At 66.9% G+C, this 447,217-nt stretch carries 448 protein-coding genes, 1 tRNA gene, 1 other RNA gene and 2 riboswitches (2 of these 452 running past the window's edge); of the genes, 237 read left to right on the plus strand and 213 right to left on the minus strand.

Going from position 1 to position 447,217, the window contains the following annotated elements; translation table 11 throughout:
- Positions 1–822 carry the 5' portion of an alkaline phosphatase family protein gene (locus RIC54_RS05855; protein ID WP_350150848.1) on the minus strand. Its footprint begins 642 nt before the window's first position, so 822 of the gene's 1,464 nt are visible here — the first part of the coding sequence; it begins with the start codon at positions 820–822; its stop codon lies beyond the left edge, outside the window.
- Between the two features lie 142 nt (positions 823–964).
- On the opposite strand from RIC54_RS05855, the gene RIC54_RS05860 reads away from it, so the two are divergent.
- The 3 genes from RIC54_RS05860 (at position 965) to RIC54_RS05870 (ending at position 5,832) form a co-directional block, all read left to right on the plus strand.
- Positions 965–2,047, plus strand: a complete 1,083-nt coding sequence (locus RIC54_RS05860) for an NAD(P)/FAD-dependent oxidoreductase (protein ID WP_350085267.1) — start codon at positions 965–967, stop codon at positions 2,045–2,047.
- A 90-nt stretch (positions 2,048–2,137) separates the two neighbouring features.
- The gene (locus RIC54_RS05865; RefSeq protein WP_350085270.1) at positions 2,138–4,180 is read left to right on the plus strand and encodes a hydantoinase/oxoprolinase family protein; all 2,043 of its coding nucleotides are present in this window, start codon (positions 2,138–2,140) and stop codon (positions 4,178–4,180) included.
- Between the two features lie 2 nt (positions 4,181–4,182).
- Positions 4,183–5,832, plus strand: a complete 1,650-nt coding sequence (locus RIC54_RS05870; protein WP_350085273.1) for a hydantoinase B/oxoprolinase family protein — start codon at positions 4,183–4,185, stop codon at positions 5,830–5,832.
- A 7-nt stretch (positions 5,833–5,839) separates the two neighbouring features.
- On the opposite strand, the gene RIC54_RS05875 is transcribed toward RIC54_RS05870, so the two are convergent.
- Together RIC54_RS05875 and RIC54_RS05880 are read right to left on the minus strand one after the other, a co-directional pair.
- Entirely contained in the window at positions 5,840–6,136 is a 297-nt protein-coding gene (locus RIC54_RS05875) for a hypothetical protein (protein WP_350085276.1), read from the minus strand.
- A gap of 262 nt (positions 6,137–6,398) precedes the next feature.
- On the minus strand, positions 6,399–6,752 hold the full coding sequence (locus RIC54_RS05880; RefSeq protein WP_350085279.1) for a hypothetical protein: 354 nt from the start codon (positions 6,750–6,752) through the stop codon (positions 6,399–6,401).
- Positions 6,753–7,105: 353 nt separating this feature from the next.
- Here RIC54_RS05880 and RIC54_RS05885 point away from each other — a divergent pair, with 353 nt between their 5' ends.
- On the plus strand, positions 7,106–7,882 hold the full coding sequence (locus RIC54_RS05885) for an HpcH/HpaI aldolase family protein (RefSeq protein WP_350085282.1): 777 nt from the start codon (positions 7,106–7,108) through the stop codon (positions 7,880–7,882).
- 4 nt (positions 7,883–7,886) lie between these two features.
- Here RIC54_RS05885 and RIC54_RS05890 read toward each other — a convergent pair whose 3' ends face one another.
- From RIC54_RS05890 to RIC54_RS05945, 12 genes are all read right to left on the minus strand, one after another.
- Entirely contained in the window at positions 7,887–8,393 is a 507-nt protein-coding gene (locus RIC54_RS05890; RefSeq protein WP_350085285.1) for a DUF2937 family protein, read from the minus strand.
- Positions 8,394–8,397: 4 nt separating this feature from the next.
- Positions 8,398–9,282, minus strand: coding sequence for a phytanoyl-CoA dioxygenase family protein (locus RIC54_RS05895; protein WP_350085288.1), 885 nt, complete (start codon positions 9,280–9,282; stop codon positions 8,398–8,400).
- Positions 9,279–10,502 (minus strand): phosphopentomutase, encoded by a 1,224-nt coding sequence (locus RIC54_RS05900; RefSeq protein ID WP_350085291.1) that lies wholly within the window; start codon positions 10,500–10,502, stop codon positions 9,279–9,281. Before RIC54_RS05900 ends, RIC54_RS05895 begins: the two co-directional genes overlap by 4 nt.
- Entirely contained in the window at positions 10,499–11,827 is a 1,329-nt protein-coding gene (deoA, locus tag RIC54_RS05905) for a thymidine phosphorylase (protein ID WP_350085294.1), read from the minus strand. The genes RIC54_RS05900 and deoA overlap by 4 nt, the downstream gene beginning before the upstream one ends.
- Positions 11,828–11,905: 78 nt before the next feature.
- Complete coding sequence (locus RIC54_RS05910) at positions 11,906–12,730, minus strand: acyl-ACP desaturase (protein ID WP_350085297.1); 825 nt, start codon at positions 12,728–12,730, stop codon at positions 11,906–11,908.
- A 159-nt stretch (positions 12,731–12,889) separates the two neighbouring features.
- Complete coding sequence (deoC, locus tag RIC54_RS05915; protein WP_350085300.1) at positions 12,890–13,657, minus strand: deoxyribose-phosphate aldolase; 768 nt, start codon at positions 13,655–13,657, stop codon at positions 12,890–12,892.
- Positions 13,647–14,483: a purine-nucleoside phosphorylase gene (locus tag RIC54_RS05920; RefSeq protein ID WP_350085303.1), complete on the minus strand. Its 837-nt coding sequence runs from the start codon at positions 14,481–14,483 to the stop codon at positions 13,647–13,649. The genes deoC and RIC54_RS05920 overlap by 11 nt, the downstream gene beginning before the upstream one ends.
- On the minus strand, positions 14,483–15,457 hold the full coding sequence (locus tag RIC54_RS05925; RefSeq protein WP_350085306.1) for an ABC transporter permease: 975 nt from the start codon (positions 15,455–15,457) through the stop codon (positions 14,483–14,485). Before RIC54_RS05925 ends, RIC54_RS05920 begins: the two co-directional genes overlap by 1 nt.
- The gene (locus RIC54_RS05930) at positions 15,454–16,557 is read right to left on the minus strand and encodes an ABC transporter permease (RefSeq protein ID WP_350085309.1); all 1,104 of its coding nucleotides are present in this window, start codon (positions 16,555–16,557) and stop codon (positions 15,454–15,456) included. The genes RIC54_RS05925 and RIC54_RS05930 overlap by 4 nt, the downstream gene beginning before the upstream one ends.
- 39 nt (positions 16,558–16,596) lie before the next feature.
- The gene (locus tag RIC54_RS05935) at positions 16,597–17,904 is read right to left on the minus strand and encodes an anti-phage deoxyguanosine triphosphatase (protein ID WP_350085312.1); all 1,308 of its coding nucleotides are present in this window, start codon (positions 17,902–17,904) and stop codon (positions 16,597–16,599) included.
- Positions 17,901–19,517: an ABC transporter ATP-binding protein gene (locus RIC54_RS05940; protein WP_350150851.1), complete on the minus strand. Its 1,617-nt coding sequence runs from the start codon at positions 19,515–19,517 to the stop codon at positions 17,901–17,903. Before RIC54_RS05940 ends, RIC54_RS05935 begins: the two co-directional genes overlap by 4 nt.
- A gap of 31 nt (positions 19,518–19,548) precedes the next feature.
- Positions 19,549–20,562: a BMP family lipoprotein gene (locus RIC54_RS05945; RefSeq protein ID WP_350085318.1), complete on the minus strand. Its 1,014-nt coding sequence runs from the start codon at positions 20,560–20,562 to the stop codon at positions 19,549–19,551.
- Between the two features lie 130 nt (positions 20,563–20,692).
- Here RIC54_RS05945 and RIC54_RS05950 point away from each other — a divergent pair, with 130 nt between their 5' ends.
- The 3 genes from RIC54_RS05950 to RIC54_RS05960 are packed head-to-tail and all read left to right on the plus strand — an operon-like array spanning position 20,693 to position 22,709.
- On the plus strand, positions 20,693–21,034 hold the full coding sequence (locus RIC54_RS05950) for a DUF1491 family protein (RefSeq protein ID WP_350085321.1): 342 nt from the start codon (positions 20,693–20,695) through the stop codon (positions 21,032–21,034).
- Positions 21,031–22,275, plus strand: a complete 1,245-nt coding sequence (locus tag RIC54_RS05955) for an aconitase X (RefSeq protein WP_350085324.1) — start codon at positions 21,031–21,033, stop codon at positions 22,273–22,275. The genes RIC54_RS05950 and RIC54_RS05955 overlap by 4 nt, the downstream gene beginning before the upstream one ends.
- Before the next feature lie 14 nt (positions 22,276–22,289).
- Complete coding sequence (locus tag RIC54_RS05960) at positions 22,290–22,709, plus strand: aconitase X swivel domain-containing protein (protein ID WP_350150853.1); 420 nt, start codon at positions 22,290–22,292, stop codon at positions 22,707–22,709.
- Positions 22,710–22,727: 18 nt separating this feature from the next.
- On the opposite strand, the gene RIC54_RS05965 is transcribed toward RIC54_RS05960, so the two are convergent.
- The 3 genes from RIC54_RS05965 to RIC54_RS05975 are packed head-to-tail and all read right to left on the minus strand — an operon-like array spanning position 22,728 to position 25,287.
- Entirely contained in the window at positions 22,728–23,633 is a 906-nt protein-coding gene (locus RIC54_RS05965; protein WP_350085330.1) for a DMT family transporter, read from the minus strand.
- Positions 23,608–24,618, minus strand: a complete 1,011-nt coding sequence (locus RIC54_RS05970) for an NAD-dependent epimerase/dehydratase family protein (protein WP_350085333.1) — start codon at positions 24,616–24,618, stop codon at positions 23,608–23,610. The genes RIC54_RS05965 and RIC54_RS05970 overlap by 26 nt, the downstream gene beginning before the upstream one ends.
- A 45-nt stretch (positions 24,619–24,663) precedes the next feature.
- Positions 24,664–25,287, minus strand: coding sequence for an HAD family hydrolase (locus RIC54_RS05975; protein ID WP_350085336.1), 624 nt, complete (start codon positions 25,285–25,287; stop codon positions 24,664–24,666).
- Between the two features lie 170 nt (positions 25,288–25,457).
- On the opposite strand from RIC54_RS05975, the gene RIC54_RS05980 reads away from it, so the two are divergent.
- A complete protein-coding gene (locus RIC54_RS05980; protein WP_350085339.1) occupies positions 25,458–26,630 on the plus strand; it encodes an alpha/beta hydrolase in 1,173 nt (390 codons plus the stop codon).
- 67 nt (positions 26,631–26,697) lie between these two features.
- Here the strand turns inward: RIC54_RS05980 and RIC54_RS05985 are convergent, their stop codons facing one another.
- The 3 genes from RIC54_RS05985 to RIC54_RS05995 all read right to left on the minus strand — a co-directional run bounded on the left by RIC54_RS05985 (position 26,698) and on the right by RIC54_RS05995 (position 28,848).
- The gene (locus tag RIC54_RS05985; protein WP_350085342.1) at positions 26,698–27,720 is read right to left on the minus strand and encodes an amidohydrolase family protein; all 1,023 of its coding nucleotides are present in this window, start codon (positions 27,718–27,720) and stop codon (positions 26,698–26,700) included.
- Positions 27,721–27,766: 46 nt separating this feature from the next.
- Entirely contained in the window at positions 27,767–28,258 is a 492-nt protein-coding gene (locus RIC54_RS05990) for a peptidylprolyl isomerase (protein WP_502989659.1), read from the minus strand.
- Between the two features lie 143 nt (positions 28,259–28,401).
- Positions 28,402–28,848, minus strand: coding sequence for a metallopeptidase family protein (locus RIC54_RS05995; protein ID WP_007671694.1), 447 nt, complete (start codon positions 28,846–28,848; stop codon positions 28,402–28,404).
- A gap of 209 nt (positions 28,849–29,057) precedes the next feature.
- Here RIC54_RS05995 and RIC54_RS06000 point away from each other — a divergent pair, with 209 nt between their 5' ends.
- From RIC54_RS06000 to RIC54_RS06010, 3 genes are read left to right on the plus strand one after another with little or no spacing between them, the layout of a single operon-like run.
- The gene (locus tag RIC54_RS06000) at positions 29,058–29,843 is read left to right on the plus strand and encodes a 3-hydroxybutyrate dehydrogenase (protein ID WP_350085350.1); all 786 of its coding nucleotides are present in this window, start codon (positions 29,058–29,060) and stop codon (positions 29,841–29,843) included.
- Positions 29,840–31,003 (plus strand): patatin-like phospholipase family protein, encoded by a 1,164-nt coding sequence (locus RIC54_RS06005; protein ID WP_350085353.1) that lies wholly within the window; start codon positions 29,840–29,842, stop codon positions 31,001–31,003. Before RIC54_RS06000 ends, RIC54_RS06005 begins: the two co-directional genes overlap by 4 nt.
- Positions 31,004–31,060: 57 nt before the next feature.
- Entirely contained in the window at positions 31,061–31,381 is a 321-nt protein-coding gene (locus RIC54_RS06010) for a 4a-hydroxytetrahydrobiopterin dehydratase (protein WP_350085356.1), read from the plus strand.
- Between the two features lie 16 nt (positions 31,382–31,397).
- Here the strand turns inward: RIC54_RS06010 and RIC54_RS06015 are convergent, their stop codons facing one another.
- Complete coding sequence (locus RIC54_RS06015) at positions 31,398–32,159, minus strand: SDR family NAD(P)-dependent oxidoreductase (protein ID WP_350085360.1); 762 nt, start codon at positions 32,157–32,159, stop codon at positions 31,398–31,400.
- Between the two features lie 101 nt (positions 32,160–32,260).
- Here RIC54_RS06015 and RIC54_RS06020 point away from each other — a divergent pair, with 101 nt between their 5' ends.
- Positions 32,261–32,710, plus strand: a complete 450-nt coding sequence (locus tag RIC54_RS06020) for a DUF3429 domain-containing protein (RefSeq protein WP_350085363.1) — start codon at positions 32,261–32,263, stop codon at positions 32,708–32,710.
- 3 nt (positions 32,711–32,713) lie between these two features.
- Here RIC54_RS06020 and RIC54_RS06025 read toward each other — a convergent pair whose 3' ends face one another.
- Positions 32,714–33,229 (minus strand): PAS domain-containing protein, encoded by a 516-nt coding sequence (locus RIC54_RS06025; protein WP_350085366.1) that lies wholly within the window; start codon positions 33,227–33,229, stop codon positions 32,714–32,716.
- A 311-nt stretch (positions 33,230–33,540) separates the two neighbouring features.
- Between RIC54_RS06025 and RIC54_RS06030 the strand changes: the two genes are divergently transcribed.
- Entirely contained in the window at positions 33,541–34,458 is a 918-nt protein-coding gene (locus tag RIC54_RS06030) for a diguanylate cyclase (RefSeq protein ID WP_350085369.1), read from the plus strand.
- Between the two features lie 28 nt (positions 34,459–34,486).
- Here the strand turns inward: RIC54_RS06030 and RIC54_RS06035 are convergent, their stop codons facing one another.
- A complete protein-coding gene (locus tag RIC54_RS06035) occupies positions 34,487–35,248 on the minus strand; it encodes an SDR family oxidoreductase (RefSeq protein WP_350085372.1) in 762 nt (253 codons plus the stop codon).
- 122 nt (positions 35,249–35,370) lie between these two features.
- Entirely contained in the window at positions 35,371–36,270 is a 900-nt protein-coding gene (locus RIC54_RS06040) for a LysR family transcriptional regulator (protein ID WP_350085375.1), read from the minus strand.
- A 176-nt stretch (positions 36,271–36,446) separates the two neighbouring features.
- Between RIC54_RS06040 and RIC54_RS06045 the strand changes: the two genes are divergently transcribed.
- Entirely contained in the window at positions 36,447–36,734 is a 288-nt protein-coding gene (locus RIC54_RS06045) for a hypothetical protein (RefSeq protein ID WP_350085378.1), read from the plus strand.
- Here RIC54_RS06045 and RIC54_RS06050 read toward each other — a convergent pair.
- Positions 36,718–37,656 carry a transcriptional regulator GcvA gene (locus RIC54_RS06050; RefSeq protein ID WP_350085381.1) on the minus strand — a complete coding sequence of 313 codons (939 nt, stop codon included), beginning with the start codon at positions 37,654–37,656 and terminating at the stop codon, positions 36,718–36,720. The genes RIC54_RS06045 and RIC54_RS06050 overlap by 17 nt on opposite strands.
- Before the next feature lie 162 nt (positions 37,657–37,818).
- Here RIC54_RS06050 and RIC54_RS06055 point away from each other — a divergent pair, with 162 nt between their 5' ends.
- A complete protein-coding gene (locus tag RIC54_RS06055) occupies positions 37,819–38,058 on the plus strand; it encodes a DUF1127 domain-containing protein (RefSeq protein WP_350085384.1) in 240 nt (79 codons plus the stop codon).
- A gap of 235 nt (positions 38,059–38,293) precedes the next feature.
- Here the strand turns inward: RIC54_RS06055 and RIC54_RS06060 are convergent, their stop codons facing one another.
- Entirely contained in the window at positions 38,294–39,541 is a 1,248-nt protein-coding gene (locus tag RIC54_RS06060; RefSeq protein WP_350085387.1) for a methyltransferase, read from the minus strand.
- 6 nt (positions 39,542–39,547) lie between these two features.
- Entirely contained in the window at positions 39,548–40,618 is a 1,071-nt protein-coding gene (locus tag RIC54_RS06065; RefSeq protein ID WP_350085390.1) for an asparaginase, read from the minus strand.
- A 69-nt stretch (positions 40,619–40,687) separates the two neighbouring features.
- On the opposite strand from RIC54_RS06065, the gene RIC54_RS06070 reads away from it, so the two are divergent.
- Both RIC54_RS06070 and RIC54_RS06075 read left to right on the plus strand, forming a co-directional pair.
- A complete protein-coding gene (locus RIC54_RS06070) occupies positions 40,688–41,263 on the plus strand; it encodes an RNA methyltransferase (protein ID WP_350085393.1) in 576 nt (191 codons plus the stop codon).
- Positions 41,264–41,355: 92 nt separating this feature from the next.
- Entirely contained in the window at positions 41,356–42,378 is a 1,023-nt protein-coding gene (locus RIC54_RS06075) for a tetratricopeptide repeat protein (RefSeq protein WP_350085396.1), read from the plus strand.
- Positions 42,379–42,390: 12 nt separating this feature from the next.
- Here the strand turns inward: RIC54_RS06075 and RIC54_RS06080 are convergent, their stop codons facing one another.
- Positions 42,391–43,062 carry a ChrR family anti-sigma-E factor gene (locus RIC54_RS06080; RefSeq protein ID WP_350085399.1) on the minus strand — a complete coding sequence of 224 codons (672 nt, stop codon included), beginning with the start codon at positions 43,060–43,062 and terminating at the stop codon, positions 42,391–42,393.
- Positions 43,055–43,648: a sigma-70 family RNA polymerase sigma factor gene (locus RIC54_RS06085; RefSeq protein ID WP_350085403.1), complete on the minus strand. Its 594-nt coding sequence runs from the start codon at positions 43,646–43,648 to the stop codon at positions 43,055–43,057. The genes RIC54_RS06080 and RIC54_RS06085 overlap by 8 nt, the downstream gene beginning before the upstream one ends.
- A gap of 143 nt (positions 43,649–43,791) precedes the next feature.
- Here RIC54_RS06085 and RIC54_RS06090 point away from each other — a divergent pair, with 143 nt between their 5' ends.
- Positions 43,792–44,313, plus strand: a complete 522-nt coding sequence (locus RIC54_RS06090) for an invasion associated locus B family protein (RefSeq protein ID WP_350085406.1) — start codon at positions 43,792–43,794, stop codon at positions 44,311–44,313.
- A gap of 43 nt (positions 44,314–44,356) precedes the next feature.
- A complete protein-coding gene (rlmN, locus tag RIC54_RS06095) occupies positions 44,357–45,526 on the plus strand; it encodes a dual-specificity RNA methyltransferase RlmN (protein ID WP_350085409.1) in 1,170 nt (389 codons plus the stop codon).
- Between the two features lie 9 nt (positions 45,527–45,535).
- Here the strand turns inward: rlmN and RIC54_RS06100 are convergent, their stop codons facing one another.
- Positions 45,536–45,865 (minus strand): hypothetical protein, encoded by a 330-nt coding sequence (locus tag RIC54_RS06100; RefSeq protein ID WP_350085412.1) that lies wholly within the window; start codon positions 45,863–45,865, stop codon positions 45,536–45,538.
- Positions 45,866–46,015: 150 nt separating this feature from the next.
- Between RIC54_RS06100 and RIC54_RS06105 the strand changes: the two genes are divergently transcribed.
- Complete coding sequence (locus RIC54_RS06105; RefSeq protein WP_350085415.1) at positions 46,016–46,747, plus strand: Bax inhibitor-1/YccA family protein; 732 nt, start codon at positions 46,016–46,018, stop codon at positions 46,745–46,747.
- A 156-nt stretch (positions 46,748–46,903) separates the two neighbouring features.
- Positions 46,904–47,350, plus strand: a complete 447-nt coding sequence (locus RIC54_RS06110; RefSeq protein WP_350085418.1) for a hypothetical protein — start codon at positions 46,904–46,906, stop codon at positions 47,348–47,350.
- 30 nt (positions 47,351–47,380) lie between these two features.
- Here the strand turns inward: RIC54_RS06110 and RIC54_RS06115 are convergent, their stop codons facing one another.
- Together RIC54_RS06115 and RIC54_RS06120 are read right to left on the minus strand one after the other, a co-directional pair.
- A complete protein-coding gene (locus RIC54_RS06115) occupies positions 47,381–47,875 on the minus strand; it encodes a hypothetical protein (protein WP_350085421.1) in 495 nt (164 codons plus the stop codon).
- Positions 47,876–47,890: 15 nt separating this feature from the next.
- Positions 47,891–48,250, minus strand: coding sequence for a hypothetical protein (locus RIC54_RS06120; protein ID WP_350085424.1), 360 nt, complete (start codon positions 48,248–48,250; stop codon positions 47,891–47,893).
- A 156-nt stretch (positions 48,251–48,406) separates the two neighbouring features.
- Here RIC54_RS06120 and RIC54_RS06125 point away from each other — a divergent pair, with 156 nt between their 5' ends.
- Positions 48,407–49,174, plus strand: a complete 768-nt coding sequence (locus tag RIC54_RS06125) for a hypothetical protein (protein WP_350085427.1) — start codon at positions 48,407–48,409, stop codon at positions 49,172–49,174.
- 15 nt (positions 49,175–49,189) lie between these two features.
- Here the strand turns inward: RIC54_RS06125 and RIC54_RS06130 are convergent, their stop codons facing one another.
- On the minus strand, positions 49,190–51,361 hold the full coding sequence (locus RIC54_RS06130) for a PAS domain-containing sensor histidine kinase (protein ID WP_350150856.1): 2,172 nt from the start codon (positions 51,359–51,361) through the stop codon (positions 49,190–49,192).
- A 210-nt stretch (positions 51,362–51,571) separates the two neighbouring features.
- Entirely contained in the window at positions 51,572–52,750 is a 1,179-nt protein-coding gene (locus RIC54_RS06135) for a pyridoxal-phosphate-dependent aminotransferase family protein (protein WP_350085433.1), read from the minus strand.
- A 134-nt stretch (positions 52,751–52,884) separates the two neighbouring features.
- Between RIC54_RS06135 and RIC54_RS06140 the strand changes: the two genes are divergently transcribed.
- A complete protein-coding gene (locus tag RIC54_RS06140) occupies positions 52,885–53,634 on the plus strand; it encodes an SDR family NAD(P)-dependent oxidoreductase (RefSeq protein WP_350085436.1) in 750 nt (249 codons plus the stop codon).
- 10 nt (positions 53,635–53,644) lie between these two features.
- Here RIC54_RS06140 and mtgA read toward each other — a convergent pair whose 3' ends face one another.
- The gene (gene mtgA, locus RIC54_RS06145) at positions 53,645–54,313 is read right to left on the minus strand and encodes a monofunctional biosynthetic peptidoglycan transglycosylase (RefSeq protein ID WP_350085439.1); all 669 of its coding nucleotides are present in this window, start codon (positions 54,311–54,313) and stop codon (positions 53,645–53,647) included.
- Positions 54,314–54,477: 164 nt separating this feature from the next.
- Between mtgA and RIC54_RS06150 the strand changes: the two genes are divergently transcribed.
- The 7 genes from RIC54_RS06150 to RIC54_RS06180 all read left to right on the plus strand — a co-directional run bounded on the left by RIC54_RS06150 (position 54,478) and on the right by RIC54_RS06180 (position 62,586).
- Positions 54,478–55,509 (plus strand): SPFH domain-containing protein, encoded by a 1,032-nt coding sequence (locus tag RIC54_RS06150; RefSeq protein WP_350085442.1) that lies wholly within the window; start codon positions 54,478–54,480, stop codon positions 55,507–55,509.
- 24 nt (positions 55,510–55,533) lie between these two features.
- Positions 55,534–55,992 carry an NfeD family protein gene (locus tag RIC54_RS06155; protein ID WP_350085445.1) on the plus strand — a complete coding sequence of 153 codons (459 nt, stop codon included), beginning with the start codon at positions 55,534–55,536 and terminating at the stop codon, positions 55,990–55,992.
- 98 nt (positions 55,993–56,090) lie between these two features.
- Positions 56,091–57,866, plus strand: a complete 1,776-nt coding sequence (locus RIC54_RS06160) for a sensor histidine kinase (RefSeq protein WP_350085448.1) — start codon at positions 56,091–56,093, stop codon at positions 57,864–57,866.
- A complete protein-coding gene (locus tag RIC54_RS06165) occupies positions 57,863–59,221 on the plus strand; it encodes a sigma-54-dependent transcriptional regulator (protein ID WP_350085451.1) in 1,359 nt (452 codons plus the stop codon). The genes RIC54_RS06160 and RIC54_RS06165 overlap by 4 nt, the downstream gene beginning before the upstream one ends.
- Before the next feature lie 255 nt (positions 59,222–59,476).
- Positions 59,477–60,481 carry a TRAP transporter substrate-binding protein gene (locus tag RIC54_RS06170; RefSeq protein ID WP_350085454.1) on the plus strand — a complete coding sequence of 335 codons (1,005 nt, stop codon included), beginning with the start codon at positions 59,477–59,479 and terminating at the stop codon, positions 60,479–60,481.
- A 114-nt stretch (positions 60,482–60,595) separates the two neighbouring features.
- On the plus strand, positions 60,596–61,171 hold the full coding sequence (locus RIC54_RS06175) for a TRAP transporter small permease (RefSeq protein WP_350085457.1): 576 nt from the start codon (positions 60,596–60,598) through the stop codon (positions 61,169–61,171).
- A 14-nt stretch (positions 61,172–61,185) separates the two neighbouring features.
- Positions 61,186–62,586, plus strand: a complete 1,401-nt coding sequence (locus RIC54_RS06180) for a TRAP transporter large permease (protein ID WP_350085460.1) — start codon at positions 61,186–61,188, stop codon at positions 62,584–62,586.
- Between the two features lie 60 nt (positions 62,587–62,646).
- Here the strand turns inward: RIC54_RS06180 and RIC54_RS06185 are convergent, their stop codons facing one another.
- The 4 genes from RIC54_RS06185 to RIC54_RS06195 all read right to left on the minus strand — a co-directional run bounded on the left by RIC54_RS06185 (position 62,647) and on the right by RIC54_RS06195 (position 65,776).
- Entirely contained in the window at positions 62,647–62,784 is a 138-nt protein-coding gene (locus RIC54_RS06185) for a hypothetical protein (protein WP_350085463.1), read from the minus strand.
- Positions 62,785–62,945: 161 nt separating this feature from the next.
- A complete protein-coding gene (locus RIC54_RS06190) occupies positions 62,946–63,575 on the minus strand; it encodes a sulfotransferase family protein (RefSeq protein ID WP_350085466.1) in 630 nt (209 codons plus the stop codon).
- Positions 63,576–63,598: 23 nt separating this feature from the next.
- Positions 63,599–63,739, minus strand: a complete 141-nt coding sequence (locus RIC54_RS27050; RefSeq protein ID WP_502990169.1) for a hypothetical protein — start codon at positions 63,737–63,739, stop codon at positions 63,599–63,601.
- Between the two features lie 30 nt (positions 63,740–63,769).
- Positions 63,770–65,776 carry a malate synthase G gene (locus RIC54_RS06195; RefSeq protein ID WP_502990170.1) on the minus strand — a complete coding sequence of 669 codons (2,007 nt, stop codon included), beginning with the start codon at positions 65,774–65,776 and terminating at the stop codon, positions 63,770–63,772.
- A 302-nt stretch (positions 65,777–66,078) separates the two neighbouring features.
- Here RIC54_RS06195 and RIC54_RS06200 point away from each other — a divergent pair, with 302 nt between their 5' ends.
- Positions 66,079–67,350, plus strand: coding sequence for a sensor histidine kinase (locus tag RIC54_RS06200; protein WP_350085472.1), 1,272 nt, complete (start codon positions 66,079–66,081; stop codon positions 67,348–67,350).
- Positions 67,351–67,546: 196 nt separating this feature from the next.
- Positions 67,547–68,323 (plus strand): gamma-glutamyl-gamma-aminobutyrate hydrolase family protein, encoded by a 777-nt coding sequence (locus RIC54_RS06205; RefSeq protein WP_350085475.1) that lies wholly within the window; start codon positions 67,547–67,549, stop codon positions 68,321–68,323.
- Positions 68,324–68,396: 73 nt separating this feature from the next.
- On the opposite strand, the gene RIC54_RS06210 is transcribed toward RIC54_RS06205, so the two are convergent.
- Entirely contained in the window at positions 68,397–70,229 is a 1,833-nt protein-coding gene (locus RIC54_RS06210; protein ID WP_350085478.1) for a methyl-accepting chemotaxis protein, read from the minus strand.
- A gap of 33 nt (positions 70,230–70,262) precedes the next feature.
- On the opposite strand from RIC54_RS06210, the gene RIC54_RS06215 reads away from it, so the two are divergent.
- On the plus strand, positions 70,263–70,406 hold the full coding sequence (locus tag RIC54_RS06215; protein WP_350085481.1) for a hypothetical protein: 144 nt from the start codon (positions 70,263–70,265) through the stop codon (positions 70,404–70,406).
- Between the two features lie 219 nt (positions 70,407–70,625).
- Here the strand turns inward: RIC54_RS06215 and RIC54_RS06220 are convergent, their stop codons facing one another.
- Entirely contained in the window at positions 70,626–71,888 is a 1,263-nt protein-coding gene (locus tag RIC54_RS06220; RefSeq protein WP_350085484.1) for an MFS transporter, read from the minus strand.
- A gap of 178 nt (positions 71,889–72,066) precedes the next feature.
- Here RIC54_RS06220 and tcuA point away from each other — a divergent pair, with 178 nt between their 5' ends.
- Both tcuA and RIC54_RS06230 read left to right on the plus strand, forming a co-directional pair.
- Entirely contained in the window at positions 72,067–73,569 is a 1,503-nt protein-coding gene (gene tcuA, locus RIC54_RS06225) for an FAD-dependent tricarballylate dehydrogenase TcuA (RefSeq protein WP_350150859.1), read from the plus strand.
- A 31-nt stretch (positions 73,570–73,600) separates the two neighbouring features.
- The gene (locus RIC54_RS06230) at positions 73,601–74,341 is read left to right on the plus strand and encodes a GntR family transcriptional regulator (protein ID WP_350085490.1); all 741 of its coding nucleotides are present in this window, start codon (positions 73,601–73,603) and stop codon (positions 74,339–74,341) included.
- 21 nt (positions 74,342–74,362) lie between these two features.
- Here RIC54_RS06230 and atpF read toward each other — a convergent pair whose 3' ends face one another.
- The 8 genes from atpF to RIC54_RS06270 form a co-directional block, all read right to left on the minus strand.
- A complete protein-coding gene (gene atpF / locus RIC54_RS06235) occupies positions 74,363–74,845 on the minus strand; it encodes a F0F1 ATP synthase subunit B (RefSeq protein WP_350085493.1) in 483 nt (160 codons plus the stop codon).
- Complete coding sequence (locus tag RIC54_RS06240; protein WP_350085496.1) at positions 74,845–75,447, minus strand: F0F1 ATP synthase subunit B family protein; 603 nt, start codon at positions 75,445–75,447, stop codon at positions 74,845–74,847. The genes atpF and RIC54_RS06240 overlap by 1 nt, the downstream gene beginning before the upstream one ends.
- Before the next feature lie 53 nt (positions 75,448–75,500).
- Complete coding sequence (locus RIC54_RS06245) at positions 75,501–75,725, minus strand: ATP synthase subunit C family protein (protein ID WP_350085499.1); 225 nt, start codon at positions 75,723–75,725, stop codon at positions 75,501–75,503.
- Between the two features lie 54 nt (positions 75,726–75,779).
- Positions 75,780–76,505: a F0F1 ATP synthase subunit A gene (locus RIC54_RS06250; protein WP_350085502.1), complete on the minus strand. Its 726-nt coding sequence runs from the start codon at positions 76,503–76,505 to the stop codon at positions 75,780–75,782.
- Positions 76,506–76,511: 6 nt separating this feature from the next.
- Entirely contained in the window at positions 76,512–76,886 is a 375-nt protein-coding gene (locus tag RIC54_RS06255) for an AtpZ/AtpI family protein (RefSeq protein WP_350085505.1), read from the minus strand.
- Between the two features lie 215 nt (positions 76,887–77,101).
- Entirely contained in the window at positions 77,102–80,572 is a 3,471-nt protein-coding gene (locus tag RIC54_RS06260) for an AAA family ATPase (protein WP_350085508.1), read from the minus strand.
- A 16-nt stretch (positions 80,573–80,588) separates the two neighbouring features.
- Positions 80,589–81,197, minus strand: a complete 609-nt coding sequence (locus RIC54_RS06265) for a DsbA family protein (protein WP_350085511.1) — start codon at positions 81,195–81,197, stop codon at positions 80,589–80,591.
- 83 nt (positions 81,198–81,280) lie between these two features.
- Positions 81,281–81,820, minus strand: a complete 540-nt coding sequence (locus tag RIC54_RS06270) for a DUF721 domain-containing protein (protein ID WP_350085514.1) — start codon at positions 81,818–81,820, stop codon at positions 81,281–81,283.
- Positions 81,821–81,876: 56 nt separating this feature from the next.
- On the opposite strand from RIC54_RS06270, the gene mutY reads away from it, so the two are divergent.
- Positions 81,877–82,959: an A/G-specific adenine glycosylase gene (gene mutY, locus RIC54_RS06275; protein WP_350150861.1), complete on the plus strand. Its 1,083-nt coding sequence runs from the start codon at positions 81,877–81,879 to the stop codon at positions 82,957–82,959.
- Between the two features lie 9 nt (positions 82,960–82,968).
- On the opposite strand, the gene purH is transcribed toward mutY, so the two are convergent.
- The 3 genes from purH to RIC54_RS06290 form a co-directional block, all read right to left on the minus strand.
- Positions 82,969–84,558, minus strand: coding sequence for a bifunctional phosphoribosylaminoimidazolecarboxamide formyltransferase/IMP cyclohydrolase (gene purH, locus RIC54_RS06280; RefSeq protein ID WP_350085520.1), 1,590 nt, complete (start codon positions 84,556–84,558; stop codon positions 82,969–82,971).
- 27 nt (positions 84,559–84,585) lie between these two features.
- Positions 84,586–85,554, minus strand: coding sequence for a DMT family transporter (locus tag RIC54_RS06285; RefSeq protein ID WP_350085523.1), 969 nt, complete (start codon positions 85,552–85,554; stop codon positions 84,586–84,588).
- 71 nt (positions 85,555–85,625) lie between these two features.
- Entirely contained in the window at positions 85,626–86,504 is an 879-nt protein-coding gene (locus RIC54_RS06290; RefSeq protein WP_350085526.1) for a sulfurtransferase, read from the minus strand.
- A 66-nt stretch (positions 86,505–86,570) separates the two neighbouring features.
- On the opposite strand from RIC54_RS06290, the gene RIC54_RS06295 reads away from it, so the two are divergent.
- Positions 86,571–87,515 carry a DMT family transporter gene (locus tag RIC54_RS06295; protein WP_350085529.1) on the plus strand — a complete coding sequence of 315 codons (945 nt, stop codon included), beginning with the start codon at positions 86,571–86,573 and terminating at the stop codon, positions 87,513–87,515.
- Here RIC54_RS06295 and RIC54_RS06300 read toward each other — a convergent pair.
- From RIC54_RS06300 to RIC54_RS06310, 3 genes are all read right to left on the minus strand, one after another.
- Entirely contained in the window at positions 87,512–88,609 is a 1,098-nt protein-coding gene (locus tag RIC54_RS06300) for a response regulator (protein WP_350085532.1), read from the minus strand. The genes RIC54_RS06295 and RIC54_RS06300 overlap by 4 nt on opposite strands.
- A 188-nt stretch (positions 88,610–88,797) precedes the next feature.
- Complete coding sequence (locus RIC54_RS06305) at positions 88,798–89,331, minus strand: LysR substrate-binding domain-containing protein (protein WP_350150863.1); 534 nt, start codon at positions 89,329–89,331, stop codon at positions 88,798–88,800.
- A gap of 32 nt (positions 89,332–89,363) precedes the next feature.
- Positions 89,364–89,732: a LysR family transcriptional regulator gene (locus RIC54_RS06310; RefSeq protein ID WP_350085538.1), complete on the minus strand. Its 369-nt coding sequence runs from the start codon at positions 89,730–89,732 to the stop codon at positions 89,364–89,366.
- A 327-nt stretch (positions 89,733–90,059) separates the two neighbouring features.
- Between RIC54_RS06310 and RIC54_RS06315 the strand changes: the two genes are divergently transcribed.
- Both RIC54_RS06315 and RIC54_RS06320 read left to right on the plus strand, forming a co-directional pair.
- Positions 90,060–90,428 carry a hypothetical protein gene (locus tag RIC54_RS06315; protein ID WP_350085541.1) on the plus strand — a complete coding sequence of 123 codons (369 nt, stop codon included), beginning with the start codon at positions 90,060–90,062 and terminating at the stop codon, positions 90,426–90,428.
- A 192-nt stretch (positions 90,429–90,620) separates the two neighbouring features.
- Entirely contained in the window at positions 90,621–90,932 is a 312-nt protein-coding gene (locus RIC54_RS06320; protein ID WP_350085544.1) for a hypothetical protein, read from the plus strand.
- A gap of 16 nt (positions 90,933–90,948) precedes the next feature.
- On the opposite strand, the gene RIC54_RS06325 is transcribed toward RIC54_RS06320, so the two are convergent.
- Positions 90,949–91,581 (minus strand): LysE family translocator, encoded by a 633-nt coding sequence (locus RIC54_RS06325; RefSeq protein WP_350085547.1) that lies wholly within the window; start codon positions 91,579–91,581, stop codon positions 90,949–90,951.
- A gap of 15 nt (positions 91,582–91,596) precedes the next feature.
- Entirely contained in the window at positions 91,597–92,496 is a 900-nt protein-coding gene (locus tag RIC54_RS06330; RefSeq protein WP_350085550.1) for a DMT family transporter, read from the minus strand.
- Positions 92,497–92,585: 89 nt separating this feature from the next.
- Here RIC54_RS06330 and RIC54_RS06335 point away from each other — a divergent pair, with 89 nt between their 5' ends.
- Positions 92,586–94,055 (plus strand): aminotransferase-like domain-containing protein, encoded by a 1,470-nt coding sequence (locus RIC54_RS06335; RefSeq protein WP_350085553.1) that lies wholly within the window; start codon positions 92,586–92,588, stop codon positions 94,053–94,055.
- A gap of 49 nt (positions 94,056–94,104) precedes the next feature.
- Here RIC54_RS06335 and RIC54_RS06340 read toward each other — a convergent pair whose 3' ends face one another.
- From RIC54_RS06340 to RIC54_RS06360, 5 genes are all read right to left on the minus strand, one after another.
- Positions 94,105–94,524, minus strand: a complete 420-nt coding sequence (locus RIC54_RS06340; protein ID WP_350150866.1) for a RidA family protein — start codon at positions 94,522–94,524, stop codon at positions 94,105–94,107.
- 22 nt (positions 94,525–94,546) lie between these two features.
- The gene (locus RIC54_RS06345; RefSeq protein ID WP_350085559.1) at positions 94,547–95,071 is read right to left on the minus strand and encodes a flavin reductase family protein; all 525 of its coding nucleotides are present in this window, start codon (positions 95,069–95,071) and stop codon (positions 94,547–94,549) included.
- A gap of 1 nt (position 95,072) precedes the next feature.
- Positions 95,073–96,593 (minus strand): 4-hydroxyphenylacetate 3-hydroxylase family protein, encoded by a 1,521-nt coding sequence (locus RIC54_RS06350; protein WP_350085562.1) that lies wholly within the window; start codon positions 96,591–96,593, stop codon positions 95,073–95,075.
- Positions 96,594–96,739: 146 nt separating this feature from the next.
- Positions 96,740–97,324: a PAS domain-containing protein gene (locus RIC54_RS06355; RefSeq protein WP_350085565.1), complete on the minus strand. Its 585-nt coding sequence runs from the start codon at positions 97,322–97,324 to the stop codon at positions 96,740–96,742.
- 69 nt (positions 97,325–97,393) lie between these two features.
- Positions 97,394–98,464, minus strand: a complete 1,071-nt coding sequence (locus tag RIC54_RS06360; protein ID WP_350085568.1) for an ABC transporter ATP-binding protein — start codon at positions 98,462–98,464, stop codon at positions 97,394–97,396.
- A 206-nt stretch (positions 98,465–98,670) separates the two neighbouring features.
- Between RIC54_RS06360 and RIC54_RS06365 the strand changes: the two genes are divergently transcribed.
- The 7 genes from RIC54_RS06365 (at position 98,671) to RIC54_RS06395 (ending at position 104,329) form a co-directional block, all read left to right on the plus strand.
- On the plus strand, positions 98,671–99,609 hold the full coding sequence (locus tag RIC54_RS06365) for a carbohydrate ABC transporter permease (RefSeq protein ID WP_350085571.1): 939 nt from the start codon (positions 98,671–98,673) through the stop codon (positions 99,607–99,609).
- A gap of 1 nt (position 99,610) precedes the next feature.
- Complete coding sequence (locus RIC54_RS06370; RefSeq protein WP_350085574.1) at positions 99,611–100,441, plus strand: carbohydrate ABC transporter permease; 831 nt, start codon at positions 99,611–99,613, stop codon at positions 100,439–100,441.
- Positions 100,442–100,452: 11 nt separating this feature from the next.
- Positions 100,453–101,772: an ABC transporter substrate-binding protein gene (locus tag RIC54_RS06375; RefSeq protein WP_350085577.1), complete on the plus strand. Its 1,320-nt coding sequence runs from the start codon at positions 100,453–100,455 to the stop codon at positions 101,770–101,772.
- Between the two features lie 77 nt (positions 101,773–101,849).
- Entirely contained in the window at positions 101,850–102,677 is an 828-nt protein-coding gene (locus RIC54_RS06380; protein ID WP_350085580.1) for a phosphodiesterase, read from the plus strand.
- 69 nt (positions 102,678–102,746) lie between these two features.
- On the plus strand, positions 102,747–103,436 hold the full coding sequence (locus RIC54_RS06385; RefSeq protein ID WP_350085583.1) for a trypsin-like serine peptidase: 690 nt from the start codon (positions 102,747–102,749) through the stop codon (positions 103,434–103,436).
- A 155-nt stretch (positions 103,437–103,591) separates the two neighbouring features.
- Positions 103,592–104,041, plus strand: a complete 450-nt coding sequence (locus RIC54_RS06390; protein WP_350087893.1) for an Hsp20 family protein — start codon at positions 103,592–103,594, stop codon at positions 104,039–104,041.
- An 81-nt stretch (positions 104,042–104,122) separates the two neighbouring features.
- Entirely contained in the window at positions 104,123–104,329 is a 207-nt protein-coding gene (locus tag RIC54_RS06395; RefSeq protein ID WP_350085586.1) for a DUF1150 family protein, read from the plus strand.
- A gap of 54 nt (positions 104,330–104,383) precedes the next feature.
- On the opposite strand, the gene ptsN is transcribed toward RIC54_RS06395, so the two are convergent.
- The 8 genes from ptsN to RIC54_RS06435 form a co-directional block, all read right to left on the minus strand.
- Positions 104,384–104,848, minus strand: coding sequence for a PTS IIA-like nitrogen regulatory protein PtsN (ptsN, locus tag RIC54_RS06400; RefSeq protein ID WP_350085589.1), 465 nt, complete (start codon positions 104,846–104,848; stop codon positions 104,384–104,386).
- A gap of 60 nt (positions 104,849–104,908) precedes the next feature.
- On the minus strand, positions 104,909–105,490 hold the full coding sequence (gene hpf, locus RIC54_RS06405; RefSeq protein WP_350085592.1) for a ribosome hibernation-promoting factor, HPF/YfiA family: 582 nt from the start codon (positions 105,488–105,490) through the stop codon (positions 104,909–104,911).
- A 192-nt stretch (positions 105,491–105,682) separates the two neighbouring features.
- A complete protein-coding gene (gene rpoN, locus RIC54_RS06410) occupies positions 105,683–107,251 on the minus strand; it encodes an RNA polymerase factor sigma-54 (protein ID WP_350085594.1) in 1,569 nt (522 codons plus the stop codon).
- Positions 107,252–107,263: 12 nt separating this feature from the next.
- Positions 107,264–108,064, minus strand: a complete 801-nt coding sequence (gene lptB, locus RIC54_RS06415) for an LPS export ABC transporter ATP-binding protein (protein ID WP_350085596.1) — start codon at positions 108,062–108,064, stop codon at positions 107,264–107,266.
- Positions 108,065–108,101: 37 nt separating this feature from the next.
- Positions 108,102–108,947: an LptA/OstA family protein gene (locus RIC54_RS06420; protein ID WP_350085598.1), complete on the minus strand. Its 846-nt coding sequence runs from the start codon at positions 108,945–108,947 to the stop codon at positions 108,102–108,104.
- Positions 108,944–109,612, minus strand: a complete 669-nt coding sequence (lptC, locus tag RIC54_RS06425) for an LPS export ABC transporter periplasmic protein LptC (RefSeq protein ID WP_350085600.1) — start codon at positions 109,610–109,612, stop codon at positions 108,944–108,946. Before lptC ends, RIC54_RS06420 begins: the two co-directional genes overlap by 4 nt.
- An 80-nt stretch (positions 109,613–109,692) precedes the next feature.
- The gene (locus RIC54_RS06430; RefSeq protein ID WP_350085602.1) at positions 109,693–110,304 is read right to left on the minus strand and encodes a ribonuclease D; all 612 of its coding nucleotides are present in this window, start codon (positions 110,302–110,304) and stop codon (positions 109,693–109,695) included.
- A 23-nt stretch (positions 110,305–110,327) separates the two neighbouring features.
- Positions 110,328–110,414: transfer RNA gene (locus tag RIC54_RS06435), tRNA-Leu, on the minus strand.
- 186 nt (positions 110,415–110,600) lie between these two features.
- Between RIC54_RS06435 and RIC54_RS06440 the strand changes: the two genes are divergently transcribed.
- Complete coding sequence (locus RIC54_RS06440) at positions 110,601–111,554, plus strand: complex I NDUFA9 subunit family protein (protein WP_350085604.1); 954 nt, start codon at positions 110,601–110,603, stop codon at positions 111,552–111,554.
- Between the two features lie 17 nt (positions 111,555–111,571).
- On the opposite strand, the gene RIC54_RS06445 is transcribed toward RIC54_RS06440, so the two are convergent.
- On the minus strand, positions 111,572–112,372 hold the full coding sequence (locus RIC54_RS06445) for an undecaprenyl-diphosphate phosphatase (protein WP_350085606.1): 801 nt from the start codon (positions 112,370–112,372) through the stop codon (positions 111,572–111,574).
- Between the two features lie 302 nt (positions 112,373–112,674).
- Between RIC54_RS06445 and RIC54_RS06450 the strand changes: the two genes are divergently transcribed.
- The 5 genes from RIC54_RS06450 (at position 112,675) to RIC54_RS06470 (ending at position 122,111) form a co-directional block, all read left to right on the plus strand.
- A complete protein-coding gene (locus RIC54_RS06450) occupies positions 112,675–114,114 on the plus strand; it encodes an NAD(P)-dependent oxidoreductase (RefSeq protein WP_350085608.1) in 1,440 nt (479 codons plus the stop codon).
- 14 nt (positions 114,115–114,128) lie between these two features.
- Entirely contained in the window at positions 114,129–118,670 is a 4,542-nt protein-coding gene (gltB, locus tag RIC54_RS06455; protein WP_350085610.1) for a glutamate synthase large subunit, read from the plus strand.
- Between the two features lie 159 nt (positions 118,671–118,829).
- A complete protein-coding gene (locus tag RIC54_RS06460; RefSeq protein WP_350150869.1) occupies positions 118,830–120,242 on the plus strand; it encodes a M20/M25/M40 family metallo-hydrolase in 1,413 nt (470 codons plus the stop codon).
- Between the two features lie 9 nt (positions 120,243–120,251).
- Positions 120,252–120,968: an SDR family oxidoreductase gene (locus RIC54_RS06465; RefSeq protein WP_350150871.1), complete on the plus strand. Its 717-nt coding sequence runs from the start codon at positions 120,252–120,254 to the stop codon at positions 120,966–120,968.
- Positions 120,969–121,025: 57 nt separating this feature from the next.
- The gene (locus RIC54_RS06470) at positions 121,026–122,111 is read left to right on the plus strand and encodes a mandelate racemase/muconate lactonizing enzyme family protein (protein WP_350085616.1); all 1,086 of its coding nucleotides are present in this window, start codon (positions 121,026–121,028) and stop codon (positions 122,109–122,111) included.
- A 16-nt stretch (positions 122,112–122,127) separates the two neighbouring features.
- On the opposite strand, the gene RIC54_RS06475 is transcribed toward RIC54_RS06470, so the two are convergent.
- The 3 genes from RIC54_RS06475 to RIC54_RS06485 all read right to left on the minus strand — a co-directional run bounded on the left by RIC54_RS06475 (position 122,128) and on the right by RIC54_RS06485 (position 124,840).
- Positions 122,128–122,835: a gamma-glutamylcyclotransferase gene (locus RIC54_RS06475; protein ID WP_350085619.1), complete on the minus strand. Its 708-nt coding sequence runs from the start codon at positions 122,833–122,835 to the stop codon at positions 122,128–122,130.
- 82 nt (positions 122,836–122,917) lie between these two features.
- Positions 122,918–123,751, minus strand: a complete 834-nt coding sequence (locus tag RIC54_RS06480; RefSeq protein WP_350085622.1) for a DUF1194 domain-containing protein — start codon at positions 123,749–123,751, stop codon at positions 122,918–122,920.
- 90 nt (positions 123,752–123,841) lie between these two features.
- The gene (locus RIC54_RS06485; protein ID WP_350085625.1) at positions 123,842–124,840 is read right to left on the minus strand and encodes a D-2-hydroxyacid dehydrogenase; all 999 of its coding nucleotides are present in this window, start codon (positions 124,838–124,840) and stop codon (positions 123,842–123,844) included.
- A gap of 87 nt (positions 124,841–124,927) precedes the next feature.
- Between RIC54_RS06485 and RIC54_RS06490 the strand changes: the two genes are divergently transcribed.
- The 5 genes from RIC54_RS06490 (at position 124,928) to RIC54_RS06510 (ending at position 128,285) form a co-directional block, all read left to right on the plus strand.
- Entirely contained in the window at positions 124,928–125,860 is a 933-nt protein-coding gene (locus RIC54_RS06490; RefSeq protein ID WP_350085628.1) for a DMT family transporter, read from the plus strand.
- Positions 125,861–125,997: 137 nt separating this feature from the next.
- Entirely contained in the window at positions 125,998–126,492 is a 495-nt protein-coding gene (locus RIC54_RS06495; RefSeq protein WP_350085631.1) for a response regulator, read from the plus strand.
- Positions 126,493–126,502: 10 nt separating this feature from the next.
- The gene (locus tag RIC54_RS06500; protein WP_350085634.1) at positions 126,503–127,036 is read left to right on the plus strand and encodes a hypothetical protein; all 534 of its coding nucleotides are present in this window, start codon (positions 126,503–126,505) and stop codon (positions 127,034–127,036) included.
- Complete coding sequence (locus RIC54_RS06505) at positions 127,014–127,421, plus strand: hypothetical protein (RefSeq protein ID WP_350085637.1); 408 nt, start codon at positions 127,014–127,016, stop codon at positions 127,419–127,421. Before RIC54_RS06500 ends, RIC54_RS06505 begins: the two co-directional genes overlap by 23 nt.
- A 222-nt stretch (positions 127,422–127,643) precedes the next feature.
- Positions 127,644–128,285 carry a hypothetical protein gene (locus RIC54_RS06510; RefSeq protein ID WP_350085640.1) on the plus strand — a complete coding sequence of 214 codons (642 nt, stop codon included), beginning with the start codon at positions 127,644–127,646 and terminating at the stop codon, positions 128,283–128,285.
- A 79-nt stretch (positions 128,286–128,364) separates the two neighbouring features.
- On the opposite strand, the gene RIC54_RS06515 is transcribed toward RIC54_RS06510, so the two are convergent.
- A complete protein-coding gene (locus RIC54_RS06515; RefSeq protein WP_350085643.1) occupies positions 128,365–128,742 on the minus strand; it encodes a hypothetical protein in 378 nt (125 codons plus the stop codon).
- A 126-nt stretch (positions 128,743–128,868) separates the two neighbouring features.
- Between RIC54_RS06515 and RIC54_RS06520 the strand changes: the two genes are divergently transcribed.
- Positions 128,869–129,858, plus strand: a complete 990-nt coding sequence (locus RIC54_RS06520) for a S1C family serine protease (protein ID WP_350085646.1) — start codon at positions 128,869–128,871, stop codon at positions 129,856–129,858.
- On the opposite strand, the gene RIC54_RS06525 is transcribed toward RIC54_RS06520, so the two are convergent.
- Positions 129,855–130,871 (minus strand): Ldh family oxidoreductase, encoded by a 1,017-nt coding sequence (locus tag RIC54_RS06525; protein WP_350085648.1) that lies wholly within the window; start codon positions 130,869–130,871, stop codon positions 129,855–129,857. The genes RIC54_RS06520 and RIC54_RS06525 overlap by 4 nt on opposite strands.
- A 174-nt stretch (positions 130,872–131,045) precedes the next feature.
- On the opposite strand from RIC54_RS06525, the gene RIC54_RS06530 reads away from it, so the two are divergent.
- On the plus strand, positions 131,046–131,606 hold the full coding sequence (locus tag RIC54_RS06530; RefSeq protein ID WP_350085650.1) for a PAS domain-containing protein: 561 nt from the start codon (positions 131,046–131,048) through the stop codon (positions 131,604–131,606).
- Positions 131,607–131,637: 31 nt separating this feature from the next.
- On the opposite strand, the gene RIC54_RS06535 is transcribed toward RIC54_RS06530, so the two are convergent.
- The 3 genes from RIC54_RS06535 to RIC54_RS06545 form a co-directional block, all read right to left on the minus strand.
- Positions 131,638–132,687: a hypothetical protein gene (locus RIC54_RS06535; RefSeq protein WP_350085652.1), complete on the minus strand. Its 1,050-nt coding sequence runs from the start codon at positions 132,685–132,687 to the stop codon at positions 131,638–131,640.
- Between the two features lie 58 nt (positions 132,688–132,745).
- On the minus strand, positions 132,746–133,309 hold the full coding sequence (locus RIC54_RS06540; RefSeq protein WP_350085655.1) for a cytochrome b: 564 nt from the start codon (positions 133,307–133,309) through the stop codon (positions 132,746–132,748).
- Between the two features lie 180 nt (positions 133,310–133,489).
- Complete coding sequence (locus RIC54_RS06545) at positions 133,490–134,911, minus strand: alkaline phosphatase D family protein (protein WP_350085658.1); 1,422 nt, start codon at positions 134,909–134,911, stop codon at positions 133,490–133,492.
- A 142-nt stretch (positions 134,912–135,053) separates the two neighbouring features.
- Between RIC54_RS06545 and RIC54_RS06550 the strand changes: the two genes are divergently transcribed.
- Entirely contained in the window at positions 135,054–135,686 is a 633-nt protein-coding gene (locus RIC54_RS06550) for a peroxiredoxin (RefSeq protein ID WP_350085661.1), read from the plus strand.
- A gap of 40 nt (positions 135,687–135,726) precedes the next feature.
- On the opposite strand, the gene RIC54_RS06555 is transcribed toward RIC54_RS06550, so the two are convergent.
- A complete protein-coding gene (locus RIC54_RS06555) occupies positions 135,727–135,915 on the minus strand; it encodes a PLDc N-terminal domain-containing protein (RefSeq protein ID WP_350085664.1) in 189 nt (62 codons plus the stop codon).
- 101 nt (positions 135,916–136,016) lie between these two features.
- Here RIC54_RS06555 and pobA point away from each other — a divergent pair, with 101 nt between their 5' ends.
- Both pobA and RIC54_RS06565 read left to right on the plus strand, forming a co-directional pair.
- Positions 136,017–137,189, plus strand: a complete 1,173-nt coding sequence (gene pobA, locus RIC54_RS06560; protein WP_350150873.1) for a 4-hydroxybenzoate 3-monooxygenase — start codon at positions 136,017–136,019, stop codon at positions 137,187–137,189.
- 153 nt (positions 137,190–137,342) lie between these two features.
- Positions 137,343–138,506, plus strand: coding sequence for a mandelate racemase/muconate lactonizing enzyme family protein (locus RIC54_RS06565; RefSeq protein ID WP_350085670.1), 1,164 nt, complete (start codon positions 137,343–137,345; stop codon positions 138,504–138,506).
- 17 nt (positions 138,507–138,523) lie between these two features.
- Here the strand turns inward: RIC54_RS06565 and RIC54_RS06570 are convergent, their stop codons facing one another.
- Positions 138,524–140,032, minus strand: coding sequence for a flavin-containing monooxygenase (locus RIC54_RS06570; protein WP_350085673.1), 1,509 nt, complete (start codon positions 140,030–140,032; stop codon positions 138,524–138,526).
- 455 nt (positions 140,033–140,487) lie between these two features.
- On the opposite strand from RIC54_RS06570, the gene RIC54_RS06575 reads away from it, so the two are divergent.
- The 5 genes from RIC54_RS06575 (at position 140,488) to RIC54_RS06595 (ending at position 148,049) form a co-directional block, all read left to right on the plus strand.
- Positions 140,488–142,002, plus strand: coding sequence for an ABC transporter substrate-binding protein (locus RIC54_RS06575; protein ID WP_350150875.1), 1,515 nt, complete (start codon positions 140,488–140,490; stop codon positions 142,000–142,002).
- A 138-nt stretch (positions 142,003–142,140) separates the two neighbouring features.
- The gene (locus tag RIC54_RS06580; RefSeq protein ID WP_350150877.1) at positions 142,141–143,097 is read left to right on the plus strand and encodes an ABC transporter permease; all 957 of its coding nucleotides are present in this window, start codon (positions 142,141–142,143) and stop codon (positions 143,095–143,097) included.
- Between the two features lie 10 nt (positions 143,098–143,107).
- The gene (locus RIC54_RS06585; RefSeq protein ID WP_350085682.1) at positions 143,108–144,169 is read left to right on the plus strand and encodes an ABC transporter permease; all 1,062 of its coding nucleotides are present in this window, start codon (positions 143,108–143,110) and stop codon (positions 144,167–144,169) included.
- A gap of 4 nt (positions 144,170–144,173) precedes the next feature.
- Positions 144,174–145,829, plus strand: a complete 1,656-nt coding sequence (locus tag RIC54_RS06590; protein WP_350085685.1) for an ABC transporter ATP-binding protein — start codon at positions 144,174–144,176, stop codon at positions 145,827–145,829.
- 582 nt (positions 145,830–146,411) lie between these two features.
- Positions 146,412–148,049: a sensor histidine kinase gene (locus RIC54_RS06595; protein WP_350085688.1), complete on the plus strand. Its 1,638-nt coding sequence runs from the start codon at positions 146,412–146,414 to the stop codon at positions 148,047–148,049.
- 31 nt (positions 148,050–148,080) lie between these two features.
- Here RIC54_RS06595 and RIC54_RS06600 read toward each other — a convergent pair whose 3' ends face one another.
- The 4 genes from RIC54_RS06600 to RIC54_RS06615 form a co-directional block, all read right to left on the minus strand.
- Positions 148,081–149,547, minus strand: a complete 1,467-nt coding sequence (locus tag RIC54_RS06600; protein ID WP_350085691.1) for a M81 family metallopeptidase — start codon at positions 149,545–149,547, stop codon at positions 148,081–148,083.
- A gap of 23 nt (positions 149,548–149,570) precedes the next feature.
- Positions 149,571–150,458 carry an MBL fold metallo-hydrolase gene (locus RIC54_RS06605; protein WP_350085694.1) on the minus strand — a complete coding sequence of 296 codons (888 nt, stop codon included), beginning with the start codon at positions 150,456–150,458 and terminating at the stop codon, positions 149,571–149,573.
- 166 nt (positions 150,459–150,624) lie between these two features.
- Positions 150,625–151,803, minus strand: a complete 1,179-nt coding sequence (locus RIC54_RS06610) for a UxaA family hydrolase (protein ID WP_350085697.1) — start codon at positions 151,801–151,803, stop codon at positions 150,625–150,627.
- Between the two features lie 17 nt (positions 151,804–151,820).
- Positions 151,821–152,105, minus strand: coding sequence for a UxaA family hydrolase (locus tag RIC54_RS06615; protein WP_350085700.1), 285 nt, complete (start codon positions 152,103–152,105; stop codon positions 151,821–151,823).
- 159 nt (positions 152,106–152,264) lie between these two features.
- On the opposite strand from RIC54_RS06615, the gene RIC54_RS06620 reads away from it, so the two are divergent.
- Positions 152,265–152,999, plus strand: a complete 735-nt coding sequence (locus tag RIC54_RS06620; protein WP_350085703.1) for a GntR family transcriptional regulator — start codon at positions 152,265–152,267, stop codon at positions 152,997–152,999.
- Between the two features lie 6 nt (positions 153,000–153,005).
- Here the strand turns inward: RIC54_RS06620 and RIC54_RS06625 are convergent, their stop codons facing one another.
- The 3 genes from RIC54_RS06625 to RIC54_RS06635 form a co-directional block, all read right to left on the minus strand.
- The gene (locus RIC54_RS06625) at positions 153,006–153,506 is read right to left on the minus strand and encodes a DUF2165 family protein (protein WP_350085706.1); all 501 of its coding nucleotides are present in this window, start codon (positions 153,504–153,506) and stop codon (positions 153,006–153,008) included.
- Between the two features lie 7 nt (positions 153,507–153,513).
- Positions 153,514–154,359, minus strand: coding sequence for a c-type cytochrome (locus RIC54_RS06630; RefSeq protein WP_350085709.1), 846 nt, complete (start codon positions 154,357–154,359; stop codon positions 153,514–153,516).
- Positions 154,360–154,491: 132 nt separating this feature from the next.
- Positions 154,492–156,105, minus strand: coding sequence for a BCCT family transporter (locus RIC54_RS06635; RefSeq protein ID WP_350085712.1), 1,614 nt, complete (start codon positions 156,103–156,105; stop codon positions 154,492–154,494).
- Positions 156,106–156,567: 462 nt separating this feature from the next.
- Between RIC54_RS06635 and RIC54_RS06640 the strand changes: the two genes are divergently transcribed.
- Positions 156,568–157,995, plus strand: coding sequence for an amidase (locus tag RIC54_RS06640; protein WP_350085715.1), 1,428 nt, complete (start codon positions 156,568–156,570; stop codon positions 157,993–157,995).
- Here the strand turns inward: RIC54_RS06640 and RIC54_RS06645 are convergent, their stop codons facing one another.
- From RIC54_RS06645 to RIC54_RS06660, 4 genes are all read right to left on the minus strand, one after another.
- Positions 157,996–158,796, minus strand: a complete 801-nt coding sequence (locus RIC54_RS06645; RefSeq protein ID WP_350085718.1) for a sulfotransferase family protein — start codon at positions 158,794–158,796, stop codon at positions 157,996–157,998.
- Between the two features lie 52 nt (positions 158,797–158,848).
- Entirely contained in the window at positions 158,849–159,097 is a 249-nt protein-coding gene (locus RIC54_RS06650; protein WP_350085721.1) for an entericidin A/B family lipoprotein, read from the minus strand.
- 82 nt (positions 159,098–159,179) lie between these two features.
- Positions 159,180–159,911 (minus strand): 2OG-Fe(II) oxygenase, encoded by a 732-nt coding sequence (locus RIC54_RS06655; RefSeq protein WP_350085724.1) that lies wholly within the window; start codon positions 159,909–159,911, stop codon positions 159,180–159,182.
- Between the two features lie 27 nt (positions 159,912–159,938).
- Complete coding sequence (locus tag RIC54_RS06660) at positions 159,939–160,739, minus strand: 2-keto-4-pentenoate hydratase (protein WP_350085727.1); 801 nt, start codon at positions 160,737–160,739, stop codon at positions 159,939–159,941.
- Between the two features lie 443 nt (positions 160,740–161,182).
- Here RIC54_RS06660 and RIC54_RS06665 point away from each other — a divergent pair, with 443 nt between their 5' ends.
- The 12 genes from RIC54_RS06665 (at position 161,183) to RIC54_RS06720 (ending at position 174,846) form a co-directional block, all read left to right on the plus strand.
- Positions 161,183–161,623: a MaoC family dehydratase gene (locus RIC54_RS06665; protein WP_350085730.1), complete on the plus strand. Its 441-nt coding sequence runs from the start codon at positions 161,183–161,185 to the stop codon at positions 161,621–161,623.
- Positions 161,624–161,632: 9 nt separating this feature from the next.
- The gene (locus RIC54_RS06670) at positions 161,633–162,574 is read left to right on the plus strand and encodes a bifunctional riboflavin kinase/FAD synthetase (protein WP_350085733.1); all 942 of its coding nucleotides are present in this window, start codon (positions 161,633–161,635) and stop codon (positions 162,572–162,574) included.
- Between the two features lie 36 nt (positions 162,575–162,610).
- Positions 162,611–165,421: an isoleucine--tRNA ligase gene (ileS, locus tag RIC54_RS06675; protein ID WP_350085736.1), complete on the plus strand. Its 2,811-nt coding sequence runs from the start codon at positions 162,611–162,613 to the stop codon at positions 165,419–165,421.
- A gap of 8 nt (positions 165,422–165,429) precedes the next feature.
- A complete protein-coding gene (lspA, locus tag RIC54_RS06680; protein WP_350085739.1) occupies positions 165,430–165,939 on the plus strand; it encodes a signal peptidase II in 510 nt (169 codons plus the stop codon).
- Positions 165,932–166,576: a DUF3035 domain-containing protein gene (locus RIC54_RS06685; RefSeq protein WP_350085742.1), complete on the plus strand. Its 645-nt coding sequence runs from the start codon at positions 165,932–165,934 to the stop codon at positions 166,574–166,576. Before lspA ends, RIC54_RS06685 begins: the two co-directional genes overlap by 8 nt.
- A 101-nt stretch (positions 166,577–166,677) precedes the next feature.
- Positions 166,678–168,039, plus strand: coding sequence for a M16 family metallopeptidase (locus RIC54_RS06690; RefSeq protein WP_350085745.1), 1,362 nt, complete (start codon positions 166,678–166,680; stop codon positions 168,037–168,039).
- 12 nt (positions 168,040–168,051) lie between these two features.
- Positions 168,052–169,410 carry a M16 family metallopeptidase gene (locus RIC54_RS06695; RefSeq protein ID WP_350085748.1) on the plus strand — a complete coding sequence of 453 codons (1,359 nt, stop codon included), beginning with the start codon at positions 168,052–168,054 and terminating at the stop codon, positions 169,408–169,410.
- Between the two features lie 46 nt (positions 169,411–169,456).
- Positions 169,457–170,779 carry a phosphoglucose isomerase-related protein gene (locus tag RIC54_RS06700; protein ID WP_350085751.1) on the plus strand — a complete coding sequence of 441 codons (1,323 nt, stop codon included), beginning with the start codon at positions 169,457–169,459 and terminating at the stop codon, positions 170,777–170,779.
- Entirely contained in the window at positions 170,776–172,638 is a 1,863-nt protein-coding gene (mutL, locus tag RIC54_RS06705; RefSeq protein ID WP_350085754.1) for a DNA mismatch repair endonuclease MutL, read from the plus strand. The genes RIC54_RS06700 and mutL overlap by 4 nt, the downstream gene beginning before the upstream one ends.
- A gap of 51 nt (positions 172,639–172,689) precedes the next feature.
- Positions 172,690–173,601, plus strand: coding sequence for a 4-hydroxybenzoate octaprenyltransferase (gene ubiA / locus RIC54_RS06710; RefSeq protein ID WP_350150880.1), 912 nt, complete (start codon positions 172,690–172,692; stop codon positions 173,599–173,601).
- On the plus strand, positions 173,598–174,281 hold the full coding sequence (locus tag RIC54_RS06715) for a class I SAM-dependent methyltransferase (protein ID WP_350085760.1): 684 nt from the start codon (positions 173,598–173,600) through the stop codon (positions 174,279–174,281). Before ubiA ends, RIC54_RS06715 begins: the two co-directional genes overlap by 4 nt.
- 79 nt (positions 174,282–174,360) lie before the next feature.
- The gene (locus RIC54_RS06720) at positions 174,361–174,846 is read left to right on the plus strand and encodes a cyclic nucleotide-binding domain-containing protein (RefSeq protein WP_350085763.1); all 486 of its coding nucleotides are present in this window, start codon (positions 174,361–174,363) and stop codon (positions 174,844–174,846) included.
- 646 nt (positions 174,847–175,492) lie between these two features.
- On the opposite strand, the gene RIC54_RS06725 is transcribed toward RIC54_RS06720, so the two are convergent.
- Positions 175,493–176,257: an SDR family NAD(P)-dependent oxidoreductase gene (locus tag RIC54_RS06725; protein ID WP_350085766.1), complete on the minus strand. Its 765-nt coding sequence runs from the start codon at positions 176,255–176,257 to the stop codon at positions 175,493–175,495.
- Between the two features lie 242 nt (positions 176,258–176,499).
- Here RIC54_RS06725 and RIC54_RS06730 point away from each other — a divergent pair, with 242 nt between their 5' ends.
- From RIC54_RS06730 to RIC54_RS06750, 5 genes are read left to right on the plus strand one after another with little or no spacing between them, the layout of a single operon-like run.
- A complete protein-coding gene (locus tag RIC54_RS06730) occupies positions 176,500–177,024 on the plus strand; it encodes a PAS domain-containing protein (protein WP_350085769.1) in 525 nt (174 codons plus the stop codon).
- The gene (locus tag RIC54_RS06735; RefSeq protein ID WP_350085772.1) at positions 177,024–177,899 is read left to right on the plus strand and encodes an alpha/beta hydrolase; all 876 of its coding nucleotides are present in this window, start codon (positions 177,024–177,026) and stop codon (positions 177,897–177,899) included. The genes RIC54_RS06730 and RIC54_RS06735 overlap by 1 nt, the downstream gene beginning before the upstream one ends.
- A gap of 2 nt (positions 177,900–177,901) precedes the next feature.
- Positions 177,902–178,591 (plus strand): RraA family protein, encoded by a 690-nt coding sequence (locus RIC54_RS06740; protein WP_350150883.1) that lies wholly within the window; start codon positions 177,902–177,904, stop codon positions 178,589–178,591.
- A gap of 27 nt (positions 178,592–178,618) precedes the next feature.
- Positions 178,619–179,278, plus strand: a complete 660-nt coding sequence (locus tag RIC54_RS06745) for a c-type cytochrome (protein ID WP_350085778.1) — start codon at positions 178,619–178,621, stop codon at positions 179,276–179,278.
- Positions 179,279–179,289: 11 nt separating this feature from the next.
- On the plus strand, positions 179,290–180,327 hold the full coding sequence (locus tag RIC54_RS06750) for a C45 family autoproteolytic acyltransferase/hydrolase (protein ID WP_350085781.1): 1,038 nt from the start codon (positions 179,290–179,292) through the stop codon (positions 180,325–180,327).
- 168 nt (positions 180,328–180,495) lie between these two features.
- Here the strand turns inward: RIC54_RS06750 and gcvP are convergent, their stop codons facing one another.
- From gcvP to RIC54_RS06770, 4 genes are all read right to left on the minus strand, one after another.
- Positions 180,496–183,375 carry an aminomethyl-transferring glycine dehydrogenase gene (gcvP, locus tag RIC54_RS06755; protein WP_350150885.1) on the minus strand — a complete coding sequence of 960 codons (2,880 nt, stop codon included), beginning with the start codon at positions 183,373–183,375 and terminating at the stop codon, positions 180,496–180,498.
- Positions 183,376–183,484: 109 nt separating this feature from the next.
- Positions 183,485–183,853, minus strand: a complete 369-nt coding sequence (gcvH, locus tag RIC54_RS06760) for a glycine cleavage system protein GcvH (protein WP_350085787.1) — start codon at positions 183,851–183,853, stop codon at positions 183,485–183,487.
- A 28-nt stretch (positions 183,854–183,881) separates the two neighbouring features.
- The gene (gcvT, locus tag RIC54_RS06765; protein ID WP_350085790.1) at positions 183,882–184,985 is read right to left on the minus strand and encodes a glycine cleavage system aminomethyltransferase GcvT; all 1,104 of its coding nucleotides are present in this window, start codon (positions 184,983–184,985) and stop codon (positions 183,882–183,884) included.
- Between the two features lie 41 nt (positions 184,986–185,026).
- Positions 185,027–185,140: riboswitch (glycine riboswitch) on the minus strand.
- Positions 185,141–185,252: riboswitch (glycine riboswitch) on the minus strand.
- Positions 185,253–185,331: 79 nt separating this feature from the next.
- Entirely contained in the window at positions 185,332–186,297 is a 966-nt protein-coding gene (locus RIC54_RS06770) for an AraC family transcriptional regulator (RefSeq protein ID WP_350085793.1), read from the minus strand.
- 191 nt (positions 186,298–186,488) lie between these two features.
- On the opposite strand from RIC54_RS06770, the gene RIC54_RS06775 reads away from it, so the two are divergent.
- Together RIC54_RS06775 and RIC54_RS06780 are read left to right on the plus strand one after the other, a co-directional pair.
- A complete protein-coding gene (locus RIC54_RS06775) occupies positions 186,489–187,436 on the plus strand; it encodes a homocysteine S-methyltransferase family protein (RefSeq protein WP_350085796.1) in 948 nt (315 codons plus the stop codon).
- A complete protein-coding gene (locus RIC54_RS06780; RefSeq protein ID WP_350085799.1) occupies positions 187,433–188,317 on the plus strand; it encodes an alpha/beta fold hydrolase in 885 nt (294 codons plus the stop codon). The genes RIC54_RS06775 and RIC54_RS06780 overlap by 4 nt, the downstream gene beginning before the upstream one ends.
- 51 nt (positions 188,318–188,368) lie before the next feature.
- On the opposite strand, the gene RIC54_RS06785 is transcribed toward RIC54_RS06780, so the two are convergent.
- Together RIC54_RS06785 and RIC54_RS06790 are read right to left on the minus strand one after the other, a co-directional pair.
- Entirely contained in the window at positions 188,369–188,881 is a 513-nt protein-coding gene (locus RIC54_RS06785) for a hypothetical protein (protein WP_350085802.1), read from the minus strand.
- Between the two features lie 31 nt (positions 188,882–188,912).
- Positions 188,913–189,152 (minus strand): CDGSH iron-sulfur domain-containing protein, encoded by a 240-nt coding sequence (locus tag RIC54_RS06790; RefSeq protein ID WP_350085805.1) that lies wholly within the window; start codon positions 189,150–189,152, stop codon positions 188,913–188,915.
- 99 nt (positions 189,153–189,251) lie between these two features.
- Here RIC54_RS06790 and ispH point away from each other — a divergent pair, with 99 nt between their 5' ends.
- From ispH to rnhA, 3 genes are read left to right on the plus strand one after another with little or no spacing between them, the layout of a single operon-like run.
- The gene (ispH, locus tag RIC54_RS06795; RefSeq protein ID WP_350085808.1) at positions 189,252–190,196 is read left to right on the plus strand and encodes a 4-hydroxy-3-methylbut-2-enyl diphosphate reductase; all 945 of its coding nucleotides are present in this window, start codon (positions 189,252–189,254) and stop codon (positions 190,194–190,196) included.
- An 18-nt stretch (positions 190,197–190,214) separates the two neighbouring features.
- On the plus strand, positions 190,215–191,174 hold the full coding sequence (locus tag RIC54_RS06800) for a homoserine kinase (protein ID WP_350085811.1): 960 nt from the start codon (positions 190,215–190,217) through the stop codon (positions 191,172–191,174).
- On the plus strand, positions 191,164–191,628 hold the full coding sequence (gene rnhA / locus RIC54_RS06805) for a ribonuclease HI (protein ID WP_350085814.1): 465 nt from the start codon (positions 191,164–191,166) through the stop codon (positions 191,626–191,628). The genes RIC54_RS06800 and rnhA overlap by 11 nt, the downstream gene beginning before the upstream one ends.
- 55 nt (positions 191,629–191,683) lie before the next feature.
- On the opposite strand, the gene RIC54_RS06810 is transcribed toward rnhA, so the two are convergent.
- Together RIC54_RS06810 and RIC54_RS06815 are read right to left on the minus strand one after the other, a co-directional pair.
- The gene (locus RIC54_RS06810; RefSeq protein WP_350085817.1) at positions 191,684–192,166 is read right to left on the minus strand and encodes a peroxiredoxin; all 483 of its coding nucleotides are present in this window, start codon (positions 192,164–192,166) and stop codon (positions 191,684–191,686) included.
- A 97-nt stretch (positions 192,167–192,263) separates the two neighbouring features.
- Positions 192,264–194,432 carry a protein-disulfide reductase DsbD family protein gene (locus tag RIC54_RS06815; RefSeq protein WP_350085820.1) on the minus strand — a complete coding sequence of 723 codons (2,169 nt, stop codon included), beginning with the start codon at positions 194,430–194,432 and terminating at the stop codon, positions 192,264–192,266.
- A gap of 160 nt (positions 194,433–194,592) precedes the next feature.
- Between RIC54_RS06815 and RIC54_RS06820 the strand changes: the two genes are divergently transcribed.
- Entirely contained in the window at positions 194,593–195,183 is a 591-nt protein-coding gene (locus tag RIC54_RS06820; protein WP_350085823.1) for a YqgE/AlgH family protein, read from the plus strand.
- Between the two features lie 23 nt (positions 195,184–195,206).
- On the opposite strand, the gene RIC54_RS06825 is transcribed toward RIC54_RS06820, so the two are convergent.
- Positions 195,207–195,995, minus strand: coding sequence for a class II aldolase/adducin family protein (locus RIC54_RS06825; protein ID WP_350085826.1), 789 nt, complete (start codon positions 195,993–195,995; stop codon positions 195,207–195,209).
- A gap of 61 nt (positions 195,996–196,056) precedes the next feature.
- Positions 196,057–196,491, minus strand: a complete 435-nt coding sequence (gene mscL / locus RIC54_RS06830) for a large conductance mechanosensitive channel protein MscL (RefSeq protein WP_350085829.1) — start codon at positions 196,489–196,491, stop codon at positions 196,057–196,059.
- A gap of 164 nt (positions 196,492–196,655) precedes the next feature.
- On the opposite strand from mscL, the gene RIC54_RS06835 reads away from it, so the two are divergent.
- Positions 196,656–197,408, plus strand: a complete 753-nt coding sequence (locus RIC54_RS06835) for an SDR family NAD(P)-dependent oxidoreductase (protein WP_350085832.1) — start codon at positions 196,656–196,658, stop codon at positions 197,406–197,408.
- Here the strand turns inward: RIC54_RS06835 and RIC54_RS06840 are convergent.
- Positions 197,405–198,589 (minus strand): DNA recombination protein RmuC, encoded by a 1,185-nt coding sequence (locus RIC54_RS06840; protein ID WP_350085835.1) that lies wholly within the window; start codon positions 198,587–198,589, stop codon positions 197,405–197,407. The two genes, RIC54_RS06835 and RIC54_RS06840, sit on opposite strands and share 4 nt — an antisense overlap.
- 117 nt (positions 198,590–198,706) lie before the next feature.
- On the opposite strand from RIC54_RS06840, the gene def reads away from it, so the two are divergent.
- The 3 genes from def to truA are packed head-to-tail and all read left to right on the plus strand — an operon-like array spanning position 198,707 to position 200,937.
- The gene (gene def / locus RIC54_RS06845; protein ID WP_350085838.1) at positions 198,707–199,234 is read left to right on the plus strand and encodes a peptide deformylase; all 528 of its coding nucleotides are present in this window, start codon (positions 198,707–198,709) and stop codon (positions 199,232–199,234) included.
- Positions 199,231–200,187: a methionyl-tRNA formyltransferase gene (fmt, locus tag RIC54_RS06850; protein ID WP_502989648.1), complete on the plus strand. Its 957-nt coding sequence runs from the start codon at positions 199,231–199,233 to the stop codon at positions 200,185–200,187. The genes def and fmt overlap by 4 nt, the downstream gene beginning before the upstream one ends.
- A gap of 3 nt (positions 200,188–200,190) precedes the next feature.
- Entirely contained in the window at positions 200,191–200,937 is a 747-nt protein-coding gene (gene truA / locus RIC54_RS06855; RefSeq protein WP_350085841.1) for a tRNA pseudouridine(38-40) synthase TruA, read from the plus strand.
- Positions 200,938–200,942: 5 nt separating this feature from the next.
- On the opposite strand, the gene RIC54_RS06860 is transcribed toward truA, so the two are convergent.
- The 4 genes from RIC54_RS06860 to RIC54_RS06875 form a co-directional block, all read right to left on the minus strand.
- Positions 200,943–201,518, minus strand: a complete 576-nt coding sequence (locus tag RIC54_RS06860) for a hypothetical protein (protein WP_350085844.1) — start codon at positions 201,516–201,518, stop codon at positions 200,943–200,945.
- An 11-nt stretch (positions 201,519–201,529) separates the two neighbouring features.
- Complete coding sequence (gene dapE, locus RIC54_RS06865; RefSeq protein ID WP_350085847.1) at positions 201,530–202,711, minus strand: succinyl-diaminopimelate desuccinylase; 1,182 nt, start codon at positions 202,709–202,711, stop codon at positions 201,530–201,532.
- 14 nt (positions 202,712–202,725) lie between these two features.
- Positions 202,726–203,586, minus strand: a complete 861-nt coding sequence (gene dapD, locus RIC54_RS06870) for a 2,3,4,5-tetrahydropyridine-2,6-dicarboxylate N-succinyltransferase (RefSeq protein WP_350085850.1) — start codon at positions 203,584–203,586, stop codon at positions 202,726–202,728.
- A gap of 76 nt (positions 203,587–203,662) precedes the next feature.
- Positions 203,663–204,379 (minus strand): pyrimidine 5'-nucleotidase, encoded by a 717-nt coding sequence (locus RIC54_RS06875; RefSeq protein WP_350085853.1) that lies wholly within the window; start codon positions 204,377–204,379, stop codon positions 203,663–203,665.
- A gap of 54 nt (positions 204,380–204,433) precedes the next feature.
- Between RIC54_RS06875 and RIC54_RS06880 the strand changes: the two genes are divergently transcribed.
- Entirely contained in the window at positions 204,434–206,119 is a 1,686-nt protein-coding gene (locus RIC54_RS06880; RefSeq protein WP_350085856.1) for a sensor domain-containing diguanylate cyclase, read from the plus strand.
- The gene (locus tag RIC54_RS06885; protein WP_350085859.1) at positions 206,119–207,399 is read left to right on the plus strand and encodes a DUF2336 domain-containing protein; all 1,281 of its coding nucleotides are present in this window, start codon (positions 206,119–206,121) and stop codon (positions 207,397–207,399) included. The genes RIC54_RS06880 and RIC54_RS06885 overlap by 1 nt, the downstream gene beginning before the upstream one ends.
- Before the next feature lie 29 nt (positions 207,400–207,428).
- On the opposite strand, the gene argB is transcribed toward RIC54_RS06885, so the two are convergent.
- The 10 genes from argB to ffs form a co-directional block, all read right to left on the minus strand.
- Complete coding sequence (argB, locus tag RIC54_RS06890; RefSeq protein WP_350085862.1) at positions 207,429–208,337, minus strand: acetylglutamate kinase; 909 nt, start codon at positions 208,335–208,337, stop codon at positions 207,429–207,431.
- 106 nt (positions 208,338–208,443) lie between these two features.
- A complete protein-coding gene (gene yihA / locus RIC54_RS06895; RefSeq protein WP_350085865.1) occupies positions 208,444–209,088 on the minus strand; it encodes a ribosome biogenesis GTP-binding protein YihA/YsxC in 645 nt (214 codons plus the stop codon).
- Positions 209,085–210,839 carry a membrane protein insertase YidC gene (yidC, locus tag RIC54_RS06900; protein ID WP_350085868.1) on the minus strand — a complete coding sequence of 585 codons (1,755 nt, stop codon included), beginning with the start codon at positions 210,837–210,839 and terminating at the stop codon, positions 209,085–209,087. The genes yihA and yidC overlap by 4 nt, the downstream gene beginning before the upstream one ends.
- Positions 210,836–211,120 (minus strand): membrane protein insertion efficiency factor YidD, encoded by a 285-nt coding sequence (gene yidD, locus RIC54_RS06905; RefSeq protein WP_350085871.1) that lies wholly within the window; start codon positions 211,118–211,120, stop codon positions 210,836–210,838. The genes yidC and yidD overlap by 4 nt, the downstream gene beginning before the upstream one ends.
- Complete coding sequence (gene rnpA, locus RIC54_RS06910; protein ID WP_350085874.1) at positions 211,117–211,497, minus strand: ribonuclease P protein component; 381 nt, start codon at positions 211,495–211,497, stop codon at positions 211,117–211,119. The genes yidD and rnpA overlap by 4 nt, the downstream gene beginning before the upstream one ends.
- 30 nt (positions 211,498–211,527) lie before the next feature.
- Positions 211,528–211,662 (minus strand): 50S ribosomal protein L34, encoded by a 135-nt coding sequence (gene rpmH / locus RIC54_RS06915; protein WP_007675074.1) that lies wholly within the window; start codon positions 211,660–211,662, stop codon positions 211,528–211,530.
- 93 nt (positions 211,663–211,755) lie between these two features.
- A complete protein-coding gene (recR, locus tag RIC54_RS06920; RefSeq protein ID WP_350085879.1) occupies positions 211,756–212,349 on the minus strand; it encodes a recombination mediator RecR in 594 nt (197 codons plus the stop codon).
- 13 nt (positions 212,350–212,362) lie between these two features.
- Positions 212,363–212,686 carry a YbaB/EbfC family nucleoid-associated protein gene (locus RIC54_RS06925; protein WP_350085882.1) on the minus strand — a complete coding sequence of 108 codons (324 nt, stop codon included), beginning with the start codon at positions 212,684–212,686 and terminating at the stop codon, positions 212,363–212,365.
- Between the two features lie 7 nt (positions 212,687–212,693).
- Positions 212,694–214,526 (minus strand): DNA polymerase III subunit gamma/tau, encoded by a 1,833-nt coding sequence (locus tag RIC54_RS06930; protein WP_350085885.1) that lies wholly within the window; start codon positions 214,524–214,526, stop codon positions 212,694–212,696.
- Between the two features lie 56 nt (positions 214,527–214,582).
- Positions 214,583–214,673: signal recognition particle sRNA small type (gene ffs, locus RIC54_RS06935), an RNA gene on the minus strand.
- 124 nt (positions 214,674–214,797) lie between these two features.
- Between ffs and eda the strand changes: the two genes are divergently transcribed.
- Both eda and RIC54_RS06945 read left to right on the plus strand, forming a co-directional pair.
- On the plus strand, positions 214,798–215,421 hold the full coding sequence (eda, locus tag RIC54_RS06940) for a bifunctional 4-hydroxy-2-oxoglutarate aldolase/2-dehydro-3-deoxy-phosphogluconate aldolase (RefSeq protein ID WP_350085888.1): 624 nt from the start codon (positions 214,798–214,800) through the stop codon (positions 215,419–215,421).
- Positions 215,422–215,506: 85 nt separating this feature from the next.
- Positions 215,507–216,139, plus strand: coding sequence for a glutathione S-transferase family protein (locus RIC54_RS06945; protein WP_350085891.1), 633 nt, complete (start codon positions 215,507–215,509; stop codon positions 216,137–216,139).
- Positions 216,140–216,148: 9 nt separating this feature from the next.
- Here RIC54_RS06945 and RIC54_RS06950 read toward each other — a convergent pair whose 3' ends face one another.
- Positions 216,149–217,105 carry a PfkB family carbohydrate kinase gene (locus tag RIC54_RS06950; protein WP_350085894.1) on the minus strand — a complete coding sequence of 319 codons (957 nt, stop codon included), beginning with the start codon at positions 217,103–217,105 and terminating at the stop codon, positions 216,149–216,151.
- Between the two features lie 203 nt (positions 217,106–217,308).
- Here RIC54_RS06950 and RIC54_RS06955 point away from each other — a divergent pair, with 203 nt between their 5' ends.
- Both RIC54_RS06955 and RIC54_RS06960 read left to right on the plus strand, forming a co-directional pair.
- Positions 217,309–217,872 carry a GNAT family N-acetyltransferase gene (locus RIC54_RS06955; RefSeq protein WP_350085897.1) on the plus strand — a complete coding sequence of 188 codons (564 nt, stop codon included), beginning with the start codon at positions 217,309–217,311 and terminating at the stop codon, positions 217,870–217,872.
- 13 nt (positions 217,873–217,885) lie between these two features.
- Positions 217,886–218,632 (plus strand): TSUP family transporter, encoded by a 747-nt coding sequence (locus tag RIC54_RS06960; RefSeq protein ID WP_350085900.1) that lies wholly within the window; start codon positions 217,886–217,888, stop codon positions 218,630–218,632.
- A gap of 36 nt (positions 218,633–218,668) precedes the next feature.
- Here RIC54_RS06960 and RIC54_RS06965 read toward each other — a convergent pair whose 3' ends face one another.
- The 4 genes from RIC54_RS06965 to aceA all read right to left on the minus strand — a co-directional run bounded on the left by RIC54_RS06965 (position 218,669) and on the right by aceA (position 221,782).
- Positions 218,669–219,625 carry a DUF1775 domain-containing protein gene (locus RIC54_RS06965; RefSeq protein WP_350085903.1) on the minus strand — a complete coding sequence of 319 codons (957 nt, stop codon included), beginning with the start codon at positions 219,623–219,625 and terminating at the stop codon, positions 218,669–218,671.
- A gap of 62 nt (positions 219,626–219,687) precedes the next feature.
- Entirely contained in the window at positions 219,688–220,125 is a 438-nt protein-coding gene (locus RIC54_RS06970) for a DUF2946 family protein (protein WP_350085906.1), read from the minus strand.
- A 127-nt stretch (positions 220,126–220,252) separates the two neighbouring features.
- Positions 220,253–220,453 carry a DUF4170 domain-containing protein gene (locus RIC54_RS06975; protein WP_007675094.1) on the minus strand — a complete coding sequence of 67 codons (201 nt, stop codon included), beginning with the start codon at positions 220,451–220,453 and terminating at the stop codon, positions 220,253–220,255.
- 27 nt (positions 220,454–220,480) lie between these two features.
- Positions 220,481–221,782, minus strand: a complete 1,302-nt coding sequence (gene aceA / locus RIC54_RS06980) for an isocitrate lyase (RefSeq protein WP_350150888.1) — start codon at positions 221,780–221,782, stop codon at positions 220,481–220,483.
- A gap of 243 nt (positions 221,783–222,025) precedes the next feature.
- Here aceA and RIC54_RS06985 point away from each other — a divergent pair, with 243 nt between their 5' ends.
- Together RIC54_RS06985 and RIC54_RS06990 are read left to right on the plus strand one after the other, a co-directional pair.
- Complete coding sequence (locus RIC54_RS06985; protein WP_350085912.1) at positions 222,026–223,471, plus strand: helix-turn-helix domain-containing protein; 1,446 nt, start codon at positions 222,026–222,028, stop codon at positions 223,469–223,471.
- Positions 223,472–223,526: 55 nt separating this feature from the next.
- The gene (locus tag RIC54_RS06990; protein WP_350085915.1) at positions 223,527–224,195 is read left to right on the plus strand and encodes a glutathione S-transferase family protein; all 669 of its coding nucleotides are present in this window, start codon (positions 223,527–223,529) and stop codon (positions 224,193–224,195) included.
- Between the two features lie 8 nt (positions 224,196–224,203).
- On the opposite strand, the gene RIC54_RS06995 is transcribed toward RIC54_RS06990, so the two are convergent.
- Positions 224,204–224,959, minus strand: coding sequence for a tetratricopeptide repeat protein (locus RIC54_RS06995; RefSeq protein WP_350085918.1), 756 nt, complete (start codon positions 224,957–224,959; stop codon positions 224,204–224,206).
- Positions 224,960–225,014: 55 nt separating this feature from the next.
- On the opposite strand from RIC54_RS06995, the gene RIC54_RS07000 reads away from it, so the two are divergent.
- Entirely contained in the window at positions 225,015–225,749 is a 735-nt protein-coding gene (locus RIC54_RS07000; protein WP_350085921.1) for a sensor histidine kinase, read from the plus strand.
- Positions 225,750–225,757: 8 nt separating this feature from the next.
- Here RIC54_RS07000 and RIC54_RS07005 read toward each other — a convergent pair whose 3' ends face one another.
- Positions 225,758–226,525, minus strand: a complete 768-nt coding sequence (locus RIC54_RS07005) for an alpha/beta hydrolase (RefSeq protein ID WP_350085924.1) — start codon at positions 226,523–226,525, stop codon at positions 225,758–225,760.
- Between the two features lie 46 nt (positions 226,526–226,571).
- Here RIC54_RS07005 and RIC54_RS07010 point away from each other — a divergent pair, with 46 nt between their 5' ends.
- The 4 genes from RIC54_RS07010 to RIC54_RS07025 all read left to right on the plus strand — a co-directional run bounded on the left by RIC54_RS07010 (position 226,572) and on the right by RIC54_RS07025 (position 229,998).
- Entirely contained in the window at positions 226,572–227,840 is a 1,269-nt protein-coding gene (locus RIC54_RS07010; RefSeq protein WP_350085927.1) for a glycosyltransferase family 4 protein, read from the plus strand.
- Between the two features lie 34 nt (positions 227,841–227,874).
- On the plus strand, positions 227,875–228,792 hold the full coding sequence (locus RIC54_RS07015; RefSeq protein WP_350085930.1) for a glycosyltransferase family 9 protein: 918 nt from the start codon (positions 227,875–227,877) through the stop codon (positions 228,790–228,792).
- Positions 228,793–228,881: 89 nt separating this feature from the next.
- The gene (locus tag RIC54_RS07020; protein ID WP_350085933.1) at positions 228,882–229,529 is read left to right on the plus strand and encodes a glutathione S-transferase family protein; all 648 of its coding nucleotides are present in this window, start codon (positions 228,882–228,884) and stop codon (positions 229,527–229,529) included.
- A gap of 79 nt (positions 229,530–229,608) precedes the next feature.
- A complete protein-coding gene (locus RIC54_RS07025; protein ID WP_350085936.1) occupies positions 229,609–229,998 on the plus strand; it encodes a RidA family protein in 390 nt (129 codons plus the stop codon).
- A 13-nt stretch (positions 229,999–230,011) separates the two neighbouring features.
- Here the strand turns inward: RIC54_RS07025 and RIC54_RS07030 are convergent, their stop codons facing one another.
- A complete protein-coding gene (locus RIC54_RS07030) occupies positions 230,012–231,076 on the minus strand; it encodes a 2OG-Fe(II) oxygenase (RefSeq protein WP_350085939.1) in 1,065 nt (354 codons plus the stop codon).
- A 142-nt stretch (positions 231,077–231,218) separates the two neighbouring features.
- Between RIC54_RS07030 and RIC54_RS07035 the strand changes: the two genes are divergently transcribed.
- The 3 genes from RIC54_RS07035 (at position 231,219) to infC (ending at position 234,512) form a co-directional block, all read left to right on the plus strand.
- Positions 231,219–231,785, plus strand: a complete 567-nt coding sequence (locus tag RIC54_RS07035) for a hypothetical protein (protein WP_350085942.1) — start codon at positions 231,219–231,221, stop codon at positions 231,783–231,785.
- A 244-nt stretch (positions 231,786–232,029) separates the two neighbouring features.
- The gene (gene thrS / locus RIC54_RS07040) at positions 232,030–233,952 is read left to right on the plus strand and encodes a threonine--tRNA ligase (RefSeq protein ID WP_350150891.1); all 1,923 of its coding nucleotides are present in this window, start codon (positions 232,030–232,032) and stop codon (positions 233,950–233,952) included.
- A gap of 20 nt (positions 233,953–233,972) precedes the next feature.
- A complete protein-coding gene (infC, locus tag RIC54_RS07045; RefSeq protein ID WP_350087899.1) occupies positions 233,973–234,512 on the plus strand; it encodes a translation initiation factor IF-3 in 540 nt (179 codons plus the stop codon).
- Between the two features lie 127 nt (positions 234,513–234,639).
- Here infC and RIC54_RS07050 read toward each other — a convergent pair whose 3' ends face one another.
- The gene (locus RIC54_RS07050; RefSeq protein WP_350085948.1) at positions 234,640–235,659 is read right to left on the minus strand and encodes a lipid II:glycine glycyltransferase FemX; all 1,020 of its coding nucleotides are present in this window, start codon (positions 235,657–235,659) and stop codon (positions 234,640–234,642) included.
- A gap of 41 nt (positions 235,660–235,700) precedes the next feature.
- On the opposite strand from RIC54_RS07050, the gene RIC54_RS07055 reads away from it, so the two are divergent.
- The 3 genes from RIC54_RS07055 to RIC54_RS07065 all read left to right on the plus strand — a co-directional run bounded on the left by RIC54_RS07055 (position 235,701) and on the right by RIC54_RS07065 (position 237,302).
- Positions 235,701–235,907 carry a hypothetical protein gene (locus RIC54_RS07055; RefSeq protein WP_350085951.1) on the plus strand — a complete coding sequence of 69 codons (207 nt, stop codon included), beginning with the start codon at positions 235,701–235,703 and terminating at the stop codon, positions 235,905–235,907.
- A gap of 10 nt (positions 235,908–235,917) precedes the next feature.
- Positions 235,918–236,826 carry a helix-turn-helix domain-containing protein gene (locus tag RIC54_RS07060; RefSeq protein WP_350085954.1) on the plus strand — a complete coding sequence of 303 codons (909 nt, stop codon included), beginning with the start codon at positions 235,918–235,920 and terminating at the stop codon, positions 236,824–236,826.
- A gap of 80 nt (positions 236,827–236,906) precedes the next feature.
- Positions 236,907–237,302, plus strand: a complete 396-nt coding sequence (locus RIC54_RS07065) for a VOC family protein (RefSeq protein WP_350085957.1) — start codon at positions 236,907–236,909, stop codon at positions 237,300–237,302.
- 13 nt (positions 237,303–237,315) lie between these two features.
- Here RIC54_RS07065 and ltnD read toward each other — a convergent pair whose 3' ends face one another.
- Positions 237,316–238,233 carry an L-threonate dehydrogenase gene (ltnD, locus tag RIC54_RS07070; RefSeq protein WP_350085960.1) on the minus strand — a complete coding sequence of 306 codons (918 nt, stop codon included), beginning with the start codon at positions 238,231–238,233 and terminating at the stop codon, positions 237,316–237,318.
- 227 nt (positions 238,234–238,460) lie between these two features.
- Between ltnD and RIC54_RS07075 the strand changes: the two genes are divergently transcribed.
- The 6 genes from RIC54_RS07075 to RIC54_RS07100 all read left to right on the plus strand — a co-directional run bounded on the left by RIC54_RS07075 (position 238,461) and on the right by RIC54_RS07100 (position 244,255).
- A complete protein-coding gene (locus tag RIC54_RS07075) occupies positions 238,461–239,135 on the plus strand; it encodes a DNA-3-methyladenine glycosylase I (protein WP_350085963.1) in 675 nt (224 codons plus the stop codon).
- 285 nt (positions 239,136–239,420) lie between these two features.
- Entirely contained in the window at positions 239,421–240,560 is a 1,140-nt protein-coding gene (locus RIC54_RS07080) for a TRAP transporter substrate-binding protein (RefSeq protein WP_350085966.1), read from the plus strand.
- Between the two features lie 94 nt (positions 240,561–240,654).
- Complete coding sequence (locus tag RIC54_RS07085; RefSeq protein WP_350085969.1) at positions 240,655–241,299, plus strand: TRAP transporter small permease subunit; 645 nt, start codon at positions 240,655–240,657, stop codon at positions 241,297–241,299.
- Entirely contained in the window at positions 241,296–242,717 is a 1,422-nt protein-coding gene (locus tag RIC54_RS07090; protein WP_350085972.1) for a TRAP transporter large permease, read from the plus strand. The genes RIC54_RS07085 and RIC54_RS07090 overlap by 4 nt, the downstream gene beginning before the upstream one ends.
- Complete coding sequence (locus tag RIC54_RS07095; protein WP_350085975.1) at positions 242,707–244,062, plus strand: amidase; 1,356 nt, start codon at positions 242,707–242,709, stop codon at positions 244,060–244,062. The genes RIC54_RS07090 and RIC54_RS07095 overlap by 11 nt, the downstream gene beginning before the upstream one ends.
- Before the next feature lie 31 nt (positions 244,063–244,093).
- Entirely contained in the window at positions 244,094–244,255 is a 162-nt protein-coding gene (locus RIC54_RS07100) for a hypothetical protein (RefSeq protein ID WP_350085978.1), read from the plus strand.
- A gap of 48 nt (positions 244,256–244,303) precedes the next feature.
- Here RIC54_RS07100 and RIC54_RS07105 read toward each other — a convergent pair whose 3' ends face one another.
- The 5 genes from RIC54_RS07105 to RIC54_RS07125 all read right to left on the minus strand — a co-directional run bounded on the left by RIC54_RS07105 (position 244,304) and on the right by RIC54_RS07125 (position 247,819).
- Entirely contained in the window at positions 244,304–244,846 is a 543-nt protein-coding gene (locus tag RIC54_RS07105) for a PAS domain-containing protein (RefSeq protein WP_350085981.1), read from the minus strand.
- A 113-nt stretch (positions 244,847–244,959) separates the two neighbouring features.
- Positions 244,960–245,718, minus strand: a complete 759-nt coding sequence (locus RIC54_RS07110) for an SDR family NAD(P)-dependent oxidoreductase (RefSeq protein ID WP_350085984.1) — start codon at positions 245,716–245,718, stop codon at positions 244,960–244,962.
- A 42-nt stretch (positions 245,719–245,760) separates the two neighbouring features.
- Positions 245,761–246,696 carry an ABC transporter substrate-binding protein gene (locus tag RIC54_RS07115; protein WP_350085987.1) on the minus strand — a complete coding sequence of 312 codons (936 nt, stop codon included), beginning with the start codon at positions 246,694–246,696 and terminating at the stop codon, positions 245,761–245,763.
- A 31-nt stretch (positions 246,697–246,727) separates the two neighbouring features.
- Positions 246,728–247,048 carry a lipid-A-disaccharide synthase N-terminal domain-containing protein gene (locus tag RIC54_RS07120; RefSeq protein WP_350085990.1) on the minus strand — a complete coding sequence of 107 codons (321 nt, stop codon included), beginning with the start codon at positions 247,046–247,048 and terminating at the stop codon, positions 246,728–246,730.
- A complete protein-coding gene (locus RIC54_RS07125) occupies positions 247,049–247,819 on the minus strand; it encodes a glycosyltransferase family 2 protein (RefSeq protein WP_350085993.1) in 771 nt (256 codons plus the stop codon). It abuts the gene before it with no gap.
- 133 nt (positions 247,820–247,952) lie between these two features.
- Between RIC54_RS07125 and RIC54_RS07130 the strand changes: the two genes are divergently transcribed.
- Positions 247,953–248,726 (plus strand): ABC transporter ATP-binding protein, encoded by a 774-nt coding sequence (locus tag RIC54_RS07130; protein WP_350150893.1) that lies wholly within the window; start codon positions 247,953–247,955, stop codon positions 248,724–248,726.
- A complete protein-coding gene (locus RIC54_RS07135) occupies positions 248,719–249,534 on the plus strand; it encodes an ABC transporter permease (protein ID WP_350085999.1) in 816 nt (271 codons plus the stop codon). The genes RIC54_RS07130 and RIC54_RS07135 overlap by 8 nt, the downstream gene beginning before the upstream one ends.
- 100 nt (positions 249,535–249,634) lie before the next feature.
- On the opposite strand, the gene RIC54_RS07140 is transcribed toward RIC54_RS07135, so the two are convergent.
- A complete protein-coding gene (locus tag RIC54_RS07140; protein WP_350086002.1) occupies positions 249,635–250,543 on the minus strand; it encodes a permease in 909 nt (302 codons plus the stop codon).
- Positions 250,544–250,748: 205 nt separating this feature from the next.
- Between RIC54_RS07140 and RIC54_RS07145 the strand changes: the two genes are divergently transcribed.
- From RIC54_RS07145 to RIC54_RS07165, 5 genes are all read left to right on the plus strand, one after another.
- Positions 250,749–251,603, plus strand: a complete 855-nt coding sequence (locus RIC54_RS07145; protein ID WP_350086005.1) for a LysR substrate-binding domain-containing protein — start codon at positions 250,749–250,751, stop codon at positions 251,601–251,603.
- A 200-nt stretch (positions 251,604–251,803) separates the two neighbouring features.
- Entirely contained in the window at positions 251,804–252,466 is a 663-nt protein-coding gene (locus tag RIC54_RS07150) for a sulfite oxidase-like oxidoreductase (RefSeq protein ID WP_350086008.1), read from the plus strand.
- Positions 252,459–253,022, plus strand: a complete 564-nt coding sequence (locus RIC54_RS07155; RefSeq protein ID WP_502989649.1) for a glutathione peroxidase — start codon at positions 252,459–252,461, stop codon at positions 253,020–253,022. The genes RIC54_RS07150 and RIC54_RS07155 overlap by 8 nt, the downstream gene beginning before the upstream one ends.
- Positions 253,019–253,492, plus strand: coding sequence for a tetratricopeptide repeat protein (locus RIC54_RS07160; RefSeq protein ID WP_350086011.1), 474 nt, complete (start codon positions 253,019–253,021; stop codon positions 253,490–253,492). The genes RIC54_RS07155 and RIC54_RS07160 overlap by 4 nt, the downstream gene beginning before the upstream one ends.
- 224 nt (positions 253,493–253,716) lie before the next feature.
- Positions 253,717–253,953, plus strand: coding sequence for a type II toxin-antitoxin system ParD family antitoxin (locus tag RIC54_RS07165; RefSeq protein ID WP_350086014.1), 237 nt, complete (start codon positions 253,717–253,719; stop codon positions 253,951–253,953).
- Positions 253,954–253,996: 43 nt separating this feature from the next.
- Here RIC54_RS07165 and RIC54_RS07170 read toward each other — a convergent pair whose 3' ends face one another.
- The 5 genes from RIC54_RS07170 to RIC54_RS07190 are packed head-to-tail and all read right to left on the minus strand — an operon-like array spanning position 253,997 to position 258,126.
- Positions 253,997–254,551, minus strand: coding sequence for an SEL1-like repeat protein (locus RIC54_RS07170; protein ID WP_350086017.1), 555 nt, complete (start codon positions 254,549–254,551; stop codon positions 253,997–253,999).
- A 59-nt stretch (positions 254,552–254,610) separates the two neighbouring features.
- Positions 254,611–255,534, minus strand: a complete 924-nt coding sequence (locus RIC54_RS07175; RefSeq protein ID WP_350086020.1) for a DMT family transporter — start codon at positions 255,532–255,534, stop codon at positions 254,611–254,613.
- A complete protein-coding gene (locus RIC54_RS07180) occupies positions 255,524–256,747 on the minus strand; it encodes a CaiB/BaiF CoA transferase family protein (RefSeq protein WP_350086023.1) in 1,224 nt (407 codons plus the stop codon). The genes RIC54_RS07175 and RIC54_RS07180 overlap by 11 nt, the downstream gene beginning before the upstream one ends.
- Before the next feature lie 10 nt (positions 256,748–256,757).
- On the minus strand, positions 256,758–257,384 hold the full coding sequence (locus tag RIC54_RS07185) for a glutathione S-transferase family protein (RefSeq protein ID WP_350086026.1): 627 nt from the start codon (positions 257,382–257,384) through the stop codon (positions 256,758–256,760).
- A gap of 13 nt (positions 257,385–257,397) precedes the next feature.
- Entirely contained in the window at positions 257,398–258,126 is a 729-nt protein-coding gene (locus tag RIC54_RS07190; protein WP_350086029.1) for a class I SAM-dependent methyltransferase, read from the minus strand.
- Positions 258,127–258,321: 195 nt separating this feature from the next.
- On the opposite strand from RIC54_RS07190, the gene RIC54_RS07195 reads away from it, so the two are divergent.
- Positions 258,322–259,038, plus strand: coding sequence for a GntR family transcriptional regulator (locus RIC54_RS07195; protein ID WP_350086032.1), 717 nt, complete (start codon positions 258,322–258,324; stop codon positions 259,036–259,038).
- A gap of 20 nt (positions 259,039–259,058) precedes the next feature.
- Here the strand turns inward: RIC54_RS07195 and RIC54_RS07200 are convergent, their stop codons facing one another.
- From RIC54_RS07200 to acdA, 5 genes are all read right to left on the minus strand, one after another.
- A complete protein-coding gene (locus tag RIC54_RS07200; protein WP_350086035.1) occupies positions 259,059–260,339 on the minus strand; it encodes a TRAP transporter large permease in 1,281 nt (426 codons plus the stop codon).
- Positions 260,339–260,845, minus strand: coding sequence for a TRAP transporter small permease (locus RIC54_RS07205; protein WP_350086038.1), 507 nt, complete (start codon positions 260,843–260,845; stop codon positions 260,339–260,341). The genes RIC54_RS07200 and RIC54_RS07205 overlap by 1 nt, the downstream gene beginning before the upstream one ends.
- Before the next feature lie 108 nt (positions 260,846–260,953).
- Positions 260,954–261,946 carry a C4-dicarboxylate TRAP transporter substrate-binding protein gene (locus tag RIC54_RS07210; protein WP_350086041.1) on the minus strand — a complete coding sequence of 331 codons (993 nt, stop codon included), beginning with the start codon at positions 261,944–261,946 and terminating at the stop codon, positions 260,954–260,956.
- A gap of 259 nt (positions 261,947–262,205) precedes the next feature.
- On the minus strand, positions 262,206–263,831 hold the full coding sequence (locus tag RIC54_RS07215) for a thiamine pyrophosphate-binding protein (RefSeq protein WP_350086044.1): 1,626 nt from the start codon (positions 263,829–263,831) through the stop codon (positions 262,206–262,208).
- On the minus strand, positions 263,828–265,063 hold the full coding sequence (acdA, locus tag RIC54_RS07220) for a 3-sulfinopropanoyl-CoA desulfinase (protein ID WP_350086047.1): 1,236 nt from the start codon (positions 265,061–265,063) through the stop codon (positions 263,828–263,830). The genes RIC54_RS07215 and acdA overlap by 4 nt, the downstream gene beginning before the upstream one ends.
- A 137-nt stretch (positions 265,064–265,200) precedes the next feature.
- On the opposite strand from acdA, the gene RIC54_RS07225 reads away from it, so the two are divergent.
- From RIC54_RS07225 to RIC54_RS07235, 3 genes are read left to right on the plus strand one after another with little or no spacing between them, the layout of a single operon-like run.
- On the plus strand, positions 265,201–266,121 hold the full coding sequence (locus RIC54_RS07225; RefSeq protein WP_350086050.1) for a LysR family transcriptional regulator: 921 nt from the start codon (positions 265,201–265,203) through the stop codon (positions 266,119–266,121).
- A gap of 20 nt (positions 266,122–266,141) precedes the next feature.
- A complete protein-coding gene (locus tag RIC54_RS07230) occupies positions 266,142–266,666 on the plus strand; it encodes a PAS domain-containing protein (protein ID WP_350086053.1) in 525 nt (174 codons plus the stop codon).
- 44 nt (positions 266,667–266,710) lie between these two features.
- Entirely contained in the window at positions 266,711–267,472 is a 762-nt protein-coding gene (locus RIC54_RS07235) for a TSUP family transporter (protein ID WP_350086056.1), read from the plus strand.
- Here RIC54_RS07235 and RIC54_RS07240 read toward each other — a convergent pair whose 3' ends face one another.
- Positions 267,473–268,465, minus strand: coding sequence for a 2-hydroxyacid dehydrogenase (locus RIC54_RS07240; protein ID WP_350086059.1), 993 nt, complete (start codon positions 268,463–268,465; stop codon positions 267,473–267,475). It lies immediately after the preceding gene.
- A 117-nt stretch (positions 268,466–268,582) separates the two neighbouring features.
- Here RIC54_RS07240 and RIC54_RS07245 point away from each other — a divergent pair, with 117 nt between their 5' ends.
- The 4 genes from RIC54_RS07245 (at position 268,583) to cobU (ending at position 272,354) form a co-directional block, all read left to right on the plus strand.
- On the plus strand, positions 268,583–270,115 hold the full coding sequence (locus RIC54_RS07245; protein ID WP_350086062.1) for a gamma-glutamyltransferase family protein: 1,533 nt from the start codon (positions 268,583–268,585) through the stop codon (positions 270,113–270,115).
- Positions 270,116–270,284: 169 nt separating this feature from the next.
- Positions 270,285–270,668 (plus strand): Zn-ribbon domain-containing OB-fold protein, encoded by a 384-nt coding sequence (locus tag RIC54_RS07250; protein WP_350086065.1) that lies wholly within the window; start codon positions 270,285–270,287, stop codon positions 270,666–270,668.
- An 8-nt stretch (positions 270,669–270,676) separates the two neighbouring features.
- A complete protein-coding gene (locus tag RIC54_RS07255) occupies positions 270,677–271,822 on the plus strand; it encodes an acetyl-CoA acetyltransferase (protein WP_350086068.1) in 1,146 nt (381 codons plus the stop codon).
- 10 nt (positions 271,823–271,832) lie between these two features.
- Complete coding sequence (gene cobU, locus RIC54_RS07260; RefSeq protein WP_350086071.1) at positions 271,833–272,354, plus strand: bifunctional adenosylcobinamide kinase/adenosylcobinamide-phosphate guanylyltransferase; 522 nt, start codon at positions 271,833–271,835, stop codon at positions 272,352–272,354.
- Positions 272,355–272,361: 7 nt separating this feature from the next.
- On the opposite strand, the gene RIC54_RS07265 is transcribed toward cobU, so the two are convergent.
- Positions 272,362–272,895: a PAS domain-containing protein gene (locus RIC54_RS07265; RefSeq protein ID WP_350086076.1), complete on the minus strand. Its 534-nt coding sequence runs from the start codon at positions 272,893–272,895 to the stop codon at positions 272,362–272,364.
- Positions 272,896–273,016: 121 nt separating this feature from the next.
- Here RIC54_RS07265 and leuC point away from each other — a divergent pair, with 121 nt between their 5' ends.
- From leuC to RIC54_RS07280, 3 genes are read left to right on the plus strand one after another with little or no spacing between them, the layout of a single operon-like run.
- Entirely contained in the window at positions 273,017–274,423 is a 1,407-nt protein-coding gene (gene leuC, locus RIC54_RS07270) for a 3-isopropylmalate dehydratase large subunit (RefSeq protein WP_350087905.1), read from the plus strand.
- On the plus strand, positions 274,420–275,037 hold the full coding sequence (leuD, locus tag RIC54_RS07275; RefSeq protein ID WP_350086079.1) for a 3-isopropylmalate dehydratase small subunit: 618 nt from the start codon (positions 274,420–274,422) through the stop codon (positions 275,035–275,037). Before leuC ends, leuD begins: the two co-directional genes overlap by 4 nt.
- A 32-nt stretch (positions 275,038–275,069) precedes the next feature.
- Positions 275,070–275,795, plus strand: a complete 726-nt coding sequence (locus RIC54_RS07280; protein ID WP_350086082.1) for a TerC family protein — start codon at positions 275,070–275,072, stop codon at positions 275,793–275,795.
- A gap of 22 nt (positions 275,796–275,817) precedes the next feature.
- Here the strand turns inward: RIC54_RS07280 and RIC54_RS07285 are convergent, their stop codons facing one another.
- Positions 275,818–276,051, minus strand: coding sequence for a hypothetical protein (locus RIC54_RS07285; RefSeq protein ID WP_350086085.1), 234 nt, complete (start codon positions 276,049–276,051; stop codon positions 275,818–275,820).
- Positions 276,052–276,286: 235 nt separating this feature from the next.
- Positions 276,287–277,138, minus strand: a complete 852-nt coding sequence (locus RIC54_RS07290) for a DMT family transporter (protein ID WP_350086088.1) — start codon at positions 277,136–277,138, stop codon at positions 276,287–276,289.
- 184 nt (positions 277,139–277,322) lie between these two features.
- Here RIC54_RS07290 and cbiB point away from each other — a divergent pair, with 184 nt between their 5' ends.
- A complete protein-coding gene (gene cbiB, locus RIC54_RS07295) occupies positions 277,323–278,285 on the plus strand; it encodes an adenosylcobinamide-phosphate synthase CbiB (protein WP_350086091.1) in 963 nt (320 codons plus the stop codon).
- Positions 278,286–278,302: 17 nt separating this feature from the next.
- On the opposite strand, the gene RIC54_RS07300 is transcribed toward cbiB, so the two are convergent.
- Both RIC54_RS07300 and RIC54_RS07305 read right to left on the minus strand, forming a co-directional pair.
- Positions 278,303–278,788, minus strand: a complete 486-nt coding sequence (locus RIC54_RS07300) for a VanZ family protein (RefSeq protein ID WP_350086094.1) — start codon at positions 278,786–278,788, stop codon at positions 278,303–278,305.
- 104 nt (positions 278,789–278,892) lie between these two features.
- A complete protein-coding gene (locus RIC54_RS07305; protein WP_350086097.1) occupies positions 278,893–279,546 on the minus strand; it encodes a glutathione S-transferase family protein in 654 nt (217 codons plus the stop codon).
- Between the two features lie 111 nt (positions 279,547–279,657).
- On the opposite strand from RIC54_RS07305, the gene RIC54_RS07310 reads away from it, so the two are divergent.
- The 6 genes from RIC54_RS07310 to RIC54_RS07335 all read left to right on the plus strand — a co-directional run bounded on the left by RIC54_RS07310 (position 279,658) and on the right by RIC54_RS07335 (position 287,233).
- Positions 279,658–281,043 (plus strand): leucyl aminopeptidase family protein, encoded by a 1,386-nt coding sequence (locus RIC54_RS07310; RefSeq protein WP_350086100.1) that lies wholly within the window; start codon positions 279,658–279,660, stop codon positions 281,041–281,043.
- Between the two features lie 94 nt (positions 281,044–281,137).
- Positions 281,138–281,506, plus strand: a complete 369-nt coding sequence (locus RIC54_RS07315; protein WP_350086103.1) for a MarR family transcriptional regulator — start codon at positions 281,138–281,140, stop codon at positions 281,504–281,506.
- A gap of 98 nt (positions 281,507–281,604) precedes the next feature.
- Positions 281,605–283,446 carry an extracellular solute-binding protein gene (locus RIC54_RS07320; RefSeq protein WP_350086106.1) on the plus strand — a complete coding sequence of 614 codons (1,842 nt, stop codon included), beginning with the start codon at positions 281,605–281,607 and terminating at the stop codon, positions 283,444–283,446.
- A gap of 27 nt (positions 283,447–283,473) precedes the next feature.
- Positions 283,474–284,556, plus strand: coding sequence for a microcin C ABC transporter permease YejB (locus tag RIC54_RS07325; RefSeq protein ID WP_350150896.1), 1,083 nt, complete (start codon positions 283,474–283,476; stop codon positions 284,554–284,556).
- Between the two features lie 2 nt (positions 284,557–284,558).
- Positions 284,559–285,605 carry an ABC transporter permease gene (locus RIC54_RS07330; RefSeq protein ID WP_350086112.1) on the plus strand — a complete coding sequence of 349 codons (1,047 nt, stop codon included), beginning with the start codon at positions 284,559–284,561 and terminating at the stop codon, positions 285,603–285,605.
- Positions 285,605–287,233 (plus strand): ABC transporter ATP-binding protein, encoded by a 1,629-nt coding sequence (locus RIC54_RS07335; protein ID WP_350086115.1) that lies wholly within the window; start codon positions 285,605–285,607, stop codon positions 287,231–287,233. The genes RIC54_RS07330 and RIC54_RS07335 overlap by 1 nt, the downstream gene beginning before the upstream one ends.
- Positions 287,234–287,258: 25 nt before the next feature.
- Here RIC54_RS07335 and RIC54_RS07340 read toward each other — a convergent pair whose 3' ends face one another.
- Both RIC54_RS07340 and RIC54_RS07345 read right to left on the minus strand, forming a co-directional pair.
- Entirely contained in the window at positions 287,259–287,672 is a 414-nt protein-coding gene (locus tag RIC54_RS07340) for a nuclear transport factor 2 family protein (protein ID WP_350086118.1), read from the minus strand.
- An 85-nt stretch (positions 287,673–287,757) separates the two neighbouring features.
- Entirely contained in the window at positions 287,758–288,381 is a 624-nt protein-coding gene (locus tag RIC54_RS07345; RefSeq protein WP_350086121.1) for a glutathione S-transferase family protein, read from the minus strand.
- A gap of 168 nt (positions 288,382–288,549) precedes the next feature.
- Here RIC54_RS07345 and RIC54_RS07350 point away from each other — a divergent pair, with 168 nt between their 5' ends.
- Positions 288,550–289,482 (plus strand): 2-hydroxyacid dehydrogenase, encoded by a 933-nt coding sequence (locus RIC54_RS07350; RefSeq protein ID WP_350086124.1) that lies wholly within the window; start codon positions 288,550–288,552, stop codon positions 289,480–289,482.
- A 13-nt stretch (positions 289,483–289,495) separates the two neighbouring features.
- On the plus strand, positions 289,496–290,428 hold the full coding sequence (locus tag RIC54_RS07355; protein ID WP_350086127.1) for a 2-hydroxyacid dehydrogenase: 933 nt from the start codon (positions 289,496–289,498) through the stop codon (positions 290,426–290,428).
- A 12-nt stretch (positions 290,429–290,440) separates the two neighbouring features.
- On the opposite strand, the gene RIC54_RS07360 is transcribed toward RIC54_RS07355, so the two are convergent.
- Positions 290,441–291,226: an inositol monophosphatase family protein gene (locus RIC54_RS07360; protein ID WP_350086130.1), complete on the minus strand. Its 786-nt coding sequence runs from the start codon at positions 291,224–291,226 to the stop codon at positions 290,441–290,443.
- 21 nt (positions 291,227–291,247) lie between these two features.
- Positions 291,248–291,853: a c-type cytochrome gene (locus RIC54_RS07365; protein ID WP_350086133.1), complete on the minus strand. Its 606-nt coding sequence runs from the start codon at positions 291,851–291,853 to the stop codon at positions 291,248–291,250.
- A gap of 200 nt (positions 291,854–292,053) precedes the next feature.
- Between RIC54_RS07365 and RIC54_RS07370 the strand changes: the two genes are divergently transcribed.
- Positions 292,054–292,803, plus strand: coding sequence for a 3-deoxy-manno-octulosonate cytidylyltransferase (locus tag RIC54_RS07370; protein WP_350086135.1), 750 nt, complete (start codon positions 292,054–292,056; stop codon positions 292,801–292,803).
- Between the two features lie 22 nt (positions 292,804–292,825).
- A complete protein-coding gene (locus tag RIC54_RS07375) occupies positions 292,826–293,692 on the plus strand; it encodes a prephenate dehydratase (RefSeq protein ID WP_350086138.1) in 867 nt (288 codons plus the stop codon).
- A gap of 8 nt (positions 293,693–293,700) precedes the next feature.
- Here the strand turns inward: RIC54_RS07375 and RIC54_RS07380 are convergent, their stop codons facing one another.
- The 7 genes from RIC54_RS07380 to tldD all read right to left on the minus strand — a co-directional run bounded on the left by RIC54_RS07380 (position 293,701) and on the right by tldD (position 300,562).
- Entirely contained in the window at positions 293,701–294,294 is a 594-nt protein-coding gene (locus RIC54_RS07380) for a cysteine hydrolase family protein (protein ID WP_350086141.1), read from the minus strand.
- Between the two features lie 14 nt (positions 294,295–294,308).
- The gene (locus RIC54_RS07385; protein WP_350086144.1) at positions 294,309–295,388 is read right to left on the minus strand and encodes an SDR family oxidoreductase; all 1,080 of its coding nucleotides are present in this window, start codon (positions 295,386–295,388) and stop codon (positions 294,309–294,311) included.
- Positions 295,389–295,411: 23 nt separating this feature from the next.
- Positions 295,412–296,404 carry an NAD(+) diphosphatase gene (nudC, locus tag RIC54_RS07390; RefSeq protein ID WP_350086147.1) on the minus strand — a complete coding sequence of 331 codons (993 nt, stop codon included), beginning with the start codon at positions 296,402–296,404 and terminating at the stop codon, positions 295,412–295,414.
- A 109-nt stretch (positions 296,405–296,513) separates the two neighbouring features.
- On the minus strand, positions 296,514–297,137 hold the full coding sequence (locus RIC54_RS07395) for a DJ-1/PfpI family protein (protein WP_350086150.1): 624 nt from the start codon (positions 297,135–297,137) through the stop codon (positions 296,514–296,516).
- A gap of 83 nt (positions 297,138–297,220) precedes the next feature.
- On the minus strand, positions 297,221–298,678 hold the full coding sequence (locus RIC54_RS07400) for a methyl-accepting chemotaxis protein (protein WP_350086153.1): 1,458 nt from the start codon (positions 298,676–298,678) through the stop codon (positions 297,221–297,223).
- Positions 298,675–299,043, minus strand: coding sequence for a hypothetical protein (locus tag RIC54_RS07405; RefSeq protein WP_350086156.1), 369 nt, complete (start codon positions 299,041–299,043; stop codon positions 298,675–298,677). The genes RIC54_RS07400 and RIC54_RS07405 overlap by 4 nt, the downstream gene beginning before the upstream one ends.
- Before the next feature lie 85 nt (positions 299,044–299,128).
- Positions 299,129–300,562, minus strand: a complete 1,434-nt coding sequence (gene tldD / locus RIC54_RS07410) for a metalloprotease TldD (RefSeq protein ID WP_350086159.1) — start codon at positions 300,560–300,562, stop codon at positions 299,129–299,131.
- 277 nt (positions 300,563–300,839) lie between these two features.
- Between tldD and coxB the strand changes: the two genes are divergently transcribed.
- From coxB to RIC54_RS07455, 9 genes are all read left to right on the plus strand, one after another.
- Positions 300,840–301,691: a cytochrome c oxidase subunit II gene (gene coxB, locus RIC54_RS07415; protein WP_350086162.1), complete on the plus strand. Its 852-nt coding sequence runs from the start codon at positions 300,840–300,842 to the stop codon at positions 301,689–301,691.
- A 20-nt stretch (positions 301,692–301,711) separates the two neighbouring features.
- Positions 301,712–303,322 carry a cytochrome c oxidase subunit I gene (gene ctaD / locus RIC54_RS07420; protein ID WP_350150899.1) on the plus strand — a complete coding sequence of 537 codons (1,611 nt, stop codon included), beginning with the start codon at positions 301,712–301,714 and terminating at the stop codon, positions 303,320–303,322.
- A 21-nt stretch (positions 303,323–303,343) separates the two neighbouring features.
- Positions 303,344–304,273, plus strand: coding sequence for a heme o synthase (locus tag RIC54_RS07425; protein ID WP_502990171.1), 930 nt, complete (start codon positions 303,344–303,346; stop codon positions 304,271–304,273).
- A 5-nt stretch (positions 304,274–304,278) separates the two neighbouring features.
- Positions 304,279–304,416: a cytochrome c oxidase system small membrane protein gene (locus tag RIC54_RS07430; protein ID WP_350086168.1), complete on the plus strand. Its 138-nt coding sequence runs from the start codon at positions 304,279–304,281 to the stop codon at positions 304,414–304,416.
- A complete protein-coding gene (locus RIC54_RS07435) occupies positions 304,413–305,048 on the plus strand; it encodes a cytochrome c oxidase assembly protein (RefSeq protein ID WP_350150901.1) in 636 nt (211 codons plus the stop codon). Before RIC54_RS07430 ends, RIC54_RS07435 begins: the two co-directional genes overlap by 4 nt.
- Before the next feature lie 66 nt (positions 305,049–305,114).
- Positions 305,115–305,900 (plus strand): cytochrome c oxidase subunit 3, encoded by a 786-nt coding sequence (locus RIC54_RS07440; RefSeq protein ID WP_350086178.1) that lies wholly within the window; start codon positions 305,115–305,117, stop codon positions 305,898–305,900.
- 43 nt (positions 305,901–305,943) lie between these two features.
- Positions 305,944–306,303: a DUF983 domain-containing protein gene (locus RIC54_RS07445; RefSeq protein ID WP_350086181.1), complete on the plus strand. Its 360-nt coding sequence runs from the start codon at positions 305,944–305,946 to the stop codon at positions 306,301–306,303.
- A 94-nt stretch (positions 306,304–306,397) separates the two neighbouring features.
- Entirely contained in the window at positions 306,398–307,120 is a 723-nt protein-coding gene (locus RIC54_RS07450; RefSeq protein ID WP_350086184.1) for an SURF1 family protein, read from the plus strand.
- Complete coding sequence (locus RIC54_RS07455) at positions 307,117–308,619, plus strand: carboxypeptidase M32 (RefSeq protein ID WP_350086187.1); 1,503 nt, start codon at positions 307,117–307,119, stop codon at positions 308,617–308,619. Before RIC54_RS07450 ends, RIC54_RS07455 begins: the two co-directional genes overlap by 4 nt.
- 18 nt (positions 308,620–308,637) lie before the next feature.
- Here the strand turns inward: RIC54_RS07455 and fabF are convergent, their stop codons facing one another.
- The 3 genes from fabF to RIC54_RS07470 form a co-directional block, all read right to left on the minus strand.
- A complete protein-coding gene (fabF, locus tag RIC54_RS07460) occupies positions 308,638–309,906 on the minus strand; it encodes a beta-ketoacyl-ACP synthase II (protein WP_502989651.1) in 1,269 nt (422 codons plus the stop codon).
- A gap of 83 nt (positions 309,907–309,989) precedes the next feature.
- Positions 309,990–310,424, minus strand: a complete 435-nt coding sequence (locus RIC54_RS07465; protein ID WP_350087914.1) for a MarR family winged helix-turn-helix transcriptional regulator — start codon at positions 310,422–310,424, stop codon at positions 309,990–309,992.
- Positions 310,425–310,501: 77 nt separating this feature from the next.
- A complete protein-coding gene (locus RIC54_RS07470) occupies positions 310,502–311,701 on the minus strand; it encodes a citrate synthase family protein (RefSeq protein WP_350086190.1) in 1,200 nt (399 codons plus the stop codon).
- Positions 311,702–311,729: 28 nt separating this feature from the next.
- Here RIC54_RS07470 and RIC54_RS07475 point away from each other — a divergent pair, with 28 nt between their 5' ends.
- From RIC54_RS07475 to ligD, 3 genes are read left to right on the plus strand one after another with little or no spacing between them, the layout of a single operon-like run.
- Positions 311,730–311,957 (plus strand): hypothetical protein, encoded by a 228-nt coding sequence (locus RIC54_RS07475; protein ID WP_350086193.1) that lies wholly within the window; start codon positions 311,730–311,732, stop codon positions 311,955–311,957.
- 7 nt (positions 311,958–311,964) lie between these two features.
- Entirely contained in the window at positions 311,965–312,786 is an 822-nt protein-coding gene (gene ku / locus RIC54_RS07480) for a non-homologous end joining protein Ku (RefSeq protein ID WP_350086196.1), read from the plus strand.
- Between the two features lies 1 nt (position 312,787).
- Positions 312,788–315,349 carry a DNA ligase D gene (gene ligD / locus RIC54_RS07485; RefSeq protein ID WP_350086199.1) on the plus strand — a complete coding sequence of 854 codons (2,562 nt, stop codon included), beginning with the start codon at positions 312,788–312,790 and terminating at the stop codon, positions 315,347–315,349.
- A gap of 13 nt (positions 315,350–315,362) precedes the next feature.
- Here ligD and RIC54_RS07490 read toward each other — a convergent pair whose 3' ends face one another.
- The gene (locus RIC54_RS07490; RefSeq protein ID WP_350086202.1) at positions 315,363–316,280 is read right to left on the minus strand and encodes an NAD(P)-dependent oxidoreductase; all 918 of its coding nucleotides are present in this window, start codon (positions 316,278–316,280) and stop codon (positions 315,363–315,365) included.
- Between the two features lie 118 nt (positions 316,281–316,398).
- Here RIC54_RS07490 and thrC point away from each other — a divergent pair, with 118 nt between their 5' ends.
- Both thrC and RIC54_RS07500 read left to right on the plus strand, forming a co-directional pair.
- Entirely contained in the window at positions 316,399–317,814 is a 1,416-nt protein-coding gene (gene thrC / locus RIC54_RS07495; RefSeq protein ID WP_350086205.1) for a threonine synthase, read from the plus strand.
- 17 nt (positions 317,815–317,831) lie between these two features.
- Entirely contained in the window at positions 317,832–319,088 is a 1,257-nt protein-coding gene (locus RIC54_RS07500; protein WP_350087917.1) for a M16 family metallopeptidase, read from the plus strand.
- A 21-nt stretch (positions 319,089–319,109) separates the two neighbouring features.
- Here RIC54_RS07500 and RIC54_RS07505 read toward each other — a convergent pair whose 3' ends face one another.
- Together RIC54_RS07505 and RIC54_RS07510 are read right to left on the minus strand one after the other, a co-directional pair.
- On the minus strand, positions 319,110–320,813 hold the full coding sequence (locus RIC54_RS07505; RefSeq protein ID WP_350086208.1) for an FAD-dependent oxidoreductase: 1,704 nt from the start codon (positions 320,811–320,813) through the stop codon (positions 319,110–319,112).
- Positions 320,810–321,877, minus strand: coding sequence for a Gfo/Idh/MocA family protein (locus RIC54_RS07510; RefSeq protein ID WP_350086211.1), 1,068 nt, complete (start codon positions 321,875–321,877; stop codon positions 320,810–320,812). The genes RIC54_RS07505 and RIC54_RS07510 overlap by 4 nt, the downstream gene beginning before the upstream one ends.
- Positions 321,878–321,988: 111 nt before the next feature.
- Here RIC54_RS07510 and RIC54_RS07515 point away from each other — a divergent pair, with 111 nt between their 5' ends.
- Positions 321,989–322,822: a sugar phosphate isomerase/epimerase family protein gene (locus tag RIC54_RS07515; RefSeq protein ID WP_350086214.1), complete on the plus strand. Its 834-nt coding sequence runs from the start codon at positions 321,989–321,991 to the stop codon at positions 322,820–322,822.
- Here the strand turns inward: RIC54_RS07515 and RIC54_RS07520 are convergent.
- Positions 322,794–323,879 carry an AbrB family transcriptional regulator gene (locus tag RIC54_RS07520; RefSeq protein ID WP_350086217.1) on the minus strand — a complete coding sequence of 362 codons (1,086 nt, stop codon included), beginning with the start codon at positions 323,877–323,879 and terminating at the stop codon, positions 322,794–322,796. The genes RIC54_RS07515 and RIC54_RS07520 overlap by 29 nt on opposite strands.
- 155 nt (positions 323,880–324,034) lie before the next feature.
- Between RIC54_RS07520 and RIC54_RS07525 the strand changes: the two genes are divergently transcribed.
- A complete protein-coding gene (locus RIC54_RS07525) occupies positions 324,035–325,084 on the plus strand; it encodes a TauD/TfdA family dioxygenase (RefSeq protein WP_350086220.1) in 1,050 nt (349 codons plus the stop codon).
- A 2-nt stretch (positions 325,085–325,086) separates the two neighbouring features.
- Entirely contained in the window at positions 325,087–325,674 is a 588-nt protein-coding gene (locus tag RIC54_RS07530; protein WP_350086223.1) for a nucleotidyltransferase family protein, read from the plus strand.
- Positions 325,675–325,808: 134 nt separating this feature from the next.
- Here RIC54_RS07530 and RIC54_RS07535 read toward each other — a convergent pair whose 3' ends face one another.
- Together RIC54_RS07535 and RIC54_RS07540 are read right to left on the minus strand one after the other, a co-directional pair.
- On the minus strand, positions 325,809–326,615 hold the full coding sequence (locus RIC54_RS07535; protein WP_350086226.1) for an N-acyl homoserine lactonase family protein: 807 nt from the start codon (positions 326,613–326,615) through the stop codon (positions 325,809–325,811).
- A gap of 133 nt (positions 326,616–326,748) precedes the next feature.
- Positions 326,749–327,348 (minus strand): GNAT family N-acetyltransferase, encoded by a 600-nt coding sequence (locus RIC54_RS07540; protein WP_350086229.1) that lies wholly within the window; start codon positions 327,346–327,348, stop codon positions 326,749–326,751.
- Positions 327,349–327,523: 175 nt separating this feature from the next.
- On the opposite strand from RIC54_RS07540, the gene RIC54_RS07545 reads away from it, so the two are divergent.
- Positions 327,524–328,228: an RT0821/Lpp0805 family surface protein gene (locus tag RIC54_RS07545; RefSeq protein WP_350086232.1), complete on the plus strand. Its 705-nt coding sequence runs from the start codon at positions 327,524–327,526 to the stop codon at positions 328,226–328,228.
- Positions 328,229–328,261: 33 nt separating this feature from the next.
- Here RIC54_RS07545 and RIC54_RS07550 read toward each other — a convergent pair whose 3' ends face one another.
- A complete protein-coding gene (locus RIC54_RS07550; RefSeq protein WP_350086235.1) occupies positions 328,262–329,074 on the minus strand; it encodes a sugar phosphate isomerase/epimerase family protein in 813 nt (270 codons plus the stop codon).
- 151 nt (positions 329,075–329,225) lie between these two features.
- On the opposite strand from RIC54_RS07550, the gene RIC54_RS07555 reads away from it, so the two are divergent.
- Positions 329,226–330,452: a cation:proton antiporter gene (locus RIC54_RS07555; RefSeq protein ID WP_350086238.1), complete on the plus strand. Its 1,227-nt coding sequence runs from the start codon at positions 329,226–329,228 to the stop codon at positions 330,450–330,452.
- A 38-nt stretch (positions 330,453–330,490) separates the two neighbouring features.
- On the opposite strand, the gene RIC54_RS07560 is transcribed toward RIC54_RS07555, so the two are convergent.
- The 3 genes from RIC54_RS07560 to RIC54_RS07570 form a co-directional block, all read right to left on the minus strand.
- The gene (locus tag RIC54_RS07560) at positions 330,491–331,216 is read right to left on the minus strand and encodes a VIT1/CCC1 transporter family protein (protein ID WP_350086241.1); all 726 of its coding nucleotides are present in this window, start codon (positions 331,214–331,216) and stop codon (positions 330,491–330,493) included.
- A gap of 11 nt (positions 331,217–331,227) precedes the next feature.
- Complete coding sequence (locus tag RIC54_RS07565; protein ID WP_350086244.1) at positions 331,228–333,714, minus strand: hybrid sensor histidine kinase/response regulator; 2,487 nt, start codon at positions 333,712–333,714, stop codon at positions 331,228–331,230.
- 95 nt (positions 333,715–333,809) lie between these two features.
- Entirely contained in the window at positions 333,810–334,121 is a 312-nt protein-coding gene (locus RIC54_RS07570; protein WP_350086247.1) for a cupin domain-containing protein, read from the minus strand.
- Positions 334,122–334,436: 315 nt separating this feature from the next.
- Between RIC54_RS07570 and RIC54_RS07575 the strand changes: the two genes are divergently transcribed.
- Positions 334,437–335,972, plus strand: a complete 1,536-nt coding sequence (locus RIC54_RS07575; RefSeq protein WP_350086250.1) for a DHA2 family efflux MFS transporter permease subunit — start codon at positions 334,437–334,439, stop codon at positions 335,970–335,972.
- Between the two features lie 10 nt (positions 335,973–335,982).
- Here the strand turns inward: RIC54_RS07575 and RIC54_RS07580 are convergent, their stop codons facing one another.
- Both RIC54_RS07580 and RIC54_RS07585 read right to left on the minus strand, forming a co-directional pair.
- Positions 335,983–337,347 carry a glutamate--cysteine ligase gene (locus RIC54_RS07580; protein ID WP_350086253.1) on the minus strand — a complete coding sequence of 455 codons (1,365 nt, stop codon included), beginning with the start codon at positions 337,345–337,347 and terminating at the stop codon, positions 335,983–335,985.
- Positions 337,348–337,360: 13 nt separating this feature from the next.
- Complete coding sequence (locus RIC54_RS07585; protein ID WP_350086256.1) at positions 337,361–338,122, minus strand: 16S rRNA (uracil(1498)-N(3))-methyltransferase; 762 nt, start codon at positions 338,120–338,122, stop codon at positions 337,361–337,363.
- A gap of 98 nt (positions 338,123–338,220) precedes the next feature.
- Here RIC54_RS07585 and RIC54_RS07590 point away from each other — a divergent pair, with 98 nt between their 5' ends.
- The 3 genes from RIC54_RS07590 to RIC54_RS07600 all read left to right on the plus strand — a co-directional run bounded on the left by RIC54_RS07590 (position 338,221) and on the right by RIC54_RS07600 (position 339,488).
- Positions 338,221–338,589, plus strand: a complete 369-nt coding sequence (locus RIC54_RS07590) for a hypothetical protein (protein WP_350086259.1) — start codon at positions 338,221–338,223, stop codon at positions 338,587–338,589.
- Positions 338,586–339,041: a YaiI/YqxD family protein gene (locus RIC54_RS07595; RefSeq protein WP_350086262.1), complete on the plus strand. Its 456-nt coding sequence runs from the start codon at positions 338,586–338,588 to the stop codon at positions 339,039–339,041. The genes RIC54_RS07590 and RIC54_RS07595 overlap by 4 nt, the downstream gene beginning before the upstream one ends.
- Positions 339,042–339,113: 72 nt before the next feature.
- On the plus strand, positions 339,114–339,488 hold the full coding sequence (locus RIC54_RS07600) for a cupin domain-containing protein (RefSeq protein ID WP_350086265.1): 375 nt from the start codon (positions 339,114–339,116) through the stop codon (positions 339,486–339,488).
- Between the two features lie 7 nt (positions 339,489–339,495).
- On the opposite strand, the gene RIC54_RS07605 is transcribed toward RIC54_RS07600, so the two are convergent.
- From RIC54_RS07605 to RIC54_RS07625, 5 genes are all read right to left on the minus strand, one after another.
- Entirely contained in the window at positions 339,496–339,969 is a 474-nt protein-coding gene (locus tag RIC54_RS07605; protein ID WP_350086268.1) for an ureidoglycolate lyase, read from the minus strand.
- 3 nt (positions 339,970–339,972) lie between these two features.
- A complete protein-coding gene (locus RIC54_RS07610; protein WP_350086271.1) occupies positions 339,973–340,506 on the minus strand; it encodes a gamma-glutamylcyclotransferase family protein in 534 nt (177 codons plus the stop codon).
- Between the two features lie 103 nt (positions 340,507–340,609).
- Positions 340,610–341,092, minus strand: a complete 483-nt coding sequence (locus RIC54_RS07615) for a hypothetical protein (protein WP_350086274.1) — start codon at positions 341,090–341,092, stop codon at positions 340,610–340,612.
- A gap of 4 nt (positions 341,093–341,096) precedes the next feature.
- On the minus strand, positions 341,097–341,705 hold the full coding sequence (locus RIC54_RS07620; protein ID WP_350086277.1) for a DUF2135 domain-containing protein: 609 nt from the start codon (positions 341,703–341,705) through the stop codon (positions 341,097–341,099).
- On the minus strand, positions 341,692–342,375 hold the full coding sequence (locus tag RIC54_RS07625; protein ID WP_350086280.1) for a MotA/TolQ/ExbB proton channel family protein: 684 nt from the start codon (positions 342,373–342,375) through the stop codon (positions 341,692–341,694). Before RIC54_RS07625 ends, RIC54_RS07620 begins: the two co-directional genes overlap by 14 nt.
- 211 nt (positions 342,376–342,586) lie before the next feature.
- On the opposite strand from RIC54_RS07625, the gene RIC54_RS07630 reads away from it, so the two are divergent.
- The 3 genes from RIC54_RS07630 to hemH are packed head-to-tail and all read left to right on the plus strand — an operon-like array spanning position 342,587 to position 345,900.
- Positions 342,587–343,543: a 2OG-Fe(II) oxygenase family protein gene (locus RIC54_RS07630; RefSeq protein WP_350086283.1), complete on the plus strand. Its 957-nt coding sequence runs from the start codon at positions 342,587–342,589 to the stop codon at positions 343,541–343,543.
- Between the two features lie 45 nt (positions 343,544–343,588).
- Positions 343,589–344,782, plus strand: coding sequence for a calcium-binding protein (locus RIC54_RS07635; protein ID WP_350086286.1), 1,194 nt, complete (start codon positions 343,589–343,591; stop codon positions 344,780–344,782).
- Between the two features lie 53 nt (positions 344,783–344,835).
- A complete protein-coding gene (hemH, locus tag RIC54_RS07640) occupies positions 344,836–345,900 on the plus strand; it encodes a ferrochelatase (protein ID WP_350086289.1) in 1,065 nt (354 codons plus the stop codon).
- Positions 345,901–345,926: 26 nt separating this feature from the next.
- On the opposite strand, the gene RIC54_RS07645 is transcribed toward hemH, so the two are convergent.
- Together RIC54_RS07645 and RIC54_RS07650 are read right to left on the minus strand one after the other, a co-directional pair.
- Entirely contained in the window at positions 345,927–347,681 is a 1,755-nt protein-coding gene (locus tag RIC54_RS07645; protein ID WP_350086292.1) for a mechanosensitive ion channel family protein, read from the minus strand.
- 244 nt (positions 347,682–347,925) lie between these two features.
- Positions 347,926–348,669, minus strand: coding sequence for a calcium-binding protein (locus RIC54_RS07650; protein WP_350086296.1), 744 nt, complete (start codon positions 348,667–348,669; stop codon positions 347,926–347,928).
- Between the two features lie 154 nt (positions 348,670–348,823).
- Between RIC54_RS07650 and RIC54_RS07655 the strand changes: the two genes are divergently transcribed.
- Complete coding sequence (locus tag RIC54_RS07655; protein WP_350086299.1) at positions 348,824–349,693, plus strand: EamA family transporter; 870 nt, start codon at positions 348,824–348,826, stop codon at positions 349,691–349,693.
- A 9-nt stretch (positions 349,694–349,702) separates the two neighbouring features.
- On the opposite strand, the gene RIC54_RS07660 is transcribed toward RIC54_RS07655, so the two are convergent.
- Positions 349,703–351,397 (minus strand): hydantoinase B/oxoprolinase family protein, encoded by a 1,695-nt coding sequence (locus RIC54_RS07660; RefSeq protein WP_350086302.1) that lies wholly within the window; start codon positions 351,395–351,397, stop codon positions 349,703–349,705.
- Between the two features lie 10 nt (positions 351,398–351,407).
- The gene (locus RIC54_RS07665) at positions 351,408–353,582 is read right to left on the minus strand and encodes a hydantoinase/oxoprolinase family protein (RefSeq protein WP_350086305.1); all 2,175 of its coding nucleotides are present in this window, start codon (positions 353,580–353,582) and stop codon (positions 351,408–351,410) included.
- Between the two features lie 153 nt (positions 353,583–353,735).
- On the opposite strand from RIC54_RS07665, the gene RIC54_RS07670 reads away from it, so the two are divergent.
- From RIC54_RS07670 to RIC54_RS07680, 3 genes are all read left to right on the plus strand, one after another.
- Positions 353,736–353,945: a DUF3185 family protein gene (locus RIC54_RS07670; protein ID WP_350086308.1), complete on the plus strand. Its 210-nt coding sequence runs from the start codon at positions 353,736–353,738 to the stop codon at positions 353,943–353,945.
- A gap of 47 nt (positions 353,946–353,992) precedes the next feature.
- Positions 353,993–354,934, plus strand: coding sequence for an OmpA family protein (locus RIC54_RS07675; RefSeq protein ID WP_350086311.1), 942 nt, complete (start codon positions 353,993–353,995; stop codon positions 354,932–354,934).
- Between the two features lie 186 nt (positions 354,935–355,120).
- A complete protein-coding gene (locus RIC54_RS07680; RefSeq protein ID WP_350086314.1) occupies positions 355,121–356,017 on the plus strand; it encodes a PRC-barrel domain-containing protein in 897 nt (298 codons plus the stop codon).
- Positions 356,018–356,393: 376 nt separating this feature from the next.
- Here the strand turns inward: RIC54_RS07680 and RIC54_RS07685 are convergent, their stop codons facing one another.
- On the minus strand, positions 356,394–356,618 hold the full coding sequence (locus RIC54_RS07685; protein WP_350086317.1) for a YMGG-like glycine zipper-containing protein: 225 nt from the start codon (positions 356,616–356,618) through the stop codon (positions 356,394–356,396).
- Between the two features lie 218 nt (positions 356,619–356,836).
- Here RIC54_RS07685 and RIC54_RS07690 point away from each other — a divergent pair, with 218 nt between their 5' ends.
- The gene (locus RIC54_RS07690) at positions 356,837–357,721 is read left to right on the plus strand and encodes a sulfotransferase (RefSeq protein WP_350086320.1); all 885 of its coding nucleotides are present in this window, start codon (positions 356,837–356,839) and stop codon (positions 357,719–357,721) included.
- Positions 357,718–358,500, plus strand: a complete 783-nt coding sequence (locus RIC54_RS07695) for an FkbM family methyltransferase (protein ID WP_350086323.1) — start codon at positions 357,718–357,720, stop codon at positions 358,498–358,500. Before RIC54_RS07690 ends, RIC54_RS07695 begins: the two co-directional genes overlap by 4 nt.
- 12 nt (positions 358,501–358,512) lie before the next feature.
- Here the strand turns inward: RIC54_RS07695 and RIC54_RS07700 are convergent, their stop codons facing one another.
- The 10 genes from RIC54_RS07700 to RIC54_RS07745 all read right to left on the minus strand — a co-directional run bounded on the left by RIC54_RS07700 (position 358,513) and on the right by RIC54_RS07745 (position 366,499).
- A complete protein-coding gene (locus RIC54_RS07700; protein WP_350086326.1) occupies positions 358,513–359,277 on the minus strand; it encodes a hypothetical protein in 765 nt (254 codons plus the stop codon).
- 106 nt (positions 359,278–359,383) lie between these two features.
- Positions 359,384–360,484, minus strand: coding sequence for a glycosyltransferase family 4 protein (locus RIC54_RS07705; RefSeq protein WP_350086329.1), 1,101 nt, complete (start codon positions 360,482–360,484; stop codon positions 359,384–359,386).
- A 7-nt stretch (positions 360,485–360,491) separates the two neighbouring features.
- Entirely contained in the window at positions 360,492–361,148 is a 657-nt protein-coding gene (locus RIC54_RS07710; RefSeq protein ID WP_350086332.1) for a TIGR02466 family protein, read from the minus strand.
- The gene (locus RIC54_RS07715) at positions 361,145–361,873 is read right to left on the minus strand and encodes an acylneuraminate cytidylyltransferase family protein (protein ID WP_350086335.1); all 729 of its coding nucleotides are present in this window, start codon (positions 361,871–361,873) and stop codon (positions 361,145–361,147) included. Before RIC54_RS07715 ends, RIC54_RS07710 begins: the two co-directional genes overlap by 4 nt.
- Positions 361,870–362,532, minus strand: coding sequence for a hypothetical protein (locus tag RIC54_RS07720; RefSeq protein WP_350086338.1), 663 nt, complete (start codon positions 362,530–362,532; stop codon positions 361,870–361,872). Before RIC54_RS07720 ends, RIC54_RS07715 begins: the two co-directional genes overlap by 4 nt.
- The gene (locus RIC54_RS07725; RefSeq protein WP_350086341.1) at positions 362,529–363,212 is read right to left on the minus strand and encodes a glycosyltransferase family 2 protein; all 684 of its coding nucleotides are present in this window, start codon (positions 363,210–363,212) and stop codon (positions 362,529–362,531) included. The genes RIC54_RS07720 and RIC54_RS07725 overlap by 4 nt, the downstream gene beginning before the upstream one ends.
- Positions 363,209–363,706, minus strand: a complete 498-nt coding sequence (locus RIC54_RS07730; protein ID WP_350086344.1) for a hypothetical protein — start codon at positions 363,704–363,706, stop codon at positions 363,209–363,211. Before RIC54_RS07730 ends, RIC54_RS07725 begins: the two co-directional genes overlap by 4 nt.
- A 14-nt stretch (positions 363,707–363,720) precedes the next feature.
- The gene (locus tag RIC54_RS07735; protein WP_350086347.1) at positions 363,721–364,605 is read right to left on the minus strand and encodes a shikimate dehydrogenase family protein; all 885 of its coding nucleotides are present in this window, start codon (positions 364,603–364,605) and stop codon (positions 363,721–363,723) included.
- A gap of 2 nt (positions 364,606–364,607) precedes the next feature.
- Positions 364,608–365,531, minus strand: coding sequence for an N-acetylneuraminate synthase family protein (locus tag RIC54_RS07740; RefSeq protein ID WP_350086350.1), 924 nt, complete (start codon positions 365,529–365,531; stop codon positions 364,608–364,610).
- 56 nt (positions 365,532–365,587) lie between these two features.
- Entirely contained in the window at positions 365,588–366,499 is a 912-nt protein-coding gene (locus tag RIC54_RS07745; RefSeq protein ID WP_350086353.1) for an NAD-dependent epimerase/dehydratase family protein, read from the minus strand.
- Positions 366,500–366,581: 82 nt separating this feature from the next.
- On the opposite strand from RIC54_RS07745, the gene RIC54_RS07750 reads away from it, so the two are divergent.
- The 10 genes from RIC54_RS07750 to RIC54_RS07795 all read left to right on the plus strand — a co-directional run bounded on the left by RIC54_RS07750 (position 366,582) and on the right by RIC54_RS07795 (position 382,288).
- Positions 366,582–367,754 carry a class I SAM-dependent methyltransferase gene (locus tag RIC54_RS07750; protein WP_350086356.1) on the plus strand — a complete coding sequence of 391 codons (1,173 nt, stop codon included), beginning with the start codon at positions 366,582–366,584 and terminating at the stop codon, positions 367,752–367,754.
- Between the two features lie 31 nt (positions 367,755–367,785).
- A complete protein-coding gene (locus tag RIC54_RS07755) occupies positions 367,786–368,778 on the plus strand; it encodes an FkbM family methyltransferase (RefSeq protein ID WP_350086359.1) in 993 nt (330 codons plus the stop codon).
- A gap of 22 nt (positions 368,779–368,800) precedes the next feature.
- A complete protein-coding gene (locus RIC54_RS07760) occupies positions 368,801–369,823 on the plus strand; it encodes a hypothetical protein (protein ID WP_350086362.1) in 1,023 nt (340 codons plus the stop codon).
- On the plus strand, positions 369,820–371,526 hold the full coding sequence (locus RIC54_RS07765; RefSeq protein WP_350086365.1) for a glycosyltransferase family 4 protein: 1,707 nt from the start codon (positions 369,820–369,822) through the stop codon (positions 371,524–371,526). The genes RIC54_RS07760 and RIC54_RS07765 overlap by 4 nt, the downstream gene beginning before the upstream one ends.
- A 68-nt stretch (positions 371,527–371,594) precedes the next feature.
- A complete protein-coding gene (locus RIC54_RS07770) occupies positions 371,595–373,304 on the plus strand; it encodes a tetratricopeptide repeat protein (RefSeq protein ID WP_502989652.1) in 1,710 nt (569 codons plus the stop codon).
- Complete coding sequence (locus RIC54_RS07775) at positions 373,301–374,482, plus strand: glycosyltransferase (protein ID WP_350086371.1); 1,182 nt, start codon at positions 373,301–373,303, stop codon at positions 374,480–374,482. Before RIC54_RS07770 ends, RIC54_RS07775 begins: the two co-directional genes overlap by 4 nt.
- A gap of 283 nt (positions 374,483–374,765) precedes the next feature.
- Positions 374,766–376,457: a calcium-binding protein gene (locus RIC54_RS07780; RefSeq protein ID WP_350086374.1), complete on the plus strand. Its 1,692-nt coding sequence runs from the start codon at positions 374,766–374,768 to the stop codon at positions 376,455–376,457.
- A 93-nt stretch (positions 376,458–376,550) separates the two neighbouring features.
- Positions 376,551–378,992, plus strand: a complete 2,442-nt coding sequence (locus RIC54_RS07785; protein WP_350086377.1) for a tetratricopeptide repeat protein — start codon at positions 376,551–376,553, stop codon at positions 378,990–378,992.
- A gap of 72 nt (positions 378,993–379,064) precedes the next feature.
- Positions 379,065–380,159 (plus strand): Gfo/Idh/MocA family protein, encoded by a 1,095-nt coding sequence (locus tag RIC54_RS07790; protein ID WP_350086380.1) that lies wholly within the window; start codon positions 379,065–379,067, stop codon positions 380,157–380,159.
- On the plus strand, positions 380,156–382,288 hold the full coding sequence (locus RIC54_RS07795) for a tetratricopeptide repeat protein (RefSeq protein WP_350086383.1): 2,133 nt from the start codon (positions 380,156–380,158) through the stop codon (positions 382,286–382,288). The genes RIC54_RS07790 and RIC54_RS07795 overlap by 4 nt, the downstream gene beginning before the upstream one ends.
- Before the next feature lie 20 nt (positions 382,289–382,308).
- On the opposite strand, the gene RIC54_RS07800 is transcribed toward RIC54_RS07795, so the two are convergent.
- Both RIC54_RS07800 and RIC54_RS07805 read right to left on the minus strand, forming a co-directional pair.
- Positions 382,309–383,541, minus strand: coding sequence for an FAD-dependent oxidoreductase (locus RIC54_RS07800; protein WP_350150906.1), 1,233 nt, complete (start codon positions 383,539–383,541; stop codon positions 382,309–382,311).
- 51 nt (positions 383,542–383,592) lie between these two features.
- Positions 383,593–384,384, minus strand: a complete 792-nt coding sequence (locus RIC54_RS07805; protein WP_350086389.1) for a hypothetical protein — start codon at positions 384,382–384,384, stop codon at positions 383,593–383,595.
- Positions 384,385–384,483: 99 nt separating this feature from the next.
- Between RIC54_RS07805 and RIC54_RS07810 the strand changes: the two genes are divergently transcribed.
- The 27 genes from RIC54_RS07810 (at position 384,484) to RIC54_RS07940 (ending at position 414,372) form a co-directional block, all read left to right on the plus strand.
- Positions 384,484–386,247, plus strand: a complete 1,764-nt coding sequence (locus RIC54_RS07810) for a type I secretion system permease/ATPase (protein WP_350086392.1) — start codon at positions 384,484–384,486, stop codon at positions 386,245–386,247.
- Positions 386,244–387,617: an HlyD family type I secretion periplasmic adaptor subunit gene (locus RIC54_RS07815; protein WP_350086395.1), complete on the plus strand. Its 1,374-nt coding sequence runs from the start codon at positions 386,244–386,246 to the stop codon at positions 387,615–387,617. Before RIC54_RS07810 ends, RIC54_RS07815 begins: the two co-directional genes overlap by 4 nt.
- A gap of 29 nt (positions 387,618–387,646) precedes the next feature.
- Positions 387,647–388,588, plus strand: coding sequence for a glycosyltransferase family 4 protein (locus tag RIC54_RS07820; protein ID WP_350086398.1), 942 nt, complete (start codon positions 387,647–387,649; stop codon positions 388,586–388,588).
- On the plus strand, positions 388,585–389,892 hold the full coding sequence (locus tag RIC54_RS07825; protein ID WP_350086401.1) for a glycosyltransferase family 9 protein: 1,308 nt from the start codon (positions 388,585–388,587) through the stop codon (positions 389,890–389,892). Before RIC54_RS07820 ends, RIC54_RS07825 begins: the two co-directional genes overlap by 4 nt.
- 39 nt (positions 389,893–389,931) lie before the next feature.
- Positions 389,932–391,212, plus strand: a complete 1,281-nt coding sequence (locus RIC54_RS07830; RefSeq protein ID WP_350086404.1) for a glycosyltransferase family 4 protein — start codon at positions 389,932–389,934, stop codon at positions 391,210–391,212.
- Positions 391,209–392,666, plus strand: a complete 1,458-nt coding sequence (locus tag RIC54_RS07835; protein ID WP_350086407.1) for a tetratricopeptide repeat-containing glycosyltransferase family protein — start codon at positions 391,209–391,211, stop codon at positions 392,664–392,666. Before RIC54_RS07830 ends, RIC54_RS07835 begins: the two co-directional genes overlap by 4 nt.
- Before the next feature lie 106 nt (positions 392,667–392,772).
- On the plus strand, positions 392,773–393,597 hold the full coding sequence (locus RIC54_RS07840) for a sporadic carbohydrate cluster 2OG-Fe(II) oxygenase (RefSeq protein ID WP_350086410.1): 825 nt from the start codon (positions 392,773–392,775) through the stop codon (positions 393,595–393,597).
- Positions 393,590–394,054 carry an LIC12192 family sporadic carbohydrate cluster protein gene (locus RIC54_RS07845; RefSeq protein WP_350086413.1) on the plus strand — a complete coding sequence of 155 codons (465 nt, stop codon included), beginning with the start codon at positions 393,590–393,592 and terminating at the stop codon, positions 394,052–394,054. Before RIC54_RS07840 ends, RIC54_RS07845 begins: the two co-directional genes overlap by 8 nt.
- Before the next feature lie 126 nt (positions 394,055–394,180).
- A complete protein-coding gene (locus RIC54_RS07850) occupies positions 394,181–395,197 on the plus strand; it encodes an NAD-dependent epimerase/dehydratase family protein (protein ID WP_007675551.1) in 1,017 nt (338 codons plus the stop codon).
- 29 nt (positions 395,198–395,226) lie between these two features.
- Complete coding sequence (locus RIC54_RS07855; RefSeq protein WP_350086417.1) at positions 395,227–395,832, plus strand: SIS domain-containing protein; 606 nt, start codon at positions 395,227–395,229, stop codon at positions 395,830–395,832.
- Positions 395,829–396,395, plus strand: a complete 567-nt coding sequence (locus RIC54_RS07860; RefSeq protein ID WP_350086420.1) for a D-glycero-alpha-D-manno-heptose-1,7-bisphosphate 7-phosphatase — start codon at positions 395,829–395,831, stop codon at positions 396,393–396,395. Before RIC54_RS07855 ends, RIC54_RS07860 begins: the two co-directional genes overlap by 4 nt.
- A complete protein-coding gene (locus RIC54_RS07865) occupies positions 396,392–397,120 on the plus strand; it encodes a transaldolase (protein WP_350150909.1) in 729 nt (242 codons plus the stop codon). Before RIC54_RS07860 ends, RIC54_RS07865 begins: the two co-directional genes overlap by 4 nt.
- 19 nt (positions 397,121–397,139) lie before the next feature.
- Positions 397,140–398,153, plus strand: a complete 1,014-nt coding sequence (locus RIC54_RS07870; protein WP_350086426.1) for an NAD-dependent epimerase/dehydratase family protein — start codon at positions 397,140–397,142, stop codon at positions 398,151–398,153.
- Positions 398,150–399,691 (plus strand): PfkB family carbohydrate kinase, encoded by a 1,542-nt coding sequence (locus RIC54_RS07875; RefSeq protein ID WP_350086429.1) that lies wholly within the window; start codon positions 398,150–398,152, stop codon positions 399,689–399,691. Before RIC54_RS07870 ends, RIC54_RS07875 begins: the two co-directional genes overlap by 4 nt.
- 10 nt (positions 399,692–399,701) lie before the next feature.
- The gene (locus tag RIC54_RS07880; protein WP_350086432.1) at positions 399,702–400,646 is read left to right on the plus strand and encodes a Gfo/Idh/MocA family protein; all 945 of its coding nucleotides are present in this window, start codon (positions 399,702–399,704) and stop codon (positions 400,644–400,646) included.
- Positions 400,643–401,935 (plus strand): UDP binding domain-containing protein, encoded by a 1,293-nt coding sequence (locus RIC54_RS07885; protein WP_350086435.1) that lies wholly within the window; start codon positions 400,643–400,645, stop codon positions 401,933–401,935. Before RIC54_RS07880 ends, RIC54_RS07885 begins: the two co-directional genes overlap by 4 nt.
- Complete coding sequence (locus tag RIC54_RS07890) at positions 401,935–402,819, plus strand: NAD-dependent epimerase/dehydratase family protein (RefSeq protein WP_350086438.1); 885 nt, start codon at positions 401,935–401,937, stop codon at positions 402,817–402,819. Before RIC54_RS07885 ends, RIC54_RS07890 begins: the two co-directional genes overlap by 1 nt.
- Positions 402,820–402,839: 20 nt before the next feature.
- Complete coding sequence (locus tag RIC54_RS07895; RefSeq protein WP_350086441.1) at positions 402,840–403,499, plus strand: class I SAM-dependent methyltransferase; 660 nt, start codon at positions 402,840–402,842, stop codon at positions 403,497–403,499.
- Between the two features lie 13 nt (positions 403,500–403,512).
- Positions 403,513–404,376, plus strand: coding sequence for a transketolase (locus RIC54_RS07900; RefSeq protein ID WP_350086444.1), 864 nt, complete (start codon positions 403,513–403,515; stop codon positions 404,374–404,376).
- Positions 404,373–405,293: a transketolase family protein gene (locus tag RIC54_RS07905; protein WP_350086447.1), complete on the plus strand. Its 921-nt coding sequence runs from the start codon at positions 404,373–404,375 to the stop codon at positions 405,291–405,293. The genes RIC54_RS07900 and RIC54_RS07905 overlap by 4 nt, the downstream gene beginning before the upstream one ends.
- 11 nt (positions 405,294–405,304) lie before the next feature.
- On the plus strand, positions 405,305–406,183 hold the full coding sequence (locus tag RIC54_RS07910) for an NAD-dependent epimerase/dehydratase family protein (protein WP_350086450.1): 879 nt from the start codon (positions 405,305–405,307) through the stop codon (positions 406,181–406,183).
- Complete coding sequence (locus RIC54_RS07915; RefSeq protein ID WP_350086453.1) at positions 406,183–407,475, plus strand: nucleotide sugar dehydrogenase; 1,293 nt, start codon at positions 406,183–406,185, stop codon at positions 407,473–407,475. The genes RIC54_RS07910 and RIC54_RS07915 overlap by 1 nt, the downstream gene beginning before the upstream one ends.
- An 81-nt stretch (positions 407,476–407,556) precedes the next feature.
- Positions 407,557–408,315, plus strand: coding sequence for a calcium-binding protein (locus RIC54_RS07920; protein ID WP_350086456.1), 759 nt, complete (start codon positions 407,557–407,559; stop codon positions 408,313–408,315).
- A gap of 40 nt (positions 408,316–408,355) precedes the next feature.
- The gene (locus RIC54_RS07925) at positions 408,356–409,084 is read left to right on the plus strand and encodes a polyphosphate kinase 2 family protein (RefSeq protein ID WP_350086459.1); all 729 of its coding nucleotides are present in this window, start codon (positions 408,356–408,358) and stop codon (positions 409,082–409,084) included.
- 108 nt (positions 409,085–409,192) lie between these two features.
- A complete protein-coding gene (locus tag RIC54_RS07930; RefSeq protein ID WP_350086462.1) occupies positions 409,193–410,215 on the plus strand; it encodes an ABC transporter substrate-binding protein in 1,023 nt (340 codons plus the stop codon).
- 70 nt (positions 410,216–410,285) lie between these two features.
- Entirely contained in the window at positions 410,286–413,849 is a 3,564-nt protein-coding gene (locus RIC54_RS07935; protein WP_350086465.1) for a PAS-domain containing protein, read from the plus strand.
- Between the two features lie 31 nt (positions 413,850–413,880).
- Positions 413,881–414,372 (plus strand): response regulator, encoded by a 492-nt coding sequence (locus RIC54_RS07940; protein WP_350086469.1) that lies wholly within the window; start codon positions 413,881–413,883, stop codon positions 414,370–414,372.
- Between the two features lie 9 nt (positions 414,373–414,381).
- On the opposite strand, the gene RIC54_RS07945 is transcribed toward RIC54_RS07940, so the two are convergent.
- Positions 414,382–416,397: an aminopeptidase P family protein gene (locus RIC54_RS07945; protein ID WP_350086472.1), complete on the minus strand. Its 2,016-nt coding sequence runs from the start codon at positions 416,395–416,397 to the stop codon at positions 414,382–414,384.
- Positions 416,398–416,544: 147 nt separating this feature from the next.
- On the opposite strand from RIC54_RS07945, the gene RIC54_RS07950 reads away from it, so the two are divergent.
- Entirely contained in the window at positions 416,545–418,110 is a 1,566-nt protein-coding gene (locus RIC54_RS07950; protein WP_350086475.1) for a trimethylamine methyltransferase family protein, read from the plus strand.
- A gap of 126 nt (positions 418,111–418,236) precedes the next feature.
- Positions 418,237–420,654 carry a GcvT family protein gene (locus tag RIC54_RS07955; protein ID WP_350150912.1) on the plus strand — a complete coding sequence of 806 codons (2,418 nt, stop codon included), beginning with the start codon at positions 418,237–418,239 and terminating at the stop codon, positions 420,652–420,654.
- A gap of 14 nt (positions 420,655–420,668) precedes the next feature.
- On the opposite strand, the gene RIC54_RS07960 is transcribed toward RIC54_RS07955, so the two are convergent.
- The 3 genes from RIC54_RS07960 to RIC54_RS07970 form a co-directional block, all read right to left on the minus strand.
- A complete protein-coding gene (locus tag RIC54_RS07960) occupies positions 420,669–421,016 on the minus strand; it encodes a hypothetical protein (RefSeq protein ID WP_350086482.1) in 348 nt (115 codons plus the stop codon).
- A gap of 127 nt (positions 421,017–421,143) precedes the next feature.
- Positions 421,144–422,304, minus strand: coding sequence for a hypothetical protein (locus RIC54_RS07965; RefSeq protein WP_350086485.1), 1,161 nt, complete (start codon positions 422,302–422,304; stop codon positions 421,144–421,146).
- An 11-nt stretch (positions 422,305–422,315) separates the two neighbouring features.
- The gene (locus RIC54_RS07970) at positions 422,316–423,509 is read right to left on the minus strand and encodes a pentapeptide repeat-containing protein (RefSeq protein ID WP_350150914.1); all 1,194 of its coding nucleotides are present in this window, start codon (positions 423,507–423,509) and stop codon (positions 422,316–422,318) included.
- Positions 423,510–423,775: 266 nt separating this feature from the next.
- Between RIC54_RS07970 and RIC54_RS07975 the strand changes: the two genes are divergently transcribed.
- From RIC54_RS07975 to RIC54_RS07990, 4 genes are all read left to right on the plus strand, one after another.
- Positions 423,776–424,585: a putative universal stress family protein gene (locus RIC54_RS07975; protein ID WP_350086491.1), complete on the plus strand. Its 810-nt coding sequence runs from the start codon at positions 423,776–423,778 to the stop codon at positions 424,583–424,585.
- A 16-nt stretch (positions 424,586–424,601) separates the two neighbouring features.
- The gene (locus tag RIC54_RS07980; protein WP_350086494.1) at positions 424,602–425,189 is read left to right on the plus strand and encodes a toxin-activating lysine-acyltransferase; all 588 of its coding nucleotides are present in this window, start codon (positions 424,602–424,604) and stop codon (positions 425,187–425,189) included.
- Positions 425,190–425,201: 12 nt separating this feature from the next.
- Complete coding sequence (locus tag RIC54_RS07985; RefSeq protein WP_350150916.1) at positions 425,202–426,335, plus strand: TRAP transporter substrate-binding protein; 1,134 nt, start codon at positions 425,202–425,204, stop codon at positions 426,333–426,335.
- An 86-nt stretch (positions 426,336–426,421) separates the two neighbouring features.
- Positions 426,422–428,422 (plus strand): TRAP transporter large permease subunit, encoded by a 2,001-nt coding sequence (locus RIC54_RS07990; RefSeq protein ID WP_350086500.1) that lies wholly within the window; start codon positions 426,422–426,424, stop codon positions 428,420–428,422.
- Between the two features lie 249 nt (positions 428,423–428,671).
- Here the strand turns inward: RIC54_RS07990 and RIC54_RS07995 are convergent, their stop codons facing one another.
- Positions 428,672–428,926, minus strand: a complete 255-nt coding sequence (locus RIC54_RS07995) for a DUF6460 domain-containing protein (RefSeq protein ID WP_350086503.1) — start codon at positions 428,924–428,926, stop codon at positions 428,672–428,674.
- A 445-nt stretch (positions 428,927–429,371) separates the two neighbouring features.
- Between RIC54_RS07995 and RIC54_RS08000 the strand changes: the two genes are divergently transcribed.
- The gene (locus RIC54_RS08000; RefSeq protein WP_350086506.1) at positions 429,372–430,229 is read left to right on the plus strand and encodes an OmpA family protein; all 858 of its coding nucleotides are present in this window, start codon (positions 429,372–429,374) and stop codon (positions 430,227–430,229) included.
- Positions 430,230–430,356: 127 nt separating this feature from the next.
- Here RIC54_RS08000 and RIC54_RS08005 read toward each other — a convergent pair whose 3' ends face one another.
- The 5 genes from RIC54_RS08005 to RIC54_RS08025 form a co-directional block, all read right to left on the minus strand.
- Complete coding sequence (locus RIC54_RS08005) at positions 430,357–430,764, minus strand: nuclear transport factor 2 family protein (RefSeq protein WP_350086509.1); 408 nt, start codon at positions 430,762–430,764, stop codon at positions 430,357–430,359.
- A 239-nt stretch (positions 430,765–431,003) separates the two neighbouring features.
- A complete protein-coding gene (locus RIC54_RS08010) occupies positions 431,004–431,867 on the minus strand; it encodes an SMP-30/gluconolactonase/LRE family protein (RefSeq protein ID WP_350086512.1) in 864 nt (287 codons plus the stop codon).
- Between the two features lie 4 nt (positions 431,868–431,871).
- Positions 431,872–432,627 (minus strand): SDR family NAD(P)-dependent oxidoreductase, encoded by a 756-nt coding sequence (locus RIC54_RS08015; RefSeq protein WP_350086515.1) that lies wholly within the window; start codon positions 432,625–432,627, stop codon positions 431,872–431,874.
- A 12-nt stretch (positions 432,628–432,639) separates the two neighbouring features.
- Positions 432,640–433,818: a fumarylacetoacetate hydrolase family protein gene (locus tag RIC54_RS08020; RefSeq protein WP_350086518.1), complete on the minus strand. Its 1,179-nt coding sequence runs from the start codon at positions 433,816–433,818 to the stop codon at positions 432,640–432,642.
- 5 nt (positions 433,819–433,823) lie between these two features.
- Positions 433,824–434,669 (minus strand): fumarylacetoacetate hydrolase family protein, encoded by an 846-nt coding sequence (locus RIC54_RS08025; RefSeq protein ID WP_350086521.1) that lies wholly within the window; start codon positions 434,667–434,669, stop codon positions 433,824–433,826.
- Positions 434,670–434,912: 243 nt separating this feature from the next.
- Here RIC54_RS08025 and RIC54_RS08030 point away from each other — a divergent pair, with 243 nt between their 5' ends.
- From RIC54_RS08030 to RIC54_RS08055, 6 genes are read left to right on the plus strand one after another with little or no spacing between them, the layout of a single operon-like run.
- Complete coding sequence (locus RIC54_RS08030; RefSeq protein WP_350086524.1) at positions 434,913–435,926, plus strand: NADP-dependent oxidoreductase; 1,014 nt, start codon at positions 434,913–434,915, stop codon at positions 435,924–435,926.
- Positions 435,923–436,615: a glutathione S-transferase family protein gene (locus RIC54_RS08035; RefSeq protein WP_350086527.1), complete on the plus strand. Its 693-nt coding sequence runs from the start codon at positions 435,923–435,925 to the stop codon at positions 436,613–436,615. The genes RIC54_RS08030 and RIC54_RS08035 overlap by 4 nt, the downstream gene beginning before the upstream one ends.
- On the plus strand, positions 436,612–437,529 hold the full coding sequence (locus RIC54_RS08040; RefSeq protein WP_350086530.1) for a 2-dehydro-3-deoxygalactonokinase: 918 nt from the start codon (positions 436,612–436,614) through the stop codon (positions 437,527–437,529). The genes RIC54_RS08035 and RIC54_RS08040 overlap by 4 nt, the downstream gene beginning before the upstream one ends.
- Entirely contained in the window at positions 437,526–438,167 is a 642-nt protein-coding gene (locus RIC54_RS08045; RefSeq protein WP_350086533.1) for a 2-dehydro-3-deoxy-6-phosphogalactonate aldolase, read from the plus strand. The genes RIC54_RS08040 and RIC54_RS08045 overlap by 4 nt, the downstream gene beginning before the upstream one ends.
- A 24-nt stretch (positions 438,168–438,191) precedes the next feature.
- Positions 438,192–439,103, plus strand: coding sequence for an NAD(P)-dependent oxidoreductase (locus RIC54_RS08050; RefSeq protein ID WP_350086536.1), 912 nt, complete (start codon positions 438,192–438,194; stop codon positions 439,101–439,103).
- Between the two features lie 23 nt (positions 439,104–439,126).
- The gene (locus RIC54_RS08055; RefSeq protein WP_350086539.1) at positions 439,127–439,846 is read left to right on the plus strand and encodes a MarC family protein; all 720 of its coding nucleotides are present in this window, start codon (positions 439,127–439,129) and stop codon (positions 439,844–439,846) included.
- Here the strand turns inward: RIC54_RS08055 and RIC54_RS08060 are convergent.
- Complete coding sequence (locus RIC54_RS08060) at positions 439,773–440,939, minus strand: M20 aminoacylase family protein (RefSeq protein WP_350150918.1); 1,167 nt, start codon at positions 440,937–440,939, stop codon at positions 439,773–439,775. The two genes, RIC54_RS08055 and RIC54_RS08060, sit on opposite strands and share 74 nt — an antisense overlap.
- A 37-nt stretch (positions 440,940–440,976) precedes the next feature.
- Positions 440,977–442,137 (minus strand): M20 aminoacylase family protein, encoded by a 1,161-nt coding sequence (locus RIC54_RS08065; protein ID WP_350150920.1) that lies wholly within the window; start codon positions 442,135–442,137, stop codon positions 440,977–440,979.
- 84 nt (positions 442,138–442,221) lie between these two features.
- Between RIC54_RS08065 and RIC54_RS08070 the strand changes: the two genes are divergently transcribed.
- A complete protein-coding gene (locus RIC54_RS08070; RefSeq protein WP_350086548.1) occupies positions 442,222–442,770 on the plus strand; it encodes a GNAT family N-acetyltransferase in 549 nt (182 codons plus the stop codon).
- Between the two features lie 135 nt (positions 442,771–442,905).
- Here the strand turns inward: RIC54_RS08070 and RIC54_RS08075 are convergent, their stop codons facing one another.
- Together RIC54_RS08075 and cobA are read right to left on the minus strand one after the other, a co-directional pair.
- Positions 442,906–444,240: a cobyrinic acid a,c-diamide synthase CobB gene (locus tag RIC54_RS08075; RefSeq protein WP_350086551.1), complete on the minus strand. Its 1,335-nt coding sequence runs from the start codon at positions 444,238–444,240 to the stop codon at positions 442,906–442,908.
- Positions 444,237–445,076, minus strand: coding sequence for a uroporphyrinogen-III C-methyltransferase (gene cobA, locus RIC54_RS08080; RefSeq protein WP_350086554.1), 840 nt, complete (start codon positions 445,074–445,076; stop codon positions 444,237–444,239). The genes RIC54_RS08075 and cobA overlap by 4 nt, the downstream gene beginning before the upstream one ends.
- 70 nt (positions 445,077–445,146) lie before the next feature.
- Between cobA and RIC54_RS08085 the strand changes: the two genes are divergently transcribed.
- The 3 genes in view from RIC54_RS08085 to RIC54_RS08095 are tightly spaced (each overlapping or abutting the next) and all read left to right on the plus strand, a layout consistent with a single transcriptional unit that may run on beyond the window.
- Positions 445,147–446,235 (plus strand): cobalt-precorrin-5B (C(1))-methyltransferase, encoded by a 1,089-nt coding sequence (locus RIC54_RS08085; RefSeq protein WP_350086557.1) that lies wholly within the window; start codon positions 445,147–445,149, stop codon positions 446,233–446,235.
- Positions 446,228–447,016: a cobalt-precorrin-6A reductase gene (locus RIC54_RS08090; RefSeq protein WP_350086560.1), complete on the plus strand. Its 789-nt coding sequence runs from the start codon at positions 446,228–446,230 to the stop codon at positions 447,014–447,016. Before RIC54_RS08085 ends, RIC54_RS08090 begins: the two co-directional genes overlap by 8 nt.
- On the plus strand, positions 447,013–447,217 hold the 5' end (the start) of the coding sequence (locus tag RIC54_RS08095) for a VOC family protein (RefSeq protein WP_350086563.1). The gene runs 209 nt beyond the window's last position; 205 of the gene's 414 nt are visible here — the first part of the coding sequence; it begins with the start codon at positions 447,013–447,015; its stop codon lies off the right edge, out of view. Before RIC54_RS08090 ends, RIC54_RS08095 begins: the two co-directional genes overlap by 4 nt.

Below are 447,217 nucleotides of genomic sequence, written 5' to 3' on the forward strand. Positions count from 1 at the left end.
CAGCCCGGCCTTGGCCAGTTCCGCCGCCACGTCGATCTGGCCCTCGACCGTGACGTGGCCGTGGTCGGACATGGCGACGATGTTCCAGCCGGCGGCCCGCCCCTCGGCGCGCCACCAGTCGAGGATCCGGCCGAACCCGGCGTGGACCCCCCGGATCGCCGTCCCGGCGTCGGCGCTGGCCACGCCGCGGTAGTGGTAGGACAGGTCCGGCTCATTCAGCCACAGCACCGCGACGTCGGGACGGTGCACCGGGATGGTGTGGTCGAGCATGGCCGTGATCGCCCAGTCGGCGACCGCTACGTTCGGGAACACCTGCTCCGGCGGCGGGCCGAATTTGGCGACCACCTCGGACCAGCGCGCCGCCGGGGTGGAGACCGCGTCGCCCCAGATCGACAGCACCGGCTGGTCGAGTTCGGCGGCCCGTCCGGCCAGCAGGCGGGCGTTGCCGATCTTGCCGGTGGTCACGGCGGCGAACCGCTTGCCGGCCCCCCACAGGATCTCGCTCAGATGGTTCGCGCCGATCAGCCGGCCATAAACCTTTTCCGCGGCTGTCATGGGTGGTGTGTCGGAGGTGTCCATCGCCGAATCGAAGCCGAGGCGGCGGTCGTAGAACGCGTTTGCCATGACTCCGTGGCCGGCCGGCGGATGGCCGGTCATCACCGTGGTCACCTGCACGCGGGTCTCGCTCGGGAATGCCGACGCGGTGTTCGGCAGCCGCACCCCGGCGGCGGCGAACCCGGCGATGTTCGGCGCCCGGTTCGAGGTCACGTGATCGAGCCGCAGGCCGTCGAACACGACGACCAGGACTTTCGGCGACGGCATGGTTTCCTCCGGGGAGCGTTCGGACGTCCGGAGGATAGAAGCCGGGCGGCAGGAGCGAAAGGGAAGGTTGCGTGACGGCCGGAACGCGACTAACCGTTGATGTTACGGCCTTCCTACATGTGCATTCAGTGTGGAGCGCGGCATGACATCCCCGACCGGTAAGATCGTCGTGGTCGGTGCCGGGATCGTCGGTGCGTCCGTTGCCTATCACCTGGCGCGACGCGGGGCGGCGGTGACGCTGGTCGACAAGGACCAACCGGCCAAGGGCGTCACCGGGCAGGGCTTCGCCTGGATCAACATAGCGCACAGCGAACCCGGGCCGATCTCCGGGCTGCGCCGGATGGCGGTCGGGGAGTATCGAAGGCTGGAAGCTGAACTCGGGCCCGAACTGTCGATCAACTGGTGCGGCGCGCTGAGCTGGAACCGCGATCCGGCCAGGACCGAGCGCTTCGTGCGCGAACACCAGGCGCATGGCTACGACGTGCGTCTGGTCGAGCGCGAGGAGATCGCGCGCCTGGAACCTGGTCTGCTTCAGCTGCCGGACTGCGCCGCCTATGCCGCCGGCGAAGGCGCGGTCGATCCGGTCGCTGTGACCGAGACGCTGGTGCGCGCCGCCCAGGGGGCCGGTGCGGAGATCCGGACGGGAACCGAGGCAGCCGCGCTCGCCACGTCCGGCGGGCGAATTGCCGGCGTGGTCACGGCGGATGGCAGAATCGAAGCCGACGTCGTCGTCCTGGCTGCGGGAACCGGGGTTCGCGCGCTTGGTCAGACCATCGGCGTGACGGTGCCGGTCGATCCGTCGCCGGCAACCCTGCTTCGGATCGCGACCGACCGACGGTTGGCCAGTGGAATCATCGCGAGCCCCGACATCGAAGTCCGGCAGATCACGGACTGCCTGCTCCTGGCGGCCGAGGACTACATCGATGACACCGAGGAGAACGGCCCTGCTGCCGTCGCCGGGCGCGCCGTCGAGGCGATCCGGCAGCGGCTGCGCGGTGCGTCGGGGGTGACGCTGCAGAGCGTCAGCGTCGGCCGGCGCCCGATGCCGGCGGACGACCTGCCGATCATCGGATTCGTCGACGGGATCGACGGTCTGTACACCGCCGTCATGCACGCCGGGGTGACCATGGCGGCGGCGGTCGGCCGGTTGTCGGCATCGGAGATTCTCGACGGTACGGACCAGGCGGAATTCGGATCCTGCCGCCCGCGACGGTTCGCGGACTGACCGTCGCGCCCTTGACGCCCGGGCGGCGGCCCCGCGACAGTGGGTGGCCTGTTTCGCCGAGCCCTCCCCGTCGCCAAGGAACACCGCCCCGTGACCACGCTGCGCGTTGCCGTCGACATCGGTGGCACTTTCACCGACCTGCAGATCCTGGATGAGGCGACCGGTGTCGCTTACGCCCACAAGGTTCCGACCACGCCGGCCGATCCGTCAGAAGGCCTGATCACCGGAATCCGCGAGGCGTGCGCGCAGCTCGGCGTCGGGCTGGACCGGATCGGCGCGATCCTGCACGGCACCACCATCGCCACCAACGCGGTGCTGCAGCGTCGCCTGCCGGACGGTGCGGTCATCACCACCGCCGGCTTCACCGACGTGCTGGAGATCGGTCGGCATCTGCGGCGCAAGGTCTACGCCAACCGGGCCGAGCCTCGGGCCCTGCTGGTGCCACGGTCCCGCCGGTTCGGGGTGGTCGAGCGGGTACGGGCCGACGGCTCGGTCGAAACCGCGCTGGACGAGGCCTCGGTGCGGGCTGCGGCTGAACAGGTCCGCGATAGCGGAGCGACGGCCGTGGCCATCGCCTTCCTGCACGCCTACGCCAACCCCGACCACGAGCGGCGCGCGGCGGCGATCGTCCAGGAGATGCTGCCGGACGCCTTCGTGTCCTGCAGCCACCAGGTCAGCCCGGAGATCCGGGAGTTCGAGCGCACCTCGACCACCGTGCTGAACGCCCTGCTGATGCCGGTGGTGAAGACCTACCTGTCCAAGCTGAAGGGCCGGCTGGCCGGCGCCGGGATCAGCGCACCGGTCTATCTGGTGCAGTCGAACGGGGGCGTGACGACCCCGGAGATCGCCGGCGAGCAACCGGCCCGGTTGCTGCTGTCCGGCCCGTCCGGCGGGGCGCGGGCGGCCGAGGTGCTGGCGGCCGAGTTGGCCGAGCCGAACCTGATCGCGGTCGACATGGGCGGCACCTCCTACGACGTATCGATCGTCCATGACGGCGCGATCCGGCTGGTCACCCAGGGCGATGTCGACGGGTTGCCGGTGCGGCTGCCGATGATCGAGATCCGCACCATCGGCGCCGGCGGCGGGTCGATCGCGTCGGTCGACGGGACCGGCCGTCTGCATGTCGGTCCGGACAGCGCCGGCGCGCGGCCGGGGCCGGTCAGCTACCGCCGCGGCGGCGAGGAGCCGACCGTGACCGATGCCAACGTTGCGCTGGGGCGCATCGATCCGGGCTACTTCCTCGGCGGGGCGATGGACCTGGACGTGGACGGCGCGAAGCAAGCACTGGCCGATCGGGTGGCGGTTCCGTTGGGCCTGGAGCCGGGACCGGCGGCCGACGGTGTGGTGGCGGTGGCGACGGCGCACATGGCGGCGGCGATCCGGCTCAGCCTGTTCGAGAAGGGCCTCGACCCCAAGGATTTCGCGCTGATCTCGTTCGGTGGGGCGGGTGGCCTGCACGCCTGCGACACGGCGGCCGAGATCGGTACCGCACGGGTGGTGTTCCCACGCGATCCCGGCACGCTCAGCGCCTGGGGCATGCTGTTCGGCGATGTGGTCCACGACCTCGCGCGCTCGCGGCTCGTGGTGGCGGATGCGTCGGCGGTGCCGGCGCTGGAGGCGGTGGTGGCGGAACTGCGTGACGAGGCCACCGCGCTGCTCGGTCGGGACGGTATCGCCGACGCCGACCGTGCCTATCCGGTCACCCTCGACCTGCGCTATCCGGGTCAGGCCTACGAGATCGGCGTGACCTTGGCGGAGCCGTCGGCTTTGGCCGAGGCGGTGGCGGCGTTCCATGACGCGCATGAGCGGCAGTACGCCCACGCCGAACGCCACGTGACGCCGGAGATCGTGACCGTCCGCATGGCGGCGACCGGCCGTCTGACCCGTCCGGGCACGCGGCCGTTCGACGTTGCGTCCGGCGGGCGGCCGAAGGGCAAGCGCGCCATCCGGGTCGCCGGTGCCGAGCGCGATGCCGCGGTGTGGGAGCGCGCTGCGATCGGCATCGACCTTGCCATCGACGGTCCGGCGATCGTCGAGGAACCGCATTCGACCCTGCTGGTCCCGCCCGGCTGGCGGCTGACCGCGCATCCGACCGGCGCCCTGATCGCCGTCCGCACCGTGAAGGGGGCCTGACCATGCAAGACCTCGACCCGATCCAGGTGGAGATCATCCGCAACGCCCTGGTCGCGGCGGCGGAGGAGATGAGCGTGACGGTGTGGCGGACCAGCCGCAGCTCGGTGGTGCGCGAGATCCTCGACTACTCGATCACGGTGTTCGACGCCGAGGGCCGCAGCACCGCCCAGTCGGCGGCAATGCCGGTCCACCTGAACTCGATGCCGACCTGCCTGGAGGAAATCCTGGCCAACCACATCCCGATCGAGGAGTGGCACGACGGCGACATCATCATCACCAATGACCCGTACGCCGGCGGCCAGCACCTGCCGGACATCCAGACCTTCAAGCCGGTGTTCCTGGACGGCGAGCGGATCGCCATCGCCGGCATCCTGGTCCACCACCTCGACGTCGGCGGCGGTGCCGCGGGGTCGTACGATGCCGGAGCCACCGAGATCTACCAGGAGGGGTTCCGGATCCCGCCGCTGAAGCTGGCGGAAGCCGGCAAACGCAACGAGGCGGTCATCAAGCTGCTGCTGCGCAACAGCCGCGAGCCGGTCAACGTCGGCGGCGACTTCGCCTCGCAACTGGCGGCGCTCGACACCGGCGTTGCCAACCTTCAGCGCATCGGCCGTCGCTATGGCGCCGCCACGCTGAAAGCCGCGGCCGATCGGATCCAGGCGCAATCGGAAGCCGCCATGCGCGCCGCGATCGCACGGATTCCCGATGGTACCTACCGGTTCCACGACTTCGTGGACGACGATGGGATCGAGCGCGACCGGCCGCTGAAGGTGGACGTGGCGCTGACCGTCGATGGCGACTCGGTGATCGTGGATCTCGGCGGCTCGTCCGATCAGGCCGTCGGACCGGTCAACTGCACCCTGAACATGAGCCGGTCGGCGGTGATCTGCGGCGTGATGATGGCGCTCGGCGCCGACATCCCGGCGAACGCCGGCTGCTATCGCCCGGTGGCCGTCAAGGCGCCGGAAGGGCTGGTCGTCAACGCCCGCTCGCCGGCGCCGGTGGCAAACCGCATGGCGACCGGGCACCGGATCGTCACCACCGTGCTGGGCGCGTTCGCCGAGGCGATGCCGGGACAGGTGCCGGCGGCCTACTACGGGGTCAGCTATGCCTATGCGCTGAACTGCTTCCTGGCCGACGGTCGGCGGCAGGTCTATTTCGACCTGGAATGCGGTGGCTGGGGCGCCCACCCGGAGGAGGACGGTGCCAGCGGGTTCTCGTGCGGGTTCCACAACATCGCCAACGCGCCCATCGAGATGCTGGAGAACACCCTGCCGCTCACCTTCACCGAGTACGGCCTGGTGCCGGACACCGGTGGCAAGGGGCGGACGCGCGGTGGCCTTGGCCTGGCACGGGGGTTCCGTCTGGATGCACCGCAGGGCGTGTTTGCCGCCAATCTGGAGCGGTTCAAGTTCGCACCGTATGGCCTGGCCGGCGGGGCGGCCGGGCGGCCGGGGCGTCTGACGATCACCCGCGAGGGTTCGTCCAGGTCGGAAGACCTGCCGTCGAAGCTGGTGGACCTGAAGGTTTCACGCGGCGACGTGCTGCGCCTGCAGACAGCGGGCGGCGGCGGGTATGGCGATCCGGCGGAGCGGCCGCAGGCGTCGGTCGTGCGTGACCTGAAAGAGGGCTACACGACCGACGCCGCGTGATCGGATATCACGAGGGCAGGCCGGGTTTCTGCAATTCGGCGGTCTGCTCGTGCACCCAGCCCTCACCGGCTGAGACGATGCAGGTCGGGCCGCCAGGAATGGTGATGGCGATGGTCCAGGTTCCGGTCTGGGTGTTGGTATAGACCTGGACGAAACCGCCATTGGCATCGACGCCCGCAGCGGTCAGCACCTCGCCGTATTCCTTGCCGAGTTGAGCGACCAGGGCGGTAGCCTGCGGAGCGCACACCCTGGCAGCCTGAGAGTTGGCCTGACTGATGCCAAGGGGCATCAGAGCCAGGGTCATCACGCTCGCCACTACTGCCGTTCTGGCAAAACCTGTGCGATTCCATGTCATGACCCACTTCCTTTCCGGGATCGTCGGCCGATCCCTTGCCACGACTTTCTGTCGTCGTAAGACAAATGTGGGGAGGACTTGGCGTTGTGCCAACGATGTCCTCGCCGTATTGTGATGGTGACGCGGAATCGCTAACAAATCGTTGCGGAACGGATAAAGGGAGTCCTTATTCTCTCGACCGGTCCGAACGCTGAAGCGGTCGTCGAAGCCCTTACGAGGCGAGATCGGGGCGGCGCGCAGGCTTCGGGAAATCGGCCAACTGCCGGTCGCTCCAGCCTTCACCGGATGACACAATGCAACTCGGGCCGCCTGGAAGCGTCACGGCGATGGTCCAGCTTCCGGTATCCGGCGACGAGTAGACCTGGACCAGATTGCCGTTGCCGTCGACTCCCTCGGCGCTGACAGCTTCGCCATACTGGCTGCCGAGCTTTGCCGAGAGCTTATCCTGCGGTGCGCATACCGATGGTGCCTGCGCCGCGGCGGGCTGAACGCCCATGAGAACCGACAGGATCATCGCGCCCGAGATCGCCGCCGACGCGGCGAGATGCTTGCGGAGCCCAGTCATGATCCAACACCCTTTCCGGAACCGTCGGCCGGTTCCTTGCCACGGCGTTGCCGCCGTAGATGTTTCGTGCCGAGATCAGGTGCTCTCCAATGTCCCGCACGAAACACGTGTGATGTCGTTCCAATACCCTAAACAAACGTCGCTTCGAATCGCTTCGTGTCTTGTCCGTGTAAGATCTGTGCTCCGCTTGTGCCCGTGAGTACTGACGGCGGGCACGATCGAACCGGGTAAATGTTCAACGTTCCACTGACGACTTGGTTGCATGACAGTTATCGCGTTCGGGTGCATCAGGAGCGTTGCGGCGCGTCGGAGAGCGTGCTTGGCTGCGGGCGCATCTCAGGAGATCCCCACCCATGTTTCGCAAGAACCACTTGAAAGCCATCATCGCTGCCGATGAGCCGGCCCATGGCGTCTGGCTTCAGCTTGGCGAGCCGTCGATCGCCGAAATCGCCAGCCTGTGCGGCTACGACTTCCTGATCCTGGACAACGAGCACGGCCCGGCCGCGCTGGAGACCACCGTGCATTCCATGCGGGCCGCACAGGCGGGCCGGGCCACCGTCCTGGTGCGGGTGCCGGGGCAGGACCCCGACTACCTGAAGCGCGTGCTGGACGCAGGTGCCGAGGCGGTCATGATACCGATGGTCGAGACGGCCGAGCAGGCTCGAGCCGTGGTCGCGGCCTGCAAGTATCCGCCGACCGGCCGGCGCGGCTATTCCGCGCCGACCGTGCGGGCATCCGGCTACGGCGCCGACCCCGAATACGCGGCCAAGGCCAATGACGAGCTGTTCATCTGCGTCCAGATCGAATCGGACAAGGCGGTCGAGCAGGCCGGCGCGATCGCCGCGGTCGAGGGTGTCGACATGGTGTTCATCGGCGTGGCCGACCTGTCCGGTTCGATCGGCCTGCTTGGCCAGCCGGGACGGCCGGAGGTCGATGCCCAGATCCGCAAGGCCGAAGCGGCGGTGAAGGCGGCGGGCAAGCCGCTCGGCACCATCCCGCGGCCGGGCCACAGCATGGTCGACCTGGCGGCGGAAGGGTATCGGCTGCTGGCCGGCATAGCGGATTCCGGCGCCCTGCGCGCCGCCTTCCTGGCCGACGTGGCGGCGTTTGCGCCGGCAAAGAAGAAGTAGCCGGCTAGACTTGGCGTCGCGGGCGGCGTGGACGGCTGAGCAGTCCCGCCGCCCCGGCGATTCCGGCGTGCATCAGCCAGCCCAGGCCAAGACCGACCGCACCCCAGCGCAGGTCGATCGTCAGGCTCGGCCTCCACTGCTCGTAAGCCCGTTCCAGGATGATCCGGTCGTGTGACTTCGCGACCACCCAGGGCCGACTCCATGGGCCGGCCCGGGCCAACACTTCCTGCAGTTCGCGCAGCACCACGACGCGTTCCGCCAACCGGTCCACCGCCTCCCCGGTCTTGCGAAAAGCCAGATCCTCGCTGGCGTTGAGGCGCCGGCGGTAGTCCTCGAAGGTCAGGTCGGCACTGGCGGCAGCCCGCTCGAAACTGGCGAGCGTGGCGTAGGCTTCGTCGAGCGCGCCGCCGAGACGCTGGCCATAGGCGTCGACGAAGGTCGGAATCTGGGAGCCGGTGATGGCACCGCCCAGCACGAACATCAGGAACACCAGATCGCGCAGAATACCCATCGGTTCAGGCACCCCGCTTGAAGCCGCGGAACGGGAGGTCTGATGTCCGTTGCAGCCAGTTGCCGGCGCTCCAGCGGGCGGCCGCGTCGACCACATGAAGGGTGTAGGCCATGCGCGAGCGGTCCGACGTGTTCGGTGCGCTGCCGTGCGGCAGTGTGCCGTGCAGCGCCACCAGCGTGCCCTTCGGTGCGGGCAGCGGCACGGCGGATGCCTCGTCGAACGGGGTCGGGTCCAGGGTCTCAGTGACCAGTTCGCCGTCGACCTCGTGGAAGCGCTGCCGCAGCGGGCCACGATGGCCGCCGGGGATGGCGAACAGGCAGCCGTTGCCGGCGTCGGCATCCTCCAGCGCCAGCCAGAAGCCGATGACGCTGGGCGGGTCGGTGATCAGGAAGGTGGCGTCCTGGTGACAGGTGACCGCACCGCCGATCGACGGCGGCTTCCAGATCACCATGGACTGCACCAGCCGCGGATCGGCCAGCCCGAGGCCGTGCGCCAGCGCGGCCAATGCCGGGCGGCGGGACACCCGGTCGAACTCCGGATCGAGGTCGTGCATGGCGTGGCCGAGCTTGTTGACGGCCGCGTGCTTCGGACGGGTCAGCGCGCCGTCGGCGGCGACCGCGCCGTCTTCGAGAAACACCCTGATGGTGTCCCCGGACTCGCGGAAATACCGGTCGGCCGCGTGGCGTGGGGCCGTGGTGGAGAACACCGCGGCACCGCTCGCCGGGTCCCAATCGTCGACGATGGCGCGGGAGCGTTCGATCAGGGCATCGCAATCGGCGTGCGAGACCGCATCCTCGACCACCAGGACGCCGTCGCGTTCCCAGGCGGCCAGCATCGCCGGGGTTGGCGCGCCTGACGCGGTGGCAGTGAAGCGCGGAACGGCGGTCATGCCGGGCTCCGCAACCGGCTGGTCCCGTGTGGCCCCGGCGGCAGGCCGAGATGGGCGCCCAGGGTGGCCCCGACATCGGCGAACGCCAGTTGCCCCAGATCACCGGTCGGTGCCGCCGGCCCGGCGATCAGCACCGGCACCTGCTCGCGGGTGTGGTCGCTGCCCGGCCAGGTCGGGTCGTTGCCGTGGTCGGCGGTCAGGATCGCAAGGTCGCCCGGACGCAGCGCATCCAGGAACTCGGGCAGGCGGCGGTCGAACGCTTCCAGTTCGGCGGCGTAGCCGGCGACATCGCGCCGATGCCCCCACAGCGAGTCGAAATCGACGAAGTTGATGACCACCAGCGATCCGTCAGGCGCACGGCCGGTGACGGACAGCAGGGCGTCGAACAGCGCGGCGTTGCCGCTCGCCTTCACCTCCTCGCCGGTGCCCTGGTGGGCGAAGATGTCGCCGATCTTGCCGATCGAGATGACCGTGCCGCCGGCGTCGGAGTGGCGCTGGAGCAGGGTCGGCGATGGCGGCGGCACCGCCAGATCCTTGCGGTTGCCGGTGCGCGAGAAATCATCGGCGCTGGTGCCGACGAACGGTCGGGCGATCACCCGGCCGACCGTGTCCGGGACCAGCGTCCGGGCGATCCGGCAGACCTCGTACAGCCGGTCCAGGCCGAACGCCTGTTCATGAGCGGCGATCTGCACCACGCTGTCGGCGGAGGTGTAGAGGATCGGTTTGCCGGAACGAACATGCTCCTCGCCCAGCCGGGCGATGATCTCGGTTCCGCTGGCGTGGCAGTCGCCGAGGACCCCCGGCAACCCTGCTTGCCGGACCAGCGCGGCTGTGAACCTGGACGGGAAGGTCGGCACGGTGACCGGGTAGTAGGTCCAGTCGAACGCCACCGGCACGCCGGTCAGCTCCCAGTGCCCGCTCGGCGTGTCCTTGCCCCTGGACGTCTCAGCCGCGTGCCCCCAGGCACCGTGGCTCGCGGCGTCAACCTCGAGGCCCGCCGGCTCGGAGCCGGCAGCGGCCCGGTGCGCCGCTCCCAGGCCGAGTTTCAGCAGGTTCGGCACCGCCAGCGGGCCGCTGCGTCCGTGCCCGTCGCCACGCCCGGTGGCGCAGGCTTCGGAGATGTGGCCGAGGGTGTCGGCGCCGGTGTCGCCGTAGCGGTCGGCGTCCGGCGCGCCGCCGATGCCGACCGAGTCCAGGACGACAAGGAAGGCGCGGGTCATTGCCGCTCCCCGGTGCGACGCTCGATCACGGCCGGTCCCGACGATGAGGGCTTTCCGTCGACGGTCACGGCCCGGCGTACCGCTTCGGCCGCGCGCTCGGCGTCGCCGTCGGTGCGGGCGTGCACGCGGGCGATCGGACGGTTGCCGTCCACGGCCTCGCCGATGCCGGCGACCGCGTCCAGGCCGACCGCGTAGTCGATGGTGTCGGTGACCCCTCGGCGGCCGCCGCCGAGTTCGATCACGGCGAGGCCGAGGGCACGGGTGTCGATGGCGGTCACAGTACCGGCGGCGCCAGGATGGACCGAGCGGACGACGGCGGCTTTCGGCAGATGGTCGCCGGGCCGTTCCAGCAGATCGGACGGGCCGCCGAGCGCGGCGACCATCGTCGCGAACCGCTCGGCGGCGCGCCCGTCGTCGAGGGCGGCGGCGGCCTGCGTAACGCCCTCCGCGGGGCTGTCAGCCAGCCCGCCGAGCACCAGCATCTCGCCGGCCAATGCCAGGGTGACGTCCAGCAGCCGCAGCTCGCGTCCCGCGCCGGTCAGGAAGTCGATGGCCTCCCGGACCTCCAGCGCGTTCCCGGCGCTGCGACCCAGGACCTGATTCATGTCGGTGACCAGGGCGACTGTCGGCAGCCCGGCCCGGTTGGCGGTCTCGGCAATCGCGTCGGCGAGCGCGCGGGCGTCGTCGAGCCCGGCCATGAAGGCGCCGGTGCCGGTCTTCACGTCCATCACGAGGCCCTGCAGTCCGGCCGCCAGCTTCTTCGACAGGATCGAGGCGACGATCAGGGGAATCGACTCCACCGTCGCGGTCACGTCGCGGATCGCGTAGAGCCGGCGGTCGGCCGGGGCCAGATCGTCGGTCTGTCCGATCACGGCACAGCCGGCGTCGCGTACCACCCGCTCGAAGGTCGGAAGGTCGGGCGTCGTGGTGTAGCCGGGGATGGCGTCCAGCTTGTCCAGGGTGCCGCCGGTGTGGCCGAGCCCGCGGCCCGAGATCATTGGCACGTAGCCGCCGCAGGCTGCCACGATCGGCGCCAGCATCAGGCTGACCTTGTCGCCGACGCCGCCGGTGGAGTGCTTGTCCAGGACGGGGCCGGGGAGGCTGGACCAGGACAGCACCCGCCCGCTGTCGGCCATGGCCCGCGTCAGGGCCGCGCGTTCGTCGGCGTCGAGGCCCTGGAAGAACACCGCCATGGCGAAGGCGGCGGCCTGCCCCTCGCTGATCGAGCCGTCGCTGACCCCGGCGACGAAGGCGGCGATACCGTCGGCCGGCAGTCGGCCGCCGTCACGCTTGGCACGGATCAGTTCCTGGGGCAGCACGGGCATGGTCCGGTCGGCAGTTGCATCGAGCGCACGGTAGCACCGTGCGCGCGCACCGTCAGGCGTCCATCCCGCGCTGCGCCATCACGCCGCCATCCGGGCCAGATCGCGCTGACGCTTGGCCAGCAGCCATCTGGCGCCGAAGTTGGTGGCCTGGAACAGCCGGGAATGCGGCTTCAGCCCGCAGGCCTTGAACACCATCGCCAGCGCCTTCTCGATGTGGGGGTCACGGTAGTACTGGTAGGCGCGACGCATGTAGGCGCGGGTGTTGCGCTCGCGATCGTACGGCTCGCCCTGGTTGTTGGCGGCGTAGAACGCATACGCCAATTCGTCGTCTTCGGTTTCCATGATCCGGCCGAGGGCCAGCTTCAGGCGCCGCAGGGTACCGATGTTGTCCTGCTCCAGGAACCGCTTCAGGTGGGTGTAGAACAGCTTGTAGTGGCGCAACTCGTCGCCGGCGATGTACCGGCAGATCGCCTTCAGCGCCGGCTCCTCGGTACCGTCGCCCAGGGCGCGGTAATAGGAACTGGTGCCGACCTCGACCATGCAGCGCGCCACCAGTTCGCCGGCGCGCGAGCCCCGGATCGACTCCGTTACATCGATGTCGGGACGGAAGCCCTCGCGGAACACCGCGAACCGGGTCTCGAAATCGAAGTCAGGATCGGCGGTCGTCGCCCATCGGCCGAGCGCCTCGCCATGCTGGCGCTCTTCGACACCCCACTGCCGGGCGGCATCGACGAAGCCGGGGTCATCGTGGAACACGTTGGTCAGGTAGCTGACGTAATCGGCCGAATTGTACTCGACCATGGCCGCCGCCTTGACGATGGCCAACTGGTCCGGCTCGATCTTCGACGCATCGAAGGCGGCCCATGGCACGTCGTCGAGCGTCCAATGCAAGTCAGGCTTCACGGCACTTCCTCTCCCTGATGCGGTTGGGTCAAGGGACGTCCCTCGGGCGCCGGGCGACGCGCAGCCGGCGTCGCCCGAAACCCGGTTACAGGTGTGGTAACCCCCGTAGCCGTTCAATGGTGCCGGATTCGATGAAAAATCGGAACCGGTGAACGCGCGTCAGTAACCGCTGCGCGCCGCCGGCCCGGCCGCCGACTGGCCCAGTGTCGTCAGCAGATCGCGCAGCAGGCCGCTCGCACCGAACCGGAAGCGATCGGGCGTCGCCGTGCCGCCGAGCACCCGGTCGGCCAGCCGCAGGTAGGCGGCATCCTGGGCCGTGTTGCGAACCCCGCCGGCGACCTTGACGCCGACCGGACGGCCGGCACCGACGGCGCAGTCCAGCAACAGGTGGGCGGACTCCAGAGTTGCCGCAACCGGGGTCTTGCCGGTCGACGTTTTCAGGAAGTCGGCACCGGCCTCGATCGCCACGGTCGCTGCGGAAACGATTGCCCCGGTAGTCATCAGCCGTCCGGTCTCCAGGATGACCTTGAGTGTGCGATCGCCGGTCGCCTCGCGCGCCGCGTCCAGGACCGCTCGTGCCGCGGCATGACGTCCGGACAGCCACGCCTGGTAGGGCAGCACCACGTCGATCTCGTCGGCGCCATCCGCCACCGCCGCGCGCGTCTCCACCGCCACGGAGGCGGCATCCTCCCGTCCGTGCGGAAAATTGACGACCGTGCAGATTTTCACGCCGGATCCTTCCAGCGCGCGCCGGCATTGCGCGACGAACGGTGCATAGACGCACACCGCCGCCACAGGACCGGCCGGGGTGACGGCACGAGCGCACAGCTCGGCGATGATCGCGTCGGTGTCGTCGTCGTTCAGCGAGGTGAGATCCAGGCAGGCGATTGCGCGTGCGGCGGCGGCGCGCAGGGTATCAGGCGTCATCGGTCCATCCGGTGAGGAAACGGGTCAGCAGCCGGGTCAGGTCGCCGGCCATGGCCGAGCCCTGGGTCATGGTCTCGGTGTGGTCCAGGGCCGAGCCGGCGACCATGCCGGCGGCCAGGTTGGTGATGCCGGAGATCGCGGCAACCCGCACCCCCATGTGGCGCAGGGCAATGGTCTCCGGCACCGTCGACATGCCGACCGCGTCGGCGCCGAGGGTGCGGAACGCGCGGATCTCGGCGGGGGTTTCGAAGCTCGGGCCGATCACCCAGTGATAGATGCCTTCGGCCAGGTCGATTCTCTCCGCGGCTGCCGCCGCAGCCAGCCGGTCACGCAGTTCGGGATCGTAGGCGGCGCTCATGTCGAAGAAGCGCTGGCCGAGGGCCGGCTCGTTCGGGCCGACCAGCGGATTCAGGCCGGTGCCGTTGATGTGGTCGGTGATCAGCATCAGCCGGCCGGGCCCGACCTCGGTGCGCAGGCTGCCGGCCGCGTTGGTCAGGATGATCACGGTGCAGCCGAGCCGGGCCAGGGTCCGGACCGGCCGGACCACATCGGCCATCCGATGGCCCTCATAGGCGTGGGCGCGGCCCTGCAGCACGGCGACCGGCACGGAACCGAGCGTGCCGAGGCGCAATCGCCCGGCATGGCTGGCGACCCCGGGCTTGGGGAAGCCCGGTATTTCGCCGTAGGGGATGTCCACCGCATCGGCCACCGCGTCGGCCACGCCGCCCAGCCCGGAGCCGAGCACGACGCCGACCTGTGGGGCGACGCCGGGTGAGGCGGCCCGGATTGCGGCGACGGCGGCGTCGAGGGCGTGGATCTCGGACATCATCGCTCCTTCACATAGGGCACGCCGATGGCTTTTGGAGCCACCGCCTTGCCGATGAAGCCGGCCAGCAGGATCACCGTCAGCGCGTAGGGAAGCGCCTGGATCAGCGCCACCGGCGCTTGGCCGATGCCCGGCAGCTCGATGCCCTGCAGGCGGGTGGCGACCGCGTCGAGGAAGCCGAACAGCAGGCAGGCCAGGAGCGCCGGCACCGGCCGCCACTTGCCGAAGATCAGGGCGGCGAGCGCGATGTAGCCCTTGCCTGCGGTCATGTCGCGCACGAACCCGGCCGACTGGCCGATCGACAGATAGGCGCCGGCGATCCCGCACAGCATCCCGGTGATCAGCACGGCGCGGTAGCGCAGCAGCTCCACCGATACCCCGGCGGTGTCGACGGCGGCCGGGGTCTCGCCGACGGCGCGCAGGCGCAGGCCGAACCGGGTGCGGTAGACCACCCACCAGGTGGCCGGCACGGCGGCAAGCGCCACGTACACCAGCAGGTTATGGCCGCTGATCAGCTCGTGATATAGGTCGCCAAGCCAGGGGATGTCGTGCAGCGTATCGGCGAACGGCAGCTCGATCGGGCCGAACCGGGCGGCTTGGCTGAGCGGCGGTGTCTGGCCGCCCTGGTCGAACCAGGCGATGCCCAGCACCACGGTCAGGCCGGCGACCATGACGTTGATTGCGACGCCGCTGACCACCTGGTTGCCGCGATAGGTGATGCAAGCCAGCCCGTGCAGCAACGCCAGGCTGCTCGATACCGCGATGGCCACCGCAAGGCCGACCCAGGCCGAACCGGTGACGGCGGCGGCGGCGGCGGCGGCGAACGCGCCGGCCAGCATCTTGCCTTCCAGCCCGATGTCGACGATGCCGGAGCGTTCGCTGAACAGCCCGGCCATCGACGCCAGGATCAACGGCGCCGCCACCCGGATGGTGGCGTCGAGGGTCAGGACGACCAGCAGCCAGGTATCGGTCATCGCCCAGTCTCCGGGCTGAGCCGCCGCCACAACCGCAGGGCCAGCGGGTGCATCATGTAGGCCAGCGCGCCGGAGAACAGGATGACCAGTCCCTGGATCACCACCACCAGGTCGCGGGTGATGCCCTCGAACTCGAAGTCCAGCTCGGTGCCGCCCTGGTACAGGGCGCCGAACAGCAGGCTGGCCAGCACGATGCCGACCGGATGGCCGCGTCCCATCAGGGCGACCGCAATTCCGGTGAACCCGTAGCCGGCGGTGAAGTTCAGCAGCAGCCGGTGGTGAACGCCGAGCAACTCGTTGATGCCGACGAAGCCAGCCAGCGCGCCGGACACGCACATGGTGCCGACGATCACCAGCTTCGGGTCGATCCCGCCGTATACCGCGGCGCTCTCGTTGGCGCCGACCGTGCGGATCGCGTAGCCCCAGCGGGTGCGGTTGATCAGCAGCCAGACGAACACGCAGGCGAGCGCCGCCCACAGGATCGACAGGTTCAGCGGCGACCGGGCGATCGTGATGCCGACGCCGGCCAGCACCTCGTGCAGGAACGGCATCCAGGCGGCCTCGCCGAACACCCGGCTTTCCGGTGACATCTGGCCGGGATGGATCAGCACGTTGACCATCAGGTGCACCATCAGCGCCGAGGCCAGGAAGTTGAACATGATGGTGGTGATGACGACGTGGCTGCCGCGGTGCGCCTGCAGCCAGCCCGGCAGGAACGCCCAGGCAGCACCGAACAGTCCCGACGCCGCCATCGCGACCGGGATCAGCATCCAGGCGGGCAGCGCGCCGTCGAGGCTGAGCGCGGCCAGTCCCGCCCCCAGTCCGCCGATGTAGGCCTGACCCTCGCCGCCGATGTTGAACAGGCCGGCGTGAAACGCCACGGCGACGGCGAGCCCGGTGAACACCAGGTTGGTCGCGTAGTAGAGGGTGTAGCCGATCGCCTCTTCGTACCCGACCGCGCCGGTGACCAGTACGGACAGGGCGTCAAGCGGGTTCTCGCCGGCGACCAGCACGACCAGCCCGGCGACCAGGAAGGCCAGCAGGATGTTGACGGCCGGGATCACTCCGACGTCGATCCAGCGCGGCAGGTCACGGTTCACAGTCGGCCCTCTGGCGCAAACTCGGACACGATCGCTTCATCACAACTCGTCGGTGCTGTTGCCGTAGCCGGGCTCGAACAGGCGTCGCCATACCCGTTCGGCGTAGGCGTCGGTCATGCCGGCGATGTAGTCGCAGACCCGCCGCCGCACGCTGTCATGCTGGTCCAGGTCCTCCCAGAACGAGCGGGGAATCAATTCCTCCGGCGCGGTCAGGAACTCGTCGAACATCGCGCCGATCAGCCGGCGGCCCTTGCGGCGCAGCTGCACGACTTCGGCCGATCGGACCACCTGGCGCTGGGTGAACTCCATCAGGAAGTTGCAGAACGCCCGAGCCTTGGTCGGCAGGGTCGCGTTCCATCGCAGCAGCGGATGGCTGAGCCCGTCGACCTCGACCAGGGCGACGTGGGTGACAAAGAAGTTGACCAGGGCCGAGATCGCCTGTTTGCGCTCGTGGCTGGCGGTCGAGAACAGCTGGGCCTGCAGCGTGTCGCCGTCCATCGCGAGGCCGAGCCGGCCAAGTGCCGCGAAATCGACCGCCGGGCCGGCGGCGCGCAGGGCGGCGGCGAACTGGTCGCGGGTCACCATGTGGCGGCCGATCACGTCTTCCAGGTCGTGCACCGCGTAGGCGATGTCGTCGGCGCAGTCCATGATCGAGCAGTCGAACGACTTGAACCGCGCCCGCCCGGATGCGTCCAGCGACGTGAAGGCATCGCGGTCGGCCGGCGAGAACGGGTCCAGGATCCAGTCGACGGTGCTGCGCTCGGTGTCCATGTAGCACTTCGGCGGCCGGTCGCTGGCCGGGTCGGTTCGCGACCGCACGGCCGAATATGGCACCGGGTATTTCAGCACGGCCAGCAGCAGGCGGCGGGTCGGGTTCAGGCCCAGGCCCTTGGCCCGGTACTTTTCCAGCCGGGTCAGCACCCGCAGGGTCTGCCCGTTGCCCTCGAACCCGTCGTCGTCCTTCATCTTGGCGTGGATCGCGATCTCGCCGTCGTGGCCGTAGGGCGGATGGCCGAGGTCGTGCGCGTGGCAGGCCGCCAGCACCAACGACCGGTCGGGCAGCCAGGCCTTGGCTTCGGGGTCGTCGATGGTGCGCGACAGTTTCAGCAGGACGCCCTCGCCGATCTGTCCGACCTCGATGGAATGGGTCAGCCGGGTGCGATGGAAATCGCCCTCGCTGGCGCCCATCACCTGCGTCTTGCCCTGAAGGCGGCGGAACGCGGATGAATGAATCACCCGGCCCTTGTCGCGCTCGAACGGGTTGCGCACGTCGTCCGGCCGCCCGGGTTCCGGATGATGCCGCTCCCCGAAGCGCTCGGATGGCGCGAAGCCGACCGGCGCGGTCATGACCGCATCTCCTCAAGGGTCACGTTTGCCATCATCAGGCCCAGCGTGCGCTCGTCGGCTTGATCCGCCAACAGCTCGCCGACCAGCCGCCCGCCGCACACCGCCAGAATGCGGTCGGACAGGCTCATGATCTCGTCGAGCTCGACCGAGACCAGCAGGATGGCGGCGCCGGCGTCGCGCATGGCGACCAGCTGCCGGTGGATGAACTCGATGGCGCCGATGTCGACGCCCCGGGTCGGCTGGCCGATCAGCAGCAGCTTCGGCGCGCCGTCCAGCTCGCGGCCCAATACCAGCTTCTGCTGGTTGCCGCCGGAGAACAGCGATCCGCGCAGGTGCGGATCGGTCGGTCGCACGTCGAATGCCTGCATCTTGGCCGCGCAATTGGCGTAGACCGCGTCGTAGTCCATGAGCCAGCGCCCGTTGTAGGCCACGCTGTCGTGGCGGCCGAGTATCGCGCTCTCGGCGGCTTCGAACGGCATCACCATGCCCATGCGGTGACGGTCCTCCGGCACGTGGCCGACGCCGGCGGCGCGCACGGTGCGTGGGTCGGACGGCCGACCCGCGGTGATCTCCAATTCGCCGATCCGGATCCGGCCGCCGGCGATCGGGCGGATCCCGGCCAGCGCCTCCAGCAGCTCGCTCTGTCCGTTGCCGGATACCCCCGCCAGCCCGACGATCTCGCCGGCGGCGACGGTGAAACTCATCCCGTCGACTCGGGTGATGCCGTCGACATCAACGATGCGCAGATCCTCGACCGCCAGCACCGGGGTACCGGGCGTGGCCGGCGCCTTGTCGACCTGGAACAGCACCTTGCGGCCGACCATCAGCTCAGCCAGTTCCTCGCGACTGGTCTCGGCGGTCGGCTGGTGCGCCACCATCTCGCCACGGCGCATCACAGATACCGTATCGGTGACCGCCAGAATCTCGCGCAGCTTGTGGGTGATCAGGATGACCGTGACGCCTTCGCCCTTGAGCGAGCGCAGGATCTCGAACAGCCGGTCGGTTTCCTGCGGCGTCAGCACGCCGGTCGGCTCGTCCAGGATCAGGATCCGGGCACCCCGGTACAGCGCCTTCAGGATCTCGACGCGCTGCTGCAGGCCGACCGGCAGGTCGCCGACCAGCGCGTCGGGATCGACCTCCAGGCCGTAGTCGCGCTCCAGCCGCTCCAGCTCTGCACGCGCCGCCGTTCGCCCTTTGGCCAGCAGCATCGCGCCCTCGGCGCCGAGCATCACGTTCTCCAGAACCGTGAAGGTCGGGACCAGCATGAAATGCTGGTGCACCATCCCGACCCCGCAGGCGATGGCGTCGGCGGCGTCATGGATCGAGACGACCCTGCCGTCGATCCGGATCTCGCCGGAATCGGCTTCGTAGAAGCCATACAGGATGCTCATCAGGGTCGATTTTCCGGCACCGTTCTCGCCGACGATGCCGTGGATGGCACCGGCCGCGACGGTCATCGACACGTCGCGGTTGGCGTGAACGGCACCGAACCGCTTGCTGATGCCGATCAACTCGATGGCCGGCACGGCGTCCGTGCCGGCATCACCGGATGCAACCGGGGCCGGACGCGCACGATCACCCGCGGCAGTTCCGGCCCCGATTCCATCCGTCATGGCATGCTTCCGTCCGTGTCGGTTGCCTCGATCAGCCCGGGCAGGAATTGTCCGCCATGTAGTCGTGGACCTTGATCGAGCCGTCGACGATGCCTGCTTTGGCCTTCTCGACCGCGGCCTTCATGTCGGCGGTAATCAGCTTCTTGTTGTGCTCGTCCAGCGCCCAGTCGATACCGCCCTCGGCGAGGCCCAGCACCTGCACGCCGGTCTTGTAGTCACCGCCCTTGGCATCCATGAACGCCTTGTATGCCGCGACGTCGACGCGCTTCAGCATCGAGGTCAGCATGGTGCCCGGGTGCAGGTAGTTCTGGTTGCTGTCGACGCCGATCGCCAGCTTGCCGCTGTCGGCGGCTGCCTGGTAGACGCCGAGGCCGGTGCCGCCGGCCGCCGCGTACACCACGTCGGCGCCACGGTCGAACTGGCTGCGGGCCAGCTCACCGCCCTTGGTCGGATCGTTCCAGGCTGACGGCGTGGTGCCGGTCATGTTCTGGTAAACTTCAGCATCGGCCTTGGCGTGCTTGACGCCCTGGACGTAGCCGCAGGCGAAGCGCCGGATCAGCGGAATGTCCATGCCGCCGACGAAGCCGACCTTGCCGGTCTTCGACGCCATCGCCGCCAGCACGCCGACCAGGAACGAGCCTTCCTGTTCCTTGAACACCACCGAGCGCACGTTCGGCAGATCGACGACCGCGTCGATGATGGCGAACCGGGTCTTGGGATGGTCCTTGGCGACCTTCTCGATCGCCGGGGCCTGGGCGAAGCCGACGCCCAGCACCGGGTCGGCGCCCTTGCTGGCCATCCGGGCCAGCGCCTGCTCGCGCTGGGTCTCGTTGGTGACCTCGAACTCCCGGTACTTGATGCCGGTCTCGGCCTTGAACTTCTCGACGCCGTTGTAGACGCCTTCGTTGAAGCTCTTGTCGAACTTGCCGCCCATGTCGAAGACCACGGCCGGTTCGATCTCGGCCGCCGTCACCAGGCTGGTGGTTGCAACCAGTGTCAGTGCCAGGGTGGCACCCAGAACGCGCTTGCCAATTCGCTTGTTCATGCTCGATCCCCGTTGAAGCTCCCTTTGTCCGCCACGACGGCGGTTTGCGGGTTAATCTAAGCCAATCCGACGTCTGTTCCCAGCACCGAACCTGCACCAACGCTTGAATATCAACCCCCGGAGGGGCCCGATGCCCGAAGCCCGCCTGAAGTCGCAGGTGATCATCCAGTCGACGATTCGCCGCGCGTCGATGCGTGGCGTCGCGGCAACCGTGGTGCGGCGTGGCGATCCGGATGCCGGGGCGATCTATGTCATCCTGAATCGCGGACGCGAGGTCGGGTGCACGGTGCTGGCTCCGACCCGCGACTACGACCGGGACCTGACGTGGTGGCGCGCCGCGACCGGCGAGGATCCGGTATCGGAAGCCGACGCCGAGGCCTATCTTGAGCGCGAGCGGCGCGTCGATCCGGACCTCTGGGTCCTGGAGATCGAGGACCGCGATGGCTGGAACCCTTTCGAGGAAGAAGCATGACCGTCACCCTGGCCGACGCCGATCGGGACCTGCTCGGCGGCGCGCATGGCGAGGCCGCGGCCTTCGCGATGCGCCTGATGGTTCGGTTCGCGGAGGCGGTCGGCGCGCCCGGCTTCATCGACGCCAGGTCCGCACACATCGACGGCTGCCTGTATCACGGGCAGGTCAGCTTGGATTTCGTCGAACATCTGCTGGCGCTGGGCGGGCGGGTGCGGGTGCCGACCACCTTGAACGTCGGCTCGATCGACTTGATCCATCCCGAACTGTTCCGCGGTGACGGCGACCTCCTGACCGCCGGCAGCCGGCTGATGATCGCGCATGAGGAACTGGGCTGCGTGCCGTCCTACACCTGCGCGCCGTATCAGACGATGTTCCGCCCTCAGCTCGGCTGGCAGATCGCCTGGGCGGAATCCAACGCCATCGTGTTCGCCAATTCGGTGATCGGCGCGCGCACCAACCGCTACGGCGACTTCACCGATCTGTGCTGCGCGATCACCGGTCGGGTTCCGAATTACGGGCTGCATCTGACCGAGAACCGCCGCGCCCGGGTCGTCGTCGAGATCGCCGACCTGCCGCCGGAATGGAGCGATGCCGGCCCGGCCTGCGTTGCCGTCGGTCACGTGATCGGCCGGCGCTGCGGCGAGCGGATCCCGGCGATCGTCGGCCTGCCGGCGTCGACCTCCGAAGACGACCTGAAGGCTTTGGGCGCGGTATCGGCCTCGGCCGGCGCGGTGGCGATGTTCCACGCCGTCGGTCTGACGCCCGAGGCCGCGACCCTGGAGGACGCCTTGCAGGGCGAGCGACCGGAGGAAGTCATCCGGCTGACCGCCGACGACCTGCGGGCGACCGTGCGCGACCTGTCGACCGTGCCCGACGGCACGCCGCTGTCGGCCGTCAGCCTCGGCACCCCGCATTTCTCGACCACCGAGTTCGAGCGGCTGGTGCCGTTGCTGAGCGGGTCGCGGCCGGCGGTCGACATGTACGTCAACACCAGCCGTCAGGTGATGGAGGAGGTGGAGGCGCGCGGCTGGGACACCGCGCTGCGGGCGGCCGGGGTCACCGTGGTGCTCGACACCTGCACCTACGTCACCACGATCATGCGCGACCTGTCGGGGGCGGTGATGACCAATTCAGGCAAGATGGCCTACTACGCCCCCGGCAACCTGAACGTCGACGTGGCGTTCGGCTCGCTGGCCGACTGCGTCGCCTCGGCGCGCGCCGGCCGGGTGGTGCGGTCATGACCGGGAGTGCGGCCGTGCCGATCGCCGCAATCACCCTGGTGCCGGGGACGTCTGATGGCCCGGCCTTCGTGCTGCAGGAACCGCTCAGCTTCTGGGGCGGGCTGGATGCGACGACCGGCGAGATCACCGACCGCTGGCACCCGCAGAGTCGTGCGATCCTGGCCGGGCACGTCCTGGTGATGGAAAGCGGCCGCGGCTCCAGCTCCGGCAGCTCGGTCCTGGCCGAAGCGATCCGCCGCGGCACCGGACCGGCCGGCATCGTCATGCTGACCCGCGACGCCATCGTGACGGTCGGCGCGATGATCGCGGTCGAGCTGTACGACGTGTCCTGCCCGGTGGTGCTGGTGGCGGCGGCGGATTGGCCGACGCTGGTGACGGCGAAGCGGTTGACACTGGACGCCGGATCCCAGCGAGCGACTCTGACCGTCCGATAACGACGGGAGTCTGGCCGTTTAGCCCCGCCGTCCCGCCAATTGCAGCAGCAGGATGCCGCCGATCACCATGCCGCCGCCGGCGACCTGGGACAGCGTCATCGCCTCGCCGAACAGCAGGTAGGCGGCGACGATCGAGGTGACCGGCTGCAGGTTGTTGATGATCGCGCTGGTCTCGGCGCCGATTCGCGGGATCGAGGCGAAGTACAGCGGGATCGAGCAGCCCTGCAGGAGCACCACGCCGGCGGCACCGATCCAGCCCAGGGTGGTGACCGGCAGGGTGTAGCCGGTCAGCAGCGGGGTGGCGACGCTCAGCACCACCGCGGCCACCACCGCCATGTGGAACATGATGACCAGGGAGTCGCGGCCCTTCATGACCCGGCTGATCCAGGTGACCTGGAAGCCGCAGGCGACGCCGGCGCCGAGGCCGAGCGCTAGGCCGATCGGGTTCAGATGGCCGTGCCCGACACCCAGCATCACCGCCAGCCCCCCGAACGCCACCAGGAAGGCGACGATCCGCGGCAACCCCGGCCAGCGCCGGTCGAGGACGGCGGTGAACACCGCGACCAGCGGCGGGTAGACGAAGAACAGCAGGGCGGCCACGCCGACCGGGATGTACTTCACCGCGCCGATGTTGCCGAAAAACATGTAGGCCAGCAGCGACCCGAGGCCGAGGCAGTGCAGCCAGGTCGCGCGACCGACCCGCAGCGACCGGCCCGAAGCCAGGCACCAGCCACCGACCACCGCGACCACGAACCACGCGCGCACGGTGGCGACCGACTGGCCGTCGGTGCCGCCCTCGAAGGCGATCCGGGCGACCGCGACGGCGAGGCCAAGTCCGATCGACGCCGCAAACGCGAGCGCGAAGCCGACCAGCCGTTCGTTCGCTTCGGCGGTCGGCTCAGTCTTCGGTCCAGAAATCGCCATAGGTGTCCAGCCAGTCGATGAAGTCGGTCATGGTGGCGTCAATGTCGCCGGTCAGGCGGTGGCCGATCTCGTCGGCCAGACGGTCCGGCTTCATCGGAAACCGGTCCTTGTCGCCGTGCAGGTTGATGGTCGGCGTCTCGCCGGCGCCGGCCAGCCGGTACTCAAAGCCCGGGAACCGCCGTTTCAGGGAGGCGCACATCTGCATGACGCTGACCTGGCGGGCCGAGGTGACGTTGAACAGGTCGCTCTTGATCCGCTCCCTTGGGGCCGCCATCAGCGCCTGCAGCGCACCGGCGACGTGGCGGGACGACGTCCAGTCCAGCTTGTCCTCGCGGGCGAACAGGGCGGGCTTGCCGGCACGGGCAAGCTGGGCGGCCTGCATCGGCGCCGACAGGGTGTCGCGGGCGCCGGAATCGATCTCCCAAGGCCCGAAGATCGTCGACAGACGAACCGACACGGCTTCCAGTTCCGTCAACTCGGCGTAGCGGCGAACCAGCCGTTCCGAGCCGTGCTTGGTCATGCCGTAGATCTTGAACGGTTCCTCGCGGGTGCCGTACTCGTCGAGCGGCCCGCTCCAGCCGGTGTCGCCGAACGCGCCGGTCCCGTAGGCCGCACCCGATGAGATGTTGATCAGGCGCCGCACCCCGGCCTTGTGGGCGGCTTTCAGGGTCTGGGCGAGACCGACGAGGTTGACCTCGATCACGCTTTCAGGCGCGTCGCGCTCGCGTTCCGGTCCGGAGGTGACGGCAGCGCCGTAGAACACCGCGTCGACTTGGTGGTCGCCGATCGCCTGGGCGATCGGTTCGGCCTGCCGGATGTCGCCGCGGACCAGGGTGTAGGAGCCGGGCAGCGCGTCAAAGGCGCGTCGGGCGACCGGGTGCAGGTCGTTGCGATCGAACAGCACGACCTTGGCACCGTCGGTCAGGTAGCGTTCGGCGGTGGCCAATCCGATGAATCCGCAGCCGCCGGCAATGAGTACCGTCATGTCCTCCCCTTTCGAGCGATCCCTGGGTTCGGGCAACAGGCTGGCCTAGCGGTGCGCCGAAAGATAGCCCTTCAGCGTCTCCTCCAAGGGCTTGGCCCCGGTCCAGCGGACGGCGTGCCAGCCGGTAGCGGTTGCCGCGTGCACGTTCTCGGCAGTGTCGTCGAGCAGCAGAAGCCCGGCGGGCTCGATGCCGACGCGCCGCTGCACGGCGGCGAAGAACGCCGGGTCGGGCTTGCGGCAGCCCAGATCGGCGGAGCAGTGCCAGTCGTCGACCCGGGCGGCGAGCCCCAGCGTGCCCAGCAGGTAGCGCATCCGTTCGTGCTCCTGGTTGGTTGCCAGGTGAACCGGCACGCCACGGCGCCTGACCTCGGCGAGCGCTGACAGCAGCTTGACGTCCAGGCGGGCATCGTGGCGGAACCAGTAGTCGATCAGCCGGTCTGCCGAGACGTGCGGAGCGATCCGCTTCAGCGCTTCGGCCAGCCGCGAACGCAGATCGGCTTGCCCGGTCACGATGGCCTGCCAGTGCGGCCGGAAGAATCCGGCGTTCAGGGCATCGGTGTCGACCGCCAGATCGGCGGCGAGACCGGCCTGCCAGTGCGCCCCGTCCTGGGGACGGCCGGTGACGAGCACGCCGTCCACATCCACCATCAATGCCTGGATCTCCGGCACCGTTGCCTCCGGGTCTTTGTTGCCAGACGGCCACCGCAGCGACCGGATTCCGGTTTAGCGACGACGGTCTGGCGATGAAAGGGCAACAGCGTGTTGCCGCGCCGCACCTGTACCCGGTTGCGGGCGTCGGCTAGGCTCGCGGCCGGTTTGATCTGGCGACGGAGACGGCGATGAACGCGATCGACCCCCTGGCGGCGGAAGTGCTGCCGAGCGGCGTGCGCGCCCGGTTCGTCGACAACGGCAACGGCCTGTCGATGCACGTGCTGGAGGCCGGGTTCGAGAGCGGCGACCGGCCGATGGCGCTGCTGCTGCACGGTTTTCCCGAGCTGGCCTACAGCTGGCGCATGGTGATCCCGCAACTGGCGGCCGCCGGCTATCATGTGGTCGCGCCGGACCAGCGCGGCTACGGCCGGACCACCGGCTGGGCGGCCGACTACGACGACGACCTGTCGCCGTTCTTCATTCTCAACCTGGTGCGCGACATCACCGGGCTGGTCGCGGCCCTCGGGCGCGATTCGGTGGCGGCGGTGATCGGCCACGACTACGGTTCGCCGGTGGCGGCGGCCTGCGCGCTGGTGCGTCCCGACGTGTTCCGTTCGGTGGTGCTGATGAGCGCGCCGTTCGGCGGCCCGCCACCGCTGCGCCGCGACCCGTCGACGGGGGCGGGGATGGCGGCCGGCCTGTCGAACGCCGCGATGATGGACGATCTCGCCGCCCTGGCGCGGCCGCGCAAGCATTACCAGTGGTACTATTCGACCCGCCCGGCCGACCGCGACATGCTGGACTGTCCCCAGGGGATCCACGCCTTCCTGCGCGCCTACTATCACATGAAGAGCGCGGACTGGCCGGCCAACCGGCCGCACCCTCTGGCCTCCTGGACCGCGCCGGAGATGGCCAAGCTGCCGACCTACTACGTGATGGAGTTGGCGCAGGACATGCCGGCGACGGTCGCGCCGGAGATGCCGTCGCCCGACGCGGTCGCCGCCTGCCGGTGGCTGCCCGACGAAGCCCTGGCGGTGTACGCGGCGGAGTACGCCCGCACCGGTTTCCAGGGCGGGCTTCAGTGGTACCGGGTGGTGACCGGCGGGCATCTGGGCCGGGAGCTGAAGACCTTTGCCGGGCGGACCATCGATATCCCCTCGGCCTTCATCGCCGGCAGCAGCGACTGGGGCATCCACCAGAAGCCGGGCGAGTTCGAGGCGATGCAGAGCCGGGCGCTGACCGACCTGCGCGGCGTGCATCTGCTGGACGGGGCCGGGCACTGGGTCCAGCAGGAACAGGCCGATGCGGTGTCCGGGCTGCTGGTGGCGTTCCTGGGCGAGGTATCCGCGGGGACCCGCTGAACGGGCGGAGCAGCGGACGGATCCAATCGTGGCGCGTCCCTCCGGGATCCTCGGAGCGACGCGGCTTCTACAGCCGGTACACCCGTGCCGCGGTGTCGTGGAACATCGCCGCCCGCTCGGACGCCGAATAGCCCTTCGACAGCAGCTTGAAGCTGTTCCACACCACGGTGTAGCTGCAGCTCAGCTTGTCGACCGGGAAGTTGGATTCGAACATGCAGCGATCCGGGCCGAAGCGTTCGATCGCATAGTCGAACCAGCGCCGGGTCGCCTCGGTAAGCTCGGCGCTGCTCGGGGCCGCCGGGCGCTCCTCCCAGCCGTAGCCGTTCACGTCCATGTTGATGCCGCCGAGCTTGACCATGACGTTCGGGCAGGCGGCGATCGCGTCGATCTGCGGGCGCCACTCGGCGAACACGTCATCGGACTTGCCGGCGTAGGGTCCGACGCCGATCGGTCCGCCCAGGTGGTTCAGGATCAAGGTGGTGTCGGGAAACGCCCGGGCCAGATCGATCGCCTCGGGAATCTGCGTGTGGTAGCACAGCATGTCGAAGGTCAGGCCGCGCGGCGCCAGATGCTTGAAGCCGGCGCGGAAATCGTCCCGCATGAACAGGCTCTGCGGCGGTTCGGTGCGGTGGTTGCGCACCTCCGGGCTGGGGTGCCAGAACGCGCCCTCGCGGATCCCCTTGACCCGGCCGTTGCCGGCGGCGATGTGGGCGTCGAGCACGTCGGCCACCTTGTCGCCCAGCATCAGTTCGGCCGTGGCGACGATGCCGGCGGCGATCCGTGACGGTCCGTACTGGCCGGACGCGCTGATTGCCGCCATGCCGTTGGCGAACTCGGTCTCGCCGACGCAGCGCAGCTCTTCCGGCCCGTCGGCGCGGAACATCGTCCCGCACTCGATGAACACGCTGGAGACGACGTTGTGGCCGCCGGACAGGTCGTCGAGCATCTCGTCGACGAAGTAGCGCTTCTGCACCCCGCTGGGCCGGAAGTCCCAGAGGTGATGATGCGGGTCGCAGATCGGGAGGTCCGGCTCAAGCGCCGGCTCGGGCGTCCGTTCCAGCCAAGCCTGATTCGTTGACTGCGTGACCACCGTATCCTCCCGATTGCGAATGCCCGGAGTGTTCAGGCCGTGCCGGCTACTTGGCGTCGGCGGCAACCTGCATCTTGACGATCTGGTCGGGATTCTGCGGCGGCTCGCCCCGCTTGATGCCGTCGACCAGTTCCATGCCCTCGGTGACCTGCGCCCACACCGTGTACTGGCCGTTCAGGAAGCTGCAGTCCTTGAAGCAAATGAAGAACTGGCTGTCGCCGCTGTTCGGGCTCTGCGAGCGGGCCATGCCGACCGTGCCGCGACCGTAGTTGGTGTTGCTGAACTCGGCGTCGATCTTCTGGCCGGAGCCGCCGCGGCCGGTGCCGGTCGGGTCGCCGGTCTGGGCCATGAAGCCTTCGATCACGCGGTGGAACACCACCCCGTTGTAGAAGCCCTCGCGGGTCAGCTCCTTGATCCGGGCGACGTGCTTCGGCGCCAGATCCGGGCGCAGTTCCATCACGACGCGGCCGGACGCGAGGTCCATGTAGAGGGTGTTCTCGGGATCCGCCGCCGCGGCCCCGCTGGTGTCCATGCTCATGATCGCTCCGATGATGCTTGCGACGAACGCCAAGCGGCGCATCGACGTCTCCCTGGTTGGTGGCTACGAGTGGTCTGCCCCCGTCTGGCGGCACCATAGACGAGCAGACTTGGGAGGCAAGCCTGGGCAGACGTCAACGGGACTCAGGCGCGGCTGCTCGGGATGTTCTGCTCGTCTTCCTCGGCCTGCAGTTCCAACGCTTCCATCTCGTCGTCGGAATAGCCGTAATGGTGGCCGATCTCGTGGATCAGCACGTGCCGGACGACGTGGTACAGGTCGTCGCCAGTCTCGATCCAGTAGTCCAGGATCGGCCGGCGGTACAGGAAGATGCGGTCGAGATCGGCCGGGGTCTCGCCGGTCGAACGGTGCCCCAGCGGCACGCCCTGGTACAGCCCGAGCAGATCGAACGGCGTTTCCAGGTCCATGGCCTCGCAGGTCTCGTCGTCCGGAAACTCCTCGACCAGGATCGCAAGCCCGGCGATCGGCTTCAGGAGGTCTTCCGGCACACTGGACAACGCGTCTTCGGCCAGCGCCGCCAGATGGTCGGCGGTCGGGGCCAGGATGCCGGGTCGGGTGGATTGCGCACACATGCCGGCAGCTATAGCGGCTTATACCGCGGCGCGAAAGGGACGGGTGCGAAACGGGACGGCGGGCTCGGCGGGTCCCGGCCCCAAGGGCGGTGCGGCATCCGGTATCGGCGGTGTTGTTCTGCCTTGGCGGCGTGCAAATATGGTGCACTGCAACGCTATCAAGGCCGGTCTCCGCGCGGGACCGGCGAACGCAATCGGAAGGAACCGAGATGAGCCTCAAGGGCAAGGCCGCGATCGTCACCGGATCGACCAGCGGCATCGGCGAGGGCATCGCCGCCGCACTGGCGGCCGCCGGCGCCGACATCATGCTGAACGGCTTCGGCGACGCCGCCGTGATCGAGGCGCAGCGCGCCGGCCTGGAGAAGGCGCACGGCGTTCGCGTCTCGTACTCATCGGCCGACATGTCCAAGCCCGAGCAGATCAAGGCGATGGTCGCCGACGCCGAGAAGGCGTTCGGCAAGGTCGACATCCTGGTGAACAACGCCGGCATCCAGACCGTCGCCGCGATCGAGGAGTTTCCCGATGACCGCTGGGAGTTGATCCAGGCGATCAACCTGTCGTCCAACTTCTACGCCATCAAGGCGGCGATGCCGGGCATGAAGCAGCGCAACTGGGGGCGGATCGTCAATATCGCCTCGGCGCACGGCCTGGTCGCCTCGCCCTACAAGGTCGCCTACGTCGCGGCCAAGCACGGCGTGGTCGGCCTGACCAAGGTGGTGGCGCTGGAGACCGCGCAGATGAACATCACCTGCAACGCCATCTGCCCCGGCTTCGTGAAGACCCCGCTGGTGGAAGGCCAGATCGGCGACCAGGCCAAGGCCAACAACATGTCCGAGGAACAGGTGGTGCGCGACGTGATCCTGGCCAGCCAGCCGTCGAAGCGATTCGTCGGCATCGACGAACTGGGCGCCCTGACGGTGTTCCTGTGCGGCGATCAGGCGTCGTCGATCACCGGAACCTCGCTGTCGGTCGATGGAGGCTGGACGGCGCGATGAGCGCCGGCGAGGTCAGCGATCCGGAACCGGACGCCGGTCCGGGCGACGATCCGGCCCGGCAGGAAGCGCATGTTCCGGGTCATCTTCGCGAGGAGGCCGCCGCCGCAGCCGAGCCGGGGCGGCGTCAGCCCGGGCCGGTCGAGCCGGACACCGTCAAGACCCTGAACCTGGCGTTGCAGGGCGGCGGGTCGCATGGCGCCTTCACCTGGGGCGTGCTGGACCGGTTGCTGGAGGACGGTCGGGTCGAGTTCGACTCGCTGTGCGGCACCAGCGCCGGGGCGATGAACGCCGTCGTGTTCGCCGCCGGCTGGGCGGAGAACGGACGGACCGGGGCGCGCGAGCGCCTTGACCGGTTCTGGAACCGGATCGCCGATGTGGGCGCCATGAGCCCGATCCAGCGCACGGTGATCGACACGCTGATGGGCAACTGGCGGATCGACAGTTCGCCCGGCTACATCGCGCTCGACCTGATGGGCCGGGTGCTGTCGCCCTACCAGACCAATCCGCTGAACCTCAACCCGCTGCGCGACGTGCTGGAGGAGGTCGTGGACATCGACCTGGTGCGCTACGCTAGTGGGCTGAACCTGTTTCTGTGCGCGACCAACGTACATACCGGCAAGGTCAAGGTGTTCGACAACAAGCAGTTGTCGATCGACGCGGTGATGGCGTCGGCCTGCCTGCCGTTCATGTTCCAGGCGGTCGAGATCGACGGCGAGCACTATTACGACGGCGGCTACATGGGGAACCCGGCGCTGTTCCCGCTGGCCTACAACTCCGACTGCCGCGACGTGCTGATCGTCCAGATCAACCCGCTGTACCGCAAGGAGGTACCGACCAGCGCCCGCGACATCCTCGACCGGGTGAACGAGATCACCTTCAACTCGTCGCTGATGCGCGAGATGCGGGCGGTGCATTTCGTCAACCGGCTGATCGCCGGCGGCAAGCTGGATCCCCAGGCCTACCGCATCACCCGGATCCACATGATCCAGACCGAAGGCGAGATTGCCGCGATGCACGCTTCCTCCAAGCTCAACCCCGAGCGGCTGTTCCTGCATCACCTGCGCGACATCGGCCGGCGGGTTGCCGGGGAGTGGATCGACGCCCACCTGCACTGTGTCGGTGTCGAATCATCGGTGGACGTACGGGGCACGTTCCTGTGAGCGGGGCTTGCCGGAGGCCTGACGGTATAGGAGCCTCAGACAACCAATAGGCGGGAGATGGTGATGGCGGAGAAGTTGACCCCCGAAGCCCGGGCTGCCGCGCTGAAGGCGCTGGACGGCTGGACCGAAGACGTCGATCGCGACGCGATGTCCAAGACGTTCTGGTTCACCAGTTTCGACGCCGCGTTCGGCTTCATGACGCGGGTCGCGATCAAGGCCGAGGCCATGGTCCACCATCCCGAATGGTCCAACGTCTACTCGCGGGTCGACGTGACCCTGACCACCCACAGCGCCGGCGGGCTGACCGAACTCGACCTCGAACTCGCCCGGTTCATGGACGCGACGGCGCAGACCACCGGTCACACCAAGATGGACTGACGCGCGAGCAGGGCGGTCAGCGCGGCCCCATGCGGATCGCGCCGTCCAGGCGGATGGTCTCGCCGTTCAGCATCGGGTTGTCGGCGATCGCCAGCACCAGCCGTGCGTATTCGTCCGGCGTACCGAAGCGCGACGGGAACGGCACCTGGGCGGCTAGGCTGTCCTGCACGTCCTGCGGCATGCCGAGCAGCATCGGCGTGCCGAACAGGCCGGGTGCGATGGTGCAGACCCGGATGCCGATGCGGGCGAACTCGCGGGCCGCCACGATGGTCAGCGAGTGCACTGCGCCCTTCGACGCCGCATAGGCGGCCTGGCCGATCTGCCCCTCGAACGCGGCGACGCTGGCCGTCGAGACGATCACGCCGCGCTGGCCGTCCGCGTCCGGCTCGAGTGCGGCCATGTCGGCGGCGGCCAGACGCATCAGGTTGAAGCTGCCGATCAGGTTGATGTCGATCACCCGGCGGAAGTTCTCCAGCGGCATAGGGCCGGTCTTGCCGACGATCCGCTCTGCCGGCGCGACGCCCGCGCAGTTCACCAGGACCCTGGCCGCGCCGTGGGCGCCGCGCGCCTTTGCCACCGCCGCCTCGGCGGAGTCCGAAGAGGTGACGTCGCAAGCCACGGCAAGGCCGCCGATCTCATCCGCGACCGTCCGCGCCCGGGCCTCGTCCACGTCGAGCAAGGCCACCTTGGCGCCACGTGCCGCCAGCGCCCGCGCCGTCCCGGCACCCAATCCGCCGCCACCGCCAGTAACCAGTGCCGCCTGACCCTGGAGATCCATGGTCGCCTCCTCTTGTCCAATTGCGTCGCGCCGTTCGCCGACGGTTCACCGCGTGATACCAGATCATCCACGAACCGACGAGCGGGCGGGGGAGAGCAGGCATGACACGAGAGCGCGAGATGCCGAGGGCGGCCAAGATCCTGGGCGCGGCGGCAACGGCACCCTTCGTTCTGGGGACGCTCGGCTTCTGGCTGCTGCCCGCGGATGCTGCGGGGCATGCGCTCGATGCGCAGGTGTTCTACGGCGTCACCGCGCTCACATTTCTCGGTGCGGTGCACTGGGGAACGGCGATCGTCGACGGCAGAAATCCGGGCCGACTGTGGCGCCGGCTCGGCTGGAGCATGCTCCCCGGCCTGATCGCGTGGATGGCGGCGCTGATGACGGCCGTTCCGATGCTGGTGACGCTGATGGTGGGCATCGGCGTCTGCCATCTGGTGGATCTCAGGGCCCGGGACCGTGGCGAACTGCCGGTCTGGTACCTGGCGTTGCGCCGCTGGACCACCGCGGTTGCCGTCCTGTCGCTGGGGGCGTCGCTGCTGCGTCTGGTCTAGCGCTCAGGAAGCCGGCCAGGGTGCCGCGATGCACAGCAGCATGTCGACCGTTCGGCCGTCACCGGCCATCGGAAACAGCGCCCGGTGCAGAACGATGTCACCGAACCGCTCATGCGGTGCTCTGCCGATCCAGAACGTCGGTACCGCCGCTTCGACCGTCTGGTCGAAGGTTCCCAGGACAAACGCCGAGTGATCCCGGCCGAAAACGTCGTTCGCTCGCTTGCCGGTGGCGTCCTTCCCCACGAGCGCGACGTTGCCGGTGCCGACGACCCGGTAGAGATAGTCGAAGCTTCCGTCAGGCTCGCGAAGCACGTCCATGAAGAACATCCACGGCATGGCGGCGGTATCGATGTCCAGTGGGTCCAGATGCTGCCGCCCGGGCAGGATCCCGGGCTCGGGAGCGATCGATTGCCAATAGCGGTGCAGCGCGACGACGGACGAATCGGCGGGAAACGTGTCGACCTCTACCTGGTCGGCGTGAGGCAGTTGGAAGTCGGTACCGGTGTGTCTGTTCGTCACGATTGCCGCTACCCATCCAGGAACCGAGCGGCGCGACGACGGCGCGCGCTCACTGCCTCGACGATATCTGGGGCGTTGCTGGATACCAAGCGATCGGTGCGTCGGCGTTGCGCTGCCGGGCACCCGGGCGGTAAGTATCGGGGCGGGCGTCAAGTCCTGCAGGGTCATCGGCAAGGCAACACCGGGGGCAAACTTGGCCGGGTATTCCAGGTCGCCGAATGCCCTGGTCGTTTCGGCGCGCATGCCGCGACCGGCCTGAATTTGCGCCGTGATGGCGAACACGCAGTGAGCCGGGAGGTATAGATTCGGGCATGACCGGCGGCGACGCAGCATCCCATCGCAACCGATACGACCGAATTGTATCGGCGATCGAGCAGGCCCGCGCCGAAGCGTCCGACCGGCTTACCCGCTTTCATCGCTCGGCGATTGCCAAAGTACGCCCGGATTCTGATCTGCTGAAGATTGGCGGGCACGGGTCCAGCACGCTGGGTGTGTGGTATGCCGAGCGCAAGGACGCCCAGCCGCTTGACCAGCCGGCGTTCGAGACCCTGGTAGCGCTGCATGAAGCGCTGCTGAACCACATCGCGCTGCTGGCAGGGCGGGCGTGGAAGGATGTGAAGGTTCCGGTTGAGGAATACGACGCGCTGCTGGAGAAGGTGCGGGCGTTTGACGAGTTGGCGGGCAGGCTGATCCGGGCGTTCCAGGCGGCGATCAGCGATCTTGATCCGCTGACCGGCGCCCAGACCCGCCAGGTGATGCTGCGGGACCTCAAGCGCGAGGTTCAGCGCGCCCGTCGCTCCGGCACGCCCGGATGCCTGGCGATCGCCGACATCGACCGGTTCAAGGCGATCAACGACGGCCACGGCCATGCCGTCGGCGATTCGGTGCTGGCATCGGTGTCCGGCCTGTTGATCGAGAGCCTGCGGCCCTACGACTCGGTCTACCGCTACGGCGGCGAGGAGTTCCTGCTGTGCCTGCCGGAAACCGGCCCGGAAGAGGCGCGTCGTGTCCTCGACCGGGTGCGGGAGCGGATTGCCGGGCACCCGGTCATGATCGAAGGCGGCAAGAACCTCGTCGTGACGATCTCCTTTGGCGTGACGTTGATGACCCCCCGCCGGCCGCTTGAGGAACTGATCGACCGGGCGGATCGGGCCCTGTATGTCGCCAAGGAGCAGGGTCGGAACCGGGTCGAAGTCTGGCGGCCCGAAGTCGGCAGCGACGGCGCCTGACCACACAGTCGCCGGGCGCTTCTAAGGATCAGACCAGGCCCACGCGCCGGCGGCCCTCTTCGGATTTGAGCGAAAAGTCCGTTCCGGCCAGGTCGGCGGCTGCCGCGGTGCAGAGGTAGGCTACCGCCCGCGCCGCCCACTCCGGACTGATGTGGTCTTCCCAGTCGAGCCGGCTGACCGGATTGATGCCCGAGGCCTTGATCGATCGCTGCATCCCGGTCGCGACGGTTCCCGGGCTCAGCCCGACGACGCGAATGCCCTTGGCGCGGTACTCCAGGTCAACACAGCGGGTCAGGGACAGAACAGCGGCCTTGGTCGCGCAGTAGTGGCTCCATCCCTCCAGCGCGCTGGTCGCGGCTCCGGAGCTGATGTTGACCACCACGCCGCCGCCCTGTTCCGCCATGATCGGCAACGCCGCCCGCAGGCCGTGATAGACGCCCTTCAGGTTGACGTCGACGACGGTACCCCACGCTTCCGGGTCGGAGTCGCCGAGTCGGGCGATCGGATCGATCAGGCCGGCGTTGTTGACGAGGATGTCGACCCGACCGAACCGCTGGCGGCACTGTTCGATGGCGTGCGTCACGTCCTGGTACCGGGCGACGTCACAAGCCACCGCCTCTGCGGCACCGCCCGCAGCGCGGATTCCGGCGGCACCGGCTTCGGTTTCCCGGGTGGTTCGCGCCGCCATGATCACCGATACACCGGAACGGGCCAGAAGTTGGGCGGCGGCCAAGCCGATCCCCCTGCTGGCGCCGGTTACGACCGCGGCTTGCCCGTTCAGTTCCTGCATTGCGACAATCCTCGAACAATGGTGATTGGCTGTGTTTAGCCCGAAGTCCGGAACGGGAACACCTGTGCTCCTCCATCACGGTCGTGCGTGGATTGCATCATTCGGTCGCCGCTACGCCACAGTCACGTCCGGGCAAGTTGCCGCCGCAGGAAATCGATCGTCAGCCGGACCTTGGCGGGCAGGAAGGCCCGGCTCGGGTACAGAAGCCAGGCTCCGGTGTCGAAGGAGGTTGCGGTTGCCTGGTGGTCTGGGAACAGGTCGAGCAGGCGGCCGTCGGCGATGTCGGCGTCGATCAGCCAGTTCGCCAACAACGCTGGACCGAGTCCGTTGAGAGCGGATTCGCGCAGCGCCAGCGCACTGGAGATGACGACGTCACCGTTGACCGCGACCTCGACAATCTGCCCGTCGGGGCCGCGAAATCGCCACGCTGATCGGAATTCCGGCAGATCGAACAAGAGAAGACGATGTTTGCTCAGGTCGGCGGGCTGGGTGAGCCGGGGCGCCCTGGCCAGGTATGCCGGGCTTGCGACGACCCGATACCGGGTGTCCATCAGCCTGGACCCGATCAGTTCACCGCTTCGGTCCGGGGCCAGACGGATCGCCAGATCGATCCGCTCCGCGACGATGTCGAGGTTTCGATCGGTGGCGAGCAGTTCGAGCTTCAGATCCGGGAAGGCGTCGCGAAACTGGTGGATCAGCGGCACGATGCAGATCTGCGCGAAGGCGACCGACGCGGTGAGGCGCAGGGTGCCCGCCGGGCCGGCGCTGATCGCGCGCACGCTGTCCCGAGCCTGCTCGAGCTCGTTGACTACCGCTTCGGCGCGGCTGAGATAGACCGCGCCCGCTTCGGTCAGCGAGAGCGTACGCGTTGTCCTTTGGAACAGCCGTACCCCAAGTTCGGCCTCGATGGCCGCAACACCGCGCGACACGGAGGACGGATCCAGGCCGCGGTGACGAGCGGCGGCGGCCAGACTGCCCAACCGGGCGACGTCGCAGAACAATTGCAAAGTGTTCAAGTCCATTCATGCATATTGAGCATTTTTTGGGGGATCGGAAGCTTGGGAAATGATCGGTGCGCAGTAACACCCGAGAACGGCGACCATCCTTGGCGCTCCGGCGCGCGTTGCGGTGATGCGTGACGGCGTACTGATGGAGTGCTTATAGTCGCACCGCTCATTGGGGTTTGCGGGAGGCGGCCGTGGCATTCGATGCCGGACGTATGAAGGATTTGGACGGGATGGTGCGTCGGATGGGGGCGATCGCCTCGGTGTTCGATGTTCGGTCCAGCACGGTCGGCAACAAGTCGTTCGCGGCGTTCCGCGACCTGATGGACGTCTACATCGACATGTGCTCCCGCGAACTGAAGCAGGGCAAGGACTACGTCGAGGACGGGCTGCATCCCACGCCGGACGACGTCGAGCGGTTGAACACCGCCTTCGAGCGGGTGTTCGGCGTCCGGGCTGACCAGCTCACCGCGTCAAAGTGACCGTCGGCCGGTCCGCCGGCAGCTGGAGGTTGGACGCCGCGTCGCGTGCAACCTCGGATGTGACCCAGTCGCGGAAGGCCTTAACCTTCGGTCGCTCCTGGGTGCCGTCCGGGTAGACGAGATAATATGCGGCCTGGGTCGGCAACTCGAGATCGAACGGCTTGACCAGACGGCCCGCCGCGAGGTCGTCGGCAACCAGAACGCTGCGACCCAACGCCACGCCCAGCCCGTCGATCGCGGCCTGCAAGACCATTTCCGAGTGATTGAACGCCAGGTCGCGGCGAGCCTTGATCGGCCCGGCACCGGCGGCCTCCAGCCAGGTGTCCCAGTCTTCCGGCAGATCGTCGTGCAGCATGGTGTGATAGCGCAGCTCTTCCGGGCAGGTGAGCGGCGCTGGGCCATCGAGCAGGCGCGGGCTGCAGACCACGAACACCACTTCGGTCATCAGACGCTCGGTGCGCAGGCCCCGCCAGTCGCCCCGCCCGTAGCGGATGCCGACGTCGACCGCGTCGGAACCGAAATCCACCAGGACGTCGTTGATCGCCAACCGGACCTCGATGTCCGGATGCCCGCTGGCGAACCGGCCAAGCTTCGGGACGAGCCATTTGGCGGCGAAGCTGGTGAAGGTGCTGACCGTCAACGCCCCGCTCTTGTCACGCTCCCGGAGCTTGGCGGTGGCGTCGTGGATCCGGTCGAACGCCTCACGCAGTGGCGGCAGATAGGCCTGGCCTGCATCGGTCAGCAGCAAGGCGCGATTCTGGCGCTTGAACAGAACCATGCCCAGCCAGTCCTCCAGCGACTTGATCTGGTGACTGATGGCGGCCTGCGTGACGTGCAGTTCGCCGGCCGCCTTGGTGAAGCTCAGATGCCGGGCGGCAGCTTCGAAGGCCCGCAACGAATTGAGGGGTGGAAGGCGCCGCATGAGGCATCGCTTTCGAATAAAAAAACCTAATGGATAGTATGAGAAACTATCGTTTGTACGCAAGCAGTGCCGATCGTAAATACACACTCAGAAAACAGGTTACGAAGGTTATCCACCTTCGGTCCTCGTCAACAACATGAACGATTTATTAAGGAGGTTCCCATGAGCCGGATCCTGATCGCGACCGCTCGCCCGATGTTCGGGGCCTCCGCCGAGCGCGGAGCCCAGCCGTCGATCGCCGAGCGGATCTTGTTCTCCCCGCTGGCAATTCTCTCGACCTGGAGCGAGCGCCTGAAGCAGCGCTCCGCGTTGGCCGCAATGGACGACCGGATGCTGAAGGATATCGGTGTGTCGCGGACCGACGCGCTTGTCGAGATGCAAAAGCCGTTCTGGATCGCCTGATCGCCGACTGACCAAGACGCCTCCTTGCTGGCAAGGAGGCGTCGACGCCCTCGGACGCCGTTCAGACTCCCCGGAAGCCGAGCCAAACGGATCCCCCCTCCGTCGGCCAGCCGGGACGGCGTCCGCGCCTGCTGCATCGCCCGGTCCTCCCCCGGGCCGGTGCAGAGACTCCCTGAGACGATAACGGCCGGACCTTCGGGTCCGGCCGTTGCCGTTCAACCCGGTGGATCCACCGCTAGCCGGCCTGCCGGACCAGCATCCGGTTGATGCCGTGGAAGGCCCCGAACACCTGCCTGACCTGCTCGGCAAAGGAGGCAGGCACTTCGGTGCCGGTGGATTCGATGGATGCGCGGATCTCGCCGACCGACCGGCGACCGTCGATTCGCGAAACTATTGCAATGGTCAATGGCGGCAACGGCACGTGATAGGCCGCGCCATCGATGTTCGCTTTCAGCGCGCCACCGACCTTCAGTCCTTTTGCAACGGCAACCGGGTCTAGGCCGCGCAGCACCAGAACCGTGCCGTCGGCGCCCGGATCGGCCGGCGAAGTCCCCGGTCTCTCGGCGAAGCCGGCGTACAGAATGTGTTTGCTGATTGCCGTCGAGAGCCGTTCGGCCAGGGCTGCACGCTCGATCGCGGGCAGGGCCGCCGCCCTCCTCCGCAGAACCGGGTCGCCCAGATAGGTCTCGGGCGCATACCGCGCCGGTTCGATCCAGGCCAGCGGGGCCAGCCCTGCGGATTCCAGAAACGTGGCCAACTCGGGCACCCGGTACGAACGGTCGCGACGGTGCAGCAGCAGGTCGTACAGATGGGCGTCCTTGCCCTTTCGGTGGTCGTTGACCAGGGGATTTCGGTTCAGCAGGTGGGTGTCCGGCAGACCGGCGAGCAACCGGTGCGCCGCCGCCAGGCGCTCGGTGTCCGGCAGGTCGTCGACCAGCTGGGCCAGCGCCTCCTGCACCGGATAGATGCCGGACCGGCCATAGGTGCCGTACAGCATCAGGCCGAGTCCGCCGGCCGGCGCCAACTGGGAAGCCAGCGCCTGCAGCCCGGCTTCCGGGCTGGCGAGGTGATGCAGCACGCCGCAGCAGTCGATGTAGTCGTAGGGTCCCGGCGCCACCCGGCCGACCTCCTCGATGACGCCGGTCACGAACCGCATGTTCGTCAGCCGGCGCTCGGCGGCCCTGGCCTCCGCAATCCGGCGGGAAGCCGTCGACAGGTCGAGATAGACAACTTCGGCGTCAGCGGCGCCGGCCGTCGCGAGATGCTGGGCCAGCATGATCGCCGCGTCGCCGGTGCCACCGCCGGCAACCAGGGCCCGGAAGGGCCGTGTGAGGTCGAGCCGTCCGCCGAAGACGTAGTGACGGATCTCGTCCAGGTCGCTCGGCGAGCCTTCGACCAGCCTCTTGTGCTCTTCCTTCGGATCTCGATGCGGATAGGGATAGGCTTCGTACTGCTCGCGTACGCGGTCGTCGATCGATGTCATCGGTGCTTAGAACGCCAGTTCGGGCGACGGCCGGACCACCCCCACGAGACGGCCGGCCCAGTTGCGGACCGGTGTTGTCAGCGAATTGGCGAGGCGGCGCTGGGCGTCGGCGTCCAGGACGCCGATGTGGCGCAGGATCGCGCCCATCGCAACCTGGGCCGCGCGTCCGTTCCCGTCGTCGACCTTCAGGCAGATGCCCAGACCCTTTTCGGTGGCGGCACCGGCGAATACGCCTTCCGCACCACTCTTCAGCAGGCACCTGGTGCCGGTCTCGGCCAGCAGCGCGCTGTTGAACCGATCGGTTCCGGCGATCAGCAGCGGGTGTTTCGCGCAGGACGCCACGATTCGCTTGATCGCGGCTTGCCGCGCCGCGCCCTGGCCGGCCGGGTCGGCGAACTGGGCCATCGCGGTTGCCATGCCCTTCAGCGGCACGCCGTAGACCGGGATTCCGCAACCGTCATACCCGGTCGGTACGCCCGACAGATCGCAGCCGCTCATCTCGGCCATCACTGCCTTGAGGCGCTTCTGCACCGGGTGATCATCGCCGATATACCCCTTGGTCGGCTCGCCGAGGTGGACCGCGGTCGTCAGCATGCCGGAATGCTTTCCGGAGCAGTTGTTGTGGGCGCGGGTCGGCTTGGCGCCTGATCGGATCATGGCGTGGGCCGAGGCTTCGTGGATCGGGATCTGTGGCCCGCACTCCAGATCCTCGGCCGTCAGCCCCAGCCGGTCCAGCCAGGCGACCACCCGGTCGGCGTGCATCGGCTCGCCGGAGTGGCTGGCGCAGCACAGCGTCACTTCGGCGTCGTCGAGCTTGAACGCCTCGGCGGCCCCGCTTTCCAGGACCGGCAGCGCCTGTATCGGCTTGATGGCGGAGCGGCCGTAGACCAGGCGGTCGACGTCGCCCCAGGTGGAGACGGCCTTGCCGGAAGCGTCGACCACGGCGGCGATCACCCGGTGCACGCTTTCAACCATGCCGCCGCGGGTCACCTCCACGGCGATCGGGGCGTCAGGCCGGCCGGCATGCACACGCAGGACGGAGCCGTCGGAAGCGGCGATGGGGGCGTTGTCGTTCATGGCGAAAGGTCTCCTGGAAACAGAGTGCCACCTTGCCTCGACAGGCGCTGTCGGGCAAGGTCCCGCGCCATGCGCGGGTACTTTGGAATCGGGGCGGAAGACATCTCCAAGGCGATGAACGTCGCTGCGTTGATGCGGACCGCCCATGCGTTCGGCGCCAGCTTCGTGTTCTCGATCGGCAGCGTGCGGGCGGGCCATGAGTGGGGCCGGGTCGACACTTCCGACGCGACCGGCAGCCTGCCCTACTACCCCTTCGAAAACCCCGACGCGGTGATGTTTCCCAAGGGCTGCGAACTGGTGGGTGTGGAAATCACCGAGGATGCGGTTCCCTTGCCGAGCTTTCACCATCCACGCCGCGCCGCCTATGTGATGGGACGCGAGCGCGGTTCGCTGTCGCCGGAACTGCTGGCGCGCTGCGACCATGTGGTGCGGATCCCGTCGCGGTTCTCGATCAATCTGGCGATCGCCGGGGCGATGGTGATGTACGACCGGATGCTGTGCATGGGCCTGTTCGCGCCGCGTCCGCACCGTCCGGGCGGGCCGGTGGAGCCGGTTCCGGTGCCGCAGTTCGGCCCGCCGCTGTGGGAGAAGAAGGAACGCAAGCGCAAGGCTCGCGCGACTGCGGCGGCGCGCGACGATCTCTAGGGCGCTGTGCCCGAGGTCAGGTCTTGTGGATTGACCACGCGCCGTACCGACCGCCATCCTGTCCGGGCAAGCCGGAATCGGAAGGATCGCCGTTGTCGACCGAAGAGTCTGCCGCCAGCCCGATGGTCCTGCCGGAAGGAACGGACCCGGCCGGCATCCAGGCCGCGCTGAAGACCCTGCGCGACGGCCGGGATCGATTCCCCAACAGCGCAAAGGTGCGGGGCCTGCTGGCATCGGTCCTGATCACGCTGGGGCTGCTGGACGAGGCCGAAGCCGAGTTGCGGATCGCCGTCGGCCTTTCCGACGCCAGCCGGGAGACGTCCAGGCAGCTCGCGCTGGTTTGTCGCCGGAAAGGGCGGCTCCGGGAAGCGTTCGAGGTCATGTCGGCAGCGCCCCACGCGCCTGCAACCGATGGCTCGAACATCCTCATCGCGTGCATGCCGAAGAGCGGATCCAGTTGGCTCCGCACGATGGTGAACACGTTTGACTTCATCGACACCGAGTATCTGGCCCCGCTGCATGACCGGCGCGAACAGGAGCTCGACCTTCTGATCCTGAATCGCGAGCGCCCGAATTTCTTCGTGGCCCAGCACCACGTGCGGGCTACCGGCTCGACCGACTATGCCGTCGAGAACTTCAACATCTCGACGGTCGTCCTGGTGCGCAACCTGTTCGACAACCTCGTGAGCGCCCGAGATCATTTCAACGACCGCCGGCCGGTCTCTCCGCAGTTCTACATGGACGGGCGGTTCAAGACCTGGGATCGGGAGCGGCAGATGCTGTTCCTGGCGGATTTCTACGCGCCGTGGATCGTCAATTTCATCGCGACCTGGTGGCATTCCAGGATCAACACCTTCTGGCTGACCTACGATATCCTGAGAGACGATACCGAAACTGCGTTGCGGTGCGTCCTGGAGCACGCCGGCTTCGACGTTCCGACGGATGCCTTGCGCGCCGCCGTGCACAGCACCAACGAAGAACAGAAGACCAAGACCCTGTTCAATGTCGGAATGTCCGGGCGCGGCGAGGGGGTCTCGCCGGAGGTCCGGGCCAAGGTCCGGGCCTTGTGCGCCTACTACCCGGAGATCCCGTTCGAGCGCATGGAACTGCTCTAGCGCCCGGCGTGTTCAGATCCGGATGAACGGATTCAGCAGGCGCCCGAAGCGGCCGGTCAGCCGCAACGGTCCGTCGATCACCGAGAAGCACAGACATTCGTCGTCCGGTTCGGCAACCGGCCGGTGGTTGTCGGCGCTGGTTGCCGTCGCGACGTCCCCCCTGGCGAAACGACCGCCCTCGTCACGGAAAGCACCGCGCAATACGAGGGTCGTTTCCACTCCTTCGTGAGTGTGTTCGGGCAGGGCGGCACCGCCGCCGGTTCGGATCAGTGTCGCGCGCACCGACCCGCTGCCAAGCGACAGCGGCAACTCGTGGATGGCAAAGCCGCGCCGTTTCCAGGGCAACGCCGACAAGCTGGTTCCGAGGTAGCGGCGCAGCGGTTCGGGCACCCAGTGACGGGTTTCGTCGTCGACCGCCGCGGCAACCTGATCGTCGGTCGGGGATGGGGCCTCGTCGAGGCGCGCAAGCACCGCTGCCAGGGCGTCCGGGGCCAACTCGGTTGGCTTGAGTTGCGCCGTCAGGATACCCCCAATCGCATCGAGGCGCGCAACCTCGCGGCGACAGCGTGGGCACAGCGCCAGATGGGTCGCCGTCAACACGGAGTTGGCTTCGTCGAGCGACCCGGCGGAGTACGCCAGCAGCACTTCCGGTTCGGGGTGAAACACGGGTGTCGTGTCAATCAAGGCCGTCTATCCTCTCGCGCAGGCGTTGCATGGCCAGGCGGATTCGGGATTTGACCGTTCCCAGTGGCAGTCCACTGCGCTCGGCGATCTCCCGGTGTGACAACTCTTCAAAGTACGCGCGCCGGATCAAATCGGATTGCTCGGGTGGCAAATTATCGATCGCAACGCGCATCCGCGCTTCGACCTGAGCCGACCAGACGGTCTGGTCGGCCTCCTCGGGCTGACTCGGGATCAGCGCCGGATCGCTGGGGTCGTACTCCGGGCGGCGTTCGCGGCGGAGCCGATCGATCCGCTTGTTTCGGGCGATCGTGAAAATCCATGTTCCGGCCCCGGCCTGCCGGCGATCGAAGCTTGCGGCCTTCCGCCACACCGTCAGCATCGACTCCTGGACGACCTCTTCGGCGGTTGCCGCATCGGCGCCGAGCCGCAGCAGGTACGATTTCAGGCGCGGTGCGAAATGACCGAAAAGTTCCGCAAATGCTGCTTTGTCGCCCCGGATGGCAATGGCCTCCAGGAGATCTTCATGGCAGGCTGCGGTGGTCTCCGGGGGGCGGTGTTGCTCCATTCGGGGATGGTGGGGCAGCAATCGGGATCCCGCAACCGGCGTCTCCGGAGGGCGACTGGACATCAAGATGCCATGGTCTTGCCCCATCGCTCGGATTGAATTCTTGCGCCGGGGATGTCATGCCATCCTTGGCGGGGCTCACAGGCACGGACGAGCGAGGAACCATGCGGCGAACGCAGGCGATGGCGATCGGCATTCTGGTTGGGTTCGCGTTGGCGGTGACAGGTGGTGCAGCAAGCGCACAGACGGTCATTCCCGGCGGCGAGAACGGCGATTGGAAGGCTTATACCTTCAAGAAGGGCGACGTGACCGTCTGCTACATGGCGAGCGCGCCGACGAAATCGGTCGGCGACTACTCCAAGCGCGACCCGGCATTCGTCCTGGTCACCAACGACCCGACGACCGGCGGTCGTGGCGAGGTCAGTTTCGTGGCCGGGTATCCCTACAAGGCTGAAAGCAGCGTGAACGTGTCGATCGGGGGCAGCGCGTTCGAGCTGTTCACCGCGGCCGACAAGGCCTGGACCCAGGGGCCTGAGGACGATCGGGATATCGTCGCCGCGATGATCAACGGTGCCGACATGACGGTAAAGGGAATGTCGGCACGGGGGACCGAAACCACCGATACCTATTCCCTGATCGGGTTCACTGCGACAAAGAAGCTGATCGACAAGACGTGTCCGAAATAGTGAAACCTTGCGCGTTGAGCCTTGCCAACGCATGTTGAGGCCGATGTCCACGGCAACCGATACCGTATCCGCAAGCGCGCCTGAGGCGCGTGCCGAACTGCTGGCGTTCGCCAGCAGGCCCGCGGACGCGCGCCCGGATCTGCTTGGACTGGAGCGCGAGGCGCTGGCGGCGGTCCTGGCCGGGATCGGCCTGCCGGCGTTCCGGACCGGGCAGATCTGGCATTGGCTGTACCACCGCGGTGCGACCGACTTCCAGGCGATGACCACGTTGGCGAAGCCGTTGCGCGCCCGACTGGCCGAGACGTTCCGGATTTCGCGCCCCAGCGTGGTAACCCGGCAGGACAGCGTCGACGGCACCATCAAGTGGCTGCTGCGCTTTGCCGACGGGAACGAAGCCGAGGCGGTGTTCATTCCGGAGGAGGATCGCGGCACGCTCTGCGTCTCCTCGCAGGTCGGCTGCACGCTGACCTGCTCGTTCTGCCACACCGGGACCCAGCGCCTGGTCCGCAACCTGACCCCGGCGGAGATCGTCGGCCAGGTCATGGTGGCGCTCGATCACCTGGGGGCCTATCCGACCGGAGGTCCGAACCGGCCCCTGACCAATATCGTCCTGATGGGCATGGGTGAGCCGCTGTACAACTTCGACAACGTCGCCTCGGCGATGCGCATCATCATGGACGGCGAAGGCGTGGCGCTGTCCAAGCGCCGGATCACCCTGTCGACGTCGGGCGTTGTGCCGATGATGGCGCAGTGCGGTGCCGATCTCGGCGTCAACCTGGCGATCTCGCTGCACGCCACCACCGATGCGGTGCGCGACGAATTGGTGCCGATCAACCGGAAATGGCCGATCGCGGAACTGCTCGACGCCTGCCGGCGTTACCCCGGCCTGAACAACGCCCGACGGATCACGTTCGAGTATGTCATGCTGGCCGGGGTCAATGACGCGCCGGCCGATGCCCGTCGCCTGGTCGCACTGATCGAAGGCATCCCGGCGAAGATCAACCTGATCCCGTTCAACCCGTGGCCGGGGTCGAAATACGTCTGCTCGGATGCGGACACCATCGAGCGGTTCGCCCAGATCGTCCTGGCCGCCGGCTACGCCTCGCCGGTGCGCACCCCGCGCGGGCGCGACATCCTGGCGGCATGCGGGCAGTTGAAAAGCGACAGCGCGAAGCTGACCCGGCGCGAGGCGCGCTCGGTCGCGGCGGAGTAACCCCGGCGGTCAGTCGGTGTCGGGCTCTTTCCTGCCGGCAGTTTCGATCCAGTAGCCGACGCCGATTTCGGGGGACAGCGGCGACAGGCCGTTCAGCACGCCCTGCCGGCGGGCCTGCAGCAGGAGGCGTCCGATCGGCTGGAACAGGGTTTCACCACCGCCTTCGGGTGGCGGTTGCAATCGGACGCGAACGCTGCGCGGCTCGGTGAAGCGGGTGCGTTCCAGCATGCGACGCACCGATTCTTCGGCGTGGACGCGGTCAAGACCCCGCAGATCCAGCTCGTACTCGGCGTCGGCACCGGCTTCGGAAAGGCGGCGCAACAGGCGTTCCGGATCCATGCTAGTCTCCCGCTGACGGTCCGTGTGAGGTAGCGTGGCGATGCCGTCATCACAAGACGGATGTCAGCAGCGGTTCGTATTGAACCGGCACGGACAACGCCCTATCTTTGTATGGAATTCCGACGGTGTCGGCACAGCAAGAGGTTCGCAATGGATTACGATCGCAAATACATGAGCCGGGCCGATGCCGACGTCGCCCAGTACGACGTCGGTCTGCGCCAGTATATGCTCGGCGTGTACAACCACATGGTGTCGGCCTTGGCCTTTACCGGCATCGTCGCATACGCGACGACGTTGCTGGCGGTGCAGGACGGCGCGATGACGTCGTTCGGCATGGCGCTCTACGGGTCGCCGCTGAAATGGGTCGTGATGCTGGCGCCGCTTGGCATGGTGTTCCTGCTGTCGGCACGCATCAGTTCGATGTCGCTGGGCAGCGCCCGGGTATCGTTCTACGTGTTCGCGGCGCTGATGGGTCTGTCGCTGTCCTCGATCTTCCTGGTCTTTACCGGTGAGAGCGTGGCACGGGTGTTCTTCATCACCGCTGCGGCGTTCGGCGGGTTGAGCCTGTACGGCTACACCACCAAGAAGGACCTGTCGGGCTTCGGGTCGTTCCTGATCATGGGCCTGTTCGGGATCATCATCGCCTCGATCGTGAACATTTTCCTGGCGTCGTCGGCGCTGCAGTTCGCGATCTCGGTAATCGGCGTGCTGGTGTTCGCCGGGCTGACGGCCTACGACACCCAGCGCATCAAGGAGATGTACAACGAGATCGACGCTTCAGACATCGCCGGCAAGAAGGCGATCATGGGCGCGCTGTCGCTTTACCTGAACTTCATCAACATGTTCGTTCTGCTGCTGCAGCTGTTCGGCAATCGCGAGTAGCGCGGCCGACACTCTCCGGGCTCAGGGCCCCGCCGGGAAACCGGCGGGGCCTTTTGCGTTGACGCTTCCGTTGCGTCGGCACGCTTTCGGCTGACTTGATCCCTCCAAGTCTTTAGAATGCCGATGCTCAGGGTGGGGATCGGGCGAGGGCGTCGAATGTCGAAGAGTCTGTACGAGGTGCATACGCTGAAGGGGGGGCAGTGGGTCATCGATTCCACCTATCCCGACCGCGAAGCCTCGATGGAGGTCGCCAAGGCGTTGCATGGCGAGAAGCGCTTCGATGGCATCAAGGTGATCAAGGACACCTTTGACGCCAAGAGCGGCCAGGGAAAAGAGATCGTCGTCTACGACACCTCCAAGGCCCCTCGGGAAAAGGCGCCGCCGCCGCAATCGCCGGCCGCCAAGACGGCGGAAGCATCGGCCGCGGCCGCCAGCGCGGCTCCTCCTGCTGCCGCCGGCCGGGCACCGGCGAAGAAGGCGAAGAATCAGGATGTCTCGGTCGCCATCAAGGCCGTGTTGTGGCTGACGCTGATCCTGGTCGGTGGCTTGGGAGTGCTGTTCCTTATCACCAAGGCCGGCGATCTGATGGGCAAGGGATTCTGAGACGGGTGCAGACGCAGCCGCTAGCCGGGACTACGGCCAGGAAGCATCGACCCGTTGCATGCCGGCCTGCTCGAAGTAGGCGTCGTAGTCGGTCGGGGGACCGGCAAGGGCGTGTATCAGCCTTACCAGGCTGTATTGGGTGGTCGGAATAGAGACCGGTGCGTTCCAGTCCCGCGGCATTGGCAGCAGGCAGCGGTTGCGGTCGACCGACACCACGATCTCCCGAAACGACAGCCTGCCCTCGATGAAGATATCGAGGTAGCGTGTTCGTGCGTTCTCCTGCGCGAACGGGTGGCCGTCGGGCAGAACGTAGGATCCCTGTTCGACCATGCCATACGCCATGCTCAGCGCGAGGTCGGGCTTGTAGCTGAAGGCCACCAGGTGCTCGTCGGAGTCCAGGCGGTCGCGGCTTCCTTCGGCGCCGGCGATCTCGACAATGCGGTGCCGGAATGTGGGGCGGAACAGGATTGTCCAATCCTCCACCGCGCTGCCGGCGATGGTTTCCAGCAGGTCACGCAGATTCATGACGCCAGCCCGTTGTCACGTCGACTCCAGGCGCCGGTCGTGCGGATCGCGCTTCGGCCATTCCGGAACCGCCTTGCCGGTGACCTCCTGCAGAACGGTGCGGGCGTTCTCGATGATCATGCGCGACTTCGCTGAGATCCTGGGGCTGTCCTCGATAGCGGCCACGACCTCCGGCTGCGAGACGATAAGCATCAGTTCATCCAGGCTTTCGCACAAGTCGACCGAGCCGGCGATGATACGCGCATTGCCGTCCCGTTCCTCCGGCTTGCCGGCCCAGGACATGGTTCCGACCTGCCCCGGGGAGCCACCACGGCTGTAGGACCAGAGTTCGCCGTTCGGCCGGATTTTCCAAGGCCCGGAAGTATAGCGTGGCACTGCGACCTCCTTCGCTCGAGCGGTGAAATGGTATCGGGCGTCCCGGCGGTTAACAATCGGTACCCCGATCGGGAAGGCCCATGCAGCCACGTTATCATGATTCCTATTGGCCCGGACGTTTGTTACCATGCGACTTGATGCAAGGAGGGGAAGCTTTTGGTTCGACTGATTTTGGCGACGATGCTGGCTGTCTCACTGAGCGCCTGTGGTGCCGACACGCTGTTGCAGTCGTCCGACGCCCGGCGCGCGGAGATCGAAGCGGCGGTAACCGATGTGCTGCGGGCCGAAAAGGGATGGCAGACCGAGTTCATCGAACGTCGCACCGAAACCATGATGGTCGAGCAGAAGGAGAACGCCGCACGTACCCAGGAGATAGCCCTGCGTATGAAGGCGTTTGAGGATCGTCTCGACGACATCGCCCGCAAGGTTCCATCGGTTGCCGACCCGGGGTTTGGCCGGAGCCGCCCGACCGCCGCGCAAACGGCCCCGCCACCGGTTGTCGACACTGCGGAGATGGTGGCGCTCAGACGCGATCTGGATGCGATGACCGGTGCGGTCGCTCAACTGCTGGCGCAACGCGAAGGCGCGGACGCCGAAGTCCGGGCCCGGTTTGAGCGGCTCGAGCTGCGCACCAGTACTTTGGCGTGGCCCGAGTCGGATGGCAGCCGTGGCGTGCACCTCGCATCGTACAAGACTCACGAGGCCGCACTCGGCGGCTGGGAGGTTCTGCAGTCCCGCTACCGGAGCGCGTTCGGCTCGGAACCGCCGACGTTCATCGAAGTGGAGACGGTGGCCGGTCGCTTCGTTCGCCTGTTCGTCGGCGTGGGGTTGAGCGAGCGGGAAATGCTCACCATCCGGGACATCGTTCGCAGGGGCGGCGACTACGCCATGGTCCTTCCGCTTCCGTCCGTGCCGGAGAGCTGACGCCCGGCTAACGGCCTACCGGCGGCTGGCGAACGGAAGCGTGCGGTCGACACGGTTCTGCACGGCTGCAAACGGGAAGAGGATGCTGACGACGGTGCCCTGGTCGGTCTCGCTATGGATTTCGATTGTGCCGCCGTGCAGCTCCATGAAGCGACGCACCAGCGGCAGCCCGAGACCAGCTCCCTCGTAGCTGCGGCCGAGGCCGGAATGCAGCTGCGAGAACGGCTCGAACGCCGCCGAGATCTTTCCGGCCGGCATGCCGATCCCCTGGTCGATCACCTTCAGACCGGTTCCGCCCGCAGTCTCCAGGAACTCGACGATGACCTCGGAGTTCGGGTGGGAGAACTTCACCGCGTTGCCGATGACATTGAGAACGACTTGCCGGAGACGCTGTTCATCGGCATGGATCGGGGGTGCATCGAACGGAACCACGTTGCGCAGGGTGATGTTCGCCTCGTTGGCGCGCTGACGCAGCAGGCGAATGCAACTGTCGACCATGCCGTGGGCGCCGATCGCCTGGATATCGAGGTCGATCTTGCCGGCCTCAACCCGGGTGATGTCGAGGATGTCGTTGATGACGCCGAGCAGGTGCTCGCCGCTCTGCCGAATGTCCCGGGCGTAGCCGACGTATCGGGCGCTCAGCGGGCCGAAACGTTCTTCGGCCATCAGGTCCGAAAAGCCGATGACGGCGTTGAGCGGCGTCCGCAGCTCGTGGCTCATGTTGGCCAGGAACGTGCTTTTGGCATGGTTGGCAGTCTCGGCGGCGACCTTGGCGGTCTGCAGATCGCGTGCTGTCCGGCGGAGCTCGGTGATGTCGGTGTAGGTGGTGACGAACCCGCCGCCGGGCAGTGGCTGGCCGCGGACTTCGAGAACGGTGCCGTCAGGCCGGACGCGCTCGATCACGTGCGGCTCGAACCGTCGCGCGTTTGCCACGGCCTGTTCGACGACCGCGTCGACGTCCACATCGCCGTACTCACCCCGCTCGGCGTTGTAGCGCATGAAATCCTCGAAGGAGTCGCCAAGCTGGAATCGCTCCGAGGGGAAGCCGAGCAGTTCCAGGAACCGTTCGTTGAACGCGACCACCTTCAGGTTGGCGTCGACCACGCTGATCCCCTGGGTCAGGGTCTCGAAGGTCGTCTCGAGCAACGCGTTGCTTGCCGCGATTTCGCGGCGCGCGGTCACCTCGTCGGTGACGTCGGACCCGGTGCCACGGTAGCCGACGAACTCCCCGGCAACGTCGAATATGGGCTTGCCGTTGATCCGGAAGTAGCGGTTCCCACGGGTCGGATGCCGGAAGGCGTACTCGAAACCCTGGAACGCTCGACGGGCGTTCAGATCGCTCAGGTGACTGCGCCAATACTCGGTCTGTTCGACGATCGCGATGTCCGAGCGGGTCTTGCCCAGCAAGGTATGCGTCGGGGCACCGACGACCTGCGCGACACGGTCGGACAGGTAGGTGAACCGCAGCTCAGCGTCGGTCTCCCAGATCCAGTCGGCAGCCATCTCCGCCACATCGCGGAACCGCACTTCACGATCTCGGATCGCTTGCTGGGCTGCGGTCAATCGGCGATGGGTTCGGTATCCGAGCACCCCGACAAGGGCGGCCAGCACGACCCCGAAACCGGCAAGTCCCGCATACAGCATCGTCGTGATGCCGCGCGCGGCCGTCCCCAGCTCTCTCGCGAATCGGTCCTCCCAGGCGTTGAGCCGGGTATTGATCTCATCGATGGCACGAAGCGCCTCCGCGGAGTCGAACGAGGTGTCGCGATGCAGTCGCTCGGCCAAGGCCTCCAGGTTCTGAACCTCACGATCGGCTCGGCGCCAGACGTCGACGGCGGGCTTGAAGAGAGGGGCGTCGCTGAACGCGCGGAACAGCCAGGCAATGCCCGGCGTGTCGCGCGGGTGGTTCCTGCCTTCGATCAGAAACGGGTAGCTGTTCTGGATCGGAATATCGCTCTCTTCCAGGATCTCCCGGGCCACGCGATCGCTGCTCGGCACATGAATGCGCCGCCGGAAGTCGTTGTAATCCTCCTCGGAGCGGGTAACGGCGAACCGTCGCAACGCCGCCACGGCATTCAGGTGCCCGGTCGCATAGAACGTGCCGCCACTGGCGTAGCTGCGGGCAATGTTGACGGTTGCAATGCCCCCGATTCCCGCAGCAATGATGATCACAAGCATGGCCAGCATCGCTGCGATCAACGTGGCCAGAGTCCTTGTCGTCGAGATGAGCATATCGTCGTCGCCACCCTCAGTGCGTGAGGGTCACCATGCCCGAGACTCGTTGTCGAAAGGTTAAGAAACTACGAACACAAAGTGGAAATTTCTCGTAAAAGACGAGCGAATTGCTCCAGGTTCGGGTCGATGCTGCCACAGCTTCGCGAGATCAACCCGTTTCACTCACGCCCGACCGGCCAGCACTTCTGCTGCAGCCGCCAGGCCGGCGGCCTCGTCGGCTCGCCCGCCAAGGTCGCGCGTTGCCGATGCAAGGTGATGCAGGTCGGTCAGCACGTCGCCTTCGCTGACGGCGCCCATCGTCCCGATCCGGATCATGCGGTGCTTCAGGTTCTCGAACCGGGTCCCGGCAATGATGGTGTTGTAGCCGTCGGCAAGCCGGTCGATCAGCGCCGTTGCATCAATGCCGTCCGGCGTTTCCAGCACCACCACGGTGGGACTTGTCGGCGCTTTGGGGAACAGGGTGAAACCCATGGCAACCGCTCCCGCGGTCAACGCCGAAGACAGCCGGCGGTGCCGGGCCAGCGTGACATCCAGCCCTTCCTCGCCGATCATCGTCAGGGCCTCGTGCAGCGCCGTCATCATGGTGACCGGAGCGGTGTAGGTCGGCTCGCCCTTCTCGGAGTTGGGCCGGAACCGCCGGTAGTCGAAATAGCTGCGAGGGCCGCGGTCATCGCGCTGGATGGCATCCCAGGCCTTGTCGCTGACCGAGGCGAGGGCGAGGCCCGGCGGACACATCAGCGCCTTCTGCGACGCCGAGACCACGACGTCGACCTGCCAGTCGTCCTGCCTCATCTCGGCCCCGGCCAACCCGCTGACCGAGTCGACGGCGAACAGCGCCGGCGTACGGGCGACAATGGCGCCCAACGCCTTCAGATCGGTCAGAACCCCGGTGGAGCTCTCGCTGTGCACCCCGAAAACCGCGGCGTACTCCTTGGCTTTCAGCGCACGCTCCACGCCTTCGAGATCGACGGCTTCGCCGGGGCCGGTCACCACCTCGTCGACCTCGGCGCCCACGGCCTCGGCCAATCGCCGGAACACCGGTCCCCATTGGCCGTTGGTCGCGATCAGCACGCGCTTGCCAGGGCCGGCAACGTTCACGACCGCCGATTCCATCGCCCCGATCCCGGTTGCGGCGAATAGATGGGGTTCGGCGCCGGCGCGTCCGAGAATTGGCTTCAGCCGGGCCTGGATGTCGCGGAACCGCTCCAGAAATTCCGGGCCCCGATGGGCGATCATCGGACGGGCGAGGGCACGCAGGACCCGTTCGGGAACCGCGGTCGGGCCGGGAAGGCGCAGGCGGTAGGGCACGGCGTCGCCGGAGACTGGAAGGCGGGAGCTCATGTTGCGGGAACCCTCGATGGCAGGAACCGGTATCGAAGCAGGAGCCGCGGCAACGCGCAACGCCATCATGGAGCCGCGCACGAGTTCCCGGCTACAGTCGTGCCGGAAAAACTGTTCGGGCGAGGACCTTGACGATGGATCTGGGACTGAAGGGCAAGCGCGTGGTGGTGACCGGTGGTACCCGCGGCATCGGCTTCGCGATCGCGGAGGCTTGCGCTGCGGAAGGTGCGGCGGTGTCGGTTTGCGCGCGCGGAGCAGACGGGGTGGCCGCGGCGGTAGAGCGGCTCAAGTCCCATGGTGCGGCGGTGCATGGCGGCGCCTGCGATGTCGGAGATCCGGACGCGATCGCCCGCTACGTGGCGGACGCGGCGAAAGCGCTGGGCGGCATCGATGCGCTGGTCAACAACCCGTCGGGCTTCGGGTCGACCGATGACGAGGAGGGCTGGAAGCGTGGCCTCGACGTCGACCTGATGGGCGTGGTGCGCGCCACCTGGGCAGCGGCGCCGCACCTCGGGAAGTCCGGCGCCGGCGCGGTGCTCAACATCTCGTCGATCTCCGGCATCGGTCCTTCCGGCAACATCCCGTACGGTGCCGTCAAAGCGGCGGTCATCCAGCTTACCCAATCGCACGCGCTCAGCTACGCCAAGCAGCGCATCCGGGTGAACTGCATCGCGCCGGGCTCGATCGAGTTCCCGGGCGGGGTCTGGGCGCGCCGGAAGGCGGAGACGCCGGAGGTCTACAACCGGACGTTCGCCACCATCCCGTTCGGCCGCATGGGCACGCCCGAGGAAGTCGCACGGGTCGGTGCGTTCCTGTTGTCCGATGCCGCCTCGTGGGTGACCGGCCAGACGATCAGCGTGGATGGCGGCCAGAATCTGACTTGACCCCCGAAGATCATCCGCCCGGCGCGCAGTCGAGCAACGGTCCGAGTTGGCGCGTCCGGCGTTCGATGATCGCTGTGCGGCGGGCGACGTACTCGCCCGGACGGCTGGCCGACCATTTCAGCGGGCTCGGTAGAACGGCGGCCAGCCGGGCGGATTCACGATTGCTCAGCGTGGCTGCAGGCTTGCCGAAGTGGTGCTGGGCGGCCGCTTCCGCCCCGTAGATGCCGTCACCCCACTCCACGATGTTCAGGTAGACCTCCAGGATCCGCTGCTTGGACCAGACCGTTTCGATCAGCAGGGTAAGCGGAAACTCCAGCACCTTGCGCACCGCATGGCGGTCCGGCCAAAGGAACAGGTTCTTGGCGGTCTGCATGGTGATCGTCGACCCGCCGCCGGCCCGTTCGCCTTCGGAATAGGCTTCGACCGCTGCCGACAGCGATTGCCAGTCGATGCCCCAATGCTGACAGAATAGATTGTCCTCGGCGGCGATGACCGCCCGTGGCAAGCTGGGCGCAATGTCGGCCAGCGGAACCCAGCGACGGTCGATCGGCGCATCGCGCAACAGCATCAGCGGCGTGACCGGCGGCGGCAGGAACCGATAGGCCAGGACCGTCAGCACCGGCAGCGCAACGATGACCGCCAGTACCGCGAGTATCCAGCGTCGCAGCGATCGGATCATGCCAGGTGAGGTGCCCCCTTGGTCGCAGCGCTGTCGGTCGGAAAGGTTCCCGTCGTCACGCCGTTCGCGATCCCATATAAAGGTTGCGGCGGCGGTGTGCCATTCCCCGGTTGGAGTGCGTGCCGGGTGCCAGCAAGCGCACAGTGTCCAAGCCGGAGTGGCCCATGCCCATCGACGCGTTCCTGACAGGTACCAACATCGCGCTGGTCGTTCTGGCCGTCGCCATTGGCGTGCTGGTGGTCAAGGGCATCAAGATTGTCCCGCAGGGCCAGGAATGGACGGTCGAGCGGTTTGGGCGCTACGTGCGCACGCTGCCGCCGGGTCTGGGGTTGATCAATCCGCTGTTCAGCAAGGTGGGCCGCCGCATCAACATGATGGAGAACGTGCTCGACGTACCCGAACAGGACGTGATCACCCGTGACAACGCGTCGGTCACCGTCGACGCCATCGTTTTCTATCAAGTGGTTGACGCTCGGCGCGCCGCCTACGAGGTGCGCGAGCTGGAGCGCGCCCTGACCAACCTCGCGCTGACCAACATCCGCTCGGTGCTCGGCAACACCGATCTGGACGAGGCGCTGTCGTCGCGCGAGGACATGAACCGCAAGATCCTCCACACCATGGACGAGGCGACCGACCCCTGGGGCACCAAGATCACCCGGGTCGAGATCAAGGACATTTCACCGCCGCAGGACCTGCTGGACGCCATGGGCGCGCAGATGAAGGCCGAGCGCGAGAAGCGCGCGCTCATCCTGGAAGCCCAGGGGTACCGGCAGTCGCAGATCGAGCGGGCCGAAGGCGACAAGCAATCGAAGATCCTGAAGGCCGAAGGCGACCTGGAAGCCGCCCGTCGCGAGGCCGAAGCCCGCGAACGGCTGGCGGAGGCCGAAGCAAATGCCACGGAATCCGTGGCGAAGGCGATCAACAAGGGTGGCCGAGACGCGGTGAACTACTTCGTCGCCCAGAAGTACACCGAGGCGCTGGCCGAGTTCGCGCGGTCGTCGAACCAGAAGACCGTCTTCCTGCCGCTGGAGGCGTCCAGCCTGCTCGGCTCGATTGGCGGTATCCGCGAACTGCTGAGCGAGCTCGGCCCGGACAGCGGAGGGTCGGGCGCTGGCGGTTCCGGGGGGGCGCGGCCTGCTGCCCGTCGCGGCTCGGCGCCAACGATATCTCCCCCCGCGACGCCGCCGCGGAGCTGATCGAGTGGCGGAGGACAGACGCGCGTGACCGAGTTTCATCCCGAGGCCTGGCACTGGATCGCTCTCGGCCTGGTGCTTGCGCTCGGCGAGATGGTGCTGCCGACCAACGTCCTGCTGTGGTTCGGTATCGCGGGAATAGTCACCGGCCTGGTCGTGGCCTGCGTCGATCTCGGTCCCGCCTACCAGATGGTGATCTTCGCGACCCTGGCGTTCGTTTCGTACTTCCCGGTGCGCTGGGCGGCTCGACGATTCCGCGCCGGCGACGACAGCAACGCCGCGGCCCTGAACCAGCGCGGCCGTTCGGCGATCGGCCACCACGTCACGGTGATCGAGGCGATCGAGAACGGCTACGGTGCGGTGAAGGTCGGCGACAGCCGCTGGCGGGCGATGTGCGCGCAGGACCTGCCCGCCGGCACCAAGGTCGAGGTCGTTGATGTCGAGGGCGCCACGCTGAAGGTCCGGCCGTTGGTGTCCGAAGCCTGAGCGACGCCGTCTCCAGTCGCGATTTCGCCGCAGTCGCGGCATAAAGGGCGACCGGCGCCGGTCCTGGCGCCACCTGCAAACCGCTGCCGGGCCAAGCTGTGACGCGACCGATCCTGATCCCGATCTGGGCCCTGGTGTTGATGACCGCCCTGCTGGCCATCCATCGCGGCGTGTCCCATCTGGTGTACGACCAGCTTGAGGTGCAGAGCCGCGCGACACTCGACCTGTACGTCGCCACCCTGCGCGGGCAGCTCGACAAGTTCAGATCCCAGCCGGTGGTGCTGGCCGAGCATCCGGTGACACGGGAGATGTTCGAAGATCGGGGCCCGACCCCGGATGCCGTCGCGGCGGCCAACCGGCTGTATGTCCGCACCGCCCGGGTGATCGGTGCCTCGGACATCTACGTGATGGACGGGGACGGCACGACGATCGCCGCCAGCAACTGGAACGACAGTCCGACGTTCGTCGGCCAGAACTTTGCGTACCGGCCGTACTTCATCGAGGCGATGCAGGGCCGGCTGGGCCGGTTCTTCGCGCTCGGCACCACGTCCAACAAGCGCGGGTACTATTTCGCCTATCCGATCCGACGCGACGGCGAGGTGGCGGGCGTGCTGGCGGTGAAGGTCGATGTCGAGGACATGGAACGGCTCTGGCACGGCCCCAGCGACCACATGCTGGTGGTCGATGATGCCCGCATGGTCTTCATGTCCGACCGAACCGATTGGCTGTACCGGCCGACGAGCCCCCTGGTCGACAGCGATCGCGCGCGGCTGTCGCAGACCCGACGGTACGACCGGATCGACCGTACGCCCCTGCCGATCTCCGACACCGGTAAGCGTGGCGTTGAGGTCCCCATCGTCACGCTGGGTGGCGATACGCCGGGTCGGTTCCTGCGGCTGCGCCAGGACATGCCCGACGCCGGCTGGACGGCGGTGATGCTGGCCGGCACGGCCGCGGCCGAAGCCCAGATCCTGGCGGTGACCCTGATCGCCGGGGTGGCGCTGCTGGCGCTTGCCGGGGCGCTGTGGGCATCGGTGCAACGCCGCCGGGCGATGCGCGAGAAGCTGGAGCTGGAGGAGCGCAGCCGGATTGCCCTGCAGCGTGCCGCCGCCGACCTGGAACGGCGGGTAGAGGAACGGACCGCCGACCTGGCTATGGCCCAGGACGAGTTGGTCCAGGCGGAGAAGATGGCCGCGCTCGGCCAGATGCTGACCGGTCTCGGCCACGAACTGAACCAGCCGATCACCGCCATCCGTTCCTACACCGACAACACCCTGAAACTGCTCGCCGCCGGTCGGATGGAGGCGGTCCAGGCGAACCTTCAGACCATCGCCGAGGTTACCGAGCGGGCCAACCGCCTGATCCGCCACCTCAAGGCGTTCGCCCGCAAGGGCCGGCTGGCGCTCGGGCATACGCCCCTGGTGGCGGTGGTGCAGCCCGCTCTGCAACTGGTGGCCCATCAGGCGCGCGACGCCTCGGTGTCGATCCGGGTCGGCTCGGGCATTTCGGGCGCATCGGTGCGGGCCGACCCGACGCGCCTTGAACAGGTGTTCGTCAACCTGCTGACCAACGCTCTCGACGCGGTGGCTGGCGGGAGCGAGCGCTGGATCGTGCTCGACGCGGTCGATACCGGGGACGTCGTGCAGATCACCGTGGCCGACAGTGGACCGGGCGTCCCGATCGACAGCCGCGACCGCATCTTCGAGCCGATGTACACCACCAAGGAGCCGGGCGCCGGCCTGGGCCTCGGTCTGTCGATCGCCTATTCGATCATGCGCGACATGGGCGGGACGCTCACCGTTGGCGACGCGCCGGGCGGCGGAGCGGTGTTCCGGTTGACCCTGCGCACGAGCCAGGCGGAGGCGGCGGAGTGATCGAGACCGGCACGGTAATCCTGATCGACGATGATCCCGACGTGCTGCGATCCTGTGCACAGTCGCTGGAGTTGGCGGGCCTGCGGGTCGAGGCGAGCGAACGCGCCGACACGGTGGCCAACCGGCTGGGTCCCGAGACCGACGGCGTCGTCGTGACCGACATCCGCATGCCGGGCCTGGATGGCATCGGGCTGTTGCGGGCGGTGCAGGCAGCCGACCGGGACCTTCCGGTAATCCTGATGACCGGCCACGGCGACGTTCCGCTGGCGGTCGAGGCGATGCGGGCGGGCGCATACGATTTCCTGGAGAAGCCGTTCGATCCGGCGCAACTTGTTCTGACGGTCACGCACGCGCTGGAGAAGCGGCGGCTCGTCCAGGAACTGCGTGCTCTGCAGCGGCCCGCCGGCGCGGCCTCGGACCCGGCGGCGGCGATCATTGGCGCGTCGCCCCGGATCGAGGCGCTGCGCCGGCTGATCCGTTCGATCGGTCCGCGTCGGGTCGACGTACTGATTACCGGGGAGACTGGCGCCGGCAAGGAACTGGTGGCGCGTACGCTGCACCAGACCAGCGACCGGGCATCCGGCCCGTTCGTCGCGATCAATTGCGGGGCATTGCCGGAAACCCTGATCGAAAGCGAGTTGTTCGGGCACGAAGCGGGGGCTTTCACCGGCGCCCAGCGCCGCCGGATCGGCCGGTTCGAGTTTGCCAAGGGCGGCACGGTGTTCCTCGACGAGATCGAGTCGATGCCGCTGGACTCGCAGGTCCGTCTATTACGGGTGCTGCAGGAGCGCGCGATCGAGCGGGTCGGGTCCAACGTTCCGGTTCCAGTCGATGTGAGGGTCATCGCCGCGACCAAGGAAGACCTTCTTGCGAAGGCCGAGCGCGGCGGCTTCCGCGACGATCTGTACTACCGTCTTGCGGTTGCGCCGATCGCGATCCCGGCGCTGCGCGATCGACCCGAGGACATCCCGGTGCTGTTCGAGCATTTCCGTCATCGCTACGCCACCCGGCACGCGGTCGATGTCGGTCCGGTCGATCCCGGCTTGGCGGCCCGGCTGCGGGCTCATCGCTGGCCGGGCAACGTGCGGGAACTGCAACATGCCGCCGAACGGGCGGTCATCGGGCTGGATCCGCTTATGGACGGTAACCCTGACACACCCGATCCGGTATCCCGCGAAGGCCTGTCGGCTCAGGTCGACCGTTTCGAGAAAGCGGTGATCGAGGCAATGTTGTCGGAGACGGGAGGCTCGGTGACCGACGCCCATCAGCGCCTCGGAATTGGCCGAAAGACCCTCTACGAGAAGATGCAGCGCCACGGCGTCGATCCGGCTCGGTATCGCAGGCAGGAGCCATAGGCGGCTGTGTCGGTTTCCACACGATCGCCGACGCGCGTTGGGTGGAATCCCGCACGTTTTCGGATGGAAGACCGCAATGGTGCGATGCAGCAATAAAATGCTGCGAAGCGGGAAGTTTTTGTAACAAAACCCTGAAATCGTCTGTCTGAACGATCTGCGCCGTTAGCTGCCAAGTGGTACGAGGCTTGCGCTGTACCTGCCATCAGAAACGCCGGCGACATACTGCCGGTGTCGGATTCCGACGGGAGGAAACCCATGCGCAACACATTGACGGCCGCGATCGCGGCCGCCGCACTTTTGGCCGTCTCCGGCCCCGCCTACGCCAGCTGCGAGGCCGGCGAGACCGTAATCAAGTTCAGCCACGTGGTCGCCGCAAAGGGCCACCCGAAGGGCGAGGCCGCCGACCTGTTCGCCGAACGCGTCAACAAGGAGATGAACGGCAAGGTCTGCGTCGAGGTCTACCCGAACTCGCAGCTGTTCGACGACAACAAGGTGCTGGAGGCAATGCTGCTCGGCGACGTGCAGATGGCGGCTCCGTCGGTGTCGAAGATGGAAGACTACTCGCTGAAGTTCCAGGTGTTCGACCTGCCGTTCCTGTTCGACGACGTGAACGCGGTCGATCGCTTCCAGCAGTCGGCGACTGGCCAGGCGCTGCTGCGGTCGGTCGAGGACAAGGGTCTGCTCGGCCTTGGCTACTGGCATAACGGCATGAAGCAGTTGTCCGCGAAGAAGCCGCTGCTGGTGCCGGCCGACGCCAAGGGCCTGAAGTTCCGCATCCAGGCGTCCGACATCCTGCAGGCGCAGTTCGAGGCGCTCGGCTCCAGCCCGCAGAAGCTTGCTTTCAAGGAAGTCTACGGCGCGCTGCAGACCGGCGTCGTTGACGGCCAGGAGAACACCTGGTCGAACATCTACACCCAGAAGTTCTTCGAGGTTCAGGACGGCATCACCGAGACCAACCACGGCATCATCGACTACATCGTGGTGACGTCGGCTGAGTTCTGGAACGGCCTGCCGGCCGATGTCCGCACCAAGCTGACCACGATCTTCAACGAAGTGACGGCCGAGAAGAACGCGCAGTCCAATGCCATCAACGACCAGAACCGCAAGAAGATCATCGATGCCGGCAGCACGATCCGGGAACTGAACGCCGAGCAGCGTGCAGCCTGGAAGGCAGCGATGAAGCCCGTTTGGGACAAGTTCAGCGGCAACATCGGCCAGGATCTGATCCAGGCCGCGCTCTCGTCGAACGCGACCAACTAAGGCGCACGGCGACGGCGGCTCCCTCGCGAGGGAGCCGCCGTTTCCAATCAGCGGATCGCGTAGCCCGGAAGACCTGGGCAAGATCAATGATCACGCGACAGGGGGGATCCACGCATGCAGGCCGTGTCCGACTGGGTCGACCGGATTGAGCGCGCCATTCTGGCGCTGCTTTTGGCGACCATGACCATCGTCACCTTCAGCCAGGTAATTGCCCGCTACGTGTTCAATTCCGGCTGGGTCCCGGCGCTTGAGTTGACCACCATCTGTTTCGCTTGGCTTGTCCTGTTTGGCTGTTCCTACGGATTGAAGATCGGCGGGCATCTGGGAGTGGATGCGCTTATCCGACTGGCCCCGAAGCCGGTGTTCCGGCTGTTCGTTCTGTTCGGCGTGGCCTGCTGCGTGATCTATGCGGTGATCTTCTTCTACGGCTCCTGCGGCAACCCGTTCGTCACCGGCAAGCTCTGCGGCTCCGGCTACGTTGGCAAGATGGCCAAGATCGGCCTGCGCAGCGAGGACCTGCATTGGCCGCGCTGGATGATCTACTCGATCCTGCCGATCGGCATGACGCTGTTCGCCTTCCGCGCCGTCGAGGCCGGCTGGGCGATCATGACCGGGCAGCGGGAGTCGCTGGCCGCTGGCCATGAGGCCGAAGACCTCGTTCGCGAGAACGAAGGCGTGGTCAAGAGCTAGGCGGGAGCAGATCCATGGAATCCCTTATCCTCTTCGCCCTGGTCCTCGGCCTGCTGTTCCTCGGCGTGCCGATCGCCATCTCGCTCGGGTTGGCGAGCCTGACCCTGATCATCTTCTTCTCCAACGACTCGCTGGCGTCGATTGCGCTGAAGTTCTTCGAGAGCGCCGAGCACTACACCCTGCTGGCGATCCCGTTCTTCATCCTGGCTTCGGCGTTCATGTCGACCGGCGGCGTGGCGCGGCGGATCATCCGGTTCGCAATCGCGATCGTCGGGTCGTTCCGCGGCGGTCTGGCGATGGCGGGCGTTTTCGCCTGCATGATGTTCGCCGCGCTGTCGGGATCGTCGCCGGCCACCGTGGTCGCGATCGGGACGATCGTGATCGCCGGGATGCGGCAGGTCGGTTACTCGAAGGAGTTCGCAGCCGGCGTGATCTGCAACGCCGGAACGCTGGGCATCCTGATCCCGCCGTCGATCGTGATGGTGGTGTATGCCGCCGCCACCGACGTCTCGGTCGGCCGGATGTTCCTGGCCGGCGTGTTCCCCGGACTGGTTGCCGGCCTGATGCTGATGATCGGCATCTATATCGCAGCCCGCGTGATGAACCTGCCGGCGCAGCCCTGGGCCGGGTTCCGGGAGATATGGGAGGCGTTCTCGGATGCCGCCTGGGGCCTGTTCCTGATCATCATCATCCTGGGCGGCATCTACGGCGGCGTGTTCACGCCGACCGAAGCCGCAGCGGTTGCGGCGGTCTACTCGTTCTTCATCGCGCTGTTCGTCTACCGGGACATGGGGCCGTTGCATGGCCAGTCGTGGCGCCGCGCTGATGAAGGGTTAGTCGGGGCCGCCGGCCGCAACCTCTGGCTGGTGACCACGCGGTTCGTGCCGGCCTGCTTCCACGGCGACACCCAGAAGGTGATGAACGACTCGGTCAAGACGACCGTGATGCTGATGTTCATCATCGCCAACGCGCTGTTGTTCGCCCACGTCCTGACGACCGAGCGGATCCCGCAGTCGATTACCGAATGGATGCTCGGCGCCGGCTTCACCTGGTGGACGTTCCTGCTGGCGGTGAATCTGCTGCTGCTGCTGGGCGGCCAGTTCATGGAGCCGTCGGGACTGCTGTTGATCGTGGCACCGGTGGTGTTCCCGATCGCCGTCGAACTCGGCATCGATCCGATCCACCTGGGCATCATCATGGTGGTGAACATGGAGATCGGCATGATCACCCCGCCGATCGGACTGAACCTGTTCGTGACGTCCGGCATTACCGGGATGAGTGTGCTTCAGGTGGTCAGGGCGGCAGCGCCGTGGGTGCTGATCTTGTTCCTGTTCCTGATCATCGTGACGTTCGTGCCGGGCCTGTCGACCTGGCTGCCCACCACGCTGATGGGGCCGGAGATCATCATACGCTGACGGTGTTGCCCGAGCGGAGCGCTGGGTCTTCGCTCGGGCAACACTCAGACGGCTGGACGCTCAGGTCCGGCGGCCGCGCATGTAGCGGCGTTCGGGATGGTAGACCGCCCGGCGTGCCAGGGTACGCAACTGTCGGCTCCATCGGCGCAGCAGGATGGTCAGGGCGTCCTGGGTCAGTACCTCTTTGATCCGCGTCATCATCTCGTCCTCGAACCGTGACTGGTCCACCCTCGCCCGATGCAAACAATGGGCCGAAAACGTTAATGAACGGAAAACGCGACTGAATTTGGATCAAGTTTTGTTGCTGGTGTGACCGGACGCCATTGACCGAAGGGCGGCGGCGGGTTTTGCCGATCGCGTTAAGGGCGTGGGCCGACCTTCTCCCAGAACTCCTGGGTCGAGTTGGTGCGCGGGAACGGTGCATCGGGTACCGGCACCTCCAGGAACCGGCACAGCGGTTCCCAGCCTTCGACGACGTCGAACACCAGGAGCCGCTTGGCCGGGACGGCGGCGGTCACGTCGGCGATGTGGTCGTTGAACGCCGCGATCGAGGCCGCGCCGTCATGGTACGCCCCGCGCAGCGACCCGTCGGCGATCACCCGCCGGGCCATGGCGCGCATGCGCCGGACCTCCGGCGCGGCGTCCTCGTCGTCGCCGTCCAGCAGCGCCTTGATGGTGCCGGAGAAGCTGGTCCACCAGCGTTCGGCCGGCCGAACGCTCAGCAGCACCTTGGCGTCCGGGTAGAACGCCGCCAGTTCACGCCAGAATCGTGCGCTCGGCCAGTCGACAGAGGACCGGTAGCCGGCAAACACCCGATTCCAATCGACTGCGTCGCCGGCAGCCGCGGCTTCCCAGTGCTCAAGCTGGCCGGGCTGGCTGCGAACCTCCGACATGTGATGGCAGGGGCCGAAGCCGAGCTGCTCGAGCGCGACCTTCAGCGACGCCGTTCCGGTACGCCCGAAACCCGCACCGACCACTGCCAATCCCATGACGATGACCCCATCCTGCGGTGTTATCCGACGTTGGCGGCCTTTGCCTCGATGCGTCGGCGGTGCAGGACCGGTTCGGTGTAGCCGCTGGGCTGCTCGCGGCCCTTGAACACCAGGTCGCAGGCCGCCTGGAACGCCACGCTGCCGTCGAAGTCCGGGGCCATCGGCCGGTACGCCGGATCGCCGGCGTTCTGCTAGTCGACCACCGCGGCCATCCGCTTCATGGTCGCCATCACCTGGGCTTCGCTGCACACCCCATGGTGCAGCCAGTTGGCGTTGTGCTGGCTGGAGATCCGCAGGGTGGCGCGATCCTCCATCAGTCCGACATCGTTGATGTCCGGCACCTTCGAGCAGCCGACGCCCTGGTCGACCCAGCGCACCACGTAGCCGAGGATGCCCTGGGCGTTGTTGTCGAGCTCGGCCTGGATGTCCGCGGCGGTCCAGTTCGGGCGGGCGGCGACCGGGATCGTCAGGATGTCGTCCAGCTTGGCGCGGTCGCGGCTGCGCAGCTCGGCCTGGCGGGCCGCCACGTCAACCTCGTGATAGTGGGTGGCGTGCAGGGTGGCGGCGGTCGGCGACGGCACCCACGCGGTGTTGGCGCCGGCCTGGGGGTGGCCGATCTTCTGTTCCAGCATGGCTGCCATCAGGTCCGGCATCGCCCACATGCCCTTGCCGATCTGAGCCTTGCCGGTCAGCCCGCAGGCCAGGCCGATGTCGACGTTCCACGCCTCGTAGGCGCCGATCCACGCCGATGCCTTCATGTCGGCCTTGCGGATCATCGGGCCGGCCTCCATCGAGGTGTGCATCTCGTCGCCGGTGCGGTCCAGGAAGCCGGTGTTGATGAACACCACGCGCTCGCGGGCGGCGCGAATGCATTCCTTGAGGTTGACGGTGGTTCGCCGCTCCTCGTCCATGATGCCCATCTTCAGGACGTTGCGGCCGAGGCCGAGGCCGTCCTCGACCCGTGCGAACAGCTCGTCGGCGAAGGCGACTTCCTTGGGGCCGTGCATCTTCGGCTTGACGATGTAGACCGACCCGGCGCGGGAGTTGCGGCGGTCGCCTTTGCCCAGCAGGTCGTGCTTGGCGATCATCGAGGTGAACAGCGCGTCGAGGATGCCTTCGGGCACCTCGTTGCCATGCTTGTCCAGGATCGCGTCGATGGTCATCAGGTGGCCGACATTGCGGACCAGCATGAGCGAACGGCCGTGCAGGCCGAAGGTCGAGCCGTCGGGAGCGGTGTAGGTGCGGTCCGGGTTCAGCCGGCGCTCGACGGTCTTGCCGCCCTTCTGGAACGCCTCGACCAGATCGCCCTTCATCAGGCCGAGCCAGTTCCGGTAGACCAGGACCTTGTCCTCGGCGTCGACGGCCGCGACCGAATCCTCGCAGTCCATGATCGTGGTGATCGCGGATTCCATCACCAGATCGGCGACGCCGGCCGGATCGGTGTTCCCGATCGGGTGGCTGCGGTCGATCACGATCTCCGTGTGCAGGCCGTGGTTCTTCAGCAGGATCCCGGTCGGAGCGTCGGCCGGACCGTTGTAACCCACGAAACGCTCGGGCTGCGCCAGACCGGTGGTGCTGCCGTCTTTCAGGGTGATCGATAGCCTGCCGTCGATCACGGTGTACCGGGTTGCATCGGCGTGGCCGCCCTTGGCCAGCGGCGCCGCCTTTTCCAGGAAGCTCCGCGCCCAGCCGATCACCTTGGCGCCGCGCGCCGGATTGTAGCCGCCGGTCCGCTCCGCGCCACCGTCATCGGCAATGGCGTCGGTGCCGTACAGCGCGTCGTACAGGCTGCCCCAGCGGGCGTTGGCGGCGTTCAGCGCGTAGCGTGCGTTCATTACCGGCACGACCAACTGCGGCCCGGCAATGGTCGCGATCTCGGCATCGACGCCGGATGTGGCCACCTCGAAGTCCGGACCTTCCTCGACGAGGTAGCCGATCTCCGTCAGGAAGGACTTGTAGGCGTTCAGGTCGAGCAGGGCGCCGCGATGCTCCTTGTGCCAGGCGTCGATCCTGGTCTGCAGGGTCTTGCGCTCGGCGAGCAGGGCGGCGTTCTTCGGAGTGAGGTCGTGGATGATGGCGTCGGCGGCGGCCCAGAACGCAGCGGGCGCGATGCCGGTGCCGGGCAAAGCCTCGGCGTTGGCGAAATCATACAGGGATTTCGCAATCTTCAGACCACCGACCTCGACCCGTTCCACCATGCTGAGCGCTCCATTTGCTTGATTGGCTTTGACGTGGCGCTATGAAACAGAACACGCGGGCCGCTTCAAGCAGATCCGAACATTGCGCGAAAACGGATTTCGTGCCGTGCGGGAACGACGGCTACCGGTGGCCGGTTCCGGGGTGTGCCCGTATCAACCGGCAGATTATTCAATTGTTAACTATGTAAAATATTGATTTATAACAATAGGTAAATTTACCGGATGTCTCGCGAAGCCGAGCGATGTGCGCCATACTACGCCGACGCACGAAAAGCGTGTATCGGCCTAAGGGGAGAACGCCCATGGCGCTACTTGATGTGATTTTCCCGACCGATGGCGTTACTCCCCACGGCTATTGCCTGCTCTGGGATCCGGGCCTGATCTGGCTGCATCTGGTCGCGGATGCATCCATCGTGCTTGCCTACCTCGCGATCCCCGCAGCGTTGGCGGTTGTCGGCCGGCGTCGTCCGGACATGAACCCGTTCGGCGTCCTGTACTGGTTTGCAGCGTTCATCATCCTGTGCGCCGCGACCCATGTGTCAACGATCGTCACGCTGTGGCTGCCTTGGTATGTCCTGTCGGGCTTCGTGAAGATCGTCTGCGCGGTGGTATCGGTCGTGACGGCCGCACTGGTCTGGCGGATTCTGCGCCTGGTGCTGGCGGCGCCCAGCCAGGCAGAAATGACGGCGGCCAACGACGAACTGCGGCGCCTCAACAGCGAGTTGGAACAGCGCGTCGCCGACCGGACGAGCGAGCTGTCGTCGGCCAACACCCGACTGATCGCGGCCGTGTACGAGGCACGCGAGGCCGAGCGCGTCAAAGCTGACTTCATGGCGCGCATGAGCCACGAACTCCGCACGCCGCTGAACGCCATCATCGGGTTCGGCGAGATGCTGAGCGCCGGCATCGGAGGCGCCCTGGTAGGCAAGCAGCGTGAGTACTGTGCGAGCATCCAGGCGGCGTCTGCCCAGTTGCTGGAACAGATCACCGACATCCTGGATCTGGAGCGCTTGAGCGAAGGGGCCGACGCGCTGGACCTGGAGGAACAGGACCTGGTGACGGTGTGCACGGACGTCGTTGGCCGGCTGCAGTCAACGGTTCGCGCATCCGATGTATCGGTCATATCCGAAGTTCCCGCCGGAGTGCGGGTCTGGGCGGACCGGCGGTCGCTGGCCACCATCCTGTCCAGCCTCGTCTCCAACGCGGTCAAGTACTCACCGAGGGGGACTTCGGTGCTGATCCGGGCCGAGCATGTCGCGGACGGTGCCCTGATCCGCATCATCGACCGTGGCTATGGCGTCAGTGCGAGCAATCTGTCGCGGATCTTTGAACCGTTCTACCGCGCGCACGAGCGCGAACTGCCCGCAGTGGGCGGATCGGGGCTTGGACTGTCGCTGGTCAGGATGCTGGTCAACGCGCATGGCGGCCGGCTCGACTTCGAGAGCCGGTTGAACGAGGGCACGACGGTGACGGTCTGGCTGCCGGACGAAGGGGTGGTCCGGTCAAAGCCGCAGACCGAGGTTCTGGAGCTGCAGCGACCGAGTGGACTGTCGACCGGCCCTGCGATGAGCTGAGGTGGCCGTGGCGGTCGATCCCGGTTCGCGAATGCCAAGGTTTCCCTGCCGGCATCAGAGCCCGCCGCCGCTTCGCGCGACTGCGCTCTTGCAACGTGTTCACGCCCGCCGCCATTGTTGGATGCTGACATAAGCGATCGGGTGGAACGCTTTCCGTTGCGCCGATGTGTGCGGCGGACAGTCCGGGGGGAAGATCATGGCGCGACCGGTTATCGGCATCCTGTGCAACCGCTACCTCTCCGAGCAGCTGCGCGAGACCCAGATGACCGGCCGACGGAACATCGATGCCGTCGCCAACGTGGCCGACTGCACGCCGTTGCTGATCCCGGCCCTGCCCCATGCCGTACCGGTCGGGGATCTGCTGGCGGCACTGGACGGGGTCGTGCTCACGGGGGGCCGGGCCAACGTGCACCCGCGGCACTACGGCGAGGAATTGACCGAGCGCCACGGCGAGATGGATGACGACCGGGACGGGGTCGCCCTGCCTTTGGTGCGCGCCTGCATCGACGCTGGGGTGCCGATCCTCGGGATTTGCAGGGGCATCCAGGAGATGAACGTCGCGTTCGGCGGGACGCTGCATCCGGAGGTCGCCGAACTGCCGGGACGGCATCGGCATCGGATGCCGAAGGGCTGCCGCGATCCCGAGATCATCTTCGAGCTGCGTGAAACGGTCCGCCTGCGCCCGGGCGGCGTGCTGGCGAGCATGCTGGGTGCCGAGACGATCCGGACCAACTCGCTGCACGGCCAGGCCGTCCTCGAGCCGGGCGGGCGGATCGTGGTCGAAGGCTGGGCCGCCGACCAGACGGTGGAAGCGATCTCCGTCGCCGGTGCCGCCAGCTTCGCGGTCGGCGTTCAATGGCACGCCGAGTACAACGCTGCCGTCGACCCGGTCAGCCGCGCGTTGTACTCCCGCCTGGGCGATGCCGCTAGGGCCTGCCAGGGGCGACGACGGGGTGTCGTGGTGGCAGCGTGATTGGGTCACTTATGGGACTGTAGCGTAGACACCCGGCCGAACAATCCAGGTCCGGCCGGGTGCCCGAGCGATGCTACGCGGCGCGGACTCGAACCATGAAGGCCGCCATCTGGCTGCGCAGATCGTCCGCCTGATGTGACAGTTGCTTTGCCGATGTCAGCACTTGCGACGCTGCCGCCCCGGTTCCGCCGGCCGAGGTGGATACGCCCTCTACGTGGGACGAGGCCTCCTGGGTGCCGAGAGCGGCCTCCTGCACGTTGCGGGAGATCTCCTGCGTGGCCGAACCCTGTTCTTCGACGGCGGCCGCGATCGTGGTCGTGATGTCGTTCATCTCGGCGATGGTCTGGCTGACCGCTGCGATCGATTCGGCCGATTCACCGGTTGCGGTTTGAATTGCTCCGATCTGGTTGCCGATCTCGCTGGTTGCCTTCGATGTCTGGGTTGCCAGACTCTTGACCTCGCTGGCCACCACGGCGAAGCCTTTTCCAGCCTCTCCGGCCCGGGCTGCTTCGATGGTGGCGTTGAGGGCCAGCAGGTTGGTCTGGGCGGCGATGTCGCTGATCAGTTTGATCACTTCGCCGATGCGTTGGGCGTTTTCCGACAACGCGGTCATACGGACATTGGTCCGCTCGGCCTGCTCGACCGCGCGGTTCGATACACCGGTCGAGCGCGAAACCTGCCGGCTGATCTCGGTGATCGAGTTCGACAGTTCTTCGCCGGCCGCCGCGACGGTCTGGACGTTGGATGAAGCCTGGGTAACGGCTGACGCGGCGGCCATCGCCTGTTGGCTGCTCTCTGCGGCGACCAGGGTGAGCGATTCGGCAGCCCGCTCCATCTCCGAGGCCGAGTGTGCGACGGCGTCGACGATCGTGCCGACCGCGGCCTGGAACTCATCCGCGACTTGGTTCATCACGCGCCGCTTCTCCTCCGCGGCCTGCTGATCCCGGGCGAGCTGTTCGGCGCGCATCCGCTCGGCGTCGATCAGGCTGTCCTTGAAGATTCCGACGGCCGACGCCATCGTGCCCACCTCGTCGCGTCGCTCCAGCCCCGGCACGACGGTTTGCAGTTGACCGTCGGCAAGTTGTCCCATGACGGTGACCATGCCGCCGATGGGACGGGTGATCCCCGCCGTGATGTACCACGCGATGACCATGCCAAGCGCGACCGCGACGATTCCGAGTACGATCTCCTCCAGCTCGATCATCGTCAGTTCCGATTGGACCTGTTGGTCCAGGGCCTTCATGTCCGCTTCTGCGGAGGTCTTGACCGCCTCGGCCTTTTCGATGATCGCCTTGCCCACCAAGTCGAGCACGGAGTCGCGGATTGTATTGCGCTCGGCGATCGCGACGACGACGGCATCAAACGCGGTCGTGTAGGCTGGAAGAAGCGTCTTGATCTCGGCCAGGAGCTTTGCGCGTGCTGGGTTCTCGATACTGGCTTCGAGGACCGTCAGCGCTTCGGACACTTCCTTGAGTTCTTCACGGACACGCTCGACGTCGTTGGCGGCGTTCGACAGCAGGAAACGGTTCACGTAGAGGCGTGCTGTCAGCAGGTCTTCCTGGACGATCCCGGCATAGTTGGCGGTCTTGGAGTCGCCGTCCTTGTAGGCTGATTCATTGATTGAGGTCAGGCGCTCCCGGATGGCCTGGCCGGTCGGGTTGAGTTGATCACTCACCAAGCCATTGCGTCGGTCGATCAGGTTGGCGACCTGATCAAAGCCTTTCCGGTGATCGTCGATCAGCCGGGCGATCTCGGCGATCAGTGCGGCCCGTTCCGGCTTGTGAATCTCGCTACGAGCCAAGTCGACCATTGCGTCGAGTTTTCGGTAGGCGTCCTTGACCTGCTGCTGCTCGGCCTGGGTCGCGGTCGACAGGTACTCGCGTACCTGCAGCCGCAGGTCGGTCACCTGGCGTTCCAACTCGGTGACAAGCTGCGCGTCATGGGCGATGTCGCTGAACTGTTTGAATTCATGCCCGATTCGCTGGAAGCCAACGGTGGCAAGTCCGGTGCTGAACGCAAGGATCAGCAGAACGGCCGAGAAACCCGTGAATATCCGGGTTCCGATTTTCCATCGAGCGGATAAGGCTAAGAGTCCCGTCATCATCGTATTTGCCCCCCGGCAAAGATCGAATTGCTCTGCGGTCGGATAGACGCCCGCAGGGAGCATCTCGACACGCCTGATATATTTGATGGCAGCGGTTAAATTTGAATTAACAGAAAAAATATTTAAATTTTGAGTAGAGTGATTTGTGTTTTCAGCCTTGGCAGGGCGAATGTCCAGCGCCCCCCACAGCCCAAAAGTTTAGATTCTTGGCGCCCGCGTTAGCAGAGCCACTCCCGCTCCGGCAAAAGCCAGGGCGGCCAGAACCTCCAGCGACAGTGTGTAGTCGCCGGTCCAGTCGCGCAGGCCGCCCGACAGCACCGGGCCGATGGCCTGGGCCGTCACTTGTACCGACAGGGCGACGCCGCGGATTGCGCCGAAGCTGCGCCGTCCGAAATAGTCGGCCCAGGCGATCGGCAGCATGGTGATCAGCCCGCCGATCCCGATTCCAAAGATTGCCGCCGCCAGATAGGCCTGGGGGGCCGCGGTGATGGTGATCATCAGGAAGGTGCCGGCGCCCTGGCAGAACCCGATAAGGGCGAGAGTTCCACGCACGCTCATCCGCCGGCCGATCGCCCCGAAGCCGAGACCGGCAACCGCCGACATCAGCGAGAACGTGCTGACCACGGTGGCGGCCACGGTCGGGCTCAAGCCCAGTTCGATCAGGTGCGGCGCCTGGTGCAGGCTGACCCCGGCCTGCACCGGGTAGACCAGCAGGGTGAACGCCGACAGCAGCCAGAATGTCGGGGTACGCAGGGCCTGGGCCCGGGTGAACACCGGCTCGGCCATGACCTCGGGACTGGGGGTGGCGAGGTCCGATCCCTTCGCCCGGCGATCCGGTACCAGCCCCAGATCCTCCGGCCGCCGCACCATCAGCAGCCAGTTCGGAATGAAGCCGACGATCAGGACGGTGGCGCCGACCGCCAGCCAGCCGGCGCGCCAGCCGTCCTGCTGGATCGCGAAATGGGCGATCAGCGGCACCGCCACCAGACCGGACATCTGCGCCAGGGTGGCGATCGAGGTCGCAAAGGCCCGGCGGGCCACGAACCAGTTGTTCAGCGCGCCGTAGATGCCGATGTCGAACGGACCGGCGAAATTCATCCGGGCGACGCAGAACAGCAGGTAGAACGCCAGCAGCGTCTCGATGGTCGACAGCAGGGCGACGGCGATTCCGGTCACCAGCACCGCGCCGCACAGCATCATGCGTGCCCCGTGGCGGTCCAGCAGCGGTCCGATCAGCGGCGAGGCAACTGCCGCCATCACGCCGCCCAGCGACACGGCGCCGGACAGGGCGGTGCGCGACCAGCCGAAGTCGTGGCTCATCGGTTCGATGAAGATCGACAGGGTGGCGACGGCCGGTCCCTGGCGCGCGAAACCGGCGCAGCACACGCAGGCCAGTATCACCCAGCCGTAGAAGAACGGCAGGCGGTCGGCCAGCGCAGCCGGGAGCCGGTTTCCGGCCATGGTGTGCGCCTCCGGGCCTAGCGGGGCATGGCGTACGGCATCGGATCAACGCCGGTGGCGATCACCTTGCGCAAGGTCGCCATTTCATTCCTCCAGGATTGTATACAAGAGTGTACAAGCGCTGAACCTTGACCTAGTTTGGCATCATACCCAAGCCTGAAGCGATGGAGAGTGGACGATGGCGGATTGGGACGTCGTGGTGGTTGGCGCCGGCAACGCGGCACTGTGCGCGGCCCTGGCGGCACGCGAGAGCGGTGCGTCGGTTCTGGTGCTCGAGCGAGCTCCGGAAGACGAGGGCGGCGGCAACACCCGGTTCACCGCCGGAGCCATCCGCACGGTCTACAACGGGGTCGACGACCTGCGGGCGCTGATGCCGGACCTGACCGACGAAGAGGTGGCGATCACCGATTTCGGCACCTACACCAGCGACCAGTTCTTCGACGACATGTTCCGGGTGACGCAGTACCGCTGTGACGCGGACCTCGCCGAGACGCTGATCACCCGCTCCTACGACACGCTGACCTGGATGCGCGGCAAGGGTGTGCGCTTCCAGCCGATCTGGGGCCGGCAGGCGTTCAAGGTCGACGGCAGGTTCAAGTTCTGGGGTGGCTTGACGATCGAAGCCTGGGGTGGCGGCCCCGGTCTGGTCGAGGCGCTGTGGCAGTCGGCCGCGCGGCAGGGAATCGAGATCCGCTATTCGTCGCGGGTGCTCAACCTGCTGTACGACGACATCAAGGTCTCCGGCGTGCGGGTCAAGACCCCGAACGGCGTGGAGAGCATCAAGGCGAAGGCGTTGGTACTGGCGGCCGGCGGTTTCCAGGCGAATCCGGAGTGGCGGACCCGCTATCTCGGCGCCGGCTGGGAACTGGCCAAGGTGCGCGGCAGCCGCTTCAACACCGGCGACGGCATCCGCATGGCGCTCGACATCGGGGCGGCGCCTTACGGCAACTGGTCCGGCAGCCACGCGGTCGGCTGGGACTACAACGCACCGGAGTTCGGCGACCTGACGGTCGGCGACAACTTCCAGAAGCACTCCTACCCGTTCGGCATCATGATCAATGCCGAAGGCAAGCGCTTCGTCGACGAGGGCGCCGACTTCCGCAACTACACCTACGCCAAGTACGGGCGGGTGATCCTGAACCAGCCGAACCAGTTCGCCTGGCAGGTGTTCGACCAGAAGGTCACCCACCTGCTGCGCGACGAGTACCGCATCAAGCGGGTGACCAAGGTCACGGCGCCGACGCTGGAGGAGCTGGTCGGCAAGCTGGAAGGGGTGAATCCGCAGGCCGCGCTGGCGGAGCTGACCGCCTGGAACGACGCGGTGATGACCGAGGTGCCGTTCGACCCGAACGTCAAGGACGGCCGCAGCACCCGGGGGCTGGCGGTGCCCAAGTCGAACTGGGCGAACCGCCTCGACACCCCGCCCTACGAGGCCTATCAGGTCACCTGCGGGGTGACGTTCACCTTCGGCGGCCTGCGCATCGACGGCAACGGACAGGTGCAGGATGTGGATCTGGCACCGATTCCCGGGCTATATGCGGCGGGCGAGCTGGTCGGCGGGCTGTTCTACTTCAACTACCCCGGCGGAACCGGCCTGATGTCCGGTGCGGTGTTCGGCAGGTTGGCCGGAACCGAGGCCGGCAAGGCGGCGATGGAGGGGACAACCCGCGCCGCCGAATGACACCAGCCCGGCAGATGCGGGAGGAACGGCGATGGCGCGCGGCAACGGCAAGAGTGCAACGGGTGAAGGCCCGGAGTCCCGTGGCGAGATCGCCTATGCCCGCCTGAAGGAAGCGATCCAGGCAGGCGCGCTCAAGCCCGGCGAGCGGATCCGCGAGATCGAGATGGCCGAGCGGCTGAACATGAGCCGCACCCCGGTGCGCGAGGCGCTGCGCCGGCTCGAGGCAGACGGGCTGCTGAGCTTCGCGCCGTACCGCGGCATGGTGATCGCCGAACTGGATCATCAGGCGGTGATGGAGCTGTACCAGATGCGCGAGGTGCTGGAAGGCACCGCCGCCGGTCTGGCGGCCCGGCACGCGTCGGAGGCCGAGATCGCCGTGCTGCGCGACATCATGGTCACCGATCCGGGCGACGACGCCGATCCGCAGCGTCTGGCCCAGCACAACCGGCAGTTCCACGGCGCCCTCTACCGGGCGGCCCACAACCGCTATCTGCTGAAGACCCTGAACGTACTGCGCGACGCCATGGCGCTGCTCGGCATGACCACGCTGTCGCTGACCGGCCGGTCCGACACCGCCTTCGACGAGCACGACGCAATCGTTCGGGCGATCGAGGAGCACAACCCGGAGGCCGCAGAGGCTGCCGCTCGCGCCCACATCCGTTCAGCCCAGCGGGCGCGGATCCGGCTGATGTTCGGAGAGGAAGCGGCGGCGGCCGGTCCCTCAACGACGAACGGCCCGGCGGAAGGCCGGGCCGTATCGGACGGCGGCTGACGCCGCAAACCGTAAAGCTGCTTACTGCAGGCGGGTCGGGATCTCGGCGACCGCGTCGGCCACCAGCCGGGATCGAACCGAGCCATCGATGTTCGATTCGATGAGCTGCCGGGTCGCGGCCATCGCCAGGTCGACCATCTGCTCGCGAACGTCCTGCAGCGCCTTGGCTTCGGCGGCGGCAATCTTCTCGACTGCCAACTGCTCGCGCCGGGCGAGGGACGCCTCAAGTTTCTTCTCACCGTCCTCGCGCATCCGCTTCGCTTCTTCGCGGGCGTGCGCCAGGATCGCCTCGGCTTCCTTCAGCGCGTCGCGCTGCAGGCGCTGGTAGTTCGCCTTGGCGGCCTGGGCCTCCTCGCGGAGGTTCTGAGCCTCCTCGAGCCGGTTCCGGATCTCGTCGGCCCGGGCGTCGAGGGCGGTTGTCACCTTCTGCCAGACCATCTTGAACGTCAGGGCGACGAACAGGACGAACGAGACGGCAACCCAGAATGTCGGATCGGCGAACATCAGCTGGTTCCTCCGGCGGCCGCTTCGACTGCCTTCTCGACGGCCTTGGCCGACGGCTCCACGCCGATCAGCTTGGCGGTGGCAGCGGCCGCGGTTTCGCTGGCGACGGTCCGCAGGCTCGCCAACGCTTCGTCCCGCTGCTTGCCGATGCGGGTCTCGGCGGTCTTGGTCTTGCGGTTCAGCTTCTTCGCCGCCTCGGCCTCTGCCTCGGCATGCTCCTTGGCGACCACCTCGGCGGTCTCGCGGAACAGGTCCTGGGCCTTGCCGCGGGCTCCGGCCAGCGCCTTCTCGTACTCGGCCTGGACCGCCGCCGCCTCCGAGCGCAGCCGTTCGGCCGTCTCGATGTCGTCGGCAATCCGCTCCTGGCGCTCTTCGAGCACCTCGGCGATCTTCGGCAGCGCCACCTTCGACATGATGGCGTAGAGGACCACGAAGGCGACGATCAGCCAGAAGATCTGCGTCGGGTAGGTGTGCACGTCGAGCTGCGGCAGACCGCCGCCGCCCTGCCCGCCGTCGGAAGCGGCCAGTGCGGACGACGCAGCCATGCCCGTAAGGGCGGCCATGCCGACAGTCGATCCGCGCAGCCACGCGTTGCGCATCATGCCTTCACCCTCCTCGCGGGAGAGCCGCACCGGTAGTACCGGTGCCGCCCGGATCAGGTGAACAGGATGAGGAACGCGATCAGCAGCGCGAACAGCGCGACGGCTTCCGTCAGCGCAAAGCCCAGAATGCCGATGCCGAACACTTCGTTGCGGGCGGCCGGGTTGCGGGCGATCGAAGCGATCAGGGTTGAGAAGATGTTGCCGATACCGACGCCGACGCCCATCAGGGCGATCACGGCAATGCCGGCTCCGATCATCTTGGCGGATGCGAGGTCCATGATATGCGTCCTTCCGTTTAGCGAGAATGGTGGTCAGTGGGTGCGGCGGCCTGCTCAGTGATGCAGGTGCAGGGCGTCGCGGAGATAGATGCAGGTCAGGATCGTGAACACGTAGGCCTGCAGGACGGCGACCAGGATTTCAAACCCGGTCAGCGCGACCAGCACGACCATCGGGGCCACGCCGAACACGCCGAGCGCGACCACGAAGCCACCGAACACCTTCATCATGGTGTGGCCGGCCATCATGTTCGCGAACAACCGAACCGACAGGCTGATCGGGCGCGAGAGATACGACAGGATCTCGATCGGGATCAGCAGCGGCGCCATGTAGATCGGTGCGCCCGCCGGGAAGAAGAAAGTCAGGAAGTGCACGCCGTGCCGCACGATGGCAACCAGCGTGACGCCGATGAACACCGTGATCGCCAGGGCGAAGGTGACGATGATCTGGCTGGTGAACGTGTAGCTGTACGGCACCATGCCCAGCATGTTGCCGAGCAGGATGAACATGAACAGCGCGAAGATGAACGGGAAGTACGGCCGGCCGTCAGAGCCGACGTTCTCGCGCACCATGTTCGCAATGAATTCGTAGGACAGTTCCGCCATCGACTGCCAGCGGTTCGGCACCAGGTGCCGGCCGCGCATCGACTGGATCAGGAACACCGCAACCGCCGCCACCGCCAGCGCCATGAACAGCGCGGAGTTGGTGAACGAGAGATCCACGCCCCCGATCTCGATCGGGACCAGTGGCTTCAGCTTGAACTGCTCAACCGGCGACGCCACGCGCTGCTACCCCTCTCGCTTCGTCTCATCCCGGCGACCGTCGTCCGCGCTGTCCGTAGGCTTGCGGTAACCGACCGCCATCCCTTGGCCCATCGCGGCGCGGTAGACATTCATCATGCCACCCGCGGCCCCGAGAAAGAAAAACACGATCATCAGCCAGGGGCCTGTCCCCAACCAATAATCCAGCGCATACCCGATTCCGGTCCCGACGGCGACCCCTGCCACCATCTCGACCCCGACCCGAAACGCCAGACCCATGGCCGACCCCGGAAGGTTCGGCGAGAGCATCTCCGACTGCCGCACCCGGTCCTCGGAGCCCCGTGCCTTTTTCAGGCGGGCATCCAGATCATCGAGCGAAGGCGGGGAGTCTCGGTCTTGCATCCCCGGACCAGGGTTCCGCGGTCGCCCGCGGCCCAAAATCGGTTGTGATAGCGGGCAAGTTCACGCTTTCGGCATGCGCCCACCCGCACCTTGCCGGTCCCCCGGCGAAAGCGGCGCAACCATACGCACGGCCCCTAGGGGTGTCAAGGCTGTGCGCCGCAGTGCGAAAGGTCGATAATCGGTTGAAACAAAACGATGTTTTGAATGGATCGAATTCAGCTTGCGTCGCGCAGCCGCTCGGCGCGCGCCAAGTCGACCGAGACCAGCTGGCTGACGCCGCGTTCGGCCATGGTCACGCCGAACAGCCGGTCCATGCGCGCCATGGTCAGGCGGTGGTGGGTGATCACCAGGAAGCGTGTGCCGGTCTCCTTGACGATGTCGTGCAGCAGCGAGCAGAACCGGTCGACGTTGGAATCGTCCAACGGGGCGTCGACCTCGTCGAGCACGCAGATCGGCGACGGGTTGGTCAGGAACACCGCGAACACCAGAGCGACGGCGGTGAGCGCCTGCTCGCCGCCGGACAGCAGCGACAGGTGCTGCATCTTCTTGCCCGGCGGGCTGGCCAGGATCTCCAGGCCGGCATCCAGTGGGTCGTCGGCTTCGGTCAGCTTCAGGTGGGCCTCGCCGCCGCCATACAGCCGGCGGAACAGCGTCTGGAAGTGGCCATCGACCCGGGTGAACGCCTCGAGCAGCCGCTCGCGGCCCTCGCGGTTCAGCGAGGCGATGGCGCCGCGCAGCCGCTGGATCGCCGCGGTCAAATCGTCGCGCTCGTTCTCCATGCCCTGGATCTGCTGGTCGAGCTCTTCCAGCTCGGTCTCGGCCCGCAGGTTCACCGGCCCGATCGATTCGCGCTCGCCGATCAGGCGATCGAGCTTCGACTGGGTCGGGGCCGCGTCGGGAAGCGGCTCGCTTGCGTCGATCCCTGCCGCCTCCAGGATCTTGTCCGGCGCGCAGTCCAGGCGCTCGGCGATGCGCTCGCGCTCGACCCGCAGAGTCTGGTTGATCTGCTCCAGCGCCGCTTCGGCGCGGATCCGGGCCTCGCGGGCCTCGGCGGCCGCGCGCTCGGCGTCGCGGGCGACCCGGTCGAGTTCGGCCTGCTGGCTTTCGGCGGCGATCAGACGGTCGGCGGCGGCCCGGCGATTGGCTTCCGACGTTTCGAGCTTCTCGGTCAGCACCCGGCGCTGGACCTTGATCTGCTCGGGGCGGGCCTCCAGCCGCGTGATCTCGGCCTGCTCGGCGTCGCGCCGGCCGTCGAGTTCGCCGACCCGGGTCTCGGCGCGGGTCCGCCGATCGGTCCAGGTGGTGATCTCCTGGACCACCTGGGCCAGACGGGTGCGCCGCGCGGCGCTCTCGCGGACCAACCGGTCGTGCTCGGTGCGGGCTTCGACCAGATTGGCCCGACGTTCGGCAAGGGTGGCGCGGTGCGACTGTGAGTCGCGGCGCAGGGCATCGACGTCGGGGAGTTCGGAAAGTCCCGCCTCGGCGGCCTCGCGCTGCGTGGTTGCCTCGGCCCGTTCTTCGGCCAGCCGCACGACCCCTTCGTCGAGGGCGGACAGCTTGGTCTCTACGGCGGAAACCCGGGCGTCCAGTTCGGCTGCGCGCGACCGCGCGGCGGAGCGGGCGGTCGATGCCTCGGACAGGCGGTTGCGCGCGGCCTCCACCGCCTCGTCGGCGGCGGCCAGGCGGGCCTCGGCCTCGGACACGGCGGCGCGGGCCGTGGTTCGGTCGCTCGCCCGGGTGGCGAGATCCCGGTCGAGTTCGGCCAGCCGGTTGCGCCGCTCCAGACGGATCGCCGTGGCCGATGGTGCCCCCGGGGCCAGCGTGTAGCCGTCCCAGCGCCACACTCCTCCGGCGCGAGTCACGATCCGTGCGCCGGCAGGCAGGTTGGCCTGGGCGGCGCGGGCGGCGGCAGGGTCGGACGCGATGCCGACTCGGGCCAGCCGCCGTCTAAGGGCTTCGGGCGCCGTCACTTGCGGCGCCAGCGGCTCGACCCCTTGCGGCCACGCCGGATCGTCGGTCGCCGGGCCGGGGGTCCGCCAGCCAGTGGTGGTGTCGCCGTCGCCGTCGCCCAGCGCCGGGGCTTCCAGGTCATCGCCGAGCGCCGCGCCGAACGCGGTCTCCCAGCCTGGCTTCACGGTTACCTGGTCGACGATCGGCGCCCGCTTGTCCTGCTTCTGCACCAGCAGGCGGCGCAGACCGTCAGCCTCTGCCTCAAGGGCGGCAACCGCGGAGTCGATGGCGCGCAGGGCATCGCGTGCCTGCTGGTCGTTCGTCTTGGCGGCTTCGCGCGACTCCCGTGCGGCGGGAACTTCGGCTTCGGCTTCGGCGACGGCGGTTTCGGCGCCTGCAACCGCCTTGGTCGCGGCCTCGCGCTCGGCGGCGGGGACTGCCTGTCGCGCCAACTCGGCACGGCGTTCGGCCATCTCGGCCTGCTGGCGCTCCAGCCGGGCGATGCGGTCGGCAGACTGCCGGATCTGGCGCTCAAGGGCGGCGCGGCGGGCATCCGCCACGGCAATCGCCTCGGTCGCCTTGTGAACCGCTTCTTCGGCTTCTTCGGCCGCCCGATTGATCCGGGTCAGTTCGGCTTGGCTGGCGGCCTGTGCCTCGGCTTCGCCGTCGCCGGCCTCGGTCAGGCCATCGCGCTCCTCGGACAGGCGGGCCAGGGTGGCAGCAGCCTCCTCGAGAAGCGCACGTTCGCGCCCGGCGTCGTCGGCGACCTGGCGCAGACGGGTCTCAGCCTCGCTGAGGGCGGTGGCGATCCGACGTTCCTCGGCGTCCAGCCCGCCGCGGGCGATGGTCAGCCGCTGCAGTTCGGCTGACGCGGCAGCCTCGGTCTGCCGCAGCTCCGGCAGTGCCGCGGCGGCCTCAAGCTGGGCGGTCGACGCCTTGGCGGCAGCCTCGGTGGCCTGCGCCACGCGGTCGCCGGCCTGAGCCAGCGTGCGGCCGGCCACTTCACGCTCCGCCATGGTGGCGGTCCAGCGGCGGTGCAGGACGATCGATTCGGCTCGTCGGATCTGTTCGCTCAGCGCCCGGTAGCGTTGGGCTTGCTTGGCCTGCCGACGCAGCGCATGACGCTGGCCTTCCAGCGCCTTCATCACGTCATCGAGGCGTTCGAGGTTCTGCTCGGCGGCCTTCAGGCGCAGCTCGGCCTCGTGCCGGCGGGAGTGCAGGCCGCGAATGTTGGCCGCTTCCTCCAGCAGGACGCGGCGATCCTGCGGCTTGGCCTGGACGATCGAGCCGATCTTGCCCTGGCTGACCAGGCCGGCGGACCGGGCGCCGGTGGCGGCGTCGGCGAACAGCAGCTGCACGTCACGGGCCCGGACCTCGCGGCCGTTGACCCGGTAGTGCGAACCGCGTTCCCGCTCGATCCGCCGGATGATCTCCAGTTCCTCGCTGTCGTTGAACTGGGCGGGAGCCCGCCGGTCTTCGTTGGCGACCAGCAGCGAGACCTCGGCCATGTTGCGCTTCGGGCGCGCGGTGGTGCCGCCGAAGATGATGTCGTCCATGCCGCCGCCGCGCATCTGCTTGGCGGACGACTCTCCCATGACCCAGCGCAGCGCCTCGACCAGATTGGATTTGCCGCAGCCGTTCGGACCCACCACGCCGGTCAGGCCGGGTTCAATGATGACTTCCGTCGGGTCGACGAAGGACTTGAACCCGGCGAGGCGCAGCTTGCTGAAATGCACCGCGTGACGTCTCCGGTCAGCCGAGCTGCGGGTCGATGGCCTTCTGGAAGGCTTCGAACGGCTGCGCGCCGACAACCTTCTGATCGCCGATCACGAAGGTCGGGGTCGAACTGACGTCATGGTCCTTCTGGCCGGCGAGCCGGAACTGCAGGATGCCGTCCATCAGCTTCTCGTCGGTCATGCAGGCGTCGGCCTGTTCGGGGCTGATGCCGGCCAGCCGGCCGATCTGCTTGATGGCACCGACCGGATCGGTGGCACGGGACCACTTCGACTGCTGGGCGAACAGCATGTCCATCAGCGGGAAGTACCGGCTGTCCGGGGCGCAGCGCGCCATGGCGGCGGCCCGCAGCGCGTACTGGTCGAGCGGGAAGTCGCGCATCTCAAGCTTGAGCTTGCCGGTGTTGATGTAGGTCTCGCGGATCTGCGGCAGCGTCTCCTTGTGGAAGGTGGCGCAGTGCGGGCAGGTCAGCGACGAGTATTCGATCATGGTCAGCTTGGCGTTCGGGTCACCCTCAACGCGTGGCTTCAGCGCCGCATCGTGATCCACAGCCGCCCATGAAAAGCGTGGGATCAAGATCGATACCCCGAGGGCCAGAAGGCCAATATTTAGTGTCCTGCGGTTCATTCTCAGACCCTCAATACCAGATGTTGATGAACATACGCTGAAGCCGACATCCCAGGCAAGCCGTGCATAGACGCCGATTCAGGCTATTTTTCGGCGGGCTTGGCGCCACGCACCGCCTCGCCGAGCGCGGCCAGCCGCCGCCGCAACTCGGGATCAGACACCGCTGCCACCCGTTCAGCCACGCCGGCCCGCTCGGCCAGAGACAGCGGGCGCATCGGGCGCAGGCGCGGTTTGGGCTTGGCGGGTAGCGGCCCCTGGCGGATCGCCACTCGAGCCACCGCGGCCCAGCCGAAATGCGCGTTCACCCGCTCGATCAACTGGGGCAGTGCATGTTGCAGTTCAAGCGCGCGGGCGGGGGCCGCCAGCAATCGCAGGGTCGCGCCATCGCGCTTGCCGCGCGGAAAGGCCAGCGACTCGGGCAGGCAGGAGGCGGCCAGGTCGGTGCCGACGATCAGTGGCCAGTCGTGCACGATCCGGCCTTCGACGAAACCGCGCTTGCGCAGCAGCGGATCGGTCAGCCCCGGCGTCACCCCGGCAAGCGCGCGCAGCCCGGCGCGCCGGGTGCCGGAAGCGGGCTTGAGGGTCGGCTTGGAGCGCGGCGCGCCTGAGCTGTCTTCGGTCATACGTTCTCGCTGTATCGGCTGGCCTGTCGGCGGCCCCATCCGTATCTTGCCAGCCCATGGACGCTTTCGCACCTCACGACGCCGCCACTTCCGCGTTACCCGGCCTGTTGCTGGCCTGGTACGACCGGCACCGGCGGCGGATGCCGTGGAGGGCCGGGCCGGGCCAGCCGGCCGATCCCTACCGGGTCTGGCTGAGCGAGATCATGCTGCAGCAGACCACTGTTGCCACCGTGGGCCCGTACTTCAACCGGTTCATCGAGCGCTGGCCGACGGTGCGTGATCTGGCGGCCTCCCCGCTCGACGAGGTGCTGTCGGCCTGGGCCGGGCTCGGCTACTACGCCCGGGCACGCAACCTGCACGCTTGCGCGAAGGCGGTGGTCGACCGGCATGACGGTGTGTTCCCCGGTACCGAGGCGGCGCTGCTGTCCCTTCCGGGTGTCGGCGCCTACACCGCCGCCGCGGTCGCCGCCATCGCGTTCGACCGCAAGGCGACGGTGGTCGACGGCAATGTCGAGCGGGTGATGGCCCGGATGTTCGCGGTCGAGGAACCGATGCCGGCAGCCAAGCCGCGGCTGAGGGAACTGGCGGCAACCCTGACTCCCGAACGCCGGCCCGGCGACTACGCTCAGGCGGTGATGGACTTGGGTGCCACGGTGTGCACGCCGCGCAGCCCGACCTGCCTGTCCTGCCCCTGGTCAGGGTCGTGCCAGGGCCGCATCGGGGGAATCGCGGAGGCGTTGCCGCGAAAGTCACCGAAATCCGACAAGCCGACCCGCAGGGGAACCGCGTTCGTGGTGCTCAGCGGTCCGGGCAACCTGCTGCTGCGGCAGCGCCAGGCCAAGGGCATGCTCGGTGGCATGCACGAGGTGCCGGCCACGCCCTGGGACAGTAAGACAGGCTGGGAGGTGGATGCGGACGACCACGCGCCGGTGAGTGGCGCAGCCTGGATCGCGATCCCCGGTGTCGTGCGCCACACCTTCAGCCACTTTCACCTGGAACTCGAGGTGACTGCCGTGCGGCTGGGCGACGAGCCGGCGCTCGACGGCGGGCAGTGGTGGCCGATCGACGCGTTGGACAGTGCGGCTTTGCCGACGGTGATGGTGAAGGTGGTGCGCCAGGCGCTGATGCATCTGGCGTAGTTTGGCCGGTCAGTGCCGGAAGTGGCGCATCCCGGTGAACACCATGGCCAGGCCCTTCTCGTCCGCGGCGGCGATCACGTCGTCGTCGCGCATCGACCCGCCGGGCTGGATGACGGCGGTGGCGCCGGCCTCGGCGACCGCCAGCAGGCCGTCGGCGAACGGGAAGAAGGCGTCGGACGCGGCGGACGATCCGATGGTGCGCGGCTCGGCCCAACCGGCGGCCTTGGCGGCATCTTGCGCCTTCTGGGCGGCGATGCGGGCGGAGTCGATCCGGCTCATCTGACCGGCACCAATGCCGGCGGTCGAGCCGTCCTTGACATAGACGATGGTGTTCGACTTGACGTGCTTGCCGATCCGGAAGGCCAGCAGCAGGTCCTTCATCTCCTGGTCGGTCGGCGCCCGCTTGGTGACGACCCTGAGGTCGGCGGCGGCTATCCGGCCGGCGTCGCGCGATTGCACCAGCAGGCCGCCCGCCAGGTTCTTGACCATCCGGCCCGGGGCCGCCGGATCGGGCAAGCCGCCGGTGCGCAGCAAGATCCGCGGGTTCTTCTTGGCGGCAAACACCGCGATGGCGTCGTCATCGAATTCCGGCGCGATGATCACCTCGCTGAAGATCCGGCCGATCTTCTCGGCCGTCTCGCCGTCCAGAGTGCGGTTGAGGGCGACGATCCCGCCATAGGCGCTGACCGGGTCGCACGCCAAGGCCGCGTCCCAAGCCGCGCTCAAGGTGTCGGCAACCGCCACGCCGCAGGGGTTGGCATGCTTGATGATGGCGATGCCGGTCTCGTCCAGCTCGGCCACCAGTTCGAAGGCGGCGTCGGTGTCGTTCAGGTTGTTGTAGCTGAGCGCCTTGCCCATCAACTGCTCGGCGGTGGCCACGCCGATCCGGGCGTCACCCGTCCTGTAGAAGGCGGCCTGCTGGTGCGGGTTCTCGCCGTAGCGCAGGACCTGCGGGGCGGAGCCCGCCAGGGTGAAGCGGCGCGGGAACGGATCGTCCAACTCGTTCGCCAGCCATCCGGCAATCGCCGAATCGTAGGCGGCGGTGCGGGCATAGGCGGTGGCCGCCAGGCGGCGGCGCAGGGCGCGCGAAGTCGAGCCCTGGTTTGCGCGCATCTCCTCCAGCACCGCGGCGTAGTCCTCGGTGTCGACCACCACAGTGACGAAGTCGTGGTTCTTCGAGGCGGCGCGGATCATCGCCGGGCCGCCGATGTCGATGTTCTCGACCGACTCGTCCCAGCCGGCGCCGCGGGCGCGGGTCGCTTCGAACGGGTAGAGGTTGACCACCAGCAGGTCGATCGGGTCGATGCCGTGGGCCTGCATCGCCGTCACGTGGTCGGGCAGGTCGCGGCGTCCGAGCAGGCCGCCGTGGATCGTCGGGTGCAGGGTCTTGACCCGACCGTCCATGATCTCCGGGAAGCCGGTGCGGTCGGCGACTTCAACCACCGGCACGCCGGCGTCGGCCAGGGCCTTGGCGGTGCCGCCGGTCGACAGGATCTCGACGCCCATCCCGGCGAGGGCCCGGCCGAACTCGACCAGACCGGTCTTGTCGGACACGGAAATCAGGGCACGGGCGATGGAGACGCGATCGATCTCGGCCATCGGGGCAAGCTCCTAGCAGCGCAACAATCAGGCTTGGCCGGGCTTATCCTCGCTCGGCGGCGCCCGGTCAACCGGAGTCGACGGCGGCCCCGGCGGCAGCTTGCCCTGCTTGCGCAGGCGCGACTCGCGGATGCCGATATAGGTGGCGCTGGCGAAAATCAGGCCGCCACCGGCCCAGGTCCAGATGTCCGGCACTTCGCCGAACAGCGCGAAGCCGATGGCCGAGGCCCAGATCAGCTTGGTGAAGTCGACGGGCAGAACGGCGGAGGCGTCGGCCAGCTTGAACGATTGGTTCATCGCGGTCTGTGCAATCGTACCGACCACCCCGATCGCCGCCAGCCACGCCAATTGCTCCAAGCCGGGCCACGTCCAGTAGGGAATGGCGACCACGAGGCAGATCGGCGACAGGAAGATCGAGGCGTAGGCGGTGATGGTCACGCTGGATTCGGTGCGGGTCAGGACCTTGATGATCATCAGCGCGAATGCCCAGACCACGGATGAGGCGACGACCAGCAGCGGGCCGAGGCCGACATCGACCACGCCGGGTCGCAGGATGATCAAGGTGCCGGCGAAGCCGATTAGGATCGCGGTCCAGCGCCGCAGCCGGACCACCTCGCCTAGCATCAGCATGGCCAGCAGCGTGGCGAACAGCGGGGCGGTGAAGCCCAGTGCGGCCACCGTGGCCAGCGGCGTGATCGAAAGGCTGTAGAAGAACATCAGCATCGCCGCCGCGTTCAGCAGGCCGCGGTAGGCGAACAGCTTGACGTTCTTGGTCCTCAACGGCACCCACCCCTGGCGCATGAAGACCGGTGCCAGGGCGACGAAGCCGAAGAACACCCGGAAGAATGCGATCTCGAAAGGGTGCATCTCGTCGCTCAGATGCCGGATGGCCGCGTGCATGAAGCTGAACGCCGCGGCGGCGACGGCCATCATCAGTACGCCGGCAAGCGGAGCGGGAATCGAGAAGGCCTTGGATGGGCTGGGGCTGGCTGTCACCGGTGGAAACTAGTCGCCATGCTGCAGTGCGACAAGCGCCCGTCGGGAAACGGTGCCGTGTGCTGTGCCGGTCAGCCCGTCACCATCGGCAGGTTCGGGTCGGTGACCCACTCCGACAGCGAGTTGTCGTACAGCGCGACGTTGCCGTGCCCGAGACGGGTCAGCCAGAAGGTGGTGACGCTGGCGGCGATCCCACCGCCGCAATACGGCACGACCCGCTCGGCGTCGAGCGCGCCCGAGCCGCGCATCATGTCGGCGATCTCGGCTTGCGGCTTGAAGGCGTTGGTGGCGGGGTCGAGCAGTTCGCGCGACGCGACGTTGACCGAGCCGGCAATCCGGCCGGGCCGGCCGTAGTGGCTGCCGTCGCCGCGATGCTGTTCGGGAGACAGCGCGTTTATGACGCAGGCACCGCTGCCAAGCGCTTCCAGCACGCCGTCGCGCCCGACAACCAGGTGCGGCCGGGGCATGGCGGTCATGGTGGCCGCCGGATAGTGCGCAACGCCGGTTTCAACCGGCCGGTCCTCGGCCTGCCATTTCTTCAGTCCGCCATCCAGCACGGCGGCCTTGTCGAAGCCGGCGACCCGCAGCATCCACCAGAACCGGGTGGCCCAGCTCGGGTTGTCGGCGGCGTACAGGACGACCGCCGTGTCGTCGCCGATGCCATGGGCGCCGAACGACTCGGCCAGCCGCTGCGGGCTTGGCATGGTGAAGCGGAACGCGCCGGCCGGATCGGAGAAGTCGTCGCCGGTAATGTCGAGGAAGGCAGCTTGCGGAAGATGCGCCGCCTCGTAGGCCGGGCGACCCGTCTCGGCGCGCAGAGTGGTCTTGGGATCGGGCAGCAGGAAGCAGGTGGTATCGAACACACGCAGGCCGGGCGAGCCAAGATGCGCCGCCAGCCAGTCGGTGGATACCAGACTGTCCGGCAGGGTGATGAGGCTTGATCCGGTCATGGCTGCGTGCTCCCTTGTCGGTGTCCATGGTGCCTGTCGGTGCCGAGCATACCCGGAAATCATCTGATGCCGCTCGTCACCAAGTGGCGCGCCGCTTTCGCGGCAGTACCTCCGAACGTCCAGGGAATGTTGTGGATCGCCCTGTCCGGGCTGATCTTCTCCTGCTTCATGGCGCTGGTCCGCCATGTCGGCTCGCACATGGACCCGATCCAGACTTCGTTCATGCGCTACGGGTTCGGCCTGTTGTTCCTGGCGCCGTTCTTCATTCGCCTGCGCTGGCCGGACGTGGTGGCGGCCAACCTGAAGCTGCACCTTCTGCGTGGCCTGATGCACGGCACCGGGGTGATGCTGTGGTTCTATGCCATGACCCGGATCCCGCTCGCCGAGGTGACGGCGATCGGGTTTACCAACCCGGTGTTCGCAACCATCGGCGCGGTCCTGTTTTTGCGTGAAAGCATCAGGCTGCCTCGGATCGTTGCCGTCGTAGTGGGGCTGTTCGGAGCGCTGCTGATCGTGCGGCCGGGGTTTGCCGAGGTGGATCCGGGTGCCATCGCCATGCTGATCGCGGCGCCGATCTTCGCCGCCTCGGACCTGTGCGCGAAGTCACTGACCCGGCGGGAGAGCGGTCCGGCGGTTGTGGCCTACCTGTCGATCATCGTGACCCTGGTGACATTCGTTCCGGCCATGCTGGTCTGGAAGGCGCCGACGATCGACGAGTGGATCATCACCATCGTGATCGCCGGGTTGGCGACCGTCGGGCACCTGTGCATGACCCAGGGCTTCAAGGTCGGCGAGATGTCGGCGATCCAGGCGGCCAAGTTCCTGCAGCTGCTGTGGTCGGCTCTGATCGGCTATGCGATGTTCGCCGAAGCGCCCGGCCTGTACACCTGGATCGGGTCGGCGATCATCATCGCAAGCGCGTTGTACATCGCGCATCGCGAGTCGCGGGCCCGGCAGGTCGGCCGCCCGACCGTCGAGCCGGCCAAGACCAGCCGCACCACCGGGGATTAGGCGCCGGTTTGGCGCGAGGCGGTTTGGCCGGTATCCAGGATGGACGCAGGCGGAGACGGATTCTGCCCGTCCTGATCCGGGTCGACGAATCGCCGCTCGGCGTCCTTCAGCGCCGCCATGATGCAGCGACCGGTGGGCCCGCCGTCATCGTCGATGCGGTGTCGAAGGGCGACCGTTACGCCGTCAAGATGCGCTCGCAGGAAGGCGACCAGCCGGGGGCCGAGCCGGTGGCGTCCGGCGCTGTACTTGGCCAGCGAGCGGTTGATGGCGCCCATCAGCAGCAGGCCACGCTCCGATGAAAGGTCGGCGCATTGCACGGCCTGAGTGTTCAGCCGGGTCAGCAGGCGCGGCGCCAGCGTTGCCTGCAGATGCCGCCAGGTTTCGCCCATCGCCTCGGCTTGACGTCCGAGCATGCCCAGCCCCTCGCGTTTCTTGACCACGATATGGGCGACCGCCGGGTTCAGAGTGGCGCGTCTCAGGCCGTTGCGCAGCGACAGGGCGGTAGGCGAGGGGGTGTTGCCGGCCGGCAGGCGCTTGAACCGGAATCCGGTGGTTTCCGGCGCGATGTCGTAGACCGGGGCGGTCGAGGCGATCGATTGTTCGATCGCGAGGGTCCTGCGGCGCTGGTCGGCGTCGGCGGTGTCGCCGGCACGACGCCGCTCCGGTCCCACATAGGCACCGCTGACCAGGAAGTCGGAGCGATCGAGCGGCCAGCGCTGAACTGCGGCAGCAAGCGTTTCTGGCTGGAACGGCCGGCTGAGCGACAGCAGGCAGCCGGCGTGCATTGCGCGACGGATGTCCTGGGGCTGCATCCCGGTGCCGATCAATCCGATGGCCAGCCCGGGGTACGGGCTTGCCGGATCGCGCCGGATGAAGTTGAACACCGCATGCGCCGGCTCCGGAGCCAGGTCCCGGTCGAGCAGGGCGATGGTGAAGTGGTGGCGCGGGTCGCGCAGTTGGTCGACCGCCTCGGTCGAGGTCGCGACCCATTCGATTGAAGTGTCGTCCAGCGCGGGATAGGCGTTGTGGATGCGGACCGCATCATCGCGCTGGCCGCTGGCGACCAGAATGCGTCCCTCCTGCCGCTGCGTCATGTTCGACTCCCCGTCCTGGTTGTAACGCAGTCCACGGAGCAAGAGGCGTGCCGGTTGTCGGCTTAACCAACTGAGTCATTCACGGATAACGAGTCCGGGTCGCCGGCCGGCGATGAATGGTGGGATCCGGGGAAGTCGAACCGGCCCGGTTGCAGGTGAACGGGAGGATTCTGCCGGGTATGCCGTGCCTATCGTTCCTCGACGGGGGCGTCCATGCCCGGAATACGAGCGTCCGAAATGTAGCTTCGGCAGTGTCGCTCGAACGCCTGGACCAGCCGGGACGTCCTGAGTTGCGCCAGCGTGGCGATGCCGATCCGCATGGGCGCGTGTTCGCCCGCCAGCGGAACGCGGACCACTCGCCGGCCGTCCAGGGCCAGATCGGAACGAGGCCGCACGTTGGCCAGCGTGTAGCCATAGCCGTTGGCGACCATCGTGCGCACGACGTCCTGGTGCGGCGAGCGGGAGTGGATGATCGGTTGCACGCCCTCTTTCATGAACAGGGCCAGGAAGTACTCCCGGCTCATTGGCAGGTCGAGCAGGACCAGGGGTTCGGCGGCCAACGCCGCGAGCGTCACAGCGGCGTGCCTGGCCATCGGATGGGATTCGGCGACCAGCGCGTGCGGCGGCAGGCTGGCGAGCGGCGTGAACGTGATGCCATCGGGGATCTGCAGGTCATATGTGACCGCAACATCGATCTCGGCCCGGCGCAGGCTGTTAAGCAACCACTCCTGATGGTTCTCGTGGTGACGGATCGTCACCTGGGGGACGCGGCGGTGAATGAGTGGGTCAACTCGGGCAGCACCATCGGTGCCATGGTGATCAGGCACCCGACCGCCAGTTCCCCGCGCACTTGCTCGCCGGCTTCCGATGCCACGGCATACAGCCCCTCGGCCTGTTCGATCAGCCGCCTGGCCTCGCGCAGCAGCACCCGGCCCGCCGGAGTCAGGGAAAGGCCCTGGGCATGGTGGCGGATGAACAGCTGTACTCCCAACTCGCGCTCAAGCTGACTGATCGCGGTAGAGATCGACGGCGGCGATATCCGAATGGCCTCGGAGGCCAGGGCGATGCTGCCGGACTCGCCGGCGGCGATGAAATACTGAAGTTGTCGAAAGGTGAAGCGCATGGCTAAGGCGGCGGGTCCCGGTGCGCAGGGCGGCGTGGCTTCGTCGGGCGGGTCTCGGCGTTGCGGCTGACCACAATAGCCGCAAACGCTGTGGTCATTAAGGTGGAGCCGGTGTTGCCGGGCAAATCGACCGTGAGGTTACAAGACGAGCCGGAGTGTCGCGTGACACTCCGGAATTAACGCAGCAGCGGTAGTTGAGGGTGGATTCTTATGGCGATTCCCGCATTGTGCATTTACGAATCGACCCGCTCAGCTTGATCCACGGGCAAATTCCCCTGGAAGCGCAAGCGGCGGTCTTCGTCGACTGTGGCGCATGGGAGGATGACGGTGCCGGCTGAGTTCCGATTCCTGGTCTTCACGCCCAGTGAGGCGGCAGCCGCTCTGACGGCCTATGCCCGAAGCCACAACAAGCCGCTCCCCGAGGGAAAGGTCGTCAACGCCGAACCGGTCGGCGAGAAGGAGATCAACGGCCGGCTCCTGGTGGAGAGCGGTCTTGGCCCGGCCACCATCGTTCCGTTCAAGTCCGAGGAAATCCTGGAGGCGTTGATCGAGGACTGCCTGGCCCGGAAGATCCCGATGCCGATGGTGTCGGAGAAAATCCTGGAACGCCTGCACGGTCGGTTCGCTTTGCGGATCGGGCAGGTCGACTCGGTCGAGATGCTGATGCGGACGCATGCTCCGCCGCAGAACCGCTGAATCGACGCAGGGCAGGAGGTTCGTTTATTGGGGCGCTGTAAACGAACTGTTCAGCCTTGAATGCTAGGACGAACCCGGCTCCCCGATCGCACCCTGGATCGCTCCAGATCAATCATCAAACCCGCATACGGATTGCGCGCAATGGTGAGTTCGTGACTTGGCAATTGGCTGGCTGGGACGACTGTTGACCTGATGTCGAGATGGACTCTCATATGGTTCGCCGTAGGGTTCGGCACGGCGCTTGCGGCGTTGCCGTTGCCGTTGCTGCCTGTCGGTCAGGCCGCTGCGGCCAGCATCCTGATCAAGGCGCCGATTTCCGAGCACCTGCAGCCCACGGAGGATGATTTCGGGTTGTGCCAGCGGCGCGGGATGTCCATGAACCAACTCGTGGTTTTCCTGCCGAAGGGCTCACGCGGGGTGTCGTTCTACTGGGACCGGCGGACCGACCGGTTCGTCCAATACCCGGGCACGTCGGCGTGCTCGGTCTGGGCGAGGCTGGGTTAGAGATCCGGCCTTCGATCTACCGAGACTCGTCGACGGCCATCCGGACGGCGAGCCCGGCCAGTACTGTTCCCATCAGCCAGCGTTGAACCGCCAGCCAGACCGGGCGCTCGGCCAGGAAACCGGCGATCGAGCCGGCACCGATCGCGATCAGCGCGTTGACAGTCACACTGACCGCGATCTGGACGGACCCGAGGACGATAGACTGGGTCAGGACGCTACCGTTCTGCGGGTCGATGAAGTGCGGCAGCAGCGACAGGTAGAGGATTGCAATCTTCGGATTCAGCAAATTGGTCGCCAAGCCCATCAGGAACAGCCGGCGCAGGCCGTCGCGCGGCAGCGCGCGGACCTGGAACGGTGCCTGCCCACCCGGCCGGAGCGTTTGCCAGGCGAGGTACAGCAGATAGGCTGCGCCGGCGAACCGCAGGGCGTCGTAGGCGTAGGGCACGGCGAACACCAGGGCGGTGATGCCGAACGCGGCGCACAGCATGTAGACCACGAAGCCGAGCGTGACGCCGCCCAGCGAGATCAGCCCGGCCACCGGTCCCTGGCAGACCGAGCGCGAGATCAGATAGATCATGTTGGGGCCCGGGGTCAGGACCATGCCCAGCGCGACCAGGGCGAACCCGGCGAGAGCCGTGAGGTCGATCATGGTCCAGGTCTTCCCTTAGCGGGCGAATCGCCGCGCCCCGGCGACGCACAGGACCACCGAGCCGGCCGCTGCCAGCAGGGACCAGCCGACCGTCTCGCCCAGCAGCAGGGCCGCCAGCGCGAAACCGAGGAACGGCTGCAGGAGCTGCAACTGGCCGACCGCAGCGATGCCGCCGAGCGCAAGGCCGCGGTACCAGAACACGAAGCCGATGAGCATGCTGAACAGCGACACATAGCCGAGCGCCGTCAGCGCCGGCCAGCCGATGCCGGACCACGAACCCGGCTGGGTCAACAAGGCGGCCGGCAAGGTGGCCGGCAGCGACAGCAGCAGCGCCCAGGAGATCACCTGCCATCCGCCGAGATGGCGGGACAGCCGCGCACCCTCGGCATAGCCCAGCCCGCACACCACGATGGCGGCCAGCATCAGGCCGTCGCCGACCAGCGACGCGTCGGTACCGTCGCGCACCGCGTAGCCGCCGACGATGGCGGCGCCGATCAGCGAGAACACCCAGAACATCGGCCGAGGCCGCTCGCCGGCCCGGATTGCTCCGAAAATAGCCGTCGCGATCGGCAGCAGGCCAATGAAGACCATGGCATGGGCCGATGTGACGAACTGCAGCGCCAACGCAGTGAGCAGCGGAAATCCGAGAACCACGCCGAAGGCGACGATGATCAGCGGTATCAGGTCGCGGCGTTCGGGCCGGGGCGGACGCAGGGCGACCAGCAGCCCGATGCCGACCAGTCCGGCGATCGCTGCGCGCGCCAGGGTCAGGAACATCGGATCGAAGCTCATCACCGCGATCTTGGTGGCCGGTAGGGAGCCGCTGAAGATGGCCATGCCGATCAGGCCGTTGCCCCAGGCAAAGGCGGTCTGAGCGGCGGTGGATGGGGGGAGTGCGATCGATGGAGCGTTCATGCCGGCGATGATGTTTCACTCTGGCGCCGTTGACCAGGGACGCTACAATACAATTTCGACAAACTGTACTGGATCAAAGAGGCGTACGGATGGCGGTCTCGGACCTGCAGCCGGAACCCGACCAGACCCTGGTCGAGGCGGTGATGGAGATGATCCGGCAACGGATCGCCACCCGAAGCCTGACGCCGGGCGCCCGCGTACCGTCGCTTCGGCGGTTGGCCGGGACGCTGGGGGTATCCAAGTCGACCGCCGTCGAGGCTTACGACCGGCTGGTGGCGGAGGGTACGATCACGGCGCGCCCGGGATCCGGCTTCTTCGTGACCCGCCGCACCCGGCCGTTCTCGCTGGCGCCGCGGGCTCCGCGCGCCGACCAGACGATCGATCCGTTGTGGATCATGCGGCAGTCTCTGGACCTGGGCGGCGGGGTTCCGAAGCCGGGCTGTGGCTGGCTGCCGTCCCACTGGCTGCCCGATACGGCGCTGCGCCGGGCCATGCGCGGGCTGGCCCGGGATACCTCGGCCGACCTGGCGGAGTACGATTCCCTGCTCGGATTCCCACCGCTGCGCCGGCATCTCGCCGACCGGCTGGACGGACGCGGGATCGAGGCGGGGCCTGACCGGATCCTGCTGACCGATTCCGGTACCCAGGCAATCGATCTGGTCTGCCGGTTCCTGCTGCAGCCGGGCGACACGGTGCTGCTCGACGACCCCTGCTATTTCAACTTCCAGGCCATTCTGCGGGCACACCGGGTCACGGTGGCCTGCGTGCCCTACACCCCGAACGGGCCCGACCTGGAGGGGTTCGCCAGGGCCGCCGCCGAGCATCGGCCGCGGCTGTACCTGACCAACGCCACACTCCACAATCCGACCGGCGCCAGCCTGCCGGCGGCCAGCGTGCATCGGCTGCTGAAGATCGCCGAGGCCCATGACATGGTGGTGGTCGAGGACGATATCTTCGCCGATTTCGAGACCGAGCCGGCGCCTCGTCTGGCAGCCTTCGACGGACTGGAACGGGTGATCCATATCGGCAGCTTCTCCAAGACGCTGTCGGCGGCGCTGCGCTGCGGGTTCGTCGCGGCGCGGCCGGACTGGATCGACGGCATGGCCGACCTGAAACTTGCAACCGCGTTCGGCAACGGCTCGATGGCCGCCCAACTGGTCCATCGGATGCTGATCGACGGCAGCTACCGCCGGCACATGGACGCTGTGCGCGGCAAGCTCGCGCGGGCGATGGGCGAAACGGCGCGCCGGTTGCGCTCGGCGGGACTGAGGCTGTGGACCGAGCCGCGCGGCGGCATGTTCCTGTGGGCCGAGCTGCCGGAAGGCATCGATTCCACGGCGGTGGCGCGCCGGGCGCTGGAGGAGGGCGTGGTGTTGGCGCCGGGCAACGTGTTCAGCCCATCGGGCTCGGCCGGGAGGTTCCTGCGCTTCAACGTCGCGCAATGCGCCGAACCGCGGATCTTCGAGACTCTAGGTCGAGCGATGGCAGCACCCGCTGACGTCACTCCACCCGTTGTCCTCCCGGACCGTGCCACTGACGGTGGAACGCATCCCGGATGACGGCATTTCTCGGGGCAGCTCGGCGTCCGGCCACGAAAGGACAGCCCGTTCAGTCGTCCGGGATCACCGCGATGGCGTCGATCTCGACCAGCCATTCCGGGCGGGCCAGGGCGGACACGACGATGCCGGTCGACACCGGGAACACGCCCTTCAGCCAGCGGCCGACCACCCGGTAGACCGCCTCGCGGTAACGTGGGTCGATCAGGTAGATGGTGATCTTGGTGATGTGCTCCAGTTTCGCTCCGGCCTCCTCCAGCAGCATGGCGATGTTCGCCATCGCCTGCTCGGCCTGTCCGGCGGCGTCACCGATCGCCACGCTGGCCGAGGTCTCGAGGTCCTGGCCGATCTGGCCCCGCACGAACACCATGCTGCCGCGCGCCACCACAACCTGGCACAGGTCATTGACGAGCTTCTGCTCAGGATAGGTGTCGGCGGTGTTGAACTGGCGGATGCGCTTGTGGACGACCATCGACGTGGACTCCGGCTCGGGGTCAGAGAGGGACTGCGGTAGCGTAGGCGCGCCGAGCGTAGACCAGGGGCTTGCCCGAGCCGGCCACGAAAATGTCGTCGGCGGCACCGACCAGGACGAAATGGGTGCCGACCCGCTGATACGACAGCAGCCGGCAGTCGAACGCCGCCAGCGGGTCGACGACGCGCGGCACGCCGCTCGCCATCGGTGCCCAGATGCTGCCGGCGAACTTGTCGCCGTTGATCGCGGGCACTCGGCCGGCGAACCGATCGGCAACAATCGACTGGTCGTCGCGCAGCACGTTCACGCAAAAGGCACGGTTCTTCAGGATGGCATCGGCCGCCGGGCTCAGGTGATGGACGCAGACCAGCAGTGTCGGCTGGTCGGTATCGGCGGAGATCGACGACATTGCCGACACCGTGACGCCAGCGCGTCCCCGGGTGCCGTCGGTGGTGACGATGTTGACCGTGCAGGCGGTGGCGCTCATGGCGTCCAGGAACCGGTCGCGCAGCGTCGGGTCGTTTGTCATGGCGCGGGCCACTGCCATGTCACTCGGCCGCCTTGTCGGAGGTCCGTTCGTTGAACCACTGGCTTACGGCGCGGTCGCCGGGCGTCCGGCCGGACACCGGTAGAACCTTGTCCGACAGGCCGGCGGCTTTCTGCACGAACTGCAGCGGGCCGTCCCAGTCGAAGTTGCGGTGCACCGCGGCCAGATGCGCAAACGGTGGCGATTGGGCGAACAGCTGGAAGGTCAGGCGGTGGCCGGCATAGTCGGAATTCAGCATGTCGCGGGCCAGCGCCAGCAGCCGGCGCCGGTCGTCGGCCACCCAGTCCTCGTTGACCGTGTAGTACTTGTCGAGCCAGGGCTTGGTCTCCGGCGCGGCGAAGGCGGCGGCGTCCGGGGTCACGCAGATCTGGCCGCCGCACAGCTCGCGGGCCAGGTGCATCATCTCGTGGAGCTGCGAGCAGGCCAGCACCCGGCCGGTGTACAGCAGCGACTGGTTCGGCATCAGCAGCCCGGCCGGGCTGCGCTCGGCCAGGGCAATCGCCGCCGTCAGGTGGGCGTTGATGCCTTCGCGATAGACCGCCAGGGTCGACAGCTTCTCTTGCACCGCCTGCTGCTTGTCGAGCCCGGTCTGCCGCGCGTTGAACAGGGCGGCGCCGATCATCATGTCGGCCAGCTTCAGGTTGCGCTGCACGAAGGCGAACGCCGAGTAGCGGTGCAGACAGGAGCGGATGAACGTCGCCGCCTTGGTGTGCCGGTAGAACAGCACGTTTTCCCAAGGGATCAGCACGTTGTCGAAGATGACCAGGGTGTCGACCTCGTCGAACCGGTTCGACAGCGGGTAGTCCTCGGCCGGTGCCCGCCCGGCGAAACCGGTGCGGCAGATGAACTTGAGGTTCGGCGAGCCGAGGTCGCACACGAAGCCGACGGCGTAGTCGCTGAGCGCGGCGTTGCCCCAGTTGGCGATCGTCGGCTTGGTGAAGGCCTGGTTGGCGTAGGCGGCGGCGGTCTCGTACTTGGCGCCGCGCACAATGATGCCGGAATCGGTCTCCTTGACGACATGCAGCAGCATGTCCGGGTCCTGGTCCTGCGGCGCCTTGGATCGGTCGCCTTTCGGATCGGTGTTGGCCGAGACGTGGAACGGATCGGCGTGCAGGACGTGGTCGATGTGGGCGCGGATGTTGGCGGAGAACTGCGGGTCGACCTCGTTCAGGACGTCCTGGCCGTCGTACAGCGACCACATCTCGCCGACCGTCTCGTCGCCGACGCGGGTGACGATGCCGCCGATGTCTTCCAGCACGGTGTCGGTGGCGCGCCGCTTGTCCCACCAGTCCTGCTGGACCATCGGCAGCTTGTTGGCGATCGCGTTGACCTCGCCGTCCTTCTCGAATGTCAGGGCACCGCTGGTCGCGGCTTCGTGCTGCATGTCGTAGATGCGCGCCCGGATGTCGACCAGCGGCTTGAACATCGGGTGGGTGGTGACGTCCCTGACCCGCTCGCCGCCGATGTAGACGGCGCGGCCGTCGCGGATCGAGTCACGGTATTGGGCACCCGTTCGGATCATGGTCGACCTCCAGCAATGGCTGAACCGCGGCAGGCCAATGGCCTCATCGGTTCAGTCCAAGAATGGGGCGATCGTTAACATCGGGAAACTAGTAGTTTCCGAGAAATTGATTTGGAAAATCAAAATCAATCGGTTCGTTCGATCGATCAGTCGAGCAGGTAGCAGGTGAAATCGTAGCTTTCCGGGCTGTGGCTGGCGGCGGCGATGACCTGGGCAAAGCGGCCGTGGACCGGGGTTCGTTGGCCATGGAACTTCTGGATGACCATCAGCATCGGTGCCTCCGGCGGCGACCGGCGCAGGGGCAGCGTCAGCCGCTCGACCTGGATTGGCTCACCGCTTGGCGGACGGAATTCCGATCGGCTGTAGACCGGCACCCCGAGGACAAGGGGTTGCCGATACACACTGGTGATGGCTTGAAGATAATGGCCGGTCGTGAGCTCGGAGAGCTTGAGGCCGGTCGAGTCGCAACCCAGCATGTCGGCGATCCGCGTGCCGCACAGCCGGATCCGGAAATCGTCGCCCCCGTCCAGGGCGTCGGCCAGGAAAACATTGGGGACCAAATGCGGCACGTCGAGCAGCGGATCGAGGTCGTCGCGGTGCGGGATTGTTTCGCCGGACCGGACCATTGAACGCCAGTACTCGGCCATCGTGCAGATGTCCGGGTCGACCGTGATGTTTGCCGGCAGCGGCAGGATCGCCGGCGACACGTCGTGAACTGGATGAATGCTCAACACACCTGGCTCCGGACGGAATGGCCCTACAGGCTGCTGTGCAAACCGTGAACGGAGCGTTAACGGCGTTCAGGACATCCGGCGCCCGCGCTCGGTGTCGAACAGATGCAGGTGTTCGGCCCTGGCGGCCAGCGGCAGGATATCCATGGGCTGTATCCGATGCACACCGGGCAGGCGAACCGTCACGGCGGCGGCTTCGACCTCACGGCCGCCGCTCTCGGCGACGCCGTGGACGATGGTCTCGGCACCCTGCGGCTCGACCATTCGGACGGACAGGCGGAACGCGGCGGTTTCGGGGTCGACGATCAGGTGCTCCGGACGAACACCCAGGATCGCCGGGCCGTGCGGAGAGGCGTTGGTCAGCGCCAGCCGGCCGCCGCAGAACGATACGTCGGCTCCCTCCACCATTGCTGGCAGGAAGTTCATCGGCGGAGAGCCGATGAAGGAGGCGACGAAGGTGGACGCCGGCCGCTCATAGACCTCCAGCGGCTCTCCGATCTGCTCGACATGACCGTCATTCATGACAATGAGAACGTCACCCATGGTCATCGCCTCGATCTGGTCGTGGGTAACGTACAGCGATGTCGCGCCCAACTCATCGTGCAGGCGCTTGATCTCCATCCGCATGGTAACGCGCAGCTTGGCGTCGAGGTTCGACAGCGGCTCGTCGAACAGGAAGACGTCCGGCTCGCGCACCATCGCGCGGCCCATCGCGACCCGCTGGCGCTGACCACCCGACAACTGACGCGGCTTGCGCTCCAGCAGGTCTTCCAGGTGCAGGATCTCGGCCGCGCGTCCGACCCGGCGTTTGATCTCGGCCCGCGGTGCGCCGCGCAACTCCAGTCCGAAAGCGATGTTCCGGGCGACCGACAGGTGCGGGTACAGGGCGTAGTTCTGGAACACCATGGCGACATTGCGATCCTTCGGCTCGACATCGGTCACGTCCCGGCCACTGATCCGGATGGTGCCGCTGCTGACGTCCTCCAGTCCCGCGACCATCCGCAGCAGGGTGGACTTCCCGCAGCCCGACGGGCCGACCACCACGGCAAACCGGCCGTCCGCGACGTCCAGGTCGACCCCGTGGATCACCTCCAGCGTGCCGAATGACTTGCGGACGTCGTCGAGTTCGATCTGGGCCATGACAGGGTCTCCTTTTGCGTGTCGGACCTCCCTTAGTCGGTTTGAGTGACGGTTTGATGATGAGGGTACGGCCCCACCGAGATCGGCGTCGCTGGCGCCGATCTGTCGCCGAAGGTTCACGACGCGGCCATCCAACCGACACACCACCGTAACGCTGTCTCGTCAGGTTCCGCGCAGTCCGAAACACGGGGGAGGGCGCGCGGTTGGTGGCAGAGGTGGACAGTTCGATCGACACGGTGTTCCCGTCGCGATCGGTCGGCCGGCCGGCGAGTCGGAAGCGCTCGGAAGCCGGGCGCGCTGCGCTGCTGCTGTTGCCGTCGGTCGTCTTCCTGGCGGCGTTCACCTATTGGCCGATCGGCCAGGTTCTACTTCAATCGATCACCATCGAGGTGTTCGGCGTCGAGGCGACGACGTTCGGCATCGGCAATTTCGAGCGGCTGCTGGCCGATCCGAGTTTTGGCAGAGCGCTGGTCAACAACCTGATCTACGCGGTCGGGACCATCCTGCCGTCGGTCGCGATCGCCCTGGCGCTTGCCGTCGGACTGCAGGACGCGACCCGCTTCAACGCGACGCTGCGCACGATCGTGTTCTTCCCCGTCCTGCTGCCGCTGGTGGCGGCGGCCGCGCTGTTCCTGTTCGTGTTCCTGCCGGGCATCGGCCTGCTGGACTACCATCTCGCCAAGCTGGGGGCCGGCAATACCAGCTGGCTCGGCAATCCCGATCTGGCGCTGTGGTCGCTGATCGGCCTGACGGTGTGGAAGAACGCCGGCTACTACATGCTGTTCTTCCTGGCCGGGCTGCAGGCGATCCCGCTCGACCTGTACGAGGCGGCGCGGATCGAGGGAGCCGGTTCTTGGGCGCGGTTCCGGCGCATCACCCTGCCGCTGCTGGGTCCGACCATGGCGTTCGTACTGGTGATCGCGTTCGTGAACGTCATCACCCAGGTCGACCACGTCGTGGTTCTTACCAAGGGCGGGCCATCGGACTCCACCAACCTTCTGCTGTTCTACATCTACCAGCAGGCCCACGAGAACTACGACTACGGCAAGGCCGCGGCGGCCACCGTGCTGTCGGTCGCCGGGCTGCTGGCCCTGTCCTTCCTGTCGCTGCGCACGCTTGAGCGCGGCATCCACTACGAGGCCTGAGATGCGCCGAGCCAATCCTGCGGCGCTTCTGGCGGTGGCTGCCTTGTCGGCCGTGGTGCTGGTGTGGTCGACACCGTTGCTGTGGATGGTGATCGCGTCGTTCCGGCCGCAGAACTTCGGCGGTCTGGACATGGCGTCGCTGTGGCCGGACTTCACCCCGACCCTGGCGAACTTTGCAGAGGCGTTGGAGTCGGCCGACTTTCCGTTGCTGTACCTGAACACGCTGATCGTGTGCGCCGGAACGCTCGCGGTTCAACTCGCGACCGTGACGCTGGCCGGCTACGCGTTCGCTCGGCTTCGGTTTCCCGGCAAGGAACTGGTGTTCTACGCGTTCCTGCTCCAACTCATGCTGGTGCCGCCGATCCTGATCGTGCCGAACCTGGTCACCATCGTCCGGCTCGGCCTGTACGACAGCCTGGTCGGCGTGATGGCCCCGTACTTCGCATCGGCGTTCGGGGTGTTCCTGATGCGCCAGACCTTCCGCACGATCCCGAAGGACTTCGAGGAGGCGGCGATCGTCGACGGCGCCACCTGGTGGCAACTGGTCTGGCGGGTGCTGGTCCCGCTGGCCCGGCCGGGGATGATCGCCTTCGGGATCGTGTCGGTGGTCAGCCATTGGAATGAGTTCCTGTGGCCGCTGATGGTCATCTCGTCGCCTGACAACCAGACCCTCACCATCGGACTCGCCTCGTTCACCATGGGGGCGGAGAGCGCTTCGCAATGGGGCGTGATAGCGGCCGGCACCTTCCTGGTGGCGGCCCCGCTGCTGACGGCGTTCGCGCTGTTTCAGCGGCAATTCGTCAATTCATTCCTGTTCTCTGGCGTCAAATAGGAGGTACGGCCATGTCCCGTCTCGCATCCGCAGCGCTGGCTGCGGCGCTGACGTTCGGTCTCGGCTCGGGGGTGGCACATGCCGCTACCGAGATCGAGATGTTCTTCCCGGTTCCCGTGGAAGGCAAACTCGCCAAGGAGATGAAGAACCTGATGGAGCGGTTCAACGCCGACCATCCGGACATCAAGGCGACCGCCGTCTATACCGGATCGTACGACGACACCAACATCAAGACCCGCGCCGCGATCAAGGCCGGGCGGCCGCCGGCTGCGGTGATCATGAGCGCCAACTTCGTGCTGGAGTACCAGATCAACGGCGAGATCCAGCCGCTCGATCCGCTGGTTGTCGCCGATGGCGAAACGCCGGACGCCTTCATGAACCGGTTCTGGCCGGCGCTGCACGGCAACGCCCGTTTCGCCGACAAGATCTGGGCGGCGCCGTTCCACAACTCGACCCCGCTGCTGTACTACAACGTCGAGCATTTCAAGGAAACCGGCCTCGACCCGTCGAACCCGCCGGCTACCTGGGCGCAGTGGGTCGATGCCGCCAAGAAGCTGACGGTGCGCGACGGCGACAACATCAAGCGCTACGGCGTGATGCTGCCGGGCAACTATGATTATCTCGGCTGGGTGATGACGGCGCTGACCATGTCGAATGGCGGCCTGTACTACAACCCGGCGTTCGGCGGCGAAGTGTACTACGACACGCCAAGCATGCTGGGCGCGCTGACCCTGGTCGACGACATGGTGCGCAGGCACAAGGTGATGCCGGACGGGGTGACGGACGGGAAGGCGGTATCGACCGCGTTCTTCGCCGGCCAGGCCTCGATGGTCATCCTGTCTACCGGCTCGCTGTCGTTCATCCGCGAGAACATGCAGGGCAAGTACGGCGTGGCGTTCGTGCCGCGCAACCTGCGCAACGCCGTGGCCATCGGCGGTGCTTCGCTGATGATGCCGAAAGGCCTGTCCGACGATCAGCAGAAGGCGTCCTGGACCCTGATCAAGTGGTTGACCAGCCCGGAGATCTCCGGCCACTGGAGCCGCTTCACCGGCTACTTCGCGCCGAACAAGGGCGCCTACGATCTGCCGGAGATGCAGGCGTTCATCGGTGCCAACCCGGATGCCCAGGTGGCCCTCGATCAGCTGCAGTTCGCCCAGTCCTGGTTCGCGACCTACAACACGGTCGCGGTTCGCAAGGCCCTGGAGGACGAGGTCCAGGCGGTCATCGCCGGCAAGAAGAAGCCGGCCGAGGCCCTGAAGGCGGCCCAGGTGAAGGCCGATCAGGTCATGCGGCCGTATGTCGAGCAGACGGCGCTGAACCTGCCGAACTGACGGTCTAAGCTCGTGGCGGCCCGTATCGGTGATGCGGGCCGCTGCTCCGTTCCGCAACCTCTGGCAGGGGCGTCCCCATGCTGATCGCTCATCTCACCGACCTGCACGTCCGCCCGGCCGGCATGCCGGCCTACCGCGTGGTCGAGGTCAACACCATGCTGGCCCGCGCGCTGGCTACGCTGCGCGCGCTCGATCCGGCACCCGACGCGCTGATCCTGTCCGGCGACCTGACCGACTGCGGGCTGGTTGCGGAGTACGAACTGCTGCGCCGGATGCTGGAGCCGCTGGCGATGCCCGTCTACCTGATCCCCGGCAACCATGATCGCCGCGGGGCGCTGCGCGAGGTGTTCGGCGACTGGCCGACCTTCGGCGACGATCCGGAGTTCATCGATTTCGCGGCCGATGTCGGCCCGTTGCGTCTGATCGGCGTCGACTCGGTCGTGCCGGGCCGCGGCCATGGCGCCCTGTGTGCCCGGCGCCTCGACCGTCTGCGCTCAGCGCTGGCGGCCGCGTCAGGCCGGCCGACCCTGGTGGCGCTGCACCACCCGCCGTTCGCGTGCGGGATTGAGCACATGGATGGTATCCGCCTGCTCGACGGCGCTGAGGACCTCGCCCGGATCATTGCCGACAACCCGCAGGTCGAGCGGGTACTGTGCGGCCATCACCACCGGCCGATCCAGACCCGCTGGGCCGGTACGCTGGCGCAGATCGCGCCGTCGGTCGCGCATCAGGTGGAGTTCAGGCTCGACCCTGGTGCCGAGGGAATGCTGGTGCTGGAGCCGCCGGCGTTCCTGGTCCACGCCTGGATCGAGGGCACCGGCGTGGTGACCCATCAGGTCTATGTCGAACGCCACGACGGCCCGTACCCGTTCACCCTCGATCCGGACTATCCGGGCGGAACCTGACCTGGTCGGACGCGTCCCTTCCTGCCGCGACCTCTGGTCGATCAGGGTCAGGCACCGTACATATCGGGGATGGTCATTCGCCGCCTCGCTCCGGGTCTGGTGGGTTTGCTCGGTCTGGCGGTGGCGCTGGTGGCCGCAGCGCCGGTATTGGGTGCCGATGTCGGCGGACGGGTAATCGTTGCGCCGGAGACTGGGCCATGGTCGGCGATCGGTCGGCTCAACGTTGCCGGCTTCAGGATTCGCCGACATTGCACGGCCACGCTGGTGGCGCCGGCGCTGGCACTGACCGCCAAGCACTGCCTCGATGACTTTCTCGGCGAGGGCTGGGTGGCGCCCGAACTGGTGCATTTCCTGCCCGGCTACGCGCGCGGCGAGTATCTGGGACACTATCAGGCGGTCGGGTACGAACTGGTCGGCACCGAGGCCGTCCTGGTGCGGCTGAACCAGCCTGCGGCGTTGCGGCCGATACCGATCGTCGACCGAGACAGCGAACCGGGTACCGCGCTGTTCGAGGCCGGGTACAGCCGTGACAAGGGGCATGTCCTGACGGTCGATCCGGCCTGCCGGTTCCTTGGCTGGTCGAGCGATGGCTACTGGCGGCACGACTGCGAGGCGATCGGCGGTGATTCCGGTGCGCCGATCCTGGTCGATACCGGCGCAGGTCTGGCGGTCGCTGCGATCCACGTAGGACGTCGGGGAACCGTGGGTCTCGCGGAGCCCCTGGATCGCGCCCGGGTGCGCCGCCATGCCGCTCGATGAAGGCAATGAGCAACCGGCTCTCTTGACCCGGGGCCCGCTCCCTCCCACCTTATAGCCAGTGGTCTGCGGCCTCACGGGGCGGATCACGCTCGACGCCGCTTGGTGCGGGTCGATTTTTTGGTTCTCGCTCAAACGAGGAGAGACCGGTGTCGCGCATGTCGCTGTTCAATTCGCCCCTGCTCCTGGGCTTCGACCATTTCGAACGCGCCCTTGACCGGGTGCAGAAGGCCCAGGCGGACGGCTATCCGCCATACAACATCGAGCAGATATCGGAAAACGGCCTGAGGATCACCCTGGCGGTCGCCGGGTTCTCGATGGCCGATCTGAGCGTGCAGATCGAGGACAACCAGTTGGTGGTTCGCGGTCGGCAGGCGGAGGACGATGCGCGCGTCTATCTGCATCGCGGGATTGCCGCCCGGCAGTTCCTGCGGACCTTCGTGCTCGCGGAGGGCATTCGGGTCGAGGGTGCGGAACTGGACAATGGCCTGCTGCACATCGACCTGGTTCGGCCGGTGCCGGAGACCAAGGTTCACACGGTCGAGATTCGCGGCGCTGATCGCAAGTCCAGCAGCCGATCGATCGACGTAGTTCCAGAAACCAACTGAAGGCGGACCGCCGGGTTGGCCGGTTCCAGCAGAACGTACCGCAGTTTCCGGGCCGTACCGGCCGGAGCGAAGGAGGTGACGATGACCGATATCCGCAGCATCAGCCCTGAGGCGCTGGCAGCGCTGGGCGTCAACCAGGTGGCCTACGTCAAGCCCGTCGAGGTCGAGCACGAACAGCGCTACGCGGTGCACGCCGCCGACGGGACCGGGGTCACCTTGTTTCCCAGCCGGGAACTTGCCCGGCTCGCCATTCGCCAGAACGACCTCGAGCCGGTCAGCGTCCACTGAACCGGGGCCAGGGTCGGTCGGCCCTGGCTCGCCGGACGGATGATCCCCGGACGATCAGGCGGCGTGGCTGGCCGTCGCGTCGGTGAACAACGCGAAGATCGCATCCCGGCTCTCGCAACCGCGCAGCTTGTTGCACACGGTGCGATCACGCAGCAGACGCGAGACGCGGGCCAGCGCCTTCAGGTGGTCGGCGCCGGCGCTCTCCGGTGCTAGCAGCAGAAACAGCAGATCGACCGGCTCGTCATCGATCGACTCGAAATCGATCGGCTGTTCCATGCGCGCAAACACGCCGTAGAGCTTGCCGAGCTTGGCCAGCTTGCCGTGCGGGATGGCGATCCCATGCCCGACACCGGTGGTGCCGAGCCGTTCACGCTCCAGCAGCACGTCAAAAATCTCGCGCGCTTCCATCCCGGTCAATTCGCTGGCCTTGCGGGCCAGTTCCTGCAGCGCCTGCTTCTTGCTCGGCGCACGCAACGACGGGAGTATCGCGTCGCTGGAGATCAGATCCGTAATGTCCATTGCCGAAATCGTCCTTTCACCGCCCGGTGGGGGATACCCACCGGCGGTTTCACGTCGTCGTCAGCTCTGGGTCTGGCTCGGCGGATCAATCCAGCCGACGTTGCCGTCCGGACGTCGGTAGATCATGTTCAGCCCCCCATGCGCGCGGTTCCGGAACATCAACGCAGGGGCGCTGGCCAGATCCATGCGCATGACGGCCTCACCTACCGTCAGTGCGTCGATGTTGGTCTCCATTTCGGCAACCACGACCGGCTCCCAGCCGTCCGAGCCCTCCGGCTCCGGGCTGTCATCGGCTTCGGCGGCCAGGACGTACTGCGCGGCCGGCACGACGTCGCCGGTGTGTCCCTTGTGGTGGTCGCGCAGCCGGCGCTTGTAACGGCGCAGCTGTTTCTCGATGCGCTCGGCGGCACCTCCGAAGGCGGCGTAGGCGTCATCGTTCTGGCCTTCGGCCTGGACGGAAATGCCCTTGCCGATGTGAACGCCGACGTCCGCCCGGAAATCCGAACCCTGCCGCGACAGGGTAATGGTAGCCTCGATCGGGTTGGCGAAATACTTGGCGGTGATGGACTCGATGGTCGACTCGATGCGCTGGCGCAGCGTGTCTCCCACGTCGAGCTGTTTGCCCTGGACTGAAATCTTCATGGTGCTGTCCGTGTAGTTGTCCCGCAATTCGACATGGGGTCGTTCCGACCTCGTCGAAAGAGGCAAGCTCCTTTATGGAGACGACCGCGAACCCCCAAAGGGTGCCCGGGCGCGAGGTCGCGGAACCTAGTCATGGCCCGCGGTGCCGTCAAGTCGCGTTGAATGCGTACCTCCTGGGTTCGTTGCACGTCGTCAGTTCCGGGCCGGCTGGCCGACCATCGTCGCCTTATCACGCCGTCGCTGCACGCTGGACGGTATGCGCAACGCCTCCCGATACTTGGCGACGGTGCGTCTGGCGATGTCGACGCCGTCGCCGCGCAGCAGCTCAACAATCCGGTCGTCGGATAATACGGCAGTTGTGGGCTCGCCGTCGATGAGGCGCTTGATTCGGTCGCGAACCGCTTCGGCAGAATGGGCTTCGCCGCCGCCGGACGAGGCGATCGAGGCGGTGAAGAAATATTTCAGCTCGAACACGCCGCGCGGCGTGGTGACGAACTTGTTGCTGGTCACCCGGCTGACCGTGCTTTCGTGCATGCCGATTGCATCGGCAATGTCGCGCAGCACCAGCGGGCGCAGGTGCTGGACGCCGCGTTCAAGGAATCCGTCCTGTTGCCGCACGATCTCGGTCGCCACCTTGAGGATCGTGGTGGCGCGCTGATGGAGCGAACGGACAAGCCAGTTCGCGGATTGCATGCATTCGGACAGGTATTCCTTGGTCTTCTTGTCCTTCCCCGAACGGCGGGAAACCTCGGAGAAATAGGCATTGTTGACCAGCACCCGGGGCAGGGTTTCGGCGTTAAGCTCGATCGCCCAGCCGCCGTCCTGGCCGCGCCGGATGATGACGTCGGGCACCACCGGCTGGTCGAGCATGGGTTCGAACGCTTCGCCGGGCTTCGGATTCAACGCCTTGATCTCTCCGATCATCTCAAGGAGATCCTCGTCGTCGACCCCGCAGACCCGGCGCAGGCCGCCAAAATCGCGCTGCGCCAGCATCGGCAGGTGCGCCAGCAGGGCCGCCATGCAGGGATCGTAGCGGTTGCGGTCCTTCAGCTGCAGCGCCAGGCATTCACTGAGATTGCGGGCGAAGACGCCCGCCGGATCCAGTTTCTGAAGCCGGTCGAGCACCCGCTCGACCTCCTGCAGCGGGCAGCCCAGCTGCTCGGCAACCGGCTCGATCGATCCGGACAGGTAGCCGGCGCCGTCCAGCATATCGATCAGATGCGCGGCAATCAGCCGATCCGCCGCGTCGGCGATCTCCATCGATACTTGGTCGAGCAGATGGTCGCGCAGGGTCTTGCTGTCGGACAGGGTGTCCTCCAGCCCGAATTCATCGCTGCCGCCGCCTGTACCGTTGTTGGTCCGCCAGCCGGCAAGATCGCCGGCGCCGGCGCCCATGGCCGCGACACCGCTGCTCTCGTCGATCCCGGCACTGCTCCAGTGATTGTCATAGTCGACGTCGTTGGGATCGTCCTTCGCCGACGGCAGGGTGTCGGTCGCGGCGCGCTCGGCGGTGGCGCGCTCGCTTTCCGGCGCGGCGTTGCCGTCGTCGTGCCTCAGCAGGTTGTCCTGGCCGACAGCCTCCAGCGTCGCCGGGCCGTCGCCGTCGTCGCGCTCCAGCAACGGGTTCTGGGCGAGTTCGCCGTCAACGTACTCGGCGAGCTCCAGATTGTTCAGTTGCAGCAGCTTGATGGCCTGCTGCAACTGGGGTGTCAGGACCAGCGACTGCGAGTGGCGGAGATCAAGTCGTTGCGATAGCGCCATCGACTGCATCCGTCAGAGGCTGAACCGCTCTCCGAGGTAGAAACGCCGGACGTCGCGATGGGCGACGATGTCTCCGGGCGCTCCTTCCATCAGCACCATGCCATCGTGCAGGATGTAGGCACGGTCTACGATGTCCAGGGTCTCGCGTACGTTGTGATCGGTGATCAGCACGCCGAGGCCCCGGTCTGTAAGGTGTGAGATGAGATCGCGGATCTCGGACACCGCGATCGGGTCGATGCCGGCCAGCGGCTCGTCCAGCAAAATGAAGTTGGGCTGCGAGGCCAGCGCGCGCGCGATCTCGACACGGCGGCGTTCACCGCCCGACAGCGCCAGCGACGGGGTGCGGCGCAAATGGCTGATCGAGAACTCGGCCAGCAGGTCGTCCAGCATGGCGTCACGCCGGTTGGCGTTCGGCTCGACCACCTCCAGGACCGCCCGGATGTTCTGCTCCACCGTCAGGCCCCGGAAAATCGAGGCTTCCTGGGGAAGGTAGCCAATGCCCAACCGGGCCCGGCGGTACATCGGCAGGTCGGTGACGTCGTTGCCGTCCAGGGTGACCGAACCGGCGTCGGCCGAGATCAGCCCGGTGATCACGTAGAAGCAGGTGGTCTTGCCGGCGCCGTTCGGACCCAGGAGCCCGACAGCTTCGCCGCGTCGGACGTTGACCGACACGTCGCGCAGAACCGGACGTTTCTTGAAGCTCTTACCGATGTTGCGGGCGACCAGACCCTCGGGCGACTGACCGTCGGACGTACGTACCAGACGCGGACGCGGCCCTTGCGTGGTGATCGTATCATCCTCGCGACCGGTCATGCGTCCCATTCTCCCTTTCGCTCGGGGTGGACCGTGATCACTGCGGCACCTTTCCCGGTGTAAACAGGCCCTTGACTCGCTCGCCGCCCGCTCCGGCGGGCAGAAGGCGGCTGATCCCGGTCTTGAGATTGACCACCGCACGCTCGCCGTTCAGCTGGTTCTTGCCGCGCGTGATACGTACGTCCCCGGTAAGCGTCGCCGTCCCCTTGTCCGCATTATAGACACCTTCGCGGCCCCGGGCGACCTCTTGCGGCGTGGTGATCACCACGTTGCCGTTCGCTTCGACAATGGCGAGAGTGCTGCCGCCTTTCGTGCGTTCCTCGAACCGCGCGACCAGGGTATCGGCGCGAATGCGCTGGTTTTCGCGGATGGCGGTCGCATCGCCGCGGGCGATGGCGACACGCTGGCCCTGGCGGTACTCCAGGCTGTCCCGGGCGGTGATGACGTCACCGGCGTTCTGGAACCGAAGGTCACGTCCGGTCAGTACAACGTTCGCCTTGTCCAGATCGTAGACCGCACGGTCGCCAGTGGCGCGCTCCCGCGGGGTCGCGATCACCACATGCCCATCGGCCTCAAGCCGGAAGATCTCGGTGGTGCCGTCAGGCTTCTCGCGATAGCGGGCGGTCAGCGTGTCGGCGCTGACCCGCGTGTCGCCTCGGGTGGCCTTGGCATTGCCGCGCGCAACATAGGTGCTGCTGTCGCGTATCCACTCGATCCCCTGGTCGGCCTCGACGGTAACCGGGACCTGATCGTCGCCGGTGCCCTGCAGGAGTTGCGCCCGGGCCGGAGCGACGGCCGCCGCGAAGCCTGCCAGCACCGCGCAGGCAATCAGGACGGCCGGCAGGCGTCGCCGTGGCCGCAACGGTTGATCCGCTCGGCTCATCCGCTGGTCCCTGACCCGTAGAGAACCGCCTTGGCCCGACCGGTGAACACGATCCGGGCGCCCCGGTCGTACAACCGGAAGCCTTCGCCCTGCACGTTGCCGCCCGGGCTCTGTCCACTGGTCGCGTTGTCGCTTTCCGCGGTGCCGGCGCCCAGACTGATGCGGGCCGTATCGGACACCAACTGATGGCCGGCTTCGTGGAAGACCGAGACGCCGCCGGCCAGATCGACCACCTCGTCGCGCTTGTGCCAAACGCCCTGGCCGGCCGTCAGCGTTATCCAGTCACCCATGTCGGTGATCATGTCGGCCTGCGGCTGTTCCAGGTGGACGGCATCGGACGATTCACTTTCCTGGCGGGCCGACGCCGCGATGATCTCGTACGGACGGTCCTTCTCGTCGACGCCGATGAAGCGGGGATTGGCGACCCGCAGCGTATCGGCGTCCGACGCGTTGATCGGCTTGCCGCGCATCGGGTACTTCTGCGCTTCCTGCAGCAGTTGCGGCCAGATGACCACGAGCGCCACGAGGCACAACGCGATCGCCGGCAGCAGCATCTTCATTGCCGCGACCAGTCGACTGGCGCGCGCCACCGCGAACGTCTGGCGCGCGCGCGGCCGCGCGCGTCGGGCGATGGGTTCGGCAATGGTCGGGTCGGTGTTCGACACGGTCTCTCACGTCCGCTGCGTCATGCGCCTTGGTTATAGCGTGTCGGGCAGCCGCCGTGTAGCCGGCGCGGCAATTCAGCTTAGTGCGCGAAGATGTCCTCGTCGCCGTAGCCGATCAGATCCAGGGCCGCCCGTGTGCCCAGGAAGCGAAAGCAGTCTGCCGCCATCTCGGTCCGCCCTTCACGGGCCAGCATCATGTCCAGCCGGTCCTTCAGGGCGTGCAGGTGCAGAACATCGGATGCCGCGTAGGCCTGCTGCTCCGCCGTCAACTCCGCCGCTCCCCAGTCGGACGACTGCTGCTGCTTGGACAGTTCCACGCCGATCAGTTCCCGGCACAGATCCTTCAGCCCGTGCCGGTCGGTGTATGTCCGGACCAGCTTGGAGGCGATCTTGGTGCAGTACACCGGCGTCGTGGCGACACCGAGAAAGGCCCGCATCACGGCGACGTCGAACCGGGCGAAGTGAAAAAGCTTCAGCACATCGGGGTCGGCGAGCAGACGGGTCAGGTTCGGCGCGTCGTATTGACCCGGCGCAAACTGCACGAGATGCGCGTTGCCGTCGCCGGAGGAAAGCTGCACCACGCACAGGCGATCCCGGATCGGTCGGAGGCCCATGGTTTCGGAGTCGATGGCAACTACCGGCCCGAGGTCGAGCCCGTCGGGCAGGTCGCCGTGGTGCAGTGTCACGGTCATTCGGGTGCCTCGACGAGAAAGTATGGTGCCCAGGAGAAGACTCGAACTTCCACGACCTTTCGGCCACTAGCACCTGAAGCTAGCGCGTCTACCAATTCCGCCACCTGGGCACGGTGCGGAGGTGCGTACAGCACCGTCACGGGAGCGCAGACATAGTGACCCCCCGTGTCTCTGTCAAAGGGTTTTCGACGTGAAATCGGTCGGTTGCCGGGCGTTTGAGAATTCGCCCTCCCCCTGAGCCGTTGCGCTGTATTATAAGCCGTTGCGAAGCGCCCACCGCCGAAGAGGAAGTTGCCATGCAAGGCAAGCTCGTCACCGTGTTCGGAGCGTCCGGCTTCGTTGGCCGGAACATCGTTCGCGAACTTGCCGCGCGCGGAGCGCGGGTGAACGCCGCCTGCCGGGACGCCGAGCGCGCCAAGTTCCTGCGCACGATGGGCAGCGTCGGTCAGGTCACGCCGATGCGGGCCGACGTCACCGACCCGGCCGCCGTCGCCCGCGCGGTCGCTGGGGCCGACGTCGTTATCAGCCTTGTCGGTATCCTGTATCCGTCCGGCCGCAATACGTTCGAGGCCGCGCAGGGGACGGCGCCCGGCACGATTGCCAAGGCGGCAGCTGCTGCCGGCGCCACGGCCATGATCCACGTATCGGCAATCGGCGCGGACCCGGACAGCCGGTCAGTGTACGCGCGAACCAAGGCGGCGGGCGAGGCCGCCGTCCGGGCAGCGTTTCCGTCAGCGACGATCCTTCGGCCGTCGATCGTGTTCGGTCCGGACGATTCGTTCTTCAACCGATTTGCGGCGATGGCGCAGGTTTCGCCAATTCTGCCGCTGTTCGGGGGCGGTTCGACCAGGTTTCAGCCGGTCTATGTCGACGACGTCGCCGACGCTGCGATTGCAGTGCTCGATCGGTCGGACGCGGCAGGCGCGATCTTCGAACTCGGCGGGCCGACGATCTACACGTTCCGCCAACTGCTGGAACTGATGCAGGCGCACACCCGGCGGAACCGCAAGTTGCTGCCGGTCCCGTTCTGGGCGGCTTCCGTGCTGGCCGGCGTGCTGGAATTGCTGCCGGTGCCGCCGGTCACCAGGGATCAGGTCGAGTTGCTGAAGAGCGACAACGTCGTATCGGCGGGCGCCAAGACGCTGGCCGACCTTGGGGTCGAGCCAACGCCGGTGGAACTCATCCTGCCGAGCTACATGGACAAGTTCCGGGTCGGCGGCCGCTATTCGAGCGGACGCGCGCCCGCCTGAACTAATGCCGGGCTGACCTAGTACAGGTAGATCCAGAACAGCAGGCCGCTACCGAGCAGGATGCGGTACAGCACAAACGGCAGGAAGCTTGCCCGCTTCAGCCAGCCCATCATCGCAACGATGGCAAACAGTGCGGTGATCAGCGACAGCCCGGCGGCGATAACGGCATCGGTCGTCAGTTGGGCATCGCCGCTCTTGTAGAGGTCAATTCCGGCCAACGTGCCGGCTGCCAGGATCGCCGGGATGGCCAGCAGCATCGAGAACCGCGCGGCTTCCGACCGCTCGAAGCCGAGGAACCGCGCCGCCGTCATGGTGATGCCCGACCGGCTGGTTCCCGGAATCAGCGCCAGGACCTGCGACAGGCCGATGAACAACGCACCACCGTATTTCATGTGCTCGATCCGCCGGACCGTCATGCCGGCTCGGTCGACGACCCAGAGCAGGATGCCAAACCCCAGCGTCGCCCAGGCGATTACCTCTATCGAGCGCAGTTCGGTGCCGAGATAGCGTGACGCCGCATAGCCGGCCGCCACCAGCGGGATGGTCGCCAGGACGATTTGGAGCGCCAGCCTGAAGCCGGCGTCCGGTCGTCCGCGCATGGCCCAACCGATACCGACCAGCATCTGGACGACATCGCGCCACAGATACAGGACGACCGCGCCGAGCGTCCCGACATGCACCGCGACGTCGATCAGCGGGCCCTGGTCGACAGCCCCGGTGAACTGTGGAACCAGGATGAGGTGGGCCGATGAACTGATCGGCAGGAACTCGGTGATGCCCTGGACAAGGGCAAGAATGATCAGTTGCTCGACAGGCACGTACGACGCTCCACAACGTCGGAGGCGCCGCAACTCCCTCCAGACAACGGCGCAGAACCTTAATCATTGGAGGGGTGCTAGGACAGTCCGGAAAATAGTCCTATATCAGTACTAATTTTTCGATCACCCATCGTACGCAGCAGCGATTGCCTGGAACGGGATTGGTGATAATCGAGAAATAGTAAACAATCCTGTCCTAAATGGCGTCGGCAGGCTTTATTCCAACGCGTGCGTTGTGTATAAAAGCCGTCCCCGGACGCCGCACGACAATCAGGAGCGCCCGGGAGGAGGAGACCGCCGCAATGACAGACCGCATGCTCAAATTCGTGGACACCGCCAAGCGCTCGCCCACCAAGCGCCCGGCTGATGAGCGCGCGGCCGACTTCGGCGAAATCTATGCCGAGTTCGACAAGTCGGGGGCCGAAGAACAGGCGGGCCGATGCTCGCAGTGCGGCGTGCCGTTCTGCCAGGTTCACTGCCCGCTCCACAACAACATCCCGGACTGGTTGATGCTGACCGCCGAGGGGCGGCTCGAGGAGGCCTACGAGGTCTCCAGCGCGACCAACAATTTCCCTGAGATCTGCGGCCGGATCTGCCCGCAGGACCGCCTGTGCGAGGGCAACTGCGTCATCGAGAAGGGCTTCGAGTCGGTGACGATCGGGTCGGTCGAGAAATACATCACCGAGACGGCCTTCGAGAACGGCTGGGTCAAGCCGGTGGTCCCGCCGCGCGAGCGGACCGAATCCGTCGGCATCATCGGCGGCGGCCCGGCCGGGCTGGCGGCCGGAGAGCAGCTGCGCAAGCGCGGCTATCAGGTTCATGTCTACGATCGATACGACCGCATGGGCGGCCTGCTGATCTACGGCATTCCGAACTTCAAGCTCGAGAAGGACGTGGTTGAGCGGCGCAGCGCCCTGCTGGCCGACGGCGGCGTGAACTATCACCCGAACACCGAGGTCGGGGTGACGGTGTCGATGGACGAGCTGCGGGCCCGCCACGACGCCGTGCTGATCGCCACCGGGGTCTACAAGGCGCGCGACATACAGTGTCCGGGTGTCGGGCTCGACGGCATCTACCCGGCGCTCGACTACCTGACCGCATCGAATCGCAAGGGCCTCGGAGACGCGGTGCCGGCGTTCGACGACGGCACGCTGAACGCGGCCGGTAAGCGCGTGGTGGTGATCGGCGGCGGCGACACTGCGATGGACTGTGTCCGCACTGCGGTTCGCCAGGGCGCGACGTCGGTGACCTGCCTGTACCGGCGCGACCGGGCCAACATGCCGGGCTCGCAGCGCGAGGTGGCCAACGCCGAGGACGAGGGCGTCGTGTTCCAGTGGCTGTCGGCGCCCGAGGCATTCATGGGCGACCGCCGGGTGACCGGCGTGCGCAGCCATCGGATCCGGCTGGGCGTCGCCGACGCGACCGGTCGCCAGACCCCGCAGCCGATCGAGGATTCCAGCTTCGTGATCGACTGCGACATGGCGATCACGGCACTCGGCTTCGACCCCGAGGACCTGCCTTCGCTGTTCGGCACCACCGAGCTCAAGGTCAGCCGCTGGGGCACGGTCGGCATCGACTTCCGCTCAATGATGACCAGCCTGGACGGCGTGTTCGCCGCCGGCGACATCGTGCGCGGCGCATCGCTGGTGGTGTGGGCGGTGCGCGACGGGCGCGATGCCGCCGACCGGATCCACGATCACCTGACCGCCAAGGCCGCGGGCGCTTCCCGCGACGCCGCCTGAAGAGGAACTGACCCATGACGCAGATCAACGAGTCCGGTGAGCAGTTCATCCAGGCGTGGCGGGACAACGCCGCAAAGCTGGAGGCGGCCCACGCCTATCACCCGTCGCAGGAACACGACGCCTGTGGCGTCGGCTTCGTGGCGGCGATTGACGGTACGCCGCGCCGCGACGTGGTGACGTCGGCGATTGCCGCGCTGCAGGCGGTCTGGCACCGCGGGGCGGTCGACGCCGACGGCAAGACCGGCGACGGCGCCGGCATTCACCTGCAGATCCCGCTCGACTTTTTCCGCGAGCACATCGAACACACCGGCCATACCCTCAACGACGGCCGGATGGCGGTCGGCATGGTGTTCCTGCCGCGCACCGACCTCGGCGCGCAGGAGCGCTGCCGGATCATCGTCGAGTCCGAGATCCTGAAGTTCGGCTGCTTCATCTACGGATGGCGCCAGGTGCCGGTCGACATCGAACTGATCGGCGAGAAGGCCAACGCGACCCGGCCGGAGATCGAACAGATCATGTTCTCCAGTCCGGTCAACAAGTCGGCAGCCGAGTTCGAGCGCGACCTGTACATCATCCGCCGGCGCATCGAGCGCGCCGCCCTGGCCGAGCACATCACCGACTTCTACCTGTGTTCGCTGTCCTGCCGGTCGATCATCTACAAGGGGATGTTTCTGGCTGAGCAGGTGGCGTCGTTCTACCCGGACCTGACCGACGAGCGGTTCATCTCGAACTTCGCGATCTACCACCAGCGCTACTCGACCAACACCTTCCCTACCTGGCGGTTGGCGCAGCCGTTCCGGGTGCTCGCCCACAACGGCGAGATCAACACCGTGCGCGGCAACGTCAACTGGATGGCCAGCCACGAGACCCGGATGGCGCACGAGACCTTCGGCGACCAGATCGAGGATCTGAAGCCGGTGGTCCAGTCGGGCTCGTCGGACTCCGCCGCCCTCGATGCGGTGTTCGAATTGATGGTGCGGGCCGGCCGGGAGCTGCCCATGGTGAAGACCATGTGCATCCCCGAGGCCTGGGCCGAGGGCGGCCTGATGCCGCAATCCTGGCGCGATCTGTACGCCTATGCCAACGCGGTGATGGAGCCGTGGGACGGTCCGGCGGCGATTGCCGCCTATGGCGGCCGGTGGGTGCTGGGCGGCATGGACCGAAACGGCCTGCGCCCGATGCGCTACACCGTCACCCGCGACGGACTGCTGATCGCCGGATCTGAGACCGGCATGGTCCGGGTCGACGAAGCGAACGTCGTGGAGAAGGGCCGCCTGGATCCGGGCGAGATGATCGGCGTCGATCTGATCGACGGTGGGGTCTATCACGACAAAGAACTCAAGGACCTTCTGGCCAGCCGCAAGCCGTATGGCGAGTGGATCAAGGAAAGCACCAAGATCGACGACCTGATCCGGGCCGAGCACGAGGAGAAGCCGGCCTTCACCCGCGAGGAGTTGCGCCGCCGCCAGGTGGTGGCCGGCTGGACGCTCGAGGACATGGAGCTGATCCTCCAGCCGATGGCCGAGACCGGCAAGGAAGCGGTCGGCTCGATGGGCGACGACACGCCGATCGCCGTGCTGTCCGACAAGTACCGCGGGCTGCATCACTTCTTCCGCCAGAACTTCAGCCAGGTCACCAACCCGCCGATCGATAGCCTGCGCGAGCGTCGGGTGATGACCCTGCGGACGCGGCTGGGCAACCTCGGCAACATCCTCGACGAGGATTCCGAGCAGTGCGACCACCTGCTGCTGGAAAGCCCGGTGCTGACCAACGCCGAGTTCCACGCCATGCGCGACTACATGGCGGACACCGCGGCCGAGATCGACTGCACGTTCCCGGCCGATGGCGGGCCGAGCGCGATGGAAGAGGCCATCGAGCGGGTCCAGCGCGAGGCCGAGGATGCGGTTCGTGGCGGCTGCACCCACGTGATCCTGTCGGACATGGCGACATGTGCCGAACGGGCGGGCCTGCCGATGATCCTGGCGAGCGGCGCGGTGCACAGCCATCTGGTCCGCCAGCAGCTGCGGACCTTCACCTCGGTCAACGTGCGCTGCGGCGAATGCCTGGACGTGCACTACCTGGCCGTGCTCATCGGCGTCGGTGCCACCACCATCAACCCCTACCTTGCCCAGGAGGCGATTGCCGATCGCCAGCTGCGCAATCTGTTCGGCGACGCGTCGCTGGAAGACGCGCTCGGCAACTACAAGAAGGCGATTCAGGACGGCCTGCTGAAGATCATGTCCAAGATGGGCATCTCGGTGCTGTCGTCCTACCGCGGCGGCTACAACTTCGAGGCGGTCGGGCTCAGCCGGGCCCTGGTGGCCCGGTTCTTTCCGGGCATGAACTCCCGAATCTCCGGCCTCGGCCTGTCCGGCATCCAGCAGAAGGTGCTGCGGATGCACGCCAAGGCGTTCGACGAGGCCGCCGTGCCGCTGCCGGTCGGCGGGCTGTACCGCTACCGCCGCAACGGCGAGCGGCACGCCTTCGAAGGCTCGATGATCCACGCCCTGCAGCGTGCGGTGGAGAGCGACAGCTACCACCTCTACAAGCGCTACGCCGAGGCAGTGTACGCCCAGCCGCCGGTCAACCTGCGCGACCTGCTGCGCTTCAAGGCCAAGGCCGGCGCCGTGACGCTCGACGAGGTCGAGTCGATCACCGACATCCGGCGCCGGCTGGTGGCGCCGGGCATTTCGCTCGGCGCCCTCGGGCCGGAAGCGCACGAGACCCTGTCGATCGCCATGAACCGGATCGGCGCGAAGTCCGATTCCGGCGAGGGCGGCGAGGACCCGGCCCGGTTCCGGCCGCGCCCGAACGGCGACAATGCCAGTTCGGCGATCAAGCAGGTGGCGTCCGGCCGGTTCGGTGTCACCGCCGAGTACCTGAACAACTGCCGCGAGATCGAGATCAAGATCGCCCAGGGAGCCAAGCCCGGCGAGGGCGGCCAGCTTCCCGGCATCAAGGTCAACGGTCTGATCGCCCGGCTGCGCCACGCAACGCCCGGCGTGACCCTGATTTCGCCGCCGCCGCACCACGACATCTATTCGATCGAGGACCTGGCGCAGCTCATCTACGACCTGAAGCAGATCAACCCGGAGGCCCGGGTCTGCGTGAAGCTGGTGGCGTCGACCGGCATTGGCACGATCGCCGCCGGTGTCGCGAAGGCCAAGGCCGACACAATTCTGATCTCCGGGCACGGCGGCGGAACCGGCGCCAGCCCGCAGACCTCGATCAAGTACGCCGGCATCCCATGGGAGATGGGGTTGTCGGAGGTGCATCAGGTGCTGACCCTGAACCGGCTGCGGCACAGCGTGACCCTGCGCACCGACGGCGGCATGAAGACCGGCCGCGACGTGGTGATCGCCGCGATGCTGGGCGCGGAGGAGTTCGGCCTGGGGACGGCCTCGCTGGTGGCGATGGGCTGCATCATGGTCCGGCAGTGCCACTCCAACACCTGCCCGGTCGGGGTGTGCACGCAGGATGAGACCCTGCGCGCGAAGTTCGAAGGCACGCCGGAGCGGGTGGTGAACCTGTTCTCGTTCGTGGCCGAGGAAGTCCGCGAGATTCTGGCCGAGCTCGGTGTGCGGTCGCTGAAGGAGATCATCGGTCGGACCGATCTGCTGGCCCAGGTCAGCCGTGGCGACCCGTCGCTCGACGACCTCGACCTGAACCCGATCCTGGTGCGTGCCGATTCCGGCGGCTTCCCGTCCTACAACACGGTCGAAGGCCGCAACGAGGTGACGGAGACCTTGGACGCCCAGATCATCAAGGACGCCAAGCCGGTGTTCGAACTCGGCGAGAAGATGCAGTTCACCTACAACATCGCCAACACCCAGCGGGCGATCGGCACCAAGCTCAGTTCCAAGCTGGTGCGCAAGTACGGGATGACCGGTCTGCAGCCGGGCCACATCACCGTGCGCCTGCGTGGTTCGGCCGGGCAGAGCCTCGGGGCATTCGCCGTCCAGGGACTGAAGATCGAGGTGTTCGGCGACGCCAACGACTACGTCGGCAAGGGGTTGTCCGGCGGCACCATCACGGTGCGCCCGCAGATGGCGGCGTCATTCGCCTCGCAGGAGAACACCATCATCGGCAACACCGTCCTGTACGGCGCCACCGCCGGCAAGCTGTTCGCCGCCGGTCAGGCCGGCGAGCGCTTTGCCGTCCGCAACTGCGGAGCCGAGGCGGTGGTCGAGGGCTGCGGGTCGAATGGCTGCGAGTACATGACCGGCGGCACCGTGGTGATCCTCGGCTCGGTCGGCGACAACTTCGCGGCCGGCATGACCGGGGGGATGGCGTTCGTGTACGACGCCGACGGCACCTTCGCCCACCGGGTGAACGAGGAGAGCGTGATCTACCAGCGGATCGAGACCGAGTACTGGGAAGACGTGCTGAAGCGCCTGGTGAGCGAGCATGTCCGCGAAACCCAGTCGCGCTATGCCGAGCGGATGCTGATGGACTGGCAACGCGAACTGGCCAAGTTCTGGCAGATCGTGCCCAGGGAGATGATCGCCCGGCTGGCCCAGCCGCTCACCGCCGGCGTGCGCGAGCAGCGGGCCTAGCGCCCCGGAACCCACACGAACGCCGTCACCCCGGGCGCCGCTTGCGGCGACCCGGTCCGTGGTGGGGTCGGAGAAGGAAGCGCCTCACTGCCTGCCGCGGGGTGACGGGGGCATCCGCCCTGGCTACTCTCCGCTCCGGATCCAACCCCGGAGCTTTCCATGACCGATCTGCCCGTTGCCCAGGTGCTGGAGCGTGTCGATGCCAATCTCGATGCCTCGGTCGAACGGTTGTTCGACATCCTGCGCATCCCCAGCGTCTCCACAGACCCGGCGTTTACCGAGCATGTGAACCGCGCCGCCCATTGGATGTCCGATGAGTTGACCGGCCTGGGCTTCACCGCCTCGGTGCGGCCGACCACCGGCCATCCGATGGTGGTGGCCCAGCACCCGGGGCCGGGCGGCGACGCCCCGCACATCCTGTACTACGGCCACTACGACGTGCAGCCCGCCGACCCGCTGGAGCTGTGGAACAGCGGGCCGTTCGAGCCGGTGCTGGTTGACGCGGAGCGCGGCAAGCGGATCGTGGCGCGCGGTGCCGTCGACGACAAAGGCCAGGTGATGACCTGGATCGAGGCGTTCCGGGCCTGGCGCGACGTGCACGGGACCCTGCCGTGCCGGATCACCGTCCTGCTGGAAGGCGAAGAGGAGTGCGGTAGCCCGTCGCTCGACCCGTTCATGGCGGCCAATGTCGACGACCTGAAGGCCGACGTCTGCGTGGTCTGCGACACCGGGATGTGGGACGTCGACCAGCCGGCGATTACCTACAGCCTGCGTGGCATGGTCTACCAGGAGGTGACGATCCACGGTCCGAGCAGGGATTTGCATTCCGGCATGTATGGCGGCGTGGTGGTCAACCCGCTGAACCTGCTGGCCCACATCCTCGGCGAGTTGCATGACGGGAAGGGCCGGGTCCAGATCCCGCATTTCTACGACGACGTGATCCCGGTCGGCGCCAACGAGAAAACGCAGTGGGAGTCGCTCGGCTATGACGAGAAGGCGGCGATGGCGGACATCGGCCTGCCGTCGGCCGGCGGTGGCGAGGCCGGCTTCAACGCGCTTGAACGGCAATGGGCGCGTCCAACCTGCGACGTCAACGGCATCCTCGGCGGCTACGTCGACGCCGGCGCCAAGACGGTGATCGCCCGCGAGGCGATGGCCAAGATCTCCTGCCGTCTGGTCCCCGACCAGGATCCGGACGCGGTAGCGACGAACCTGCAGAAGTTCATTACCGACCGCCTCCCCGAAGGCTACACCGCGTCCTTCGTCGGGCTCGGCGGCTCCCCTGCCATTCGCGTGCCGACCGACTCGCCCTACCTGGGTGCGGCGATGCAGGGCCTGTCCGACGTGTTCGGCAAGGAGGCCTATCTGATCGGTACCGGCGGCTCGATCCCGGCGGTCGGCTCGATCCGCAAGTACCTGGGCATCGACTCCATCCTGCTGGGCTTCGGCCTGGAGGACGACCGGGTGCACTCGCCGAACGAGAAGTTCGAACTGGTCTGCTTCCACAACGGCATCCGTTCCAACGCCGCCGTCCTGGCGCGCATGGCCGGCATCGCCAAAGCCAAGAGCTGAGAGGGCGAAATGACGCTTGCAGGCAAGGTTGCGGTGATCACCGGTGGGACCAGCGGCATCGGTCTCGCCACCGCCGAGGCGCTGTCGGCGCGCGGGGTGAAGCTGGTGCTGCACGGCCGGCGCCGGGAGGTGCTCGAGCAGCACGCCGCCCGGCTGCCGGACTGCGCGGTGCTGGCCGGCGACGTGACCGACCACGACACTCCCAACCGGTTGATCGCGCTGGCGATGGAGCGGTTCGGGCGGATGGACATCGCCTACGCCAACGCCGGGCTGATCCACGCGGCGCCGGTGGAAAGCATCGACCTGGACGCGCTGTCGGAGATGATCCGGGTCAACGTCGACGCGGCGTTCCGCTTCGCCTACACCACCGCCAAGCACTTCAAGGCCGCCGGCAGCGGCCACCTGCTGATGACCGGGTCGGTGTTCGGCACCAAAGTGCGCCCGAACGCCGGCGGCTACGCGGCCACCAACTACGCCGTCGAGGCGTTGTGCGAGGCGCTGCGCATGGAACTGGCCGGCAGCGGTGTGCGGGTGTCGGTGGTGGAGCCGGGGCTGGTGCGCACCGACCTGCACCGCGATCACGCGGTCCGTCCCGAGGTGGTGCAGAACATCCCGCAGCCGCTGCTGCCGGAGGACGTGGCGCGGGCGGTGGTGTTCGCGGTCGAGCAGCCGGCGCACGTACTTGTGCCCAGGATCATGGTTCTGCCCTCGGTGCAGCCGGTCTAGGCTTCCTGCAACCAAGAAACCTGCGGCCTGCCTGCCGTCGCGTTCCCGGAGGAAGCCATGAAGATCACCGGCCTGCGCACCCGGCGCATCCACATTCCGTTCGACAAGCCGATCGGCACGTCGATCCACCGTATCGAGGGGGTGTCCGGCCTGCTGGTCTGGCTCGACACCGACGAGGGCATCACCGGCGAAAGCTATCTCTGGGCGATCGGCCAGCATCGGGTGCCGGTGCTGGAATCGATCGTGCGGATGTTGGGCGAGCGGGCGATCGGCAAGGATCCGCGCGACACCACCGCCCGTTTCGACGAGATGTGGACCGAGATCAATTTCCTCGGCCACAAGGGCGTGTCGCTGTTCGGGATCGCGGCAATCGACTGGGCGTGCTGGGACATCCTGGGCCAGTCGCTGGGGGCGTCGGTGTCGCGCCTGCTGGGCCGGCGCCGCGACCGGGTGACGGCGTACGCCTCGGGCGGGCTGTGGGCTTCGATGACCATCCCGGAACTGGAGGCCCAGGCCAGGGACTTCGTCGCCCAGGGGTTCACGGCGGTGAAGATGCGGATCGGCAAGCCCGACATCGGCGAGGACATCGAGCGGGTGGCAGCGGTGCGCTCGGCGATCGGCTCGCGCATCAAGCTGATGGCCGATGCCAACCAAGGCCTGGCGGTCAACCACGCCATCCGGCTCGGCCGCAAGCTGGAGACCTTCGACCTGGTGTGGTTCGAGGAGCCGGTGCAAGCCTACGACCTGGAAGGCTCGGCCCGGGTGGCGGCGGAGATCGACACCCCGGTTGCCAGCGGCGAGACCGAGTACGGCCGCTACGGCTTCCGCGACATGCTGGAACGCAAGTCGGCCGACGTGCTGATGCCGGATCTGGAGCGGGTCGGCGGAGTGACCGAATGGGTTCGCGTCGCCCACATGGCCGCCGCCTACGACGTGCCGGTCAGCCCGCACATCTTCAGCGAGCACAGCCTGCAGCTGTGCGGCGCGATCTCGAACGTGAACTACGCCGAGCACATGCCGTGGTTCGCCGAGCTGTTCCAGGAGCGGCTGGAGATGGTCGACGGCGACCTGCTGATCCCCGACCGCCCGGGCATGGGCTTCCGCTTCGACCCGGACGCGGTGGGGCGCTACGCCGACGATTGAGGGTGCGGATTAACCGCTATCCCTGCGCCCGGATCGCGCGGACCCGCTTGGCGAGGCGGGTCAGGCCGGCGTCGGGCATGCCGATCTCGTCGAGGTGCTCGACGGTGTTGAACAGGTACTCGCAGCACGGCCCCAGGAAGCCGGAGGCGTGGGCGATGGTCTCGGCCACCGTCTCCTCGGGCAGGACGCCGGTGTAGCGTTCGTGCTTGCGGTTGATGGCGAACCCGATCGCCCTGACCGGGCCCTGCGGGGTCATCGCCGTCATCCAGGTCGGCTTGTAGGAACTGGTCACCATCTCGCGGCGCCAGATCACGTCGAGCTCGCTTTCCACGTGTTCGGGCGCGATCCGGAAAACCACGCCACGGCAGCAACCGCCGCGGTCCAGCGCCAGCATCAACCCCGGCCGTTCGCGCGAGCCGCGGCCGAGGAAGGTCTGGAGGCAGAACCGCCGATGCACCCCGTACACGGTCGCCGGCCGCTTCTCATCGAAATCGAAGGCCGGATTCCAGATCAGCGATCCGTAGCCGAACACCCAGACCGCACCATCCGGCTTGCCGTCCGGCGGGAACATGGCCGCGCGCGACGCGGCCAGGTCTTCGTCGGACATCGGCGTGAAGTGCTGGTCGTGCTTGGCGACCCACTCGCGGATCTTGCCGGAACGGATGTTGTCGCGGGTCAGCGGGATTACGTCGGCGGGAATCTCGGGCGGGCAATCGTTCATCATGATGCGCTGCAATATAGGGCAATTGCGTTAATTCGCGATGAAGACGCCTGGAAACGCATTGGTGACGTCCAGGCATCAAGGCTCATTCCATGCCCTGCATCCACATCTCCCACAGCTTCTCGCCGGCCAGGCAGTCGGTCGGCTCGAGCGGCCCGGGCATCTGGGCCGGGATGATCCTGGGTGCCGCCGACGCGATCTCCAGCACGAGCTTGCGGCGGATGGCGGAGATGAACTCGTCCGGGTCGACGACGGTGACGATGAACGCGCCGAAGCCGCCGATCACGCAGTCCTCGTAGTAGATGTCCAGGTTGGTGACGTCGAAGAACCCGGACGGCCAGCGCTGTTTCAGCATGATCGGCAGGCCGTTGATGATGATGCCCCGATCGAGCACCCGGTCGCGGGCGTGCACCACCGCCATGCCCTGGTTGTTCGGGCCGTCGCCGGAGATATCGATCACCTTGCGGTTGCCGGCGAAGCCGCTGTTGGTGAACAGGGCGGCGGAGTACAGCAGGGCGTCGGAGATCGAGGTGCGGCGCTGGGCGTCGAACGGTGCTGCCGCCAAGACCCGGGCCACCTGTTCGCCGGACGCCGCATCTTCCACCAGCGTCCAGGGCAACACCACCCGCTGCAGCCCGGTCCCCGCCCACTCCACATAGGTGACCGCGATCCGGCCGATCGGCCCGGAGCGGATGGCGCGCAGGACCTCCGGGTCACGGAACGCGGCAACGTACCCGGCACGCTGCAACGCCTGCTCGTCAGGATCCATGGAGCGGGAGATGTCGACCGCCAGCACCAGTTCCAGGTCGACCGGGACGCCGGTCGCCTGGGTCAACGACTGGGCATGGGCCGATGGCGGACCGGCGCTAAACCATGCCACCAGGGCCACCAGGGCCCAACGCAGCCATCCAAGTCGCATCGGCCACCTCCGTCAAAGCCGCATCCGGCTCGTTCAGACGCTCCCACCGCAGATCCTAGCAGAGCCAGATGGCCTCGTCGCAAGGCGCGTTCAGTATCCCAGGCTCGGCCGCACCCGGTTGCGCAGCGGGCGGCCGTCGAGCAGACGTCCGAGGTTGTCGAACACCAGGTCCAGGGTTTTCGGCACGTAGCTGACGTCGTCGTCCGACGATACATGGGGGGTGATGATCAGGTTCGGCACGTCCCACAACGGGGAGCCCTCTGGCAGCGGTTCGGGGTCGTGCACATCGAGGATCGCCCCGCCGATCCAGCCGTCGCGCAGCCGCTCGGCCAGTGCCGCCGCATCGACCACCGGCCCGCGGCCGAAGTTGATCAGCCCGGCGCCCGGCTTCATGGTGTCCATCGCCGCTCCGTCGATCAGGTGCCGGGTTTCCTCGGTCAACGGCGTGGTGACGTGAACGAAATCCGCCTCGGCCAGAACGTCATGGAGCCGGTCCGGGCCGACCATCCTGTCGACAAAGCGCCGTGCCCGTCCGCCGCGGCGCACGCCCAGCACCCGCAGGCCGGCCTTCTTGAAGGCGCGGGCGGCAGCGTGGCCCATCTCGCCGACGCCGACCACCACCACCGTCTTGCCGGTGACTGGGGTGGCGAACGCGGGTGCCCAACGCCGGTGGCGCTGGTCGGTGATGTAGGCCGGGATCCGGTTGTTCAGCATCAGCACCGCCATCAGCGCCGACTCCGCGGTCTTCTCGGCGTGCACCCCTCGGTTGTTGGTTAGGGTCACGCCGGACGGCAGCCAGTCCAGCGGACGCAGGTGCTCGACCCCGGCGCCGATGATGTGGATCCAGCGCAGGTCCGGCGCTCGTCGGGCCAGGTCCGCGGTCGGCAGATCCCAGGTGACCAGGGCGTGCGCGGTCGCCATCGACTGGTCGAACCGGTCAAGGTCGAAGTCGATCAGGGTATCGACACGCGACGCCACCTCCGGCCGCCGCGCGGCGGCGTCGGCGACACGCTCGGCGGTCATGCGGAACACGTCCTCGCCGGCCCGATTGTTCTTGACGTGAAGTCGGACTCGATCGAGACCGGTCACCGGTACCCTCCCTCTTCGTGGACCGTCATGCTAGGCCGTGTCGGGGCGGTTCCGCAAACCGCCCGGACCACTCGAAAGCCACTGTCCATGACCCGCCCCGCCGCCGATCTGGCCAACGCGCCACACCCGGATGTACCCGCCTCGCCGCCGCCCGATCGGCCGCTGCTCGGGATCGGCTTGATGCTGGCCTCGGTGGCGCTGCTGCCGATCATGGACGGGTTCGCCAAGGCTATGGCGGACAGCTTCGCGATCGTCCAGCTGATCTGGGCGCGGTTCCTGTTCCAGTCGCTGCTGATCGTGCCGTTGGCGCTGGGCACCAGCCCCAGGGCGATGCTGCGGCCCGGCCACCTGCCGCTGCAACTCGGGCGCGGGGTCGGGATCCTGATCGGGACCTTCCTGTTCTTCTCGGCGATCCGCACCATGCCGATCGCCGACGCGCTGGCGCTGCTGTTTATCGCGCCGCTGATCGTGACCGCCCTGTCGCCGCTGGTGCTGGGCGAGCCGGTCGGGGTCCGGCGCTGGATGGCGGTGCTGGTCGGGTTCGGCGGCGCGCTGGTGGTGCTGCGGCCCGGTTTGACGGTTTTGCAGCCCGGTGCGCTGCTCGCTCTGGGCGCCGGGGCCAGCTTCGCAGGCTACGTGTTGCTGACCCGGCGCTTGAGCCATGCCGCTCCGCCGTTGGTGACGCTGGCGATCACCTCGCTGGTTTGTCTGGTGGTCACCAGCGCCCTGCTGCCGGCCGTCTGGGTGACACCGCAGCCGATGCAACTGGCGGCGATGGCGGCGATGGGCGCCATCGGTGCCGGCGGCCACTACCTGATGATCCGGGCGTTCGAGAAGGCGCCGGCGTCCTTGCTGGCGCCGTTCGGCTACGGCGAGATCCTGACCGCGACGATCGTCGGGTACTACTGGTTCGGCGATTTTCCCGATGGCATGACCTGGCTGGGCATCGCGATCCTGATCGCCAGCGGGATCTACATCTCGGTGCGCGAGCGGGTCCGGCGGGAAGAAACCGGACACTGACCGATCATCGAACTGGCGCATGGGGCAGCACGCCGCCATGATCGCCGGCGCCGCTGCCCGCTTGATTTACTGGCGTGGATGCGGTTTTTATCGTTACGCTCCCGTTTCGCGAGGAGCCAATGGGGAGATGATGGGGAATGCCCGAGAAGATCGACTTCTCTAAGGTGAGTTTCCTCATTGTCGACACCAACCCGCTGTCAAATCAGCTGGTTCGCGACATCCTGAGCGTCCTGGGTGCGACCGCGATCCGCTCGGCCAACTCGGTTGAGCGGGCATGCAGCATTCTGCGGCGTGATCCGGTGGACATCATCATCACCGAGTATCATCTGGAGCCGGACAACGGCCTGGCCCTGATCGACTGGGTCCGCAGCAGCCCCGAATCGTCGGACCGGATGATCCCGATCATCATGCTGACGGCCAATTCCGAACAGGATTACGTCATCAACGCGCGGGACAAGGGCGTGACCGAGTTCCTGGCCAAGCCGTTCAACGTCGAAGGACTGTATCGGCGGCTGGTGGCGGTCATCGCCAAGCCGCGCTCCTTCGTGAATGCCGACGAGTATTTCGGTCCGGACCGCCGCCGGCGCCAGGTGCCGTTCGGCGGCCCTGACCGTCGCGGCTCGGACGGCTGAGGCCGGCGCCATGGCACGCCGTGCACAGATCATTCCGCCTCGCGCCGATCTGAAGCGGAAGGCCGTCAACCTGACGACCGGCTTCGATCTGCGTCTGACGCCGGAACTGATCAAGCAACTCGAGGAGGTCGTTCACAAGTCGCGTGACGGATTCACGCAGGACATCGGCGAACGCCTTGCCGCCATGCGCCAGTTGCTGTCCGACACCGGGCCTGAGCCCGAGGCGCAGCAGAAGCTGGTCACTACGTTGTATGAATCATCGCTCGCGATCAAAGGTGCCGGCGGGACCATCGGATACGATCTGCTGACCCTGATCGGCAAGTCGCTGAACGATTTCGTGACCGGCCTGAAATCCCTCGACGATCGCCAGCGCCCGGTCGTCGGACTGCACATCGATGCGCTCTACGTCGTGCTGGCAAACCGGATCACCGGTCGTGGCGGTGCGGTCGAGAAGGCAATCGTCGATGCCTTCGTCGAAGCCCGGCGCAAGTTCCGGCCGGACGGCAAGGATGGAGAATCGGGTGACCAGCAGCGAGACGCATGACAGTCGCGGCCGGGTGAACTATTTTTTCGAGGTTGGACGGACGTCGGGCGAGGCAGGCATGAACGAGATCGACACGCGGGATCGTCAGGCGTTGGGGTTGCTGTCGGAGACGGTGACGGCCGAACTCGGACCGGCCAGCGTAGTCGCACGCGAGGTCAATCGGGCCTATCGCTCCGGCCGCCGTGCCGACCTGCGCACGGCGTCGGCCGCGTTCGATGCGTTGCCGGGCTGGCAGAGAACCCGCATCAACGGCGACGCCACCCGCCGGGCCAAGCGTCTGAAAGCCCGGCTGCTGCAGAGCACGGCACGCGACTGGCGCGATCTGTCCGCTCCCGACGAACGGATCACGATCCCGACACCACCGCGCTTCCTGCGCCCGAAGTGATTTCGGCGCAGCATCGGTTGATCACCTCTTGCGTTCAGGACACCGGCTTGGCCTTTTAAAAACAAGGCGTTTCGGCTATAGTGGCGTTTCAGCCGTCGGACTGGCATCCATGAAGCTGACCGGTTCGGACAAGGCTCTATCGCGATAAGAGCGACGAACGGCCCGAATCTTCGCCGAGAACGTCGAAGATCGGTTGGCCGCTCGCGAAGGGGAAAGAACGGCATGCGCGGCAGGACACCGGCTCCACGCCCACAGCCTACGATCATTGAGCACTTCGCCAAGGAATTCGCGAAGTTTCTCAACAATGTTCAGAACAACGAGGTGGACATCCTCGGCTCGTTCCTGATCGAGAACGAGTGGGACAAGTATGAGAAAGACGCCAAGGACGTAATCGAATCCCTGGAACTCGCAGGGTTCATGATCGTCCCCAAGGTTCCGAGCGACGAGATGGTGGCCGCTGCCGACCAGACCTTGTCCAAGGGAATGATGGCATCGGCGTCGCGCGGTTACATTTCGGCCGTCTGGGGCGCCATGCTCAATGGCTGGCTCGAGAGCCGGAACGCCAACCTGATCCTCGATATCTTCTCCATGGCTTTGGCGCGTGCCTCGAACCCGAGCTCGCGGCGCGATTCGTCAATGTTCGACGCCTCGTTCCAGCGCTTCCGCAAGCAGAGCCAGGATATCCTGGCGGGCCTTGAGAAGACCGGTCTGGCCGTCGTGCCGGACGAGCCGGCGCCGGTCATGATTGCCGCCGGCGTGGCCGAGACGGCCGAGCATCGGTCGCGCACCAACCAGCAGATCGGCGCCGATCCCACCTACATCGCCAAGATCTACGAGAACATGCTGGTGGCCCGGCCGAAATAGGTTCGATCGGCCGGTCGTTCGGATCGTTTCAATTTACCTGGATGTGATCGGGCAGTGCTGCGGCACTGCCCGTTTCGTTTCAGCCGAGCGGCTTGCGCCGGTATGCGGACGCCAGCAGGGTGACGGCCTGCTTGTGCCGCACGCTGCCCTGGGGCGGTGGCGATCCGACACTGCGGGTGCTCGACATCGATTGCCCGTTCCGCGAGCCGAGCGCCGCCAGCAGTTCGGCCTCTCGGATCGGCGCACGCGGGCGGCCGACCCGGTCGGCGCGCCCGACCGCTCGCTGGATTGCAAGTGCCGCGAGGTTGTTCAGCAACGGCGCCGTCATCGCTTTGTAGAGCTTCGCATCAGCTTCCGCCCAGACGCGCAACAGCAAGCTGGCTTCGTGCCGATTTCCGCCGGTTGCCTCAAGCGCTTCCAGCGCCTTGGCCTTTACGTAGTCCTGTCCACGCGCCATCGCCCATGCCCGAATTCGTTCCCGGTTCGATTCTACCAGAGTTGGCGGGATTCTGCCACGCCAGTACTGGAAACCGCCTGGGGACGGTACCACGTGAAAGGTTAATTATTCCTTCCGGGGGCATTGATGGTCGCTCGGTTCCTGATCAAGACAGTGACGGCGGGGCTTGCCGTGGTCCTTGGTATGGGAGCCGCCGGCGATGTTCCCGTTCGGGCGGCCGATGGGCCTGAAGCTTCTGTGGTGATGGTCGAAGCCCACGTTCCGGCCGATGCGCGCAGCGCCGCCACCCTCGGACCGATGCGGCGCGGCGGCGGGATCGTCATCGACAAGGGCGGGCTGGTCCTGACCATCGGCTATCTGGTCCTGGAGGCCGACCGGGTGCAGGTGGCCGACGCGACCGGGCGCGAGGTCCCGGCCGAGATCGTCGCCTACGATCATGAGACGGGGTTCGGCCTGCTTCGCGCGGGCGGGCCGCTGCGTGCAACGCCTGCCCGGCTCGGTTCGTCGAGCGGGATGGCCGCCGGCCAGCATGCCACGGCGGTCGCTCCGGGGGTTCTGGCCCCGGCGATAGTCGTCGCTCGTCGCAGCTTTGCTGGCGGCTGGGAGTATCTGCTCGAGGACGCGCTGTTCACGACGCCGCCGATTCCGAACTTCGGCGGCGCTGGACTGTTCGATAGCGAAGGCAGGCTGATCGGCATTGGTTCGCTGATCGTCGGGGACACGGCGGGAGATGGGTCCGGACCCCCCGGCAACATGTTCGTTCCGATCGACCTGCTGCCCCCGATCCTGGCCGACCTGCTGGCGTTCGGCCGGGCCACCGCACCGGCGACTCCCTGGCTGGGTCTGTACCCGGAACCCACACGGGGAGTGTTGATGATTTCCCGGGTCTCGCCCGGCGGGCCCGCGGACAAGGCCGGCATCGTGCCCGGCGAAGTGATCGTCGGCCTGGGGGATGAGCCGATCGGCCAACTCGACACCTTGTGGCGCCGGGTGCGCGCGCTCGGCCCCGCCGGAGTCGACGTACCCCTGCGAATCCTGTCGCGCGGCGGGGTCCGGGACGTGACCCTGAAGTCCGGGGACAGGCGCGACTGGCTGAGGCTCGAGCGGACCTACTAGGCTCGCGCTCTGGCCTCCAGGTCCCGCGCCAACGCATCGGGAATGGAGATCCCGCCTGGTGCGGCTGCACGTTTGGCGAGGCGGCTGTCACCGGGCAGGCGTGTGCCCGGCTGGTTCAGAATCTCAGCGAACATCTCCTCGGCGCGGGCAATGGTGCCGGCACCACCGCCGAAGGCGTTCGGGTCGATCACCAGGATCAGATGGCCGATCGAAGGCGGTGCCCCGGTCGGCTCGAAGAACGACGAACCCTGGTAGCCGAAATTGGAGCCGGTCAGCGCCCCGCACAGCAACTCGATCATCAAGCCCAGTGCTGCTCCCTTGGCGCCGGCCGTGCGGCCGCCCAGCGGTGCCATCGACCCGGTCAAGGCAACCTTTGCATCGGTCGTTGCATGACCGTCGGCGTCGAGCGCCCAATCGTCCGGGATGGCCTCGCCGGTTTTGTCGGCAAGGACGACCTTGCCGCGGGCAACGGTGGATACGGACAGGTCGATGACCAGCGGCGGACGGCCGTCGCCGCGCGGGCAGGCGAAGGCGATCGGGTTGGTGCCGTACAGCGCCTTCGACCCACCCCAGGGCGCAATGGCGGCCGGGGTGTTGGAGAAGGCCAGCGCCATCAGCCCGCGGTTGGCGGCATCCTCGACATGATGGCCGGCAACCCCGAAGTGGTGGCTGTGCTTAATGCCGATCGCGACGATCCCGGTTTCCCTGACGATCTCCGCGGCGCTGTCCAGCCCGAGGCGGATCGCCGGAAAAGCGAATCCGATCCGGGAGTCGACGTCGAGCACGGCAGCGGCGGTGCGGGTCACCGTCGGCGTGGCGAAGCCGTCCACCTTGCCGTTCATCGCCTGCTCGGCGTAGGGCGGCACCCGGGCGACCCCGTGGCTGGAGATGCCATCCGCTTCCGCGCGCACCAGGGCGTCGGCGACCACGCGCGCCGTCTGCGGGTCGACCTTGCTGTTCACGAACACCCGGATGATCAGGTCGGTGAGGTCGGCTGGGCTGTACTGGGGCACGGTAAGGTCCGATCGAGACGGAAAGGGGCTCCCTGTCGATAGCCCGAGGGGTTCGGCCGTGGCAAGCCGCAGGCTCCTGAACGGGCAGCTTCATTGCGCTGCCTCCATACGATGCCTAAGCTTCGATACGGTGGGGCAGGCGCTCGGGTGATCCCGGGCGGTGGAGATGTGGGGATGGACGTCGACGGACTGCGATCGACGATCAAAGAGGCCGACAGCCGGCAGTTCGTCGATGCGTGGCTGAAGTGGCGCGGCAACCGGATGGTTCCGACCCGCGACGACATGGACCTTGGCGACATCAAGTCGAACCTCGGCACCCTGGTGCTGTTCGATGTTGTTGGACCGGACGACATCATGTTCCGGCTGTGTGGGTCCCGCCTGCGCATGGATGACGTGATCGACTTCGAGCCGACGGGTCGAAACTACAAGGATCTGACGTCACCCGAAGATTGGCCGGCGCGAAGCCATCGTTTCATGACTATGTCGCGCCATCCCTGCGGGGGAGTGATGACGCTGCGGCTGCAGGGGAAGCGCGGCGGTCAGGTCACACATCTGGAATGCGTCAACCTGCCGGTCGCCACGTCCGCCGATCCATCCGTGCCTTGCCAGCTGATCTGCTGCAACACACCGCTCGAGCCAAAGCTCGGCATGGCCGAACCGCCTCGGTTGCGGACGTTCCCGGCAGTCTCCGGTTTCGTGTTCGTCGACATCGGCGTCGGGGTAACCGAACACTGACACCACACACGCAAACGTCAGCGACGCGGGGCTATTGCGATGGCGCCTTCCGGGCCTTCGGACGGTTGTTCGTCACCTCCCAGGCATCGGCTTTCGCGATGAGTTGCTTGAACGCCTCGCCGTTGGTCAGCAGGTCGGCCTTCAGCTTCGGCGGGAGAGGCTTCGGGTCGTTGTAGTCGTCCACCGGCATCTTGCCAGAGCGCACTTCGTCGAGCACAGCGTCGATCGCGCTGACCGCATGATAGGGAGTCTGCAGAAGGGTCAGCTTGTTCATCTTGCGATGCCCCTCCGGCATGTGACAGACGGTGCAGTCGGCGTCGCGGAAGTTGATCGCCATCTTGCGGTAGGCGTCGTCGAGCAACGGCAGGCTGGGGTTGTCCTGGCTGTACATCTCGGAGAACAGCGTCACCACCGGCTGCGCGCCGCCACTGTCGTCGCGCCACATCCATTCGCCCAGGAAGGTCGGGTGCTCGACGTGAACATAGGGCCCGCGGTTCGCGTCGGAACCGACGCTGGCCCGGTAGGCGAAGACCACCTTGCCGTTGCCGTCGATGCGGAACCGCAACTCGTTCGCGGTCTCGTACGCTTCCCACTTTGCCGGCGCGTGCCAGAACGGATACGGATAGCGCCCCGGCGGCAGCTGGTTGCGGAAGTATGCCTGGACCCCGATGGTCGTGAGGCCGTCAGGGGCCTGCTGCACCCTGAACTCGCCGGTGTACATGTACAGCGACATGTACATGTCCTGGTACAGGTCGCCGCGGAACACCGAGGTCTTCTTGTCCTTGATCCAGCGCTTTTCCGACTGTTGCCCGCCAAACAGGAGGAAGTCGTTGCGCATCCTGGCCTCGACTCCGGTGCCGATGCCCTCGCGGCAAGCCTCGTGCGCCGCAATGTCGCCAGGCGACGCCATCGGGCAGGATTTGGCGAGCGAAGCCGCCAGTTCGGCTGCGAATTTGTTCACGTCGAACGGCGCCTGGGCTTCGGCGGCCTGCGGAGCGAAGCCGACCGCCGCCACAACGATACCGACAATCCAGAAACCGAAGGATCGCGGGTGCTTACGGGAGAAGAGGTTCAGGCGCATGGGCTTTGGTTCCTCTCGTGCGGCCGCGGGTTTCCGGCCGCGCCAACGTGCCAAGGCGTCAGATCTCGGCATCGCGCCGCCAGCGACGCGGCAGCATGGCGTTCAGCACACCGTCCTTGCGGATGACCGAGTGGTAGACGATGGCGGCAATGGCATGGACCGCGATCAGGCCCAGAAGGGAGTAAACTACCACCTGTTTCCAGCCGTAGATCGCCATCGCCAGTTCACGGTCGTAGTAGAGAACGCTAGGCATCTCCAACGCTTTCAGCCCGAAGGGATGCACGTCGATCGCCTTGGCTTCCAGGTACAGCCACCCCAGGACCGGCGCGCTCAGCAGCAGGGCATACAGCGCAACGTGTGCCGCCTTGGCGCCGAGGTGCAGGAGCATCGGCTCGGACGGGTCGGGCCTGCGCTTGCGGCCGAAGGTGACGCGCCAAAGGATGCGCAGCACCACCAGCGCGAACACCGTAAACCCGAGGGTCTTGTGCAGATCGATCGATCCTTTCACGATCCCGGGAAACGTGGCCAGGGTAAACAGCGCCAGCACCAGCGCAACGGTGAGCCAGTGGAAGGCGATGGTTGCCGAGTCATACGGGAGGGTCTGTCGCGGGGCGGGGTTCATGCTCAACGTAGCCTCCACCAATGTGTCGACCGGAAACCCGCCAGCCCGTTGCCCGCTCTTGATCGACGGATATCGAACGGGCGGTCTTTGGGTATCAGGACACCCATTTCACGCGTGAGCGTTGTGCCAATTCCAGGGTTTGGCAACAGGTATTTGTGGGTCGGCAGCGGCGGCCGGGGTCTATAGCGGCAGGCCGGGCGTGCGGCCGCTCACCTCCAGTTCCCAGAACGCCTGCCAGGCATCGCCGGTGCGCTCCAGCACCAGGTAATTGCGTTCGGCGCTGTAGATCCAGGAACGACCCGGCAGCGGCCGCAGGCGGACCGGCTGGTCCGGAAGCGGATCCTCGCCCAGGGCCGCGAGCAGCCCAAGCCCGAAGGCGTAGGGACGCGGCGGTGCGGGATGGGCGATGCCGGACGCCACCAGTTGGTGAAGCACGATCCCGTTCCGGAACGGCATCTCGCCCCGGGTCGCCAGATGAATCTCGCCGGACAGCACCGTGATCCCGCATGTGTGCCGCTCCGAATGCGTCTCCAGGGTTCTCAGGAAACGCCGCCATTCCTTCCGGTGCGCCCGGCTCTGCCATTGGTCGCGCAGGTCGTCCTTGTACTTTCGGATGCCCGGGAAGATCGTCATCAGGCGCTCGACCCAGCTCAGCCGCGGGCCGAGCGCCGGTACGCTCGACATCAGAAACAGCCGGTCGCCGGGTCGATCGGCCGTTAGGGATCGCTCGAACACCGCCCAGCCGGCAGGCCCCATAACCCGGTCCGGCCGCCGCTCGGAGCGTAGATCCGGGGCGACCACCGTGAAGCCGGGAAACCGCGCGGCAAAGCCGAACGTGTCGCCGGCAGCGTCGATCTCGTCGTCGGTCAGACCAAGCTGGAACACCGCAAATGCCCGGCGCGCGACCGCGAAAAGGCCCTGGCCGACCGGGCTGTCCAGGGTCGCCGCCGGATGGCTGCCCCAGCCGTCGATGATGTCGTGATCGTCCCACATCATCAGCGACGGCACCCGTGCGCACAGGTGGGCAATGCCCGGCTGACTGTACAGCGTGAGGTAGCGCTCGACGAAGAACCGCTCCGCCGCTTCGCGGGCCCCGTCGGTGAACTCGTGCCGGGCTTTGTGGGCCGTTCGGCACTTTGACCAACGCTGCAGAACCGGGTGAACGGTCAGCACCTCGTCCGCATACAGCTGGTCGCCGCCCTGCAGCATAAGCCCGAACGGAGCGCGATCGTGCTCGTCCGCCAACCGGCACCACATGGCGTTGCGTTCGTCGAGCGGGCGCCGGTGGTCGCCTTCCTCCTGGCCGTTGCATGAGACGTAGGCGATCCGGGCGTCGCCGGTCAGATCGGCGACCACCGGATAGATCTCGTCGCCAAGCCGGTAGACGGCATCGGGACGTGCCGGCAGCGCGAAGTCGTAACGCCATACCGTTCGGCCCGCCGCGCGGCAGAGCACTGTCGGTCGCACGCCCTCGGTGTCGGCCGGTATCAGCGGCGGCGGCTCGTTATCGCCAGGGACCACCAGCAATGCCGCCATCCGACAGGCCTGCGCGTCGGCGCCTCGCGCCAGCAGGACCGGTCCAACGGATTGACGTTCGTTCATTGCACCTCTCGAAAAGCGGAGCCTGCGGTCGCATATCTGCCGGGACGATCGAGGGGGATGCCCTTGCCGACGAACGGCGTTAGGCTGCCCGCCGAGCTTCAACCGTCCTTATGGATCGGCCACCAACATGGGAGGATCAACCATGGCATTACAACTGGGCGATACCGCGCCTGACTTCACCGCCGACACCACCGAAGGCGAAATCAGCTTCCACAAATGGATCGGCGACGGCTGGTGCATCCTGTTCTCGCACCCCAAGGATTTCACGCCCGTCTGCACCACCGAGCTCGGCTACATGGCGAAGCTGAAGCCGGAATTCGACAAGCGTAACGTCAAGATCCTGGCGGTCAGCGTCGATCCGGTCACCGAACACCGGGTATGGGTCAAGGACATCGAGGAAACCCAGGGTACGTTGCCGAACTACCCGATCGTCGGCGACCAGGACCGGAAAGTGTCCACCCTGTACGGCATGATCCACCCGAACGCGCTGGACAGCATGACCGTGCGCACGGTGTTCGTGATCGGGCCGGACAAGAAGATCAAGCTGACCTTGACCTACCCGGCCAGCACCGGCCGCAACTTCGACGAAGTCCTGCGGGTCGTCGACTCGCTGCAGCTTACCGCCAAGCATTCGGTGGCCACTCCGGTCAACTGGAAGCACGGCGGCGAGGTAATCATCGTGCCGTCGCTGAACGACGAGGCCGCCAAGGCCAAGTTCCCGGGCGGCTGGCGCACCGAGAAGCCGTATCTGCGCTATGTGCCGCAGCCGAAGTGAGCTGAGGCACGCCTGAACGACACTGTCGGATCCCGGTCGGTCACGCCCTGACCGGCCGGGGCCCGGCGACCAACCAGATGATCAGGCCCAGGATCGGCAGCACCAGGATCAACAGGATCCACAGCACCTTGCCACCGGTCGAGGTGGAACTGCCGACCACGCTGACAATCGCCCAGATGTCCAGCGCCAGTATGATCAGGCCCAACAGACCGCTGACTTCTATTCCCATCGCCTCGCTCCTTGTCGGATGATATCGGTCGGACAAGCAACGTTCCCGGCGTCGATCCGTTCCGGCCGGCGACGCGGAACCGGGACGAGGGGGAAGACGCCATGCGCACACAGGTCGGGATTGTCGGCGGCGGGCCGGCTGGGCTGCTGTTGTCCCACCTGTTGCACCGCCAGGGCATCGACAGCGTCATCGTCGAGCGCCGCAGCCGTGCCTATGTCGAGGGCCGGATCCGCGCCGGCGTGCTGGAGCAGGGCACCGTCGACCTGCTGGCCGAGACCGGGCTGGGCGCCAGGATGGCACGCGAGGGGCTGGTCCATGGCGGCATTGAGATCGCCATCGACGGGGCCCGCCACCGCATCGATCTCGCCGCGCTGACCGGCAAGAGCGTCACCGTCTACGGCCAGACTGAAGTCACCAAGGACCTGATTGAGGCCCGGCTGGCGGCCGGCGGCACCATCGTCTACGAGGCCGACGAGGTCAGCGTGCACGGTTTCGACAGCGACACGCCAAGCATTCGCTGGCGCACCGCGGACGGCCCGCAGGAACTGCACTGCGATTTCATCGCCGGCTGCGACGGCTTCCACGGTGTCTGCCGGCCGAGCGTCCCGGCGGGCCGCATCCGCACCTACGAGCGGGTTTATCCGTTCAACTGGCTCGGCATCCTGTCGCAGACTGAACCGGTGTCGGACGAGTTGATCTACGCCAGCCACGACCGCGGCTTTGCGCTGGCGTCGATGCGCAGTCATGCCCTGAGCCGCTACTACATCCAGTGCGACCTCGACGTGAAGCTGGACGACTGGCCGGACGAGCGGATCTGGGACGAACTGAAAACCCGGCTCGGCCCCGAGGCGGCGGCGACCATCGAGACCGGTCCGTCGATCGAGAAGAGCGTGGCGCCGCTGCGCAGCGTCGTGGCCGAGCCCATGCGCTTCGGCCGGATGTTCCTCGCCGGCGACGCAGCCCACATCGTCCCGCCGACCGGCGCCAAGGGCCTGAACCTGGCGGTCGCCGACGTGCGGGTGCTGGCCGAGGCCTTCGCCGAACACTTCCGCGACGGATCGAGCGCCGGGATCGACAGCTACTCCGAGCGCGCCCTGAAGCGGGTGTGGAAGGCCCAGCGCTTCTCCTGGTGGTTCTCCGCCCAACTGCACCGCTACGACGGCGCCGAGCCGTTCGCACGCCGGCTGCAACTGGCCGAACTGGACTACCTGACGGGTTCCGAGGCGGCGTCCCACGCCTTCGCCGAGAATTACGTGGGCTTGCCGTTCGGATAGCGATGGACGCTGCCCGGATAAGGATCTAGACGGGAATCCGTGAACTCAGCCGGACCGGTTCCTGCGTCCCGGGCACCGAAGCCCTTCATGCTGTTGCGTCGATGCGGGTCGCGGTGGTCGACCCGACAACGCCGTCGTACCGAGGAGACACCCATGCGCATTGTCGATGTGGTCGAGACCACCAAGCCGATCTCGTCGCCGATCCGGAACGCCTACATCGACTTCACGAAGATGACCACCAGCCTGGTCGCCGTGGTGACGGACGTGGTGCGCGACGGTCGCCGGGTCGTCGGCTACGGCTTCAACTCCAACGGACGCTATGGCCAGGGCGGTCTGATCCGCGAGCGGTTCCGGGACCGGGTCGTCGACGCCGATCCGGCCAGCCTGCTGGATGACGACGGCGGCAACCTCGACCCGCACCGCGTCTGGGCGGCGATGATGGCGAACGAGAAGCCCGGCGGCCACGGCGAGCGCTCCGTTGCGGTCGGAACGCTGGACATGGCGGTCTGGGATGCGGTCGCGAAGATCGCCGGCAAGCCCCTGTTCCGCCTGCTCGCGGAGAAGCAGGGCCGGGACGCGGATCCACGCGTCTTCGTGTACGCGGCCGGCGGCTACTACTATCCCGGCAAGGACAACTCCGCTCTCCGGTCGGAGATGCGCGGCTATCTGGACCGTGGCTACAACGTCGTCAAAATGAAGATCGGCGGCGCCTCGATCGACCAGGATCGCGGCCGGATCGAGGCTGTGCTTGAGGAAATCGGCTCGGAGGCCCAACTGGCGGTCGACGCCAATGGGCGCTTCGACCTCGAGACCGCCATCGCCTACGCCAAGATGCTGCGCGGCTACCCGCTGTTCTGGTACGAGGAGCCCGGCGATCCTCTCGACTTCGCCCTGCAGTCGGCGCTCGCGGAGTTCTATCCCGGAGCGATGGCGACCGGTGAGAACCTGTTCTCCCACCAGGACGCCCGGAACCTGATCCGCTACGGCGGCATGCGGCCCGACCGCGACTGGCTGCAGTTCGATTGCGCGCTGTCATATGGGCTGGTGGAGTACCTGCGCACCCTGGACGTCCTCGCCGGACATGGATGGTCCGCGTCGCGCTGCATTCCCCATGGCGGGCACCAGATGTCGCTGAACATTGCCGCCGGCCTCGGGCTTGGTGGCAACGAGAGCTATCCCGACCTGTTTCAGCCCTATGGCGGATTCCCGGATTCGGTGCGTGTCGAAGACGGCCACATCGTCATGCCGGACCTTCCGGGAATCGGCTTCGAGGGCAAGTCGGATCTGATCAGGGTCATGCGCGACCTCGCCGAATAGCGCACAGGCGCTCCCTCCTATTCGGCGGCTACCTCGGAGCGTTCGCTCCAGCGGTAGACGAACACCTCGTCCTCCAGGTCGATCGCCGGGAAGGCGTCCTTCTCGCGCCAGTAGTCCTGGGTGTGCTGCCATTCCGGGGTGGTGCCGCGCTTCGGCAGGATGTCCATCGCGCGCGTCAGATAGCCCGGGTTGAAGTTCTCCGGATCGATCCAGGGCAACCGCGGCATGTCCCGCTCGGATGGCCGCAGCGCCGGTTCTACGCTCGTCGCGCCGGTCGCCTTCATGTGGTTCAGCAGCCGGCACACGAACTCGGCAACCAGTTCGCTGCGCAGAGCCCAACTCGCCCGGAAATAGCCGAACACCCAGGCGAGGTTCGGGACTCCGGTGAACATGGTCCCGCGGTAGGTGACCGTGTCGCGGAAGTCGAGCGGCTGGCCGTCGATGGTGAAGGCAATGTCGCCCATCATGCTCATGTTGAAGCCGGTCGCGGTCACGATGATGTCGGCGTCCAGGGCCTTGCCGGATTTCAGCCGGATGCCGGTCTCCGTGAAGCGGTCGATCTCGTCGGTCACCACCGACGCCCTGCCGTCGGCGATCGCCTTGAACAGGTCCGCGTCGGGCACGAAGGCGATGCGCTGGCGCCAGGGCCGGTACGACGGCGTGAAGTGTTTTTCCACGTCGTAGTCCGGTCCGAGCAAGGCGCGAACGTTCCCCAGCAGGTCGTTCTTCACGGCATCGGGCTTCTCGAAGCACATGTCTGTGAATGCGGCCTGGTCGAACAGGATCTTGCGCCGGGTGATCTCGTGGATCCAGGTTTCGTCGACCTGCAACTCCCGCAACGTCTCGGCGATCTCGATGGCGTTGCGGCCGGTGCGGAAGAAGGTTGGCGAGCGCTGCAGCATGGTTACGTGCGCGGCGGTCCCCGCCATCGCCGGCACCACGGTAGCCGCGGTGGCACCCGAGCCGATCACCAAGACGTTCCTGCCGGCATAGTCGAGGTCTTCAGGCCAGGTCTCGGGGTGGGCGATCGTGCCCTTGAAGTCGGCCATGCCCTCCCACTGCGGGGTGTAGCCCTGATTGTGCCGGTAGTAGCCCTGGCACATCCACAGGAAACCGGCGCTGATGCGCACGGTCTCGCCGGTGTCCGTTCGGGCCGCCTCGACGACCCAGCGGCTGTCTTCGTGGGACCAGTCGGCCTTCAGGATCTTGTGGCGGTAGCGGATATGCCGCGCCAGATCGTTCTCGTCGATCACCTCGCCCATGTAGGAGCGGATCTCCTCGGCGGTCGCGATTGGCGGCCCGACCCACGGCTTGAAGCTGTAGCCGAAGGTGTGCAGGTCACTGTCCGACCGGATGCCGGGGAACCGGTGGGTCCACCAGGTTCCGCCGTAACTTTCCTCCGCTTCGAGGATGACGAAGCTGGTGTCCGGGTTGTGCTGGCGCAGGTGGTAGGCGCCTCCGATCCCGGAGATCCCGGCGCCGACGATCAGAACGTCGACGCGCTCGGTGGCGGATTGCCTGGTCATGAAATCGCGCTCCCTCGCTGCGGCACGGTGCACCGATACCCGCCCCACGAGAGCCGCATGTTAGCCGGTCCGCTCATGGACGTCGCCATCTTGAGCGAGCTGATGCCGATATCAAGCGGAGCGGATCAACCCAAAGTATTCACCGGACGGCTTGGCGGGCAGTCCCGTGAGCGATCGAGGCCGGCCGGGACGCGCTGCGGTCTCAAGCGGGGGAGTTAAGCATCCTGAAAAACATTGGATTTTGTAGGGTTTTGACGAATCAGCATAAAGATGTAACCTTGGAATAATACGAACCGGACAGAATTCCAGCACGAGAATGGGGCCTATAATGCCCCATGTTAATTCTATGAAAAGGAGGCGTCATGACTAAAAAGATTAGTCAAGGACTCATGGCAAATATCGAAGAAATGGCTCGGGAAGGTAAAATTCCGAGACGGGAATTCATAAAATACTCAATGGCGGCGGGACTTGCCGCGTCAACGGCGACCGGGCTTTGGGCCGGCTCGGCGGTCGCAGCCCCAAAGAAGGGCGGGACCTTCCGATGGGGGATCCACGACGGCAACACGTCTGACACGCATGACCCCGGGACATACGTCACGCGCCAGATGATCTTTCTCGCGCACCAGTACCGAAGCTATCTGACGATGATCAATCCGGACAATTCGCTCGGTCCGGATCTCGCCACCGAGTGGAAGGCCACCCCGGACGCTGCCGAGTGGACGTTCATGCTCAACAAGAACGCGAGCTTCCACAGCGGCAAGCCGGTTAAGGCGGCCGACGTTGTCGCGTCGATGAACCATCACCGGGGCGACGCTACGACATCGGCGGCGAAGTCGCTGCTGACCGACGTGACCGACATCGTCGCCGACGGCGACCACGCCGTCACCTTCAAGCTGGCACGAGGCAACGCCGACCTGCCCTGGTTGATGACCGACTATCACCTCGCGATCTGCCCGGCGAACGCCGACGGTACGATCGATTGGAAGTCGGGTGACGGCTCCGGCCCCTACAAGATCGACGACGGCGAGTTCGGCGTGAGCTGGGCCCTCAGCCGGCACGACGGCTGGCACGGTGAAGGCGCCTGGTTCGACAAGGTCACGATGATCGTCCTGAACGATCCGAACGCCCGTCAGACGGCGTTGGTTACCGGCGATGTCGACTGCATCTCTCTGGTCGAGTTGAAGACCCTGGCGCTCCTGCCGCGCTCGCCGAACATCAAGGTGGACAACGTGCCGTCCAGCGCTGCGATCACCATGCCGATGTTCTGCGACACGGCCCCCTTCGACAATGTCGACGTCCGCAATGCGCTGAAGCTGTCGATGAACCGTCAGGAGATCATCGACAAGATCGCGTTCGGCGCCGCGACCATGGGCAACGACTTCCACATCGCCCCGGTGCAGCCGTACTTCCCGGCCGAAATCCCGCAGCGCGAGTATGATCCGGACAAGGCGAAGTCGCTGCTGAAGAAGGCTGGGGCCGAGGGTTTGTCGGTGAGCATCCACACCGCGGACAGCGTGTTCTCAGGCGCGGTGGACATGTGCGTCCTGTACTCGGAGCACGCGAAGGCCGCGGGCATCAACCTGAAGGTCGTGCGCGAGCCGAACGACGGGTACTACTCGGATGTCTGGCTCAAGAAGCCGTTCACCGCCGTATCCTGGGGATCACGCCCGACGCCGGACGTGATGTTCACGCTGGCTTACAAGGACGACGCCGCCTGGAACGAGAGCCGTTGGAAGAATCCGCGGTTCAACGAACTCCTGCTGCAGGCCAAGTCCGAGCTCAACGATACCCGGCGCGCCGAGATGTATCATGAGATGAGCCTGCTGATGCGCGACGACGGTGGGACCATCATCCCGTTCTTCAACAACTTCGTCTTCGCACGAGGCAAGAACGTGATGCATGGCCCGGATCTGGCCGCCAGCTGGGCGTGCGACGGCGCCCGGGCGCCCAGCCGCTGGTGGTTCGCCTGACATAACTAGAGACCGCGCCGCCCTGGGGCGGCGCGGTTACGCGGGCTCCGGCGGTCGGAAGCATTGCCTTCCACCGCCGCGGTTCCGCCACGACCAACAAAAACGCCGCCTGCAAGGCGGAGCAACCGGAGGGAAATCGTGGGCGACGTTGCGACCATCATCCTCAAACGCCTCGGGCTGGGCCTCGTCACCCTCCTCGTAATTTCGGTCCTCATCTTCAGCGCTGTGGAACTGCTGCCAGGCGATGTCGCCGAGGCGGTGCTGGGGCAGGGCGCCACCGCCGAGAACGTGGCGGCGATGCGGGAGAAGCTTGGTCTCGATCAGCCGGCGCCGGTCCGTTATTTCAGTTGGCTGGGCGGTGCCGTCACCGGCGATTTCGGGTTCTCGCTGACGTCCGACGAGCGGGTGACCGACAAGATCGGGCCGCGCCTCCTCAACACGTTGTTCCTCGCATGCTATGCCGCCGTCATCGCGGTTCCGCTGGCGATCGTGCTGGGCGTCGTGGTCGCGCTCCTGCGCAACACGATGTTCGACCGGGTCGCGAACGTGCTGACCCTGACCTCGATCTCGTCGCCGGAATTCTTCCTCGGCTACATCCTGATCCTTTACCTGGCCGTGAAGGCGCCGTTGTTCCCGGCGATCGCAAGCCTCTCCCAGGGGATGAGCATACCCGACCTGCTGCATCGCACGTTCCTGCCGGCGCTCACCATGGTGCTTGTCGTCACGGCACACATGATGCGGATGACCCGGGCGGTAATCATCAACCTGCTGTCCTCGCCCTATATCGAGATGGCGCGCCTCAAGGGCGCACCCGCCTGGAAGGTGATCGTGCGGCACGCCCTGCCGAACGCCTGGGCGCCGATCATCAACGTCGTTGCGCTCAACCTGGCCTATCTCATCACCGGAGTGGTCCTCGTCGAGGTCGTCTTCGTCTATCCGGGCATCGGACAGCTCCTTGTCGACGCGGTCAGCAAACGCGACTTCCCGGTGGTTCAAGCGGTCTGCCTCATCTTCGCGGCGACCTTCATCCTTCTCAATCTCGCGGCGGACATCGGGGCGATCCTGACCAATCCGCGCCTCCGGCATCCGAAGTGAGGGCGTGGACATGAACTACTTCGTCATCGGTTACTACGCGCTCCTGATCGGCGCCTCCTGCCTCGCGGCCTTCTACGGTCGCCGGTCCGCCTTCATGATGCTGTTCACCCTGACCCTGGTCTCCTTCGTGGCGGGCATCGTCGGCGGTGAGTCGACGCTGTGGACAATCACGCTGCTCGCCGGCGCGCTCGCTCTCGCGGCGGGCACGGCCTACTGCTTCCGGGAATTCCTGGTGAACATCGCCGGTAAGGAGATCTCCAAAGCGCTCCGAACCGCGCCACTGACCGCCTCCTTCGGGATGTTCGTGATCTTCACCTACGCGGTCACGGGAATCTTCGCCCCGATCATCGCGCCGCACGGCGAGGCGGAGGTGATCGCGTCCGCCTTTGCGCCGGCGGACGAAAACATGCTGCTCGGTGCGGACCAACTCGGCCGCGACATGTTCAGCCGAATCGTCTACGGCGCGCGGAACACCGTCGGCCTCGCGCTCAGCGCGACCCTTCTGGCGTTCTTCCTGGGGGCCTTCGCGGGGCTGCTCGCGGCAACCAAGGGCGGCACCCTCGACCAGGTGATGGGCAGGGCGGCTGACGTGATCATGTCGATCCCGTCGCTGATCTTCGCGCTGCTTCTTCTCTCAATCTTCGGTACCAACCTGATCGTGCTCGTGATCATCGTCGCGATCATCTATGCGCCGCGGGTGTTCCGCCTGACCCGTGCGGTGGCCGGCAACATCGTGGTGATGGACTACATCGAGGCGGCACGGCTTCGCGGCGAGGGCGATCTGTACCTGATCCGCAAGGAGATCCTGCCGAACTCCACGGCGCCGCTGATCGCGGAGTTCGGGCTCGAGTTCTGCTTCGTGTTTCTGCTGATTGCCGGCTTGTCCTTCCTCGGGTTGGGCATCCAACCACCGACCGCAGACTGGGGCTCGATGGTGCGCGAGAACGCGACGCTGATCTCGTTCGGCGAGATCACTCCGTTGATCCCCGCCGGTGCGATCGCGCTACTGACTGTTGCGGTAAATTTCGTCGTGGACTGGATGCTTTGGCGTTCGGCCGGCCTGAAGGAGTGACGACATGGCAGATCAATCCAAGAAGAGCTTGCTGCTCGACGTCAAGGACCTCCGCATCGAGGGCTATTCCGACGAAAAGTGGATCGAAATCGTCCACGGCGTCAGCCTGTCGCTGAACCGCGGCGAAGTGCTCGGCCTCATTGGCGAATCCGGAGCCGGGAAATCCACCATCGGCCTTGCCGCAATGGGTTACGCCCGGGATGGCTGCCGGATCTCCGGCGGGTCCATCGAGTTCGACGGGATGGAACTGACGACCTCGACGGAGACGGAGCTCCGCGTCCTTCGGGGCTCGCGGATCGCCTATGTCGCGCAGTCTGCCGCCGCTTCCTTCAACCCGGCCCACACGCTGATCGAGCAGCATGTGGAGGCGCCGCTGCACTACCGGATGCGGAAACGGACCCAGGCCCAGGAAGACGCGATGGAGCTCTACCACCGCCTTCGCCTGCCCAATCCGCAGGAGATCGGCTTTCGCTATCCGCACCAGGTCTCCGGCGGCCAGCTTCAGCGGGCGATGACGGCGATGGCGATGGCGTGCCGGCCCGACCTCATCATCTTCGACGAGCCCACGACCGCCCTGGACGTGACCACCCAGATCGAGGTCCTGGCGGCGATCCGTGACATCGTCGACCAGTTCGACACCGCCGCGATCTACATCACCCACGACCTCGCGGTCGTTGCCCAGATGGCGGACAAGATCAAGGTGCTGCTGAAGGGCGACGAGGTCGAAGAATCCTCGACGGAAGAGATGCTCGACAACCCGAAGGAGGACTACACGCGGAGTCTCTGGGCGGTCAGAAGCTTCAAGCGCAAGCAGAAATCGAGGCCGGGGGGCGATGCCGTGCCGGTCGTATCGGTGCAGAACATCGACGCCGCCTACGGGCCGACCAAGGTGCTGGAGGATGTCTCGTTCGACATCCATGCCGGCATGACGGTCGCCGTGGTCGGTGAGTCAGGCTCGGGCAAGTCGACGACGGCGCGCTGCATCACCGGTTTGCTGCCACCGACCAAGGGCAAGGTGCTGTTCAACGGCGCCGAGCTGCCGACGAGCTACCGAGACCGCACCAAGGATCAGCTCCGTCAGGCCCAGATGATCTACCAGATGGCCGACACCGCGCTGAATCCCAAGGTGCGGATCCACGAGATCATCGGCCGGCCGGCGAAGTTCTACGGCGGGCTGTCGGGTGCTGCCCTCAAGGCTCGGGTTGACGAGCTTCTCGACCTCATCGAGCTCGAGCCGTCGCAGTACTACAACCGCTACCCGCCCGAACTCTCGGGCGGACAGAAGCAGCGGATCGGCATCGCCCGGGCCCTGGCGGCCAATCCAAGCTTCATCATCTGCGACGAGGTGACCTCGGCCCTCGACCAGTTGGTCGCCGAAGGCATCCTGAAGCTGCTCGACAAGCTGCAGCGCGAGCTCGACCTCGCCTACATGTTCATTACCCATGACCTGGCGACCGTTCGCGCCATCGCCGACGAGGTCGTGGTGATGCGTCGTGGCAAGGTGGTCGAGCAGGGATCGAAGATCGAGATGTTCCAGCCGCCGCACCACCCCTACACCGATCTGCTGCTGTCCTCGGTTCCGGAGATGGACCCGAACTGGCTGACGACGGTGCTGGAGGAACGGGGCGTCGACAACATCGGCGACGCCGCCAAGGTCTGAACCGGCGGCCGGCCAGCTGACGGCAGGCGCGGCGTTGGGGATCCGGCTCGAACGGACTTCTTCGCATTCGCGGGTGGGAGAGATGTCGCCGAACGGCGTCGCTTATTCGCCGGTCAGCACGATGTTCTGAATGACGTCGGCCGATGTCTTGGATTTGAGTAGACGTCGGGCAACAGGGGGAGATCGTGCGCGCCTACCGGCGGTGCGCATCGTCGCACGTCCCGACGACCTTTGCCGCGATTCCAATCCACACACCTACGACGGTCGTGACCGCATCGCGCCTGGGATTCTCAGGGGTTGCGAACACGATGCTGATCGGCGTTTGTGCTGATCATTTCAAGGCATATCAGAAAATGAAGTTCCAATTTTAATGTATTGTTAGAGAAATTATGCAAAATCTGTAACCGAAGGGGTTTCATCCGGCGTTGCCGCAACTCGGCCTCCCGCGCAAACGATTGGGCAGATCACTTGCAGTCTGACGTTCCCGCTTCCAGGGCCGAGACCCTAGTTCCACTCGACGATCCTTGGACCGCGAGACCCTCGCTCTCCGGCTCCCTCGCACCGCTCGGATTCCTGATCATCGTGTTCCTTGCGGTGATAGCGGTTCTGTTGGCATACGCGGCGCACCGCCAGAATGAGTTGGCGCTCAAGGCATCAGAGCATCTCGCCCAGAGCGTCTTGAGCGTCGAGATGTTGGCGATAGCCGGGTACGTCAGGGACTACGCGGTCTGGGACGATGCGGTCGAGAACCTGGTGCTCAACGTCAACGAGACCTGGGCAACGGAGAACATTGGCAGGTGGGCGTACGAAAACCTCGCCATGGACGCGACGTTCGTGGTCGACGGGCGAGACCGGGCAATCTACCAGATGATCGAGGGCGAACGCTTCCCCGGCGAACTGACCGATCGGGTCACTGCCGGGCTTCGCCCATTGATCCAAGCGGCGCGAGAGAGTCAAGGCGCACCACCTGAACGCGTGAGATCGGGCTTCGTCTTGCTCGACGGCGCGGCGGCGATGGCAGCCGCCGCTCCCGTGCAGAATCAAGACGGTCGCGACGATGGGAGCGGGGAGAGTAGGCCGACCGTGTTGATCTATGTCCGGGCCCTTGACGCAGCCAAGCTCGACTCGATTGCGGAGAATTATCTGCTCACACGGCTACGACTGTCTTCAGATGCGCGTTCCGCCCATGCGTCCCTGCCATTGTCGACGACCACGGGTGAGGTGCTGGCGCACCTTCATTGGCAACCGGAACGGCCGGGGGGCGACCTCCTGGCGCAATTGATCGGTCCGGGACTAGCGGTGCTTGCGGTCATCGGCCCGTTGATCTTCTTGGTCATCGCTCGCGCCTACGGGACCATCAAATGCCTGCGCGACAGGCACCATCAACTGCAGGCTCTGGCACTGTCCCTGGCCAGCGCGCGGGACGAGTCCGATGCGCACGCTTCTGCGGAACTTGAACTGCGACGACAGGCAGAGTCCGCCTATCAAGCGAAATCCGACTTCCTGGCCTTGATCAGTCACGAACTGCGAACTCCGCTGAATGCCATTATTGGTTTCTCCGAGATTCTGAGGGCAACTGGTCGTAGTCCCTCGCGGCACTCGGAAGAGAACATCAAGTATCTCGACTACATCCACCAGAATGGCGAACATCTCCTATCGCTGATCAATGACATGATCGACTTGACGCGCATCGAGTCCGGTCGATACCAGCCTAGGGACAAATGCGCGCCGCTCCAGGGCGTGCTGGAGCGTTGTGTCATGCTGTTGCGGCAAGAGGCGCTCGATTCGGGTATTGATGTCTCCTGCGCGGCCACGACCGTGATTGTCCGGGCTGATCAGCAGGCCATGAAGCAGATGATCGTCAGCCTGCTGTCCAATGCCATCAAGTTTACGGGGCGCGGAGGCAACGTCAGGATCATGGTTGATCTGAACGACGCTTGGCTCGAGATCAGGGTCTGCGACACCGGGATCGGCATGACTGAAGCCGACTTGCAAAGGGCACAGGCACCGTTTGGCCAAGCCAGCAGGACGATGATCCGAAGCACAGGCGGAACTGGCCTTGGCCTGAACATCGCACGCGCTCTGGCCAAGGCCCACGGCGGCGACCTGGAACTCCAGTCAGAGCATGGCGTCGGGACGGTTGCGTTCCTGCGGCTGCCCCGTATCAGGGTATCGCCTACGCTGGACGACCCGACGCCGCTTCAGTCGACGCCAATCTAGGAATGTGTCCGGCGGCGCGCCACTCATGCGGTCAGCATACCCCGTTCAAGGGCCAGCAGCGCCGAGGCCCGCTACGGGTGTACGGCAGGCGTTCGATCAGCGACGCGCAGACGCCGCCGGTGTCGACCACCACGGCGCGGCGGGCGATCGCCTGGAACGCGATCTTCCAGGCGCTGCCGGATTTCGCGACCAGCGCCGGCTCGCCTGCCGGGTCGATGCCGACCCGGCGTAGATGGGTGTCGTCGAACGGCATCACCCGTTCGCCGGTCAGCACGACGTTGAGCCCGAAATCGGTACGCACTACCGCGACATCGCCCATCGGCACCTGCTGGCCGGTCATGTAGGCGCCGTCGCGCACGTAGCGTACGGCCGGTTCGTCGAACACCACGGTCCCTTCGACCGTCACAGGAGCACCGTGGAGGTCGGGCAGGGTACGTCCGCCGACCGGACCGGCAAACCGCTTCCTCCCGCGCGCGCCCGCGGCCGCTGACGGGTCCCAGATCACGATGGTGCCGGGCACCCTGCGACGCACCATCTCCGCGAGGATTGCCGTTCCGTCGCCCGGCGCGCCGCCGCCGACATTGTCGGCGGGTTCGACCAACACGACCGGACCGGTACCCGGTTCCGCCGCGACGCCGACGGCTTCCATCACCGGAACCAGCACCGGTTGGAATTGTTCACGGGCCGTCTCGATGGCATCGACGACAGCAGCGACCTCGCGCGTCACCGCCTTCGGGTCGCTGCCAAAGCCGGTGACCGCGATGCCCAGATGGTCGACATCAGCGTAGGCGAAGCCCTGTGCGACCGAGACCACATCCACGCCGTCGACCGCCTCGGCCTGTGCCACCCGCGCCATGACGGCGGCCATCGGCGGCTCGGCCGTCGCCTGCGTCTGCGGCACGGTGATCATCGCGAGCTTGCGGAAGACCTTGGCGGGACGGTTCCCGGTCGCCAGCAGCGCCGCCAGCCGGGCGGCCGCTTCCTCGCCGCGTGCACCCATGTCGGTGTGCGGGAACGTGTCGTAGCCGATCAGCAGGTCGCAGGCGTCGACCAGCGGCTGCGAGATGTTGGCGTGCAGGTCGTAGGTGGCGACGATCGGGACATCCGCCGGGGCACAATCGCGCACCCTGCGAGCCAGGGCTGCGTCCGCCTCGGGCACGCCCTCGGCGACCATTGCCCCGTGCAGGGCCAGCAGGATGCCGTCCGGCCGTTCGCGGCGAGCCGCATCGGCGATCCGTCCTGCCAGGGTCTCGAAGGCGGACGCGGTGACGGGGCCGGACGGGATGGCCCCGGCAAACAGGCCGGGTACTGCCTGGAACCCCACCGCTGCCGCGCCCTTCAGCATGCCGCCGATCTCGGTGTTGGTGCCGGCGTAACGGGTGGCCAGATCCGTGCCTTCCGCCCATTGGTAGGCGCGGAACGCCTTAAGGTCGGTGGCGATCGGCGAGAACGTGTTGGTCTCGTGCCATAGCCCGGCGATCAGGACCCGCGCGGTCATTTCCGTACCCGCCCGCGGCCCGTCTACGCTCCGGCCTCGGCGCCGCCTTTCAGCTTCACCGGGATCGTCAGGTAGCGCACCCCATTGGCGTCGGCCGGTGGAAATCGGCCGGCGCGGATGTTGACCTGGACCGCCGGCAGCAGCAGGCGCGGCGTTGACAGCTTGGCGTCGCGCGCGGTGCGCATCGCCACGAACTCATCCTCGGATACACCCTCCTTCACGTGCACGTTGGTGGTCCGCTGCTCGGCCACCGTGGTCTCCCAGGCGTACTGATCGCGGCCGGGGGCCTTGTAGTCGTGGCACATGAAAAGCCGGGTCTCCGGCGGCAGGGTCATCAGCTTCTTGATCGAGCGGAACAGTTCGTGGGCGTCGCCGCCGGGGAAATCGGCGCGCGCGGTGCCGTAATCCGGCATGAACAGCGTGTCGCCGACGAAACCGGATCCCTCGATCAGGTAGGTTATGTCGGCCGGGGTGTGGCCGGGAGTGTACAGCACCTGGGCCTCCAAGTCGCCGATCCGGAAGGTCTCGCCGTCGGCGAACAGATGGTCGAAATCGCTGCCGTCGGTCTTCAGATCGTCGGCGTTGAACACAGGGCGGAAGATGCGCTGCACGTCCTTGATGTGCTCGCCGATCCCGATCCTGGCTCTGGTCTTGGCCTTGATGTAGGGCGAGCCGGACAGGTGGTCGGCGTGGGCGTGGGTTTCCAGGGTCCAGACGATCGTGAAGCCGGCGTCGCCCGCAGCCTTCAGGATGGTCTCGACCGAGCGGGTGTCGACCTCGCCGGCGCTGTGCTCGTAGTCCAGCACCGGGTCGATCACCGCGGCCTGCCCCGTCGCCGGGTCGGCGACCAGATAGCTGATGGTGTTGGTGGGTTCGTCGAAGAACGCCTGGATGATCGGTTTGCCGGTCATGACTTCGCCTCCTCGTCGACGGATCGCGCGGTACGGCGGCGCACGCGGGACGGACAATTCAGCAGGCGCCCGCGGTCGGTCGCCGCCGGATCATTGTTTGCACAATCCCGGGCGGCGGGCGAGGCGGCATCGCCGATGCCGCCTCGCATCCGGGTCGTTCAGACGATCAGGCGCTGCGGTACAGCTTGGTCAGAACGAACTCGCGGTGGCCCAGGGCCTCCGCCGCCGTCAGACGGCCGTTGCAGGTGCTGATCATCACGTTGATCAGCGCGTCGCCGGCCTGGTCCAGCGTCATCTCGCGGCGCAGGATGCCGGAGACGTCCAGGTCGATGTGCTCGCCCATGGTGCGCACGGTACGCGGGTTGGCGCTGAGCTTGATCACCGGCTCGATCGGGTTGCCGATGACGTTGCCCTGGCCGGTCGGGAACAGGTGCACCGCGAACCCGGCGGCGGCCTGCAGGGTCACGCATTCGGCGGCGGCCGAAGAGGTGTCCATGAAGTACATGCCCGGACCCTTGGACGGCGCCTCGGCCGGTTCCAGGACGTCGATGTACTTCACGTTCTTGCCGATCTTCTCCAGGTTGCCGAAGGCCTTTTCCTCGATGGTCGTCAGCCCGCCCTCGATGTTGCCCTTGGTCGGCTGACTCTCCGAAAGGTCGGAGGTTTTATGCGGCTCGATGACCTCGTCCATGTAGGCCTGCCAGGTTGCCAGGAACTTCTTCCCGACCTCCTCGTTGATCGCCCGACTGGCGCAGACATGCTCGGCGCCGGTGATCTCCGAGGTCTCGCCGAAGCACGAGGTGATGCCCATCGGGTCGAGCTTGTCGTAAAGGTTGCCGACGGTCGGGCAGGAGCCGAGACCGGAGGTGGTGTCGCTCTCGCCGCACTTGGTGGAGACCCACAACTCCTCGATCTTGCACTCCTCGCGCAGCTTCTCCGAGGCGTCCTGCAGGAACTGCTTGGCCCGGTAGGAGGCGCGGGCGATGGTGCTGATGTCGCCGTGCTGCTCGATCGCGAAGCCCTCGACCGGCTTGCCGGTGGCCGCGATGCCGTCGACCACCCGCTTGGTCCAGCCCGGCTCGATCCCGATCACGATCACCGCGGCGACGTTCGGGTTGCTGCCGGTGCCGATCAGGGTCCGAAAGTGCAGGTCCAGATCGGCGCCGAACTGCAGCCGCCCGTAGGCGTGCGGAATGGCGAGGCAGCCCTTGATGTTGTTGGCGACCGCCTCGGAGGCGGCGTTCGACAGATCGTCGAGCGGCAGGATGATGACGTGGTTGCGGATGCCGACCCGGCCGTTCTCACGGCGGTAGCCCCAGAAGTTCAGCTTGTCCTTGGTGGCCATTGCCCGTCTCTCCCCGCTTACCAGCGCTTGGTCTTCATGTTGTGGACGTGGACGTGGTGGCCCTTGCCGATGGCGGCAACCGCCTTGCCCACGTCATGGCCGTACTTCATGACCGTGTCGCCCGACTTGATGTCGCCAAGCGCGATCTTGTGGCCGATCGGAATCGGATCCAGCGCCTTCAGGGTGATGGTCTCGTCGGTCTCCATGATCCAGCCGGTCAGGTCCTGACCGGCTTCGATGCCTTCGACCGTGATCACGCCGACCGTATCGGTCTTGTGATGGACGTTGAAATGATTGGTCATCGCAGCTCTCGATAGGAGGGTATCGGGGACGTTTCCTCGGGGACGCTTCATCGGGCGGCCGGCGATCTGAGTGGCCGTTCCGCTGATCATCGTTGAGTACAAGACTTGTAGGTCTTATACAAGACTCGATTGAACAGGCACAAGTCGGAGCGCCGCGCGTTGAACGTCGAACGGATGAGGCCGGGTCTTGGCCCGCTGTACAGGCAGGTCAAGCAGCGGGTGATCCGCAACCTGATCGACGAGACCTGGAAGCCGGGCGAAATGCTGCCGAGCGAACCGCGCCTGGCCGAGGCGTTCGGCGTCAGCCCCGGCACGGTGCGCCGTGCGCTCGACGAGCTTGTTTCCGAGAACCTGCTGGTCCGCCAGCAGGGGAAGGGCACGATCGTCTGCCGGCACGACCCCGAGCGTTCGCTGTTCCATTTCTTCCGGCTGGTCGACCCGGCTGGCCAACGGCCGACGCCGGCCAGCCTCGTGCTTGCCTGTTTCCGCCGCCGGGCCGAGAAGGCGGAGGCGGCGCGGCTGAGCCTGACCGCCGGCGCCCCGGTGGTGGTGATCGACCGCACCCGTTCGGTTGCGGGCCGGCCGCTGCTGGTCGAGCGTCTGGTGCTGCCGGCCCGGCTGTTCGGCGAGTTGGCACAGGTTGCCCCGGCCGACCTGCCGAACACCCTCTACACGCTGTACGAGGAGCGGTTCGGCGTGACCGTCTACCGGGCGGCCGAACAGCTGACGGCGGTGGCGGCGACCGAACGCGAGGCCGAACTGCTGGCGGTCGCCCCCGGCACCCCGCTGCTGGAGATCGACCGGCTGGCAACCTCGCTCGACGGCGTGCCGGTGGAATGGCGGCTCAGCCGCTGCCGCACGGACGTCCATCGCTACCGGGTCGAACTGGTCTGACGCGGGCTATTCGCGAATTGCCAGGAACACCATGACGATCCCGGTGACGGTGGCGAACCGGGTGGCCCCCGACTGCCCGTTCCAGGTCTCGGACTGCCACATGGCGAACCACTCGCCGCCGATCGCGATGAAGCCGATCGTCCAGATCGCGAAGCACCACATCAACGCGAACAGCGCCAGACCCTTGGCCGCGTGAAATCCGTCAGCATTGGCGGTGCGAGCCCGCCACAGCACCACGAATCCCGACCACAGCAGGGCCGCGCCCGCCATTTCGGCGGCGATGATCGCAAGATAGGCGGCGGTCTGCAGGGTCGGATCGGTGATTGCGCGGCCCATCAGCGCTGGGCTTTTGAACGTGGTGTCCATCGACAGGACGTGCTGCACGAACGCCCAGTTGCTGTCGTAGTCGACGACGTTTCCCAGCGCCGCGAGCGTCATGTGCAGGGCGATGCCGGCGACGCCGATCAGCTTCGCCCAACGCACCAGATCGATGCCGGTACAGGTCATGGTGGGGTCATCGTCGGCCCGCCATGTGGGCGAGGTATGAGACAATGTCCTGGAGGTCCCGGTCGCTCAGCACGTCGGCGGCAAAACCCGGCATCTTCTGGTCGGCCCAGTGCCGCACTGACGATGGATCGCGCAGGAAGCGCGGCAGGACCGCCGGTTGGAAGTACTCGGTCGGGTTCATCGGCAGGTTCAGGTCGGGGCCGATCGTCGCCTCGCCGCCGCCGTTCATCCTGTGGCAGACGAAGCAGTTGTCGATGAACAGCGCCAGGCCACGGCGGGCCGGGGCATCGGCGGGCAACGTGTCGGCGACCAAAATTGCCGGGTAGCGCTTGGCGACCGACTCCTTCAACTCCAGGCGAATGGTCTGGAACGGCCACGCTTCCGGGCCAATGCCCGACAGCTTCGGGTTGATCCAAACGACATAGTAGGGGCCGGCGCTGACGTCCTTGCCCTTCAGGTTCGGCCAGGGTTTGGCCGGGTCCTCGATCGCCAGATAGGCGATGGCTCCGGACGGATCGCTGCTGAGGACCCTGGCGGCCGGAAGCTGGGCGACAAAGCCGTCCAGCGCGGTCGCCATCAGGATGTCGGCGCCTTCCACGGGAATGCCGGCAAGCAGCCTGGACATCGGGATCACCCGGTAGCGCGGCGAATCAGTGCCATAGGCCGGATCGCCGGTGACCATGATGGTGTCGGCATCGGGGTGGGCCAGCAGGGTGTCGATCGGAAAGTCGTGCGCCTCGCCCTTGGCGTCGACGATCGTCAGTGTCGTCTCGGCGGCAGCAGAAGAGGAGCCGGGCTGGACCAGCAGCGCGACGGCGAGGAGAAAACAGGGCCACAGGCGCGTCCAGACCATGAAACCTCTCCGACAGGCAGGCGGGCGACGGGCGGTATCTTATCCAGATCCAATGGGTTGGGGAGAGCGTGCAGCACCCTCAACGCAGAAAGGGCGCCGAGGCGCCCTTTCCATGTACGTTGATCCAGTGGTTCAGCGCGGCTCGCTCATCAAGCCCCTGACCACGGCATAGCAAGCTCCCAGCAGCACGATGGTGAATGGAAAGCCGGTCGATACGGCCATCGCCTGAAGGGCGGCCAATCCGCCGCCGAGCAGCAGCGCGATCGCCACCAGACCTTCGAACACGCACCAGAACACCCGCTGCGGGGTCGGAGCGTTGACCTTGCCGCCGGCGGTGATGGTGTCGATGACCAGCGAGCCGGAATCCGACGAGGTCACGAAGAACACGATGACCAGGATGATGCCGATGAAGGAGGTGAGCTGAGCCAGCGGCAGCTCCTGCAGCATCATGAACAGCTTCAGTTCCAGCGCGGCGCCGGTGACACCCTGGTAGCCGTCGTTGACGATCTGGCTGATCGCGGTACCACCGAACGCGGTCATCCAGAGCACGCAGACCGCAGACGGGATCAGCAGGACGCACACAATGAACTCTCGCACGGTGCGGCCGCGGCTGACCCGGGCGATGAACATCCCGACGAAGGGCGACCAGGAGATCCACCACGCCCAGTAGAACGAGGTCCAGCCCTGCCGGAAGTTGTCGTCGCTGCGGCCAACCGGGTTCGACAGGGCCGGCAGGTACTCCGCGTAGGCGAGCAGATTCTTGAAGAACCCGGTCAGGATCGCGATCGTCGGCCCGACAATGATGATGAAGCCGAGCAGGACAATGGCCAGCACCATGTTGATCTCGGACAGACGCTTAACCCCGGCCTCGAGGCCGGCCACCACCGATATGAGGGCGGCGGCCGTGATCAGCGTGATCAGGATCACCATCGACAGGTTGCTCACCGGCAGACCGAACAGGAATTCCAGGCCGGCGTTGGCTTGCTGGGCACCCAGGCCGAGCGAGGTCGCCAAGCCGAACAGGGTGGCGAACACCGCCAGGATGTCGATGATGTGCCCCGGCCAACCCCAGATGCGTTCACCGAAGATCGGGTAGAATACCGACCGGAGCGTGAGCGGCAGGCCCTTGTTGTAGGTGAACAGGGCCAGCGCCAGGGCAACGATCGCGTAGATCGCCCAGGGATGCAGCCCCCAGTGGAAGATCGTTGCGGCCATGCCGAGACGGCGCGCGCCCTCGGGGTCGCCAACGGCTCCGGCGAGCGGCGCCCAGCTGTCGGGGGAGCCAGCACCTTCCGCCAGAGAAGACGAGAAGTGCGAGATCGGCTCGGACACGCCATAGAACATCAGGCCGATGCCCATGCCGGCGGCGAACAGCATCGAGAACCAGCCGGTATAGGTGTAGTCGGGCGTGGCCTCGGTTCCGCCGAGCCGGACCTTGCCGAGCGGTGAGACGACCAGAGCGAGGCAAAGCAAAACGAAGATGTTCGCCGACGACAGGAAGAACCAGTCGAGCGTCGAGGTCAGCCAACTCCGCAGCGCCGAGAACAACGGGCCCAAATCATTCTGGAACGCCAGCGTCAGGAACACGAACGCGACGATTGTGAGCCCGGAGATCACGAACACCGGATTGTGGATGTCGAACCCGAAGGGGCCGAGCTTGTTCTGTATGTTGTGCTGGCCAATCTCGTAGTCGGTCTCGATGGGATTGGCCGCCCCGTCGGGGCTCAGTCCTGATGTATCGGACATAGAGGCTCCTCTGGTTGCAAGTACGACGATCGGCGATGACGCGTCGCCGGTCTGTATGCTTGGCGCATTGCAACGTTGCGTTCGCGACGCGACCCTGGAATACGTCCAGCATGGGTTCTTCGGACGGTCTCTCGAAATCAGAAACGATCCGACAATACACCGCGACCATTCCAGATTGCTCCGAAGATCAAACTCCGGTGCGGTGATCGGTTCTGTGAACTTGTCCCTGAATGCTGCCGAGGCTCATGTGCCCGGCATCGTATCATCCTCCCCTGAGTGCATCAGCTTGTCAGGATCGAGGTCATCATCGTGTCGAAAAACGACATGTTTATCAACACGGCGACCTGAATTTCACTCTGAAGATCTCCGCGCTGATCCATGAAGTCGCTCTGAGATCATTGCTTGCCTGATCGGTGCGACGGCGGTTTGATGGGCGTCCCGCCATCGACCCGGACCGGACCCATGCCCGCCTCAGAATTGATCGCGAAGACCGCGACCGAGATCGTTGCCCTGCTGAAGTCCGGCGAGGTCACCACCTTCGACCTGCTCGATGCGCTCGAGGTGCGGATCGCCGAGGTCGAGCCGGCGGTCAACGCGTTGCCGACCTTGTGCTTCGAGCGCGCGCGCGACCGGGCCAAGACGCTGGGCGCCACGCCGATGGCCGAGCGCGGAGTGCTGGCCGGCCTGCCCGTGGCGATCAAGGATCTGCTGAACGTCGCCGGGGTGCGCTCCACCCAAGGCTCGCCGATCTTCGCCGACACCGTGCCCGACAGCTCCGACGTGGCGGTGACCACCTTGGAGGCGGCGGGCGGCGTGATCTACGCGAAGTCGAACACTCCTGAGTTCGGGGCGGGCGCCAACACCTTCAACGAGGTGTTCGGCGCAACCTTGAATCCCTGGGATACGTCCAAGAGTTGCGCCGGATCCTCCGGCGGCTCGGCGGTGGCGCTCGCCACTGGTACTGCATGGCTGGCCTCGGGCTCGGACCTGGGCGGTAGCCTGCGCAACCCGGCCAGCTTCTGCGGCATCGTCGGTCTCCGGCCCACGCCGGGACGGGTGGCGCATGGCCCCGGCGCCCTGCCGTTCGGCAGCATGTCGGTCGAGGGGCCGATGGCGCGCACGGTGGCCGACTGCGCGTTGATGCTGGACGCCATGTCGGGGTGGAGTCCGGTCGACCCGATGTCGCTGGAGAAGCCGGCGCAGTCATTCGTGGGTTCGACGGCCGCCGCGCGCAAGCCGAAGCGGGTGGCGTTCAGCGTGGACCTCGGCGGCATCACCCCGGTCGACCCGGAAGTCGCGACGATCATCGAGCGGGCGGCCCGGCGCTTCGAGGAACTCGGATGCGTCGTCGAGGAAGCAAGTCCCGACTTCAGCGACGTCCAACTGATCTTCCAGACCCTGCGGGCGATGGCGTTCGCGACGTCCAAGAAGGACCTGCTGGTCCGGCATCGCGACAAACTGAAGCCCGAAGTGATCTGGAACATCGAGAAGGGCCTGGCGCTGACCACCGAAGAGATCGCCGCCGCCGAACTGGCGCGCGGCCGGCTGTACCACCGGGTCCGGGCGTTCTACGAGACCTACGATCTGGTGCTGTCGCCGGCGACCGTGGCGCCGCCCTACCCGATCGAACAGCGCTATCTGGAAGAGTGCAACGGCCACCGGTTCTCGAACTACATCGAGTGGTGCACCGTGGCCTACGCGTTCACCTGCGCCGGCCTGCCGGCGATTTCGGTGCCCGCCGGGTTCACCGAGAGTGGCCTGCCGGTCGGCCTGCAGATCGCCGGCCCTCCCCGCGGCGAGGCGGCGTTGCTGTCGGCAGCGGCACTGTTCGAGCAGGCGGCACCCTGGGCGCACACCCTGCCGGTCGACCCGCGCCCGCCACGGGCCTGATCAGACGTCCCAGCCGGCGTCGCGGCAGAATCCGATCTGTTCGGGCGAGAAAGCCGACAGGTCACGGCTCCGCCACCGGCCGATGCCCTCCGGCCGGATGACGTCGGCACAGGCCGGGACGATGCGTTCGACCGGAACGGGCAAACCGAGGGCATCAACCAAGGCGGTCAGTTGCTCGACCGGACGCTCGGCGAAGTCGTCGAAGCGCAGTGGCAGTATTCGTCCCGGGTAGTGCGCGATCAGGGTGTCCAGGCGCTTCTGGGTGCGGATCCAGTATTCGAGCTGTGCGGCTTCGCGGGTCGGCCACTCGGTCGGGTCGAGATCGAACAGCCAGGACCAGTTGCCGAGCTGGCCCTTGTTGTCACTGAACGCCATGTCGAGCGGATGCCGTGAGACATAGACGAACGCTGCCTGCGCCCAAGTCTCCAGGATCGCTTCGAGAAAGATGTGGCAGTTCGGCTCCTTGGTCATCCAGCCGATGGAATCGGGCGCGTCGGCGAGTCCACCCCCCTGGTCGCGGCGGAAACGGTGCAGTGCCGGGGCCCGAAGCAGATGGCGAAGCCGCACGCCCCCGGTCATCACCGATTCGTACAGCTGCAGGCGGGATCGGATCCGGCCCGCCGGTGGGTCGGCACGCAGCCAGTCCGGTCGCTTGAACAGCTCGGTGAAGATCAGGTTGTCGTTCGACTCGTTCAGGCAGCCACCCGGATAGTAGCCGAGTTCGGCAACGGCGCCGGCCACCGCCCGGGTTCCTGAACCGCCAAGGCCGCCGATGAACAGAATTGGGGCGTTCGTCGTCATGCGGTGCGTGTATCGCGCCGATGGCGGCGGGGCAACGATCGATCGGCGGCGGCTACTGCGTCTTGAGCGGCGTGGGCGCCGCCGGGGCTGCCGAGGGGGATGGCGACGCAGCCGGTGCCCGTGCCGGCGCCGATCCGGCCGGCTGGGACGACGAGCCGCCACTGGTTCCGGTCGCCTTTTCGATCGCCTTGCCGGTTTTCTGCATGTCCTGGCCGAAGCCGCGCACCGTGTTTTCACAACCCGCGCCGCCGACGGCCAGCAGCCCGGCCACGATCCAGGGAGCAAAGCGCATGATGCTCATCAGTTCAGATCCTCCTCCGCGACGGCCCTAAAATAGGATGTCGGTCATTGCGGTGCAAACGCCACCACGCGTGGGTGCCGGTTCAGAATGTCTCTCCGGGACGCTTCTTCCAAACCGTGTTGGTGCGCTTGGCACGCGGGTCGTGGTCCGGGTCGATGGTGTAGTAGTAGAACGCCAGCGACTTGCGGGTCCGGCCGTCCGGGCAGCGCAGCGGGTCCGGGTGGCCGTGATACGACGTGGCGCTGGTGTTGAAGATCACGCAGGTGCCGGCGTTCGGAGCTACCCGACGCATGCACCGGCTCATGTCCGGCGCCCACAACTCGAGGTCGCCGCCCCAGGCCGGGTCCCAGTCCTTGTTCAGGTAGACCAGGACGTTGATGCGGCGCAGCAGCCCGGTGAACTCGTGGACATTGAAGTCGGCGTGAATCTTCAGCAGGCCGCCCGGCAGGATCTGATGGATCCCGCCGCCGTACAGCCAGGGGTCACCGGTCAGTCCGCGATAGCCGGTCAGATGGGTGAGGAAAAACAGGAACAGGCTGGAATTGAACTGCCACATCGCCTCGCGGATCACCGGCGGCATCTTCAGTTCCGCGACGTAGTCCGGGGTGGTGTCCTGTTTCCGGGAGTCCGGCTGGTTCTTGGTGTGCCAGTACGGTGAATCAGGAGACGGAAACTGCGCCAGGATGGCGTCGATCCGGTCGGCCGGCAGGAAGTTCTCGATGACGATGTGCGGGAACGGGTCGGCGCCGGCGTACTCCGCGCGTTTCTCGTAGCCGAATGGCAGCAATTGGTCTGGGTCAAACCAGTAGGTCAAGACGGCTTCCTGTCGGTGAAGGGATGGTCAGCTAAAACGGATTTCGATGCGGCCAAGCATACCGAAATCCGCCACCACGGTCTGCCCGGCCTCCACGGGGATAGGCTGGGTGGTGGTGCCGGTCGTGACATACTGCCCGGCCTTGAGGCCCAGGCCACGGGCCGCCAGCGCGGTGGCGAGCCACGCGGTCGCGCCGAACGGTCCACCGTCGACGTTGCCGCCGCGGCCTTCGCGGACCACCGAGCCGTCGACCGCCATCGACACCTTGTGCTCCAGCAGGTCCAGGTTCTGCCAGTCGGCGACCGGCGCTCCCTTGACCCAGCGGCCGTGGCTGCCGTCGTCGGCGATCAGCGACGGTCCGCCCGCCTTCAACCCGGCGGACAACGGTGTGTCGACGACTTCAATCGCTGGCAGGACCGCGCGCGCGACCTGGCGGATCGCCGCTGCGTCGAACGGTGCGTCGGCGGGATCGAGATCGGCGCCGATCAGCACGGCGATCTCCGGCTCGATCACCCGCTGGAACATCTGCGCCGCTACGAAGCTTGACGGGGAATCGGTCGTGAGGTTGTCGAGCAGCACGCCGAAGAACGGCTCGGAGACGCCCAGCAGTTCGCGCGCGCCCGGGTTGGTGGCGCCGATCTTCCAGCCGATCGAGCGCGCGCCGCCCTCGCGGATCCGCAGATCAATCAGCGCCTGCTGGATCGCGTACCCTTCCTCGGTGGTCGCCGGGCGGCAGGCATCCGGCAGCGCCGGCAGCGGCACGACGCGGCGGCGGTGGTCCTGCAGGGTGCGGGCGGCGGTCTCGATCGCTTCGGCGGTCATCGGCATGTTGGGGATCCCCGTTCGTGGCGCGGCATTCTCCACGGAACCGGCCGGGTGTGTCCATCCGATGCGAAGTGTCGGTGCGCACGCGATCTTGCAGCCGAACGTGTTCGTCGTGCCTGACCTGACACGCGATGACCGGTTCAACGGCAATCCGTTGGTCACCGGCAATCCACGGCTTCGGTTTATGCAGGCGCCCTGCTGGAGACACCTGAAGGATTGCCGCTTTCCATCATATGCGTCCTCTCTGGGCTGCTCTTAAGCCGGCAGGGCCAGTTGTCGGTCGATCGCTTGCGCAGGCATACCTGCTTTGTCGTCACGCTGCCGGCGCCGGCTCAGAATCCATAGTTGGCGGGTTCACGGCTTTCTGTTGCGGTCGCGTTCTTGTTCGTCGTGGAGCCCGCCGTTATAGTCGCCCGCCATTTTGCGGCGCACAACGAGGGGCAGGCATGCACTCCGTGAAGCAGTACTTCCTGGAGGATCTGGAAGTCGGAATGCGCGCCGAGTACGAGCGCGTAGTGACGCAGGACATGATCGAGTCCTTTGCCGAGGTGTCGGGCGACCACAACCCGCTGCATCTTGACGACGACTACGCGAAGGACACGATGTTCAAGGGGCGGATCGCCCATGGCCTGCTGTCGGCGGCGTTCATATCCAAGGTGTTCGGAACGGTGATGCCGGGCAAGGGATCGGTGTACATCTCCCAGACCCTGCGGTTCCTGGCGCCGGTTCGGATCGACGACACGGTGTTGACCGTGGTGGAGGTGACGGCGATCGATCGGGAGAAGAAGCGGGTGTCGTTCAAGTCGCGATGCAAGGTCGGCAGCACCGTGGTGATCGACGGGGACGCTCTCATTCTTGTTCCCGTACGCGCCCGAGCGGCCGCCTAGGGCCGGAACATGAAGATCGTGCGCTCACTGGATGCGGTCGAGCCCCTGCATCGCGGTGCCGTGGCGGCCATTGGCAATTTCGACGGTGTTCATCTCGGCCATCGGGCGGTGATCGGCGAGGCTGCGCGCATTGCCGGGGACCTGCACGCCCCGCTGGCCGTGCTGACCTTCGAGCCGCATCCCCGCCGCTTCTTTCAGCCGGACGCCGCGGCGTTTCGCCTGACTACCTCTCAGGGCCGGGCGGCTCGCCTGGAGGAACTGGGCGTCGACGTGCTGTTCGAACTGCCGTTCGACGATGCGTTCGCGCACGTGTCAGCGGAGAGCTTCGTCGACGACGTCCTCTATGACACCCTCGGGCTGCGTCATGTGGTCGTCGGCTACGATTTCAATTTTGGCCATCGCCGCCGCGGCACGCCGGACATGCTGATCGAGCGCGCCGGACATCTGGGCTTCGGCGCCACCCGGGTGTCCGCGGTGCATGAGAGCGACGGAGCGGTGTATTCCTCGTCCCGGATCCGACAGTGCCTGGCCGAGGGTGATCCGCGTGGCGCGGCCTCGCTGCTGGGATCTCCCTGGGAGATCGATGGGATCGTCGAGGAGGGTGACCGGCGTGGCCGCACCATCGGCTTTCCGACCGCCAACCTGCGCCTTGGCCCGTTGATCTGCCCCAAGCTGGGGGTATACGCGGTGCGCGCGGCGCTGGCGGATGGTGAAGGCGCCGGTACCTGGATGACGGGCGTGGCCAATCTCGGCGTGCGGCCGACGGTCAATGATCGCGGCGTGCTGCTGGAAACCCACCTGTTCGACCGGTCGATCGAGCTGTACGGGCGGCGCCTGCGCGTGCGTCTGGTTGACTTTATCCGGCCGGAACGGAAATTTGGCGGCCTTGACGAACTGAAGGCGCAGATCGCCGCCGATGCGGCGCGGGCGCGGGAGATGCTGGGGGTCTGACCCCGGCCGGACCCGGTTGCCCGGGAAGGACCAGTGATGACGACCGACTACAAGAATACGGTGTTTCTGCCGAAGACCGAGTTCCCGATGCGTGCGGGCCTGCCGCAGCGCGAGCCCGAGATCCAGGCGTGGTGGAACGAGATCGACCTCGATCGCCGGATCGGCGAGGTGCGTGCCGGCCGCGAGAAGTTCATCCTGCACGACGGCCCGCCCTACGCGAACGGTCATCTGCACATCGGCCACGCGCTGAACAAGATCCTCAAGGACGTCATCAACCGCTCCCAGCATATGGCCGGCAAGCAGATCGCCTATGTGCCGGGCTGGGACTGCCACGGCCTGCCGATTGAGTGGAAGATCGAGGAGGACTACCGGTCCCGCGGCAAGAACAAGGACGACGTGCCAATCGTCGAGTTCCGCCGCGAGTGCCGGACGTTCGCGGACAAGTGGATCGGGACCCAGCGCGAGGAGTTCCGCCGGCTTGGCGTGACCGGGCTGTGGGACCGCTACTACACGACGATGACCTTTGCCGCCGAGGCGCAGATCGCGCGCGAGATCGGCAAGTTCCTGCTGAACGGCGGCCTGTATAAGGGTGCGCGGCCGGTGATGTGGTCGGTGGTCGAGAAGACCGCGCTGGCCGACGCCGAGGTCGAGTATCACGACCACGTCTCGACCACGATCCACGTCCGCTTTCCGGTCGTGACCGCCGGGCACACGGCGCTGGAAGGCGCGTCGGTGGTGATCTGGACGACCACCCCCTGGACCATGCCGGGCAACCGCGCCGTCGCCTATGGCGATGATATCGACTACGCGGTGATCGAGGTCGCGGCGGTTGCCGAGAACAGTTTGGCCAAGGTTGGTGAGAAGCTGGTCTGCGCGGTCGCCCTGCTCGACGACTTCAAGGCGCAGACCAGAATCGAGGCGGTCACCGAGGTGGCGCGGCTGAAAGGGTCGGCGCTGGCCGGGACGGTCTGCGCGCATCCGTTGCGTAGCCACGGATACGACTACGACGTGCCGGCCCTGGCGGCCGAGTTCGCGACCGACGACCAGGGCACCGGTTTCGTGCATATCGCTCCCGGTCACGGCGCCGATGACTTCGTGCTTGGCCAGAAGCATGGGCTGGAGATCCCGCAGACCGTTGCCGACGACGGCCTGTTCTACGACCACGTGCCGATCTTCGCCGGCATGAACGTGATCGACGACAACATGAAGATCGCGGCCATCCTGCGCGATCACGGCGGCATCGTCGCCCGTGGCAAGCTCAAGCACTCCTATCCGCATTCCTGGCGCTCGAAGGCGCCGCTGATCTTCCGCAACACCGCGCAGTGGTTCATCTCGATGGACACCAACGACCTGCGCAAGACCGCCCTCAAGGCGATCGACGACACCCGGTTCGTGCCGGCCGGCGGCCAGACCCGGCTGCGCGGCATGATCGAGGGCCGGCCGGACTGGTGCATCAGCCGTCAGCGCGCCTGGGGCGTGCCGATCCCGGTGTTCGTCAGCAAGAAGACCGGCGAGCCGCTGCGCGACCCGGCGGTGTTGGAGCGGGTTGCCCAGGCATTCGAGGCCGAGGGCGCGGATGCCTGGTTCGCGTCGCCGCCGTCGCGATTCCTCGGCAACGACTATGATGCGGCCGACTACGAGCAGGTGTCCGACATCTGCGACGTCTGGTTCGATTCCGGCTCGACCCACACCTTCGTGCTGGAGAACGATCCCGACCTCGCATGGCCGGCGTCGCTGTATCTGGAAGGCTCCGACCAGCACCGCGGCTGGTTCCATTCGTCACTGCTGGAATCCTGCGGCACCCGCGGACGGGCGCCGTACGACGCGGTGCTGACCCATGGCTTCGTGCTCGACCAGGACGGGCGCAAGATGTCGAAGTCGCTCGGCAATGTGACCGCGCCCCAGGAGGTGATGGACAAGTATGGCGCCGACATCCTGCGGCTCTGGGTGGTCAGTTCCGACTACTCCGAGGACCTGCGCATCGGCCCCGAGATCCTGAAGCACCAGGCCGACCACTACCGGCGGCTGCGCAACACCCTGCGCTATCTGCTTGGCGCCCTCGACGGGTACACCGATGCCGAGCGGCTGCCGGCCGAGCAGATGCCGGAGCTGGAGCGCTGGGTGCTGCACCGGATCGCCGAACTCGACGTGGTGGTCCGCCGATGCACCAACGATTTCGACTTCCACACCCTGTTCACGCAGATCCACCAGTTCTGCGCGGTCGACCTGTCGGCGTTCTACTTCGACGTCCGCAAGGACGCGGTCTACTGCGACCGTCCGGATTCGGTGCGGCGCCGGGCGGCCCGCACCGTGATGGCGCAGTTGTTCGACTGCCTGACCGCCTGGCTGGCGCCGATCCTGTGCTTCACCGCGGAAGAAGCATGGCGGTCCCGCAACACCGGGCCGGGTGATTCGGTGCATCTTCGCGAATATCCGGCAATCCCGGCCGGCTGGCGCGACGAGGCGCTGGCCTCGAAGTGGGCGAAGATCCGCCAGTTGCGGCGCGTGGTGACCGGCGCGATCGAACTGGAGCGGGCGGAGAAGCGCATCGGCGCCTCGCTGCAGGCCCATCCCACGGTCTACGCCGGGGCCGACCTGCTGGCCGGCATGCAGGGCGTCGATCCGGCCGAGGTCTTCATCACGTCCGGCGCAACATTGGTCGAGGGCGACGGCCCCGGTGACGCCTATCGGCTGCCGGAAGTGACGGGTGTCGCGGTAACGCCCGGTCTCGCCGACGGTGCGAAGTGCGAGCGCTGCTGGCGGGTACTGCCGGAGGTGGCGGAGGGAGAGCCGATCTGCGGGCGATGCTCCGATGCGGTCTCGGCCACTCTCGACGCGGCGGAGTGATGCGCCCGATGAGTCGCGCTCCCCTTCTCCTTGGTCTGACGCTGGCCGCCGCTACGGTCGCGCTGGACCGGGTGAGCAAGGTCTGGGCACTCGACGCGCTGTTCGACCCGCCGACCCGGATCACACTGGGGCCGTTTCTGAACATGGTCCCGGTCTGGAACCGGGGCGTCAGTTTCGGACTCCTGTCGAATGATTCGGCATGGGGGCCGTGGCTGCTCGGTGGATTTGCTCTCGTCGTAGCGGTGGCGTTGGTGATATGGCTCGTGCGCGCGGAGGGGTGGGTGCTCGGTGCCGGGCTCGGCCTCGTGATCGGCGGGGCGGTCGGCAACGCGATCGATCGGGCGCTGTACGGCGCGGTGGTCGACTTCATTGACACCCATTGGGGTGATCTGCACTGGCCGGCCTTCAATATTGCCGACGCTGCGATTACCCTGGGAGTCGGATTGTTGCTGCTCGATGCCCTGGGGATTGGAACCGGGGCGCGGGCGTCCGAAGGAGGACGGACCAGCGATGGGTAAGGGAAAGACACGACATCAGGCCGCTGCGGTTGCCGCGGTATTGACGGTCTCGGCCCTGCTCGGCGGTTGCGGGCAGATCCGGGGCGCTCTCGGTTACGACAAGGACGCTCCCGACGAGTTCCAGGTTGTCGCGCGCGCGCCGCTGGCGTTGCCGCCGAACTATGACCTGCGGCCGCCGGAGCCGGGGACAGCCAGGCCGCAGGAACAGTCGCCGACCGATGCGGCAGCCGAGCGGATTCTTGGGCGGAGGGCGGCATCCCAGACGCCGACCAGAACCGCCAGCTCCACCAGCGTGTTCGGTACCAGCATGTCAGGGCCGACGGTGCAGGCGGCTCCGCGTGCACCGGTATCGTCGGGCGGGGCGTCGGCGTTGCGCGACCAACTTCAGCTCGACCAGGCGGATCCAAACATCCGGCAGCTGGTCAACAAAGAGACCGCCAGCTTCGTGTACGAGGAGCAGTATCCGATCGACAAAGTCCTGTTCTGGCGGGACAAACCGGAGCCGGGCGTGCTCGTCGACGCGACCAAGGAGAGCAAGCGCCTCCGCGAGAACTCGGCGCTTGGCCAGCCGATCGACACCGGCGAAACCCCGACCATCGAACGCAAGCGCGGCGGATTCCTGAGCGGTCTTTTCTGATCGCCCGTTGAAACCGAGCAACGGTTGACGTCGTTGCCTTATCGGCGCCGCGTTTCGGTTCTGTTGTGACAGCTTGTTCTTTGCCGTCCGGGAGGGATCTCGTGCCGATTCGTACGTCCAGGCGCTCCGCGCTGTTCGCCGCTGTTGTTGCCATCGGGCTGGTGTGGGCGACGTCGCCCTCGACGGCCGGGATCTTCGAGCCCGAAACCTTCACGCTCGACAACGGCCTCCAGGTCGTCGTGGTGCCGAACCACCGGGTTCCGGTGGTCAGCCACATGGTCTGGTACAAGGTTGGGTCCGCCGACGAGCCGTTCGGCCAGTCAGGCATCGCGCATTTCCTGGAACACCTGATGTTCAAGGGAACCAAGACCCGGGCGCCGGGTGAGTTCTCCCGCATCATCAACCAGGTGGGAGGCAGCGAGAACGCCTTCACCAGCTACGACTACACCGGTTACTACCAGAACGTCGCCAAGGACCAGCTTGGCCGCATGATGGCGCTGGAAGCCGACCGGATGGCGAATCTGAAGTTGCTGCCGCAGGATGTGGAGTCCGAGCGCGAGGTGATTCTGGAAGAGCGGCGCACGCGCACCGACAACGATCCTTCGGCACAGTTCGGCGAGCAGGTTATCGCCGCGACCTATCTGGCCTATCCCTATCGCATCCCGGTGATCGGCTGGGAGAATGAGATGCGCCGGCTCAGTCATGACGACGCGATCGCGTTCTATCGGACCTGGTATGCGCCGAACAACGCGGTCCTTGTCGTGGCCGGCGACGTGACCGCTGCGGAAGTCCGATCGATGGCCGAGGCAACCTATGGCGTGATTCCGGCGCGGGATATTCCGGACCGGGTCGCGATGCGCGGACAGGAGCCGCCGCAGCGCGCTGCCCGGCGATTGGAAATGTCGAGCCCGCGGGTCGACCAGCCGAGTTGGGCCCGACGGTGGCTCGCACCCGGCGTCGTATGGGGCGACACCACGTTGGCCTCGCCGCTTGAGGTCATGGCTGAGATCCTGGGCGGCGGGACCACCAGCCGCCTGTACCGCAGCCTGGTTGTCGAGAAGGGGCTGGCGGTGGCTGCGGGTGCCGGATACTCGCCCGATGGACTGGGCCCACAGACGTTTTCTGTCTACGCCAGCCCACGCGACGGTACCGACCTTGCGGCTCTCGAGGCGGCCGTCGAGGCCGAAGTGGCGCGGCTGTTGCGCGACGGCGTTACCGACGACGAGGTTGCTTCGGCCATCGTTCGCATGAAACGCCGCGCCATCTTCGCCCGCGACGATATGCTGGCCCCAGCCCGCCTGTTCGGCCAGGCCGTGGCCGCGGGAAGCGGGATCGCGGACGTCGAGGAGTGGCCGGAGCGGATCGCCGCGGTCACCGCATCCCGGATTGCCGAAGCGGCGAAAACCGTGCTTGTGCCCGAGCAGTCGGTGACCTCGATCCTGCGCCCGAAGCCGGCCAGCTGAGGAGGATCAGCCATGCGCAGAACCCTTGCCCTGATCATCCTGTTCTTCGGCGTGTCGGCGTGGCCGGTCACGGCTTCGGCACTCGACATCCAGGAAGTCACCAGCACCAGCGGCGTCAAGGCCTGGCTGGTGGAGGATCACAGCAACCCGATCCTGACCCTGTCGTTCTCGTTCGCCGGTGGCCAGTCGTCCGACCCGGTGGGCAAGGAGGGCCGGGCCCGGCTGGTGTCCGGCCTGCTTGACGAGGGTGCGGGTGAACGCGACTCGACGGCGTTCCAGCAGGCGTTGAGCGACGATTCGATCTCCCTGCGATTCAGTGCCCGGATCGACCGGTTTTCCGGCGACCTGACGACCTTGACCGAGACCCGTGACACCGCGGTCGAGCTGCTGCGGCTGGCGCTGACCGCACCGCGCTTCGACGCCGAACCGGTGGAGCGGATCAGGGCGCAGGTCATGGCGTCGCTGCGCAACGACCTGCAGCGGCCCCGGACGATTGCCAGCCGGGCATGGTGGGGGGCGAGCTTCGCGAATCATCCCTACGGACGGTCGGGCGACGGGACCCTGGACAGCGTATCGGCGGTAACGGACGACGACATGCGGGAGTTCGTGAACACGACCTTCGTGCGCCAGGGCCTCATCGTGTCGGCCGTGGGCGACATCGATGCCGCCACGTTGTCGGCGCTCCTTGATCAGGTCTTTGGCGCACTTCCGACCTTCAAGGGGGCGGCGGCGGCTCCGGACGTCGCGCCGACCGCCGCCGGGCAGACCTTCGTGGTCCAGGACAATGTGCCGCAGTCGGTGGTGGTGTTCGGGCACGCCGGGATCGCCCGTGAAGACCCCGACTGGTATGCCGCCTCGCTGCTCAACCAGATCATGGCTGGCGGGTTCGGGTCACGCCTGACCGAGGAAATCCGCGAGAAGCGCGGCCTCGTCTACGGTGTCTACGCCTATCTGCTGCCGCTCGACCACGCCCCGTTGATCATGGGCGGACTTGCCACCCAGAACGCACGGGTCGCGGAGTCCATCGACCTGGTCCGCCAGGAGTGGAAACGCATGGCCGAGGGCGGGCCGACCGAGCGGGAACTGGCCGACGCCAAGACCTACCTGCTGGGTTCGTTCCCGCTTCGGCTGGTCGACTCCGATGGAACCGCCAGCGTGCTGATGGGATTACAGGAAGGCGACCTGCCGATTGACTATCTTGCGCGGCGCGATGCGTTGTATGGGTCCGTGACGCTGGATGACATGAAGCGGGTGGCGCGCCGGCTGTATCGTCCTGACCAGTTGACGGTGGTCGTGGTCGGCAAGCCGGAAGGCGTGACGGCAACAGCCCCGGTGCCGTCGGTGCCGGGTGTTCCAGCCCAGGGCGGATGACGTCGACATACCATATCTGGTAATGTCGACTGTTGGAGGTTGCCGGATGTTGATGCAGTGCCCATTCACCCATGACGTCAGTGCGACCTTTGCGGACGTGGTCGGCATGGCCGGGCTCGACCATGCCGCGCATGACGCGTTGATGCCCCGGGCCATGGCGTCCGTTGACCGGCTGCGCGAGGCGAAAGCGTCGGGCGAACTGCCCGTGCTGGCGCTGCCGAACCGGCGCGACGACCTCGTGGCATGGCGGCCGATCGTCGACCGCTACCGCTCCGAGTTCTCCGACGTGGTGGTCCTCGGGATCGGCGGGTCATCCCTGGGTGGAGCGACCTTGTGCCGATTGGCCGATTCCGGGTTCGGACCAAGTGCGGGGTCGCCGCGGCTGTGGTTCATGGACAACATCGACCCGTGGACATTCGATGCCCTGATGGGCCGGCTGGATCTGGGGCGAACCGGCTTTCTGTCGATCTCCAAATCGGGTGGGACGGCGGAGACCCTGGCGCAGACGCTGGCGGTGCTGGACCGGCTGAACCAGCGGCTGGGTGCCGACGATCTGGCGACCCGCATGACCTGCATCGCCGAGAACACCGACAATCCGTTGCGTGCCGTCGCCGGGCACTACGGCCTGTTCTGCCTCGACCATGATCCGAACATCGGCGGCCGCTACTCGGCGCTGTCGGTTACCGGGCTGCTGCCGGCTGCCATCGCCGGGGTCGATGTCGAGGCGGTACGGCGTGGCGCGGCGTCGGTGCTGGAGGCGGCGCTGGCGGCCGAGACGCCGAACGATTGCGCCCCTGCGGTGGGGGCGATCATCAACGTCGGCCTCGCTACCGGCAAGGGCGTCAACCAGAGTGTGCTGATGCCGTATGTCGACCGGCTCGAACGTTTCGGCGGCTGGTTCCGCCAGCTGTGGGCCGAAAGCTTGGGCAAGGACGGTCACGGCACTACGCCGGTCGATGCCATGGGGGCGGTCGACCAGCACAGCCAGCTCCAGCTGTACCTGGGCGGCCCGCGCGACAAGCTGTTCACCCTGATCCTGGCCGACCCGAGCGGCCATGGCGCGTCGTCGAAAGCCAAGGTCGCCGGTCCCGCGGCCGAAGCGCTCGACTACATGATGGGGCGGAGCCTCGGCGACCTGCTGGCGGCTGAGCAGCGGGCGACGGCCGAGACCCTGATCCGCAACGGCTGTCCGACCCGGATCTTCCGGTTTCCGACCCTGACCGAGGAAGTCATGGGCGGCCTGATGATGCATTTCATCCTGGAAACCATCATCGCGGCCGATCTGCTGGGCGTGAACCCGTTCGACCAGCCGGCGGTCGAGGAGAGCAAGGTCCTGGCCCGCCGCTATCTCCGCGAGGGGATCGGGTGACCGCAGAGCGCGCCCACGGTGGTGTCCGGCCGGTCGTTCGCCGGCTTCCGGAAACCCTGGTCAACCGGATTGCCGCCGGCGAGGTGGTCGAACGTCCGGCAAGCGCGCTGAAGGAACTGGTCGAGAACTCCCTGGATGCCGGGGCGCGGCGGGTTGATGTGGTGCTGCGCGACGGCGGCCGGACCCTGATCCAGGTCAGCGATGACGGTCACGGCCTCGATCCCGACACCCTGTCCCTGGCGGTCGAACGGCACGCGACGTCGAAGCTGCCGGACGACGATCTGACCCACATTTCCACACTGGGGTTCCGCGGCGAGGCGCTGCCGTCGATCGGCGCGGTCAGCCGGCTGTCGATCACCAGTCGCGCTGCGGGGGCGCCGGCGGCCTGGCGGATCCGGGTCGAGGGCGGTGCGGTGGGCTCGCCCGAACCGGCGGCCCTGTCCGCCGGCACCCGAGTCGAAGTCCGCGACCTGTTCTACGCCACGCCGGCGCGCCTGAAGTTCCTGAAGATCCCGCGCACCGAGCAGAGCCACGCCCTTGAGATACTGCAGCGGCTGGCTATGGCCGCGCCTTCGGTCGGCTTCACCCTGTCCGATGGCACTCGTACGCTGCTCAGCCTGGAAGGCGCGCAGGGCGATCTGTTCGAGGTGCGTCTCGCGCGCCTTGGTGCCGTGCTTGGGCGCGACTTCGCTGCCGACGCCCTGGCGATCGATGCCGAGCGCCAGGGGTATCGCCTGACCGGCTACGCCGGCCTGCCGACCCTGCACCGCCGCACCAGCGCCCATCAGTACCTGTTCGTGAACGGCCGGCCGGTCCGCGACCGGCTGCTGCTGGGGGCCGTGCGTGGCGCCTACATGGATTTCGTGGCATCCGACCGCCACCCGATGCTGGCGCTGTTCCTGGAACTCCCGGCCGAAGAGGTCGACGTGAACGTGCACCCGGCCAAGACCGAAGTACGGTTCCGCGATGCCGGGCTGGTCCGCGGACTGATCGTCGGCGCCCTGAAGCACGCGCTGGCCGAAGCCGGGCACCGGGCCTCGGCCTCGGTCGGGGCGGCGACCCTCGGCGCGTTCCGGCCGGACGGCTTGCGCCCGCACACCGGGCACGCTGCTCCGGCGTGGAACACCACCCGCTGGACACCGCCGCCGTCGGCCGGTCTGGCGGAGGCGCAGGCGGCGTGGCAGGCGCCCTCGACCGATCGCCTCGGCCAGACCCTGGATTTCGGCGCAGCGCCGGCCGCGCGGGTCGAGAATGGACCCACCGACCCGGTGGCGGAGCGTCATCCGCTCGGTGCCGCCCGGGCCCAGATCCACGGTACCTATATCGTCGCCCAGACCGAGGACGGACTGGTGATCGTCGACCAGCACGCCGCCCATGAGCGGCTGGTGTACGAGCGCATGAAGGACGCCCTGGCCGCCGGCGGGGTCAAGAGCCAGGCCCTGCTGCTGCCGGAAGTCGTCGAACTGGAAGAGGCGGCGGTCGACCGTCTGGTGCAGCGCGCCGACGAGTTCGCGGAACTCGGACTGGTCCTGGAAGCCTTCGGGCAGGGGGCCGTGGTGGTACGCGAGGTGCCGGCGCTGCTGGGCAAGACCGATACCGCGGCATTGGTCCGCGATCTTGCCGATGATCTGGCGGAGGTCGGCGACGCCCATGCCCTGAAGGACAGGCTGGCCGATGTGTGCGGCACCATGGCGTGCCACGGCTCGGTCCGCGCCGGGCGCCGGCTGGGCGGCGACGAGATGAACGCCCTGCTGCGCCAGATGGAGGCGACCCCGCATTCCGGGCAGTGCAACCACGGCCGCCCGACCTATGTCGAACTGAAACTGACGGACATTGAGCGGCTGTTCGGGCGGCGGTAGCCCTCCGAGCGCGTGCGTGACGCCTGCGCCGCATCAGCGTAGAACCCCCTCATGACCGACGCGAGCGACATCCGCCAGGGAGATTGGGTCGACCGGCTGCTGCCGGACGGCTGGCGGCCGTACGCTCGGCTGGCCCGGCTCGACCGGCCGATCGGCACCTGGCTGCTGTACCTGCCCTGCCTGTGGGGGCTGGCCCTGGGATGGCAGGCGAACCGACTGCCGGTCGCAGAGATGCTGTGGCTGGTCGCGCTGTTCGGCGTCGGCGCGCTGGTGATGCGCGGGGCGGGCTGCACCGTGAACGACCTGTTCGACCGCGACCTCGACCGCCGGGTGGCGCGCACCGCGACCCGGCCGATCGCCAGCGGCGCCATTACACCGCGGCAGGCCCTGCTGTTCCTGGCCGCGCAGTTGGTTGTCGGCTTGGCGATCCTGCTCCAGCTCAACCGGTTCTCCTGGGCGGTCGGCGTGGCGGTGCTGGTCCTCGTGTTCGTCTACCCGCTGGCCAAGCGGGTGACTGACTGGCCGCAGGCGGTGCTGGGCCTGACCTTCAACTGGGGGGCGTTGCTCGGCTACGCGGCGGTGACCGGCACCCTGGAGCCTCCGGCGATGATCACCTATGCCGCGGGCTTCTTCTGGACGCTCGGCTACGACACGATCTACGCCCATCAGGACAAGGAAGACGACGCGATCGTCGGTGTACGGTCGTCGGCCCTGGCATTGGGCGAGCGGACCAAGCCGGCGCTGGTCGCTTTCTACGCCGTTACCGTCGCGCTGCTGGGGGTGGCGGCCTGGACGGCGGGGCTGGGCCCGTTGAGCTACGCAGGGTTGGTGGCGGTTGCCGGGCATTTCGCCTGGCAGATCCGCACCGTCGACATCGATGATCCTCAACGCTGCCTGGCCGTCTTCAAGGCCAACCGGGATGCCGGACTCATCGTTGCGCTGGCTTTCGTGCTGCATTGGTGAGCGACCCGGTCGCCTTCATCGAGAACAACACCATCCTGAAGTCGCCCTCGCTGGTCCCGGAACTCCGACTGCACCTCGCCGATGCCGCCCTGCCGCTGTGGGAGAAGACCGAGGAGGAACTGGCGCAGGCCGGCCTGCCGCCACCGTACTGGGCGTTCGCCTGGGCCGGAGGTCAGGCCCTGGCCCGTCACCTGATCGACCGGCCGGAACTGGTCGCGGGCAAACGGGTGCTCGACGTGGCGTCCGGCAGCGGGGTCGTGGCGCTCGCCTGCCTGTGGGCTTCGGCGGCCCATGTCGTCGCCAACGAGATCGACGGCTTCGCGCTGGCCGCCATCCAGTTGAACGCGGATGCCAACGCCCTGGGCCGAGGCCTGGAACTGGTCGGCCGCGACATGTTGGACGAGCCGACCATCGACGACACCGGTGCCGCCCTGTGGGACGTCGTTCTGGCCGGCGACGTCTGCTACGAAAAGCCGATGGCCGAGCGCATGACCGGGTGGCTGCGCCGGCACGCTGCCGCGGGGGCGCTGGTCCTGATGGGCGACCCCGGACGCACCTACCGTCCGACCGACGGCCTGGAGCATCTGGCGGAGTACTCGGTTCCCACCTCCCGCGACCTGGAGGACAGCGATATCCGGCGTACCGTCGTGTGGCGGGTGCTGCCGCTCACGCAGCGTTGATCTATCGTGGTGATCCACTCCCGTTCCCGGGACGTATCTTGAGTACCACCTGAAGAACTCGGGTCGTTGGGAGGACGGGATGAAGAACACCAAGGTGCTCGATCGGCGGGTCTATCGGACTGGCCAGTTCATATTCCGCGAAGGCGAGCAGTCCTGGGCCGCGTTCCTGATCGAGCGCGGGTCGGTGGACATCGTGAAGAACGCCGAGAGCGCCGTCCCGACCTGCCTTGCGACCATCAAGACGGGCGACATGTTCGGCGAGATGGGACTGATCGACGGCTCGCCGCGCAGCGCCACAGCGCGGGCTGCCGAACCGACGGTCGTCCAGGTGATCAACGAGCGCGAGTTTCACCGCCTGCTGACAGCCGCCGAACCCGGTCTGGTTGCGATCATGCGGGTGATCCTGCGCCGCTTGCGCGCCACCAACGATGCCCTGGTCGGTCAGCTCGGCGATGACTGCGCACTGTCGCTGCCGGCTGGGGTGGGGACCTCGACGATGCCAGGGCACGGCGATCGGTCGGCCACGATGGCCAGCGCGTCTGCCAGCGCGTTGCGGCCGGTCTGACCCGCCGGCCCGATCAGCCCGCCAATCCAGTCCTCGAACCGATCTGAACCGTGACCGGCGTGCAGGCGCCGCAGCAGCTGTTCCTGCGACATCGCCGGAAACCGACGTGCCTGCGCCGGGATCGCTGCCAACGCGACCAGTGAATCGTCCAGGCGCAGCAGGCCGCGGCGCCCGGCATACATCAGGGCTCTGGCGGGGGCTCGCGGGCCGGACTCGGTCCAGTCCAGCGACACCGTCAGCCTGTCGTAGTTCACGCCCACCGCCTCGGTCTCGTCCATCCGGGCCAGCGCCGCCGCGTCCAGCCAGGTGATCCACAGCTCCACCGTCGTGCCGGGCGATGCGGCGAGGGTGGCCGGAACAGAGCCGTATCCTGCGATGTGGGCCGAATGCACCACGTCGACGTCGCGGGCCTGCAGCCGCGTGACCGGGACGGAGACCTTCATCCCGGCGAACTTGCGGGCGAGTTGGACCGGAGCCCGGTTGGAGCCGACCGCGATCACCGGGGTCAGCCCGTCGAGCGGATGATCGACGGTCAGCGGCCGCGTCTGCCCGTCTTCGAACAGAAAGTCGTTGGAGTGCGCGGGATAGGGATAGCCGAACGCCCGCTGCAATGTGTCGTTCCCGCCGGCGCTGGTGGACACCTTCGTCATCCCATCCACAACCCGCCATTGACCTCGACCATCTCGCCGGTCACGTAGCCGGACAGGGCCGGCGAGGCAAGGTAGAGAATGGTTCCGGCGACGTCGTCGGCGACGCCCAGCCGCTGCATCGGGACGGCGGCGGCAAGCTGGCCAAGCACGGCGGGCGGGGTGAAGCGGTCGTGGATCGGGGTGGTGATCACGCCGGGGGCGACGCCGTTCACCCGGATGCCGTCGGCGGCATACTCCTTGGCCATCGAGCGGGTGATCGACGACACGTAGGACTTGGCGGCGGCGTAGAACATGGTGCCCGATGAACCGCCGGAGCGGGCGGCGACCGACGACAGGTTGATGATCGCCCCCTCGCGACGCGCCCGCATGACCGGTACGGCCGCCCGGCAGGCGGCGACCACCGACAGGGCGTTGACCTTGAACACGTCGAGCACGAACTCGTCGGTCACATCCTCGACGGTGTGACGGCCCAGCAGGTCACCGGCATTGTTGACCAGCACGTCGATGCTGCCGAACGCCTCGACCGTCGCGGCAACGAGGCCGGCGACGGCCTCGGTATCGCGCACGTCGGCCTGCAGCACGACGGCTTCGCCGCCTGCCGTTCGCACAGTGGCTGCCGTGGTCTCCGCCCCGTCCTTGGAGCGGTTGTAGTGCACGGCCACCATCGCGCCGCATCGTCCAAACGCCACCGCGGCGGCAGCGCCCAGTCCACTGGACGCGCCGGTGACCAGCACAGCCTTGCCCCTCAGGTCATCGATCACTCGGTTCTCCTTTTCCGGCGGCGGGCGTCGCATCGCAGAATCGAGCCATAGTAGAACCGACGGCACAGGGGTTCGGTAGATCTGTTGGCTGGACCCTGCGTTGCTGAAAGCGCTGGGCTGGTCGCTCGCCTGGCGACGGTCGGCGGAAGCGTTCAAGTGTGTCGGGAACAATCGGGTTGCGGTCGCCCGATCAGTATAGGTTACTAGGCCGGTGTTCGTTCTCACCGCTCAACGGAAATCGAATGACGGTGGATCATCCAAGCGTTCAGCGCGCGACCGAACTTCTGTCGGAGGTCCAGACCGAGGGCATCCGTGACGTCTTGCGCAACTGGCTGGAGATCCATCCGAAGTCGTCGCTGCCCGGCCGGCAGCACTTCGATCCGATCAACATTCCCCGGCTGCTGAAGAACGTCATCCTGACGGAGGTCGAGCGCGATCCATACCGCTTCAAGGTTCGGGTTCTGGGCACGATCATCGCCGATGCGTTCGGCAAGGACTTCACGGGAAAGTACATGGACGAGGTCTTCGACGGCCATGCGGCCTCGCTCAGCCATTCGCTTCGGGTCCAGGTGGTCGAGACCGGGTTGCCGTGCCTGCGCCCGGCGGGGCCGGGCACGTTCCAGGGCTTGGACATCGCGCCGCTCGAAGGCGTCCACCTGCCGCTTGCCGCCGACGGACGCACCATCGACTTCGTGCTGAGCATGTTCGTGTACTTGCCGAAATCACCGGACGGCGATGGCAGCGTCTGGTTCCTGGTCAACCGGTGATGTTCGAAGGCTTCGATACACGCCGGATGGTGATCGACGCTGTCGATCTGCACGTCCGGATTGCCGGCGACGGTCCGCCGGTCCTGCTGCTGCACGGCTTTCCGCAGACCCATGCCGCCTGGCACAAGGTGGCGCCGGCACTGGCCGAGCGGTTCACCGTGATCGTGCCGGACCTGCCGGGGTACGGCGCGTCGCGGGGGCTGGAGCCAACCGCCGAGCGTTTTGCCAAACGCAGTCTCGCCCGGCTCATGGTCGGCCTGATGGACACCCTGGGCCACGGTCGATTCGCGCTGGCCGGTCATGATCGCGGCGCCCGCGTCGGCTACCGGCTGGCGCTCGACCACCCGGGCCGGCTGACCCGTTTCGTGCCGATCGACATCCTGCCGACGCTGGAGGTCTGGGAGGCGATGAACTGGCAGGCGGCGCTGGGCTCGTACCACTGGCTGCTGCTGGCGCAGCCCGCACCGTTGCCGGAGAATCTGATCGGTGCGGACGGGCCCGGCTACGTGCGTCACCTGATCGACCGCTGGGCCGGCCACCGCGACCGGCTCGATCCGACCGCCGTCGCCGCCTACGCCCGGGCGTTCGCCGATCCGGCGGTGGTGGCGGCAGCCTGCGCAGACTACCGTGCCGGCGCCTCCCTCGACGTCGAGCACGACCGGGCCGATCGCGACGCTGGACGGAAGATCGACTGCCCGGTGCTGTTGATCTGGGCGCGCCGCTACCTGAAGGAACGCGGCCGCCGGCACCTGGACGTTTGGCGGTCATGGGCTGAGGATGTGCGGGAGCTACCGATCGACTGCGGTCACTTCGTCGCCGAGGAAGCGGCACGGGAGTGTGCCGCCGCCCTGTTGTCTTTCTTGTCCGAGGAATAATCATGCTTGATGACCCGCCGCTGCTGACCGTCCGCCGCAACTTCCCGCGACCGAGCCCGAAGCAGATCGATGCGTTCCGCGGGATGCCGACCGCGCAGGTCGTCGATGCAATGGACGGCCGAGGCGCCCTCGACCGGTCGATCAAGCCACAGGTTCGTCCCGGAACGGCGTTGGTCGGCCCGGCGCTGACGGCGTTCGCCTATCCAGCGGACAATCTGGCGCTCCTGGGGTGCCTCGACGTCCTGCAACCCGGTGACATCGTGGTGTGCGCGACCGACAGCTACCGCGAGACCGCGCTGACCGGTGATCTGCTGGCCGGGATGCTCCGCAATGCGGGCGCGGTCGCGTTGGTGACCGATGGCGCCATCCGCGACCAGGATGGGGTCGAGGCGGCCGGACTTCCGGTCTGGCACGGCGGCGTCACTCCCAATTCGCCGGCGCGGTTCGGGCCGGGATCCGTCGGACTGCCGGTCACCTGCGGCGGCGTGCCGGTGGCTTCAGGCGACCTGATCGTCGCCGATCGCGACGGGGTGGTGGTGGTCCCACACGCCCGGATCGACGAGGTGGCGGAAAGGGTCGCCCTGATCCGCGAGGCGGAAGCCGCGACCGAGGCGCAGGTGAAGGCCGGCATGGTGCGCCCGACGTGGCTGGACGCCGTGTTCGGAACCGATAAGGTGCGTGAGATCGACTAACCGGATACCGGACGACGCAGCGCCATCATGACCGATCGCCGTTTCGACCGCCGCCGGCGCTTGAGCCGGATGAATGCCGTGAACCCGAAGGTGCCGCGTCCGCCGGGCCGCACACTCGACCCGGAACGGCAGCTGCGTGGTCTGGTTGATGTTCAGGAAGACGATGCCATCGACCGGCGTTCGAGTTCGCCGATGGGCAAGCTCGGCCGACGGTTGGGGCCCAAGGGGCGCTTCCTGGTGGTGTCGATCTTCATCGGGACGATGATCACCATGGGCTCGATCTTCTGGGAGCAGTGGAGCAACGAGACGGCGACCGCGGCCAATCATACCAATCCGGCCCAGGTGGCGCTCGGCCACAGCCTGTACGACCAGCATTGCGCGTTCTGCCACGCCGCCGACCTGACGGGCCGGGCCGGCTGGGACGGCGACTACCCGAATGGCGGCCGCCCGCCGCTGCCGCTGGACGGCACGGGCGCGATCTGGCGGCTCGGCGACCGCGACCTGTTCGACGTCATCAAGTTCGGGGGTCAGCCGTTCTCGCCGCCGAGTTACAAGAACGACATGCCGGGATTCGAGGGCCAGCTCTCCGACGCCGACCTGTGGGCGGTCCTGGCCTTCGTCAAATCGCGCTGGCCGGCCGAGATCCACGAGAAGCAGAAGCAAGCGGCAAGCGAACGGGCGAAATAGGGTCGGCTGCGATGCACAAGCGCTTCGTGTTCGTGCGCGAGGAACGTCCGGAATCGGAATGGCTCGCCCGGTTCATCGCAGGTCGCGCCGCCGCGCGCCGCTGGTATCTCGGCGACCGGCGAGGCTCTTCGCGCGCCGATGCAGAGGGACCGGCGCTCGACTGGTACAAGGGGGTTGGCCGTGGCGATCCGCCGACTGGCACCGAATGCCGAGCCGCTCTCGATCAGTACATGCCGGAGTTGCTGCCGCATTACGACCGAGTCTGTGAGATGGTCGGGAGTGACGAACTTGACCGCTGCATCCTGAGCCACTATCGGCCGCCGCCGGAGGCGGCGGGCTGCACGCTGGTTGTTTGGCATGGCGAGGGCGGCCCCGCTTTGGTCCGGCAGCAGGACTTTCCGCTCGACATGGTGTCCGATCGGTTTGAGATGACGAATTGGTCGGATCGCCGCGTCATCGGCAAGGCACAGCGGCCATGGGGCGGGCTCCATGACGGGATCAATGAAGACGGGCTGGTCGTCACCTCGACCTTTGGCGGTACACCGGTGCAGGGCCTCGGTTTTGCGGTCATCCTGATCACGCGCTACCTGCTCGAAACATGCACCCGGGTGGAACAGGCGGTTACAGCACTCTGCCGGATCCCGATTGCCCTGTCGCATAACGTCATGATGCTCGACCGATCGGGCGACCATGCGACGGTCTATCTTGGCCCCGACCGTGCACCGGCGGTGACACGAGATGTCGCCACGACCAATCACCAGGAAACGGTCGTGTGGCCCGAGTTGGCGAACCGGTCCAGGACGGTCGAGCGGTTGGGTGTTGTGCGGGACGCGCTGAGCGACCCGACGATGACCCTGCGGGACTTGACCGTCCGGTTCCTGTCTCCACCGATCTACTCGCGCGGCTTGGCTTCACCGACAGTCTACACGGCCATTTATTGGCCGGTTGAGGGCTGTGTCGACTACATCTGGCCCGGCCGGACCGTGCGCCAGGGTTTCCAGCGGTTCGACGCGGTGGAGTACACCCATGACTACAGCGGATTGACCTAGCAAGGCCGCACCCTGCCGCGGCTCAGCGACGCCACAATCGTGCCGTCCGGCGCCGCCTCCCTGATCGAACCGGACGAAGTCGGGTGGACCATCGTCCGATCGTGACGGAGCCGCGGCCGCGACCCAAAGCCCTGCAGCGCAGGGGCCCGGATCGCGGCTTACACTGCTTTATTCGGCCGCGTCCTGGTAAGCCTCGATCGGCGGGCAGGAGCAGACCAGGTTGCGGTCGCCGTAGACATTGTCGATGCGCGAGACCGGCGGCCAGTACTTGGAGGCTTCCATTCCGGCTTGCGGAAACGCCCCGGCGCGGCGCGGGTACGGCCGCTCCCAAGTTTCGCCCAGCAGATCGTCGGCGGTGTGCGGGGCGTGCCGGAGGGCCGAGTCCTCGACCTTGTACTCGCCACGTTCGATCGCCCGGATTTCCTCGCGGATCGCGATCATGGCGTCGCAGAACCGGTCGAGCTCGGCCTGGCTTTCGCTTTCGGTCGGCTCGATCATCAGCGTGCCGGCGACCGGGAAGCTCATCGTCGGGGCGTGGAAGCCGAAGTCGATCAGCCGCTTGGCCACATCGTCGACGGTGACGCCGCTGACCTCCTTGATCGGGCGCAGGTCGACGATGCACTCATGCGCCACCAGCCCGTTCGGGCCGGTGTAGAGCACCGGGTAGTGTCCTGACAGCCGCTTGGCGATGTAGTTGGCGTTGAGGATCGCGGTGCGGGTCGCCAGGGTCAGACCTTCCCCGCCCATCATCCGGATGTAGGCCCAGCTGATCGGCAGGATGCCGGCGGAACCCCAGGGAGCCGCCGATACCGGGCCGATCGCGGTGTCCAGGTTGTCCAGCTCGGTGTGGCCGGGCAGGTAGGGCACCAGGTGCTCGGCAACCCCGATCGGGCCGACGCCCGGACCGCCGCCGCCGTGCGGGATGCAGAAGGTCTTGTGCAGGTTCATGTGGCTGACGTCAGAGCCGAGTTCCTGCAGCGACACCAGCCCGACCAGCGCGTTCAGGTTGGCGCCGTCGGTGTAGACCTGCCCGCCGTGGTCGTGGACGATCCGGCAGATCTCCTTTACCCGCTCCTCGAACACGCCGTGGGTCGACGGGTAGGTGATCATCAGGGCGGCTAGCTTGTCGGCGTGCTGGGTCGCTTTGGCCTTCAGGTCGTCGACGTCGACGTTGCCTTTGGCGTCGCAAGCCACCACCACGACCCGCATGCCGGCCATTGCGGCCGAAGCAGGGTTGGTGCCGTGGGCCGAGGACGGGATCAGGCAGACGTCGCGATGACCCTCGCCGCGTGCCTGATGGTAGGCGCGGATCACCAGCAGTCCGGCGTACTCGCCCTGGGCGCCGGAGTTCGGCTGCAGCGACACCGCGGCATAGCCGGTAGCGGCCGCCAGCATGCGCTCCAGATCGGCCGTCAGGCGGTGGTATCCGGCGGTCTGGTCGGCGGTGGCGAACGGGTGGATGTTCGCGAACTCCGGCCAGGTGATCGGGATCATCTCGGCGGTGGCGTGCAGCTTCATGGTGCAGGAGCCGAGCGGGATCATCGACCGGTCGAGCGCGATGTCCTTGTCGGAGAGGCGGCGCAGGTAGCGCAGCATCTCGGTCTCCGAGCGGTACTGATGGAATACCGAGTGGGTCAGGAACGCGGACGTGCGGGCCAGATCGGCGGGAATGGCGTCGTCGACGCTCGCCTCGATCGATTCGAAGTCGAACTCGGCGTCCGAGCCCTGCCGGAAACAGGTCCAAAGCTTCTCGACGGTGGCGCGGGTGCAGGTCTCGTCCAGGGACACCGCCACCCCGTCGTCGAGCAGGCGGATGTTCAGACCCTCGACCCGGGCGGCTTCCCAGAGCGAGGCCGCCCAATCGGTCGACACGACCCGCACCGTGTCGAAGAAAGCGTCGCTGCCCAGGTCGTAGCCAAGGCGGCGCAACCCCTCGGCCAGCACCGCGGTCAGGCGGTGCACCCGCCGCGCGATCCGGACCAGGCCGTCCGGGCCGTGATAGACCGCGTACATCGACGCGATGACCGCCAGCAGCACCTGGGCGGTGCAGATGTTGGAGGTCGCCTTCTCGCGGCGGATGTGCTGCTCGCGGGTCTGCAGCGCCAGCCGGTAGGCCGGGCGGCCGTCGGCGTCCACCGACACCCCGACGAGGCGGCCGGGCATCGAGCGCTTGTGGGCGTCGCGGGTCGCCATGTAGGCGGCGTGCGGCCCGCCGAAGCCGAGCGGCACGCCGAAGCGCTGGGTGGTGCCGATCACCACGTCGGCTCCCCACTCGCCCGGCGGGGTGAGCAGGGTCAGCGCCAGCGGGTCGGCCGCCACCGCGACCATCGCCCCGTTGCCATGCGCCCGCTCGACGATGTCGGCGTAGTTGTGCACGCCACCGCGCGACGCCGGGTACTGCAGCAGGAACCCGAAGGCGTCGCCCGGCAAACCAGCGAACTCGTCGCCGACCATCACCTCGACGCCCATCGGTGTGGCACGTGTCTTCACCACGTCGATGGTCTGCGGATGGCAGCGCATCGACACGAAGAATACTTTCCCGGGGTTCTTGGCGAGCTTGCGCAGCAGCATCATCGCTTCGGCCGCTGCCGTTCCCTCGTCCAGCAGTGAGGCGTTGGCGATGTCCATGCCGGCAAGGTCGGCGACCATGGTCTGGAAGTTCAGCAGCGCCTCCAGTCGGCCCTGGCTGATCTCCGGCTGGTAGGGTGTGTAGGCCGTATACCAGGCCGGGTTCTCCAGCACATTGCGCAGGATCACCCCCGGCGTCTCGGTGCCGTAGTAGCCTTGGCCGATCAGCGACTGGACCACCTTGTTCTGGGCCGCCATGTCGGCCAGCTCAGCCAGCGTCTCGGCCTCGCCCTGCGGCGCTTCCAGCGCCATCGGCTGATCCCGCCGGATCCCCTTCGGCACGGCGGCGTCGGTCAGCGCCTCCAGCGACTCGTAGCCGAGCGCCGCCAGCATTGCCGCGGTCTCGTCGGCGCTGGGCCCGATGTGGCGGTACACGAACGCGTCGCGGGCGCTCAGATCGTTCAAGGTCGGCCGGGTCATGCTGTCCTGTCCTCCTGCCGGCCCAATCCGGACGCCGGGATCACGGGCGTCCGGCCTGCTGGGCCACTGGGTCGAAAGTGATGGGTGGTGCGGACCTAGCTGCGGTGTGTCAGCCGCCGGAGTGCGCCTTGTACGCAGCCTCGTCCATCAGGCCGTCGAGCTCGCTCGGGTCGGAGAACTTGATCTTGTAGAACCAGCCGGCGCCGGTCGGGTCGGAATTGACCGTGCCTGGCGTGTCGACCAGGGTCTGGTTGACCTCGACGATTTCGCCGGACACCGGGGCGTAGATCTCGCTCGCCGCCTTGACCGATTCGACCACGCCCGACGCATCGCCCTTGGCGACGGTCTGGCCGGTGTCGGGCAACTCCACGAACACCACGTCGCCAAGCTGTTCCTGGGCGTGGTCGGTGATCCCGACGGTTCCAACCCCACCCTCAATGCGGACCCACTCGTGATCCTCGGTGTACTTCACGGTCATCGCACCCTCCTGCGGTTACTCGGTTTGTTCAGCCCCGTTTGTAGCCCGGTGCCACGAACGGCAGGCGTGCCACCCGTGCCGGCATCGGCTTGCCGCGGACGACCAGTTGCACGTCGGTGCCATCCTTGGCGAAGGCGGTTTCGACATAGCCCATCGCAACCGGGCCATCGACGCTTGGCCCGAAGCCGCCGCTGGTCACCCGGCCGATCGCTCGTCCGTCGGCAGCGGTGATCTCGGTGCCCTCGCGCGCCGGGGCCCGGCCTTCCGGCTTGATCCCCACCCGTCGGCGCGCTGGGCCGTCGGCGAGTTCGGCCTGGATCCGAGCGGCACCGGGAAAACCGCCTTCTTCGCGACGGCGCTTGCCGATGCTCCAGGTCAGGGCGGCCTCGATCGGGCTGGTGGTGGTGTCGATGTCATGGCCGTACAGGCACAGCCCGGCTTCCAGGCGCAGCGAATCGCGGGCTCCCAGGCCGATCGGCTCCACGTCCGGATGGGCCAGCAGCCGTTCGGCCAGCGCAGCGGCACGATCGGCCGGCACCGAGATCTCGTATCCGTCCTCGCCGGTGTAACCGGACCGGGTGACGAAGCAGGGAATGCCGTCCACGTCCACCGCGGCATAGGTCATGAAGGTCATTTCGGCCGTCGCCGGAGCTAGGGTCTTCAGCACGCCTTCGGCGGCCGGTCCCTGCAGAGCCAGCAAGGCGCGATCCGGCAGTTCGACGACCGCCGTGCCGAGGCCGTCCTTAAGGAGTGCGGTGTCGGCTTCCTTGCAGGCGGCGTTCACCACGACGAACAGATGATCGCCGGCGTTGGTGACCATGAGATCGTCCAGGATGCCGCCGTCGGCGTTGGTGAACTGGGTGTAGCGCATACGGCCGATGCCAAGTCCGACGATGTCACCCGGCACCAGGGATTCCAACCGGGTGGCGGCATCGCTGCCGTCGATCCGCAGCTGGCCCATGTGGGAAACGTCGAACAACCCGGCTTTGGCGCGGGTGTGGCGATGCTCGCCCAGCACGCCCAGCGGGAACTGCACCGGCATCAGGTAGCCGGCGAACGGCACCATCTTGCCGCCGAGCGACTCATGCAGGGCCGTGAGCGGTGTGGTCTTCAAACTCGGCGAATCGGTCATCAGTCCTCCGGCGACGGCTACGCGACGGCGGAAGTGCCGTGCGTGCCCCCTCTGTCCGAAAGACCTGAGAGATTAGCCGGGCGGTAGACGGCCCGGCGTTCCCCGTCGGTGAGACGCTCGGACCAACGCGATCCGGCGCCTGCTCTCCAGAGTTACCTCACCTCGGAGTACGTTTGCCTGAGAGTTTCCGGGGCGGTTGCTCCTTCGGCGTCGACTGCGACCGTCGGATTGCGCCGCCGGCCCGTCGTTCTCTCCCCCGAGGTTCGTGGGTATGAGGCAGCCAGAATAGCGTGGCACGCGAAGGTTTCAAGCCTGCACGCATGATGCAGGGTGCGGCGGTTCGGGGTCAGGCCGCGGTTCCGAGCGCTTGCCGGCGCCAGGTTGCCGGTGGGGAGCCGAACGCCCGCTTGAACGCCCGGCTGAACGCCGCTTCCGACTCGTAGCCGCTCTCGTAGGCGATCTTGGCGATCGTATCGGTCGTGTCACGCAGCTGCGCTGCGGCATTCTGAAGTCTCCACTGCGCGAGGTATCGGATTGGCGGTACGCCTATCAAGGCGATGAACCGGTCGGTGAAGGCGGATCGCGACAACCCGGCCTCTCGCGCCAGTTCGACCGCGGTCCAGCGCCGGGCCGTCTGGCCATGCACCAGTGCCAGGGCCCGCCCGATGCTGGGATCGCGCAGCCCCGACAGCCAGCCGCTTTGACCGCACGGCATGCTGTCCGCGTAGCGACGCACCGCCTCGACAAACAGCAGCTCGGCCAGCTTGCTGAGAATCGAGATCGAGCCGGTGCGCCTGGTCTCAAGCTCTGTCGCCGCGTACCGGATCGACGACTCGATCCAGTTTCCGGACGCTCCGTCGGAAACGTCCAGCGTCATGACCTTGGGCAGCGCTGCAAAGATCGGGTGACCCGGCGTGTCGCTGCCGAGGTAACCGCACAGGATCCTGGTTGCCTGACCGCCTCCGCCGAAATCGATGCGAGCCAAGCCCCCAGCGTCGCCTGATTGAATCAGGTCGTCCATCGGAACGGCAATGCCATCCGAGCCGCTACCGAGCCGATGGCGCGCGTTTCTCGGAAACACGATAATGGAACCGGCATCGACCAGCTTCTTCGGCTCGCCGTCGACCGATAACATCAGCCGGCCCTCGACGACATAATGATAAGCGACCACATGGGCGGGGGGCGCGATATCGCGGGGGAAGTCGTCGGGCACAACTTCTGAAAGCACACACCACGGCGCCGAGAAATCGGCTTCGAGGAACAGCCCGCCGCTCAACCGGATGGTCCGTAGCACGTCCAGCAACGCGTCCATCAGCGATCTTTCAGTAAATCCGGCGTATCGGGCAAGATACCCGGCGTTCCGGTCATTCTCCGAAGTGGCCGTTCGCCCATAGGTTATCACCACATCGAAACCAGAGCAGCCGGAAGCCGCGATCCGGTGGGCGCAAGCGTTGCGCGCCGCCGGCCGTGGAGTTCCGTCGCTCCCATTGATAGGGCTGACCTGTGAAGAAGCACCGTGAAAATCTTCCCCAACGTGCCGGTCGACTTTTCCTGACCGATGGCGGCATTGAGACAACGCTGATCTATCAGGAAGGTCTCGACCTTCCCTACTTCGCGGCATTCCGGTTGCTGCAGGACGAAACCGGCCGCGAGACGCTGCGGCGTTATTACCGTCGGCACGCGGCGATCGCCGTGGCCCACGGCACCGGGTTTATCCTGGAGAGCGCAACCTGGCGCGCCAGCCTGGACTGGGCGGACCGGATCGGGATGTCTGCGGCGACACTCGATGAGGCCAACCGGACGGCCATCGACCTGCTGCACGGCCTGCGCGCCGAGCTGGCCACCGAAGCATCGCCGATGGTCGTCAGCGGCTGTGTCGGTCCGCGTGGCGACGGGTACGACGCCGGAACGATCATGACCGTAGCCGAGGCACACGCTTACCACGGCCGACAGATTGACGTGTTCGCGCACGCCGGGGCCGACATGGTGACGGCGATCACCATGACCAACGTTCCCGAAGCAATCGGCGTGACCCTGGCGGCAACGAATGCGGGAATGCCGGTGGCGATCTCGTTCACCGTTGAAACCGACGGCCGATTGCCAACCGGCCAGCGTCTGCAGGACGCCATCTCGGCCGTCGACGAAGCGACCGGTGCGGCTCCGGCCTACTACATGATCAACTGCGCCCACCCGACGCACTTCGTCGATCAGTTGCCGGCCGGCGAGGCATGGGTCGCAAGGGTTCAGGGTGTTCGGGCGAACGCCTCGCGGTGCAGCCATGCCGAACTCGACCGCGCGACCGAGCTTGACGCGGGCGATCCAGTCGAGTTCGGCACCCTCTATCGCGACCTGCGGGCGCGCCACAGCCACGTCAACATCCTCGGCGGCTGCTGCGGCACGGACCACCGGCACATCGAACAGGTCGTCGGCCATTTCCGAAAGGCTGCATGACAATGCAGATCCGGACGCCCACAGCCGCCAACGACCCGACGCCCGCCCGGGCTCCAGGGCTCAAGGGGATCCGACACGGCGATGTAACCGTATCCGGCGGCGTCCGTCTGCCGTACCGGGAATGCGGCGACCCCAGCGGCCATCCGCTGGTGCTGCTGCACGGCTATACCGATTCGGGACGATCGTTCGAAGGCGTGCTGCCCCATCTGCCGGAATCGATCAGGGCGATTGTTCCGACCCTGCGAGGACACGGCGATGCCGGGCGTCCGGATGCCGGCTACTCGGTGGGCGACTTTGCCGGTGATGTGGTCGAACTGTTGGATGCGCTCGGGATCGATACCGCCGTCGTGGCGGGTCATTCCATGGGCAGCATGATCGCTCGCCGGTTGGCGGTCGACCGACCGGATCGGCTGGCCGGCCTTGTGCTGATCGGAACGTTTGCCGCGATTCGGGCCAATCCCGACATCGAGGGGCTGTGGACCGATGTCGTGTCCGGGCTGGCGGATCCCGTGAGCCCGGCATTTGTCCGGGAGTTCCAGGAAGGAACACTCGCCCGGCCGGTGCCCCGAGGGTTCCTGGACATGGTGGTCGACGAGAGCCTGAAAACCCCGGCGCGGGTCTGGCGCGCTGCATTGCAGGGAATGTTGCAGGACGATCGGGCGGCAGAGTTCGGGAACATCGACTGCCCGACCCTGCTGGTCTGGGGCGACTGCGACGCATTCGCCCCGCGCGCCGACCAGGAAACCCTGCTGGCCGGCATCCGGGGTTCACGGCTTCTGGTCTACGAAGGCGCAGGACACGGGGTGCATTGGGAGGAACCGGTCCGGTTCGCCCGGGACGTGTCCGTGTTTGTGCAAGAGGCAGCCCGACGCGCGGCGTGATCGATGCAGAACCGGGATTCGGCCGCCAACGGCCGGATCCCGGGGAGGCGTCTACGGCTTCAGGCTTCGGTTGTACTCGACCTGCTCAGGCGTGAGTTGGAAGCCGACGAGGATTCGCGTCTGCTTGAATCCATGTCCGGCCGGAGCCGGAACGCGCAGGGAAATTTCCTCGACACGGGCAAGGCGCCGGCTGTTGCCCTCGAACGGAATGGCCACGTCGAACACCTGCTTGGCCGTGATGTTGCCCGGGCCGTCCTCGACCGCGACGAAGTACTGGATGTCGGCCTTGCGCTCGCGATCGGCCGATCCGCGCTCCACGATCATCTGCAGCGCGAGTTCCAGGTCCACGCCCTTCTCGTCGTACTCGCAGGTCGACTGGAACCCCGACAGCCGCCCCGAGAAGCGGACCTGGGTCAGGTCGCGGCCGCCACCCGGTTCGAACTGAGTGAAGTTCTCGAGCAGCGCCGGCGTTCCGACCGACGGGCATGGCGGTGGCGGTTCGCTGGACGAACAGCCGGCCAGCAAGAGAGTCGCAGGCACGGCAGCCAGGACCAATCGACGCATCGCAGTCGCCACAGTCATCGGTATCCGTTCGTCAAAGCGTGTTGTGGGTGCCGTCGCACAGCGGGCCGTTCTTGGTGGACTTGCACCCGCAGAAATACACGGTTTCCGCCCGCTCGGCCTTGTAGCGCGTCGGCTGTATGCCCGTTCCGCTGTGCGAACCGTCGCAGAACGGCTGCTTCTGGCTGCGGCCGCAGGCGCACCAGAAGTAAGCCCGCCCATCCTCGACGTCGATCGCGTAGGGTGACTTCTGTGCGCATACCGCTTCGGCCATCGGCCCTCTCCAAGGCAAGGAAAACGCCGCGGACGATAGCCCGCCGCCCGGGTCGGCGCAATTGACGCGGCCTCCCATTCGCGAGAAAACCGCGACGCCATGACCGAACCGCTCACCATCGTTCTCGCCGCGCCGCGTGGATTCTGCGCCGGCGTCGACCGTGCCATCCAGATCGTCGAGCAGGCGCTCGAGAAATGGGGCAGCCCGGTGTACGTCCGTCACGAGATCGTCCACAACCGCCACGTCGTCGACAGCCTGCGTGCCCAAGGCGCGGTGTTCGTCGAGGAACTGGACGAATGCCCGGTCGACCGGCCGGTAGTGTTCAGCGCCCATGGCGTACCGAAATCGGTGCCCGCCGACGCGGCGCGGCGCAACATGATCTATGTCGACGCCACCTGCCCGCTGGTCAGCAAGGTCCACCTGGAGGCCGAGCGCTATCACAAGCAGGGTCGTCATGTCGTCCTGATCGGTCACGAAGGTCATCCCGAGGTCATCGGCACCATGGGCCAGCTGCCCGAGGGCGCGATGAGCCTGGTCGAGGACGAGGCGCAGGCGGAGGCATTCGAGCCGCCGGTGCCCGGCATGCCGCTGGCGTTTGCGACCCAGACCACTCTGTCGGTCGATGACACCGCGCGCATCGTGGAGATCCTGAAGCGCCGCTTCCCGGATGTCGCGGCGCCGAACAAGGAAGACATCTGCTACGCCACCACCAACCGCCAGGACGCGGTCAAGGCGATCGCCCCCAAGGTCAATGCGCTCGTGGTGATCGGCTCGTCGAACTCCTCCAATTCCAAGCGTCTGGTCGAGGTGGCCAAGGCGGCCGGCTGTGTCGACGCCCGGCTGATCTCCGGTCCGGCCGACATCGACGCAAACTGGCTGCGCGGTGTGTCCCGTCTCGGCATCAGCGCCGGCGCGTCGGCACCCGAGGTGCTGGTCGAGCAGGTCGTCAGCGCTTGCCGGGCGCTGCGCCAGGTCACGGTCGAAGAGGTCGCGGTCGCCCGCGAGGATATCCGTTTCAAACTGCCCCGCGAGCTGGCCTCGTAGCCCCGACCCGAGACTTTCATGGCCGTCTACACACCGGTTTCCGACGACGAACTGCAGGCCTTCCTCGCGGAGTACGACATCGGCGAGGTAACCTCGTTCGCCGGGATCGCGGAAGGGGTGGAGAACTCCAACTTCCTGGTCCGGACCACCCGTTCGACCTACATCCTCACGCTCTACGAGAAGCGCGTGAAGGCGGAGGAACTGCCGTTCTTCATCGGCCTGATGGACCATTTGGCAGCCAAGGGGTTGAGCTGCCCGCAGCCGGTGGCGGCGCGCGACGGTATCACGCTGCGCAGCCTGAACGGCCGGCCGGCGGCCATCGTCACCTTCCTTGAGGGGATGTGGCACCGCCGGATCCAGCCGGCCTACTGCCGGTCCCTGGGCGCGGCAATGGCGGCCATGCACGTCGCCGGCGCCGATTTCACGATGACCCGGGCCAACAACCTGTCGGTTGCGGGCTGGCGGCCGCTGCTGGAAGCCTGCGGCATGAAATCGAACCAGATCTACCACGGCCTTTACAACGCCCTGAACCAGGAACTAGGTCTGCTGGAGCGCAGTTGGCCCGACGGCCTGCCGACCGGCACGATCCACGCCGACTTGTTCCCCGACAACGTGTTCTTCCTGGGCGACGAGGTATCGGGGCTGATCGATTTCTACTTCGCCTGCACCGACGCCCTGACCTACGACCTGGCGATCTGCCTGAACGCGTGGTGCTTCGAGACCGACGGCAGCTTCAACGTTACCAAGGCCCGCCAACTGGTGAACGGCTACCAGACCGTCCGCACCCTGACGCCGGCCGAGCGCGAGGCGATCCCGGTGCTGGCCCGCGGATCGGCGCTGCGGTTCCTGCTGACAAGGCTGTACGACTGGCTCAATCACCCGGAAGGGGCGTTCGTGAAGCCGAAGGATCCCATGGAGTATCACCAGAAGCTGCGCTTCCATCAGACCGCTTCGGGACCCGGGGCCTATGGGCTCTGACGTGGCGGCCGAACGGGTCGCGATCTTCACCGACGGGGCGTGCAGCGGAAACCCCGGACCGGGCGGCTGGGGGGCGGTGATGCGCTGGCGCGGTGCCGAGAAGGAGTTGTCGGGAGGCGAGCCGCTGACCACCAACAACCGCATGGAACTGATGGCGGCGATCGCGGCGCTGGAGGCGCTGAACCGGCGGGTGCCGGTCGACCTGACCACCGACAGCACCTACGTGCGCGACGGCATCACCAAGTGGCTGAAGGGCTGGAAGGCGCGCGGCTGGAAGACCGCCGACAAAAAGCCGGTGAAGAACCAGGACCTGTGGGAGCGCCTGGACGCCGCCGCCAAGGCGCATGACGTCGCCTGGCACTGGGTCAAAGGCCACGCCGGGCATCCGGAGAATGAGCGCGCCGACGAACTGGCCCGGATGGCGATCACGGCGATGCGGGAAGCTGCCCGCTGAAACGGAACGGGGGCGCCCGAAGGCACCCCCGCCAGATGTCGTGTGGGGCCGTGTCTCAGAGCTTGCCGAGCACGTAGTCGGCGCTGGAGACCTCGAACTGGCCCGGCTCCTCGACGAACAGGTTCTTCACCACGCCGTCCTCGACGACCATGGCGTAGCGCTTGGAGCGGGTGCCCATGCCGTAGCCGCTGCCGTCCATCTCCAGGCCGACGGCCTTGGTGAAGTCGGCGTTGCCGTCGGCCAGCATCATGACGTTGTCGCCGACCTTCTGGTCCTTGCCCCAAGCGTCCATCACGAAGGCGTCGTTGACCGACAGGCAGGCGATGGCGTCAACGCCCTTGCCCTTCAGGTCGGCCGCCTTGGCGACGTAACCCGGCAGGTGCTTGGCCGAGCAGGTCGGCGTGAACGCGCCCGGCAGGGCGAACAGCACGACCGTCTTGCCGCCGAACAGATCGGCGGTCTTCACATCCTGGATGCCCTCGGCGGTTTTGGTCTTCAGGCCGGCCGCCGGAATCTTGTCGCCAACTTTGATGCTCATTGCGTCGCCTCCGTTGCCGAGGAACAACCGGTTCCGCCCCGGTGGCGGTCGGTGATCCTCTTCGAAACGCTGGTGCTTACATAGACCGTCGGCGGGCTCAATCCAACCGGGCCGTCACCGCACCGGCACTCGCCTGCCGCACGGCCGCCAGGACGGCATCGTCCGTCAGCAGTTCGGGCAGCGCGATCCCCTCGGGTGCCGCCGGACCATAGACCGCGTTGAACGGGATACCGTAGCGCCCGAAGCTGGCCAGATAGTCGGCAATCGCCGGGTCCGGACTGGTCCAGTCGGCGCGCATCGCGGTCACCGAGCCGTTGCCGAGCAGGGCGGCGACCGGGCCACGGCCCAGAACGGCGGCCTTGTTGACCTTGCAGGTCAGGCACCAGTCGGCGGTGACGTCGACCAGGACTACTTGACCATTGGCGACCAGACGGTCGATCGCCGGTCGATCGAAGGGTTGCCAGGATACGGCCGCATCGCGTTTGGGACCGGCCGTGCCGGAGGCCGACGGGCGCTCCGATGCGCCGGCCAGCACCAGGGCGGCCACGACCGCGACCATACTTGCCGCCAGTGAAAGGCGTCTGTTCTGCAGAAGCGCGAGTGCCAGGACCAGGGTGACGAAGGCGCCCGCGACGGCGAGTGCCGGGATCGTGCCGGTCTGCGCCGCCAGCACCGTCAGCAACCAGACCGCAGTCGCCGCCAGCGCGACCGCCAGGACTCGTCTCAGAGTCAGCATCCATGGACCGGGACGGGGCAGGGCTCGCGCCAGCTCCGGTACCGCTGCGACCGCCAGATACGGCAGGGCGAGACCAAGTCCCATGACGGCGAACACCGCCACAATCTCCGCCGGTCCGCCGGCGAGCGCGAACCCGACCGCGGTGCCGAGGAACGGCGCCGAGCATGGGGTTGCCAACAGCGTGGCGAACGCACCAGTCAGGAAATGCCCGGTCAGCGAACCGCCGGGGTTCTCAGTCGACGATCCACCAGTGGGCAGGCGGGCGCCGAGATCTGCGATCGAACGCGGCAGCGGCACCTCGAGCAGGCCCCAGAGATTGGCGGCGAACAGCACCACCAGCGCGGCCATGGCGGCCAGGAACACCGGTTGCTGGAACTGCATGCCCCAGCCGACCGAGACACCGGCGGCCTTCAGTGCCACGGCCCCGCCGGCCAGCGCCAGGAACGAGGCCAGGATACCGGCCGCCGATGCCAGGAACCCGCGGCGCACCGCCGCACGCTCTGCCCCACCATAGCTGACCGCGGACAGCAGCTTGAGCGAAAGTACCGGCAGCACGCAGGGCATCAGGTTCAGGATCAACCCACCGAGGAGGGCGGCACCGAGCATGGCGATCCAGGTCGAGACGCCGACAACGGGGGCATTCACGGGTTCGCCGGCGGCCGGTGATGCGTCGACCGTGACGGCCTGTTCCACGAAGCGGTCGCCGTCGACTACGGTCAGCCTCAGGGCGGCGCCGGACAGCCGCACGTCGCCTCGGACGCCGACCGGAACACGCAACTCCGCGGTACGCCGGTCCGGCCCGACGGATATCTCCGGCTTGCCATAGGACAGCCCTTCCGGGCCTTCGGGATAGACGTCGGGCTGGTTGAACGGTTCGGTGGACGCGAGGCGCACGAGCAGGATCGGGCTGGCCGGGTCGCCGCTGGCACGCGCCTCGACGACGTCGAGGCCGACACCGGGCAGGTTGCCCGGCACCCGCGACGACCAGCGGTCAAGCAATTGGGTGAAGGCGGTCGGCTTCGGTGGCGTGGCCGGCAGGTCGAGGGTCAGGATGGCGTCAAGCGGAACGCAGATGTCACTGCACACGAGGGCGTTGACGGTGGCGGTCAGCGACAGCGGCGCGCCGGACTCGGCGAGCCGGGCCGTGATCGGGTAGACCACATTGTCGTGGTAGCCGTACTGCTCGATCCCGAATGCCGAGAAACGCTCCGGTACCGGAAAGGCAGTGTCGGTGCCGGCCAGGTTGCTGGAGCCCTGCCACTCGACCTGGGGCGGATAGCCGACGTCACCGGCCGATCGCCAGTAGACCTTCCACCCCTCGGACAGCCGGAACTCCAGGCCGAGCGGGACACTGTCGCGGCCTTCGGTCCCGGCGACCGCGGAGACCAGCCGGACATCGGCGGCTTCGGATCGGGCCCAGTCCGACGCGTACTCGGCCGCCTGCAGGCCGTTCGGCATCGCAGCGACCGCCGCAAGTGCCAGACCGCCCAGGGTTGCCCGGATGATCGGCATCGGAACCAAAAACGCCATATTCATCAGCCAGATTGAAACTCACCTTCCGCCCAATATAGTAACGGTGGACTAGATTGTTGGTCACGAACACGGGATGCCGGGCGGTTCGACCCCGACAAATGGTCGCGGGCGGTGCGGCCCAGAAGGTTGTGACGGCGTTCCCCGAGGAGGACCGGCCATGACGTTGGAAGACAGCGAGAAGGACGGCGAGGGCTATCTGACCGGACAGATCCTGATCGCCATGCCCAGCATGAGCGATCCGCGGTTTGCCCGGTCGGTGATCTTCCTGTGCGCCCACAACGCGGAAGGCGCCATGGGGCTGGTGCTCAACCGGCTGCTCGACTCGATCACCTTCAAGGACCTGCTGGAGGAGTTGAAAGTCGAGGAGGAGCCGTTGGCCGAAGAGTCGGCGCCGGCCATCCATTTCGGCGGACCGGTGGAAACCGGACGCGGCTTCGTGCTGCATTCGGTCGATTATGTAGGACCGGATTCGATGCCCTTATCCGGCACGTTCGCGTTGACCGCCACCGTCGACATCCTCAAGGCGATCGCCGCCGGCAATGGTCCCCAACGCCACCTGCTGGCGCTGGGGTATGCCGGCTGGGGACCGGGGCAGCTGGACGGCGAACTTCAGGAAAACGCCTGGCTGTCAGTCGACGCCGATCCCGAATTGGTGTTCAGCGTCGACCTGACCGAAAAATGGGATCGCGCCCTGGCCAAGCTGGGCATCGACGTGTCCCTGCTGTCCAGCGACGCCGGCCACGCCTGAAGCATTGGCGTGGACGCAATCCGTCAGGTGGCGAAACCCGGGTCTTTCTTCTCGATGAGACGGACCAGCGCCGGCCACTCGATGGTGTCGATCGTGCCCTGGCCGGCCGAGCCTTTCTCCCACTGCTGGGCGGTGTGCTCGGCGACGTGTTCCGGCGGGACGGCGATGGCGCCCCCGGTGCTCATGACGTCGAGCTGCAGTCGGCAGGCGCGCTCCAGGTAGTACATCTTCCGAAATGCCTCGGCGACCGAGCGGCCGCAGGTCAGCAGTCCGTGGTTGCGCAGGATCATCGCGTTCCGGTCGCCCAGGTCGGCGATCAGCCGGTCCTGCTCGCCGAGGTCGGTGGCGATGCCTTCCAACTCGTGATAGGCGACGCGCTTGTGGAACTGCATGGACTGCTGGTCCAGCGGGACCAGCCCATCCTTCAGCGCCGCCACGCCGCAACCGGCGCGGCTGTGGGTATGGATGATGCAGGCGACGTCATGCCGGGCCCGGTGGATCGCCGAATGGATGACGTAGCCCGGTCCGTTCACCGGGTAGCTGTCCTGGTCGAGCGCCTTTCCGTCGATGTCGACGCGCAGCAGGTTGGATGCGGTGATCTCGGTGTAGTGCCGGCCGAATCCGTTGATCAGGAACACCTCCTTGCCGTCGACCGGATCGGGCAGGCGTACCGTGATGTGGTTGTAGACGAGGTCGGCCATGCCGAAATGCTCGACCAGCCGGTAGCAGGCGGCGAGTTCGACCCGCAGCCGCCATTCTTCCTCGGAATACTTCGCCGGGCGTCGTGCGCCGGTGAGCGCAGTTACGGACATGGCGTCCTCCTGGGGGGTTCTGTCGGTCGGGACGACGGTAGCACCGGTTGGATGGTGGGGATCAAGACTGTGCTTTGAGCAGGTCGCGGATCTCGGTCAGCAGCTGCTCCTGGCGCGGCGGGGTTGCCGGAGCCTTCGCCTCCTGGGCCTCCTGAGCCTCGAACCGGCGGCGCAGGTTGTTCATCTGCCGGACCACGAAGAACAGCGCCCACGCCACGATCAGGAAGTTGATCAGGGCGTTGATGAACTTTCCATAGGCCAGGACCGGAACGCCGGCCTCCTTGGCGGCGGACAGCGATGCCGGAGCGTCGCCGCCTGTGAGCACGATGAAGTAGTTGGAGAAATCGATCCCGCCCATCAGCACCCCGATCGGCGGCATGATGACGTCGTTGACCAGAGAGGTGACGATGCCGGTGAAGGCAGCGCCGATGATGATGCCGACCGCCAGATCGACGACGTTGCCCTTCAGGGCGAAGGTGCGGAACTCTTTGAGCATGCCTAGCCTCGCGTTGCACAGTGGGCCCGAGCGTTCCCGTGTCGGATTAGAACGCCAAACGGCATTGGAGCCTACCCCCGTGCGAGGCTCGACGCTGGACCGCCCTGCGGGGCACCCTAGGATCGGTCGACCGACGGTCGCGAAGCTTTACGGGGAGAGGCGGAATGTCGAGTGCGCTGAACGGCAAGGTTGCTCTGGTGACGGGCGCCGGGCGGAACATCGGACGGGCGATCGCACTGCGCCTGGCCGGCGACGGCGCCACCGTGGTGGTCAACGGCCGCGCCGACCGTGCCGCCGTCGATGCGGTGGTGGCGGAGATCACCGCTGCCGGCGGCCGGGCAATCGGGCAGATTGCCGACGTTTCGGATCCGTCGGCGGTCGAGCGGATGGTCGCTCATGTCGCCGCCGAGCTTGGTGGCGTCGACATACTGATCAGCAACGCCGGCCTGCGCCGCCAGACCTCATTCCTGGAAATGGAGTACGCCGAATGGCGCGAGATCCTGTCGGTTGCGTTGGACGGAGCCTTCCTGCTGGCGCGGGCGGCTGTCCCGAGCATGGTGGCCCGCGGTGGCGGTTCGATTGTGGCGCTGTCCGGCATCTCCACGCATGTCGGGACGCCGAACCGCTGCCATGTTTCGGCTTCCAAGGCGGGACTCGAAGGGTTGATGAGGGCGCTGGCGGTCGAACTGGCGCCGCACGGCATCCGCTGCAACTGCGTGGCGCCGGGCGCCGTCGACACCCAGCGTGGCGCCGCGGCCGGTGCGATGCCGAGCACGCTGGCCGAGCGCGGCATCCCGCTCGGTCGCAAGGCGAGCGTCGAAGACATATCGGGTGCGGTCCGCTACCTCGCCGGGCCGGAGGGCGCCTACGTCACCGGCCAGACCGTGCATGTGAACGGCGGGCTGTTTCTAACCTAATCGCCGGTCAGCAGGCGCGGTTCGGCGGCCGGTGCGACCACCCGCTCGGGCTCGTCCACTTCGACCTCACGAATCCGTTCGGCGCGCTTGTCGATCTTCTCGGTGGAGATGCGCACCTGTCGCATGTCCTCATCGGCCTGGCGGAAGTGGGTCTGCAGCTTGCCGACCCGGTCATCAAGCCGGCGCACGTCGTCCAGCAGACGCCCGACCTCGGCCTGCAGGAGGCCGGCCTGTTCGCTGATCTTGGCGTCCTTCAGCACCGCGCGAACGGTGTTCAGCGTGGCCATCAGGGTGGTGGGCGAGACGATCCATACCCGGCGGCGGAACGCGTCCTGCACCACGGAGGTCAGGTTGGCGTGCAGTTCGGCGTACACGGCTTCCGACGGCAGGAACATCAGCGCTGAATCGGCGGTCTCGCCCGGCACGATGTAACGCTCTTCAATGTCCTTGACGTGCTTGGTGATTGCCTGCGCAAGGCCGCGCCGGGCAGCGTCCCGCTCGGCGTCGGATCCCGCGTCGCGCAGCGCCTGGTAGAATTCCAGCGGAAACTTGGCGTCGATCGCGATCGCGCCCGGCGGGTTCGGCAGGGTCAGCAGGCAGTCGACCCGACGTCCGCTCGCCAGGGTCGCCTGGAACGCGTAGGCGCTGGGCGGCAGGGCCTGGACCACGAGGTCGTTCAGCTGGATCTCTCCGAACGCGCCGCGCGCCTGCTTGTTGGTCAGGATATCCTGCAGGCCGACCACCTGGGTCGACAGGGTGGTGATGTTCTTCTGGGCCACGTCGATGACGGCCAGCCGCTCCTTCAGGTCGGTCATCGTTGTCTGGGTCGTGACGCTGGATTTCTCCAGGCTCTCGCCGATCCGCCGGGTCACGTCTGCCAGCCGTTCCTCCAGCTTCTTCGCCAACTCGCGTTCCTGGGTCTGCAACTGCTCGGCCATCCGGGCCTGGGCGGCGGCTTGGCTTTCGGCGATCTGGGCGAGGCGTCCGGCCAGTTCGGCCTGGCTCTGCACCAGCCGCTCGGCGGCCGCGGACTGGCGATGCTCGCTGTCGGCGAGCGCGTCCTCCACGCCCGAACTGCCGGTCCACAGCCGCCAGGCGATCAGCAGCAACGCGCCGAGGACGCTGGCGCCGAGAATCAGCAGGATCAGGTCGGGCGGCAGCGGGAGGTGAAGATCGGACATGGCCGGAACCTAGCATGTAGCGTCCCGAACGTGGCGAGCCGGCCGGCAGGCGCTGAAATCTTGACGGTTCCGGCCGCTTCGCCTACCTCAGGGGGTCTCGAAACAGGGCGAATCGCAATGGCCATCCTGCCGATCATCTGGGCACCCGATCCTGTGCTGAAAACCAAGTGCCGGTCGGTCGACGTGGTCGACGACGAGGTGCGCCAGCTGATCGACGACATGTTCCAGACCATGTATTTCGCCCCGGGTGTGGGGCTGGCGGCACCGCAGGTCGGGGTGACCAAGCGCGTGATCGTGGTCGACGTCGCCGGCAAGGACGAAAAACCGCAGCCGATCGCCCTGGTCAATCCGGAGATCATCTGGCGGTCCGACGCCACCCAGGTCTACGAGGAAGGCTGCCTGTCGCTGCCCGAGCTGTATGCCGACGTCGAGCGGTCGTCTCATGTGAAGGTGCGCTATCTCGACCGCGACGGCGCCGAACAGGTGGTCGAGGGCGAGGGATTGCTGGCGGTATGCCTGCAGCATGAGATCGATCACATCGACGGCGTGCTGTTCGTCGATCACATCTCGGCGCTGAAGCGCAACATCATGATGAAGAAGATGGTGAAGGCGAAGAAGCAGCGCGCCCGCGAGCAGGCGGCGTGAGCGACGGCGGGGACCCGACTGTCCGACCCTTGCGCGTTGCCTTCCTTGGCAGCCCCGATTTTGCGGTCCCGACGCTGCATGCATTGATCAGCGCCGGCCACGACGTGGCGTGCGTGTATGCCCAGCCGCCGCGCCCGGCCGGACGTGGCAAGCGAGACCGGCCAACCGCAGTGCACAGCGCGGCAGAGGCGGTCGGGCTCGAGGTGCGGACCCCGCGCACCCTGCGCGACCCGGATGCCCAGGCGGCGTTTGGTGCCCTCAACCTGGATGCGGCGGTGGTGGTGGCCTACGGGCTGATCCTGCCGCCGGCAATCCTGACGGCGCCGCGTCTCGGGTGCGTCAACGTGCATGCCTCGCTGTTGCCGCGTTGGCGCGGGGCGGCGCCGATCCAGCGGGCAATTCTGGCGGGCGACGGCGAGACCGGCGTGACCATCATGCAGATGGACGAGGGGCTGGACACCGGGGCGATGCTGCTGCGCCGCTCGGTCCCGATCGGATCCGAAACCACGGCGTCGCAACTGCACGACGCGCTGTCGGCGCTGGGTGCCGAGGCGATCGTTCCGGCGTTGGCCGGCCTGGACTCCGGAACGCTGACGCCGTTTCCTCAGCCGGAGGAGGGCGTCACCTACGCCAAGAAGCTGGAGCGCGACGAGGGGCGGCTGGACTTTGCCCGGCCGGCTGCCGATCTGGAGCGGCAGGTCCGTGCCTTCGACCCGTGGCCGGGCGCGTTCTTCGACCTTGGGGGCGAGCGTTTCAAGGTCCTGTCGGCCCAGGTGCTGACGATCGGGGCGCTCGCCAACGCGCCGGGCACCGTGCTCGACCACGAACTCACCATCGCCTGCGGCGTCGATGCCCTGCGCCCGACCCGGATCCAACGGGCCGGAAAGGCGCCGATGCCGACCGAGGCGCTGTTGCGCGGGTTCCCGGTGGCGCCCGGCGTCACCGTGGGCTGAGCCGTGACGCGGTACCGGCTTACGGTCGAATACGATGGTGCCCCGTTCGTCGGCTGGCAGCGCCAGGACAATGGCGCGACCGTGCAGGGGGCGATCGAGGATGCCGTGTTCGCATTCTCGGGGCAGCGGGTAGAGGTCGCGGGGGCTGGGCGCACCGACACCGGCGTGCACGCCGAGGGACAGGTCGCCCACATCGACCTTGCAACCGACCGGTTCGACGCCGTCACGGTGATGAACGCCATCAACGCGCACCTGCGGCCGCTGCCGGTGGCGGTGGTGGCCGCATCGGTGGTCAGCCATGACTTCCACGCCCGGTTCTCGGCGATCTGGCGGTCATACCGCTACGTCATCGTCAACCGGCGCGCGCCGCTGGCGCTGGACCTGGGACGGGCCTGGAGCGTGCTGGCACCGCTTGACGTCGAAGCCATGTCGGCGGGCGCCGAGCGGCTGATCGGCCACCACGATTTCACCAGTTTCCGGGCGGTTCACTGTCAGTCGAAATCACCCATGAAGACCCTGGACGTACTGCAGGTGTCCCGCCATGGGGAGCGGATCATCGTCGAGGCCCGCGCGCGATCGTTCCTGCACCATCAGGTTCGCAACATGGTGGGAACTCTGCGGCTGGTCGGGGAAGGCAAATGGAAGCCGGACGACGTCACCGCGGCCCTGAAGGCCCGTGACCGGGTGGCGGCCGGCCCGACCGCTCCGGCCGACGGCCTGACGCTGACCGCGGTCGGTTATCCCGACTGACCGGCCTACAGCAACGGCGACAGCACCGTGCCGACCATCCAGTCGAACATCACGGTCCCCACCACCACGGCCACCGCTTCCCGACCCTTGATGCCCAGGCCGACGCGGGCGATGAACCAGCGCGACCACAGCATCACCGCCAGGAAGCCGAAGGCCAGCAGGTTCTCCAGCGCCGACGGCAACAGGCCGGTGGCCCGGATCAAGGTCAGCGCCATGTAGGCATAGGACAGCGGGACGGTCGTCCAGAAATACGCCGTCATGTATCCGTCGAACCTGGCAGGCCACCCGAAGTTCTGCAGCAGGTAGTACGTCAGCAACGCGTAGCCGAACCAGCCGATGGCCAGGATCTCGGCTTCGCGAATTGTGTCGTCGAGTCCGAACGCCGGCTGGCTGCCGTCGCCGATGTGGACCGCCAGGGTCAACAGGTGGGCCGGGATCACCAGGACGATCGCCCAGGCGGCCGACCAGAAGCCCTCCCGCCCGGCCCGGAAGTAAGCGCTGCCGTTGGCGTCGCCGCAGATCAGCCGCCAGGCTCCGTATAGGGCGGTGGCAATTTCGATCCGGTCGGGAGGCGATGCCATATGCGGTTCGGCTAAGCGAGAAACCGCCGCAGCAGCGCGGCGTAGATGTCGGTCAATGACTGGATGTCGGCGACGGCCACCCGCTCGTCCACCTTGTGCATGGTCTGGCCGACCAGGCCGAACTCGACCACCGGACACAGCCGGCAGATGAACCGGGCGTCGGATGTTCCGCCGGTGGTGCTCAACTCCGGGCGCCGGCCGACCACGGCTTCGGCAGCGTCGGCGACCAGCGTGCTCAGCCGGCCGGGCTCGGTCAGGAAGCTTTCGCCCGAGCACGATGTGCTGAGTTCGTAGCGGGCGCCCTTCTGGTCGAAGCTGTCGCGCAGCATCCGTTCCAGCGACTGCGAGTTGTGGGCGTCGTTGAAGCGGATGTTGAACACCGCAGTCGCCTTGGCCGGTACCACGTTGCTGGCGGGGTTGCCGACGTCGATCGTGGTGATTGCGAGTGTGCTGGGCTGGAAGTGTGCAGTGCCTTCGTCGAGTTGGCCGTGGGCGAACGGCTCGAGCATGCGCAGCAGATGATGGATCGGGTTATCGGCCAGGTGCGGATAGGCGACGTGCCCTTGGGTACCGTGCACGGTGAGCGTGCCGGTCAGGCTGCCGCGGCGGCCGATCTTCATCATGTCGCCGAGCGCGTTCGGATTGGTCGGCTCGCCGACCACGCAGGCGTCGGGGATTTCGCCGGCGGCTTCCATCCAGTCCAGCACCTTGGTGGTGCCGTTGACCGCCGGGCCTTCCTCGTCGCCGGTGATCAGCAGGCTGATCGAGCCGGGGGGATTGCCGCCGTGCTCGCCGATGACCCGGGCAGCGGCGGCCACGAACGCGGCGATCCCGCCCTTCATGTCGGCCGCCCCTCGACCCCACAGCAGCCCATCCCGAACCGCGCCATCGAACGGCCCGACCGTCCAGGCGGCAGTATCGCCGACCGGTACAACATCGGTGTGTCCGGCAAAGCAGAGATGCGGCGCGCCGGTGCCGATCCGGGCGTAGAGGTTGTCGATCGGATCTGTGCCGGCTTCTTCGAACCGCAGCCGGTGGCAGGTGAAGCCGAGGGCGCCGAGCGCCGACTCCAGCACGTCGATCGCCCCGCCTTCAGCCGGCGTGACGCTGGGACAGCGAATCAACCGGCCGGCAAACTCGACAGCGTCGATTGCGTCCGTACTGTCGGCGCCTCCGTTACCGGCCTCGGGCATTGCCAAGCCTCCACTCAGTCGCGCAGGAGGTCGTTGATCGAGGTTTTCGAGCGGGTCTGCTCGTCGACCTGCTTGACGATCACGGCACAGTAGAGCGACGGGCCCGGCTGTCCGTTCGGCAGCGGCTTGCCCGGCATGGAGCCCGGTACGACCACCGAGTACGCCGGCACGCGGCCCATCGAGACCTCGCCGGTGTCGCGGTTCACGATGCGGGTGGTCTTGCTGAGGTAGACGCCCATCGAGAGGACCGCGCCGGTCTCGACGATCACGCCTTCGACCACTTCGCTGCGGGCGCCGATGAAGCAGTTGTCCTCAATGATGACCGGATCGGCCTGCAGCGGCTCCAGCACGCCACCGATGCCGACCCCGCCTGACAGGTGGCAGTTCTTACCGATCTGGGCACAGGAACCGACGGTTGCCCAGGTGTCGACCATGGTGCCGGTGTCGACATAGGCGCCGACGTTCACGAAGCTCGGCATCAGGATGACGTTGGCGGCGATGTGGGCGGAGCGCCTTACCACGCAGTTCGGCACCGCGCGGAAGCCGGCCTCCCGGAACCGGTTCTCGCCCCAGCCGGCGAACTTGGACGGGACCTTGTCCCACCAGACCGACGGGCCGCGTTCCGGATCGTCCGGGCCGCCGGGGATCACTTCCATGTCGAACAGCCTGAACGACAGCAGCACGGCCTTCTTGAGCCACTGGTTGACGGTCCACTGATGGTCGCCGTTCGGCGTCGCGACCCGCAGGTTCCCGTTGTCGAGGCCCTCGAGTGCCGCTTCCACGGCGTCGCGTACCTCGCCCTTGGTGGCCGTCCCGACCTCGGTCCGGCGTTCCCAGGCGGCGTCGATCACAGCTTGCATTTGGCTCGTGCTCATCGGTTCCGTCATCGGCTGTCAAAAGGTGCAGAACAGGCAGAAATCCGCGCCACAATGGCCGGGCACCCGGAGGCTGTCAACGCGAGTCGCGGCCGGTCCCAACCACGGTCTCCAGAAACGCCAGGACGTCGTCGGCGACGTGATGGACATGACTCGCCTCGGCACCGTCGCGGGCCCAATCGTGCTCGGTGCGCAGCCAGACGGTCTGCATCCCGAGGGCGGCGGCGGGTGCCAGATTCTTCGCCATGTCCTCGACCATGACTGCGGTGGTCGGGTCGATTCCGGCGATCTCGACAAGCTGTGCGTACGGCCGAGGGTCCGGCTTGGGAACGTAGTCGGCGGCGACGATATCGAACACCGAGTCGAAGTGATGGGTCACGCCCAGCCGGTTCATCACCCGTTCGGCGTGCGGTACCGAGCCGTTGGTGAACACCAGCTTGCGACCCGGCAGGGCGCGCAGCAGGTCGTCGAGCCGTGGCGACGGGTCGATCGCCATGACGTCGATGTCGTGCACGTAGTCGAGAAACGCGCCGGGTGCGACACCGTGCTCGGTCATCAGTCCGCGCAGGGTGGTGCCGTGCCGACGGAACAGGTCACGCTGCAACTCGCGCGCTGGCTCGTGGTCGAGCTTGAAGTGCGCTCGGATGAACTCGGTCATCCGCGCCGAAACCTGCACGAACAGGTTGCACCGTGCCGGATACAGGGTGTTGTCCAGGTCGAACAGCCACGTTTCGACCGAGGCCGGATCGAGGCGGCGAATATTGGTCTGGGACAATGGAGTGTTAACGCTCATGCCGCTACAGTGGCGCCCGCGAGCGTGGCGGGCAAGGACGGGAGGCGATTGAGGATGGACGAGGAGGACGGTTTGGCCGCCGATCTGGTCCACCTGATCGACGAGGGGCCGCTTGGCGACCACCCGGGACCGATCCTGCTGGTCGGTGTCGACGGAGACGTTCTGGCCCGCAACATCCCGGGCGCCCCGCTTGCGCATCGCTTCCTGTCAGGCGAGTTGCCGGCGGTCACCGCGATGGTGTCTGCCGTGACGGCCGGGACCGGCTCGCAGAGCTTCAAGATTTCCGACGAGGACACCGGCCGTACGATCGATCTGGCGGCGATTCCGGTCAACGACCGGCTGGCGCTGCTGGTGGGCCGCGACGTGTCGCTCGACCACAACCTGCGTGCCGCGTTGGTCGATTCCCGGCAGCGCTACAAGGATCTGGTGGAGATTTCCTCGGATTTTGCCTGGGAGACCGGGCCGACCGGGCAGTTCGTATTCGTTTCGGCGGCTGGTGCCCTCGGGTACGAGCCGGACGAGATGGTGGGTCGATCTGCCGAGACGTTCCTGGTGGTTCCGGAGGGATTGGCGATCGTCAGCCCGTTCGACACGCGCGAACCGGTCCAGGGTGTGGAAGTGCGGTTCCGCCGGGTCGATGGCGGCGTGTCGACCCTGGAGGCGTCCGCCGCTCCGTTGTTCGACGACCAAGGCCGGTGGAGCGGCGCCCGTGGTGTCTGCCGCGATGTCACCGAAGCCCGGTTGCGCGACCTTGCGCTCAGCAGGGCACGCAGCCGCGAACGGCTGACGACCTACATCGTGCGCACCATCCGCGACGAAGTCGAGCCGGACCGCATGCTCGATGCCGCCGCCGAGGCATTGACGCGGGCACTGTCGGCCGATGGCTGTTCGCTGTTCCGGATCGTGCCTGGAGCGGGCCTCGACCTCGCCGTGCGCATCGGCGAGGTCGTGCCGACACGGGTGATCGATGACCTGCGCGAGGCAATCGTGGCCACCCGTGATCCTGTCCTGGCCGAGATCGAAGAAGGGGCTGCGCTCGCTCACCAACTCTCCTATCACCAGGAGATGAACGGCACCGTGGTCCTCTGGCGATCCGGAGCGACCGCTGTCTGGGATGAGGAGGAGGTGGCGCTGCTGGTCGAGGTGGCCGATCAACTCGGCATCGCGTTGCAGCAGGTCGCTGCCCACGAGCACCTGCGCACGTTGTCGTCGGTCGATGCAATGACCGGCCTGCTGAACCGGCGGGCCTTCGACGAAGCGATCGGCGCACGCCTGGACCCGTCGACATCCGCTGCCGCGGGACCCGGGACCCTGGTTTACGTCGATCTGGACAATTTCAAGAAGGTCAACGACACCCGCGGCCATCAGGTGGGAGACAAGGCGCTCATCCATCTGGCGGATATCCTGAAGCGCCAGTCGCATGCCGGCGACATCGGTGCCCGGCTGGGCGGCGACGAGTTCGCGCTCTGGATGGAGGGAGTCGATACGGCGGCCGCGCCGGAACGTGCGGAACGGATCATCGAGATGGGCAAGGAACTCCTGACGTACTCCGGAAGTCCCGAGCACCCGATCGGCCTGTCGATCGGGATGGCGGTGTTCGAACCAGGTTCGGGCGAGACCAGGGAGAAACTGATCGCGCGCGCCGATGCGGTCATGTACGAAATCAAACGGAGTGGCAAGGGATGGTACCGGCTTGCAGCCGGTCCGGGTGCCATGGAATCCGATCGCTGCGAGGCCTGATGACCGAGACGCCACCCCTCCGCCGTGCCGGCGACAATCCGGTCGACGCCCGGGCATTGGAACAAGCGATGGTGATCGCCCGCAGCGGCGATGCCGCCGAGCGTCGAAAGCTGGCGGCGCGTACGGACATGCCGCCGGAACTGCTGTTCTTTCTGGCGGAAGACGCCGACGACGGTGTGCGCCGCGCGGTCGCGAAGAACCCCTCGACGCCGCGCCGCGCCGACACTTTCCTTGCGCGCGACTCCGACGAGACCGTGCGCCAGTCCGTGGCGGCGCGGGTCGCGCTGGATGTTGCGGGCATCGGCAGCGAGCGGCGCTCGCAGCACCGCAAGATCACGCTTGAGGTGATGGAGACCTTGGCGCTCGACGCGGCCGAGAAGGTGCGCAGCCGACTGTCCAACGCCGTCAAGGATGCGGCCAGCGCCCCGCCGGAAGTGATCCGGCGGGTGATCGAGGTCCTGGCTCGAGACACCGCGCTCGAGGTTGCCGGACCGGTCCTGCAGCATTCGCCGCTGCTGTCTGATGAATTCCTGATCGGAGTCGTTAAGGCGCCGAGGAACTCCGGCGCGGTCACCGCGGTATCGCGGCGTGACGGTGTGTCGACCAGGGTTTCCGACGCGGTTGCTGCCAGCGGCGACGATGCGGCGATTGCCGCCTTGCTGGCCAATGATTCCGCCCAGATCCGGGAAGCCACGTTGGACAGCCTGATCGATCTGGCGCCGTCACGTCCGACATGGCACGCGCCGCTGGTGGCGCGACCGAAACTGTCGGCGGGCCATGTCGGCAAGCTGGCGCGCTTCGTCGCGATGGCGCTGGTCGAAGAGCTGCGCAAGCGCACCGACCTCGACGAAGCGGCATCGGCCCAACTCGCCGACGCCATGAGCAAGCGGATCGAGGAAGCCGGGACCCGGACCACCGCGACCACGGCGGAAGGCACCCGGGCGCTGGCGATGCACGGTCAGGGGCAGTTGGACGAGATGGCGCTGGGCGAGGCGCTGACCGCGGGTCGACGCGCGTTTGTCATTGCCGCGCTGTCGGTGCGGTCGGGCCTGACCGAGGCGGTGGTGCATTCCATGATGAGCTCGGGCAATGCCAAGGCCGTGACGGCGCTGTCGTGGAAGGCGGGTATGTCCATGGAGTTCGCCGAACAGCTTCAACTCCGTCTGGCCTATATCGAGCCGAAGGACGTGCTGCGCGCGGTTTACGGCACGCGGTACCCGCTGGATGACGAACAGCTGGAGTGGCAGATCAAGATGGCGGCCGAAGGCGGCGCCCAGTAGGTCGCCGGCGGGCGAACTCCAGCCCCCCGCTAGTCCCGGCGGATCCAGGTGCCCATGCCATGGCTGGTGAACAGCTCGAGCAACACGCCGTGCTGTACCCGGCCGTCTATGATCACCGCGCCCTCGGCACCGCCTTGCACGGCCTCGATGCAGGTCTCGATCTTCGGAATCATTCCGCCGGAGATCGTTCCGTCGGCGATCAGCGCGCGCGCCTCGGCGACCGACAGCTCCGGCATCAGCCGCCCTTCCTTGTCGAGAACGCCCTCGACGTCGGTCAGCAGCATGAAGCGGATGGCGTCGACCGCGGCGGCGACCGCACCGGCCGCGGTGTCGGCGTTGATGTTGAAGGTTTCGCCGTTCTCGCCGGCCCCGATCGGGGCCACCACCGGGATCAGGTCCTGCGCGACCAGCCGGCGCAGCATGTCGCCCTCGACCTTGACGGGCTCGCCGACGAAGCCCAGGTCCAGCACCTTCTCGATGTTGCTGTCCGGGTCGACCTTGGTGCGGCGCAGCTGGCGCGCCTGGATCAGGTTGCCGTCCTTGCCGGACAGGCCGATGGCCCGCCCGCCGGCGGCGTTGATGGCGGCCACGATGCCTTTGTTGATGGCCCCCGACAGCACCATCTCGACGATCTCGACCGTCGCCTGGTCGGTGACCCGCAGGCCGTCGACGAACTCGCTCTTGATGGCCAGCCGTTCCAGCATCCGGCCGATCTGCGGACCGCCGCCGTGGACGACGATCGGATGCATGCCGACCTGCTTCATCAGCACGATGTCGGCCGCAAACTTCAGTGCCAGGTCATCGTTGCCCATGGCGTGGCCGCCGTACTTCACGACGACGGTCTGGTCATTGTAGCGGCGCATGAATGGCAGCGCCTCGGTCAGGATTCCGGCCTTGGAGAGCCATTCGGCCCGGCGTTTGAGGTCGATCCGTTTCATGAGGCGGTCCCGCTGACGACGAAGCGGTGAATAGAGCGCAAATTTACGCTGCAGCGCAACCCTGCGCGGGGCGTCCATCCATCATCGCAGTGACCGCCCGAGGGCCTCAGACGGCGAAACGGGCGAGTTCCGCGCGCAGCTCCGCGATGCCGTCGCCCGAAAAGCTGCTGGTCGCACGGATCTGCGGGTGGGCCGCCGGTCGCTTGGCGAGTGCCGTGCCGAGGGACCCGATCAGTTCGGCCAGTTCCGACGGCTTCGGCTTGTCGGCCTTGGTCAGGATGATCTGGTACGACAGTGCGGCCCGGTCGAACAGGTCCATCGCCTCGTTGTCGATGTCCTTCGGCCCGTGCCGGGAGTCGATCAGCAGGTTCACCCGGTGCAGGCTGGTCCGGCCGCGCAGATACGCGAACAGGGTGTCGGTCCACAACTGCACCTTGGTCTTGGAGACCTTGGCGTAGCCATAGCCCGGCAGGTCAACGAGCTGAAGCCGGCTTCCCAGGTCGAAGAAGATCAGTTCCTGGGTGCGGCCCGGCGTATTGGACGTGCGGGCCAACGCCTTCCGGCCGGTCAGGGCGTTGACCAGGCTCGACTTTCCGACGTTGGAGCGGCCGGCGAACGCCACTTCCGGCAGGCCGAGCGGCGGCAGCTGCTGGGTCGTGGCCGCCGCCCACTTGAACGTGCATTCCTGGGCGAACAGGACCCGGGCCGCCTCGATCTCGGCGGCTGAGAACTCCGGATCCGCTTCGGTCACGACAAAACCTTCTTGATGCCCATGCGGCGCATGATGATCCACTGCTGGGCGATCGACAGCAGGTTGTTCCAGGTCCAGTAAATCACCAGACCGGCAGCGAAGTGGCCGAGCAGGAAGGTGAACATCAGCGGCAGGAACATGAAGATCTTCGCCTGCACCGGGTCGGCCGGCGCCGGGTTCAGTTTCTGCTGCAGGTACATGGTGATGCCCATGAGCACCGGCCAGATGCCGATCATCAGGAACTGCGGCGGGTCCCATGGGATCAAGCCCAGCAGGTTGAAGATCGTGGTCGGATCGGGCGCCGACAGGTCCTTGACCCAGCCGTAGAACGGCGCGTGCCGCATCTCGATGTTCACGAACAGGGTCTTGTACAGCGCGAAGAACACCGGGATCTGGATCAGGATCGGCAGGCAGCCGGCGGCCGGATTGACCTTCTCGCGCTTGTACAGCGCCATCATCTCCTCGTTCAGACGCTGGCGGTCGTCGCCATGCTTCTCGCGCATCTCCTGCAGCTTCGGCGTCAGCGCCTTCATCTTCGCCATCGACGCGTATGATTTGTTGGCAAGCGGGAAGAACAGCAGCTTGACGCAGATCGTCAGCCCGAGGATCGCGAGGCCGAAATTCCCGAGCAGGGCGTTCAGCCACGTCAGCACATAGAAGAACGGCTTGGTCAGGAAGTAGAACCAGCCGAAGTCGATCGCGAGATCGAAATTCGCGACGCCGTACTGCTCCTCGTAGCGGTCGAGCACCTTGACGAGCTTAGCGCCCGCGAACAGCCGGTTCTCGGTCGAGGCGGTTGCCCCGGCTGCGATCGACGTCGCCTCGCCCAGGAAGTCGACCTGGTAGCGGTCGCTCTGGTTGCGCAGGCTGTGCCGGAAATTGTAGTTCCAGGTCTGCCCCTGGCCGGGCACAAGGGCGGCCAGCCAGTACTTGTCAGTGATGCCGATCCAGCCGCCGGTCGCCGATCGCTGGACGTCTCCATCCTCGCGCAGATCGGAATAGTTGATCTCGGTCAGCGTGTCGTTGAACACGCCCAGCGGACCTTCGTGCAGGATGTAGAAGTCCAGGGTCTCGGGCGTGCCGCCGCGGCTGATCAGGCCGTAGGGGTAGAGCGTGATCGTGTCGGCGCCCTTGTTGATCACCCGCTGCGACACCGTGAACATGTAGTCCTTGTCGATCGCAACAGTGCGCTCGAAAGTCTGGCCCTGACCATTCGACCAAGACAGCGTCACCGGCTTTTCCGGGGTCAGCGTGGTCGAGTCGGCGGTCCAGACCGTCTCCGGGGTCGGGATGGCGACCGATGAGCCGCTGGCGGCCACCCAGCCGAACTCGGCGTAATAGGGGTGCCGCAGCCCGGTCGGGTCGAGGAGATGGATCGGCGAGCTCTTGGGATCGATCGTGACCCGGTAGTCGGTCAGAACGACGTCGTCGATGCGCGCACCCTTCAGCGCGATCGATCCCTGTATCCGGGGCGTGCTGATCGTGATGCGCGGCGACAGCGCCAGGGCGGCCCCGCGGTTGTCGCTGGGGGACTGGCTGCCGGCATCGCGCGCCGCGCCGGGCGCCGACGGAGCGGTGCTCTGTCCGGGAACCGGCGCGCTGGACCCATCGACCTGGGAGGCCTGACCCTGTTGTTGAGCCTGCTGCTGGCGCTGCTGCTCGATCTTCGGGCGTTCCACCAGGAACTGGAACCCGAGCAGGATCAGCACGGACAGCACGATCGCAAGGATCATGTTCTTTTGGTCGGTCATCGCGGGGATCCGTCGGTGAGGCCGCGCGTCGGCAGCGTGAACGTTTGATCGAGATCGATGGTGGCCAGCGGCGGCACCGGATCGTACCCGTCGCTACCCCAAGGATGGCAGCGTAGCAAGCGCCGAGCCGCGAGAACCGAACCGCGCCAGGGTCCGTGCAGAGCGATCGCCTCCAGGGCGTAGGTCGAGCAACTCGGCGCAAACCGGCAGGCAGGGCCGAGCAGCGGGGACAGCAGCAGCCGGTAGGCGTGGATCGGGGCGCTGATCAGGGTGCGGATCACGATCGCCGTCCTTTACCCGAACGCGCCCGGTCCAACGCCTTGCCGAGATCGGCCAGCAACTCGTCATAGGTCCGTTCGGCGGTTGCAGCCCGGGCGATCAGGACGTAGTCGAAACCCGCCTCCGCACGCGCCGACAGCACGTCGGCCACGGCGGAGCGCAAACGACGCCGGGCGCGATTGCGGACCACCGCGTTGCCGACCTTGCGGCTCGCGGTAAAGCCCACGCGCGGACGCGTGTCGTCACCGGTTTCATCGGGCGACCGGCGCCGAACCTGGAGAACCAGGCCGGGAGCCACGGCTTTCACGCCACGAGCAGCGCGCAGGAAATCGGCACGGCTGAGAAGCCGCGACAATGCAGGTGCGCCGGTCGTTCGCATCGCTTCACCGTTCGACGCCGTCGAACGGTATCAGGCGGAAAGGCGCTTGCGACCCTTGGATCGGCGGGTGGCGATCACGCGGCGGCCACCGACGGTGGCCATGCGCGAGCGAAAGCCATGCCGACGCTTGCGGACCAGGACGCTAGGTTGATAGGTGCGCTTCACGGGAAGTCTCCGTCACGTCGACGTGCCATAGGTTTGGCGAGGGCGCGTGTATATCGGCTGTACTGCGTCGAGTCAACGCCCTGGCTGACGGCGTTACAGGGCCTGCCGTGCCCGCAGCGCCTGGGCGAGGGTTCCGTCGTCCAGATAGTCCAACTCGCCACCGACCGGGACACCGTGGGCCAGCCGGGACACCTTCACGCCGGTCGATGCCAGCCGGTCGGCGAGATAGTGCGCGGTGGTCTGGCCGTCGACCGTCGCGTTCATCGCCAGGATCACCTCGTTCACCACCGGTTCGGCGGCGCGCCGAACCAGGCCGTCCACGTTCAGGTCTTCCGGTCCGACCCCGTCGAGCGCCGACAGCACGCCGCCGATCACGTGGTAGCGGCCCTTGAAGGCGGCGGCACGCTCCAGCGCCCAGACATCGGCCACGTCCTCAACCACGCAGATCGCCTGCGGGTCGCGGCGCGGGTCGCTGCAGATGCCGCACGGATCGACGGTGTCCAGGTTGCCGCAGGTTGTGCACGGCTGGACCGAACGCGCGGCCGCGGCCAGCGCTTCAGCCAGCGGCAGCATCAGAGATTCACGGCGCTTCATCAGATGCAGAATGGCGCGCCGGGCCGACCGGGGCCCGAGGCCCGGCAACTTCGCCAGAAACTGCATTGCGCGGTCGAGTTCGCCGACGGCCACGGCCAGCGACCTCTCAGAACGGCAGCTTGAAGCCGGGCGGCAGGCTGAGCCCGCCGGTCAGGCTCTGCATCTCCTCGGCGGAGCGGGCGTCGGCCTTGGCCCGCGCATCGTTGATGGCAGCGACCAGCAGGTCTTCCAGGACTTCGGTCTCGGCCGGATCGATCAGGGCACGATCGATCGTGACCTTGCGGGCTTCGCCCTTGCCGGTGAGCACGACCTCGATCATGCCGCCGCCGGACCGGCCGGTGACCTCAAGAGCGGACAGCCGCTCCTGCATCTCCTGCACCTTGCCCTGCATCTCCTGAGCCTGCTTCATGAGCTGGCCGAGGTTTTTCATGTCTGCCTCACGCTTGGTTTGCCTTGCTTTCAGGCGCGTCGTCGTCGAACGCGATTGTGTCGGCGTCGTCCAGCGTCTCGTCGTCGGGATCGGCGCTGACCTGGGGCGGCGGCGCCGTCACCTCTTCAATGCGCGCGCCCGGGAAAAGTTCGAGCACCTTGGAAACCACCGGGTGTTCGGCCAGCTTGGCGAAATGCTCCGCCTTGGCCGTCACGGCCTGCTCGCGCAGGGTTGCTTCACCGTCCTCGCGCGAGATCCGGACGTCCCAGGGGCGGCCGGTCCAGCGGCTGAGGTGGGCCGCGATCTGGGCCGCGAACCGGGGATCGGTCCCGTTCTGCGGGCGAATGTCGATCCGGCCCGGCGCGTAGGAGACGCAATGCACCGAACCGGCGAGCTGGGCCGACAGAACCGGTTCGCCGCGGGCGTGGAACAGTTCGGCGAGTGCCTTGAATGTCGCTGGGACCTCGGCAAGCGCGTCGTCGGGCTCTTGCGCCTCTTTCGGCGGCGGACCGTCCACGGCATACGCTGGTAGGCCGTCCGGCTCGGCCGGGGACGGCGCGGTTGCGGCCGGCGATGCCGATACCGTTGCAGCGGCAGGAGTTGCGCCGGATGGCACCGCGGCGCCTGCCGCTACCGCTCCCGACCCGTCGGTCAGGATCCGGATCAGATCGGCCGGGTCCGGCAGGTCGGCGGCATAGCCGAGGCGGATCAGCACCATTTCGGCGGCGGCGACCGGAGCGGTCGCGTTTTGAACCTCGCCCAGACCCTTGGACAGCATCTGCCAGGAGCGGGTCAGGGCCGGAACCGGCAGGGTCTCCGCCAGCTTGCGGCCGCGGTCGCGCTCAGCCTCGCCGAGGTCGTTGGCACCCGCGGCCTTCGGCGCCGCCTTCATGCGGGTGATGGCGTGGGTCAACTCCATCAGGTCCTGGATGACCACCACCGGATCGGCGCCGCCGTCGTACAGCATCCGCAGCACGTCCAGGGCTTCGGAAATCCGGCCGGCCATCACCGCCTCGAACAGGTCGTAGACCCGCTCTCGGTCGACCAGGCCGAGCATGTCGCGGACCTGGATCGAGGTGACCGGCCCGGTGGCCAGCGCCATTGCCTGGTCGAGGATCGACAATCCGTCGCGGGCCGAGCCGTCGGCCGCGCGCGCAATCATGCGCAGCGCCTCGGGTTCGGCCTCCACGGCCTCGGCCGTACAGACCTTCTCGAACAACTCGCTCAGGACCGCCACGTCGATCCGGCGCAGGTCGAAGCGCTGGCAACGCGACAGCACGGTGATCGGCACCTTGCGGATCTCGGTGGTCGCGAAGATGAACTTCACGTGCTCGGGCGGTTCCTCCAGCGTCTTCAGCAGGGCGTTGAAGGCGTTGCGGGTCAGCATGTGGACCTCGTCCACGATGTAGACCTTGTAGCGCGCCGATACCGGCCGGTAGCGCACGCTCTCGATGATCTCGCGGATGTCGTCGACACCGGTGCGCGACGCTGCGTCCATCTCTAGCACGTCGACGTGGCGATCCCCGGCGATCGCCTTGCAGTTGTCGCATACCCCGCACGGCGTCATGGTCGGCCCGCCGGTGCCGTCCGGCCCGATGCAGTTCAGGCCCTTGGCGACGATGCGCGCGGTCGTGGTCTTGCCGACCCCGCGCACCCCGGTCAGCACGAAGGCGTGGTGGATGCGGTTCTGTGCGAATGCGTTGCGCAGGGTGCGAACCAGGGTCTCCTGGCCGACCAGATCCTCGAAGGTCTGCGGACGGTACTTGCGTGCCAGGACCCGATATTCGGCCGCTGGAGCAGGAGCGCCTGTTGTGGCGTCGTCGGAGGAGACATCGGTCATGCGGTGATCATACGGCGCCGCGGCCGGCCATGAAACCGACGATAAGGGAGCAAGGTGGAAGACCGGCGGCGACCCGGACCGAAACTCGTTACGGCTGCTTCCTTCCGGACCTGACCGAATTGGCGAGGAGCCCGTCCGCGCCAGCCTTCCGATGCGGGATATAGGATGGGCAGGTGGGGCAGCGCAAGGGCGGGCAGTGATCGCGATGCCTGCTTGTGCATGGGTCCGCACGTCCCTAGCCTCGCTGGAGCATGTGGCGATGGAGATCCCGATGAACGTCCGCGATATCCTGAAGGCCGGCCCGGTGATCCCGGTGGTGACCATCGACGATGCCGCGCAGGCCCCCGGGCTTGCCAAGGCGCTGATGGCCGGCGGCATCCGGGTGATCGAGATCACCCTGCGGACCCCGGCGGCCCTTGACGCGGTGCGGGCGATCCGTGCGCAGGTCCCGGACATGATCGTTGGCATCGGCACGCTGCTGGACGCCGAGCAGGTAGCACCGGCGGTCGAGGCCGGTGCGGTGTTCGCGGTCTCGCCTGGCTTCGACCAGGCGCTGGTCGCCCAGGTGGCGGCGGCTGGCCTCGCCTATCTGCCGGGCATCCAGACGGTGTCGGAGGCGATGGCGGCAAGGCGGGCCGGGCTGGACACCTTGAAGTTCTTTCCCGCCAAGGCGGCCGGGGGCACTTACGGCCTCGACCAGATCCGCCCGGTCCTGCCGGACATCGCGTTCTGTCCGACCGGCGGAATCGGCGCCGAGGATGCACCGGCCTACCTCGCCCTGCCGAATGTGCTGTGCGTCGGCGGCAGCTTTCCGGCCCCCGCCGACGCGATCCGCGACGGCGATTGGGCGCGGATCGAGGAACTGGCCCGCAAGGCTGTCGCGCTTCGCGGCTAGCATTGTGTTCGCTGTTTGTTCTTGAAATTGCGACCCTGGCCAAACTATCGTGCCGATCGCGTTTCCGAGCGAATGGAGTCCGCCCATGCCCGTCGGTTCTGAACTCATCCTCTACCACGCGGCACCGTCGCGCTCGTCGGTCGCCCACTGGATGCTCGAGGAGGTCGGCCACCCTTACGAGATGCGGATTCTCGACCTGAAGAAGCTCGAGAACCGCGCCCCGGAGTATCTGGCGGTCAACCCGATGGGCAAGGTTCCGGCGCTGGTCCACGGCGGGACCGTGATCACCGAATCGGCGGCGATCTGCTGCCATCTTGCCGATGCGTTCCCTGAAGCCCGGCTGAACTTCCCGGTCGGCGACCCGCGGCGCGGGCCTTACCTGAAGTGGCTGTTCTTCGGGCCGAGTTGCATCGAGCCGGCGATGATCGACCGCATGATGCAGCGTGAGACCGGGCCCCGCTCGGCTGTCGGCTACGGCGATTATGACACCACCATAGGGGTGGTCGCCGACGCCTTGCGGCTGGGACCCTACCTGTTCGGCGAGACGTTCACCGCCGCCGACGTGGTGATCGGCTCCACCCTGCGCTGGGGCATGCTGTTCGAGCTGATTCCCGATCGGGAGGAGTTCAAGTCCTATGTCGCACGACTTGGCGAGCGGCCGGCCTTGAAGCGTGCTCAGGCGACCGACGCCGAGCTGGCACCGCCGTCGGCGGACTGAGATCGCCGGTCATCCGGCCACAGCCGTGGCGCGGGGCTTCAGGAATCGGTTCACCTCGTCGCGGCTCGGAGCCCCCAGGCGACCTCCGAACCGCGTGACCTTCACGGCGGCGGCGGCCGAGGCGAAACGCACGGCCCGCCCGATCGATTGGCCTTCGGCCACGCCGAGGGCGTAGGCGCCGTGAAACACGTCGCCGGCGGACAGCGTGTCGATTGCGTCGACCGGGAAACCGGGCTGCCGGTGACGCGTCCCGTCGGCGATCCACTCCACGCCCGCTGCACCGAGGGTGACGGCGACCACCTTGGCCCGCGGGAGCGTCGCTGCCAGGGCGTCAAGGCCGCCGACCGGCTGCAGCAGGGCAAGGCCGGGCTCCGAGCACACGACGTGATCGGCTCGTGCCGCGAGATCGCGCAGTACCGCCGGATCGGCAACGTCGGCATCCAGGATCGCCGGCACTCCGGCGGCAAACGCGGCATCCAGCGCGGCGGCCGCACCCTTCGGCCATCGCGTGTCGACCAGCACCGCCCCGGCGCCGGCAAGCGTGCCGAGGGGCAGCCAGCCGGGGTCGTGGGAGAGTTCCGGATCATAGAACGGCACGATGAGGCGCTCGCCCGCGGCGTCGACGATGATGGTGGAGATCGCCGTGCGGCGTCCCGGTTCGACGCGGACCGCCGAGACGTCGACGCCTTCACCGGCAAGGTCGGCGCGCCAGCGCCGCCCGGCATCGTCGTCGCCGATCCGTGCCCAGATACCGGCTCGGCCGCCGAGCCGGGCGATCGAGGCCGCCGCCGCCGATGCCATGCCGGCACCGAACACCGCGCAGGCGTCGGCCAGTACCTTGCCGTGCGGCGGAATAGCCGGTACCCGCAGTACCGTGTCGAGCGTCGCTGCGCCCAGGCACTGCACGTAGGGAGCCGCCCGGTCCGGTTGCGGCCCGGTGCCCTGCATTGTCGTCGTGTCGGCCATGCGTGAATTTCCTGTGGCGCATGAGTGCGGTTTCGATTACGTGTTCGGATACTGCATCAGAGGACGCCCACGGGCCATGACCCAGCCGACGAGCCGAGATCAGCAACGACGACGAACCGTGCGACGCCGCGCGTTCGATTGACCCCGCCCGGCTGGTGCCGGAGCGGGCTTTGCTTTCCCTCTCCGACAGGTAGCCCAGACAGATGTTTCAGATCCGCTCCGAAATCCCGTCCGACGGCGCCGCCGTCGAAACCCTCAATGACCTCGGCTTCGGGGTGGAGCGGCGCGGCCGCACGGTTTACCGGTTGCGGCTCGGCGCGCCCACGCTGAGCTTCATTGCCGCCGACCCGGTGAGCGACCAGCCGCTGGCCACCCTGCGGTTCTGGCCGGTGATGGTCGGGCTTGACCGTCCCGCCCTGCTTCTTGGGCCGTTGGCGGTGATCCCGGAGCGGCGTGGCGAAGGACTCGGCCGGGCGCTGGTCGGCCATGGCCTGTCCGTCGCGCGCGATCGCGGCTGGCGACTTTGCCTGGTGTCGGGCGACCCTGACTACTACCGGCCTTTCGGCTTCGAGCAGGCGGCACCCTACGGGTTCGCCATGCCCGGCCCGATCGAGGCCGGCCGGCTGCAGGTCAAGGCGCTGGCACCCGATGCGCTCGGCACTTTGCCGCGTGGCGCGATCCTGCCGCTCCTGCCCTGGAGGGGGCATCGAGGAGGCAGCACCGACGGGGACGAGATCGTGAGCCATCGGCGGCTGCGCGTCGGCTGACGCCGGCGTCGGCATGCTGTTCGGATGGACTCTTGAGATATGGGTCCTCGCCGCGGCGGCATCGCTGGTGGCGGGCGTGGTGCGAGGCTTCACCGGGTTCGGCTTCGCGCTGATCCTGGTGACCGCCGTAACGGTGCTTGCACCGCCTTCCGAAATCGTGCCGGTCTCATTGCTGCTCGACATCTTTGCCGGCATCCGGATGTTGCCGCATGTCCATGCCGACATCGATCGACGGGGCAGCGTGCTGATGGTGCTGGGGGCGCTGCCGGCGATTCCGCTCGGCGCCCTGGCGCTGTCGGCGCTCAGCGACGACGCGATGCGCCTCGGGATCGGCGTTGCGGTGCTGGTCGCGACCCTGGCGATCGCGGCCGGCATCGGGCTCAAGCGTGTGCCCGGCACCGGCCTGAAGCTGGCGACCGGCGCCACCATGGGGCTGCTGTCGGGTGCCGCCGGCATACCCGGACCCCCGGTTATCCTGCTGTACCTGTCGTCGCCGCTTCCGGTCGCGACCCTGCGGGCGACCGCGGTGGCAGTGTTCCTGGTGACGGATCTGGTCTCGGTGGTGGTGATGGGCTTCTACGGCCTCCTCACCATGCACCTGCTGCTGCATTGCCTGGTCCTGATCCCGATCGTGGAGGGTGCGGTGTTCCTGGGCCGCCGGCTGTACGGCCGGGCCGATCCGGGAACCGTAAAGCGGGCGGCATTGGTCCTGCTCGCGACGCTGGCGGTGGTGGTCATCGGCCGGTCGCTCCTGAACTGACCGGCCGACTGCGACGCACTGATCCGACGTCGCCGATCAGTTGTGCTTGTGCTCCTTGCCGGCATCCATGGCACCGGCGGCACCAATCGACACCTCGACATCGACGGCTCCAGCCCGTTCAAAGGTCAGAGTCAGCGGGAACGACTCTCCCTCCACCAGTGGCTTGTTCAAGCCCATCAGCATGATGTGGTGACCGCCGGGTGCCAGTGTCACGGACTCTCCCGCGGGAACATCGAGCGCCTCGAGCGGCCGCATCTTCATCACGCCGGCTTCGGTGAGGTTGGTGTGCATCTCCACCCGCTTGGCGGCCGATGACGAAACCGCAAGCAGCCTGTCTGGGTGGGTGCCGGTGTTGGTGACGGTCAGGTAGGCGGCGCCGGTCTTGACCGGGCCGGCGGAGGCACGGGCCCATGCGTGCCCGACCCCGATCGGGCCCTGGACGTGGCCGGCGTGGGCCGTGCCATGGTCGTGTCCGGACCCTGCATCGGCCACGATGGTCACGGTCGGAGCGGGATGGGCAAGCGAGTGCGGGTCCTGCCCGGCCGCGGGTACCTCGATCCAGGCGACCTTGCCGGTGTCGCATTCCTGCACCGCCGGGAACGCCAGGACATGGCCGGCCGGAAAGTCAGTGATGCGGCCGCGGAACACGAACTCGTCGTAGAACTCGTCGGGCAGGTTTCCGCCCGACCAGACCACTTCCTTCACCCCGGACGACGTTGGCGTGCCGTAGTAGTTGTAGGTCTTGGCGTAGTCGCCCTTGACGGTGGTCAACTGCCAGCCGGCCTTGGGCATCGGCTTGACGGCAATCACGCCTTCGGGAATCGAGACGCGAACGGTTCGGGTAGCGGCACCGTCGCATCCATGCGGCACGCGCAGGACCGCCTTGTACATAGCGTTGGCGCCGGCTTTGCCGGTCTCGAGCGATGCGTGGGCGTTCGCGAGCGTCGGAACTGCCGCGCACAGGGCGGCGGCCATAAAGGCATAAGCTTTCACGGGATGTCTCCGTCGTGATCGGGTGAAACGTCGTTGATCGGGACGGCGCCGGATGGCGCCGGTCAGGTGATCGACGGTGGTGCCCTGGGACGGATCTCCGTGAAGTGGTGCGCGGAGCAGGCTGTGGTGCTGTCAGTCGCAACCCAATCTGCCTGGGCAGTTCGCGACGGCGGATCGAGGGTCCAGATGCCGGACGGCGCCAGCGCCGGGGAACTGCCGTTGCCCAGACAGAACGGGCATTTCGGGGCCACCCGTTCGGACGTGCTGCCGGAGGTGTCGCCTCCGTCGCGATAGGCGATCCGGACCAGCCCGTCCGGCGTGCAGAGTTCGGCTAGCCGGGCCAATGCGGAACGGTCGCCGGCCACGGTTGCCGGGCCAAACGCTGCCGCGAGGGAGCCGAGCAGAATCTGCGCCAGGATCGCATACACCGCGGCCAGCGCGGTCAGGCGGTGCCTGGGCGATCCAATGATGTATCCCGGCGCTGTCGGACGTGTAGCCATCGCCCGCAGCCTACCCGCGCCGGCCGTCGCGGCAAGTGTCATGGCGCCGCAGTCGGCTTGGTCCAAAAAGAAAGGCCGGCCCCTCTGAGCGTGAAAGGGGCCGGCCTGACCGTCGCGGGTGGTGAGATCAGTTGAGCGCCAATCCCTCCCGGACGATCGTGAAGCGCGCGTTGCAGATGCTGCGGGTTTCGACGGCGACGCTCTCCCAGGCTTTCTTGGCGTCGTCGACGTCGCGGTAGGGGCCGAGGATCTGCTTGGTGCCATCCAGCAGCCGGTCGAAGGCGGTGGTCTCGTACTCGCCGCCGATCACCCAATAACGCTCAGGCATGGTCAATCCTCCTCTAACTCGGTCCGGTTACTCGGCGGCGACGTGCAGGGACGCCGCCGGCCGGAACTGGGCTTCTTCGGTTGAATCGTGCAGGGCGGTGGTGGACGATTCGCCGCCCTTGATGGCGACCGACACCGCGTCGAAGTACCCGGTGCCGACTTCGCGCTGGTGGCGGGTCGCGGTGTAGCCGTTGGCCTCCGAGGCAAACTCGGCATTTTGCAGCTCGGAGTATGCGGCCATGCCGCGCTCCTTGTAGCCGCGCGCCAGCTCGAACATGCCGTGGTTCAGGCTGTGGAAGCCGGCCAGGGTCACGAACTGGAACTTGTAGCCCATGGCGCCGATTTCGCGCTGGAACCGGGCGATGTCCTCCTTGTCCAGGTTGGCCGACCAGTTGAACGACGGCGAGCAGTTGTAGGCCAGCATCTGGTCCGGGAAGTCCTTGCGGATCGCTTCGGCGAACCGGCGGGCCTGCTCCAGGTTCGGGGTCGAGGTTTCCATCCACAGCAGGTCGGAGTACGGGGCGTAGGCTAGGCCGCGGACCACGCAGCGCTCGAAGCTGGTACCCTCCTTCAGTCGGTAGAAGCCCTCGGCGGTACGTTCGCCGGTCAGGAACGGCCGGTCGCGCTCGTCGACGTCGGTTGTGATCAGCTTGGCGCTCTCGGCATCGGTGCGGCAGACGATCAGGGTCGGCACGCCCATGACGTCGGCAGCGAGCCGAGCGGCGTTCAGGTTGGCGATGTGCTGCTGCACCGGGATCAGCACCTTGCCGCCCATGTGCCCGCACTTCTTTTCGGACGCCAGTTGGTCCTCGTAGTGGATGCCGGCCGCACCGGCCTCGATGTAAGCCTTGGCAAGCTCGAAGGCGTTCAGCGCGCCGCCGAATCCGGCCTCGCAGTCGGCGACGATCGGGGCGAACCAGTCGACATCGCCCTGGCCTTCCATGGTCTGGATCTGGTCGGCGCGCGCCAGGGTGTTGTTGATGCGGCGCACCAGTTCGGGGCCGGAGTTCGCCGGGTACAGGCTCTGGTCCGGGTACATGGCGCCGGCCACGTTGGCGTCGGCCGCAACCTGCCAGCCGGACAGGTAGATCGCCTTCAGCCCGGCCTTCATCTGCTGCATGGCCTGGTTGCCGGTCACCGCGCCGAGGGTGTTCACATAGGGCTCGGTCCGAAGCAGTTCCCACAGCCGCTCGGCGCCGCGCCGAGCCAGGGTGTGTTCGATTCGCAGGGAGCCGGACAGCCGGCGGACGTCCTCGATGGTGTAGTCGCGTCGGACGTCCGCGAAGCGGCCCGGCGTTGTACGCATTCGATCCTGGAACTCCTGGGTCATCGGTCGGTTCTCCTGGTTATCGGGTCGGCGACGCACCGTTCGATTTCGCGCCGCAACATGACTGTCATGTATTCACTGATGACTGGAGTTGGCCATAACCTATTGCATGAAAACGAGTAACACGGTCACTGGAGTAAAATTCACGAAATGTAATTTGTCATATTTGTAAATTTCTTCGCGTTTGCACCCGCGTTCCGATAGGATGGCGAGGCGCCGCGCGAGCAGTCGGAAGGGTCGGAGGCAATGGCGACGGAACGGTTGGATCGCAAGGCGATGCTCGGCCACAAGATCCGCCGATTCCGGCTGGATCAGGGGTTGAGCCAGACCGAGATGGCGGCTCAGGTCGGCATCTCGCCGAGCTATCTGAATCTGATCGAACACAACCAGCGTCCGGTGACGGTGCCGCTGCTGTTCAAGCTCGGCAATGCCTTCGAGATCGACCTCAAGGAGTTCGCCGAGGACGACGACCAGCGACTGGCTGCGGGGCTGTCGGAGGTGTTCGGCGATCCGCTGTTTGAAGGACAGGCCGTCTCCGAGCGGGAGATGCGCGAGCTGGTCGCGTCCGCTCCGGCCGCCGCCCAGGGCGTGCTGACGCTCTACCGCGCCTATCGACGGATCTGGGAGAACGCCCAAGCATTGGCGCACGAGGCCGGCGGCGACGGTACCGCCGACGGCCCGCTGGCCCCGGACAACCCGGTCGAGGCGGTGCGTGACGTGCTGGAGGCGGCAGCCAATCATTTCGACGACCTGGAGCGGGCGGCGGAGGAGTTGTGGGAGGACGCCGGGCTTGACCGTGACACCCTGTTCGCCGGGCTGCGGGTTCACACCAAGGCGGCCCACGGGATCGACGTCCGGGTCATGCCGGTCGAGGTGATGGGGGACACGCTGCGGCGCTGGGACCATCATCGCCGCCGCATCCTGATCTCGGAAACCCTGTTGCCGTCGGCGCGGATCTTCCATCTGGGCGTTCAACTGGCGCTGATCGGCCATCGAGAGCGGCTCGACAGGATTGTGGAGCGGGCCGATCTGCAGAGTGACGACGGCCGCGACCTGTTCCGGATGACCCTGGCCAACTACTTCGCCAGTGCCGTGATGATGCCCTACAGCCCGTTCCTGCAGGCCGCCAAGGACCTGCGCTACGACATCGAGCTGCTGCGCCGGCGGTTCGGCGCCAGCGTCGAGCAGGTCTGTCACCGGCTGACCACCATGCAGCGCTCCGGCGCGCGCGGGGTGCCGTTCTTCTTCCTGCGGGTGGACAACGCCGGCAACATCTCCAAGCGCCTGTCCGGCGGCGGCTTCCAGTTTGCCCGGTTCGGCGGGACCTGCCCGCGCCTGGTGGTGCACGATGTGTTCCGCAGCCCGGGGCAGTTGAACACCCAGGTGGTGCGGCTGCCCGACGACACGACGTTCCTGATCATCGCCCGCACGCTTGATCCGATCGGCGGCGGCCGCGATCCGCTGCAACCGCGCTACTCGATCGCGCTGGGCTGCGAGTTCAAGGACTCGCGCCACCTGATCTACGGCGACGGCGTGGATCCGAAGCGGCCGGGCGATGTCACCCCTGCGGGCGTCAGCTGCCGGGTGTGCGAGCGTCTGGACTGCACCCAGCGCGCCCATCCGCCGGTCAACCACAAGCTCCGGGTCGACCAGACCTTGCGCCGGGCTCAGCCCTTCGACTTCGTGCGGTGACACGGCCCCGCCGATACTGGTAGCCTGACCCCCCTTTGCCATGTCAAACGACTGCATGCGCACGCTTTTTCATCTCGCCTTGTCACCACAGTCCCGTCTGGTCCGGCTCGTCCTTGGCGAGAAGCGGATGGAGGCGCATTTGCGCGCCGAGCCGATCTGGGACCGGCGCGAGGAATTCCTGGCGATCAATCCGGCCGGCGAGGTGCCGGTGCTGGTCGAGGACGACGGCACCACGATCGCCGGCGCCACTCCGATTGCCGAGTATCTGGAAGAGATCTGCCCGGACCCGGCGCTGCTGCACGGCGACGCAGCGGAGCGGGCCGAGACCCGCCGGCTGGTGGCCTGGTTCGATCGCAAGTTCGACCGGGAGGTCACCGACCTGCTCGTCGGCGAGAAGGTGCTGAAGCGGTTCCTGGGAATCGGCGAGCCGTCCAGCGAGGCGATCCGCGCCGGCCACAGCAACATCGCGATCCATCTGGACTACATTGGCTGGCTGGCCGAGCGGCGGAAGTGGCTGGCAGGCGACCGGTTCTCGCTCGCCGACGTGGCGGCGGCGACCCATCTGTCCTGCGTCGACTATCTCGGCGACGTTCCGTGGGATCGCAACGCCGAGGCCAAGGGCTGGTATGCCCGGGTCAAGTCGCGGCCGAGTTTCCGGCCGCTACTGGCCGACCATGTCTCCGGCCTGCGCCCGGCCAAGCACTACGCCGATCTGGACTTCTGAGGCTTCATCTATCGCTTGATGACATCCATGTCCTCGATTCGGGCGCGCGCTGCCGATGCGGCCGGGCCATCGGGGTCGAGGCGCAGGACTTCGAGCCAGCTTTGCCGGGCTGCCGGAAGATCGCCGGCAAGCTGTTCCAGGATGCCCTGCTCCAGCCAGGCTTCCGGCCGCCTTGGGTCCAGCCTGATCGCCCGCCGGACGTCCTCGCGCGCCAGGTCGACGGCATCGAGATACCGGTAGGCCGAGGCGCGGTACAGCATGGCCTCGGGATCCTGCGGGTCGAGCTCTATGGCGACATTCAGGTCGTCGATGGCTTCCCACGATCTGCCGAGAGTGAGCCGGGTGACCGCGCGGTCGACCCGAAGCTGCCGGTCGGCCGGCGCGGACTCGATCGCCTTGTTCTGGAGCTGCTCGGCACGCTCGACCCGACCGGACAGCAGCCAGGCCTGGGCCGCCTGGGCCAACAGGGCGACACGAAGGCCAGGGTCCTGCTTGGCGGCCTCGGTGGAGAGCGTCTCCAGGCGCGCGGCCGCCTCGGCGTACTGGCGCGTGCCGACCAGCGCAACGGCGGCGCAGTGCCGGGCCGGAAGGCCGCCGCCGGCCTCGTGCCATGCCAGGGCGTCCGAATAGGCGGCCGATGGGTCGGATTGCGCCTTTGCAAGGCATCGATTGTAGATTTCGGCCTTCTGTGCTTCGTCGGTCGCGGCCCGGCCGGAAGCCGGGGTAAGAAGCAGAAGGACGGCCAGAACAACAGTGTTAACCATTCCGTAACTACGGGAAATTACACTTATCTGGCGAAGGTGTGAGGCAGTACGGACAATGGAAACTGGACTGGGCTCAGTCGAAGCTGATCGTCGCCTGTCTCGCGAGGCGGCGGCCCAGCTGCGCGAGATCGCACACGAACTGCGCAATCCGCTGAATGCCCTGACCGCCATTGCCGAGATTTTCCGCGACCAGCGGTTCGGCCCCTTGCCTGGTGACAAGTACGTGGAATACGCGGCGCTGGCCCATGGAGCGGCCCAGCGCATGTTGCAGCTGTGCGACCGTCTGGTCCTGGAGGACCCCGCAGCGCGATCGATCGAGACATCGCCGCTCAGCCAGGTGTTGGGCGATATCGTCGGGCTGTTCGGGCCGATGGCCGAGGAACGCGGCGTGACCTTGGTGCTCGATCTTCCGGAGTCGTTGCCGAATCTCCAGGTCGGAACAGAAGCGCTGACGTCTGTAGTCAACAATCTGGTGGTCAACGCCATCAAGTTCACGCCACGCGGTGGCCGCGTCACGGTGTCGGCGCGCGCCGAGCTGGCGGAGAACGTCGCCATCCTGGTGATCTCCGACACGGGGGTCGGCATGGAGTCCGATGAGGTTGTGCGCAACATGGCTCCGGGATGGGCCGGCGCCCTGTCGACCGTCGGCGTGCACGGCGATACCGGCAGCGGCATGGGGCTGGCGGTGGTTCGCCGGCAGGTCGAACTGCTCGGAGGTACGTTGGAGCTACGGTCGCGCAAGGGCGTCGGCACCTGCGCCATCATCCGCCTGCCGCTCGGGCCGGTCTGAGAGAGCGCTCAACGCGCAAGCAAGTCATCCACGGTATCGGTCAGAATGGCCAGGTCGCGCCCGGTCGAGAGCCGGTGGTCGCCATCCTTGATCAGCCGGATCTGAACGTCGTCGCCTTCCAGCCGGTCTGCCAGGGTCAGGGCGTGACGGTAGGGGACGTCGGGATCGCGCATGCCCTGCAGCAGGCGTACCGGAACCCGGATCGGGATCGGTGCGCGCAGCAGCAGATGGTTCCGGCCGTCCTCGATCAGGTCCATGGTCACGACATAGGGCTGGTCGGAATACTCCGACGGTTGCCGCAGAATTCGGTCGCGTTCCAGGGTTGCGCGCTGTGACTCGTCGAACTCCGCCCACATCAGGTCTTCGGTGAAATCCGGTGCCGCGGCGATGCCGACCAGTCCGGCAACGCGCTGCGGCCGGTCGCGCGCCAAAAGCAGGGCGATCCAGCCACCCATGGAGGAGCCCACCAGGATCTGCGGCCCCTCGGTCAAGTCGTCGAATGCCGCGAGGGCGTCGGCGTGCCAGCGCCCGATCGTGCCGTCCTCGAACCGGCCCGACGACTGGCCGTGGCCGCGATAGTCGAACCGCAGAAAGGCGTGACCGCGATCGCGGGCGTGAGCTTCCAGCGCCATCGCCTTGGTCCCGGTCATGTCGGATGCGTAGCCGCCCAGGAACACGACGCCCGGCGACTTGCCCGGGCTGCGGTGATAGGCCAGATGACCACCGTCGGCGGTGTCCAGGCGCTGCGCCGACGCGGGCTGTGACGCTTGCGTCATTGTGCTAGGGTCTCCTGCGTTGGACCATCGATGACTGGAAGGGCCGGTGAACGTGCCGCTCGATCTGGACGCCGCGACAGCGCCGGACTCTAACAGCATCGTCGAGGATTACGAAGCGTTCCGCCGGCTGACTCCCAGGGGGGCACCGACGATTCTCCAGGTCCTTCCGGCGCTGGTTTCGGGCGGTGTGGAGCGCGGCACGATCGACGTCGCACGGGCCCAGGTCGAGGCCGGCTGGCGGGCATTGGTGGTCTCCAACGGCGGCCCGATGGTCCATGAACTTGAACGCATCGGCGCCACCCACATAACAATGCCGGTTCACTCCAAGAACCCGCTGATCTGGCGGGCCAATTTCGACCGGATGGTGGATCTGATCTGGCGCGAGCGCGTGGATCTGGTGCACGCCCGCTCTCGTATCCCGGCGTGGATTGCGTTTCGGGCCGCACGCCGCAACCGCGTGCCGTTCGTCACCACCTTCCACCAGCGCCCCGCCGCGCGCACTGCGCTGAAACGGCTTTACAATTCGGTGATGGTGCGTGGCGACCGGGTGATCGCGATCTCGCACTACGTGGCCGACCGGCTGATTGCCGACTATGGGCTTGACCCGGCCCGTCTGCGGGTGATCCCGCGTGGCGTCGACCTGTCGCTGTTCGATCCGGACCGGGTGTCGGCCGAACGGCTGGTCAGGCTGGTCGATCGCTGGCGGATTCCGGATGGCGTGCCGGTGGTGCTGCTGCCGGCGCGGGTGACCCGCTGGAAGGGGCACGGCCTGCTGGTCCAGGCACTGTCCCGGCTGGAGCGTGGTTCGTTCCACTGCCTGATGGTCGGCGAGGATGGCGGCCGGCGCAGCGTCAAGGCGGCACTCGAGCCGGTGATCGCCAAGCTGGGGCTGACCCCGCACGTGCACTTCGTCGGTCGCACCGACGACATGCCGGCGGCCTACAAGCTCGCCGACGTCGTGGTATCGGCCAGCCTGGATCCCGAGCCGTTCGGACGGGTGATGATCGAGGCCCAGGCGATGGGCCGGCCGATCGTCGCAACCGACCACGGCGGTGCCCGCGAGACCGTGCTGCCGGGCGAGACCGGCTGGCTGGTCAGACCCAACGACGCGGACGCCCTGGCGCAGGGCATCAAGGCGGCACTCGGTCTCGACGCCGACGCCCGCGAGCGGCTGTCGGCTCGGGCCGTGGAACACGTGCGGGAGAACTTCTCGCGCTACCAGATGTGCGCCCGTACCCTGGCGGTCTACAGCGAACTGCTGGACGCGCGTGGCGCGGTCGACGATACCGTCGGCAACGAGCCGGACGCGGTCTGATCGTCCGGCATCCACCGCAACGCTGCCGAGCCGCATGTCCCCTCCCCGAATCCTCGTGATCAAGCTCGGTGCGCTGGGCGACTTCCTGATGGCGCTCGGGCCCATGCAGGCGATCCGCCGCCACCACCCGCAGGCCGAGCTGGTGCTGTTGACCCGTCCGGCGTATCGCGACCTGGGGGCGGCGAGCGGGTTGTTCTCCGACATCTGGATCGATCCCGCGCCGCGCTGGAATCCGGTCGCCTGGATGCGCTGGCGGTCCCGGCTGCGGCGCGGCGGGTTCGAGCGGGTGTACGACCTGCAGACCTCGGAGCGAACCGGCGGCTATTTCCGGCTGTTCGCACAGAACCGGCGCCCGGACTGGTCGGGCAAGGTTGCGGGCGCGAGCCACCGGCATGTCTATCCATCCGACCACCGGATGCACTCGACGGAGCGCCAACGCGCCCAGCTTGCCGTCGCCGGCATCGACGATGCCGGCCTGTCCGACCTGTCGTTCCTGGACGGCGACCTGTCGGCGTTCGCGTTGCCGGAGCGGTTCGCGCTGCTGATCCCCGGCTCGTCGCCGGATCGGCCGTACAAGCGCTGGCCGGCCGAGCGCTTCGGCGCGCTGGCGGCGCACCTGTCGGGCAGGGGCATCACGCCGGTCGTGCTTGGCGGCCCGGATGAAGGCGTGCTGGCCGGCGCCATACTGTCGGCCGCACCGACGTCGCTGGACCTGACCGGCCGCACCGATCTCGGCCAGCTTGCGGCACTGGCTCGCCGGGCGATCGTCGCGGTCGGCAACGATACCGGGCCGACCCATCTGGTCGCGCTGGCCGGTTGCCCGACGGTCGCGCTGTTCTCGGATGCCTCCGATCCGGCCAAGACCGCGCCACGGGGGCCGGAGGTGCGGGAACTGCACGCGCCGGTCCTGACCGACCTGCCGGTGGAGCGGGTGATTGCGGCGCTGCCGTGAGTGCGGTGCTTGCCGCCGGTGTTGCCTTGCGGTGGGCCGGCCGATCATGATCCGGCGGCAATGCCGATCCGAGCCTTGAGGGACCGACCATGCTGAAGATCTGGGGACGCCGCGACGCGTTCAACGTGCAGAAGGTGATGTGGCTCGTTGGTGAACTCGGCCTGCCGCATCTGCACACCCCGGCCGGCGGATCGGCCGGCGGCCTCGACGATCCGGCGTTCCTGGCCATGAACCCGCACGGCCGGGTGCCGGTGATCGACGATGGCGGCACCGTGGTCTGGGAATCGCACACCATCCTGCGCTATCTGGCGGCGCGCCACACAGCGGGCGGGTTCTGGTCCGACGACCCGGCCACTCGTTCGCAGGCCGAGCGCTGGATGGACTGGTCGGCCACCACCCTGCAGCCGGACTTCCTGACCGGGGTGTTCTGGGGCTTCTATCGCACACTGGAAGCGCAGCGCGACGGACCGGCGGTGGCCGACAAGCTGGCCCGCTGCGCCCGGCACATGGAACTGCTGGACCGAGAGCTGGCCGACCGGCCGTATCTCGGCGGCGACCGTTTCGGTCTCGCCGACATCCCGGCAGGCCTGAACCTGTTCCGCTATTTCGGGATCCCGATCGACCGGCCGTCGGTGCCGAACGTCGAAGCCTGGTACCGGCGCCTGCAGGAGCGGCCAGCCTACCGCGAACACGTCATGCTGCCGTTCGACCACCTGTTCGGCCGGCTGGCGTTCTGAGGGCGGCAAGCACGCCTCCTTGACCGCGGCGGCGGCGGTTGCTCCGATGCGTCGTTTGCAATCAGACGGGGAGGCCGCCATGGCGCACAAGCCGATCGATCCCGACAGCGTCGTCGTGCTGGGGGTTCCGAACTACAGCCACGGCGCCCTCACCGAGGGGGCGAGCCGCTGGCTGCACCTGTCCGGGCAGGTCGGGGTGAAACCGGACGGCAGGACAGCCGAGGGACCGCTGGCGCAATGCCAGCAAGCGCTGGCAAACATCGGAGCGCTTTTGGAGGCGGCCGGCATGTCGGTCGACGACATCGTCCACATGCGGATCTTCCTGCTCGACCGTGCCGACATTCCCGCCCTGCGCCAGGCCCGCGGCGAGTTCCTGGGCGGCCGGAAGATCCCCAGCACCCTGGTGCTGGTCTCGGGGCTGGTCGATCCGTCGTGGAAGGTTGAGATCGAGGTGGTGGCGGCCCGCTGACTGCGGCCGACGATCAGGTATCCCCGAACAGGAACGCCAGCAGCGCGAAACGCCGGCCCGAGCGCATGGCCATCACCTCGTGCAGCAGCGAGCAGGAGAACACGATGGCCGAACCGGTGGGGGTCTTGTAGGCGGCTTCCGAGAATTCCGGGAAGCGCAGTTCGGCCCCCTCGTACTCGTCGGCGTTCAGGTTGATGGTGACCGCGAACCGGCGGTGCGCCACGAACGGCAGGGTGTTGTCGCGGTGACCGTGCTGCGAGCCGCCACGGTACCCTTCGTAGCAGGCGATCCGGTAGCGCTCGTGCCGGGTCACCTTGTACTGGAACGCCTTGTGGATCTCCGGCATCAGCCGCGGCACCAGCCGGGCGTCGATGACGCTGTTGTTGGCGGCCGAGCAAACCCAGTGGTCGATCCGATCGTTGCGGCCGTACTCCGGGATCCGCATCTTGCAGTCGGTGGTGCGGCCCTTGAGCTGGTTGTGCCCCGGGTCGACGAACTCCTGGCCCTGCATGGCGTAGATGCTGATCAGGCGACGGCAGTCCTCCGGGCTCAGCACATCCGGTACCACCAGCACCGGGGGATGGATCGGCGGAGCCGTGACGGCCTTGCGGGCTGCGTTCAGCGGGCGGACCAGGGCCAGGATCGCCTCGACCGGGTCGTCGGCGTTGTCCGGGTCGATCCGCGCCAGGACATGGCCGTTCGGCGCGATCACCAGGACCGCCGCGCCGTCGCCGGCGGCGCCGGCCGCGATTCCCATGGCCCGGAGCGCGGCCCCGCTGCCATCGACCAGCACCGGGAATGGCGCACCTGCGGCCTTGTCGGCTTCACCAGCCGGCAGCACCAGATGGACATGGACCTTGTGTTCGTCCAGGCCGTCGCGGGCGGCGGCGAACGCGCCGATCGTGGCTGCAGCGGCCGGTCGCTCAAACGATCCGGCGAACACCAGCACCTGGAAGCGGCCGGCTTCGTCGTCGGCAAACGGGTCGAAGACCGCACCGGTGCGCCGCTTCAGCGCAAGCGGCGGAACGATATCGCCGATTTCCGGACGCGTGATCGGGGGCTGGGTCTGAATGGTCACGGCTCCGCCTCATGGTCCTGACGGCGGCAGTGAGCCTCGGCTGGCCGTGTGATGCAAGCGCGAATGGGCCGGCGCCCGGTGAACGGTTGAGCGGGCGGGTCACTGGGCTATGGTGTCGACAGGACAAGGCACGGGGGCAGCGATGAACGGCACGGCGATCACGGAACTGCTTGGGCGCGTGCTGCTGGGCGCTGCGCTGCTGCTTCCTGCCGCACCGGCGGCCGTTGCCCAGGAACCCGCACCGGACCCGCTGGCCCACAACAAGCTGTTCGTCGAAACCTTCGTGAACCGGTGCCTGTCGGCAGTCCACGCCGACGCGGCCTACGACACGGCGGGCATGAACCAGGTGCATGAGTTCCTGGCGGGTCACTGGCTCAACGGCAAGCCGGGAAGCGTGTGGACGCCCAATCCGGCGATGCACATCCTGCTGATCATCCGCGACGGTGCCGGATGCTTCGTGGTGTCGGAGTTCGGCGACGCCAAGGCGCTGGAACCCGTGGTGGCCGCGCGGATCGCCGAGGCGCACCCGACGCTCGTGCGCGAGGAGTTCGAGCGTGCCGACGACGGCGGGTTCGGGTCCAAGTATCTCGACGCGGGCTGCGGCGGAAACCAGAGCTGCCGGGTCGTCGTCAACGCACGGGCGACACCGGAAGAGGGGAAGCTGGCGATGCTGGCGGCTGCGATGCGTTTCACCCCGCCATCGCAATAGGCCGAGTCGGGCAAGTCGGGTCCGACCGGCGGAACCGGGACGCCACCCTTGCGACCCCGGCGCGGGCGCGTTAAGTAACCGGCATCGACGATCAATGCAGGCGAACCGATGCGCTGCTCGCGTGAGCTGACTAGCCGGCCGTCTCGGACGGTCCCCGTCTGAGGCGGCGTCCATCCTGCGAGCCGGTGCGCGCCGGCTCGCCCGGTATTCCTGTCAGTTCATCGTTTTTCAGTCGAGACACGCCATGCCTGCCATAACGCTTCCCGACGGCTCCGTCCGTTCCTACGACCAGCCGGTAACGCCGGCGCAGGTTGCTGCCGACATCGGCCCCGGCCTCGCCAAGGCGGCATTCGTCGCCAAGGTCGACGGCAAGTTCGTCGATCTGGGTCTGTCGATTGACCGTGACGCCCAACTTGCCCTAGTAACCCGCAAGGACGAGGCAACGGCCGAGCACATCCGCCACGACTGCGCCCACGTGCTGGCGGAGGCGGTGCTTGAGCTGTACCCGGACGCCCAGGTCACGATCGGCCCGTCGATCGAGAACGGCTTCTATTACGACTTCCACCGCGCCACGCCGTTCACCCCGGACGACCTGGTCGCGATCGAGAAGCGGATGCACGACATCGTCGACCGCGACGAGCCGATCACGCGCGAGGAATGGACCCGCGATCAGGCGATCGCCCACTACAAGGCGACCAACGAGCCGTTCAAGGTCGAGCTGGCCGAGGCGATTCCGGAAGGCGAGATCATCAGCTTCTACCGCCAGGGCAATTTCCTCGACCTGTGCCGCGGCCCGCACGGCCCGTCGACGAAGACCATCGGCCACGCCTTCAAGCTGATGAAGGTGGCCGGGGCCTACTGGCGCGGCGACAGCAGCAAGCCGATGCTGCAGCGGATCTACGGTACGGCGTTCGCCGACCAGAAGCAGCTCGACGCCTACCTGCACATGCTGGAGGAGGCCGAGAAGCGCGACCACCGCCGACTGGGCCGGGAGCTCGACCTGTTCCACATCCAGGAAGAGGCGGTCGGCTCGGTGTTCTGGCACCCCAAGGGCTGGACCCTGTACCGGGTGATCGAGAACTACATCCGTGGCCGGCTCGAAGAGGGCGGTTATCGCGAGATCAAGACGCCGCAGTTGATCGACCGGGCGCTGTGGGAGGCGTCGGGGCACTGGGACAAGTTTCGCGAGGCGATGTTCACGGCCAACGCAGAGGACGACAAGGTCCTGGCACTGAAGCCGATGAACTGCCCGGGGCATGTCCAGGTCTACAAGCAGGGCCTGAAGTCCTACCGCGACCTGCCGCTGCGCCTTGCCGAGTTCGGTTCGTGCCACCGCAACGAGCCGTCCGGCGCGTTGCACGGCATCATGCGGGTGCGGGCGTTCACCCAGGACGACGCCCACATCTTCTGCACCGAGGACCAGATCACCTCGGAGAGCATCCGGTTCTGCGACCTGCTGAAAAGCGTGTACCGCGACTTCGGCTTCGAGGACATCCGGATCAAGTTCTCCGACCGGCCGGAAGTGCGGGCCGGCGAGGACGCGGTCTGGGACCGGGCCGAAGGGGCACTGCGCTCGGCATGCGATGCTGCTGGGCTCGACACCACGTTGAATCCGGGCGAGGGCGCGTTCTACGGCCCGAAGCTGGAGTTCGTGCTGCGCGACGCCATCGGCCGCGACTGGCAGTGCGGGACCCTGCAGGTCGACTTCGTGCTGCCGGAGCGCCTTGACGCCAACTATGTGGCGGAGAGCGGCGAGCGCAAGCGGCCGGTCATGCTGCACCGGGCGATCTTCGGTTCGATGGAGCGCTGGATCGGGATCCTGATCGAACAGTATTCCGGCCGCTTCCCGATGTGGCTGTCGCCGTTGCAGGTGGTGGTCGCGACCATCACCAACGACGCCGATGGCTATGCCGAAGAAGTGGCCGCCGCATGCAAGGCGGCCGGGCTGCGCGTCGCGATGGATCGCCGAAACGAGAAGATCAACTACAAGATCCGAGAGCATTCCGAGGCCAAGGTGCCGGCGATCCTGGTGGTCGGCGCCCGGGAAGCCGAGGGAAGAAGTGTTGCTGTGCGGCGGCTTGGCGGTCAGGCGCAGGAAGTGCTTGCGTTGGACGACGCGGTTCATAGACTCAAGATCGAAGCCACTCCGCCGTGCGGACAGGCCTGACCACATAAGGAGACGACCCCATAGCTAGACCTCCCTTCAACGCCGCGCCGCCAGCAAAAGACGGGCCGCGCGTCAACCGTGAGATCAATGTGCGCACCGTACGGTGCGTCGGCCCCGAGGGCGACATGCTTGGCGTGTTGAGCCTGAACGACGCCCTCGCGCAGGCCGAGCAGTACGGGCTCGACCTTGTCGAGGTGTCGCCGAACGCCGACCCGCCGGTCTGCAAGATCCTCGATTTCGGGAAATTCAAGTACGAGGCCCAGAAGAAGAAGAACGAGGCCAAGAAGAAGCAGAAGGTCATCGAGGTCAAAGAGATCAAGATGCGCCCGAACATCGACGACCACGACTACCAGACCAAGATGCGGAGCGTGAACCGCTTCCTGGAAGATGGCGACAAGGTCAAGCTGACCATGCGGTTCCGGGGACGCGAGATGGCGCACCAGGAGATCGGGCTGAACGTCCTGAAGCGGGTGCAGGACGATCTTGGCGAACTCGCCAAGATCGAGGCGCATCCGCGGCTGGAAGGCCGGCAGATGGTCATGGTGGTGGCGCCGCGCTGATCGCCAGACGCTCGCGGAACCATGGTCCCGCCGAGCGCGCATAACATCCGAACGGCCCGGAGCGATTTCCGGGCCGTTTGCCGTTGCGGGCGAGCCGGCGCTCCGGGAAGCAGGACGGAGCCGTCGCTTACAACCACGTCCCCGCCAGGGTTACCGGCGATGCGCCCAGGCCGAGCTTGAAACGGCTGACACCCGGCATCGAGGCGTCGATGCCCCCCATGTCGAGCCAACGCACGCCGCTGTCGGCCAGACGCCCGATCCCCTCCCACAGCAGCCGGTTGTGGGCGTGGGCGTCGCGGCCGTCCGGGCCGGTCCAGGCGAGATAGTAGGTGGCGGCGTCGCCGTGGCGCAGGAACAGCACGCCGGCCACCGGCTCCGAACCGCGCTCGGCCATCAGGATCAGCACGTCCTGCGGCTTGGTTGCCAGTACGGCGAGGGCGGCGGCGAAGGTGCCGGTCGGGCCGCTGAACCGACGCCGCTTGCGGTGCTCGTCATGACGTTCGACCAGCCATCCGAGCGCCGCTCCACCGTGGGAGTCGCGGACCCGCAGCCGCTCCCGTTCGGCCCTGACCAACTGGTTGCGCCATTTCTGGTGCAGCCCCGTCCGCAAGGTGTCCAGACCGGCCGATAGGTCCAACCAGGCCGTGCTGTAGCCGGTGACGGTGCGGCGCATGCCGAGGCCGCGCATCAACGTGGTGCTTGCCTCGCCCTCTGGAAGTTCCGGGGTCCAGAACAGGGCGTTGGCCCGGGCCAGCGGCCAGCAGGCGCGGATCAGCTGGAACACCGCGTTCTGCACGGACGGGTCCGGCGTCTCGTGGAGGAACAGCGGGCCGCGCACCACCTTGACCAGGCGTACCGCCCCGGCGATCGACCACACCAGCGCCTGCACCAGGGCGACCGGCCGGCGCCCCTGCCGGAACACCCCGCGCACTGGCCGGTAGGGCGATCCGGCGGCGATGGCGTCGCCGTACGGCCAGCTCTGCTCGATCGGTGCCTGGCCAGCGGCTGCCAGCAGTTGGCTCCAGTCGCGCTCGTTCTCACCGGCCCAGACCAGGTCGATGCCGTCGCGCGATCCGCCGGGCCGACCGGTATCCGCTTTGGCGGCAGATGCGGGTTTGCGCCGCCGCTGGTTTCTCCGTTCCGCCATCCGTGTTCCCCGCCCGCGGTTCAGCCGCTAGTGTTCCGCCGATGATCACCCTGTTCAAGAAACCCGTGCGCGTCCACGGCCACATGATCCCGACCCGCCGCTACACCGGCTGGGCGTTGATCTACGTGCTGCTGTTCGTGGGCCTGCCGGTCACCATTCTGATGGTGGCACTGGACGTCGTCGGCTGGGCGGTCACGGTCAAGCTGTTCGGGGCGTCGTGCTACGGGATCGGATGTCTGTTCGGGTAGGAGTTGCGGGATGACGCTGGTGTCGGCCGTCGAAGCGGCGTGCCGGTCGGCCGTGGCACGCCGGCCGGTCCGCGTCATGCGCCATGCCGATGCCGAAACCGAACTGGAGATGGTGTCCGGCGATCCTGACCCCCGGCTGCGCGGCACCGTTCTCGACTACACGGGATACCGGGAGCGTTCGCTGGGGCCGATGCGGCGGCGGGAACTGCCTTGGCCCGGCGTCGTGCTGATCTTCGATTTCGGCCCGACCCTGCGGTTCCTCGATGGCGACGGTAACGCCGTCGTGGCCCGGCATCATGGCGGGTTCCTGGCCGGCGTGCACGATGTGACCGTGCTGACCGAGACCGTGGGCGAGCAGAGCGGCCTGCACGTCAGCCTGACGCCATTGGGCGCTCGTCGGCTTCTGGCAATGCCGATGGGCGAGGTGGCGAACCGGGTGGTCGGGGTCGACGATGCGTTCGGGACTGCGGGACCCCGGCTGGTCGAGGCGCTGCTGAACGCTCCGGACTGGTCGACCCGATTTGACCTACTGGACGCCGCGATCGCCCGCCGGCTGTCCGAGACCGACCGGCCGTCCAGGCTCGCGGTCGCCGGCTGGCAGCGCATGGAGGCCTCCGGCGGCCAGCTTTCGATCGGCGATCTGGCGGCGGAGCTGGATTGCAGCCGCAAGCACCTGATCGCGGTGTTCCGCGACCAGATCGGCCTGCCGCCGAAGACCGTTGCCCGCATCCTGCGCTTTCACCGGGCGATCGGCCTGTACGACCGCGGCCTTTGCGCCGGCTGGGCCGATGTCGCCTATGAATGCGGCTACACCGACCAGGCGCATTTCGTGAACGATTTCCGGCATTTCGCCGGCGTCAGCCCGACCGTCTTCCTGGCGCAGCGCCGGCCCCTGGAGCGGGCCACTCTGCCGGGGTGACCGGTAAAATCCTTGCAAGACCGTCCACGACGCCGTGCCTAACGTCCCGTGCAGTCGTCAACCTTTGCGAGGAGGCCGCCATGGCCGATCATCCGAACATCTTTCCCTGCGTGAAATACCGCAACGCGCCGGCCGCCATCGAGTGGCTCGATCGGGCGTTCGGGTTCAAACCGAAGATGGTGGTCCCGGGCGAGGACGGCGCCGTGAGGCACGCCGAGCTGCGCAACGGTGCCGGCATGATCATGTGTGGCTCCACCAGCGCGCCGGACCCGGCCAATCCGTGGACCGTGGAGGGGTTCGGGGTCTACGTGCAGGTGGACGACGTCGACGCCCACCACGCCCGCGCGGTGGCGGCCGGCGCCGAGGTCGTGCGACCTCCAGCCGACACCGACTACGGCGCGCGTGACTATTCGGTGCGCGATCTGGAAGGCCGGCTGTGGAGCTTCGGCACCTACGATCCGTACGCGGAGATATGAGGCGCGGACGGGGCTAGGACGCGTCCTTCTCCGGCGGCAGGTCGATCCCGGTCAGCTTCTGGAACACCTTGATGACCGCGGAGTCGTCCTGCCGGCCGAGCCCCCCGGCCGAGGCCGCCAGGAACTGCTGATGGGCCGTGGCGGTCAGTGGCAGCGGGAAGGTCAAACCCTTGCCGGTCTCCAGCACGATCCCGAGATCCTTCACGAAGATGTCGACGGCGCTTTTCGGGGCGTAGTCGCCGTCGAGAATGTGCGGAACCCGGTTGTTGAACATCCAAGACGATCCGGCAGAGTTCGAGATCACCTCGAACAGCGTCTTGGGATCGACGCCGGCGCGGATGCCCAGCGCCATCGCCTCGGCCGAGGCCGCGATGTGCACACCGGCCAGCAGCTGGTTGATGGTCTTCACAGTCGAGCCGACGCCGTGACTGGTGCCGAGCCGGTAGACTTTGGACGCGATGGCGTCGAGCACGCTCTGGGCGGCGACGAAGGCCTCGTCCGGGCCCGAGGCCATCAGCGAGAGGTTCCCCGACTCAGCGCCGACCACCCCGCCGGACACCGGCCCGTCGATCATCAGGATACCGTGCTCGGAGAGCTGGAAGCCGGTCTCAATGGCGGCGCTGGCCGGGACGGTGGCGCTGGCGATGACCACCGAGCCTTGGTGCATCGCGACGGCGGCACCGGCTTCGCCGAACAGCACGGTGCGAACCTGATCGGCGGTCGCCACCAGCACGATCGCGACGTCGACCTTGCGGCCGAGTTCGGCCGGACTGGACGCACCATGGCCGCCTGCTTCCTCGAGCTCCAGGACCGAGGCGTCGCGGACGTCGAAGCCCCAGGTCTCGAAGCCGGCGCGGCACAGGGTCTTGGCGACGCCGAGGCCCATCGAGCCGAGGCCAATGACTCCGACGGTGGTGGTAGTGGAGGCCATGACCTGTTCTCCGATCCGGTGTGTTCACCCAAATGTCTGATGACCATACGCATGGACGGGAAACCAAGGAACAGGGCAAACGCCTGTCTCGGGCACCCTGGCGGAATCGATGCCGGTTCCTACGCGCACCGATGGCGAATTGGCAGCACACGAAGGGCACGCAGGTGTGGTGGACTAAGGCGTTTGATCCGCATCGCTTCCATCAACACCCGCAAGGGAGGAACGTCATGCCGGTCTCGTTCGCCGAACTCTATGCCCGCGCGGCAGAGCGGAAGGGCGGAGCCCACGCGCTTGAGAGTGCCCTGCCGATTCCCAGGTCCCGCGATGAACTGGCGGCAATCCCGGATGCCCGATGGCTGGCCGAGATGACCAAGCGGGTGTTCCAGGCCGGCTTCAACTGGAGCGTGGTCGAGACAAAGTGGCCGGGCTTTGAGGCGGCGTTTGACGGTTTCGACGTGCGCAAGTGCGCGATGGCCAGCGATGACGACCTGGATCGGCTGTTGTCCGATACCCGGGTGGTGCGCAACGGTGCCAAGATCCGCTCGGTTCGCGAGAATGCGGCGTTCCTGCTGGATCTGGCGGTCGAGCACGGGTCGGCCGCCCGGATGTTCGCCGACTGGCCGGCGGAAACCTATTCGGGGTTGCTGGAACTGCTGAAGGCACGCGGCGCCCGGCTCGGCGGGCTGGCCGGCAGCTTGGCCCTGCGGACCATGGGGAAGGACTCGTTCCTGCTGTCGACCGACGTGGTGACGGCGTTGAAGCGCGAGGGCGTGATCGACGGGCCGGTAACATCGCGCCGTGCCTTGCAGTCGATCCAGGGCGCGTTCAACGAGTGGATGGCAGAGAGCGGCCGCGGCCTAACCCAGATCAGCCGGGTGCTGGCGCTCACCGTCGACCGCTAAACCGGTGATTTGCTATCGAAGGTTTCGCCGGGGCCGCAAGGGCGATGTGGAGCCTGCCACTCAATTGTGTCAAGCTGGCGGGGTGTAGGATCTCGCATGCTTCAGCCTGCGCGTCGGGCACCACGGGCAACAGTTCGTCCGTACCGTTGTGACTGCGCCATAGAAAATGGAGTCTGTTCGAGCAGAAGTGCGTTCTTGGAATTGATGGCGTCCGACAAACCGGTTTGCAACGAACCCGCCAAGGGTCGACCCGCTTCGGGTCAGCAATGCAAAGGGAGGAGTGCCGTGAACGAGAACACCGAGAATACCCGTGTATCGCGCCGCAAATTGCTGAAAGGCGGCGCTCTCGCCGCTGGTGCCACCGTCGCCGGCAGCCTTGCCGCCCCCGCCGTGGTCGCCCAGAGCCCGGTGGTGGTCAAGATGCAGACCTCCTGGCCGGCATCGGACATCTGGATGGATTTCGCCCGCCAGTACGTCGAACGCGTCGAAGCGATGTCGGGCGGTCGCCTGAAGATCGATCTTCTGCCGTCCGGCGCCGTCGTCGGCGCGTTTCAGGTGCTGGACGCCGTCAATGATGGTGTGCTGGACGCTGCCCACACCGTGCCGGTTTACTGGTACGGCAAGCACAAAGCTGCGTCGCTGTTCGGCACCGGCCCGGTGTTCGGGGGCAGCGCCAACACCATGCTCGCCTGGTTCTACGCGGGTGGCGGTGCCGATCTGTACCGCGAACTGACCCAGGATATCCTGAAGCTCAAGGTCTACGGGTTTTACGGCTTCCCGATGCCGGCGCAGCCGTTCGGCTGGTTCAAGAAGCCGGTCACCAAGGTGGCGGAAGTCAACGGCTTCAAGTACCGCACCGTCGGCCTCGCCGCCGACCTGATGCAGCGGCTCGGCATGAGCGTCGCGCAACTGCCGGGAGCCGAGATTGTGCCGGCGATGGAACGGGGCGTGATCGACGCCTTCGAGTTCAACAACCCGTCGTCCGACATGCGGTTCGGCGCCCAGGACGTGGCCAAGAACTACATGCTGTCGTCGTACCATCAGGCCAGCGAGTCGTTCGAGTTCCTGTTCAACAAGGACTTCTTCGACGACCTGCCGAAGGATCTGCAGGCGATCCTGAAGTACGGTGTCGAGGCGGTAAGCACGTCGAATACCGCTCTGGCCCTCAACGCCTATTCGGCGGATCTGCAGAAGCTGCAGAAGGACCATGGTGTCGTCGTTCACCGGACGCCCAAGGAGATCCTCGACGCCCAGTTGAAGGCCTGGGACCAGTTGATCCCCGAGCTGGAGAAGGATCCGTACATGAAGAAGGTCCTGGACAGCCAGCGCGCCTGGGTCGAACGGGTGGTGTTCTACGAGCTGATGAACTCCCCGGATCTCGCCCTGGCTTACGATCACTACTTCCCGGGAAAGCTGAAGCTGTAGGGCGTCGGCGTCCGGACAGGCTGTCCCGGCGCCCGGCGTTACCCGGGCTTCGGGGCGGTCTGTGCGGCGCCCTTGCCGGTATGATGGATCCGCTATGATCGATTGCATCCGGTTGGCCGACCGCATATCGGCGTGGTTCGGCAAGGCATTCGCCTGGACCATCCTGGGGATGACCTTCGGAGTGGCCTACGAGGTGTTCGTTCGCTACGTGCTGAACTCGCCCACCACATGGTCGCTCGACGTTTCCTACATCATGTACGGCACCATGTTCATGATGGGCGGCGCCTACACGTTGTCGCGTGGCGGTCACGTTCGCGGCGACTTCCTGTACCGGCTGTGGTCGGCGCGGACCCAGGCCAGGGTCGAACTGGTGCTGTACTTCCTGTTCTTCTTCCCCGGCGTCCTGGCGCTGATCCTTGCCGGGTGGAAGTACGCCTACCGGTCCTGGGGCTACCTGGAGGTGAGCGTCAACAGCCCGGCGGGCATCCCGATCTTCCAGTTGAAGACCGTGATCGTCGCCGCCGGAGTGCTGCTGCTGATCCAGGGCGTCGCCCAGGTACTGCGATGCATCGTCTGCATACGCACCGGTGAGTGGCTGGCGGCCGACGACGACATCGAGGAGACGGAGGTCCTGCTGGCCGACCGTTCGGTGCACGGCGTCCTGCAACACGGCACGGAGGCCGTCGACATCGTCAAGCCGCCCAGCGCGGACGACAGCCGCGACGGCAGGCCGTCATGACGGACCCGCAAGTCGCCCTTTTCATGCTGGGGATCTTCATCCTTGTGATTTTCCTCGGCTTTCCCATCGCCTTCACCCTGATGGCGATGGGCATCATGTTCGGCTACTTCGCCTATTTCGACGCCCATCGCATGTGGCGCGCCTACAACAGGGCGGTGGAGAGCGGGGCCGACGCCGGGGTCCAGTTCGAGACCTGGATCGACGGATTCTTCAACAATCGGGTCTTCGACCTGTTCATCAACCAGACCTACTCGGTGATGACCAACGAGGTCCTGACCGCGGTCCCGCTGTTCCTGTTCATGGGCTATGTGGTGGAGCGTGCCAACATCGTCTCGCGGCTGTTCTCCACCCTGAACATCGCGTCGCGCCGGATCCCGGGATCGATGGCGCTGGCTGCCCTGATCACGTGCACGCTGTTCGCGACCGCGACCGGCATCGTCGGCGCGGTCGTGACGCTGATGGGGCTGCTGGCGCTGCCGGCGATGCTCAAGGCGCGGTACGACAGCAGCTTCGCCTCGGGCATCATCTGTGCCGGCGGCACCCTCGGCATCCTGATACCGCCGTCGATCATGCTGATCGTCTATGCGGCGTCCTCGGGCGTGTCGATCGTGCAGCTGTATGCCGGCGCCCTGTTCCCGGGGCTGCTGCTGGCCGGGCTCTACATGGTCTACGTGGTCGGCCGCGCCATCGTGCAGCCGAGCGCCGCGCCGAACCCGACCCGCGAAGAAGTGCCGGACGTTCCGGTCGGCCGGTTGATCGTGATGCTGCTGACCTCGTTCTTCCCGCTGGCCGTGCTGATCCTGTCGGTCCTCGGCGCCATCCTGTTCGGCTTGGCCACGCCGACCGAGGCGGCTTCGATCGGCGCCCTGGGCGGACTGGTGCTGGCGGTCTGCTACCGTGCCCTGACCTGGGGGCGTTTGCGGGAGTCGGTGTACCTGACGGTTCGCACCACCGCGATGGTGTGCTGGCTGTTCGTCGGGTCCTGGACGTTCTCGTCGGTGTTCTCCTATCTCGGCGGCGAGCAGCTGATCGGCAATTTCGTCACTGGCCTCGACCTGACGCCGCTGCAGTTCCTGCTGCTGGCGCAGCTGATCATCTTCCTGCTGGGCTGGCCGCTGGAGTGGTCGGAGATCATCATCATCTTCGTGCCGATCTTCCTGCCGCTGCTGCCGCATTTCGGGATCGACCCGTTGTTCTTCGGCATCCTGGTGGCGCTCAACCTGCAGACCTCGTTCCTGACGCCGCCCATGGCGATGTCGGCGTACTACCTGAAGGGCATCGCGCCGCCGCACGTGCAGCTGATCCAGATCTTCAAGGGCTGCATGCCGTTCCTGCTGCTGGTGTTCGTCGCGATGATCGTGCTGTACGTGCAGCCGCAGATCGCGCTGTGGCTGCCGAATCAGATCTATGGACGCTGAACCGGCGCCGATGAACTCGGTTCTGCGCCTCGACGCGGTCGAGCTGCGCGACCGCCTCGCCGCCGGTGGGTTGCGGGCGACCGAGCTGGCGGAAGCCTGCCTTGAACGGGTCCGGGTGCGCGAGCCGGAGGTTGGGGCCTGGGTCTGGCTCGACCAGGACTACATCCGCCAGCAGGCGCAGGCGCTCGACGATCATCGCGCCCGGGGACGGCCGATCGGTCCGCTGCACGGCCTGCCGGTCGGGCTCAAGGACATCATCGACACCGCCGGCATCCCGACGGAGAACGGCACGGCGATCGATGCCGGTCGCACGCCGGCGGTGGATGCCTTCGTAGTGCGTCGCCTGCGGCAGGCCGGCGCCCTGATCATGGGCAAGACCATCACCACCGAACTGGCGTTCCGCAGTTCCGGAAAGACCCGCAATCCGCACAATCCGGGGCACACGCCCGGTGGTTCCTCGTCGGGATCGGCGGCGGCGGTGGCGGCCGGCATGGTGCCGCTGGCCGTCGGGACCCAGACCGTCGGGTCGGTGATCCGGCCGGCCTCGTTCTGCGGGGTCGTCGGCTACAAGCCGAGCTTCGGCATGATCGCGCGGACCGGGGTGCTGGCCCAGGCGCCGTCGCTGGATACCGTCGGTGTGTTCGCCGGCAGCGTAAGCGGGGCGGCACTGCTGGCGGACTGCCTGTCCGGTCACGATCCAGGCGATCCGGCGAGCCTTCTGGCTCCGCCGCCGCGTTTGCTGGACACGGCAGCCACCGCCCCGCCGCTGCGCCCGAGCTTTGCCTTCGTTCCCCAGGCCGGCTGGGATAGCGTCGATCCCGACACCCGGGACGGTTTCGCCGAACTGCGCCAAGCGCTGGGTGACAGCTGCGACGCGGTCGAGCTTCCCGGACCGTTCAGCGAGGCCCAGGGACTGGTCGAGGTGATCCAGCTGGCGGAGCTGGCGAAGTCCTATAGCCGCTACGCGCAACGCGGCACCGAGCGGTTGAGCCCGGCGCTGCGCGACGCGATCGACGAGGGCCGGCGGATCTCCGCCCACGACTATCTCGCGGCGCGCGACTGGCCAAGCGTGCTGAACGCGGCGCTGGAGGCGGTTTTCGATCGCTACGACGCGATCGTCACCCCGGCGGCGCAGGGTTCGGCGCCGGAGGGCTTGGCGTCGACCGGCAGCCCGGTTTTCAATGGCCTGTGGACGTTCTGCGGCACTCCCGCGGTGACCGTGCCGCTGCTGCAGGCCGGGAACGGCCTGCCGATCGGTGTACAGGTGGTCGGGCGGCGCGGCGACGACGGCCGCCTGCTGCGGACCGCGCGTTGGCTGGTCGAGTTTCTGGCGGAATCGGCATGAGTCGGGGCGTCGTCGATCGTAGGGTGCAGGCATGACCGACAAGATCATCGGTGTCGCGGCGATCGCCACGCTGGCGGCTTTCCTGGCGATACTCGTCGGGTTCGTCCACGATGTGGATCTGTTGATCGTCCTTGCCATCGTCGTCGTGATGGCGGGCTACGACTTCTACCGCGCGCTATTCAGTCGCCGGTAGCGACGGCGACACCCATGTGCCGCGAGCCGAAGCGGCAACCGCCCGGCGCTACCCGAGCAGGCTCTCGACCACCATGATCATGTCGACGGTCCGGCCATCGCTCGACAGCGGCAGCCGCAGAATCTCGCATTGGTACGGGAGGTCGTTCAGGATCATTGAAACGACCGAGAGCGTCGGCCGCCGGGCCTCGATGATCTTGGCGTATCCGGCGTGCACGAAGTCTCGATAGTCTTCTTCCTCGTACTCGCTGACCCGGACGCCGGTCATGTCCCTGCCGTGGCACTCGACATGCCAGGTTCCGAAGTAGCGGTACTGGAAATCCAGCGGCGACGTCAGGACGTCAACGATCATGATGCGCGGCACAACGGCCATCGGCATTTCCAGCCAGTCGAACTCGTCTCGGCTTGGAGCGAACCGATCGCCGGACTTTCGCTTCCACAAGTCAAGAAAAAGCCGGGTGGCGTCGTCTCGGGCGTCTTCCAACGAGAGGCCTGCCGAATGCTGAAAATCGTAACCGCGACGTATCATTGGACAGAACTGTCCCCGATGAAGACCTGAATTTGAAACCACCCGATGGACGGGCTCAATCATCGCTACAAGGCCATCGTTGACGCGGCCCCCAAGCCGATTGAGCTACTTGTAACGGATGCCTGCTGCAATCCGAACTATTACGCACACGACGGGTGTCGGCGGACGAGCGCCGACTACACCAAGCCGCCATTTACGTGGATGACCTGCCCGCTGACATAGCCGGCATCGCGCGACAGCAGGAACGCGATGACCGCGGCAACCTCGTCGGACGTGCCCATCCGGCCCATCGGGATGCCGGCCGTCACCTTGGCCCGCAGTTCCGGCGTCACGGCCGCGTGGGTGCCGGGGTCCTTCTGGATAAAGCCGGGGGCGACCGCGTTGACGGTCACGCCGTCGGCCGCCAGTTCGAACGCCAGGGCTCGGACATGGGTTTCCAGCGCTGCCTTGGCGGCGGCGGTCGCTGGAAAGGTCATCACTCCCGGTCGGAACACGTGCGGACCGAATGCCGAGACCGCGACCATCCGACCGGCGGGTGATTCCCGCAGATGCGGGGCCGCGGCCTGGGCCAGGGCGACGAAGCTGCGGGCGATGCCGACGTGGGCGTCGTCGACCTTGGTCAGCGCGGCGTCCAGCAAGGGCGTGCGGTCGGCCCAGCCGGCGTTGGCCACCACGGCGTCGAGCGCACCGAACGCCGAGGCTGCTCCGTCGACCAGAGCCGCCGGCAGATCCGGGTCACCCAGATCACCGGTCAGGGTCTCAACCCTCCCACCGGCCGACTGCACGGCCTCGGCCACCGCGGCCAGCCCGTCGATGTTTCGCCGGGTGTGCAACAGCACCTGCAGGCCAGGGCCGGCGAGGCGGCGGACCAGGGCCGCGCCGATCCCGCTGGCGGCACCAGTAACGAGCAGTCGAAAGGGGGCAGTGCCTATCATGGCCGGATCATCGCCGCGTTCGGCACACCGGCGCAATGTCGATCAGCGGTCGGCGAGTGACTCCCAGCCAACACCCTGGTATCCGGCGTTGAACTGTCTGGGATTCAGGATCTCGGTCAGGATCTCGACCGAGGTCATCAATCGGGGACCCGGCCGGTTGAAATAGGCGTTCCCGTCGACTGCCCAGACCCGGCCGTCGCGGACGGCTCGGGTCTTTGCCATGGACGGGCGGGCCAGGAACTCGCGGCCTTCGGTCATGGTGCGTTCCAGGTCGAATCCGCACGGCATCAGCACCATCGCATCGGCGCTGGCCTCGGCAATCTTGCCCAGGGTCGTGGATTCCGCGTGCTGGCCGCTCTTGGCCATGACCGGCCGGCCGCCGGCCGCCACCACCAGGTCGGGAATCCAGTTGCCGGCGATCATCGGCGGGTCGAGCCATTCGATGCAGGCGACGGTCGGGCGGTCCTTCAGCGGCGGCGCCCGCTCGGCGATGACCTCGACCCGCTCGCGCGCCTGTTCCGCCAGTTCGCGTCCGGCCCAGCCCAGGTCCATCATTTCGCCGACCGTCCCGAAGCTCGCCCAGACTTCCGACAGCTTGGTCGGCGCGAGCGAGATGATGGTCGGCTTCGAGCCGGTCCACTTGGCCAGCGCGTCGGCGAGGTCCTTTTCGGTCACCGCGCAGGCTTCGCACTGGTGCTGGGTGATGATGAAGTCGGGCTTGGCCGCGCGCAGTCGCTCGGCGTCGACCTCGAACACCGACAGGACCTTCTCGATCAGCTTGGTGACATTGCGGTGCAGGGTGCGCGACGGCTTGAGGGCGTTCACCCGCGGCCGCGTCATCGATGGAATCTGGCGGACCTCGATCGGGAAGTCGCAGGCATGGCTGCGTCCGACCAGATTGGTCCCAAGGCCGAGCGCGGCAACGATCTCGGTCGCGCTGGGAAGCAGTGAGACGATACGGGGCTTGTGCATGCTCATGAGCAACCTCCGGCCGGTGCGGCGGTTGCCGTCACGACGGTTGTGCCTGCTGGCCTGCCTGTTCGCGTCGCTCGCGGTGAATCAGCCACAGGTTACGGGCATAGATGAACAACCCGGTGCCTTGGCCGAGAATGAAAACCGGATCCTGGCGCCACAGCGCGTAGACGAACAGCGTGGCGCCGCCGGCCAACGAGAAGTACCAGAACGCGATCGGAATCACGCTCTTGCGGCTGATCTCGCTCTTCAGCCACTGGACCAGGAACCGCATGGTGAACATGGCCTGCCCGGCAAAGCCGATCACCAGCATGATGGCTTCTTCGGTCGACAGGTTCTTGAAGAAATCCAGCGACACTCAATCGACCTCACGCGCTTCCAGGCCGCGTGGCGCGCGGCGGATGAGCCATATCACGCCGATCAGGTCGGGGATACCGACCAGGGCACGGCCCAGGTTGTTGTACTTTGACGCACCGCTCTCGCGGGCCCGATGGTTGACCGGCACGATCGCCACGCTGGCGCCCTCGCGCTGGGCCAGCGCCGGCAGGTAGCGGTGCATGTGATCGAAGTACGGCATGCGCAGATACAGCGCCCGCTCGTACAGCTTCAGCGAGCAGCCGGTATCCGGGTTGTCGTCGCGCAGCAGGGTGCGGCGGATCGCGTTGGCGACACCCGACGCCTGGCGCTTGGCCCAGGTGTCACGCCGGTTGACCCGGTGGCCGGTGACCATGATCCACGGTCGGCCGGCCCGTTCCGATTCCTGCCAGACCGCCAGCAGCTTGGGGATGTCGGCCGGGTCGTTCTGCCGGTCGCCGTCCAGCGTTGCGATCAGCCGGCCGCGCGCTGCCGACACGCCGCTGCGCAGCGCGGCGCTCTGGCCGGCGCGCCGGCTGTGCCGCACGATCCGAAGCTCCGGCGTGCTGGCGCGCAGTTCGGCCAGCACTGCGGCGGTGCGGTCGGTCGAGCCGTCGTCGACATAGACGATCTCGTAGGCGCAGACCGGCGCCATCGCCGCGCGGATCTCGGCGACCAGCGGGGCGACATTGTCTTGCTCGTTCAGGACCGGGACGACGACCGACACCAGCGGGTCGTTCGGGGTCGCGGCCGGGGACACTGGGCGATCCGGCACGGGTAATGGCTCCGCGATGACGCGTCGGCGCCCCTGATACCGCCGGGAGGGGCGAAACTTCAAGGAATAAGGGGCATGGCCGTGTTGACGCCGTCGCAGCAGCAGCCTATCGGGGAGCGCCAGGGAGGGCCCGATGGATCTACGCCTCGACGGTGTCAGCCACCGCTATGACGCGCTGCCGGTGCTGGAAGAAGTGAACCTGACGGCGCGCGACGGCGAGATCCTGGCGATCATCGGGCCGTCGGGCTGCGGCAAGTCGACCCTGTTGCAACTTGCGGGCGGTCTGATCCAGCCGAGCGGCGGGACGGTGACCATGGCGGGCGCGGTGCCGCCGGACTGCCTGAACCCGATCACCTACGTGTTCCAGGACTTCGCGCTTCTGCCGTGGCGGACCGTCGCCGGCAACGTGGCGCTGGCGCTGGAGCATCACCCGCTTCCGCGCCGCGAACTGCGCGACCGGGTTGCCGACGCGCTGTCCCGGCTTGGCCTGTCGGAGTTCGCCGACGCCCTGCCGCGCCAACTGTCCGGCGGCATGCGCCAGCGGGTCGGCATTGCCCGCGCCCTGGTGGTCAATCCGGCGGTGCTGCTGCTGGACGAGCCGATGTCGGCCCTCGACGCCCAGACCCGCGAACTGCTGATCGACGATTTCCGCTGGGTCTGGCTGCAGCAGAAGACCACCGCGCTGTACGTCACCCACAACCTTGCCGAGGCCCTGCGGCTGGCCGACCGGGTGGCGGTGTTCTCGCGCCGGCCGGGGCGGCTGCGCGAGGTGGTGGCGGTGCCGATCCCCCAGGCCGAGCGGAATCAGTCTGGCGCGCGTCTCGAACTGGCGAAGATCCAGGACGCGCTGTGGTCGCTGATCCGCGACGAAGCCAGTGCGGCCGATCGGGAGATGGCGCATGTCTGAGACGGGCGCCTCTGAGCCGGGCGGTGGGCGCCTGCCGGTTCCGTTCCGCGGCGGCGGCTTCGTGCTGCGGCCGCACAGAATCGCCGGCGCTGCCGGCCTGCTGGCGCTGATTGCGCTGTGGCAGGTCGGCTCGACTCGGGGTTGGATCAGCGCGCTGATGGCGCCGGCGCCCAGCGAGGTGCTGGCCGCCCTGGGCGTGCTGGCGTCCGACGGCACCCTGGTCATCCACCTGAGCGCGTCGCTCGGCCGGATCGGCCTCGGCTGGACGCTCGGGACCGCCGCCGGCCTCGCCGCCGGCCTGGCCATGGGCATGTTCTCGCTGGCCCGCGCCGCCGGGCTGCCGGTGGTGTCGGCGCTGTTCCCGATCCCGAAGATCGCGCTGCTGCCGTTGCTGATCCTGTGGTTCGGCATCGGTGAGCCGTCCAAGGTTGCGACCATCGCGCTTGGCACGTTCTTCCCGACCGCCATTGCCACCTTCAGCGCGGTCGACGGGGTTCCGCGCTCGCTGATCCGCATGGCCCAGTCGTTCGGGGTGCCGGCGCCGCGCATTGTGTGGTCGATCGTGCTGCCGGGCGCGCTGCCCGGCATCCTCGCCGGCTTCCGGATCACCGCCTCGATCGCGCTGATCCTGGTGGTGGCGGCCGAGATGATCGGCGCCGAGTTCGGCATCGGCGCCTTCATCCTGCAGTCCGGCAACTTGATGCGCACCGACCAGCTGCTGGCCGGGGTGGTGGTGCTGTCGATCCTCGGCCTGCTGGTGGCGGCCCTGCTGTCCTGGGCCGAACGGGTGCTGCTGCGCTGGCGGTAGGGCGCTTGGCCCTCAAGGTCCGTGTTGAACAGCGGGAGGCGGCCCTTCAACGGCCTCGTTGCTCCGCATTGCAAGCCGGAAAGCAGTTTCCACTCCGCCCTCACGCAACCCAATCGAAAATATAGCCTGCAGCCAATGACCCGGAGACCGCGAGCGCAAGGTAGAGAAGGAATGGCGTCAGTCTGAGAACCGGGAAGATCGCCATGGCGCCCCAGATGCTCACGACGCCACCTGAGACCAGGAACGCCATTGCAGCGCCTGGCGACATTCCGTGGTCCATCAGGCCGCGTGTAAGAGGTAGGGCTGCAAAGCCATCCAGATAGGCGGGCGCTCCGACAAACACCGCGAATGGGATGGCCCACCATACGTGCTCGCCGACATAGGCGGACAGCGTTTCGGGTTGCAGGGCGGCGTTCAGGGCGTACTCCGCCGCGAAAGCCGGGATGAGACAGATCAGTATCAGCCTTGTCGTCGCGACAAGGTTCTGGCGGAAGACCTCGCGGCGCTTGGTGTCTTTCCACACTCGCAGATCGAACGATAGAGGGTCGCAGCGTCCGCATTGCGACAGGTTGCCGACGACCCGATTGCGACGCAGCGGCGACTTCGCCCAATCCTGTTTGGACAAGACCGAGGTTAGTGCGCCGCCCCAGATGCCGAGCCCAAATGCGGCGATCGTCTTGCCGACCGCGAACTCAAGCCCGAGCGTTGCGGCCGTTGTCGCCAGCATCGCCGGATCGGTGATCGGCGAGGACAGCCAGAAGGCCATAACGGGCGCCAGCGGAATTCCCGCCGCGAGCAGTCCGGCCATCAACGGCAGGACGGCTACACCGCACACCGGCGTGATCGCCCCGATCGCCGAGGCTGCAATGATCGAGTGAACTACCCGACCCTCGAACACCCGGGCGATATGGGCATCCGCTCCGCTGGCCATGATCCACGCGGCCAGACAGATACCCGGAACGACGAGCGGAGCGACCGAAACCAGGCCGAGGGCGACAAACTCGATCATCTCCTAGACTTGCCCAGGCAAGATCGATGCGTCTGATCCATGAAAGTCAACGGCGCAAGGCATCAAATACATCACAGTACTCCTGATAATGCGTTGTTTGTCTTGTTTGGAAACGGCAATCGCTCCCTGAGTGCTTTGTTGAATATCGTAGCTGATCTGCCATATGTGAAACGGGATATTTGTGTTTCAGCTATGAGATAATCCAATGGACGACCTGAACAGTGACGCGCTGCGCACGTTTCTGGCAGTGGCAGAGGCGGGCAGTGTCACTGGTGGAGCCGAACGGATCTACCGGTCGCAATCGGCCGCCAGCCTTCAGATCAAGAAACTTGAGGGCATGCTTGGGCAGCCGGTCTTTTCCCGGCACGGACGCGGTGTCAAATTGACAGATGCAGGGGAGACTCTGCTGCCGGTGGCGAGGGATGTCATCCGCACGTTGGATGCGACGCTGCGCAACCTCACTTCAGACGACCTGCATGGCAAACTGCGCCTCGGGATCCCCGACGACCAGAGTCAGGACACGCTATCCCGTGTCGTGGGGGAGTTCGCGCAATCCCATCCGCTTGTCGAACTTGAGGTCACCTGCGCTCTGAGCGCAGGATTCGCGGATGCACTGGCATCGGGGGCGTTGGACCTCGCGATATATGAAGTGTCACACCCGCAGCCGGGGCTCGAGGTTCTGCGCCAGGAGCGGATTTGCTGGATGGCCTCGCGCCATCACGAGCCCCTGGCCCGAGATCCGGTTCCCGTCGCCTTGTTCGACCGGGACTGCTGGTGGCGGGACGCGGCGTTGGAAGCGCTACGGGCATCGGATCGCCCTTTCCGAATCGCTTATTCAAGCCAGAGTGTCGCCGGCGTCGCGGCCGCCATCAAAGCCGGCATCGCCGTTGGATTGCTGAGCGAGACATGCATGACACCTGACTTCCGGCAACTCGGGGCCGAGGATGGGTTCAGGGAGATGCCCATTTCGAGTTTGATCCTGAGGCGTCGCCTCGATGCTGATGGACCAGCGGTCCAGGCGATGGAAACAGCAATCCGACGGGCGTTCGCAAGAACCTAGTTGACCCTTTGCCGCTCACCGGAGGACCGTCCGGCGTTCCGGCTGGTTTTCCCCAGACGTCCGAGTTGCTGCAGAATCCGCATTGAACGGATAGCCGCTACAGGCCCATCCACGCAGGCGTGATCGCCTTCCCGTAGCCCTTGTCCTGGCGGTGGCATTGGGTGGATCCCATATCCAACCTCGTTGCGGGGAGTGCACCCATGAACGACGGACCGACGATTCCAGCCGATCGAGCCAAGCTGGTGGAACGCAAGACCGCCTGGGCGCGGGACCGGCGGGCACCGGTCGGCCGGGCCGGCGATCCCGAAGCGCGGCGCCTGCCTCCCGGCCAGCAGCGGGTCCGCGACTTCCCGGTGCTGGATCTCGGCACCCATCCGAACCTGAATCCGAAGGACTGGCGGCTGTCGGTCGAGGGGCTGGTGTCGACGCCGACCATCTTCTCGCTGGCGGACATCGAGGCGATCCCGCCGTTCGAGGTGACCGCCGACATCCACTGCGTCACCGCCTGGTCGCGGCTGGACAATCGCTGGCGCGGGGTGGCGACCCGCGACCTGATCGCCGAGGTGCGGCCGCACGATGACGCGAGGTTCGTCATCGTGAAGAGCTATGACGGCTACACCACGAATCTGTCGATCGACTGGCTGTACGAGGCCGACAGCCTGATAGCCACCCACTGGGAGGGCAGGCCGTTGACCCGCGAGCACGGTGGGCCGGCCCGGCTGGTGATCCCGGCGCTGTATTTCTGGAAGAGCGCGAAATGGGTACGCTCCATCCGTTTCGTAGCCCGCGACGTAAAGGGCTTCTGGGAGGCGCGTGGCTATCACGGCGTCGGTGACCCTTGGAAGGAACAACGCTATGGGTAGGATGGTGCGCGCGGTCATGGCGGCCGCGCTGACGGTGCTTGGAGGCTGGACCATGACGGCGGGCGCCAAGGCGGCGGAAACGGCCTGGGATTTCACTTTCACCTCGATCGACGGCGAGGCGATGCCGCTGTCGGCCTATCGCGGCAAGGCGCTGCTGGTGGTCAACACCGCCTCGCGCTGCGGGTTCACCCCGCAATACGAGGGCCTGCAGGCGCTGTGGGAGCGTTACCGAGAGCGTGGCCTGGTGGTGATCGGCGTGCCGTCGAACGATTTCGGCGGCCAGGAGCCGGGCAGCGCCGAACAGATCAAGAGCTTCTGCGAGACCAACTTCGCAGTCGACTTCCCGATGACCGACAAGAACCAGGTGGTCGGGGCGCAGGCCCATCCGTTCTATCGCTGGGCAGCGGCCGCGCTGGGGGCCGATCAGGCGCCGCGGTGGAACTTCCACAAGTATCTGATCGGCCCGGACGGCCAACTGGCCGGGGCGATCCCGACCCGGGCCGAGCCGACGTCCGAACCTGTGATTGCCGCTGTGGAGAAGGTGCTGCCGAAATGATCCGTCCGCTGACCGCCGCGCTTGCGGCCCTCCTTCTGCTTGCCGGTCCGGCCGTCGCCATGACGCCGGCACCGTCCACGGAGGCCTCGCCGGTCACCGGGGGCTCCGACTACGACAAGGCGGTGGCGCTGATCGACGACGAGCGCTACGCCGAAGCAATTCCGCTGCTTGAGTTGGCGGTAAAGAAGAACCCCAAGAGCCCCGACGCCTGGAGCCAACTCGGGTACGCGTCGCGCAAGAGCGGCAACTGGAAAGCCGGGGAAGGCTACTACGCCAAGGCCCTGGCGCTCGACCCGGACCATCAGGAGGCCATAGAGTATCTGGGCGAGTTGTATCTGGAGACCAACCGCCCGGACGAGGCCAAGGCGCAACTGGCCAAGCTGGTGAAGCTCTGCCCCGATGGCTGCGAGGCCCGCTCAGAGCTGGAAGAGGCGATGGAAGCCTACGCCCGCAAGAACAAGAAGAAGTAGCCGGAGAGAGCCCGAACGTTCGCTTGACCGCGTGTCGCCCGGTCACTAGCTTCCCGCGCAGGCGCCGATTTGAGGCTCAGCTTGCGGGGGCGCCGAACAAGTATCCGCTAAAGCGAGTGGGCCGGAGGTTCGGCGTTCGACCGATCCGCCTTCGTCCGACGACCTGATCCCGAGCCTCGTTTTCAACCCGGCGCCGCCAGCGGCCCGCGCCGATGGAGAACGAGATGAACGTGTCCCTGAACCCGCATTTCGAGCGTTTCGTCGAGCAGGTCGTTGCCGGCGGCCGCTTCAAGTCGTCCAGCGAGGTGATCCGCGAAGGCCTGCGCCTGCTGGAGGAGCGCGAACTGCGCCTGATGGCGGTCCGCCGCCAGCTGGACACTCCCGACCCGACAGCGGCCCCGGTTCCGCCGGTTCGCGGCCCCGGTCTGTGGCTGTTGCCCGACGACCGGGCGGCGGGGTAGGCGCGATGCCGGGACACCTTGTCCCGGCATCCGTTTCGAGGGCTCAGGACCGCCCGGTCACCTTGCTCCACTCGCAGGGCAGCGGCTTCGCTCCGGTGACCAGCGCCGTCGCTTCAGTCCGGTCGTCGGGCGTCAGGTCGGCCCAAAGCGCGGCGGCCGGCTTGCGGGCGTCGGTCACACCCAGGGCCTCGGCGCGGCGCAGCCAGGCGTATGCGACGGCCGGCTCGGTACTGGAGCCGGCGACCTTCTGCGCGGCCCGGCGCAGCATGCGCACGCCGGAGACCACATCGCCCGAGTAGATCTCGCCAAGCTTCAAGGCTGCCGGGCCGTGATTCTGGGACGCGGCCTTGCACAGCCACGCCACCGACTGCGGCGTGTTGTAGAAGCCCTGCCCGCCTTCATCCAGCGAGCAGCACATCGCCTTGCCGACCTTGTACTGGGCCTCGGCGTTGCCGGTCTGCGCGGCGGCGATGTTGTTCGACACCACGACCTTGTCCTTGGCGATGTTGGCGCCCTCGGTTGCAGCCCCAACGCAGCCGGCCAGCGCGAACAGCGCCAGCGTGCCAATAACGGTCACGGTTCGTCGCAGCGAAATCATCGATACCCTCCCAAATGGTTGGCGGGAGAATGGACCGCCTTGGACCGGCGCTCAATCGCTTACGATGCGGATTGTCCGCGAACCCGTTCCCGCCACGCCAGCACGACCGCGCCGGTGATGATCAGCGCGGCGCCGCTGGCCGAGACGACGGTCGGCACCTCGCCGAACACCGCGAAGTCGTAGAGCGCCGCGAACACCAGGGTGGCGTAGAACAGCGGCACCACGAAGCTGGCGTCGCCGCGGCGCAGCGCCAGGATGAACATCGACTGGGCGGTGACCATCACCGTGCCGATGGCAGCGAGCAGTGCCCATTGTGCCGGGCTCGGCCAGATCCACACGAACGACGCCGCGGTGATCGCGATCGCGGCACCCAGGGTGTTGTTGATCGCCAGGATGCGGAGCATCGGCTCGCCGGCCCGGTTGGCGCCGCCGGTCAGGCGTTTCACGAGGATGGTTTCCACCCCCATGAAGCAGGCCGACGCCAGGGCGACCAGCGCCACCGGCTGGAACGCCTCGGCGCCGGGCCGGATCAGCACCAGGGCGCCGGTCAGGGCGATCGCCGCGGCACCCCAGCGCCATGGGCCGACCTTCTCGCCCAGCAGCGGGATCGCCAGCACCATCGCCACCATCGGGCTGAGGAAGCTGATCGCCGTGGCGTCGGCCAGCCGCATGGCGGCGGCGGCGGCGAACATGGTGGTGACGGCACCCCAGCCGCAGACCGTTCGGCCGATGTGCACCGGCCAGGCGGCTCCCCTCAGGCTCGGCCGGAACCAGGCCAGGATCGGCGTCAGGGTCAACAGCGCGAAGGCGAATCGACCGGCGCTTATCTGCAGGGGGTGCAGAGCCTCTCCACCGATGCCGCGGCCGAGCGCCTTGCCCATCAGGGTGGTGGCCGCGATGCAGGCGCAGGCCGCCAGCATCAATCCGACGGCAATCAGCGGAGAGCTGCGTTGCGGGGCCGCGGCAGCGGTCTCAGATGCCACCTTTCGCGCGCTCCGCGGCGATCTCCGCCTCGCTCATCCCCAGCACCTCGGCGAGCACCTCGTCGGTGTGCTGGCCCAGGGTCGGCGGGGCGTGGCGGTAGTGGATCGGCGTGCCCGACAGCTTCACCGGGTTGGCGATCAGCGGCACCGTGCCCTCGCCGGCCAGCGGGTGCGGCAGCTCGACCTTCATGCCGCGCGCCTTGACCTGTGGATCCTCGAACACCCGGTCGATGGTGTTGACCGGGCCGCACGGCACGCTGCCGGCTTCGAGCTGCGCCACCCACTCGTCGGTGCTGCGTTGCGCGATGTAATCCGCGATGCGCGGCGTCAGGTCGGCGCGGTTGCGGATGCGCAGCGGGTTGGTGGCGAAGCGCGGGTCGGCCTTCAGGTCGGCGGCACCGGCAATGTCGCACCAGCGCTGGAACTGCCCGTCGTTGCCGCAGGCCAGGATGACGTGGCCGTCGGCGGTGGCGAACACCTCGTAGGGCACGATGTTCGGGTGGGCGTTGCCGAGCGGCTTCGGCACGTTGCCGGACACCAGGTAGTTGGTGCCCTCGTTGATCAGCCAGGCGACCTGGGTGTCGAGCAGGCAGCAGTCGACGTGCTGCCCCTCGCCGGTGCGATCGCGATGGCGCAGGGCGGCCAGGATCGCGGTCGAGGCGTACATGCCGGTCATCACGTCGGTGATGCCGACGCCGACCTTCACCGGCTCGACGCCGGGTGTGCCGGTGATGCTCATGATCCCGCCCATGCCCTGGGCCAGGAAGTCGTAGCCGGCACGCTTGGCGTAGGGGCCGGTCTGGCCGAACCCGGTGACCGAGCAGTACACCAGCTTCGGAAACTCCTCCTTGAGCTGCTCGTAGCCGAGGCCGAGCTTGGCCAGCGAGCCGACCTTGAAGTTCTCGACCAGCACGTCGCACTCGGCCAGCAGCCGTTTGGCAAGCGCGATGCCTTCGGGCTTGGCGAGGTCCAGGGTGATCGAGCGCTTGGAGCGGTTGGCGCACAGGTAGTAGGCGCTCTCGGTGGTGTCCTCGCCGTCGGCGCCCTTGACGTAGGGCGGTCCCCAGCGGCGGGTGTCGTCGCCCTCGCCGGGCCGCTCGATCTTGATCACGTCGGCGCCGAGATCGCCGAGCAGCTGGGTGCAGGTCGGCCCGGCCAGGATGCGGGTCAGATCGAAGATGCGGACGCCGTCGAGCGGCAGCGGGGTGGTCATGGGATCGTCCTCAGCGGGGTGTCAGCGGGTTCATGGCGGCTTGCGTGGGCACCGATTCGCGCACCGAGGACAGCGCCGCGTAGGGCTCCAGCCAGGCCGCCAGGGCCGGGCGGTCGGCACGCCAGTCCGGGACCAGCTCGTAGAAGTCGACCATGCCGAGCGCCGCCACCAAAGCGAGGTCGCCGTAGGTGATTGCCGGTTCGGTCGCCGGGGCGGCGGCGGTGCGCTCCAGATGGTCAAGGGCGCGGATCGCGCGCTGCTGCTCGACCTGCAGGATGAAGGCGGACTGCTCGGACTTGGAGCGCCGGGTTTCGCGCGACCAGTTGGTGACGCCCTCCAGGAAGCCGCTCATCAGGCTCTCATGGGCCAGGGCCTGCCAGTCGTTGGCGCCGGGCAGCGACGGCGGCCGGGAACTGCGCTGGTCGAGGTAGCCGCAGATCAGCCGGGACTCGCCAAGCACCAGGTCGCCGTCGACCAGTAGCGGGATCTTGCCGAGCGGGCCGTGCCGAAGCGCCGCGCTGTCCGGGGTGCGCAGCGGCACCTGAACCAGTTCGATGCCGTCCATGATCCCGCCTTCGATCGCGACGATCCGGCAGATTCTCGCGTAGGGCGAATTGGGGGTGTAATAGAGTTGCATGGGTCAGCTCCGGTTACGGTCGGACCGCGCTCAGGATCATCTGCCCGGCGGTCATCCAGTGCAGGTCGACGCCGGTGAAACCCGCCTCGCGCAGCCAATCCAGGTGTTCGACCACGGTCGACGGCTGGTCCATTGGGTCGAGGACGGCGTGGCGGAAATGGTTCCAGTCGGCGCGTCGGAAGAGGTCGAAGCCCGTGCGGTTGCCGTCGAGCTCCAGGGAGCGCTGTTCTACCGCGTCGTCCCACAGATCGCCAGCGATCGCGGCACCGGCGTCGGTCGCCGGGCGGATCACGTCGGCCAGCACGAACACCCCGCCGGGGGCGAGGGCGCGGAACAGGTCGTTGAACAGCGTGCGCTTGCCGGGCCCGTCCAGGTGATGGATCGCCAGCGACGAGACGGCAGCCCGCAACGGGGCGGCAAAGGTCCGCCAGTCGGTGCTGGCAATGTCGATCCGGCGGGTCGCCAGCCGGGCGGTGTCGCCGGCGCGCTGCCTTGTGGCGGCAAGCATGCTGTCGGAGCCGTCATAGGCATGGACGCGGATGTCCGGCAGCCGGTCCAACAGGGCGGCGCTCAGCAGGCCCTCGCCACAGCAGATCTCCAGCACGTCGCCGGACGCGGTCGAGCGCGCCACCCGGTCGACAATCAGTGCGATCTGCTTCTCGCGTTGCGGCACCGCGTAGCGCGACAGGTCGCGGTAGACGGCACTTTCGGCCTCGGTCCAGGCGTGGTCAGGGTCGCTCATGCGGCAAGACTATCGCTTTCGCCCAGCCGCCGTCATCCCGCCGGGTCCCTTCGGGAGCGCTCGATGCACCACACCTCCGGGGCGACAGGAAAGAGGGACGGCCGGTTGCTTCTGGATTGATAGATTAATATATTAGATCGCATTTCCAGCCTGCTGATTGGGCCGGACGCGCGCATGAGGAGAGCACGGTCGGGAATGCCGGAGGACAACGCGAACACCGAGACGTCGAAGCGCTGGTCGTTCGACCGGAAGCGCCCCCTCGTGGATCAAGTATACGACGATCTGCGCCGACGGATACTGGCATTCGAACTGGCGCCCGATGCCAGCCTGTCACGCCAGGACCTGTCCGAGCACTATGGCGTAAGCCAGACACCGTTGCGCGACGCGATCGGCAAACTCGAGCGCGACGGGCTGGTCGAAATCTACCCGCAGTCCAAAACCATCGTAACGCGCATCGACGTCGGGCTGGTGCGTGAGACCCAGTTCATGCGCACCGCCTTCGAGGTCGAGATCGTCGGCATGCTGGCGGCGGATCCGGGAAAGTCGAAGATCGCGCCGGCCGAAGAGTCGGTTGAGCGCATGCAATGGACGCTTCAGCGCGACCCCGGTTTTGACGAGTTCAACCGGCTCGACAAGGAGTTCCACCGCAGTCTGTATGCGGCTGCCGACAAGCTTGGCCTCTACGAGGTGGTGGAGTCGCGCAGCGGGCAGCTCGACCGGATTCGCCGTCTGCACCTGCAGATGCACGAGGAGAGCAAGTCGGCCGAGGTGGTGATGGACCATTCCCGGATCGTGACGGCGATCCGCTCTTCCGATGTCGAGAACGCCCGCGCCGCCATGCGCGTGCACCTGTCGGGGACCTTGAGCCGGCTGGACAGGCTGCGCGAGCGATTCCCGGGCTGCTTTGCCTAGCTCCGCGTGGTCGTAGTTGGCTACATCAGCAGGTTCGGCAGGAACAGCACGATGTCCGGCACCAGCGCCATTGCCGCGATCAGCGCCGCCATGGCGACCACATAGGGCCAGGACCAGCGTACGAACTCGGCGAAGTCGCAGCGCAGGATGCCGCACACCGTGTACATGATCACGCCGACCGGAGGTGTGTTGCCGCCGACCGAGACCAGGATGATCAGCACCACGCCCATGTGCACCGGATCGAAGCCCACATGCACCAGGGCCGGCAGCACCAGCGGGGTGACCAGCAGTACGTTGACGGTCGCCTCCATCACGGTGCCGGCAACGAACACGATCGCCAGCACCACGAACAGGGTGACGTACCGGTCGCCCGGAAGGCCCGCCAGGAAGCCGGTGATGGCGCTCGGCGCCTGCTCGACGGTGAGCGCGTGGCCGAGGACGGCCGCCATGACGATGATCAGCATCACCATGCCGATGTCGAAGATCGAGTCGCGCATAGCGTCGATCAGCTTCGTCCAGGTCAGTTCACGGTAGATCAACACTCCGACGGCAAGCGCGTATACCACCACGACGGCGCCTGCCTCGGTGGCGGTGAACAGGCCGAAGCGGAACCCGATCAGCAGCAGGACCGGGAACATCAGCGCCCAGATGCAGTCCACGAAGCTGGTAGCCAGCTCCCGGAACCGTGGCTTCTCGGCCAACTCCGGCTGGTATCCCATGCGCCGTGCGACCAGGGAGGTCACGGCCATCAGCACTGCGGTCATCAGCAGGCCGGGGACCACGCCGCCGAGCAGCAGCCGGCCGATCGAGACCTCGCTGATGAAGCCGAACAGGATCAGGCCGATGCTGGGAGGGATCGTGGCGGTGATCACCGACGAGAAGGCAATCACCGAGGCGGTGAAGCCGCGGGCGTAGCCTTGCCGCTCCATCGCCGGGCCGAGCAGCCGGGACTCCATTGCCGCATCGGCGACCGCCGAGCCGGAGATGCCGCCCATCAGCGCGCTCAGCACGATCGACACCTGGGCAAGACCGCCGGTCATCCAGCCGGTCAGCAGCCGCGCGAACACCAGCAGCCGGTCGGTGATGCCGGTGGCGTTCATCAGGTTGCCGGCCAGGATGAAGAAGGGAACCGCCAGCAGCGGGAACGACTGGGTGGCGCCGTACATGCGCTGCATCGCCACGGTGAGCGGCATGTAGTCGCCGACCAGGAACACCGGCACTGTGGACAGGCCCAGGGCGAAGGCGACCGGCACTCCGATCGCCAGGAATAGGAAGAACAGGACGGCGACGACGGTCAGCATCACATGACGTCCCGGCCGTCGGCGCTGCTGTCGGGCAGGCCACGGAAATGGCGGATGATCTGCTCGACCGTGGTGATGATCATCAGCGCGTAGGCGACGGGCAGGGCTGCGACGGCCCAGGATGACGGCACGCCGGTCATCGGCAGCGGCCGGAAGTCGGACAGCCGCGCCAGCAGCGAGCCGTAGTAGACGAGCGCCACCAGCAAAACCGCTACGGTGAGCTTGATCGCGAGATCCAGCAGGAACCGCGCCGTCGGCGGCAGCAGCCTGACCAGCACGTCGATCCGGAAGTGCCCGGCCCGCTGCAGGGTCAAGTCGGCTGCCAGCATGGCCAGCCAGACGAACAGCGCCTGTGCGACTTCGTCCGACCAGGTCACCGGGTTGCCGGAGTAGCGGCCGACGGTGCCGGCCAGGACAACGGCCACGACGATTCCCAGCAGCGCGATGGCAGCGATCATTTCCGCGCGTCTGAGCAGAGCGAGGGCGCGTGTCAGCAGTCCGGGCACCAGGACAACCTCCAAGGTCTTGCCTCGACCGTGCCTCGGTCCATCGCGGTCCGGGGCACGGTCGGAGGCCGGATCATTTCCAGGACCGGCGGACAACCGGTCCGCGGCTCACTTCTTCAGAGTTTCCCGGACGGTGCCGACGAGTTGGGTCAGCTTCATCTTCTCCCAGACCGGCTTTACCGCTTCGCGGAACGGCGCGACGTCGACGGCGGTGACACGCACGCCCGTCGCCTTGACGTCGGCGAAGATCTTTGCGGCTCCGTCGTCGTTGGCCTTGAGGGCCGACGCACCCCAGCGTTTTGCCTCCTCGGTGACGATCTGGCGCAGGTCGGCCGGCAGTGACTGCAGCCAGGCGTCGGAAACCAGCAGGCCGCTCATCAGGTAGATGTGGCCGGTCAGTGTGACGTCACTGACCACCTCGTAGAGCTTGGCCCCCCAGATGGCCGCCGGCTGGGCCTCGGCACCGTCGATCACGCCGGTTTGCAGCGACGGATAGACTTCTGCCCAGGGCAGCGGGGTGGCGACCGCACCCATGGCGCCGATGGTCTCGACCCAGAGCGGCTGGCCGATGGTTCGCACCCGCACGCCTTTCAGGTCGGCCGGCGTGCTGATCGGCTTCTTGGTCAGCATATGGCGTGCGCCCTGGTACCAGTTGAAGGACAGCAGGGTCAGACCGCTCTTCTTCTTCAGCTGTTCGTTCCACCCGGCGAAGGTGTCGGACTCGACGAATCTCGCGAGCTCATCGACCGATTCGAACGCGTACGGGGCGATCAGCACGTTGAATTCAGGCACGAACACCGAGACCCGTGAAGCTTCGACAAAGGTGCCGACGTTCGCCCCGGCGGCGGCCTGGTCCATCATGTCCTGGGTGTCGCCGAGTTGCGAACTCGGGAACAGCTGGACCTCGACCTTGCCACCGGTGCGCTCGGCGACGGACTTCCTGAAGCCCTCGGCGGCGACCTGCAGCGGGTCGGTCGGAGCCAGCACGGATCCGAGTTTGAGGGTGTACTCGGCGGCGACCGCGGTCGCTGACGATCCTGCAACGAACGGAATGGCGGTAAGCAGCGCGGCGCCTAGCGCCAGCGACGTGCGGAACTTCATGACTTCCTCCCTGGGTGACAGACGGGCTTGTCGATCGCGTGCCGGCCGGTTCGAATCCGATCTCTCTTGCGCACTAATATATTAAAGCACCAGATAATCAAATGCGTCAACGCGCTCTCCTGATGCGCCGGGGCTCAGTGCATCGGCAGGGTTGAGAATCGTGCAGTTGATCGTGTTCAGGGAACGGGGTCGGTTCCGGCGATCATCAATAGGGCCGGTGGACGTTGGGCGCTGGCCGATGGCCGGCCTCCAGGTGTCCTCAGATTCGGCCGTCGTAGCTCTTGCGGTCGATCCGGCAGGCGCAAACCGTGAAGGTGTCGGCCGTCAGGCCCTCGCGGATCGCGGCGTCCAGGGTGGCGCGGTCCTCGCAGACTACGCCGCGGCCGCCGAGCTTCTCGGCGATGCCGGCGAAGTCGGTCTCAGGGAAGTCGACGCCGGCGTTGGCGTAGGTCATGGCGCGCTGCTTCAACTCGATCAGCGCCAGGGAGGTATCGACGAACACCACGACGATCACAGGAAGCCTCGTGTCGCGCAGGGTGACCAACTCGCCCAGGATCATCTCCAGCCCGGCGTCGCCGGTGAAGGCAATCACGGCACGCTCGGGCGCGGCGATCTTGGCGCCGGTGGCCAGCGGCAGGGCGCAGCCCATGGTGCACAGCCCGGTCGATTGCAGCACGGCATGCGGAACGAAGCTGTCCCATACCTGGCTGGTCAGGATGCGGTGGGCGCCGCTGTCGATGGTGATCACCGCGTCGCGCGGGACCGCCTGGCGGACCGTCGTGACGATGGCGGCTGGGCCCCAGGCCTCGTTCTGACCGTAGGCGCCGGCCAGTGCCTGACGGGCCTTCGCCGGTTCGCCATCGGGCCAGCGGGTGGTCTTCGGCTCCACGCCCTCGCCGATCACGCCAAGCGTGGCGCCGACGTCGCCGACGAAGCTGACCGAGGCGTGGTGCATGTAGTGGGTGTTCGGCGCGGCGGCGACCTCGATCACCCGCTGGGTGCCGGGGTTCCAGACGTTGCGCCAGCCGACCCGCATCTCGATAGGGTCGTAGCCGGCCAGCACGATCAGGTCGGCATCCTTCAGCAGCGGCAGGATCTGGCGGTCTGCGACCGGCGAGAGCCCGGCACCGCCGAGCGACAGGGGGGAGTCGTCCGGGACCACGCCCTTGGCCTTGTAGGTGGCGACCGTCGGGATCCCGAAGCGTTCGGCGAACGCCCGGACCTGGGCCTCCCCGCCCTGGCTCAGCACATCCAGGCCGACCACCATGATCGGCTTCTCGGCCCCGGCCAGCCAGACGCGGGCGGTGTCCAGCGCGGCACCGGATGCGGGAACCCCGACCAGACCGGGCGAGCGGCGCACCGGCAGATCCGACGGCGTGACTTCGGCGGCAGCGACCGAGATCGGCAGGTCGAGGTGAACCGGTCCCGGCCGCGGATCGAGTGCGATCACCACCGCCTTGTCGGCTTGGGCCTCGATGGCGCCGGCGGCGATCCGGAAGCTGGCCTTGACCACCGGGCGGAACACCTGCTGGTGGTCGAAGACCTGATGGTTGTAGGTGACCGCCTCGTCCTCGTCGACACAGCCGCTGACCACGATCAGCGGCACCCGGTCCTGCTCGGCATTGGCGGCAACGTTCAGCGCGTTGGCCACACCCGGGCCGACGGTGGCGACCAGGATGCCGGGCGCGCCGGTCATGTGGTAGACGCCCTCGGCCATGAAGCCGGCGGCGTTCTCGTGCTTGGCCAGCACGAAGCGGATGCCGGCACGCTCCAGCGCGTCGATGAACGTCAGGACCTCGCCGCCGGGAATGCCGAAGGCCCAGCGGCAGCCGGCGTCGTACAGGCGTCGCGCAAGAGCGTCGGCGACGCGGATCGTCTCGGTCATTCGGCTGCCCGTATCCGGAGGGCGTCGGCGGCGGCGAGCTTGGCGTGGCCGTCACGGGTCTGCGGCAGCTTCCGGTCGAGCAGGCGGGAGGCAACGACGGTGCGCAGGATCTGCGCGGTGCCGCCGCCGATCGTGAACATCCGGGCGTCGCGCTGGATCCGCTCCATCGGCCAGTTGCGGGAATAGCCGCGGGCGCCGTGGATCTGCAGGGCGTCGGTAGTGACCTTGATGGCCATCTCCGAGGCGAAGATCTTCGACTGGGCGGCGGCCAGGCTGTCGGGGAACGGGTTGCCGTTCTGCCCGGCGGTCGACGCCGCCCGCCAGATCAACGCGCGCGCCGCTTCGAGTTGAACGCTCATGTCGGCCAGCATCCACTGCAGTCCCTGGAACTCGGCGATCGGCCGGCCGAACTGCTCGCGTTCCTTGGAGAACGCCAGCGCCCGGCGATAGGCGCCTTCCGCGAGGCCGAGGGCCACGGTCCCGGCACCGACGCGCTGGGCGTTGTACGCGTTCATCAGGTCGGCGAAACCGCGCTTCAGCCCGCTCGGCGGCATCACCAGCCGGTCGGACGGCAGCGCCAGATCCTGGAACAGCACTTCGGTCTCGGGAATGCCGCGCAGGCCCATGGTCGGCTCGCGCGCGCCGATCACCAGCCCGTCGTCCTCGCCGCGGAAGGCGAGAAAGCCGCCGATACCCTGCTCGGTCCCGGACTCGTCGAAAACCCGGGCGAAGATCAAATGCAGGCGGGAGACGCCGCCGCCGGTGATCCAGTGCTTCTTGCCGTTCAGCACGTAGGTGTTGCCGCGCTTGTCGGCGCGGGTGGTCATCTCGGTGGCGGCGGATCCGGCGTCCGGCTCGGTGATGCAGATCGCCGGCTTGTCGCCCGACAGCACGAACTCGGCGGCGCGCTTCTTCTGGGCCTCGGTGCCGTACTGCATGACCGCCGAGATCGCGCCCATGTTGCCCTCGACCACGACCCGGCCGGTAACGCCGCATTGCGCCGCCATCTCCTCGATCACCAGGGTGACATCCAGGTATGAACGGGCAGGGCCGCCATAGGCCTTCGGCACGGTCATGCCCATGAACCCGGCGTCGGTCAGCGCCTGCACGTTGTCCCACGGATAGCTTTCGGTGCGGTCGACCTCGGCGGCGCGCGGAGCCACCACCCGCTCGGCCAGGTCGCGGGCTTTCTCGCGCAGGGTTTCCTGTTCGGAGGTCAGGCCAAAGCTCATGATGTCATCCTCTCCGCCGCCGGGATCGGGCAATGGGCCGGTCGCTCACGGGACCGTGAGGTCAGGGTGCCGGTCGCTGTCACTCAAGACAAGCGAATTAAGTTGATACAGATCTTCAGATAATCTGATGATGTGGCATGAATCTGCGCCACCTTGAGACGCTGCTGGCCATCGCCGAGTCGGGAAGCTTTGCCGCTGCCGCGGAACGGGTGGGGGTAACGCAGTCGGCAGTGTCCATGCAGATGCAGGCGCTTGAAGCGGCACTGGGGACCGAACTGTTCGATCGCGCCCGTCGGCCACCGGTGTTGAGCGAGATCGGCCTGACCCTGCTGGTGCATGCCCGCGCGGTGGTGCGCGCGGCCGACGATCTGTCGGCCGCTGCATCCGGGACCGTGCTGCGGGGCCGCCTCCGGCTGGGAGTCATTCCTACATCGGCGACCGGTCTGGTGCCGGATGCGCTGGCATTGCTGGCGGCGCGCGCCCCGGATCTGCAGATCCGCATCGAGTCCGGCCTGTCCGCCGATCTGGCGCGGCGGGTGTCGCAGGCGGTGCTGGACGCGGCCCTGGTCACGGAAACACCAAGGCTGGAGCGTGGGTTGGTGGTTCGGCCGATCCTGGAGGAACCGCTGCTGGTGGTCGCTCCGCGCTCGGCCGCCGGCCCACCCGCCCGGACGCTGCTGCGGCGCCTGCCGTTCGTGCGGTTCAACCGGCGCACGGGGGTCGGCCGGGTGATCGACGCCGCCCTGCGGCGCGACCGTGTGGTGGTCAACGAGATCATGGAACTGGATTCGATCGAGGCCATCCTGGCGATGGTCGGGCGCGGCCTCGGGGTCGCCGTCGCGCCGGCCGGCTCGGTCGTCGGCGCGGTTGCCGAAACCGTACACGCCCTGCCGTTCGGCGATCCCCCGGTGCTGCGCCGGGTCGGCCTCCTGGAGCGTGAACGGCCGGCCGGTGCTGAGGTCAATCCGACAACGACCGCTTTGCTGGAGGTGTTCCGGGCGGTGGTCCGGGCGCCGGCCGTGGTGGTCCATGAAAGTGCCGACTTGCCGAGAATGTGACGTTCTCGTAATGATAGGTAATGCTGACTCCGGTATCTTCACGAGGGCCGGCACCGGTCGATCCGGACGCGCTGGGCGACGATGCCATAGGACAGTTGGCCCGCTACTGGCTGGAACTCGCCGACGCTGCCGGCGGGGTGCCGTTGCGCTCGGCCTTCGATCCCCGCCGGGTCCGCATGTTGCTGGCGCGCCTGATCGTGCTCGAGCATCTGGGCGACGATGATTTTCGGTATCGCCTTCTCGGCACCGAAGTGGATCGCTTCACCAAGGCCCGATACACCGGGCGGCGCACGTCCGAGATCCCGGGTCACGGGTACGGCAACCGCATCCATGCGCTGTATATGGCCACCCTGGTGGCGGACCGGCCGATCGGCATGACGCTGCCCTATGTGGGGACCAGTTCGATCTGCTCGTCGGTGCGCCAGATCGCGGTGCCATTCCGTACCGGCGAGGAGCCGGACCAGATCATCTCGCTGATCGAGTTCGAACTGCGGCAGAACGTGGTGCCGGAGCTGATCCCGGCGGAACAGCGTCGGCTGATCTGACGCGGTCTGGCGGCGGGTTCCGAGCCGCGCTATAGCAGCCGGGCATGACCGCGCTTGCCCTCCCCGAACTCGACCTGATCATCCTTGTCGCCATCGCGTTCGCCGTCGCCGGCGGGATCAAGGGCGTCGTCGGACTGGGGTTGCCGACGATCTCGGCGGCAATCATGGCCAGCGTGATCGACCTGCGGGTCGCGGTCGGCATCCTGATCATCCCGCTGCTGGTCACCAACCTGTGGCAGGTGGTTCAGGTCGGCGCGGTAGGCACGCTGGTGCGTCGCTTCGGGGTGCTGAACATGGCGGCGGGCGCCGGTCTGTGGATCGGGACCGAGATCCTGTTCGCGGTCGACCCGCGCTGGATGCAAATGGGTCTGGGCGTGCTGTTGATCCTGAACGCGGTCCTCCAGGTCACCGGTGGCATTCCAGTGATCCCGCGGGCGCGGGAAGCCACATTGTCGGTGCCGGTCGGGCTGGTCTCCGGGATCATCGGCGGCATGACCGGCAGCCAGGGGATCGTGATCGCGGTCTATCTGGCCAGCCTGAACCTGACCCGGGACGAGTACGTCCAGGGGGTCGGGCTGTCGTTCTTCCTGACCGGCATCGTCTGGGTGGTGGCGATTGCCGCCAAGGGCGGCATCACGGTTGAGACGCTGCCGCTGTCGCTTCTCGCCCTGGCGGTCGCATTGGCGGCGATGGCGGTGGGCACCCGGGTACGTCACCGCCTGCCGCAGGCGCGGTTCCGTCAGGCCGTGTTCATCATCATGGCCCTGATGGGCGCGAACCTGTTGCGCCGTGCGGTGATGGGCTGATCAGGCCTCGCCGACGAAGCAGATGTTCTGCAGCGACTCGCCCCGGACGAAGCGGTCGAGCTGTCTGGCGACGAAGGTCCAGCGCCGGGTGGTCATCTCCTCGGTCCAGGCCGAGTTGTGCGGCGACAGGATGACGTTCTGCAGCTTCTGGAACGGGAAGCGCGACGGCCACGGGTTCGGGGCCTTCTTGGACGGGTAGGTGTACCAGACGTCCAGAATGCCGCCGCGGATCCGGTTGCCGGCGAGCGCCGCGTACAGCGCGGCCTCGTCGATCACCTCGCCGCGGGCGACGTTGCAGATGATGGCGTCGGCCTTCATCTTCGCGAACTGGTCGGTGCCGATCATGCCGCGGGTGCTGTCGTCGAGCGGGGCGCACACCACGATGAAGTCGCTCTCGATCACCAGTTTGTCCAGTTCGGCGACGGTGCCGTACCAGTCGACCAGGTCGCCTTCGTCGCGCACGGTGCGGCTGACCGCCATGACGCTCATCCCGAACGCCTTGCAGCGACGCGCGACCTCCCGGCCGATGTGACCGTAGCCGACGATGCCGACGGTGCGGCCGCGCAGTTCCCGGTGCATCGGACCCGCCGAGATCGAGCGGCCGTTGTAGGATTTTTGGCGCATCATCGGGTCGGTGTCGCGCATCAGGCCGACCTGGAACTCCAGCATCCCCAGCAGGATGTGCTCGGCGATCGTGGTTTCGTGCTCGTGGGTGTTGCAGAACACCACGCCTTTCGGCAGGTCGGCGGCGGTGATCCAATCGTAGCCGGTAAACGGGATCTGGTAGAGCTTCAGGCGGTTGGTCGGCGGGACATTGAACCGGCCACCGCCGATGACGACGTCGGCTTGTGCGACGGCCTCCAGAAACCGCTCGGCTTCCTCTGTGACGTCGCAGGAAATGAAGTGCCAGTCGGTCTCGGTCGTCGCGGCCAGGAAGTCGGCGCGTCGGATCGAATTTTTCCCGGCCAGCAGGGCGGTCGGCTTTTCGCTCACAGGTTCGCCTCGTCGGTGTAGCATCCAGAAGGTCGCCGGAGCCGGCGACGCCCAGACCTTGTGTCCGACGCGGCGGTTTGTCTAGCCTCGGCGGGCCTTTGCGACAGGAGAAGATCGATGCCCGAAGGGGGTGACGCCTACGGCGGCTGGCTCGGCTATGAGCGCGCGACAATGACCCGTGGCGCGGTCGCCTGCGGAAACCCCGATGCGGCGCAGGCAGGCGTCGACATCCTGGAGGCCGGCGGCAACGCCATTGATGCCGTTGTGGCGGCGGCCTTTGCCATGGGTGTGGTCGAGCCACTGGACAGCGGGCTGGGTGCAGGCGGGTTCATGACCGTGCACCACGTGCCCAGCGGCACCACCACCTGCCTTGATTTCATGGGAGTCACCCCGGCGGCGACCCGGTACGAGTTGTACCAATCGGTCGAGCCGCTTGGTGACTACACCATCAAGGTGAAGGGCCGGGCGAACGAGCATGGCCATCGTTCGGTCGCGGTGCCGGGGGCGGCTGTCGGGCTGTGCACGGCGCTGGAGCGTTTCGGCACCCTTGACCGCGCGACCGTTCTGGCGCCGTCGATCCGGCTCGCCGCCGACGGGTTCACGGTGGCGGCCAAGGCGGCGCTGCGCATGAAGCGCACCGAGACGATGCTCGACCTGACCGACGAGTGCCGTCGGGTCCTGAAGAAGCCGGACGGCAGCCTGTACGTTGCCGGCGACCGGATGACGATGCCGGACTATGGGCGCAGCCTCGCGGCGATCGCCGAGCACGGGCCGGCGGCGTTCCACACCGGCGATCTGGCGGCGGCGATCGTCGCTGACATGGCGGTGCACAACGGTTTCCTGACGGCGCGGGATCTTGCCAACTATCAGGTGATCGAGCGCGCGCCGGCGACCGGGCAGTATCGTGGCCGGCGGATCGCTACCATGAGCCCGCCATCCTCGGGCGGATTGGTGGCAGCCGGCCTCGCGGCCTTGGAACGTCAGGGTATGGCCGACACCGTCGAAGGCCGGGCCGAGGCGCTGGCGCGCGCCATGCTGGCGGCGTTCGAGGCGCGGCGCACCGGGCTCGGCGACCCGGCGTTCGTGCCGGTGGCCGGCGAATCGTCCGAAACCACCAGCCTGTGCGCCATGGATGTCGCCGGCAACGCTGCCTGCATCACCTTCTCCAACAACAACCACTCGGGCGTGGTGGTGCCGGGCACCGGCATCCTGCTGAACAACCAGATGCGGCTGTTCCACGCCTGGGACGGCAGCCCGAACTCGGTGGCGCCGGGCAAGCGTCCGGCCAGCTCGATGATGCCGTCGCTGGTGTTTGACGGCGCGCGTGCGGCGATGGCGATCGGCGCGTCGGGCGCGACCCGGATCGTCACCGCGCTGATGCAGATCCTGTTTCACCATCTCGGCCGCGGCGTACCGTTGGAGCAGGCGGTGCGCGAACCGCGGCTGCACGCCGAGGAGGACACCTTGATGGCCGATGCCGACTTCCAGGCGGTCGTCGAGCCGCTGGCCGCCAAGCTCGGCCTGCACCTGATCCTGTCGCCGGGCCGCGACCCGATGATGGCCTCGTGCCAGACCATCGCGGTGGAAGCGGACGGAACGGCCACGGCGGTCGGTGACCCTCGGGCGCGGGCACAGGGACGGGTGGTCTGATCCGGTCGGTGGGGACGGTCAGTCCCACTGCCGCGTTAGCGTCGTTCTAAGCGGCCTTTGTACCATCAAGACGGATGTCGCCCCGTGCGACAGCGCGTCATCGCACCCTTTCAACAATGCGTCGCCGGGGTCATTCTGCCGGTCGATCGATTCGACACGAGGATGCCGCATGACCGCACAAGGCCCCGACGCCACCTACTTCGCCCATCTCGCCGAGGGCGACTGGCGGATCCAGAAATGCCGCGGGTGCGGCCAGCATGTGTTTCAGCCGAGGGTGATGTGCCCGTCCTGCGGTGCGGAGGCATTCGATTGGGTGGCGCCGTCGGGCAAGGCCGAGGTGCATTCGACCACGGTGATCCGGCGGCGGGCCGAGCAGGGCGGCGACTACAACGTGGCGCTGATCGATCTTGCGGAAGGCGTGCGGATAATGAGCCGGGTCGAGGGCGTTGATCCTTCGGACGTCACGATCGGCATGGCGGTGACCGCACGTCTTACCGAGCAGGACGGCGAAACCATCGTGGTTTTCGATCCGGCGGGGAAGGGTACCCAATGAGTTGGTATATGAGAGGCAAGGCCGCGGTTGTCGGCGTTGCGACGGCGCATCTGGGCGAGGCGCCCGGGTGGTCGCATCTGGAGATCGCAGCCGACGCGGCGCGCGGCGCGCTGGCCGACGCCGGTCTGACCCTGGCCGATGTCGACGGGCTGTTCGCGGTGTCGATGCACTCGGTGTTTCCGGCCCTGAGCTATGCCGAATACCTCGGCATCCAGCCGCGCTTCTCCGAGGCGACGATCGTCGGCGGGTCGTCGGCGGTGATCCAGATGCTGCAGGCAGCCCTCGCGCTCGAGCACGGGCTGTGCGACGTGGCGCTGATCGTCTACGGCTCCAACCAGCGCTCGGCGTCGGGCAAGCTGCACTCGCCGTCGGGAGCGGAGAACCTGCCCTACGAGAAACCCTACAAGCTGCGCGCGCCGATCGCCGGCTACGCCATGTCGGCGGCCCGGCACATGCACGACTACGGAACCACCCGCGAGCAGTTGGCCGAGGTGGCGGTGGCGGCGCGGATGTGGGCCGCGAAGAATCCGGACGCGTTCATGCGCGACCCGCTGTCGGTCGACGACGTGCTCGGCTCCCGCATGGTGTGCGACCCGTTGACGGTGCGCGACTGCTGCCTGGTCACCGACGGCGGCGGGGCGGTGGTGATGACCCGCGCCGACCGGGCCAGGGACCTGAAGAAGGACCCGGTCTACCTGCTGGGCTGCGCCGGCGGACACACCCACCGCCAGTATTCGATGATGCCGACCCTGACCACCACGGCGGCAGTCCAGAGCGGGCGCGAGGCGTTCGCGATGGCCGGGCTGGCGCCGGCCGACGTCGACGTCGTTCAGGTCTACGATGCCTTCACGATCAACGCCGTCATGCTGCTGGAGGATCTCGGCTTCTGTCCCAAGGGCGAGGGCGGGCGCTACGTCGGTGATGGCAAGCTGCGACCGGGCGGCGGTCTGGCCTTCAACACCTATGGCGGCGGCCTGTCGTGCACCCATCCCGGCATGCTCGGGATCTTCACCACGATCGAGGCGGTCCGCCAGTTGCGCGGCGAGTGCGACGAGCGTCAGGTCGACGGCGCCACGGTCGGCCTTGCGCATGGCAATGGCGGCATGTTCGCCCATGAATCGACCGCGTTGCTCGGCACGGCGGCGACGCTGTGAGGGTGATGGGGTGAGCGGGCGGATTGCGCTGATCCTGGGCGGCGCCCGCTCCGGCAAGTCGCGCCGGGCCGAGGCGCTGGCGTTGGACTGGGGTGGCGAGCCGGTCTATCTCGCCACCGCCGAGGCGTTCGACGACGAGATGCGCACCCGGGTCGCCCAGCACCGCGCCGACCGTGATGGGAGGGGGTGGATCACCGTCGAGGAGCCGGTCGAACTTCCCGCCGCGCTGGCCCGTGAAGCAACTGCCGGCCGAACCGTTCTCGTCGAGTGCCTGACCACATGGCTCGGCAATCTGATGGTCCACGAGCGGCCCGTCGAGCCGGAGATCGATCGGCTGTTGGCGTGGCTTGATGGCCGGCGACAGGGCGATCTGGTCCTGGTCGGCAACGAGGTCGGGCTCGGCATCGTTCCCGAGAACCGGATGGCGCGGGCGTTCCGCGATCACGCCGGACGGCTGCACCAGGAACTGGCGACACGTGCCGGACGGGTCGAACTGGTAGTGGCCGGCTTGCCGATGGTCGTGAAGGGGTAGCGATCGTTCAGCACGCTTCCTTCAGTGCGGCGTCTCCGACCGCCTTCCAGGCGTAGGTCGTGATGTTCAGGATCATGTCGACCGTGCTGCCGTCGGATGCCAGAGGCAGGCTGAGGCGCGACAGTTCCTGGACGCGTCGATTCGACGGCACGCGGGGGCGTCCGCGGCGAAACTCCGGTTGCCGGGTCTCGACCAGCCGCGCGAACGAGGTGTGTAGCGTTTCGGTACGGACGGCCGGGTCGATGAACTCGTCGATGTAGTGGCCGGCCCGGGCGAATGGCGAGGTCATGTGGACGTTGCCGCCGACCAGGCGCAGCCGGAACCGCAGAGGATCCGGCTCGACGTCAACCAACCAGAGATGTGGAAGCAGGTGCACGTGTTGGGTGCCGAGATCGACCGGGTCGAAATGCTGACGACCGGGAAGTCGCCCGCCGCCCGGATGAATGCCCTGCCAGTACTCGTATAGCTGGCACTCGAACACGCCCCGTGAAGCGTCGGAGGTTTCGAGTTGAGTGTCGGTCGTGTCGCAGGCAGCAATCATGGCGTGGTTCTCTGAGCACAGCGTTGGCGGTCTTATGAGGGAAATGTCCGAAGTTTCCGTTAAGAGCGCGCGCCGGCTTCGTCTGCTTGCCAGCCGCAGGGCGGCGCGCTACGTCGATGGTATGGCCGAGCCCACGACCCTGTTCGAGAAGATCTGGCGGCAGCATCGAATCGTCGAGCGCGACGACGGCCAGACGCTGCTGTGGATCGACCGGCATCTCTGCCACGAGGGCTCGTTCCATGCCTTCGACAAGCTGGCGCGTTCCAGCCGTCCGGTCCGCCGCCCGGACCTGACCTTCGCCTTTGCCGACCACTACGTCCCTACCCGTGATCGCGGCGCCGGTGCGCGCGATCCGGAGATCGCCACGATGATCCGGCTGCTGGGCGAGAACACCGCCCGGCATGGCGTGCGGCTGTTCGGGCTGGGCGACCCGGACCAGGGCATCGTGCACGTGGTGGCACCGGAACTCGGGCTGACCCAGCCGGGCCTCACACTGGTCTGCGGCGACAGCCACACCTCGACCCACGGCGCCTTCGGGGCGCTCGCCTTTGGGATCGGCGCGTCCGAGGTCAGCCATGTGCTGGCGACCCAGAGCCTTTGGCAAAAGCGCCCGCGGACCCTGCGGGTGACCGTCGACGGCCGGCTGGGTGCTCATGTATCCGCCAAGGACCTGATCCTGGCGGTGATTGCCCGAATCGGCGCCGACGGCGCGGCCGGGCATGTCGTGGAATACGCCGGCGAGGCGATCCGCGCGCTGCCGATGGAGGCGCGCATGACGGTGTGCAACATGACGATCGAGGCTGGTGGCCGCGCCGGGCTGATCGCGCCGGACGACACGACCTTCGCCTGGCTGCGCGACCGGCGCTACACGCCCAAGGGCGCGGACTGGGATGCAGCGGTGGCCGACTGGCGCCAGTTGGTCAGCGATGCCGGGGCATCGTTCGATCGAGATGTCCGGCTTGATGCGGCGGCGGTCGCACCGACCGTGACCTGGGGGACCAGTCCGGAGAATGCGCTGCCGGTAACCGACCGGGTGCCTGACCCGCAGGCCGAGCCCGACCCTGGCAAGCGGGCTACCCTGGCCGCCGCGGTCGACTACATGGGGCTGGTGCCGGGCATGCCGATCACCGACATCGCGGTCGACCGGGTGTTCATCGGATCGTGCACCAACGCCCGGATCGAGGATCTGCGGAAAGCGGCCGAGGTGTTGAAGGGCCGCCGCGCGACGGTCCCGACCATGGTGGTGCCGGGCTCGTCCGCCGTGAAACGCCAGGCGGAGACCGAGGGTCTGGACCGGGTGTTCCGCGACGCCGGGGCGGAGTGGCTCGACTCCGGCTGCTCGATGTGCGCGGCGACCAATGGTGACATGGTCGCCCCCGGCCAGCGGTGCGCGTCGACCACCAACCGCAATTTCCGGGGTCGTCAGGGACCCGGCGCCCGTACCCACCTAATGAGCCCCGCGATGGCGGCGGCAGCGGCCGTTACCGGCCGGATCACGGACGTTCGTCGGCTTGGGGAGCCGGCATGACACCGTTCACCACCCTGACCGCGTCGGCGATCCCGCTGCGACTTGCCAATGTCGACACCGATCAGCTGCTGCCCGGCCGCTTCCTGCGCAAGCCGCGCAGCGACGGCTACGACAACTATCTGTTCCATGACATCCGCCGGGATCGCGACGGCGCGCTGCGGGCCGACTTTCCATTGAACGACCCACGCTACGCGGCGGCACCCATTCTGGTAGCGGACCGCAATTTCGGCGGCGGGTCGTCGCGGGAAGGCGCGGTTTACGCCCTGGTGGACCGGGGCATCCACGCCGTCATCGCACCGAGTTTCGGCGACATCTTCTTTTCCAATGCCACCAAGAACGGCCTGCTGCCGATTCGGCTGCCGATCGAAACCATCGAGCGGATCTGGTCGATCGCCGAAAGCGATCCGTCGGCGCCGCTGACGATCGACCTCGCCGCACAGACCGTCCGGCTCGCCAACGCCGAGCCGGTCCGGTTTGAGATCGACGCGTTCCAGCGGGCTTGTCTTCTGGAAGGGCGGGACGATATCGATCTGACGCTGGCGCACGCCGAGGCGATTACGTCGTTTGAGACATCTGACCGCGCAACCCGACCCTGGCGCGCGCCGAGCGCCTGACGCCAGCGGTTCAACCCCGACATAGGCCGTCCATGGACTTTCTCCTCGATCCGCACATCTGGGCCAGCTTTCTGACGCTGACGCTGATGGAGATCGTTCTCGGCATCGACAACGTGATCTTCGTGTCGATCGTCGCCAACCGGTTGCCGCCGGAGCGCCGGGCGATGGGGCGGACGATCGGCTTGTCTGGGGCACTGGTGATGCGGGTGGCGCTGCTGTTCGCGATCACCTGGCTGATCGGCTTGACCGCAGTGGCGTTTGAAGTGTTCGGCCACGCGGTTTCGTGGCGCGACATCATCCTGATGGCCGGTGGCCTGTTTCTGCTGGTCAAGGCGACGCTGGAGATCCACAACACGGTTGAGGGCGAGGATCACGGGCCGGACGGTACCGTGGGCGCCGTCGCCGCGGGGTTTGGCGTTGTGATCGCCCAGATCATGGCGCTGGATCTGGTGTTCAGCGTGGACTCGATCCTGACCGCCATCGGGATGGTCGACAACATCGGCGTCATGGTCGCCGCGGTGATGGTCTCGATCGGCGCAATGATGCTGGCATCCAAGCCGATCGCCGACTTCATCCACAATCATCCGACGGCGAAAATGCTGGCGTTGTCGTTCCTGCTGTTGATCGGTGTGGCGCTGGTCGCCGATGCGCTGCAGTTCCACATTCCACGCGGCTACCTCTACGCGGCCATCGGGTTCTCGGTGGCGGTCGAGGCGCTCAATCAGATAGCCCGGCGCAACAGGCGGCCGGCGCGGTAGGAGCGATCCCAAGGGCGGCGGTTCAGAAGAACCGCCAGTCCCCCGTCAGGTCGTGCAATCGGAAGACCGCCGTCGAGTAAGCGAACGCCACAACCGCGAAGGCCGAGGCGCTTGTCACGGGCATGCCGCTCTGCGCGGTCATTTCCAATGCAATCATGGTTAACGTTGCCGGAGCGCCGAGCCAGGCGCAGAGACGCAGCCAAAATCGGGCTTTGTTCTGGGCTTGGCGGCGTCGGGTGAAGACCCTTCGTTTCATCGCTGCGCCTTCCAAACAGAAACAAAATTTTCTATTGGACCTTACAACAATAGGGTCTATAGTAAAAGTGCTTTCGGACTGGGGCACGTCCCCCTCTCCCCACCTGACGCCCAGGCCGAGATGCGAGGACAGCAGGCCCGGAAGGTTCGCCTTCCGGGCCTCACTCGTTGTGATGGGTGAAATTTCAGCTAATAATTGATCAAATTGACGCGACGATCCCGCAGGGAGCGTTTCGCTAGGACTTTCCGTCTTGGCGAGCCGCGGCGCGGGCGAGGGCGGCTTCGCGGTGCGCGATGTAGGCAGCCGATCCGGCAATCACCGCCGCGCCCAGGAACGTCCAGAGGGTGGGTACTTCGCTGAACACCAGCCAGCCGATGAACGCGGCAAATGGCATCCGCACATACTCGAAGCTCATGACCAGGCTTGCCTCGCCGGCGGCGAAGCCGCGCGTGACGGCAAGGTGGCCCAGGGTGCCGCACAGGCCGATCGCCGCCAGCACGGCCCACTGCATCAGCGTCGGCCATTCCCAGAACAGCAAGGCCGCGACGAACGTCATGGGAGTCATCATCACCACCATCCAGGTCACCACCGCTTCGATCGGTTCGGTGTCGGTCAGACGCTTGACGATCAGCACGTTGACCGCGGTGGTGGCGGCAGCGAGCAGGGTCCATAGGGCGGCCGGCTCGACCGCGGTGACGCCCGGACGCAGGATGATCAGCACGCCCACGAAACCGAGTAGGGTGGCGGTCCAGCGCCGCCGCCGCACGGTCTCGCCGAGAAACACCGCGGCCCCGATGGTGGCGAACAACGGCGCGGTGAAGCTGAGGGCCGTTGCGTCGGCGAGCGCGATGTAGCGCAGCGCATAGAACCCGGCGAGCATACCGATCAGGCCGACCGTGGCTCGGACGGCATAAAGCGGCAGCTGCTGGGTGCGCAGGGCACCCGTGCCGTGCCGCAGCAGCCAGGGCGCCATCCAGACGAGGCCGAAAAAGCAACGGAAGAATGCGACCTCGAACGGATGCAGGTCGCGCGCCGCGAACTTGATCAGCCCGCCCATCGTCGCGAAGGCGGCACCGGCCAGCGTCATCCACACCGCAACCCGAAGCGGACCGGGAAACCGGCCGAGCGGATCATGCCGATTGACAGGGCCGGTGGCGGAAGCCTGGACGATCGGGGCGGAGGAAATGGGTGCGGGGGACATGGATGCCGTGGACAGGGGTGCCGCGAGCGTAGTACCGATCCGCCCAGGGAACCAGCCGGACGAGGCCTGCGTGGATCGTGCCGTTATTCTGCTGATCGCTCAGGCGTTTGACGCGGTCGTCGGCGATCCGCCGGCACTTTGGCGCCGGATGCCGCACCCGGTGGCCTTGGTCGGCCGGATGATCGGCTGGCTGGACCGCCGCTGGAACCGGGAGAACGACGCGCCGTCGCGTCGGCGTGACATGGGCATCGCTGCGGTCGTCGTGCTGCTGGTGGCGTCCGTCGGCATCGGTGCCCTGGTCGGTGGGCTGCTTGAGCGGCTGGGCTTGCTGGGTGCCTTTCTGGAAGCGGCAATCGTGGGCGTCTTGCTGGCCCAACGCTCGCTCTACGATCACGTGACGGCAGTCGCCGACGCTTTTCTGATGGACGGGTTGACCGGCGCACGCCGGGCGGTAGCCGAGATCGTCGGCCGCGACCCTGGTGCCTTGGACGAGGCGAGCGTGTGCCGGGCGGCGATCGAGAGCACGGCTGAGAACTTCTCCGACGGCGTGGTGGCGCCGGCCCTGTGGTATCTGGTCGGCGGCCTGCCGGGGCTGTTCGCCTACAAGGTGTTGAACACCGCTGACAGCATGATCGGGCATCGCACCGACCGGCACCGACATTTCGGCTGGGCGGCGGCACGGTTGGACGACTTGGCCAATTGGGTACCTGCCCGCGTTGCTGCCGTCCTGGCGATAGCCGCCGCCTGGACATTGGCGGACGGCGAGCCGGCGGCGGCCTGGCGGTCGGTTCGGCGGGATGCCGACCAGCACCGCTCGATCAATGCCGGCTGGCCGGAAGCGGCGTTTGCTGGTGCGCTGGGGCTGCGGCTGGCCGGTCCGCGCCGGTACCAGGGCGCCCTGGTCGAGGATGCCTGGATGGGAGAGGGTCGGACCGACGCGACACCGGAGGATATCCGGCGGGGACTGGCGCTGTTCATGCGGTCCTGCGGCGCGCTGGCGGTGATGGCAGCGGTGATCGCGGCGCTAGGCTGACCCGCCCGCTGTGCCGCTCACGCGGTGCGGGCCGGCACCGAGCCAGCTTGTTGTTCGCGTTGGAGCCGCCGGCGGATCGGGATCGACACCAGCCAGCCAAGCGCCACGCCGATCTGATCGAATGCGAAGTCGGCGATGTCGGCGGAGCGGCCCGGATCGAATGCCTGGATCATTTCGATGACCAGCCCGGCGTTCATGAGCAGTACGGCCAGAATGCCCCCGCTGATCCACCGCCCCAGCACCGGGATCGCCACCACGGCCGCGGCGAAGAACACCAGCATGTGCTCCACCTTGTCGGGGTTCAGCATGTAGTCGACGGTCAGCAGTTCGGCCGGCGTCTCCAGGCTGAACCAGGCGGCAGCGTTCAGAACAGCTACATAGGCAACTGCCCAGGCCACCCGGACCCGCATGCGACGGGCCCGCCGCCGCTGGCGCCGTTCCCGGCGCCGACGGCGGTCAATCGCCCGGCGGGCGGCGATGAGCGGATCCGATTCGCTCGACATCAAGGCGTCTCCAGAATGCCTGGAACGAACCGCATTCTAGGAAAAACCCCGGACGATGGCGAGCCTGCTGGACTTCTGTTCCGCAATCAACACGCGCTCGGCGCTCAGAATTCGGCCGAATCGATGATCATCGGCTCGTCGGATGCCGACTTCGCCCACTCCTTCATCGACGGCAGAGTCCAAATTGCATCGGCGTAGGCCTGCTCGACCTCGCCCAGGGCCACACCGTACGTCCGGAAGCGGGTGACCACCGGCGCATACATCGCGTCGGCGATCGAGAAGCTGCCGAACAGGAACGGCCCGTCCGTCCCGTGCCGGGACCGGCATTGCCGCCACAGCGAAGTGATCCGGTCGATCTCTTCCTTGACCCCTGGTTTGCGTCCTTCGTTGGGGAAGCTGGAGCGGATGTTCATCGGCATGTGCTGGCGCAGGGCGGTGAAGCCGGTGTGCATTTCCGCGGAAACCGAACGGGCCAGTGCCCGCGCGGCCCGATCCTGCGGCCACAGGCCGGCGTCCGGCTTCAACTCGGCGACGTACTCGCAGATCGCCAGGCTGTCCCAGACGGTCAGGTCGCCATGCTTGAGCGCCGGCAGGCGGCCGGATGCCGAGTGCTTCAGGATCTCTGCCTTGGTGCCGTTGGTCGACAGCGCAATCAGCACCTCGTCGAACTCAAGACCCGCATGGCGCAAGACCAGCCACGGCCTCAGCGACCATGACGAGTAGTTCTTGTTGCCGATAACCAGTGTCAGCTCTGCCACGGTGCGCTCTCCCTCACTCTCGTTGAATGTCATTTAAGCGCCTTGCTTGTCGCCGTGAAGCCCTGGACGGTATACCGGATCCGCAACAGCCGCGAAGACGGAGAGAATCCCGTGCCCTACAACCTTGTCGGACGAGCAACCGCCGGAACCGTTCCCATCACGCCAATCGAGGCTTCCGGCCTCGAAGCATGGCTTGGCGGAACGGACCAACGGACCGCTGCCTGGGTGCGTGCGACCGGCTTCAAGGCAAAGCCCGGCGATACGGCGTTGATACCCGATGACAAGGGGGGATTGGCCAGAATTCTGCTGGGGGTCGAGGCGGCCGGGCGTACCGGGTTGTGGGACTACGCCGGGCTGCCGGGCGCACTGCCGGGTGGCCGGTACGCCATCGACGCCGCCATCGATCCGGCGGACGCGACCCGCGCGGCCCTCGGCTGGGCGCTGGCAACCTATCGGTTCGACCGGTACACGACCATGCCGGCCGCCGAGGCCGAACTGGTCTGGCCGAAGGCGGCCGATCGCGACTATGTCGAACGGGCAGCCGCTGGTACGGCGCTGGCCCGCGATCTGGTCAACACCCCGGCCAACGACCTTGGCCCGACCCAGCTCGCCGAAGAGGCCAAGGCGCTTGCCAAGGCGTACAAGGCGAAGTTCTCCGTGCTCGTCGGCGATCAGCTGCTGAAGAAGAACTACCCGACGATCCACGCGGTCGGCCGGGGAGCGACCGACGCCCCGCGCCTGATCGATCTGCAATGGGGCGACCCGGCGCACCCGAAGGTCACCCTGGTCGGCAAGGGCGTGTGCTTCGACACCGGCGGCTACGACATCAAGCCGTCGAACGGCATGCTGACCATGAAGAAGGACATGGGCGGTTCGGCCCAGGTGCTCGGCCTCGCACGGATGATCATGGACGCCGGCCTCAAGGTCCGGCTGCGGGTGCTGGTCCCGGCGGTCAAGAACATGATCTCCGGCGATGCCTTTCTGCCGATGGACGTGATTCGCACCCGCAAGGGCACCACCGTGGAGATCGGCAACACCGACGCCGAGGGTCGCCTGGTGCTGTGCGACGCGTTGGCCGAGGCCGATTCGGAGAAGCCCGACCTGTTGCTCGACTATGCCACGCTGACCGGTGCCGCCCGGGTGGCACTTGGCACCGACCTGCCGGCCCTGTTCAGCAACGACCAGCAGGTGGCCGACGACTGGCTTCGTTGCGGCATCGACGAAGAGGACCCTGTGTGGCGGCTGCCGCTGCACGCCCCGTATCGCTCCATGCTGAAAACCAAGATCGCCGACCTGTCGAACACCGGCAGCGCGCCATACGGCGGCGCGATCACCGCGGCGCTGTTCCTGGAGCATTTCGTTTCGCCGACGACGCGCTGGGCCCACATCGATCTGATGGCGTGGAACCTGAAGGACCGGCCCGGCCGTCCCGAGGGTGGCGAGGCCATGGCGATGCGCAGCGCCTATCGCATGATCGAGCATCGTTTCGGAAGCTGAGCGCTTGCGGATTCCGTGCGATCAGGGTACCGCTACTGTCGGTTCGTTGTCGTAACGACCGTGTTGATGCCATCGGCGGGCAAGAAGGGGCAGCATGCAAGCGGCGGATCAGCATCGGGCGTTGAATCTGTGGCGTCTGGCGACCGTGGCGGGTGTGCGTCGTGACGGCCCCGACCTGACCGCCCGGCAGATGGCAATCCTGCTGACGGCCTATCTGACGCCGCCGCCGCACACGGTGCGCGGGCTGGCCGAGAGCATGAACATCTCCAAGCCGGCGGTGACCCGGGCGCTCGATCGTCTCGGCGAATTGGGCTTTCTGCGCCGCAAGGTCGACGAAGCCGACCGGCGCAGCGTTCTGGTGCAGCGGACCGTCAAGGGCTCGGTCTTCCTGTCGGAGTTCGCCGAGCTGGTTCACGGTGCCGAGCGGGTGCTGGATGGAGCCGACCCGGCCGACCTGCTCTGAACCACGGGACGGAACCGGGCGCCATCTTCCCGCCACAGATGACCGGTGTAAGATCAGTCCAGCCGCCAGAGCCATCCCCCTGTGAGATGAGGATCCCGATGCTGTCAGCTCGCCTCTGCGCCGCCGCCATAGCCTTGGGCCTCACGGCTGCCGTTCCGGCTGCCGCCGATCAGTACACGGCACCACCCGCCCACGGCATCGCCATGCACGGCGACCTGAAGTACGGGCCGGACTTTACGCATTTCGACTACACATCACCCGACGCGCCGAAGGGCGGCACCATCACCAGCGAGGCCACCGGCAGCTTCGACAGCTTCAATCCGTTCGTGCTGCGCGGCCAGCCGGCCGCCGGCATCACCCTACTCTACGAAACCCTGACCGAGCAGTCGCTGGACGAGCCGTTCTCCGAGTACGGACTGCTGGCCGAGACCATCGAGATGCCGGAGGACCGGTCCTGGGTAGCCTTCAACCTGCGGCCCGAGGCGCGCTGGCATGACGGCAAGCCGGTGACGGCCGAGGACGTGGTCTGGACCTTCAATACCTTGATGGAGAAGGGCGCACCGTTCTATCGGTACTACTACGCCGATGTCTCGTCGGTGAAGGCGACGACCGACCGCCGGGTGCTGTTCGTGTTCAAGGAGGGGGTCAATCGCGAGCTGCCCCTGATTGTCGGTCAACTGCCGGTGCTGCCGAAGCACTGGTGGCAGGACAAGGACTTCGCTAACCCGCCGTTCGAGCCGCCTCTCGGCTCCGGCCCCTACCGGGTCAAAGGGTTTGAAGCCGGCCGGTCGGTCACCTATCAGCGGGTCGATGATTACTGGGGCAAGAACGTGCCGGTCATGCGCGGGCGCTGGAACGCCGATACCATGATCTACGAGTATTTCCGGGATCGAGACATCGCGACCGAGGCATTGAAGGCCGGGACCTTCGACCTGCGAGCCGAGAACTCCTCCAAGCGCTGGGCCACCGCATTCGACTTTCCGGCGCTGTCGGCGGGGATGGCGATCAAGGAGGAAATCCCGGACCGCAGCATCGCGTCGATGCAGGCCTTCGTCTTCAACACCCGTCGGCCGGTGTTCCAGGACCGCAAGGTGCGCGAGGCGATCGGATACGCGTTCGATTTCGAATGGACCAACAAGGCGCTGATGTACGGTGCCTACACCCGCACCGACAGCTATTTCGACAATTCGGAACTCGGGTCGACCGGGCTGCCGGAGGGGGCTGAACTGGCCCTGCTGGAGCCGCATCGCGACCGCTTGCCGCCGGAGGTGTTCACCCAGAAGTTCAAGGTGCCGGTCACCGACGGGTCCGGCAACCCGCGCCAGAACCTGCGGGCGGCGCTTGCGCTGCTGCGCGAGGCCGGATGGAAGGTCGAGGGAGGCGCGCTGAGGAACTCGGACGGCCGCGAACTGGCCTTCGAGATCCTCCTGGTGTCGCCGGACAGCGAACGCCTCGTCCTGCCGTTCGCGGCCAATCTTCAGAAGCTCGGCATCAAGGCGTCGGTGCGCACCGTCGATCCGGCTCAGTACCAGAACCGGGTGCGCAGCTTCGATTTCGACATGATCATCGGGTCGTTCCCGCAGTCGCCGTCGCCAGGCAACGAGCAGCGCGATTTCTGGTCGTCTGCGGTGGCGGACGAACCGGGGTCGCGGAACACCATCGGGATCAAGGACCCGGTGGTGGATGCCCTCGTCGAGAAGGTCATCCAGGCGCCGGACCGGGCGGCCTTGGTGGCCGCGACCCGGGCGCTCGACCGGGTGCTGCTGTGGGGGTTCTACGTCGTGCCGCAGTTCCACAGCGAGTCATACCGGCTGGTGTACTGGAATAAATTCGGCAAGCCGGCGATCAGTCCCGACACCTCGCCGGGTTATCCGGACACCTGGTGGGTAGACCCGGAAAAGGTGGCCGCCGTCGAGGCGTGGCGCCGGAACCGGAACTAGCGTGCAAGCGGGCCGGGGAGACGACGGGTGACCGCCTACATCCTGCGACGCCTGCTGCTGATCGTGCCGACCCTGGTCGCGATCATGGTGATCAACTTCGTGATCGTGCAGGCGGCGCCCGGCGGACCGATCGATCAGGTCATTGCCCAGATCAGGGGCCAGGGCGACGTGACCAGCCGGCTCACCGGCGGAGGGGCCGATACTGCGGAGCGATCGTCGGGACCCGGCCAGAGCCGAGGCACCCGCGGTCTCGACCCGGAATTCGTGAAGCAGCTGGAGAAGCAGTTCGGCTTCGACAAGCCGTTGCCCGAGCGGTTCGTTTCGATGATGGCCAGCTATGTGATGTTCGATTTCGGCGACAGCTTCTTCAAGGCGCGCCGGGTGACCGACTTGGTCCTGGAGAAGATGCCGGTGTCGATCTCGCTGGGGCTGTGGACCACCTTGCTGGTGTATCTGATCTCGATCCCGCTCGGAATCCGCAAGGCGGTGCGCGACGGCTCGCGCTTCGACATCTGGACCAGCGGCATCATCATCGTCGGCAACGCGATCCCGTCCTTCCTGTTCGCGGTGCTGCTGGTCGTGCTGTTCGCCGGGGGCAGCTATCTGCAGATCTTCCCGCTGCGAGGGCTGGTGTCCAGCAACTGGGCGGAGCTTGGTGTCGTCGACAAGGTCCTGGACTACCTGTGGCATATGGTGCTGCCGATCACGGCCATGGTGATCGGCGGGTTCGCCAGCCTGACCATGCTGACCAAGAACTCGTTCCTCGACGAGATCAACAAGCAGTACGTCGTGACCGCCAAGGCCAAGGGTCTCACCGAGCGCGGGGTGCTGTACGGCCACGTCTTCCGCAACGCCATGCTGCTGGTGATCGCCGGATTCCCGTCGGCGTTCGTCTCGGTGCTGTTCGCGGGATCGCTGTTCATCGAGATCATCTTCTCGATCGACGGCCTGGGCCTGCTGGGCTACGAGGCGGCCCTGCAGCGCGACTATCCAGTGATGTTCGGGACGTTGTTCTTCTTCACGTTGCTGGGCCTGCTCCTCAACCTGATCGGTGACCTGATGTACGTCGCGGTCGATCCCCGGATCGACTTCGAGACGCGGGAGAGCTGAGCGTGGGCGACCGGGTCCTCGGCCTGCGCGTCACGCCGATCAATCGGCGGCGCTGGGACAATTTCCGCCGCAACCGGCGAGGCTTCTGGTCGACCTGGATCTTCCTGGCGCTGTTCGTGCTGACCCTGGGAGCGGAGCTCATCGCGAACGACAAGCCGCTGCTCATCAACTTTGACGGCAGCCTGTACGTTCCGATCGTCGCCAGCTACCCGGAGACCACGTTCGGCGGCGACTTCCCGACCGAAGCCGACTACCGCGATCCCTACGTCCAGGACCTCATCGGCCAGAAGGGCTGGGTGATCTGGCCGCTGATCCGGTTCGCGTACGATACGATCGATGCCGAACTGGACCGTCCGGCCCCGTCGCCACCGGATGCCCGCCATTGGCTGGGGACCGACGATCAGGCACGCGACGTGCTGGCCCGGGTGATCTACGGCTTCCGGATCTCGGTGCTGTTCGGGCTTCTGCTGACCTTGCTGTCCTCGGTCGTCGGCGTCGCGGCCGGTGCGGTGCAGGGATTCTATGGCGGGCTGGTCGACCTGCTGTTCCAGCGCTTCATCGAGATCTGGGGCGGGATGCCGTCGCTGTTCATCCTGATCATCCTGGCATCGGTGATCATACCGGGCTTCTTCACTCTGCTCGGCCTGCTGCTGCTGTTCAGTTGGACGGCCTTGGTCGGCCTGGTGCGTGCCGAGTTCCTGCGCGCCCGCAACCTGGACTACGTGCGCGCCGCCCGCGCGCTGGGCGTGTCCGATCGCGTGATCATCTGGCGCCACGTGCTGCCGAACGCCATGGTCGCGACCCTGACCTTCCTGCCGTTCATCCTGAACGGCTCGATCACCGCCCTGACCGGCCTCGATTTCCTCGGCTTCGGCCTGCCGCCGGGCTCGCCGTCGCTTGGCGAGTTGTTGAGCCAGGGCAAGAACAACCTCCAGGCGCCGTGGCTCGGCCTGACCGCGTTCTTCACCCTGGCGATCATGTTGAGCCTGCTGATCTTCGTCGGCGAGGCGGTGCGCGACGCCTTCGATCCGCGAAAGACCTTCCGCTGATGGCCGCCCTGCTTGAGATCCGGGACCTGTCGGTTGCCTTCGGGGACAACCAGGCGGTGCGCGGCGTGTCGTTCGCGATCGAACCGGGGGAAACCCTGGCGCTGGTCGGCGAGTCCGGGTCCGGCAAATCGGTGACGGCGCTGTCGGTCCTGCAGTTGCTGCCCTATCCGGCGGCCCGCCACGGCGCCGGCTCCAGCGTGCTCTGGAAGGGCGAGGAACTGATGGACGCCCGCGAGCCGGTTCTGCGCCGGATCCGCGGCAACGAGATCGCGATGATCTTCCAGGAGCCAATGACCTCGCTGAATCCGCTGCACACGGTGGAGCGGCAGATCGGCGAGATCCTGGGCCTGCACAAGGGGCTGCGCGGCACCGCCGCGCGCAACCGCACCCTGGAACTGCTTGACCTGGTCGGCATCCGCGACCCCGAGACCCGGCTCGGTTCCTATCCGCACCAGCTGTCCGGCGGACAGCGCCAGCGGGTGATGATCGCGATGGCGCTCGCCAACGAGCCGGACCTGCTGATCGCCGACGAGCCGACCACCGCCCTGGACGTCACCATCCAGGCGCAGATCCTGACCCTGCTCGGCGACCTGCAGCGCCGGCTCGGCATGGCCATGCTGCTGATCACCCATGACCTGGGCATCGTGCGCAAGATCGCCGACGGGGTCTGCGTGATGACCGAGGGCCGGATCGTCGAGGCCGGCCCGACCGAGCAGGTGTTCACCGAGCCGGAGCACGACTACACGCAGATGCTGCTCGCCGCCGAGCCCAAGGGGATCTCGCGGCCGGTCGCCGACCGGGCCCCGACGGTCCTGCAGGCGTCGGACATGCGGGTATGGTTCCCGATTCAGCGCGGTATTCTGAAACGCACGGTCGGGCACATCAAGGCGGTCGACGGCGTCAATGTGAAGGTTCGCGCCGGCGAGACCGTCGGGGTGGTCGGCGAGTCTGGTTCCGGCAAGACGACCCTGGCGATGGCGTTGCTGCGTCTCCAGAAATCGACCGGGCGGCTGGCGTTCCACGGCCAGGAGATCCAGGGCATGAACCGGCAGGACATCCGTCACCTGCGCCGCGACATGCAGATCGTCTTCCAGGACCCCTACGGCAGCCTGAGCCCGCGCATGTCGATCGCGCAGATCGTGCGGGAGGGCCTGGACGTCCACGAGCCGGCCGAGCTTGGCCTGCCGACCGAGGCCGACAAGGAGCGCCGGATCGACGAGGTGCTGGGCGAGGTCGGGCTCGACCCCGCCATGCGCGACCGCTATCCGCACGAGTTCTCCGGCGGCCAGCGCCAGCGCATCGCCATCGCGCGCGCCATGGTTCTGCGCCCCAAGCTGCTGGTGCTGGACGAGCCGACCTCCGCGCTCGACATGAGCGTGCAGGCCCAGATCGTCGACCTGCTGCGCGACCTTCAGGCGGCCCATCAACTGGCCTACCTGTTCATCAGCCACGACCTGAAGGTGGTGCGGGCGATCGCCCACCGGGTGATCGTGATGAAGGATGGTCAGGTGGTGGAGTCCGGCGATACCCAATCGGTCATGGACAACCCGCGCGAAGCCTACACCCGCGCCCTGATGGCGGCGGCGTTCGACCTGGAAGCGGTCGAGACCGGCGCCGTCAGGGGGTAGGCGGGGGGCTGTCTGAACGATCGGACTACGGTGTCGCTGCGGCAGCAGCCCGGCCTGAGTCAAAAACCTCGGTGAACTGGATCACCTTGTCGCCGCGGAACTGCCAGAGGTGGGCGGCCCGCACTTCGGCGGTTCTCCCGGTTGCCTTGTAGGTCCAGGCGCAACGTCCGAACATGGCGATCTTGTCGCCGTCGCAGATATAGGTCTCCGGTGTCCAATGGACCATCTGCCAGTCGCGGAGCAGGGACTCAAAATAGGCTGCCGCCTGCTCCTTGGAGCGCCGATCTTCTGCAAATGAAAGACCGGCGGACGCTTCGTCCATGCTGCAGATGCAGACTTCGTCGTCGAACAGATCAAGCCAGGGCGATACTGCCCCCTTTGACTCGTTCCATGTTGCGAAAGCCGATTTGAGCTGGTCGAGGTTCGGATTGCCTGACATTGAAGAGCCCTCCCATGCAATGTGCCCCTTAAAGTAGCGGGATGGCGGTAATAAAAAAGCCTCTAGTAGCAACGCGTTGTTCGGCCTACGGAAAGCCGTTGCGGCCGTGTGCGCGAAATCCGGGATGTTCGCTCAGTCTCTCGTAGTAGGCCCTCACCGCCGGGCAGTCGGCGTGGTCGATCGGCGTCATCACCCAGCGGTTTACCGACAGGCCGAGCACGACGTCGGCGAGCGTGAAGGCATCTCCGACCGCGTACCCGCCGGTTGCCGTCAACTGTTGTTCGAGAATCCGCATGTTGGCGTTCCAGGTCCGGGCGCTGGCCGCGATCTGGGCGGGGTCGGCGAACGCCGGGTCCTGGCGGACCAGGGCGACGAAGGCATAGCGCCAGGAGGCGTTCAGGTCGGTTGCCTGCCAGTCCATCCAGCGCTCGACCAGCGCCCGTTCACGCGGCGCCGTCGGCAGCAGATCGGTGCGTCCATGCTTGCCCGCCAGATATCGGCAGATGGTGTTGGATTCCCACAGTACCCCGGCCTCGTCCTCGATCACCGGCACCAGGCCATTGGGGTTCAGAGCCAGGAATTCGGCCGTCCGGGTTGAAGCGAAGCCGCTGCCCCAGTCCTCGCGTTCATAGGATGCGCCGATCTCGGCGCAGGTCCACAGCACCTTGCGGACGTTGATCGAGGAGGCTTTGCCGAGAATGCGGAGCATGGTTGGAAGACTTTCACGTAGTTGGCGCGAGAACGCTATGCCGGTTCTGCACGGTCGGAAAGCAGCCGGATCTCGGTCGCGATACTCTGCACTGCAAGCGTCGACATTGGCGGACCACCGCCATATGGTCAGCCACCGTTTGCCACCGTGTCACCCACCGAGAGTCCCATGCCGGCTGTCCTTTTCCGATCCCCGAACGATTCCGCCGAAGCCTGGCGCCAGTCGCTCACCGAGCGGATTCCCGGTGTCGATTTCCGGGCCTGGCCGGACGTCGGCGACCCGGCCGAGATCGGCTTCGCCCTGGTCTGGAAGGTGCCGCCGCTGTTCCTGAAGCAGTTCCCGAACCTCAAGGCGATCTGCTCTCTCGGTCAGGGGGTCGATCACATCTTCGCCGATCCGGAGTTGCCGCGCGGTCCGCACATCATCCGACTGGTCGACCCGTGGATGGGGCGGGCGATGGCCGAGTGGGTGCTCCTGCAGGTGCTGCGCTTCCATCGGCAGGGTATCGAGTACGAGGCATTTCAGCGAGCGCGGGACTGGCAGCAGTTGCCGGCACCCGAAACCTCGAAGCGGCGAATCGGCATCCTCGGCCTCGGCGCGCTCGGCGCGGAGGCGGCGACCACCGTCGCCGCCCTCGGGTTCGACGTTGCCGGCTGGTCGCGCACCCGCAAATCGATCCCGAACGTCACCAGCTATGCCGGCCCCGAGGAGTTGGATGCGTTCCTGGCCCGTACCGACATCCTGTGCGGATTGCTGCCGCTGACCCCTGAAACAACCGACCTGATGGACGCCCGGCTGTTCGCCAAGCTGCCGAAGGGGGCGTTCGTGGTGAACTCCGGCCGTGGCGCGCAACTGGTCGAAGAGGATCTGCTGGCAGCTCTTGATTCCGGTCACATCGCCGGGGCATCGCTCGACGTGTTCCGCACCGAGCCGCTGCCGAGGGAGCACGCCTTCTGGGGGCACCCGAAGGTCCAGGTCTGGCCGCACGTGTCGGCGCAGACCAACGCCGACAGCGGCGCCGACCAGGTGGCCGAGAACATCCGCCGGGTGTTTGCCGGCGAGCCGCCGATCAACGCGGTAGACCCCGACCGCCAGTACTGATCGGACGACACCGATGGGCGTCATCCTGGTTCATGTGGCGAACGCCGATCCGTCGACCTGGGTCGACGAGCTGAAGCGACAGGCGCCGCATCTCGATGCGCGCGGCCTGGACGGGATCGACGATCCCGGTTCGGTCGAGGTTGCGATCACCTGGAAACTGCCGCACGGCCTGTACCGGACCTACCCGAACCTTGCGCTGATCCAGTCGGTGGCCGCCGGCGTCGATCACATCCTGGCCGACCCCCAGCGACCGACGCAGGTGCCGGTGGCGCGGGTGGTCGACCCGTGGATGGCGCGCTCCATGGTTCATCAGGTCACGCTGGCGGTGCTGCGCTGGCATCGCCGGATGGATTGGGTGGAAAGCCTGCGCTCCGATGCGGCGTGGCCGCACGACGTGATCTTCGACGCCGATGCGGTGCGGGTCGGGGTACTGGGGCTCGGCAACCTTGGACAGGCGGTGGCCCGGGCGATGCAGGGCCTCGGCTTCGAGGCGGCCGGCTGGTCGCGGTCGCCGAAGGCGATCGAGGGGCTGCGATGCCATCATGGCCCGGACGGGCTGCGCGAACTGGCGGCGTGGTCGAGCGTCCTGGTCTGCCTGCTGCCGCTGACGACCCAGACCGACGGGATCCTGAACGCCGGGTTGTTCGATCGCATGCCGATGGGCTCGCTGCTGGTCAATGTCGGCCGTGGCGGGCATCTGGTCGAGGCGGACCTGATTGCGGCCCTCGATTCCGGTCGGCTGGCCGCGGCCGCGCTGGATGTGTTCCGCACCGAGCCGCTGCCGGCCGGTCACGCGTTCTGGTCGGACCGCCGGATCTACGTGACGCCGCACATCGCCAGCGAGGTCAACCCGGTCACCGCCACCCGCGTGTTCGTGGAGAACATCCGCCGGATTCGCGCCGGGGAGCCGCCGGTCGGCCTGATCGACCCATCCAAGGGCTATTGAGCGCGACCGTCGTCAGCCCTGCAGGCGCTGCAGCGCTTCGGCGTGCAGTTCCGGGGTGCGTGCGGCGATCACCTTGGTGGTCGAGCCGAGCATCACCGGGTTGCCGTCCCAGTCGGTGACCAGCCCACCGGCGCCGGCGATCACGGCGGCCGGGGCCAGGTAGTCGTAGTCCTGCAGGTTCGATTCGACCACCAGGTCGATGGTGCCGAGCGCCACCAGCCCGTAGTTGTGACAATCGCCGCCATAGACCGTCAGGTTGACCTCGGCGCGCAGCCGCTCATACGCCGTCATTTCCCAGCCATCGAACATGTGCGGCGACGTGATCGCCATGGTCGCCTGGGCCAGGGTGCGCGGCGGCATCGGCGTGACCGGCTGGCCGTTCAGGGTGGTCGGACGGGTCGGACCGCCGATCCAGCGTTCGCCGAGGATCGGGCAGTCGATGACGCCGAGCAGCGGGGCGCGGCGCTCCAACAGGCCGATCAGCGGACCGAAGGTCGGCCGGCCGGTGATGAATGCCTTGGTGCCGTCGATCGGATCGAGCGACCAGACATAGTCTGCGTCGGGCGCCTTCAGGCCGAACTCCTCGCCGGCGATGCCGTGGTCCGGCCAGCGAGCCTCGATCATCTCGCGCAGCCGCTTCTCCACGGTGCGGTCGGCGATCGTGACCGGACTCTCGTCGGCCTTGGTGTCGACCGACAGGCCGGTTCGGAAATAACGTCGGATGATCGGGCCGGCAGCATCCGCCAGATCGGCGGCGAACGCGGCGAGCTCCTCGATATCAGGACGAGCGGCGGTCACGCCGGGCCTCGTGGCGCGACTTCAGCCGCCAGCCTTGGCCTTCTCGTAGGCATCCTGGGCAGCCTTCGCCTCTTCCGGCGACGGCAGCGGGGCCGGGCTGTCCGCCATCGAGCGCAGATAGGCGATCAGGTCGGCACGGTCGCTGGCCTTCTTGATGCCGGCGAAGTTCATCTTGGTGCCCTTGATGTAGTCCGTCGGCTTGTGCAGGAAGTTGTTCAGCGAGGTGTAGGTCCACTCCTTCGGGTCGGAGAACGACTTCAACGCGTCGGAGTAGTTGAAGCCGTCATGCGAACCCTTGGGGCTGTTGACGACACCGAACAGGTTCGGTCCGACCTTGTTGGCGCCGCCCTTGTCGAAGGTGTGACAGGCGGCGCACTTCTTGGCACCCTTTTCACCGGCTGCGACGTCGGCGCTGGCCAGCATCGCCAGGATCGGCTCGACCGGTTCGGGGCCGGTGTCCTTGGTGCTGGCGCTGGCCATGCCTTCCGGGACTTCGATCTTGTAGACGTTCTCCGTCAACGTATTCGGATGAACCACGAAGTCGGCGACCTTGCTGGTCACCATCGCAAAAATTCCGGCGGCCAGAATACCGGCCAGGATCTTGTTGCCCTCGAGCGACGTCGACATGCCTCGAACCCTTCTCGTCCCGATACGGCCGTGCCCCCCAGGCGCGACGCCGGTACCATACCGATGGCCTCCGGTGCTGTCCACGCGCGGCCGACCCACGTTATCCGGCAAATAGCCTGTAGTCGTGCGCTTGCGCAACCGTGCGCGCAGGGCGTAAGAGGGCCGGCTCACGCGGCATAACGCCGCAAACGGGGCCGACGATGAAGCCGATCGTGTTGATTCCCGCCCGCATGGCGTCGTCACGCCTGCCGGGCAAGCCGCTGGCCGACATTCACGGCGAGCCGATGATCGTCCAGGTGTGGCGCCGCGCGCTGGAGGCCGATGCCGGCCGTGTCGTGGTCGCCGCCGGCGAGGCGGAGATCGTGGACGCGGTGACGGCGGCCGGCGGTGAGGCGGTGCTGACCGCTCCCGGGCACCCGTCGGGCACCGACCGGATCCACGAGGCGTTGGGGGCCGTCGATCCCGATGGCGTTCACGACATCATCGTCAACGTGCAGGGCGACCTGCCGGTACTGGAGCCAAAGACCGTGCGCGCGGCGATCGAGGCGCTGGTGCGGATCCCCGATGCCGCGATGGGAACCGTGACCTGCCCGATCGAAACTCCCGACGACCTGCCGGCAACCAGCGGCGTCAACAAGGTGGTGGCGGCCTGGGAGCCGGACGGCCGATTCGGTCGCGCCCTTTACTTCAGCCGCACGGCAGTGCCGTGGGGCGAGGGCGAGGTGTTTCATCACATCGGCATCTACACCTACCGCCGCGCCGCGCTGGAGCGTTTCGTAGCGTTGCCGCCGTCGCCGCTGGAACTGCGCGAGCGGCTGGAGCAGCTGCGCGCCCTGGAGGCCGGTATGCGAATCGAAGTCGGGCGTGTCGACACCGTGCCGCTCGGCGTCGATACTCCGGCCCAGCTTGAGCAGGCGCGCCGCCTGCTTGCCCCCGTCCATCCAGAATGAACCGGTCCGGAGACCCCGTCGCATGAGCCGCAAGCAGACCGTCGCTTATCAGGGAATGGCCGGGGCATACTCGCACCTCGCCTGCTCGAACGCGCTTCCCGACCACGAGCCGGTGCCCTGCTACAGCTTCGAGGACATGCTGGCGGCGGTGCAGGAAGGCGAGGCCGACAAGGCGATGGTGCCCGTCGAGAACTCGGTGGCCGGCCGTGTCGCGGACATCCACCACCTGCTGCCGGAATCCGGCCTGTACATTGTCGGCGAGTACTTCCAGCGCGTGAACCATATGCTGCTGGGGCTGCCCGGCGCGACGGTCGAGGACCTGCGCGAAGTCCGTGCGCATCCCCAGAGCCTGGCCCAGTGCCGCAAGCTGATCGGCCGTCTCAAGCTGAAGCGCGTCAACCACGCCGACAACGCCGGCGCCGCGCACGAGGTGGCGGCGCTGGGCGACCGAAGCGTGGCGGCGATCGCCTCGGCCATGGCGGCGAAGGTCTACGGTCTCGACATCCTGCAGGACTCGATCGAGGACGCGGCGCATAACACCACCCGGTTCCTGGTGATGGCACGCCAGGGGGTGATGCCGCCGGCTGCCAACGGCCCCTGCATCACCACCATGGTGTTCCAGGTGCGCAGCGTCCCGGCCGCTCTCTACAAGGCGCTCGGCGGCTTCGCGACCAACGGGATCAACCTGACCAAGCTGGAGAGCTACATCATCGACGGCTCGTTCTCGGCGGCGCAGTTCTACATCGACGCCGAGGGGCACGTTGACGAGACCGGTATGCAGCATGCCCTCGACGAATTGCGGTTCTTCTGCCCGGATGGTGCCGTCCGGATCCTGGGCACCTACCCGGCGTCGCCGTTCCGTCTGGGCGTTGCCGAGCCGAACGGCTAGGCCGGCTGTCAGCCGCTGATTTCGGCCAGGATCTCGTCGACCGTGGCGATGTCGGCCAGCAGCCGCATGGCGTTCAGGGCGGCCTCGTGCTGTTCACGGGTCGCGGTCGAGCAGGCGTCGGACGCCACCGTGACCTCATAGCCGATGTCGGCGGCGTGCCGGACCGTGCTCTCGACCGTGTAGGCGGTGGACACCCCGCAGCAGATCAACCGGCGCGGCCGGTAGGCGAACAGGATCTCGTCCAGGTTGGAGCCGTAGAACCCGTTGTTGCGGGTGTGGGTGACCACCTTCTCGCCGCCGACCGGGCCCAGTCCGTCGATGAACTCGACACCCCAGGTGCCCTCGGCCCAGGCACCCAGTTCGACCCACTGCCGGAAGATGAAGTTGTTCTGGATCACCGTGCCCATGTCGGCCGGGACGGCGAGGCGGATGTGCACGATCGGGACACCCGCCGGGCGGGCGCCGGCGAACAGCCGCTTGGCGTTCTCCAGTCGCTCCCACCGCCAGGCGCTGTCGGGGCCGATGCCGATCTTGATCTTGCCGTCCGGATGGCAGTTCTCGTTCTGGAAATGGCTGGCCAGGATCACGGTGTCGGTGGTCATGGGAGAGTTCCTCGTTACGGCACGATCTTGAGGCGGCGCAGTTCAGCAAGGCGGTCGACGATCACCGCCTCCGAATCCGCAAACGCCAGGAAGCCGGCGCGGCGGCATTTCAGCGTATCGGCCATGACGTCATGGCCGGTGTGGAAGACGTAGTCGGCGAACGGCCAGGAGACCAGGGTGTCGAGGCGGTTCGGCTCCAGGCCGTGCCGGGCGACCAGACCGTCCCATTCGGCGCCTGCATCGGCCATCGTCTCGGCAAGGCGGGTGGGCCGGGGGTCGGCGGATTCCAGGTCGAGGACTGACCCTATCGCCGGCCACAAGTGGCGCCAGCGGAAGAAATCGCCGTTGGTGATGTTGAAGATCTCGCCCGCCGCGCGTGGCTCCGAGCCGGCCCATTCGATCGCCCGGGCCAGCAGGCCGGCGTCGGTCGCCTGATACACCGAGTCGAACGCCGCTGGCGATCCGGGGAAGTACAGCGGCTGGCCGCGTGCCCGGCAGAACGCCGCGTGGACCGCCAGCACCGCCGCCAGATTGAGCGGAGACCGCCGCGCCGGCCCGATCACCACGTGCGGGCGCAATGCGGTCCAGGACCAGCCGCGCGACGCGGCCCGCGCGGTCAGGGCGTCTTCCTGATCGTAGTAGAAGTGCCGTTGCGGGATGCGCGGGTCGCTCTCCCGGGCCGGCGTCTTGAACGGCCCGAGATGGCTGCCATAGGCCTTCATGCCCTGCAGCAGGGTGACATGGCGCAACGACGGGCAATGCCGTTCCGCGAAGCCCAGCGCCGCCTCGAACAACCGCGCGTTGGGTTCGTTCTGAGCTTGCCAGCCGGGCGCATCGACATAGGCGCAGTAGACCAGATGGGTCACCCCCGTCAGTGTCTGGTCCGCGCTCGCAGCAGAGGGATCGTTCAGGTCGACCGGAACGGTGGTGACGTTCGGTGCTGATGTCGGTTCGGGCCGCCGTGCCGCCGCAATGACGCCTACGTTGTCACGTCCGGCTAGATGCCGGACCAGCGCACTCCCGATCACGCCGCTGGCGCCGATCACCAGGACCGTAGTACCGGCCGGATACCGGGCGATTTCAGGGTCGTCCATCGCCGATCCTCCGGTTGGACCGATCAGGTGGTGCGGACCGGATAGGCGCTGGCGACCCGGTCGACCGCTTCCGCCAGATCGGGGCGCACGCTCTCGACCCAGTCCTGGACCAGACGGCGCGCGATCGAATCGCGGCGTGGCAGGAAATTGCCCCGGCTCTCGAACGCCGCCAGATCCTCGGCGGTGTACCACTGGGCGTCTCCGAGTTCCTCGTCGTTGCGCACGATGTCGAACGACTTGGCCTCGGCGTGGAAGCCGAGCATCAGCGAGGACGGGAACGGCCACGGCTGTGAGGAATGGTACTGGACCTTGCGGACGTGGATGCCGCTCTCCTCCCAGACCTCGCGGGCGACGGCCTCTTCCAGGGTCTCGCCGGGTTCCACGAACCCCGCGAGGGTGGAGTACATGCCGTCGGGCCAGATCTTCTGGCGGCCGAGCAGGCAACGCTCGCCATCGTGTACCAGCATGATCACCGCCGGGTCGGTGCGCGGGAAATGCGGCGCACGGCAGGATTCGTTGGTGCAGCTGCGCTGGTGGCCGCCCTTCACGCTCTTGGTCGGATGCCCGCACACACCGCAGAACCGGTGGCGCTGGTGCCACCACAGCAGGCCGCGGGCATAGGCCAGCAGGGAGCCTTCGAAGCGCTCCAGCAGCGGGCCGATGCGGCGCAGATCGGTGAACGCGCCGGGTGTCTGGAGAATGCCCGGAATGTCGATTTCGTCGAGCGGCGACAGGTCGAGTGCCACGTGCGCGATCCCGCCCATCTCACCCAGAAACGCGATCGATTCGGCGTGCGTGACCAGATGCCGATGCTCGGCCGCCTGAAGGATTGCGGCGCGCGGTGCCGCGTCGGCAACCTCGATCACGAACGACCGGGTGCGCCACACCAGCACCAGCCGGGTGTCGGGCCGTGCCAGCAGTTCATCCAGCCAGCCCTCCCGCTCGCGGATATGGGCGGAGCGGTCAAGCCCTCCGAACCCGTAGAAGTTCGGGCGCTTCTCGATCAGGTCGGTCACGGGCGGCTCTGCTGGGTTCTTGCGGGGATCGGTCGATATGACGCAGCGAGTGTACACCGCCAAGCCCCGGGGGCAATTGGCGGCTGCCTTCAGGCGGTCGCTTTCCCGGCTACGCCGCCGCCGTCACCCCAAGCGACGCCGGGTCGGCGGCGCGTGCCCGGCTGATCAGCGTCTCGGTGTATTCCGCAGCCTCGCCGACCGGTACCACATAATCGAGGGCACGCCTGGTCTCGGCCTCGCCCACCAGTCTCAGCATGAGCCAGGTCGCGAGGTACTGGGCGGACAGGCAGCCGCCCGCCGTCGCCACGTTGCCGGTCACCAGCAGGGTTTCCTGGACGACCTTGAGTTCCAGCGCCTCGATCCACGGCCGGGTCTTGTTGTCGGTGCAGACCGGCAGGCCGGTCAGGATGCCAAGCTTCGCCAGGATCAGCGCGCCCGAGCATTGCGAGGCAACCAACTGGCGCATCGGATCGAGAGTAAGGCTGCCCAGGAACGCCGGATCGGCGGCGAACTCCCGGGTCTGCCGGCCGCTGCCGACCAGGACCGCGTCCGCCCGTGCCGCGTCGGCCAGCGTGCCCGATATGCCGGTCGCGACCCCGTTCAGGGAGACGGCCTGCGGGCTGGGTCCGGCCAAGAACGCCGTCACTCCGTCGGCTCGGTTCAGCAGGTGCAGGGCCAGGAAACTGTCGAGCTCGTTGAAGCCCGGCAGGGTCAGGATGGCGACAGCAGGCATGCACTTTCCTCCTCAAGCCGGAGCAAGCGACGGTTGCTGTTGCCGTTCTTAGGCGCCTTGACCGACTGTCGGCAAGGGTGACGTCAGGCCGCCCGGACCTTGCTCAGGAAGCCGGACATTTCCTGGCGCAGCCGCTCGGCGTGCCGGGTGAGGTCCTCGCTGGCACGCCGGACGTCGTCCGCGGCGTGGCCGCTTTCACGGGTATCCGATGCCACCTCGGAAATCGCCTCGGCGGCCTCGCCGCTGCTGGTGGCCAACTGCCGGACCTCGTCGGCGATCTGCCGGGTCACGCCGGTCTGCTGCTCGATCGCTTCGGCAATCGCCCGGGCCACATCGTCGATCTGGCCAATCGACTGGGCGATGTCGCGGATGGCGGCGACAGCGCCCTTCGACTCGTTCTGGATCGACTCGAGCTCCTCGGCGATCCGGTGGGTCGCCGTGGCGGTCTGGGTCGACAGGGATTTGACTTCGGAGGCCACGACCGCAAAGCCCTTGCCGGCATCGCCGGCGCGGGCCGCTTCGATGGTGGCGTTCAGCGCCAGCAGGTTGGTCTGCTCGGCGATGTTGCTGATGAGGGTCAGGACATCGCCGATCCGGTTGATCGCCTCGGCGAGGCCGGCGACGGTCGCGTCGGTCTTCTGGGCACGGTCCACCGCCTCGCGGGTGATTTCTCCGGACGCGGTCACCTGCTGGTTGATGTCCTCGATGGCGGTGCGAAGGCTTTCGACGGCGGTCTGGGTTCCCCGTGCCCGCTCGGTCGATTCGCGGGTGCTGGCCGCGACCGCCTCCGAACGGTCGCCGACCCGTCCGGTCGAGGCGGTCAGGTCGGTGGATGTGCGGCTGAGTTCCTCGGCGGCGTTGGCGACGGTCTCCGAGATGCTGCCGATCGAGGCTTCGAGCGCGGTCGCGGTGTCACGCAATGCCGCCTCGCGTTCCTCCGCGCCGCGGCGCTCCTGGTCCTGCTGGCGTGCCAGCATTGCCGATCGCTCGGCCTGGGCTGCCTCGGCTTCCATGCGGGCTTTCGCGGACTGCTCAAAGGCCGTCGCGACCTGGTAGGTCAGCCAGATCAGCACCGCGGCTTCGACGACCACGATCACGGCGTGCAGGATCACCCGGAACAGATCAGAGCCGTCCGGGAAGATCGCGGCCGGAAGCAGGAAGTTCAATGACAGGTGATGCACCGCCACCACGACGGTGCCGACGACGATCGCGCGCCAGTCGGTCAAGCCCGCCAGGATCGCCAGGCACGCGAAGTAGTACATGTGCATGTCGATCTGCCAGGGATGCCCGGCGAACTGGAATACGATCACGGACACGGCGCCCATCAGTCCGGCGGCGATCGACAGGCGGGTCGCCTCGTCGTCGCGGCGCCAAACCGCCGAGGCGCCGACACCCAGGGCGATGATCGTCACTGTGGACAAGGGAAGCACCATGTCGCGGTCCAGCAGCAGGGCGACAGCCATCACCACCGGCACCTGGGCTGCCAGGAACCAGGCCAGTGCCACGGTCGCGCGCCGACGCAGGGAGAGAAGCTCGTTCATGACAGGGCCCTCGGTGCTTGGGGCAGGATCGGCGCCGTAAGGCAGCCGCTCGCCGCGATGGGATTGACGATCAGAATGGCGCCATGCTCGCGCAACCGTTCGGCCAGCCGGGGGCCGGTTGGCCGAACCACGAGGATCGTGCCGTTGATGCCTTCGCGGATGATCAGGCCACCGGCGCTGGCGACGGCTGCCGCAGACTGTTCGCGTTGCCACCAAGGAGGGAACACCGCGGCGACCGCGGAATCCGGGGAGAGTGGGGCCGCCAGCACACCGGCCGCGGCGACCATCAAGGTCAACGCGGCGATCGCCGACGGCAAGCCGTATGTCGATAATCTGCTTCGGCTCGGGCCGCTGCCGGCGGGCATGCTGTTCCATCCAACGCTAGTCTGGATGGAACTCATACAGTGGTATTCTTAAGGGCCGGTTAAGCGCCCGCGCTCGGGTTGATGATCAGGCCGCGGTGCCGCCAACCGTGATCCCGGCCATCTTCAGGGTCGGCTGGCCGACACCGACCGGCACGCCCTGGCCGTCCTTGCCGCACGTGCCGATGCCGTCGTCGAGCTTCGAGTCGTTGCCGATCATGGTGATCTTGGTCATGGCGTCCGGGCCGTTGCCGATCAGGGTCGCTCCCTTCACGGCCGGGCCGATCTTGCCGTTCTCCACCAGATAGGCCTCGTTCATCGAGAACACGAACTTGCCCGACGTGATGTCGACCTGGCCGCCGGCGAAGTTGACGGCGTACAGCCCCTTCTTGACCGACTGCAGGATCTCCTGCGGATCGGCCGAGCCCGAGGCCATGAAGGTGTTGGTCATGCGCGGCATCGGATGGTGCGCATAGCTTTCCCGCCGGCCGTTGCCGGTTGGCGCCATGCCCATCAGCCGGGCGTTCTGGCGGTCCTGCATGTAGCCGACCAGGATGCCGTCCTCGATCAGCACGGTGCGCGAGGTCGGCGTGCCTTCGTCGTCGACCGTCAGGGAGCCGCGGCGGTCGGGCAGGGTGCCGTCGTCGATGACGGTGACACCGGGCGCCGACACCCGTTGTCCGATCATGTCGCTGAACGTCGATGTCTTCTTGCGGTTGAAGTCGCCTTCCAGGCCGTGGCCGACCGCCTCGTGCAGCATCACCCCGGGCCAGCCCGGGCCGAGCACGACCTCCATCTCGCCGGCTGGCGCCGGGACCGCGTCCAAATTGACGAAGGCCACACGGATCGCCTCGTCAGCGGCGTGCTGCCACATCTCCGGGTCGATGAAGCGGTCGAACATCAGCCGCCCGCCGCAACCGTAGGAGCCGGATTCCATGCGGTCGCCGTCGCCGACCACCACCGAGACATTCAGCCGCACCAACGGCCGGACATCGCCGACCCGCTGGCCGCCGGCCCGCAGGATCTGCACCGCCTGCCAGGAGCCCGCCAGTGAAGCGGACACCTGGCGTACGCGCGGATCCTTGGCGCGGGCGTAGGCGTCGATCTCGGTCAGGACCTTGATCTTGGCCTCAGTGGTGATGCCCTGAAGCGGGTTGGCGTCCGAGTAGAGCAGCCGGTTGGTGCCGACCGGCCCCTCCGCCATGGTCCCCGACTGGCCGGCGTGAACCGCCCGCACGGTGTCGGCGGCTCGGCGGATAGCGTCTTCCGACAGTTCGGACGCATGGGCAAAGCCCCGCGCCTCCCCGGAAATGGCGCGTAAACCAAAGCCCTGGGCGGTGTTGAACGATGCGGTCCGCAGCCGGCCGTCGTCGAACGCCAGGCTCTCGCTCTGCCGGTACTCCAAGTACAATTCGCCGTCGTCGGCACCGGCAAGGGCGTCGTCGACGATCGCCTGTGTGCGCGTCGGATCAAGGCCGGCACGGGTGAAGAACAGCTCGTCGGTGATGGCGCGGTCGGTCACGGGGCGACTCCTGGTGTCGGCAAACACATGCGGGCGATGTCAGCGTGACATAGGCACGCCGGCGCTGGAAGTCGACCATGCGACGGGAAATCCGGCGCCGTCGTCCTGCGCGGCGGCGCGACCGAATGCCGCGTGAAGGCTGCTTGTCCAGGCTGGATCAGCGTTCTAGCTTGCCCGGACCCATGCCGCCTCGCGTTGCACAGAGCGTGCGTTGGTGTCATAACCAAGCCCGCCGCGGGGGCGCGGCGAGAGCAACGACAACGGGAACGACCGACTGATGGATCGGATCCTCGGATTTGCTGCGTCTCTGGCGCGGCGCATCGGGTGGGCGGCAGCGACGCTGGCCGTGACGACGACGGTGGCTTGGGCGGATCGGCCCAGGGAATGGCAGCTTGGCTTTCAGGATGGGGTCACTCCGACGTTCCACCAGCTGAACGAGCTGCACAACTGGCTGCTGGTGATCATCACCCTGATCACGGTGTTCGTGCTCGGGCTGCTGGTCTACGTGTGCGTGAGGTTCCGGGCCAGCCGGAACCCGGTGCCGTCGAAGACCACGCATCACACCTGGCTGGAAGTGACCTGGACCGTTGTGCCGGTGCTGATTCTGGTACTGATCGCGATTCCGTCGTTCCAGTTGCTGTACTACGCCGACCGGGCGGTCGATCCGGACATGACCGTCAAGGTCCAGGCGCACCAGTGGTACTGGAGCTACGAGTATCTGGACCAGCAGGTGGCGTTCGACAGCAACATTATCCCCGAGGCCGACCTCAAGGACGGCCAGCTGCGTTTGCTGGAAGTGGACAACCGTCTGGTTGTTCCGGTCGGCAAGAAGGTTCAGGTGCTGATCACGTCGTCCGATGTGATGCATTCTTTCTTCATGCCGTCGTTCGGCGTGCAGCTGTACAGCACCCCTGGCCGGACCAACGAGACCTGGTTCCAGGTTGACAAGGCTGGCGTCTACTACGGCCAGTGCAACCAGATCTGTGGACTCAATCACGCCTACATGCCGATCGTGGTCGAGGCGATGGAGCCGGCGGCGTATGAAGCCTGGCTGGTCGAGGCCAAGACCAAGTTCGCGATGGATGACGGTGCCGCCAGCCCCCGGCTGGCCGCGCTGGCGTCCCGGTAATTCGAGGGGAGACTGACACGATGAGCAGCGCTGATCACGCCCACTGCCACGACGATCACTGCGCGCCGACCAGCTTCGTGCGCCGCTGGCTCTATTCCACGAACCACAAGGACATCGGTACGCTGTACCTGATCTTTGCGGTGATTGCCGGCCTGATCGGCGGTGCGATCTCGATCTTCATGCGCATGGAACTGCACAGCCCCGGCCTGCAGTTCATGACCGACGGCAACGTCTGGAACGTCTATGTGACGGCCCATGGCCTGATCATGGTGTTCTTCGTGGTCATGCCGGCGCTGATCGGCGGATTCGGCAACTGGTTCGTGCCGATCATGATCGGCGCGCCGGACATGGCGTTCCCGCGGATGAACAACATCTCGTTCTGGCTGCTGGTCCCGGCGTTCCTGTGCCTGCTGCTGTCGATGTTCGTCGAGGGCACGGGCGGCGCTAACGGCGCCGGGGTGGGTTGGACGATCTATCCGCCGCTGTCGGGCAAGCTCGGCACCCCCGGCATGGCGATGGACCTTGCGATCTTCTCGCTGCACCTCGCCGGTGCCGGCTCGATTCTCGGTGCCGCGAACTTCATCACGACCATCTTCAACATGCGCGCGCCGGGCATGACCCTGCACAAGATGCCGCTGTTCGTGTGGTCGATGCTTGTGACCGCGTTCCTGCTGCTGCTGGCGCTGCCGGTGCTGGCCGGTGCGATCACCATGCTGCTCACCGACCGCAATTTCGGCACGGCGTTCTTTGATCCGGCCGGCGGCGGCGATCCGATCCTGTTCCTGCACCTGTTCTGGTTCTTCGGGCATCCCGAGGTCTACATCATGATCCTGCCGGCGTTCGGGATCGTCAGCCAGGTGGTGAGCACGTTCTCGAAGAAGCCGGTGTTCGGCTATCTCGGGATGGCCTACGCCATGGTCGCGATCGGCGTGGTCGGCTTCGTGGTGTGGGCGCACCACATGTACACCGTGGGCATGGACGTCGACACGCGGGCCTACTTCACCGCGGCCACGATGGTCATCGCGGTGCCGACCGGCATCAAGATCTTCTCGTGGATCGCCACCATGTGGGGCGGTTCGATCGAGTTCCGCCTGCCGATGCTGTGGGCGATCGGCCTGATCTTCCTGTTCACGGTGGGCGGTGTGACTGGCGTCGTGCTGGCCAATGCCGGCGTGGATCTGGCGCTGCACAACACCTACTACGTGATCGCGCACTTCCACTACGTGCTGTCGCTCGGTGCGGTGTTCGGCATCTTCTGCGGGATCTACTACTGGTTCTCGAAGATGACCGGCTACGAGTACAACAGCCGCCTGGCCCGGTTGCATTTCTGGGTGACGTTCATCGGCGTCAACCTGACGTTCTTCCCGATGCACTTCCTCGGCCTGGCCGGCATGCCGCGGCGCTACATCGACTATCCCGATGCGCTTGCCGGGTGGAACGCGGTGGCCTCGATCGGCTCGTATATCGGCGGGATCGGCACCCTGATCTTCCTGGCGGTGGTGGTCGAAGCCTTCATGGCGAAGCGCAAGGCCGCGATGAACCCGTGGGGCGAGGGGGCGACGACGATGGAGTGGTCGGTTGCGTCGCCGCCGCCGTTCCATACCTTCGACGAGCTGCCCCGCGTCAAGTGATCCGTTGCTCGAGAGGCTAAGGTGACCGATACTTCCGCCGACATAGCGCGGATCGACGACACCGCCGAGGCCGCCCCGACCAGGGCGGCTTCGGTCGTCGATTACGTCGCGCTGCTGAAGCCGCGGGTGATGTCGCTGGTGGTGTTCACCGGTGCCGTCGGCCTGGCGGTGGCGCCGGGCCATCTCAACCCGGTGCTGGCGGTCATCGCGGTGCTGTGCATCGCGATCGGCGCCGGTGCGTCGGGTGCGATCAACATGTGGTACGACCGCGACATCGACGCGGTGATGGAACGGACCAGGGCGCGACCGATCCCGGCCGGGCGGATGAATCCCGACGAGGCCCTGTCCTTCGGTGTCGTGCTGGCCGGCTTCTCGGTCCTGGTCATGGGACTGGCGGTCAACTGGGCGGCCGCGATCCTGCTGGCCGTCACCATCGGCTTCTATGTGTTCATTTACACCATGTGGCTGAAGCGCCGTACGCCGCAGAACATCGTGATCGGCGGCGCTGCCGGCGCCTTTCCGCCGATGATCGGCTGGGCGGCGGTGACCGGCGACATCTCGGTCGCATCGATCGTGCTCTTCGCCATCATCTTCATGTGGACGCCTCCTCACTTCTGGGCGCTGGCGCTCTGGCGCTGCGGCGACTACGCCCGGGCCGGAGTTCCGATGCTGCCGGTGGTGGCCGGTGACCGCGAGACGCGGCGCCAGATCCTGATCTATGCCGTGCTGCTGGCACCGCTGGGCGTCGCGCCGTGGTTCCTGGGATTTGCCGGTCCCGGCTATGGCATTGCCGCAGCCGTGCTCGGCGCCCTGTTCGTCGTGTCGGCGGTGCGGGTTTGGCGCGGCGGCGAGGCCGACCACGGACCGGCCAAGCAGTTGTTCGGTTACTCGATCCTGTACCTGTTCGCCCTGTACGGCGCGCTTCTGATCGATTCATGGCTGGTGGGGTGAGAGCGATGGCCGACCCAGAACCGAAGCCGGACGCCAACGATCCCTGGGCATCGCGTCGCCGCAAGAATGTCGCCCTCCTGGCGGTGATCCTCTCGCTGGCCGCGCTGTTCTTCGTGATCACGATTCTGCGGATGGGGTCATGACCGATCGGCGCGACGAGGGGCTGGAGGTCCGGGTGCGGCGGACCCGCAATCTGCGCACCGTCGGCGTCCTGGCGAGTGTCGTCGTCGGCATGGTCGGGATGGCGTACGCGTCGGTCCCGCTGTACGAGATCTTCTGCCGGGTGACCGGGTTTGGCGGCACGACGCAGGTCGCAACCGGTGAGGCGGACCGGGTGCTCGACCGGGTGGTGACGGTGCGGTTCGACGCCAACGTCAATCCGGAGCTTCCCTGGACCTTCAGGCCGGTCCAGCAGACGATGCGGCTGAAGGTCGGCGAGACCAAGCTGGCGTTCTACGAGGCGATCAACAACAGCAACGAGACCGTGGTCGGCACGGCGGCGTTCAACGTCACGCCCGACAAGGCCGGCTTGTACTTCGACAAGATCGACTGTTTCTGCTTTACCGAGCAGGTGTTGCGGCCCGGTGAGTCGGTAGACATGCCGGTTTCGTTCTATCTGGATCCGGCGTTAGCCGATGATCGCAAAATGGACGGCGTGACCACCATCACCCTGTCCTATACATTTTTCCGTGCCCAGGATCAGTCCAAGGCGCGGCAGATTGCCGAGCTACCGGCGACCGCGGACAAGGCGGGCGCCGGCGGCGCGAAACAATGACGAACCACCAGGCAGACGCGGCTGGAGCCGCCCGCCGCTTGGGCAGCGCGTGAGACGAGGGGACCGATGGCACACGAACAGAAGCATCCTTACCACCTGGTCGAAGCGAGCCCATGGCCGTTCGTCGGCGCCGGCGCGGGTTTCCTGCTGGCGGCGGGTGGTGCGCTGTACATGCACGGCAAGCCGTTCGGTGGCGCGATGCTGATCGTCGGCCTCGGGCTCATGCTGATGACCATGTACTTCTGGTGGCGCGACGTGATCCGCGAGGCGCACTACCAGGGCCATCACACCCCGGTGGTGCAGATCGGTACCCGCTACGGGATGCTGCTGTTCATCACCTCGGAGGTGATGTTCTTTCTGGCGTTCTTCTGGGCGTTCTTCGACATGGCGCTGTACCCGCGCACCGGCGTGTGGCCGCCGGAGGGGATCGTACCGTTCGACGCCTTCGACCTGCCGCTGCTGAACACCCTGATCCTGCTGCTCTCCGGCACGACCGTAACCTGGGCGCACGCGGCGCTGCTGGAGAACGATCGCAAGAACCTGCTGCTGGGCCTGGGCATCACGATCCTGCTCGGCATCAGCTTCACCGCGCTGCAGGCGATCGAGTACAGCCATGCCGCCTTCGGGTTCACGGACGGCATTTATGCGTCGACCTTCTACATGGCGACCGGCTTTCACGGCTTCCATGTGATCGTCGGCACGATCTTCCTGATCGTGTGCTGGTGCCGTGCCTATACCGGCCACTTCACGCCGGAGCAGCATTTCGGCTTCGAGGCGGCGGCCTGGTACTGGCATTTCGTCGACGTGGTCTGGCTGTTCCTGTTCGTCTGCGTGTACTGGTGGGGAGCCTGATCGACCGTTCCATCCCTAGGGACGTTCGACCAGCGGCGGACCGATGAGCGACTCGTTCGGCCCGCCGTCACCCTTCATCACCGGTCTGCGCGGTCGCTGCCCACGGTGCGGGCTGGGGCGCTTGTTCGACGGCTACCTGTCGGTCCGCGAGACCTGCGAAGCCTGCGGCGCGACGCTGTTGGAACATGATACCGGCGACGGGCCCGCGGTGTTCGTCATCTTCATCTTGGGCGCGGTCATCGTCCCGCTCGCGCTGGCGGTGGAGGCGGCGTTCGGCCCGCCGATGTGGCTGCACGCGGTGCTGTGGAGCGTCGTGACCCTGGCAGGGACACTGGCGCTGCTGCGGCGCCTCAAGGGCGTGATGGTGGCGCTGCACTACCGCCACCGCGGCGCCGGCTCCTGACGGTCTTCGCGCCGGCCGCGACGATGCGGCGCTTGCCTTACACTGCCACACGGTCGATCTAGAGATCGCTTGTCCCCTTACCAGTCGAGGCACCATGCCGTTCCGCCCGCGACTTTGGCCGACCCTTTTCACCGTTCCAGCCGTGCTGATGATGCTTGGGCTGGGGACGTGGCAACTCGACCGGCTGGCCTGGAAGACCGCTCTGATCGACAGCTTCGAGAGCCGCGTCTCGGCACCACCGGTGCCGGCCCCGGCAGTCGTGGAGGATATGGAGGCGTGGCGCTTCCGGCACGTCCAGGCGACCGGGCGTTTCCTGAACGACAAGGAACTCCACCTCACCGGCCGTCCCTACGAGGGCACCGCCGGATTCCATGTCATCACGCCGTTCGTCACCGACGATGGCCTGACGGTCCTGGTGAACCGCGGCTGGGTGCCATCGGATCGCCGTCGTCCGGAGACCCGGCCGGGGTCGGTGCTCGATGGAACCGTGACGGTGAACGGGATCGTTCTCGAGGCCGGCCGCAAAGGCTACTTCGTGCCGGAGAACGAGCCGGGGCGGGAGATCTGGTTCACTGTCGAACCCGAGCAGATGGCCGCGCACCTGGGTATCGGCCCGGTTGCATCCTACTACATCGACGTGCTTCGGCCGCCGGGCCGCCCGACATCGCTGCCGATCGGCGCCATGGCGTCGATCCAGGTCCGCAACGAGCATCTGCAGTACGCCGTCACCTGGTTCCTGCTGGCCGGGACACTGCTGGTGATCTACGTCCTGTGGCACCGGCAGATGGACCGCAAGGAACCCGAGGACGCGGCATGAGCGTGTCGACGACGCCCGCCACCGATGCGCTCGAGGCATTGTCGCGCCGACTGTCGGCCGTCGAGGGCGCCATGGGCGTGCTGTCCTGGGACCGCATGGTGATGATGCCGCCGGGCGGCGGTGATGCCCGTGCCGAACAGGCGGCTACCCTCGGGGTGATCGCCCACGAATTGCTGACCGATCCGAAGGTCGAGGACCTGCTGGCCATTGCCGAAGGGGAATCGTCGACCGGTTGGCGGGCCGCCAATCTCCGCGAGCTGCGGCGCCGGCACGCCCACGCCACCGCCGTGCCGTCGTCGCTGGTCGAGGCGATGTCGCGGGCCAGCGCGAAGTCCGAGACGGCGTGGCGCGCCGCGCGTGCCGCTTCCGACTATGCCATGGTCCGCGAGCCGCTGGCCGAGGTCGTCCGCCTGACCCGGGAAACAGCCGCCGCCAAGGCCGCAGCTCTTGGCCTGGATCCATACGCGGCCCTGCTCGACCAGTACGAGCCCGGCGGTTCGGTGCCGCGGATCGAGGGGCTGTTCACCGAACTGGAGACGGCATTGCCGCCGATCCTCGAGGCCGTGCTGGAGCGCCAGGCGCGTGACGGCGATCCGGTGATGCCCGCCGGGCCGTTTCCGGTCACGCAGCAGCGGCTTCTCGCCCGCGAGATCATGACGACGCTGGGCTTCGACTTCGACCATGGCCGGCTGGACGAAACCCTCCACCCGTTCTGCGGTGGCGTGCCGGACGACGTGCGGGTCACCACCCGGTTCTCGGAGAACGGTTTCGTCTCCGGTGTGATGGGGGTGATCCACGAGACCGGCCATGCGCTGTACGAGCGCGGCCTGCCCGCCGAATGGCGCGGCCAGCCGGTCGGCGACGCCCGCGGCATGGTGCTGCATGAAAGCCAGTCGCTGCTGATGGAGATGCAGGCCTGCAGGTCACCGGCGTTCCTGGCGCATCTGTCCGGCAAGGCCAAGGCGGCCTTCGGCGGCGACGGTGCCGCGTGGGAGCCGGAGAACCTGCGGCGGATCTATACCAGGGTCGAGCGTGGGTTCATCCGGGTCGAGGCCGACGAGATCACCTATCCGTTGCATGTCATCCTGCGCACCCGGCTGGAACGGGCGCTGCTGTCAGGCGATCTGACGGTTGCCGAACTGCCCGCCGCCTGGAACGAGGGCATGCGGACGCTGCTGGGCGTGGCACCGCCCGACGATGCGCGTGGCTGCCTGCAAGACATCCACTGGTACGATGGCGCGATCGGCTACTTCCCGACCTACACCCTCGGCGCCCTGGCGGCGGCCCAATTGTTCGGCGCGGCAGTCGCAGCCGATCGCGGTATTCCCGAAGCGCTGGGCAGCGGCGACTTTACACGCCTGCTGGCCTGGCTGCGCCCGAATGTCCACGAACGTGCCAGTTCCGATACCACCGATGCGATCCTGGAAGCGGCGACCGGGGGTCCGCTGGGCACTGAGGCGTTCCTTGCGCACCTCAAGCGGCGGTATCTCGACGGGTAAGTTCGCGCGTGTGGTGATTCAGGCGTCCCACCGCCGGAAGATCAGCGTCGCGTTCACGCCGCCGAAGCCGAAGGCGTTGGACATCGCGTGGTCGACCCGGGCAGGCCGGCCAATCGGGCCGATCAGGTCGAGGCCGTCGGCCAGCGGGTCCGGCTCGGTCAGGTTCAGGGTCGGCGGCAGATTCCCGGTACGAAGCGCCTGGATCGAGAACACCGCCTCCAGCCCGCCGGCGGCCCCCAGCAAGTGTCCGGTTGCCGACTTGGTTGATGAAATCGCGACCGCCGCGCCGGTGCCGAACACTGTCCGGACCGCGGCGAGTTCCCCGGCGTCGCCGACCGGTGTCGACGTGGCGTGAGCGTTCAGGTAGCCGATAGCGGATGCGTCCAGCCCGGCGGCGTCTAGGGCGATCTGCATCGATCGCGCCGCACCTTCGCCATCGTCCGGGCCGGACGTCATGTGATAGGCGTCGGCGGTGGTGCCGTAGCCGACCAGTTCGGCGAGCGGCACCGCACCCCGGGCCAGCGCGTGTTCCAGTTCCTCGATGACGACGATCCCGGCACCTTCGCCCATGACGAAACCGTCACGCTGACGGTCGAACGGGCGCGAGGCTTCGGCCGGGCGATCGTTGAAGCCGCTGGACAAGGCTCGCGCGGCAGCGAAGCCGCCCAGGCTGACCGTGTCGATGCAGGCCTCCGCCCCGCCGCACACGGCAACGTCGACCTCGCCGGCGCGGATCATCCGGGCGCCATCGCCGATCGCCTGTGCGCTGGCGGCGCAGGCGGTGACCGGCGTGCCGAGCGGACCCTTGAAACCGTAAGCGATCGAGACCTGTCCGGCCGCAAGGTTGGCGAGGAACGACGGTACGATGAAGGGCGACAGGCGCTTGGTGCCGCGCTCGGCAACCACGCGGGCCGCCTCCATCATTGCCGGGAACCCTCCGACGCCGGAGGCGATCACGGTCGCGGTACGGTTCCGGCCGGCCGGGTCGTTCGGGAACCAGCCGGCCTGCTCGACCGCCTCCTTGGCGGCGACCATGGCGAACTGGATGAACCGGTCCATCTTCTTCAGGTCCTTGGGGACGATCGCGACCGTCGGATCGAATCCGGCAGGGTCATCGGTCTTGCCAGGCACCTGTCCGGCCACCCTTGCCGGCAGGTCGGCCGCGACCGCGTCGCTCAGGCGAGTCACGCCGGAGTGGCCCTGGACCAGACGTTTCCAGACCGGCTCGACCCCGACGCCGAGTGGCGCCACCACCCCGAGTCCGGTAACCACCACGCGTCGCATCATGCCTGCCTCCTGGTTGAGGATCGGTGTCAGGCACAAATATGTAGATACACAATTAAATGCAAGCGGCGGTGCTCACAGCACGGTCAGTCCTCGGCGGGCACAACCGTCCGAGCGGCGATCCGCAGCCGCTCGAGCGCGCCACGGGCGTCGTCCAGCCCATCGGGGCCGAGGGCGCTCACCAGCTGGCGATGCGCCGCCTGCCACAGTGGCTCGGCTGTCGCGATCAGCGCGTGTCCGGCGTCGGTGACGGCGAAGCGCTTGGTCCGGCTCCCGGCCGGCCGGCTGGATTCGATCAGCCCGTCGCGCTCCAGCAGCTTGAGGTTTCGAACCAGCGTGGAACGGTCGATCACCAGCATCTCGGACAGCGCGGCCATTCCGAAATCCGGATACAGGGTCAGGGTTCCGAGCAGGTGAAACTGCGTGGGGCCGACGCCCAGCGGGCGCATCGTCATCGCATAGACCCGGGCGATCGCCCGGGCGGTCTTTGCGGTCTGAAGGGCGAGACACTCCCGCTCCATCTGCTTCACGCAGGAACTCATGGCTCGGCTATAGCCGGTGGACGCCGGAGCCGCAATCGTTGCACGCCCATCGCCGGTCAGCCGCGCTCCCGGTTGCCGTGGGCCGGGCGGGGGTCCGGACCAGTGTAGCGCGCCCTCGGCCGGATCAGCGAACCGGACACCGACTGTTCGGCGGCATGGGCCAGCCAGCCCGCGCTGCGGCCGATTGCGAACACCCCGATCGCCTGATCGGCGCCGAGTCCCCACGTCGCGGCCAGGGTTGCCAGTGCGAAATCAACGTTGGGCGGCAGGCCGGTCGCTTCGTGGCCTGCCGTGGCGACCTGCTGGACGACGTCCAGCAAAGGCTGCGGCCCGGCTGCGGCCCGCACCGCCGCCAGGATCGCCCGGGCTCGCGGATCGCCGTCCGGATAAAGCTGGTGCCCGAAGCCGGGCAATGCCTCGCCGCGGTGCAGCCGCTCGGCGACCGCCGTCCAGCCGTCGCCCAGCCGCTCCGCCTCATGGATCAGGGCCAGGGTTTGCGGGGTCATGCCGCCGTGGCGCGGGCCCTGGAGGGTAGCGAGGCCGGCGATGACCGCGGCATACGGCGTTGTCCTGGTGGAGGCGGCGACCCGGACGGCAAAGGCCGAGGCGTTCAGCTCGTGATCGGCGCACAGCACCAGGGCGGTGCGGATCGCCTCGGCCGCCGCCGGCACGCCCCAGGCCTGGGCCAGCGCCTGGTGCGCCGGGGCGTCGGAGGTGTTGCCGCCCGACCACGCCGACACGAGATGCCGAACGATCCGGGCGCCGGTGCGCGCCAGCGCAGGCGCGGTGCGGGCGTAGGCCGCGACGTCGGCTTGTCCGGCCACCGCCAGCCGGGCGATGGCACCGGCGATCCCGGTGGCGGCCGGCGGAACGGCGTCGATGGTGATGCCGGCGAATGGATCGGAGTCGTCGGCCTGCCACAGCAGGCTCGCCACCGTCTCCAGGCTGGCGCCGGCGGCCAGGGCCACGGCGTCTCGGCCGCGGTAGTACAGGCGGCCGCCGTCGATCAGGGTTATGGCGCTGTCCAGGATCGGGATGCCGAAGTCGAGCGCTCGGTCCGGTGCGCTTCCGCCATTGCCGTCGCCGGCGGCGCGCAGGCGATGGATGTCGGCGGTCGCGTACAGCCGCTTGCGGGAACCCGGCTGGCCGCGCGACTCGACGAGGCCGCGGCTGACATAGGCGTACAGCGTCGCCCGGCTGACGTTCAGTTCGGTTGCCGCTTCGGCTGCGCTGATCCAGGGGCGGGGCGACGACATGGATTGCATATATCAATGTTGATCAAGGTTGACGACGCTCGCATTTCTGACCTTCGACGGCAAGCTAGGAGATCAGAGCGGCGCCTGGAACCAACGCGCCGGCGGCGCGGTTGTCTTCTGGGCGACAACGCTGCGGAAGAAACGGTGCAATGGCGGCGAACGCATCCAGGAAGAAGCCCGCATCGAAGCGTGCGGCCTCGTCGAAGACGCGGAATCGCCGAAGCAGCAAGCAGGCTTCCGCCTCCGCTCTCGGTAGCCGGCCGATGTGGAGCGGCAACATGCGGCTGGCCCTGGTGTCGGTGCCGGTGAAGCTGTTTGCGGCGACCCGCTCCGGCGCGCGGATCAGCTTCCACCAAGTGCACGAGCCATCGGGCAAGCGTGTGCGCTACGAGAAGGTGGTGCCCGGAATCGGTCCGGTCGACACCGACGAGATCGTCAAGGGCTTCGAGGTCGACGACGGCAGTTACGTGCTGATCGATCCGGCGGAGATCGACGAGCTGAAGCTCGAGGCCCGCAAGACACTGGATCTCGTTCAGTTCGTCGAGCATGGCGAGATCGACCCGATCTGGTTCGACCGCCCGTATTACGTGGTTCCGGACGGTGACTTGGCCGAGGAAGCGTACCGGGTCATGCGCGATGCGCTTAGGACCTCCAGCCGGGTCGGTCTCGGGCAGTTCGTCATGCGCGGTCGCGAGTACATCGCCGCGGTGAAGCCGTGCGGCGACGGCCTGCTGCTGGAAACCTTGCGGTTCGCCGACGAGGTGCGTGCCGCGGCACCGTTCTTCGCCAGCGTCGAGGACGACAAGCCGGACGCCGAACTGCTCGATCTCGCGGGGGAACTCATCGACCGCAAGAGCGCGCCGTTCGACCCCAAGCGCTTCGAAGACCAATACACGAAGGCGCTGCGTGAACTGATCGACGCCAAGGCCAAGCGCCGCAAGCCGGTCGAGATCGACGAGGAGGACCTTCCGTCCGGCGGAGCCCAGGTCATCGATCTGGTCGAGGCCCTGAAACGCTCGGTGAAGAGCGCCGAACGCCCGGCGGGCAAGGCGTCGAGCGGCGGGCGCAAGCGCAAGGCGGGTTGATATGGCGCGTGCCCGGTCTGACCGTGCCGACCCGCTGGCGGTCTATCGCGGCAAGCGGCGTTTCGACCGGACACCCGAGCCGCAGGGTAATCGCGGCTTCGGCGGCGGCAACCTCTACACCATTCAGAAGCACGCCGCCCGTCGCCTGCACTACGACCTGCGCCTCGAACTCGACGGGATGCTGCTAAGCTGGGCGGTCACCAAGGGGCCGAGCGTCGACCCGTCCGAAAAGCGGCTGGCGGTGCGCACCGAGGACCATCCGGTCGACTACGCCACCTTCGAAGGCAGGATCCCGGAGGGCAACTACGGCGCCGGTACGGTGCTGCTGTGGGATCGTGGGACCTGGCAGCCGCTGGACGACCCGCATGACGGCCTGGAGGCAGGCAAGCTGGTGTTCGAACTGAACGGCGACCGCCTTCGGGGCCGGTGGGCGCTGGTCCGGTTCCGCGGCAAGGAAAAGGCCAAGCGGGAGAACTGGCTGCTGATCAAGGAGCGCGACGAGAAGGTCGACCGCGCGCGCGACATCACCGAGCGGTACGACACCAGCGTCGCTTCCGGCCGGACTATGGATGAGGTCGCGGCCGCGCTGGAAGCGGTCTGGCGTTCCGACGACGCATCCGGACCGGGCAAGGCCAAGGCGACGGCAGTGTCGTCACCCGAAGCCAAGGGGAGACGCGACCGCGCCCTCCCGGAGTTCGTAAAGCCGGCGCTGGCGACCCTGGTCGATGATGTACCCAAAGGCGATGGCTGGCTGTTCGAGGTGAAGTTCGACGGCTACCGGGCGGTTGCATCGGTCTCCGGCGGCGAAGCCCGGATCCATACCCGCAGCGGTCTCGACTGGACCAGGCGATATCCCGCCATTGCCCAGGCCCTGCGCCGCCTAGACCTGGATGGCGCGGTTCTGGACGGCGAGATCGTGGCGATCGACCAGGAGGGCCGCTCCGACTTCTCGACCCTGCACCGGGTGCTGGAAGGCGGTGGTGCGTCCGGCCTGTCGTACTTCGTGTTCGACTTGCTGGCCGAAGGCGGCAGGAGCCTGACCGGCAAGCCGTTGCGGCAGCGCAAGGCGAGATTGCAGAAGCTGCTGGGCGTGGCCGGGCGCAAGGGGCCGGTGTTCTTCACCGATCACGTCGAGGGTGACGGTGCCGGAATGCTGGCGACCCTGTGTCGGTCCGGATACGAGGGGGTGATTGCCAAGCGCGCCGACGCGCCGTACCGCTCCGGCCGAGGCCGGTCGTGGCTCAAGGTGAAGTGCGGACGCGACCAGGAGTTCGTGATCGTAGGCTGGTCGCCGTCGAATGCCGGCCGGCCGTTTGCCTCGCTGCTGCTCGCCACCGGAGACGATGACGGCCTGCGCTATGCCGGCCGGGTCGGGTCAGGCTTCTCGGAACGCGACCTCGCCGCCATTGCCGGCCGCCTGCGCAAGCTCGATCGCAAGACCCCGTCGGTGGCCGGCGGGGTACCGCCTGCGGTGAGACGCGAAGCGCAGTGGGTGAAGCCCGAACTCGTCGCCCAGATCGCCTTCGCCGAATTCACGTCGGACGGGCTGGTGCGCCAGGGTCGGTTCCTCGGCCTGCGCGACGACAAACCGGCACGCAGCGTGCGGCGGGAGCGGGCCACGCCGGTCAAGGAGGCGGCGACCATGCCAAAGCGAAAGACGGACTCGCGGGACGAAGCGGTGATCGGCGGTGTCCGCCTGACCCATCCCGATCGCGTGCTGTATCCGCAGCAGGGCGTTACGAAGCAGGAACTGGCGGCCTACCTGCAGCGCGTATCCGGTCGCATGCTGCTGCATCTCTCGGGCCGGCTGCTGAGCCTTGTGCGCTGCCCGCAGGGCCGGGCGAGATCGTGCTTCTTCCAGCGGCACGGCGGCTCCGGCCTGCCGGACGTGTTCAAACGGCTGCCGGTCCGCCAGAAGGACGGCGGCGAGGAGCACTACCTTTACATCGATGAAGCCGAAGGATTGCTGAACGCCGCCCAGATCGGGGTTCTGGAACTCCACCTCTGGGGATCGCGGGTCGACGATATCGAACGGCCGGACCGTCTGGTCTTCGACCTGGACCCCGACCCCACGGTCGGTTTCGACGACGTCAAACGGGCGGCCACCCATCTGCGCGACGCCTTGGACGCGCTGGGATTGCAGAGCTTTCCGCTGCTCACCGGTGGCAAGGGCATCCACGTTGTAGCGCCGATGGTGCGCCGCCACGAGTGGCCGGTCGTGAAGGCGTTTGCGAAAGCCCTGGCGGAACGCTTCGCGCAGGATGACCCGGCGCGATACGTCGCCACCATGAGCAAGGCCAAGCGCAAGGGCCGGCTGTTCATCGACTATTTCCGCAACGACCGCGGGTCGACCGCGATCGCTCCGTATTCGCCGCGGGCCCGCGAGGGAGCGGCGGTCGCCTGGCCGGTGGCCTGGAAGCAACTGGACAAGATCCGCTCGGCCGACGCGTTCCGCCTCCGGGATGTCAGCGCCAGCGGGCCCGATCCCTGGCCCGGGTACGGGGAACTGCGTCAAAGCCTGAAAGCGGCGAGTCTTCGCGCCCTCGGCGTGTCGACCGACTGACGGCTGGCCAGCCCTACTCCTCGCGGCCGGTCGGCATGCCGGCTTCCAGGGCACTGGCGACGATCTCCGCGACCTCGTTGGCGGTCAGGCCGATCGAGCGTTCCTCGGGCGTTTCCTGGCCCAGCGCGGTGGCGGTGACCAGCCGGTAGATGTCGGCGGCACCCAGGAACAGCTTGGGGTCGAGGCCGACGTCGGCGACGGTGCGGGCCACCTCCTCCATCTCGCCGACCCAGCGATAGGCCTTCGGGGCCATGTCGGGCAAGGCACGCTCGAACCGGTCGCTCAGCATCCGCTGGCTGGCCGCCATCTCGGCCGCCAGTTCGCGGTCGACGCCGTAGGTCTTGGCGGCGGCGTACGACACCGTGCCGAGCGCCGTCACCCCCTTGGTGATCGCCGCATAGCACATCTTCAGCGCCGACGCGGCCCCGACGCCGCCCGGCACCACCCGGATATCCAGGCCGGCGTCGCGCAGGCCGAGCGCGAACTGCACCGCGTCGGCGGCACCGGAGACGTACAGCCGCGGGCCGAGGCTGCGCCCGGGCTTGGGCGGCGGGCCGATGATGCCGCCGTCGAGGAACGGGCCGCCGACCGAATCGATGATCTCGGCGGATTCCACCGCGGTCGCGGGCGCAACGGCGTTCAGGTCGATGTACAGCGGCTTGTGGCGCACCGCCGCGATCGCCGAGGCGAGCCGGGTGGCCAGCTCGACCGACTGGTCCGGGGGCAGGACCGACAGCACGACATCGGCGAACTCGATCGCCGCGACATCCTCGCCCTTGTCCTCGATGCCGGCCTGGGCCGCCAGCTTCTTGGTCCGCCGCGACCGGTCGGCGAGATTGGTGGTCACCCGTATCCCGTTGTCGACCAGGGTCCGGCCGATCGCGTGCCCCATGTCGCCGGGCGTGAAGATTGCTACCGTGTGGATCGCCATGCCGTGAGCCTCGATTTCCCCGCGTTTCGGCTGCGCCAATGGGGCGCGGCGTCCATGGTTGCACCCTGATGACACCGTCGATAGGTTACCGCGTCATCACGCAGGGATACACTGCTCCGTGCAATACATCAGCACTCGTGGCCGCGCTCCTGCGCTGCCGTTCGATGAGGTCCTGCTGTCCGGCCTCGCCCGCGACGGCGGACTGTACGTCCCGGCCGTCTGGCCGCTGTTCTCCCGCGACGACATTCGCGCGCTCAAGGGATTGCCCTATCCCGAGGTGGCGCTGCGGGTCATGCAGCCCTTCGTCGGCGATACCATCCCGACGGACGCGCTGAAACGCATCATCGACGAGACCTATGCCGGCTTCGGTCATCGCTGCGCCGCGCCGCTGAAGCAGCTGGCGCCGAACCTCTGGCTGATGGAGCTGTTCCACGGCCCCACCTTGGCGTTCAAGGACTACGCCATGCAGGTGCTGGCGCGCCTGTTCGACCGTGTGCTCGCCGCGCGCGGTGAACGGGTGACGATCGTCGGCGCCACCTCCGGTGACACCGGGGCAGCGGCGGTCGAGGCGTGCCGGGATCGCGGCAACATCGACTGCTTCATCCTGTTCCCCAAGGGGCGGGTGTCGCCGGTGCAGCAGCGCCAGATGACCACGGTCGACGCGGCCAACGTCCATGCCATCGCGGTCGAGGGTACCTTCGATGATTGCCAGGACCTGGTGAAGGCGGCGTTCAACGACACCGCGTTCCGCGACGGCTACAACCTGTCGGCGGTCAATTCGATCAACTGGGCGCGGATCATGCCCCAGATCGTCTACTACTTCTGGGCGGCGGTGAACCTGGGCGCGCCGGAGCGGCCGGTGTCGTTCGCGGTGCCGACCGGGAATTTCGGCAACGTCTACGCCGCCTATGCCGCGCTGCAGATGGGCCTGCCGATCGAGCGGCTGGTGATCGGCAGCAATTCCAACGACATCCTCACCCGCTTCCTGGCCGACGGTGTAATGGAGATGCGCGGCGTGGTGCCGACCCTGAGTCCGTCTATGGACATCCAGATCTCCAGCAATTTCGAACGGCTGCTGTTCGACCTGATGGACCGAGACGGCGCCGAGGTCGACGCGACTCTGACCGCATTCCGGCGCGACGGCCGTTTCGCCGTGGGGTCGAACCGCCTGACGCGCGCCACCAACCTCATCCTCGGCGGGCGCAGCGACGACGACGCGACGGTCGCGACCATCCGACGGGTGCGGGACGAGACCGGCGAACTGCTCGACCCGCATACCGCGGTCGGCGTCGGCGCGGCCGAGTTGACCAAGGCCGACCGCGACCCGGCTGTTCCATTGATCGCGCTGGCCTGCGCCCACCCGGCGAAGTTCGCCGAGGCGATCGAGCGGGCGGTCGGCACGCCGGCGCCGTTGCCGGAACGCATGGCCGATCTGATGACCCGCCCGGAGCGCAATCCGGTGATCCCGAACGATCTGGGCGCGTTGCAGGACTACATCCGCAACCGGGTTGATGCACGGGGAGCAGCGGCTTGAGCGACACAATCCCCGCGATGGGCATTCGCGTCACCAAGCTGGACAGCGGCCTGACCGTCGTCACCGATGCCATGCCGTCGGTGGAGTCCGCCTCGGTCGGGCTGTGGGTCGGGGTCGGCACCCGCCACGAGAACCCGGCCGAGAACGGCCTCGCCCACATGATCGAGCACATGGTGTTCAAGGGCACCCGGCGGCGGGACGCGGCGGCGATCGCCCGCGAGATCGAGGATGTCGGCGGGCATATGAACGCCTACACCTCGCGCGAGCAGACCGCCTACTACGCCAAGGTGCTGGCCGACGACATGCCGGTCGCGGTCGACCTGATCGCCGACATCATGCAGGATTCGGTGTTCGACCCGGACGAACTGGCGCGCGAGCGCTCGGTGATCATCCAGGAGATCGGCCAGGTCGCCGACACGCCGGACGACATCATCTACGACCACTTCCAGGAAGCGGCGTATCCGAACCAGGGCCTCGGCCGGCCGGTTCTGGGCCGCAGCGAGATCGTGCAGTCGCTGGGCCGCGACGCGTTGGTCGGCTATCTCGACACCAACTACGGCCCCGGGATCTCGATCCTGTCGGCGGCCGGCAAGGTCGACCACGACGCCTTCGTGGCGCTGGCGGCCGAACGCTTCGACCATCTGCCGGGCCGGGCGGTCGCGACAACGGACAAGGCGAACTACGTCGGCGGCGAGGTGCGGGTCGACCGCGAGCTGGAGCAGCTGCACGTGATCCTGGGCTTCCGGGGCGTTGCGTTCGACGACCCGGACTTTCACGCCATGCAGGTGTTTTCCACCCTGTACGGCGGCGGCATGTCGTCCCGGCTGTTCCAGGAGGTCCGCGAGAAGCGCGGCCTTGCCTACTCGGTCTACTCGTTCACCTCGTCCTATCTCGACGACGGCATGGTCGGTGTCTATGCCGGGACCGGGCCGGACGAGATCGACGAGGTCATGCCGCTGGTGGTCGAGCAGCTGCACGCCGTGGCGGACAAGCTGGAGGAGGGCGAACTGGCCCGCGCCCGCACCCAGCTCAAGGCATCGCTGCTGATGAGCCGCGAGAGCACCGGCACCCGCTGCGAGCAGTTGGCCAACTACATGCTGGTCTACGGCCGGCCGCCGGTGGTGGCGGAGACTGTCGCCAAGGTCGACGCGGTCGACGAGGCGGCGATCCGCCGGGTGGTCGCGCGTCTGCTGGCCTCGCCGCCGACCCTGGCGGCGATCGGCCCGACCGGCGCGCTGGAGAGCTACGACAAGGTCACGGCGCGGCTGGCCTGACGTCGAAGGTACCCTTCGCTCCTAGTCCGACGCGTTCCGCCGTGCGGCGTGACGGGCGGCGTGACGGGCGGCGATCCAGGCGAAGGTCATGGCCGGGCCGATGGTGATGCCGGGGCCCGGGTAGATCCCGGCCATCATGGAATCCATGTCATTGCCGCAGGCATACAGCCCGGGCACTGGCACGCCGTCGCCGTCCAGCACCCGGGCCTCGGCGTCGGTCACCAGGCCGACGCTGGCCCCGATGTCGCCGGGGTATATCCGGATCGCGTAGAACGGCGCGGATCCGATCGGGCCGAGGCACGGGTTCGGTCCATGCGTCGGGTCGCCGAGGTTGCGCTGGTAAGCGTCGCCACCCTTGCCGAACTCCGGATCGTTGCCGTCGGCGGCGTAGCGGTTGTTGCGCTCGACCGTCTCCTGCAGCGCTGACGGATCGAGCGCAAGTGCCTCGGCCAGGCCGGCCAGCGTGTCGGCTCGGGTGACGTAGCCGTCGGCGACCGCGCCGCGCAGGTTCAGGCCGCGCGGCCGGACCATGCCTAGGCCGTATTTCAGGATGAACGCCTGGTCGCAGACGAAGAAGCACGGGATGGTTGGCCGCTCGCGGTGAGCGGCGTACAGCGCCTGGCCGAACAGGTGGTAGGTCGTCGCCTCGTTGACGAACCGGCGACCGGAGTGGTCGATCGCGATCAGGCCCGGTTTGCCGCGGTCGAGCACGAAGTGCGGGAACACCGCCGTGCTGCCGTCGGCGCGCGGCCGGATCGACATCGGCGCCCAGAAGCTGGCCTGCGCGTGCCCCTCGCCGAGATGGCCGCCGGCGCCAATCCCATACGACACGCCGTCGCCGGTCACCGTCGGGACCAGCGGCGAATGCTCGGCGACCGGCTCCGGCAACAGCGTCCTGCGCAGTTCCGGGCGCCGCGAGAACCCGCCGGTGGCGAGCACCACGCCATGCCGGGCGCGCAGGCGCTGCGGTCCTTCGGACGTCGCGACCGTCACGCCGTCGATCCGGCCGTCGACCCTGAGAAGCTCGGTGACATCGGTGTTGGTCTGTATCGGCACACTGCGTTGCAGCAGCGCGTGCAGCAGGCGGCCGGCCAGGGCGTTGCCCATGACCAGCCGGGTGCCACGCCGGTGCCGCAGCCGGTCGGCGCCGTGCCGTGCCAGGATCGAGAGGGCGTGCCGCAGGGAGTTGCCGGCTCGGGTGGCGTTCAGCAGATGGTTGATGTCGGTGCGGTCGACCATCATGCCGCCGAACAGCGTGAACTCCGGCAACGGGTCGCGCAGCATCGTAAAGCTACGGCCGAGGAGCCGCCCGTCGAACGGCAGCGCCTCCAGCACCCGGCCGGACAGGGTGGCGCCGTCGGCGGTCGCCAGATAGTCAGGATGGTGCGGGTAGGCGCGGAACCGGACCGGGGTACTGTCCTCCAAAAACCGCACCATCTCCGGGCCGCGCGCCAGAAACGCCTCGCACAGCTCCGGCCGCACCCGGTCGCCCACGGTCGCCTGCAAATAGGTCCACGCCCGATCGATGCTGTCGCCCGGTGGGGCGTGGTGGGTGTTCGGGATCCATACCGAACCGGCGGAGATGGCGGTCGTACCGCCGACCACCGGCGCCTTCTCCAGCAGGACGACATCCAGCCCGAGCAATGACGCGGTCAGCGCCGCGGTCATGCCGCCGGCGCCGGCGCCGAGGACGACCAGATCGACTTCGCGGTCGGACCGGCTCACGCGGCGGCTCCCGGTGGCGGAGGGGCAGGGGGCATGACCGAACGATGGGTCGCGATCGCCTGTTTGACCGCCAGGGTGGCGGCCAAGGTCGCCAGACCTTCGCGGCCGGACACCCGGGGAGCCTCGGTGCCGGCGATGACATTGACGAAATGCTCAAGCTGGCGCGGCAGCGCCTCGTGGTTGGCCCAGGCGAGCGATGTGGCGGTCAGCGGGTCGCCCCACCCGGCCGGCTCGGCCCCGGCGCCGCGCCACAGGGTCAGGTTGGGGAAGTCCAGGGCGGCGTCGGTGCCGAGGAAGCGGTAGCAGTTCTGTCCGGACGCGGCGATGCCGGGGTTGTCGGCCGAACCGGCCTCCCACCCCCACGGCGACGGGGCGGCGTCGGTCAGGGTGACGGTGGCGAGCGCGCCGCTGGCGAAGCGCAGCGCCACCACGGCGGTGTCCTCGACCTCGAACCCACGGACCGCCGAACTTCCGAACGCCTGCACCTCGACGATCTCGCCGCAGAAATGCCGCAGGCAGTCGATGTCGTGGATCATGTTGATCAGAATCGGTCCGCCGCCAGCGGCCCGGCGCCAGGCCGCGTCGAAATACCCGTCCGGCTTGCGCACCGACCACATCGCGTTGACTGCGACCAGCCGACCCAGCGTGCCACGGGCCAGGATCTCGCGCGTTGCCTCGACCATCGGGTTGTAGCGCCGGTGGTGGCCAACCAGCAGTGGGACACCCTTAGCTTCGCCCGCCAGCACCAGTTCGGCGCCAGCGTCCAGGGTGTCGGCCAGCGGCTTCTCGATCAGCGCCGGGACTCCACGTTCGACGCAGGCGAGGCCGACAGCCAGATGCAACTGGTTCGGCGCCGCCACGATCACTCCCTCCGGGCGCTCGCGGTCCAGCATGTCCCGGTAGTCGGCGTAATGCGGCACGCCAAGGCGTTGCGCCTCTCGCGCACCCGCGTCGGACGGGTCGGCGACGCCGGCGAGTTCCGTCGTGGCGGTGGCGTGGATCAGCTCGGCGTGGCGGATTCCGATCAGGCCGATGCCGACGACGGCAAGGCGGGTCTTGGCCATGGCGGGGATCCTTTCCGGACGTCGCCCGATCGGTTGCTCTCGATTGATTGCATGGCCGGTTCCGGCGTTCAACAATCCGCCGGGCCTTTGCCAACCGATCGGATCGACGCCATGCCTGAACCCCATCTGCTGTCGGTCAACCAGGTGACCACGCGCGAGCGCTGGACGCTGGAACAGGCGATCGACGGGTATGCCCGGCTGGGCATCGCCGGCATCGGCACATGGAGCGAGTCGGTCCGCGACCTTGGGCTGGCGACCGCCGCACGGCGCATCCGTGACGCCGGCCTTGCCGTGACCGGCCATCTGGTCGGCGGGCTGCTGACCGATCGCGACCCGGCGGTCCGGCGTGCCCGGATCGATGACAACCGGCGGGTCATCGACGAGGCGGCCGAACTGGGCGCGCGCTGCGTCGTAACGATCGCCGGCGGCATGCCGGAAGGCGAGCGCGATCTGGCCGGCGCCCGCGCCCGTGCCCTGGACGGCCTGGCCGAGTTGTTGCCGATAGCGCGTGCCGCCGGGATCACGCTGGGCCTGGAGCCGCTGCACCCGATGATCTGCGCAGCCCGGTCGGTGCTGCCGACCCTGGAACTGGCCAACGACTGGTACGAGGCCCTGGCGACGGATGGCGGCGAAGGGCTCGGCATCGTGGTCGATGTCTACGCGGTGTGGTGGGATCCGAACCTGGCCCGCGAGATCAACCGGGCCGGCGGACGCATCTGCGCCTTTCACCTGTCGGACTGGCTGGCCGAGACCACCGACCTGCGGCTCGACCGCGGCATGATGGGCGACGGGGTCATCGACATTCCGGCCATCCGCCGGATGGTCGAGGCGGCCGGCTATGTCGGAATGCGCGAGGTCGAGATCTTCTCGGCCCGCGATTGGTGGCGGCGCGACCCCAAGGAAGTGATCGCCACGATCAAAGAGCGTTATCGGACGGTGGTGTAGCGTGGGCCGATGATGGCCGACGGAACATCCTTCGGAACACTGTCTCCGAGAAGCCGATGACCAGGAAGATCCGCACCACGTGGAACGCCGAGACGATCGGCACGCCGAGGTGCAGGACCTTGGCCGTAATGCTCATCTCGGCCATGCCGCCCGGCGAGACCGCCAGTGCCATGGTTGCGACGGGAATCCCGACGATCAGACCGATCAGCGCACCGGTCGCAACGTTCAGCCCGACCAGCACGACGGTGGACAGCACGGCCGACGGCAGGAAGCGGCGCAGCGCCAGCAGCCGGTCACGGCGGTAGCGCAGGCCCAGCGTAGCGCCGATCAGCACCTGCGACAGGTTCAGCAACGGCGTCGGCATCGAGGAGAGATGACTTTCGGATACGGTGATCAGCACGGCGACCGCCATCGGGCCGAGCAGCCAAGCGTTCGGCACCTTGCGCCACGCCAGCAGTCCACCGCCGGCGAGCGCCAGGGTCAGCAGCGCGCCGAAGCCCATCGGGTCGAATGTCAGGGTCGAGGGCTCGAACGGATCGACTCCGGTCAGGCCGAGCACCGTGATGACCGGCGGGATGGTGATGACCACGCACAGGATGCGCAGCGACTGGGCCAGCGACACCGGCGCAGTCTCGCCGCCGTTGCGCTCGGCCAGGATCGACATCTCTGCGACGCCACCCGGCACGCTGGCGAAGAACGCGGTGGCGTCGTCGACCTTGGCGGAGCGCCGCAGGGTGTAGGCGGCGACCACGCCGTAGGTGATCGACAGCAGGGCGGCCAGGATCATGACCGGCGCGTAGCCCGCCACCGCTTCGGCAACCGCGGCCGTGAAGGTCAGGCCGATCGCTGTGCCGAGCAGCAACTGGCCGACCTGCCGGCCACCGGGCGGCACCGACAGCTCGATCCCGCACAAGCCCGCCGCCGCGACCGCGCCGAGCGAGCCAAGCAGCCACGCCAGCGGCACGTGCAGCAGGTCGAGCGCAAAGCCTCCGGCGGCGCCGAGCGCCAGGGTGGCGGCCCATAGGATCACGGCAGGCGCGCGCAGCCGGCTCGGCATCAGGTTGTCCGATTCGCAAACGATGATTGGAGGCTCGCCATGACGGCGACGGTCGATCTGCCTTGCGCCACCGTGCGGCCCTCCCCACGCTCTGAAACGGGGCCATAATAGACACGCTGCCCGACGGGGTACAAAAGTCCGGAGGAACCGCACCGATGCCAGCGATGCACAACTCATCCGAGCCGGCCCTTCCGCCGGTTCCGGTGGTCGACCCGTCGGCTTGGCTGGCGACCGATCTGCAGGCGGATTCAGGCTGGATCCAGCGTCTCGACGACCACGAAATTCACGAACTCGACCGTGCCGTCGAATCGGTGGTCGAACGAGGGCTGAGGCCCGGCGGATTCGACCGTGACGGGTTTCCGTTGACCCATCTGGCCGATCGCATCGCCGGCTGGGTGCACGCGCTGGAGCACGGCCGCGGCTGCGTTCTGGTGAAAGGGCTGGACCCGGGCCGCTACGATGACGATGCGCTGGCAGCCCTGTACTGGGGGCTGGCGGTTCATCTCGGCGACCCGATCCCGCAGAACGCCAAGGGCGACCTGATCGGCCATGTCCGCGACACCGGCCGCGACTACACCTCCAAGAACGTGCGCGGCTACACCACCCGCGCCGAGTTGAAGGCGCATTGCGACGCCTCCGACATCGTCGGTCTGCTGTGCCGGCATCCGGCCAGGAGCGGCGGCGAAAGCCTGATCGCCAGCTCGACCGCGATCTACAACCACCTGGCGGCCGAGCGGCCTGAGCTTATTCCGCCGTTGCTGGAAGGCTTCCACTACGACCTGCGCGGCGAGGGCGTGACCGACGACCCGGACGAGACGACGTTCCACCGGGTGCCGGTGTTCTCCTGGTTCGAAGGACGGCTGTCGTGCCGGTTCAACGGCAAGTCGATCGAGGAGGGCATGATCAAGCGCGGTCAGCCGCTGTCGGGCCTGGCGCTGGAGGCGGTGCGCGAGGTTGGCCGCCTCGCGGTATCGGCGCCGTTCCGCTACGACATGACGTTCGAGAAGGGCGACCTGCAGCTGCTGTCCAACCACTCTATCCTGCATTCCAGAGCGGCGTTCGAGGACTGGCCGGAACGCGAGCGGCAGCGCGACCTGTGGCGGATCTGGTTCAACCTTCGCGACGGCAGGCCGCTGGCCCCAGAGTTCGCCGACCGCCTGAACACCGGGCCGCGCGGTGGCGTCCTGGTGCGCGGAGCTGGGTGACGATGCGCGGCGCGGCGATCGAAGTGTCGGCGGCAGGCACGCTGATTGCCGATGCTTTGGCCAACCCGATCAACGCCGCGATCCTGGAACGGCTGCCCAGGCTCGGGTTGGATCAGCCCTGGCTGGTGGCCGGCTGCGTCTATGGCCCGGCGTGGAACCGGCTTGCCGGTCGGCCGGTGGCCGAGAACATCAAGGACTACGACATCTTCTACTGGGACGAGGACACCAGTTGGGAGGCCGAGGACCGGGTCATCAGGCGCGCTGCCGGACTGTTCGCCGACCTCGGTGTGGTGATCGAGCTGAAGAACCAGAAGCGGGTGCCGTTGTGGTACCGGGGCAAGTTCGGCACGGCGTACCCGCCGGTGGCCGATGCCGCCCAGGCGATCGGGCTGTTCCAGATCGCCTGCACCTGCGTCGGCCTGGCGCCGAAGCTGGGCGGGGGCCTGGACCTCTGTGCGCCCCATGGGTTGACCGACCTGTACGACGGCATCCTGCGGCCAAACCCGTCGTGTCCCAGCACTGCGGAGCGAACCCGGGCCAAGGCCGAGAGCTATCGCGCCCGCTGGCCCTGGCTGCGGTTTGTGGAGTAGCCGGCTAAGACGTGACGTCCCGAGCCCGCCAGACGACCACGCTCGTCCGCCGCGCCGCCCCGCCTGCCGTCATCCCGGACCGGACCGCCGGTGGCGGGGCGGAGCCGGGGTCCAGCGGGCGACAGGCAGTGGCCCTACCCCTTGGCCGGCGCCACGTCCAGGCGGACCACCTTGCCCTCCAGGTCGGGCGACGGAGCCGGGTAGTATTTCATCACCAGCGGGTCGTGGCCGGGCACCACATGGTCGGTGGAATCGGCCAGCATCTCCAGGGTGTTGAAGCCGTTCATCATCTCGCCGAGGTTGAAGCAGATGATGAACGGGTTGCGCTCGCTGAGGTTGCGGTAGAAGTGCGCGCAGTCCGAGGCCAGCACCACCCAGCCGCGCTTGGTCCAGACCCGCACGCACATCAGCCCGGCCGAGTGGCCGCCGATCCGGTGGAGCGTGACACCCGGCGCCAACTCGGCGTCGCCGTCGTGAAACCTGACCCGGCCGCCATAAACATTGCGCACCATGTCGGTGACGTGCTCGACATCGAACGGCCGGCGGATCGCCTCGAAGCACATGCAGCGGCCGGTGGCGTAGGCCATCTCGCCGTCCTGCAGGTGGAAGGTCGCCTTCGGGAAGTGCTCCTGCCCGCCGGCGTGGTCGTAGTGCATGTGGGTGATGATCACGTCCTCGACCGCGGCGGCGTCGATGCCGAGCAGGCCGAGACCTTCCGCCGGTGTGCAGATCAGCGGGGTGCCGCGCTCCTTCGACTCGCGCTCGCCGAACCCGGTGTCGACGACATAGGTCCGGTTGGCGTTGCGGATCACCCACACGAAATAGTCGAGCGGCATCGGCGAGTCGTGGAGATCGTTGAAGATCAGGTTCTGCGACGCCTTGCGGGTCGCGTTGTGGGCGTACTTGACGGCGAAGACCTCGTACACCTCGCGCTCGGCCATGATCGTGCTCCCTCCCGAGTTCATCCGCTGTCGATCGGCGGTTCGGAGGTGAGGCTAGACGGCGGGCGGCCACGGGACAATGTGGAGCCGCGGAACGGGTGCGTGCGCGGCGGGGCTGTGCCTGAGGAGCGATCTAGCCGTTCAGCGTTGTCGGCATGAACTCTTCGCGCAGCAGCGCGAACAGCCGGTGGTCCTGCCACTTGCCGTTGATCTTGAGGTAGCGCCGCGCCAGTCCCTCCTCGCGGAAGCCGGCGTTCCGCAGCACGCCCTGGCTGGCCTCGTTGTGCGGCAGGGTGGCGGCTTCCACTCGGTGCAGGCGCAGATGCTCGAAGGCGAAGCCGCAGGCGCCGTACACCGCCTCGGTCATATAGCCCTGGCGGGCGTACGGCTTGCCCACCCAGTAGCCGAAGGTGCAGGATTGGGCGACCCCGCGGCGGACGTTGGCGAGCGTGATGCCGCCGATCAGCGCGTCGTCGTCGCGCCGCAGCATGAAGAAGGTGTAGCCCTGGTCGCGGCTCCAGTCCTCGGTGTAGCGGGCCAGACGGCGCCGGTAGGCCGCCCGGGTCAGCGCATCATCCGGCCAGGACGGTTCCCACGGCGTCAGGAAATCGCGCGATAGTGCCCGAAGCTCCGCCCACTCCTGCCAGTCGCCACGCTGCGGCGGCCGCAGGTAGAGGCGGGGTAGGACGATGCGCGGATCGGCGCGTGCCGACGGGAAAAGCGTGAGGACCACTGAGCCCACCCCTCACGGAAGCGTTGCAGTATTGTCCACCGCGACGGCGACGCTGGCAAGCATCGCCGGAACCGCAGCTCCGCCCATCCGTTTAGCGATGATAGTTTTCGCGTCATCGTGACCGGCTGGATGGAAGTCATTGCCACCCTGGCGTTGCAATTCGGAGGAGGGAACCATGCATTCACGATCCGTTCGTCATCTGGCGTTGGCGGCCATCGCGGTCGTCAGTCTCGGTGCAACCGATGCTGTCGCCAAGGGCAAGAATGACGCGAAGTACGAATACAAAGAAACCAAGCACGGCTACGAGTACAAGTACGACGACGGAAACTGCAAGGTTTCGAAGAAATACAAGAACGGCAAGTATGATGAGAAAGTGAAATGCAAGAACAAGCAGCGTTCAGCGCCGCAGTACATCGTCGTCGAGCGGCCGGTCTGGACGGCGGAACCGCCGCGTGACTACCGCCCGATCGACGTGTCCGGCGGATTCTGTAACCGGGAGCTGCTCGGGCAGGTGCTGGGCGGAGCGGCGGGTGCCGCGATCGGCTCCCAGTTCGGGGCCGGAACCGGCCGGTTGCTGGCGGTCGCCGGCGGCACTCTTGCCGGCTTCTTCGTCGGCGGCGAGATCGGCGGATCGCTGGACCGGGCCGACCAGTTGTGCGCCGACCAGGCGCTAGAATACGCGCCGAACGGCCGGGCCGTCGAATGGCGCAATCCGGACAGCAACGTGGCGTACCACATGGTCCCGACCGAGACCTTCCAGGCCGGTAACCGCTACTGCCGGACCTACACCACCACGGCGATCATCGGTGGCCGGCCGCAGGAAGCCTATGGTACCGCCTGCCGGCAGCCCGATGGCAGCTGGGAAGTCGTCAACAACTGATGGCGCGGACCCGTCCCGGCGATGCTGACGGTGCTAGGACGGGCCGTGGCGCTGCAGCAGAGTCTGCATGGCGGCAAAGACCTGGCCCGCGCGTTCCTCTGGTGGTCGCGACGTACCCATCGGGACCTCCAGAGACACCGCTGCATCGATCGGCAGTTCGGCCAGCAGCGCGCCTAGGGGCAGTACCCCCATCCCCGGGGGCAGGCGGCCGGAGCGGGCTTCGCGGATGATCTCCTCGGTCGTGGTAGGGGCCTCGGCCCGAGCGTCGCAGAGCTGGGCGCTGCGGATCAGGCCGGGCGGCACGATGCGCAGATCCTTCGGCGCGCTTCCGGTGCGCGTCAGGTGCAGGGCGTCGACCAGAACGGCGCCGTTCGGGTGGTCGGCGGCGGTGACCACCGCCAGCGCGTCGGCCAGGGTCCGCACCCGGCGCCACGCCATCCACTCCAGATCGACCCCGATGCCGAAGCCCGCGGCGAGGTCGCAGAGATCGACGAACTTTGCCGTCAGTCGAGCCGGGTCGGGGTCGTCGCCGCAGACGCTGAGCGTGCGGGCCCCGAACTCGGCGGCCGACTCCAGGACGCCGGTCAACTGGGCCGCTGAGAACGCTTCATCGATGGTCGCGATCTCCACGTCGTGAACCCGGATCCCGGTGTCGTCCAGGCGCCGCTTCAAGTCGCGCATCTCGGGGCTGCCCGCCGGGGTCGGGTAGTATGGCGTGCCCGGGGCGCCCCGGATAAGCCGCAGGCCGACGGTCGCGTAGCCGATGCGGGCGGCGAGACTGACCAGTTCCGGCGGGGGAACCTCCAGCACGGTAAAATGGGCGAGACCGAGTGGGCGGTGCGGCAATGGGCGTGTCCTCTTGGGTCGGTGGACGCAATGCGCTGTCCACCAGGGAAGACAGTGTTTTCCGGGTCGTTGCCCGGGTGACCGTACTGGCGCCCATCCGGGCCGTCCACTATGAGAGCGGCATGAAACCCACTCCGCGCGAGGACCGTCGATGACCCCGTTCCATGTCGCCGCGATCCTGGTGGTGCTGACCGCCGGCTTCGCGGCCCTCAACCATCACCTGCTGCGGCTGCCGACCACGATCGGGTTGGTGATCATTGCGCTGGCGGCCTCGGCAGCGACCATGGGGGTGGACGCGCTGTACCCGGCGTTCGGAATTGCCGACATCATCCGGGGTCAGATCGAGGCGATCGACTTCAACGAGACCCTGATGGATGGCATGCTCGGGTTCCTGCTGTTCGCCGGCGCCCTGCACGTCGATCTCGACGATCTGAAGCAGCAGCGCTGGATCGTCGCGCTGATGGCAAGCTTCGGGGTGGCGTTGTCGACCGTGGTGGTCGGTTACGGCTACGCCTGGATGGCCGGTGTCCCGATCCTGGTGGCCCTGGTGTTCGGCGCGCTGATCAGCCCGACCGACCCGGTCGCGGTCCTGGGCATTCTGAAATACGTCAAGGTCCCAAAGAGCCTGGAGATCAAGATCGCCGGCGAGTCGCTGTTCAACGACGGCATCGCGGTGGTGATGTTCGCGGTCCTGGTTGCGGTCGCCTTCCCGGGCGGCGAGCCGATGACCGCCGGCGGTGTCGCCATACTGTTCGTACAGGAGGCCGTAGGAGGTGTGGTCCTGGGCGGGGTGGTCGGCTGGCTGACCTATCAGGTGCTGAAGCGCACCGACGACTACGTGCTGGAAATCCTGCTCACTCTGGCGCTCGTCATGGGCGGCTACGGTCTCGCCCATGAACTTCACGTCAGCGGGCCTCTGGCCATGGTGGTTGCCGGCCTGTTCATCGGCAACCACGGCGTCACCTTTGGAATGAGCGAGCGGAGCGCGCGCCATGTCAGCGATTTCTGGCACCTGATTGACGAGATCCTGAACGCCGTTCTGTTCCTGCTGATCGGCGTCGAGGTGTTCGCCATCCCGTTCGGCGATCAGGCGTTGTGGCCGGCGCTGGCCACCATCCCGCTGGTGCTGCTGGCGCGGTTCCTGGCGGTGATCGTGCCGGTCAGCGCCATGCGGGTGCGGCGCGGGTTCACCCAGGGCGCGGTGGCGGTGATGACCTGGGGCGGGCTGCGCGGCGGCGTCTCGGTGGCGCTGGCCCTGTCACTGCCGGACAGCGAATGGAAGGCGACGATCCTGACCGCGACTTACGTGATCGTGGTGTTCTCGATCGTGGTTCAGGGCCTGACGGTCGGTCCGCTGGTCCGCAGGGTGGTACGGTAGGCGCCATGGCGCGGTGCCGGTCGGGCAGGACTCGGACGCTACAGCCGCGCCAACAGGTTGCCGACAATGTATGCCACAGCGGCGGCAGCCAAGCCGATCGTCGCGGTGTTGGCCCCGGCGCGCCACCAGGTCAGCGGCGACCATCGGCTGCGTACCGAGCCGATGACAAAGAAAGTGATGCCGGTCAGCGCGGTGGATGCTGCAATCGATGCCTCCAGTCCGAACACGTAGGGTATCAAGGGAACCGAGCCGCACAGGATGAACGCCGCGAATGTCGCGCCGGCGGCCTTCATCGGTGACCGCTGGACCGGCTGCAACCCGTGTTCCTCGGCCATCATGACGTCGATCCAGCGGTCGCGGTCGCCGGTGATCGTCTGAACCGCCTGCTTCAGGCCGCTGCCTTGAAAGCCTTTGGCATGGAGGATCTGCCGGACCTCTTCGCGTTCGCCGTCGGGAACCGCTTCGATGTGCCGCTCCTCCATGGCACGCAGATGCGCGTACTCGTCGACCTCGGTTCGCGTGCTCGAGTAGTTGGCCGCCGCCATCGAGAAGCCGTCGGCCAGCAGGTTCGCCACGCCAAGGATCAGCACGATCCGGGGCGACAGATCGGCGCCGACAACCCCGGCGACGATTGCGAAGGTGGTAACCGCACCGTCGATGCCGCCAAAGACCAAGTCACGGAGGTAGCTGACCTGAGGGCCGCGCGCCAGTCGGGCCCGGATCTGCTCCCGGCTGTGTCCGTGCTCGAGCGGTTGCTGCGGCATTGGCCCACCGATTACATCTTTGGAAGACTCGTGTGCTCTATCAGGATGGCATAAAGGCGGTGCGGGTCGACCGGCTTGCTGACGTGCTCGACCATCCCGGCCTCGCGGCTGCGCCGCCGATCCTCGTCGAAGGCGTTGGCGGTCATGGCGATGATCGGCAGATTCTGAAACGCCGGAACCTGCCGTATGGCGCGGGTGGCGGTCAGTCCGTCCATCTCCGGCATCTGCAGGTCCATCAGCACCGCGCTGAAGGCGTCGCGTGTCCCGGCGCGCAGGATATCCAATGCGCGTCGGCCATTTTCGGCGATCGTCACGCGGGCGCCGACCACCTCCAGCATCTCGCGGGCGACCAACTGGTTCACCTCGTTGTCTTCGGCCACCAGCACATGCAGGCCGCTCAACGCCTTGCGGATCTCCGGATCGAGCGACGGGGCGTCGATCGGGCGGCGTCCGAAGGCCCCCATCAGGGCGTCGCGCATCCGCGACGGCGTGGCGGCCTTGGGAACGGTGCCGTCGGCCAACTCCTCGGCGCCGGCGAAGCCCGGACCACCCGGCAGATGCCCCGTCATCAGAATCAACAGGCGCCCGACCGGATCGTCCCATCCTGGCGGCCGCTCCTGCAGGGCGGCCTGCAGACGGCCCACGATCGTCGAATCGGCGAGGCCATGGTCGAGCAGCACCACGTCGAAGGGGACCGTGCTGTCGCGAAGTGCCGCCAGCGCAGTCTCGGTGTCGGCCACCGAACTGACCGTCACGCCGAGTTGCGCGATCGACCGGCACAGCGCATCGCGCGCCGGCCCGTAGTCGTCGATCACCAAGGCGCGCAGCCACCCGACCCCGCGCGGTCGTGGAGGCTGGCTTCCGCGATCGTCGTTCGGCAACGCCAGCCTGATCGTCAGGTGGAACGTGCTGCCCCGATCCTTCGCGCTCTCGACACCAATCTGGCCATCCATGATCTCGGTCAGTGCCTTGGAAATCGCCAGGCCGAGGCCGCTGCCGCCATAACGCCGCGTCGTGGACGTATCGGCCTGCGTGAAAGCCTGGAACAGCCGGTCGGACTGCTCCTGGGTCATGCCGATGCCGGTGTCTTCGACTTCGAACCGGAGAGTGGCTGCATCCCGGCTCCGCTGGACCAGCCGGACGCGTAGATGGATCGTGCCCTGGTCGGTGAACTTTGCCGCATTGCTGCCGAGGTTCAGCAGGATCTGCGCAAGGCGCAGGGGGTCGCCGAGCAGTCGATGCGGTACTTCATCGTCGACGGACAGCAGCAGTTCGACATCCGATGACTTCAGCCGGTTTCCAGTGAGGTCAACGAGGTTGCCGAGTACGTCGTCGAGTTCGAACGGGACATGTTCGAGCTCCAGCATGCCGGCGTCGATGCGCGAGAAATCGAGGATGTCGTCGAGGATCCGCAGCAGCAGCTGTCCCGAGATCTCGACACGGGTCAGGTGATCGCGCTGCTTCTCGGTCAGGTTTCCCTGAAGGACCAGCTGGGTGAAGCCGATGACCGCGTTCAGCGGCGTGCGGATCTCGTGGCTCATGTTGGCCAGGAATTCAGACTTGGCGCGGGCCGCACTCTCGGCCTCTTCCTTCGCGCTGCGGATCTCTTCCTGGGCGTTCACCCAGTCGGTGATGTCGACCAGCACCGATACCCAGCCGCCCGATGCGGTGCGGCGGGTGCGGCGGTCGATGTGCTTGCCGCGCATCGGCCAGTACTGGATCGACTGGTTGAAGTCCTGGAACTTGTAGTAGTCGAGATACTGCTGGTAGACCGCTTCGAAGGTCTGGTCGCCGAACGATTTCAGTTCCTCGACCTCGTAGCGGATCAGCCCGGCCATGCCGCCGAATCCCTGCATCAGCTCCTCGGTGTAGCCCTGGATCCGGGTGAACTCCGTGTTCCAGGCGCGGAAGTTGAAGTCCTTGTCATAGATCACGACCGGGTGCGGGATCGCCTGCAGCGCGGCCTGCAGTTCCTCGTGCGCTTGGCGCGACTCGTCGCGAACCGCCGAGAGTTCGGAGTCCCGGTCCAGACAGGACAGCAGCACCACCGCCGACGTCGCGGCGACCGATCGAAGAAGTTGGCGGTCGGTGTCGGTGAACGCGTCCGTCCGGTCGGCCATCGCGGCAAGTGCGCCGACCGCCTTGCCGGCGACGACGAGCGGTGCCACCAGCGTCGAGGACGTGCCGTTCCCGCCATCCAGTTGTTTCAACGACACGATCTCGCGGTCCCGCAGGCAGCGAGCCAGCGCCAGATTGATTTCGCCGGGGGCGGCGCCGTGCAGTGCGTCGCCCGAACCGGAGCGCAACAAACCGGTTTCGGCATCGATCAGCGCCAGTTGGATCCGGTCGCAGCCAAGAAGTGTCGGAAGACGGTCGCCGAGAAGCGTGTTGACAGCCTCAGCCTCACTCGCTTCGACCAATGCGGTCAGCAGGTCGGCAAGACAGCCTAGGTTCGATGCGGATCCGCCAGGAGTTCCGCTGGAGGCCGATCTTGTCATGGGGACAACTCACGGCTGTAAACGAGCAGTGATTCTATGTGAATCACCTGCTCGCTGCTGTGGCAAGGGCCGTGCCGCGGTGGTGCGGCAAAACCTCAGCCTTTCATGAAGACGGCGGGCTTGTTGGCGAGGTTGGTGACGCGATGCTCGAATGGACCGGTTCGCGTGATGGTCGAGCCCGGCTGCAGCTCGTACACCTCGCTGCCCGTCGAACCGTCCGGGTTCCTAATCTCGCGCCGGAAATGAAAGTGCGACAGCGCGGTAACGGTGTAATCCTGGCCGCTTGGGTAGGTGTGCCAGTCAGTCGCGTCGTTCTGCTCCGGCAGCACGACAATTCGGCCCTGCAGGTTGGGCGAACCGATCGCCACCCCGTCGCCGGCCGTCGTGTCGTAATTCTGAACCGCCATTCTTCCCTCCACCCCGAATCAATACCAACACTTGATTGATAATCTCTACGGACGTGAAGAAAGGTCGTCAATAGGTTGAGTGTTAACGAATTTTGGAGCGCTGGCGTCAATAGCGCTGGTGCTGAAGACGTTTCCTGCCGGTAAACAGATACCGAGAGGGTTCGCGGTCTCGTCTCGGCGCCGAACCCGGCTGGCGCTCTCTCGGCGATTGTCGAACGGGGCAACTGTTCGACGAGCTAGTATATCGTGCCATCATGGTGCCGAGCCGTCGACGAGTCTCACAGGCGGCAATCAACGGGAGGGGCGGCCCGCGGCATGACCGACGCGGCAATCTCCGGCGCCGCGCCGCCGGTTGAGATGGGATTCGGCCGCCGGGCGTTGATTCTGGTGACGTTGACGTTCGTCACCATGCTTTACACGATGACGGTGATGATCGTGAACGTGGCTCTGCCGAAGATGCAGGGCACGTTTTCGGCGACTGCCGACCAGATTGCCCTGGTGGTCACGTTCAACATCGTCGCCACCGCCGTGGCGACGCCGATGTCCGGCTGGCTGGCCTCGCGGTTCAGCCGGCGCGCGCTGATGCTGTACTGCTCGATCGGCTTCACTGTCGCCTCGGTGCTGTGCGGGGTTGCGGGAAGCCTCGAGCAGCTGGTGGTCTTCCGGGTCTTCCAGGGCGCGTTTGGCGCCCCGTTGGTGCCACTGGCCACCGCCATGGTCCTCGACACGTTTCCGCGCCATCAGCAGGGGACCGCGACGGCGGTGTTCAGCATGGGCGTGGTGTTCGGCCCGATCATCGGACCCACCGTCGGCGGTTACCTCGCCGAGGCGCTCGGCTGGCGCTACGTCTTCTTTCTGCTGGTGCCGTTCGGCGTGCTTGCGATCGTCAGCATCCTGGCGGTGATCGACGATCGCCGGAAAGCACCGTCGATCCGGCTCGACTGGTTCGGGTTCGTGCTGCTGGCCATCGCTATAGCGGCGTTCCAGCTCATGCTCGATCGCGGCCAGCGGCTTGACTGGTTCGACTCGCCGGAGATCATCGCCGAGGCGGCGATCGCCGCACTGTGCTTCTATCTGTTCCTCGCCCACGTCACCACGTCGCAGGCACCGTTCTTCGACATTCGGATGCTGGCCGACCGGAACTATGCCATCGGCTTCGTGATCGCCTTCCTGTTCGGGATGATCCTGTGGACGCCGATGGTGCTGTTCCCGCCGATGATGGCCGGTATCCAGGGGTACCCCGAGGCCGAGATCGGCCTGTTCATTGCGCTGCGCGGGCTCGGCACGCTGGCCGGGTCGATCCTGATGGCGTTCATCAACCGGCTGTTCGACCCCCGCGTCCTGTTGGCCGTCGGCTTCCTGATCCAGGGGGTCGCCGGCTGGTACATGGCGGCGTTCGACATCAATCTTGCGCCGTTTGCGCTGGCGTGGACCAGTGTGCTGGCCGGATTCGGCGTCGGATTCGTATGGGTTCCGCTGACGCTCATCACCTATTCGACGCTGGACAAGCGGTACCTGAACGACGCCACCGCCTTCTTCCACCTGGTTCGCAACGTCGGCAGTTCGATCTCGATATCGGTGTCGGTCGCAGTGGTGATCCGCACCGCCTCGATCACCTACGTCGACCTGACGCCGTACGTGTCGATCTTCGCGGACGCCACTTCGCTGATGGGGCTTCGGGGCGACTGGCCGCTGGACGAGACCCGTCAATTGAAGGCACTCAGCGCCGAGATCGACCGCCAGGGCCTGATGCTGGGCTATATCAACGCGTTCTATTTCTACACGGTGACCGCGTTCGCGGTGCTGCCGTTGATCGCGCTGGTGCGCCTGAAGCCGCCCGAGCGGGACTGACCCGGCAGCCTCAGTACCGCAATTCCTCGAACACGGAATCGACCGAGCGGCCCCAGCGGGTCTCGTAGGCGTCGAGCAGCTCCTCGGCCGGAGTGCGTCCGGAGCCGGCGATCTCGTCGAGCACGCCGAGGAAGCCGGTCTCGTCGTTGCCGGAGCTGTCCAGCCGCTTGCGGCGGCGTAGGCCTTCGCGGGCCAGCGCCAGGACATCCTGACCCCAGGCGGCGAGACTGCGGCCGCGGAACTGGACCTTGAGGCCGTCGCGCGGCACCGCGTCACGCAACTCCTGGTGCTCGGCGACGGTCCAGTCCCTGCAGAGCTGCCAAGCCTGATCCTGGACGCCCTTGTCGTACAGCAGGCCGACCCACAGCGCCGGCAGGGCGCACAGGCGGCTCCACGGCCCGCCGTCGGCGCCGCGCATCTCGATGTACTTCTTCAGGCGGACTTCCTGGAACACCGTGGTGGTATGGTCCGACCAGTCGCCCATCGACGCGGTGTGGTTCTTCAGTTCCGGCAGCGTGCCGGCCATGAAGTCGCGGAAGCTCTTGCCGGCGACGTCGATGTAGGCGTTGTCCCGGTAGGCGAAGTACATCGGCACGTCGAGCAGGTAGTCGACGTACCGCTCGTAACCGAACCCGTCTTCAAACACGAACGGCAGCATTCCGCAGCGATCCGGATCGGTATCCGTCCACACGTTGCTGCGGAACGAGGTGAAACCCGACGGCTTGCCCTCGACGAACGGCGAGTTGGCGAACAGCGCTGTCGCCAGCGGCTGGAGCGCCAGGCTGATCCGGTATTTCTCGACCATGTCGGCTTCGGATTCGAAGTCCAGATTGACCTGGACGGTGCAGGTCCGCTTCATCATGTCGATGCCGAGATTGCCCTTGAGCGGCATGTAGCGCTTCATGATCTCGTAGCGGCCCTTCGGCATCCAGCCGATGTCCTCGCGCCGCCACTTCGGGTCGAAGCCCAGGCCGAGCATGCCGACGCCCAGTTCGTCGCAGACTTCCTTCACCTGGGCGAGGTGGCTGTGCACCTCGTCGCAGGTCTGGTGCAGGTTGTCGAGCGGCGCACCGGACAGCTCGAACTGGCCGCCGGGCTCCAGGGTGATCGCGCAGCCGCTGTGGGTCAGGGCGATGGTCTTGCCGTGCTCCTGGATGGGGGTCCAGCCGAAGCGGGTCAGCCCGTCCAGGATCGCGCCAATCCCGTCCGCTCCCTCATAGGGCAGGCGGCGCAGGTCGGACAGGCGGAAGGCGAATTTCTCGTGCTCGGTGCCGACGCGCCACGCCGATCTCGGCTTGGCGGCCGAAGAGAACCACTCCACGAGCTGCGCCTTGTCGGTGATGGGCGCGCCTTGGTCTTCGGGGGGACGGGACATGCGGGCTCCGCGATCAATCGTTTGATGTCGATGTCGTCCAATCGCCGGCGACCGCCTGCCAGACGGCGAGTGCGGCCAGCGCGGCGGTATCGGCCCGCAGGAGCCGAGGCCCCAGACCGACGGCCGTAACAAAGGGCAGCTTCCGTAGGCGGTCAAGTTCCTCCTGGGCAAAGCCGCCTTCGGGTCCGATCACGAATCCGGCACGCCGGCGCACCGCAGGCCCGGCGGCGGCCAGGACTTCTGCGATTCCGTGTCCAGTGCCGCTCTCGTCGCACAACAGTAGTGCCCGGTCTTCAGGCCACTCCGCGATCAGCTTGTCCAGGGTGGTCGGCTCGCGAACCGTCGGGACGGTCAGCCGGTCCGATTGCTCGGCGGCCTCGATGGCGTTCGCGGTCAGCCGATCGGTGTTCACGCGGTCGACCATCGTGTGCCGGGTCATGACGGGCCACAGCAGCGACGCGCCGAGCTCGGTCGCCTTCTGGGCGGTGAAGTCGATGCGGGCGCGCTTGATCGGAGCGAATGCCAGCCACAGGTCGGGTTCACCGCGCTGCGGACGGGTCTGGTGGCCGACCACCAGCGAGGCCCAGCCCTTGCCGATTCCGTCGATCCGCGCCAGCCACTCGCCATCGCGGCCGTTGAACAGCGCCACACCCTCTCCGGGACCGAGGCGCAGCACGCTGCGCAGATAGTGCGCCTGTCCCGATTCCAGGCCAACGACAGCGCCGTCGGCCAGCGGCGCCGTCACGTACAAGCGGGTCTCGATGCCATCCTTCATCGCGGGGATGTAGCGCTCGACCGCAGCGACGGCAAGTCAACCTGATCCGTACATGTCCCATGCCGCGGAAATGGCACATTTCCTGCTAATCATGGGGCATGCGCATTCCATTCCTGTCCCGACCCCAAACGTCCCCAACCGACCGTCGCCGCCAGCGCCGGCTGGCGCCGCACGGCGACAGCTACGTCAGGATCGACGGCCGAGACCATCCGCTGAAGAACTGGTCCGAGGATGGCGTTCTGGTGGCCCCCTATGTCGGAGGGTTGGTGCCGGGCCAACGGGCCGTGCTGTCAGTGGTCATCCGCGACTGGCATGATCGCGACGGTGTCCTGAGGCTGGACAAGCTGATGGTCACCGTGCTCCGTATCGACCGCTTCGGCCTTGCCGCCCGGTTTCGACAGGTGGAACGCTACAAGGCGGCCGCGCTGAAGGAACACTATGCCCGCAAGTGCCGGAAGGCGTCATGACGCAAGCCGATCGCCCGCCCGAAATTTACGTCGACGCCGACGCCTGTCCGGTGCGCGATGAGATCCTGAAAGTCGCCGATCGACACGGCCTCATCGTTCATCTGGTCAGCAACCGCGGCTTCCGGACCACCGACCGGCCGAACGTCCACAACGTGCTGGTGCCCGATACCTTCGACGCGGCCGACGACTGGATCGCCGAACGGATCGGACCGGGTGATGTGGCAATTACCGGTGACATTCCGCTGGCGGCCCGCTGTCTGGAAAACGGCGCGAAGGTGCTGGACACCAAGGGCAAGGCGTTCACCGAGCACGGCATCGGCATGGCGTTGGCAATGCGTGAGCTGATGAGCGACCTGCGGGCGATGGGCGAGGTGTCCGGCGGCGGCCCCGGCTTCACCAAGCAGGACCGGTCGCGCTTCCTCGGCGCCCTGGAGCAGGCGGTCCGACGCTGATCGGACCGGGCTTGGTCCGACACCGGATCGTTGCCATGATCGGCCGGTGACGAATTCAGCCAGGAACCTGCCATGCACGCCGACGACCTGATCCAGCACATCGACTCGATCGCTACCTACTCGCCGCCGCTGCACGACGGGACGGTGAACCGGCGATTGGTCGACCCGGCGGTCGGCGCCGGCATCGAAGTCATCCAGGGCCGCCTGGCACCGGGCGGCACCGCCAGCCGGCACAAGCACAAGGACGCCTGGCAGATCATCCTGGTACAGAGCGGGCGGGCGCGGGTATCGCTCGGCGACGATGTGGTTCAGGAGGTCGGTCCGGGCACGGTGATCCGGATTCCGCCGATGATGCCGCACCAGGTCGAGATCCTGGGCGAGGAGACGGCCGAACTGATCGTGATCTACAATCCGCCGGTTGGGCCGGACGGCTTCATCCCGGCCTGACGGGCGGCTACAGGCTCAACTCGATCTCGACCGGCAGGTCGGTCCAGTCCTCGTCGCGATCGCCGCCGTCGTTGAACATCACGGTGGCGAACACGGCGTCGCGGTCGAGCACGGTCATCGGGTGGTGCCAGACACCGGCGCGGTAGTTGATGCCGGTCTTGCCGTCGACCACGAACAGCCTGGCCCGGGCGAGGTCCGGCCCTCCGTCGGCATCGTTCGGGGCGACCATGACCACATAGCGCGAGACGTCGACCGGCAGGAACGATTGGCTGGAGAAGGCGTGCCGCTCCATCACCTTGGTCTTCAGCGGCAGTGCCGTCGGTGCGGTCAGGCTGGTACGGAAGCACAGCTCGGCGTTCCCGGGCCGCAGGTTCTCCGAGTGGGCTGAATAGTCCGCGCGACCCGGCTCGCTGGGCAGCGCCAGGATTTGACCGAAGGGCGCGAACGCGGCCTCGGTGATCGGTTCAGCGACGAGTTTCATGGATCAGCCCTCCGCTGCGGGTGCCAGGTCGGGATTCCGCACCAGGATGCCCTCGGCGCGCAGCCGCTCGCGGGTCTCCACCCAGATCGGCTCGGCCTGTTCCGGTGTCAGCCTGCCGAAGCACGCCATGTAGACCTTGGACAGCTTAAGGAAGCCGTCCTTGTGCCGCACCGCCCAACGGGCCAGGTCCCACGGTTCGTCAGAGGCCAGGACGCCGTCTTCGGCACCGCAGAACGTGGCTTCGACGGTCCTGCCGTCGGTCAGCACCGGCCGGCATGGCGCCATGTCGTAGTCGTAGTCTTCGAAGAACAGGATGCGTGCATCCTCCTCGGCGGAGGCGGTCGTGAACACCACGCCGTCGACGCTCGACCCGGAATCCTCCACCAGGATCGGGAAGCTGTCGCGCAGTATCCGGACCCGGCGGTAGCCGGCCAGCCGCGCCGGGGCCAGCGCCTCTGGGACCACCGGACGCTCCAGCACCAGTTCCAGAACGTCGCGGTCCATCAAGGTTCCGAAGAAGAAGTACCGCGTGCTCATGGGCGTGCGCTTTCTCATACCCGGGATCGGCGGCGGACCATACAGGCAGCGTTTGCCCGGCTCAACGGTCAGTTGGTGGCTGATGTCGGGGAAGGGTGGCGGGTCAGCGCTGCGGCTTCGGCGGTGGCGCGGTCGGCGGCACCCAGCCGACCGTGGGATCACCGCCCTCGCCCCCCTCGGTGCCGTCTTCGCCCTGCATGGTCAACTCAACGCTTCCGCCCTGCTGCTCGACCTGCTGGCCGGCCTCGTACAGTTGCCGGGCGGTCTGCTCGCTCCACGGCAGGCGGTAGGCGATCGGATCGCCTCCGGTCTTGGCGCGCAGCCACAGGAAGATCGCCTCGTCCTGCCGCAGGTGCTGAGCCAGCACTTCGGACCGTTCGAGCCGGCTGGACAGCAGTTCGATCTCCACCGGCTTAGGACGACCCAGGAGATCGGATGTCGCCGCATAGAACAGCGCGACCTGGATGATCGCCAGCGCCAGGGTACTGCGCCGTACCCCGGGGCTGGTCGCCGAGGTCGCGATCAGCCAGACCAGCCCGCCACCGACCAGGGCTGCCAACGCCACCAGGACGATGTGCAGGTCCATGGGGCTAGCCGGTACGCACGGATTTCAGCGAGATCGGGAAGTCATTGATGCTGCCGAGCATCAGCCGTCCGTCTTCGTCGAGCGCAAAGCGGACGACGGTAATCTCCTGCCCGGCGTGATTGAGGATCAGGCGTGTGTCGATGATCGTCACCGTGGTCTTGTCCGGTCCGGCCGAGAGCAGCACGCGGACGTTGACCGGTACGGACGGTGCGAGCGCGCGGTTCGAGTAGAAGTGGATGTTGACCGCGTACTCGCCGACCGGCGTACCGCGCGAGAACGCGAACTCGTAGTTCAACCCGGTGCCGTCGCGTTCGAAGCCGAGGTCGTCGCGCAGCAGGTCGAAGACCAGTCCGTTGTTGTGGGAGTAGCCGACCGGCCGGTCGTTCGGAGCCTTCACCCAGAGATCGACGTCGACATCGACATCGTCCGGCCAGCGGGCCTCGACGATCAGGTTTCCAGGCGCCTCGATGGTTTCCTCGCCCTGGGTCGGCGGCGCCAGGTGCGGGAGCATCAGCACGACCATGGTCACGAAGCCCAGCAGGGTCAGCATCACCAGGTCGCGAAAGACCGTGCCGTCGTCCTCGCCGTCGTCGTTCGGGTCAAGGCCGCGCATCGGCTTCTCCGATGGCGACCAGATCGGCGAGAAGCCGCACGGCGGTGGACGCTACCAGCCGGTAGTTGACGGTCAGCCAAAGATTGGCCACGGCGCCGGCCAGGGTGGTGTACAGCGCCACCGACATTCCCTGGATCAGGGTTGCAACCATCGGCGTCATGCTGCTCACGTCCGCTGCCTTGGCCGGGTCCACGCCGGACAGAGCGACGATGAACCCGACGACCGTGCCGATCAGGCCAAGCAGCACGAGGCTCGCGGCGATATGGCGGATGACGGCGATATAGTCGGTCACGCGTATCCGCAGGGTCGATGCCGCAAGGTTGCGGCTGCCGCTTGAGCGGTGGCGTACTTCCGCGCGGTAGCGCCGCGCCCATGAATCAGGATTGGGATTGTAGCTGTGGGCGCATTCGATCTCCTGGTCCAGGCGCCACAGCCGATGGCATGCCAGCACCATGCCGCCGACAAATACCGCGATGATCACAACCGTAAGCCTGGTCGGATCGGCTGAGATGATGGTGTCCAGCCAGCCTCGATGCCAGGCCATTGCCAGCAGGGCGAGGGCGGGGAGGTTCAGGGCTGCAAACTGATAGAGTGGGGCGTGCCGGGTGCCGGCGCGGGGGACCGAAGGATCCAACGCGGTGGTGGACAAGGCCGGGTCAAAAGCGGTCATGGACGCCTCCTGGCGAACCAATGGCCGGCCGATGACCGGCCTTCACGATTACATGGGGACAACTTGTCCCCGCTGCTACCCCAATCCCCATCCCCTTAACTATTCATGAATTACAACACCGTTGAGTCGGTGTGTGTTTTTCAGGACCGGCGTCTTGGACTTGTGGGAACAGGACGCTAACCTCTCGAGACCTGAACGACGAGGATGAGCAATGGTTCCAGCCTTTTGGGGGCGACGGCTGCCCAACTTCGTGGTGATCGACGCCGATGGTCGCCGCTTCGAGTATCACCGCGACGTGGTGAGCGGGCCGACCTTGTTGATCGCTGGCGGACGAGAGGCTGAGGTTGGACGCGTCGCGGTGGCGTTTCGCGACACTGCGAACATCCTGGCGTTCGGCGAAGCTCTGGAATGCGATGGAGTCCGCTCGATCCCGGACCCCGATGACAATATCCGGCGGGCCCTGTTCCAGGGAGAGATGACGGATCCCGAGGTGATGCTGGCGGATGCCAACCAGCGCGTGGTGGCGCGGGTGCCGCTGAACGGACCGGGGGTCGCCGAACTGCGCGCTGCGCTCGACGCGCTAAAGCGGCCGTCGGCGCAGGAACGCCGCGCCATGGCACCGGTGATGCTGTTGCCGAACCTGCTGGATCCGGGCCTTCGCGACCGTCTTATCCAGGCGTTCGAACAGGACAACCGCGAGGGAACGGTAGCGATCCTCGACGCCCAGGGGACTCCGGCGCTGGTCGAGATGCCCGACCGCAAGCGACGTCGGGACCTGACGCTCGACCGCCGCCGTCCGCTGTACGGCGATGTCCGTACGGCCATCGCCGAACGCCTGATGCCGGAACTGTGGAAGGCCTGGTGGGTCGACCGGCTCCGCCCCGAGGCCTTCTATGTCGCCAGCTACGAGGCGGGTCGAGGGGATTTCTTCGCCGCCCATCGCGACAACAGCCTGCCGGCGACGGCAAATCGGCGGATCGCCGTCAGCATCGAGCTGAACGACGACTACGAAGGTGGCGGGTTGGTGTTCCCGGAGTACTCCGACGACCGCTGGCGGGCCCCAGCCGGTGGCGGCCTGGCGTTCTCCTGCTCGCTTCTGCACGAAGCGGTGCCGGTGACCGCCGGCTGTCGGTACGTGCTGCTCGCTTTCCTGGCGACTCCTGACTGACGTTGCGCGGCCCGATTCGTGCACGGCAGCGCCAGGAGGTGTGCCATGCCGAATCCACTGCTCAGCCTGGGATTTGCTCTCGATCGCTACGATGCCGCCACCGGCCGTGCCGGCGCGGTTGCCTTCGATCACCGCCTCGACCGTGTTCTGGTAGAGAACGGTTCGTCGTTCGGCTTCAACCTGCCGGCCGGGACCCCGATCGCCGCACTTGGCGACCTTTACGTCCACGCGACGATCGCCAAGCCCGGATCGGCGGACTTCGAACTGCACCTGATCCCGACGGCGGCCCCCTCTGTGACGCTGCTGTTGGACCATCTCGGGACGGTGAGCGTCGCGCCCGGGCAGGCAGTTGCGGCGGGCGGCGAGATCGGCACGGCGACAGGGCGGAGCCTTGGCCTGTACCGCCCGTTCGAGATCGAGGTTCGCGACCTCGATCAGGGCGTGGCGGTCAATCCTTGGACCTACTTTGACACGTCGATATCGGGCGGGCTCAGGCAGTCGGTGCGCGATCTGGTGAGCGACTGGGAAGGGTGGCGCGGGAACGCAACCGTTCACGACGAGGGGGCCTGGATAGACGCCGGCATCACCGCATTGTCGACCCCGCTGCCGGCCGACCCGTGGTCACGGCATGGCGGCTCCGGTGACGACCACCTGGTCGGCTCGGCCGGCCTGGATACGTTGCTCGGCCACGACGGCAATGATGTGCAGTCAGGCGGTGCCGGCGCGGACTATCTGCTGGGCGGCGGCGGTGACGATGTGCTGTACGGAAACCAGGATCGCGATGCTGCGATCGGCGGTGACGGGGCGGATACCATCTTCGGCGGACAGGGCAACGACTTCGTGCATGGAGCCGATGGCGACGACCGGGTCTACGGCAATTTCGGCGACGATCTGGTTTACGGCGGTTCCGGGAACGACTGGCTGCACGGTGGGCGCGACAGCGACCGTCTCTTTGGTGACGCCGGTGACGACACGCTCGGCGGCGGGTTGGGGAATGACACACTGGTCGGCGGTGCCGGCGCTGACCGGTTCGTGATGGTAGCCAATGGCGGGTTCGACCGGATCGAGGATTTCAACGGGGCTGAGGGTGACCGTGTTGTGCTGTCGCCGGGTGTCTCCTACGCCGTGTCGGCTGACACCACGGGTAACGCCGTACTGGCCCTGGGGCCAGGCGCGTCGATCACTCTGGTCGGGGTTGTGCCGGCGGTAATTCAGAGCGAATGGATCCAGTTCGGTTGACGCGTGCGTATTGAACGCGCATTCGAGTTCGACAGGGTTGGAGATCACTGATCATGACGTTGCGCCGCATCGACGCCGTTCCCGGTACGCCCGGCCATCCGATCATTCGGCTGGGGCGGATCGGCGTGCTGCTGGTCAATCTCGGCACCCCGGATTCCACCAGCGTGCCGGACGTCCGCCGATATCTGGCGGAATTCCTGTCCGACCGTCGGGTGATCGAGGTCAACCCGCTGCTGTGGAAGCTGATCCTGCACGGCTTCATCCTGCGGGTCCGGCCGCCGAAGACCGCCGAGGCCTACAAGGCGATCTGGATGGCGGAGACCGACGAGTCGCCGCTGCGTTTCCACACCAGGGCCGCGGCGGAGGCGCTGCAGGAACGGCTCGATCCCGACGCCGAGACGGTGCGTGTCGACTGGGCGATGCGGTACGGGAATCCGGCGGTCCGCGACCGCATGGCAGCCCTTCAGGACGAAGGGTGCGACCGAATCCTGGTGCTGCCGCTGTACCCTCAGTACTCCGCGTCCACAACCGGCACGGTGGTTGACGAGGTCTCGCGGTTCCTGATGACGAAGCGCTGGCAGCCCGCTGTGCGCACCGTGCCGGCGTTCCACGATGACCCGGTCTATGTCGAGGCCATCGCGAACGGCATCCAGGCGCATCTCGCGACGCTGGACTGGGAGCCGGAAGTGATCCTGGCGTCGTTCCATGGCCTGCCGAAGCGCTACCTCACCCAGGGTGACCCGTATCACTGCCACTGCGCGAAGACCGCGCGGCTGGTGCGCGAACGGCTGGGGCTGGACGCGAACAAGCTGCGCCTGACCTTCCAGTCACGGTTCGGTCGGGAGGAGTGGCTGCGTCCGTACACCGACGAGACCATCGCCGAGCTTGCCGGTGCCGGGGTGAAGCGGCTGGCGGTGGTGATGCCCGGCTTCGTCGCCGACTGCGTGGAAACCTTGGAGGAGATCGGCATCCAGGCCCGCGAAACCTTCGAGCATGCCGGCGGAACCCACTTCAGCCTTGTCCCCTGCCTCAACTCCAGCGTCGATGCGACGTCGCTGTACGAGACGCTGGTCCACCGCGAACTGGCGGGCTGGTGGAAGCCGGAGACCGTGGGCTAGCAAGTGTCGGTCCCGGAGCCCTGCCTTCAGGTTTGGAGGGCGACCTCCGGTTTGTCACCGCCCGCGATTTCTATGGCGATGGGAGCGCTGCCCGGTTCGAGCACGGTGGTTGTGGTCGGGAAGGCAAAGGCAATGCCCTCTTCGCCGAAACGCTGCAGGATCCGCAGGTTGATCCGGTCGTGCGTGGCGCAGAACGCCCAGAAGTCAGGCGGGTGGTGCCATGTGTGAGCGACCAGGGTCAGGCTGTCCGGCGCGAGGTCCTCGAAGAAGACGCGCGGCGGCCTGTCGGCCCAGCGCTCGGCATGCTCGTGGAGGACCTCGCGGAACACAGTGAGCGCCCGGTCGATCATTTCCGGGGAGGTCTCGTAGGTCAGTCCAAGACGGATGTTGCGGCGGATGCCGGGCCGCTTGGAGATGTTGACGATCTCTACCGACGCCATCTTCTCGTTCGGTATGGTTGTCAGGCTGCCGTTGAGCTGGCGGATCCGGGTCGATCGCAATCCGATGTTCTCGACCACGCCTTCAACGCCGATCACGATGATCTGGTCCCCCGCGCGATAGGGCTGGTCGAAGAAGATCATCAGGCTGCCGAGAACGTTGCGCAGCGTGTCCTGAGCTGCCAGTGCGATAGCCAGGCCGCCGACGCCGACGCCGGCAATCAGGCCGACCAGCGGCAGGCCGATCTTCTCGCCGCCGATCAGGATCAGCGTCATGGCGAACACCATGCCCAGGATGCGCGAGCACAGCCGCAGCACCTGAGCATCCAGCGTGCCCTCGGCGACCCGCGGCGAGGCGATGATGATCTCGGCGACCGACACGCAGGCCACCCAGGCAATCCACGCCCCGACGAGATGCACGACGGTCTCGGCCGCGATGCGGATCGGCGAGCCCAACTCCTCGGTGACATGGATGACACCGTTCGCGACGACCACGGCGATCGGAATCAGGACGATGATCGCGGCCGGCATCAACAGCCGGATCAACGATGCGGCCACCGCCGAGCGCTCGCCGTCGATGGACCGCAGGCGCCCCGCTGCGGCCTGCGCCAGGACGATCAGCGCAGTGGTCGCGAGGGCCAGAAGCGCAAGGGCGAGCCATTTCCATGTCACCAGCCCGAGCACGTTCGACTTGAGCCAGCCCGGCAAGGTTTCGATCGCTTTCGGCGGGATCAAAACCCCGCCGACCAGTCGCCGGTTTGCTACCAGATCGTGGACCGGCACGGGCCGGCGGTAGGGCAGGTGGTGGACCAGGGCGTAGTTGTCTGCGGCAAGGTTGACCGTGTCGGCACTAAACAGGTAGTCGCCCTGGCGTTCTCCTTCGGTGGCGCGCACCAGCGTGATGTTGGTGCCCGGCACGATCCAACGCGTCGGCGGAGACGTGCCGGCGACTGCGTCCGGCCCGGGAATCTCGTTCGCGGGCGGCAACTCGATGCGGGACAGGATCTCGTACAGGTAGACGCTGGAATCGACGGCAACCTGGTTGCGGGTCGCCGGCGCGATGTAGCTCAAGTCCAGGACCCGGCGGGCCGTGCGCAGCCGTGCTTCGAAGATGGCCCGAAGGTTGGTGAACGTCGGCTGGTCGTAATAGACGTCCCGGTAGAAGCGGCTGATCGCGTCGCTGTTGTTGAGGAAGCCGATCAGGGTGGCGCGCGGGCTCGATGTGTCCAACGGTCGCAACGGATGCGCGGCTTCTTCCGGCGCCGCTGCCACCGGCTGCTGGGCTTCCACCGGCCCTGCGGCAAGCAGCAGGCAGATGAGGGCGACGACGATGCGTTGTATCATGCAACCCTCATTCGAGCGCCGACGCTCGAGCCTCCTTCGGGACGATGCCGACGTTTCGTATCACGTCGCACGACAAAAGCTATCCGGCACAGCCGCGTGGCTGTTGATCTAAAATTCTAAAAAATGGAATTGTGACTTTCAATCTGTGGACACTTTTCCGTGACGCGAAACGCACCAGATCCGACGCGATATTTCCCGCCGCCGGGGCCAGGGCCTATAGGCGCGACCTGCCGCAGGCCGAGCTTCATCCCCAGGCGATCGCCACATCGTCCGGATCGGCGACCCCGATCAGGGTGATCCGGGTCCCGGTAGACAGGCGCAGCACCGAGTCATCGCCGGTGCTGTAGCTGATCGAGATCGCGACGCCGCCGGCCAGCAGGATCTGGTCGGCGGCGATATCGAAGTCCTGGATGACGTCGCGGTCGTCATCGACGCTGCGGTAGACGAAGACATCGCCGCCCTGGCCGCCGAAGAGTGTATCGTCTCCCTCGCCGCCGGTCAGCCGGTCCGCGCCCTGGCCGCCGTACAGCAGGTCGTCGTCGGCACCACCATCGATCAGATCATCGCCCTGGTTGCCGTAGATCAGGTCGTTGCCGGCCCCGCCGGACAGGGTGTCACGGCCGTCCAGCAGGATCGCCACGCCGTCGCGCAGCACATACACCGGGTCGGAGTTCATCCCGCCGAACAGCACGTCGTTGCCGTCGCCGCCGCGCAGCAGGTCGTCGTCCTGGCCGCCGTACAGAATGTCCTCGTCGTCGCCGCCGTCGAGGGTGTCGAGGCCGGTGTTGCCGTAGAGGATATCGTCGTCGTCGAGGCCGGATATCAGATCCCATCCGTCACCGCCGAACATCCGATCCGACTTGACGCTGCCGGAAAGGGAGTCGTCGTTCAGGGTGCCGACCACCTCGGCATCGATGTTGATCACCAGGGTTGTCGACGACTGCAGCGCGCTTGCGCTGAGATAGCGGGTGCCGCTTGCGATAGGCATGGCGTTCTCCGAGAGACGGACGGTTCATTGCTCCAACGAACAGGCAAAAATCGGTCCAAGGGCAGCGTTCGGCCCTGCCAAACGTCAACGTGGCAGCGACGCCGATCCGTCGCGCGATACACTGCCGTGATCGCATCCAACCTCGGGGATCGTAATGCAGGGTGAGGCGGCCGTTCTGGCGCTTGGTGCCGCCGGGTTCTTCGGGCTGGCGCTGGTGCTGACCCAGTTCGGCCTGCGCCATGCGGCACCGGTGCCGGGGGCCGCGATCAGCGTGACGACCACCGCGGCGACGTTCGTGGCCGCATCGCCGCTGCTGGTCGACTGGACGGCGGCGGCCGTGCCGGCGGTGCTGGTGTTCGCCGCGGTCGGCAGCTTGTTCCCGGCGACCGTGACGATGCTGACATTTCGCGCCAACCAGCGACTCGGCCCGCATGTCGCCGGCGCCCTCGGCAACCTGGCGCCGCTGTTTGCGGTCCTGTTGGCAGCCATCTTGCTGGGCGAAGTACCGGGCCCTTGGCAGGCGGTCGGCATCGTGGTCGTCCTGGCGGGGGCAACCACCTTGGTGCTCGGGTCATCCGGAAGCCTTGGTGTCGCCGCCTGGACCGCGATGCTGCTGCCGCTCGCGGCGGCGCTGATCCGCGGAGCGGTGCAGCCGGTCGTCAAGATCGGCTTCGAGACCTGGGCGGATCCGTTCGCCGCCGCAACCATTGGGTATCTGGTATCGGCGGCGGTGATGCTGGTCACGGTGACCGCGCGCGGCGAGGTTGCGGTGATCCGCGCAAGCCGGTCGGGCTGCCTGTGGTTTGCCGCGGTCGGGCTGTGCAACGGCGCCGCCGTGGTGACGATGTACGCCGCGCTGGCGCGTGGACCGGTGGCGCTGGTGGCCCCGCTGGTCGCGAGCTATCCGCTGGCAACCCTGGCGTTCGGTGCGATCCTGCTGCGCTCGGCCCGGATCGGAGGACGCGTCGCGCTTGGCGTGGCGGTTACCGTTGCCGGTGTCGCCCTGCTGCTCGCGACGCGTTGACGCCGACCCTCAGTCGTCGCCCGCCGACCTCGCGGCACCGTTCCAGCCGTACACCGCCTTTGCCTGCTCGGCGCTGACGAAGCCGTCACGGACGTCGATGGCCAGTTGGGCGCGGTCGCGCGTCTTGGGGTCGCCGAGGCCGCCGCCGCCGGGCATCTCGATGGCGATGCGGTCGCCGGCCGGGATGGTCTGGCGACCCTTGCCCTTGAACGACGGGCCGGACCCCAGCGTCAGCTTGCCGACCATGCCGTCGCTTCCGCCATTGCGGCCGCGCGGCGCGTGGATCACCCGGTCGAACATGCAGTTCATGGCGAACGGCGCGCCGTCGGCATGGGCGATCTCCATGATCTGGCCGACGCCGCCGCGGTGGGCGCCGGGACCGCCGGAGTCGGTGCGGTATTCCTTCCGCCAGAAGATCAGCGGGGCGATCGTCTCGTTCACCTCGACCGGTGTGTTGCGCACCCCGGACGGGAAGGCGGTGGCGTTCAGCCCATCCTTGCCGGGCCGGGCGCCCGTCCCGCCGGCGTGGAAGGTGTTCATGGCGAACGGCCGGCTCTTGCCGTAGTCGCCGTCAGCGACGCCCTGGCCGCCCAGCAGCACTGGATTCCAAAGGCAGCTGGTGCCCTCGGCTGGCACCCGGTCGGGGATGATCTGGTTCAGGCAGCCCAGCACCACGTCGGGCAGCATCTGGCCGGTGACGTGACGGGCGGCGACCGCCGCGGGATGCAGGGCGTTCAGGACGCTGCCCTCGGGCGCGGTTACCCGCACCGCGCCCAGTGAGCCGGCGTTGTTCGGCACGGCACCGCCGATCACGCAGCGAACGCCGAAGCTGGCGTAGGCCTGGGTGTAGGTCAGCGGCACGTTGATGCCGTAGGACGACGCCCCGGAGGTGCCGGCGAAGTCGACCGCGATGCCGTCGTCGGTCACGGTCAGGGTGGCCACCAGGTCCAGCTCCTTCTCGAAGCCGTCGACCCGCATGGCGTTGGTCCAGCTGCCCTTCGGCAGCTTGCCGATCTCCTCCAGCATGCCGGCGCGGCTGCTGTCGATGATGTGCCGGCCGAGTTCGTCGAGGGTGCTGAGGCCGAACTCGCGCATCATGTCGACGAGGCGGCGCCCCCCGACCTCGTTGCAGGCCATCAGCGAGTAGATGTCGCCCTCGACCTCGACCGGGTTGCGGACGTTCACCGCCAGCACGTGCAGCAGGCTGCGGTCGACCGTGCCGGCGGTGGCGAGCCGCATGATCGGGATGTTGATGCCTTCCTCGTAAACCTGCCGGCCGTCCGGGCCGAAGCCGCGTCCACCGACATCGACCACGTGGGTGGTGCAGGCGAACAGTCCTACCGGCCTGCCGTCCAGGAAGGTCGGTGTGACGACCGTGAAGTCGTTGAGGTGGCCGGTGCCCTTCCAGGGGTCGTTGGTGATGAAGACGTCACCCTCGGCCATGGTCTCGATCGGGAAGGTCTCCAGGAAGAACCCGACGGAGGCCGCCATGGCGTTGACGTGGCCCGGCGTGCCGGTGACGGCCTGGGCCAGCATCCGGCCCTGGACGTCGAACACGCCGGCCGAGATGTCCCCGGCCTCGCGTGCCGAGGTCGAGAACGCGGTGCGGACCAGGGTCTGAGCCTGCTCCTCGACGACCGAGAGCAACCGGTTCCACTGGATCTGCATGTGGATCTGGTCGAGGGCGGTGCGGTTGGTGGTCATGTCGATCTCCTCAGGCGCCGGTGCCGCGCTTGGCGGTCAGCATCAGGTAGCCGAGCGGGTTCACCGAGACGTCGAAGGTCGAGGTGACGACGGTGGTGGTCTGGTCCTCGACGATCAGCGCGGGGCCGTGCAGCACAGCACCCGGCGCCAGGTCGTCGCGGGCGTAGATCGCGTAGTCGAGGCTCTCCTCGCGCTCCGGATCGAAAACGCTGCGGGTGTCGATCGGCTTGGGTGCCGCTGCGCTGCCGGTGACCGCGGCTGGCGCCGTTCCGGCGGCGATCGGTGCCGACACCGTGACGGTCCAGCTCAGGATCTCGGGCTCCTGACCCGGGATGATCCGGCCGTACAGATGAATGTACTCGGCCTCGAAGGCTTGCCGGATGCGCGCGGCGTCGGCGGGGGTCAGTTTTCCGTTCGGCAGCGGCACGCTGATCTCATGCCCCTGGCCGACATAGCGCATGAACGCGACGCGGCTCTCGCTCAACCCCTCGGATCCGGCGCCGGCGACCACGATGGTACGGGCCTCGTCACCCATCTCGGCCAGCAGCGTGTTGACCTCCTCCGCGTCGAATGCCGACAGCGGCAGGTAGCGGCTGCGCACAACCTCATAGGAGATCGGCGCCCGCAGGAAGCCGATGGCCGAGCCGACGCCGGCGCCGGTCGGGACGACGACGGTGTCGATTCCCAGCTTCTCGGCAAGACGGGCGGCGTGCAGCGGTGCGGCACCCCCGAACGCGATCATCGACCGGGCGGTGATGTCCTTGCCCCATTCGATGGCGTGCACGCGGGCGGCGTTGGCCATGTTCTCGTCGACGATCTCGGCGAGCGCGAAGGCGGTCAGCCGTCCTTCCAGACCCATCGGCTTGCCGACCTTGGCGTCGAGCGCCCGGGTGGCGGCCTCGACGTCCAGTTTCACGTCTCCGCCGGCAAAGCGCGCGGGGTCGATCTTGCCCAGGACCACGTCGCCGTCAGTGACGGTCGGCTCCTCGCCGCCGCGGCCGTAGCAGGCGGGACCCGGTTCGGACGAGGCGCTCTCCGGCCCGACCATCAGGCGGCCCATGGCGTCGACATGGGCGATCGAGCCGCCGCCGGCGCCGATCTCGACCATCTCGATTGCCGGAATGCGAACCGGCAGGCCGCTGCCCTTCAGGTTGCGGTAGACCCGGGCCACCTCGAAAGTGCGGGTCGACAGGGGCGCGAAGTCGTCGATGAGGCAGATCTTCGCGGTCGTGCCGCCCATGTCGTAGGACAGCACGTCCTTCAGGTCGCATTCCTTGGCGATTTCGGATGCCAGGATGGCGCCGCCCGCCGGACCGGATTCGACGAGACGGATCGGGAACCGGATCGCCGTCTCCAGGGTGGTCAGTCCACCCCCCGAGGTCATCAGCAGGAACGGGCAGCCGTAGCCCTTGGCCCGCATCCGCTCGCCCAGTTCGGTCAGGTAGCGGGCCATCTTCGGCTGGACGTAGGCGTTGGCGCAGGCGGTCGACTGCCGTTCGTACTCGCGGATCTCCGGGCATGCCTCGCTGGACAGGGTGATCGCCAGATCCGGGCGGGCCTCCGCCAGGATCTCGGCGACACGCCGCTCGTGCGCGCCGTTGGCGTAGGAGTGCAGCAGGCCGATCGCGACCGCCTCGACCTTGTCCGCGGCGATCTGGTCGACCAGCGCGCGCACTGAGTCCTCGTCGAGCGGGATCAATACCTCGCCCTTGTAGTTCAGCCGCTCTTTCACCGACCAGCGCAGGTAGCGCGGCACCAGCGGCGGCGGGCGGTCGATGCCGATGTCGTACTGCTCGAACCGGTTCTCCTGGGCCATCTCCACGCTGTCGCGGTGCCCGGCGGTGGTGATCAGCGCGGTCTTCGCACCCTTGCGCTCGATCAGCGCGTTGGTCGCCAGGGTGGTGCCGTGGATGATCAGCCCGACGCTCTTCGGGTCGACCCCGGCTTCCGCCACAGCCTTGTCGACACCGGCGAGCACGCCGTCCTCGGGTGCCTGGGGCGTCGTCAGGACCTTCGCGGTGACCCGTCGGCTCCCGATTTCCAGGGCGACATCGGTAAAGGTGCCTCCGACGTCGACGGCGAGTCGCGGGGCGGTGCTGGAGAAGGTCATCGGGAAGCCGTTGTTGCGGTGCGGGAGAGGCAGGAAGCCGGGTGCAGGGTTCTCGATCCGGGGCCGCTTAGTCAATGGGGCATCTCGACGCTTGACGGTATTGAGGTGCCTCGCGGGTCACCTGTGACCGGCTGTGGAACCGCTGTGTGTTTGCGCCGTTGATGCCATGACCCGGACGGGGGGCGAACCGCCCGACCGTGGTCGGCAAGACTTCCAGGGGAGAACAGGATGAACCCCCAACAACTTGTCGGAATCGCTCTCGTCGCGGCCGGGGCCGTCCTTGTCGGTTTCGGGCTGAACGCAACGGAGGCGCCCCTTGGGCAGATCTCTGAGGCGCTCACCGGCAGCTATCCGGATCGCACGATCTGGCAACTGGCCGGCGGTGCGGCGGCCCTGTGTGTCGGCGTCGTGCTGACAGCCAGGAGCCGTGCGCGTTGAGCGCCTGGACTCGGCCCCGACGATCGACACATTCGAAAGGACTGACGATGCGCAAGACTCTTTTGTATGCCCTGCCTGTAACCCTGGCTATCGGCGCTTTCGCCGGCGGTGCCCAGGCCGCTACCCTGCTCCCGCTGTTCCCGGATGTTGAGCGGGTGCGGGCGACCAGCCCATCCGGTGACAGCTTCGAGCAGACGTTGGCGCGCGAATACCGGGACCTGTCCCTGTTCGAGGCCGACGAGATGGAGGACTGGCCTGACGCCGAGTTCTTTGCCTCGAAGAGCCTGCGCGCCGGCTCCGGTGACGTTCCGATGCCGGTCGAGCTGGCCAATCGGAGCATCGCCAATCCGGCCAAGCTTGCCGAACTGGAAACCGCACGCGCCGATCTGGTGAGCACGCTGCAGACTGGCCGGACGATCGCTCCGGTCGAGGCGGGCGTTGCCCAGGCCAAGTTCGATTGCTGGGCCGAGCAGGAGGAAGAGGGTCACCAGTTCGACCACATCGCTGCCTGCCAGACCGCCTACCTGATGGCGATGGAAGCCCTGAAGGCCGCCATGCAGCCGTCGAACGTGACCTATGAGACGGTGCAGGAAGAGATCGCCCGCGACACCGTGTACTTCGACTGGGACAAGGACAACATCCGTCCGGACCAGAAGCGCGAGCTGGATGTGTTCCTGTCCGAGATGCGGAAGATCGAGCCGGTCGTGCTGTACATCGAGGGTCATGCCGACACCTCGGGTCCCGCGGACTACAACGCCAAGCTGTCGGAGCGCCGCGCCGAGAACGTCCGTGCCGAGCTGGTGAAGCAGGGCATGACGGTCGGCGAGGTCAAGGACCTGAAGCTTCAGGCCAAGGGCGAGAACGACCCGGCGGTCCAGACCGGCGACGGCGTCAAGGAGGAGCAGAACCGCCGCGTGGTGGTCGTTGCGACCGGACAGACCAAGAAAGAGGTCACCGTCAAGCAGACCTCTTCCGTGGTGAAGCAGTAACCAACTCCTGAAACTGGTAATCGTGGGGCTCGCCGAGGTTCGGCGGGCCCCTTTTCATTTTTAAAATTCTGATTCTTTACGGATTTTATTAGAACAAGAGAGTTTTACGATCCAGGGAACGAACCCCGCGCGAATCCGTTGATAGATCATAGGGGGCGGCGAAATGATCAATCCTTGGAGGGATGAATGCGCAATCTACTTGCAACAACGGCGCTGGCCGCACTGATGGCAGGCCCGATGGTCGTCGCAGCGAACCACGCTTCGGCTGCGGGCGCCTCGGTAGGCGTGACCAACGTGACGACGATCGACAATGCCAGCGCCACCGGCTACCTGGCGTCGAATCTCATGGGCAAGACCGTCTACACGTCCGCGGCCGCCGACGCTCAGGCAATCGGCAACGTCAATGATGTGGTGATCGGCGAGGACGGTTCGGTCCGGGCCGTGATCGTCGGGGCCGGTGGTTTCATCGGGATCGGCGAGAAGGAAGTGGCGATCGATTTCAAGCGCCTGACCATGCAGAAGACCGGTGACGGTGTCAGGCTGGTCTCCGCGCTGACCAAGCAGGAGCTCGAAGTAGCCCCGACGTATGACGGCAAGTCGGCGAGCGCCAGCCTCGGCGCCCAGGCCGGTGCCGGCGCGGCTGCGGTTGGGTCGGCGATCAGTTCGACCACCAAGGATCTGACGGATAAGGCAACCGACTTGGTGAACGGCAAGAAGCCGGCCGACCGGGCGGCGTTCCTCGCCGACAAGACCAAGGTGGCGGTCGGATCGATCAGCGCCGAGCAGATGGCCGGGGCCAAGGTTTATGACCGGTCGTGGAACGAGGTCGGCGTGGTCGGGGAGACCGTGGCGGCAGCCGACGGCCGGCTGGACGCGGCGATCGTCGATGTCGGCGGTTTTCTCGGGCTTGGCGCGAAGCCGGTGGCCATCGGCCTCGACCGGCTCGACGTGTACCAGGATACTTCCGGCAAGCTCTACGTTGCGACGCCCTACACGCAACAGCAGCTCGAGGCGGCGATCGCCTACGACGCGTCGGTGTATGAGACCAAGCGTGATGTCATGCGTCTGACCCCCGGCGGCTGAGCCCGCTAAACACCTGTAACGATGGGCCCGCTCGCCGATGTCCGGCGAGCGGGCCTTTCGCGTTTTGCAGGGGTGCGGCAACTCCTTGCGCGTATCGACCTCTTCGATAGGCGCTGGATTGGTAGGCGCCTCACACAGGTCGATGCGCTGCCCGATTGCGACCGGCTCTGGTGTCTCGACGGAACCGAGATCGCAGAGTTCTTCCGAACCGAGATGACGGGCCGAACGCCGCTGGACGATCCGCGGTCGGACATGTCCAGGTTTGATAGCCGATGGATTGCCGGCTGGGCTCGGGCGGACTCAACAGCAAAAAAGGAGCCCGCCGGTTGGCGGGCTGAGGATGGGAGGTTCGGAGAATGAAGAAGGAAGCGAACGGCTATTTCTTCGTCTGGTCGTAGATGTAGCCGCCGGCAGCACCAGCCGCGCCGCCGATCACCGCGCCACAGGAGATACAGCCGCCGGTGAGGGCGCCGGCCACGCCGCCGATACCGGCGCCGATGGCGCCGCCCGACAGGGTGCGCTGCTGGGTATCGTTCATGCCCGAGCAAGCGCCAAGCGTCAGTACGCCGGCCAGGGCCACAGGGATCATCACTCGTTTCACGGTTCGCCTCCTGAGAACGTTGGGGCCCAGTTCACGCTTCCGCAATCGGGCCTGCACACACAAAACGCGGTAACCGGTCACCGGTTCCCGACGACGGTCGTGCCGCGTGCTTCGCCGCGCAAACAGTGCCGAAGAGCGCATTGGGCTTGCCCCTGCCGTCCGGTCGCACGTAGACAGACGGCGCAGGTCGGGCTTCGGGTCTGGCTTCGGAGGACTGGATGATTCGGAACCTGAATGCAGAGTGGCGGGCGATCGGGGCGCTGCCGGTGTTTTTCGTCGGTGGACTCCCGCGGTCCGGGACGACCTGGGTACAGCAACTCCTCAACGCCCATCCCCGGGTCATGTGCATGGGCGAGTCGCATTTCATGAACGACATGGTGCCGGCGCTGGTGTCGGCCGCCGCCGGATACCGCAAGCGCCGGGCCGAGGGCCGCGATACCTGGGCACCGACGGTGCGCGGACCTCGTGGACCGCAACTTGGCCCGATGGTCCAGATGGCATTCGCGGCACTTGTCCGCGAGAACCTGGACGGCCGTTCTGCCACCGAACTGGCGGCCGTCGGCGAAAAGACGCCGGACAACATCATGCACATGAAGGAGATCTGGGCGGTCTTTCCGGCAGCGCGGTTCGTCAATGTCATCCGCGACGGGCGGGATGGCGGTTTGTCGGCCTTCATCCGGTTCCGCTCGAAGCTGCCGAACGACATGACCCGGGCCGACTACATGCGAGCGTATGCCGAGGGGTGGACCAACCGGATCCGTGCGGCGAGAGCACTGGGCCAGGACAAGGCATATCACGAGGTGCGCTATGAGACGATGCACGCCGATCCGGAGACCGAAGCGGCGCGGCTGTTCGCGTTCGTCGGAGCCGACAGTGAACCGGAGACGGTGCGGGCCGCGCTCGACGCCGCCAGTTTCGAGGCGCTGTCGGGCGGCCGCCAGCGTGGTCAGGTGGACGCGGCCTCGCACTATCGGCGCGGCGAGGTGGGCGGTTGGGCCGATACATTGAGCGAGGCTGAAGTGGAAGCATTCGAGACGATCGCCGGACCGCTGATGGACGAACTGGGGTATGCCCGCGCTGCTAGCAGGGCGGGTGCGGCGTGACGGATTTTCGCGACGATCCACGCAAGGTAGCGGCGTACAAGCGGGCGCAGAGCTACGAGAAAGCGCTCCCCGTACTGAAGATCCACAACGGCCCGAACACGGTCAGACTGGTCACGCCGTCGCAGTTCTGTGTCTGGCGGGCATTCACCTATTTCGACAAGGAGCCCGAGACAATCAACTGGATTGCGGGCATTCCGGAAAACGGCGTGCTGTTTGACGTCGGGGCGAACATTGGCTTGTACACCCTCTGGGCGGGCCTGACGCGCAATGCCAATGTCTTTGCGTTCGAGCCGGAGTCGAGCAACTACGCGACCCTCAACTCGAATCTGCGGGCGAACGAACTGACAGACCGATGCCGGGCGTTCTGCACCGGCGTTTCAGACAAGTGCGGCTTCGATACACTGCGCGTCGGCAGGGTCGCGATCGGTGCCAGCGGACATCAGGTCGGTACCCGGCACACCGGGGGTACCGCGCAGGGCATCGTGACCACGACGCTCGACCATCTGGTCTACGAGGCGGGCCTGCCTTGCCCATCGCATGTGAAGATCGACGTCGACGGGATCGAGCCGGCAATCGTTCGCGGCGCGGCCCGGCTCCTGTCCGACGAGCGCCTGAAGAGCGTCCTGATCGAGCTGTCGATCATGGAGCCGGATCACAGAGCGGTAGTCGATCAGCTGGTCGACTACGGATTCACCAAGGACGAGGCCCTGGAGAAGGCGGTGTATGCCAAGACCACCGGGGTCAAGCACACCGGCAACATCATCTTTACCCGGCCCTGATCGTCCGCGGCGTCACGCGAGGAAGATCGAGTACTGGACCAGTCGTCGCGGCCGGTCCGAGGTCGTCGCCTCGACGCCGTGGAACGACTGGTCAGAGCGCCCGAAGCACAGGAACAGGTTCGGTTCGTAGGGCGCACGCGTCACCGGTTGAAGCAGATCCTTCGCAATCGGGGCCTGCCCGTTGCTGATCATGCCCGGCTGGCGGGGAGCGTAGAGTTGGGTGCCAAGGGTGGCTGGATCGTCGGGATCGGCAACGTAGAGCAGGCCGGTCACCAGTTTTCGTGCGCCATCGGTGTGCGGGACCAGTTCGAAGCCTGAGCGGTCATAGATCAGTTCCACCGCCATCCCGATGCCAATGCGCGGTTGCGCGGTGCGCTTGTACTGACGCGCCAGGCTGGGGTTCACGGTGCCGGCGAACGCCCGCAGCAGCGCCGCAACGATGCGCTCGGAACACAACAGGCGCTGCAGCCTGACGATCGGTTCGGCCAGTGTCGTGGCATTGTGATCGAACGGCATCGGCAACGTGTACGAGAACCGGGAGTCCGAGTACTGGTCGCCGCCGCGGCGCTGCTTCACCGACTGCAAGCTGTCGACCGAGACGGGAAACGTTGCGCGCAGCGCTGCGAACAATCGATCCGGCAGGAAGTCCCTGACCAGCGCGTGCGGGAACGGCGTGCCTTCGATGGACATGGCGCCGAGGCGCAACGCCACGTGGTCCGAGTCTTCCGGTGCGGGCGGCGAACTTCCGTAGGGATCGGCAATGCGGGCGGTGGGCATCGTCACTCTGTCGGTCGATTGGGACGGGCACTGGGCGTTGAACACACCTGATTCTGGCCGATCGGGCAAGCACGGCGCGCCGCCGGCCACACCGGTCCTGCAGGGGCTACCCGTGGTCGAACAGGGTCTGCAGGCGTTCCTGTGCCACCGCCGCGGCCCGGTCCCAGGAGAAGTTGCGCCGGACATGCTCGGACCCGGCACGACCACGCTCGCGGGCGCGGCCACGGTGTTCGAAAACCTCACGCATCAGGGACCGCAGATGCGCCCAGTCCGGCTCCGCCCAGAGCCCGAGATCGCCGTCGGCGCGCTCGAAGAACGGCTCGTCGACCGGAACCAAGCGATGGTCGATCCGCCAGGCGTGTTCGCCGATGAACTCGGTCGGTCCGCTGTATCCGGTAACGATGGTCGGAAGCCCGCAGGCCATCGCCTCGATGACTGGCAGGCCCCAGCCTTCGGCCCGGGCGGGGGCCACGAAGGCGTCGCACGCCGTGTAGATGCCGGCAAAGGTTCTGTGGGTATCGACGGGCGGCACGATCTTCAGCCGGTCCGGCCGGCGCAGGCGCAACGCACGCAGTTCGTTCCCGAGATCGAGATCCTGCCGTCCGGCGTACAGACCGGCGAGAACCAGGATCACGTCGTCGCGGTCGCCGAACTCCCGGTCGAAGGCCTGAACCAGTTCGGCCATGCCCTTGCGGCGCTCCCAGCGTCCGATCGCCAGAAACTTGAAGGGCTTGGCCGCAAACGCACCGGTCGGCACGACGTCCGGGTGGAACAGCGTGGGGTCGACGCCCTCCGGCACCACGTCGATGCGATCGGGGTCGAAGCCGTTGGCCGCGAACACTCGCTTGCCCCAGGCCGTTGCGGTCCAGATCCGGTCGGCGGCGGCGAGAGGAACGAACCAGTCATCGGGCAACCGGGTCGACTCCCAGACGGTGTAGGCGATTTTCGCCCCGACCGCTCCGTCGAGCACACCCATCAGGCTGCCATACATCAAGGCGATCGTCGCGACCGGGCGGTCGGCGAAGTGAGATGCGACCGCTGCCTTGTCCTCGGCGACTGGGCCGGACTTCATGTGGATCGGGGTCGCGACCACCGGAAGGCGTCGCGAGAGGGCGTCGAACACTCCCCGGGTGTGGACGTTGTAGCCGTATCGGCCGTCGAACCATCCGATGGCGTGCACCAGCGTCGGGTGATGCGGGGTCTGCACGGCCGTGTCAGGAACGACCCGTGTCGCGGTCCAGCCAAAGATTGAAGGCGACTGAAACACGCGGCGCCGTCCCCCGGTAGGGATGAACGTAATGCAGCAGCCAGCCGGGAAACACCAGCATCATGCCGGGCTCAGGATCGACGATCAGCGGGGCGTTGAACGCGTGGGTCGGCAACGTTCCGCCGTGCGGGCCCGGGCGCGGATCGATGAACTCGATCAGCCCCTCGCGGCTGTCTTTCGGCGCCGGCTCGCCGGTGCTGACGTAGTAGACGCCGGAGAACACCGCGGGCGTGTGATTGTGGACGGCGTTGTACGCGCCGTCGCGAGCCACGTTCGCCCAGGCGGAGATGTGCATCGACCGCTCGAGCGCAAGCGCCGAGAACCGGTTGTTGAGGACGATTTTCCGGATGCAGTTGGCGACACGCTTGCGCAGCTCATGGATCGCCGGATCGGAGGACCCGAGCAGGTCGGCCGGCGAATGCCAGCCACCGACATTGCTCATCCCCCGGGTCGCCTCCTTGGCCTCCCGGGCGAGGATGTGCTCCAGCAGCTTCGCGTTCAGGCCGTCGTCATCGCCGTAGCGCTTGACCAGAAGTGGTGTGGAGAAGGCGGCGTGCACGCCGTCACGGACGGCGGTGCCGCGCTGGCCGTCGGTCTGCTTCATGGCTTGCCGTGCGCCGCGAACCATTCCAGGGCCTTCTCCGCCAGATAGAAGTCGAAAGCGTCGTGTATGTCGATTCCGGACGCCGTGTCGTTGATCTCGATGACCTCGGCGTTGTCGCCGGTGCGTCGGCCCTGACGGATCAGGTCGGCACGCAGGGCGGAGGCGATGCCGGTGTCCTCGCGGAACAGCGGGGTGCGGGTCTGGCGCGGGCCGTACACCGCCATCCAGTCGAACACCCGCTTCCAGGTACCGTCCTCGGCCTGGTGCCAGAAGTTCTTGTGGGTCTTGTTGGCAACGAACGCGCAGTCGATCTCCGGCCGCGCCTTCAGGATGCCGACGGCATCAGCGATCCATTGCGGCTTTCGGAAGATGTCGGTCGGCTGCAGGAACACCACGATGCCGAAGCCGCCGTCGATCGCCTCGGCGCGTTCCAGTGCGTCCTTCAGCACCGGCTCGGTCGGCGTCAGGTCCTCGGCCAGGCCGGAATCGCGCATGAACGGTGTCCAGGCGCCAGCCGCCTCGGCGGCCGCGCGGATCTCTTCGTCGTCGGTCGTGACCAGCACCCGGTCGCAGGCACCCGACTCGATCGCATGATGCACCGAGTGCGCGATCAGCGGCTTGCCGCCGATCATCCGGACGTTCTTGCCCGGCAGCCCCTTGGAGCCGCCGCGTGCCGGGATGATGGCGATCACCCGATTTGCGGCATCCGGACTCTGCGTGGTCATGCGCTTGCTTCCTCCAGTTGCGGCAGGCGGTCGGCCAGCGCCTCGGCGACCGCGAAGCCCGTATCGTCGCGCACGTCGACCAGCGCCCAGGTCTGGTCGACGACTTCGAAGCCGACGGCGTCGCCCAGACGACGGCCGCTTTCGAACAGGCCCGGCCGCGCCGCCAGGGCAAGGCCGACCATCTCCTGGAAATACACGCCGTCCCGGGCGTCACCGCCTTCCGACAGCGCCAGGATCTCGCCGTCCGGGGTATGGCGCCACAGATTGGCGGTGAAGCGGCGAACGCAGACCACGCTGTCGAGATGGTCGCGGGCCGCCAGATTGTCGGCGGTGCGCCGAACCAGGCCTTGCGGACGGAAGGGGTGGGTCGGCTCGAGCACCACGACGATCTCGGCGCTGTACCCGCGGGTGACCTCCGCCAGGGCGGCGACATAGCTCTCGGCAGTGCGGGCGTGTGCGACGACATTGCCGCCGAAACCCTCGACGACGGCACGGATGCCGGCGTCGTCGGTGGTGACGACGATCGGCGAGTCCGGCAGGTCGACCGAGGCGGAGTCCAGCGTGCGCTGAAGGCTGGAGCGGCCACGGATCGGAGCCATCAGCCGTGGTGTGCTGCGGGCGGCCGACAGGACCGGGATGATGACCAGCGGTGCGCTCACAGCGGACCTCCCGACCGGATGATCTCGATCACTTCCGCGACGCGCTTGGCACGGCCCTCGTCACGGCCCTGATGGATGCCGTGCTGGTGGTAGGCGCGCATCCCGGGCTCGTAGACGATGTCATAGCCAGCTGCGATCATGCGCTTGCCCCACTCGCGATCCTCGACGCCCCGGATCTTCTCGTCGAACGGCTCGTCCCGCCAGATCGACTTTCGGATCGCCGAGTTGGCGTTGTGGAAGAAATAGTCGACGCGCTGGCGGACCCGTTCGTCGCGGAAGGTCGTCCACAGGTCGCGGCGATCGATCGCGCTGGTATCGGGCATCGGCTCCTGGCGGCCGTAGACGCCGCACACTCGTTCATCCCCCTCCGGACCGAGATGGGCATAGGCGTAATCCGCCCACAACTCGTCGACCGGGACGCAGTGCGAGGACAGAAGCACCACGACGTCGTGCTTCGCCGCATCGATCCCGATGTTCAGCGCGCGGCCGTAGGAGAACTCCTCCCGGGTGATGTTGGTCAGGGTCGCGCCGTAGGCGGCTGCGACTTCGACCGTGCCGTCGGTGGAGTCGTTGTCGACCAGCACCACGTCGATGTCCGGCAGACGCTGGCGCCGGATCGCGGTCAGGCAGCGACCGATCCAGGCACGCTCGTTCTTGGCCCTGAGCACCACACTGATCATGACCGGTTCTCCTCAGCGGAACCCGCGTCGACGGGGTCTTCCGAGATCATGCCGAAGTCGATCGCCGTACCCTCGGCCAGGGCGTACAGCGTCCGCCGGCCCAGAATGGACAGGCGATGGTCTGCGCCGAGACCGGTGCCGCCGATAACCTCGGCAAGGTCCGCCTGTTCCAAAAGGCTGCCCGCCGTGATCGGGCGGGCGGCGACCAGAGTCCGCCGTCCCCGCCGCAGCAGGTCGAGACGCGCGACCGGCGACGGCTTGAACAGCAGGTCGCCCGGCAGGGCCATGCGGCGCAACCGGTCGAAGGCATCCAGGTCCTTGCACAGGAAAGCGGCGCGGATGCCTTCGGACAGCATTGGCGGTTCGGTCAGGTGGTCGGCCGGGATCACCACGTGGTAGCGGGCTGCGACTTCGGCGAGCGGGGCGCGGGTCGCCTCGTCGACGGTCTCGACGGTCAGTTCCGGCGCGTCGGCCGTCAGAAGAATGCGGCGCATGGTATGTTGTCTCGTCAAGCCGCCCGCATCGCCGCCCGTACGGCGTCCATGCCAAGCGCGCCGGGCACAGCCTTGCCGAACGCAATCACCGCCTGATCCAGGTTCATGCCGAGACCGTTGCGGGTCTGCAGGCCGCGGGCGGCCGCCATCGTCAGCAGCGGGGTCGCATCGGGTTGATAGATCGCATCGTACACCGCCGCCGACGCCGGCAGGACCGCGAGGTCGGCCTCGGCAATCGGCGATCCGGCCGGTCCGTCCTTGTGCCCGATGGTGGTCGCGTTCACGACCAGATCGATCTTGCTGAGGACGTCGGCGCCGACCGGGAAATCGGCGGCCATGGCCCCCAGCTTGGCTGCGACCGCGTCCGCGGTTGCCCGGGTCCGGTTCGCCACGGTCAGTTCGGTGACCCGGCCGGCAAGGAACGCGGCCATCGCGAGCCCCGCACCGCCCAGGCCGACCACCAGAGCCCGCCGGGTCTGCAGGGCGTGCGCGCCGCCGACCAGTTCCTCGATCTGCGACAAGGCGCCGGCCCCATCGGTGTTGGCGCCGACCAGGGCGTCCCCGTCCCGGTAGATCGCGTTGACGGCGCCGATCCGCTGCGCCTCCGGTTCGATCCGGTCCAGCAGACCAACCAGCGCCTGCTTGTGCGGCACGGCGACGGCACCGCCGACGAAGCGGGGATCAGCCTTCAGCGCCGCGACCACCGCCGGCAGGTCGGCGGCGGTGACATCCATCGGATGCATGACGGCGTCGATCCCGGCCGCTTTGAACGCGGCGTTCCACAACGTCGGCGAGCGGGCGCCCTTCGACGGCGTCGCTCCGAGAATCGCGGCATAGCGTTCGGTCGCAATCGTGACCGGATTGCCGATCGGGCCGGGGAAGGCGGCTGCACCCGCCATGATCAGGCGTCGACCGTCCGGTCGATGGCCTGCGCCACCTTGCGGCACGCCTTCATGATGTCGTCGAACTGCTCGAAGCTGGAGCACTGCAGCGGATCGACCGCCGCGTTCACCGGATCCGGGTGAACCTCCAGCATCAGTGCGTCGGCGCCGGCCGCGATCGAAGCCAGCATCATCGACTTGACCCAGGGCTGCCAGAATGTGGCGTGGCTGGGGTCCGACATGATCGGCAGGTGGGTGAGTTCCTGGGCGGCGGGGATGACCTGCAGGTCGAGCATGAAGCGCGAGGTCGCCCGGTGGGTATGCGGTGCCACCACGCCGCGCTCGCACAGCACGATCTGCACCGGCTGGTTCAACCGGTCATGCTCCAGCGCGATGTACTCGGCCGCCATCAGCCAGTCGCGCAGGGACGCACCGTAGCCGCGCTTCAGCATGACCGGCATGCCGGTCTTCCCGACCTCGGTCAGCAGCGGGTAGTTCTGCATGTTGCGGGTGCCGATCTGCAGCATGTCGCAGTTCTGCGCCACCACGTCGATCTTCGAGATCTCCATGACCTCGGTGACGATCGGCAGGCCGCTTTCCTTCTTGGCGACCTGGAGCCACGCCAGTCCCTGCTCGCGGGTCTCGAAGAACTTCGCCGAGCGGTACGGGAACGACAACGGCTTGAAGGCGCCGGCCCGCAGGAAGTGCGCACCGGACTTCTTGATGGCCAGCGCCGTGCGGACGATCATCTCCTCGTTCTCGCAGGTGTTCGGCCCGGCCATGACCGGGACCAGCTTGCCGCCGAACTCGACACCGCCGCAGGTGAAGGTCGTGCGGTGGTCCGGGCGTTTCTTGGCGACCAGCGGAATCTTGTTCTGGAGGTCGTCCTCGGTCAGATCCTTGCCGGGAAACTTGTTGTCGACGCCCATGTTCGTGCCGCTCATCGCCGCGCCCTCTTACCGCTGTTCACGTCTGGTTCACTTCTGGAAGGTCCGCACTCTTATCGCGGCGGCGGCGGGGTCGCAATGCGTAACGCCGCTTCCCTGCCGAATCGGGCCAGGACCTCGGCTGTGTCGTCGGGCCGGAAGCCAAGCGATTCGGCGCCGGACGGGTCGATGACCGGCGAGCGATGCTCGGCCGCCCGAATGTCCAGCCGGACCGGTGTTCCGAAGCCGGCGGCAAGGGCTTCGACCGCGTCGCGGATCGGGATCGGCGGGCGCGAGGCCAGGGAGACGACGTGCACGCCGGACGGCGGGTTCAGCAGGATGTGCAGGACGAAGGCCGCGACGGTGTCGGCATGGACCACGGCGTTGTAGAGCCCGTCGGGATTGAAGACCGTGATCGTCTCGCCTGTCGCCAATCGGGCGGCGACCATGGCCGGGAAATTGTCGTGGCAGCCCGGCCCGATGACCGCCGGCAGGCGCAGCGCTACGACAGCCGCACGATCGCCGACATCGGCCAGCAGGTGTTCGGCAGCCAGTTTCGATCGCCCGTATGGGGTGTCCGGCGCCGCCGGCGTGGTGTCATCGATCACGTCGGTGTCGGGTCGGCCGATTGCCGACTGCGACGACATGTAGATGATCGGTGCGGCGGAGCGCTCTGCCAGGCGGATCGCGCCGCGGGCCAGGGCCAAGTTGGTGTCGACCAGCCGGTCGGGATTGGTTTCGCGCGCGGGAATGACGGCTGCGCAGTCGATCACGGCGTCGACCCGCAGGTCGGCCGGCGGCGGTCGCCGGCCGTCCCAGGCGCGAGCCGTCACGCCATCGGCGAGCCCGCGCGGAGATGATCGGCCGAGCCCGGTGACCTGCAAGCCGGCGCTCGCGAGCGCCGACGCGATCCTGCCGCCCAGGAAACCGCCGGCGCCGGTGACCGCGACATGGAGATTCTGCGTGGGGGTTCCGGCGCTTTGCATGGGATTGCCTTGATCGGAGGCGGCTTCCTCCCCTATAGCACGGGCGCCGCTGGATGGACTGGCGGAAGGAGCGTGCCGCCCGATGACCGACACGACCACCGATGTCTGCCCCTTGTGCGAGGCTGCCGGGGCCCGCGTAGTTTACGAAACCCAGGCCCAGATGTTCTGGGTCGTCGCGGATCCGACGCTGACCGACCGGTTCGCGCCGGTTCGGCTGCGGCAGTGCGAGGCCTGCGGGCACGTCTTCAATCGGGAGCTGGCTCCGGAGACGATTTCCGAGATCTACCGGCGGCAGACCGCTACGAACCGGCCGGTCTCGGCCGACATGCACAAGCGCTACGACACGTTGCTGGAATTTCTCGGGCGCGATCGACTGGTCGGCAAACGCATCCTGGAGGTCGGCGGTGGTACCGGCAGCCTGGCGCGGTTGCTTGCCGATCTCGGCGCCGACGTCACGGTGGTCGAGCCGAACGACGAACTGCAGTCCCTGCTCGGCGATCAGGCCGACCGCATCCGCGTGGTCAATGACTTCTTCGGGCCCGGCACGCTCGACGAGACGTTCGACGGGGTGATCTGCCGGCAGGTGGTCGAGCACATCGCCGATGTGCGGCCCTTCGTGCGGGCGTTGGGAGCGGCGGTCAACCAGGATGGCTTCGCCTATATCGAAGTCCCGACCCTGGAATTCATCGCGCGAACCGGCGCCTACATGGAGGTGCACGTACAGCACCTGCACTATCTTGATGACGCGACCCGACGACGGCTGCTGGCCGACGCCGGATTGGCGGTAACGGGAACCCACGACATCCTGCAGGGCCACGACGTCGGCATCCTGGCCCAGCCCGGTCGGCCGGATCTGCCGGATCGCAACCCGGAACCCAGCCGGATCGCCGGCGTCGTCACCCGGCGCGGGGTGCACGAGGCGTTCCTGGCCGGGTTCGACGGCGATCCCGGCCGGACCGCGATCTATGGGGCGACCTCGCAGGGCGTGACGTTCTTCAACCTGTTCGCGCCCGGTGCCGCGCCGGCCCGGTTCGTCGATGACAACCCGGACTACGCTGGCCGCCTGGCCTACGGGCAGGGCGGGACCGCGACCATTCACCCGCGCAGTGACGAACTGCTCGCCGGTCTCGACCACGTCTTCGTCGGTGCCTATCACCATCAGGCGGCCATTACCGCCAAATTGGCGGAGGACGGGTTCAAGGGGACGGTGTGGTCCACGGACCCCCGCCATCCGACCATCGAGCGCGTGCGCTGACGTTTTCCGCTGCGGAGCCGAGGAACCCATCATGACCAAGACCGACGTACCGGCGGCGCCTGACCTCTGGACCACCGTGGTACTGGACGCCGGCGGCCGGTACGGACTGCATCCGTCCTGGCGTGGGTATGAGGCACCGCTCGACTACCGGATGTTCGAGCCGGAGCCGGTCGAGGCGGCTCGCCTGACGACGAAGTACGCCGCCCGCAAGGACGTCGTGGTGCTGGCCGAAGCGCTTGGCGCGGTGCCCGACAGCAGCCTCGAGTTGTTCATCACGGCCCATCGCGGCTATGTCGGCGCGACCAAGCCGAACCCGGACAGTCTTTGGTTCGGAGACGTGCGGCCCGACGAGGGAACGGTGGAGGGCACGATCACCGTACCGGCCACCACGATCGACGCGCATCTGGCGGCCTCGCGGTCCCGCGCCGACTTCCTGAAGATCGATGTCGAGGGGCACGAGCTGGCGGTGATGCAGGGTGCGGTCCAGGCGCTGGACCGGGTCCTGGCGTTGCGGGTCGAGGTGCAGTTCGACGATTCCTTCGAAACCCAGACCGCGTCGGCGATCTTCTCCCATCTGATCGATAGCCTCGGTTTCCGGCTGATGCGCCTCGACTATGACGGCCGCGGCCAACCGCTGAGCTACCTGACCGTCGACGGAAACTTCGGCGCGCTCTGCGGTTGCGATGCGGTGTTCGTGCGCAAGGTTCCGTCAGTCGAGGCTTGGGGCGGCGAAGACGCGGCGGCCGGGCTGCTCAAGCTGGCGGTGTTCGCGCTGCGCAACGGCATGCCCGACTACGCGGTGGTCTGTCTGGAGCGACTTCACGCATCCGGCTGGCGCCCGACCGGCGACGAGCCGGCGGTGCGGCGCTATCTGCGCAAGCTGTTCATTCTGGCCGCCGGCCGTCTGAGGGCGCAGTCGGGCGAGCTTTACGAGCGCGCGGCCCGAGACTATCAACGCTTCTTCGAGTCCGAGATGCCGGCCAGGAACGAGATCTTCGAAAGCGAATGGCTGAACCCGAACTGACCCTGGCGGCCTGATCCTGACCATGACCAACGCGGACCCGAATCGACCGAGCCTGTACGCGATCTACGATCTCGGACGCTCGCCTATCACCTTCGACGTGATGAACTTTTTCGTTTTCGCACACATCTGGGCGCTGCGTTCGGGATTCGCCGGATATCACGTCATCCTCGTGCTCGGCGACGGCACCGGCTTCCGCGATCAGACACCGAAGGACAAGGCGCTCGACCGCGACGAGAAGATGTGGCGGGTGCGTCATGTTCTGATGCCGCACGCCGCGATTGCCAAGAACTGCGTCGGCATCAGTTTCGTCGAGCGCCGGGTGGACCTGGCACGGCTGATGACGTCGCTGCATCCGCAGCAGATCTTTCCACCGAACTACAAGGTCGAGGCGCCGAATCACGCCTTCATGCTGTACCAGCTGTTCAGCCTGAAGCCGACCGGTGTCGAACTGGATGTGTTTCACGCGCCAACTGCGGCGCTGCGCAAGGTCGACGAATGGCTGGGGCGCCGCGCGCCGGGTGGCCGGCCGGTGGTGTTCACCCTTCGGTCGTCGCAAACCGAGGCGACCCGGAACTCCCGAATCGACGAGTGGCTGACGGCGGCCCGTGAGGTTCGGGCCCGCGGCTACGACCCGGTGATCGTCCCGGATACCGACCTGGTGACGGCCGGGCTCGAGACGACGATGTTCGAGGACCTGCCGGTGTTCGGGATCGGCGCGGTCGATCTCGAACTTCGGGTCGCGCTGTTCCGGCGCGCCTACCTGAACTTTGCCGACAATGGCGGGCCGGCATTCCTGAACTACTTCATGACGGGCTCGCGCCTGCTGTGCTTCCTGCCCGTGGACAAGCTGCCGAGCGTGGTCGGACAGGGCGGCGTGCAACGGATGGCGCAGCTGCTCGCGGTCGAACCGAACGGCGACTTCCCGCATGCGACCCCGCTGTGCCGGTTTGTCTGGCGGCCGGATCGCACGGACGCCATCCTCGACGAGTTCGACAAGGCGGTGGCGCTGCTCGATGCCGCGACAACGCAAGGGTCCTCGTCGTGAGCCCCGGCAGCAACGCCGCGATCATGTTCGAACCGGCCTCCTACAACGCAGACCAGAAACAGGTCATGGGCCGGCACATTGCCGGCGCCAGCTTCCTGGAGGGCTTCGTCCGGTACGCGGACGTGGACCGCTACGTTGGTGTCGGTTTTCGCGACTCCGACGCGCCCGCGTTCCAGCGTCAGATCGAGGACATCGTCGCCCGGCATCCAATCCCGACGCGACGCAAGGTCGAGGTTCTGACCACGCGGGCTTTGCGACGCATCGCCTCGGTCGGGACCCTGTTCATTCCGGATCCCCGTCTGTCGAGGTTCGCCGAGGCCCGCCGGACCTCCGATCAGCGCGCCTACAGCCTGTGTGGCATCACGCATACGATCTCCAGCATTCAGGTGATGAACGCGTTATGCGAACTGCTGATCGGTCCGGTGCAGTCCTGGGATGCGCTGATCTGCACGTCACAGGCCGCGCGCAAGGCGGTGTTGCGGCAACAGGAACACTACGCTGACTACATGCTGGCGCGAGTTGGTGCGCGCCCGTCCAGCCCGGTTCAGACGCCGGTGATTCCGCTGGGCGTTGACACCGACAGGTTCGGCAGACTTGGCCGTGACCAGGCGGCGCGGGCCGAACTGCGCGGCCGTATCGGCGCCGGCGATGCCGATACCGTTCTCCTGTTCTTCGGTCGACTCGCCTACCACGCGAAAGCCCACCCCGTTCCGATGTACCTTGGGGCACAAAGGGCCGCCCGACGCCTGGGTTCCGGGCATGGCCGTATCCATCTGGTGCAGACCGGCCAGTTTCCCGGTCAGGCTGCGGAAGAGGGCTACCGGGACGGAGCCGCCCGCTTTTGTCCGGATGTTTCGGTGCATTTCCTGGACGGTTCCGACCGCAAATTGGCCAACGCAAGCTGGGCGGCGGCGGATGTATTCGTGTCGTTGTCGGACAATATCCAGGAGAGCTTCGGGATCACCCCGGTTGAAGCAATGGCCGCGGGGCTGCCCTGTCTGGTCAGCGACTGGGACGGCTACCGGGATACCGTCATCGACGGTGAAACAGGGATTCGCATCCCCACATGGATGCCGCCGGGCGGGATCGGCGCGGCGATTGCCGACGCGTACACATTGGAGAACATCAACTACGACCTCTACATCGGCTACGCCAGCCAGATGACCGCAGTTGATGTTCCGGCGTTTGCGGACGCTCTGGAGACCCTGGTGCGGGACCCCGAGCGACGGCGGCGTATGGGGGAGGCCGGTCGCAAGCGGGCGCAGTCGGTGTACGACTGGTCGGTGATTGTGCCCGCCTATCAGGAACTCTGGTCGGAACTGGCCGAACGCCGGCGAACCGACACGGAAGTCGCGCCGCCACGGTGGCAGGCGCGGACGCCTCGGCTCACCGATCCGTTTGACGTATTCGGGGGGCACGTCGGGGCCGGCTTGTCCAACGACGTGACCGTGCGCATGGACCCGCTGGGACCGGGCCTGGAAGACATCATGGCCATGCCAGCCAACGTGTACGCCGCGAACGCACTCCTCAACGACGATGAGATCGGGTCGTTGGTCGAAATGATCCGCGATGGCGGTCGGACGGTGAAAGCGTGTGCGCTGGCGTTCGAGATGAGCCGGCGTGTCCGGGTCGTCCGCAGCATTGGCTGGTTGGCGAAGTATGGTGTCGTGACAGTGGGAATCGACAAGGGGGCGTCGGAATGATCGCAACAGCTCCGACGATACGTTTTGACCCGCGAAAGCCGCCCAGCCTCGAACAGATCGAGCAGGCGTTGAGTCGGACCCCCGGTGATCCGGTTCTGTTGCGTCACCGCGCGTCGGCGAGGCTCGACAGTGGCAACCTGAAGGGAGCCGCCGAGGACGTTCGCCAAGCCATGGCAAAGGCTGGTGCCAACGCCGATTCGGCGCTGCTCGCCGTGGCGGCCCGGCTTGCGCTTCGGTTGGGCCGGGGTCGCGAATGCGAACAACTGGCGACGCGCGGCCTAGCGCGCGCGCCGGGGAATGACGATCTCTATGGACTTCTGGGCGCGGCCCAGGAGCAGCAGGGCAATACGGACCGGGCCATTGAGGCCTATGACGCGGCGGTCAACCTGAACCCGTTTCGTCGCACCTACCGCATCGCGCTTGCCAAGGCCCTGGAGGCGAAGGGCAATCGCGACCGGGCCGAACGGGTGTATCGGCAGGCGCTGTTCACCGACCCCACATTCGGCGACGCCGCCCTGAACCTTGCAAATCTTTTGCAATCGAACGAGCGGTTCGACGAATCCCTGCAACTGTACCAGCGTTCGCTCGAGCTTCTCGGCTACAAGCCCTATGTTCTGTCGAACCAGGGCGCCTTGCTGCGCAAGATGGGCCGGTACGATGATGCCCGGATGGCTTATCGGCGATCCATGTGCCTCGCGCCAGAGGATGGCGGCGTCTACTACAACTACGGCAATCTCTATCGGGCGGAGGAACTGTTGACGCCCGCGATCAAGAGCTACCGCCGGGCCATTGCCTGCCGGCCAGCCAATGCCGAACTGCACTGGAACCTGTCCCTGGCTTTGCTGTGCGACGGTCAGCTCAAGGCCGGCTTCGACGAGTACGAATGGCGCTGGCAGTACGAGCATTTCCCATCGAAGCGTCGATCGTTCCCCCAGCCCCTCTGGAATGGCGAGCCGTTCGACGGCCGCACGCTGCTGCTGCATACGGAGCAGGGCATCGGAGATGTGCTGCAGTTCCTGCGGTTCGTGCCGATGATCGCCGAACGAAAGGGAAAGACCGGTCGGATCGTATTGGAATGTCACGATAATCTACTGTCGCTGCTCGACGGATTTCCCGGAATCGACGAGATGATCCCGCGGTTCGCACCGCCACCGCCGGCGGATTTCCATCTGCCGTTGCTCTCGGCGACCCGGGCGCTTGGGATCGATGCGCTGGAGCGTCTCCCGAACGCGGTGCCCTACCTCGCCGTTCCGCCGGGCGATGACTTTCCGATCCCCGAGGCGGATCCGCAGCGCCTGAAGGTCGGCTTCGTGTTCGGCGGTAACCCTCAGTTCCCGAACGATCGAACGCGCTCGACCAAGCTGGACTCCTGGATGCCGCTGTTCGATCAGGACGGCATCCAGTTCTTTTCTCTTCAGAAGGGCGACCGCGAACCGGAAGTGGCGAACGCGCCCGAGTCGGTTGTCCGACTGAATGAGCGGTTGTCGAGCTTTCGCGATACCGCGCTCGCCATGGAGCAGTTGGACCTGGTGATCACCACCTGCACCTCTGTGGCGCATCTTGCCGGTGCTCTCGGCAGGCCGGTCTGGGTGGTGCTTTCCCGGAACGCCGATTGGCGTTGGCTGGTCGGGCGAGAGGACAGTCCCTGGTATCCGACCGCCCGTCTGTTCCGGCAGACCACCCTTGGTGATTGGGACGGTGTGTTCGAGAGAGTCGGTGCCGCGTTGAGAGAAACCGTCGCGGCCCGACGGACCGCCGATGCCGGTAAGACGCGTTGACCCGTACCGTCCTTCTTGCGTGGGAGTTGGGTGACGGGCTTGGCCATGTTTCGCGGCTGATCAGGATCGCCGAGCGGCTGCGAGATGAGGGCGTGCGCTGCCGATTCGCCGTGCGGCAGCTTGAACTGGCCGGGCGCGCTGTCCAGTCGGCGGGGTTCGAGGTCCTGCAGGCACCTCTGGCTCGGGTCGAGCCGATCCGGGGGCCGGACGGAACCCAGCCGGTAACCGTGGGTGACATCCTCGGTGCCGTCGGTTTCTCGGGCGTCGAGCGTCTGGCGCCGCTTGTCGCGGGGTGGCAGGCGTTGATCGAACTGGCGGCACCAGATCTGGTGGTGACCGACTATGCTCCGACAGCCAACCTGGCGTTGTTCGGCGGGCCAGTCCCTTGGATCCCGATTGGCGACGGCTTCACGCTGCCGCCGTTCGAGACCGAGCGGTTCCTGCCCTTCCGCAAGGCCCGGCCGGCGTTCGAGGAAGCCCAACTGCTGGAGGTGGTGGGCGAGGTGCAGTCGGCGCGTGGCCGGCCGATTCCAAGCCGGCTCCCCCTGCTGTTCGAGGGCACCCGGCGCTACGTGATCACGTTGCCTGAACTCGATCCCTGGCGAACGGTGCGCTCGGCGCCGGCAATTGGCCCGATCGCGCCGCCGCCCCGTCCCGTGGTCGGGGTCCCGCAGGACAGCTATTTCGCATATCTGTCCGCCGGGTTCGCCCATACCGGCCGCGTCCTGGAGGGCTTGGTTGCGGCTGGTCGGCCGGGGTCGGTTTTCCTGCGCGACTCGACCGTGCACCAGCGCGGAGCGTGGCGGGAGCGGGGCCTGAAGGTCTGGGATCGGCCACAGGATATGCGCGCAATGGCTGAGCAATCATCGATCATCATCCACCATGCCGGTGTGGGAACGGCCGAGACGATCCTTGGGCTCGGGCGGCCGCAACTGCTTGTTCCCCGGCATTTCGAACAATTCGCGAACGCGGATGCCCTCGGCCGCCTGGGTGTCGCGGCGGCACTCCGGGGCGCCGGGCGCTTCTCGGCGGAAGACGTCGGCCGGGCGCTGGCGACCATGGCGGATAACCCGCAGTTTGCCGAGCGCGCGAAACACTGCGCCCGGCAGCTGTCCGCTCGGCCGGCGACCGCCATGGAGACCGTGGTGGCAGCCTGCCTCGGCAAATCGCACCCGTGAACGGAGTGCGGCTTGGTGCCGCTTCCAGCGTTCGATGTTCTTGTGGCAAATTTGTCACAAGGAATTCACCCGTTGCCGCTAACGTCTAATGACTAGGTGATTTTCCCCTCACGCCGCTTGCATCAGCCGGATTACCTGCTGTAAAACCCAAACGTCCTCCCTGGTAGCTGCTGGCGCTGTTGCGTGAGAACGCGGTCTGACAGGGGAGGGTGGTGATCGTCTTCGGGCGATCAGCATCGTTCTGACGCACACACGCTCTGTAGGGAGTCTAGGAGTTACAACGATGGCGAACATTACTGGCACGACCTCTAGCGAGCTGCTCACGGGCACCGCCAGCGCCGACGTGATCTCCGCGCTTGCCGGCTCGGATACGGTAAGTGCGCTTGATGGCGCGGATCTGATCTATGGTAACCAGGGCAGTGACGTGATCTCTGCGGCTGGCGGTTCGGACACCGTTTTCGGTGGACAGGACTCAGACACGATTTCGGGCGATACCGGCCTGGATCTGATTTACGGAAACAAAGGCAACGACGTCCTGTCCGGCGGCGCCGATGGTGACACGCTGTACGGCGGTCAGGGCAATGATGTCATTGATGGCGGTGCTGGCACCGACGTCATGTTCGGTAACCTTGGCAACGACACGTTCACCAACGTCACGGGCGCGACTACCATTTACGGTGGCTCGGGCAACGACACCGTGGCAATCGTCACGTCCAACTCGTCGAACGCGCTGGTGTTCGGCAACCAGGGCAACGACGTGATTTCGACGGCCGGCGGTGCGGACAGCATCTTCGGTGGCCAGGACAACGATATCGTGTCGGCTGGCGCGAACGCTGACTTGGTGTATGGCAACCTCGGCAATGACACGCTGTCGGGCGGCGCCGGAAACGACATAGCGTATGGCGGTCAGGGCAACGACATCCTGTCCGGCGGCGAAGGTGCCGACGTCCTCTGGGGCAACCTGGGTGCGGACATCCTGATCGGTGGTACCAACGGCGACGTCCTGTACGGCGGCGACGGCAACGACAGCATCACCGGTGGTGAGGGTGCCGACTCGATCATGGGTGCCACGGGCAACGACTTGATCCTGGCGGGCAATGGCGCTGACACCGTTTATGGTGGTGACGGCAACGACACCATCCTGTCCTCCACTGGCCTGTCGGGCAACGTGCTGCTCTACGGCGGCGCCGGCAACGACCTGATCAGCTTCTCGGGCGCATCGATCGCGTTCGCTGGTCTGCAGGTTGTGTACGGCGGTGACGGCGACGACACCCTGCAGGGTGCGCTGGGTGACTTCACCTTCGCGTTCTTTGGCGGTGGCGGCAATGATCTGATGCTCGGTGGTACCGGCAACGATCTCCTGTCGGGCGGTGACGGCAACGACACCCTGAGCGGCTCCGAGGGTGCTGACACCCTTGTTGGCGGTAGCGGGAACGACTTGCTGATCGGCCTTTCGGGCGCGTCCATCATGTACGGCGGAGAGGGCAACGACACCCTGTCCGGCGGCGATGGCACCGACGTGCTGTATGGTGGTGCCGGGAACGATGTGCTGTTCAGCGGCAGCGGCAACGAAGTGATGTCCGGTGGCGATGGCGACGACTCGCTGATTGCGGGTGGCAGCACGTTCCAGTCCGACACCCTGATCGGGGGCGATGGCGCGGATCGGTTCATCTTCGGTACGACCGTGGTTTCTGGGGCGATCAGTGGCTTCACCGCGGCGAACGCCTCGGTCCACCTGATCTCCGGGTTCGCACGCGGCACCGATAAGATCCAGCTGCTGACAGGCATCGTGAGCACGGCCGGTACTCCGGGCGTGACTGGCAGTGCGGTTACTTTCGGCGGTGTCAACACGATTGCCTACGTCTCCTCGGGTTCCGATCTGGTCGTCATGATCCATGGCAACGCGAGCAACTACCTGATGATCAAGCTGACCGGTATCTCGGTCGTCGACATCAACGACTTCGAGTTCCTCTGATCTCAAAAGTCGACTAAATATCGGGGAGGGGCGCTCATCGAGCGCCCCTCTTTCGTTTGTACTTCGTGCTGATCAATTCACGTTCGAGACTCAATGGACCCGACCAAGCAGCGAGCGGAGACTGACCCGCTCAAGCGCGCGCACTGGCTGCTCCAGGGCGGGGAGTTCACCCGCGCCCGCCATTGCGTTCGGCGAGCTCTGATGGAGCAACCCTCGTCGGCACCGGCGCTGACCCTGGCTGGACAGATCTCGGTGCGGACCCAGGATGTTTGCGGCGCTGTCCGATACTTCATGCGCGCGAGCCGGGTCGAGCATCACGCCGATCCCCGCGCCTATCTGAACCTAGCGCGTATCCAGGAAATGGCGGGAAATGCCGATGCGGCCCTCGCCACCGCCCAGCAAGCCGCCGATCTGTTCTCGCAGGATGTTCGTCCGCGCGCGCTGCTCGCACTCCTGCATCTTTCGGCAGGCTCGCCCGATGCGGCGATCGCAACGCTCCGCGACGATGATGTCGGGCGGATCGACCCGGACACCGCCTACAAGATCGGCAGCCGCCTGTCGGAACTCCCGCCGGCCCAGGCCGGTAAGCGAGCTGTGGCGTACCTGGCCCGCGCGGCAGCCGCGCCCGGACGCTTCCTCGAGCAGGCCTTGCAGGACCTGATTGAGACGGCGCCGCCGGATGACCCCCGCCGGTACAACGCCGCGCGCCGGCTCTTGGCTCTGAACCCGGCAGCGCTTGACGCCATAGATGCGCTCGACAGCGACCTCGGCCGGGGTCGTCAGCCGATAAGGCATGCAGCCTGGGTGTGGCAGGCGTGCTGTCTGGTTCCGGGAGACCTTCGCCGCCTGGCCCGAGCGGGTGAACTTACCCACAGGGTCAAATGGCCAAACCATGGGATTGCCGCCAACACCCTTCTCCTTCGGGAAGCCCCGAATCACCTTGGGTTGATAAACCGCACCTGTGAGTTGTTCTGCCGACTCAAGGAGCTCGAACCGAACAAGGACGTGGCGGTCCAGCGAGCCCGCCATTGGGTGGAGTCGGTCGTTGCCACAAAGCCCGCCGACCCAAGGGTCTGGGACTCGCTCGCCGGCCTGTACAAGAATATAGAAGCATACGACCTGGCGACGAAGCTGTGGCCCGAGATCGTCAAGCAGTTTCCCGTCTATCACGCCCTTCACTACAACTACGGGCTGTTCCTGGATGAGCAGGAGCGTACCGCGGAAGCGTTCCGGGAACTGAAACGCGCTCTCGTGCTGAAGCCGGACTATCAGCGGGCGAGCAACCTGATGAGCATGGTCCATACCCACGTCGACGACATTCACGCCGCAGTTCACTACGTCAAATGGGCTATTGCGACACGTCCGAAGCGCGCGACGTGCTGGGTGAACTACGGCACGTATGTGCGAACCCTTGGAGACTATGGCGAGGCAGTCAACGCGTTCCAGTACGCCGAAATTCTTGCCAAGGACGACAACGACAAGGACATGGAGGCGTCCGCACGGTTCAATACCGGCATGTCGATGCTGATGATCGGCGAGTTGGAGACCGGCTTCAATCGTATTGAGGCACGCTGGGCCACTCCCGGATTCCCGTCCCCGAAACGCAACATCAGGCTGCCGATCTGGCGCGGTCCGAACGCCAACCCGGACTCCAAGCTCCTTACCTTCATGGAGCAGGGCATGGGTGACGAGATCATGCTGTCCTGGTACCTGCCGCTGCTGCGGCGGGACACCCGGCGTCTCGTCGTCGATTGCGACCCGCGCCTGGTCGACCTGCTGGCTCGAACCTACGAAGGGATCGAGTTCATTCCGCGCTCGTTGAAGGGCCATCCGACAATCCGTGATCCCGGACTGCGCTTCAAGGTTCCGATGCTGCACGTTCCTCAGCACTACGTCGCGGAGCTGAAGTTCCTGATCCGCGACAACTGGGATTGGACCGACCGGCGCGGTGAACGGTTTCCCGCCCGGTTGACGCTTGAACCTGCGCGGCTCGAGCGATGGCACCGATGGTTGAACGAGCGTTACCCGGGCCGCCCGCGTCTCGCCTTGTCCTGGCGCAGCAAGCTGAGAAATCGAAATCGAAACCAGCAGTACTTGTCCGTTGAAGAACTTGCGGCGGCGATTCCAGCCGGGACGGTCGCGGTCAATCTCCAGTACTCGTCGACGGATGAAGAGAAAGAGCGTCTCTATGAACTCGGCCAGCAACTCGGGTTCGAGTTCGTCACACCCGAGGGTGTCGACCTGACCAATGACCTGGAAGATGTGCTGGCACTGCTTCAGGTCAGCGATGCCGCCGTTACGCCAATGATTTCTTTGGCTTGGATGGCTGGGGCCGTCGGATGTCCCGCCTATGTGTTCCGGTCGTCGCGCGAACGCGTGATCTGGCAACAGTTTGGAACGCCGTTTGTGCCATGGGCTCCCAGCATGCGTCTGTTCTTCCGGGATCCTTCTGAACGCTGGGATGCCGTAGTGACTGATTTGCGGACGCGGCTGTCATCGTTCCTGGTAACGCAGCCGGGGCCATCGCTGAACTAGCTGGCATACGGCGGTGTTGACGAACGTGCTGTCAGGCTTATCAAGGCACGGACCTAAGCAAGGGAGCATTCTATGACCGTGTCGCGGCACAAATGGCGGATCGGAGTCCTCGGCTGTGGACGAGTGTCCGCCCGGTATCGTGAGGTTCTGGGTACGGAACTGTCCGATCGGGTTGAGGTAATCGCCGCCGCCGATCTCGACGCCGGCAAGGCGCAGGCCTTCACCGATGCGGTCGGCGGAAAGCCGGTTCACAGCATTCCGGCGCTTATCGCGGAGCGACCGGACCTGGTCTGCATCCTCACCGAATCGGGTCATCACGCCCGGCATGCCCTCGAGCTGATCGAAGCCGGCATCAATGTGGTTGTTGAAAAGCCCGTTGCGTTGCGGCCGGAGGACGCCGAGAGGGTTCGCGACGCTGCGAAGGCCAAGGGTGTCATGTGCGCCGTCATCAAGCAGAACCGCTACAATCCGGCAATGCGGTTTGTCCGGGAGATGGTCAGCGAGGGCCGGATCGGACGGCTGGTGACCGCCGGTGTCCGCGTGCACTGGTCCCGCCATCAGGACTACTACGACGACCCCTGGCATGGTCGATGGTCGATGGACGGCGGCGTGCTGGCGCAGCAGGCGATCCATCATCTCGATGCTCTCCAGTGGCTGGGGGGCCCGATCGACTCGGTATGCGCCGCCGGCGCGGCCGTCCTGAACCGCCTGGAGGCCGAAGACACCGCGATCGGCCTGGTTCGTTTCAAGTCGGGCGCACTGGGCACCATCGAAGCGACGACGTCCGCTCGGGACGACGATTTTGAGGCATCGCTGCATCTCGTTGGTGAGCAGGCCATGGCCAAGATCGGCGGTCGGGCGCTGAACCGAGTCGAGCTTTGGCACCCAGTCGAGCCCCGGCAGGGAGACGAGCGGGCGGCCGAGACATTCAGCCAGGACGTCCCGACCAGCTACGGCCTGGGCCACGGACCGCTGCTCGGAGAGGTTCTGGACGCCCTGGAGAATGGGACGCCTCCGCCGATCGACGTCGATGAAGCGCTCACCTCGCTCCGGCTTGTCCACGCGCTCTATGCCAGCATGGAGACTGGTGGGTGGGTCCGGCTGGATGACCATCCGACCTCCAGCAAGCTGGGCATCCCGAACGAGGACGCAACGTCGGGGAAATGACCGGTACGGTGACCCTGACCGACCAAGTACCGAGTGCCGACACGCTGCTTGCACGTGCACGGGCAGCTTGGGGTGCTGGCAGGACCGAAGACGCGATCCATGGATGGCGGCAAGCAATCGTCACGGCTCCCGGTACCGCCGCCCCCTACGTCAACCTGGCTGCGGCGTCGAAGGGAAGGCATGCTCGACGTCCGTGGATCGAACAGGCGGCCGCAGCAGCGGCCGTTGGGGATCCCGCCATCGCCCGGAATCTCGGTGTGCTCGCGAAGGATCGTGGGGAAACCGAGAATGCGATGTGGCGGTTGCGCCAGTCATTGCTGATCTCCCCGGAAAACGCCTCGACGATCTCGGTATTTGCGAAGCTTTGCTCGCATGGTGCTGCCAGCGATGATGCCCTGCGCTGGTATGCCTACGCTGCGGTGTCCAATCCATACTCCAATGAGATATGGGTCGAGTATCTGACGCGTCTCTCGGGGGCGGGCCGCACGCACGAAGCCGTGGCCGCCGTCGAACGGCTTCCGATTCCCGACGGTGTCCGGTCGCCGGAACTGCTGCTCGCGATCGCTCATGTCTACAGCAGCACGCTTCGCAATGCTGAAGCCATGGTCGTCCTGAAGTCGCTTGCGGCGCTCCAGCCGCTGGCGGCCATGGTTCGCACGATGTTGGCGATCCAGTATCGCCGGTCAGGCGACCACAAGGCGTCGGTTCGAGAGGGCCGCCGTGCCGTGCTGCTGACCCCTGATTCGTTTCACTGCCTGGGAGCCCTGGGCTCGGAACTCGTCAGGGCGGAACGGTTCGGGGAATCGGTCCGTGCGCACCGTCGAGGCCTGATCGTCGATCCGAGCCGACGAGCGGAATGCCTGGCGAATTTCGGTGCGGGCCTCGTGAAGGTCAATGCCTTGGACGAAGCCAGGTCGGTCCTGCGCGAAGCAATGGTGCGGCAGCCGGAAGTCGGATCCGGGTATATGAACCTCAGCACCCTGGCATTTCAGGCCTGCGACCTGCCGTCGGCCAGCCGACTGGGACGGTTCTCGCTGCTGGCCGCGCCGTCGGTCGCCGATGCCTACTACAACCTTGCGGTCATTCGCCGCCACCAGAGCCGGTTGCAGGAATCCCGAACGCTGTTTGACCAGGCGGTCGACCTCGATGACCGCCCGATGTTCCGGTTTTCCCGCGCCATGCTTGAGCTCGGCGATGGCGATCCGGCCGACGGTGTGCGCCGTTATGAGGTCCGATGGCAGGTGCCCAGTTTCTCGTCGTCGCGCCGGTTGGGAAGCGAACCGACCCTGGCGATGCCTGTATGGCAGGGCGAGCATCGGCCGGATGCGAGGCTTGCGGTGTGGGGAGAGCAGGGGATTGGTGATGAACTCTGGTTCGCCAGTTATCTGTCGTGGGCCGCGGGCCGGGTCGGGCATGTCGTGCTCGAACTGGCGGGCAGCTTGGTAAGAACGATGGCGCGCTCGTTTCCGAACATCGAGGTTCGAGGCCGGGGCGAGTCCGGAACCGAGGAGGCGGTCGCTGCGTGCGATCTGCAGGCGTCGCTTGGCGGGCTCATGCTGCCCTTTGGCGCGGGAACCAAGCCGGTGCCGACCGGATACCTGCGCCCTGATGCCGAACAGACCGCCCGACTGCGGAAACGGTACGCCGCGGGCAGGCCAGGCAAGCGGATCGTCGGGGTGTCGTGGCGCAGCATCAAGCCGGTCCAGGTTCGGTCGTTCGAAGTACCGCTGGACGCCTGGGAGGCAGTCTTTGCACTGGAGGACACCATCTTCGTGTCGCTCCAGTATGGCGACGTCAGTGACGATGTCCGCCTGGTGCGCGAGCGTTTTGGCGTGGAACTGATCACCGATCCGGAGATCAACGCCTATGAGAATATCGACGGGTGGGGCGCCCAGGTCGCCGCCATGGACACTGTCGTGTCGGTCGCCAACTCCACGGTCGCCATGGCGCACGGGCTCGGCAAGCCGGTCCACGTGGTGACGCGGATCGTCCAGGATGATTGGCGGTACGCGCGGGGCTCGGAGACGACCCGCTGGCTGCCCACCGCCCGTTGCGCCTGGCAGACCCAGCCGGATGACTGGGTGTCGCCGATGAGTCTCGTGGCGAACCGGGTGCGGCGCGGTCAGTAGCGACCGGCGCCGCAACCAGATTACCGGGTGCCGGTTTCGGGTCCGCCGGGCACAATGTTCGCGTCGACCATCTTCTGGGTCAGGAGGTTCGGTGCCGCCTGGTCGGCCCCATAGACCGGCACCGGGTGCGAGAACCCGCCCTGCTTGAGTTCCTCAGCCATCTTCATCGCCTGCCAGACGATGTCGTCGATGTCGATGTACTTGTAGCTGCCGGCGCGCCCCATGGAGACCACCCCGTCTGGCATGGCGTCGAAGTACTGGTATGCCCGTGCGATCTCTTTCTTGATCGGCATCGGGTACAGCTTGTTCTTGTGGCTCGAAATCTCGATTCCAAGCAGGGTCGAAGGGGATTTGTGCTGGGTGAACTTCTTGTACTCGACGATCCGGGTGTAAGGCTCGTCGCCAGCGTAGTAAGTGAAGTAGACCTTCTCCGGAAAGGCGTGCTCCACCGGCAGGATGATCGTGATGAATTCACGGCCGACATACGGCAGCTCGCCGTACGCGTAGTTCAACAGCATGTCGGGTGAGACGGTGTTCACGATAACGTCGTAGGCATGCCATTCGCCGGCGATCTGCACCCGCTTGTTCGGGATGTCGAATGCCTCGATCTCGGTTCCCAGCTTGACCGTCGCCCCCGCTGTCGCGACGTCGAAGTACCGGTCGTATCCATCGGGCGCCAGCGGGTAGGCCGAGATTGCTGTGTCCCAGCCTTCGCGCGGGCCTTCCTTGATGGCGACGCCCTTCGGCGACCAGCCGAAATCGTCGAGCATGGTGTTGCTGGCGACCTGCCACATCTTGCGGGAGTACTTGTCGACCATTTTGCCGTAGAGCGTCGGGCCGACCGACGCGATCCAGTACTCCTCGAAGTTCTTCGCCGCAGTCCAGCCACGGATCTCCTGCGATTCAGCGAGCTCACGCTCGATCGCCTCGCGATCCGGCATGCGCGGGATGTCGTCCTTGTGAATCGGGAACGTGTAGAAATTGCGATCCGGTTCGACATGGGTGATGAACTCGTGGTCCAGCTTGCGCATCGGCACGATCGCGTTCAGGTAGTCGAACAATTCCGGCATCGGCGTCAGGAAGTGGCGGGGCCCGAAAGTGAACGGGTGCCCTCCGCGCCAATGCGTCTTCACGCCGCCGCCCAGGAACGGCGCCCGTTCCACCAGCGTCACGTCCCAGCCACCAATCAGCTCGATCTGGTGTGCCGCCGCGCAGCCAGCGAACCCGCCGCCGATGATCAATGCCTTCTTCATCCTGTATCTCTCCCTGTCGTCCCGACAGATCATTGCCAGTGGCGTCGTTGATCAATCGTGGACGGCTGTCATTGGGTTCTGCAATTTCGCTTGTTCGGCCCGCCAGAGTTCGCCGTAGTCGACATCCTGCCAATCGTCGAACCACGGCCCACCGCGCGTGTAGTGGATCGCGTCGGGCGTACCGGATTCCGGTCTGGCCATACTACCCTCAAGCCAATTCCAGGACGATGGCAGCGCGCCGATCTGTGAATCCGCAGCCCACTGCATCCGGTGCAGATAGGCCCCGGTCTGGGTGTTGACGACTTCGGGCGTCAGGCTGCGGGTCATCGGATGTCCGCAGTTGAACAGCATCAGGCTGGACCAGTTCTTCCGTGGATAGGTCGTCTGGACGGCGCCATCCATCTTGGTCGCCTCTGTCGGGTGGTGGTCGTGGTGAACACACATCACCGCGGCATCGCGATCGGCCTTTGCCACGAGTTCGGCAATGTCGGACAGCCAAAGGAAGTCGCAGTCGCAGAACAGCGCCCACCCTTGATAGCCTGCAAGGTAGGGTGTAAGAAACCGCGAGTATGTGAACTCCGTGGACGCAAGCGGATCCTTTGAACGCCAGTACAGGCCTCGGGACCGCATCTCCGTCTGTACGATCGGCCGGATGTCCAGCGCGATCGAGGATCGATGACGCAACGACAATTCGCAGACGCGAAAGGCTACATCTTCCCGGCTGTCGTAGCCGACGAACACACGAAACGGCGATCCGATCGGTTCAGCATTCATCATGACAGATACTCGTAATGCGGCGGCGCGGCGCGCGCCCGCTTTAGCGGATCGCCGCTGTGCGGTCAAATGCCGCCGGACGCGTGCGTGCGTGCCCACTCCGGGCAAGGTAGTATGGCAAAATGGCGCCGGAAACACAGGCGCCAACTCTGCAGGACAGGTGCTTCAATGACCGACTCTGACCGCCGCGTCGATGCCAAGGATGCGCTGAAGGACGCGTTCAAGCGCTGCCGGACCGCGTTCGGGGCGGTCGCTGTGTTCAGCTTCGCGGTCAACCTGTTCATCTTGACCTTACCGATCTACATGTTCGCGGTCTTCGACAAGGTGCTCAGCAGCTACAGCGTGGCGACGCTTGGCATGCTGTTTGCCATGGCGCTGTTTGCATTGGCGATTCAAGGCGCCGTCGACGTCGCCCGGTCGGCTGTTCTGATCGAGATCGGGAATTATCTCGATCGGAACCTGACGGCCCGGCTGTTGCACGCGTCGCTGGCTCATTCGGTGAAGCGCGGCAACACGCGCGGCGCGACGATCCTGCAGCAGTTCAACCAGCTCAAGGCCTTTCTGACGAGCAACTCGATCTACGCCATCATGGATATTCCTTGGATTCCGGTGTTCATGGGGGTCCTGTTCATCATGAATCCGACGGTCGGCTTGGTCTCGATCGTCGGTGCGATTGCTCTGTTCATGTTCGCCTATCTGAATGATCGCGCGTCACGCGGGGCGTTGATGCGGGCTCAAAAGGCGATGGCGCCATCCTACAAGCGAGCCTCTGCCGCTGCGCGCAACGCCGACGTGGTTGAGGCCATGGGCATGACGCCGACCATCGTCCGGACCTGGTCTGAGGGTTCCGAGGCATCGATCTATCACCAGTCGATCGCTTCTCGCCGGTCGGCGCTTATCAACGCAGCATCCAAATGGACGCGAATGGTGATCCAGATCACCATCATGACGTCGGCGGCCTACCAGATGATCCAGCCGGGCAGTACAATGAGCCCGGGCGTGATGATGGCATCGGTCATCCTGGTCGGGCGGGCTCTTATGCCGCTCGAGTCCATGATCGGCAGTTACCGCAGCATGCTGGAAGCTTTGAGTTCCTACAAAGAAATGGACGAAATCCTGGCGTCGATGATCGAACGGCCCAGGTTGAGCGTCGTGCCGCCGAAGCCCAAGGGGCACATCTCGATCGAGAACGTCACGTACACGGTGCCGGGCGTCGATCGCCCGATCCTGTCCAACGTCAGCCTGGAAATCGAGGCTGGCGAGATCATCGGGGTGATCGGCCCATCGGGTGCGGGGAAGACCACATTGGCAACCCTGATGGTTGGCATCGACGCGCCGACCCATGGTCACGTTCGGCTCGATGGCACGGACGTCTATGCCTGGCCATCTGAAGACCTGGGCCGCTATCTTGGTTATCTGCCCCAGGCGGTCGCGCTGTTTGACGGAACCGTGCGCGAAAACATCTGCCGGCTGGAACCGAACGCCAGCCCGCAGGCCATCATCAAGGCGGCCGAACTCGCTGGGCTGCACGAGATCATCCAGCGTCTTCCAAGGGAGTACGACACGCCCGTTGGCGATGCCGGTGCGATCATGTCCGGTGGTCAGCGTCAGCGGATCGGATTGGCCCGCGCGCTCTACGGCGATCCGCTGTTCGTGGTTCTGGATGAACCGAACTCCAACCTGGACAGCCAGGGCGAGGAGGCGTTGAAGGACACGTTGCATGCCCTCAAGGCCCGGGGGTGCACCGTGGTTCTGATTGCCCACCGGATCAACGTACTGCAGCACGTGGACAAGGTGCTGATCCTGCGCGACGGCGTGGTTCACAAGTTCGCCGCCCGGGACGAGGTCGTTGGCCCTGTGCCGGCCCAGACCAAACCGCAGATTGCGGCCAGTCAGGACTCTCCATCCATCGCCAGTCGAGCGTCGTCATGACCATCGTCGAACGGGATACCGCCCCCACTCCTGCCCTGGTCAACGTCTTTGATCCGTACCAGGAGATCTCAAAGAACGCCCGCCCCCAATGGACGTCGGCCATTTCGATTGGTTATTTGATTGTCCTGGCGTTTTTCGGCGGCTTCGGCGGCTTCGCAGCGTTCGCTCCGCTGCAAAGCTCGGTGATGGCAACGGGCGAACTGCGGGTCGAGAACAACCGCAAGATCGTTCAACATCCGGAAGGTGGAATCGTCGCGGAAATCTACGTTCGGGAGGGGCAGCGCGTCGAGCAGGGCGACGTCCTGCTGCGCCTTGATCCCACCCGGGATCGGGCTCAGTCCAATACGCTGCGGCGGCGGTATCTGGGAGCGCTGGCGGAGCAGGCCCGATTGCTGGCCGAACGGGACGCGCTCGAGAGCATCGACTTTCCGAAGGAGGTGCTCGACGAGTTGGGAGACCCCGAAATTGCGGAACTCGTGGCGGGGCAGCGCGCTGTGTTCCGGTCGCGCCAGCAGTCACGCGACGGCCTAGTCAAGCTGATGCTCGGTCAGGTCGATCAGGCAAACGTCCAGATCGACGCGACCAGGGTCGAGCTGGCGGCCCTACAGACCCAGGCCGAACTGATCGAGCGAGAGCTCGGTTCGGTGCGTGAGCTCTATGAGAAGGGTTTGGAGCGCTTGCCGCGGCTGCTGGCGTTGCAGCGCAACCAGGCGGCAATTCGAGGCCAAACCGGGCGGTTGAACGGTTCGATCGCGCAGTACGAGAAGCAGATATCGGAGTTCGAGCAGCGCGTGGTCCAGATGGAGCGGGACCTGCAGCGCGAGGTGGCGGCGCAGCTCGATGCGGTGGGATCCAGACTCCAGGATCTGAACGAACAGCGGCCAGTGATATCGGCGTCGGTCCGGAGGCTGGATATCCGGGCGCCCCGGACCGGGCGGGTCATAGACCTGACCGTTTTCACGATCGGGCAGGTCATCGGCAGCCGCGAGCCGCTCATGCAGATCGTACCGGAGGACGAAGATCTGGTCGTCTACGTGAAGGTCAAGCCGCGCGACATCGATTCGCTTAACAATGGGGTCACCAAGGTTCAGGTTCGAATGACTTCGTTCAGCCAGCGGTTTACGCACCCAATCGAAGGGTATCTCGAGTCCATCTCCTCCGATGCTGTCCAGGATCCGGATGGTTCCCCGCCGTATTATCGGGCGATCATCAAGCTGGATGCGGTGTCGCGGGAGCACATTCTGCATGACACCGAACTGACCGCAGGCATGCCGGCCACCGCGATGATCGGTGTCGGCGAGAAGACCCTGCTGACGTACCTGATCGAACCGATTTCCCGCAGCATTTCGGATTCTTTGCGGGAACCATGACGGAACACGGCCGAGTGGATGGCCGCACGATGGTGCGGAGCACCCGCCGTATACTTTATCTCTCGAAGCACTTTGGCTATCCGCTCGGGGGAGTGCGGATAGCGCATCACCATGTCGCGATGCTGGTTCGGAACGGTTTCGACGCCCGGATCCTGTTGATCGACGAGCAGCGCGACTCGCATTTCTCCGAGATTGTGCCGACCGAATCGCTGGTCCCCGAGTTCCGTATCCACCCGGACGATCTCTTCGTCATCCCCGAGCCGTGGGACGTCTACGTCCGGCAACTCAGCAAGCACCCCATCCGTCGCTACGTGTTCTGCCAGAACCACTTCTACATCTATCACGGTCTGCAGCATGCCCGGAGCTATGCGGAGGCCGGTATCGACACCGTGTTCTGCTGCAGCGAGGTGATTTCCGACTATCTGACCGGCGTGATGGGCCTGGATCGCGCCCCGATCATTCACAACGCGATCAACCACGAGCTGTTCAAGCCGGCGGAGAAACGGCGGCAGATCGCCGTCATGCCGAGAAAGATGAAGATCGAAGCCCGCTTCATCGAGGGCACCTTTCGCCAGCGATACCCGGAACTGGCCGACGTGCCCTGGGTTGAGATTTCGAACAGGCCGGAAACCGAGGTTGCAAAGATCCTTGGCGAGAGCGCGGTGTTCCTCGCGCTCGGGCGTATCGAGGGTTTTGGATTGCCGCCCATCGAAGCCATGGCCAGCGGTTGCCTGGTGGTGGGCTTCACGGGCGATGGTGGGCGGTCGTTCGCGACGCCGGACAACGGGCATTGGTGCGAACCGGAAGACTGGTTGGGCTGCACCGATCGATTGGCCGAGGCAATGCGCGAGATCGATACGGACGCGGGACGCCGACGGATAGCATCGGCGCGCGAGACCGCGTCGGAGTACACCCTGGAGCGTATGGAACGCGAACTGATTACGTTCTGGCAGGCGGAGGTCGAACGGTGACTTCCGAGCCCGGAGAGATCGACTACGAGGACGGCCTGCAGCTCGTGCCGCGCCTGATCGTCAAGGGGCAGATGTCGAACGCTGTCCGATGGGCTGATGAACTGTGCCGACACCGGCCCGACGACCCTCGGCCACACAACCAGGCGGGTCTGGTCCGGCAGCGGTTGAGCAACCCGAGCGCAGCGGCTGTTCACTTCTGCCGAGCTCTCATGCTTCAACCCGATGCTGGCGAGGTCTGGGCCAATCTGGGAACCGCCCGCCGACACGCGGCCGAGTTTGATGCGGCGTTCGTCTGCCGTCAGCGGGCGGTGCGATGCCGCCCTGGACTGCCGGATGCGAGGTCGGCTCTGGGATTGAGTCTGTTGGCTTCGGGCGACTATCGAGAGGGTTTTGCCGAGTACGAGCACCGCCCCGAGCGACGCATTGCGCTGAAGGGCTACGGCACGCTGGGGCTTCGCGCCTGGGATGGTCGATATTCGGATCGGGTCCGGCACCTGTTGGTCGTAACCGAGCAGGGGGCCGGGGATACGGTTCAGTTTCTGCGCTTCATACGGCCGCTGGCAGATCAGGGGCTGGAGGTGACCGTCGCCTGTCCGGAAAACCTTGAACGCCTGGTTCGCACGGCTTCCGGCGTGGCGTCGACTGCGCCGTTGTGGCCGACCGGATCGCTGGCCGGCTACGACGGTGTCGAGATGCTGATGAGCCTGCCGGCTCGCCTCGGCGTCGACAGGGACACGCTGCCCGCTCCGACGCGCTACCTGACGCCTGCGGAGCCGAGGCATCGTCCGGCGGACAACGGTGTGTTTCGGGTCGGACTGTGCTGGACGGGGCGCTCGGAGCATTCACTGAACGCGCTGCGGCAGACCTCATTCGAGGAACTCATCCCCCTCCTTACCATTCCGCAGATCGAATTCTTCAGCCTGCAGGTGTCAGATGACCGGCGGGCGGTTCCGAGCGACCGCCGGGTGTCGGACCTTGCGCCATACATCGACGACTTCGCTGACACGGCCGCCATGGTCGACCAGATGGATCTGGTCATCACCGTCGACACCTCGGTGGCCCACATCGCCGGCGCGCTCGGGGTGCCGGTATGGACGATGCTGGCGCAGGTTGCGGATTGGCGATGGGGCTACGACAGCGAGTGGACGCCCTGGTACCGATCCATGCGTCTGTTCCGACAGACGCAGGCCGGTGTCTGGAACGACGTGATCGACCGGATTGCGTCGGAGCTGCGCGAGGCCGCGATCTCGTGGCCCGGCCGTTCGAGGTGGCGACCGTTTGCATCGTCCGACCCGAGCGGATAAACAGATCGCCGCCGAATAATCGCCCGATCGGATATCCCCGTGCGTATCCTGTTCGTCCACCAGAACATGCCGGCGCAATACGCGCACCTGGCATCCCACTACGCTCGCGATCCGAAGAACGAGGTCGTCTTTCTGACCCGGCGCAAGGACGTGGAGATGCCGGGTGTCCGCAAGATCCGGTATGACCTGAGTCGCGAGCCCAAGATCGACGGGCACCACTACGTCAGATTCCTGGACGAGCACCTGCTGTACGGCCAGGCGGTGGCCCGTGAGGCGATAGCGCTGAAGGCTTCCGGTTTCACCCCCGACGTGATGTGCGTGCATTCCGGTTGGGGCGAGGCGTTGTTCCTTAAGGATGTGTTCCCCAACGTGCCGTTGCTGGTCTATGCGGAGTACTACTACCGCGGGCGCGGTTCCGACGTCGGCTTCGACATGGCGAAGGAGCCGGAATTCGACATTATTTGCCGATCCCGTGCCCGCAACGTTCATCTGCTGCTGAGTCTTGAAGCGGCCGACTGGTCGGTTACGCCGACCCAGTGGCAGTGGCAGCAGCAACCCGCCGCCTACCGATCGCGGATGTCGGTGATCCATGATGGCATTCGCACTACGCTGTGCACGCCGGACGCAACGGCGCGCCTGCCGTTGCCGAACGGTACCGTTCTGTCGCGCGACGACGAGGTGATCACGTATATCGCGCGCAACCTGGAACCCTACCGCGGCTTCGATCGATTCATGCGGGCGCTGCCGGCGCTGCTGAAGCGGCGCCCCAATGCCCACGTCGTGCTGGTCGGTGGCGATGACGCCAGCTATGGGGGACTGCCCGGCGATGCCAGAAGCTGGCGCGAGAAGATGCTGGCCGAGGTGCGGATCGATCCGCGGCGCGTGCATTTCGTCGGCCGTGTACCCTACGAGTATTATCTGCGGGTGCTTCGGGTTTCCCGCGTTCACACCTATCTGACATATCCGTTCGTGCTGTCCTGGTCGATGCTGGAGTCGATGTCGACCGGATGCTGCATGGTGGCGTCGTCCACGCCGCCGGTCTGCGAGGTCTTGCGCGATGGTGAGACCGGGGCCCTGGTCGACTACTTCGACGGCGAGGCGATGGTGAATCGTATATGTACCTTGCTGGACGATCCGGAAACGCGATCCCGATATTCCGCGGCTGCGCGCGACTACGCGGTGCGGAACTACGACCTTGAGACGGTTTGCCTGCCTCAGCAGATCGCCTTGATCGAGCAGGTTGCGACCGGGAACCTGCCGCGCATCACATCGAACGCGGTTGCCGACGGATTTCCCGGCGCAATGCCGGATCCGGCGTGACCGAGGGGCTCGACGGGCTCGATCGTGCGGCTCGGGCCGCGATAGCCGCATCCGACTGGAACGCGGCCGGCGACGCGTTTGAAGCGATCGCCGGACAGGTGCCCGGGAATTCACGCCCTTGGTATAGCCTTGGTCTGGCCCGAAGCCGTAGCGAAGACACCGCACGCGCCGTCCCCGCATTGCGCCGCTGCTTGCTGCTGCATCCGACCCATGCCGGTGCATGGGGCCTGCTGGGCACGGTTTCGGAGCATCAGGCTGGATACCTGCGCGGCGCGGTCCTGCCGGACGCAAGCGTGGGCACACTGAAGATCGCGGCGGCGCTTCGGCAGGAAGCCGGTGACGCTCGGGGCGCGGTGGTCCTGCTGGACCGGGTGCTTGCGCAGGAACCCGATGACATCGAGTGCCTGATCAACCGGGCCATGGCGTTGATCGAGGTCGGCCGGAAGTCGGTCGCCCTGGACGATCTGGACCGGGCGCTGCGGCTCGATCCGAGCGACACCCGAGCGCGCTGGTCGCGGGGCTGGATTCGCCTGGGCCGGCGGGATTGGAGCGGCGGTGACGACTATGCTGCCCGTTGGCTCGATCCGGAGCCAGACTCTCGGCAGCGGTTGTTCAGTCCGCCACTTTGGACCGGGACACCGGTTTCGGGCGGGCCGTTGTTGCTGTGGGGGCAGTTCGGGGTCGGTGACGAGATCCTGTTCGCGACCTTGGTTGCAGAGGCTCGGCACCGGGCCAATGCGCCGGTCGTACTGGAAGCGGACCCACGCCTGGTCGGGCTGTTCGGGCGTTCCCTGACCGGCGTGACGGTGGTCCCGCGGATGGATCCCGCGGACAGCCGAATCGCCGCAGCGGCCCCAACCGCGCAATCATCGACCGCCCGCCTGCCGGGGGTGCTGCCGCGCGATGCCGTATTGGCGCCGGGGGCGCCGGCAATGCTCGTCGCCGATCCGGCGAGGGTGGCGCATTGGCGCGAACAGTTCGCTGCTCTTGGCCCTGGTCCCCATATCGGGCTGGCGTGGCGCAGCGGCAACCGGCGTACCGCCAGTCGCAAGTCGATTGCGTTGGCAGCGTTGGCGCCGGTACTGCGCGCATCGCAGGGAACCTGGATCAGCCTGCAGTATGATCCGGATCCGGAAGAAACCGCGGAAGTCGCCGCGTCCCGGCGACCGGTGCCGTTCGACAACCCTGCGGCGGACATCCGCGACGATCTCGACGAACTGGCGGCGCAGATTGCCGCCCTCGACGCCGTCGTCACAATCTCCGGCACCAACGCCCATCTGGCCGGCGCGCTCGGCGTGCCGGGCTTGGTGTTGATGCAGCGCGACCCGCTGTGGTTCTGGTTCGAGGATGGCGAGACGGTGCCGTGGTACCCCAGCTTGACCGTGCTGCGTCAGCGCGGCACCGCCTGGGATGCCGTTATCGCCGAGGCCGCCCGGCGTATCGCGACACTATGATGCATCCGCGCGACGGCCGGGGGCGCAAGTGGCTCTTGGCCGATGCCGCCGTCCGCGCTAGAGACGGTGGGCGATCTGGCGAAACCGCTGACGGACGAGTCGTTCCATGGGCCTGACCGACCGCTTCACCGATCCTGGCGAGGATGCGCTTGCAGCCGACTTCATGGCCAACGGCTATGTGGTGCGTGACGTCGACGACCGTGCGGCGCTGGATGCGTTCCGCCACGAGATCGTGCGATTGGCCTGCGAGCATCTGAAATGCGATCCACCGGCCGATGACGGCGCGTTCCTGAACGGCATTCACGAGCGGGTTACGGTCGCAGAGATCAACGCGCTGCGCCTGCATGTGTTCAATGGCCTGAACAAGCACTCCTGGTGCCGGCCGACCTATCTGTCGCTGGCGCGCAAGGCGATTGACGCTCTGGTCGGCAACGAACTGGCAATGCAGAACCGGGTCAACCTGTCGATCCAGATGCCGAACGACGAGACCTCGACCCTGGCGGTACACGCCGACGTCTGGTCGGCCGAGACGCCGTACGAGGTCGTCGAGTGGACGCCGCTGGTCGATGTTTATGACACCAAGGCGATGTACATCCTGCGGCCGGAGATCAACCGCACGGTTCGCGAGCGGATGAGCACGCTGAAGGACGGTGGCAAGGAGTTCGACCTGTTCGAGGCCTACCGCAACGAATTCCACTGGATCCCGGTGAAATACGGCCAGACCCTGGTGTTCTCGCCGATCCTGCTGCACGGCAACGTGCGCAACGACACGGCGGAGAGCCGGTGGTCGGTCAACTGCCGGCTGACCGGCCTGTTCACGCCCTACGCCAGCGACGAGAAGTGCCTGGGCCGGTTCTACACCCCGATCACCCCGAAGATGACCAGCCGGATCGGCATGAACTTCAAGGCGCCGGAGGGGTTCAATGGCTGAGGGCGCCAATCGCACCCGCTCGGGCCTCCAGGGCTACGTCACCCACCAGTCGTTCAAGGGCATGCGCATGCCCGCGACCGTTCAGAATCTGGTGATGCGCGACTACATCACCCGCAAAGGCGCGCAGATCCGCCTGTCGGTTGGTGAGTACTTCTTCGACAACTGCTTCGTGCAGCTCTACTCGATGCTCCGCAAGCTCGACGAGATCGAAGGCATCGTGATGTGCAGCCTGTTCATGATGCCGACCGACCCCGACAAGCGACGCTGGATTTACGATCGGTTCCTGGAGAGCGGTGCCGCACTGCATTTCGTGTTCGAGGACATCGTGGTCGAGGACGAAGAGGGTGTGCGGCGGGCCGAGGAATTGCTGCAGATGAACGCGGCACTCGACGTGGCGCCGACCCAGATCGACCCGGCGCTGCTGCCGGCGATCGAGGGCGTCGATACCTTCAGCTGACGCCGTCGGGACCCGGAGCCGGCGAGGCGTCGCGCGCCTTGCCGCGCTGAGGCAAAACCGCTATACGACCGCCACTGCGGCAGCCCTTGCGGGCTGCGCAAACCTGTTGATTTCCGGGATCCCGTCATGACCGATCAGTCCATCAAGCGCGTCCTCGTCACCGGCGGCGCCGGGTATGTCGGCTCCGTGCTGACGCCGAAGCTGCTCGACGCCGGTTACGAAGTCGTGGTGTTCGACATCCAGTACTTCGGCGACGACACCCTGCCGAAGCAGAACCCGAAGCTGACCTCGATCAAGGGCGACCTGCGGGACAGCGCGGCGTTCGCCAAGGCGGTGGCCGGTTGCGACGCGGTGATCCACCTGGCCTGCATTTCCAACGACCCCAGCTTCATCCTCGACCCCAACTTGTCGAAGTCGATCAACTACGACTGCTTCGAGCCAATGGTGGTCAACGCCAAGCAGGCCGGCGTGAAGCGGTTCGTCTATGCCTCGACCAGCTCGGTCTACGGCGTGTCGGAGGCTCCGGACGTGACCGAGGACCATCCGCTGGTCCCGCTGACCGACTACAACAAGTTCAAGGGCATGTGCGAGCCGCTGCTGTGGAAACACATTTCCGACGACTTCATCGGCGTCACCATCCGCCCAGCGACGGTGTGCGGCTACGGCCCGCGCATGCGCCTGGACCTGTCGGTGAACATCCTGACCAACCACGCGGTCAACAACGGCAAGATCACGGTGTTCGGCGGCAGCCAGCTGCGGCCGAACATCCATGTCGAGGACGTCTCCGACCTGTACGTCATGCTGCTCGGTCTGCCGGGCGAGAAGATCCAGGGCGAGACCTTCAACGCCGGCTACCAGAACATGTCGATCTCCGACATCGCGCTGGCGGTCAAGTCGGTGGTCGAGGAGGAATTCCCGGGCCGCCCGCCGATCGACATCGTCACCACGCCGACCGACGACATCCGCTCCTACCACGTCAACTCCGACAAGATCCGCAACAAGATCGGCTTCCAGCCGAAGCGGACGGTCGAGGACGCGGTGCGCGGCCTGTGTCAGGCGTTCCGTGACGGCAAGCTGCCGAACTCGCTGACCGACGACAAGTACTTCAACGTCAAGACCATGCAGAAGCTCACCGCCGCCTGATCACGGTGGCGGTGCGAGCCGGAGGCCCCATGGCATCGCACGCTGAGACCTATCTGACCCAGGCGGCCGAGATCTGCCGCACCATCGACCCGGCCGAGATCGAGGCGATGGTGGCTGCCTTGGTGGCCCTGCGCGCCCGGGGCGGCCGGCTGTTCATCCTCGGCGTCGGGGGGTCGGCAGCCAATTGCGGGCATGCGGTCAACGACTTCCGCAAGCTGTGTGCGATCGAAGCCTACGCGCCGACCGACAACGTTGCCGAACTGACTGCCCGCACCAACGACGAGGGTTGGGAAAGCGTGTTCGCCGGCTGGCTCGAGGTGAGCCGGGCGCGCAACAAGGACGCGGTCCTGATCTTCTCGGTCGGCGGCGGCTCGCGCGAGCGCAACGTCAGCCCGAACCTGGTGTTGGCGCTGGAGTATGCCAAGCAGCACGGCCTGACCATCCTCGGGATTGTCGGGCGCGACGGCGGCTACACCAAGCAGGTCGGCGACCATGTCCTGGTCATTCCGACCGTCGACCCGAACCACATCACCCCTCACTCCGAGGCGTTCCAGGCGGTCGTCTGGCATGGCCTGGTCTGCCACCCCGACCTGATGGCGCGGGCCAACCGGTGGGAGGGTCTGGCCCGGTCGTGAGCGTCAGACGGCCAGCGGTGTTCCTGGACCGAGACGGTGTCCTGGTCGCGACCGAGGTGCGTAACGGCAAGCCGATCGCGGCCCTGACCCTGGACGGTTTCACGATCCTGCCCGAGGCACCGGCTGCGGTCGGGGCGCTCAAGGCCGCCGGTTTCGTGACGGTGGTGGTCACCAACCAGCCGGAACTGGCGCGCGGCAATGTCGATTCGGTGACGATGGATGCAATGCACGGCCGACTGGCGGCGGCGATGCCGATCGATGCGGTCTATGTCTGTCCGCACGACTCGGGAGAAGGCTGCGATTGCCGAAAGCCGGCGCCCGGCATGCTGCTGCGAGCCGCCGACGATCTCGACCTTGACCTCGCCGCCAGCTACATGGTGGGGGATCGCTGGCGCGATGTCGGGGCTGGATTGGCGGCGGGCTGCACGACGGTTCTAATCGAGTGCGGCTATACTGAACCTGAACGCGTGGAGCCGGACCTGACGGCGCGCGATGTCGCGGAGGCCGCGACACTGATTCTCGACCGCGAGAAGGCGGTCCGACGACCTGGAGGACGAGCATGACGGCGACTTCGATCGACGACCTCAAGATCAAGATCTTCGCCGACGGGGCCGACCTCGACGGCATGAAGGCGATGGCGGCGAAGCCTTGGATCAAGGGCCTGACCACCAACCCGACCCTGATGCGCAAGGCCGGCGTGACCGACTACCCGGCGTTCGCCCGCAAGGTTCTGGACACGATTACCGACAAGCCGATTTCGTTCGAGGTGTTCGCCGACGATGCCGACGCCATGACGGCGCAGGGCCGGGTGATCGGGTCGTGGGCACCGAACGTCAACGTCAAGATCCCGGTGACCAATACCACCGGCACCTTCATGGGGGCGCCGATCTCCGCACTGTCGAAGGCCGGGGTCGTGGTGAACGTGACCGCGATCATGACTCCGGGTCAGGTCAAGGCAGTGGCCGACGCGCTCGATCCCGCGACCCCGGCGATCGTGTCGGTGTTCGCCGGGCGGGTCGCCGACACCGGTCGCGATCCGATCCAGCTGATGACCGAGTGCCGGGAGATCCTGAAGTCGCGACCGAAGGCCGAGCTGCTGTGGGCCAGTCCGCGGGAGTTGCTGAACATCATCCAGGCCGATTCCATGGGCTGCCACATCATCACGGTGACCAACGATCTGCTGGCCAAGCTCTCCGGTCTCGGCAAGGACCTGGATCAGTTCAGCCTGGAAACGGTGAAGATGTTCGAAGGCGACGCCAAGGCGGCGGGCTACACCATCGCCACCTGACGCATCGGGGATATCAGTCATGGCGGACAAGCCTTACGCGGTGGTCACCGGTGGTGCCGGTTTCATCGGCGGCCACATGGTGGACCTGCTCTTGGAACGTGGCTATCGCGTCCGGGCGATCGACAACCTGACCGGCGGGCGTGAGCTGAACCTCGCCCATCACGGCGACAACCAGGACCTTGTCCGCGATTTCCGCGACATCCGGTCCCTGGCGCCGGACGATGATGCCTTCACCGGCGCGCGCTACGTGTTCCACTTCGCCGGCATCGGCGACATCGTGCCATCGATCGAGCGGCCGATCGAGTACATGGACGTCAACGTCCAGGGCACGGTGCGGGTGCTGGAAGCGGCCCGGCACGCCGGGGTGGCGAAGTTCGTCTATGCGGCCTCGTCGTCCTGCTACGGCCTGGCCGACACGCCAACCCGGGAAGACCACCCGATCGGACCGGAGCATCCCTACGCCCTGTCGAAATACCAGGGCGAACAGGCGGCGTTCCAGTGGCGGCACATCTACGGCCTGCCGGTGAACTCGGTTCGGATCTTCAACGCCTACGGCACCCGCTCACGGACTTCCGGCGCTTATGGTGCCGTGTTCGGGGTGTTCCTGCGGCAGAAGATCGCCGGCCAGCCGTTCACGGTGGTCGGCGACGGTACCCAGTCGCGCGACTTCCTGTTCGTGACCGACGTGGCGCGGGCGTTCCTGGCCGCGGCCGAGACCGACAAGACCGGCGAGATCTGGAACCTGGGGGCGGGCAACCCGCAATCGGTCAACCGGCTGGTTGAGCTGCTGGGCGGCGAGGTCACCTACATCCCCAAGCGGCCGGGCGAGCCCGACTGTACATGGGCGGACACCGCGAAGATAATGCGCGACCTCGACTGGCGGCAGGAAGTCAGCTTCGAGGAGGGCGTGGGCCGCATGCTGGCGCAGCTCGACTACTGGCGTGACGCGCCGCTGTGGACGCCGGACAGCATCGCCCAGGCGACGAAAACATGGTTCGACTATTTGGGTAAGGAAGGGGGCGACGCGCGGTGATCGACGACGCCTATAAGCACAAGATCAAGACCGCCGCCGAGATCGCGGCGATCATCGGCGCTCCCGGCCGCAAGAAGAAGATCGTGATGTGCCACGGCACCTTCGATCTGGTGCACCCGGGCCACATCCGCCATCTGGTCTACGCCCGCTCCAAGGGCGCCAAGCTGATTGTCGGCGTCACCGCCGATCATCACGTCAAGAAAGCCGATCACCGACCGTTCGTGCCCGAGGGCTTGCGCGCGTTGAATCTGGCGGCGCTGGAGACGGTCGACTACGTCACGATCGACCCGCACGCCACACCGATCGAGAACATCCTGACGATCAAGCCCGACTATTTCGTGAAGGGCTACGAATACCAGAAGGGCGGTCTGCACCCGCGAACCGCCGAGGAGAAGCAAGCCGTCGAGAGCTATGGCGGCGAGGTGATCTTCACGCCGGGCGATATCGTCTATTCGTCGTCGGCGATCATCGAGTCCGGCCCTCCGGACCTGGCGGTCGAGAAGCTGATCAACCTGCTGGATGGCGAGAACCGCACGTTCGACGATCTGAAGAAGGCGCTGGCCGGGCTGTCCGGCGCCAAGGCTCACGTGGTCGGCGATACCATCGTCGACTCGCTGACGGTGACCTCGATGATCGGAGCCAGCGGCAAGACTCCGACCCTCAGCGTCCGCTATGAAGGCAAGCGCGACTATGTCGGCGGTGCCGGCATCGTCGCCAAGCACCTGAAGGCGGCCGGTGCCGACGTCACGTTCTCCACCGTGCTCGGTGACGATGCCCTGGCCGAGTTCGTGCGCAACGATCTGGCCGAGGCCGGCGTTACCCTGAACGACGTGGTCGATTTGACCCGGCCGACGATCAACAAGAACGCGATCGTCGCCGACGGCTACCGCATGCTGAAGATCGATACGCTCGACAACCGGGCGATCTCGGAACAGATCTGCAAGCAACTGTGCCGCTCGATCCGTGACGTGCCCGCCGACGCGGTGATGTTCTGCGATTTCCGGCACGGCATCTTCAACGGCGAGTCGATCCCGCTGCTGACCGCGGCCATTCCGGAAGGCCGCTTCAAGGTGGCCGACAGCCAGGTCGCCAGCCGATGGGGCAACATCCTTCAGTTCAAGGGATTCGACCTGATCACCCCCAACGAGAAGGAGGCCCGCTTCTCGCTTGGCGACCAGGACACGGTCATTCGTCCGCTCGGCACCCGGTTGTACGAGGAAGCACTGTGCAAGGTGCTGATCCTTAAGCTCGGCGCCCGTGGCTCGATGACGTTCCGACAGGCGGGCGGCGAACTGCGAACCTTCTTCGGCGTCGACAGCTTCGCTGACCACGTGGTCGACGCGGTCGGCTCCGGTGATGCGTTGCTGGCCTATGCCACCCTCGCGCTCAAGACCACAGGCGACGAGGTGATCGCGACGATCCTGGGGGCGATGGCGGCGGCGGCGGAGTGCGAACTCGACGGCAACATTCCGGTCGAGCCGGCGATGGTGATGAAGAAGATCGAGACCTACGAACGCCGCGCCAACTTCAGCGCGTGAGTGAGGCGGCATGCGGGTCGTGATCGTTGGATACGGCGTCCAGGGACGTAAGCGCCGGGCCGTCGCCGGTGACGAGGTGGTGGCGGTGATCGATCCGGTGGCGCCGGAAGCGACCGCCAAGCAGCTCTCGGACGTACCGTTCCATGACTTTGACGCAGCGGTGGTCTGTACCCCCGATGACCCCAAGCCGGCGTTGCTGAAGACCCTGCTGGGCGCCGGCAAGCATGTGCTGGTCGAGAAGCCGCTGGTCGCCGAGGACGATGCCGTCCTTGAGGAATTGGCGGAGATCGCGGCCTCCACCGGTGCTGTTTGTGTAACCGCCTACAACCACCGATTCGAGCCGCACTACGTGCGAATGCGTGAGTTGATCCACTCGGGGGCGCTCGGCCGGATCTACAGCGTGCGGATGTTCTATGGCAACGGCACCGCACGGCTGGTGCGCGAAAGCGCCTGGCGCGACCAGGGAGCGGGCGTGCTGCCCGATCTCGGCTCGCACCTGCTGGACATTCTCAAGGTCTGGTTCCCGGTCGCCGAGGCCTGGGATTTCGACGTGCGTCTGGCGCGTCGGCACGAGAACCGGTCGTTCGATCAGGTCGTGGTGGCCGCCGATCCGGCCGACGGGCCGGCGGTCCAGCTCGAGATGACGATGCTGTCCTGGCGCAATCATTTCACCTGCGATGTGTTTGCCGAGAACGGCAGCGCGCACATCGAGTCGTTGTGCAAGTGGGGACCGACCACCTTCACCCACCGAACCCGCGTGCTGCCTTCGGGCCGCCCGCCGGAAGAAGCGGTGACCCTGGTCCAGTCCGATCCGACGTGGGAAGCCGAGTACGCCCACTTCAAGGAGCTGTGCGCCGCCGGGCGCGGCTCGGAGATCGGCAACGACATCTGGCTGAACCGCACACTGCGCCGTCTTGCCGACGCGGCATTCGACCGGTTCGGGGCGCCGGCATGACCGATGCGCGTCCGACCATCGCCTATTGCGGCATGACCCATCTCGGTCTGGTGTCCGGTACCGCCGCCGCCGCCAAGGGCTTTCCGACCATCCTGTTCGATCCGGACACTGCGCTCATCGACCGGCTGAATCGGGGCGAGTTGCCGGTGTCTGAGCCGGACCTGGATGCGACTTTCTCCGGGAACCGCGACAGGCTGACGATTACGGGCAATGCCGGCGACCTGGCGCACGCCGACGTGGTGTACCTCGCACCCGACGTGCCGACCGACGATGCCGGCGCCAGCGATCTGTCGGCGGTGCATCGGTTGCTGGAGGTGGTGCGCCCGGCGCTGCGCGACGACGCCACCCTGGTGATCCTGAGCCAGGTGCCGCCCGGCTTCACGCGCGGGATCGCTGGCATTCGCGGGCCGCTGCACTATCAGGTGGAAACCCTGGTGTTCGGCATCGCCCTGCAGCGCGCGCTGGAACCGGAGCGCTACATCGTCGGGTGCGGCGATCCGGCGGCCCCGCTTCCGACAGCCTTCCGGGCCTATCTCGAGGCGTTCGGCTGCCCGATCCTGCCGATGCGCTACGAAAGCGCGGAACTGGCCAAGATCTCGATCAACATGTGCCTGGTCGCATCGGTCGGGGTCGCCAACACCATGGCCGAGATCTGCGAGCATGTCGGCGCCGACTGGGCCGAGATCGCGCCTTCGCTGAAGCTGGACCGGCGGATCGGCGCATACAGCTATCTCGCCCCCGGCCTGGGCCTTGCCGGCGGCAACCTGGAGCGCGACCTGGCGACTGTGATGCGGCTCGGCGCCGGGCACGGCACCGACACCGGCATCGTCAAGGCCTGGATCGAGAACTCGGCCTGGCGCAAGGGTTGGGCGGCGCGCACCCTGAAGGCCCGGGTGCTGGACGCCAACCCGTCCGCCCGCATTGCTGTGCTTGGCCTCGCCTACAAGCAGGACACCCACTCGACCAAGAATTCACCGTCGCTGGCCCTGCTCTCCGAACTGTCCGGTGTCGACGTCTGCGTTCACGATCCGGTGGTTCCTGCGCGCGCGGCGCCGATCGCTGTGACCGCCGGTGCCGATCCGATCGCAACGGTTCGCGGCGCCGATGCGTTGTGCATCATGACGCCTTGGCCGGCCTACAGGACCATCGACCCGGCCGAGCTTGCGGCGGCGATGCGCGGCCGCATCGTCATCGACCCGTACCGGGTGCTTGATCCGGAGCGTGCCCGCACGGCCGGGCTCGACTGGATCACCCTCGGTGTTGCCGACCAACCCCAGGAGACACGCTGATGCTGACCCACGGTTCCGAAAGCCCGAAGGACGCGGCGCGCGTGGTGGTGCTGGGCGCCGGCTTCATCGGCGGTGCCGCGGCGGACGCCCTGGCCGGCGACGGCGTCGACGTGGAGCGGCTGGGCCGCAAGGCGGTCGACCTGCTGACCGACGGTGCCGGGGATGCGCTGGCGGCGCGGCTGCGGCCCGACGACGTGCTGATGGTGGTGGCCGCCGAGGCGCCCTGCAAGAACGGCGCGATGCTCGAGCGCAACATCAGGATGATGAACGCAGTCGTGGCGGCATTGAAGGTTCAGGCGGTCGAGCACGTGATCTACGTGTCGTCCGATGCGGTGTACAAGGATTCCGACGGACCGCTGACCGAGGAGAGCCCGGCCGAACCGGGTTCGCTGCATGGTGTCATGCATCTGTCGCGCGAGCGCATGCTACTGGACGAAGGCGGGGTGCCGGTCGGTATCCTGCGCCCGACCCTGGTCTACGGCGCCAATGATCCACACAACGGTTACGGGCCGAATCGCTTCCGGCGGCTGGCGGTGGAGGGCAAGGAGATCGTGCTGTTCGGCGAAGGCGAGGAACGGCGCGATCATGTCCTGGTCGACGATCTCGGTGACCTGCTGCGCCGCATGGTCACCCACCGGTCGACCGGCGTGCTGAACGGCGCGACCGGCGACGTGCACAGTTTCCGCGAGATCGCCGAGATGGCGGCCGCGCAGGTGGCGAATCCGCCGTCAATCAAGGGCAGCCCTCGCTCGGGTCCGATGCCGCACAACGGTTACCGGCCCTTCGATCCGGCAGCGACCTTTCGCGCCTTCCCCGATTTCCGCTATACCCGGCTGGCGGACGGTCTGGCGTTGACTCACAAGCGCGCCACCGCCACCGCCTGATCGACCCGAGGAGCGTTCCCATGGCCGAGGTCAACCTGCTGGCCCGCCTGCCCAAGAGCAAGCGCAACGTCAAGGCGCGCGAGCACGCCAAGACCGACGAGCACATCCGCATCAGCCGAGAATACGGCGAGACCTATTTCGACGGTCCGCGCGAGTACGGCTATGGCGGCTACCGCTATGACGGCCGCTGGGTGCCGATCGCCGAGGACATGGTCGCGCATTTCGGCCTGAAGCCGGGCATGCGGGTGCTGGACATCGGCGCCGCCAAGGGATTCCTGGTCAAGGACTTCATGATCGCCTGCCCGGGGCTGGAGGCATTCGGCCTCGACGTGTCGGAATACGCCCTGAAGCATTGCGAGCCGGAAGCGATCGGCCGCCTGCACCTAGGCAACGCCGTCTCGCTGCCGTTCCCGGACCACAGCTTCGATGCGGTGATCTCGCTGAACACGCTGCACAACCTTGAGCGTCCCGACCTGATCACCGCGTTGCGCGAGATCATGCGGGTGACCAAGGACGGCAAGGCCTTCGTGCAGGTCGACAGCTACCGCACCGAAGAGGAGCGGGCGATCTTCGTGGACTGGGTGCTGACCGCCCACACCCACGACTATCCGGAAGGCTGGAAGAAGATCTTCGACGAAGCCGGCTATACCGGCGACTACAACTGGACCCTGATTTCCTGACGGGAGAGGCTCGATGACCGCGCATCCGATTGCGCAGCCCGGACACAACCGGTTCGACGTCGCGGAATCGCGGCGGCGCTGCAAGAGCTACCGTCGCCGCATTCTCGACATCTCGCAGAAGGTCGGCGCCCTGCACATCGCCCCGGCGTTCTCCTGCCTCGAGGTGGTCGACGCCTGCTACCACGGCCTGATGCGCCCGGCACCGGCCGGCGGCACAAAATCGCCGGACACCTTCCTGATGTCCAAGGGCCACGGCTGCATGGCGCAGTATGTGGTGCTGGAGGACATCGGCGTGCTGCCGACCTCGGACCTGGACGCCTACTGCACGGCCGACGGCATCCTGGGCGCCCACCCGGACTACGGCAATCCGGGGATCGAGGCGTCGACCGGGTCGCTGGGCCACGGCCTGTCCATGGCCGTCGGCATGGCGGTCGCGGAGCGCAACATCGCCGGCAAGGGCAACGTGCCGGGTGCGGTGTATTGCGTGCTGTCGGACGGCGAGTTGCAGGAGGGCTCGACCTGGGAAGCCATCCTGATGGCCTCGACCCTCGGCCTGACCAACCTGGTCGCGGTGGTCGACAACAACGACTTCCAGTCGCTGGGCCGTACGTCGGAGACCCATCCGAGCTTCTACCCGCTGCTCGAGAAGCTGGAGGCGTTCGGCTGGGAGGCGGTCGAGGTCAACGGCCACGATTCCGGCGCTGTGTACGACGCGGTCGCCGCCCGCAAGGGCGACAAGCCGTTCTTCGTGATCGCCAAGACCATCAAGGGCCGCGGCGTCAGCTACATGGAGAGCGTGCCGATCTGGCATTACCGCGCGCCGAACCCGACCGAGTACCAGCAGGCCATCGACGAGTTGAAGGAGATCGCGTCGTGAGGAACACCTTCGGAGAGGTCCTGTACGGGCTCGCCAAGGACGACCCGCGCGTCCACATCGTGGTCTCGGACATCTCGCCGGTCGGCTCGATGGCCAAGTTCCGCGAGGAGTTTCCCGAGCGTTTCATCAACGTCGGCGTCGCCGAGCAGTCGATGATCGGCATCTGCGCCGGGCTGGCGCTGAAGGGCATGCTGCCGTTCGCCTACACCATCGCGACGTTCTCGCTGTACCGGCCGTACGAGATGGTGCGCGACGACCTCGGCTACCAGAACCTGCCGGTGACCGTGGTCGGCATCGGTGGCGGCGTCATCTACTCGACGCTCGGCGGCACCCACTACGCCCAGGAAGACATCGCGATCGCCGGGTCGATCCCCAACATGTCGATCATCGCCCCGTGCGATCCGGTGGAGGCGACCGAGGCCACCAAGTGGCTGGTGCAGCGCGAGCGCGGCGGGCCGGTGTATTTCCGCTTCGGCAAGGCCGGCGAGCCGACGCTGACCGGGCCGGACAGCGACCCGTGGGTATTCGGCAAGTTGCGCTATCTGCGCAAGGGTACCGACGTGGCGGTGCTGTCCTATGGCGTGATCACCAAGATGGCCGGGCAGGTGGCCGATGCGCTTGCCGCCGACGGCAAGTCGGTCTCGCTGGCGGTCTGCCACACCATGAAGCCGCTCGACCGCGACGGAATCGCCGACCTGCTGCGCCGCCACAGCCAAGTGATCGTGATCGAGGAGCATGTGCCGCAGGGCGGACTGGCACCGCAGACCAAGCAGATCGCCTGGGACATCCGCGCCGAATGCCGGCTCGACACCTTCACCCTGAAGGACGAGTTCGTGCACTGCTACGGCAGCCACGAGGACATCCTGGCGGCCCACGGCCTGTCACCTGACCGCATCCTGGCGGCGGTTCGCACCTAGGCGAACACGACATGCGCGTCCTCGTCACCGGTGCTGCGGGGTTTTCCGGGCGGACCATCGCCCGGCACCTCGTTGCCGCCGGATGCGAGGTGGTCGCCCATCGCCGGTCCAGCCCGTTGCCGGACGATCTCCTGGCGTCGAGCGCGGTGACCGACTGGCCGGGCGACCTGAATGCGGTCGAGACCCTGCCCGACGGCATCGACGCGGTGGTCCATGCCGCCGCGACGTCGCCGCCGACCGGCCGTGCCGACGCGGTGCCCGCCGAAGCGCTGATCCGCGATAACGCTCTGGCGACCGCCCGGCTGGTCGCGGCGTCCAAGTTGGCCGGTGTCGGTCGGTTCATCTACCTGTCCAGCGTGTCGATCCACGGTACCGTGGCCGAGCGCAGCCTGGACGCGACGACCCCGGTGCGTGATCCCGACCCCTATGGCGTCTCCAAACTGATCGGCGAAAGCGTTCTGGCGGCGTCCGGACTCAACGGTCTCGCGATCCGGCTGCCGGCGGTGATCGGAAGTGGGGCCGATCGCAACTGGCCGGTCCAGGTGGTCGGCCGGATCCGTCGCAGAGAGACGGTGCGCATCTACAACGCGGACGGCCCGTTCAACAACGTGGTGCATGTGGACGACCTGGCGCGCTGGATCGTTGCTGTCGTGACATCCGGCAAGGCGGCGTCCGGCTTCAACGCGATGCCGGTCGCCAGCAGCGAGCCAATAGCGGTCCGGGTGGCTGTCGCCACACTCGCCGCCGGCCTCGGCCTCAATGCGCGGCTGGAGGAAGTGGTGGCTCCACGGGCGGCGTTCCTGATCGAGACGACGGCGGCCGAGGGACTGGGGTTCCGTCCGTCGTCCACCGTCGACGCGTTGGACCGTTACGCCCGGGCACCCGACTGATGCCGGCGCTCTCCGACACCAACGTCGCCATCATCGGCCTCGGCTATGTCGGGCTGCCGCTGGCCGTGGCCTTCGCAAGGGCCGGCCGGCGGGTGCTCGGCTTCGACGTCGATGCCCGTCGCGTCGCGGACCTGACAGGCGGCCTCGACCGAAACGATCCGGATCATCCCGCGATAGCCATCCCGGACGGACTGACGTTTACCGCCGACCCCGTCGAACTCGCCGGCTGCCACGTCTTCGTCATCGCCGTGCCAACGCCGATCGACGGTGATCGCCGCCCGGACCTTGATCCGTTGCTGGCGGCGTCCGACCTGATCGGCCCGGCGCTTCGGCCCGGAGCATTGGTGATCGTGGAGTCCACGGTGCATCCGGGGGCGACGGAAGAGGTGGTCGGTCCCCGCCTCGCGTCGGCGTCCGGCCTGACCCAGGGCAGCGGCTTTGCCCTCGGCTACTCGCCGGAACGGATCAACCCGGGTGATGCCGGGCACGGCCTGTCCGACGTGGTGAAGGTGGTGTCCGGCCAGGATGCGGCGACGCTGCAGCGAGTAGCGGCGTTGTACGCGCCGATCGTACCGGCGGGTCTGCATCTGGCGCCGTCCATCCGGGTCGCCGAGGCGTCGAAGATCACCGAGAACGTCCAGCGCGACGTCAACATCGCACTGATGAACGAGTTGGCCCTGATCTATGACCGGCTGGGCCTGCGCACCGAGGACGTGCTGGCGGCAGCCCGGACCAAGTGGAACTTCGCGCCCTATCGGCCAGGGTTGGTTGGCGGCCACTGCATCGGCGTCGACCCCTACTACCTGATCGCCAAGGCCGAGGCGCACGGCTACTACCCGGAACTGATCCGGTCGGCGCGCCGGCTTAACGACGGCATGGCCGACCGGGTGGCCCAGAAGATCGTGGTCCGGTTGTCGTCGCTGGGCATTGCGATTGCGGGCGCGCGGGTCGGCCTGATGGGCCTTGCGTTCAAGGAGAATGTCTCGGACGCCCGCAACAGCCAGGCTCCGACCATCGCCCGGGCGCTGCAGGATCTCGGGGCGGTCGTGCTCGCCACCGATCCGCTGGTTGACCCGGCGTTGGCGCGCCGGGATCTCGGCCTGGAGATGGTCGAGCAATCGACGCTGGTCGGCCTGGATGCCCTGGTGCTGGCTAGTCCGCACCGGGTGTTCCTCGCCGAGAAGGCCGAGGGACTGGCCGCCCGTGTGCGCGCGGGCGGGCTTCTGGTCGACGTCACCTCGGCGCTCGATCCGTCGGGCATTCCAGGGGATCGCTCCTACTGGAGCCTGTAGCGAAGGGCTGCCCGAGTCGCGTCTGGCCGCAGGGTTCGGTATGATCCCGGCAGGGATGGACGCGGTGACGGGGAGGAAACCATGGCCTCGATCGGTGGGACCGACAACAGCGAAGACCTGAACGGCACGATTTCTCCTGATCTGATCTGGGGGTTCGGCGGCAATGACACGATCGTCGGCGACGATGGCGCCGACACGATGTATGGCGGGGACGGCAACGACCTGATCTTCGGCGGTGGCGACGGCGATCTGATCTACGGGAACCTTGGCAACGACCAGCTGCGGGCCGGCAATGGTGACGACCGACTCTACGGCGGGCAGGGGAACGACACCCTGACCGGTGCTCAAGGCGCCGATACCCTGATCGGCAACAAGGGTGACGACGTTGTCAGCGCGGGCGCCGATGACGATCTGATCTACGGCAATCAGGGCGCAGATTCGATGTGGGGCGACGCCGGAAACGACACGATGTTCGGAGGCCAAGGCGCCGACGTGCTGAGCGGCGGCATCGGCAATGACATGATCTTCGGGAACATCGGCGCCGATACGCTCGACGGTGGCGCCGGCAACGATCTCCTGAACGGCGGGACCGGAGCGGACCGCTACCAGTTCGGCAACAGCAGCGGAATCGATACGATCAGCGGTTTCAGCGCCAGCGAAGACATCATCCGCATCCAGAACGCGGTGAACGGCGGATCGATCAGCAGCGCGACGGCGGCGCTGGCGGCGGCGTCGAACGTCAATGGGAACGCCGTGATCAACTTCGGCAGCTCCAACACCGTCGAGTTGGTTGGCGTGTCGACCAGCAGTCTCAGTACCGCAAATTTCGAGATCTTCTGACGTACACTGCGACCGCGTAGTCGGCTCGCAGGAGATTGCCGTGAAGGGCACCGCATATGCCAAGGCGCTGGCCAAGCGCCAACATCAGTTGTCACTGTTGCAGCACGCCTACGCCCGTCAGGGCCGGTCCGCGGTTATCGTGCTGGAAGGCTGGGATGCCGCCGGCAAGGGCGGGGTGATCCGGCGGATCGCCTGGGCCCTCGACCCTCGAACCCTGCGCGTCTGGTCGATCGGCGCTCCGAGCGTCGAGGAGCAACGCGAACATTGGATCCAGCGGTTCTGGCGTCGGGTTCCGCGCGGCGGCGAGATCGCCGTCTTCGATCGCTCCTGGTATGGCCGTGTGCTGGTGGAGAGGGTCGAGGGGTTCGCCGAGGAAGCAGCCTGGCGCCGCGCTTACGACGAGATCAACCAGTTCGAACAGATGCTCGTCGACGAGGGCATCCGTCTGGTGAAGGTGTTTCTGGACATCAAGCCCGAGACCCAGCTGGAGCGCTTCAGGGCTCGATACGAGGATCCTGCGAAACGCTGGAAGATCACCGAGGAAGACCTGCGGAACCGTGCGCGCTGGGATGACTATGTTGTCGCATACCATGATATGCGAGAGCTGTGCTCCCCGCCGCGCGCGCCGTGGACCAGGATCGCGGCGGACGACAAGCAGGAGGCACGGATCGCGACCTTCGACGCGATCCTGGAAGCGGTCGGCCACGATGTCGACGTGGCGCCACCGGAAGTGCCGGCGCTGGTCAAAGCGTTCTTCGACCTGCGCTGACGGCCACCGTGCCGCCCGAGGGTTCTGAATACGTGGCGTCGGTGCGGCAGCGTGCCTACACTCACGGCAATCGACACCATGCAATCAAGAAAAGGACGGGGAGAAACGATGCTTGGGAAGCTCAAATCGGTCGTGCTGGCCGCAACATGTGCAACAGCGCTCTGCGGGCCGGCGGTTGCGGCGGAGAAGGTCGTGATCTGCGCGCTGACATTCGTCTCGTCGGCTCCGTTGTTCATCGCGGCGGACAAGGGCTACTACGCGGCCGAGGGACTCGACGCCGAGCTGAAGTTTTTCCGGGCCGCGCAGCCGGTGGCAGTCGGAATTGCCTCCGGCGACTGCGACTTCGGTGTCACCGGATTCACGGCCGGGTTCTTCAATCTTGCCGGCAAGGGCGCACTGAAGGTGATCGGTGCCCAAAGCCGCGAGGAGTCCGGATTCGACTTCGTCGGCTTCATTGCCTCCAACAATGCCTACGATGCAGGCCTGAAATCTGTGACGGACCTGCCCGGCCACAGCGTCGGCACTACGCAGGTCGGATCCACGATGCATTACATGGTCGGAATGCTGCGCGACAAGTATGGCTGGGCCAATGATGCGGTGTCGTTGAAGCCGCTCCAGTCGGTGCCGAACATGATCGCGGCGATCAAGGGCGGTCAGGTGGACGCGGTTCCGCTGCCGGCCCACATTGTCGCCAAGCTGGTCGACAGCGGGGAGGCCAAGCTGATCGGCTGGGTGCATGAACACACGCCGTGGCAGCTTGGCGGGCTGTTCACGTCGTCGCGGAACGTCGCCGAGCGGCGCCCGATGGTGGAGGCGTTCGTGCGCGCATACCAGAAGGCGGCCCGTGACTACCACGCGGCTTTCAACGCGGTCGACGAGACCGGCCAACGGGTGTTTGGTCCGGCAGCCGAGGCGCTGCTGCCGACTCTGGAGAGCTACACCAAGTCGACGCCGGATGCGATCTACAAGGGAGCGCCGTTCATCGATCCTGACGGACGCCTCAAGGTCGATCAGCTGCTGGGGCAGGTCGCCTGGATGAAGAAGGAGGGGTTGGTGGAAGCCGATCTGGATCCGATGAGTTTCATCGACCTCAGCTTTGTGCAGGGGCACTACGGCGTTCCGGGTAATTGACCGGTAAGCGGGTTCGACCTTCGTCATCCTGGACGGTAGACTGCGGGTGGCGAAGAGCGGAGGAACCGTCATGGCTTCGTTGATACGAAGCGATGTCGCTGGGCAATCGGGTGTGGACGTCGGAAGCCTTGTCGATGCGATTGACGATGCCGTCATCGCCTTTGACCCGGCCGGGACCATTGTAGCCTGGAATCCGGCGGCGGAGCGGTTGTTCGGCGTTGCGGCGAAGGATGCGTTGGGGGCTCCTCGCTCACTGATCGAACCCGACGACGACCCGGTGGGATGGCTGGACGGAGTGCTGGGCGGTCGACCCCTCCGGTTTCGCGGCCAGCGTACCGACGCCCAGCAGAACCGGTTTGCGGTCGATATCACCGCCAGCCCGATCGTCGATTCCAGCGGGGCGGTGCAGGGTGTCGTTCAGACGCTCCGCCGGGCGCCACAGGAAGAGAGCCGACCGCTGATTGAGTTGGCGGAGGATATGGCGTGGATCGGCCATTGGCGGATCGAGATTCCCAGCGATCGGCATGTCTGGTCCGCCCAGACGTACCGGATCCACGGGATCGAACCAGGAACGCCGATGAGTTCGGCCGATGCGTCGGCCCTCTATCATCCGGACGATCGCGAGCGCGTTGCGGCAGCGGTGAACCAGGCAATCCGGTTCGGCGTCGATATCGCGTTCGAGGCCAAGATCGTCTGGCCGGATGGCTCCGTGCGGAAAGTGGCGTGCCGTGGAACCACCGAGCGCGGGCGCGACGGCAAGGCGACGGCCGTGGTCGGCGTGTTGCAGGATCTGACCGACCAGATCGCGGCGCGAGAGACCCTGGCGGAGCGCAACCGCGCGATGACGATTCTGCGGGAAACGGTCGAGATCGTGCCGTACTCGATCTCCGTCTACGACGAGCACGACCGGTTCGTTCTCGCCAATCGTAAGTACTTCGAACTGTATCCGTATCTGGAGAACGAGACGAAGCTGCTCGGCAAGACGTTCGAGGACGTGTTGCGGATCAGCTTGCAGCACAAGGTGGTCTTGGACCGGACCGCGCTGGAGGAACCGGAGAAATACATCGCCGCACGGATGGCCGACCGCCGGGGAGGGCTCCCGATGGCGGAGCGTCGCCTTGCCAACGGTCACTGGTACCTGATTCGCGAGAATCGAACGGCAAGCGGGCACACGATCAGCACCCGGATCGACATCACCGAACAGAAACAGGCGCAGCTCGAACTCGGGCAGACCATGGAGGTGTTGCAGGCGACGCTCGACACCATGCCCAACGCGCTGATCGCGTTCGACTCCGACAACCGGTTGATGGCATGGAACAGTGCCTTCGTCTCGCTCGTCGGCGTCGATCCGGATCGCTTTGAGCGTGGCCGTCCGTTGCGTGGCCTGACCAAGGATGTCCTGGCGAAACTGCCGTCGACCGAGACTGGCATTCGCCCGATGTTCCTTCACATCGCCCGCCGCAGTTCGGCAGATTTCGAATGGCGACGAAACGACGGCGAGATCTATGCGGTCCTGGGACGCCCGATGCCGAACGGCGGCTACGTCACCTTGTTCCGGAACGTCACGGCGGAGCGGCGTGCGCAGGTTCGCGCCGCGCAGTTCGAGCATCGGCTGAGCAACGCGCTGGAATCGATGTCGGAGGGGTTTGCGCTGTTCGACGCCAACGACATTCTGATCCTGTGCAACGAGACCTATCGTCGGATGTACGGCAAGAGCACGGCGTACATTCGTCCGGGCCGGAAGTTTGTCGACATCGTGCGCGACGCGGCGGCGACGGGGCAGTTCCCGGCGGCGGTCGGCCGGGAAGAAGAATGGATTGCCGAGCGCCTGGAACTCCACCGCAATCCGCCGGACCAGCCCACGCTGCAGGCGTTGGCGGACGGGCGGGTGCTGCTGGTTGCGGAGAATCGGACCAGCGACGGCGGTTCGGTCGGGATCCGGTCGGACATCACCGAACGGGTCCGTACCGAGAACGAGTTGCGCGCAGCACGGGACGAGTTGGAGGAGCAGGCGCAGTCGCTTCGTGATCTGGCCGAGCAGATTGACGCCGCACGTCTCCGCGCGGAGGAAGCCGGAGCCGCGAAGTCACGTTTCCTGGCCGTCATGAGTCATGAGTTGCGGACGCCCATGACCGGTCTGCTCGGGATGATCGAATTGGCGTCACGCACAAACCTGAGCAAGGAGCAGCAGGGCTACGTGCGCGTCATGCGGGACTCGGCCGAGACGCTGTTGGCCCTGCTCAACGATATTCTCGATTTCTCGAAGCTGGAGGCCGGAAAGGTTCAGCTGGAAGAGATTGCATTCGCTCCGGAGCAGGTCGTCAGCGATGTCTTCGGCCTGTTCCAGGCGCAGGCGTCTGCGAAGGGGCTGGTGCTCGAAGCCGATCTGCAGCCGTCGGTTCCGGCCTGGGTCCGCGGCGACCCGCTCCGCGTCAAGCAGATCCTGTCCAACCTGATCTCCAACGCGATCAAGTTCACATCGAAAGGCCGGATTACGGTGCGCCTGACGGCGACCGAAGGCCCGAGCGGACTGATCCGTCTGCAGGGCGAAGTGATCGACACTGGCCAGGGCATTGCTCCGGGCGTCCTGGAGCAATTGTTTCAGGCGTTCGAGCAGGGTGATTCCAGCACTACGCGGCAGTTCGGCGGCACCGGGCTCGGGCTCGCGATCTCTCGTCGTCTGGCTGAAGGAATGGGCGGATCCATCACGGTTGAAAGCGAAGTGGGCCGAGGATCGGTCTTCCGATTTGCGGTGCTGGTACGCGTCGCAGAGGTCCCTGGGGTGGAGGAACAAGGCAGCCCCGAACTGGAGGATCTGCCGACACTGCCGAGGCGGATTCTGTTGGCCGAAGACAACGATGTGAACCGGATGTTGGTCTCCAAGGTGCTGGCGCAATCCGGGCATCAGGTCGATGAAGTGGCGGACGGGCAGCAAGCGCTGCAGGCTGCCACGCGCATACGCTACGACCTGATCCTGATGGACATGCAGATGCCGGTCATGGACGGCGTCGAGGCGACCCGCGCCATCCGGCAACTGCCCGGCGAGTCGGCAGCCGTGCCGATTGTGGCGCTGACCGCCGACGCCCTGCCGGAGCATCGCCACATCTACTTCGATGCGGGAATTGACGAGCTGCTGACCAAGCCGGTGGATTGGCGCCTGTTGGACCGGACGATCGCGCGTCTGGGGCGCGGGGACGGGGCCGGAGCCGGGACCGCCGACGAGGCGGCGGTGGCGACCCCATCCGCGGAGACGCTTCCGGAGTCAGCGCCGGCAGACGAGGACGAGCCGGTTTTCGATCTCGTCCGGGTCGAGCAGGTGCTTGGCGTGCTTCCGCCGAAGCGGGTGGCCGGGATGCTGTCGATGCTGCCGTCAGAGATCGAGATGCGGCTGGCCGAGCTTCGGTCGGCTCTTGACGACGAGGACCTTGTACGGGCACGACGTGCGGCGCACACGCTGAAGGGTCTTGCGGCGAACTTCGGGGCGACCCAATTGGTATCGGCATCGCGAGCGGCCGAGATGGCGTGCGATACACTGGACGCCGGTCAGGCCGCTCTGTCGGGTATGGCGGATGTCGTGAAGCGTACCGCCGAGGCGGCGGTTGAACTGAGCGCGACCTTCCGGGCGCGCCAATAGATACCGGATACGGCTGGGATCGGAGCGAAGCATGAAGGATATCGATTTCAGTCGGATCAAGGCCCTGGTCGTCGAGGACGATCGGATGTCACGGGATCTGGTCGTTTCGATTCTTGAGAGCGTTGGCATCCAGCAGATCGAGCGCGCAGCGAACGGCGAGGAAGCGTTCGGTCACCTGGGCACCTTCCATCCCGACGTGATCGTGTCGGACATGATGATGGAGCCGATGGACGGCATTACCTTCACCAGACGGGTCCGGACCCACCGCGAATCTCCCAGGCCGCACACCCCGGTGATCCTGCTGACCGCCCATACCGACCGCACGACCGTGATCGAGGCGCGCGATGCCGGGGTCAACGCCTTCGTCGCCAAGCCGGTGTCGATCGACGAGATGCGGCGCAAGCTGATCCTGGTACTGAACGACCCGCGCCAGTTCGTGCGGTCCGACGACTATGCCGGGCCGGACCGGCGTCGAAAGGAAATTCCTTTGGGCGGCCGTCCGGATCGTCGCAAGCAGACCTAGCCGCGCGGATTACATCCCGATCGGCGCGGTCGCCGCTGCCAGCCAGTCTTTGTCCGCGTCGTCGAGCATGGGGCCGACCCGCTGCCGGACGGCGGCGTGGTAGGCGTCGATCCAGGCCTGTTCCTCGAACGTCAGAAGCGCCGGCTCGATCAACCGCCGGTCGATCGGGGCAAACGTGATGGTCTCGAATGCCAGCATCGGCCGGCCGGTATCCTGGGCGGGGTCGGTCTCGACCGTCAGCAGCAGGTTCTCGATCCGGATGCCGTATCCGCCGGGCTTGTAGTAGCCGGGTTCGTTCGAGACGATCATGCCGGCCTCGAATGGAGCGCGTCCGGTTGCGGAGATGCGCTGCGGGCCTTCGTGAACGCCGAGGAAGCACCCGACCCCGTGGCCGGTGCCGTGGTCGAAGTCCAGCCCTTCCTTCCACAGATACTGCCGGGCCAGCGCATCGAGCTGCCCGCCGTGGGTGCCGACGGGAAACCGCGCGGTCGCGATGGCGATATGGCCCTTCAGAACCAGGGTGAAGCGTTCCCGCATTTCCTGGGTCGGCGTGCCGACCGACACGGTGCGGGTGATGTCGGTGGTTCCGTCGAGATACTGGGCACCGGAGTCCACCAGGTAGAGGGTACCGGACTCCAGCGGCCGGTCGGTCTCGGGGGTCACGCGGTAGTGCACGATGGCGCCGTTCGATCCAGCACCGGAGATGGTCGCGAAGCTCGGGCCGCGCCACGAGGCGCCATCGGCGCGGAACCGTTCGAGCTGATCGGCGGCGGCGGCCTCGGTGACCGTGCCGCCGGGGGCGTGGTCGTCGATCCATTTCAGGAATCGTGCGACGGCGACCGCGTCGCGGGCGTGCGCCGCACGGATGCCGGCGATCTCGACGGCGTTCTTCAGCGCACGCGGCCGGATGCAGGGGTCCTCGGCCGTCGTGACCGTCGCGCCCGCCGCGATCAGCCGCTGCTGCAGCCAGTCTGACGCGCTGTCCGGGTCGAGCGATACAGTGGCACCGGCCTTGCCGAGCGCATCGACGGCGTCGCCGATCTCCTCGAACGGACGCAGGCTGACTTCGTTCCCGAGTGCCGCGCGCGTTTCGGGGTCGCATTTCGCGGGATCGAGAAACAGCTCCACCGCACCGCTCGCCGCCACGGTCGCATAGCACAGCGGCAGGGGGGTGTAGGGTACGTCCCGGCCGCGAACATTGAGCAGCCAGGCGATCGACTCCGGCTGGTTGAGGATCGTGACATCGGCCTTGGACGTGCCGAGCGAGGCGGCGACCAGTTGACGCTTGTCGGCGGCGCGAACCCCGGTGAACGACGGGTCAAGCACTTCGACCCGGCCAAGCGGTACCGGCGGGCGATCGGTCCAGATGCCGTCGAGCGGATTCGGGTCGAGCGCGACCAGCGTGCCGCCGGCGCGCTGCACGGCGTCGCGGATCCGGGTGATGCCGTTGACCGAATGGAGCTTTGGGTCATAGCCGAGCCGGCGCCCAGACAGGTGGTCGGCCACGAAGCTGGCCGGCGGGGTTCGGACCAGATGCTGGATCTCCCAGCGCCCGGTATCGACCTGCTGGCCGGCCTGCAGCGTGTATCGGCCGTCCACGAACAGTGCGGCCCGGTCGGGTAGCACGACCGCAACGCCGGCCGAGCCGGTGAACCCGGTAAGCCAGGCCAAGCGCTCGGCCCCAAGCGGTATGTGCTCGCCTTGATGCTCGTCGGCGCGCGGCATGATGAATCCGTCGACCTCCGCCGAACGCAGCGCGTCCCGCAGCCGGTCCAGCCGCGCCGGATCGGCTGCGGAAGCGGCGGGACGCAGGGCGTCGCGAAGCGCCGTCAGCGCGTCGGTCGTTGCCGGATCGGCATTCGGCGCGATCAGCCCGATCCAGGAGCCTGCCGGGTAGGGCTCCGGCGATGCAGCGGCTCTCGACAGCGTTTCACGCAACCAGGAGGGGGTGCCGGCGATGCCGGTATCGGCCATCCACCGGGCCAGGGCGCTGTCGGACAGATCGGGAACCGCGTCGATGGTCATGAATGCTCTCCGTGAGGGACCAGGGGATTCGACCCGCCTTTGATGTCGAGTCAAGCCTAGGGACCGTCGATTTCCGGCTCGACGGCGTTGGAAACGCGGGCGCACAGTCCCAGGGGCTCGAACACCGCGACCAGGGGAGCGCACGACATGTCGATGGATGTCCCGTCGGAATCCGAAGCCGAAGGCCGTGGTGGACGGCGGGGAGCCCGGCGCGGCCGTCGCGAAGGCCCGGCGCAGATCGAGCAGCCGGCGTTCCGGCGGATCTTCAACCCCTACGCCCCGATACGGGCGATCAGCGATGACGAACTGGAGTCGATCCACACCGCATCGCTGCAGGTCCTGGAAGAGATCGGGATCGACTTCCTGTTGCCGGAGGCGTGCGAGCGGCTGAAGGCGGCGGGCGCGTCGGTGAACGGGCAGCGCGTGCGGTTCGACCGCGCCTTGATCGAGGAGCGGATCAAGACCATTCCGAGTTCGTTCACGCTGCACGCCCGCAATCTGGAGCGCAACGTCGGCGTCGGCGGTACCGAGATCGTGGTCTGCCAGGTCGCCAGCACACCGAACGTCTCCGACCTCGCCGGTGGACGTCGGGTCGGCAACCGGGCGGATTTCCGGAATCTGGTCAAGCTCGGCCACTCCCTGAACGCGATCCACGCCTTCGGCGGTTATCCGGTCGAGCCGGTGGACATCCACGCATCGATCCGCCACCTGGAAGCGCTGCGCGATATCCTGACGATGTCCGACAAGGCGCTGCACGCCTACTCGCTGGGCCGCGAGCGGATCGAGGACGGCATCGAGATGATCCGAATTGCCCGCGGGGTCAGCCGCGAGCAGCTGGAGCGCGAGCCCAGCCTGTTCTCGATCATCAACTCCTCGTCGCCGCTGCGCCTCGACTACCCGATGCTGCAGGGTGTCATCACCATGGCAGAGGCCGGCCAGCCGACGGTGATCACACCGTTCACTCTGGCGGGGGCGATGGCGCCGGTAACGATTGCCGGTGCCCTGGTGGAGCAGAACGCCGAGGCGCTGGCCGGTCTGGCGTTCAGCCAGATCGTCCGCCCGGGTGCGCCGGTCGCCTATGGCGGCTTCACCTCGAATGTCGACATGAAATCCGGCGCCCCGGCGTTCGGCACTCCGGAGTACATGAAGGCGGCGCTGGTCGGTGGCCAGTTGGCGCGCCGCTACAACATTCCCTACCGGTCGTCGAACGCCAATGCCGCCAACGTCCCGGATGCCCAGGCGGCATGGGAGAGCGTCTTCTCGCTGTGGGGCGCGGTGATGGGCGGGGTGCACATCCTCAAGCATGCCTGCGGCTGGATGGAGGGCGGGCTGTGCGCGTCCTACGAGAAGATGGTGATGGACGCCGACACCATCGGCATGCTCGCCGAGTTCCTGACGCCGCTGGTGGTCGACGACAGCACCCTGGCATTGGATGCCATCCGCGACGTCGGACCGGGCGGCCACTTCTTCGGTACCGCCCACACCCAGGAGCGGTTCAAGACCGCGTTCTTCTCGCCGATGGTCTCGGACTGGCGCAATTTCGAGAGCTGGCAGGAAGCCGGTTCGCCCGACGCCCTGACCCGCTCCGACATTCTGGCCCGCCGCCTGCTGGCGGAATACGAGGCCCCACCGATGGACCCGGCGATCCGCGAGGAACTGAACGCGTTCGTGGCGAAGCGGATCGAAGAGGGCGGGGCGCCGACGGACTTCTGAGTTCATTGCAGCACCTGCGCTCGACCGGCACTTCCGTCGCAAACCGGACGCCGAGTGACGCCCGGTGAGCATTCCTTCCCGCGCAGCGATGCAAGGCTCGCCGCGTAGTCCTCGGGAGAACCTCTGATGAAGACACAGGCGCGGGTGGTGGTGATCGGCGGCGGGGTGGTCGGGTGCTCGGTTCTGTACCACCTGACCAAGCTCGGCTGGACCGACGTGATGCTGATCGAGCGATCCGAGCTGACATCCGGGTCGACATGGCACGCCGCCGGCGGCATGCACACCCTGAACAGCGACCCGAACGTCGCCAAGCTGCAGGACTACACGATCCGGTTGTACAAGGAGATCGAGGAGATCTCCGGTCAGTCCTGCGGTGTGCACATGACCGGTGGCTTCATGCTGGCGGCCACGCCGGAGCGGCTCGACTACCTGAAGACCGCGCGGGCCAAGGCCCGGGTGCTGGGCATGGACACCGAGCTTGTCGGCATGGAGGAGGTCGGCCGCCAGCACCCGCTGATCGACACAAGCCATTTCCTGGGCGCGCTGTGGGACCCGAACGAGGGCCATGTTGACCCGTCCGGCGTCACCCATGCCTACGCCAAGGCGGCGCGGCTGAAGGGGGCGGAGATCGTGCTGCGCAACCCGGTCAAGGAACTGGTCGCGACCAGCGACGGGCATTGGCAGGTGGTGACCGAGCAGGGGACCGTCACCGCCGAGATCGTGATCAACGCCGGCGGGCTGTGGGCGCGCGAGGTCGGCCGGATGGTCGGCATCGAGCTGCCGGTGCTGGCGATGGAACACCACTACCTGATCACCGAGGAAATCCCCGAGATCGTCGCCTACAACACGGAGCGCGGCCGCGAGATGCCGCATGCCATCGACTTCGAGGCCGAGCTGTACAGCCGTCAGGAAGGCAAGGGCATGGTGATCGGCACCTACGAAAAGGCATGCGTGCCGTGGTCGCCGAAGGACACGCCGTGGGATTTCGGCCATGAACTGCTGCAGCCGGATTTCGACCGCATCGCGCCGTCCCTCGACCTCGCGTTCCGGCACTTCCCGCCGCTGGCCAAGGCCGGCATCAAGCAGGCGATCAACGGTCCGTTCACCTTCGCGCCGGACGGCAACCCGCTGGTTGGCCCGGTACCGGGCCTGCGCAACTTCTGGTGCGCCTGCGGGGTGATGGCCGGGTTCAGCCAAGGTGGAGGTGTCGGGTTGATGCTGGCGCAATGGCTGATCGAGGGCGAGCCGGAGATGGACATCTTCGCGATGGACGTCGGGCGCTTCGGCGACATCGCCAGCCGGGCCTTCACCCGCGCCAAGGTGCAGGAGAACTCCAGCCGCCGGTTCAGCATCACCTTCCCGAACGAGGAGTTGCCGGTGGCGCGCCCGCTGCGCACCACGCCGGCATACGATCTGCTGAAATCGAAGGGCGCCGTGTTCGGTGCGGCGGTCGGCCTCGAGCACGCCCTGTGGTTCGCCCCGGACGGCGAGCCGGCGGTGGAGGCCACCAGCTTCCGGCGCTCCAACGCATTCGGCCCGACCGGCGTGGAAGCCAAGGCCGTCCGCGAGACGGTCGGGGTGCTGGAGATCGCGAATTTCGCCAAGCACGAGATCTCGGGATCCGGGGCAGAGGCGTTCCTGGACCGAATCCTGGCGGGACGGCTGCCAAGGCCCGGCCGCATGGCGCTGTCGCCGATGCTGAGCCCGAAGGGCCGGCTGCTGGGTGACCTGACGGTATCGCGACTGTCGGACGACCGCTTCCTGATCGTCGGCTCGGCGGCGGCGCAGGAGGTGCACCAGCGGTGGTTTGCCGACCATGCACCGGCGAGCGGGGTGTCGCTGCGCAACCGCACGCGGGAACTGGCGGGTTTCGCGATTGCCGGTCCGAACAGCCGTGCGCTGTTGGCCAGACTGACCGACGAAGACATCTCGAACGGCGCTTTCCCGTTCCGTTCGATCCGCAGGCTCGATATCGGTCACACCAGCGCCTGGGTGGCGCGCATTTCCTACACCGGCGAACTCGGCTACGAGATCTATGCGCCGTTCGATCACCAGCGCGGCTTGTTGCTGGCGCTGCTGGCTGCGGGCGAGGGGCTGGGCGTGAGGCTGTTCGGTGGCCGGGCGCTGAACGCGCTGCGCCTGGAGAAGGGGTTCGGCGCGTGGTTGCGGGAATTCACGCCGGGGCTGGGGCCGGTGGAGTCCGGCCTCGACCGGTTCATCGCCGACAAGCCCGGATACATCGGCCGGGACGCGTACCTGGCGGCGCGCGATGCGGGCTCGACGCAGACGCTCGCGCTGCTGGAGATCGACGCGACCGATGCCGACGCATGGCGTGACGAGCCGATCGACGTGGGGGACCGCACCGTCGGCTTCGTCACGTCCGGCGGCTACGGCTATGCTGCCGGACGCAGTCTGGCGCTGGCCTACATCGATACCGGCTTCCTGAACGAACCTCTGGAAGTCGAGATCCTGGGAGAGCGCAAGGCGGCACGGGTCCTGGCCGAACCGCCGATCGACCCCACCGGATCACGCATGCGCGGATAGCGCAGGGCGGGGTGTCAGGCGATCGCGCCAGAGGCCCGGAGTGCCTTCAGGTGCAGCGCGATCAGCCGCTTCTCGTCGTCGTCCATATCGGCGAACTTGCCGATCACTTCCTTCTCGGAGGCGGCCACGGCAAAGGCGTTCACCTTGAACGAGACCGCGGTGTCGCCTTCGCCCAACCGCATGGTGAAGAAGAACTTCTGACCGTTGATGATGTTGCCGTCGCCGGGATTGGGAATCCGCACGCCCTTCAGGTGGAGCTCGCGAATCTCAAGCTCGTCCTCGCCGAAGATGGCCGATCCGTACTTGATGGGCTTCTGGGCCGACGCTCCTGCCGCACCCTTGGTCTTGGTTTTTCCGAACATGCCGTCCTGCCGCACCAAAATCGAGCGCCACGTCCCGGATCCGGGTGGCTCTCACGATTGCGCCGGTTTCACTAATATTTTCTAAAGAGAACGATGGGTTCCGGCAAGCGGCTTGCTGAAGTCCCCGTCATGCCCGGAACAGATCCCGCATTCTGGCAAGATTCTTGATGTCTATTCGGTACGGATCGGCATCGGCGTCGAACTCCGTCAGCGCGTCGGTGCCGAGTCCGATGGTCAACGTGCTGTCCGAATCGAACCGGGCCTGCAGCACGACATTGAAGGCCGGATGGGCGAAACCGTGCTTGTCCTTGATGGTGTATTGATTGACGGACTGTCGGCCACTCGCCAGATCGGTGCCGGTGATGAACGAGTGCACCGACCGTATCGGTTCCCTGCCGAACTCCAATCCCTCCATTGCCGCAGACTCCGAAACGGCCCGCGCCAGGAACAGCGGTGCATCCAGCACCGTCCCTTTGGCGCGGTCCACCGGTCGCTCGAAGTTTCCAATCAGCAACTGGTGCGCTTCGGCCTTGCTGATCAACCGGGCCAGAGAGATCGTGATGTCGCCGACGATGTACTCAAAGCCGCGCGGGCTTTGTCCTTCCACCTGGTGGTACGAGTAGTGGCTGCCGATCGAGAACACGGTCCGCAGCACCGGCACGAACCGGGTGCCGCCCTTTCGCTGGGCGCGCTTGTTGTCCAGCAGGATCAACTGCAGTGCCAGATAGGTCCGCAACTCGGCCTCCAGCCCCTGCCGCCGGTTCCAGACATAGAATCCGTCCCCGACGGTGGATCGCGCGAGTTCAACATCCAGGCCGAGCGCCTGGAGGCGCTTCTCGGCGCTGTTGATGGAGTATTCGAGGGAGTTGAGTTGGGCGACCTGCTCGATCGGCGAGGCCTTGGAGAAGCCGACGATATCGAACAGCATGACCGCCCGATGCGGCGTATGCGTGACCGAGTAGCGGCGAAGCATCCGCTCGATGGTCGATGGCGGGACTTCGCCCTTGCCTTTGCCGATGGGCGCATCGAGTTCGATCCGGGTCGGACGGGCGCCGAATCCCTTGCACAGATCGAGGAAGGTCTCCTCGTCGCGCAGCCGTCCTTTGTCGAACGTGTAGTTGATCTCCTCGCTGGTCTCGAACACGACGTAGGTCGGCACGACACAGAGGTAAACGGTCGAGCCGGAGTAGCTCCAGGCCACGACCATGTTGCGCCCGAGCCGCCAAACGGCGTTGACTGCCACATGCAGTTCGCGCAGGGCGCCTGCGTGGCGTGACTCAACACTCATCGCGGGTACGCTCAGGCCTTGGACGAGGCGATCTTGGCGCCGGTCAGATCGCAGTCGTCGAGGTTGGTCTTGAACAGCACGGCGTCGGTCAGGTCGGCGGCAGTCAACTGGGCGTTGCGCAGATCGGCGCCGCGCAGATCGGTCCGTCGCAGCAGCGCGTCGCGCAGGTTGGTCGAGAACGAGCGGTCGCCGGACATCAGCGGGCCGAGTTTGGCGTCTCTGAGGTCGGCACCGTTGAGGCGGGCCTTTTCCAGGTTGGCACCACGCAGGTCGGCGCCCTTGAGCGTGCAGTTCCGCAGGTCGGCGCCTTTGAGGCGGGCACCCACCAGGCTTGCACGGGTCAGGTCCAGGCCGATGAAGATGGCCCCCTCGGCGGACAGTCCCGGCAACTCCACCTCCCGCAAGCTGGGACCGCCTCTGAGGTCGATATTGTCGAGAGTCAGGACGGCACCTTCGGCCCCGTTCGTGGAGACCCAGCGCAGATGACCGACAATCCCGTCTTTGAGCGGTGGATCCAATTCCCTGTAGCTGCGTCCGCGCGGCTTATCGGTCAACACGGTCGAGAGATCGCAGCCGTCGAGGGCCACGGTCTCGATCGAGGCGCTGCCGAACACGGCGAACGCAAGGTTGGCGCCCGTGAAGTCCGCGTGGTCCAGGCGAGCGCCGTCAAGCCGGGCGCCTGCCAGGGTTGCGCCCCGAAGATTGGCCTTGGTCAGAATTGCGCCCTGCAGGTCGGCGTCGGTGAAATCGGTGTGGGTCGCGACCACGGCGGTCATGTCGGCTTCGCGCAGATCGGCACCGGCAAGATCCGCCTTCTCCATATGGGTGGCGCCGAGCTTCATGGTGATCGCAGTAAGGTTGCCGCCCTTGCCACGCTTGGTGATCGAGCCGTCGCGGAAGTCGGCCTTGTGCAGGTTGGCGTTGCGCAGCCGCGCACCGCGCAACGTGGCACCGCGCAGGTCGGCGCCGACCATGCGCGCACCCTCAAGATTGGCTTCGGACAGGTTGGCACCGAACAGCAACGCACCGTCCAGCACGCAATCCGACAGATCGGCCTCGGTGAGATTGGCGCCTGTCAGGTCGGCGTCCTTGAGATTGCTGCCGGTCAGCAGCATGCCCGAGAGGTCGTGGTGAACGAGCTGCGCGCGCAGGCCCCCCGGACGCCCCAGAAGGAAGTTCTGGTGCGTTTTGACGACCTCGGCCAATTCGATGTGCGAGAGTCGGCGCTGTTTGTTTGGTGTCTTGCCGGACACGGCCGCCCACTTTTCCCGATCCACTAAGGTGCAATACTACCGCTGATCGGAGGGCAGGGCCAACGGGATCGTGTCCTTGTCCGACAGCGAATCCCGGAGTGACGAGTGGGAGGCGGTGTTGGATGGCGGTATCCGGCACGCTCTGCGCATCCCCTGTCGACATCCCTGAATTCGTTTATGATGCTTATCAGAACGCCCGCGAGATGAGGAGATCGACGATGAAGCACGTCTTCCTGCCCTTTGGCCTCGACGGCGTAGAACGAGCACCGCTCGAGGTTGCGGCGCATCTGGCAGAGCGTTTCGATGGTCGAGCGGTCGCCATGTTCTACCCGCGCCCAGTCGAGAGCCCTCTGGTCGATCCGATGGGTGTGGGGATCATCGACTACGCGGACCAGGGTCCCGACCTCGCTCGGGAAGCCGACACGGCCTTGACGGCCATGCGCGGTCGGATCTCCGGTCTCGGGGCTACGGCAGGACGTGTCGTGCTGAATGACCAACCGCTCAAGGCAAGGTTTGGAATCGGCGAGCATGCCCGGCTGTTCGATTTGACGGTCGTCGGCAAGGCCGAGGAGACCGACTGGCGCGCGGTGTTCGAGACTGCGCTGTTCGAAGGTGGCCGGTCGGTGATGTTGACGCCGATCGGCTGGACCCGGCCGTCCGGTGATACGGTGGGCGTGGCGTGGAACCGAAGCACTGAGACCGCGCGGCTGATCGGCCAGTCCATGCCGTTGCTGCGGGCCGCCAAGAAGGTGGTGGTGATCGAGATCGAGGGGTGGTCCGTGCCGGGGCCCGACGGAGCGGCGCTGGTTGACTACCTCAAGCTGCACGGCGTCGCTGCCGAGGTCGCCATGGGCTCGCGTTCGGCGCGGGGGCCTGGCCTGGACGTGCTGGATCAGGCGGAAGCCGCCGGCGTCGACCTGCTGGTCAAGGGTGCCTATACCCAGAGCCGCCTGCGACAGATGATTTTCGGCGGTGCCACCAGTGACATCATCGCCGATGCCACCATGCCGGTGGTCTTTGCGCACTGACCGAGGGGAGAGAGACATGAGTGACGTGGTGTTCGGTACCGACGGGTCGGAGGCGCCGCAAACTGGCTCCAAGCGGTCGTCGGGACGCAAAACGGCAGCGGCCGCGGAGTCGAAGAAGCCGGCGGAGAAGGCTCCCTCGTCGGCGGCCCCTGCCCAGCCGGCAACTGAATCGCCCCGTGATGACATGACCCGGTTGCTCGGTCAGGTCGTTACGTTGTTCGGGCAGTCGCCGGGGCATCGCCACGTGTTCGTCTCGGATCTCGAGTGGCTGGTTTTGCCGGCCATGATGGCGCGCCAAGCCAGGGTCTGGCGCCGGCAGACCGACAGCGGGTCGGTTCCGGTGATCTATGCTTCGTGGGCATTGGTCAACGAGGAGGTCGAGGCCCGACTGAAGCAGGGGCAGATGCGTCTGAAACCCAACGAATGGCGATGCGGCGATCGCGCCTGGCTGATCGACGTGGTGGCGCCGTTCGGCGGCACCGATACGGCACTGGCCGAGCTGGCTGATCAGGTTTTTCCGGGGAAAACGCTCCACGCGCTGGCGTCCAGTGCCACCGGCGGCTTTTCGGTGCGGGAGATTGTCGGGAAGCCGAAAGCGGATTAGTCGTATAAGCTGATGAGCATACGTCTGTGTGGGGTTTTCCGGCTGGCGCAATTGACAAACGCTGGCCGGGGCACGGATGATCGCGGCTCGGAAAACGAAAATAACTCTCCTGGGAGGAGGCTCATGCGTAAAACAATCGCCATCGCGGTGGCGGCGCTCGCACTCGGTCTGACCGGTGCGGCCGATGCAAAGACACTGAAGGTGCAGGCGAGTTCGGCGCCGGGTGACTGGGCACACCGGTTCATGACCGAAGGCTGGCAGCAGAAGATCGAGGAGATGAGCGGTGGTTCGCTCAAACTCGAAGTGCTGCCGACCAAGGCTGTCGTGCCGCACAAGGAGACCATCGACGCGGTCGCGAACGGGATCCTCGACGGCGACCTCAACGCGGTGGCTTACTTCTCCGGTCGCGATCCGGCGTTTGCGCTGATGGGCGATCTGATCGCCGGCTACGACACGCCGGAAGAAGTCCAGACCTTCTGCATGGAAGGCGGCGGCAAGGAGATCCTCCAGAAGCTCTATGACAAGTACGGCAACGGCAAGATTCACGTCGTCGGCTGCGGCCCGTACGCCAAGGAAGCGCTTGTTTCCAAGGTGCCGATCAACACGGTGGAAGATTTCAAGGGTGTGAAGATCCGGTCGCCTGAAGGGCTCGCGGCCGAGGTCTTCAAGCGCGCCGGCGCCTCGCCGGTCTCGCTGCCGTTCTCTGAGGTCTACACCTCGCTCGAGAAGGGCATCGTCGATGCCGCCGACGCTTCGGCTTACGTCAACAACGATGCGTCCGGCATGCACAAGGTGGCGTTCTATCCGCTGTACCCGGGCATCCATTCCATGGCGATCCTGCAGTTCGTCGTGAACAAGGATGTTTGGAACAAGCTGACCCCGGGCGAGCGTACGATCCTGGAAGTCTGGTACGTCGCGGCCTACGCCACAATACGCCGGCAGGCCGACCTGCAGGATCGTGATCTGGCTGCGCGCGACAAGGCCGGCGGGAAGATGACCGTCATCGACTGGTCCAAGGAAGAGCGCGCCAAGTTCCGCAAGATCGCGGTCGGCGCGTGGGAGGACTTCGGCGAGAAGTCGCCGCTGGCCAAGGAAGCTCTTGATGCGCACATCAGCTTCATGAAGCGCACCGGTCTCCTCGACTGAGGTTCGCGCTCGATTAGACGGCGGGGGGTCGGTATCCGGCTCCTCGCCGATTTTTTTGTAACTCGGTCGATCTTTCGGAGACTGCAATGTCCCGCTCCGTCGCCTCGTCCATCGATACCTTCAGCCGATTCTCGGGGCTGGCGATCGGACAACTCTATTTGCTGTGTGCCGTGGCCACGCTTTACGAAGTGATCGCCCGGTACTTCTTTCACGCGCCGACGCAATGGGCGTTCGAAATCGTCATGGTGCTGTGCGCCACGGCCTGGATGCTCTCGGTCGGGTACGTCACCCAGCGCAACCGGCACATCGGCATAACGGTCTTCTATTTGATGGCCAGCGATCGTACCCGTTGGCGGCTTGACCTGTTTGCGCTGGTCATCGGCGTGATTGCGTTGTTCCTGCTGGCCGGCGACGCCATGACCCGCGCGCTGGAATCGATCGATCTGGTCGAGCGGGCCGGCAGTGCCTTCAATTCGCCCGAACCGATGATGCTGAAATCCGCGCTGATGGTCGGCGCGGTGATCTACCTGATCCAGCTTCTGGTCAACCTGCACCGGCACGTCGAGGCCGCGATTCCCCGATTGCTGATCGTTGTCGTTGGGGCGCTTCTGGTTGGACGCTTGGCTCTCCTGGCGATCGGGCACTACAGCGGCGACGTCGGGATCATCGGCTGGGGCAACGAATTGGTCGGATGGCTGGGCGAGGCGCTGAACCCGACCCAGGTCCTCAGCCTTCGCGACTATGACATCGGGACGGTCAGCGTCGGCATCGTGATCGCCCTGGTCCTGCTGATGATGACCGGCATGCCGCTCGGCGTGGTGACGCTGATCGTGTCGATCCTCTGCGCTCTGCTGTTCTTCGGTCCGCGCGGGCTGTACCTGGTTTCGACCAATGCCTACGGCCTGCTGGAGAACTACCCGCTGGTCGCTGTGCCGCTGTTCGTCCTGATGGCGTCATTGCTCGAGAAGGCCGGGATCGCCGAAGACCTGTTCGACGCCATGGCCGTGTTCTCCGGCAACCTGCGCGGCGGTGTTGCGGTTCAGACCGTGGTTGTGGCGGTCATCATGGCGGCGATGTCGGGCATCATGGGCGGCGAGATCGTCATGCTCGGTCTGGTGGCGCTGCCGCAGATGCTGCGTCTGGGGTACGACCGCAAGCTCTCGATCGGAGTCATCTGTGCCGCCGGTTCGCTGGCGACCCTGATCCCACCCAGCGTGGTGATGATCGTCTATGCGTTGTCGGCGCAGGTGGCGATCGGCGACCTGTTCATGGCAGGCGTGTTCCCGGGCTTGCTGCTGGCGGCGTTCTACATCGTGTTCGTGCTGATCCGCTGTGCGATAAACCCGACCCTGGCACCGACCGCGGAAGAGGTGGCGGCCCGCGGTGCCGGTACCACCAGCCTGTCCTCGGATCGTCGGTTTGCGGTGATCCTGTCGATCATGCTGATCGTGTTCGTCATGGGCTCGATCTATGCCGGCATTGCGTCGGTTACCGAAGCGGCGGGCGTCGGCGTGTTCGGTGCGATCATCGTCGGTGCTGTGCGCGGCCGGCTGACCTGGTCGATGATGCAGGTGGCGATCACCCAGACCATGTCGACGGTCGGCACGATCATCTGGCTGATCCTCGGCGCCGTCAGCTTCGTCGGGATCTACAATCTGGTCGGCGGCGGCGACTTCATGCGTAGCCTGTTCAGCGGCCTGGATCTGTCGCCGATGGGCGTCATCCTGGTGATGATGGGGATCCTGGTGATCCTCGGCACCTTCATGGAGTGGATCGCCATCCTGTTCATCACGGTGCCGATCTTCGCGCCGGTGGTGGTCCAGATGGCGCCCGAACTCGGGTTGGATCCGGACTCCGCCAAGCTTTGGTTCGGCGTGCTGTTCGTGATGAACATCCAGATCTACTTCCTGTCACCGCCGTTCGGCCCGGCGTGCTTCTGGCTCAAGTCGGTGGCGCCGGACTACATCACGCTGCAGGAAATCTTCATGGCGGTGCTGCCGTTCATTGCACTGCAGATCATCGGCCTCGGCCTTGTCATGGCGTTCCCAGAGATCGCACTTTGGCTGCCGAATGCCTTGGCGAATTAGCGGGAGGAACGTCAATGTCACCTGATTCATCGGACGACAGCGCAAGCTTCGGGGTGTGGCCTTCCCTGATCGGGATCGCCTTCGGGCTGCTGATCGTAGCTGTCATGTTCACGCTGGCGGAAGGCTTCCGCTAGACATCTGCAAGTCGTCCGGACGAGACTTGTAGCGGATCGGCCGAGCGGGAACGCTCGGCCGATCTCGTTGTGCGACGAAGCTGCTGCCGGCGGTGGCTCGGCGGGGGCGCCGGCCCTATCTGCCGCGTTGCTTGGACCAATCGATCAGGAACAGCACCAGCCAGATCGGGACCACGACCATGGCGCCGATCAGTACGTAGGACACGATCGACCCGAACGACCGTCCGATCCAGTCGAGGATCTGGTCGAAGCGGTTGAACATGCTGCGCAGAAGTTCCATCGGCGTCAGGTCGAGGACCGAAAGGCCCCAGCCGACGAAGAATGAGATGATCAGCAGCTTGATGATCGTGCCTGGGGTGATCTTCGGCATGGGACGATCCGCGGTCATGAGATTTCCTTCGACGTCATAGCAGGCAGCAGCGCGGTCTGTCTGCACCGGCTGTCTTAGCGCGCGCTGCCCGGTGAACCGGGTCCTCGATCGCTCCGGCATGATGCGGTGTTCCCGATGGATTGGCACTGGCCTGTCCCGGAACTGGAGGTCGGGTCGTTCTGTTGCGGAAAACAGATGACGGATCGCTCGGTAAAATGAAGCCGGCGCTGCCGATTGCGACTTCTCCTATTGCCTATCGGCTACGTATTTACCAATAGCGCCTGTGTCCTAGTTGGACATTTCCAACAATTGGGGCATATTGCGGGTCGTGTCCGAGAGCGGTTTTCCGATCGACACGACGGGAGGCGGGTATGCGGTCCTGGTCGAATGTCGGGGGCTTGCCGTCTCAAAACGAGGCGCATGAGATTACGAGAAGGAGACGCGCATGTTCACGAAAATGATAGGCGCCACCAAGCTGGCGGTGGCGGCCACCGCAATGCTCGGGCTGAGCGCCTGTGCGGGCTTCCAGCTCGATAACGCCAAGGGGCTGACGCCGTCTGGCGACGCATTCAGTGCGGGGCTGTACAAGGAATATCTGGTTCTGGCCGAGATGGAGTTCGCCGAGGGCGACTACATGGATTCCGACACGTTCGCCGCTCGGGCGATCGCGTCCGCCAACGGCAAGCCGCCGGCACCGGAAGAGCTTGCTTCCCGGGATATCCCGGCCGCCGCCCAGGGTGGGCTGGCGGAGGCTCGCCGCAAGCTGATGGAAGCGCTGGATGGCGGTGCCCGCTCAGCGAAGCCCGATGCAGCTGCCCGTGCGCAGGCCAGCTTCGACTGCTGGATGCAGGAGCAGGAAGAGAACTTCCAGCCGGCCGACATCAAGTGGTGCAAGGATCGGTTTGATGCCGCGATGGCGCAGCTTGGCACGCCGGCACCGGCCGCCGCGCCGAAGCCGTCCATCACCTTCGCGAACTTCACGGTCTACTTCGATTTCGACAAGTCGACCTTGACGGCGCAGACCCAGTCCACGCTGATCGACGCTGCGAATGCGGCGGACGACATGGCTGCGACCAACATCGAGGTTTCGGGCTATGCCGACCGTTCCGGCTCCGAAGCGTACAACATGGCGTTGTCGCAGCGCCGTGCCGATGCGGTGGCCAAGGAACTGGCCACGTTGATCGGGTCGAATGCGCCGGCCATGAAGCTGATGGCTTATGGCGAGACCCAGAACAAGGTCGTCACGCCGGATGGTGTGAAGGAAGCCAAGAACCGTCGGGTGAAGATCGAGATCCGCAAGTAATCTCGGTCGGACAACGGTCCACGGATCGGCGGGGCGGATGGGCAACCATCCGCCCCGTCGCCGTTTCGGGGGCTGGAATGCGTCGAGGAGTGGATGGGCGGATCCCTCTCGACGTCGGTCGAGGGTGCTACTGCAGGCGGGTGCGTCGCGGCGTGGGTTCGTCGAATTGCGGCTTCTCGGCAACCGGTGACGCCTGATGGTGAACCAGGATCCAGGCTTGGCCGTGCCGAGCAAACAGGTTGCAGGCGACCAGCGTTCCCTCTTCCATGACCTCGTAGCAGCAGACCTGTGCCAGGTCGCCATACAGGAACACCCGAGGCTGACGGCATTCGATGGCCGGCGAGCCGGGGTTCCCGAATATGCCGATCCAACTGTCCATGACGGCCTCGCGGCCGATCAAGGGCTGCCAGCCAGGATGCACGCAGGTCACCGGCAGATGGCGTGACCACAACTCGTCCATCCCTTTGATGTCCTTGAGCGAAAAGGCGAGATAGAATGCCTCGTTGGCGAACAGGACAGCAGCTTCCTGGCTCATGGGTCTCTTTCGCTCGTTGACCGCCACACCTCACATCATCGCGGCGGAACGCTAGCACGTTCTCGGAACCGGTGTCAGATCGAGGAGGCAGGCGAGCCGTAGCCGAGATTCTGAGTTCCTGTCCTCAAGGTGCGACGGCCTTGTCCAAATCTCGGTATCGATCTGGAGTGGACATGACGTCTGAGTGGACGATGCGCTCAAGTCATAGCCATAAGCACACGTCGGCTGATTGCCCGGAGCTACGCCGCAACCGGTGGTGGGCACCACCCTCTCACCCCAGGATCGACGCTGAACAAATGCCCGGCCGTCGGGTGGGCGATGCGGTCGAGGCCGATCGCCGCCGTGGTCACGACCAGCCGGTCGAGGTCCGGTCCGGCGAAGGCACACTTGGTCACCTGGGGAGCCGGCAGTCGGATGGCCCGGTCAAATCGCCCATTGGGGTGAAACCGGCTGATCCGGCCGCCGCCCCAATGGCACACCCACAGCCCGCCATCGGCATCGGTGGCCATTCCGTCCGGGTAGCCGTCGGACTCCGTGAACCGGGCGAACAGGTGCCGGTTGGCGAGTGTACCGTCGGCCGCCAGGTCGAACGCCCAGACTTGGCGCCCCACGCTGTCGGCGTGGTACAGCGTCCGTCCGTCCGGAGAGACCGCCGGTCCGTTTGTCACCACGTAGGGCCCGTCATGCGCGCTGACCGACGGCGCCGCGGGGGCGAGGCGCCACAGCCGGCCGGTCGGCTCAACCTCGGCATCGTCCATGCTGCCGAACCACAGTCGTCCCGCTGCATCGACGGTGGCATCGTTCAGGCGGTTTCCGGGCCGGTCGGCGTCGACCGACAGCCAGGGGACCGGATCGGCGCCGGGTGTCCACAGCGCGAGGCCGGATTTCAGGCCGAGGATGAAGCCGCCGGATGCGCGCGGCACCGCAAACCCGACCCGTTCGGGCATCGGCCAGCTGGCGGTTGCGCCGTCGGACCAGCGCCAGCGGTGGATCGTTGGCTTCTTGATGTCGACGAACCACACGCAGCCATCGTCCGGGTTCCACCAGGCGCCTTCCCCGAGCGTGGCGCCGAGCGGCCAGAGGGTCTCGACGGGGCCGGGCATCGGCTCAGTAGGTGGCGCGGCCGCCGGAGCAGTCGAACACCGCTCCCGTGGAGAACGACGCGTCTTCCGATGCCAACCAGGTCACCAGCGACGCGATCTCCTCGACCAGGCCGAACCGGCCCATTGGGATCTTGGTCAACATGAAGTCGATGAATTCCTGGCTCATCTGGTCGAAGATCTCGGTCTTCACCGCGGCCGGGGTCACGCAGTTCACCGTGATCGGGGTATCCGCCAGTTCCTTGCCGAGCGACTTGGTCAGACCGATCACACCGGCCTTGGCGGCGGAGTAGGCCGGCGCGTTCGGATTGCCTTCCTTGCCGGCGATCGAGGCGATGTTGATGATCCGGCCGTAGTTGCGCGCCCGCATATACGGCACCACCGCCCGACAGCACAGGAATACCCCGGTAAGGTCGATGTCGATCACCCGGCGCCACGCATCGACCGGATAGTCCCAGGTCTTGGTGTTGGGTCCGGTGATGCCGGCGGAGGCCACCATCACGTCGATGCGGCCGAACTCCCGCTCGACCTCGGCGGCGGCACGGTCGACCGCCGCGTCGTCGGTGACATCGACCGCGGCGGTGTGCACCCGTTCCTCCGGCAGGCCGAGCGCGCTCTTGCACTCCGCCAGCTTGGCCGCATCGGCATCCCACAGGCTGACCGAGGCGCCACTGGCGGTAAGTCGCTGGGCGATGGCAAAGCCGATGCCGCGCGCGCCGCCGGTGATGATGGCGCTGCGTCCGGTAAAGTCATAGGCAACCATGCAGATGTCCCCTCAGATCAGGCCGCGTGCCGACAGGTTCCGCATCAGGGCGCCGGCGCCGAAGGTCCACGGCGGGATGGCGTCGCTGCGGTCGACCCGGTTGACCAGCGCGCCCAGGCGCGCGGAATGGATGGTAACCACGTCGCCCATCTTGTGGGTGAAGCCCTCGCCCGGCGCGCCCCGGTCTTCGGTCGGGGCGAACAGGGTGCCGGTCATCAGGACGAGGCCGTCAGGATACTGGTGATGCGGTCCGATCGCGTGGGCCGCAAGGTCGGCGACGTCGCGGCTGATCCGGCTCATCGACGACCGGCCCTTCAGGACGAAGCCGTCCTGTCCGGCCACCGTCAAATCCAGTTCGGCGAGCCGCACATCGTCGATTCCAAAGTGGTCGTCGAACAGCCGCAGGAACGGTCCCAGTGCGGCCGATCCATTGTTGTCCTTCGCCTTGCCGAGCAGCAGGGCGCTGCGGCCCTCAACGTCGCGCAGGTTGACGTCGTTGCCCAGCGTAGCGCCGACGATCCGCCCGTCGGGGGCGATCACCAGCACGATCTCCGGCTCAGGGTTGTTCCAGTCCGAGATCGCGTGCAACCCGACCTCGGCGCCGATGCCGACGCCGGCCATCGGCGGGGCCTTGGTGAACACCTCGGCGTCCGGCCCGATCCCGACCTCAAGGTACTGCGACCACATTCCGCGCTCGACCAGCGCTTTCTTCAGCTGCATCGCCTCGTCGGAGCCGGGCACGATCTTCGACAGATCGAGGCCGATCTGGCCGACGATCTCGCGACGGATCGCGTCGGCCGCAGACGGGTCGCCCTTGGCCTTCTCCTCGATCACCCGTTCCAGCATGCTCTCGGCGAAAGTGACGCCGCAGGCCTTGATCGCCTGCAGGTCGACCGGCACGAGGAACCAGGGAAGCTTGGGATCCCGCCGGTCATGCGCCGAGTTGGCGAGGATCTCAGCCAGAGCGCCAACGGTCTCGCCCGGCGCATCCCGGACAACGGCAACCGCGTCGTTGCGGGCCATCAACTCGGACACGGTCGGAACCACCGCCGTGATGTCGACCACGCTGTCACCACGGACCGCGACGACCGACGGGCCGTCGACGTCCGGGCGCCAGATCCGGCCGACCAGGGTCGCCTGCTGCCGGTCATCCGGCAGGCAGGCTTCCACGGTTAGGTTCATCTCGGCCATGGCGATCAGTCTGCGACCAGCTTCTGGGTCTGCTCGCCAAGCCCGCTGATGCCGAGCTTCATGGTGTCGCCGGCCTTCAGGAACACCGGCTGCGGCTTGATGCCGAGGCCGACGCCCGGCGGCGTGCCGGTCATGATCACATCGCCGGGGTGCAGCGACATCATCTGGCTGAGGTAGTGGATGATGTGCTTCACGGGGAAGATCATGGTCTTGGTGTTGCCGTTCTGCATGCGCTTGCCGTTCACGTCGCAGAACATGTCCAGGTTCTGAGGGTCGGCGACGTCGTCGGCCGTCACGAACCACGGGCCGATCGGGCCGAAGGTGTCGCAGGACTTGCCCTTGGTCCACTGGCCGCCGCGCTCCGCCTGGAACTCGCGCTCGGAAACGTCGTTGGCGACGCAGTAACCTGCGACGTAGCTCAGTGCGTCGGCCTCGGAGACGTATTTGGCGGTCTTCCCGATGATGACCCCAAGCTCGACTTCCCAGTCGGTCTTCTTGGAGGTGCGAGGAATGTGGACGTCGTCGTCCGGGCCCTGCACGGCACTGGTCGCCTTCATGAAGACGATAGGCTCCTTCGGGATCGCGGCACCGGTTTCGGCCGCGTGGTCCGAGTAGTTCAGGCCGATGCAGATCACCTTGCCGATTCCGCCGACGCAGGCGCCGATGCGCGGGCTGCCGCCGACCTTCGGCAGGCTGGCCGGGTCGACGCCCTTCAGTTTGGCGAGGCCGCCGGCTGCCAGGGTCGCGGAATCAATGTCGGAAACCACGCCCGACAGGTCACGGATCGCGCCCGAGGCGTCGAGGACGCCCGGCTTCTCCTGGCCGCGCGGGCCATAGCGCAGCAGCTTCATGGTGTTTCCCCCTGAGTGCAGTCTGTTTCATAGGACGCCGGGGCCGCGGGCGCGGGCCGACAGGTCGCCGCGAGCGTCGCAAGGGGGGCGGAGGGTGTCAAGTTGGCTGAGGCGAAGCGCATCGGTCGCCTTTCGGCAACGCAACCGGCGTGTCACGGGCTTTCGCAGGCTGGATGCGGGGGCTGGCCTCGCAGGCGGTGGTGGTTATGATCCTGGCGGTGAGCGTGACCAGGGGGCGGTACAGTGGATGACAATCTTGAGGTGCTGCTGCGAGGCCGACCGGCTCCGTCGGTGACGGCCGAGCTGTTCGAGCCGGTGCCGGCGCCAATGCCGACCGTCGGCTCGGGGCAATTCCTGATTCGTGTGATCTGGCTGTCGCTGGAGCCGGCGATGCGCGGGTGGATCGCCGAGGCCGCCAACTACTCCACGCCAGTACCGTTGGGCGCGCCGATGACCGGATTCACGGTCGGTGAAGTCATCGAGTCGCGTCATGCCGGGTACCCGGTCGGCACCATCGTGCAGGGCCGGCAGGGCTGGCGGCGTTTTGCGGTGTCCGACGGATCGGACATCGACCGCGTGGTCGACCCGGCGCTGGCGCCGATCTCCACGGCCCTGTCGGTCCTGGGGATCAACGGCGCCACCGCCTATGTCGGGCTGGTTGAGCTCTGTAACCCGAAGGCGGGTGAGACCGTGGTGGTGACGACCGCGGCGGGCGCGGTCGGCTCGATGGTCGGGCAGATCGCGAAGGCGCTGGGCTGTCGCGCCGTCGGGGTCGCCGGCGGTCCGGACAAGGTGCACGCGTGCCTTGAGGAATTCGGTTTCGACGCGGCGATAGACTACAAGGCGACTCCGGACCTAGGATCGGCGCTGGACACCGCCTGTCCCGACGGTGTCGACTGCTTTTTCGACAATGTCGGCGCGGAACAGTTCGACTGTGTGATGAATCGGATCAACATTGGCGCACGGATCGCGATATGCGGTACCATCGGAATGCCATCGTTTCCGCTTCCGGTCGGGCCGCGCCCAAACCGGCAACTGCTGATCAAGCGAGCTCGGATGCAGGGTTTTCTGATCCTCGATCATTTCGACCGCTACGCTGGCATTATCGAACACTTGGCCGAGTGGTATCGTGCCGGCCGGTTCCGCTGGCGCGAGGACGTGACCGACGGGCTTGAGAACGCCGGCGGCGCGCTGGTCCGTTTGCTCGCCGGCCGCAACACCGGCAAGGCGCTGGTCCGTGTGGGAGTCGATCCGTGAGTGTGCTGCCTGTCCTTTACGAACGAGCCGGCATGGACGGCCTCTGCCCAAGTCCGGTGTGCTGGCGTGCCCGTATCGCCCTGGCTCTCAAGGGCATAACGGTGGAGCGTCGGCCGATGCGGTTCGCCGACGTCGATCAACTGGCCGAGATCACCGGCAGCCGCACCGTGCCGGTGCTGGCCATCGACGGGGCGATGTTCGCCACGTCCGACGCAATCGCCGCGCACCTCGACACGATGAGTTCGACCGGCCCTCGATTGATGGGCGATGGCGGCGCCAAGGGAGGCGCCGACCTGGAGCGCGAGTTGGGCAGCCGGATCGGTCCACTGGTCGCGGCCGACTTCCTGCGCCGACTTATGCCCGACGACCGGGCGTATTTTCAGGAGAGTCGGGAAGCACGGTACGGCAAGAGCTTCGACGAGCTCGAGTCGTTGCGGGGTGCCCTTGAACTGGACCTCGCCTTCTCGATCGGCCGGCTGGAGCCGACGCTCGACCAGCACCGCTATCTGGCTGGAGACGAGCCCGGCTGGGTCGACATCGTGGCCTACACCTACCTCCTGTGGATCGGCTTCGCGTCGCCTCGGTCGAAGCCCGAACTGGTCAATCCCGTCAGGACCTGGTTCGAGCGGCATGACGCGGATTGGCGGGCGTTGTGCATGGAGCCGTCGATCCCGGAACCCAATTCGTGACCATTGTCGCGGCCCTCGGTGTCGACTGGGGAACGTCATCATTTCGAGCCTACCGTCTGGATGCCGAAGGCCGTATCCTCGATGGTCGCCGCGCCGATGCCGGCATTCGGACCATTGACGACGGCGACTTTGACGGCGCATTCGAACAGCTGGTCGGCGACTGGTTGGATGCTGCCGCGGAGGTGCCGGTGGTGTTGTCCGGCATGATCGGCAGCCGGCAGGGTTGGCTGGAGGCGCCATATCTGGGGTGCCCGGCGGCGGTTGGCGATCTGGCTGGCGCGATGGTGCCGCTGGATCTGGCGCGAGGGCGCCGGGTGTACCTGGCACCGGGGCTGTCGACCCGTGGTGCCTCCGGGGTGCCCGACGTGATGCGCGGCGAGGAAGTGCAGATCCTGGGAGCGGTCGACCGACTTGGTGTCGAGCGGGCGACGGTCTGTCTGCCGGGCAGCCACTCGAAATGGGCACAGGTCGCCGATGCCCGGGTCATCGGCTTTGCAACCTACATGACCGGCGAAGCGTTCGAGGTTCTGCGCCGCCACACGATCCTGGGGCGGACCATCGACCACGCGGCCTGGGATGACGTGGCGTTTCTGGACGGTGTCGATCGATCCGGCGACCAGGGCGGGTTGTTGCAGCATCTGTTCGGCGTGCGGGCGGCGGGACTGTTCGGCGAGTTGGAACCGACGACGGCAGGCGCCTTCCTGTCCGGGCTGATCATCGGCCACGAGTTGCGTTCGGCCACCGCTTCGCACGATGGCAGCGTCGTTCACCTGATTGGTGAAGGCGGGCTGGTCGCGCTGTATGGGCAGGCGTTGCAGCGCATCGGCGTCGCGTCGCGTGAAGGTCCGACGGACGCTGCAGCGCGCGGCTTGCACCTGCTGGCGGCGCGCCTGAGGGAGCACCATCGACCATGACCACGTTGACACCCTGGATGGACCGGCTGCCCCTGGTGGCGATCCTGCGTGGCATCAACCCGGACGCCGCCGTGGCGGTTGGAGAAGCGCTGGTCGCGGCGGGGTTCGCGATCATCGAGGTGCCGTTGAACTCGCCGTCCCCGTTCGACAGCATCGAGCGGCTGGCCAAGGCACTGGGCGAACGGGCGCTGGTCGGTGCCGGTACCGTCATGTCCGGCGAGGCGGTCGAGCAGGTCGCGGCGGCCGGCGGCCGCCTGATCGTCATGCCGCACGCGGACACCGCGGTGATCCGTGCGACCAAGGCCGCGGGGCTGTTGTCGGTGCCGGGGTTTGCGACGGCGACCGAGGCGTTCGCGGCGCTTGATGCCGGCGCTGACGCGCTGAAGCTGTTTCCGGCCGAAGCCGCACCACCGCCGGTCCTCAAGGCGTTGCGCGCAGTGCTGCCGAAAGCGGTCCCGGTCCTGCCGGTCGGCGGTATCGTGCCGGAGAGCATGGCTGCGTACTGGGCGGCAGGGGCATCGGGGTTCGGACTCGGCTCGGCACTGTATAAGCCTGGAGATGCGCCTGATGCGGTGCTCCACAAGGCGACGGCATTCCGTCAGGCCTTTGAAGCCTTGCAGGGAACTGTGGCGGTTTGAACAGATGATCGGTCGGAGAACGGAATGCCGTCACCCCGCGTAGCCTTCCTCGGCATCGGCCTGATGGGTGCATCAATGGCATCCAACATTGCCCGGGCCGATCTGCCGACCACCGTGTGGAACCGCACACCCGAGAAGGCACAGCAGATGGCGGAGGCGGGCGTTCTGGTGGCAAACACAGCCGCAGAGGCGGTGGCGGACGCCGACGTGGTCTGCACCATGGTCACCAACGCCGAGGCGGTCGAGGAGATCCTGTTCGCGCGCCGGGTCGCCGAAGCGATGAAACCTCGTGCGATCTTCGTCGACATGAGTTCGATCCCACCAAAGGTCGAGAAGGTTCACGCCCAGCGCCTGGCGGGCATGGGTTTGCGCCACCTCGATGCGCCGGTGTCCGGCGGCACGCGGGGTGCCGCAGAGGCGAACCTTGCGATCATGGTCGGTGGCGACAAAGACACTTTCGTCGATGCCACACCGGTCCTGGCGGCCATGGGCCGTCCGACCCGGGTTGGACCTGACGGGGCCGGGCAACTGGCGAAGCTGTGCAACCAGGCGATCGTGGCGATCGGGGTCGGCGGCCTGTCCGAGGCCATGCTGCTGGCCGCCGCTGGTGGCGCCGACCCGACGTCGGTCCGCGAGGCGTTGCGCGGCGGGTTCTCCGAGAGCCGCATCCTGCACGAGCATGGCCAGCGGATCCTGGACCGCAACTGGATGCCGGGCGGTCAGGTCCGCAATATCCTGAAGGACCTGAACGCGCTGGTGGAAGCGGCGACGGATTGCGGGCTGGAACTGCCGTTCGTGAATCTCGCCCGATCGCTGTTCCAGTCGCTGCACGACCGTGGCGTCACCGGCTACGACCACACAGCGCTGCTGCTGGAGATCGAGCACCGCAACCCGCCGCACCGGGTTGGCGACAAGCCGGACATTGCGCCGCACTGAGCCAATCGCCGTGAGGAGAATTGATGGGTAATTGGTCTGAAGCCTCCAGGTTCGCGATCGAGCTGTTCACCATCACGGCACCGTTCGCATGCCTTCCGATGTTCATCGGCATGACCGAGCGGATGAGCATGCGTGGCCGCATCACGACAGCAACCGCCTCCGTGCTGACGATGATCGTCATTCTGTTGATCACTCAGTACGTCGGCACGGTTGTGATCACCGCGCTGGGGACCACGTTGCCGTCTTTCCAGATTGCCGGCGGACTGATCATTGCGATGGCCGGATTTGGCATGCTCCGTGGCGGTGCGGGCGACGCTGCCGATACCGAGGAGCATGGCGACACAGAGGCGGTGAAGGTCGGGGTGGTGCCGCTCGGAATTCCGCTGATGGCCGGACCCGGGACCATCACCGCAGTGGTTCTGGAGTCACAGCACGACCATGGGGACAATGGTTTCCTGACTGTCTCCATCATCATCATCGGCGTCGCCGCGTTGATGTGGGTGATCTACATGCTGGCGGTCCCGATTCGCCGTTGCTTGGGACGGATCGGGCTGAATGTCGTGACACAGGTCTTCGGTCTGGTCCTGACCGCCATCGGCGTCGAGATCATCGTCCGAGGGGATTCAGACGCACGTCACAAGCTTCATGAGCCTGAACTGACGGCTGCGATCAGCGGCGCGGCAGACGGTCCTCCACCAGCCGGGCCCAGAAACTGGCGCCGTGCGGCAGCAGGTCGTCGTTGAAGTCGTAGTCCGGATGGTGGACGCCGGCGGTGTCGCCGTTGCCGGCCCAGACATAGGCACCGGGCCGGACGTTCAGCATGTAGGAGAAATCCTCCGCGCCCATCATCGGCTTCGGCGCCCGGTCGACCCGATCCGGCCCGGCCAGGGCATCGGCTACCTTGGCGGCGACTTCGGCTTGTGCAGGGTCGTTGATGGTGGCCGGATAACCCTTCAGGTACTCCAGTTTTCCGGTGGCGCCGAAGGTGGCGCACACGCCATTGACGATCCGCTCGATCCGTTCCGGCAGGCTGGCCTGCACCGCCGGGTCGAACACCCGGCAGGTGCCGCGCAACTCGATGGTGTCGGGTACCACGTTGAAGGCATGGCCGGCGTTGAACTGGGTCACCGAGATCACCAGGGCGTCCTGGGCCTCGATGTTGCGCGAGGTGATGGTCTGCAACGCCATCACCAGATGCGCGCCAACCACCACCGGGTCGATGCCCTGGTCCGGCATGGCGGCGTGGCTGCCGCGGCCCTGGACGGTGATGATGAAGTTGTCGCGCGCCGCCATCATCGGCCCCGGCGAGACCGCGAAGCTGCCGACCGGGATGCCGGGGATGTTGTGCATGCCCCAGACCGTCTCGCACGGGAACCGGTCGAACATGCCTTCCTTCACCATCTGGTCGCCGCCCCCGAGGCCCTCCTCGGCGGGCGGGAAGATGAAATGCACGGTGCCGTCGAAGTTCCTGGTCTCCGCCAGGTACTTGGCGGCTCCCAGCAGCATGGTGGTGTGGCCGTCATGGCCGCAGGCGTGCATCACGCCGTCATTGGTCGAGCGGTGATCACGCGGACCTTCGCCGCGCTCCAGGATCGGCAGCGCGTCCATGTCGGCGCGCAGGCCGATGGTGCCGCCGCCGTTGCCGGATTTCAGCACGCCGACCAGCCCGGTGTCGGCGATTCCGCGGTGCACCTCGATGCCCCATTCCGCCAGCTTGGCCGCGACCACGTCGCTGGTACGGTTCTCCTTGAAGCCAAGTTCCGGGTGGGCGTGCAGGTCGCGCCGCCACTCGGTCATCTCGTCGGCGAATTCGGCGATGCGGTTGACGATCGGCATGATGCTCTCCTTTCGGGCGTGTGCAGGCCGGCCGGTGTCAGGCGCGCTTCAGTTCGCGCTCGACCAGGGTCGACCAGTAGCTGGCGCCGTGGGTCAGCAAGTCGTCGTTGAAATCGTACTCGGGGTGGTGGACCGCCGCGGTGTCGCCATTGCCGGCGAACACGTAGCAGCCGGGCACCGCGTTCAGCATGTAGGCGAAATCCTCCGAGCCCATCAGCGGCCGGCGGTCGCGCTGCACCCGCTCCTGCCCGGCCACCGATGTTGCCGCCTCGGCCGCCACCTTGGTCGGCTCGGCGGCGTTCATGGTGACGGGGAATACCTGATGGTAGTCGATCTCGGACGTCGCACCGTAGGTCGCGCACACCCCGTCGATGACCCGTTTGAATCGGTCCGGCAGCGAGGCATGGATCTCCGGGTCCAGGGTCCGGCACGTGCCGCGCAGGGTCACGCTGTCGGGAATGACGTTGAACGCCTCGCCGGCGTGGAACTCGGTGACCGACACGACCAGGGCGTCCTGGGCCTTGATGTTGCGGCTGACGATGGTCTGCAGCGCGATCACGACGCTGGAGCCGACCACCACCGGGTCGATGCCCTGGTGCGGCATGGCGGCGTGGCTGCCGCGGCCCTGGATGCGGATCTCAAAGGTGTCGCCGGCGGCCATCACCGGGCCCTCGACCACCGCGAACTCGCCGACCGGAATGCCCGGCATGTTGTGCATGCCGTAGACCCGCTCGCACGGGAACTGCTGGAACAGCCCTTCATCGACCATTCGCTTGGCGCCTCCCAGACCTTCCTCGGCCGGTTGGAAGATGAAGCGGATGGTGCCGTCGAAGTTCCGGGTCTCGGCCAGGTACTTGGCGGCACCCAGCAGCATGGTGGTGTGCCCGTCATGGCCGCAGGCGTGCATCACACCGTCATTGGTGGAGGCGTGCGGCTTGCCGGTGCGCTCCCTGATCGGCAGTGCGTCCATGTCGGCACGCAGGCCGACCGTCCGGCCGCCGGTGCCGGCCGTCAGCACCCCGACGACGCCGGTGCCGCCGAGGCCGCGGTGCACCTCGATCCCCCATTCCGCGAGCTTGGCCGCAACCACGTCGCTGGTACGGCTTTCCTGGAAGCCGAGTTCCGGATGGGCGTGCAGGTCGCGCCGCCATTCGGTCATCTCCGGGGCGAACTCGGCGATGCGATTGACGATGGGCATTGGGGGACTCCGGGTTGCAGACGGACAGGCAGCGGAGTATCGAGCGGGTGAAGCCCGACCGCAACCCGTGACCCCGCATGGCTGATGCGTGAGTCCCGGATACCGAGCATCGTAACCGACAGACTGACGCTGCGCGGCTTTTCGCCGACCGATCGCGATGCCTACGCGGCGATGCGCGGCGACCCGGATGTCGTGCGCTACCTGCCCGGCGGCGAGGCGCTGGTCGCGTTCGCCGAGCAGATCGCCGACTCGCGGATCGCGGCGTTCCGCGAGGCCTGGAGGCGCGGCTTTGGGGTCTGGGCGATCGAGGAGGCGGCGACCGGTGCCTTCGTCGGCCAGGCTGGCCTGGCGTCCATGGAGCGTTCGGCGGACGTCGAGGTGCTGTACGCCCTGGCCCGCCCGCACTGGGGGAAGGGCTTTGCACGGGAGGCGGCTGCGGCCGCCCTGCGGTTCGGCTTTGAGCGTGTCGGGCTCGATCGGATCGTCGCCTTCGTGGTGCCGGAGAACGGTGCGTCCGCGCGGGTGCTGGAGGCGGTGGGCCTGCGATCGACCGGGGAGACTGACTACAACGGCTTCACGGTCCAGGGATTTGCGATCGAGGCAGACGAATGGCGGGCGCGCAGCGGTAGCTAATCATAGAGATGACAACCTGACAGTCCGGCCCAAGCGACGCGAAGCGTCCGCTCAGGCAAATTGACGTTCTGTTCCCGTCGTGATCACGGGTTCGTGATACTGGTTAATTTTCCCCTTTTGTTCCTGACCCCCCGCTCACGTCCGGTCGATCAGGTGCAGATAGGATCCTAAGACGCGCCCGCGCTGCAGGCCTTGGAAGCCGAGGACTGTTCCGGCCGCATCTTCGACCTCGAACGGGCGATCGGCGGCGCCCTCGGTTCCGACGGTCGAATAGTGGAACTCATGACCGCGCAGGCATGTTCCGACCGGACCGAACGGGGTCTCGGTCCGTGTCGTGATCAGCCGGTAGCCGAGGTGCAGGCGGCGCGCGTCGAACCGGGTGGTGAGCGGCAGCAGGCCGGCCATCCGGTGGCTGGTACCGTCGGCATCCACCAGGACGTCGCCGAGCGCCATGAAGCCGCCGCACTCGCCGTGGACCCAGGCGCCGCGCCCGGCGGCGGCGCGGAGGCCGGCGCGGAACCGGTCGGCGGCGGCGAGCCTGCCAGCGTGCAGTTCAGGGTACCCGCCGGGCAGGAACACCGCGTCCGCATCCGGGGCGGGCGGTTCGTCCGCGAGCGGGGAGAAGAACGTCAACGTGGCGCCTGCGTTTCGCCACCCGTCCAGCAGATGCGGATACAGGAACGCGAACGCTTCGTCGCGCGCCACCGCGATCCGATTGCCGAGCGGCGGCAGGGGAGGCGCGCACGCGCCGCCGACCTGTGCGGGGCGGGCGATAGCCCGCACCCCGTCGAGATCGACATGCGTTTCGGCCAGGGCGACGATCCGGTGGAGCCAGTCCGCCAGGGCCGGGTCTTCGCCGGCCTGCACGAGGCCGAGATGGCGCGACGGCCGGTCGGTCGCCGCATCCCGTGGGACGGCGCCGACCACCGGCAGGCCCAGCGGGGCGAGGGCATGGCGCAGCAGGCCGGTGTGCCGGTCGCTGCCGACCCGGTTCAGGATCACGCCGGCCACCGGCACCGCCGGATCGAAGCTGCGGAAGCCGTGCACCAGGGCGGCGACCGACCCGGCCTGCCGGGCCGCATCGACCACCAGCAGGACCGGCCAGCCGGTGCGCCGCGCCAGCGCGGCCGTCGATCCGTCGTCAACCGCACCCGCCGTGGGCGCGCCGTCGAACAGGCCCATCACGCCCTCGACCACCACCAGGTCGGCATCGCCGCCGCGGTCGGCAACCAGCCCGTCCAGGCAGTCCGGTCGCATTGCCCAGCCGTCAAGGTTGATGGAGGAGCGTCCGGTGGCCGCTTCGTGGAAGCGGGGGTCGATGTAGTCCGGACCGACCTTGGCCGGAGCCACCTGAAGGCCGCGCCGGGTGAACGCCGCCATCAGCGCGGTGGCGACCGTGGTCTTGCCGGCGCCCGAGGATGGCGCCGCGACGATGAGGCCGGGCGCGGGCCTTGGGTACTGCGAGGTCACCCGGTTCGCCGCTCCCGACCGAGGCCGAGCGGGTCGGCCTCCAGCACGCGGCCCTCGGTCAACGCGCCCAGCCAGTCGAGGCCGGCACGCAGGCGGGCGACCGCGCCGACCACCACCACGCAGGGCGGCGCCATTCCGGCGGCCTCCGCATCGGCACTGGCCCCGGCCAGGGTGGTCTCCAGCACCCGCTGGTCCGGCAGGGCGGCGTTGGAGACGATGGCGACCGGGGTATCGGCCGCCTTGCCGCCGTCGATCAGCCGGTCGGCGATGGTCCCGAGGTGCTTCATTGCCATGTAGATCACCAGCACCGGCGCGCCCTTGGCCAGGGCGGCCCAGTCGACCCCGGCAACGTCGCCGGTTGCGTCATGGCCGGTGATGAAGGTGACGGCGTGGTTGGTGTCGCGGTGGGTGACCGGAATGCCGGCGTAGGCGAGGCCGCCGATCCCGGCGGTCACGCCCGGCACGATGCGGAACGGCACCTCGGCGGCCACCAGGCTCAACGCCTCCTCGCCGCCGCGGCCGAACACGAACGGGTCGCCGCCCTTCAGTCGCAGTACTCGCAGCCCCTGGCGCGCCAGTTGAACCAGCCGCAGCGAGATGTCGGCCTGCTTGGGCGACGGCTTGCCGCCGCGCTTGCCGGCGTATTCCAGGGTCGCCTCGGCCCGGGCGAGGCCCAGAACGCCGTCGCTGACCAGCGCGTCATAGACCACGACATCGGCGTTCTGCAGGGCGTGGAGCGCGTGCAGGGTCAGCAGGCCGGGGTCGCCGGGCCCGGCGCCGCACAGCCAGACATGGCCGGTCTGGAAGTCCGGCGGAGAATAGGGAGCGCGATTCATGGCGCTACCGTACCCGAGTGCGGCGTCGCGGGCCTAGTCCCGGGACGACCGGACGGGGTAGAAAACCGTCATGGCCCGTAAACCGGAAGGTCCGCTTCGGCGCGGTTGGACGACTGGCGCTTGTGCAACCGCCGCGACCAAGGCGGCGTACACCGCGTTGTTGACCGGCGCCTTCCCCGATCCGGTGTCGATCCGGCTGCCGAAGGGCGAGGCGCCGGCGTTCGTCCTGGCGCGCGAGCAACTGGCCGACGGCTGGGCAATGGCCGGCATCGTCAAGGACGCCGGCGACGATCCGGACGTCACCCACGGTGCGACCGTCATCGCCACGGTGCGGCGCGGCGTAGCCGGGTCAGGGGTGACATTCCGGGCCGGCGCGGGCGTCGGGACGGTCACGCTGCCCGGCCTGCCGATCCCGCCGGACCAGCCTGCGATCAACCCGGTGCCGCGCCGGATGATGACCGAGATCGTCGCCGAGGTGGCGGTGGCGCACGGCGATTTGGGCGATGTCGAGATCGAGGTGTCGATTCCCGGCGGCGAAGCGCTGGCGGCCAAGACCTGGAACCCCCGCCTCGGCATCGTCGGCGGGCTGTCGATTCTCGGCACCACCGGCGTCGTGGTGCCGTTCTCCTGCGCGTCGTGGATCCACTCGATCCACCGCGGCATCGACGTGGCGCGCGCCGCCGGGCTCGACCGGGTGGTCGGCTGCACCGGCTCAACCACCGAAGCGCTGGTGATGCAGCGCTATTCCCTGCCGGACATCGCCTATCTCGACATGGGCGATTTCGCCGGCGGGCTGCTGAAATACCTGCGTGCGCATCCGGTGCCGAACCTGACCCTGGCCGGCGGGTTCGGCAAGTTCTCCAAGCTGGCGCAGGGCCATCTCGACCTGCATTCCGGGCGCAGTCAGGTGGATCTTGACTGGCTGGCCGACCAACTCGTCGATCTCGGCGGCGATGCCGGTCTGGCGGCGGCGACCCGCAGCGCCAACACCGCCGCCGAGGTGCTGTCGCGCGCGGCCGATGCCGGCCTGCCGCTGGCCGGCCGGGTGGCAGCGCTGGCCCGGGCGACGGCGCTGGAGGCGCTGCGCGGCGCCCCGGTGGCCGTCGAGGTGCTGGTGGTCGACCGGCAGGGCGTGGTGGTCGGAGAAGCCGGTGGCTGAGCGCGTGCTGATCCTGGGCGGCACCGAGGAGGCGCGGCGGCTGGCGGCCGCGCTGGCGGAGGGTGGCATGTTCGAGCCGGTCACCGCCCTGGCGGGCCGCACGGTCGATCCGGCACCGGTCGCAGGCTCCGTGCGGGTCGGTGGGTTCGGCGGGCCGGAGGGGCTGGCCGAACACCTGCGCGCCGAAGGCTATGCGGCCCTGGTCGACGTCACCCACCCGTTCGCCCGGCAGATCTCGGCGCACGCCGCCGAGGCGGCGCGGGCGACTGGGGTGGCGCGCCTGGCGCTGGTCCGTCCGGGCTGGGTGGCCGGGGCCGGCGACCGCTGGCTCGAGGTTGGAGACGAGGCCGAGGCGGCTGCCGCCTTGGCGGGACTGGGGCTGCTCGATGGAACGTCGGTTTTCCTGGCGCTCGGCCGCCAGCGGATCATGGATTTCGCATCGGTCGCGGGCGTGCGCTTCCTGGTTCGCACCGTCGACCCGTTCGGGCCGCCTTGGCCCGGCTGCCGGGTGCTGGTCGGACGCGGCCCGTTCGACGCGGCGTCGGAGCGGGCGTTGCTGGAGCGCGAGGGTGTCGCTGCGATGGTCTGCCGAAACAGCGGCGGCGTCTCCGGTGCCGCGAAGCTGGTGGCGGCCCGTGCGCTCGAGGTGCCCGTCGTCATGATCCGTCGCCCCGCTCCACCGGACCTGCCGGTGGCGGCGAGCGTGGCCGAGGCTCTGGACTGGCTGGCTGTGACCGTGGGCAAGACGGGCCCGGCAGCGTTGGAGGAGAGACGATCATGAACGACCGGGATCAGAAAGCCGGCTCGGCATTCCGGGCCATCGGGGCGATCGACTACACGGTGATATTCGTGCGCGACATGGCGGCGATGCGCCGCTTCTACGAGGGCGTCCTCGGCTTCGCCCTGCTGCGCGAGCTGTCGGCGGGGTGGATCGAGTACCGGGTCGGCGCCAACACCCTGGCCCTGGCCACGCCGAGCCGCA

Origin of the sequence: Thalassobaculum sp., assembly GCF_040219215.1 — a bacterium.
Lineage (GTDB): Bacteria > Pseudomonadota > Alphaproteobacteria > Thalassobaculales > Thalassobaculaceae > Thalassobaculum_A.

What these genes read in the sequence shown, in the direction of transcription:
- RIC54_RS05860 (WP_350085267.1), top strand. Translation starts at nt 965, where the DNA reads ATGACATCCCCGACCGGTAAGATCGTCGTGGTCGGTGCCGGGATCGTC.
- RIC54_RS05870 (WP_350085273.1), top strand. Translation starts at nt 4,183, where the DNA reads ATGCAAGACCTCGACCCGATCCAGGTGGAGATCATCCGCAACGCCCTG.
- RIC54_RS05875 (WP_350085276.1), bottom strand. Translation starts at nt 6,136, where the DNA reads ATGACCCTGGCTCTGATGCCCCTTGGCATCAGTCAGGCCAACTCTCAG.
- RIC54_RS05880 (WP_350085279.1), bottom strand. Translation starts at nt 6,752, where the DNA reads ATGACTGGGCTCCGCAAGCATCTCGCCGCGTCGGCGGCGATCTCGGGC.
- RIC54_RS05885 (WP_350085282.1), top strand. Translation starts at nt 7,106, where the DNA reads ATGTTTCGCAAGAACCACTTGAAAGCCATCATCGCTGCCGATGAGCCG.
- RIC54_RS05890 (WP_350085285.1), bottom strand. Translation starts at nt 8,393, where the DNA reads ATGGGTATTCTGCGCGATCTGGTGTTCCTGATGTTCGTGCTGGGCGGT.
- RIC54_RS05895 (WP_350085288.1), bottom strand. Translation starts at nt 9,282, where the DNA reads ATGACCGCCGTTCCGCGCTTCACTGCCACCGCGTCAGGCGCGCCAACC.
- RIC54_RS05900 (WP_350085291.1), bottom strand. Translation starts at nt 10,502, where the DNA reads ATGACCCGCGCCTTCCTTGTCGTCCTGGACTCGGTCGGCATCGGCGGC.
- deoA (WP_350085294.1), bottom strand. Translation starts at nt 11,827, where the DNA reads ATGCCCGTGCTGCCCCAGGAACTGATCCGTGCCAAGCGTGACGGCGGC.
- deoC (WP_350085300.1), bottom strand. Translation starts at nt 13,657, where the DNA reads ATGACGCCTGATACCCTGCGCGCCGCCGCCGCACGCGCAATCGCCTGC.
- RIC54_RS05920 (WP_350085303.1), bottom strand. Translation starts at nt 14,483, where the DNA reads ATGTCCGAGATCCACGCCCTCGACGCCGCCGTCGCCGCAATCCGGGCC.
- RIC54_RS05925 (WP_350085306.1), bottom strand. Translation starts at nt 15,457, where the DNA reads ATGACCGATACCTGGCTGCTGGTCGTCCTGACCCTCGACGCCACCATC.
- RIC54_RS05935 (WP_350085312.1), bottom strand. Translation starts at nt 17,904, where the DNA reads ATGACCGCGCCGGTCGGCTTCGCGCCATCCGAGCGCTTCGGGGAGCGG.
- RIC54_RS05940 (WP_350150851.1), bottom strand. Translation starts at nt 19,517, where the DNA reads ATGACGGATGGAATCGGGGCCGGAACTGCCGCGGGTGATCGTGCGCGT.
- RIC54_RS05945 (WP_350085318.1), bottom strand. Translation starts at nt 20,562, where the DNA reads ATGAACAAGCGAATTGGCAAGCGCGTTCTGGGTGCCACCCTGGCACTG.
- RIC54_RS05950 (WP_350085321.1), top strand. Translation starts at nt 20,693, where the DNA reads ATGCCCGAAGCCCGCCTGAAGTCGCAGGTGATCATCCAGTCGACGATT.
- RIC54_RS05955 (WP_350085324.1), top strand. Translation starts at nt 21,031, where the DNA reads ATGACCGTCACCCTGGCCGACGCCGATCGGGACCTGCTCGGCGGCGCG.
- RIC54_RS05965 (WP_350085330.1), bottom strand. Translation starts at nt 23,633, where the DNA reads ATGGCGATTTCTGGACCGAAGACTGAGCCGACCGCCGAAGCGAACGAA.
- RIC54_RS05970 (WP_350085333.1), bottom strand. Translation starts at nt 24,618, where the DNA reads ATGACGGTACTCATTGCCGGCGGCTGCGGATTCATCGGATTGGCCACC.
- RIC54_RS05980 (WP_350085339.1), top strand. Translation starts at nt 25,458, where the DNA reads ATGAACGCGATCGACCCCCTGGCGGCGGAAGTGCTGCCGAGCGGCGTG.
- RIC54_RS05990 (WP_502989659.1), bottom strand. Translation starts at nt 28,258, where the DNA reads ATGAGCATGGACACCAGCGGGGCCGCGGCGGCGGATCCCGAGAACACC.
- RIC54_RS05995 (WP_007671694.1), bottom strand. Translation starts at nt 28,848, where the DNA reads ATGTGTGCGCAATCCACCCGACCCGGCATCCTGGCCCCGACCGCCGAC.
- RIC54_RS06000 (WP_350085350.1), top strand. Translation starts at nt 29,058, where the DNA reads ATGAGCCTCAAGGGCAAGGCCGCGATCGTCACCGGATCGACCAGCGGC.
- RIC54_RS06005 (WP_350085353.1), top strand. Translation starts at nt 29,840, where the DNA reads ATGAGCGCCGGCGAGGTCAGCGATCCGGAACCGGACGCCGGTCCGGGC.
- RIC54_RS06010 (WP_350085356.1), top strand. Translation starts at nt 31,061, where the DNA reads ATGGTGATGGCGGAGAAGTTGACCCCCGAAGCCCGGGCTGCCGCGCTG.
- RIC54_RS06015 (WP_350085360.1), bottom strand. Translation starts at nt 32,159, where the DNA reads ATGGATCTCCAGGGTCAGGCGGCACTGGTTACTGGCGGTGGCGGCGGA.
- RIC54_RS06020 (WP_350085363.1), top strand. Translation starts at nt 32,261, where the DNA reads ATGACACGAGAGCGCGAGATGCCGAGGGCGGCCAAGATCCTGGGCGCG.
- RIC54_RS06030 (WP_350085369.1), top strand. Translation starts at nt 33,541, where the DNA reads ATGACCGGCGGCGACGCAGCATCCCATCGCAACCGATACGACCGAATT.
- RIC54_RS06035 (WP_350085372.1), bottom strand. Translation starts at nt 35,248, where the DNA reads ATGCAGGAACTGAACGGGCAAGCCGCGGTCGTAACCGGCGCCAGCAGG.
- RIC54_RS06040 (WP_350085375.1), bottom strand. Translation starts at nt 36,270, where the DNA reads ATGGACTTGAACACTTTGCAATTGTTCTGCGACGTCGCCCGGTTGGGC.
- RIC54_RS06050 (WP_350085381.1), bottom strand. Translation starts at nt 37,656, where the DNA reads ATGCGGCGCCTTCCACCCCTCAATTCGTTGCGGGCCTTCGAAGCTGCC.
- RIC54_RS06055 (WP_350085384.1), top strand. Translation starts at nt 37,819, where the DNA reads ATGAGCCGGATCCTGATCGCGACCGCTCGCCCGATGTTCGGGGCCTCC.
- RIC54_RS06060 (WP_350085387.1), bottom strand. Translation starts at nt 39,541, where the DNA reads ATGACATCGATCGACGACCGCGTACGCGAGCAGTACGAAGCCTATCCC.
- RIC54_RS06065 (WP_350085390.1), bottom strand. Translation starts at nt 40,618, where the DNA reads ATGAACGACAACGCCCCCATCGCCGCTTCCGACGGCTCCGTCCTGCGT.
- RIC54_RS06070 (WP_350085393.1), top strand. Translation starts at nt 40,688, where the DNA reads ATGCGCGGGTACTTTGGAATCGGGGCGGAAGACATCTCCAAGGCGATG.
- RIC54_RS06090 (WP_350085406.1), top strand. Translation starts at nt 43,792, where the DNA reads ATGCGGCGAACGCAGGCGATGGCGATCGGCATTCTGGTTGGGTTCGCG.
- rlmN (WP_350085409.1), top strand. Translation starts at nt 44,357, where the DNA reads ATGTCCACGGCAACCGATACCGTATCCGCAAGCGCGCCTGAGGCGCGT.
- RIC54_RS06100 (WP_350085412.1), bottom strand. Translation starts at nt 45,865, where the DNA reads ATGGATCCGGAACGCCTGTTGCGCCGCCTTTCCGAAGCCGGTGCCGAC.
- RIC54_RS06105 (WP_350085415.1), top strand. Translation starts at nt 46,016, where the DNA reads ATGGATTACGATCGCAAATACATGAGCCGGGCCGATGCCGACGTCGCC.
- RIC54_RS06110 (WP_350085418.1), top strand. Translation starts at nt 46,904, where the DNA reads ATGTCGAAGAGTCTGTACGAGGTGCATACGCTGAAGGGGGGGCAGTGG.
- RIC54_RS06115 (WP_350085421.1), bottom strand. Translation starts at nt 47,875, where the DNA reads ATGAATCTGCGTGACCTGCTGGAAACCATCGCCGGCAGCGCGGTGGAG.
- RIC54_RS06130 (WP_350150856.1), bottom strand. Translation starts at nt 51,361, where the DNA reads ATGCTGGCCATGCTTGTGATCATCATTGCTGCGGGAATCGGGGGCATT.
- RIC54_RS06135 (WP_350085433.1), bottom strand. Translation starts at nt 52,750, where the DNA reads ATGAGCTCCCGCCTTCCAGTCTCCGGCGACGCCGTGCCCTACCGCCTG.
- RIC54_RS06140 (WP_350085436.1), top strand. Translation starts at nt 52,885, where the DNA reads ATGGATCTGGGACTGAAGGGCAAGCGCGTGGTGGTGACCGGTGGTACC.
- mtgA (WP_350085439.1), bottom strand. Translation starts at nt 54,313, where the DNA reads ATGATCCGATCGCTGCGACGCTGGATACTCGCGGTACTGGCGGTCATC.
- RIC54_RS06150 (WP_350085442.1), top strand. Translation starts at nt 54,478, where the DNA reads ATGCCCATCGACGCGTTCCTGACAGGTACCAACATCGCGCTGGTCGTT.
- RIC54_RS06170 (WP_350085454.1), top strand. Translation starts at nt 59,477, where the DNA reads ATGCGCAACACATTGACGGCCGCGATCGCGGCCGCCGCACTTTTGGCC.
- RIC54_RS06175 (WP_350085457.1), top strand. Translation starts at nt 60,596, where the DNA reads ATGCAGGCCGTGTCCGACTGGGTCGACCGGATTGAGCGCGCCATTCTG.
- RIC54_RS06180 (WP_350085460.1), top strand. Translation starts at nt 61,186, where the DNA reads ATGGAATCCCTTATCCTCTTCGCCCTGGTCCTCGGCCTGCTGTTCCTC.
- RIC54_RS06185 (WP_350085463.1), bottom strand. Translation starts at nt 62,784, where the DNA reads ATGACGCGGATCAAAGAGGTACTGACCCAGGACGCCCTGACCATCCTG.
- RIC54_RS06190 (WP_350085466.1), bottom strand. Translation starts at nt 63,575, where the DNA reads ATGGGATTGGCAGTGGTCGGTGCGGGTTTCGGGCGTACCGGAACGGCG.
- RIC54_RS27050 (WP_502990169.1), bottom strand. Translation starts at nt 63,739, where the DNA reads ATGGCCCCGGACTTCGACGGCAGCGTGGCGTTCCAGGCGGCCTGCGAC.
- RIC54_RS06195 (WP_502990170.1), bottom strand. Translation starts at nt 65,776, where the DNA reads ATGGTGGAACGGGTCGAGGTCGGTGGTCTGAAGATTGCGAAATCCCTG.
- RIC54_RS06200 (WP_350085472.1), top strand. Translation starts at nt 66,079, where the DNA reads ATGGCGCTACTTGATGTGATTTTCCCGACCGATGGCGTTACTCCCCAC.
- RIC54_RS06205 (WP_350085475.1), top strand. Translation starts at nt 67,547, where the DNA reads ATGGCGCGACCGGTTATCGGCATCCTGTGCAACCGCTACCTCTCCGAG.
- RIC54_RS06215 (WP_350085481.1), top strand. Translation starts at nt 70,263, where the DNA reads ATGGGCGATGTCGCTGAACTGTTTGAATTCATGCCCGATTCGCTGGAA.
- RIC54_RS06220 (WP_350085484.1), bottom strand. Translation starts at nt 71,888, where the DNA reads ATGGCCGGAAACCGGCTCCCGGCTGCGCTGGCCGACCGCCTGCCGTTC.
- tcuA (WP_350150859.1), top strand. Translation starts at nt 72,067, where the DNA reads ATGGCGGATTGGGACGTCGTGGTGGTTGGCGCCGGCAACGCGGCACTG.
- RIC54_RS06230 (WP_350085490.1), top strand. Translation starts at nt 73,601, where the DNA reads ATGGCGCGCGGCAACGGCAAGAGTGCAACGGGTGAAGGCCCGGAGTCC.
- atpF (WP_350085493.1), bottom strand. Translation starts at nt 74,845, where the DNA reads ATGTTCGCCGATCCGACATTCTGGGTTGCCGTCTCGTTCGTCCTGTTC.
- RIC54_RS06240 (WP_350085496.1), bottom strand. Translation starts at nt 75,447, where the DNA reads ATGATGCGCAACGCGTGGCTGCGCGGATCGACTGTCGGCATGGCCGCC.
- RIC54_RS06245 (WP_350085499.1), bottom strand. Translation starts at nt 75,725, where the DNA reads ATGGACCTCGCATCCGCCAAGATGATCGGAGCCGGCATTGCCGTGATC.
- RIC54_RS06255 (WP_350085505.1), bottom strand. Translation starts at nt 76,886, where the DNA reads ATGCAAGACCGAGACTCCCCGCCTTCGCTCGATGATCTGGATGCCCGC.
- RIC54_RS06265 (WP_350085511.1), bottom strand. Translation starts at nt 81,197, where the DNA reads ATGAACCGCAGGACACTAAATATTGGCCTTCTGGCCCTCGGGGTATCG.
- RIC54_RS06270 (WP_350085514.1), bottom strand. Translation starts at nt 81,820, where the DNA reads ATGACCGAAGACAGCTCAGGCGCGCCGCGCTCCAAGCCGACCCTCAAG.
- mutY (WP_350150861.1), top strand. Translation starts at nt 81,877, where the DNA reads ATGGACGCTTTCGCACCTCACGACGCCGCCACTTCCGCGTTACCCGGC.
- purH (WP_350085520.1), bottom strand. Translation starts at nt 84,558, where the DNA reads ATGGCCGAGATCGATCGCGTCTCCATCGCCCGTGCCCTGATTTCCGTG.
- RIC54_RS06290 (WP_350085526.1), bottom strand. Translation starts at nt 86,504, where the DNA reads ATGACCGGATCAAGCCTCATCACCCTGCCGGACAGTCTGGTATCCACC.
- RIC54_RS06295 (WP_350085529.1), top strand. Translation starts at nt 86,571, where the DNA reads ATGCCGCTCGTCACCAAGTGGCGCGCCGCTTTCGCGGCAGTACCTCCG.
- RIC54_RS06300 (WP_350085532.1), bottom strand. Translation starts at nt 88,609, where the DNA reads ATGACGCAGCGGCAGGAGGGACGCATTCTGGTCGCCAGCGGCCAGCGC.
- RIC54_RS06310 (WP_350085538.1), bottom strand. Translation starts at nt 89,732, where the DNA reads ATGCGCTTCACCTTTCGACAACTTCAGTATTTCATCGCCGCCGGCGAG.
- RIC54_RS06320 (WP_350085544.1), top strand. Translation starts at nt 90,621, where the DNA reads ATGTCGAGATGGACTCTCATATGGTTCGCCGTAGGGTTCGGCACGGCG.
- RIC54_RS06325 (WP_350085547.1), bottom strand. Translation starts at nt 91,581, where the DNA reads ATGATCGACCTCACGGCTCTCGCCGGGTTCGCCCTGGTCGCGCTGGGC.
- RIC54_RS06330 (WP_350085550.1), bottom strand. Translation starts at nt 92,496, where the DNA reads ATGAACGCTCCATCGATCGCACTCCCCCCATCCACCGCCGCTCAGACC.
- RIC54_RS06335 (WP_350085553.1), top strand. Translation starts at nt 92,586, where the DNA reads ATGGCGGTCTCGGACCTGCAGCCGGAACCCGACCAGACCCTGGTCGAG.
- RIC54_RS06340 (WP_350150866.1), bottom strand. Translation starts at nt 94,524, where the DNA reads ATGGTCGTCCACAAGCGCATCCGCCAGTTCAACACCGCCGACACCTAT.
- RIC54_RS06345 (WP_350085559.1), bottom strand. Translation starts at nt 95,071, where the DNA reads ATGGCAGTGGCCCGCGCCATGACAAACGACCCGACGCTGCGCGACCGG.
- RIC54_RS06350 (WP_350085562.1), bottom strand. Translation starts at nt 96,593, where the DNA reads ATGATCCGAACGGGTGCCCAATACCGTGACTCGATCCGCGACGGCCGC.
- RIC54_RS06360 (WP_350085568.1), bottom strand. Translation starts at nt 98,464, where the DNA reads ATGGCCCAGATCGAACTCGACGACGTCCGCAAGTCATTCGGCACGCTG.
- RIC54_RS06370 (WP_350085574.1), top strand. Translation starts at nt 99,611, where the DNA reads ATGCGCCGAGCCAATCCTGCGGCGCTTCTGGCGGTGGCTGCCTTGTCG.
- RIC54_RS06375 (WP_350085577.1), top strand. Translation starts at nt 100,453, where the DNA reads ATGTCCCGTCTCGCATCCGCAGCGCTGGCTGCGGCGCTGACGTTCGGT.
- RIC54_RS06380 (WP_350085580.1), top strand. Translation starts at nt 101,850, where the DNA reads ATGCTGATCGCTCATCTCACCGACCTGCACGTCCGCCCGGCCGGCATG.
- RIC54_RS06385 (WP_350085583.1), top strand. Translation starts at nt 102,747, where the DNA reads ATGGTCATTCGCCGCCTCGCTCCGGGTCTGGTGGGTTTGCTCGGTCTG.
- RIC54_RS06390 (WP_350087893.1), top strand. Translation starts at nt 103,592, where the DNA reads ATGTCGCTGTTCAATTCGCCCCTGCTCCTGGGCTTCGACCATTTCGAA.
- RIC54_RS06395 (WP_350085586.1), top strand. Translation starts at nt 104,123, where the DNA reads ATGACCGATATCCGCAGCATCAGCCCTGAGGCGCTGGCAGCGCTGGGC.
- ptsN (WP_350085589.1), bottom strand. Translation starts at nt 104,848, where the DNA reads ATGGACATTACGGATCTGATCTCCAGCGACGCGATACTCCCGTCGTTG.
- hpf (WP_350085592.1), bottom strand. Translation starts at nt 105,490, where the DNA reads ATGAAGATTTCAGTCCAGGGCAAACAGCTCGACGTGGGAGACACGCTG.
- rpoN (WP_350085594.1), bottom strand. Translation starts at nt 107,251, where the DNA reads ATGGCGCTATCGCAACGACTTGATCTCCGCCACTCGCAGTCGCTGGTC.
- lptB (WP_350085596.1), bottom strand. Translation starts at nt 108,064, where the DNA reads ATGACCGGTCGCGAGGATGATACGATCACCACGCAAGGGCCGCGTCCG.
- RIC54_RS06420 (WP_350085598.1), bottom strand. Translation starts at nt 108,947, where the DNA reads ATGAGCCGAGCGGATCAACCGTTGCGGCCACGGCGACGCCTGCCGGCC.
- RIC54_RS06430 (WP_350085602.1), bottom strand. Translation starts at nt 110,304, where the DNA reads ATGACCGTGACACTGCACCACGGCGACCTGCCCGACGGGCTCGACCTC.
- RIC54_RS06440 (WP_350085604.1), top strand. Translation starts at nt 110,601, where the DNA reads ATGCAAGGCAAGCTCGTCACCGTGTTCGGAGCGTCCGGCTTCGTTGGC.
- RIC54_RS06450 (WP_350085608.1), top strand. Translation starts at nt 112,675, where the DNA reads ATGACAGACCGCATGCTCAAATTCGTGGACACCGCCAAGCGCTCGCCC.
- gltB (WP_350085610.1), top strand. Translation starts at nt 114,129, where the DNA reads ATGACGCAGATCAACGAGTCCGGTGAGCAGTTCATCCAGGCGTGGCGG.
- RIC54_RS06460 (WP_350150869.1), top strand. Translation starts at nt 118,830, where the DNA reads ATGACCGATCTGCCCGTTGCCCAGGTGCTGGAGCGTGTCGATGCCAAT.
- RIC54_RS06465 (WP_350150871.1), top strand. Translation starts at nt 120,252, where the DNA reads ATGACGCTTGCAGGCAAGGTTGCGGTGATCACCGGTGGGACCAGCGGC.
- RIC54_RS06470 (WP_350085616.1), top strand. Translation starts at nt 121,026, where the DNA reads ATGAAGATCACCGGCCTGCGCACCCGGCGCATCCACATTCCGTTCGAC.
- RIC54_RS06475 (WP_350085619.1), bottom strand. Translation starts at nt 122,835, where the DNA reads ATGATGAACGATTGCCCGCCCGAGATTCCCGCCGACGTAATCCCGCTG.
- RIC54_RS06480 (WP_350085622.1), bottom strand. Translation starts at nt 123,751, where the DNA reads ATGCGACTTGGATGGCTGCGTTGGGCCCTGGTGGCCCTGGTGGCATGG.
- RIC54_RS06490 (WP_350085628.1), top strand. Translation starts at nt 124,928, where the DNA reads ATGACCCGCCCCGCCGCCGATCTGGCCAACGCGCCACACCCGGATGTA.
- RIC54_RS06495 (WP_350085631.1), top strand. Translation starts at nt 125,998, where the DNA reads ATGCCCGAGAAGATCGACTTCTCTAAGGTGAGTTTCCTCATTGTCGAC.
- RIC54_RS06500 (WP_350085634.1), top strand. Translation starts at nt 126,503, where the DNA reads ATGGCACGCCGTGCACAGATCATTCCGCCTCGCGCCGATCTGAAGCGG.
- RIC54_RS06510 (WP_350085640.1), top strand. Translation starts at nt 127,644, where the DNA reads ATGCGCGGCAGGACACCGGCTCCACGCCCACAGCCTACGATCATTGAG.
- RIC54_RS06515 (WP_350085643.1), bottom strand. Translation starts at nt 128,742, where the DNA reads ATGGCGCGTGGACAGGACTACGTAAAGGCCAAGGCGCTGGAAGCGCTT.
- RIC54_RS06520 (WP_350085646.1), top strand. Translation starts at nt 128,869, where the DNA reads ATGGTCGCTCGGTTCCTGATCAAGACAGTGACGGCGGGGCTTGCCGTG.
- RIC54_RS06530 (WP_350085650.1), top strand. Translation starts at nt 131,046, where the DNA reads ATGGACGTCGACGGACTGCGATCGACGATCAAAGAGGCCGACAGCCGG.
- RIC54_RS06535 (WP_350085652.1), bottom strand. Translation starts at nt 132,687, where the DNA reads ATGCGCCTGAACCTCTTCTCCCGTAAGCACCCGCGATCCTTCGGTTTC.
- RIC54_RS06540 (WP_350085655.1), bottom strand. Translation starts at nt 133,309, where the DNA reads ATGAACCCCGCCCCGCGACAGACCCTCCCGTATGACTCGGCAACCATC.
- RIC54_RS06545 (WP_350085658.1), bottom strand. Translation starts at nt 134,911, where the DNA reads ATGAACGAACGTCAATCCGTTGGACCGGTCCTGCTGGCGCGAGGCGCC.
- RIC54_RS06550 (WP_350085661.1), top strand. Translation starts at nt 135,054, where the DNA reads ATGGCATTACAACTGGGCGATACCGCGCCTGACTTCACCGCCGACACC.
- RIC54_RS06555 (WP_350085664.1), bottom strand. Translation starts at nt 135,915, where the DNA reads ATGGGAATAGAAGTCAGCGGTCTGTTGGGCCTGATCATACTGGCGCTG.
- pobA (WP_350150873.1), top strand. Translation starts at nt 136,017, where the DNA reads ATGCGCACACAGGTCGGGATTGTCGGCGGCGGGCCGGCTGGGCTGCTG.
- RIC54_RS06565 (WP_350085670.1), top strand. Translation starts at nt 137,343, where the DNA reads ATGCGCATTGTCGATGTGGTCGAGACCACCAAGCCGATCTCGTCGCCG.
- RIC54_RS06570 (WP_350085673.1), bottom strand. Translation starts at nt 140,032, where the DNA reads ATGACCAGGCAATCCGCCACCGAGCGCGTCGACGTTCTGATCGTCGGC.
- RIC54_RS06575 (WP_350150875.1), top strand. Translation starts at nt 140,488, where the DNA reads ATGGCGGCGGGACTTGCCGCGTCAACGGCGACCGGGCTTTGGGCCGGC.
- RIC54_RS06585 (WP_350085682.1), top strand. Translation starts at nt 143,108, where the DNA reads ATGAACTACTTCGTCATCGGTTACTACGCGCTCCTGATCGGCGCCTCC.
- RIC54_RS06590 (WP_350085685.1), top strand. Translation starts at nt 144,174, where the DNA reads ATGGCAGATCAATCCAAGAAGAGCTTGCTGCTCGACGTCAAGGACCTC.
- RIC54_RS06600 (WP_350085691.1), bottom strand. Translation starts at nt 149,547, where the DNA reads ATGACCGCGCGGGTCCTGATCGCCGGGCTATGGCACGAGACCAACACG.
- RIC54_RS06605 (WP_350085694.1), bottom strand. Translation starts at nt 150,458, where the DNA reads ATGACCGGCAAACCGATCATCCAGGCGTTCTTCGACGAACCCACCAAC.
- RIC54_RS06610 (WP_350085697.1), bottom strand. Translation starts at nt 151,803, where the DNA reads ATGGCCACCAAGGACAAGCTGAACTTCTGGGGCTACCGCCGTGAGAAC.
- RIC54_RS06615 (WP_350085700.1), bottom strand. Translation starts at nt 152,105, where the DNA reads ATGACCAATCATTTCAACGTCCATCACAAGACCGATACGGTCGGCGTG.
- RIC54_RS06625 (WP_350085706.1), bottom strand. Translation starts at nt 153,506, where the DNA reads ATGACCTGTACCGGCATCGATCTGGTGCGTTGGGCGAAGCTGATCGGC.
- RIC54_RS06630 (WP_350085709.1), bottom strand. Translation starts at nt 154,359, where the DNA reads ATGGTCTGGACGCGCCTGTGGCCCTGTTTTCTCCTCGCCGTCGCGCTG.
- RIC54_RS06635 (WP_350085712.1), bottom strand. Translation starts at nt 156,105, where the DNA reads ATGTCCGATACATCAGGACTGAGCCCCGACGGGGCGGCCAATCCCATC.
- RIC54_RS06640 (WP_350085715.1), top strand. Translation starts at nt 156,568, where the DNA reads ATGCCCGCCTCAGAATTGATCGCGAAGACCGCGACCGAGATCGTTGCC.
- RIC54_RS06645 (WP_350085718.1), bottom strand. Translation starts at nt 158,796, where the DNA reads ATGACGACGAACGCCCCAATTCTGTTCATCGGCGGCCTTGGCGGTTCA.
- RIC54_RS06650 (WP_350085721.1), bottom strand. Translation starts at nt 159,097, where the DNA reads ATGAGCATCATGCGCTTTGCTCCCTGGATCGTGGCCGGGCTGCTGGCC.
- RIC54_RS06660 (WP_350085727.1), bottom strand. Translation starts at nt 160,739, where the DNA reads ATGCCGATGACCGCCGAAGCGATCGAGACCGCCGCCCGCACCCTGCAG.
- RIC54_RS06665 (WP_350085730.1), top strand. Translation starts at nt 161,183, where the DNA reads ATGCACTCCGTGAAGCAGTACTTCCTGGAGGATCTGGAAGTCGGAATG.
- RIC54_RS06670 (WP_350085733.1), top strand. Translation starts at nt 161,633, where the DNA reads ATGAAGATCGTGCGCTCACTGGATGCGGTCGAGCCCCTGCATCGCGGT.
- ileS (WP_350085736.1), top strand. Translation starts at nt 162,611, where the DNA reads ATGACGACCGACTACAAGAATACGGTGTTTCTGCCGAAGACCGAGTTC.
- lspA (WP_350085739.1), top strand. Translation starts at nt 165,430, where the DNA reads ATGAGTCGCGCTCCCCTTCTCCTTGGTCTGACGCTGGCCGCCGCTACG.
- RIC54_RS06685 (WP_350085742.1), top strand. Translation starts at nt 165,932, where the DNA reads ATGGGTAAGGGAAAGACACGACATCAGGCCGCTGCGGTTGCCGCGGTA.
- RIC54_RS06695 (WP_350085748.1), top strand. Translation starts at nt 168,052, where the DNA reads ATGCGCAGAACCCTTGCCCTGATCATCCTGTTCTTCGGCGTGTCGGCG.
- RIC54_RS06700 (WP_350085751.1), top strand. Translation starts at nt 169,457, where the DNA reads ATGTTGATGCAGTGCCCATTCACCCATGACGTCAGTGCGACCTTTGCG.
- ubiA (WP_350150880.1), top strand. Translation starts at nt 172,690, where the DNA reads ATGACCGACGCGAGCGACATCCGCCAGGGAGATTGGGTCGACCGGCTG.
- RIC54_RS06720 (WP_350085763.1), top strand. Translation starts at nt 174,361, where the DNA reads ATGAAGAACACCAAGGTGCTCGATCGGCGGGTCTATCGGACTGGCCAG.
- RIC54_RS06730 (WP_350085769.1), top strand. Translation starts at nt 176,500, where the DNA reads ATGACGGTGGATCATCCAAGCGTTCAGCGCGCGACCGAACTTCTGTCG.
- RIC54_RS06735 (WP_350085772.1), top strand. Translation starts at nt 177,024, where the DNA reads ATGTTCGAAGGCTTCGATACACGCCGGATGGTGATCGACGCTGTCGAT.
- RIC54_RS06740 (WP_350150883.1), top strand. Translation starts at nt 177,902, where the DNA reads ATGCTTGATGACCCGCCGCTGCTGACCGTCCGCCGCAACTTCCCGCGA.
- RIC54_RS06745 (WP_350085778.1), top strand. Translation starts at nt 178,619, where the DNA reads ATGACCGATCGCCGTTTCGACCGCCGCCGGCGCTTGAGCCGGATGAAT.
- RIC54_RS06750 (WP_350085781.1), top strand. Translation starts at nt 179,290, where the DNA reads ATGCACAAGCGCTTCGTGTTCGTGCGCGAGGAACGTCCGGAATCGGAA.
- gcvP (WP_350150885.1), bottom strand. Translation starts at nt 183,375, where the DNA reads ATGACCCGGCCGACCTTGAACGATCTGAGCGCCCGCGACGCGTTCGTG.
- gcvH (WP_350085787.1), bottom strand. Translation starts at nt 183,853, where the DNA reads ATGACCGTGAAGTACACCGAGGATCACGAGTGGGTCCGCATTGAGGGT.
- gcvT (WP_350085790.1), bottom strand. Translation starts at nt 184,985, where the DNA reads ATGACCGATTCGCCGAGTTTGAAGACCACACCGCTCACGGCCCTGCAT.
- RIC54_RS06770 (WP_350085793.1), bottom strand. Translation starts at nt 186,297, where the DNA reads ATGGACGCGTTGCTGGACGTGCTACGGACCATCCGGTTGAGCGGCGGG.
- RIC54_RS06780 (WP_350085799.1), top strand. Translation starts at nt 187,433, where the DNA reads ATGACAATGCAGATCCGGACGCCCACAGCCGCCAACGACCCGACGCCC.
- RIC54_RS06785 (WP_350085802.1), bottom strand. Translation starts at nt 188,881, where the DNA reads ATGCGTCGATTGGTCCTGGCTGCCGTGCCTGCGACTCTCTTGCTGGCC.
- RIC54_RS06790 (WP_350085805.1), bottom strand. Translation starts at nt 189,152, where the DNA reads ATGGCCGAAGCGGTATGCGCACAGAAGTCACCCTACGCGATCGACGTC.
- ispH (WP_350085808.1), top strand. Translation starts at nt 189,252, where the DNA reads ATGACCGAACCGCTCACCATCGTTCTCGCCGCGCCGCGTGGATTCTGC.
- RIC54_RS06800 (WP_350085811.1), top strand. Translation starts at nt 190,215, where the DNA reads ATGGCCGTCTACACACCGGTTTCCGACGACGAACTGCAGGCCTTCCTC.
- rnhA (WP_350085814.1), top strand. Translation starts at nt 191,164, where the DNA reads ATGGGCTCTGACGTGGCGGCCGAACGGGTCGCGATCTTCACCGACGGG.
- RIC54_RS06810 (WP_350085817.1), bottom strand. Translation starts at nt 192,166, where the DNA reads ATGAGCATCAAAGTTGGCGACAAGATTCCGGCGGCCGGCCTGAAGACC.
- RIC54_RS06815 (WP_350085820.1), bottom strand. Translation starts at nt 194,432, where the DNA reads ATGGCGTTTTTGGTTCCGATGCCGATCATCCGGGCAACCCTGGGCGGT.
- RIC54_RS06820 (WP_350085823.1), top strand. Translation starts at nt 194,593, where the DNA reads ATGACGTTGGAAGACAGCGAGAAGGACGGCGAGGGCTATCTGACCGGA.
- RIC54_RS06825 (WP_350085826.1), bottom strand. Translation starts at nt 195,995, where the DNA reads ATGTCCGTAACTGCGCTCACCGGCGCACGACGCCCGGCGAAGTATTCC.
- mscL (WP_350085829.1), bottom strand. Translation starts at nt 196,491, where the DNA reads ATGCTCAAAGAGTTCCGCACCTTCGCCCTGAAGGGCAACGTCGTCGAT.
- RIC54_RS06835 (WP_350085832.1), top strand. Translation starts at nt 196,656, where the DNA reads ATGTCGAGTGCGCTGAACGGCAAGGTTGCTCTGGTGACGGGCGCCGGG.
- RIC54_RS06840 (WP_350085835.1), bottom strand. Translation starts at nt 198,589, where the DNA reads ATGTCCGATCTTCACCTCCCGCTGCCGCCCGACCTGATCCTGCTGATT.
- def (WP_350085838.1), top strand. Translation starts at nt 198,707, where the DNA reads ATGGCCATCCTGCCGATCATCTGGGCACCCGATCCTGTGCTGAAAACC.
- RIC54_RS06860 (WP_350085844.1), bottom strand. Translation starts at nt 201,518, where the DNA reads ATGGCATCGCCTCCCGACCGGATCGAAATTGCCACCGCCCTATACGGA.
- dapE (WP_350085847.1), bottom strand. Translation starts at nt 202,711, where the DNA reads ATGCCCGAGGCCGGTAACGGAGGCGCCGACAGTACGGACGCAATCGAC.
- dapD (WP_350085850.1), bottom strand. Translation starts at nt 203,586, where the DNA reads ATGAGCACGAGCCAAATGCAAGCTGTGATCGACGCCGCCTGGGAACGC.
- RIC54_RS06875 (WP_350085853.1), bottom strand. Translation starts at nt 204,379, where the DNA reads ATGAGCGTTAACACTCCATTGTCCCAGACCAATATTCGCCGCCTCGAT.
- RIC54_RS06880 (WP_350085856.1), top strand. Translation starts at nt 204,434, where the DNA reads ATGGACGAGGAGGACGGTTTGGCCGCCGATCTGGTCCACCTGATCGAC.
- RIC54_RS06885 (WP_350085859.1), top strand. Translation starts at nt 206,119, where the DNA reads ATGACCGAGACGCCACCCCTCCGCCGTGCCGGCGACAATCCGGTCGAC.
- argB (WP_350085862.1), bottom strand. Translation starts at nt 208,337, where the DNA reads ATGAAACGGATCGACCTCAAACGCCGGGCCGAATGGCTCTCCAAGGCC.
- yidC (WP_350085868.1), bottom strand. Translation starts at nt 210,839, where the DNA reads ATGACCGACCAAAAGAACATGATCCTTGCGATCGTGCTGTCCGTGCTG.
- rnpA (WP_350085874.1), bottom strand. Translation starts at nt 211,497, where the DNA reads ATGCGAACGACCGGCGCACCTGCATTGTCGCGGCTTCTCAGCCGTGCC.
- RIC54_RS06925 (WP_350085882.1), bottom strand. Translation starts at nt 212,686, where the DNA reads ATGAAAAACCTCGGCCAGCTCATGAAGCAGGCTCAGGAGATGCAGGGC.
- RIC54_RS06930 (WP_350085885.1), bottom strand. Translation starts at nt 214,526, where the DNA reads ATGACCGATGTCTCCTCCGACGACGCCACAACAGGCGCTCCTGCTCCA.
- eda (WP_350085888.1), top strand. Translation starts at nt 214,798, where the DNA reads ATGAACGTCCGCGATATCCTGAAGGCCGGCCCGGTGATCCCGGTGGTG.
- RIC54_RS06945 (WP_350085891.1), top strand. Translation starts at nt 215,507, where the DNA reads ATGCCCGTCGGTTCTGAACTCATCCTCTACCACGCGGCACCGTCGCGC.
- RIC54_RS06950 (WP_350085894.1), bottom strand. Translation starts at nt 217,105, where the DNA reads ATGGCCGACACGACGACAATGCAGGGCACCGGGCCGCAACCGGACCGG.
- RIC54_RS06955 (WP_350085897.1), top strand. Translation starts at nt 217,309, where the DNA reads ATGTTTCAGATCCGCTCCGAAATCCCGTCCGACGGCGCCGCCGTCGAA.
- RIC54_RS06960 (WP_350085900.1), top strand. Translation starts at nt 217,886, where the DNA reads ATGCTGTTCGGATGGACTCTTGAGATATGGGTCCTCGCCGCGGCGGCA.
- RIC54_RS06970 (WP_350085906.1), bottom strand. Translation starts at nt 220,125, where the DNA reads ATGGCTACACGTCCGACAGCGCCGGGATACATCATTGGATCGCCCAGG.
- RIC54_RS06975 (WP_007675094.1), bottom strand. Translation starts at nt 220,453, where the DNA reads ATGCCTGAGCGTTATTGGGTGATCGGCGGCGAGTACGAGACCACCGCC.
- aceA (WP_350150888.1), bottom strand. Translation starts at nt 221,782, where the DNA reads ATGACCCAGGAGTTCCAGGATCGAATGCGTACAACGCCGGGCCGCTTC.
- RIC54_RS06985 (WP_350085912.1), top strand. Translation starts at nt 222,026, where the DNA reads ATGGCGACGGAACGGTTGGATCGCAAGGCGATGCTCGGCCACAAGATC.
- RIC54_RS06990 (WP_350085915.1), top strand. Translation starts at nt 223,527, where the DNA reads ATGCGCACGCTTTTTCATCTCGCCTTGTCACCACAGTCCCGTCTGGTC.
- RIC54_RS06995 (WP_350085918.1), bottom strand. Translation starts at nt 224,959, where the DNA reads ATGGTTAACACTGTTGTTCTGGCCGTCCTTCTGCTTCTTACCCCGGCT.
- RIC54_RS07000 (WP_350085921.1), top strand. Translation starts at nt 225,015, where the DNA reads ATGGAAACTGGACTGGGCTCAGTCGAAGCTGATCGTCGCCTGTCTCGC.
- RIC54_RS07005 (WP_350085924.1), bottom strand. Translation starts at nt 226,525, where the DNA reads ATGACGCAAGCGTCACAGCCCGCGTCGGCGCAGCGCCTGGACACCGCC.
- RIC54_RS07015 (WP_350085930.1), top strand. Translation starts at nt 227,875, where the DNA reads ATGTCCCCTCCCCGAATCCTCGTGATCAAGCTCGGTGCGCTGGGCGAC.
- RIC54_RS07020 (WP_350085933.1), top strand. Translation starts at nt 228,882, where the DNA reads ATGCTGAAGATCTGGGGACGCCGCGACGCGTTCAACGTGCAGAAGGTG.
- RIC54_RS07025 (WP_350085936.1), top strand. Translation starts at nt 229,609, where the DNA reads ATGGCGCACAAGCCGATCGATCCCGACAGCGTCGTCGTGCTGGGGGTT.
- RIC54_RS07035 (WP_350085942.1), top strand. Translation starts at nt 231,219, where the DNA reads ATGAACGGCACGGCGATCACGGAACTGCTTGGGCGCGTGCTGCTGGGC.
- thrS (WP_350150891.1), top strand. Translation starts at nt 232,030, where the DNA reads ATGCCTGCCATAACGCTTCCCGACGGCTCCGTCCGTTCCTACGACCAG.
- RIC54_RS07050 (WP_350085948.1), bottom strand. Translation starts at nt 235,659, where the DNA reads ATGGCGGAACGGAGAAACCAGCGGCGGCGCAAACCCGCATCTGCCGCC.
- RIC54_RS07055 (WP_350085951.1), top strand. Translation starts at nt 235,701, where the DNA reads ATGATCACCCTGTTCAAGAAACCCGTGCGCGTCCACGGCCACATGATC.
- RIC54_RS07060 (WP_350085954.1), top strand. Translation starts at nt 235,918, where the DNA reads ATGACGCTGGTGTCGGCCGTCGAAGCGGCGTGCCGGTCGGCCGTGGCA.
- RIC54_RS07065 (WP_350085957.1), top strand. Translation starts at nt 236,907, where the DNA reads ATGGCCGATCATCCGAACATCTTTCCCTGCGTGAAATACCGCAACGCG.
- ltnD (WP_350085960.1), bottom strand. Translation starts at nt 238,233, where the DNA reads ATGGCCTCCACTACCACCACCGTCGGAGTCATTGGCCTCGGCTCGATG.
- RIC54_RS07075 (WP_350085963.1), top strand. Translation starts at nt 238,461, where the DNA reads ATGCCGGTCTCGTTCGCCGAACTCTATGCCCGCGCGGCAGAGCGGAAG.
- RIC54_RS07085 (WP_350085969.1), top strand. Translation starts at nt 240,655, where the DNA reads ATGATCGATTGCATCCGGTTGGCCGACCGCATATCGGCGTGGTTCGGC.
- RIC54_RS07090 (WP_350085972.1), top strand. Translation starts at nt 241,296, where the DNA reads ATGACGGACCCGCAAGTCGCCCTTTTCATGCTGGGGATCTTCATCCTT.
- RIC54_RS07095 (WP_350085975.1), top strand. Translation starts at nt 242,707, where the DNA reads ATGGACGCTGAACCGGCGCCGATGAACTCGGTTCTGCGCCTCGACGCG.
- RIC54_RS07100 (WP_350085978.1), top strand. Translation starts at nt 244,094, where the DNA reads ATGACCGACAAGATCATCGGTGTCGCGGCGATCGCCACGCTGGCGGCT.
- RIC54_RS07105 (WP_350085981.1), bottom strand. Translation starts at nt 244,846, where the DNA reads ATGATTGAGCCCGTCCATCGGGTGGTTTCAAATTCAGGTCTTCATCGG.
- RIC54_RS07110 (WP_350085984.1), bottom strand. Translation starts at nt 245,718, where the DNA reads ATGATAGGCACTGCCCCCTTTCGACTGCTCGTTACTGGTGCCGCCAGC.
- RIC54_RS07115 (WP_350085987.1), bottom strand. Translation starts at nt 246,696, where the DNA reads ATGAGCATGCACAAGCCCCGTATCGTCTCACTGCTTCCCAGCGCGACC.
- RIC54_RS07130 (WP_350150893.1), top strand. Translation starts at nt 247,953, where the DNA reads ATGGATCTACGCCTCGACGGTGTCAGCCACCGCTATGACGCGCTGCCG.
- RIC54_RS07135 (WP_350085999.1), top strand. Translation starts at nt 248,719, where the DNA reads ATGTCTGAGACGGGCGCCTCTGAGCCGGGCGGTGGGCGCCTGCCGGTT.
- RIC54_RS07140 (WP_350086002.1), bottom strand. Translation starts at nt 250,543, where the DNA reads ATGATCGAGTTTGTCGCCCTCGGCCTGGTTTCGGTCGCTCCGCTCGTC.
- RIC54_RS07145 (WP_350086005.1), top strand. Translation starts at nt 250,749, where the DNA reads ATGGACGACCTGAACAGTGACGCGCTGCGCACGTTTCTGGCAGTGGCA.
- RIC54_RS07150 (WP_350086008.1), top strand. Translation starts at nt 251,804, where the DNA reads ATGAACGACGGACCGACGATTCCAGCCGATCGAGCCAAGCTGGTGGAA.
- RIC54_RS07155 (WP_502989649.1), top strand. Translation starts at nt 252,459, where the DNA reads ATGGGTAGGATGGTGCGCGCGGTCATGGCGGCCGCGCTGACGGTGCTT.
- RIC54_RS07160 (WP_350086011.1), top strand. Translation starts at nt 253,019, where the DNA reads ATGATCCGTCCGCTGACCGCCGCGCTTGCGGCCCTCCTTCTGCTTGCC.
- RIC54_RS07165 (WP_350086014.1), top strand. Translation starts at nt 253,717, where the DNA reads ATGAACGTGTCCCTGAACCCGCATTTCGAGCGTTTCGTCGAGCAGGTC.
- RIC54_RS07170 (WP_350086017.1), bottom strand. Translation starts at nt 254,551, where the DNA reads ATGATTTCGCTGCGACGAACCGTGACCGTTATTGGCACGCTGGCGCTG.
- RIC54_RS07180 (WP_350086023.1), bottom strand. Translation starts at nt 256,747, where the DNA reads ATGACCACCCCGCTGCCGCTCGACGGCGTCCGCATCTTCGATCTGACC.
- RIC54_RS07185 (WP_350086026.1), bottom strand. Translation starts at nt 257,384, where the DNA reads ATGCAACTCTATTACACCCCCAATTCGCCCTACGCGAGAATCTGCCGG.
- RIC54_RS07190 (WP_350086029.1), bottom strand. Translation starts at nt 258,126, where the DNA reads ATGAGCGACCCTGACCACGCCTGGACCGAGGCCGAAAGTGCCGTCTAC.
- RIC54_RS07195 (WP_350086032.1), top strand. Translation starts at nt 258,322, where the DNA reads ATGCCGGAGGACAACGCGAACACCGAGACGTCGAAGCGCTGGTCGTTC.
- RIC54_RS07200 (WP_350086035.1), bottom strand. Translation starts at nt 260,339, where the DNA reads ATGCTGACCGTCGTCGCCGTCCTGTTCTTCCTATTCCTGGCGATCGGA.
- RIC54_RS07210 (WP_350086041.1), bottom strand. Translation starts at nt 261,946, where the DNA reads ATGAAGTTCCGCACGTCGCTGGCGCTAGGCGCCGCGCTGCTTACCGCC.
- RIC54_RS07215 (WP_350086044.1), bottom strand. Translation starts at nt 263,831, where the DNA reads ATGACCGAGACGATCCGCGTCGCCGACGCTCTTGCGCGACGCCTGTAC.
- acdA (WP_350086047.1), bottom strand. Translation starts at nt 265,063, where the DNA reads ATGAGCTTTGGCCTGACCTCCGAACAGGAAACCCTGCGCGAGAAAGCC.
- RIC54_RS07225 (WP_350086050.1), top strand. Translation starts at nt 265,201, where the DNA reads ATGAATCTGCGCCACCTTGAGACGCTGCTGGCCATCGCCGAGTCGGGA.
- RIC54_RS07230 (WP_350086053.1), top strand. Translation starts at nt 266,142, where the DNA reads ATGCTGACTCCGGTATCTTCACGAGGGCCGGCACCGGTCGATCCGGAC.
- RIC54_RS07235 (WP_350086056.1), top strand. Translation starts at nt 266,711, where the DNA reads ATGACCGCGCTTGCCCTCCCCGAACTCGACCTGATCATCCTTGTCGCC.
- RIC54_RS07245 (WP_350086062.1), top strand. Translation starts at nt 268,583, where the DNA reads ATGCCCGAAGGGGGTGACGCCTACGGCGGCTGGCTCGGCTATGAGCGC.
- RIC54_RS07250 (WP_350086065.1), top strand. Translation starts at nt 270,285, where the DNA reads ATGACCGCACAAGGCCCCGACGCCACCTACTTCGCCCATCTCGCCGAG.
- RIC54_RS07255 (WP_350086068.1), top strand. Translation starts at nt 270,677, where the DNA reads ATGAGAGGCAAGGCCGCGGTTGTCGGCGTTGCGACGGCGCATCTGGGC.
- RIC54_RS07265 (WP_350086076.1), bottom strand. Translation starts at nt 272,895, where the DNA reads ATGATTGCTGCCTGCGACACGACCGACACTCAACTCGAAACCTCCGAC.
- leuC (WP_350087905.1), top strand. Translation starts at nt 273,017, where the DNA reads ATGGCCGAGCCCACGACCCTGTTCGAGAAGATCTGGCGGCAGCATCGA.
- leuD (WP_350086079.1), top strand. Translation starts at nt 274,420, where the DNA reads ATGACACCGTTCACCACCCTGACCGCGTCGGCGATCCCGCTGCGACTT.
- RIC54_RS07280 (WP_350086082.1), top strand. Translation starts at nt 275,070, where the DNA reads ATGGACTTTCTCCTCGATCCGCACATCTGGGCCAGCTTTCTGACGCTG.
- RIC54_RS07285 (WP_350086085.1), bottom strand. Translation starts at nt 276,051, where the DNA reads ATGAAACGAAGGGTCTTCACCCGACGCCGCCAAGCCCAGAACAAAGCC.
- RIC54_RS07290 (WP_350086088.1), bottom strand. Translation starts at nt 277,138, where the DNA reads ATGACGCTGGCCGGTGCCGCCTTCGCGACGATGGGCGGGCTGATCAAG.
- RIC54_RS07300 (WP_350086094.1), bottom strand. Translation starts at nt 278,788, where the DNA reads ATGTCGAGCGAATCGGATCCGCTCATCGCCGCCCGCCGGGCGATTGAC.
- RIC54_RS07315 (WP_350086103.1), top strand. Translation starts at nt 281,138, where the DNA reads ATGCAAGCGGCGGATCAGCATCGGGCGTTGAATCTGTGGCGTCTGGCG.
- RIC54_RS07320 (WP_350086106.1), top strand. Translation starts at nt 281,605, where the DNA reads ATGCTGTCAGCTCGCCTCTGCGCCGCCGCCATAGCCTTGGGCCTCACG.
- RIC54_RS07335 (WP_350086115.1), top strand. Translation starts at nt 285,605, where the DNA reads ATGGCCGCCCTGCTTGAGATCCGGGACCTGTCGGTTGCCTTCGGGGAC.
- RIC54_RS07340 (WP_350086118.1), bottom strand. Translation starts at nt 287,672, where the DNA reads ATGTCAGGCAATCCGAACCTCGACCAGCTCAAATCGGCTTTCGCAACA.
- RIC54_RS07345 (WP_350086121.1), bottom strand. Translation starts at nt 288,381, where the DNA reads ATGCTCCGCATTCTCGGCAAAGCCTCCTCGATCAACGTCCGCAAGGTG.
- RIC54_RS07350 (WP_350086124.1), top strand. Translation starts at nt 288,550, where the DNA reads ATGCCGGCTGTCCTTTTCCGATCCCCGAACGATTCCGCCGAAGCCTGG.
- RIC54_RS07355 (WP_350086127.1), top strand. Translation starts at nt 289,496, where the DNA reads ATGGGCGTCATCCTGGTTCATGTGGCGAACGCCGATCCGTCGACCTGG.
- RIC54_RS07365 (WP_350086133.1), bottom strand. Translation starts at nt 291,853, where the DNA reads ATGTCGACGTCGCTCGAGGGCAACAAGATCCTGGCCGGTATTCTGGCC.
- RIC54_RS07370 (WP_350086135.1), top strand. Translation starts at nt 292,054, where the DNA reads ATGAAGCCGATCGTGTTGATTCCCGCCCGCATGGCGTCGTCACGCCTG.
- RIC54_RS07375 (WP_350086138.1), top strand. Translation starts at nt 292,826, where the DNA reads ATGAGCCGCAAGCAGACCGTCGCTTATCAGGGAATGGCCGGGGCATAC.
- RIC54_RS07380 (WP_350086141.1), bottom strand. Translation starts at nt 294,294, where the DNA reads ATGACCACCGACACCGTGATCCTGGCCAGCCATTTCCAGAACGAGAAC.
- RIC54_RS07385 (WP_350086144.1), bottom strand. Translation starts at nt 295,388, where the DNA reads ATGGACGACCCTGAAATCGCCCGGTATCCGGCCGGTACTACGGTCCTG.
- RIC54_RS07395 (WP_350086150.1), bottom strand. Translation starts at nt 297,137, where the DNA reads ATGCCTGCTGTCGCCATCCTGACCCTGCCGGGCTTCAACGAGCTCGAC.
- RIC54_RS07400 (WP_350086153.1), bottom strand. Translation starts at nt 298,678, where the DNA reads ATGAACGAGCTTCTCTCCCTGCGTCGGCGCGCGACCGTGGCACTGGCC.
- RIC54_RS07405 (WP_350086156.1), bottom strand. Translation starts at nt 299,043, where the DNA reads ATGCCCGCCGGCAGCGGCCCGAGCCGAAGCAGATTATCGACATACGGC.
- coxB (WP_350086162.1), top strand. Translation starts at nt 300,840, where the DNA reads ATGGATCGGATCCTCGGATTTGCTGCGTCTCTGGCGCGGCGCATCGGG.
- ctaD (WP_350150899.1), top strand. Translation starts at nt 301,712, where the DNA reads ATGAGCAGCGCTGATCACGCCCACTGCCACGACGATCACTGCGCGCCG.
- RIC54_RS07430 (WP_350086168.1), top strand. Translation starts at nt 304,279, where the DNA reads ATGGCCGACCCAGAACCGAAGCCGGACGCCAACGATCCCTGGGCATCG.
- RIC54_RS07435 (WP_350150901.1), top strand. Translation starts at nt 304,413, where the DNA reads ATGACCGATCGGCGCGACGAGGGGCTGGAGGTCCGGGTGCGGCGGACC.
- RIC54_RS07440 (WP_350086178.1), top strand. Translation starts at nt 305,115, where the DNA reads ATGGCACACGAACAGAAGCATCCTTACCACCTGGTCGAAGCGAGCCCA.
- RIC54_RS07445 (WP_350086181.1), top strand. Translation starts at nt 305,944, where the DNA reads ATGAGCGACTCGTTCGGCCCGCCGTCACCCTTCATCACCGGTCTGCGC.
- RIC54_RS07450 (WP_350086184.1), top strand. Translation starts at nt 306,398, where the DNA reads ATGCCGTTCCGCCCGCGACTTTGGCCGACCCTTTTCACCGTTCCAGCC.
- RIC54_RS07455 (WP_350086187.1), top strand. Translation starts at nt 307,117, where the DNA reads ATGAGCGTGTCGACGACGCCCGCCACCGATGCGCTCGAGGCATTGTCG.
- fabF (WP_502989651.1), bottom strand. Translation starts at nt 309,906, where the DNA reads ATGATGCGACGCGTGGTGGTTACCGGACTCGGGGTGGTGGCGCCACTC.
- RIC54_RS07465 (WP_350087914.1), bottom strand. Translation starts at nt 310,424, where the DNA reads ATGGAGCGGGAGTGTCTCGCCCTTCAGACCGCAAAGACCGCCCGGGCG.
- RIC54_RS07470 (WP_350086190.1), bottom strand. Translation starts at nt 311,701, where the DNA reads ATGTCGTCGCCCCGCCCCTGGATCAGCGCAGCCGAAGCGGCAACCGAA.
- ku (WP_350086196.1), top strand. Translation starts at nt 311,965, where the DNA reads ATGTGGAGCGGCAACATGCGGCTGGCCCTGGTGTCGGTGCCGGTGAAG.
- ligD (WP_350086199.1), top strand. Translation starts at nt 312,788, where the DNA reads ATGGCGCGTGCCCGGTCTGACCGTGCCGACCCGCTGGCGGTCTATCGC.
- RIC54_RS07490 (WP_350086202.1), bottom strand. Translation starts at nt 316,280, where the DNA reads ATGGCGATCCACACGGTAGCAATCTTCACGCCCGGCGACATGGGGCAC.
- RIC54_RS07500 (WP_350087917.1), top strand. Translation starts at nt 317,832, where the DNA reads ATGGGCATTCGCGTCACCAAGCTGGACAGCGGCCTGACCGTCGTCACC.
- RIC54_RS07510 (WP_350086211.1), bottom strand. Translation starts at nt 321,877, where the DNA reads ATGGCCAAGACCCGCCTTGCCGTCGTCGGCATCGGCCTGATCGGAATC.
- RIC54_RS07515 (WP_350086214.1), top strand. Translation starts at nt 321,989, where the DNA reads ATGCCTGAACCCCATCTGCTGTCGGTCAACCAGGTGACCACGCGCGAG.
- RIC54_RS07520 (WP_350086217.1), bottom strand. Translation starts at nt 323,879, where the DNA reads ATGCCGAGCCGGCTGCGCGCGCCTGCCGTGATCCTATGGGCCGCCACC.
- RIC54_RS07525 (WP_350086220.1), top strand. Translation starts at nt 324,035, where the DNA reads ATGCCAGCGATGCACAACTCATCCGAGCCGGCCCTTCCGCCGGTTCCG.
- RIC54_RS07530 (WP_350086223.1), top strand. Translation starts at nt 325,087, where the DNA reads ATGCGCGGCGCGGCGATCGAAGTGTCGGCGGCAGGCACGCTGATTGCC.
- RIC54_RS07535 (WP_350086226.1), bottom strand. Translation starts at nt 326,615, where the DNA reads ATGGCCGAGCGCGAGGTGTACGAGGTCTTCGCCGTCAAGTACGCCCAC.
- RIC54_RS07545 (WP_350086232.1), top strand. Translation starts at nt 327,524, where the DNA reads ATGCATTCACGATCCGTTCGTCATCTGGCGTTGGCGGCCATCGCGGTC.
- RIC54_RS07555 (WP_350086238.1), top strand. Translation starts at nt 329,226, where the DNA reads ATGACCCCGTTCCATGTCGCCGCGATCCTGGTGGTGCTGACCGCCGGC.
- RIC54_RS07560 (WP_350086241.1), bottom strand. Translation starts at nt 331,216, where the DNA reads ATGCCGCAGCAACCGCTCGAGCACGGACACAGCCGGGAGCAGATCCGG.
- RIC54_RS07565 (WP_350086244.1), bottom strand. Translation starts at nt 333,714, where the DNA reads ATGACAAGATCGGCCTCCAGCGGAACTCCTGGCGGATCCGCATCGAAC.
- RIC54_RS07570 (WP_350086247.1), bottom strand. Translation starts at nt 334,121, where the DNA reads ATGGCGGTTCAGAATTACGACACGACGGCCGGCGACGGGGTGGCGATC.
- RIC54_RS07575 (WP_350086250.1), top strand. Translation starts at nt 334,437, where the DNA reads ATGACCGACGCGGCAATCTCCGGCGCCGCGCCGCCGGTTGAGATGGGA.
- RIC54_RS07580 (WP_350086253.1), bottom strand. Translation starts at nt 337,347, where the DNA reads ATGTCCCGTCCCCCCGAAGACCAAGGCGCGCCCATCACCGACAAGGCG.
- RIC54_RS07585 (WP_350086256.1), bottom strand. Translation starts at nt 338,122, where the DNA reads ATGAAGGATGGCATCGAGACCCGCTTGTACGTGACGGCGCCGCTGGCC.
- RIC54_RS07590 (WP_350086259.1), top strand. Translation starts at nt 338,221, where the DNA reads ATGCGCATTCCATTCCTGTCCCGACCCCAAACGTCCCCAACCGACCGT.
- RIC54_RS07595 (WP_350086262.1), top strand. Translation starts at nt 338,586, where the DNA reads ATGACGCAAGCCGATCGCCCGCCCGAAATTTACGTCGACGCCGACGCC.
- RIC54_RS07600 (WP_350086265.1), top strand. Translation starts at nt 339,114, where the DNA reads ATGCACGCCGACGACCTGATCCAGCACATCGACTCGATCGCTACCTAC.
- RIC54_RS07605 (WP_350086268.1), bottom strand. Translation starts at nt 339,969, where the DNA reads ATGAAACTCGTCGCTGAACCGATCACCGAGGCCGCGTTCGCGCCCTTC.
- RIC54_RS07610 (WP_350086271.1), bottom strand. Translation starts at nt 340,506, where the DNA reads ATGAGCACGCGGTACTTCTTCTTCGGAACCTTGATGGACCGCGACGTT.
- RIC54_RS07615 (WP_350086274.1), bottom strand. Translation starts at nt 341,092, where the DNA reads ATGGACCTGCACATCGTCCTGGTGGCGTTGGCAGCCCTGGTCGGTGGC.
- RIC54_RS07620 (WP_350086277.1), bottom strand. Translation starts at nt 341,705, where the DNA reads ATGCGCGGCCTTGACCCGAACGACGACGGCGAGGACGACGGCACGGTC.
- RIC54_RS07625 (WP_350086280.1), bottom strand. Translation starts at nt 342,375, where the DNA reads ATGACCGCTTTTGACCCGGCCTTGTCCACCACCGCGTTGGATCCTTCG.
- RIC54_RS07630 (WP_350086283.1), top strand. Translation starts at nt 342,587, where the DNA reads ATGGTTCCAGCCTTTTGGGGGCGACGGCTGCCCAACTTCGTGGTGATC.
- RIC54_RS07635 (WP_350086286.1), top strand. Translation starts at nt 343,589, where the DNA reads ATGCCGAATCCACTGCTCAGCCTGGGATTTGCTCTCGATCGCTACGAT.
- hemH (WP_350086289.1), top strand. Translation starts at nt 344,836, where the DNA reads ATGACGTTGCGCCGCATCGACGCCGTTCCCGGTACGCCCGGCCATCCG.
- RIC54_RS07645 (WP_350086292.1), bottom strand. Translation starts at nt 347,681, where the DNA reads ATGATACAACGCATCGTCGTCGCCCTCATCTGCCTGCTGCTTGCCGCA.
- RIC54_RS07650 (WP_350086296.1), bottom strand. Translation starts at nt 348,669, where the DNA reads ATGCCTATCGCAAGCGGCACCCGCTATCTCAGCGCAAGCGCGCTGCAG.
- RIC54_RS07655 (WP_350086299.1), top strand. Translation starts at nt 348,824, where the DNA reads ATGCAGGGTGAGGCGGCCGTTCTGGCGCTTGGTGCCGCCGGGTTCTTC.
- RIC54_RS07660 (WP_350086302.1), bottom strand. Translation starts at nt 351,397, where the DNA reads ATGACCACCAACCGCACCGCCCTCGACCAGATCCACATGCAGATCCAG.
- RIC54_RS07670 (WP_350086308.1), top strand. Translation starts at nt 353,736, where the DNA reads ATGAACCCCCAACAACTTGTCGGAATCGCTCTCGTCGCGGCCGGGGCC.
- RIC54_RS07675 (WP_350086311.1), top strand. Translation starts at nt 353,993, where the DNA reads ATGCGCAAGACTCTTTTGTATGCCCTGCCTGTAACCCTGGCTATCGGC.
- RIC54_RS07680 (WP_350086314.1), top strand. Translation starts at nt 355,121, where the DNA reads ATGCGCAATCTACTTGCAACAACGGCGCTGGCCGCACTGATGGCAGGC.
- RIC54_RS07690 (WP_350086320.1), top strand. Translation starts at nt 356,837, where the DNA reads ATGATTCGGAACCTGAATGCAGAGTGGCGGGCGATCGGGGCGCTGCCG.
- RIC54_RS07700 (WP_350086326.1), bottom strand. Translation starts at nt 359,277, where the DNA reads ATGCCCACCGCCCGCATTGCCGATCCCTACGGAAGTTCGCCGCCCGCA.
- RIC54_RS07710 (WP_350086332.1), bottom strand. Translation starts at nt 361,148, where the DNA reads ATGAAGCAGACCGACGGCCAGCGCGGCACCGCCGTCCGTGACGGCGTG.
- RIC54_RS07715 (WP_350086335.1), bottom strand. Translation starts at nt 361,873, where the DNA reads ATGACCACGCAGAGTCCGGATGCCGCAAATCGGGTGATCGCCATCATC.
- RIC54_RS07725 (WP_350086341.1), bottom strand. Translation starts at nt 363,212, where the DNA reads ATGATCAGTGTGGTGCTCAGGGCCAAGAACGAGCGTGCCTGGATCGGT.
- RIC54_RS07730 (WP_350086344.1), bottom strand. Translation starts at nt 363,706, where the DNA reads ATGCGCCGCATTCTTCTGACGGCCGACGCGCCGGAACTGACCGTCGAG.
- RIC54_RS07735 (WP_350086347.1), bottom strand. Translation starts at nt 364,605, where the DNA reads ATGGCGGGTGCAGCCGCCTTCCCCGGCCCGATCGGCAATCCGGTCACG.
- RIC54_RS07740 (WP_350086350.1), bottom strand. Translation starts at nt 365,531, where the DNA reads ATGAGCGGCACGAACATGGGCGTCGACAACAAGTTTCCCGGCAAGGAT.
- RIC54_RS07745 (WP_350086353.1), bottom strand. Translation starts at nt 366,499, where the DNA reads ATGCAAAGCGCCGGAACCCCCACGCAGAATCTCCATGTCGCGGTCACC.
- RIC54_RS07750 (WP_350086356.1), top strand. Translation starts at nt 366,582, where the DNA reads ATGACCGACACGACCACCGATGTCTGCCCCTTGTGCGAGGCTGCCGGG.
- RIC54_RS07755 (WP_350086359.1), top strand. Translation starts at nt 367,786, where the DNA reads ATGACCAAGACCGACGTACCGGCGGCGCCTGACCTCTGGACCACCGTG.
- RIC54_RS07760 (WP_350086362.1), top strand. Translation starts at nt 368,801, where the DNA reads ATGACCAACGCGGACCCGAATCGACCGAGCCTGTACGCGATCTACGAT.
- RIC54_RS07780 (WP_350086374.1), top strand. Translation starts at nt 374,766, where the DNA reads ATGGCGAACATTACTGGCACGACCTCTAGCGAGCTGCTCACGGGCACC.
- RIC54_RS07785 (WP_350086377.1), top strand. Translation starts at nt 376,551, where the DNA reads ATGGACCCGACCAAGCAGCGAGCGGAGACTGACCCGCTCAAGCGCGCG.
- RIC54_RS07790 (WP_350086380.1), top strand. Translation starts at nt 379,065, where the DNA reads ATGACCGTGTCGCGGCACAAATGGCGGATCGGAGTCCTCGGCTGTGGA.
- RIC54_RS07795 (WP_350086383.1), top strand. Translation starts at nt 380,156, where the DNA reads ATGACCGGTACGGTGACCCTGACCGACCAAGTACCGAGTGCCGACACG.
- RIC54_RS07800 (WP_350150906.1), bottom strand. Translation starts at nt 383,541, where the DNA reads ATGAAGAAGGCATTGATCATCGGCGGCGGGTTCGCTGGCTGCGCGGCG.
- RIC54_RS07810 (WP_350086392.1), top strand. Translation starts at nt 384,484, where the DNA reads ATGACCGACTCTGACCGCCGCGTCGATGCCAAGGATGCGCTGAAGGAC.
- RIC54_RS07815 (WP_350086395.1), top strand. Translation starts at nt 386,244, where the DNA reads ATGACCATCGTCGAACGGGATACCGCCCCCACTCCTGCCCTGGTCAAC.
- RIC54_RS07820 (WP_350086398.1), top strand. Translation starts at nt 387,647, where the DNA reads ATGGTGCGGAGCACCCGCCGTATACTTTATCTCTCGAAGCACTTTGGC.
- RIC54_RS07840 (WP_350086410.1), top strand. Translation starts at nt 392,773, where the DNA reads ATGGGCCTGACCGACCGCTTCACCGATCCTGGCGAGGATGCGCTTGCA.
- RIC54_RS07845 (WP_350086413.1), top strand. Translation starts at nt 393,590, where the DNA reads ATGGCTGAGGGCGCCAATCGCACCCGCTCGGGCCTCCAGGGCTACGTC.
- RIC54_RS07850 (WP_007675551.1), top strand. Translation starts at nt 394,181, where the DNA reads ATGACCGATCAGTCCATCAAGCGCGTCCTCGTCACCGGCGGCGCCGGG.
- RIC54_RS07855 (WP_350086417.1), top strand. Translation starts at nt 395,227, where the DNA reads ATGGCATCGCACGCTGAGACCTATCTGACCCAGGCGGCCGAGATCTGC.
- RIC54_RS07865 (WP_350150909.1), top strand. Translation starts at nt 396,392, where the DNA reads ATGACGGCGACTTCGATCGACGACCTCAAGATCAAGATCTTCGCCGAC.
- RIC54_RS07870 (WP_350086426.1), top strand. Translation starts at nt 397,140, where the DNA reads ATGGCGGACAAGCCTTACGCGGTGGTCACCGGTGGTGCCGGTTTCATC.
- RIC54_RS07880 (WP_350086432.1), top strand. Translation starts at nt 399,702, where the DNA reads ATGCGGGTCGTGATCGTTGGATACGGCGTCCAGGGACGTAAGCGCCGG.
- RIC54_RS07885 (WP_350086435.1), top strand. Translation starts at nt 400,643, where the DNA reads ATGACCGATGCGCGTCCGACCATCGCCTATTGCGGCATGACCCATCTC.
- RIC54_RS07890 (WP_350086438.1), top strand. Translation starts at nt 401,935, where the DNA reads ATGCTGACCCACGGTTCCGAAAGCCCGAAGGACGCGGCGCGCGTGGTG.
- RIC54_RS07895 (WP_350086441.1), top strand. Translation starts at nt 402,840, where the DNA reads ATGGCCGAGGTCAACCTGCTGGCCCGCCTGCCCAAGAGCAAGCGCAAC.
- RIC54_RS07900 (WP_350086444.1), top strand. Translation starts at nt 403,513, where the DNA reads ATGACCGCGCATCCGATTGCGCAGCCCGGACACAACCGGTTCGACGTC.
- RIC54_RS07910 (WP_350086450.1), top strand. Translation starts at nt 405,305, where the DNA reads ATGCGCGTCCTCGTCACCGGTGCTGCGGGGTTTTCCGGGCGGACCATC.
- RIC54_RS07915 (WP_350086453.1), top strand. Translation starts at nt 406,183, where the DNA reads ATGCCGGCGCTCTCCGACACCAACGTCGCCATCATCGGCCTCGGCTAT.
- RIC54_RS07920 (WP_350086456.1), top strand. Translation starts at nt 407,557, where the DNA reads ATGGCCTCGATCGGTGGGACCGACAACAGCGAAGACCTGAACGGCACG.
- RIC54_RS07930 (WP_350086462.1), top strand. Translation starts at nt 409,193, where the DNA reads ATGCTTGGGAAGCTCAAATCGGTCGTGCTGGCCGCAACATGTGCAACA.
- RIC54_RS07935 (WP_350086465.1), top strand. Translation starts at nt 410,286, where the DNA reads ATGGCTTCGTTGATACGAAGCGATGTCGCTGGGCAATCGGGTGTGGAC.
- RIC54_RS07940 (WP_350086469.1), top strand. Translation starts at nt 413,881, where the DNA reads ATGAAGGATATCGATTTCAGTCGGATCAAGGCCCTGGTCGTCGAGGAC.
- RIC54_RS07945 (WP_350086472.1), bottom strand. Translation starts at nt 416,397, where the DNA reads ATGACCATCGACGCGGTTCCCGATCTGTCCGACAGCGCCCTGGCCCGG.
- RIC54_RS07950 (WP_350086475.1), top strand. Translation starts at nt 416,545, where the DNA reads ATGTCGATGGATGTCCCGTCGGAATCCGAAGCCGAAGGCCGTGGTGGA.
- RIC54_RS07955 (WP_350150912.1), top strand. Translation starts at nt 418,237, where the DNA reads ATGAAGACACAGGCGCGGGTGGTGGTGATCGGCGGCGGGGTGGTCGGG.
- RIC54_RS07960 (WP_350086482.1), bottom strand. Translation starts at nt 421,016, where the DNA reads ATGTTCGGAAAAACCAAGACCAAGGGTGCGGCAGGAGCGTCGGCCCAG.
- RIC54_RS07965 (WP_350086485.1), bottom strand. Translation starts at nt 422,304, where the DNA reads ATGAGTGTTGAGTCACGCCACGCAGGCGCCCTGCGCGAACTGCATGTG.
- RIC54_RS07975 (WP_350086491.1), top strand. Translation starts at nt 423,776, where the DNA reads ATGAAGCACGTCTTCCTGCCCTTTGGCCTCGACGGCGTAGAACGAGCA.
- RIC54_RS07980 (WP_350086494.1), top strand. Translation starts at nt 424,602, where the DNA reads ATGAGTGACGTGGTGTTCGGTACCGACGGGTCGGAGGCGCCGCAAACT.
- RIC54_RS07985 (WP_350150916.1), top strand. Translation starts at nt 425,202, where the DNA reads ATGAGCATACGTCTGTGTGGGGTTTTCCGGCTGGCGCAATTGACAAAC.
- RIC54_RS07990 (WP_350086500.1), top strand. Translation starts at nt 426,422, where the DNA reads ATGTCCCGCTCCGTCGCCTCGTCCATCGATACCTTCAGCCGATTCTCG.
- RIC54_RS07995 (WP_350086503.1), bottom strand. Translation starts at nt 428,926, where the DNA reads ATGCCGAAGATCACCCCAGGCACGATCATCAAGCTGCTGATCATCTCA.
- RIC54_RS08000 (WP_350086506.1), top strand. Translation starts at nt 429,372, where the DNA reads ATGTTCACGAAAATGATAGGCGCCACCAAGCTGGCGGTGGCGGCCACC.
- RIC54_RS08005 (WP_350086509.1), bottom strand. Translation starts at nt 430,764, where the DNA reads ATGAGCCAGGAAGCTGCTGTCCTGTTCGCCAACGAGGCATTCTATCTC.
- RIC54_RS08010 (WP_350086512.1), bottom strand. Translation starts at nt 431,867, where the DNA reads ATGCCCGGCCCCGTCGAGACCCTCTGGCCGCTCGGCGCCACGCTCGGG.
- RIC54_RS08015 (WP_350086515.1), bottom strand. Translation starts at nt 432,627, where the DNA reads ATGGTTGCCTATGACTTTACCGGACGCAGCGCCATCATCACCGGCGGC.
- RIC54_RS08020 (WP_350086518.1), bottom strand. Translation starts at nt 433,818, where the DNA reads ATGGCCGAGATGAACCTAACCGTGGAAGCCTGCCTGCCGGATGACCGG.
- RIC54_RS08025 (WP_350086521.1), bottom strand. Translation starts at nt 434,669, where the DNA reads ATGAAGCTGCTGCGCTATGGCCCGCGCGGCCAGGAGAAGCCGGGCGTC.
- RIC54_RS08045 (WP_350086533.1), top strand. Translation starts at nt 437,526, where the DNA reads ATGACCACGTTGACACCCTGGATGGACCGGCTGCCCCTGGTGGCGATC.
- RIC54_RS08050 (WP_350086536.1), top strand. Translation starts at nt 438,192, where the DNA reads ATGCCGTCACCCCGCGTAGCCTTCCTCGGCATCGGCCTGATGGGTGCA.
- RIC54_RS08055 (WP_350086539.1), top strand. Translation starts at nt 439,127, where the DNA reads ATGGGTAATTGGTCTGAAGCCTCCAGGTTCGCGATCGAGCTGTTCACC.
- RIC54_RS08060 (WP_350150918.1), bottom strand. Translation starts at nt 440,939, where the DNA reads ATGCCGATCGTCAACCGCATCGCCGAATTCGCCGACGAGATGACCGAG.
- RIC54_RS08065 (WP_350150920.1), bottom strand. Translation starts at nt 442,137, where the DNA reads ATGCCCATCGTCAATCGCATCGCCGAGTTCGCCCCGGAGATGACCGAA.
- RIC54_RS08070 (WP_350086548.1), top strand. Translation starts at nt 442,222, where the DNA reads ATGCGTGAGTCCCGGATACCGAGCATCGTAACCGACAGACTGACGCTG.
- cobA (WP_350086554.1), bottom strand. Translation starts at nt 445,076, where the DNA reads ATGAATCGCGCTCCCTATTCTCCGCCGGACTTCCAGACCGGCCATGTC.
- RIC54_RS08085 (WP_350086557.1), top strand. Translation starts at nt 445,147, where the DNA reads ATGGCCCGTAAACCGGAAGGTCCGCTTCGGCGCGGTTGGACGACTGGC.